Here is a 400909-nt window from a genome sequence, read left to right as displayed (position 1 = left end):
CCCCCCGATCCAGTTCACACTTCTTTTCCCGCACCTGTTTTGTCCATCTTCATGACGAATTACTCCGGTTCATCTCGCTGATTTGATGACGATACTTCCTGTTCACACTGGATGCGCAGGAGAAAACCATGAAAGGTGCAGCCCTCTCGTTTCGGGAAAAACTGGGATATGGCATGGGCGATGCCGGATGCAACATGATTGGCGGTGCTATCATGCTGTTCCTGAATTACTTCTATACCGATGTTTTCGGGCTGGCCCCGGCGCTGGTGGGGACCCTGTTGCTTTCGGTCCGGGTGCTGGATGCGGTCACCGATCCGATTATGGGTGCCATCGCCGATCGCACCCAGAGTCGCTGGGGCCGTTTTCGTCCCTGGCTGCTGTGGGTTTCCGTGCCCTATGTGCTGTTCAGCGTACTGATGTTCACCACGCCCGACTGGACTTACCACAACAAGGTCATCTGGGCGTTTATCACCTACTTCCTGATGTCGCTGACCTACACCGCGATTAACATTCCTTACTGTTCTCTGGGCGGCGTGATTACCAACGATCCCGGTGAGCGCGTCTCCTGCCAGTCATACCGCTTTGTCATGGTCGGCATCGCCACGCTGATCCTGTCGATGTCACTGCTGCCAATGGCGGAGTGGTTTGGTGGCGACGATAAAGCGCGCGGCTATCAGATGGCGATGGCGGTACTGGCCACCATTGGTCTGGCGATGTTTCTGTTCTGCTTTGCCACAGTGCGGGAACGCATCCGCCCTGCCGTGCCCAGCAACGATGACCTCAAAAAAGATCTGCGTGATGTCTGGAAGAATGACCAGTGGGTGCGCATTCTGCTGCTGACCTTCTGTAACGTCTGTCCCGGCTTTATCCGCATGGCGGCCACTATGTATTACGTCACCTGGGTCATGGGCCAGTCCACGCACTTTGCCACACTGTTTATCAGCCTGGGAGTGATTGGCATGATGGTCGGCAGTACGCTGGCAAAACTGCTCACCGATCGCTGGTGCAAACTCAAAGTTTTCTTCTGGACCAATATCGCACTGGCCCTTTTCTCCAGCGCTTTCTACTGGATCGACCCCCACGCCACTGTGATGGTCGTGGTCGCCTATTTTGTGCTGAATATCCTGCATCAGATCCCGTCTCCGCTGCACTGGTCGCTGATGGCCGATGTGGATGATTACGGCGAATGGAAAACGGGGAAACGCATTACCGGCATCAGCTTCTCCGGCAACCTGTTCTTCCTTAAGGTGGGCCTGGCAGTCGCCGGTGCGATGGTCGGTTTTCTGCTCTCGATCTATGGCTACCATGCAGGCGCTAAGGTGCAGTCACCTGAGGCAATCAACGGCATCATGCTGCTCTTTACGGTTATTCCGGGCGTCGGCTATCTGATTACCGCAGGTGTGGTAAGGCTGATGAAGGTCGACCGCAAAATGATGATCACCATTCAGCAGGATCTTGCCCTGCGTCGCGAAAACTTCCATGAGTTACACACTGTTCGCCTGCGCGACGGTGCTGCCACGCCAACAGGAGATGTAAAATGACCCCAGCATGGCCAAATCCTTTCATCGAGCAGCGTGCCGATCCCTTTATCCTGCGCCATGAACAGCACTACTATTTTGTCGCATCGGTGCCGGAGTATGACCGGCTGGAGATCCGCCGCGCCACCACGCTGGCTGGCCTGCGCAACGCCAGTCCGGTTGTGGTCTGGCGAAAGCCTGAGAGCGGCCCCTGCAGCGAGTTAATCTGGGCACCGGAGCTGCACTACATTGACGGTCAGTGGGTCATCTATTTTGCGGCAGCACCGACGCGAGAGATCAAGGAAGGGCTGTTTCAGCATCGGATGTATGCGCTGGTATGTGAAGCGGACGATCCACTGCAGGGTGAATGGCAGCCCTGCCGCCGGATCTACAGCCATCAGGACAGCTTCTCACTGGATGCCACTCATTTCGTCCATCAGGGCAAAAACTGGTATCTCTGGGCGCAGAAAGATCCCCTGATTCCCGGCAACTCGAATCTCTATCTGGCCGAGCTGCAGAATCCCTGGACGCTGAAAGGCACGCCGGTGATGCTGAGCCGGCCTGAATATGAGTGGGAGTGCGCAGGGTTCAGCGTTAATGAAGGACCGGCAGTTATCCGGCACGGCGATCGGCTGTTTGTCACCTACTCAGCCAGCGCCACCGATGAAAATTATTGTCTGGGGATACTGTCGATTGCCGCAGATGCCGATCCGCTGGATGTGTTGGCATGGCAGAAATCGGCACGGCCGGTGTTTGTTTCCAGCTGGGACAACCATCAGTACGGGCCGGGTCACAACAGTTTTACCGTGGATGAGGCAGGACGTGACGTGCTGGTTTACCACGCCCGTCACTACACTGAGATTGAGGGCGATCCGCTGTGGGATCCTAACCGCCATACGAGACTGAAACATTTCAGCTGGCGGGAAGATGGCACGCCCGATTTCGGCGTGCCACCGGCGGATTACACCAGCGTGCCGTAAATTGTCAGCAACGCGACGGCAACGACCAGCACCAGCGAAGTCCGTTTCGCTAACGCCACGGCAACCCGTGGCGTTTCAACTTTATCGGTGTGCGGATCGCGGGACAGTGAGAACTGCGCCAGCGTCGTCAGCACCTGATACTGAGAACGGTGACGATCGGTCAGCGAGGCAAACCAGGCGGGCAGCGCTTTTTCGCCGTGACCGAGCAGCGCGTAGGCGACACCCGCCAGCCGCACCGGAATCCAGTCGAGAAGATGCAGAATGGCATCCACGCCCGATTGCGCGCGTGCCATCGGTGTGCCGTTCTTTGCCAGCCAGCCTTGCCAGGCGCGCAGAAAAGCGTACCCCACCAGCAGCACCGGACCCCACGGCCCCCCTGCCACCAGCCAGAACATCGGGGCAAGATAGAAACGGAAGTTTATCCAGATCAGCGCATTCTGCAGCTCGCGCAGGAACTCGCGCTCGCTGCATTCCACCGGCACGCCATGGATCAGCGTCAGCTCAGCGGCCATCGCCTGATGCGCCGCGTCGTCATCATGACTGGCCGCTTTCAGGTAGCGATGATAGTGCTGCCGCACCGAACCGGCACCGATGCAGAGCAGTCCGGCAACGATCCAGAACAGCAACTGCAGCACCCCAAACAGCAGCCCTTTCAGACTCCAGACCACCAGCGCGGTCAGCGCCATCGCCACTACGGTCATCAGCAGAGTACGCATCATGGAGTAATGGCGGCGATGGCGAAAGATCGGCTCCAGCCGATGTTCGAGCTGCCAGTGCTCGCCCAGTTTAAACAGGCGCTCCCAGCCTAAAACCAACAACAAGGTAAACAACGTCATACTGACTCCGCAAAAATCAGGATTTTTGCTGCGTTAACAGCTGTTTGTAGTAGTCCCAGTCAAAAGCAGGTCCGGGATCGGTTTTGCGTACCGGCGCGATGTCACTGTGCCCCGTTATACGTGAAGGCGTTAACGGATAGTGTTGCAGCAGCAACTGAGTAACCTGCTGCAACGCCCGATATTGCGCCTCGCTATACGGCTCGCTGTCTGTCCCTTCCAGCTCGATACCTATCGAGAAATCATTGCAGTTTTCACGTCCTTCAAACTGCGAAATGCCTGCATGCCAGGCCCGTTTGTCAAAGGGGACGTACTGCACGATCTCTCCGTCACGACGAATCAGGCAGTGTGCCGCCACTTTCAGTGCAGCGATATCCGCAAAATAGGGATGGGCATCGGGTGGTAATGTGCCGGTAAACAGTTTGTCGATCCACGGCCCGCCAAATTCACCAGGTGGCAGGCTGATATTGTGGATCACCAGCAGTGAAGGCGCCTCATTATCAGGACGTTCATTACAATGCATTGACGGCACATGACGCACGCCGGTCAGCCAGCCCTGTTTGATTTTCATACCGCTTTTCCTTATTTCATCAGGCTGAGAATAGCATGAATAATAACGGATTCTTGCCTCTTAGTGTGTCGTCACGGCGACATCATAGCGGTCAGTGTTAAGGATACTAAACAAAATGCTATCCGTTGCTGGAACCTGATGCCGGTTCAGGCTATTGTGACCGCCTCTGTCATCCCTCTTTCTGGAGTTAGATACCTATGTCCTCCCGTGGTTATGATCCCGACAGCCGTCGTCAGGCACTGATTAAACGCATTGAAAGTGATATTCCGGATGCTGTTGCGCTGGCGTTAAAAGAGGATCTCGGTGGCGAAATCGACGCTGACCGGGATATTACCGCGCAGCTGTTACCCGCTGAAACGCAGGCCCATGCACAGGTGATCACCCGGGAAGCCGGTGTTTTCTGTGGTAAACGCTGGGTTGAAGAGGTGTTCATTCAGCTTGGCTCGCACGTGACCCTGACCTGGCATGTCGAAGATGGTGATCAGATCGAGGCGGATCAGTTGCTGTTTGAAATCGAGGGACCTGCCCGCCTGCTGCTGACCGCCGAGCGGACGGCGCTCAATTTTGTGCAGTCGCTCTCGGGTGTTGCTACCGAAGTCAGCCGCTATGTCGCGCTGCTGGCGGGAAGTCAGACGCAGCTGCTGGACACGCGGAAAACCCTGCCCGGACTGCGGACGGCGCTGAAATATGCCGTGTTGTGTGGCGGTGGCAGCAATCATCGTCTGGGCCTTTCTGATGCTTACCTGATCAAAGAGAACCATATTATTGCCAGCGGTTCGATTGCTCAGGCCGTGGAACGTGCGCAATGGCTGCAGCCCGATGTCCCGGTTGAAGTAGAGGTGGAATCGCTGGAGGAGTTACAGCAGGCGCTGGAAGCTGAAGCCGACATTGTGATGCTGGATAACTTCAGCCTGGAAGGGATGCGTGAAGCCGTTAAACTCAACCGGGGCCGGACGCTGCTGGAGGTTTCCGGCAACGTTACCGAAACCACGCTGCCGCAGATCGCCCTGACCGGCGTGGACTATGTCTCGGTTGGCGCGCTGACCAAACATGTGCGGGCGCTGGATCTCTCGATGCGTTTCAGACAAAAATAGCCTGAGCCGTCGCCCGACACGGCGTTTTTGTGACCCCGCTTCCGGCGCAGTTTCGACTGCGCTGCAATGCTGAAATCTGTTCACGTCACGCTTTCCAGTTTGCCCATCTCTGGCTGTCTTTCAGCGTTCCCGATTTTTACCCTGTCGCCTTCTTAACTCAGGAGACGATGTGATGAATTATCAACGTGGATTTACACTGGTTGAACTGATGATTGTGGTGGGTATCGTGGCGATCTTAAGTGCCATTGGCCTGCCCGCTTATCAAAATTATCTGCAGCGGGCAGCCCTCACCGACATGCTGCAAACGATGGTGCCCTACAAAACCGCAGTAGAACTTTGCGCCATGGAACGTGGCGGTCCGACGCAGTGTCACGCTGGAAAAGCCGGTATTCCGGCCGCCCGAGAGTCGCGCTATGTCTCGGCACTGAGCGTGACCAATGGGGTGATTACATTGACCGGCCAGGAGAGCCTGAATGGTCTGAGCGTTGAAATGCTGCCGATCTGGGACAGCACCGAGGGCGGCATCAGCTGGCAACGCAGCTGTACCAGCAGTAACACCAGCCTGCAGGACAATTGCCGGGAACAGTTCCGCTTTGCCGATAAAGGTGCCAGCAATGAACAAGCCTGATGAGACGATTGCGGCATTATGCCAGCGCTATCGTGCCCTGGTTTTACACCATGATGCCAGTCAGCTGCGCGTTGCCGTTGCGGAGAGCGTGCCGCCCGGACTGAGTGAAGCTCTTCATTTTGCCAGCCAGTGTCAGATTGAGATTGAATGCTGGCCACAGGCGCGGCTTGATCAGCTTCAGCACGCGGATAAGCCGCTGGTGGCCCGCGAAGAGACCCCCACTGAGTCGGCAATTGAAGCAACTCAGCTGATCCTGCGTCAGGCCCTGGAGCGTCGAGCCTCCGATGTACACATTGAACCCAGCCGGGAGGGTCTGCGGGTACGACTGCGCATTGATGGCGTACTGCATCCGCTTTCCTCACTGCCCGCCACTCAGCCTGCGGCGCTGCTGGCGCGACTGAAGATCCTCGGCGGGCTGGATATCGCCGAACGCCGGTTACCCCAGGATGGTCAGTTCAGCCTGGAGATTGCCGGTAAACCCGCCTCGTTTCGCCTGGCCACCTTACCCATCTACGGCGGTGAAAAAGCGGTGGTACGGCTGTTGCAGAGTGAAAGTGCGGCGCTGTCTCTGGATAAGCTCGGGTTGCCCGCAGCCCAGCTGCGTCTGTTCTGCGCTGCGCTGGCTCAGCCACAGGGACTGATTCTGGTGACCGGCCCCACCGGCAGCGGCAAGACGTTTACGCTCTATAGCGGACTCAGCGCCCTCAATAAGCCAGAGAAAAATCTGTGCAGCGTTGAAGATCCGATTGAGATCCCCCTGCCCGGCATTAACCAGACGCAGATCCATACCAAAAACGGCCTCGATTTTAACCGCGTGCTGCGGGCGCTGCTGAGACAGGATCCGGACGTAATCATGGTAGGGGAGATCCGCGATGCCGAAACGGCAGAGATTGCGGTGAAAGCGGCGCAGACAGGGCACCTGGTGCTGTCGACGCTGCACACCAACTCCACCGCAGAGACGCTGACCCGGCTGCGACAGATGGGAATTCCGGGTTACCTGCTGGGATCGGCGCTGAAACTGATCGTTGCGCAGCGCCTGGTTCGACGCCTCTGCCCCCATTGCCGTCAGCCCGCTCAGGCGGTGGCGCACTATCCACCGGAGCTCTGGCCCGGTACTCTGCAAACCTGGCGGGCACCCGGCTGTGACCACTGTTTTTCCGGCTATTATGGCCGGCTGGCCCTGTTTGAACTCCTGCCGATCAATGCCAGGCTGCAGAATGCAATTGCAGCCGACATGCCGCTGGAAAATCTTCTCACTCTGGCGAAGCAGCAGGGATTGCGCACCCTGCAGGTTGCCGGTCTGGAAGCGGTAAGCCGGGGCGATACGTCGCTGGAAGAGATGCAACGGGTGATTGGGCTGGACGATGGCTGATGCGTCGTTATTCAGGTGGCAGGCGGTCGACACTCAGGGGCATTTGCTCAGTGGCAAGCTGCTGGCAACTGACCCGGATAACCTGCTGCTGATGCTGTCGCAGCGCGACCTTCTGCCGGTGAGCTGGAAACGGGAAAAGACCTGGCGTCAGAGAGAGTGGAAGTGGCAGCACAAAACCGATCTGATTCGCCAGCTGGCGACCCTGCTTAAAGCTGGTCTGCCGCTGGCAGAAAGTCTCGCCTTGCTGGCTGAAGGTCATCCACACGCAGGCTGGCGGGCACTGATGCTTGCCCTGCATCATCGGGTGCTCAGCGGTGCCCCTTTTTCACAGGCTTTGCGGGAATGGCCGAAGATCTTTCCGCCGCTCTATCCGGCTCTGATGGAGGTGGGCGAACTGACCGGCCAGCTGGATGCCTGCTGCAGTGAGCTGGCTCAGCAGCAAATCCATCAGCAGCAGTTATGGCAACAGGTCGCAAAGGCGTTACGCTATCCGCTGTTCATTCTGCTGGTGGCGATAGCTGTGACCTGCGGCATGCTGCTGTTCGTTCTGCCAGAGTTTGTTGCCGTTTATGACTCCTTTGATGCGCCCCTGCCCGCTTTTACGGCAGCGGTAATGCAGTTATCTGCCGCGCTTCAGGCCTGGGGAGGTGTGCTCGCCTTCGGCTTTTCGCTGATACTGGTTCTCTGGCAGCAGCTGCGACGACGATCGGCAGGCTGGCAACGCCGTGAGCAGGCATTTTTTCTGCGTCTCCCGCTGCTTTCCGGGTTGTGGCGGGGCACGCAGCTGACGCAGATCTACACCATCCTTAATCTCACGCAGCGCGCCGGCTTAACCCTGCTACAGGGACTGGCCGCCGTTGAGGTAACGCTCTCCTCCTTACTCTGGCGGGAAGCGATAGCCGGGCTGCAGCAGCACATCGCTCAGGGGAATCCTCTGCACCAGGCGCTGATGCAGCATCCGCTGTTCACGCCATTATGTGGTCAGTTGATTCGGGTCGGTGAAGAGGCGGGTGCACTGGATTTGATGCTGGCACGACTGGCCGAGTGGCATGAGGCAGAAACGCGGGAACGGGCTGATACACTGGCGGCTTCGCTGGAACCGATGATGATGATAGTGATTGGCGGCATTGTCGGCACGCTGGTGATTGCGATGTATCTGCCGGTGTTCGGGCTGGGTGATGCGATGCATTAAGGGGCGCGAAGTGCGCCCCGCAATATTACCGATTGAAAACGCGATTTTCCTGCTCGTTAACCCGGATAAAGGCCGTGCGCTTGGTCAGCTCTTTCAGGCGCTCTGCCCCGACATAAGTACAGGCAGAACGCAGTCCACCCAGAATATCACGCGCAGTGTCAGCGACCGGACCGCGTAATGGCAGCTTCACGGTTTTACCTTCGGCGGCACGGTATTGCGCTACGCCACCGACGTGACGTTTCATCGCCGATTCGGAGCTCATGCCATAAAAGAGCATGAAGCTTTCGCCATTTTCTTCGACGACCTGCCCTTCACACTCATCATGCGCGGCCAGCATGCCGCCCAGCATGACGAAGTCAGCGCCGCCGCCAAAGGCTTTCGCAATATCACCCGGCACTGAACACCCGCCATCACTGACAATCTGTCCGCTTAAGCCATGCGCAGCATCGGCACACTCAATGACAGCAGAAAGTTGCGGATAGCCCACACCGGTTTTCACCCGCGTGGTGCAGACTGATCCCGGGCCAATGCCAACTTTGACGATATCCGCGCCGGAGAGGATCAGCTCTTCCACCATTTCGCCCGTTACCACGTTACCGGCACAGATCGTTTTAGCCGGGAACATTTCACGCGCACGCTGCAGGAAATCAACAAAATGTTGTGAGTAGCCGTTAGCCACGTCAATGCAGATAAACTGCAGATCGTCTGACAGCGCCATAATCGCGACCAGTTTATTGAGGTCAGCTTCTGACGTGCCGGTTGAAACCATCGTATATTTCAGGACTGTCGCGGGCACACGCTGAATAAATGTGCGCCACTCATCAACGCTGTAATGCTTATGAACGGCAGTGAGAATCGTGAAGCTGGCGAGCGCTTCAGCCATTAAAAATGTGCCGACGGTATCCATGTTAGCGGCAATAATCGGTACACCGCTCCAGTTGAGGCCTGAATGTCTGAAGGTAAAGCTGCGCGCCAGTTCAACCTGTGAGCGACTTTGCAGCGTCGAACGTTTGGGGCGGATTAAGACATCTTTAAAGCCCAGTTTCAGATCTTCTTCAATACGCATAAACAGTGTCCTGGTAAGTGGCAACGAATCGTAGTTCACGAAGTAAGCACAGCTCCAGTGACGTTATGATACGCGCCTCTCGCTGCGCGACAAGACTGCGAATTTCACTTTATTTACGCTACAATCCGTTAAATTTAGTTGTGCTTTATCGGTGTGATCTGACGCGCGTTTTTGCGTTTTTTAGCCAGATCATTACCCTGAACCTATGTCGGAATATGAAGTCAGGTGAATACATGCCCTATATCGTCGCGCTTACAGGGGGGATCGGCAGTGGAAAAAGTACGATTGCCCAGGCATTCGCCGCGTCTGGCGTGGAAATCATTGATGCTGACCTGATTGCACGTGAAGTTGTTGAACCTGGCACGCCCGCGTTGCAGGCCATTCAGGCACGCTATGGCGTCCGGATCGTGACAGATCAGGGGATGCTTGATCGTGCCCGGCTTCGCGACATTATATTTCAGCAACCGGAAGAGAAAAGCTGGTTAAACGCGCTGCTGCACCCGCTGATTAACGCCCGGACGCGAGAGCTGATTTCCCAGGCCGCCTCACCTTATGTGCTCTGGGTGGTGCCGTTACTGGTGGAAAATCAGTTACAGCACCAGGCTGATCGGGTACTGGTCGTGGATGTTGATGAGGCAACGCAGTTAGCACGCACTCAGCAGCGTGACCATCTTTCTGTCGGGCAGGCGAAACGTATTCTTGCCGCACAGGCCACGCGCCAGCAGCGCCTCGCCTGTGCCGATGACATTATTGATAACAGTGGCGAGCCCGACGCTGCCTTGCCACAGGTTGCCGAACTCCATCAGCGCTATCTCAGGCTGGCGGCAACGAAACAGGATTAATACCATGAGCACACCCGTTCTGTTTGAACACCCACTGAATGAAAAAATGCGGACCTGGCTGCGGGTTGAGTTTTTGATTAATCAGTTAGATGAAACCACCCCACTGGATAAAACCGTTAATGCGCTGACCTTTTTTCGCCTGACTGGCGAGTTGCTCGACATTTTCGAGCGGGGCGATATGCGGACAGAACTGCTGAAGGAGCTGGAGCGTCAGCAGCAAAAATTACGTGCATGGGCTGACGTGCCCGGTGTCGATATGACGCTGGTGGATGCCCTGCGCGAGAAACTTAAAATTCAGTCAACCCAGTTGATGAATGCACCGCGTATGGGACAGCAACTCCGCGAGGATCGTCTGATTGCTCTGGTGCGGCAGCGACTGAGCATCCCTGGCGGCTGTTGCAGCTTTGATTTGCCAGGCCTGCACATCTGGCTCCACCTGCCGCAGGAAACACGCGATGCGCAGGTCGAGGCCTGGATGCAGACGCTGGAGCCACTGCATCATGCGCTGGCGATGGTACTGGATCTGATCCGCCAGTCCGGTGCGTTCCATATGCAGACCAGCCTGAATGGTTTTTATCAGGATAATGCCGAGGGTGCCGATCTGCTGCGACTGCAGTTATCGCTGGACGATGCGCTCTATCCACAGGTGTCCGGACATAAAAGCCGCTACGCCATTCGTTTTATGCCGCTTGATAGTGAGCGCGGTGACGTTCCGGCCCGCCTTAATTTTCAACTGGCCTGTTGTTAGAGGTAAATATGCAGCAAGACGTTATGACCGTTTCCTGTCCCCAGTGCGGCAAAGATGTGATCTGGGATGAGCTCAGCCCGTGGCGGCCCTTTTGCAGCAAGCGCTGCCAGCTCATCGATTTAGGGGAGTGGGCCGCAGAAGAGAAACGCATTCCCAGCAGCAACGATATGAATGACAGTGACAACTGGAGCGAAGAAGATCGTTGATAAGATGGGGCGCGCTGCCCCATCCCGTCAGAGTTCGCCCGCAACCAGACGCGCAATCAGCTGATGATTCGCGGGCGGAAACTCATCTGCCACCAGCGCATGCTGATCAACCCAACGCTGCGGCTGACCCTCTTTGCCCCACGGCTCGCCTTTCCATCCTTCAACCAGAAAGAAATGCAGCGTCACGCGCAGATCGTCATAGCTGTGGTCTGCATGACCAATCGGGTGAGCCTCAGTGACGTCAATCCCGGTCTCTTCGTGTAGCTCTCTTATTAACCCCTGTTCGGCGCTTTCGCCCGCTTCTATCTTGCCACCGGGAAACTCCCACTTATTCGCCATGTACGAGCTCGCCGCGCGCTGGGCAAGGAAAATCTGTTTATTGGCATTGCGAATGATGCCAACTGCAACCTGCAGGTGCTTCATGGAAACTATCCGGTCGTCATAGGTGAATGAAGGCTGATTCTAGAGCATGCCAGAGCGGAAGTTAACCGCTTTAGCTCAGCGCTAACGCTATTCAGGACGGGTCAGGCTGCATAAAAAAAGGAGCCATCGGCTCCTTTTTTATCAGCATTCAGTCTCAGGCAATACGGCCATGACACTGTTTGTACTTTTTGCCGGAACCACACGGGCAGGGATCGTTGCGGCCGACTTTACGTTCGCCACCCTGCTCCGCCACGGGCTCGGCTGCCAGCAGATCTTCTTCTACATGGCTCAGCTGCTGTTGCTGTGCCAGACGTTCAGCTTCTTCGCGACGCTGTTGTTCCATCGCTTCAACTTCTTCTGGCATGCGCACCTGAACTTTGCTCAGCGTACTGATCACTTCATATTTCAGTGATTCAAGCATCGCGGCAAACATAGCGAAAGATTCGCGCTTGTACTCCTGCTTCGGATCTTTCTGCGCATAGCCGCGCAGATGGATACCCTGACGCAGATAGTCCATCGCAGCCAGATGCTCTTTCCACAGGGAGTCCAGCGTCTGCAGCATCACGCCTTTTTCGAAGTTGCGCATCATCTCTGCACCAACAATCTGTTCTTTCTCAGCGTAGCTTTCCGTTGCGTGGGTCATGATGCGCTCACGCAGCACTTCTTCGTGCAGGTCAGGCTCTTTATCCAGCCACTCAGCAATCGGCAGGTTCAGATCGAAGTCAGCACGCAGACGCTCTTCCAGACCCGGTACATCCCACATTTCCTCCAGCGACTGTGGCGGAATGTAAGTGTCAATGGTGGCTTTGTAGACATCGTGGCGAATACTGTTGATCGTTTCGCTGACGTCCGACACATCCAGCAGTTCATTACGCTGACTGTAGATTGCGCGGCGCTGGTCATTTGCCACATCGTCATATTCCAGCAGCTGCTTACGAATATCGAAGTTGCGGCTTTCAACTTTGCGCTGTGCATTGGCAATCGCTTTGGTAACCCACGGATGCTCAATGGCTTCGCCTGGCTTCATACCCAGCTTACGCATCATATTCGACACGCGGTCTGAGGCGAAAATACGCATCAGCGCATCTTCCATCGACAGGTAGAAGCGTGAAGAACCGGCATCACCCTGACGGCCGGCACGACCACGTAACTGGTTGTCGATACGACGCGATTCATGACGTTCAGTACCGACAATGTGCAAGCCACCTGACGCCAGAACCGCATCGTGACGAAGCTGCCATGCCGCTTTGATCTCTTCGATTTGCGCTTCGGTTGGCTCTTCCAGTTCGGCCACTTCAGCGTGCCAGCTACCGCCCAGCATAATGTCCGTACCACGGCCAGCCATGTTGGTGGCGATGGTGACCGCACCCGGCTGTCCGGCCTGCGCCACGATATCGGCTTCGCGGGCGTGGAACTTGGCGTTCAGCACGTTATGTTTGATACCGGCACGGGTCAGTTCGTTAGAGACCACTTCCGATTTCTCAATCGAGATGGTTCCCACCAGCACCGGCTGACCATTGGCAGTCCGCTCACGGATATCGTCGATAATGGCATCGATCTTCTCTTTCTCGGTCATGTAGACCAGGTCAGCCAGATCTTTACGCACCATTGGACGGTTGGTCGGCACGACGATGGTGTCGAGCTTATAAATGGAGCTGAATTCAAACGCTTCAGTATCGGCGGTACCGGTCATACCGGCCAGTTTCTCGTAAATACGGAAGTAGTTCTGGAAGGTGATAGAGGCCAGCGTCTGGTTTTCGTTCTGAATCTCAACGCCTTCTTTTGCTTCAATCGCCTGGTGCAGGCCATCAGACCAGCGACGACCCTGCATGGTACGGCCGGTATGCTCATCAACAATAACCACTTCGCCATCTTTCACGATGTAATCAACATCGCGGGTAAAGAGTGCGTGCGCACGCAGCGCGGCAGTCACGTGGTGCATCAGCATGATGTTGGTCGGTGAGTAAAGTGACTCGCCTGCTTCCATAATGCCCTGGCTGACGAGTAGCTCTTCCACTTTCACCAGACCACGCTCAGACATGTGAGCCTGACGCGCTTTCTCATCGACCCAGAAGTCGCCTTCACCCTGATGGGTCTCGGTATCTTCTTTATCCTGGCGAACCAGATGAGGGATGATCTTGTTCACTTTGGTGTAAAGCTCAGAACTGTCTTCTGCCGGACCGGAGATAATCAGCGGCGTACGCGCTTCATCGATCAGGATGGAGTCGACCTCATCCACCAGCGCATAGTGCAGTTTACGCTGTACGCGCTCTTCCGGGCTGAACGCCATGTTGTCGCGCAGGTAGTCAAAGCCATATTCGTTGTTGGTGCCGTAAGTAATATCTGCGGCGTAGGCTTCACGCTTCGCCACAGCCGGCAGACCCGACATATTAATACCGATGCTCAAACCCAGGAATTCAAACAGCGGACGGTTGTTTTCTGCATCACGCTGCGCCAGATAGTCATTGACGGTTACCACGTGAACGCCTTTGCCGGAGAGCGCATTCAGATAGGCTGGCAGCGTTGCGGTCAGGGTTTTACCTTCACCGGTACGCATCTCAGCGATGCAGCGATCGTTCAGCACCATCCCGCCGATCAGCTGCACATCGAAGTGACGCATGCCGAAGACACGTTTACTTGCTTCACGTACGGTCGCGAATGCTTCCGGGATCAGACTTTCCAGCGATTCGCCTTTTTTCAGACGGTCGCGGAACAGGTCGGTTTTCGCTTTCAGTTCATCGTCAGAGAGCTTCTCAAAATCGGGCTCCATCTTGTTGATGACGTCCACCACTTTGCGCATACGACGCAGCGTACGATCGTTACTGCTACCAAAAACCTTGGTCAATATTTTGCTTAACATAGTAAATATATTCTCAATTCAGCCGGAGCATTCCGGACTGCGAAATCTAAACAGAGTGAATAAAACCAAAAATATTAGCAGAACAATCGGGCGGGTCCGGCGCGAATGCCATGCACGCGGGCATGCCATTCTACCCATGAGCGGGTGCTGGCTGAGAAAAGAGGTGGCGCAGAGCGCTGCTGCGATGCAGTGTGCAGTGCAGAATGCGAGGTCAGTAAATTATGCAGCGAGTCGAGCAACGCCAGCTTTTGTGCCGCCAGCGGTAATTGCTGCTGCTCCGCCTGCACCTGAGGTGCCAGCGTGAATGAGAGGTGTCGGATAACGGTGCGAATGGCGTGCTGATGCCAGTAATCTACGCTGAAGCTCGGGCGTCGGGATGCTTCCTGAAGCCGGATTAAATGATCAAAGCGTGTGGCATTGCCAAGAAAGAGACTGCTGGCTGGCGATTCAGACGAGGCGCTGAGTTCCGGGCTTTGCGCACAGGCTGGCAGGCCAAAACTGGCCGCTACCATCCCTAACAGGAGATGGGGCCAGAAGTAGCGTCTACCTAATTGTCGCCAGCGCTGAAGAATCCCGATCACAACCTTTCCATCGCGCACGCTCTGTTGCGCTCTTGATTTCGTGTACCCGCCGCGAGCTGCAACGGATTTCGGCCTGTAAAAGCGCCACAGATAGTAACATTAATGTGGGGCATCCACACCTAGGATTAAAGAGGCGACGTGAGAAAACGCGTGTGATTGTTCAGCAATTCAGCAGAAGAGACAACGCTTTGCGAGCAGGGTCGCAGTCATGAGGTGTGGTGCGGAAAAGAATAAAAAAACGGCTGGTGCCGCTGACCGGAGAGGGTGTCAGCATAACCAGCCGCTTCACGTTCTGGGGTAATTAAGCCAGAACCAGATTCGGTGCTTTGAATGCCACTGGCAGTTCAGCTTCGTCTTCGAAGGTTGCCCATTCCCAGGCTTCCTGCTTAGCCAGAACCGCTTGCAACAGCTTGTTGTTCAGTGCGTGACCCGATTTGAACGCAGTAAATGCGCCAATGATGTTGTGACCACACATAAACAGGTCGCCAATCGCGTCCAGCATTTTGTGACGGACAAACTCGTCCTCAAAACGCAGGCCTTCTTCATTCAGTACGCGGAAATCATCCAGACCTATCGCACAATCTAAGCTACCGCCCAGGCACAGGCCTTTAGACTGCAGATATTCGATTTCACGCATAAAGCCAAATGTACGCGCCCGGCTGATTTGACGAACAAAGGCGTCAGCAGAGAAGTTCATCGCATAACGCTGTGAGCTGGAATCGATAGCCGGGTGTTTGAAGTCGATGGTGAAATCGAGCGAGAAACCGTTGTAAGGTTTGATCTCGGCCCACTTGTCACCCTCTTCCACACGCACGGTCTGCTTAACGCGCACAAATTTCTTTGCGCTGTTGAGCTGCTCAATTCCCGCATCCATCAGCAGATAGATAAATGGTGCTGCGCTGCCATCCATGATCGGGATTTCTGGCGCATCGACTTCAACAATAATGTTGTCGATACCCAGACCCGCCAGGGCGGCATTGAGGTGTTCAACCGTTGAAATACGCACGCCTTCATCATTCACCAGGCAGGTACTCAGCATGGTGTCGCGCACGTATTTTGCATCAGCCGGAAAATCTACCGGTGGATTCAAGTCGGTGCGACGATAGATGACCCCGGTATTAGCCGACGCAGGGCGTAATGTCAGTGTGACTTTTTTGCCGGTATGCAAACCGACACCTGTCGCCTGAACAATACGTTTTAATGTCCTTTGTTTGATCATCGCATTATCTCGCAGTATCACCTTTCCGACCGCCAGTATACTTTACCAGCGGACAGACACTTTAGCACAAAGAGCGGAGAATCCCAATTATAGGGTTAATCCTAGTCGGCCTGCTTACGTAAAAAGGCCGGAATATCAAGATAGTCTGGCTCTTTATTCGACTGCGCAGCCTGGTCGTTAACGACTTTGGCAGCTGGCTTCTGCTCCTGCGGCAGTGGTGACATACCGTGCTGCTGATAGCGATGATCCATCACTGGCTGACTGGCTGGCTTGTTCGTTACCAGCGTGATTTCCGGACGCTTGTCCATACCGATACCGGTTGCCACCACGGTGACGCGCAGTTCGTCATTCATTTCCGGATCAAGCGAGGTACCGATTACCACGGTCGCGTTGTCAGAAGCGAAGGCGCGGATAGTGTTACCCACGGTTTCGAACTCATCCAGACGCAGGTCGAAGCCCGCAGTGATGTTGACCAGCACGCCACGCGCACCTGACAGGTCGATATCTTCCAGCAGCGGGCTGGAGATCGCCATTTCAGCCGCTTCTTCCGCACGATCTTCACCGCACGCCACGCCTGAACCCATCATTGCGTAGCCCATTTCGGACATCACTGTACGCACGTCAGCAAAGTCGACGTTCATCAGGCCCGGACGGGTGATCAGTTCGGCAATACCCTGGACTGCGCCTTTCAGCACGTCGTTGGCTGCACCAAAGGCATCCAGCAGAGAGATACCACGACCCAGCACTTTCAGCAGCTTGTCGTTTGGAATGGTGATCAGTGAATCGACATGCTTGGAGAGTTCAGCGATACCCTGCTCGGCAAACGCCATGCGCTTTTTGCCTTCGAAGTTGAAAGGCTTGGTGACAACGGCCACCGTCAGGATACCCAGATCCTTAGCAACTTCAGCGACCACAGGTGCTGCACCGGTACCGGTACCGCCGCCCATGCCTGCTGCGATGAAGACCATGTCTGCCCCTTCCAGCGCAGAACGCAGTGCTTCGCGATCTTCCTCTGCAGAGTTACGGCCGACTTCCGGGTTCGCACCCGCACCCAGACCTTTGGTAATGTTATTACCGATCTGAATGGTCTGGCCGACAGCTGTTTTACGCAGCGCTTGCGCGTCGGTATTCACAGCAAAGAATTCCACACCTTCGATACGCTCGCGTACCATGTGCTCTACGGCGTTACCGCCGCCGCCACCGACGCCGATGACTTTAATCACCGCGTCGTTGGTTAATTCCATAGGTTCAAACATGATTTCTCTCCGTTATGTGCCTGTCGCCTGGAGATCACTAAAGAAAACAGCATGATCCCCTTTCACAAAAATTAAAACTCTTTTTTTAACCAACTGTTAATACGCTTGAACCAGTTACCTACTGAAACCCGTTTTTCGGTCTCTGCATCACCGTTCATGTGCGACTCTTTGCCGTAATGCAACAGTCCCACGGCGGTGGAGTAGTACGATTCCTGCGCATAGTCAGTCAGGCCGGTAATATTCAGCGGCTGTCCGATACGCACCTGCGTATGGAATACGCGTTGCGCACAGGCCGCCAGTCCTTCAATTTGCGCTGCACCGCCGGTCAGAACAATGCCTGCGGCTAAGTGGTGCTTGACGCCCTGCTGACGCAGTTGTTCCTGTAACTGCAGAATCTCGTCATTGACCAGATTCAAAAGTTCGGTATAACGCGGCTCAATCACTTCTGCCAGCGTCTGACGTTGCAGGCTGCGCGGTGGACGTCCGCCGACGCTCGGCACTTCAACGTTTTCATCTTTTCCGACAATCGAGCCCAGCGCGCAACCATGGCGCACTTTAATTGCCTCAGCATCCGTTGGCGGTGTGCCAAATGCATAGGCGATATCACTGGTGACAACGTTGCCTGCATACGGAATTACCTTAGTGTGCCGCAAAGCGCCGCCGGTATATACGGCGATATCCATTGTACCGCCACCAATATCGACAACACAGACGCCCAGCTCACGTTCGTCTTCAGTCAGAACCGCAAAACTGGAGGCGAGACCGGCAAAAATCAGCTGATCCACTTTCAGCCCACAACGCTCAACGGCTTTGACGATGTTCTTCGCCATGTCGTTGTGACAGGTGATCAGGTGCACTTTTGCCTGCATACGCACGCCGGACAGCCCGACCGGATTCTTAATGCCTTCCTGATAATCAATTGCGTATTCCTGAGGAATCACGTGCAGGATGCGGTGCTCGTCACGTACTCTCACCGATTTGGCGGTATGTACAACGTTCTCTACATCATCCTGAGTCACTTCCTCTTCGGAAATCGGAACCATCCCGATTTCGTTCTGGCAACTGATATGTTTGCCCGATAAAGCAAGGTAGACGGAGGAGATCTGGCAATCTGCCATCAGCTCAGCCTGATCGATGGCGCGCTGAACGCATTTCACCACCGACTCAAGGTCGTTTACGCCACCTTTATCCATACCGCGGGAAGGGCAACTGCCCACCCCAATAATATTGACCATACCATCGGGCAGAACTTCCCCAACCAGGGCGGCAACCTTTGCAGTGCCGATTTCGAGTCCAACTACCAGTTTTCTGTCCGTTGCCTTGATCATTGTTGTTTAGCCTGTGCCTGGTTCTGTTGCTGATTACTGTCCTGTGGCTCCATCACGACCGGTGTCCAGCCAACAGAAGCGCCAGAGTCGTATCGCAAATCCACGTAGCTGATACGTTTGCTCTCGTTCTGACCTTGCTGTTGCAGCACCGGGTAGAGCTCAATAAAGCGATTCAGTCGTTTCATGGTGTCGCTGCGTCCCAGCTCGATACGTACATCATCGCTGGTCACCAGCTGCCATGAACGCCGGGCCGTCATCGACGCCACCTTCAGAGTAAACTTCCGGGCCTTCAGCACATCATCCATGCTGTGGTAGCCCGCCAGGACCTCTTTCTCACTCCCTTCCGGCCCATACAGCATCGGCATTGTCTCTTTGCCGGCATGACTGGCAGGTACGCTGAAGGAGACACCTTCAGCATCCACCATATGCAAATCGTTCCAGCGCGCCACCGGCGTGTACTCAACCAGATGGATCTTCAGTTCGTCTGGCCACTGCTTACGCACACTGACCTGCTTAATCCACGGCAGCCGCTCAATCTGCTGCTGCAAAATGTCCACATCCTGAGACATAAACGTGCCAGGCGGACCCAGCGACAAAATTGCCTGACGGATATCGTCGTGGGTGGTGTAGTGCGTCTGCCCCGTCACCACCAGTTTTGACAAGGGCAGACGGGACGCATCGTTCATCCACTTCAGCACCACCAGTCCGCCAGCAACCATAATCCCGATGACGATCAGCAGAAAAACAATGCCGAACAGTCGGGCACCGTTACTGCGCCCGGTGCGAATACGCTCCTGCGGTTCACGGTTTCGAACTCTCATCGCCGCCTGTGACATATCAGTCGGCCTGCTCCAGAATATGAGCAACCAGCTGCGGGAAACTCATGCCCGCCTGTTTCGCTGCCATCGGCACCAGACTGTGGCTGGTCATGCCCGGTGAGGTATTGGCTTCCAGTAGCTGGAAATTCCCTGCCCCATCCGTCATCACATCAACCCGTCCCCAGCCGCGACAGCCCAGCGCACGCCAGGCCGCCAGCACCAGCTGCTGTAATTCAGCTTCACGTTCAGCGCTTAAAGCAGCCGGACAGACGTACTGAGTATCGTCAGAAATATATTTGGCTTCATAGTCATAGAACTCACTGGCGCTCTTTATTTCGATTGAGGGCAGAATACGATCGCCCACAATCGCGACGGTGTACTCCGCGCCACTGAGAAACGCCTCGACCAGTACGTCATTGTCGTGCTTAAACGCCATTTCCAGTGCGGCAGGCAGCGCGTTCAGATCGTTAACCCGGCTGATACCGACGCTGGAACCTTCACAGGCTGGCTTAACAAACAGTGGCAGACCCAGTGCTGCAATCGCCGCATTATTCTCTGCATCCAGTCCGGCATCGAACTGCTGACGCGTCAGCCACACAAATTTTCCTGACGGTAATCCGCGCCCCTGCCACAGCAGTTTGGTGCGCAGCTTATCCATGGTCACAGCCGATGCCATCACGCCGCTGCCGGTGTAAGGCAGCGTCAGAAACTCCAGCACCGCCTGCATCGTGCCGTCTTCTCCGCCCCGGCCATGCAACGCGATAAAGGCTTTGGTGAAGCCCTGCTCTTTCAGCGTCAGTACGGAAACGTCGCGGGTATCAATGCCATGCGCATCAATGCCCATTTCCCGCAGGCCAGCGACAACGGCCTGACCCGAGTTCAGTGAAACCTCACGCTCAGCTGAAGTCCCGCCCATTAAAACGGCTACTTTATCCGCCATGACGATCCTCCGCTTTGCGTTCCGGCTGAAGCCGGATGTCAGCCAGCTTGCGGGCGACCTTGCCGACGTTACCGGCACCCTGCACCAGAATCAGATCGTTGCCTGACAGCAGCGGTGCCAGCATCTCCGGCAGCGCGTCATGTTCCGGCACCAGAATCGGATCAACCTTGCCCCGATTGCGGATCGCACGGCACAGCGAACGGCTGTCGGCACCCGGAATCGCAGTCTCACCGGCGGAGTAGACATCCAGCATCAGCAAGACATCGACATGTGACAGCACGTTGGCGAAATCATCAAACAGATCGCGGGTGCGGCTGTAACGGTGCGGCTGAAACACCATCACCAGTTTTTTATCCGGCCAGCCTGCGCGAGCGGCTTTGATGGTCGCATCTACTTCGGTGGGGTGATGACCGTAATCATCCACCAGCATCGCGCTGCCCGGCTGTCCATTGACCGGCTCTGTCGGGAATTCACCCAGCAGATCAAAGCGACGGCCTGTCCCCTGGAAACTCTCCAGCGCCGCCAGAATGGCATTGTCTTCAATGCCCTCTTCACTGGCGACGGCGACGGCCGCTGCCGCATTCAGGGCGTTGTGACGACCCGGTGCGTTCAGCGTAATCTGCAGCGGTGCTTTGTCCTGACGGATCAGCGTAAAGTGCCCCTGCGCGCCACTCTGCTCGTAATTTTCGATGCGCAGATCAGCATCATCACTGAAACCGTAAGTGGTGATATGACGGCCCACGCGTGGGATCAGATCACGGATAACCGCATCATCCACACACATCACCGCACGGCCGTAAAACGGCAGATTGTGCAGGAAGTTAATAAACGTCTGCTTCAGGTTCTCAAAATCGCCCTGATAAGTGTCCATATGGTCAGCTTCGATGTTGGTCACAATCGCCACCATCGGCTGCAGATGCAGAAACGACGCATCGCTCTCGTCCGCTTCAGCAATCAGATACCGGCTGTTCCCCAGACGCGCATGGGTGCCTGCTGCTTTGACCAGCCCACCGTTCACGAAGGTCGGGTCAAGGCCCGCTTCCGCATAAATACTCGACACCATCGCCGTGGTGGTGGTTTTGCCATGGGTGCCCGCGACGGCGATGCCGTGACGGAAACGCATCAGTTCAGCCAGCATCTCCGCACGACGGATCACCGGGATACGCTGCTCACGCGCCGCCACCAGTTCAGGGTTGTCCTGCGCCACGGCGCTGGAAACCACCACGACGCTGGCATCGGTTACGTTTTCGGGGCGATGGTTAAAATAAATGGTGGCACCCAGCGCAATCAGGTTCTGTGTCACCGGGTTAGGGGCCAGATCTGAACCGCTGATATGGTAGCCTTCATTTGCTAACACTTCGGCAATACCGCCCATGCCAGCACCACCGATGCCGACAAAGTGGATGTGCCGGACGCGACGCATCTCGGGCACGATAGAACGCAGTTTTGCCAATTGTTGTGTATTCATCGCTCTCTGTTACCTGCTCTTTCAGTTTGTACCCGCTCCGGGTACAGGTCAGACACGCTGACCGGAATGATTACTTTGCGGCGCGAGCCACTTCCTGAGCGACCCGTTCAGTCGCATCGGGGATCGCCACCTGACGGGCCTGCTCAGCCATCGTCATCAGTGTTGCGCGATCCCAGTGGCGTAGCTGATCCGCTACAGCCTCCGCAGTAAATTGCGGCTGCTCAAAAATTCTGGCCGCGCCCGCTTTTTCCAGCGGCAGCGCATTCCAGTACTGCTGGCGATCTTTGTGCTGAAACGGCACGAAAATCGCCGGTAAACCGGCGGCAGCCACTTCGCTCACGGTTAACGCACCGGAGCGGCACACCACCACATCAGCCCAGGCGTAAGCAGCAGCCATATCATCAATAAACTCGGTCACCTTATGCTGCGTCTGACCGACCTGCTGATACGCTTTCTCTGTTTCCTGCAACGCGCCTTTACCGGTCTGATGCCACAGGGTGATCTCATCACCCACCAGCGCCGCTACCTGCGGCAGCGTCTGGTTCAGGATTCGCGCCCCCTGACTTCCGCCAATCACCAGCACCCGGATCGGGCCATGACGATCCATCAGACGTTGCGCGGGCAAAGGCAGCGCCAGCACGTCGGTGCGAACCGGGTTCCCCACCACGTCAGCGGCAGGAAATGCGCCCGGAAACGCCTGCAATACTTTTGTGGCGATTTTCGCCAGCCATTTGTTGGTCAGCCCGGCAATCCCGTTCTGCTCATGCAGCACCACCGGAATACCGCAGCTCCAGGCCGCTAAGCCGCCTGGCCCTGAAACGTAGCCGCCCATACCCAGCACGACATCCGGCTGCCAGGCTTTCATGATGCGGCGCGCCTGACGCCATGCAGTAAAGATACGCAGCGGTGCCAGCAGCAACGCTTTCATGCCTTTCCCCCGTAATCCGCTGATGCGGATGAAGTCGATGTCGATGCCATGCTTCGGCACCAGATCGGCTTCCATACGGTCGGCGGTGCCTAACCAGCGAACCTGCCAGCCCTGTTCCATCAGATGATGGGCGACAGCCAGACCGGGAAACACATGTCCGCCGGTTCCGCCTGCCATCACCATCAATCGCTTACCGCTCATCGACCACCTCGGGTAAACGCCTGCGCTTTCGCCAGGCGCGTTTCATAATCTATGCGTAACAAAAAGACGATGGCGGTCGACATAATGATCAGACTCGAACCACCGTAACTGATCAGCGGTAAGGTCAGGCCTTTGGTCGGTAACATACCGGCTGCCGCCCCGACGTTAACCAGCGCCTGGAAGCTGAACCAGACACCGATTGAACAGGCTAAAAAGCCGGAAAAACGCTGATCCAGTTCCAGAGCACGACGGCCAATCGACATCGCACGAAAAGCGACGAAGAATACCATTAAAAGTGCCAATACCACACCGACGTAGCCGAGTTCTTCCCCGATGATGGCGAAAATAAAGTCGGTATGCGCTTCCGGCAGATATTCCAGCTTTTGCACCGAGTTACCGAGCCCCTGCCCCCAGAATTCTCCGCGACCAAATGCCATCAGAGACTGCGTCAGCTGGTAGCCGCTACCAAACGGATCTTCCCACGGGTTCCAGAACGACGTCACACGGCGCATACGATAAGGTTCAGCAATGATCAGCAGAATCACCGCAAAAATGCCGGAGCCGATGATGGCCATGAACTGCCACAGCTTGGCACCCGCCAGGAACAGCATCGCCAGCGTGGTCACAAACAGCACGACCACCGTGCCGAGGTCCGGCTGAGCCAGCAGTAATACCGCCAGCACAACCATGACGCCCATTGGCTTACAGAAGCCCCAGAAGTTGTTGCGCACCTCTTCCACTTTGCGCACCAGGTAGCTGGCGAGATAGCAGAACAGGGAGAGCTTTGACAGCTCCGCAGGCTGGATACGCAGCGGTCCCAGCGCGATCCAGCGCGATGCACCGTTAACCGAGCTGCCGACCACCAGAACAATCAGCAGCATCGCAACCGTGACCATCAGCATCACGTTGCTGTAGCGCTGCCAGAAATCCATCGGCACCCGCAGCGTGACCAGTGCCATACCCAGCGCCAGCGCGATGTAGAAAGCGTCACGCTTGGCGAAATAAAAGAGGTCGTCATTCAGACGCTGCCCCACCGGCATAGACGCCGAGGTCACCATCACAAAACCAATCACCGCCAGGCCCAGCGTCAGCCATAACAGGGTGCGGTCATAGAGCACCAGCGAGGTGTCATCGCTTTCGCGTGCGCCCATGACCCAGTCTTTCAGGCGTCCTGAGAAATAACCCGCCAGTCCGGCGCCAGGAATACGCATCAGCTCAGCTCCTTCGCCAGTTGCGCAAACTGCTCGCCGCGCTGCTCAAAGTTACGGAACTGATCAAGGCTGGCACAGGCGGGCGACAGCAGAACCATATCGCCGGCTTTGACCTGCGGCGCGATCTGCTCCATCGCCTGTCGCAGGGTCTCCGTGCGCACAGCGATGTCAGGACGCAGCGCGGCCAGCGCATCGCCGTCACGGCCAAAGCAGTAAAGGCGCACATTGTCGCCCTGCAGCCGGGGGGTCAGCGGCGTAAAATCGGCTGACTTACCATCACCGCCCAGCAGCAGCCACAGCGTTCCGCTCACCTGCAGGCCATTCAGCGCCGCTTCGGTGCTGCCAACGTTGGTGGCTTTGGAGTCATTAATCCAGCGCACGCCCTGATGCTCATGCACCAGCTGGAAGCGATGCGCCAGGCCGGTAAAGTGCGTTAAGGCTGCCAGGCTGGAGGCGCGTGGCAGGCCCACCGCGTCGGCCAGCGCCAGCGCGGCGAGCGCGTTGGTGTAGTTATGCTGACCCACCATCTTCATTTCAGCGGTGTTCAGCACCTTCTCGCCTTTCACCCGCAGCCAGATACTGCCCTGCTGCTTGTTAAGGTGGTAGTCACCAAAATCGATACCAAAGCTGACACAGCGCTTATCTGCACCACGAACCGGCATCGTCAGCGCATCATCGGCGTTAACAATGCAGATCTGTGCATTCTCATAGACCCGCAGCTTGGCCGCACGATACTGCTGCATACCCAGCGGGTAGCGATCCATATGATCTTCGGTGACGTTAAGCACGGTTGCCGCCGCCGCTTTCAGGCTGTGCGTGGTCTCAAGCTGGAAGCTGGAAAGCTCCAGCACATAAAGTTGCGCCGGGGATTGCAGCAGACTCAGCGCGGGCAGACCAATATTGCCGCCGACGCCCACCTGCCAGCCTGCGGCTTTCGCCATTTCACCCACCAGCGTGGTCACGGTGCTTTTACCGTTGGAGCCGGTAATCGCTACGATGGGTGCCTGCGCCTCGCGGCAGAACAGCTCAATGTCACCGACGATTTCAATCCCGGCGTCTACCGCTTCGCTGAGAATCGGATGCGCCAGCGCGACGCCAGGGCTGGCGACAATCAGATCGGCCGCCAGTAACCAGTCGCCATTAATGCCGCCCAGATGGCGTTCAACCTGTCCGGGCAATTTATCCAGCCCCGGCGGCGAGACACGGGTGTCCATCACGCGAGGCGTCACGCCCTGCGCTAAAAAGAAATCAACACAGGAGAGCCCGGTCAGGCCCAGTCCGATGATGACAACTTTTCTACCCCGATAGTCAGCCATGATTAACGCACCTTCAGCGTGGCCAGGCCAATCAGCACCAGCATTAGCGAAATAATCCAGAAACGCACAATGACGCGCGGTTCCGGCCAGCCCTTGAGTTCATAGTGGTGATGGATCGGTGCCATGCGGAAAATACGCTGGCCGCGCAACTTGAACGATCCCACCTGCAGGATCACCGACAGCGTTTCAACCACAAACACGCCGCCCATGATCACCAGTAAAAATTCCTGACGCAGTAACACCGCGATGGTTCCCAGCGCGCCGCCTAAAGCCAGTGAGCCGACGTCGCCCATAAAGACCTGAGCCGGATAGGTGTTGAACCACAGGAAGCCCAGCCCTGCCCCGACGATGGCGGTACAGACAATCACCAGCTCACCGGCGTGACGCAGATAAGGGATATGAAGATATTCAGCAAACTTCACGTTCCCGGTTGCCCAGGCAACCAATGCAAAGCCTGCGGCGACAAAGACGGTTGGCATAATCGCCAGACCGTCCAGGCCATCGGTCAGATTGACCGCGTTACCTGTTCCGACAATCACAAAGTAGGCCAGCAGCACATAAAACAGGCCTAACTGCGGCATGATGTCTTTGAAGAACGGCACGACCAGTTGGGTTGCAGGGGTGTCTTTGCCCGCCGCATAAAGCCCGAACGCCACGCCCAGCGAAATCACCGACATCCAGAAATATTTCCAGCGGGCGATCAGGCCTTTGGTGTCTTTGCGCACCACTTTGCGGTAGTCATCGACAAAGCCGATGATGCCAAAGCCCACTAACACGAACAGCACGCACCAGACATACGGATTCGACGGATACGCCCACATCAGCACCGAAATGGTAATGGAGGTCAGAATCATGATGCCGCCCATGGTGGGCGTCCCGCGCTTACTGAAATGCGATTCCGGGCCGTCATTGCGGACGACCTGGCCAATCTGTAACTTCTGCAGCCACGCGATAAGGCGCGGCCCCATCCAGAGCGAGATAAATAATGCGGTCAGCAGGCTGACAATGGCGCGAAACGTCAGATAGGAAAAGACGTTAAAGCCCGAATAAAAAGCGACCAGATGTTCGGCCAGCCAAACTAACATGTTCCTTTCTCCTGTAAACTTTGTACTACCTGCTCCATGGCGGCACTACGTGAACCTTTAATCAGCACGGTAATTTCTGAGTGTTCGGACAACAGCTGGCGCAAACGTTCAGTCAGCGCCGTCTTATCGCTGAAATGTTCGCCAACTCCGCTACTTTCACTGATGAAATGGCTGAATTTCCCGCAGGTCAGTACACGGTCAATGCCTGCACCGCGTGCCGCCTCGCCAATTTCGCGGTGGCATTTTTCGGTCTCTTCGCCCAGCTCCGCCATATCACCCGCGACCAGCACCTGGTAACCTGGCATCTCTGACAGAACCTGAACGGCTGCGGTCATCGATCCGACATTAGCGTTGTAGCTGTCATCCAGCAGCAGTTGATGCGCAGAGAGGCGAACCGGGAACAGGCGACCAGGCACCGACTGCAGATTTTTCAGTCCCTGCTGAACGGCGCTCAGCGGCGCATCCACTGACAGAGCCAGTGCCGCCGCCGCCAGGGCGTTAGCGATGTTATGACGACCCGGCAACGGCAGTATTATCTCTGCTTCGCCACGCGGCGTTTGCATCACGAAATGGGTGCCGTCCTGAGCAATGCGGATATCACGGGCAGAGAAATCACACTCTGCCGCCTGCGGTGAGAAACGCCACACGGTTTTATCCTGCAACGCGGTCTGCCAGTTCGGCCAGTCATTGCTCTCCTCATTGAGAATCGCAATGCCGTCAGCCGGTAAGCCCTGGAAAATTTCGCCCTTGGCTTTGGCAACACCCGCCAGTGAGCCAAAGCCCTCCAGATGCGCTGCAGCCAGATTGTTTACCAGCGCACTTTCGGGTTTCACCAGGTCGGTGGTGTAGGCGATTTCGCCCTGATGATTAGCACCCAGCTCGATAACCGCATACTGATGTTCTGCGGTCAGGCGTACCAGCGTCATCGGCACGCCGTAATCGTTGTTAAGATTGCCTGCCGTGTAGAGGGTTTCGCCGCACTGACGCAGAATCGCTGCCGTCATCTCTTTAACCGAGGTTTTGCCAGAGGAGCCCGTCAGCGCCACTACGCGGGCTGTGGACTGCTGACGAACCCAGGCACCGAGTCGGCCAAAGGCAACACGGGTATCTTCCACCACCACCTGCGGCACATTAACAGGTAAATGCTTACTTACCAGCAATGCCTTTGCACCATTAGCGATGGCATCTCCGGCAAAGTCATGGGCATCAAAACGTTCACCTGCCAGCGCGACAAACAGGCTGCCCGCCGTCACTTTACGGGTATCGGTGGTCACCTCATTCAGGGTCAAATCGCTGCCGTGCAGCGTGCCGCCGGTGATTTTCGCCAGGGTTGTTAATGAAACCGGAATCATGCTGCGCCTCCCAGCAGTGCCGCAACCGTGGCACGATCGGAGTAGTCGAGACGACGGTTGCCGATGATCTGATAATCCTCATGGCCTTTGCCCGCCACCAGCACGATATCGTCAGGCTGCGCCTGCATAATGGCGTTGGTGACCGCTTGCGCCCGGCCGGACACGACGCGGGCGCGGCCCGGGTCCAGCAAACCGGTCAGAATATCCTGGACGATCGCCTGCGGATCTTCGCTGCGCGGATTGTCGTCTGTAATGACAACCACATCGGCAAACTGTTCAGCAATTGCCCCCATCAACGGGCGTTTGCCTTTATCACGGTCGCCACCGCAGCCAAACAGGCACCAGAGCTTGCCTTTGCAGTGCAGACGTGCCGCTTCCAGCGCTTTTTCCAGCGCATCCGGGGTATGGGCATAATCCACCACGACCGTCGGTTTTCCTGCGGCACTGAAGACTTCCATTCGCCCGTTAACCGGCTGCAAACGGGGTGCAACGCTTACCAGCGTCGCCAGCGGATAATCGAGTGACAGCAGGGTCGCCAGCGCCAGCAGCAGATTGCTGACGTTGAAGGCACCCATCAGCGGGCTGTCGATTTCACCGTTGCCCCAGCTGGAGCTGAAGCGAACATGTGCGCCGTTGTCGTGATACTCAACCGCATCGGCTTTGAGCCAGCGGCCGTGGCAGCCCGGCTGGAGGTTATCCTCCATGGTAACGGCAACCGCATCAGGTAAGCGCGCCAGCCAGCGGCGGCCCACTTCATCATCCGCGTTAAGAATGGCCTGCCCCACCTGATGCTCAGAAAACAGCAGCCATTTGGCTGACTCATAACCCGACATATCACCGTGGTAATCGAGGTGATCGCGACTGAGATTGGTGAAGACGGCCGCAGCAAACGGCAGAGCCGCGACGCGATGCTGCACCAGGCCGTGTGACGAGACTTCCATGGCGGTCAGGGTCGCCCCTTTTTCAGCGAGTTCGTGCAGCATATGCTGAACGTCGACCGCTGAACCGGTCGTATTCTCTGCAGCGGCTAAGTGCCCCACCAGCCCATTGCCGACGGTGCCCATGACCGCACTGGTCTCACCCAGCAGCGTCGCCCACTGCGCCAGCAACTGGGTGGTCGTGGTTTTACCGTTGGTGCCGGTAACGCCAATCAGCGTCTGCTTTTCGCCCGGTTGCTGATAAAAACGGCCCGCTAAAGCCGACAGCCGCTGAGGCAGCTGCGCCAGATAGATAACCGGTACGCCGTGCATTTCACGGATTTCGCCGTCGACCGCTTCACCTTCAGCTTCGGCCACGACCGCAGCGACGCCCTGCGCAATCGCCTGCGGAATGAAACGGCGGCCATCAACCTGGTGGCCTGCAACAGCGACAAACAGATCGCCAGACGCCGCAATGCGGCTATCCAGTGTCATGTCACGCAGTGGGCGCGCCGGCGCGCCTGGCACCCAGGGGCCGAGTAAGTCGCGCAGGTTACGATCTGTCACTTGATTCCTCACTTCTGTTAGTCACCAACTCATTCCTGTCATTGGTCGGCAACGCGTCCGGCTCGATGTTCATGGTGCGCAGTACGCCACCCATGATGGCACCAAACACCGGTGCAGAAACCGCACCACCGTAATACTTGCCAGCCTGGGGATCGTTGATCACCACCACCAGCGCGAATCGGGGATGACTGGCAGGCGCAACGCCTGCGGTATAAGCAATGTATTTATTGACGTAGCGTCCGTCCGGTCCGACCTTTTTCGCCGTACCGGTTTTTATCGCAATGCGATAGCCCTTGATGGCCGCTTTGACGCCCCCCCCACCAGGCAGCGCCACGCTCTCCATCATGTGCATCACGGTTTTCACCAGTGACGCATCGAAAACGCGCTGCCCCGCGACGGGCGGATCCACTTTGGTGATCGACAGCGGGCGATTAATGCCATAGCTGCCAATCGTTGCGTAGACTCGCGCTAACTGTAACGGCGTTACCATTAGCCCGTAGCCGAAAGAGAAGGTGGCCCTCTCTATGTCAGACCACCGTTGTTTTTTAGGGTATAAGCCACTGCTTTCCCCGACCAGCCCCAAATTGGTCGGTTTGCCCAGTCCAAAGCGCGCGTAAGTTTCTACCAGCGCTGAGGAAGGCATCGCTAACGCCAGACGTGAAACACCGACGTTACTCGACTTCTGTAAAACCCCTGTCAGGGTCAATTCGTTGTAGCGCGCCACGTCTTTGATCTCATGACCATTGACGCGGTACGGCACGGTGTTCAGGACGCTGTTTTCTCTGACCACGCCGCGCTGCAGCGCTGTCATCACCACCATCGGCTTCACGGTAGAACCCGGTTCGAAAATGTCGGTGATTGCGCGGTTACGCATCAGATCTTTTGGGGTGTTGGTGAGATTGTTCGGGTTGTAAGCCGGACTGTTGGCCATCGCCAGCACTTCACCGGTATTCACATCGACCAGCACCGCCGTGCCCGACTCCGCTTTGTTAAAGGCGACAGCGTTATTCAGCTCGCGGTAAACCAGCGCCTGCAACCGTTCATCAATACTCAGGGTCAGGTTATGGGCGGCCCGGCTGTCTACGGAAGAGATATCTTCAATCACGCGACCATAACGATCTTTGCGCACCGTCCGCTCGCCCGGCGCACCGGTCAGCCACTTATCAAAACTCTTCTCAATGCCTTCAATGCCCTGCCCGTCGATATTGGTAAAGCCAATCAGATGGGAGGTGACCTGCCCGGCAGGATAGTAACGGCGGGACTCTTCACGCAGATGAATACCGGGAAGTTTGAGTTTTTTGACATAGTCGCCGATGGCCGGATTGACCTGACGCGCCAGATAGACAAAGCGGCCTTTGGGGTTGGCATTCACGCGGGCAGCCAGTTGATCAAGCGGGATGGAAAGTGCATCGGACAACGCCTTCCAGCGGCTATCCAGCGTGACGCCGCCACCCGCATGCAGCTCTTTTGGATCAGCCCAGATAGCATTAACCGGTACACTGACTGCCAGCGGGCGTCCGGCGCGATCGCTGATCATGCCGCGTGAGGTCGGCACAGCCTGAACACGCAGCGATCGCAGATCGCCCTCTTTGACCAGCTTGCCGGGATTAATCACCTGCAGCCAGGCCACACGCGACAGCAAACCGCCCAGCGCCAGTAAAATACAGCCGCACAGCAACGCAAAACGCCAGCTTACAAAGCTGGCTTTATCTTCCGGTTTCTTCAACTTCAGCGTTCTGCCTGTGCCGCTCATTCGCTATCTGAAATCCTTATTTCTGCACCACGATATTTTCTTGTGAAGGATCAACGTGCTGCAATTGCAGCTTCTCGGTGGCGATCCGTTCAACCCGGCTGTGGTCGCCCAGCGCATTTTCTTCCAGAATCAGGTTACGCCACTCGATATCCAGCGCGTCACGCTCCAGCACCAGCTGTTCGCGCTGCGCGGTCAACAGTCGCGTTTTATGGGTAGTGGTCACCACCAGCACGGCAGACACCACCACAGCGATCAGCAACAGCACCGGAATCTTGCCCTTTCGCAGCAAATCCCCGCCGATGACGGCGGGCAGACTGTGGCGCTCGTTACCGATCATGCGTCGGTTTTCTCCGCGATGCGTAATACCGAACTGCGCGCACGTGGGTTCTCAGAAACTTCAGCGTCACCCGGCGACATTTTGCCGAGCAGCTTCAGTTCACGCCCGCCGAGAGCACGCAGCTGATGTTCAGTCATGGGTATCCCGGCAGGCACCTGCGGCCCGCGACTCTGATCGCGCATAAAGCGCTTCACCAGCCGATCCTCCAGTGAATGGAAGCTGATGACAGAGAGGCGACCCTGCGGTGCCAGCACCTCAACCGCCCCTTTCAGAGCAATATCGATCTCTTCCAGTTCGCTGTTAATCCAGATACGAATCGCCTGGAAGCTGCGTGTGGCCGGGTGCTTAAACTTATCTTTTACCGGCATGGCGACAGAGATCACCTCCGCCAGCTCCCGGGTGCGGGTCATCGGCTGCTCACGATTGCGCTCGACAATGGCACGGGCAATGCGTTTAGCGAATCGCTCTTCACCGAAGGTTTTCAGAACGAAAGCGATATCCGCTTCTTCCGCGTGCAGCAACCATTCCGCAGCGGAGTGACCGCGTGAAGGGTCCATTCGCATATCCAGTGGTCCGTCACGCATAAAAGAAAAGCCGCGTTCGGCGTCATCCAGTTGCGGTGATGAAACCCCCAGATCAAGCAAAATGCCGTCAATTTTTCCGACTAAATCCCGCTCAGCGACATACTCAGCCAGCGCGGAAAAAGGGCCATGAATAATTGAAAAACGCGGGTCGGTGATCTCAGCGGCAGCGGCGATAGCTTGCGGATCGCGATCGATGGCGATCAGCCTTCCCTTCTCTCCCAGTTGCGAAAGAATCAGGCGTGAATGGCCACCACGACCAAAAGTGCCGTCGATGTAAATACCGTCTTCCCTGATATTGAGGCCGTTAACCGCCTCATCCAACAGCACGGTGGTATGTTTGAAATTTTCCTGCATAGCTATAGCGACAAGTCCTGCAACCGCTCAGATAAAGGCTCCTGAGCCGACTGTTCTGCGTCAATATCGTCCCTGACTTGTTGATACCAGGTCTGTTCATCCCACAGCTCAAACTTGTTGAACTGTCCAACCAGCATCACTTCTTTGGTTAATTTTGCGTGCTGCCGAAGCGTATTTGCCAGCAGCAGGCGGCCTGCATTGTCCATCTGACATTCACTGGCATGTCCCAGCAGCAGACGCTGCACGCGGCGCTCAAGTGGATTCATACTGGAAAGGCGTGCCAGCTTTTTTTCAATGATTTCCCATTCGGGCAGGGTATAAAGCAACAGGCATGGCTGGTGGAGGTCGATGGTACAGACCATCTGCCCCTGAGATTCCCCAATCAGCAAATCGCGATATCGCGTGGGTACGGCGAGCCGCCCTTTGCTGTCGAGATTGACTAACGTTGCTCCGCGGAACATGCCAGTCTCTCCTCCTGGTCACCCGTTTACGCCACTTTATCCCACTTTTTACCACGAAACGAGTTTAAGGATCCCATGAAATCCTTGTCAAGCCGGAGCGGTAGCTGAATATCACTCTTTACAGAGCGAAAAATTAATCTCAGGTGGCGACGTAAACCAATAAAAAGGAAAATTAAAAAATTAAGCCAATGAATACCTGAATAAAAAAAGTATCGCGGAAAAAAACGACTAAAAATGAAACACTATGACGTGCTGAATATTTATCGTAGTTTCTGAGACAGCGGCGGCATTTTAGGGGATTTCCGAAAGGAAGCACAGCGGCTTAAGGCCGGACGGGGCAGGAAGTTTGTTGAAGTTGTAAGCAGATAATAAAAATAAGCCTTTCGACATTGTTAGATTTGATGAGCAGAATTTACGCTTTTTTACGTCGACCTGTTTATTTAATCAGTAATTCACGTAATTAAAATGGGCGGGCAGCGTAATACTGCCCCGTTACTCATTTAACCTTTCTGCTTAATTGTCCGCGACGGTATAAATTACGACGAATGCGGGTTAAACCCGGTTTTGGTTTTCTGGGTTCATCCAGCGAGGCTAAAACTAATTCCAGCACGCGTTCTGCCACGTCACGGTGACGCTGACCCACGGCCAGTACCGGACACTCAAGAAAGTCCAGTAATTCGTGGTCGCCAAAGGTGGCAATCGCCAGTTCAGTCGGCAGCCGCCCGTCACGTTTCAGCGTGACATCCATTACGCCCTGCAGCAGACCAAATGAGGTGGTAAAAAGCGCCTCCGGCATCGGGTGATCTTCAAGGTATTTTTCAAACAGTGCTGCTGCGGCTGTGCGTTCGAAGCTGTTGCAGTAGATGTAGTCGATCGGGCGCGGATCGTCTTTCCAGGCTTCGCGGAAGCCCATCTCACGCAGGAAGCTCACTGACAGTTCAGGTAACGCGCCGAGGAACAGCACATTTTTGACCTCTAGCTGACGCAGTTCAGCTGCCAGTGTCTGCGCATCGTCCTGATCGGCACCCACGACGCTGGTGAAATGCTCACGATCCAGCGCACGGTCTAACGCAATAATCGGCAGGGGGTCGTTAATCCAGCGCTGATAAAAAGGATGCTCTGGCGGGAGTGAGGTAGAGACGATAATCGCATCCACCTGGCGCTGTAACAGATGTTCAATGCAGCGCATCTCGTTATCGGGCTGATCTTCAGAACAGGCGATAAGCAGTTGATAGCCCCGCTGACGCGCCTGTCGCTCCAGATAGTTCGCAATACGGGTATAGCTGGTATTTTCCAGATCGGGAATGACCAACCCAATAGAGCGCGTTCGCCCGGCGCGCAGCCCGGCAGCCACTGCATTAGGGTGATAATTATGCTCACGTACCACCGCCATGACTTTCTCAACGGTTTTGTCGCTGACACGATACTGCCGCGCTTTGCCATTGATGACATAACTGGCCGTGGTGCGCGACACGCCTGCCAAACGCGCAATTTCATCCAGTTTCACGATAACCCCACCATCAAATCCGCTTTAACGGCAAAAATAGCCGCAGTTAAGCTATGGATAACTTATAACTCTCATCTAACAGCAGAAAAGTGCGCGGAGCAACCGCTTTTCTGAATGTAACTCGCCTTGCGCATAAAAAATAAAAAAACCCGGCATTTCGCCGGGTTAGGTGAGGATTAATGATGACGGAGCGTGATTAACGCATGATGCGATCGCCGCGTGAAACGCCCACGATACCGGAGCGCGCCACTTCAACAATTTCGGCGACATCGCGAACGGTATTCAGGAAGGCGTCCAGTTTGTCACTGGTGCCCGCCAGCTGAACCGTGTACAGCGTCGGCGTCACGTCGATGATCTGACCGCGGAAGATCTCGGCGTTGCGCTTCACCTCTTCACGGCCATACCCGCTGGCCTGAATCTTCACCAGCATAATTTCCCGTTCAACATAGGCACCCTGCCCCAGCTCGGTGACGCGCAGTACATCCACCAGCTTGTGCAGCTGTTTTTCGATCTGCTCCAGCACCTTCTGATCGCCCACCGTCTGAATGGTCATCCGCGACAAGGTCGGATCGTCAGTCGGTGCCACGGTCAGGCTTTCAATGTTATAGCCGCGCTGTGAGAACAGGCCGACGACACGGGATAATGCGCCGGATTCGTTCTCCAGCAGAACTGATAAAATGCGACGCATAATTATGTCCTCTCCGTTTTACTTAACCACATCTCATCCATGCTGCCACCGCGAATCTGCATCGGGTAAACATGCTCGCTACCGTCAACGGTGACATCCACAAACACCAGACGCCCCTTCGCCAGGGTGTCCAGCGCCAGCGTCAGTTTCTCTTCCAGCTCAGCCGGATGCTCTATCGCAATGCCAACATGACCGTAGGCTTCCGCCAGGCGCACGAAATCAGGCAGCGACTCCATATAAGACTGGGAGTGACGACCAGAGTAGATCATGTCCTGCCATTGTTTCACCATGCCCAGCACCCGGTTATTCAGGTTCAGCACCAGCACTGGCAGATCGTACTGCAGCGCGGTGGAAAGCTCCTGAATGTTCATCTGGATACTGCCATCGCCCGTTACACAGATGACGGTCTCTTCCGGCAGCGCCATTTTCACGCCCAGCGCCGCAGGCAGGCCAAAGCCCATGGTGCCCAGACCGCCGGAGTTGATCCAGCGGCGCGGTTTATCGAAGGGATAATAAAGCGCCGCAAACATCTGGTGCTGGCCAACATCCGAGGTGACATACGCATCGCCTTTGGTCAGACGGCTGATGGTTTCAATCACGGCCTGCGGCTTGATTTTGTCGCTGGTGCGATCAAATTCCAGGCAGTGACGACTGCGCCAGCCTTCGATCGCCTGCCACCACTCGTGCAGGCTCTCAGCACGCGATGGCGTGTCGCTTTGCGCCAGCAACTCCAGCATCTGCTGCAACACCTGTTTTGCATCGCCCACAATCGGGATATCCGCCGCGACCGTTTTAGAAATAGAGGTAGGGTCGATGTCGATGTGCATTACCGTGGCGTTGGGACAATATTTCGCCAGATTGTTGGTTGTGCGGTCATCGAAACGAACACCGATGCCAAAAATAAGGTCGGTATTGTGCATCGTCATGTTGGCTTCATACGTACCGTGCATACCGAGCATGCCCACGCACTGACGATGCGTACCCGGGAACGCGCCCAGGCCCATCAGCGAGGTCGTCACCGGAATATTCAGGCTTTCTGCCAGCTGTAACAGTTCCGCTTCGCAGCCTGCGGTAATGGCACCGCCACCGGCATAGATGACCGGCTTCTTCGCGGCCAGCAACGTCGTCAGCGCACGCTTAATCTGCCCTTTATGGCCCTGAATGGTCGGGTTGTAAGAGCGCATGCTCACTGACTCCGGCCAGTGATAAGGCAGCTTGTTGGCTGGATTCAGAATATCTTTTGGCAGGTCGATCACCACCGGTCCGGGACGTCCGCTGGAAGCCAGCCAGAACGCTTTTTTCAGTACGGTTGGGATCTCTTCAGTGCTTTTCACCAGGAAGCTGTGCTTCACCACCGGACGAGAGATGCCGACCATGTCGCACTCCTGAAAGGCGTCATAGCCAATCAGCGACGAGGGAACCTGACCCGACAGGATCACCAGCGGAATCGAGTCCATATAGGCGGTGGCGATACCGGTAATCGCATTGGTCGCACCGGGTCCGGAAGTGACCAGTACCACACCCACTTCGCCCGTGGCGCGTGCCAGGCCGTCAGCCATATGCACTGCGCCCTGCTCATGGCGCACCAGAATGTGATCGATACCCCCGACGGTTTGCAGCGCATCATAGATATCTAAAACTGCGCCACCCGGATAACCGAATACCTGCTTAACGCCCTGATCGATTAACGAACGGACGACCATTTCGGCTCCTGACAACATCTCCATCTTCTGCCTCCAGGCTTCAGGACCCGGCTCGGTTACAACGCCTTTACAGGCGTACCACGTTGCCCTGGTACCTGCTTTGCCAATCAAAATCTTGTGTTTATGCACGACAGCGAAAACCTGCGTCGCTGTCCTGTGACAGAAATATCTGTCGGGTTCATTGTTCTGAGAGTAGGTCAATTACCATAACCGCAGTTAACCGGGCAGGCAAACCGCAAACCCGCGTAAATTAAAAGGCCGGGGCGTAAAGGCTCTGCCCGATAAGAATTGGCTGCGCGGATTAAACTAATTACGTTGCAGAACCGCAGACGAAAATGCTGGGTAAGAAATTATTTTCAGCGTGATATAAGAAATAACGAAAACTTATTACCGGCTGCAATAGCCCACAATCCCCTGACACTTTTCTTTTCTGGCGTAATTAACCAGGAAATTACTCAGGTACACGTGATTATGCTAGCCAGAAGGTGATAAATCCTGTCACCCCGCAGAAAGGCAGCCAAATAAATACATTTAATTTCAATAAATTAAATTCAAACCCGTGCCATAAAAGCACGCATTGCGGTGCTGATGGCCTCCGCAGCCACTGAAGCGCTGTTCATTACGCTGCCTGACCGGTAAATAACAGAATATCTTTCTCTGCCGCCTCAGAAAATACCCCTGCACTGAAGGTTGACATCACGGAATGATTCCAGTACCAATATGTACAGCACAACATTTTATAAGGTTTGAATCCATGTTTCGTTCTGTTCGCCTTCTCGGTCTACTACTAAACGCACTCAGCTTGCGCGGTAGACTTGTGGGCGGAATCAAACACTGATTCAAACCTGCTGAAAGTTAAAAACCCGCGCCTGTCGCGGGTTTTTTTATGCTCGTTGCCAGGCCCGAAAAAGCATAAGGATGAATACGATGAGCCAGCAAGTCATTATTTTCGATACCACTCTGCGCGACGGTGAGCAGGCATTACAGGCCAGCCTGAGTGTGAAAGAAAAATTGCAGATTGCCTTAGCGCTGGAGCGTATGGGCGTGGATGTGATGGAAGTTGGCTTCCCGGTCTCTTCACCGGGCGACTTTGAGTCAGTACAGACCATTGCCCGCACCATTAAAAACAGCCGGGTCTGCGGACTGGCGCGCTGTGTGGAAAAAGATATTGATGCCGCGTACGAATCTCTGCGCGTTGCCGAAGCCTTCCGTATCCATACCTTTATCGCGACGTCTCCGATGCACATCGCCACCAAATTGCGCAGTACACTGCCAGAAGTCATTGAGCGTGCGGTGCATATGGTGAAACGTGCGCGTAACTACACCAGTGACGTTGAGTTCTCCTGTGAAGATGGCGGCCGCACGCCAATTGATGATCTGTGCCGGATGGTGGAAGCCACGATCAACGCCGGTGCAACCACCATCAACATCCCGGATACCGTTGGCTACACCCTGCCAGGCGAATATGCCCACATCATCAGTGAGCTGATGAACCGCGTTCCCAATATCGATAAAGCGATTATCTCTGTTCATACCCACGATGACCTGGGGATGGCAACCGGTAACGCCCTGGCTGCCGTTCAGGCAGGCGCACGTCAGGTTGAAGGGACAATGAATGGCCTGGGTGAACGTGCCGGTAACTGTGCGCTGGAAGAGGTGATCATGGCGATTAAAACCCGTCAGCAGATTATGAATGTGCACACCCAAATCAATCATCAGGAAATCTACCGTACCAGCCAGATGGTCAGCCAGATCTGCAATATGCCGATCCCGGCTAACAAGGCCGTCGTCGGCTCCAACGCTTTTGCCCACTCATCCGGTATTCATCAGGATGGCGTGCTGAAGAACCGCGAGAACTATGAAATCCTGACGCCGGAGTCGATCGGCTTACACAAAATCCAGCTGAACCTGACCTCGCGTTCTGGTCGTGCGGCGGTTAAACATCGCATGGAAGAGATGGGCTATGCCGAGCAGGATTACAATCTGGATACGCTGTATGACGCCTTCCTGAAGCTGGCCGATAAAAAAGGTCAGGTCTTCGATTACGACCTGGAAGCGCTGGCCTTCATCAATAAGCAGAATGAAGAGCCGGAGCATTTCCAGCTGCACGAATTTAACGTCCAGACCGGTTCCGGCATCACCGCCACCGCCTCTGTTAATCTGGGCTGCGGCGATGTCGCTAAGTCGGATGCCGCCACCGGTAACGGTCCGGTTGACGCGGTCTATCAGGCCATTAACCGCATTACCCAGTTCGATGCTGAACTGGTGAACTACAAACTGACGGCTAAAGGCCACGGCGAGAATGCGCTGGGTCAGGTCGATATCGTCGTGAGCTACAACGGCCGCAAGTTCCACGGCATTGGTCTGGCGACCGATATCGTCGAGTCCTCCGCTAAAGCGATGGTCAACGCCCTGAACAATATCTGGCGTGCCCGTCAGGTTGAACAAGAATTGCAGCGCAAATTTAAAGATCAGAAGGAAACCGTATAACCATGTCCACCTCATCTCATATCGCAGTTTTACCCGGTGACGGTATCGGCCCGGAAGTGATGGCGCAGGCTATGAAAGTGCTGGATGCCATTCGTCAGCGCTTTGATATGCAGATTACGACCCAGGAATATGCGGTCGGCGGCATTGCTATCGATCAGCACGGCGAACCGCTGCCGCCCGCAACCGTTGCAGGCTGCGAGCAGGCCGACGCCATCCTGTTTGGTTCCGTTGGCGGTCCGAAGTGGGAACATTTACCGCCCGCCTCACAGCCGGAACGCGGTGCGCTGCTGCCGCTGCGCAAACATTTTAAGCTGTTCAGTAACCTGCGTCCGGCTGCACTCTACAGCGGACTGGAAGCTTTCTGCCCGCTGCGCAGCGACATCGCCGCGAAGGGCTTCGACATTCTGTGCGTGCGTGAACTGACCGGCGGCATCTATTTTGGTCAGCCGAAAGGCCGTGAAGGCAGCGGCCCGGAAGAGCGTGCTTTCGATACCGAGGTCTATCACCGTTTCGAAATTGAGCGCATCGCCCGTATCGCATTTGAATCGGCGCGCAAACGTCGCAACAAAGTCACCTCGGTTGATAAAGCCAACGTGCTGCAGACCTCGGTAATGTGGCGTGAAATCGTTAATGAAGTGGCTAAAGATTACCCGGACGTGCAGCTGAGCCACATCTACATCGATAACGCCACTATGCAGCTGATCAAAGACCCGTCGCAGTTTGACGTGCTGCTCTGCTCCAACCTGTTTGGCGATATCCTTTCTGATGAGTGCGCCATGATTACCGGCTCGATGGGGATGCTGCCCTCCGCCAGCCTGAACGAAGCGGGCTTTGGCCTGTTCGAACCGGCGGGGGGTTCAGCGCCGGATATCGCCGGTCAGAATATCGCTAACCCGGTCGCCCAGATTCTGTCGCTGTCGCTGCTGCTGCGCTACAGCCTGAATGCCGATGCGGCTGCCGACAGTATCGAACGCGCCATCAGCCACGCGCTGGAACAGGGCTACCGTACCAAAGATTTAGCCGGTGATGGCCCAGCGGTCAGCACAGATGAGATGGGCAGCATCATTGCCCGCTTTATCGCCGAGGAAAAATAAAAAAATGAAAACCTTATACCAGAAGTTATTTGATGCACATGTCGTCCACGAAGCGCCCAATGAAACGCCGTTACTCTACATCGATCGTCACCTGATCCATGAAGTGACCTCGCCACAGGCGTTTGATGGTCTGCGTGCGCACGGCCGTAAAGTCCGTCAGCCGGGCAAAACCTTTGCCACCATGGATCACAACGTTTCTACCCAGACCAAAGATATCAATGCGTCGGGCGAGATGGCGCGTATCCAGATGCAGGAGCTGATGAAGAACTGCGCCGAGTTTGGCGTACAGCTGTATGACCTGAATCACCCGTTCCAGGGCATCGTACACGTTATAGGTCCTGAGCAGGGTATGACGCTGCCGGGCATGACCATTGTGTGCGGCGACTCGCACACCGCGACGCACGGCGCATTTGGCTCGCTGGCCTTTGGTATCGGCACCTCTGAAGTTGAACATGTGTTTGCTACCCAGACCCTGAAACAGGGTCGGGCGAAAACCATGAAGATTGAAGTGCTGGGTCAGGCGTCTGCCGGCATTACCGCCAAAGATATCGTGCTGGCCATCATCGGCAAAACCGGCAGCGCAGGCGGCACCGGCTATGTGGTCGAATTCTGCGGCCCGGCAATTCAGGCGCTGAGCATGGAAGGTCGTATGACCCTGTGCAACATGGCGATTGAGATGGGGGCGAAAGCGGGCCTGGTGGCACCGGATGAGACCACCTTTAACTACCTGAAAGGCCGTCAGTTCTCTCCGCAGGGTGAGAAGTGGGAGCAGGCCGTGGATTACTGGCGCACGCTGAAATCCGATGAAGGCGCGACGTATGATGCGGTAGTGACATTGCATGCCGAAGAGATTGCCCCGCAGGTTACCTGGGGCACCAATCCGGGCCAGGTTATTGCCGTTGATCAGGCAATCCCGAATCCGGCCTCATTCGCCGATCCGGTTGAACGCGCCTCAGCGGAAAAAGCGCTGGCCTACATGAACCTGCAGCCGGGCATTAAACTGACCGATGTCGCGATTGATAAGGTGTTTATCGGCTCCTGCACCAACTCACGTATCGAAGATTTGCGTGCCGCGGCCGCCATCGCTAAAGGTCGCAAAGTTGCGCCGGGTGTCGTGGCGATGGTGGTGCCCGGTTCCGGCCCGGTAAAAGCGCAGGCTGAAGCGGAAGGTCTGGATAAAATCTTCCTGGACGCGGGCTTTGAATGGCGTCTGCCTGGCTGCTCAATGTGCCTGGCGATGAACAACGATCGTCTGAATCCGGGCGAGCGTTGCGCCTCAACCAGCAACCGTAACTTTGAAGGCCGCCAGGGCCGTGGTGGACGTACCCACCTGGTCAGCCCGGCGATGGCCGCGGCGGCTGCCGTGACCGGCCACTTTGCCGACATCCGTGAACTGACGACAGGAGCTTAAGTCATGGCGAATAAATTTACTCAGCACACCGGCATTATTGCGCCGCTGGATGCCGCGAACGTCGACACGGACGCCATCATTCCTAAGCAGTTTTTGCAGAAGGTGACCCGCACCGGTTTCGGCCAGCACCTGTTCCACGACTGGCGCTTTGAAGATGACGCTGGCACGGTGCCAACGCCCGGCTTTGTCCTGAACAAGCCTGAGTTCAAAGGCACCAGCATCCTGCTGGCACGCGAGAACTTTGGCTGTGGTTCTTCCCGTGAGCATGCGCCCTGGGCGCTGACCGATTTTGGTTTTCACGTGGTTATTGCGCCGAGCTTCGCGGATATCTTTTACGGCAACAGCTTTAACAACCAGCTGCTGCCGGTAAAATTAAGCGAAGAGGAAGTAGATGAGCTGTTCAGACTGGTTGCGGCCCAGCCTGGCATCAGCTTTACGGTCGATCTGGAAGCGCAGACGGTCACCGCAGGCGATAAAGTCTATCCGTTTGAACTCGACAGCTTCCGCCGCCACTGCATGATTAACGGCCTCGACAGCATTGGCCTGACGCTGCAGCACGAAGCGTCGATTTCGCAGTATGAGCAGAATCAGCCCACTTTCCTGCGCTGATTGAGTTAAAGCAGGGCGACCATCCGGTCGCCCTTCTCTTTTATACGTCGCGCACCCGCGCTGACATCACCAGCGCCACAATCGCCAGCCCGAATGCCAGCCAGTAAACCGCCTCATGCCCCAGCCGCTCACTCAGCGTGCCCTGAATCACCCCCGCCAGAATCATGCCGGTCGAGATGGAATTCGTGAACAGGGTGGTTGCCGCGCCGGGCCGGCCCGGCATAAGATCCTGAAACCACAACATTCCGATACCCGCAATAATCCCGACAAACACCGCGTTAAAGAGCTGTAATACCATCAGCGAGGTGCGGGAGTTGAATAGCACCAGCCCCAGATAAAACAGAACGCCCGCCGCAACCGCTACCAGCATTAACCGGCGCTTACCGATGCGACGGGCGTAATGACCGGCCAGCAGCATCACCGGGATCTCCAGCCCGGCGGCGGTCCCCATCAGCAGACCGGCCAGCTTCTCGGGCAGCCCCAGCGTGGTGCTGATATAAAGCGGCATATCAATGATATACATGGTGTTGCAGGTCCACATCACGACCGACGCGATGAACAGCAATCGCACATCCCGATCGCGCCAGCCACTGATCGGCAGCCCGCCGCTTTGCACCAGCGGCTGCGTACGCGGCACCGATGGCAGGGTGAACCAGACCAGCAGAATGCAGATCAGAAACAGCGCGGCAGCCACCATGAACAGCGTGACAAAGCCGTAGTTCAGCGCCAGCGCAAAAGAGAGCGGCGGCCCGATCACCCACGCCAGCGAAAGCTGCGCACGCATCACCGAACTGAACATGACCGCTTCACGCGCCGACTGATCGGCATATTCCCGCGCCAGTGCAAAAAGTTGAGGCATTGAGACGCTGGCCAGCGCCGACAGCAGCACACCCAGTGTGAGTAGCGTCAGGTAGTGACGGGTAAAGGCAAATAACAGCGCATTGATCAGCGCCATCAGGCAGCATAAGAGGATGATATGCCGACGGTCACCAACGCTGTCTGAGCGCTTTGCCACCAGCATACTCACCACGATACCGGCCACGGCATTGATGGTGAAAAACAGCCCCACCCAGAAGGGCCGTGCCTGCACCTCACGCGTCAGAAACAGGCTGAGTGTGGGTGCCTGCAGTGCGCCCGCGATGCCCAGCATGAACGAGGCGACCATAAAAGCGAGGTAAACCGGATTGATGCGGCGCTGCCGCGTTAACAGCGATTTCATACCGAAATCCCTTACAGAACAAACAGAGGGGAAAAAGAAGGGTAGACGATAACGCGCAACATGAAAAAAGCCAGCAGAGATCCTCTGCTGGCGGTGTAAATGCACCCTACTCAGAAAAACACTCTGCTGAACAGCACAGTGAGGGTCGAACGCCATTCACTGCTGAATGCCTCCCGCTCTTCCCATAGCGCAAAGTTTGCTCTTAAAATGGGGCAGAAAAAACAGAGCGCTTTTCACAGGGAGTTCCTCTTTTATGTCCTCATCACGTCTGAAGCAGCAGTTCATCCGGCTGTGGCAGAGCTGTCAGGGCCAGACGCAGGAGATTACGCTCAGCGAACTGGCCGATCTGCTGCACTGCTCGCGCCGCCATATGCGCAATCTGCTTAACCGGATGCAGGCCGCAGGCTGGCTGGTCTGGCAGGCTGAAGCGGGACGCAGCAAGCGTTCGCAACTCACCTTCTGCTACACCGGCCTGGCCTTGCAGCAGCAGCGTGCCGAGGATTTGCTGGCGCAGGATCGCATCGATCAACTGGTGCAGCTGGTGGGGGATAAAAATCAGGTGCGGCAGATGATTGGAGCGCACCTGGGGCGCAGTTTCCGGCAGGGCAAGCATATCCTGCGGGTGCTCTACTATCGTCCGCTGCTCAACCTGCTGCCCGGTTCGCCGCTGCGGCGTTCTGAAACCCATATTGCCCGCCAGATCTTTAATGGCCTGACGCGAATAAATGAGGAAAACGGGGAAATCGAGCCCGATATTGCCCACCACTGGCAGCGGACCTCCCCGTTTCACTGGCGCTTCTTTCTGCGTCCGGCGATTCGCTTCCATCACGGCAGAGAACTGGAGATGGAAGATGTGCTCGCCACGCTGGAGCGTCAGCGTTCCCATGCGCTCTTTTCCCATATTGCGCAAATCGACTCGCCCGCACCCTGGACGCTGGATATCCACTTAAGCCAGCCTGACGAAGGCTTGCCCTGGCTGCTGGGCAGCGTCAGTGCGATGATCCTGCCGCGTGAATGGCCGACGCTGCGCGACTTCGCCCGCCAGCCGGTCGGCACCGGTCCTTATCGGGTGATCCGCAATGAGCAGAGCCAGCTCAAAATCGAAGCGTTTGATGACTACTTCGGGTTTCGCGCCCTGATTGATGATGTCTCTATCTGGGTCCTGCCCGACATCAGCGATGAGCTGGTCTATGCCGGTGTCCGTCTGCAGGGCGACGGTGCCGATGAAGTTAAGGAGGAGAGCCGCCTTGAAGAGGGCTGCTACTACCTGCTGTTCGACCAGCGCTCAGAGCAGGGGCGCAACGAGGCGGTTCGGCGCTGGGTCAGCTATCTGTTTAACCCCATCGCCCTGCTCAATCACGCCGGTGTCGGCTATCAGCGCTACTGGTTCCCGGCTTACGGTCTGCTGCCGCGCTGGCATCACCGCCGGGACCTGACGCCAGTAGAAAAACCGCCCGGCTTAACTCATCTGACGCTGACCTGGTACAGTCAGCACGTTGAGCATGAGGGCATCGCCAATGCGCTGCGTCCGCTGCTGGCACAGCATGGCGTCACGCTGGAGACGCGCGAGATCAGCTACGAAAGCTGGTATCAGGGCGAGGCGGAGAGTGATATCTGGCTCGGCAGCGTGAACTTTACCCTGCCGCTGAATTATTCGCTGTTCGCGCAGCTTTACGAGATCCCGCTGCTGCATCACTGTCTGCCGATAGACTGGCACGGCGATGCTGCCCGCTGGCGTGAGAAAACGCTGCCGCTGGCCGAATGGAGCAAACAACTGGTCGACGAGGCGGGTCTGCATCCGCTGTTTCACCACTGGCTGCTGCTTGAAGGACAGCGCAGCATGCGCGGCGTTCGGATGAATACGCTGGGCTGGTTTGATTTTAAATCCGCCTGGTTTGCACCACCGGCGCTGTGACGCTTTCGCCCCGGCGATGAAATGACTAGAATGTGACGTTCTCAACGGGGTGCGGCCTGCCAACAGCAAGCCGCTGAGAGAGACCCGTCGAACCTGATTCGGTTAATACCGACGTAGGGATTTGAGAGGCCTCTGTGCTCAGATCCTTTGCGACTCATCCCCTATTCTCCTGAAGGAGCGCAAAGTGTTAAACAAAGTTCTGCCGGTGCTGCTGTTACTCTCCGCCCCCGTTCTGGCGGCCAGACCGGTTCTCACGGTCTACACCTACGACTCCTTCTCCGCTGACTGGGGCCCTGGTCCGGCGGTTAAAAAAGCCTTTGAAGCACAGTGCAACTGCGAGCTGAAATTTGTCACGCTGGAAGATGGCGTGTCGCTGCTGAACCGCGTCCGCATGGAAGGTAAAAACAGCAAAGCCGACCTGGTGCTGGGGCTGGATAATAATCTGGTGCAGGCGGCGCAGAAAACCGGCCTGTTTGCCAAAAGTCAGGTTGATACCTCAAAACTCACCGTGCCCGGCGGCTGGCAAAATACCGCCTTCGTGCCCTTTGATTATGGCTACTTCGCCTTTGTCTATGACAAAACCCGACTGAAAAATCCGCCAAAAAGCCTGAAGGAGCTGATAGACAGCCCGGAGAAGTGGCGGGTGATCTACGAAGATCCCCGCACCAGCACACCTGGCTTAGGTCTGCTGCTGTGGATGCAGAAAGTCTATGGCGATCAGGCACCGCAGACGTGGCAGAAGCTGGCGCAGAAAACCGTGACGGTGACCAAAGGCTGGAGTGAAGCTTATGGTCTGTTCCTCAAGGGTGAAGGCGATCTGGTGCTGAGCTACACCACGTCACCGGCTTACCACATCATCGAAGAGAAAAAAGAGAACTACGCCGCCGCGCCATTTGCCGAAGGACACTATCTGCAGGTTGAAGTTGCCGCGCAGCTCGCCAGCAGCAAACAACCCGCGCTGGCACAGCAGTTCATGCAGTTTATGGTTTCGCCCGACTTCCAGCGCACGATCCCGACCGGTAACTGGATGTACCCGGTGATTGACACGCCGCTGCCAGCTGGCTTCGGTACGCTGAACGTGCCCGCTACCGCCCTGCAATTTTCGCCGGAAGAAGTTGCCAGCCAGCGTTCAGGCTGGATTAGCCAATGGCAACGCGCCGTCAGCCGCTGATGCCGCGCTGGCTCATCCCCGGTTCGCTCGCCACGGTGTTGTTGACCAGCGTGGCGTTTCTGGCCTTCGGCGCGCTCTGGAGCGCCGCGCCGGACAGTGACGTACACGGCGTGCTGCAGGATGACTACCTGCACCATGTGATCGCGTTCTCTTTCGGTCAGGCGCTGCTCTCTGCCCTGCTGTCGCTGTTGCCCGCAGTTCCGCTGGCACGGGCGCTCTATCGACGCCGTTTCCCCGGCCGCCTGCTGCTGCTGCGCCTGTGCGCCATGACGCTGGTGCTGCCGGTGCTGGTCGCGGTGTTTGGTCTGCTGACCGTCTATGGGCGCGTCGGCTGGCTGGCGCAGCTGTGTCAGCTGGCAGGGATCGGTTATCACTTCTCCCCCTATGGTCTGTCAGGCATTCTGCTGGCGCACGTCTTCTTTAACCTGCCGCTGGCTACCCGCCTGATGCTGCAGGCGCTGGAAAGCATTCCGGCTGAGCAGCGTCAGCTGGCCGCACAGCTCGATCTGCGCGGCTGGCATCATTTTCGCCTGCTGGAGTGGCCGTGGCTGCGGCGTCAGCTGCTGCCGACCGGTGCATTGATCTTTATGCTCTGTTTCGCCAGCTTTGCTACCGTGCTGTCACTGGGCGGCGGTCCGCAGGCCACCACCATTGAGCTGGCGATATTTCAGGCGCTGAGTTACGACTACGATCCCGGACGGGCGGCGCTGCTGGCGCTCATCCAGCTTGGCTGCTGCCTGACGCTGGTGCTGCTCAGCCAGCGCTTCAGCAAGGCGATTCCCGCCGGACACAGCCAGCTGAACGGCTGGCGCGATCCGCAGGATTCCCGGACAGCACAGCTGATGGATGCGCTGCTGATCGGGCTGGCGCTGCTCCTGTTGCTGCCTCCGCTGGCGGCAGTGATCGTCGAGGGTCTGCACGGCGGATTGCGCGGTGCGCTGACGCAGCCTGCACTCTGGCAGGCCACCCTGACCTCACTGCGCATCGCCACCGGTGCCGGTCTGCTCTGCGTAGTGCTGACCATGATGCTGCTGTGGAGCAGTCGCGAGCTGCGTCTGCGTCAGCGTCCCGCAGCAGCGCAGTTAATCGACACCAGCGGGATGCTGATTCTGGCGATGCCGGGCATTGTGCTGGCCACCGGCTTTTTCCTGCTGTTCAACGCCACCATCGGCCTGCCCGAGTCGGCTGAGGGGCTGGTGATCTTTACCAATGCGCTGATCGCCATTCCCTATGCGCTGAAGGTGCTGGAAAACCCGATGCGGGATGTTGCGGCGCGTTACGGCAGACTCTGCGATTCACTGGGTATCCACGGCTGGAACCGGCTGCGGCTGATCGAACTGCGGGCGCTGAAACGTCCGCTCTCCCAGGCACTGGCGTTTGCCTGCGTGCTGTCGATTGGCGATTTCGGCGTGGTGGCGCTGTTTGGCAGTGCCGACTTCCGCACGCTGCCGTTCTACCTCTATCAGCAGATTGGGGCCTATCGCGGCGCAGATGGCGCGGTCACGGCCCTGCTGCTGCTGCTGCTCTGCTTACTGCTGTTCACGCTAATGGAAAAATTACCGGGCCGCCATGCTGACACTTGATAACCTCACTTACCTTTATCAGCATCTGCCGATGCGCTTCAGCCTCAATGCCGCACGCGGCGAGCGCATCGCGATTCTCGGCCCCAGCGGGGCCGGTAAAAGCACTCTGCTCAGCCTGATCGCGGGCTTCCTGCCGGTGAATCATGGCAGCCTGATGATTGATGGTCAGGATCACACCCACAGCGTGCCAGCCAGACGCCCGGTTTCCATGCTGTTTCAGGAGAACAACCTGTTTCCACACCTCAGTGTGCAGCAGAACATGGCGCTGGGGCTGCATCCGGGATTAAAACTCAGCGCCTCACAGCGTCAGCAGCTGGCTGAACTGGCCGGACAGGTGGGATTAGGCGAGCTGCTTACCCGTCTGCCGGGCGAGCTGTCGGGCGGACAGCGACAGCGCGTGGCGCTGGCACGCTGCCTGTTACGTGACCGTCCGGTGCTGCTGCTGGATGAGCCTTTTTCTGCGCTGGATCCCGCGCTGCGTGGTGAAATGCTGCAACTGGTGCGTTCGGTGTGTGAAGCGCGCAGCATCACGCTGCTGATGGTGTCGCACAGTCTGGAAGATGCCCGGCAGATTGCGCCGCGCAGCGTGGTGATTGTGGAGGGTCGGGTTTACTGGGACGGTGAGACCCGACAACTGCTGTCGGGCGACACGCGGGAGGCCGACGTGCTCGGCATCCCGCGTCGTTAAGCGGTTCAGGCGAAGAAAACCTGCCACAGCAGATGACGGAAAACCGGCATCATCGGATGGAACTGAATAGCAGTAAAGGCTGCGACGGCAATCACCAGCCCCAGCGGCCCTGCCCAGCGTAAACGCTCAGGTGGCAGCCAGGCGCTAGCCCAGTCGCGGCTCTTGCCGCGACGCCACCAGCGCCAGCATAACCAGCCCCCCAGCCAGATCAGCAGGGCTGCGCCGAGTAACAGCCATTTAAAGCTGCCGCCCTGCGCGGCTTTGGGTACATCGATCGCCACACCCGCCAGAATACCAGGCAGCAGATAAAGCGGTGGCCAGAGAAGGCAGCCAATAATGTTCGGCGGCAGGAATTTACGCACCGGCAGCTCCAGCATACCGGCCGCCAGCGGGATCAGCGGACGCGTGGGGCCAACAAAGCGCCCGACCAGAATCGTAAACATGCTGTGCTGATGCAGGGCGTGCTCGGTTTTATCCAGCAGGCCTTTGTACTTTTGCAGATACTTCCAGCGATGCAGCGGCCCCTGGAATTTCCAGCCGATGCCATAGGAGACCCAGTCACCAATCAGGCAGCCCGCAAAGCCCGCCGCCCAGGCAGGGTAAAGGCCAAGCTCGCCACTGCCGACCAGCGCGCCCAGACTGGCCATCATTACCGTACCTGGCAGCAACAGCCCGACCAGCGCCAGCGACTCCAGAAACGTCACCAGCGCAACGGCAAACAGCGCCCATTCCAGGGACTGCGTAATCAGTTGTTGAATCCAGGCTTCCATAGTCGTCCTTAGTAAAAGCAGAAGGCTGGATTGTCCAGAGCCAGCCACACAGCGTCAAGGCAAGAATTGTAGGACAATGTTGACAAAACTCAGCGGCGGGAACTGTATAAATATCCATGATATACTTAAGCCGTTTTATCACCCCTGAAATGCTGAGTCCGGAGAACATCTGAATATGCCCCGCGCAGGTTTTCTGCTCACCCGCCACTGGCGCGACAGCCCACAAGGCACCGAAATTATCCTCTGGCTTGCGACGGACGCCGGTGCGCAGCGCGTGGTGCTGCCGGTGCAGGAGTCCGTTGCGTTTATTCCCGAGGAATTTCAGGCGCAGGTCCGCGATTTGCTCAAAGATGAGCGCCAGTTTCGGATTCAGTCGCTGGCGCTGAAAGATTTCCGCCGCCGCCCGGTTTTTGGCCTCTACTGCCCGCAGAACCGTCAGCTGCAGCGCATCGAAAAGCGGCTGCGCGAACAGGGTATTCCGGTCTATGAGGCGGATATTCGCCCGCCGGAACGCTACCTGATGGAGCGGTTTATTACTGCGCCGGTCTGGTTTGATGGCGAGCAGCGCGGCGACAGCGTGGTGAATGCGCGGCTCAAGCCCCATCCTGACTATCGCCCGCCGCTGAAATGGGTCTCGCTCGACATTGAGACCACACAGCATGGCGAGCTTTACTGCATCGGGCTGGAGGGGTGCGGTCAGCGTCAGGTCTTCATGCTCGGCCCGCCCAACGGCGATGCCAGCACGCTGGATTTTGAGCTGATCTATTTCGACAGCCGCCCGCAGCTGCTTGAGGCGCTGAACCAGTGGTTTGCAGCGCATGACCCGGACGTATTGATTGGCTGGAACGTGGTGCAGTTTGACCTGCGGGTATTGCAGAAACATGCCGATCGCTACGGGATTCCGCTTCGCCTTGGCCGTCAGCAGACCGCGCTTGAGTGGCGTGAACATGGCTTCAAACCCGGCGTGTTCTTCGCGCAGGCCAGCGGCCGGTTAATCATTGATGGCATTGATGCACTGAAATCGGCGTTCTGGGATTTTCCGTCGTTCAGCCTGGAGTCGGTGTCACAGCAGCTGCTGGGTGAAGGGAAAGCGATCGATAATCCCTGGCAGCGCATGGAGGAGATCAACTGGCGCTTCGCCAACGATAAACCGGCGCTGGCCCGCTACAACCTCAAAGACTGCGAGCTCGTGACGCGCATTTTTCATAAGACAGCGATTATGCCGTTTCTGCTGGAACGTGCGGCGGTGAATGGCCTGGCCGTCGATCGCCACGGCGGTTCGGTAGCGGCCTTTGGTCACCTCTATATTCCGCGGATGCATCGCGCTGGCTTTGTCGCCCCGAACATGGGCGATGTGGCCCCGGAAGCGAGTCCGGGCGGGTACGTGATGGATTCGCGCCCCGGTCTCTATGACTCGGTGCTGGTACTGGATTACAAAAGCCTCTACCCGTCTATCATCCGCACCTTTCTGATTGACCCGGTGGGTCTGGTTGAAGGGCTGGCCCATCCTGATGATGCCGATTCGGTCGAAGGTTTCCGTGAAGCGCGCTTCTCGCGGCATACCCATTGTCTGCCTGCAATTGTTGAGCAGATCTGGCTGGGGCGTGAAGCGGCGAAAAGGCAGAACAATCAGCCGCTGTCACAGGCGCTGAAGATCATCATGAACGCCTTTTACGGCGTGCTGGGCACCAGCGCCTGCCGCTTCTTTGATCCACGGCTTGCCTCCTCGATTACCCTGCGCGGTCACGCCATCATGCAGCAGACCCGTGCGCTGATTGAGGCGGAAGGCTATGACGTCATCTATGGCGACACCGACTCCACCTTTGTCTGGCTAAAGTCCGCCCACAGTGAAGATCAGGCCGCTGCAATTGGCGGTCAGCTGGCGCAGAAAGTGAATGCCTGGTGGCGTGACCACCTGCAGCAGACGCAGGGGCTGACCAGCGCACTGGAACTGGAGTATGAAAGCCACTTTTGCCGCTTCCTGATGCCGACCATTCGCGGCGCGGAACAGGGCAGCAAAAAACGTTATGCCGGTCTGATTCGTGACGCAGAGGGTGAGCGTATGGTCTTTAAGGGGCTTGAGTCGGTGCGAACCGACTGGACGCCGCTGGCCAAAGAGTTTCAGCAGCAGCTCTACCACCGAATTTTTCACCGTGAGCCCTGGCAGGATTACATTCGTACGACCGTCGCGCAGCTGCTGGCGGGAGAGCTCGACGATCAGCTGGTCTACAAAAAGCGTCTGCGGCGGCCGCTGATAGAATATGAACGCAACGTGCCCCCGCACGTACGTGCCGCCAGGCTGGCCGATGAGCAGAATCGTAAATTAAACCGGCCATTGCAGTACCAGAAAGGTGGCCGTATTCGTTACGTTATGGCCACGGCAGGCCCGGAGCCACTGGAGGCGCGCAGCACGCCGCTGGACTATGACCACTACGTGACGAAGCAACTTCAGCCGGTCGCTGAGGGCATTTTGCCCTTTGTGGATGGGGATTTTGCTACACTGATTACCGGGCAACTGGGGCTTTTTTGACAGGTGACGAACGCCCTGCCATCCAGTACCATAGCGCCCTTCCTGAAACTCACCGCTCTTAAGTAAGCTCCAGACCTTGTTGTCTGGCGGTAACGCTATTGCCTGAGCTTTGGGAACACCTCTAAAAACGTTAAAATTCGAGCAAAAAATATATGGTTTTTACATTAGGTCAGCGCTGGATTAGTGATACGGAAAGTGAACTGGGACTGGGCACCGTGGTGGCGATCGATACCCGCATGATCACCCTGCTGTTTCCGGCTACAGGGGAAAACCGCCTCTACGCCCGCAACGATTCGCCAGTTACCCGCGTCATCTTTAATCCGGGTGATACCATCACCAGCCACGAAGGCTGGCAGATGCGCGTCGATGAAGTACGCAACGAAAATGACCTGATGACCTATATCGGTACCCGACTGGATACCGAAGAAAGCAATGTGATGCTGCGCGAAGTGATGCTCGACAGCAAGCTGGTATTCAGTAAGCCGCAGGATCGCCTGTTTGCCGGCCAGCTCGACCGGATGGATCGTTTCGCCCTGCGCTTCCGCGCCCGTAAATACCAGAGCGAGCAATACCGCCTGCCCATCAGCGGCTTACGCGGTATGCGCACCAACCTGATCCCTCACCAGCTGCATATCGCCCACGACGTGGGCCGTCGCCATGCGCCGCGTGTGCTGCTGGCCGATGAAGTGGGCCTGGGTAAAACCATTGAAGCCGGGATGATCATTCAGCAGCAGCTGCTGGCGGGCCGTGCTGAGCGGGTGCTGATCGTGGTGCCTGAAACCTTGCAGCATCAGTGGCTGGTCGAGATGCTGCGCCGCTTCAACCTGCGCTTTGCGCTGTTTGATGATGACCGCTACACCGAAGCACAGCACGACAGCGACAACCCGTTTGAAACCGAGCAGCTGATTATCTGCTCGCTGGACTTTGTGCGCCGTAACAAGCAGCGCCTGGAGATGCTGGCCGATGCCGAATGGGATCTGCTGGTGGTGGATGAAGCGCACCATCTGGCGTGGTCAGAAGGTGAGCCAAGCCGCGAATATCAGGTCATCGAAAAGCTGGCAGAGAAAACCGCCGGGGTTCTGCTGCTGACCGCAACACCGGAACAGCTGGGCATGGAGAGCCACTTCGCCCGTCTTCGCCTGCTCGATCCGGACCGTTTCCATGATTTTGCCGCCTTTGTTGAAGAGCAGCAGCATTTCCGCCCGATTGCCGATGCCGTTACCGCGCTACTGGCAGATAAAGCGATCTCCCGTGAAGAGATGAACCGGATCAACGATCTGGTGGGCGAGCAGGACATTGAGCCGCTGCTGCAGGTCGCCAACAGCGACCGTGATGGCAAGCTGGAGGCGCGTCAGGAGCTGATCGCCATGCTGATGGATCGTCACGGCACCAGCCGCGTACTGTTCCGTAACACCCGTAACGGCGTTAAAGGCTTCCCGAAACGCGAGCTGCACCAGATCCGTCTGCCGCTGCCTGCGCAGTATCAGACGGCAATCAAAGTCTCCGGCATCATGGGTGCGCGCAAAAGCGCCGAGGATCGGGCGCGTGACCTGCTCTACCCGGAGCAGATTTATCAGGAATTTGAAGGCGACAGCGGCACCTGGTGGAACTTCGACCCGCGTGTGGAATGGCTGATGGGCTATCTCACCAGCAACCGTAAAGAGAAAGTGCTGGTGATCTGCGCCAAAGCCGCCACGGCGCTGCAGCTGGAGCAGGTCCTGCGCGAGCGTGAAGGCATTCGTGCGGCGGTGTTCCACGAAGGTCTGTCGATCATTGAACGTGACCGTGCAGCCGCCTGGTTCGCCTCAGAAGAGAATGGCGCGCAGGTGCTGCTGTGCTCCGAGATTGGCTCTGAAGGCCGTAACTTCCAGTTTGCCAGCCGTCTGGTGATGTTCGACCTGCCGTTTAACCCGGATCTGCTGGAGCAGCGTATCGGTCGTCTGGATCGTATCGGCCAGGCGCACGACATTCAGATTCTGGTGCCGTGGCTGGAGCAGACCGCACAGGCGGTGCTGCTGCGCTGGTATCACGAAGGGCTGGACGCGTTTGAACACACCTGCCCGACCGGCCGGACCCTCTATGACAGCGTGCATCCGCAGCTGATTAACTATCTGGCCGCGCCGGAAAACAATGAAGGCTTCGATGCGTTTATCGCTGACTGCCGCAAACAGCACGACGCGCTGAAATCGCAGCTGGAACAGGGGCGCGATCGCCTGCTGGAGCTGAACTCTAACGGCGGTGAGTCGGCTCAGCTGCTGGCCAATGCTATCAGCGAGCAGGACAACGACACCGGCCTGGTGAACTTCGCACTCAACCTGTTTGATATTGTCGGTATCAATCAGGAAGATCGCAGCGATAACCTGATTGTGCTGACCCCTTCCGACCACATGCTGGTGCCCGATTTCCCTGGCCTGCCGGAAGATGGCTGCACCATTACCTTTAACCGCGATCAGGCCCTGTCACGTGAGGATACCCAGTTCATTACCTGGGAACATCCGCTGATCCGTAACGGCCTGGATCTGATCCTGTCAGGCGATACCGGCAGCAGCGCACTGTCACTGCTGAAGAACAAGGCGCTGCCGGTCGGGACGCTGCTGGTCGAGCTGATCTATGTCGTTGAAGCGCAGGCACCGAAGCATCTGCAACTGACCCGCTTCCTGCCGCCTACGCCAATCCGTCTGCTGATGGACACCAAAGGCACTAACCTGGCGGGCAAAGTGGAGTTCGAAAGTTTTAACCGTCAGCTGAATGCAGTTAACCGTCATACCGCCAGTAAACTGGTGAATGCGGTGCAGCAGGATGTGCATGCGATTCTGACTCAGGCCGAAGAGAGTGTTGTCAGCGAAGCGCGAGCCGTTATTGATGCGGCACGTGCAGACGCGAATGAGAAGCTGGGCGCTGAGCTCTCGCGTCTCAACGCGCTGAAAGCCGTCAACCCGAACATCCGCGACGATGAAGTTGAAGCGCTGGAAAGCAACCGTGAACAGGTGCTGGAAAGTCTCGACCAGGCCAACTGGCGTCTCGACGCGCTGCGCCTGATTGTGGTGACACACCAGTAAGCTCAGGGGCCGCATGGCCCCTTATTTTTGGAAAGCCTCATGGAACCTTACAATCCACCGCATGAACCCTGGCTGCACATCCTTTATCAGGATGCGCATATCATGGTGGTGAACAAACCCAGCGGTCTGCTCTCGGTACCCGGTCGTCTGGAGGAGCACAAAGATAGCGTGATGACGCGGATTCAGCGCGATTTCCCGCAGGCGGAATCTGTCCACCGGCTGGATATGGCGACCAGCGGCGTGATGGTGGTGGCATTGACCAAGGCGGCTGAGCGCGAGCTGAAACGACAATTTCGTGAACGGGAACCGTCCAAGACCTACGTGGCCTGCATCTGGGGTCACCCGGAGAAGGAAGCGGGACTGGTTGATCTGCCGCTGATCTGCGACTGGCCAAATCGTCCAAAGCAGATGGTCTGCTTTGAGACCGGTAAAGCCGCGCAGACGGAGTATCAGGTGCTGGAATATCGTGCGGATAACAGTGCGCGTGTTTCCCTGAAGCCGATTACCGGCCGCTCACATCAGCTGCGGGTGCATATGCTGGCGCTGGGCCATCCGATTCTGGGGGATAACTTCTATGCGCATCCGGAAGCCAAAGCGATGGCCTCCCGTTTGCTGCTGCATGCGGAGTCGCTGACCATTACCCATCCGGCATTTGGTAATGCCATGACGTTTCGTCAGCCCGCCGATTTTTGACCAGTCCGGCCTGACACCGTGGCCTCCTCTGTTGCAGAAGAGGCCACCGGACTGCGTGATTATTTAAAGCCTTTCTCTTTACGAATCAGATCGTACGCCGCCTGAATTTCCTGCGCTTTCTGTTTCGCCATTTCCATCATCTCAGGCGGTAGCCCTTTCGCCACCAGCTTGTCGGGATGATGCTCGCTCATCAGTTTGCGGTAAGCGCGTTTGATGGTGGTGGCGTCATCACTGCTTTTCACGCCCAGCACGCTGCAGGCATCTTCCAGTGTCGGGCCGCGCTGCGCCTGCTGGAAACCACCAGCACTGCGCTGACCCCCTCCAAACTGCTGGCCACCTTCCATCATGCGCAGGAACTGATCGAACTGGACGCGTGAAATACCCAGCTCTTCAGCAATCACATAGAGCACCTGACGCTCATTGGGATGCAGTGAGCCGTCGGCAAAAGCGGCCTGAATCTGGATCTCCAGGAACATCCGAATCAGATCGAACCGGCCAAAGCAGGCGCTGCGCAGTTCACGCAATTTGCTGCGCAGCGGGTAATCCGCCTGCTTGCCTTCGCGGAATGCGCGCTGGGCCGCAGTGCGGGAGTCACCGTGCAGCTGCATCCGCTCCATTAACAGTGAAGCAATCTGAATATCCGCTTCCGTGACGCGCCCTTTTGACTTGGTCAGATGGCCCATCACCTGAAAAGTGGTGCTGAAAAACAGCGTCTGTCGTGTCTGATTATTTGAGAAGTAGGCCTTGCCTTGCGCGCCGCGTACTTTGTCAATCATATGGCCAATGATCAAACCGATCACGATACCCCAAAAGCCTGCGCCGGAAAGTAATCCCACCGCCAGACCCACAACTTTTCCCCAGTAGCGCATAAACTCCTCAATTCGCCATGCTTGCGGCTGAAAATTGCATTATCATACCTGTCATTTATCTCAGCGCCTAACGGCAACGCTGACAGACCAGGATTAACACTGGCGCAACGCCGGGCAGTAAGTTAGTCTCTGACCCGATTGTCGGCATGATGCCAGTTTTCATGGAATTCTCGATACCGCGTATGAAAAAACATATACCTACCCTGCTGGCCACACTGATCGGCGCAGCCATTAGCCAGCAAGCCTTTGCCGACGATTTGATGTCGCAGTGTATGTTAGGCGTGCCGAGTTACAACCGCCCGCTGGTGAACGGTAATACGAACCAGTTGCCTGTTACCATTCACTCCGATGCCGCGAAAGGGAACTATCCCGATGATGCGGTCTTCACCGGCAATGTAAACATTGAGCAGGGCAACAGCCGTATGCAGGCGGATGAAGTTCAGCTTCATCAGCGTCAGCAGGAAGGTCAGACTGCGCCAGTGCGCACCGTCGATGCCCTGGGTAATGTGCACTACGATGACAATCAGGTCATCCTGAAAGGTCCGAAAGCCTGGTCAAACCTCAACAGCAAAGATACCAACGTCTGGAATGGTCAGTACCAGATGGTGGATCGCCAGGGGCGCGGTACTGCCGACCAGATGAAACTGCGCGGCGATAACCGCTACACCATTCTGGAAAACGGCTCCTTTACCTCCTGTCTGCCAGGCTCTAACAGCTGGAGCGTAGTGGGTTCTGAAGTGATCCAGGATCGCGAAGAGGAAGTGGCAGAGATCTGGAACGCCCGCTTCAAGCTCGGTTCAGTTCCGGTGTTCTACAGCCCCTATCTGCAGTTACCGATTGGCGATCGTCGTCGATCCGGTTTCCTGATCCCGAACGCAAAATATGGCAGCAACAACGGCTTCGAGTTCATTCTGCCCTATTACTGGAACATCGCGCCGCAGGCCGATGCGACCATCACGCCGCATTACATCAGTAAGCGCGGCATGAAGTTTGAAAATGAATTCCGTTATCTGACCACGCTGGGTGCCGGTCTGATGGAATTCGACTACCTCGGCTCCGATAAACAGTACGATAACGACAAAGCACTGCGCCGCATCGCTGAAAATGACAGTTCCGATCGCTGGCTGTTCTACTGGCGTCATGCGGGTGTTTATGACCAGCACTGGCGTTTCAACGCGGACTACACCAAGGTCAGCGACAAGTACTATTTCAACGATCTCGACTCGAAGTACTACAGCTCGACCGACAACTACGCCACGCAGAAATTCAGCATTGGCTATGCCGACACCAACTGGGACGCTACGCTCTCCACCAAAGATTTCCAGGTGTTCGGCAATAACAGTAGCAATAACGTCTACCGCGCCATGCCGCAGCTGGACGTTAATCTTTATCAGAATGATATCGGCCCGTTTGATGGCAGGGTCTATGCTCAGGCGGTGAAGTTTACCAACGTCAGCGATCGCTACCCTGAAGCGACCCGTTTGCACATTGAGCCGACGCTGAACCTGCCGCTGTCCAACGGCTGGGCCAGCCTGGATACCGAAGCGAAGTTTCTGGCAACCCACTATCAGCAGACTGACGTTGATTTCTACAACAACGCGGCTAACGGTATCAGGGGTGACAAAAGCGGCGAACTGGATGAGTCGGTCAACCGTACCCTGCCACAGTTTAAAGTGGACGGCCGGATGGTGTTTGACCGCGACATGAACTCGGCTGTGGGCTACACCCAGACGCTGGAACCGCGCGTGCAGTACCTTTATATCCCGTATCGCGATCAGAGCAACATCTATCCTTACGACTCAACATTGCTGCAAACCGACTACACCGGTCTGTTCCGCGATCGTACTTATAGCGGTCTGGATCGCATTGCGTCGGCCAATGAAGTGGCTACCGGCGTCACCTCACGCATTTATGATACCGATCTGGTTGAACGTTTTAACGTTTCTGTAGGTCAAATCTACTCGTTTACCCCTTCTCGTACTGGTGTGAATCAAACCAGTAAAGAAGATGATACCGGCAGCCTGGTCTGGGCTGGTGATACATACTGGAAAATCAGCGATCGCTGGGGCGTCAGAGGTGGGCTGCAATATGACACCAAACTCGACAACGTCTCCCAGGGTAATACCGTACTGGAATACCGTCGTGATGCCGACCGCATGGTTCAGCTGAGTTACCGTTACAGCAGCCCGGAATATGTGGCTACTGCGCTGAACGATAACAAGCTGGTGACAGATCCTGTCTATAAAAACGGGATTTCACAGGTAGGTACTACGGCCAGCTGGCCGATTGCGGATGCATGGTCTGTGGTAGGCGCTTACTACTACGATACCCGCAACACGCGTCCGGCATCACAGCTGGTGGGCCTGCAATACAGCTCATGCTGTTATGCAATCCGGGTCGGTTACGAACGCAAAATTAACGGTTGGGAAAACAACGACAGTAAGTATGACAACCAAATCTCATTCAACATTGAGCTGCGTGGTCTGAGTCCTAACTATGGCTTAGGCACTAACGATATGCTGCGTCAGGGCATTATCCCTTACCAGCCCGCTTTCTGATGTTGTGATGTTTGACAGGCAATCCCGCAGTGCGGAACCAACAATGGATAAAGTATGAAGAACTGGAGAATGCTGATTCTTGGTGTGGCAATCAGTGCCAACACCGCGTTCGCAGCACCACAAGTCGTTGATAAAGTTGCAGCCGTGGTCAATAACGGCGTGGTTCTTGAGAGTGACGTGGACGGTATGATGGGCACGGTTAAATCTCAGGCCCAGCAGGCAGGTCAGCAATTGCCGGATGATAAAACGCTGCGCCACCAGATTCTGGAACGTCAGATCATGGATAACATCATCCTGCAGATGGGTGAAAAAGCAGGGATCCAGATCAGCGACGAGCAGCTGGACCAGGCTATTCAGAACATCGCTGCGCAGAACCGCATGAGCCTTGATCAGCTGCGCAGCCGTCTGGCTTATGACGGTATGAACTACAGCGTTTATCGTTCTCAGATCCGCAAAGAGATGACCATTGCTGAAGTGCGCAACAACGAAGTGCGTCGTCGCGTCACTATTCTGCCGCAGGAAGTGGATACGCTTGCAAACCAGATTGGTTCCCAGAACAGTCAGGGGACGGAACTGAACGTCAGTCATATTCTGCTGCCGCTGCCAGAAAACCCGACACAGCAGCAGGTTGACGAGCAGGAGACGCTGGCGAAACAGCTGGTCGGCGAACTGAAAAATGGCGCTGACTTCGGCAAGATGGCGGTGACCTACTCTGCCGACTCCCAGGCGCTGAAAGGCGGCAACATGGGCTGGGGTAAAATCGAAGAGTTACCGACCCTGTTTGCTCAGGCGCTGGCGACCGCTAAAAAAGGCGATATCGTCGGACCGGTACGCTCTGGTGTGGGCTTCCACATCCTGAAAGTAAACGACCTGCGCGGCGAGAGCAAAAATGTCTCCGTCACCGAAGTCCATTCACGTCACATTCTGCTGAAGCCATCGCCTATTCTTACTGATGAACAGGCGCGCGCTCAGCTGGAACAGATCGCTGCCGATATCCGCAGTGGCAAAACCACGTTTGCTGCGGCGGCCAAACAGTATTCTGACGATCCGGGTTCGGCGAATCAGGGTGGCGATCTTGGCTGGACCTCTCCTGAAGTGTTTGATCCTGCATTCCGTGACGCGCTGCTGCGTCTGCAGAAAGGTCAGGTCAGCCAGCCGGTTCACTCCTCTTTCGGCTGGCATCTGATTCAGTTGCTGGACAGCCGTCAGGTGGACAAAACGGATGCCGCCCAGAAAGAGCGTGCTTACCGTATGCTGTTTAACCGTAAATTTGCGGAAGAAGCGCAGACCTGGATGCAGGAACAACGCGCCAGCGCCTACGTGAAGATTCTGGATGGCAATGCACAATAATCTCCGTGTAGTGATCACGCCCGGCGAACCCGCCGGGATTGGTCCCGATCTTACCGTTCAGCTGGCCCAGCAGTCGTGGCCCGTTGAACTGGTGGTTTGCGCCTCGCCTGCCCTGTTGCAGCAGCGGGCAGCGCAACTCGGTCTGCCGTTAACGCTGCGGACCTACCAGCCTGGCGTCGCCGCTGAACCACAGCAGGCGGGTACGCTGACTGTACTGCCCGTTGAAACGGCAGAGACGGTCACGCCCGGCGAGCTTTGCGTCGCGAATAGCGAGTATGTTCTGAACACGCTGGCACGCGCCTGTGACGGTTGTCTCAGCGGTGAATTCGCGGCGCTAATCACCGGCCCGGTGCACAAAGGCGTCATTAACGATGCCGGCATCGCGTTTACCGGCCATACCGAATTCTTCGCCGATCGCGCAGGCGGCCATCGTGTCGTCATGATGCTGGCGACAGAAGAGCTGCGTGTCGCACTGGCTACCACGCATCTGCCGCTGAAAGATGTCCCCGCTGCGGTGACCCGTGACTGTCTGCATGAAGTGATCACGATTCTGCATCGCGATCTGCAGCAGAAGTTCGCGATTGCCGAGCCGCATATTTACGTCTGTGGTCTCAATCCTCATGCGGGCGAAAGCGGCCACATGGGACGGGAAGAGATCGACACCATCACGCCAGCACTCAATGAACTGCGTCAGCAGGGCATTAAACTGACTGGCCCGCTGCCTGCGGATACCCTTTTCCAGCCTAAATATCTGCAATTTGCCGATGCGGTGCTGGCGATGTATCACGACCAGGGCCTGCCGGTACTCAAATTTCAGGGGTTTGGCCGGGCGGTCAATATCACTCTGGGCCTGCCTTTTATCCGGACATCTGTTGACCACGGCACCGCGCTTGAACTCGCCGGTCTGGGTCAGGCTGAACCGGGCAGCTTCATCACGGCGCTTAACCTCGCCATCACTATGATCAAGAGCAGTAATGAATAATCGCGTCCATCAGGGGCACTACGCCCGTAAACGTTTCGGGCAGAACTTCCTGAACGATCAGTACATTATCGACAGCATTGTCTCCGCCATCCATCCTCAGCGCGACGAAGCGCTGGTCGAGATCGGCCCAGGCCTGGGTGCCTTAACCGAGCCGGTGGGTGAACGCCTCGATAGCTTAACGGTGGTAGAGCTGGACCGCGATCTGGCTGCGCGTCTGCAAACCCATCCGTTCCTTGGCCCGAAGCTGACCATCTTCCAGCAGGATGCCATGACCTTCGACTTCGCCGCGCTGGCGCAGGAGAGAGGCCAGCCGCTGCGGGTATTTGGTAACTTGCCTTACAATATTTCGACCCCGCTGATGTTCCACCTTTTCAGCTATACTGGTTCGATCAAAGATATGCACTTCATGCTGCAGAAAGAAGTGGTTAACCGTCTGGTTGCCGGTCCGGGCAGTAAAGCCTATGGCCGTCTGACCGTGATGGCGCAATATTACTGTCAGGTGATTCCGGTGCTGGAAGTGCCGCCACACGCCTTTACGCCGCCTCCGAAAGTGGACTCGGCCGTAGTGCGTCTGGTGCCCTTTGCCGAGCCGCCGCATCCGGTCAGTGACGTGCGTATCCTGAGCCGTATCACCACGGAAGCATTCGGCCAGCGCCGCAAAACGCTGCGTAATAGCCTGAGCCACATGGTCGCTGCAGGTGCACTGGAAGAGTTATCCATAGATCCAACCCTGCGTGCCGAGAACGTCTCCGTCGCGCAATATTGTCAGCTGGCAAACTGGCTGGCGAATCATCAGGGAAAATCGCAGGAGTAAGTCATGAGTGAAACGGCCCGCGTCTCCGTCCATGTGCAAAGCCAGTACGTTGCCTCACAATCCTCACCGGATGAGGATCGCTACGTCTTCGCCTATACCATTACGATACGCAATCTGGGCCGTTCCTCCGTGCAACTGCTGGGACGCTACTGGCTGATTACCAACGGTAACGGCCGCGAGACAGAAGTTCAGGGTGAAGGCGTGGTCGGTGAACAGCCGCACATTGCGCCTGGCAATGAATTTCAGTACACCAGCGGTGCCGTGATCGAAACGCCGATGGGCACCATGCAGGGACATTACGTGATGGTCGACGAACAGGGTGACACCTTCCACGTCGAAATCCCGGTGTTCCGCCTCGCCATTCAGACCCACATTCACTGATTTACACGCTTTTTTGCCCGTTAACTCGGGCACGCCTGATGGATAAAACCTTATGAGCACATACCTGATTGGCGACGTTCACGGTTGCTACGATGAATTACGTGCCTTGCTGCAGCAGGTCAGTTTCGATCCTGAGCAGGATACGCTGTGGCTGACCGGCGACCTGGTCGCGCGCGGTCCAGGCTCACTTGACGTCCTGCGCTACGTGAAATCGCTGGGCGACGCAGTGCGTCTGGTGCTGGGTAATCACGATTTACATCTGCTGGCGGTCTACGCTGGCATCAGCCGTAATAAGCCCAAAGATCGCCTGACACCGTTGCTTGAGGCGGACGATGCGGATGAGCTGATCAACTGGCTACGTCGTCAGCCGCTGCTCCAGGTTGATGAAGAGAAAAAGCTGGTGATGGGACACGCCGGTATCACGCCACAGTGGGATATCGGGACCGCGAAAAAGTGCGCCCGTGAAGTCGAAGCGGTGCTTGCCAGCGACAGTTATCCGCTGTTTCTTGATGCCATGTATGGCGACATGCCAAACAACTGGAGTGAAGATCTGAGCGGTCTGGCGCGTCTGCGCTTCACAACCAATGCCCTTACCCGCATGCGTTACTGCTTCCCCAATGGGCAGCTGGACATGATCTGCAAAGATGCGCCTGAATCCGCGCTTCCGCCGCTGAAGCCCTGGTTTAACATCGAAGGGCCGGTCGCACGTGACTACACCATCGTATTTGGTCACTGGGCCTCGCTGGAGGGCAAAGGAACGCCAGAAGGCATTATCGGTCTGGACACCGGCTGCTGCTGGGGTGGAACGCTGACCCTGCTGCACTGGGAGTCACAGCGTTATGTGGTTCAGCCCTCCAACCGCGAAAAAGCGCTGGCCGCCAGCGACAGTCTGGCACCGCCTGCGCTGTAACAACAATGCTGGCCGGTAAGGCCAGCATCCTGCTTTATGCGCCGATAATGCCCCCATCTTCACGGGTGATCATGATCACCGACGAGCGCGGACGCGGACTGTTGTCGGGAAAATGCGAGTCCCCCTCTTCACCGGGATGCTGCACATTTACAAACAGCGTTTTGTAATCGGGCGTGAAAGTAATGCCGGTCAGTTCACACGATTTCGGTCCGACCATAAACCGGCGGATCTCTCCGCTGTCAGGATCGCCCACCAGCATCTGATTGTTGCCCTGTCCCTGATAATCCTCTTTGTTACTGTACTTACCGTCGGTCAGGATCCATAAGCGCCCCTGCGCATCAAAGCCGAGGCCATCCGGGCTGTTAAAGGTGTTCTCCGCCGTGATGTTGGGTGTGCCGCGATAGATTCCCTCGGGATGCGCTATCGGGTTGCCGCACAACGCATAGATATCCCATGCAAAGGTGTGTGCGGTGGCATCGCCCTTCTCATCCCAGCGGATGATCTGGCCATAGATATTTTTAGGGCGCGGATTCGCCGCATTGACCGGCATGCCTTCATTACCGCGCTTGTTGTTATTGGTCAGCGTGCAGTAGGCGCGGCCATCATGGGGGTTAACGGCGATCCATTCCGGCCGGTCCATTCGCGTTGCGTTAACCACATCCGCCGCAGCGCGCGCATTGATCAGGACATCGGCCTGACTATTGAACCCCTTTTCCGCGGTGAGGCCGTTTTCGCCCCACTTCAGCGCCAGCCAGCGCCCGGTCCCTTTCAGCGGCGTGCCCTGCTCATCGCCATTGAACTGCGCCACATAGAGCGTGCCCTTATCAAGCAGGCCGTGATTCGATTTGGCCTCATCCGGGATGACTTTGTCGTCGGAGACATATTTATAGATATACTCGCCGCGCTCATCGTCGCCCATATAAACCACCAGCTGGCCGGTTTTAGCGACCGTGACGGCGGCATTTTCATGCTTGAAGCGGCCCAGCGCGGTGCGTTTTACCGGCACCGACTGGGGATCAAAGGGATCGATCTCGACAATCCAGCCGTGACGGTTAAATTCGTTGGGATTCTTCGCGACATTGAAGCGGGGATCAAAGTCAGACCAGTTACGCTCCGGATCGGCAGCATTCAGGGTATAGCGCTTCTGCTTTGCCGTCGGCGTAAAACCGGCCTGATGGGTGCCAAAGTAGGTGTCGTAATTTTCTTCACAGGTGAGATAGGTGCCCCACGGCGTTTTACCGTTGGCGCAGTTACCAAAGGTGCCAAGGACATGCATGCCCTGCGGATCGGCAGCGGTCTGCAGCGCTTTATCACCTGCGGCCGGACCGGAAAAACGCATGGGCGTATTGGCGGTAATGCGGCGGTTATAGTCAGAAGGTCGAACGACCTGCCAGCGGTTGTCCTCACCCCGTTTCACTTCAACCACAGAGACACCGTGTGCCGCCTGTGACTTCTTCACATCTTCCAGGCTGGTCGCTTTGCTGCCGCCGTGGGCAAACAGCGTCGGCTCATTCACGTATTCATTGTTAATCGCCATCACGCCACGGTCTGCATCAATGGCGAAGAAGCTCATTCCATCGTTGTTGTCACCGAACTGCTTTTCCTGATCTTCTGCGCTGTTATTGCCCTGCGGATCAAACGCGGCCGCACCATTCACCAGCGGATCACCCCATGAGATCAACACCTCGGCGCGATAACCGGGTGCCACCACAACCTCATCAGCCGTGGACGCGGCAATCGCCTGAAAACCCAGCAGCGGGCTGCCAGCAGGCTTCGCCTGCGCCAGGGTCGGAGATGAGAGCGTCAGGCCGCCGCTGAGAAAGCCGGTCAGCCCTATTGCGCCGGAACCGGCAAGGAATTGACGACGGCGCGGATCACGAAGGCGATCCGTACTTAATGCGAAGAGTTCAGTTTTCATTATTGATTGCTTCCTTTATGACGATCCCAGAAAAGAAGCAATGCTAATGAACAGAGATGACAGCCAGGTTACAGCCGGGCTGGAGGAGGATTAACGGCGACGGTCCAGGATCTCAAAGCAGTAGCTGTGGGAGTTCTGAGCGTCAGCGTCGTGGAATTCGCTGAAAGTGGACTGCCACTCATCCGGCTCGTAATCCGGGAACTGCGTATCACCTTCAACTTCCGCATCAATGTGCGTCAGATAGAGACGATCGGCACGCTTCAGCATCTGCTCGTAGACGCGTCCGCCGCCAATCACCATGATCTCTTCTGCATCGCCAGCGGCCTGTAACGCCTCATCCAGCGACGTAACCCAGGTGACGCCTTCCGTTGTGCCCGGCTGGCTGCTGACCACGATATTCAGCCGGCCAGGTAACGGACGCCCAATGGATTCAAAGGTCAGTCGACCCATAATGACCGGTTTCTTCAGCGTATTGCGCTTGAACCACGCCAGATCTGCAGGCAGGTCCCACGGCATGGCGTTCTCCATTCCAATAATGCGATCTGCTGCTAATGCCGCGATAAGACTAATCATGTTAACCACTCACTGAAAAAAATTGGCGTCATGATACGTAAAGGTGAAACTTTCGTCGATAGGGGGAAAGGTCTAATTGCGTAAACCTTTTCAGGACGCCGTTTTTCACGGCCTGTGCAGCGTTTTTAACCGCGTAATCGCGTCAGTTTACCGCAGCGCGCCAGCGAACGGCGTCCGGCTGGCACAAAAATGGTGCGTAAAAGAAAACGGCTCCCGAAGGAGCCATCAGAGGGCCGATAAATGCAAATCAGAATGAACCTGACCGCAGCAAACCCATTCAATGCAAAGGAAGACGGCCAGGCATTGCACAAGCGCCTTGCCTGTCTGACCGTGTTGCCTGTGCAGGCACCCGCTCCCCGCCTGTTCCGCCAGACTTATCAGAAGTCGTAGCGCAGACGTACCAGGTTCATGTCACCCAGGTTATCGGTGCTGGAGGTGAAGACATGTTCGTAATCAACACGGAAACCGTAGTCGAGGAACAGCGTCACACCCAGACCGTTGTCGATGCGCTGGTAATCACGGCCTGTCGCATACTCGATGCGATCGCCCATGACATACGGCTGGACGGCTTTCAGACCGTACTGCGCCACCGGAATCTTGTAACCGGCGAAATATTCAATGCCCCACGCGTCGCCTGCAAAGTAGTCATGAACGTCTTTGCGTTTGGTGGTCATGAAGTTCTGATACCAGCCACCGCCCGCTGACAGCGTCCAGTTGCCGGGTGTCCAGCTCAGCGCAGTGCCGTAGATGTTCTGATCGTAATCGCGGCTGTCGCCGTTGTTCGGGTTACGCATCGCTGCACGGGTGTAGTTCCACGCCGTGCCCCAGCTCAGATCCTCAGTGATGTGGTAATCCACGCCCAGCGAGCCGCCGCCTTTGCGCTTATAGCGCAGACCGTTGCCTGGCAGGTATTCGTTATCGTCGAACAGATAAGAGGCGTAGATGTCCGCATCGCCAACGCTGGTTTTATACTTCAGCTGCTTACGTGAACGGTAAGATCCGTCGTAGTCGCCGTTGATACCGTTGCCCGGTGCCTGGCCGACCATGTCGTAATCCCAGATATCGGTCTTGGCTCCCACGGTGTCGTAGTAAACGCTGTTCTGCTGACCAAAGGTAAGCTGGCCCCAGGTTTTGCTTTTCAGACCGGTGTAGAGCTGGCGACGCGTGGTGTTATGAGCACCATCGGCATAATGACGGTCCCAGCTGAATACCGCCGGGATGTTAACGCCCAGCTCGTAGTAGCTGATCCAGCTAACGTCATCAAACAGGTAGTAATCAGCGCCGAAACGGAAACGGGTGCCGCCATCGAAACCGTCACGCTTGTAGGATTTGTCATCCACGCCGGTCTGATGATTGACCTGAGCACGGATACTGCCGCCAACATTCAGGGTAAGACGGCTAAGCGGATCGCCTGCCTGCGGATCCTGCTTCAGCAGGGTAATTTCCGCCTGGCTGGCGAAAGGAAGAACAGCCATCAGTGCAGCCACTGCACTCAGAGAAAAAGTACGCATTTTCATTTTTTATTTATGTCCTGATACGCTCCAGTGATGAGCGGCAGGCATAGTACTGGCGAAAAATCCGCGCAGGAAGTGTTTATCTTATAAATTTGTGCGAACCGGCATCATTCGCATCTAAAGCTAAAAAACTAAGTCAAATCAGTGACTTTAACGCAAATACTTTGCTTTCCCCGGACCTGACTTTCGGATTATCGCCAGTGATAGGGCAAAAAAAACGGCTCCCGCAGGAGCCGTTTTTCACATTACATCGCCTTTATCTGGGCATGCATCTCCTGAACGGAGATAACCTGCTCCGTCGGATCTGCATTCAGCGCCATCGCGGTGGCAAAGCCGCCGTTCAGCGTCGTATCGTAATGCACTTTATATTGCAGTGCGCTGCGGCGAATCAGCTTCGAATCTTCAATCGCCTGACGACCCGCCGTGGTGTTGACGATATAGCTATACTCGCCATTCTTCAGACGGTCCTGAATGTGCGGACGCCCTTCGTGCACCTTGTTGACCAGGCGCGGGTTGATGCCCGCTTCGCCCAGCACAACCGCTGTGCCGTGGGTCGCATCCAGTTCAAAACCGAACTTCTGCAGCTTAGCGGCCAGGTCGACAATACGTTTCTTGTCACCTTCACGCACGGACAGCAGCGCACGGCCCGACTTCTTCATGTTGCTCTGCGCACCCAGCATCGCTTTGGAGAAAGCCTCAGCGAACGTGCGGCCCACGCCCATGACTTCACCGGTAGAGCGCATTTCCGGCCCCAGAATCGGGTCGACGCCCTGGAACTTGTTGAACGGCAGGACCACTTCTTTCACAGAGTAGTACGGCGGAATCACCTCTTCCGTCACGCCCTGCTCTGCCAGCGTTTTACCTGCCATCACACGTGCAGCCACTTTTGCCAGCGGCACACCGGTCGCTTTAGAGACGAACGGAACGGTTCGCGCTGCACGCGGGTTAACTTCGATCAGGTAGACTTCATTGTCTTTCACCGCGAACTGGACGTTCATCAGGCCGCGAACGTTCAGCTCAAACGCCAGCTTCTCAACCTGCTGGCGCATCACGTTCTGAATCTCCTGATTCAGCGTGTAGGCGGGCAGTGAACAGGCGGAGTCACCGGAGTGAACGCCAGCCTGCTCGATGTGTTCCATGATGCCACCAATCAGCACCCGCTCACCGTCGCAGATTGCATCCACATCCACTTCGACCGCATCATCCAGGAAGCGATCCAGCAGTACCGGCGCATCGTTGGAAACCGACACTGCCGTCTGGAAGTAGCGTCTCAGGTCGATTTCGTCGTAGACGATTTCCATGGCACGGCCGCCCAGCACATAAGAAGGACGCACCACCAGCGGATAACCCAGTCCGGCAGCTTTCTCCACTGCCTGCTCCAGCGTAGCCACCGTGGCGTTAGCCGGTTGCTTCAGTTTCAGGCGATCAACCGCCTGCTGGAAACGTTCACGGTCTTCAGCACGGTCAATGGAGTCCGGGCTGGTGCCGATAACCGGCACGCCTGCGGCTTCCAGTGCCCGCGCTAGTTTCAGCGGAGTCTGACCGCCATACTGCACGATGACACCTTTTGGCTGCTCGATGCGCACAATCTCCAGCACATCTTCCAGTGTTACCGGCTCAAAGTAGAGGCGGTCGGAGGTGTCGTAATCGGTCGAGACCGTTTCCGGGTTACAGTTGACCATAATGGTCTGGTAACCATCTTCACGCAGCGCCAGCGCGGCGTGAACGCAGCAGTAGTCGAATTCGATACCCTGACCGATACGGTTAGGTCCACCGCCCAGAATCATGATTTTTTCACGATCCGGACTCGGGTTGGCTTCGCACTCCTCCTCATAGGTGGAGTACATGTAAGCAGTATTCGTCGCGAACTCTGCGGCACAGGTATCCACGCGCTTATAAACCGGGTGCAGGTTAAACTGCTGACGCAGCTTGCGGATTTCGCTCTCAGCCACACCGGCCAGCGTTGCCAGCCGTGCATCGGCAAAGCCCTTACGCTTCAGGGTGCGCAGGAACATCTCATCAAGGCTGTTCACCCCTTCGCGTGACACCTTATCTTCCAGCCGCACCAGCTCTTCAATCTGTACCAGGAACCAGCGGTCAATGTTGGTCAGGTTGAACACGCCATCAACCGACATCCCGGCGCGGAACGCGTCAGCGATGTACCAGATGCGATCTGAACCGGCATCTTTCAGCTCGCGGCGAATGCGGGTTAACGCTTCCGGGTCGTCAGGGTGTACTTTCGGGTCGAAGCCGTTAGCACCGACTTCCAGGCCGCGCAGCGCTTTCTGCATCGACTCCTGGAAAGTACGGCCAATCGCCATCACTTCACCGACCGACTTCATCTGCGTGGTCAGGCGATCGTTGGCGCCGGCAAATTTTTCGAAGTTGAAACGTGGGATCTTGGTAACAACGTAGTCGATTGAAGGCTCGAACGAGGCCGGGGTTAACCCGCCGGTAATATCATTCATCAGCTCGTCAAGGGTGTAACCCACCGCCAGTTTGGCCGCCACTTTAGCAATCGGGAAGCCGGTTGCCTTAGAGGCCAGCGCCGAGGAGCGCGACACGCGGGGGTTCATCTCGATGACAATCAGGCGGCCATCTTTCGGGTTAACCGAGAACTGGACGTTGGAGCCGCCGGTTTCAACACCGATTTCACGCAGTACCGCCAGCGAGGCGTTACGCATGATCTGATACTCTTTGTCGGTCAGCGTCTGGGCAGGCGCAACCGTGATGGAGTCACCGGTGTGGATCCCCATCGCGTCGAAGTTTTCAATGGAGCAGACGATAATGCAGTTATCGTTCTTATCGCGCACCACTTCCATCTCATACTCTTTCCAGCCAATCAGCGACTCATCAATCAGCAGCTCATTCGTTGGCGAGAGGTCGAGACCGCGTTCGCAAATCTCTTCAAACTCTTCGCGGTTATAGGCGATACCGCCACCGGTGCCGCCCATGGTGAAGGAGGGACGGATAATGCAGGGGAAGCCCACATCTTCTGCCACAGCCAGCGCTTCTTCCATAGTGTGCGCAATGCCGGAGCGGGCGGTATCCAGACCGATGCTTTTCATTGCCACGTCGAAACGACGACGATCTTCTGCTTTGTCGATGGCATCTGCGGTTGCGCCAATCATGGTGACGCCAAACTCTTCCAGTACGCCGTGACGTTCCAGCTCCAGCGCACAGTTCAGCGCCGTCTGACCGCCCATGGTTGGCAGAACCGCATCCGGGCGCTCTTTTTCGATGATTTTGCGCACCACTTCCCAGTGAATAGGCTCAATGTAGGTTGCATCGGCCATTTCCGGGTCGGTCATAATCGTCGCCGGGTTGGAGTTCACCAGAATGACGCGGTAACCCTCTTCACGCAGCGCTTTACACGCCTGCGCACCGGAATAGTCAAATTCGCAGGCCTGGCCGATCACAATCGGACCGGCACCAAGAATCAGGATGGATTTTAGGTCTGTACGTTTTGGCATGAATTAGCTCCTGATTACTTCGCTTGCAGACGGAATGCGTCAATCAATTCAATAAAGTGGTCAAACAGCGGCGCGGCATCACCCGGTCCCGGGCTGGCTTCCGGGTGCCCCTGGAAGCTGAATGCTGGCTTGTCAGTGCGGTGAATGCCCTGCACCGTTTTATCGAATAACGAAATGTGGGTCACGCGCAGATTCGCGGGCAGATCGTGCTCATCGACCGCAAAACCATGGTTCTGAGCCGTGATCATGACGCGATTGTTTTCGAGATCTTTCACCGGATGGTTGCCGCCGTGGTGGCCGAGCTTCATCTTCACGGTCTTAGCCCCGCTGGCCAGCGCCAGCAGCTGATGACCCAGACAGATACCGAATACCGGGATGTCTGTTTTCAGGAAGGCCTGAATAGCGCTGATGGCGTAATCGCACGGCTCCGGGTCACCGGGACCGTTAGAGAGGAAAATGCCATCCGGGTTCAGTTTCAGAACGTCTTCAGCAGGCGTCTGTGCCGGAACCACGGTCAGGCGACAGCCGCGATCGACCAGCATGCGCAGAATGTTGCGCTTGGCACCGTAATCGTACGCCACCACATGGTAAGGCAGTGAGTCAGCCGCGGCCTGCTCAGGCAGTCCCGCGTTCAGCGTCCAACTGCCCTGCTGCCAGCTGTAGGTCTCCGTTGTACAGACCTCTTTCGCCAGATCCATCCCTTTCAGTCCGGGGAACGCCTGGGCTTTTTGCAGCGCCAGCGCGGCGTCCGGATTGTCGCCCGCGATAATGCAACCGTTCTGTGCCCCTTTCTCACGCAGCAGGCGCGTCAGCTTGCGGGTATCAATATCGGCAATCGCCACGATGTTGTTGCGCTGCAGCCAGGCAGATAAGCCCTCTTCGCTACGGAAGTTGCTGGCAATCAGCGGCAGGTCACGAATGACCAGGCCCTGCGCGTGAATCTGGCTGGACTCATCGTCTGCGGCATTAACACCGACATTACCGATATGGGGATAAGTGAGAGTAACGATTTGGCGGGAATAGGAAGGATCAGTGAGGATTTCTTGATAACCGGTCATTGAGGTATTGAAAACGACTTCCCCCACTGCCGACCCTGTTGCCCCGATGGCCCGACCGTGGAATTGGGTTCCGTCTTCCAGAACCAGGATTGCTGACTTAATCAAAACATCCTCCAGGGAATAAACAGTCAATATATCTGCATATTAATTCAAAATAGGTGCCTGAATCAATGCAAAAACCGCCTGAATTGTCGATTTTTGGCAAATTGCGCGCATTCTAATGATCGCCCTGGTCATTGTCTACCCTGCGACGGGATTTTTTCATTATTATCTGCCTTATGAAGAAAAAAACGGGCATAAGCGGCAAAAAGAGGATAAAACCCGGCGGAATAATCGTTTGCCAGGTCACTAAAAAACAAAACCAGCGTTATCCGGCCATTATTTTTGACCAAATGGTCAAAAATAGCTTCTGGCGGGATAGATAAACGAAGATAAGTGAGAAAAAAACGAATCAGAGAAGGAATGTAGTTCAGAAAGGCAATTTTCAGGCAAAATTAAGGGCAATGAAAACATTGCCCCTTTTCAATCAACTGGTTAATGATTGAAATAACCACATCACGATGGCTCACAACACTTACAACATCGACAAATCCAGCACATCACGCATATCAAAAAGACCTGATTTCTTATCTTTCAGCCATAAAGCCGACTTAACGGCACCCTTAGCAAAGGTCATGCGGCTTGAAGCCTTGTGCGTAATCTCTACTCGCTCACCGGTATCTGCAAACATCGCTGTATGCTCACCGACGATGTCTCCGGCGCGTATCGTCGCAAAACCGATGGTCTGCGGCTGACGTTCGCCGGTGTGGCCCTCACGGGTATAGACTGCATGCTCATCCAGTTTCCACTGCATCGCGTCGGCTATCGCCTCACCCATTGCCAGCGCAGTGCCAGACGGCGCATCCACTTTATGACGGTGATGTGCTTCCACGATCTCAATATCCGCGTACTCTCCCATCACTTTGGCAGCCTTTTCCAGCAGCTTCAGCACCAGGTTGACCCCCACGCTGAAGTTCGCGGCGAACACGATGGCGATCTCGTCCGACGCTGCGCGAATGGCCGCTTTTCCGGCTTCATCAAAGCCGGTAGTGCCAATCACCATCGCTTTACCCTGCTCACGGCAGATCGCCATATATTCCAGCGTTCCTTCCGGGCGGGTGAAATCGACCAGCACATCAAAGTCATCTATCACCGCGCGTAAATCGTCAGTGATGAGGATGCCGTTCTTGCCGATGCCCGCTACTTCACCGGCGTCACTGCCGATCAGCGATGAGCCCGGGCGTGCCAGTGCTGCACCCAGTTCTGCGCCCTCTGCCTGCTGCGTCGCCTGAATCAGATTACGGCCCATACGGCCCGGCGCGCCCACAATAGCAATGCGGATAGTGTTCATATTTATTCATTCCTAAAACAAAACTATGCATCCAAAGCGTCATCAGGTTAACGACGAGTTAACAGTCACGCCACTATTAATCAGTGATAATAAGAATTTTATGCCAGCCGCCTGGGATTATCAGTAAAAGCAATCACGGCGGCAAACAACGGCTTTTTCTGTCTGGCCCGGAAAACAAAAAAGGCCGAACAGAGTCGGCCTTTTTATCAGTTTAATCATAGCGCTACTGCACGTTGCGCACTTCGACGCGCAGCTCTTTTGGCACTTCAAAGACGATGTTCTCTTCACGGCCAATCAGCTCAATCGCCGCTTCGCCGCCCAGCTCGCGCAGCCGCTGAATTACCTGCTGCACCAGAATATCGGGGGCTGACGCGCCTGCGGTGACGCCGATACAGTCAACGCCTTTTACCCACTCTTCCTGAATATCGTCCGCCGAGTCGATAAGCTTCGCCAGTTTCCCGGCACGCTGTGCCAGCTCAGCCAGACGGTTAGAGTTGGATGAGTTCTTAGACCCCACCACCAGCACCACGTCCGCATCTTTCGCCAGGGTGCGAACAGCCTCCTGACGGTTAGTGGTGGCGTAGCAGATATCATCTTTACGCGGCCCGATAATCGCCGGGAAACGCTGACGCAGGGCGTCAATGATGTCAGAGGTGTCGTCCACGGAAAGCGTGGTCTGGGTCATGAAGCTCAGATTGTTTTCGTCTTTGACGGTCAGCCTGAAGACATCTTCCGGGGACTCCACCAGATACATGCCCCCATTGGGGTTATTGTACTGCCCCATAGTGCCTTCAACTTCCGGGTGACCCGCATGACCAATCAGTATCGCTTCCACACCTTTACGGCTGGCACGCGCCACTTCCATATGAACCTTGGTCACCAGCGGACAGGTGGCGTCAAACAGCATGGTCAGATTGCGCGCTTTGGCTTCGGCACGCACCGCCTGCGAAACACCGTGCGCGGAGAAGATCAGGATCGCGTTATCAGGCACTTCACTGATCTCTTCAATGAAGATGGCACCGCGTTCGCGCAGGCTGTTCACCACGTAACGGTTATGCACCACTTCGTGACGGACGTAAATCGGCGCGCCATACATTTCCAGCGCACGCTCAACAATACTGATGGCGCGATCAACGCCAGCGCAGAAACCGCGCGGATTAGCTAACAGGATTTGCATCGTTCGCCTCCAGCACTGGATCGATTTCCAGCACCTCTACATCAAACTGAATACGATGACCTGCCAGCGGATGGTTGAAGTCCACGGTGATAGAGTCACCGGAGACTTCACGGATCACGCCTGGCATCTCACTGCCGCCCATGCCGCTGAACAGCATGATGGCACCCACTTCCGGTTCACCTGCGTCGATAAAGTCACGGCGCGAGAAATACTGGATCAGGTCAGGACTGACGCCACCAAATGCCTCTTCCGGTGCCAGGGTGAACTGTTTCGTTTCACCCGCTTTCAGCCCCAGCAGTGCCTGCTCCAGTGCCGCAGAGAGGCTGCCATCACCAAGACGGAACAGCGCGGGTTTGCCGTTTGCACGGGTCGATTCCGCCGTCGAGCCATCTTCCAGCTTCAGCGTAAAATGCACCAACACCGCGCTGTCGCGCTGTACGGACTCAGTCATCACTTACCCTTTCTGTTTAGCCTGTTTGCCGTTCGGGCTGAAAAAGCCCTCCAGCACCACCAGTGCCGCACCAATACAGATGCCGCAGTCAGCGATATTAAATGTAGCGAAGTGCCAGTTACCGACGTAGAAATCGATAAAATCGACCACAAAGCCATGATAGGAACGATCAAACAGATTGCCTACCGCACCGCCGATGATCAGGGCATACGCGATATTGGCTATCTTCTGACTGGCCTGATTGCGATACATCATCACCATCAGTGAGACCACAATAGCCAGCGCGATTCCGGCAAAGAACCAGCGCTGCCAGCCGCCTTTGTCTGCCAGGAAACTGAACGCCGCACCGTAGTTGTGCGCGTAGAACAGGTTCAGGTAGGGCATCAGCGGCTGTGTTTCATGCAGCATCATGTTGTTCATCACCCACTGCTTACTGGCGAAGTCCACAACAATCACCACCAGCACCAGCCACAGCCAGCGCAATCCGGTTGATAAAATAGGTTTACGCATCAGGCAAATTCACGCTGTTCGCCGTCACCGGCTACGTTAGTGTAACAACGACCACAGACCTCAGCATGCTCAGGATTCTGTCCGACATCGGTAGTGTAATGCCAGCAGCGCTGACATTTCTCACCTTCCGCCTTGTGCAGCGCGATTTTCAGACCTTTCAGCAGTTCACTCTGCTGCGCTTCGTCGTTCGCCAGCGCGTAATCCGCCACCCGTGCGCCAGAAGTCAGCAGCACAAAGCGCAGCTCATTGCCCAGCGCCTGCAGTTTAGCGGCGAGTTCCGGATCGGCATAGAGCGTGACCGTCGCTTCCAGTGCGCCACCGATACGTTTATCCGCACGCGCCTGCTCGATCACCTTGTTCACTTCGCCACGCACTTTCAGCAGCTCAGCCCAGTAAGCATCATTCAGCGCTTCATCTTCTGCCAGGCCAAACAGCCCCTGATACCACTCTTCGGTGAAGACATACTGCGCACGTTCGCCAGGCAGATAGCCCCAGATCTCATCGGCCGTAAAGGACATGATCGGTGCCATCCAGCGCACCAGCGCTTCAACGATATGCCACAGCGCGGTCTGGCAGCTGCGACGCGCCAGACTGTCGCCTTTCGCCGTGTACTGACGATCTTTGATGATGTCGAGATAGAAACTGCCCATCTCAATCGAGCAGAACTGCATCAGACGCTGGATCACTTCATGGAAATCGTAGTTCTCATAGGAGGCGACGATATCGGCCTGCGCAGCCTGTGCGCGACCCACTGCCCAGCGATCCACCACCACCATCTCTTCCGGTTTCACCAGATCGGTGGCCGGATTAAAGCCGCTGAGGTTAGCCAGCAGGAAACGCGCAGTGTTACGAATACGACGATAGGCATCGGCAGAACGCTTGAGGATCTCATCGGAGACCGCCATTTCGCCCGAATAGTCGGTTGATGCCACCCACAGACGCAGAATATCGGCACCCAGTTTGTTCATCACATCCTGCGGCGCAACGGTGTTGCCGATCGATTTCGACATCTTGCGGCCCTGACCATCCACGGTGAAACCGTGCGTCAGTACCTGACGATAAGGCGCTTTGCCTTTCATCGCCGTGGAGATCATCAGCGAGGACATGAACCAGCCGCGATGCTGATCGGAACCTTCCAGATAGAGGTCTGGTGCATGTCCGCCAAACTCCGGACGCGCATCGACAACTGAAGAGCTGGTTGAACCGGAGTCAAACCAGACATCCAGCGTATCCGGCACTTTAACGTAATGATCGGCATCGTCGCCCATCAGTTCACGCGGGTCGAGATCCCACCATGCCTGAATGCCTTCCTGCTCAACGCGCTGCGCCACTTTTTCCATCAGCGCCAGCGTGTCCGGGTGCAGCGTTTCGCTCTCTTTGTGGACGAACAGCGCCATTGGCACGCCCCATGTACGCTGACGGGAGATACACCAGTCAGGACGGTTCGCCACCATCGACTCGATACGCGCCTGGCCCCAGTCCGGGATCCACTGCACGCCTTTGATCTCTTTCAGCGACTGCGCACGCAATCCTTTTTGATCCATGCTGATGAACCACTGCGGTGTAGCGCGGAAGATGATCGGCGTTTTATGACGCCAGCAGTGCGGGTAGCTGTGCAGCAGTTTTTCAACGTGCAGCAGCGCGCCCTTCTCTTTCAGCAGCTCAACGATCATGTCGTTGGCTTTAAAGACGTTAACCCCATCCAGCGTCGGGTACGTGCCTGGCAGATAGCTGCCATCCGGTCCGACCGGGTTCGCGGTTTCGATGCCATATTTCTGACCGATGACATAGTCATCCGGGCCGTGACCCGGTGCCGTGTGTACGGCACCCGTACCGGCTTCCAGGGTGACGTGCTCACCCAGCACGACCAGCGATTCCAGTGCCAGGAACGGATGCTGGAATTTCTGCAGCTCCAGCGCAGCGCCTTTGCATTCGCCCAGTACCTGCCATTCGCTGACACCGGCACGCTTCATGACGCTCCCGACCAGCTCTTTCGCCAGGATCAGGGCACGTCCCTCGATCTGGATCAGCTGATACTCAAATTCAGGATGCAGAGAGATGGCGCGGTTAGCCGGTAATGTCCACGGTGTGGTTGTCCAGATCACCAGTGAAATCGGGCCCGTAACCTGTGCCACGCCAAACGCCTGACGCACCGCGTCGGCATCAATGGCATTGAACATCACATCAATTGACGGTGACGTTTTGTCGTAATACTCGACTTCCGCTTCTGCTAAAGCCGAACGGCAATCCAGGCACCAGTGCACCGGCTTCGCGCCTTTGTGCAGGTGGCCGTTGCCGATGATTTTACCCAGCGCACGAATGATGTTGGCTTCGGTGCCGAAATCCATAGTCAGGTAAGGACGATCCCAGTCACCCAGCACGCCCAGACGGATAAAGTCCGCTTTCTGGCCTTCAACCTGTTCAGCAGCGTACTTGCGGCACGCTGCACGGAATTCAGCGGCGGTGACTTTCTCACCTGGCTTGCCAATCATCTGCTCAACTTTGTGTTCAATTGGCAGACCGTGACAGTCCCAGCCCGGCACGTACGGCGAGTCATAACCCGCCATGCCTTTCGACTTAACGATAATGTCTTTCAGAATCTTGTTTACAGAGTGACCAATATGAATGCTGCCGTTCGCATACGGAGGGCCATCATGCAGGATAAAGGTTTTTTTCCCTTTTTTGGCTTCGCGGATAATGCCGTACAGGTTGTCGGCATACCAGCGTTGCAACATTCCCGGTTCGCGTTTGGCCAGATCGCCACGCATCGGGAATCCCGTTTCCGGCAAATTCAGGGTAGATTTATAGTCACTCATCAGATTCTCGATTCCGTTTTTCGCTCAGGTTAAAGCAGCCCAAAGAACTGCCGGGCCGTTACCACATCGTTCGCAATTTGTTCTTTCAACGCCTCCAGTGAGGCAAAGCGCTGCTCGTTTCGTATTTTCTGTTTCAGCACCACATCAATGTGACGACCATAGAGATCCATATTGATGTCGAGCAGGTGAACTTCAAGCTGCTGGCGTAAACCTTTTACGGTCGGACGGGTGCCGATATTGGCAACACCCGGCAGCGGCTCAGGCGTCAGACCCTGCACCTCCACCGCATACACCCCTTTCACCGGCGAGACGCTGCGGCGTAAAGGCAGGTTCGCCGTGGGGAACCCCAGCGTGCGTCCCAGTGCATCACCGTGCACGACGCGGCCGGAAATAGTGAAGGGATGACCCAGCAGCGACTGTGCCAGCGCTAAATCATCCGCGGCCAGCGCCTGACGAACGGCGGTGCTGCTGATTCGCTTACCGCCGTCACAGAAGGTTTCGGTGCTGACAACCTCAAAACTATACTCCGCACCGGCTTTCTGTAATAACAGGAAATCCCCCTGTCGACCAGCGCCGAAGCGGAAATCATCGCCTACGGCGAGATACTTTACGTCCAGCCTGTCGACTAACAGGTCACTGATAAAACGCTGGGCGGACAAGGCCGCAAAGCGGCGGTCGAACCGCACGCACAACACTTTATCGACGCCAGCCTCCGCCATGTATCGCAGTTTTTCACGCAGGCGTGTCAGACGCGCCGGGGCTTTGTCACCGGCAAACAGCTCCAGCGGCTGTGGCTCAAAAACCATGACCACGACCGGCAGATTGCGCTTACGCCCCTCTTCACACAGCCGGGACATCAGCGCCTGATGTCCGCGGTGTACGCCATCGAAATTACCAATGGTCAGAACGCAGCCGCGATGCTGCTCGTTAAGATTATGAATACCGCGGATAAACTTCATGGCTGGCCCAAACCGGTGGAAATCGGCGGATTATACCCTTGAAAGCGACTCAGGTTAACCCGTCAGCACGCCTTTCATGCTTCAGGCGCTGCATTTCCTGTTACAGATGCGTACGTTAAGAATTTTGTCGCGAAATACTGTATTCAGTGAGGGGAAGCTGGTAGAATCTTGCGCCATCAAATACGTAACCGAGTGCTGCTCATAGAGCGACGCTTATTTGCACAAATCCATTGACAAAATCAGGTTAGAAGGGCATAGTCCTCGGCCTTTGATTTGTCTCTATAGAACACATTTGGGAGTTGGACCTTGGCTAATATCAAATCAGCTAAGAAACGCGCCGTAACATCTGAGAAACGCCGCAAGCATAACGCTAGCCGCCGCTCAATGATGCGTACCTTCGTTAAGAAAGTATACGCGGCGATCGCTTCAGGCGACAAAGCTGCTGCGCAGAACGCATTCAATGAAATGCAACCACTCGTGGATCGTCAGGCCGCTAAAGGTCTGATCCACAAAAACAAAGCTGCACGTTATAAATCAAACCTGACTGCACAGATCAACAAACTGGCTTAATCGCCCGTTGTTCATCGCTTTGTTGAAAAAGCCGGCGCTTACGCCGGTTTTTTTTCGTCTGTACTCTGGTAAGGAAAGAGTGCGCTGAAGTCAGCCTGACAGAGACGCTGCACCGCCGGATGCTGAATCATCCGCTCGGCGAAGAGGATGTGATACTCCTCTGAAACGGCATCAAGCCGGCCGACTTCATACATCCCCTCCTGCTGACAACCGTCCAGCGACGGCGCAACAAAAATCGCCTTCTGACGCGCACCAAATGCGTTCATCAGCGCCGCATCATCAAACTCACCCAGAATCTCCACCTGCAGCCCCTGGGTCGTGATCCAGTTAAGGATTTTACGCCCCAGCATTGAGCGGCGACCCGGAATCAGCAGAGGACGCGTTTCCAGGCAACCCGGAAAAGAGCAGTCAGCGATCGGCTGAGCAGACCAGAAGCTAATCGGGCACTCCCCCAGCTTTACCGAAAACAGCCCTTCCTGCTGGGTGGGATCGATGGAGCAGTCAGAAATAATCATATCCAGCTTATGCTGACTGAGCTGCTCCAGCAGCATCTCGTGGGTCGATTCAAAACAGCGCAGATGGATTTTCTCTTCTGCCACCACCGCCGTCTCCAGCACCTTGCTGACCCGTTGCTTTGAGAGGGCATCTGCCACACCAACATCCAGCAGCAGATGAGACTCTTTGCGGTAGTTAACAATATCCAGCATCTCCTGACCCAGCATAAACATGCGGTCAGCGTAGCGGAACACCAGCTGCCCCAGTTCAGTCGGCACGAGCCCCCTTCCCTGACGCCGGAACAGCTTACCCTGCAGGCGATCTTCCAGCGTCTTAATCTGCCCGGTAATGGTCTGGGGCGTCAGTGAGAGCGCCTCGGCTGCACCCGCTATCGACCCGGCACGGCAGGCGTGCCAGAAGTAGTAGAGATGATTGTAGTTAATATGATTCATTAAAAAGAAGGAGGCTTTCGCCTCCTCTCCATTAACGCAGCTTGATCCGCAACAGGGTGTACCCAATCACGGCGGACAGCAGAGAACCGGTCAGAATGCCCAGTTTAGAGAACGTCACCAGCTGCTCATGGGCTGAATCAAAGGCCAGTGAACTGATAAATATCGACATCGTGAAGCCGATACCGCACAGCACGCCGATTGCCATGATATCGCGGATAGTGGTGCCGCCAGGTAATACCGCCAGCCGGAGCTTTACTGCCAGCCAGCAGAACAGGGTAATGCCTAATGGTTTACCCAGTAACAGGCCCAGGATGATGCCTGTTGGTTCAGGCGAAAGGATATCGCCCAGCGTAATACCCGCAAGCGAAATACCGGCATTCGCAAAGGCAAACAGTGGCAGGATTAGCCAGTTCACCCACGGCATCAGGCCGTGTGCCAGATGCTCCGCCGGTGAATGTCCCTCTTTCTTTTCCAGCGGCACAAAGAAGCCTACGATAACGCCTGCCAGCGTTGCGTGGACGCCCGACTTAAGCACGGCGGTCCAGAGCACAATGCCAACCAGAATATAGATCGAGATTTTACGGACATTGAAGTAATTCAGCAGAGCCAGCACGACAATAGCCGCCGCCGCCACGCCCAGAGAAAGAACAGACAGACCGCTGGTATAGAACAGGGCGATAATCACAATCGCCCCCAGGTCATCGATGATCGCCAGGGCCATCAGAAAAACTTTCAGCGCAGCAGGAACACGGCTGCCGAGCAGGGCCAGCACTCCCAGCGCAAAAGCGATATCCGTTGCCGTGGGAATAGCCCAGCCGTTGCGGGCAATCTCATCACCGTGGTTGAAAGCAAGGAAGATTAAGGCAGGCAGCGCCATGCCGCCCAATGCTGCGATGACAGGAAAGATCGCCTTTTCGCGGCTTGCCAGTTCGCCGACCATCAGCTCACGTTTCACTTCCAGGCCAATCAGCAGGAAAAACAGCGCCATCAGCGCATCGTTTATCCACAACAGCAGATTTTTGCTGATATCCAGCGCACCAAAGCGGATCTGGACAGGTTCATTGAGCAACGCCTGATAGCTGTCAGCGGTCGCGGCCGTATTAGCAAGAATCATGGCTGCGACTGCCGCCAGAATTAATATCATGCCGTTGCTGGCGTCACTTTCAATGAAGCTTTTAAGAAGGTTTCTGAGTTTACGAGGCTTATTCAACGTTTATCTTCCTGATCGGCGATAGAAAGTTAATAAGTGTAACCACTCATATAGCTCGTTAAAAGCAGCTTATACCAGGCTTATAGCTCGCTTTAACCGAGTAATCTGACGAAACCGGAACGCCCGTCACATGGCTGAAAAGTCCGCAGGCAGAATCGCTTATAAACGGCAAAAAAAACGGAGCCTCAGGCTCCGTTTTATCCCTCACACTTTATCGGGTCAGGTCATCAAAGAACTTTTTCACACCGTCGAAAAAGCTCTTGGAGCGCGGGCTGTTATGCTCACCGCTTGGGCCGCCAAAACTCTCTTCCAGTTCACGCAACAGCGTTTTCTGTTTCTCATTCAGGCTGACCGGTGTTTCCACCACGACACGACAGAGCAGGTCACCGACCGCACCGCCACGAACAGATTTAACGCCACGTCCGCGCATACGGAACAGCTTGCCGGTCTGGGTTTCTGACGGCACTTTCAGCTTCACGCGACCATCCAGTGTCGGCACTTCAATCTCACCGCCCAGCGCCGCCATCGCGAAGTTGATCGGAACTTCGCAGTAAAGGTTGTTCTCTTCACGCTCGAAGATCGGGTGTTTCTTCACCGATACCTGAACGTAGAGATCGCCCGCTGGTGCGCCCTGCTCGCCTGCTTCGCCTTCACCACTCAGACGAATACGGTCGCCGGTGTCGACCCCGGCCGGGATTTTCACTGACAGCGTTTTCGACTTCTCAACGCGGCCATGACCATGACAGGCGTTGCACGGATCTTTAATCACCGAGCCGCGACCATGACAGGTCGGACAGGCCTGCTGGACGGTGAAGAAGCCCTGGCGCATCTGCACCTGACCTGCACCGTGACAGGTTGAACAGGTTTGTGGCTGCGTACCCGCTTTCGCGCCGCTGCCGTGGCAGACATCACACTCTTCCAGGGTTGGAATGCGGATCTCTTTGGTCACGCCGCGTACCGCTTCTTCCAGCGACAGCTCCATGTTGTAGCGTAAATCGGCGCCACGGGCGGCGCGCTGACGGCGTCCACCACCAAAGATGTCACCGAATACGTCGCCAAAGATATCGCTGAAGTCTGCACCGCCGCCGCCAAAGCCACCGCCGCCGAATCCGCCGCCACCCATGCCGCCCTGTTCGAAGGCTGCATGACCATACTGATCGTAGGCCGCACGTTTCTGCGCATCGGTCAGGATTTCGTACGCTTCCTTGACCTCTTTAAATTTCGCTTCGGCTTCTTTGTCACCGGGATTACGGTCCGGGTGAAACTTCATTGCCAGGCGTTTGTAAGCCTTTTTGATTTCACGCTCGTCCGCGGATTTGGCGACGCCTAAAATCTCGTAGTAATCACTCTTCGCCATGTTTTTTTAGCCCTTAACATGATCGCACGGGCGTGGAGAGATCTCCTACGCCCGTGCTGGTTTCAACGGCTGTCAGGCCAACCGTCGCGCCCGGTCAGGGGCAATTATTTCTTGTTGTCTTTCACTTCTTCGAATTCAGCATCAACAACGTCGTCATCTTTCTTCGCTGACGCGTCACCGGCATCCGCTGCACCCGCCTGAGACTGCTGTGCTGCTTCCATCAGTTTGCCGGACACTTCCATCAGTGCCTGCATTTTGGCATCGATTTCCGCTTTGTCTTCGCCTTTCAGCGCAGTTTCCAGCGCGGCCAGTGCGGCTTCGATTGGCGCTTTGTCATCAGCTGACAGTTTGTCGCCCGCCTCGTCCAGCTGCTTACGCGTGCTGTGGGCAATCTGATCGCCCTGGTTACGCGTCTGTACCAGCTCTTCGAACTTACGGTCAGATTCGGCGTTCGCTTCAGCATCACGCACCATTTTTTCGATCTCTTCATCGTTCAGACCTGAAGAGGCTTTGATGGTGATCTTCTGCTCTTTACCGCTGTTCTTGTCTTTTGCCGACACGTGCAGAATACCATCCGCATCAATGTCAAAGGTGACTTCGATCTGCGGCATACCGCGTGGCGCGTTCTGGATACCGTCGAGGTTGAACTGGCCCAGTGACTTGTTGTCATTGGCGCGCTTACGCTCACCCTGCAGCACGTGAATGGTCACGGCTGACTGGTTATCTTCAGCCGTCGAGAAGACCTGGCTGTGCTTGGTTGGGATGGTGGTGTTCTTGCTGATCAGCGAGGTCATCACGCCACCCATGGTTTCGATACCCAGTGACAGCGGGGTAACGTCCAGCAGCAGCACGTCTTTCACGTCGCCACCCAGTACACCACCCTGAACCGCAGCACCAACGGCAACGGCTTCGTCCGGGTTCACGTCTTTACGTGGCTCTTTACCGAAGAACTCGGTCACTTTCGCCTGAACCAGTGGCATACGGGTCTGACCACCCACCAGGATAACGTCGTTGATGTCTGATACAGACAGTCCCGCATCCTGCAGCGCAACTTTCAGTGGCGCGATTGAGCGTGCAACCAGATCTTCAACCAGTGACTCCAGTTTAGAACGGGTGACTTTGATGTTCAGGTGCTTAGGACCGGTCGCATCTGCCGTGATGTAAGGCAGGTTAACGTCGGTCTGCTGTGCAGAAGAGAGCTCGATTTTCGCTTTCTCTGCCGCTTCTTTCAGACGCTGCATCGCCAGCGGATCGTTGTGCAGATCGATACCCTGGTCTTTCTTGAATTCAGCAACCAGATAGTTAATCAGGCGGCTATCGAAGTCTTCACCACCCAGGTGGGTGTCACCGTTGGTTGCCAGAACTTCAAAGGTTTTTTCGCCGTCAACTTCGTCGATCTCGATGATTGAGATATCGAAGGTACCGCCACCCAGGTCATATACCGCGATGGTGCGGTTGCCCTGGCCTTTGTCCAGACCGTATGCCAGTGCAGCAGCAGTTGGTTCGTTAATGATACGTTTGACTTCCAGACCCGCGATGCGGCCTGCGTCTTTGGTCGCCTGACGCTGCGCATCGTTGAAGTAAGCCGGTACGGTGATAACGGCTTCGGTCACTGGCTCACCGAGGTAATCTTCGGCGGTCTTTTTCATTTTCTTCAGCACTTCAGCAGAGATCTGCGGGGGTGCCATTTTCTGACCTTTTACTTCCAACCATGCGTCGCCGTTGTCGGCGCTGGCGATTTTGTACGGCATGATTTTAATATCACGCTGTACTTCTTCGTCCTGGAAGCGACGACCAATCAGACGCTTGATTGCAAACAGGGTATTCTGCGGGTTGGTCACTGCCTGACGTTTAGCCGGTTGACCGACCAGAATTTCGCCATCCTGTGTGTAAGCAATAATTGAAGGCGTGGTGCGATCGCCCTCGGCATTTTCCAGCACGCGTGCTTTGGTGCCATCCATGATCGCAACACAAGAGTTGGTTGTACCCAGGTCAATACCAATAATCTTACCCATCTAAACATCTCCCACTTAAATTCGTTGCCAATTTGGGTTGTGAACCTTTTATGTGGGCGGGTTGTTTGCATTCAACCTGCCAGCACATGCTTTTTTTCCAACGTTCACAACGCTCGATGACAAGTAAATGGGGCCGCTTCGATGCGCATCAAGGGCTAAACCAAAAAAAATTTTCTGCCTTTGGCCCTGCCGGGATCAAAGAACAGGGTTATCCCGCTGAATATGATGCGTCGCCCTGTTCCTTTCGGGGAGCAGGACAGAGTCCTTTTCTTTCATTAACGATCATCTTACTGCCGAGGAACTATGGCACATTCAACGCTGGCTAATCCTGCCCCGCTGGGCTTAATGGGATTTGGCATGACAACTATTTTGCTGAACCTGCACAACACGGGCCTGTTTGACATGGACGTGGCGATTTTAGCGATGGGGATTTTTTATGGCGGGATCGCCCAGGTGCTGGCCGGTCTGCTGGAGTTTAAAAAGAACAACACCTTTGGGCTGACCGCCTTTACCTCTTACGGCATGTTCTGGTTAAGCTTTGTGGCGATTCTGCTGTTACCGAAAACAGGGCTGACAAACGCGGCTGACGAACGCTTTCTGGGTGCCTGGCTGGCACTCTGGGGCATTTTCACGCTGTTTATGTTTACAGGCACGCTGAAAGGTGCGCGGATGCTGCAGTTTGTATTCGGCTCGCTCACAATACTGTTTCTGCTGCTGGCTGTGGCTCACCTCATGCACCTGCCCGCCGTGGTGGTGTTTGCAGGCTGGGTTGGCATTCTCTGTGGTGCCAGCGCCTGCTATCTGGCGATGGGTGAAGTGCTCAATGAAACCTTTGGCCGCACCATTCTGCCCATTGGCGCGAAATCACTGCAAGCCTGATAAAACGCGGAGCCTGGCTCCGCGTTCTCCTGTTACAGCGTCTTAATCCCCTGTTGCAGACCCGGCTCGTGGCTGACGTCACGCCGCAGCCAGATCCCGGTCAGCAATCCCACCAGCGCCAGCGCCATCACGTACCAGCACGGTGCCATCACTGAAACATTCATCAGCAGCGATACAAAGATCGGTGTCAGCCCGCCAAAAATGGCATAAGAAAGGTTGTAGGAAAAAGAGAGCCCGGTAAAACGCACTTCTGCCGGAAAGGCGCGCACCATCACAAAGGGCACGACGCCAACGATGCCGACACTCAGGCCCGCCACGCCATAGAGCAGAAAGAGTTGCTGCGGATAGAGGGCAGCCAGGTGATAAAACTGCCAGCTACAAATCGCCAGCAGCAGGCTGCCGACACACAACGTCCGACTGGCACCAAAACGATCGACCGCGAGCCCGGCAATAATGCAGCCGATGCAGAGCATCACGGTGGCGATGCTGTTGGCCTGCAGGGTCAGCGCGGGCGCAATACCCAGCTGTTTCTGCAGCCAGACCGGCGACATGAGGATCACGACCACAATGCAGGCAGAAAGCAGCCAGGTCAGCAGCATGGAGATGACAACCGACTTTTTATGCTCCGCCAGCACGGTCTTCAGCGGCAGGGTGTCAGTCAGCGCTTTACGCTGCTGCATCTCAACAAAGACCGGCGTCTCATGCAGCCAGCGGCGGAGGTACATTGCCATCAGACCAAACACGCCACCGAGGAAGAACGGGATACGCCAGCCGCCGTCATGAATCGCCTGCTGCGACATTGAGGTATTAATCAGCGTCGCGACCAGCGATCCCAGCAGAATGCCGATGGTCAGCCCGGCCGTCAGCGTCCCACAGGCAATACCGATACGTTTGTAAGGCACATGCTCCGCGACAAACACCCAGGCACCCGGCACTTCACCGCCAATGGCCGCCCCCTGCAACATGCGCATCAGCAGCATCAGCAGCGGCGCAGCGATGCCAATCGTCTGCCAGGTGGGTAAAGCCCCCATCATCAGGGTCGGCAGCGCCATCAACAAAATGCTCAGGCTGAACATCTTTTTGCGCCCGAGTTTGTCGCCAAAATGCGCCATCACGATACCGCCCAGCGGACGTGCCAGATAACCTGCGGCAAAAATGGCAAAGGTCTGCAGCTGACGCAGCCATTCCGGGATATCGGCGGGAAAGAAGAGTTCGCCAATCACGGTGGCGAAGAAGACAAAGATGATGAAGTCGTAAAATTCCAGCGCGCCGCCCAGTGCGGCCAGCGCCAGCGTTTTGTAATCCTTACCGGTCAGACGCTGTGTGTGAATCTGATTCATAATAGTCCAGAGGCAAAAGAGACAAAGTTGTAAAGATACCCTTACTATACCGTCAATCTTTTGCCACACCAGCAAGGCTATAGCTTATGCCTGAAACAGGGAATATTTAGTTATTTATCTCACGTATCGCGCTTTTAGGCCGAAATGCTGCTACCACGTCGGGATGCGTCTCAACGTAAGGCCCGTCCAGAAGCTGTAAACAATAAGGTACAGATGCAAAGATACCCTGAACGCTTACCTTCCCCTGCGCATCTTTCAGCCCTTCCAGCGTCTCTTTGATCGATTTCGGCTGACCCGGCAGATTAAGGATCAGTGACTGTTTACGGATCACCCCCACCTGCCGTGACAGAATCGCGGTCGGCACAAACTGCAGGCTAATCTGGCGCATCTGCTCACCAAAACCGGGCATTTCACGATCGGCAACTGCTAAAGTGGCATCGGGCGTGACATCGCGTCGGGCCGGACCGGTGCCGCCAGTGGTTAACACCAGATGGCAAAAACGTTCGTCAACCAGTTCGCAAATCGCGTGCTCGATCATCAGCTGCTCGTCCGGCACCAGCCGGGACTCAATCTCAAACGGGCTGCTGATTGCGCTGCCAAGCCAGCTCTCCAGCGCGGGAATCCCCTGATCCTGATAGATGCCGTTCGCGGCGCGATCGGAGACCGAAATCAGGCCAATGCGTAATGTATTCATGATGAGCTTCGCTGTGATTTACCGCGGTGCGGTGGAGTAAAAGGGGAATAGCAGAGAGGATAATATAAAGTGAAAGGGTCGGAAAAGGGAAAACCGTGGCAGCCTGCGCCGCCACGGTCAGCAGATTACAGCAGTTCTGCCAGCATCTTCTCAAGTTTGCCCTGGTCAACGGCAAAGTTGCGAATGCCTTCTGCCAGCTTGGCCACCGCCATTGGGTCCTGGTTGTGCTGCCACAGGAACTCAGACTCGGTCATGCGGGCCGGACGCGCTTTCACTTCGCCGCTGTAGCTCAGTTTACGCTCCAGAGTGCCTTCGCTTTCTGCCAGCTCTTTCAGCAGCGCAGGAGAAATAGTCAGGCGGTCACAGCCAGCCAGCTCGATGATTTCGCCCGTGTTACGGAAGCTCGCACCCATCACGACGGTTTCATAGCCGTGCTGCTTGTAGTAGTTGTAGATTTCAGAAACGGACACCACGCCTGGATCTTCGTGCGCGGCATACTCTTTCTTGTCGGTGTTGGCTTTGTACCAGTCAAGGATACGGCCAACAAACGGAGAGATCAGGAACACACCCGCTTCGGCACAGGCACGCGCCTGAGCAAAGGAGAACAGCAGCGTCAGGTTACAGTTGATGCCCTCTTTTTCCAGCTGCTCTGCCGCACGGATGCCCTGCCAGGTTGACGCCAGTTTGATCAGGATGCGGTCATTGCTGATACCGGCATCATTGTAGAGTTTGATCAGGCTGCGCGCTTTAGCGATGCTGCCTTCCGTGTCGTAAGAGAGACGCGCATCGACTTCAGTCGAGATGCGGCCCGGGATCAGTTTCAGAATTTCCAGACCAATGTTCACGGCCAGCTTGTCAGAAACCAGCTGCAGCTGCTCTTCTTTGTTGCTGCTCTGCTCACGCGCCCAGCCGATCGCTTCATCGATCAGTTTACGGTATTCAGGGATTTGTGCGGCGTTGAGAATCAGAGAAGGGTTGGTGGTCGCATCCTGCGGCTGATACAGCTTCATGGCTGCGATATCACCGGTGTCAGCGACGACGGTGGTGAGCTGACGCAGGGAGGTAAGTTTGTCCGTCATGTTCTTTTCTCTTAGTTAACTGTCAGTGTGAAAAAAGGCTGTTGGGATAATATCACGCGGCAACGGTGGCGCAAGGTCAGGGAATGCCGTTTACGATAGCGCGAACAAATAGGTGTGATTCGTCATTCTTTGCGGCTTTTTTGGTACACTGCACAGCCTGATAAGCCGCCAATACCCTGTTAAAGCAGGCATTAACCGAGGAAGCAACTATGTTGATGGTGATCTCTCCCGCCAAGACGCTGGATTATGAAAGCCCGCTGGCGACAACGCGGTTCACCCAGCCTGCGCTGTTAGAAAAGTCACAACAGCTGATTGAGACTGCGCGCACGCTGTCGCCCGCCAGCATCGCCTCGTTAATGGGTATCAGCGACAAACTGGCGCACCTCAATGCCGAACGGTTTAACAGCTGGCAGCCCGATTTTACCCCTCAGAATGCCCGTCAGGCGATTCTGGCGTTCAAAGGTGATGTTTACACCGGTCTGCAGGCTGAAACGTTCAGCGATCAGGATTTCGATTTTGCGCAGCAGCACCTGCGCATGTTGTCCGGGCTGTACGGCGTACTGCGTCCGCTCGATTTAATGCAGCCTTACCGGCTGGAGATGGGCATTCGCCTTGCGAATCCGGCGGGCAAAGATCTCTACACCTTCTGGGGCGATCTCATCACTGAAACGCTGAATGCTGCGCTGGCGGAACAGGGTGATGATGTGCTGATTAACCTCGCCTCTGACGAATATTTCAGGGCGGTTAAGCCGAAGAAACTGCAGGCACAGATGATTAAGCCCGTGTTCCTCGACGAGAAGAATGGCCGCTACAAAGTGATTAGCTTCTATGCCAAAAAGGCGCGTGGATTGATGAGTCGCTATGTGATTCAGCAGCGCCTGACAAAGCCGGAACAGCTTAAGGCGTTTGATCTGGATGGCTATCGGTTTGATGCGGCCAGCAGCAGTGAGAGCGAACTGGTCTTTAAGCGCGCGGAGCAGTAACACCCCGCACGCACGGTGCTTTCCACAGATCTGCTTCCCGCAACCGGGAAGCATCTCACAGGATTACTTCAGCAGGAACGCCCGCAGCGGCGCGAATTCCGCCTTCATCTGGTGCGACAGCAGCGGCAGTTCGGCGCGCTCCGCTAACGCTGCTGGCAGCGTCAGGGTCTGCTCAAGGATCGCTTCCACACTTTCGCGGAATTTAGCCGGATGGGCGGTCCCAAGGAACACACCATACTCCCCTTCCTGCAGCTGATCGCGCAGCAGACGCCAGGCGATGGCAGCATGAGGCTCGGAAACGTAGCCAATCTCAGCCAGTTCACGCATTGCAGCGCGCGTGGTTTCATCTGAGACCGCACCACAGGCGAGATCGGTTAAGCGCCAGGTTTTGCGGCGGAACAGCTCTTCCACACGCGGCCAGTTGTTTGGCTGGCTGACATCCATCGCATTCGACAGCGTAGACACCGTCTGGTTTGGCTGCCACTCGCCGTTGCCGAGGAAACGCGGCACCGTATCGTTGGCGTTGGTCGCGGCGATAAAGCGTTTGATCGGCAGACCCAGCGACTTCGCCAGCAGACCGGCAGTCAAATCACCAAAGTTGCCGCTTGGCACTGACACCACCAGCTGATTACGTTTTTCCTGTGGCAGCTGTGCAACCGCTTCAAAGTAGTAGCAGATCTGCGCCAGCAGGCGGCTGATATTGATGGAGTTCGCCGAGTTCAGACCAATCGCCTTTTTCAGCTCTTCATCATCAAACGCCTGTTTCACCAGCGACTGACAGGCATCAAAATCGCCGTCGATAGCGATGGTTTCGATGTTGCCGCCCAGGGTACAGAAAAGTTTCTCCTGCAGCGGACTGATTTTGCCCTGTGGATAGAGGATCACCACACGCACGTTCTTCATGCCGTAAAAAGCGTGTGCCACAGCCGCGCCGGTGTCACCGGAGGTCGCGGTCAGAATGGTGATTTGCTCATCTGAACCCGAGACATACGCCAGCATCTGCGCCATAAAACGGCCGCCGAAATCTTTAAACGCCAGCGTCGGGCCGTGGAACAGCTCCAGACAGGCGATATCTTCGCTGACCTGTTTTACCGGGGCCGGAAAGGCAAAAGCGGCGTTAACACGCTCATGCAGTTGCTGGGCCGGAATCTCGTCACCAATGAAAGCCGAGAGAATTTTGCTGCTGCGGCTGACAAAATCCATCTCCAGCATCGCATCGATGTCGGTCAGTTCAAACTCTGGCAGCTCCAGCGGAAAGAACAGACCCTGCTGCGACCCCAGACCCTGTTTCACCGCCTGGGCGAAGCTGACCTGCTCGTTGTGATCCTTAAGATTGTAGAGTTTCATGCGTTATCCCAATTGTCGTGCGCCAGCCGTGTCGAGACGGCAGATATGGACGAAGCCTTCATCATTCTGCAGATAGTGCTGGCTCAGCCAGTCAGCCATCCGCTGTGCCGTTTCCATCTGATTGCAAACGGCGAAAAGTGTCGGACCAGAGCCGGAAATACCGCACGCCAGTGCGCCGGTATCTTTTGCGGCCTGCCGCGCCTCGGCGAAACCTGGCAGCAGCCGGGTCCGGTAGGGTTCGGCAATCACATCCTGCATAAGTTTAGCTGCCAGCTGCGGCTGACGCGTATGGCAGGCGTGAATGAAGCCAGCCAGCAGGCGGCCATGCTTAATACAGTCCTCTTTGCGGTACTGCGCCGGTAAAATGGCGCGCGCTTCAGCAGTTGACACTTTAATGCCCGGATAGGCCATGACCCACAGCCAGTCGTCAAAGCCTGGCACCGCCTGGCTGATAATGTCATTTTCCTGCAGCATCAGCTGAATGCCGCCGAGGAAGCAGGGAGCGACATTATCATAATGCACGCTGCCGGAGATCCGCCCTTCCAGCTCACCCATCAGCGTCAGTAACGTACTGTCGCTGAGGGGCTTACCGCAGAACGTGTTCATCGCCGTTAAACCGGCCACGACCGAGCAGGCACTTGAACCCAGCCCGGAGCCGATGGGCATATTCTTCTCCAGGGTCATCGCCACCGGGATCTCTTTGCCAATCGCCTCGCAGAAACGCTGCCAGCACTGATAAACGATATTCTCTTTCGGATCGGCGGGCAGCTTACTGACAAAACGTCCGGCGTTGGTCAGTGAAAACTGCGTTGCTGCTTCAACGGAGACGCAGTCGCCCAGCAGGGAGCCATCGACCGGCGAAACCGCTGCGCCCAGCACATCGAAGCCGACGCTGACGTTACCAATCGAGGCCGGTGCGTAAATTTTTACCATTATTAAACTCCCAACTTCCATGACAGCGTGCGCAGCAGGTCGGCAAACACACCGGCCGCTGTGACATCATTTCCTGCACCGTATCCGCGCAGCACCAGCGGAATCGGCTGATAGTAGCGGCTGTAAAACGCCAGTGCGTTTTCGCCGTTTTTGACTTTGTAGAGTGGATCGTTGCTGTCAACGGCGTCGATCTTCACCTTACAGATGCCGCCCTCTTCAATCACACCCACGTAGCGCAGCACTTTACCTGCCTCCTGCGCCTGTGCAACCCGGGCGGCAAAAGCGTCATCCAGCTCTGGCAGACGCTGCATAAACAGCTCAACGTCCTGGATCCCGGTCAGGCTGGCGGGCAGCAGCGGCTCAATTTCAATGTCACTCAGCTCCAGCTGATGGTCTGCTTCACGCGCCAGGATCAGCAGCTTACGTGCCACATCGGTGCCCGCGAGATCGTCACGCGGATCGGGCTCGGTAAAGCCCATTTCACGCGCCATGTTTGTCGCCTGCGACAGCGAAACCCCTTCATCCAGCTTGCCGAAGATAAATGACAGCGAGCCGGAGAGGATACCGGAGAAGCGCAGCAGCTCATCACCGGCGTTCATCAGGTTTTGCAGGTTTTCGATGACCGGCAGTCCGGCACCGACATTGGTATCATAAAGGAATTTGCGTCGTGATTTGGCGGCAGCGGCCCGCATCTGCTGATAGTAATTCCAGGAGGAGGTGTTAGCCTTTTTGTTCGGCGTCACGACGTGGAAGCCTTCGCTGAGGAAATCCGCATACTGATCGGCGACCGCCTGGCTGGAAGTACAATCTACAATGACCGGGTTAAGCAGATGATACTCTTTCACCAGACGGGTCAGACGACCGAGATTAAACGGCTCTTTCGCTTCGGCTAAGGCCTCCTGCCAGTTATTTAAATCAATGCCGTGGACGTGGGTTAACAGTGCATGCGAGTTCGCGATACCGCACACGCGCAGGTCGATATGTTTTTTCTTCAGCCACGCCTGCTGGCGATGCAGCTGATCCAGCAGCGCACCGCCGACGCCGCCGACGCCAACCACAAACACTTCGATCACCTGATCGGTGGCAAACAGCATCTGATGCACCACGCGTACCCCGGTGATCACGTCGTCATTGTTCACCACCACCGAGATAGAGCGCTCTGAGGAGCCCTGAGCAATCGCCACGATATTGATATTGGCGCGTGCCAGCGCCGAGAAGAACCTGGCAGAGATGCCGCGCAGGGTACGCATACCATCGCCCACTACTGAAATTACCGCCAGGTTTTCAATGATACCCAGCGGATCCAGCAGGCCATCTTTCAGCTCCAGGTAAAACTCATCTTCCAGCACATGACGCGCCCGCGCCAGCTCACTCTGCGGCACGCAGAAACTGATGCTGTACTCGGACGAGGACTGGGTGATCAGCACCACGGAGATGCCGGTTCGCGACATCGCCGCAAAGACTCTGGCCGCCATTCCGACCATCCCTTTCATGCCGGGACCGGAGACGTTAACCATCGCCATGTTATTCAGGTTGGTGATGCCTTTTACCGGATTCTCATCCTGTTCGCCTTCGGCACCGATCAGGGTGCCGGGCGCCTGCGGATTGGCGGTGTTTTTGATCAGGCACGGAATCTGGAACTGGGCAATTGGCGCGATGGTGCGGGGATGCAGCACTTTGGCCCCGAAATAGGAGAGTTCCATCGCCTCCTGGTAGGACATTGACTTCAGCAGGCGCGCATCCGGCACCTGGCGAGGATCGCAGGTATAGACGCCATCCACATCCGTCCAGATTTCACAGCAGTCGGCGCGCAGACAGGCGGCCAGCACAGCCGCTGAATAGTCAGAGCCATTACGGCCCAGCACCACCAGCTCGCCGCGTTCATTACCGGCTGTAAAGCCCGCCATCAGGATCATGTTCTGCGGCGGAATCTGACTCGCTTCAATGCGACGGGTCGATTCAGGGATGTCGACCGTGGATTCGAGGTAGTGGCCGACTGCCAGCAATTTCTCCACCGGATCAATCACACTGACCTCATGACCCCGCGCCTGCAGCAGCGCTTCCATGATCGCAATCGAGAGTTTTTCACCGCGACAGATAATGGCCGCGTTGACGCTGTCCGGACACTGACCCAGCAGGCTGATGCCGTGCAGAACCTGTTTCAGTTGCGCAAACTCCAGATCAACGCGGGTTTTGAGCCGATCAAGCTCAAAGCCCGGCTGCGCGTCAGCCAATCCCTGTAGCAGCTCGCTGAAGATGCGTTCGGCGTCGCTGATATTCGGCAAAGCATCCTGACCACTGATGGTTTTTTCAATCATTGCCACCAGGTGGTTAGTGATCTTTGCTGGCGCAGAGAGCACGGTTGCAACCTGTCCTTGTTGCGCATTACTTTCCAGAATGTCAGCGACGCGAAGAAAACGCTCCGCATTCGCTACCGAGGTCCCGCCGAATTTCAGCACTCGCATAATATAAACTCTCCTGAATTTAAGCCCAAAAAAAAGCCCGCACTGGTTAGGTGCGGGCTTTTTTTCTGTTTTTCCTGTATGCGTCAGCCCGCACCGTTACCTGGGGTAATGGTGGTGGTAATAATTGTGGTGTTCAGGCTGATTTTACGCATGTAGATTTATTTTCTGTCTGTTTTTGTCTGTCCGTCTTGCCTCCAGAAGTAAAGCAAAGCGCACATTAAGTCAACCCGATTTGTCGGACGGACAGTTTTCCACCACTGCGCACAGCCACCGGTGAAACCGTAAAACACTGTTTGATCGTTTGTGATGCAGAAATTCTCTGCGATCTGTTGCTATAAAATCAGCTTTTTGCCGAGGATTTATCTGTAAGTTTTTTTTCAATATCGTGCAGCAGACGATGCAGCATTGCACTGTCGCGCTGTTCCAGCAGACCCACCCGCTGATCGATCCAGTCTGACAGCTTCTCATCATCACTGACGTCCAGTTGCACCAGCAGCTGATGGAAACGCTGACGCAGCGCCTGCAACTGCTGCCCGTCGGCGGCAGACGCCACGGGTGCCTCAACCTGATTCAGCGCCGACAGCTGATAGCAGTAAACCATGACGGCCTGACCGAGATTCAGTGAAGGATAGTCATTCGCCATCGGGATGCCGGTCAGCAGGTCAACCTGCTCCAGCTCTTCGTTCGTCAGCCCGCTATCTTCACGGCCAAACACCAGTGCCATGCTGTTTACCCACTGACGCTTTTCCAGCAGTTGCGTTTCCACCTGCTCCGGTGTGGCGTAGTAGCGGAACTTTGCCCGGCTGCGCGCCGTCGTCGCCACCGAAAAATCGATGTCGGCTAATGCCTCGGCCAGCGTGGCGAAGGTCTGAACATTGTCGAGGATCTCACCAGCACCATGGGCTACCCGGCGTGCAGCGGGATCCTGCCAGGCGTCGCTGTCAACGATGCGCAGCTGGCTGAACCCCATGGTTTTCATGGCACGCGCCGCAGCGCCGATATTTTCTGGCCGCGCGGGCGAGACGAGAATCAGGGGAAAAAGCATATTTATTCCATTGGTCCATTTACATAACGCCATATTAACATGGCTGTTAATGATTCACTGGTCATAAGGTAATAAGAAAATCCGGTGTTAACACGTTTAAACTCATTAAAAAAGATGTCCTGAACCGTTTTATCGCCGAAACCAGCCTTATTAAAGAAACCCTGATTAATCTGTTCAACTTCAACCGGATAGAATGTGGTTACCCACTGGTTTCATTTTGGAGTGCAAGCGTAATAAATGTAACCGAAATGATGCTTTTTGTGAGCTAAACAGGCAATCTGCGAGAAGTTTTTCACGAAAGTGTTAACGTGCTACAATTGCATTTGATATAAGTCAACGAAGCGTTGTTTTTATGCTTATCGGTTGTAGTTGGTGCTGTTAGGTTGCTGTTAATACAGTTAGGATATGCGCCATTATTATTAACGCCCGGGGCATGCAATTTTCATCCTGACTGGCTGAGCTAAACCTGTTGTTGACGTTGATAGATGGCTTATCAAAATATGATTTCGTACAACGGTTCAGCGCGACCCGCCGCTCTTGATGATGGATAACGCCATACCGCTGTACGCCCTGTTTTCAATTTGTTGGCAAATTTTAGGTAGCTAAACATGCAGACCCCGCACATTCTTATCGTTGAAGACGAACTGGTCACGCGTAATACCCTCAAGAGCATTTTTGAGGCGGAAGGTTATGTGGTGTATGAGGCGACGGATGGTGCTGAAATGCATCAGGTGCTGACCGACAATGACGTTAACCTGGTCATTATGGACATCAACCTGCCAGGTAAAAACGGCCTGCTGCTGGCCCGTGAACTGCGTGAGCAGGCCAATGTCGCCCTGATGTTCCTGACCGGCCGTGACAACGAAGTCGATAAAATTCTTGGTCTGGAAATTGGCGCTGACGACTACATCACCAAACCGTTTAATCCGCGTGAGCTGACTATTCGTGCCCGCAACCTGCTGTCGCGCACCATGAATCTGGCCATGCCAGGCGAAGAGCGCCGCCAGGTAGAAAGTTATAAATTTAACGGCTGGGAGCTGGATATTAACAGCCGCTCGCTGATCAACCCGAACGGCGAGCACTACAAATTGCCACGCAGTGAGTTCCGCGCCATGCTGCACTTCTGTGAAAACCCAGGCAAAATTCAGACCCGTGCCGATCTGCTGAAAAAAATGACCGGTCGCGACCTTAAGCCACACGATCGCACCGTTGATGTCACCATCCGCCGTATCCGCAAGCATTTCGAATCCACGCCGGACACGCCTGAGATCATCGCCACCATTCATGGTGAAGGTTATCGCTTCTGTGGCGATCTGCAGGATTGATCAGCTGTCAGATGCGATAAACAAAAAACGCCCCTTCGGGCGTTTTTTTTGGGCGCAATACAGCCGTTTAATCAGTGCCACGGCATAATCGGCACGGCACTGAGCGCATTTTTCGGTGAGCCATCGACCACTTTATCGGAGTAGGTCAGATAGACCAGAGCATTGCGCTTTTTGTCGAAGAAGCGTACAACCTGCAGCTTCTTGAAGATTAAAGAGGTGCGCTGGCGAAAGACCACGTCACCCTGCGCTTTCCCCTGCGCGATTTTTTCGCTCAGCTCGACCGGACCAATCTGCTGACAGGAGATCGCGGCATCCGAGGTATCTTCAGCCAGACCCAGTCCACCTTTGATACCCCCGGTTTTTGCCCGGCTGATATAACAGGTTACATTTTTAACATCCGGGTCATCGAAAGCTTCAACAACAATTTTGTGGTCAGGCCCGAAGATCTTGAATACCGTATCGACCGAGCCGATCTGTTCGGCAAACAGCGGGCTGGAAAAGGTCAGCGTGGTCAGTACAGCGATCATAAGACGAGATATTGTCATGGCGTTACCGTTGCAAATGGAATAGATGAGAATGTAATGTACTGGCAATCGAATCAATGACCAAACCAAAACGGGTTTAAGCCCGTACTGATTTAGCACAACCTTCCCCGGAAAACGGCCCACGTCTTTTGAGCAATGAGTGCTAATATTCTTCGAATGCATTTAGCTGCACCACCAGAGTATGAGGATGTTTTATGGACCAAGCCGGTATCATTCGCGATTTGCTTGTCTGGCTGGAGAGCCATCTGGATCAGCCCCTTTCACTGGATAACGTTGCCCAGAAAGCCGGTTACTCTAAATGGCATTTACAAAGGATGTTCAAGGACGTGACCGGTCACGCCATTGGTGCCTACATCCGTGCGCGTCGTCTGTCTAAAGCCGCTGTCGCGCTGCGTCTGACCAGCCGCCCGATTCTGGACATCGCCCTGCAGTATCGGTTTGATTCACAGCAGACTTTTACTCGCGCATTCAAAAAGCAGTTTGCTCAGACTCCGGCCTGGTATCGCCGCTCTTCCGACTGGAACTCATTCGGAATTCGTCCGCCGATTCGCCTGGACGATGAAACGCAGCCGGAACCGACGTTTGTTACCCTGCCGGAAACCGTGCTGGTGGGACAGACCCAGAACTACACCTGTATTCTGGAGCAGATTTCCAGCTACCGCGACGAGATGCGTATGCACTTCTGGAAGCAGTTCCTGCTGGAAACGGACACGGTGCCGCCTGTGCTGTATGGCCTGCATCAGGTGCGTGCCAGCCAGGACAAAGATGATGAGCAGGAGATTCTTTACACCACGGCGGTGCCTGCTGACAGCGCGGTCAATCTGCATTCCGGTCAGCGTGTTATTCTGGAAGCGGGCGATTACGTGCAGTTCAGCTACAGCGGCCCGCGCGTCAACCTGCAGGAATTTATCCTGCTGCTTTACGGCACCTGCATGCCAACGCTGGGGCTGACCCGTCGTCAGGGACAGGACATCGAACGCTTTTATACCGATGGCGGTAAAAAGCGCGCTGAACCACCAACCGAAATCCGGTGCGAATATCTGATTCCGATTCGCCGCCAGGCCGTGGCCAGCTAAGATCAGGGCTGCCGTTATCGCAACGGCAGCCCTTATGCACTCAGCGTTGCAGCTCGTCGAGCGCAGGCGCATCCAGATGGGAAATGTCTCCCGCTGTCTCCACAATCCAGCCCTCTGCCAGCCAGGCGCTCTGCTGATAATCAACGCGTGAAAGAGAGCAGTTACGCAGGCGCAGACGACGTTCAGCATAAGCGGGCAGACCGAGAATCGTGCTGACCAGCGATCCCAGCGCCATACCGTGACTGACAAGCAGCGGACGGCTTCCGGCAGGAAGATCGAGACAGGCATTCAGCGCGGCGTGCATACGCGTTGCCATCTCCGTCATCGACTCCCCTTCAGGAATACGACCGCCTTCGGTGCCGTTGACCAGCGTGGCACGCCACTGCTCTTCTTCTGCCGTTAAACCATCCAGCGGACGTTTTTCCAGCACGCCCATATTCAGCTCACGCAGGCGCGGATCCAGCGTCACTGCGCAACCACAGGCATCCGCAATAATCTCTGCGGTGCGGCGCGTACGCCCCAGATCGCTGGCAATCACGTGCGTAATACCCAGATGCTTCACGCGCTCACCCACCTGATAAGCCTGTTGCTCACCTTTTTCCGTCAGCGGACTGTCGGACTGCCCCTGAATGCGGCGTTCCGCATTCCATACCGTTTCACCGTGACGAACAAGATAGACCTGTAGCATGTTAGTTTCCGTTATACTGCGACAAAAATTGTCTCAGAGCCTGTCCCATCAGGCACCATTGTTGCGGGGAGTCTGGACACGGAGCGTGCGGAATGACCCGGCGTACACGGCGTACGTGAGGATCGTGGCACGGCTCAGGTTCAGACCCGCCCGTAAACTTGCCTGATGGGCCAGGCTCTTAATCACCTGAGGGTTCAATCAATTATGTACCATGTTGTCGCAGCCACAACCAACCCAGCGAAGATTCACGCGATTGCTCAGGCTTTCAGCGACGTTTTCGGCGAGGGATCCTGCCATATTGAAGGGGTCGGGGTCGATAGCGGCGTAGCAGCACAACCGTTAACCAATCTTGAAACGCGAACGGGCGCACGTCAGCGCGTGATGAATGCCCGCCAGGTCCGGCCTGAAGCCGCGTTCTGGGTTGCCATTGAGGCGGGTATTGAAGATGACACCGCGTTTGCCTGGATGGTGGTGGAGAACCAGAAGCAGCGTGGCGAGTCACGCTCGGCCAGTTTCACCCTGCCACCGGTGGTGCTGGCGGGTCTGCGCGAAGGCCGTGAACTGGGCGAAGAGATGGCGCGGTTAACCGGCATCGAAAACATTAAACACCAGGGAGGGGCTATCGGGGCGTTCACGAACGGCCTGCTCAGCCGCTCCAGCGTCTATCATCAGGCACTGATTCTGGCGCTCTGCCCGTTCGTCCATTCGCTCTATCAGCAGTAATCAGGCGCGTCCCAGACGCGCTTCCAGCCAGCGTTTCAGCTCCGGCGGTGCCTCTTTCAGGCTGTTCGAGCCGCGGGTAATGGTCGCAATGCCGACGCCAAGCTCATTTTTCAGCTCGCGCTGGCTCATTTCACCGTTCATCAGCTCTTCGATAATCCGCAGCCGGGTGCCGAATGCTTCCCGCTCATCAGGCGTCATCATCAGTTGCATCAGTGGCAATGCATGACCATCAGCAAAGGCCTGCTGCATCAGCACCACAAAGCGTTGCCAGCTGTCTTCTGGCGGATGCGCATCGGTAGAGGGGGAATCATACTGGGTCATGAAGAGGCTTCCGTACTCGCTAAAGAGTACGGAAGCTTAGCACAGCTAGTAACGGCGATTCCACTCAGCATCTGACAGGATGCTGTCAGGCTTGCCCATGAAGTGACGATAGTAGGCGTCATACGCCAGCACATTCTTCACGTAGCCACGCGTTTCCGAGAACGGAATGGTCTCAATGAACGCGACGGCATCGAGATTGCCCGCACTGGTTTTCTGCCAGCTTCGCACCCGGCCCGGCCCGGCGTTATAGGCCGCAGAGGCGAATATCCGGTTCTGGTTGAACTGCTGATAAACGTATTCCAGATACTGGGTACCAATCTGGATATTGGTTTCCGGATCGAGCAGCTGACTGGTGTTGCTGTAGCCAGGAATGTCATACATCTTCACGGTATGCGCTGCGGTGGCGGGCATAATCTGCATCAGACCACTGGCCCCGACCGGCGAACGCGCTTTCGGGTTCCAGGCACTTTCCTGACGCGAAATCGCCATCGCATAGCTCGGCGGGATCTGTTTGACCTCGGTGTTACGCTCATAAACGCTCTGCCAGGCCAGCGGGAAGCGCTCTTTCAGGCTGTCCCACATTTTTGCGGTAATGGTCGCCTGCACGCTGAGATCCCACCAGTCCTGCTCATTGGCGTAGCGCGCCAGCATCTGCTGCTGCGTGTGGGTGCGGCTGGCAATCAGATTGCTCCACTCGCTGCGTGCCAGATTATCCAGCCCCCAGTACATCAGCTCACGTACACGGGCCAGCTCCGGCCCCTGCACCGTGGCACTGTCAGGCTTCGGCGCTTCATCTACCTGTAACGGGTAGTCAACGCCCAGCCGCTGGGCGGCCACCATCGGATAGAAGCCACGCGCCTGCATCAGCTTGCGCAGGATCTCTTCCGCTTCCTCTTTGCGATCTTTCTCAAACAGCAGGTCAGCCTGCCAGTACTGCCACTCATCTTTCTCTTTGGCTTCCAGCGGCAGGCGGGCGATCCAGGTGTTCAGGCCGCGTCGATCATGCTGCGAGAGCGCCAGTCGTACCCGGCGTTCCACCAGCGCGGTAGACTCACTGTTCATCACCACCGCATCACGCCAGCGCGCCTGCTCAGAGGTGAGATCGCTGCCCATCATGCGCCAGACCACAATCTCTTTCAGCGCCTGCTCATCTTCCGGCCCCATCTTCTGCGCCCGGACCAGAATCGGAATCAGGCTGCGGGCATTTTCCATGTCCTGGCGTGCCACGCGCGTAAAGGCGTAAATCGTTGCCTGGCGGGTGAAGTCGGTTGGCCCGACGGCGCTGGCAAAGGTGCTGACCGTTAACGGGTCCTGCTGCAGCGACTGAATCGCGTCAGACATGGTCTGATAATCGGCAGGTAACGTTTTTGCCAGATAACTGACCAGGCTGTCGTTGCCCGCTTTCATCGCCAGCCGGATACGTTCCAGAATGGTAATGGGTGAAACCTGACCGGAAGCCTGCCAGACCGAGAAGAGCTTGTCGCAGTCTGCGGGCAGCGCCGTGCCGCGCAGCCAGATCTGCTTCGCGCCATCAAACGCAGCCTGCTGCTGACCGGTGGCCCATTTCGCGTAATACCAGTTACAGCGCGCCTGCACCGGCTTAGGTTCGGTCGGGCTGAAGTTCAGCACGCCCTGCCAGTCCTGACGCCAGGCCAGCACATTGATAAAGCGGATGCTGAGCGATCGCGCGGGCGGCAACGTCGGGTATTGACGAATAAAGTTCTGCACGGCCAGAGGGGTCTCCTGATCGAGATCCTGTGCCAGCAGGCGATATTGCAAATAAGGATAGAGCGGATAATCCTGGAGCGTCGGCAGCAACTGATCCACGGTCGCCATCTGATTGCTGTCCCAGGCCTGTTTAATTTGTTGATAACGTTGCCGTTGTTGATCAAGCGAATCGGCCCATGCGCTGCTGGCCGTACCGACCAGGCAGATCCCTATCATCCAGTTACGCCACTTCACCACGTAAATCTCCTCTGTTGCTGGGCGCCGGCGGGTTGCCAGACAGTCTTTCATGCTAACCGGGCCACCGGACTCTTGCCATGTTCTTCACAAAATTTACGCACAGAGAGAGTAAACGCACCGTCATCGCACAGCGTGCGCGCCGTGATTGTGCAGATTATCATCAGAAAATCTTATCGCTGAACGCATTAAACTGTTGAATCATCGCGTTAAAAAAATGGCACAGCCTTTGCTCTGTTGAATTCCATCTTGTATACCAGCTGGAATTCTTTCTATGACTTCTACCTTCGGCCTGACCCTTCCCGACTGGCAGCAACGCTATCAGCAGGCTCCGCAACAGATCACCTCACTGCTGAGCGCCCATCTTGCAGCGCTTAACACCGACGATAATGCCTGGATCTATCTGGCGACACCGGCGCAGTTAGCGGCACAGATTGCGCCGTTGCTGGCGGCCTATCAGCGCGATCCCGGCTCGTTGCCGCTTTTTGGTGTGCCGTTCGCGGTCAAAGACAACATTGATGTGGCAGGCTGGCCCACCAGCGCCGCCTGCCCCGCCTTTACCTATACCGCCAGCGAAGACGCGGTTGCCGTCGCCAGGCTGAAAGCCGCTGGCGCAGTCGTCATCGGCAAAACCAACCTCGATCAGTTCGCCACCGGTCTGGTGGGTACCCGCTCGCCTTTTGGTGCGGTCAGTAACACCTTTGATGCCGATTATGTCAGTGGCGGCTCCAGTTCCGGCTCTGCGTCGGTACTGGCACGGGGTCTGGTCGCCTTTTCACTGGGCACCGATACCGCCGGATCGGGCCGTGTTCCGGCAGGCTTTAACAATATTGTCGGGCTGAAGCCGACAAAAGGCTGGTTCTCAGCGCGCGGCGTCGTGCCCGCCTGCCGCCTCAACGACACCCTTTCGGTGTTTGCGCTGACGGCAGAAGATGCGTTTAACGTCGCCAGCATCATGGGAGGCTATGATGCCGGTGACGCTTACTCGCGCATCAATCCGCGCACCGCACCGGCCAGCCTGCCCGCGCATCCCCATTTTGCTATTCCGGTGAACCCGGAATTTTTTGATGACGCCGCAGCCGAAGCGGCCTGGGATCAGGCACTGGAGGCCTTGCAGGCGGGCGGCGCGACGCTGCACCCCATCGACTTCACACCGTTCCGCAGGCTGGCTGAGCAGCTCTATTACGGCGCCTGGGTCGCCGAACGCACCGCAGCCGTGGGCGGGATGCTTGACCAGCCTGCGGAGATGGACCCGGTGGTACACGAGATCATCGCCAGCGGCCTGAAATACAGCGCGGTTGATGCTTATCAGGCAGAGTATCTGCGGGCCGACCTGACGCGCCAGATTCAGCAAACGCTGGCGCAGTTCGACGCGCTGGTGGTGCCGACCTCGCCCACCATCCATACCCTGGAGGAGATGAAGCAGGAGCCGATTCTCTACAACTCGCACTTCGGCATCTACACCAACTTCACCAATCTTGCCGACCTCTCTGCGCTGGCGCTGCCGGGGCCGTTCCGCAACGACGATCTCCCGGCGGGCATCACGCTGATTGCACCGGCCTGGCACGATCGGGCGCTGGCTGAATTTGGTCTTCGCTGGCAGCAGCAGCTCGCCCTGCCGCTGGGCGCGACCGGTCAGCCCTGCCCCGCCCGGCGCACCCGCCTGCCCGCCTCGCCCGACCATGTCCGGCTGGCGGTAGTGGGCGCACATCTCACCGGCATGCCGCTGAATTTCCAGCTCACCGAACGCAATGCCGTCCGGGTCGAAGAGACGCAGACCGCGCCACACTATCGCCTGTTCGCCCTGCTGGAAGGGGCGATCAAAAAGCCTGGCCTGATGCGGGACGAACAGGGGGCGGCCATCACCGTAGAACTATGGGATATCCCGGTCGCACGTTTTGGCGAGTTTGTGGCAGAGATCCCCGCCCCGCTGGGTATCGGCAGCCTGACGCTGGCTGATGGCCGGGTGGTGAAAGGTTTTATCTGCGAAGGTGCGGCGCTGAAAAACGCGCTGGAAATTACTGAAACGGGCGGCTGGCGCAACTGGCTGGCATCACAGGGGAGTCACTGATCATGTTCACCACCGTACTGATTGCCAACCGCGGCGAAATTGCCTGCCGCGCCATTCGGACCCTGAAGCGCCTCGGCGTGAAAAGCGTCGCGGTCTACTCTGATGCTGACCGCAACGCGCAGCACGTTAAACAGGCAGATGTCGCTATCGCGCTGGGCGGCGACAAAGCCAGCGACAGCTATCTGCGTATCGACAGGATTCTGGCGGCGGCTCAGCAGAGCGGCGCACAGGCGATCTGGCCGGGCTACGGTTTTCTGTCGGAAAGCCAGGCCTTTGCCGAGGCCTGTGACGCGGCGGGTATCGTGTTTGTCGGCCCGACCGCGCAGCAGATTGGTGAATTCGGCCTGAAGCACCGCGCCCGTGAGCTGGCAGCCAGTGCAGGTGTCCCGATGACGCCAGGCACACCGCTGCTTGCCTCACTGGAGGAGGCGTTGCAGGCTGCCGATGAAATTGGCTATCCGGTGATGCTGAAAAGCACCGCAGGAGGGGGCGGCATTGGCCTGACGCGCTGCGCCGACGCCGGGGCGCTCGCCAGCGCCTGGGAGAGCGTGCGCCGTCTGGGTGAACAGTTCTTCAGTGATGCGGGCGTGTTTCTGGAGCGCTGTATCGATCGCGCCCGCCACGTTGAAGTGCAGATTTTTGGTGACGGTAACGGCACCGTGGTGGCGCTGGGCGAACGCGACTGCTCCCTGCAGCGCCGCAATCAGAAAGTCGTGGAAGAGACGCCTGCACCCGGTCTGTCGCAGGCAACCCGCGACGCCCTGCTCGCCTCGGCGGTGCGGCTCGGCGAGCGGGTGAACTACCGCAGCGCAGGCACCGTGGAGTACATCTACGACGTCAGCCAGCAGGCCTTTTATTTCCTGGAAGTGAACACCCGCCTGCAGGTGGAGCATCCGGTTACCGAATGCGTCACCGGACTCGATCTGGTGGAGTGCATGTTGCAGGTAGCGGCGGGCGATGCGGTGGACTGGTCGCGTCTGCAGCAGGCTCCACAGGGCGCGGCCATCGAAGTCCGGCTTTACGCAGAAGATCCGCTGAAAAACTTTCAGCCCAGCCCCGGCCTGCTCACCGGCGTCTCCTTCCCTGATGGCGTGCGGATCGACAGCGGGATCGAAACCGGCAGCGAGGTCTCCAGCTTCTACGACCCGATGATCGCCAAGCTGATTGTGCAGGCCGACACCCGCGAGGCGGCGCTGGAAAAACTGCATCAGGCGCTGGATGCCACGCAGTTGCATGGCATTGCTACCAACCTCGACTACCTGCGCCAGATCACCCGCAGCGACGCGTTTCACAGTGGCAACGTCTGGACGCGCTACCTCGACAGCGTGGTGCCCGCCGCCGCCGTGGTGGAAGTGCTGCAACCCGGCACCTTCAGTTCGGTTCAGGACTATCCTGGCCGCCTCGGCTACTGGGATATCGGTGTGCCGCCTTCCGGCCCGATGGATGACTTCGCATTCCGGCTGGCGAACCGCATCGTCGGTAACCATGACACAGCAGCGGGCCTGGAGTTTACCCTGCAGGGGCCGACGCTGCGTTTCCACTGTGATGCCATTCTGGCGCTGACCGGCGCGGACTGCGACGCCACGCTTGATGGTGAACCGGTCAGCTACTGGCAGCCGCTGGCGGTCAAGGCGGGGCAGACCCTGACGCTGGGACGTGCCCGGCAGGGCTGCCGCAGCTATCTGGCCGTGCGCAACGGCTTCGACGTGCCGGAATATCTGGGCAGCCGCAGCACCTTCTCGCTGGGCCAGTTCGGCGGTCACGCCGGGCGTACCCTGCGGGTGGCCGATATGCTACCGATTTCACAGCCTGAACGGGCTGCCTGCACCACGCCAGCACCGGTCAGCGACCCGCAGCCGCTGGATGCGGCGCTGATTCCGCACTACGGCAGCGAATGGCGCATCGGCGTACTCTACGGCCCGCACGGCGCACCGGACTTCTTCACCCAGGCCGCCATCGACGCGTTCTTTGCCAGTGACTGGCAGGTTCACTACAACTCCAACCGCCTTGGCGTGCGGCTGGTGGGTCCGAAACCAACCTGGACCCGCGCCAACGGCGGCGAAGCGGGCCTGCATCCCTCCAACGTTCACGACTGTGAATATGCCATCGGTGCAGTCAATTTTACCGGCGACTTCCCGGTGATCCTGACGCACGATGGCCCCAGCCTCGGCGGCTTTGTCTGTCCTGTGACCATCGCCAAAGCCGAGCTGTGGAAAGTGGGCCAGGTCAAACCTGGCGACACTATCCGCTTCCACCCGATTACCGCAGACGATGCGCTGGCGCGGGAAAAAGCGCAGATGCATCTGATTGAGACCCTGCGGCCGGAGCATCCGCCGACGTTTGCCGTGCCGTCTCTGGCCGAAACCGCCCACGGCTCCGCCACGATTCTGGCCGCCATTGAGGCTACCGACAGCACGCCAAAAGTGGTCTATCGCCAGGCTGGCGACAAATATGTGCTGATTGAGTATGGCGACAACGTGCTGGATCTGGCACTGCGTCTGCGCGTACACCTGCTGATGAATGCGCTGACGGTGCAGGCGGAGCCCGGCGTTGAGGAGCTGTCGCCGGGTGTGCGCTCACTGCAGGTGCGCTACGACAGCCGCATCATTAATCAGTCTGCCCTGATGTCGCTGTTACTGGCGCTGGAGGCAACGCTGGGCGACGTCAGCACGCTGAAAGTGCCCTCCCGCGTTGTGTGGATGCCGATGGCGTTTGAAGACAGCGCCACGCTGGGGGCGGTCAGCCGCTATCAGGAAACGGTACGTGCCAGCGCGCCGTGGCTGCCGAACAACGTGGACTTTATCCAGCGCATTAATGGCCTGAGCAGCCGCGAGCAGGTGCGCGACACCCTGTTCAGCGCCAGCTATCTGGTGCTGGGTCTGGGCGATGTTTACCTCGGCGCACCCTGCGCGGTGCCGATCGATCCGCGCCATCGCCTGCTGAGTTCCAAATACAGTCCGGCACGCACCTTCACCGCCGAAGGCACGGTCGGCATCGGTGGCATGTACATGTGCATCTACGGTATGGATTCCCCCGGCGGCTATCAGCTGGTGGGCCGTACGCTGCCTATCTGGAACACCTTCCTGAAAAATCCGCAGTTCGCGGCCGATGCGCCGTGGCTGCTGCGCTTCTTCGATCAGGTGCGCTTCTATCCGGTGAGCGAAACCGAACTGAACCAGCTGCGTGAAGATTTCCGTGAAGGCCGCGCCAGCCTGCGCATTGAAGAGACCCTGTTTGATTTTGCCGCCCACCAGCAGTTCCTTACCGAACATGCCGCTGAGATCGCGGAGTTCCGCCAGCGTCAGGCGACCGCCTTTGAACAGGAGGTGCAGCTATGGGCACAGGAGGAACAGAACGCGCCGCAGGCTGATGACGCATCCGTCAGCGTCAGCGACGAGCAGGAAAACGGGCTGGCGGTGCAGGCTGACCTCAATGGCAACATCTGGAAAGTGCTGGTGCAGCCGGGCGATGCGGTCAGCGCCGGACAGACGCTGATCATCGTCGAGGCGATGAAGATGGAGCTGGCAATTGTCGCGCCGCAGGCCGGTCGGGTGACGCGGATTGCCTGCCAGGCAGGACGGCCGGTCAGTCCTGGCGATAACCTGCTGTGGCTGGAATAAGGAGCAGCAATGACAACGCAACCTCACTCCCCTAAAGCGCGCCCGGAAGCCCTGGCTGAACGGGTCTATCAGGCGCTGAAGGCCGATATTTTCGCCTTTCGCCTGATGCCGGGCGATCGCTTCAGCGAAAGCGAAATCGCCGGACGGATGGCGGTCAGCCGCACCCCGGTGCGTCAGGCGCTGTTCCGGCTGGAGCGCGAAGGCTTTGTTGAAGTCTGGTTCCGCAGCGGCTGGCAGATCAAAAACTTCGATTTCGCCTGGTTCGAATCGCTGTATGACCTGCGCACTGTGCTGGAGTGCGAAGCGGTTAAACGCCTCTGCGCCCTGCCAGCTGAGCAGTGTGCCGCCCTGCTCAGCGAACTGAATCAGTTCTGGTGTGAGGCCGGGGCGCTCACCGAAGGGCTGGTGGTATCACAGCATGACGAGGCGTTTCACATGACGCTGGTGGCGGCGGCGGGCAACCCGGAGATGGCGCGCATTCACGCCGAGCTCACGGAGAAGATACGCATTATCCGTCGGCTCGACTTCACCCGTGATGACCGCGTCTGTGCCACCTATCAGGAACATGCACAGATTTTACAGGCCATTTTTCAGCAGCAGACCGGCGAGGCGCAACGCATGCTGACCGATCACATCGCCGTCAGTAAGGCGGAGGTCAGAAAGATCACCCTGCACCGCCTCCAGCAGGCCCGGCTCCAGCTCACCGAATAACATAACAACCACTCAGGGGTTTAAATGATGAAAAGACGTTCGTTGATCAAGGCTTTCGCGCTCTCCGCTACCGTTGTCAGTATGGGTTTCGCCTGGAGTGCGCAGGCGGCTGACACCATCAAAGTGGGGATCATGCATTCGCTCTCCGGCACGATGGCGATTTCTGAAACGCCGCTGAAAGATGTGGCGCTGATGACCATTGATGAGATCAACGCCAAAGGAGGCGTGCTGGGGAAAAAACTGGAGCCGGTGGTGGTCGATCCCGCCTCTAACTGGCCGCTGTTTGCCGAGAAAGCGCGGCAACTGCTGACCCAGGACAAAGCGGCAGTGGTGTTTGGCTGCTGGACCTCGGTGTCACGCAAATCGGTGCTGCCGGTGTTTGAAGAGCTGAACGGCCTGCTGTTCTATCCGGTGCAGTATGAGGGGGAAGAGATGTCGCCTAACGTCTTTTACACCGGCGCGGCACCTAACCAGCAGGCGATTCCGGCGGTGGAATATCTGATGAGCGAAGATGGCGGCAGCGCGAAACGCTTCTTCCTGCTGGGCACCGACTACGTCTACCCGCGCACCACCAATAAGATCCTGCGCGCCTTCCTGCACAGCAAAGGCGTGGCGGACAAAGATATCGAAGAGGTTTACACGCCGTTTGGTTACAGCGACTACCAGACCATCGTGTCGAACATCAAGAAATTTGCGGCTGGCGGCAAAACGGCGGTGGTCTCGACCATCAACGGCGACTCTAACGTGCCGTTCTACAAAGAGCTGGCGAACCAGGGCATCAAAGCCACCGACATTCCGGTGGTCGCCTTCTCGGTGGGTGAAGAGGAGCTACGCGGCATTGATACCAAACCGCTGGTCGGTCAGTTAGCCGCCTGGAACTATTTCGAGTCGATCGATAACCCGACCAACGCGAAATTCGTAGCTGACTACCGCGCTTACGCCAAAGCACACAACCTGCCGAACGCCGCTACCGTCGTCACCAACGATCCGATGGAAGCGACCTGGGTCGGCATCCATATGTGGGCGCAGGCGGTAGAAAAAGCGGGCACGACAGACGTGGACAAAGTGCGGGCCGCGATGGCCGGTCAAACCTTCAACGCGCCGGACGGCTTTACCCTCACCATGGACAAAACCAATCACCATCTGCATAAGCCCGTGATGATTGGCGAAGTGGAAGAGAACGGCCAGTTCAGCGTGGTGTGGCAGACCGACAAGCCGGTGCGTGCGCAGCCGTGGAGCCCGTACATTGCCGGTAACGACAAAAAGCCCGATCACCCGGTAAAAACCGCGCAGTAAGCGTGTGTTGCTGATCGATACGCAGCGTCATCCGCTGTGAAGCGGCAGCACGGCAGCCGTTATCGGGCTGCCGTGCTGACCTCCCCAAACGAGGCTCTCTTAATGAATCTATGTCGCTGTTTTTTCAGCCTGCTCCTGCTGATGCCGCTGCTGGCCAGCGCCGGACCGGCGGCTGACTTTGCGGCCGCCAGCCGCAGCCAGCAGGCTACGCTGCTGCAACAGTGGGCCGCCGCGCCGGACAGTCATCGCCTGCCGCTGCTGGAAGCGCTGAAGGCCGAAACCGTGGTCATCGACCAGAACAAACAGCCGTTCAGCCAGCAGGGTACGACGCTGCAGCCGCTGGACGCCGTGTCGCAGCCCACGGGAAACCTGAAAAAGCTGTTTATGAACAATCGTCTGCGCGTGCTGATTAACAACGCGCTGGCCGCCCACCAGCTGGTTAGCAGCAATGCGGCCCTGCGTCTGCGTGCGGCGCAGCAGCTGCAAAATGAGGGCGTCGCCGACCAGCTGCCGCTGCTGGAGCAGCGTCTGGCCGCCGAGCAGGATAGCGGGGTGCATGCCGCCTTAGCGCTGGCGCTGGCGAACCTGCAACTGGCGGATGGCGAGCCGATGGTGCGCCTGCGGGCGGTGAAACTGCTGGGTGAGTCCAGCGATCCCAATACTCAGGCCAGCCTGCAACGCCTGACCCAGACGGCGAACGAGCCGGACGCCACGGTGCGGGCAGCAGCGGCGGACAGCCTGCAACAGATTCAGAAGCGGCTGATGTGGGGTGATCTGCTGGGCCAGGCCTTCAGCGGCCTGTCGCTGGGCTCAATTCTGCTGCTGGCCGCGCTGGGCCTGGCGATCACCTATGGCCTGCTCGGCGTCATCAACATGGCGCACGGCGAAATGCTGATGCTCGGCGCATACGCGACCTGGTGGGTTCAGAGCCTGTTTCAGCAGTTTGCACCGGACTCTTTAGCCTGGTATCCGCTGCTGGCGCTGCCGGTCGCTTTTCTGGTCACCGCCGCCATCGGCATGGCGCTGGAGCGCACGGTGATCCGCCATCTGTATGGCCGTCCACTGGAGACGCTGCTCGCCACCTGGGGGATCAGCCTGATGCTGATCCAGCTGGTGCGGGTGCTGTTCGGGGCGCAAAACCTGGAGGTGGCAAACCCGTCGTGGCTCTCCGGGGGCTTACAACTGCTGCCCAATCTGGTGCTGCCGTGGAACCGCATCGCGGTGATCCTGTTTGTGGTGTTTGTGCTGGCGCTCACCTGGCTGCTGCTGAACCGCACCCGTCTGGGCATGAACGTGCGCGCCGTTACCCAGAACCGCGCGATGGCGGAGTGCTGCGGCGTGCCGACCGGCCGCGTCGATATGCTGGCGTTTGGCCTCGGCTCCGGCATCGCCGGGCTGGGCGGCGTGGCGCTGTCGCAGCTGGGTAACGTCGGACCGGAGCTGGGTCAGGGCTACATCATCGACTCGTTCCTGGTGGTGGTTCTGGGCGGCGTCGGTCAGCTGGCAGGCACCGTGGTTGCCGCATTCAGCCTGGGGATTCTGAACAAAGTGCTGGAGCCGCAGATAGGTGCCGTGCTGGGTAAGATCCTGATTCTGGTCATTATCGTGCTGTTTATTCAGAAACGTCCGCAGGGACTGTTTGCGGTAAAAGGAAGGGTGACTGACTGATGACGCAACCCATCACGCTTCGCGTGGCGCGCACCGCGCCACGCCTGACAATCAGCGTCGGCCTGGCGATCACCCTGGCGTTACTGGTGATGCCGTTTCTGGCGCTGCTGCCCGCCACACACCCGCTGGCGATCTCCACTTACACTCTGACGCTGGTCGGCAAAATTCTCTGCTACGCGGTGGTCGCGGTGGCGCTGGATCTGGTGTGGGGCTACGCCGGACTGCTGTCGCTGGGTCACGGCCTGTTTTTTGCCCTGGGCGGTTATGCCATGGGCATGTACCTGATGCGCCAGGCCGCAGGCGAAGGTTTACCCGCATTTATGTCCTTTCTCTCCTGGCGTGAGCTGCCCTGGTTCTGGACCGGCACCGACTCTTTCGCCTGGGCGCTCTGTCTGAGTATGCTGGTGCCAGGCCTGCTGGCGCTGCTGTTTGGCTTCTTCGCCTTTCGCTCGAAGATTAAAGGCGTTTACTTCTCCATCATGACCCAGGCGCTGACCTACGCCGGGATGCTGCTGTTCTTCCGTAACGAAACCGGTTTTGGCGGCAACAACGGCTTCACCGGCTTTACTACCCTGCTCGGCTTTTCGGTGACGGCGACCGGTACCCGCATCGGGCTGTTTATCGCGACGGTGCTGTTGCTGCTGCTGAGCCTGGTCATCGGCTTCGCCCTGGCGCGCAGTAAATTTGGCCGCGTGCTGACCGCAGTGCGGGACGCCGAAAACCGCCTGACGTTCTGCGGTTACGACCCCCGCGGCTTCAAGCTGTTTGTCTGGACGCTCTCCGCCGTGCTGTGTGGCCTGGCCGGGGCGCTCTATGTGCCGCAGGTCGGCATTATCAATCCGGGGGAGATGTCACCCGCCAACTCGATTGAAGCGGCGATCTGGGTCGCGCTGGGGGGACGCGGCACGCTGATTGGCCCGCTGTTGGGTGCGGCAATTGTTAACGGTGCGCGCAGCTTTTTCACCGTCGCCTTCCCGGAATACTGGCTCTTCTTCCTGGGCCTGATGTTCATCCTGGTGACGCTATTTCTGCCGCATGGCGTGATTGGCCTGCTGCGCCGGAGGAAAAAATGAGTGATGCCCTGTTTACCCAACCCCAGTTGGCGGATCGTCATCGGGCGCAGCGCGATCCGGTGCTGCAACTGGAGAAGATCAGCGTCTCCTTTGAGGGCTTCCGGGCGCTGACCGATCTTTCACTGCAGATCGGCGTCGGCGAACTGCGCTGCGTGATCGGCCCCAACGGCGCGGGTAAAACCACGCTGATGGATGTGATCACCGGCAAAACCCGGCCTGACTCTGGCCGGGTGATCTACGACCAGGACAGCGATCTGACCCGCCTTTCACCGGTGGAGATCGCCCGCGCCGGGATAGGCCGCAAGTTCCAGAAGCCCACGGTGTTTGAGGCGTTAACCGTGTTTGAGAATCTGGAGATCGCGCTCAAAGCCGATAAATCAGTCTGGGCCAGCCTGCGCGCCCGCCTCAGCAGCGAACAGCGCGATCGGATCGATGAGGTGCTGAAACTGCTGCGGCTGGGTGGCGAGCGCCAGCGCCGTGCGGGCCTGCTGTCGCACGGCCAGAAGCAGTTTCTGGAAATTGGCATGCTGCTGGTGCAGGAGCCGCATCTGCTGCTGCTGGATGAACCCGCTGCGGGCATGACCGACGCGGAAACGGACTACACCGCCGAGCTGTTTCGCAGCCTGGCGGGTAAACATTCCCTGATGGTGGTGGAGCATGACATGGGCTTTGTTGAAACCATCGCCGACCATGTCACGGTGCTGCATCAGGGACAGGTGCTGGCCGAGGGTTCACTGCGCGACGTGCAGGCTAATGAGCAGGTTATCGACGTTTATCTGGGGCGCTAAAATGTTACAGGTCACTGAACTGAATCAATATTATGGCGGCAGTCACATTCTGCGCGGCCTGTCGTTTGAGGTAAAAATTGGCGAAATCACCTGTCTGCTGGGGCGCAATGGCGTGGGAAAAACCACGCTGCTGAAGTGCCTGATGGGGCTGATCCCGGCGAAGTCAGGTGAGATTCACTGGCAGCAGCAACGAATGAATGGCCGCAAGCCGCACCAGCGGGTACAGGCTGGCATCGCCTATGTGCCGCAGGGGCGGGAAATCTTTCCGCGTCTGACGGTGGAAGAGAACCTGCTGATGGGTCTGTCGCGCTTTCCGGCAGCTGCGGCGCGTAACGTGCCGGAGGAGATCTATCAGCTTTTTCCCGTGCTGCTGGCGATGAAGTCACGCCGGGGCGGCGATCTCTCTGGCGGTCAGCAGCAGCAGCTGGCGATCGGTCGGGCGCTGGCCTGCCGGCCACAGCTGTTGATTCTTGATGAGCCAACCGAAGGGATCCAGCCCTCGGTGATCAAAGAGATCGGCGCGGTGATCCGCCAGCTGGCGCAGCGCGGCGATATGGCGATTCTGCTGGTGGAGCAGTTTTATGATTTCGCCGCCGAACTGGCGGACAGCTATCTGGTGATGTCACGTGGGGAAATCGTGCAGCGTGGCCGCGGCGACACCATGGAAGCAGAGGGTGTGCGCGGCCTTGTGGCCATTTAACCCCACTCAGAGCAGGCCGGTCTCCACGGAAAAGTGGCGCTTTTCACCGCGATCCAGGGTGATCAGCGTGCCAGCCTGCTGTGCGGCAAGAAAACCCTCTGGCCGGCAGGTGGCGGGCAGAATGTAGGCCGCGACCTGCTGATCGTGGTTGTGCAGCAGCCAGCGGGTAGCGTGCGGGAACTGCGCGGTCGAAAAGCGCGTCATCAGCGCAAAGCCCTGCGGCGAATGCAGCTCAAACTGCACGTCATCGCCATACTGCGGCAGATCGTCCGCGAAGAAGACGATCTCCGGATCGCAGAGCTGCGGCTGATCCAGCTGCTGAAGCGCCTGCGGATCCTGCGATAAGTGATCCGTGTAGTCGCGCCAGGCAGGCGTGGGCTTCAGGTGTGCGGGGATCGAGCGACGCAGCTGAAATGCGCCGTCGGGGATCGACTGACTGAAACGTCCGTGGTCGATCCACGCGCTGTTGAGGTGACACATGTACTGCAGCGGCATCGGTGCGCCCGCCAGATTGGTCACCGTCATCTCAATCGTCAGCCGGGGCTGACGGGCCTGAATGCGGACGGCGGGTGCGGCAAGGTAGTGATGCCCGAAGCCTTTGATATATTCACACTCCCCTTCCAGCGACAGCGTCTCATCGTCCAGCACCAGCCAGGCGCTGTCCATGCGGGCGCAGGCCATCTCACCGTGCAGCGCATGGTCATCTTCTGGCGCGGGACAGCCGTTAGCCAGCAGCCCCGAATGAAACGCAAAACAGCCATAGGTGTCGATGATTGAACTGGCGGGCAGCGGCTGTTTAAACCGGTGGCCCATAGTCAGGTTATGATCGTCAAACTGCACGTCCCAGATCATCTGCCCGAGAAACGGCAGCACGGTCACGCTGCCGCGCCGGTTATGCATGCGCACCGCTTCAATGCCTGCCGGGTAGCGAAACAGCTCCACCCGGAAGTCCTCGCTCTCCAGCAGCACCCAGGGCGTGGTGTGAAACTGTTCACGCGCCAGCGGTAAACGGGTTTTCATGGTAACTCCTCCACCAGACGACCGGCGGCAACCGGCGGTTTTTTATGGCGCAGTTCGCCATAGAAGTAGACGCCGACCCAGGCGAAACAGAGCAGCGAGACACCAAATGCCAGCTGCATCGACCCCAGAATGTCCGACATCAGCCCCTGCAGCGCCGGGACAAAAGCCGCACCGACAATCGCCATCACGATAAACGCGCCTGCCACTTCGGTGTATTTATTATCGACCGTCGCCAGCGTACCGGCGTAGATCGTTGCCCAGCAGGGACCAAACAGCACGCTGACAAAGACGGCGGCGTAGACGGCGGTAAAGTTCGGCACCAGCATCACATAAGCCAGCGTCAGCACGCCCAGCACGGCATAGGCGATCAGCACCTTTTCAGTACGGAAGCGGGTCATCAGGACGTTCGCCACGAACTTGCCGATAAAGAAGCAGATGAAGCTGTAGATCATAAAGTCAGAGGCGTGACGTTCATTGGCCGCCCCCAGCGTCAGCGCCAGGCGAATGGTAAATGACCAGACCGCGACCTGCATGCCGACATAGAGAAACTGGGTCACAATGCCGCGTTTAAAGTGACGATTGGCGGCCAGATAACGGAAGGTTTCGCCCAGCGACGGGCGGGATTTTCCGCTATCTGGTTTGCAGTGCGGATAGCGGGTGAACATGAAGAGCAGCATCACGACCACCAGCACCATGACCAGATATTTGTAAGGCTCCAGCGTGTGTTCCAGCATCGTCAGGCGGAAGGCATGCACCTGCTCTGCCGTCATGGTCGCCATCTGACTTTCCAGGCTGTCGCCCTCCTGAAACACCAGATATTTACCCAGCACAATCCCCATCAGCGCACCGATCGGGTAGAAGGTCTGGCTGACGTTGAGGCGCAGCGTGGCATGGTCACGATGGCCAATCATCGAGCTGTAGGTATTGGCCGCCGTTTCCAGGAAGCTCAGGCCGATGGCGATGGCAAATATCGCCGCCAGAAACATGGTGTAGGTTGCCATGTGCGAGGCCGGATAAAAGGCAATACAGCCAGCAATGTAGAGCGCCAGACCGATCATGATCGCCATCTTATAGCTGGTTTTGCGGATCACCAGCGACGCGGGGATCGCAATCAGAAAATAGCCGCCATAAAAGGCACTCTGCACCAGCGCACTGGCGAAGTCGCTCAGGGCAAAGACGCTTTTAAACTGCGTGATCAGGATATCGTTGAGACTCGCCGCGCAGCCCCAGAGCGGAAAGAGGCACGACAGCAGAATAAACTGGAACAGCGGCGTTTTATTGAGATAACCATCAGATTGCTGAACAATTTTCTGTTGCATAGCAGAACCTCATTTACGGTTGAGAAAACGCTGGAAACACTCGGCGGTGGGATAGGCGCACTGCGTGCCGCGCCCGGTGACGCTGCAGGCAGCATAAGCAGATGCCTGCGTCATGGCGGCAGCCACATCACCGGTTTTCACCAGCAGATACGCAAAACAGCCGATAAAGGCATCGCCTGCGCCGCTGGTGTCAACAGCCTGAACCGGCGTGGCGGCCACGCGATGGATCTCGTCGCCGTGCATCCAGACCGATCCCCGACTGCCCAGGGTGATGATCAGATTTTTAAGGCCGCGCTTCAGCAGCGACTGCCCGGCCAGGATCACCGCGTCATCGGTGTTCACCGGCAGGCCGGTGAGGATCTCCAGTTCGGTTTCGTTCGGCATAAAGAAGTCGCATTTGCAGGCGTAGTCAATATCAAGCGTGGCGACAGCCGGTGCCGGATTGAGGATCACTTTTATCTGATGCTGGCGGGCAAAATCGATGGCGTAATAGACCGTCTCCAGCGGGATCTCCAGTTGCAGGATGATCAGCTCACAGGCTTTCAGTGCCTCTGCCGCCGCGTCGATATCCGCAGGCTTCAGATGCTGATTGGCCCCTTTGATAATCAGAATGCGGTTCTGGGACTGGTCATCGACAAAAATCGGGGCCACGCCGCTGGAGGTGCCCGCTGCTGTGGTAACAAAGCGGGTATCCACGCCCTGCTGTTGCAGATTAGCCACGGTGTTTGGGGCAAAGAGGTCGTCGCCGACCTTGCTGACCATCATCACATTGCCACCCATTTTTGCCGCCGCCACCGCCTGGTTCGCCCCTTTGCCGCCGCAGCCAATGGCAAAGTCGGGCGCTTCCAGCGTTTCGCCCGCTTTCGGCAGGCTGTTGGTGTAGGTAATCAGATCGACCATGTTTGAGCCGATGACCGCAATTGTCATGACAAATCTCCTGGGTGTTTTTAAACTTTAAAATGTTAATAAAGTAACAATAACCTTTCTTAAAGGTTAAATATGTGACAAAAACCACATCCCGGCGCGGCAGTAATGAGCAGGAAACGGCCCTCAAGGCGATGCTAAGTGTTACGATTATCACAAGGTAACATCATGAAGGGCTGTAGCTTAAAGCGGTGACCGCCTGCGGTAACGGGCTGGTATCCCCGCACGGCGGAGGTTTGCGGCCCTTACAGATTGCGGGTAAGATTGACTGCCAGCCTGGCGGATGAGACGCAACTCATTCAAATCTGTGAGGTTTGCAGCGTATCGACGTCGATCACGGCGTTCTTGCTCCGCACTGCAGGATAGGTAACAGAGAGATGACCATGGAAACCCGGCGCGACGAACGCATTCACAAGCTGACGCAGGCGCTTAAACGCACCGATAAACTGCACCTCAAAGATGCGGCCCAGCTGCTGGGCGTTTCAGAGATGACGGTTCGCCGCGATTTAACCGAACCGGGCTCCAGCGTGGTGCTGCTGGGCGGCTACATCGTCAGCGACCCGAAAAGTCATGCCAGCCACTATTTTGTCAGCGATCAGCATGGGCAGAATGCGGCCAGAAAGCAGCGGCTGGCCCAGGCGGCTGCCAGCCTGATCGGCGAGAACGATACGGTCTTTTTTGACTGCGGCACTACCCTGCCCTATATCGTTGATGCCATTCCCGATACCCTGTCGTTTACCGCCATCTGCTGCGCGATGAACACCTTTCTGACGCTGAAAGAGAAACCGGCCTGTAATGTGATTCTCAGCGGCGGTGAATTTCATGCCGACAACGCGCTGTTTACGCCCATTGGCGTCCACACCATCCTGGACGATCTCTGTCCGACGCTGGCCTTTATCTCTGCGGCAGGCATCGACAAAGATCAGGGAGCGACCTGCTACAACACCAATGAGCTGATGATGAAACATCACGCCATGCTCCGCGCCCGCAAGTCGGTGCTGGTGGCTGACAGCAGTAAATATGGCAAGGTGCTGCCTGCCCGCATTGCTGAGCTGCAGCGTTTTGATTTGCTGGTGAGCGACAGCGCGCCCGATCAGGCGTTGCAGAACTGGCTGGCTCAGCAGGCGATACCGCTGCGCCTGCCCTGATCGCTGTCACGGCCTTTCCAGACTGGCCCTTTTCAGCGACGTTGTGTGATGTTGCCTGGAAATCAGTCAGTTATCCCACACGTCGTCCGGCATGCCTTCTGCCCCGCGAATATTCGCCGTCCCCCGGCTGGGATTAAACGGTGAAAAAGGCTAAACTTCGACATCATTCCAACGACCAACAGACCCAGAGGCTCAATCCAACGTGGCTCAATTCGTCTATAGCATGCATCGCGTCGGCAAAGTGGTTCCGCCGAAGCGTCATATCCTGAAAAACATCTCGCTCAGCTTCTTCCCTGGCGCAAAAATTGGCGTACTCGGCCTGAACGGTGCGGGTAAATCGACCCTGCTGCGCATCATGGCCGGCATCGATAAAGATATCGAAGGGGAAGCGCGTCCGCAGCCAGGCATCAAGATTGGCTACCTGCCGCAGGAGCCGCAGCTTAACCTTGAACACACCGTGCGTGAGTCGGTTGAAGAAGCGCTGTCAGAAGTGGTGGGTGCCCTGAAACGCCTCGACGAAGTCTATGCGCTCTATGCCGAAGAGGGTGCAGATTTCGACAAGCTGGCCGCTGAGCAGGGCCGTCTGGAAGAGATCATCCAGGCACACGATGGTCACAACCTGAATACCCAGCTGGAGCGTGCTGCCGATGCGCTGCGCCTGCCGGACTGGGACGCGAAAATCACGAATCTCTCCGGTGGTGAACGCCGCCGCGTCGCCCTCTGCCGCCTGCTGCTGGAAAAACCAGACATGCTGCTGCTGGACGAACCAACGAACCACCTGGACGCCGAATCTGTCGCCTGGCTGGAGCGCTTCCTGCACGACTTCGAAGGCACCGTTGTGGCCATTACGCACGACCGTTACTTCCTGGATAACGTGGCAGGCTGGATTCTGGAACTTGACCGCGGTGAAGGTATTCCGTGGGAAGGCAACTACTCCTCCTGGCTGGAGCAGAAAGATGCACGTCTGGCACAGGAAGCCTCTTCAGAAGCCGCTCGTCGTAAGTCGATTGAGAAAGAGCTGGAGTGGGTTCGTCAGGGTGCGAAAGGCCGTCAGTCTAAGGGCAAAGCCCGTCTGGCTCGCTTTGAAGAGCTGAACAACACGGACTACCAGAAGCGTAACGAAACCAACGAACTGTTCATTCCGCCGGGTGCCCGTCTGGGTGACAAAGTGCTGGAAGTCAGCAATCTGCGTAAGTCCTACGGCGACCGTGTGCTGATTGACGATCTCTCGTTCTCTGTGCCAAAAGGCGCGATTGTCGGAATTATCGGCCCGAACGGTGCGGGTAAATCGACGCTGTTCCGCATGATGTCCGGCCAGGAACAGCCTGATTCCGGCAGCATCGTGCTGGGCGAGACCGTTAAGCTGGCCTCAGTCGATCAGTTCCGTGACAGCATGGATAATGCTAAAACCGTGTGGGAAGAGGTTTCCGGCGGTCAGGACATCATGCGTATCGGTAACACCGAGATGCCAAGCCGCGCCTATGTCGGCCGCTTTAACTTTAAAGGCGTCGATCAGGGCAAACGCGTGGGTGAACTCTCGGGCGGTGAGCGCGGTCGTCTGCACCTCGCGAAGCTGCTGCAGGTTGGCGGCAACATGCTGCTGCTCGATGAACCGACCAACGACCTGGACATCGAAACCCTGCGCGCACTGGAAAACGCCCTGCTGGAGTTCCCGGGCTGTGCCATGGTGATCTCGCATGACCGCTGGTTCCTGGACCGTATCGCAACGCACATTCTGGATTACCAGGATGAGGGCAACATCGAATTCTTCGAAGGTAACTTTACCGAATACGAAGAGTACAAGAAGCGTACCCTCGGCGCTGACGCGCTGGAGCCAAAGCGCATCAAGTACAAGCGTATGACGAAGTAATTGCAGTCTGATTAATACTAAAAAGGGAAGCAGATGCTTCCCTTTTTTATTTTTTAAAGCGGCGTCCATTCTTCAATATGCCCTTGATGTTCATCATCGTGTGTTTTAAATAAAATGCAGGTTAATTTACTTTTTTTATCAAAACCAATGACGATATTGTCACCAGGCACTGCGCACTCCATTACCGGATTGCCTTCGTAATAAAGCCGAAATTCAGACCGGCTTTCATGTGACTTTCTGGCATCATACCAGGTCAGTGATGCACTACAGCTGACATCACTGCCCCTGAGCACAAACTCTGCTTGAATGTCTTTATTTTCGTTACCTAAAATATTTTTAAGGGCGGTAACACCATTAAACTCTCTTTGATCATAAATTTCACTTTTTGATAAAGTTTTGATACATGCAGTTTTTAAATTTTGAGCTTTCATAACATTTCTCTTCCTTTGAGAATAAGATGAAATGCCATCATAATTAATACAATGTAATTTTCTGCTACAGGCGTCAAAGTTAGAGATTAAGGTTATAAATTTCATTTTAAGTTCAGCGATAAAATTCCCTGAACACCGGGGACTGCAGTGCGAACTCAATAAAACGTGCCAGCGCTGGTGAATGCAGTTTGCGCCCCGGATAGACCAGCCAGAGTTCATTCCCTTCGATCTCCCATTCCGGCAGCACCGGCACCAGCCGCGGATCTGCCATCGCCCCATCCGTCAGAAAGTGCGGCAACAACGTGATACCGGCATCGCCCAGCGCGCATTCCCGGGCATAAAGCAAATTGTCAGTGAGATGGCCTGGCGGCAGCAGCCAGCGATAGAACGCGTCATCGCGCTGCAATACCCATTCATTCCAGGCGCGATGCGCAATACAGCGGTGTGCCGACAGCTGCTGGGGATGAAGCAGCGGCGGATGCTGATCAAGATAGTGCTGAGACGCGACCAGCAGTCGCGGGCAGTTACCGATCCGTCGGCCAATGAGTGAAGACTCCTGCGGCTGACCGGTGCGCAGCGCCACATCAAAGCCCTCCTGCACCAAATCGCGCATTTCATCAGAGATGGACACATCCAGCGTCACATCCGGATAGAGCCGTAAAAACCCGGCATTACAGCGCGCCAGCAGCGTGGCACCAATCCCCGCCGGACTGGTGATGCGCAAGCGCCCGCTGGGGTTTTCACGCAGGCTGGCGATCGCCTGATCGGCGCGTTCACTGGCCTGCATCATCTCCTGACAGTGCAGCAGATAACGCTCACCGGCAAAGGTCAGATTGAGCTGGCGGGTGGTGCGGTTCAGTAGCCGGATTCCCAGCCGCTGCTCCAGCTGGCTGATGCGCTGACTGACGCTTGATTTGGGCAGACCTGCACGTTCAGCCGCCCCGGTAAAGCTGCCACACTCCGCCACCAGCGCAAACAGCGCCATATCCTGCCACTGACGAAACGCCATTGTTCACCCCAGACGAACACTCTATGAAAGATTGTCCATCTTATCACCGCTAAAATCAGGTTCTACACTTATAGCCTGTTCCGAATCATTACAGCAGTCTGCCACGGACAGCGTGGCATCCCCCTGCGGCGTATAAGCACGCTTCAGGGCCAGAATAGCAACCACACACCAGGCTCCTGGCCTGACTCAACAGGAAAACGTTATGTCTATTCGCGCTATCGCCATTAACCCGGAAAGTCCTGAAAACTTCACTGAAATTTTCCCTGAAACCCCAGTGCCAGGGGAGTATGACCTGCGGGTGGGCGTTAAAGCCGCCTCGGTCAACCCGGTCGATACTAAGGTGCATAAAGGGGCAAGGAAAAACGGATTGCAGCAGCCCCGCATTCTCGGCTGGGATGCCAGCGGCGTCGTGCTGGAAGTGGGCAGCAAAGTCAGCAATTTTAAGCCTGGCGATGAAGTCTTTTATGCAGGCGACCTGACCCGTCCCGGCAGCAACAGCACCGAGCAGCTGGTTGACTCACGCATCACCGGTCACAAGCCAGAGAGCCTGGACTGGGCACAGTCGGCGGCGATCCCGCTGACGGCCCTGACCGCCTGGGAAGGCCTGTTTGAGCGTCTTAACCTGGAGACGGCCACCGACGATCAGACGCTGCTGATCGTCGGCGGCGCGGGTGGTGTCGGATCGCTGGCGATCCCGCTGGCAAAACTGCGCAGCAACGTTAAGATCATCGCTACCGCCTCCCGTGAAGATTCCGCACAGTGGTGCCGCGATCGCGGTGCCGACCTGGTGATCAACTATAAAGATATGATCGGTGAGCTGGAGAAACAGGGCATTAAGCAGGTTGATTATATCTTCTGCCTGAATGACACCGACGGTCACTGGGAAACCATGGCTAAGCTGATCGCACCGCAGGGCCATATCTGCACCATCGTGGAAAACGAACATCCGCTGTCGATGGACCAGCTGAAGCTGAAGAGTGCGGCACTGCACTTTGAGCTGATGTATACCCGCAGCATGTTCAACACGCCAGATATGGCGCGTCAGGGCGAGATTCTGGATGCGGTATCGGCGTTGCTGGATGAGGGTAAACTGCAAACCACGCTGAGCGAAACGCTGCACGGCTTAAGCGTTGAGACCTTAACCGCCGCCCATCAGCGGGTGCTGGAAGGCCACATGCGCGGCAAAGTGGTGATGGTGTATTAAGGCACTGACCCGGCTGCCGTGCGGCAGACCGGGTTACTGCAGCCATTATTGCTGGGCGTTTTTCTCGCCCAGCATCGCTTTTACCAGCTCAATGCAGCGCAGGAAACGGGTGTCATAATCATCTTCCTGCACGTGGAGGAAGTCGATGTTGTTTTCCCGCAGCATCGTCACCAGCATCGACTGAAACTCCCGCCGATCCACTGAACTGCCCAGGCTGCGCAATCCGTCAGCGACCCAGGGCACGTTGTTCTCCAGCAGGATCACCAGATCAAAGCGATATTCATCGATCAGGGCCTGCACAAACGGATGCTCCCGCCCTTCATACTTCAGACAAAACGCCTGCGTCGTCACGAAGTCAGTGTCGATAAACGCCACTTTGTTGGCATATTTAACCGCGAAGTCGATGTACTGCGCCTGGCCCAGCGCGATCTTGTCGTAATCGGAGTATTGCAGCGCCATTTCGTCACCGCCCAGGTGGGAAAAGACATAGTCGCGGCCATATTCCCAGGCACTGGTGGTGTTAAAGATGTTGGCAAGCTTATTCACCAGCGTCGATTTTCCGCTCGACTCCCCGCCGAGGATCGCCACGGTACGCACAAAGAACGGTTTTACTTCAGTGGGAATGTAATCCCAGAAGCGGAATGGGTCCTGACGGATCTGCGCCCCGCTGATGCTCATAAAAGATCGGCTGGGATCGACCAGTACGGTCTGAATGCCCAGGTGCTGCTGATACATCTCTGCGTCGGGCGCTTCGCTGGTGTAGATGCAGTCCGGCGCAATGCCGTGTTCGCTAAGAAACGCGCTGACGCCTTTACTCCAGACATCCCAGCCGTGCGGATAGGGTTCAATCCCCTCTTCATCAAAGGCGTGAATGCGGATATTTTTCTGGTACTTAAAGGTTTGCAGCAGCCAGCGCAGACGATCGCTGACCGTGGGCTGCTGTGACATCGCGCTGTTCTCAAACAGTTCGCGGTCACGCGGCTCGTCATAACCCATGATGATATGCAGCTCATCCACCTGGCTGCAGGCGCGCTGAATCAGATAGATATGACCGGTGTGCAGCGGATAGAACTTACCAAACACCACGCCCACCGTTTTGTCGCGGCGTGGAAACTCCAGCCCCAGAAAGCGGTGGAGTGCCTCCAGCTTTTGCGCGCTGGGACTTTTGATTTTGGCATTGAGCAACTGACTCAGATAGCCTTTGGTCATGCCGCTGGCATCAGCGACCTGTTGCAGCGTATGACCCTGCTGGCGAATGGCCGTTTTCAGATAATCAAACGACGACATGTCGTGCCTCCTGCATCAATGCGGTTAAGGTGGGAGCGGCCTGCCCGCCACTCAGGCTGGCAGGCCGCAGGCGCATCAGAGATCGTCCAGAATCGCCAGCGCATCGGCCAGCTTCTTCGCGCTGAAAACCTGCATCCCGGCAATCGGTTTTTTTGGGGCATTCCCCGCGGGTACAATGGCGCGTTTGAAGCCATGCTTCGCCGCTTCAGAGATGCGCTCCTGCCCGCTGGGCACCGGACGGATCTCACCGGCCAGTCCCACTTCGCCGAAGATCACCAGATCCTGTGGCAGCGGACGATCGCGCAGGCTTGATACCATCGACAGCATCAGCGCCAGGTCCGCACTGGTTTCGGTGACTTTAACGCCGCCAACGACGTTAACGAACACATCCTGGTCCGCCATCTGCAATCCGCCGTGACGGTGCAGCACCGCCAGCAGAATCGCCAGGCGGTTTTGCTCCAGGCCGACCGCGACGCGGCGAGGGTTGCCCATCATCGAGTGATCGACCAGCGCCTGAATCTCCACCAGCAGCGGACGCGTTCCCTCCCACAGCACCATGACCGAACTGCCCGACGTGATCTCTTCACCACGCGACAGGAAGATCGCAGACGGGTTGCTGACTTCACGCATGCCCTGCTCAGTCATGGCAAACACACCCAGTTCGTTCACCGCACCGAAGCGGTTTTTATGGCTGCGCAGGGTGCGGAAGCGGGAGTCGGCATCGCCATCCAGCAGGACTGAACAGTCGATACAGTGTTCCAGCACTTTCGGCCCGGCCAGTGAGCCATCTTTGGTGACGTGGCCCACCATGATGATTGCGACACCGCGCGTTTTGGCGAAGCGCGTCAGATAAGCGGCGGTTTCCCGCACCTGGGCGACGCTGCCAGGCGATGACTGGATCTCCGCCATGTGCATCACCTGGATCGAGTCGATCACCATCAGTTGCGGCTGCTCCTGCTCGGCGATCAGGCAGATCTGCTCAATGCTGGTTTCCGACAGCATATTCACATTTTCGGTGGGTAATCCCAGACGATGGGCGCGCATTGCGACCTGTTGCAGCGACTCTTCACCGGTGACATAAAGGGTTTTCATCCCTTCTGACAACCGGCACATGACCTGCAGCAGCAGCGTGGATTTGCCCGCGCCGGGACTGCCGCCAATCAGAATAGCGCTGCCCGGCACAACCCCGCCGCCCAGTACCCGATCAAACTCTTTGAAACTGGTGGAGAAGCGCGGTAACGCCTCCAGGCTGATTTCAGAGAGCTTCTGCACCCGGCTGGTGCCAGCGCTGCCGGCATAGCCACTCAGGCGCTCGTTACGCGCAGCGGCGGGCGAGGCAGCAATGCGTACCTCGGTGATGGTGTTCCAGGCATGACAGGCGCTGCATTGCCCCTGCCAGCGTGGGTAATCTGCGCCACATTCATTACAGACAAATGCGCGTTTTGCCGCTTTGGCCAAATCAATACCTCTGTTAACGCTCTTCGTGGATCAGGCTGCCGGTCAGGATGCAGAACACCCCCATTAAATCGGCATGGCGAATGGTGACCGCAGTCTGCTCATTCACCTTAGGTTTAGCATGGAACGCAATGCCCAGCGCTGAGGCTTTGATCATCAGCAGGTCATTGGCCCCATCGCCGATCGCTACCGTCTGTTCCGGCGCGATGTCAAAACGCTGCGCCAGCTTCTTCAGGGTATCGGCTTTGTATTGTGCATCGACAATCGGACCCAGCACGTTGCCGGTCAGCTTGCCGTCGCGTATTTCGAGTTCATTGGCCGCCACCGCAGACAGATGCAGTTTGTCGCGCAGGTATTCGGCGTAGTAGGTGAAGCCGCCAGACGCGATGGCAACCTGCCAGCCCAGCGCCTGCAGCTTCTGCGTCAGGGTGGTTAAGCCTGGCATCAGCGGCAGCGCATCGCGCACCTGTTTCAGGATATTGGCGTCCGCACCCTGCAGCGTGGCCACGCGCTGACGCAGGCTGGCGGTGAAGTCGAGTTCGCCGCGCATCGCACGTTCCGTTACTTCTGCCACCAGCTCGCCGCAGCCCGCCAGTCTGGCGATCTCGTCGATGCATTCAATCTGAATTGCGGTGGAGTCCATGTCCATCACCAGCAGACCCGGCGTTTTGAGATGCGGGATTTTGCCCAGCGGCGCAACGTCCAGCCCGGCGTCGTGCGCCAGCTTGCTGGCAAACGGCGTCAGCGATCCCGCCAGGCGAATCACCTGATACTCATCAACGTTCCAGGCGCTGACGATTACCATCGCGGCACCCAGCTGGTGCTGGTAGTCGGTCAGCCGCTGCTTATCCAGCCCGCGGCCATACAGCAGCCAGCCTGTGCGGCCAGCGCGATAATCCAGCGGCATCACTTCATCACCGCTAAGAGAAAGGGGCAAACCCGGCCAGAGGGAGACATCGGCGGGAAGATCGCACCAGGTTAAACGATTTGGCATCAGAGCTCCTGTAGGGACAACAAAACCACGCAAGAGGCTACCTTGTCTGCGCCGCTTCTGGCAACATAATCTCCAGGCTTTCTGTTGTGATATGACCCGGATGATTAATGGCTAAAACCGCACTGAAATTTCGCTTACATCGTACCGTAATCGTTCTTATCTCGATGGCGCTGCTGGTTGTGCTGATGCAGGGCGCATCCTGGTTCAGTCTGGGTCATCAGACGGCGCGCTCTGAACAGGTCGAAGAGCTGGCACATACGCTGACCAGCCAGGTGGCGTTCAGCCTTAAGCCGTTGATGGACAACAGTGAAAACAACCGTAATCAGATAGAAGCCATTCTTAATCAGATGACGGCTAACAGCCGTATTCTGGATGCGTCGGTATACGACGGCGACGGCAGCCTGGTGGCGCACAGCGGGGAAAACATCAATGTCCGCGACCGGCTGGCGCTCGACGGTAAGCGTGCGGGCAGCTATTTCAACCACCAGATTGTGCAGCCGCTGGCCGGAAACGACGGCCCGCTGGGCTTTTTGCGCGTGACGCTGGATACCCATGTGCTGGTTACCGATTCACATCAGGTTGATAACACCACCAATATTCTGCGTCTGATGATGCTGCTGGCGCTGGCGATCGGCATTATTCTCTCCCGTACCCTCCTGCGCCACCGCCGCACCCGCTGGCAGCAGTCGCCGTTTCTGCTTACCGCCAGCACCCCGGTGAAAGAGGACCGGGATGAGGATGATGAGAAGAAAGCGTAGCGCGTCTGCGCGGCTGAAAGGATAAAACGAGAAAGACCCGCTGTGCGGGCCTTTTTTATACCGGGACAAACTCAGTTCAGGCATGCGGTGAGACCGAGCCTGCGAAGGGAACACGGTCAGATCGGAAAGTCGCTTAAACCGTCCCTGGCCGCTCGTCCCGCGCGATTACGCACCTCATCCATGAGGTGCGCCCGTTGCCGGGCCAACGCTTCGCGTTGTTCAAAAACGCTCCCGACGTTTTTGTCCCTGGCGCGGGACGCTTTCCTGCTCTGCCCGTGTTCCCTGCGCGTTACGTTTATTTATTGCTGTCAGATTTATTCGGATTTGGGTTTGTCAGCCGATCAGCAGCGCTTCCAGCTCACCCAGCGATTTGACCTGCCAGGTTGGTTTGATATGTTCCGGCAGTGGGCGGGTGCCATGATCGAGCCAGCAGGTTTTTACGCCAGCATTCATGCCGCCCAGAATGTCAGATTCTGGCGTATCACCCACCATCAGCACCCGCTGACGATCCGGGTTACCCATCTGTTCCAGCGCGTAATCAAAGATCTCTGCTGCCGGTTTTGGCACGCCGACCTGCTCAGAGATCACCAGCGCCGAGAAGTAATCCCGGAAACCGGTGCGCTCCAGACGCGTCTGCTGCAGCGCGGTGAAGCCGTTGGTGATGATGCCCATTTTTACCCGGCCATGCAGCTGGTTCATCAGGCTGACCGCACCCGGCAGCGGCGTGCAGATCTCTCCCATTGCGCTGAGAAAGCCGCTGTTGAGGATCTCTGGCGCAACGCTGAGCTTTTCGCTCCAGTGGTTAAAACGCTGCGTCTGCAGCTGTAAAGCTGAGATGGTGCCGTTCTGATAATCGACCCACAGCGGTTTGTTGATCGCCTGATAATCGCTGTAATCCTGGTCAGTAAACTGCACGTCATAACCGGCGAACAGCCGCTGTAATCCGGCATAGGCGTCGAAATGAAAAAGGGTATCGTCCGCATCAAACAGGATGCAATCCCAGTTATCTGACATTAAAACTCCTTTACACCGCTACGGCGTCAGCGCCATGAGAAGGGCATCTTCGCGGCCGCTGGCGGTGGGATAATAGTTGGGGCGACGACTGACCTGATTGAATCCAAGCTGCTCATAGAGCGCGATGGCGGGCAGATTCGACGCCCGCACTTCCAGCCACAGCGTCAGCACATCGCGTTTGATCAGCGCGTCAATCAGATGCTGCAATAGCTGACGGCCAAATCCCCGGCGCTGAAAGGCGGGATCGACCGCGATATTGAACAGCGAGGCTTCGTCCAGCACCACCTGGGTAATGGCAAAAGCCGCCATTTTGCCGTCGACATCAAGACGTAAATTGATAAAACGCTCACCCTGATTGCTGGCAAACGTCTGTTCACTCCAGGGAAACGCGTGGCTGCGACACTCAATGGCATAGGCCTGCGCCAGATCGTCAGGGGTGAGAAAAGAGATGGCTGTCATGGTTACACATCTGTTGCCAGAGCGCGCGTCTGGCGACGCCGCTGCTGATCAGTTCATTGAAAGAGGCGCTGGTTAATGCCACGCCATTAAAAGTCTGTTCGCTCTCGACCCCGAGCAGCCAGCCAGCGCAGTCCAGCGTTTCCGGCAGCATTTGCAGCTGATCCGGCGTCACGGTCATCACCTGAGTGGGTTGCAGATTGAGAGCATGCAGCACGTCGCGCATCAGCGGTTCATGCAAACCCGGTGGCGCGTCAGCAACAATAATTAACTGCGTGTCCGGGGCCAGCGTGACGGCAATTTCGCCCTGAAGCACGCGCGGGCGGCGCAGTTGGTACTGCGTAATTCCCATTTGCTGTAAAAGCCAGTCGCGCCTGGACGTCATGGTGTTACCTGTTCTGCTGCCTGAATGCGACGCTATGCTAGCAAACCCATCGAACATGCGCCAACAAACCACTATAATCCCCGCTCAGATCTTACAGGAGCCCTACATGTCTGCTTTAACCCCGGCCAGCGAAGTCATTCTGCGCCACAGTGATGAATTTACCGCCCGCCATGTTTTATTTGCTGGCGATCTGCAGGATGACCTGCCCGCTCAGCTGGAAACCGCCTCGTCGCGTGTTCACACCCAGCAATATCATCACTGGCAAAACCTGAGCCGCCGTATGGGCGAGCAGGCGCGTTACGGCATGGTTGCGCAGGCAGAAGATGTGCAGGGCTGCGATACGCTGATCTACTTCTGGACCAAAAATAAGCCGGAAGTGCAGTTCCAGTTGCAAAACCTCCTCTCACTGCTGCCGGTGGGTTGCGACGTATTCGTTGTCGGTGAAAATCGCAGCGGCGTCCGCAGTGCCGAAGGCATGGTGGAGTCGTGGGTGACGCTGGAGAAGATTGACAGTGCGCGTCGCTGTGGTCTTTACCACGGTCGCCTGGATAAACAGCCTGCGTTTGATGCCAGCACCTTTGGTCAGCAGTATGAGCTGGATGGTCTGACAATTCACACCCTGCCGGGCGTCTTCAGCCGTGACGGCCTGGATAGCGGCAGTGCCCTGCTGCTTTCGACCTTTACCCCGCACACCAAAGGTAAAGTGCTGGATATGGGCTGTGGCGCGGGCGTGATCGCCGCCTCGCTGCCTGCCCGTTCGCCTAAAGTGCGTCTGTGGCTGTGCGACGTCCATGCGGCCGCCATTGAAGCGAGTAAAGCGACGCTGGCTGCTAACGGCATTGAGGGCGAAGTCTTTGCCAGCAACGTCTTCTCTGACGTGACCGGCCGTTTCGATATGATTATCTCAAACCCGCCATTCCATGAAGGCACCCAGACCAGCCTCGACGCTGCCCAGGCGCTGATCCGGGGTGCGGTGAAGCATCTGAACACCGGGGGCGAGTTGCGTATTGTGGCCAATACTTTCCTGCCCTACCCCCAGGTGCTGGATGAAGCCTTCGGCAGCCACGAAGTTATCGCGCAAACCGGCCGTTTTAAAGTTTATCGTGCCGTCTACGGTCGCGGAGCCAAAACCCGCTAAGCGCTTTTCCCGCCGTCAACCGCGTTGCCGGGCTGAAAACGTTGCTTTTTACAGCGATCGTTTCAGCCCGACGAAATAGTTGTTGACGCAAAGAGTAAAATCTCTAGAATGCGCCTCCGTGGTTGTAACATTCTCAGGGTGTTACGGGTATGCGAAGGTGGCGGAATTGGTAGACGCGCTAGCTTCAGGTGTTAGTGTCCTAACGGACGTGAGGGTTCAAGTCCCTCTCTTCGCACCAAAATCACATGTTTCATATCGCGAGCACTGCGCGAAGGTGGCGGAATTGGTAGACGCGCTAGCTTCAGGTGTTAGTGTCTTAACGGACGTGAGGGTTCAAGTCCCTCTCTTCGCACCATTGCGGTGATATGAACAGACAACTCGATGCGAAGGTGGCGGAATTGGTAGACGCGCTAGCTTCAGGTGTTAGTGTCTTAACGGACGTGAGGGTTCAAGTCCCTCTCTTCGCACCAACGTTGTCATCCTCAGCTTTTTCCGCAAGTCCCCTTCGGTTCTCAATGCACTGTTCCTTTATCCCCTGCGCACTTTACTTTTTCAGCTCGCTTTAGCTCATCCAGTCGCTTCATCTGTACGCCGGTTTCAGCCTTTGTTAATACAGATGGAAATTCACAGAGATAGCCGCCAGCCCCCCCGCTAAAGCCAGACAGGATGGCAGCAGCAGATAGTGACGCAGACGCGGGTTAAACAACATCACCACCGTCAGCAGCAGCGTAACCGTCATCACCATCCGCCACTGACTGAAGCTCGGTTCCCACAAGGCGAAAAGCGGCAACGCGATGCAGGGCAGCAACACCCCCCACGCACTATCCAGTCTTTTACCCATTGCCCAGCTGACACCCCACAGGCCGCAGGCCGCGATAATCGCTATCCCCATGACGCAAACCTCAAATGATAAGCATTCCCATTATCATATGTCAGTTTTGCCCCGCGTGCAGCCTGTTTTTGTCACGCCCGGCAACGAAGATGACAGACCAGTTGGAAAATGCTAGATTGCGGCCGATAACACTTTTAATAACAGCAACAGCAATAATTTGCTCACTCTCTGGCAAAGTCTTTTTTTGCCGGCTTGCGCTTTGGTATTTCAGGGCCGTCACGAGTATTTATAATGAAATTACAATCATATGAAGAACTGAAGCAGAGTAAATATCGGCTTTCAGTGATGCTTTTTCTCTTTTTAAATATCGCCGTTTCACTCTTTTACCTGCTGCCAATAATGAGCAGTGAGATAAACGAGACTACCCTGCCGGTAATTTGTGTTGCGGCCTTTAGCGGCATCATGTTAATTACCCATTTAATATGGCCTAAACTGAAACTTCCCCTGTTAAATCCTGTGGCCCTGCTGCTGGGTATACTCTGGGCGTGGCATATTAATTATCGCTTTCATCAGGTCTTCTATTTTGATGGCGGCTTTCTTATTATCAGTTTGATCAGTGTGTTATTTATCAGTGCCATCGCTCTGAGCGATTATCTGGGTGCTTTTTGTCTGCACGTCGCGCCGCCGGTACTCACCGTCTTGCTACTCGACAATGGCCAGCATCTGCCGCTGATCCTGCTGACCATTACCCTGCCGCTGATCGGTTTCTCTCTGCAGCATCTGATGCGCCGCCGTGCCGACAACTTTACCCTGCGCCTGATGCATCAGCTCTATGAAGAGAAAGAGACATTCAGCGATCTCAGCATGCTTGACCCGCTGACCGGGCTCTATAACCGTCGCGGCCTGAAGAACCGGCTCGACAATATTCTGGAAAACCACGCGGGCAGTCACTATGTGCTGCTGCTGGATATCGATCACTTCAAGGCCTACAACGACAATTATGGGCATGCGATGGGCGATCAGGCGCTGGCAAGGGTATCTGTAGCGATTCGTGATGCGGTGCGTTCGCGCGATGTTGTCACCCGCTACGGCGGCGAAGAATTTCTGGTGCTGATGACCAATGTGAACAGCTCCATCGCCATGAAGCTGGCAGAGCGCATCCGCCAGTATGTGCTGGACTTAGAAATTCCCCATCTGTTCAATGAAACAGTTTCAACCCACGTCACCATCAGCGCTGGCATCGCGCCTATTTACGATAATGAGTTCGATCTTGCGGTAGCCAATGCGGACAGTGCCTTATACGTGGCTAAAAATCAGGGCCGGAACACGATTCTCGCCTGGGAAGATTTGCCCCGACAGCAGTCGCACGCCGCCAGCGAACATGCCTGATTAAGCATAACGCAGTCGCGGTTAACCAATACGGTAGCACCAGGCACCGCGCTGTCCGGCCTGGTGACCGCTCTTCACCCCGCCCTTTCGCTGCCAGCCGCGACGGTTTTTTACACGACTTGTAGAGTTAATCAATAACGATTATCATTTGCTTTCTTATCTACACTTTTCGCGAGTCGTTATGGCCACCGTTTCAGCTCAGGAACAGCGTTTTAACGCTCAGTCGATGATCTTTCGTCAGAATGATCGTCCGCTGGCGGAAAGTCTTCATGAGCAACTACAACAACAGCGCAGCTATCTGCTTGAATCGACGAAGTTCAGCCAGTCGGCTCCGCACAACACCCTGACCCTTGCTGCCTGGTCGCAATCAGAGGCCTTTGCCTCGCTGACCCAGCGCTACAGCGATTATCTCTATCGCGATCATCCTGACGCGGTTCGTGAAGCGAAACCGGTGCTTTCACTCTGGGCGCAATGGTATTTTGGCCTGCTGCTGCCACCGCTCATCATGGCGTTGTTGCAGGAATCCCGTGCACTGGACTGCTCGCCTGAGCATATTCGTGTCGGGTTTCATGAGAATGGCCATCCCTCCACGTTCTGGATCGATGTGCAGGAAGATGAAGAAGCGCGTTATCTTAATTCCCTGCAGCGCATTGATCGGCTGATTCAGCAGCATCTGATCCCGGTGGTCAATGGGATTACGCAGCATGGTGATATTAACGCCCGGCTGATCTGGAATAACATGGGCTACTCGTTCCAGTGGTTCCTGGGTGAGCTGAAAAACCAGATCGATGAGACGCTGGTGCTGCAACTTGAGCAGGCGCTGTTCTTCAGCCAGCGACTGCTGGATGGCAGCGAAAACCCACTCTACCGCACAATGATCCCGCGTAACGGCGAACTGGTCCGCCGCAGCTGTTGCCAGCGTTATCGCATCCCGGATGTCGAACAATGCGGCAACTGCACCCTGAGCGGCAGCTAAACTGACTTAATTACAGCGAATTCTCCGTTTATCTCGTTTACAGGCACTGAGGCTTGTGGCAGTTTTTACGCCTTCGATCAGCCTGGAGAGAAAGATGAGCCTGGAGTCCGTGCGCCAGTTCTTTGCCGAACACGCCCCTGAAATTGAAATTATTGAACTGGCAGAAAGCACTGCAACGGTCGGGATGGCTGCCCGCGCCCACGGCGTGACGCCAGGCGAGATTGCCAAAACCCTGTCACTGAAAGTGAAAAACGACGTGGTGCTGATTGTGACACGGGGCGATGCCCGGCTGGATAATCGCAAGCTGAAAGCGGCACTGGGCGCGAAAGCGCGAATGCTGAGCGTTGACGAGGTAATCAGCTGGACCGGCCACCCGGTTGGCGGCGTCTGTCCGTTCGGTCTGGAGAATCCACTGACCGTCTACTGTGATGTCTCACTGCGCAGTTTTGAAGAAGTCCTGCCCGCCGCAGGCGCTACCTACAGCGCCGTCCGCATCACGCCTCAACTGATGGCTGAACTGACCAACGCTCGCTGGATCGACGTGTGCGAAACGATTTAATGCTGTGCATCTGCTCAGACCGGCCCTGTCCCTTCTGCCCGCGCCCTGATGCTGCTAACCAAGGCTGATCGCTTAAATTGTTGAAAGCTCTCATCGCATCGTGAAGCCGGTAAGGCGTAGTCCGTAAGCGGGCAACTCCATCGTGCAGGCCTTCAGGCTGTCAGGCGTCTGAATGCCTGTTCGATGATCGACAACAGCAGCGTGTTATCGACACGGCATAGCACATGCACCGATGCGCCGCAGTGCTCAGGCACACCAACAGTGAGCCGAAGCGGCTGACGGTAACGCCAGCTTTTTCCACGCGTCGCACCGGGGCGCAGTTCGATATCGACCCGGTAATCAACGCCCGACGCGACCCGCTGATTCAGCAACCAGGCGACCACCAGCGCATCGTGGATCCAGCATCCCGCCAGCTGACGGGTTTCCATCGAATAGTCGATCCACGGACGCAGCGTATCGCGCACAAAATCGGTCAGCGGATGATCGACGGCGGTAAGGCGGGTCAGATCCTGATGGGTCAACAGCGTCTGCGTGGTGACATCCATTGGCACCAGTGTCACTGCAGCACCGCTGTGCAACACCTGATGCGCCGCCTCAGGATCCAGACCAAAATTGGTGTCTTTGATATAGTCGTCCAGCGTAAAGACGCCACCCATGATCACAATTTCCGCCACCGATTCTGCCAGGGCGGGATAGCGCTGCATCGCCAGCGCCACATTCGTCAGCGGGCCAATCGCGACCAGCGTGATCTCGCCCGGATTGTCGCAAATCAGTTTGCCGATAGCGTCCGCCGCATCAAGCGCATCCGCCGCGACATCGGCTGGCTGGCGTACATCCTGCCATAGCTCACCCAGTGCGAGCTGATTAACCCGGTCATCCAGTGTCTCGCGCCAGGGCGCAGGATCTTCCTGTAGCGCCTGTGCCGCGCCCTGTACCACCGGGACAGAGAGTCCAAGCCGGACGATCAGATCTTTGGCCACGCGTGCGCCCACGTCACATGGCGTATTACCCGCCACGGTAGTGATCAATTCCAGCGACAGAGCCGGTGAAGCTAAGGCCAGCGCAATCGCCAGCCCATCATCGGTGTTGGCACCCGCAATACCGTTGCCGGGATCGCAGTCAATAATGATTCTTTTCATATTCTTATAGTTTAACTCTGACGTTGCGGCTGACAGCCGCAGGATTCACCAATTTCAAGATAGTGTGGAAACTCCTTTAATTGCGCTTCGCTCTGACCCTCTTTCAGCATCTGAATGGCAGAGCGGGCCATTTCACGCAGGGGCTGCCGCACGGTCGTTAATGTCGGCACATGAAACGACGAGTGATTGGTCCCGTTAAAGCAGACCAGTGCCACATCCTGCGGCACGCGAATCTGATGTTCGGAAAAGGCCCGAAGTGCGCCAATTGCCTGACCTTCGTTGCTGGTAAACAGCGCACGAGGCACACACCCCCGGGCGATCATGGTTTGTGCTGCGGCATACCCGCCCTGTGGGGTGTAGCTGGCAGGAAACATCAGCGACTCATCAATCACCAGGCCACGCTCCTGCATGGCATCACGCCAGCCCTGAATACGATCCTGCGCGTTGAGCATATCGACCGGGCCGCTGATGATCCCCACCTGCTGATAACCATGACTCAGAAGATGCGCGGTTACCTGCCAGGCGGCCTGACGCTCATTGACCCGCAGCATGTTCACGCCCGGCTGAGGCTCAACCCGCTCCAGCATCACCAGGGGTGTGCCGCTGGCTTTAATCAGATCGATATAAGGATGGCGATCGACGCTGTTGTAAAACAGTCCATCAACCTGCCGGTTAAGCAGCCCCTGAATTAACTCCAGTTCGCGCTTACGATCATCACCTGCATCACCCAGCAGCATGACATGACCGTGGTTCATCGACTCCTGCAGCAATACGTGCGCCATTGAGGCCACGAAGGGGTTGCCGATGTTGGGCACCACCAGTCCAAACGTTTTGGTGTTACCGGACGCCAGGGCGCGTGCTGCCGCATTTGGCCGGTAACCGGTGGCTTTAATCGCCTCCAGTACCCGCTGACGGGTCGCCTCGGCGACCGGACGAGGCCCGTTGTTAATGACATAGCTGACGACTGCCACTGAGGTGCCTGCTGCTTTCGCAACTTCACTGCGGGTCACTTTTGTCGTTAACGACTTAGGCACATCACATTCCTCCATAAAAAAAACAGGCCGCTTTGCACGGCCTGCTGTCTCTCGCGCTCTCCTGGCAGGCAGCATCCTCAGGTAAATCTAGATGGCATCTTCCGGCAGGTTGAGATTCCGCCCTCGCGTTTCAGGCGCGACAAAGGTTGTCAGGAATCCTGTTGCGGCCATCGCCGAGAAGTAGACCGCAATCGGCCACCAGTGGCCGGTATAAGAGAGCATAGCAGCGGCAATAAGCGGTGCTGTGCCGCCGGATAAAATCGAGCCCAGCTCTTTCGCTACCGCCATTTTGGTGTAGCGATGATGAACGCCGAACATCTCCACGCCCCATGCAGCCTGCACACCAAAGATACCCAGTGACGCCAGCGCCATGCCGACCACGATAACCGGGATAACCAGCATCGGTTCACGGGTGTCCAGCAGCGTAAAGGCGGGCCAGGCGTAGACCATCAGTAACAGACAGAACACGCGATAAACCACCCGGCGACCAAATCGGTCAGAGAGCCAGCCCGCAAAAGGAATAATCAGGAAACCCAGCAGTGAGGCAAGAAACACGGCAGTGGTGGGTACGGACTTATCCACCATCAGCACCTTCGCGACGTAGCCGACGATAAAACCCTGCGCCAGATAGGACGGGCCATTTTCCCCGATACGCAGGCCCACCATGGTCCAGAAGGCACGTGTACGCTGGAAGAAAGGTCGCTGATCTGCCCCCTGCGCCGCCAGCACCCCTGCACGTTCTGCTTCGATCTCCGCTTTCCTGCGCTCAAACACCGGCGTTTCACGCAGATGACGTCGGATCCACAGCGCAACCAGTGCAATCAGTGAACTGCTGAGGAAGGGAATACGCCAGCCCCATGCCAGCAGGCTCTGCTGATCCATCTGCACCACCAGCAGCCAGACCAGTGAGGCCAGTAGCGTGCCGCTGTTGGAGCCCAGTGCGATCACGGAAGAGACCAGTCCGCGACGCGCTGTCGGGGCATATTCACCCAGCATCACCGTGCCACCGGATAACTCTGCCCCCGCGCCGAAACCCTGCGTAAACCGCAGCAGCACCAGACAGACCGGAGCCCAGACGCCAATCGCGGCATAGCCCGGTATCAGGCCGATAAACGTGGTGGAAGCCCCCATCAGAATGATGGTGGAGATCATGACGACCTTGCGGCCTTTGCGGTCGCCGAGCCAGCCGAAAAACAGTGCGCCGATAGGCCGGGCAATAAAGCCGACTGACCAGGTGGCAAAGCTGGAGAGCAGAGCCATCGCCGGGGTCGATTCCGGGAAGAACACGTCGCCAAAGATGATCCCGGCGGCCAGACCATAGAGCGCGAAATCCGCGTACTCCATTGCCGTGCCGAGCCAGCATGAGAAAGTGGCGCGCCAGAAATCTTTGCGCCCTGAAGAGGTGTTAAACCGCTCATCGGCGGCCGAAGTGGATGACAGTGATGCCTGCTGCTTAACGGAATTGTGTGCCGTCATAACCCTATCCCTGAATGCGTATGCAGAATGATAAACGCCCGTCCATGGGTCGATTCCCTGATGAAAGCAGAATCCCCCCGGTGGCGACGTTCAGTTGACTAACCATGATGAAAGGTTAAAGGATTCCCTGGTGTTGGAATCGTATTCATCGCCCCGTTTCGCCGCTGTATTTTTCACCGGTCGCTTAAACTGAGCGAATGTAACTTATCAATCAATGGAGCCGACTGTGCATCGTGCACCGTGAGCAATCACTGGGGAGCTAGTGTATCTACGCGCGTAGATAAATCAAGAGATCCCGACGCAAATTGTTAGAAAAACTTCACTATCACAGCGCGTCATCACGCATTTTTAGCGCAAATTCAGCCAGTTAACGCCATCGCATCGCACAATAAAAAATCACCCTGTGCGGTGAGTTAGCATTTTCTCTAATCATTAAGCGTGATAAGCGGGGCGACGATCCTTTCATCGGGTTCTGTTGTCGCACAGGTTGGTTACCCGCAGATGACAGGTTATCTTTATTCTGAAAAATCGCGGCAAATGCCGACACTGCGTTACCCTGAAATAAAGCCTGACGGAGGTACGATGACCATTATTCTGATGCGACACGGTAAACCCGACCACCAGGCGGCGGGTCGCCAGAGCGTGCAGGCCCTGGCAGACTGGTGCGAAGCGTACGATCAGTCCGGAGTCAGTGACGGGCCGCCACCGCGCAGTATTGAGATTGCTCGTCAGGCCGCAGTTATTGTCTGCAGTCCGCTGCCCCGTGCGCAATCCTCTCTGAGCCAGCTTGGCCTGCAGCCCCATGAAGTTAACGCGCTGTATAGTGAAGTTGCCGTGCCGCTGCTGCGAGCGGGCGCGATTCAGCTGCCGACGCTTTACTGGCTGGCCTTACTGCGGCTGTTGTGGTTCTGCGGTTATGCGGGTGACGCGGAGTCGCTGCAACATGCGCGCAGCCGCGCCTCGGCGGCGGCAGAGAAACTGATCGATCACTCCCGGCGTGGCACAGTGCTGCTGTTGGGCCACGGCCTTATGAACAAGATGATTGCGCGCGAATTACGTAAACGCGGCTGGCAGGCGGAAAAGCACGCCAGCAGCCGCCACTGGAGCTCCGCAATCTATCATCGTCCGTTTATCTGACTGACAGGAAAATAACCCAGTACCTCACAGCCAGTCCCGACACGCGGCGTGGCAATCACTTTACGCTGTGCCAGATCGATTACGCTTAGCGTGCCATCATCCTGATTGGCTATCAGCAGTTGTTGCCTGTCAGGGGTAAAGCAGCCATCCATCGGCTTGTTGCCCACGCTGATATCGCCCAGCGGATTCAGCAGGTCGTCAAACAGCGTCACCCGGGGTTCCTGATTCCCTATCGCCACCAGCTGTTCGCCATCGGCGCTGAAGCGAACCACCTGGCAGGGCTGCTGATGACCCGGCAGCGTGATGCGCTGGCGGATGCGGTGGCTCTGCCGATCAATCACATAAAGCAATGGCGCATCGGCAGCGCTGGCGACCAGATAAGGGTGTTTCGGCGATGCGGCAATACCCGCAATCTGACCGGGCAGCAGAATCGTATCAATTACCCGTCCCTCTGCTTCACAGAGATCCACGACGGTAATAGTCGCATCCTCCTCATTATCGGTGAACAGCTTGCGGCCGCTGGGTGACAGCGTCAGGCGATGCGCATTATGAGAAGGAATCGGGATGATCTTTTCCACGTTGTCAGTCTGCGGATCGATCACGGCTACGGCGGCGCTCTGCTCACAGCAGAGATAGACTTTGCCATCGCGCCCCAGCTGTCCGCTGTGCGGCGACCGCAGCGGCGACAGATCGATAAAGCCGCTGATCTCCCGACGCGATAAATCAATGATCGCCACTTTGTGACCCGGATGCGGATTATTACCATGAACGCCATCGCCATAGATGGGCACATAAGCTTTACCCCAGGGGGCCAGCATCAGGAGTTCATGCGGCCGCGGTGGAAAAGCGTTCAGCTCACGCTCAACCGCAAAGGTTTCCGGATTAAGAAACAGGACACGATTGCCCTGCTTATCAACGGCCAGTAAACCATAGGATTCACTCTGCATGCGTGCTCCTTTCTCAGTAAGTTCTTCTTAAGCGTAGACAATCCTCTTCAGGCTGTCTGATTCCGCGCATTGTTGAGCCAGGCTTATGTCACACGTTAAGCGCAATAGTGACCGAACCTGACCTCCGGGCCTTAAAAGATCCCTAAAGCGCAGCATAATATTCAGATATTCCTTAATCAAAGAGTCCGGCCACATTTAAATAAATAATTAACCGTGTCGATATTATTATTTGCATAACGTGACCGGATTATTTCCGTATTATCCTAAAGTCGAAAAAAGACATAGCTAATGTGTAAATAATGTTTTATTAAAAAGGTGCAGTGCAATTAAAAAGCCGTGAGGAAACTATCGCGCGCTCCCACACTGCGTCGCCACCAGGGAAAACTATTCATTCATTCCCGCACGCATCGGGATTGCAGCCAGTGTGCAATCCCACCTGCTCCCGCATCAGGCGCAACGGGCAGAGTCTGCATTATGACGGGAAAATAAAAATAACAGGTGAACCATGACTTCACATCACCCACGTCCAGCGCATAAAATCTGGCGTAACTGGAAAAGAATATCCTTCAGTAGCCAGATGTTATGGAATAAGAAACAGCAAAGTCTCTGTCAGGCACCGGAATATGATCCGGATCAGGAAGATAATGTCGTCTTAATGACACAGCAGAAAGATCTGCCAGAGATTCCAAAAATTGTCTGGATGGTCTGGCATAACGATCAACTGCCGACGTCGATGGCGCTGAATATCCGTAAAATCCGGCGGGACAACCCCGACCATCAGGTTTATCTGGTGACGCAGCGCACCCTGTCGCAGTGGCTGCCCGACCTGCGGTTTATCTCAGCCGATCTCACGCTGGCACATAAAAGTGAAATCATCCGGCTTGAGCTGATTCACCGTTATGGCGGCATCGGCATCGACTGCAGTACCCTGCTGTTTGAGAATCTCGCCTGGGTGCATCGCGTTCACGAGGCGCGCCCCATGGATCTTATCGGGTACTACCGCGAGCAATCCACGCTGAACCTGCTTGCGCCGGTCACCGAGAGCTGGTTTATGGCCGCACCGCCTCAGAACGCCTTTATTCGCGAATGGCTTAAACAGCTGGCACCGGTTAAAAACGTCGGAATCCGTAACTATTTCCATGAGCTGAAGAAGCGGGATGATTTTCCGCTGATTGTGCAGAATATGGATAATCCGTCGCGTCAGTTCCTGTCGCTGGCTCAGCAGGTCGCCATGCGTGAATACCGGCGGGCCAATCTTTATCTGCGTAAAGGCGAAGCCAGCGCCTGGTACTATCAGCGCCTTCATGCCGACAGCAGCAGCGCCTTTGCCCAGTCCGTAATGTTCCAGCAGCGGCCAGAGACGCCGCCCCCGATTATCAAATTAACCGGCAATGAGCGGCTGCATCTCGACTTCAATCTGCGGCTGGGTTTGTATAACCGCAGCAGCCTGATTGGCGAGATGATGCACACCACGCCCCCTGCGCTGGCCTTGCCGTCACCGGTCAAAGCGCGCGCGTAACCAGTGCGTAAAGGTGGTGACGGCACGTGGCACCTGCGCCGCCCAGGGCCGCACGATCCAGAGGCGGGCAGCAAAGGCCTCAACCGGCTGCCAGTCAGGCAGCACCTGCTGCAATGCCCCCGCTGCCAGCGCCTCACAGGCGCTGAAATCGGGCAGCATTGCGATGCCCAGTCCCTGCAGGGCAGCATCGCGTATCGACTCACTGTTGTTAGTGGCGAAGCTGCCCTGAATCTGCACCTGTACCCGTTCGCCATCCGCTGTGGTGACAAACTGCCAGCGCGGTGATTCAACGCCACGCGGATAGTAAAGGCAGTTATGCTGCACCAGATCCTGCGGCGACTGCGGCCTGCCCTGCACGTTAAGATAGGCGGGTGATGCGACCAGCACGGTCTGCGTATCACACAGCGGCAGCGCCACGTGCGTGTCCGGCAGCGTGTCACTGTGTCGGATTGCCAGATCAAACCCCTCACTGCTCAGGGACACAATGCGGTCCGTCACATCCAGCTGCAGGCGCACCTGCGGATAGTCCCGCAGAAATTCACCGATAATCGGCACCAGCTGCTGCCGGGCAAACGCCACCGGCGCGGTTATACGCACCAGGCCACGCACCGGCCCGGCCGTATCGCGCACGCTGAAAAAACTCTGTTCGATGCGGGCAAAAGGCTCACGTAGCTCTGCCACCAGCTTCTCCCCTGCCGAGGTCAGCCGCACGCTGCGCGTAGTGCGCTGTACCAGCAGCACACCGGCTAGCTGCTCCAGCTCTTTGATTTTCTGGCTCATCGCAGCCTTGCTGACCTCCAGCCGCTCTGCCGCACGGGTAAAACTGCCCTGCTCCGCCAGTACCGTCAGCCAGTGAAGATGATCCCATAGCGCATCCGTTTTCATCTCTTTCATGTCAATTGTTCACTGTGGTGAATAATCATTTCAGGCTACGCGCTTTTTCCCGCCGGATAAAGGGGCCACCATAGACTGATTAATCACGATGAGGAATTCGCTATGCCACTGCTGCAATTTGATGTTATTCAGGGTCGTTCAGAATCAGAGCTGCGTACACTGCTGGATGCAGCACACCGTGCCGTTCTCACGGCCTTCAACGTGCCTGAACGCGATCGTTACCAGATTGTTCAGGAAAACAAGCGCTATCAGATGGTGTTTCAGGATACCGGTCTGGGATTCAGCCGCAGCGATAATCTGGTGATGGTGCGGGTCTATACCAGCCCGCGCAGCCGTGAACAGAAGCAGCATTTTATGGCGGAACTGGCCCGTGAGCTGTGTGAGCACTGCGGCGTGCAGGGTAACGATTTAATGATCAGCTTTATCACCAATGACAAAGGTGACTGGAGTTTTGCCGACGGCGAAGCACAATACCTCACCGGCAAACTCTGAAAAACGGTCTGACTTCTGCTCTGCTGACGGTGCGCGCCAGCCACCGTCACGCCTGATATCCTCACTTCTGCGCCAATCTGCTCTCCACTGCACAAATCGGGCCGGATATGTTGCAGCCGGATGACAGCCAATATAGATTGTCGAAAAACCATCCCCCGAAGGTGGCCGGTTGCGTGAAGCCTCGTGCAACCCTGTCCTGTAGAGAGAGGATTTGCCGTTGTCCGAATTGGTCTCCGTCGCGCTGTTTCTGGCCGCTATTGCAATCTATTCCTGTAAAGCCGGGCGTAACAAATTCTGGTTTATTCTTGTTCTTGTCCTGCTGGTGCTGTTCGTTGTGCTGAACGCCACCCTTTTTGCCAGCAACTATTTCACCGGTGACGGCATCAACGATGCGGTGCTCTATACCCTGACGAATAGCCTGACCGGCGCGGGTGTCAGTAAGTATGTGGTGCCAGCGATTGGGCTGATTATCGTGCTGTTTCTGCTGTTCTGCCTGCTGTCGTGGATTCTGCGCCGGCGTAAGCGTCCCCATCACATGGGCTGGTCGCTGCTGGCGGTCGCCTGCGCGCTCGGCTCGGTGCAGACCACGCCAGCCTTTCGCCAGGTCGCGACGCTGATTGTGTCGCATACCCAGATGGCAGATTCTGACTTCGACAACTTCTATAAAGTGCCGCGTAATCACATTGAACAGCCGCGCCTCAACGTGGTTTACATCTACGGTGAAAGCTTAGAGCGCACCTATTTCAATCCCATCGCCTTTCCTGGCCTGGCACCGGAGCTGAGCCGACAGAAAGAGCAGAGCATAGACTTCAGCGAAACCGAACAGCTGCCAGGCACCGATTACACGATTGCGGGCATGGTCGCCTCGCAGTGCGGCATCCCGCTTTTTGCCCCGTTTGACGGCAATGCGTCGGCGTCGCTCTCCAGCTTCTATCCGCAAAACGTCTGTCTGGGCGACATCCTGAAAAACTCCGGCTACGAGAACTGGTTTATTCAGGGGGCCGACCTGCGCTTCGCGGGTAAAGATATCTTCCTGAAGTCACACGGTTTTAACCCTGAAAACCTGTATGGTTCGCAGGAGCTGAAAAGCCGCGTTGCCGATCCCACTTACCGCAATAACTGGGGATATTACGACGATACGGTGCTGGATGAAGTCTTTGAGAAATATCAGGCGCTCTCTCAGGCCGGTAAACCGTTTGCGCTGTTTACGCTGACCGTTGATACCCACCATCCCGACGGTTTTATCTCGCGCAGCTGCGATCGCAAAAGCTACAGCATTGAGGGCAAACCGAATCAGTCCTTCAGTGCGGTCGCCTGCTCGCAGGAACACGTGGCGCGCCTGATTACGCGCATCAAAGCGTCGCCGTGGTTTAAGAATACCGTGATTGTGGTGAGCTCCGATCATCTGGCGATGAACAACACGGCGCATCCGTGGCTGATCAAACAACCGCGTCGCAATCTGTTCATGGTGATCCGGGGTGACAAACCGCAGGCAGAACTGATGGAGGCGAAGCGCAGCACGCTGGATAACGGCGCAACGCTGCTGGATATTCTCGGCGGCGATAACGCGATTGGCCTCGGCCGCAGCAGCCTTTCTTCTCTTTCACTCTCCACCCAGTTCGATGATATGAAGAGTAAGGTTGCCAGCTGGAAACCCGATATTATTCAGCTCTGGAACTTCCCGAAGAAAATAGACAACTTCACGGTCGATCAGGCGAAGAATTCGTTCAGCTTTTCCGGCACCACCTTTAAATTGCCGATTCTGTTCCGCATCAGCGATAAGCACGTTGAGCCGATGCCGGAAGGGGAATATTCGGCACCGCTGCGCTATCAGCTGGCAGATTTTGCCGCTGTCGATAAATTCCTCTGGGTCGATCGCTGCTTTAAAATGGCGCGACTCTGGCAGCCTTCGCTGGCCCTTTCCGGCGATCTCTGTGTAGCGATGGGTCAGCTCGGCGGCACGCCGTCAGTGACGCATGTCGATAAACCGCTATGGAAAGGCAAAGTACAGTTCCCGGACAGCGCAGTCAGCGATGCGCGCTACCAGCAGAATCTGGCGCAAATCCGCATTGAAGACAACAACATCCGCTATAGCGCCGACAGCTTCCGGCTCGACGTCCCAGGCGCGCCGGAGAATGTGAAAAGCTTCAGCGGCATTTCACGGCCAGAAAACTGGGGACGCTGGTCAAACGCCAATCTCGCGCCTGAGGTGCATATCGACTATGTTGATGCGCTGCCAGCGAAGTTTGATCTCGTCATCACCGCACGTGCCTACGGCGCGAACGTACACCGTGCCATTCCGGTTCGGGTTGGTGAGCAGCAGCAACTGCTGTCGCTGGATGAAGAGATATCGACGCACACCCTGCATTTCGACAATCCGGGAGCCAGCCATCGTCTGGTGATTGCGCCACCGGAGCCGCAGCTGAGTAACACCGGTAATATTACCGGTCAGGATCCGCGTAAACTCGGCATTGGTATGGTTGAAATCAAAATCGTGCCACAGCCGTAGCTTCCGCTTTCTCTTCCCGCCTCTGCGGACGTCCGCAGAGGCACCTCATTGTGCCTTCACCTGGCTGGTGTGAGGCATCTCAGTCCCGTCACGTCTATCTCTGGCCAGCGTCCGGGCCGCAGACAGGGCATTGCGTCGTTAAAACCCTGATGCCAGGGTAATCACGGCTCTCCGACCGGTTGTCCGTACTGATTCATGTGCGGTGACCTGTCGCCGCCCGGCGGCAGATGCTGTCACCGGCTTGTCACTCACAGGAAGGAAATGTCGCGCTGACGTGACTGGCCGGAGCAGCAATGGACTGACGAATCATCAGGCGGGCATCAAAGCGCGGCATTGGCCCGGTTGCGTCGCCGCGAATCCCGGCAATCAGGCGTCGTGCGGCTTCACGGCCCATCTCATACACCGGTTGCGCCACCACCGTCAGCGGCGGCGTGACAATTTCACTCCACGGAAAATTGTCATACATCACAAAGGAGAGATCGGCAGGGATACGCAGTCCGCGCTGCGTCACTTCGCGCAGCAGCCACATGGCGACCACGCTGTCAGACGCCACCAGCGCCGTGGGCGGCTGCGGGCGCTGCCACAACTCAGCCACGATTCGGGCAATCGCCGCTTCGTCCAGTGCATTAACTTTTACCAGCGTCGGGTCAAATTCCACGCCAGCGGCGGCAAAGGCCTGCATCATGCCGCCAACGCGCTGGGCAACCGGCGTCAGGCCAAAATCATCTGGCGTGCTGTAGGGGTTTGCCAGTGCCATGCTGGTGACATAGGCAATATGGCGGTGACCCGCCTCCAGTAACCGGGCGGTCGCCTCTTTAGCAACATCGGTGAATTCGCAGCAGATTGCTTCGACATCAAGGTCAGTCACTGCACGATCGAATAATTTCAGCGCCCGCCCCTCTTCCAGCACCTGCGTCAGATGGCTGTTGTGCTGATACTCTGAACAGCATGGCGCGACGATAATGCCGTCGACCCGCTTTTCCAGCATTACCCGCACCGCATCCTGCTCAGCCTGCAGCTTCTCATCGCTGTTACTGAGCAGCAGATGATAACCGGCAGTGCGTGCCACATCGGCCATGCCGCGCAGCGCAAGGCCAAAGTGGGGATTTTCAATATCGCCGACAATCACCCCAATGGTATTGGAGCGTCCGGTGTTCATGCTGCGGGCCAGAGCATTCAGACGGTAGCCCAGCGCAGCGGCCGCGCTGTTGACCCGCTCCTGCACTTCATCGCTGACCGCCCCATAGCCGCCCAGCGCCCGTGCGGCCTGGGCTTTGGAGACGTTTGCTGCGCGCGCCACATCCGCTACGGTAGGCGCTTTCGATTGTCGTTTCAGGCTCGTCATAATTATTTTGAATCACAGGTTGATGACAGGAATATTGACGCCGAAAAAAGGCTGTGCTTAAACTCATTGTAACCCCTTGAGACCGGTCTCACAATGCCCACGTCTTAAGGTGCCACCTGTGTTGAGACCGGTCTCAATTATAATTGCTGGCTCAACAGTCTCTGATGTTTAAACCTGCAAAAACGGATGAGCTATGAAATCGCAAACCACTCTGGGCAAACTGCTCGGCACCACGCTCGCACTCTGTTCACTTTCGTTCTGTACGCTGGCTGCCAGCGATAACAATCCTTATGGGCTGATCGAACCGGGTCAGCTACGCATCGCCAGCGTCGGCGACTCAAAGCCTTACACCTTCACCGATGCCAGCGGTCAGTTCACCGGCTTCGACGTCGAATTTTTTAAAAATGTTGCCCACCGCATGGGCATCGATAAGGTCGCGTTTATTGGTCAGGACTTCTCGGCCATCATGCCTGCGGTTGCTAACGGTCAGTATGACGCGGCGGTAGCGGCTATCGGCATCACGCCTGCACGTGAAAAGACCGTGGATTTTTCAACCGGTTATCTGGCGGGATTTCTCACCGTTCTCACCCGCTCTGACAGTGGCGTGAAGGATGTTGCCAGCCTGGCAAAACGCCGGCTTGGTGTGGTTCAGGGCACGCTGCAGGAGAGCTATGCCGTCGAACACTTTCCCCAGACGGATCTTGTGCGCTTCCCGGATAACAACAGCGCCGTTTCTGCGCTCAACAACGGCACGCTCGACGCCATCTTCCTGGACTACGAGGCGGCAAAAAGCTACGCCGAACGCTTTAAGCTGGTCTCTGCCGCCGACATCCCCTCATTTGATGCACCCGCTGGCATTGCCATTGCCAAAGGCAAACCCGCCTTTAAGGCTGCGCTGGACACCGCCATCAAAGCCGCGATGCAGGATGGCACCTGGCAACGGCTTTATGAGAAGTGGTTCCCCGGATCGCCGATGCCAAAACAGTATCTGCCTGGCGGCCAGTAAAGAGGCGGACGCTCGCGTCCTGAGTTAACCGGGGTAACCCCCGCCCTGCATGGAGACGGCGATGGACCTGTTCACGATTCTTTCCCGCACCTTCTTTGATTTTCCATCCATGATGGAAGTACTGCCGCAGATGCTGACCACCGGGCTGGTCAACACGGTGATTATCTCGCTGGCGGCCACGCTGCTCGGCACGCTGTTCGGGCTGCTGCTGGCGCTGATGGGCATTTCACCTTCACGCTGGCTGCGCCTGCCAGCCCGGATTTATACCGATCTGTTTCGCGGTCTGCCTTCCATTCTGACCATTCTGCTGATTGGTCAGGGCCTGGCGCGTTTCAGCTACCAGCTGTTCGGTCCGACACCCTACCCGCTGGGGATCTTCGCCCTTAGCCTGATCGCCAGCGCCTACATGGGTGAGATCTTTCGCGCCGGGATTCAGAGTGTGGAACGCGGCCAGATGGAGGCCTGCCGGGCGCTGGGGATGAGCTATGGCCGGGCGATGCGGCTGGTGGTGATCCCGCAGGGGATCCGCCGCGTGCTGCCCGCCATCGTTAACCAGTTCATCGCCATCATCAAAGATTCATCACTGGTCTATCTCCTGGGCCTGATGACCCAGCAGCGGGAGCTGTTTCGCGTGGGCCAGGATGCAGCGGTGCTCACCGGCAACCTCTCGCCCCTGATGCTGGCCGGGCTGTTCTATCTGATCATCACGGTGCCGCTGACGCACATGGTCAACTGTGTCGATGTGCGTTACCGCACCGGTCGTCGTCGCCTGACTGCCCCGCAAAGCGGCTTAAAAGAGGTGGATGAAGTCAGAGCGCCCGCCGTTTCTCTGGTCACGCACCCCCGCATTGGAGGAACACATGAATAACCTGAACGCCGCGAGCTGGCACGGTGCCAGCCTGGAATTACGCGATCTGACGCTGGCCTATGGCCCGATTGAGGTGCTGCGTAACGTTTCGCTGCGGGTCGCGCCCGGCACCACCACCTGCATTATCGGGCCATCCGGATCGGGTAAATCGACGCTGCTGCGCGGCATCAACCGTCTGCATGAACCGCAGTCGGGGGATGTCCTGCTGGCTGACCGATCGGTGCTGCACGACAAGCCCGATGCGCTGCGGCTGCGGATTGGCATGGTGTTTCAGCATTTCAATCTCTTCCCCGATCACAGCGCGCTGGAGAACGTGGCGCTGGCACCGTGGCGGGTCAAAGGCCTGCCTAAAGCACAGGCGATGGCGATTGCGCGTCAGCGGCTGGAAGAGGTAGGCCTGGGTCAGCGCGCCGATCATCGGCCACGCGACCTCTCTGGCGGCCAGCAGCAGCGCGTCGCGATTGCCCGTGCGCTGGCGATGGATCCTGAGGTGATGCTGTTTGACGAGGCGACCTCCGCCCTCGATCCCGAACTGGTGAAAGGTGTTCTGACGCTGATGGCGGATCTCTGCCGTCGCGGCATGACGATGGTGGTGGTGACACATGAAATGGGCTTTGCGCGCAAAGTGGCGGATCAGGTGGTGTTTATGGACGAAGGCGAGATTGTTGAAGCCGGGCCGCCGGGTGCCATTTTTGATGCGCCGCAGTCACCGCGACTGCAACGTTTTCTCTCTGAAGTGCTGTAACTGAGCAAGGAACCTGATAATGGCGGTAAAAACTGAAATGAAAGTGGTGGTACTGGGCGGTGGCGTCATTGGTGTCTCGACGGCGCTGGCGCTGACAAAACGCGGTGCGGCGGTCACGCTGGTAACCGAAGGCGCACTCTGTTCCGGCGCATCGGGACGTTCACTCTCGTGGCTCAACTCGGCAGGTGAACGCTCCCGGCCCTATCACGCACTGCGTATGGCGGGCATCGATCGCTATCGCACGCTGTTTGCTCAACATCCCGACCTTGACTGGCTGCGTTTTGATGGCGGAGTCTGCTGGTTCAGCGACGATGATGCCGGGACTCAGGCGCGGCATGCTTATGAGAAAGCACACGGCTACGACTCACAACTCATAACCGCAGATAACGTGGCGCAGGCCGATGCGTCCATCGATCCCGACGCGCTGCCGTCACAGGCGATATTTAATCCCGGTGAAGGCTGGGTCAGCCTGCCGCACCTGACAGATTATCTGGTGAATCAGTTCCGGGGGCTCGGGGGTGAGGTGATAGAACACGCCGGTAAAGCCAGCGTCATCACCGATCAGGGCCGGGCCTGTGGCATCCGCTACGAACAAAGTGAACTGCGGGCAGATGCGGTGGTGGTCGCCTGCGGGCCCTGGACACCGGAGGTGGTTGCGCCACTGGGCGTGACAATCCCCAACGGATCGCCGGTCTCCATGCTGGTCATCACAGAACCGGGCAGCCATGCGTTGAAAGCGGTGCTGAATACGCCCCGCGCCGCCATCCGGCCCAATCCCGGCAACCGTTACGCGCTGGATCATGACTGGTATGAAGCCGATATCCAGCCACTGCCCGGCGGTGATTATCATATTGATGAGCAGGTCGTGGCAACGCTGGCAGAAGAAGCGAGCAGGCTGTTACGGGGTGACGAGCCACTCCGCGTTCAGAGCTGGAAGATTGGCCTGAAGCCGATTCCGGGCGATGGCGATCCGGTACTGGGCCAGCTGCAGAAGGTGCCGGGCTGCTATGTGGCGTTTACGCATTCCGGTGCCACGCTGGCGCTGATTGTCGGCGAACTGCTGGCGGAGGAGATTGTTACCGGTGAGAAGCACCCGATGCTGGCAAGCTTTGGTGCGGAGCGCTTCAGCTAAAAAAAAAGCCGGTCATCGCGACCGGCTGATTTCATTTAGCCATGGCATTAGCCACGGAAGAATATATCACCCGATTTACCCATGACGATTTTGCCGGTGTCATTGGTAATAAGAATGTAGTTGGCGTTGATATACGCCCAGTGGGTATTTTCCTGCGGTGCAGGCAGATTACGCTTTTGCCATTCAGTGATGGTGTACGTTTTGGCGGTGTACTTCTCTGGCACGATGTCACCGATTTTGTATTCTTTATAGTCGATGATGATAGTGCTGAGTTCGTAATTAGGGCGCGCGCCGTTGGCCGTTGACGGCGTGGTTGGCGTGGTCGGCGTAATACCATCATTAGACTGTGAGCTGGCGGGTGCCTGGCTTTGCACGGCACCGGCACCCGGCTGGGCGCTTCCGGTATCTGGCGTAGCGGGCTGAGCATCAGGGTTAGCCGGCTGAATTTGCGGCGGTGGCGGAACGGAATCCGTTGCTTCGCCAGCAGCCTGTACAGCGGGGATCAGGCTCAGCGAGCCAACCAGTAATCCCATTGATAAAAGTACACGTTGAGTCCTGCGCATAATGATTTCCACGTTGAATTTGACAGTCAGGCTAAATTTATCGCACTTCAGTTCCGGTACGCTGACGCTGTGTGCAGGGAAAACAGCGCTGTTCGCTTTGCTGCACACAGGCCAGGTGACGGATCACTGTGCGACCACTTTATCCTGAGTTGCCAGATCGACCAACAACGCAATGCCTAAATAGTTGCTCCAGTTAAAGCTGTTCTGCAGCACGACAATCGCATTGCCGTTGCGTTTATCGTAGCCGATAAAACTGGCGTAGCCGCCGATATAGCCCACCTGCCAGGTGATCTGCTGCCCTTCGATGGTGTCGGTCACCCAGGCGATATTCTGCGCCTGCGTCCCCTGCTGATACCATGCCCGGTTCACTGCGGCAAACGCCCGACCGCGTGGCGTGTCACCCGTGGCATCAAGGTGTGCCCGCAGATAGGCACTCAGATCGCGGGCATTACTGTAGAGGCTCGCCGCAGCCACCATATTGCCGTGGAAATGCCAGTCGGGCGTCAGCGTGCCGCGACGGATAAATTTCGGCTGATCGCCAGCATGACCCAACGCACGCAGCGGATAACCCGCCAGCGTTTCGGGAACAAAGCTGCTCTGGTTCATCTTTAAGGGGGTAAAGATCAGCTGTGACGCCAGCGTCTGAATGTCCTGATGAAAACGGGTGCGCACGATAAAACCGAGCAGTGCATAGCCGAGGTTCGAGTAGTGTGGCCTGCGTACCGCCGGTGCTGAGAAGTCCGCCAGATAACCCAGCAGCCTGTCGCTGTCGAGATTGTCATAGAAGTTTTCGCCCGTGCCCAGGTAACGAACGAACCGCTGCAGCATCGGCAGATCCATATCCTGACGCGGCAGGCCGGAGGTGTGTGTCACCAGCTGCAGCAGCGTGATGCGGCGTGCGTCAGCACTGAGGGGAACGCCTTGCGGCAGCAGGTCAGCCAGGGTATCGCGCCAGCGCAGCTTACCCTGATCCACCAGCTGGATAATCACTTCTGCCGTCACGCCTTTACTCAGCGATCCCAGCGCAAACAGGGTATCGGGCGTAATGGGATAGCGATGCACCCGATCGGTAACGCCAAACGGGTAGTAGCGGGTCGGCCCGCCGTGATGAATGACCGCAATGCTGATGCCGGGAACCTGATTCTGCTGCATGTAATGCTGCACGATGTCATCGACATTCTCGTGAAAAGTGGCGTGCGTCAGATAAACGCGATCGCCTACCGGCGCGGACGTTTGCGACAAGGTTCCGCAGCCCGCCAGCAGGAAGATCAGGGCGGGTATGCATCGCGTTGTTAATCTGCTCATCCACTGGCTGGCAGATCCCATCCGTGTGAGGTATGCGGCCACATCCCGGCTGCAGTAAAATCCATTTTTCATCTATTAATCATCAGGTTAAATTTATTTAATACGCAGCAGGCTGTCTGTAGCGCAAAAATGTACCATAAAGTGCGATGGGCTATCGCCTGCACAACGGGGTGAAAAGCGGGGTAAACGCGGTTTAGCCGCCAGGGAATGCCCGAACAGGGTTAGCTGTGTTACAGCGCACAAGGGTGTACACTGCTGCGGTTTTAAGGCTTAACGCCGCGCTGAAATTTTGATATGCCCGGGAGGCAACCGCATGAAAGAAGGCCCACTGTCCGAAAAAGAGCTGCAATGGCTGGAAGATATGCTGGAAAAATATGGCAGCGAAGCGTCAATTCTTGATGTTTCCGAGCTGGATGGTCTGCTGACTGCCGTTCTCTCCGGCCCCGTGACCGTTGAACCCAGCCAGTGGCTTGTCGCACTGTGGGGTGGCGAGAAGCAGATTCCAAAATGGAGCAACGAGCGTGAAATGACGCGCTTTATGTCGCTGTGCTTCCAGCATATGAATGATGTGGCTGACCGCTTATCCGAATTCCCGGAGCAGTTCGAACCGCTGTTTGGCATCCGCGAGATGGAAGGTCTGGAGTTTACCGTGGTGGAGGAGTGGTGCTTCGGCTACATGCGCGGTGTCGCGCTGACCGACTGGTCTGCCCTGCCTGCGGAACTGCAGCCTGCACTGGACGCTATTGCCCTGCACGGCGTGGAAGAGAACCTCGACAAAATCGACGCCATGTCGCCGGAGGAGATGGAAGCCAGCATTGAGGCGATCCGCCCTGCCGCGCTGGCGCTGCACGACCACTGGATTTCTCAGCCGGAAGCGATTCCCGTGCCACAGAAACCTGTCTCAGCAGAGAAACTGCCTGGCCGTAACGATCCCTGCCCGTGCGGCAGCGGCAAAAAGTATAAGCAGTGCTGTCTGCATTGATTGATGGCGCTGCGTTGTGAGCTGTCGGGCGGGGTTCTGCCCGGCAGGTTTGAAGTGACCTGTGTTTTTGCTGTGGCTGATTAACTGGTAAAAAATTAGCGCGAATGCATGTTTTAAGATTTTACATCGTATTAAGTTGAAAGGTTGACCTGCTCCCCGTTGATTACTGCACCGCGATGTCAGGAATGTTTTCATTAGCCACATCAGTATCTCCACAGCGATAGGCGTAAAGAACTCTTCCATCTGTAGCAGTTAGCATACATTTTTTAGAAAGGCTTAAGCCTTAGCAGAAGTGGGTTAGCTGAGGTGTTAACAAGTATCCTGTTGTCCACAACCCACATTTCCATAGATTACTGCCATCAATTGAAAGCTGAATGAGTAGCCACCAACAATAATGATTGGTATCATTTCCTCCAAAAGTTTTTGCTACACTGCTGACATAATTCAGGTTTTGTCGAAGCATTTCGACTTCCCTTTTGCCATTGTGTTCGACGTTTAGCTTAAAACCTCAATTCTGTAACGCAGGGACAACAATGTTAGCGCAGCTTTTTGAACATTTTTTTTATTCCATTAACTCTACCCTCATTACCAACATATTTATTTGGGCCGTCATTGCTGTTTTCATAAGTGCATGGTGGTGTGACTACAAAAATGTCCATAGCAAGTTCAGAGAATACGCGCCAACATTGATGGGTGCACTAGGTATTTTAGGTACCTTTGTAGGAATAATAATTGGCTTATTGAATTTTAATACTGAGAGCATAGATACCAGCATTCCAGTGTTGCTTGGAGGGCTAAAAACAGCATTTATTACCAGTATTGTCGGGATGTTTTTTGCAATTGTATTTAACGCCCTCGATGCTTTTTTCTTCGCTAACAAAAGAAATAAATTAGCAGTCAATGAGCCTGAACTTATCACTCCAGACCATATTCACTATCAACTACAAGAACAGAACAAATTTCTGGAGAAATTAGTATCAGGAATGAGTGGCAGCGAAGAGGGATCGTTAGTTGCGCAGATGAAACTATTACGCAGTGAAATTAATGATGCATCTCGCTCCCAAATCTCTCATCACAACGAATTTAGCAATAAGCTATGGGCACAACTTCAACAGTTTGCAGATTTAATGGCCAGGGGCGCAACGGAACAAATAATTGATGCTCTTAAACAAGTCATTATTGATTTTAATAATAATTTAACAGAGCAATTCGGTGAGAACTTTAAAGCGCTTGATGCTTCGGTGAAAAAACTTGTCGACTGGCAAGAGAATTATAAAAATCAAGTCGACCAAATGGGCGCGCAGTACCAACAAAGTGTCGAATCACTAGTTGAAACTCGTGGTGCAGTTGCTGGTATCTGGGAGGAGTGCAAAGAGATCCCACTTGCAATGGCTGAATTACGTGATGTTTTACATGTTAACCAACATCAGATAAGCGAGTTATCACGGCACCTTGATGCTTTTGTTTTGTTACGCGACAAAGCAGTCGATGCAGTTCCAGTGATCCATGAAAAACTTGATGAAGTAGGTGAACTGCTTAAAGCGGGTGCATTGAGTGTCAGCTCTTCCCTGGGGCAAACAGGAACCGAACTACTTATCAATGCGAATGCGATGCGAATAGCACTGGATGAAGGAACAGAAGGATTCAGACAGTTTGTTGCTCAGACGCAGCAAGCATTTGCCTCAATGGCACATGATGTAAGCAACTCTTCAGAAACCTTAACAACAACACTGGGCGACACTATTACTGAAATGAAACAAAGTGGTGATGAGATTCTGAAGTCTCTGGAATCACACTCTAAAGAACTTCACCGTAATATGGAGCACAACACAACCAGTGTGATTGATCTCTTCAGTAAAACTGGCGATAAATTTAATCAGCAGTTAGCCAACAATGCAGAAAGTATGTTTGGAACTATGCAGTCAGCCTTTGATAAAGCGAGTTCGGGCTTAAATTCTCAGGTCAAAGAATCAGTAGAGCGCTTTGGTAGTTCAATCAATGAACAGTTGCACGCTTTTGAACAAGCTACTGAGCGCGAAATGAACAGAGAAATGCAATCTCTGGGCAATGCATTACTGGCAATTAGCCAGGGATTTGTCAAAAATTATGACCAACTGATAAAAGAATATCAAAGCGTTCTTGGTCAGCTGCAGCCATTAATCAGCGCCAGACAAAATCGTGGATAATCGCTAATGGATAAAATTATTGGCAGGCAAATCTCAAAAAAACCTCAAGATAATGAACACTGGGTTTCTATGTCAGACCTGATGGCCGGTCTGATGATGGTATTTATGTTTATTTCTATTGCTTATATGCATTATGTTCGTATTGAAAAAGAAAAGATAAAAGAAGTTGCTGTTGCCTATGAGCAGGCACAGCAGCAGATTTATAAAGCTTTGGAGATTGAATTTTCAAAAGATCTGACATCCTGGGATGCTGAAATCGATAAACAAACCCTTGAGGTAAGATTTAAATCTCCTGATGTTCTTTTTGGATTAGGAAGCTCAGAGTTAAAGCCAAAATTCAAAGTAATTCTTAACAATTTTTTTCCTCGCTATTTGAAAGTATTAGATGAGTATAAGCAACATATCACTGAGGTCCGAATAGAAGGACATACAAGTACTGATTGGACGGGTGCTGCTAACCAAGATATTGCATATTTTAATAACATGGAATTATCTCAAGGAAGAACTCGCGCAGTCTTACAATACGTATACAGTTTAAAAGAATCAGAAGCACATCAAAAATGGGTAAAAAATAAATTTTCTGCGGTAGGATATTCATCTTCACATCCTATTCTAACTCCAGCGGGAAAAGAAGACCCCAACCGTTCACGACGCGTTACATTTAAAGTGATTACAAATGCAGAATTGCAGATTCGTCGCATTATTCAGGAATAATCAGGATGAAGTTAACTGTTGATTTTTCTGAGCTGATTGCGCTGGGGAAAAAAATGCTTCCTTCAGGTGCTAACTTTTCTCTTGCTGAAGCCACTGTCGTTTTCGATCCAATTGATATTGAATTATCTGCAGGAAAGGAAGTCAGCATTGCCGATCTGGATCCTGGCAGTGGTTTAATTTCCTATCAGGGTCGTCAGGTTCTTTTATACATCCGTGATCATACTGGGTGCTATGATGCGGCATTAGAGGATGGCGAGAAAGGGAAGCGTTTTCATATTGCCTGGTGTCGCACACTTGACGACATGCGACAGAAAAATCGTTTTGAGCGCTACCATGCAACAAACCGTGTTGATGGTTTATTTGAAATTGATGACGGTTTGGGCCGAAGCCAAAATGCTGACCTAAGAGTTTGCATGAATTGTCTTGAACGCCTTAATTACAAAGGCAGTATTGATAAAATACAGAAAAAATTGGTATTCAAATCGTTTTCGTTGAATAATTTTTTCTCTGATTACAGTACTTGCTTCCGCTATATGCCTAAAGGTATTCATGATAAAGCAAACAGTGGTTATGTGGACAACTGGAAAGATATTTCTCGCTCTGTTCGCGAGCAGGCAGGTTATAAATGCAATGATTGTGGAGTCAATTTAAGCTCATCACGCCAACTCTGCGATGTTCATCATAAAAACGGTGTTAAATATGATAACTCAATGGAAAATCTATATGTTCTTTGCAAAGATTGTCATCGCAAGCAACCTTTGCACGAAGGAATATTTGTTACTCAGGCTCAAATGGAAATTATTCAACGCTTGCGCCTGGAACAAGGGTTAATAAAAGCTGACTCCTGGAGGGATATTTATGAACTGACTGATCCATCTGTTCACGGTGACATCAATATTATGCAGCAAAAAGGATATCAACCTCCGGTACCAGGGTTAAACTTGCGGAACTCTGCAAATGAGGTAATTGCAACTGTAGAAGCAGCATGGCCCACCTTAAAAATTGCAGTAAACTTAATTAAAATAAAATCAGACGGCTGGGAAATATTCACAGTTGGCGAACTTATAAAAAAGATACAATCTGGGGTCAAATTTTAATTCGGCAGACATTCAAAATGCCTGAAATATTATCAGGCCTCTTTAGTTTTTCTTTTATGCAACGTAAGTTGCATACTAGTATAATCAAAATGCAATTCCATCAATTTTAGTTCCAGTTAATTCTGGAGGGCTTAAGGTTTCAGCGAGTCGCAGGTACTCTTCCGCTGTCAGATTATTAAGGGATTCATGAGGCCGTTCGCTATTATGTTCATTTATCCAGTGCGTTGTGATTTCCCGCTCTTCATTCGGGGTTGTGAAGACATTTCCGCAAACTTCGGTCTTCGTTTCATACCCTCTTGCTCACAGAGTATTATTAACCGTGTATTCACTCATGAGTTTTTTAGGATCGTGATCGTCAACGAAGATAAACTCTTCCATCCCGATCATACTTTTGATCTTTTCCAAACCGCTAAGGCCTGACGTGATAAGGGAGCAAAATGTAGAGTTCGCATCTTTGAACTACGCTGATGATATTTAACACCTTCTGGCGTTTCACGCTCACCAGGAAGCGTCCACATGGCCGTTTCAAAATCCACTTCTGGCCAGCGGGCAAAACGCAGTTCACTTGAACGAATGAACGCCAATGAGGAGATCTCTACAACTAACCTGATTTTAGCTAACAACTTACGGGCCTGATCCCGACAAGCCCTGGCATCCGCCAGCGACACTTCGGCGTATTTCCCCCAGCGCCAGCATTTTCTATTAGCCGCCAAAGCGATAACGCAGCCGCCAGTATTTGGAGTCGTTAGAGTGAACCAGCAAAACCATGACTTCGCCATCAGCCAGCTTATAGGCTTTTGCTTCAGGCTTAGCCGAACGAACCTTCACATCACTCAGAGCCATGATGAGTATCCTTTCAAGGGTTCCGTGTAGGTTTAAACATTATCGAACCGGGATGTACCCGCAGTTATACCCGCATCAGTAAGTTGATGCAGATTGAATCAGGTTGACTTAGGTTGGGTGAAAAAACGAGGAAAGCCTTACGGATACTGGATTTCAGACACAAAAAAAGCCGCCCTTGAGCGACTTAATTCGTATACCTGGTGCGAAGGCCGGACTCGAACATCGCAACTATCCTTATGATCATAAGAGATTAAAAATTTTCATATTGGACATGATACCAACATTGATACCATCAGTCCCTATTGGTGATAATCGAACAATCAATGTAGAAACATTAGACCAGTATTCATAGCTTCACATCTATTGAGAAATTATAAATGACAATCAAAAATGTACAATAACCAATTGACGACCAATTACCTTGAAAACAACTATGATGAATAATTTTTTCTGCCAACATAATAGTTTTATTAAGAATAGCCACAAAAACGCCACATAAAAATATATGTTAACTATTAGCCAATACATTCCCTATATTAAGAAGATAATTCCAAATCTATAAGATTTATGATATAATGGAATTAGGTAATATATACACTTGGAACTAAAATGCAAAAGAAACTTCCAGAAGAATCACTACTTGAGAAACTAACAAAAGAAGAACTTCTTAAGCTGGTTAAAGAGATGCATGAAGATAAAAAAATGCATGCTATTTTCTCTACGGACGCAGATTTGTATGCTAATGATGCAACTCTAATGTGGCAGGGTCGGAACAGATTCTTAGCTGAAACAGTAACACCAGTCACGATAAAGAGCGATGCGAAAAAGAGCTATCCTGAAAAAATCGGTGGAAATCATCGAATCATTGATGGTGATAATTTAGCTGTGATGCGCTCATAAATTAATGAATTCCGTGGCGGACCGAACACTGGATTCGATGTGGTATATATGGACCCGCCATATAACACAGGAAGTGATGCATTTATTTATAATGACAATTATAGATTTTCAAAGGCTGAAGTAGATAAATTAAAAGATGCTATTGGAAGAGTTGAAAAGGGTGTTTCACTTGATGACCCATCCCGACATACTAAGTGGATAAATCATATTGCTCCTCGCCTTTGGGCAGCAAGAAAACTACTAAAGCATACTGGTGTACTCATAATATCTATCGATGAACATGAATTACCAAGACTGTGGATGCTTCTAGAAGAAATGTATGGTGAAAAAAACCGTATTGCCACACTTATTTGGGAAAGGTCAAGGAAAAATGATGCAAATTATATTTCTGAAGGCCATGAGTATCTATTAGTTTGGGCCCGCGACAAATCTGCTCTCGATTCAAAAATGAAAGAACTTGCTAAAAACAAGAAATGGGAGAGATACAAAGGAAAATGGAGAAAGCCCAAAGAAGGTGCAGAAGATATACTGACAGCATACTCTGATGCTAAAAAAATATTTTTGGATGATATTCCTAAAATCCAAAAATATATGAATGATTTTTTCAAAAATCTGCCAGAAGATCATCCTGCAAAGAAAATTCGTTATCGCAAAGTAGACAAAAATGGCGTCTATAATGACGACGGTAATCTAAACTGGCCAGGCGGTGGTGGCCCTCGATACGATGTAGTACACCCAATTACACATAAACCATGTAAAGTCCCAGCATCTGGCTGGAGGATTGCTAATCCTGAGGTAATGCAAGCTTTAATTGATGCCGATAAGATTGCTTTCAAAAGCGATCACAATGGTATTCCGAGAATGAAAACCTATTTACATGAAATGGAATCAGAAGTCGCAACTTCAGTGATTAGAAGAATGGGTCAAAGAGCGGTAGAAACCGTAACAAATATTCTTGGAAAAAATTCATTCGATAATCCCAAAGATCATGAAATGCTGGCAGAACTCTTCAACCTTGTTACTTGGAGAGATCCCAATGCAATTATTTTCGATCCTTATGCAGGAAGTGGAACTACTGGTCATGCTGTTTTGACTATGAACTCTGAGGATAATGGTCAGAGAAAATTTATTTTAGTAGAAAATGGTGATCCTTCAAATAAAAAAATCAACCGCGATCACTATGTGAATAATATAACGGCTGAACGAATTAGAAGAGTCCTTTCCGGTAATTGGGCTGACAAATCTCAGCATCCCAAAATCAATGAAGGATTCAATTTTTATGAAGCTAAAAAGACTGTCAGCAAAACAGTCATCATGGAATCTAATAGAGAAAATTTAGCTGATATTATTTTACAGGTTGTTGAAGATGATTCTAACCGTTTAGATTGTCGCATGGATGGCTATAAATATCTAATTGGAAAGACAAAACTTGGCTTTGGAATTGCATTGGTGTGGGAAGCAGGCAAAGCCAATGGACATCAGCCCTTAACAAGAGAAATCCGTTCAGTAATTATGGATGAGGCTAAGAAAGCGAATGTGAACAGACCTGTTTATATTTATGCTGTAGCTAATGTATCTCCGTTGAATGATCAGCTTTACCGCTTCCAGCAGATTCCTGATTCAATTCTGGCGAGATTAAATTTACTGGAAGAAGAGTAATCATTTTGAAACTAACAATAGACACACTCAAACCATTTCAAATTAAAGCAGCAAGTGAAATTGCTGAGATGATTGCAACTTACCCTAACCCTCCTTACAAAAGGAGGTTTGATCCCGAAACCGGTATGTCGCTTCCCTTCCTTTGCAGGCTAAAAGCTATTACGGGGAGTGGTAAAACGCCGATACTTTCACTCGCATGTAACAAAATCGGTGATGGTATTATCCTTTGGACTACTAACAGAGGAGCAGTAATCTCACAAACAAAAAATAATCTTAGTGTTGGAGGAAAATACTCTAATTTACTTCCTGACGATGTAAATATCCTGAATTTAAATGAGATTACGGAAACTGATTGGGTCGATATTTGTCGTGCCAAAAAAGGCTTAACAATTATCCTTGCTACTGTTGCTTTATTTAATAGGGATGGAGATGCTTTAAATGTTCATAAAGACAGAGATGGCATTAGTCATTGGGATGTTCTTTCAGGAAAGGGGCCGGAAGGTAGAAATCGCCAACTTTATGTAGTCTACGATGAAGCTCATGGTGGTACAAAAGCTCAGTTCTCAAGATTGAAAGAACTCAATCCTCGTGCATTTATTTTAGCATCTTCCTCCGAAATGTCGGGCGATCTCATTGATCTTTTGCCTGGGAACAATGTGGATGAAAAATCTTTATCTTTAAAAAATCAAACAGTAGTAGTTTCGACACCATTAGTTGTTAAAGAAGGGCTATTAAAGACCCGTCTTTATCTTGTCGATTGTAACACTTCTCGATTAGATGCATTAACCGAAGCTAATACTAAATGGCAAGAACTTAGCACTAAACTAAGTAGCTTTAATACTTGGCCTGTAATTTGTTGCATCGTAAATTCAACATTAGCAGGCTTAGAAGTTTGGGAATCGTTGGTCAGTCAGTTAAAAGTTGATCCAAAAAGAATTGCCGTTCATTTAGCAAATGTAAATTCCAACTTAGCTAATGTTAATCCTAATGCACCATGGAGCTTATTAGTCGATACTCATAAAGCGAAGAAAAGCCCTGAAGATTTACATGATGAAGGTTATTCACATATCATCTGGAATTTATCATTAAGAGAAGGTTGGGATGAACCATGGGCTTATGTAGCTTATCTTGATGGGTTAGGTAAATCTACTACTGATATCTCACAAAAAATTGGTCGTTTTTTGAGACAACCTAATGCTACTCCTTTTGATGATGGAGACTTAAATTCAGCATACTTTTATTTTAATGTTCCAGATAAAGATTTTTTCATAACTTGTTAAAACTACACAAAATGACCTAAGTGATTCAGGTTATGAAATAGTCTCAATCGAAAGTAACAGTCCGAGACCACAAATTTCGAGAGAAGTGCCTGTTAAAAAGGAAGTGTTTGTTTCTAAAGTCGCAGAAACTTTCGGTGAAGACCTTGAAATATTAGACCAAATACTACTTTCAAATGTGCCTCTTTTTTCTGATGAAAGCCTTCGTTCAAAAGGAAAAATGCATACACGAGTTTTAGATTTAGTTAACAGTTGTGAAGATTTGGATCTTAATAAAGAAGAAACTAAGGATGACAATGCTGATATTTCTGTATGGGAATATTTAGTCTCAAGATTAGGAACTTATGATAACCGTATAGCCCGGAAATCAGGGACATGTTTTACTCCTTTTGTAAAAAATGATCCTAAGATGAAGCAGCGGATGCAATTTGGCTCAGATGCAATGTTGCAAATCAATAATAATCTATCAAATATTACTCGTCTGCTTAATAATGAGTTCCATCTCGAATATGAATACGATGACATATATGCGGTAAAGTCATTTAATTTAGTTTCACCAGACTATCAATATGAAGACTTAAATAAAAGAAACAGATACAAAGTTAATGCCTTTAAAAATGCCTTGCATTCTGAATATAATGGCCTAAATAAATTTGAGTTAGAAATTGCAGAATCAATTGATTCATTAGGAGTTGATTGGTGCAGAAATCCATCAAAAACAGGTTATAACATTCCTATCCCTGAAATTGGTCAAGGGACTTCTAATTTCTTTCCTGATTTTTTATTATGGACTAAAAATCAAGTGTGGGCTTTAGATCCAAAAGGTTCACATTTAATTAATGATGCGATTTTTCTAAAGCTCATGGCTGTATCAGATATAAATGATAAAAGATTGAGATTAAAGGTCGGATTTGTATTAGAAGGCGAATATATACTTGGTATCAATAATCGTCCCCAACTACAGAGTAAGAATGGTTGTACTTTAATTTATAAAAAGAACTCATCGATCAGAGCTAAATCATACCCGACGTCAAAAGAACTGGCTAAAGATTTGCTTGTTTTATAATGAAATTAAATGTGTGTTAGATGACAAATTTAGGTGGCTCATCTAACACTTATTTTTCAAAAATCTAAAGTTTTGTTATGCAGTGCATTTAAAATCATGAACACATAGCTTTATCATTTTTTTAATAATTATGCTGAGGAAAAAAATGGAATATACATTCAACATTTTTGAAGAAACAGATGAAAAAAATCATAACCATTATTTAGTTTTTGATTCATTTAATACTTGCCTTGGTTATTTCAATAATATCGATTTAGCATATGGTTTGATAAATATCTATTTAAGGTATTTAGAAGAAATCTATGAAGATAGCTCACATTTTAAACTTAAAAGACAGATAGCACAAGTTTCAGATGAAATTAAAAAGCAAAATAATAAAAAACTTGACGAAACAATATATATTGATGGATTAATCACCTCACTGCACTACATAGAAATAAATAAGGAAAAAGAATTCCTATTTACTGAAAAACATAAATTATTCTCTACCATACCTACTTTACTAAATGAAAAAAATTTTAAACTGGTCTTCAGTAGTGAAGATATCAATACCTTGCACAAGCGATTTCTTTCCACATTGATTGAAGAAAAATATACAAATGGTAGTATGGTTGAGACTTTGAAAAATGCACTTTCTGATAAATTTGAAGAAAATGACCTTGCTAATTACTTCCCATTTTTATTTCAAAAAAATGAAATAGATAATGAATTAATCGAGTCGATAAAACCACCAAAATTAGGTTCATGATTTTTATTTATAATTACTATTGACTTCTCCTTTTTTTATTTTATTAATTTATAAAAAAGGAGATTTCAATAGTGGCCGAACATTACGATTCAATACAATCCGTTTTCTCAGAGTTGATTAGACAATATAGCAACCCAAGTAATAAAAATGAAAAAGGACAAAATCTTATTTTTAAAGATTACACTTGGAATATGAATGATTTAGAATCATTAACAAAAAACGGATTCAATATCAATAGCATTGATAACTTTGGTAAAACTCCTATTTTCTATTGCAAGAATAAAATTCAATTTAGATTGCTTTTACTTTTTGGGGCTAATATTAATCATGTGGATAACGAGGGGAAAAACCTTTTGTTTTATGTTAATGAGCCTGAAAATGTTGAGTTGATGTTGAAGTTCGATATAAATAAAAATTTAACTGATATCAAAAATCATTGTTTTTTATCTCATGAGTTGTTTCACACGATACCAGATATATTTTCGCCACACCTAATACCCACCAACAAAAAAAATATAGAAATTTTCCAAGTGTTCAAAAACACACATGAATGCTTAAGACTACTTAATGAAAAAGAAATTAAGTTTTTTCTTTCAAAAAAAGCTCATATCAATTTTGATCCTCTTTCAAATCCAGTGCCATTTAAAAAAACTCTTGATTTATTGAAAAAAACAGAAGCCTCACCAGATACAAAGTTTACATTCTACTCTGATGAAAATAAGATATGTAATTTATACACACTTCATCAATTAGAGAAAGAGATAAGCAAGGGCTAACTCATCGAAGCGCTACGCTGCTTCTTCGAGTTTCCCTTGTTTTTTCGCCCTTCGGTTGAAAAAAATTAAACGCAAAATCAACACACTGCATTGACATTATTCGCCTCTATTATATAAATAAATTAAGCATAAGGAATATGCTTTTATTTAATTATATGAAAAGGAGTTCATATGGTCGAAAATAATACTTTTAATAAGATCGTTGTAAGTAAGCATTCCCGTAATAAAAGCGTTAACGAAGCGAAGCTCTCACAAAGCCAGCTTCGTTCTCATTGCGTCAGTGTCAGATTAAATGATGCAAAGCTAAAGCTTCTCAATGAGAAACGTGGCCGTCATCGTAAAGGTGAATGGGTTCGTTTAGCCCTCATTGAAAAGCTTCCAGTAACTGTCCCTCCTATCAACTTAGAAGCATGGAAATCTCTGAGCGAAATATCACAGAAGCTGAACAAGCTTGTCGCTCATCTGGATAACAAAAGCCAGGGAAGCTCTCTGACGCAAACAGAACTATTCGCAGTGAAGCGCCAGATATCTGAGCTTCGCATGAAGCTGATTACTGCTGACTTATGGAAATAAATCAATGAAGGGGATGCAGAAGATAAAGCGAGGTAAGAACTTCGCTGGCGTAGTGTTTTATGCATTGAGACCAGCTTCTCATCACAAAGTTGATCCAGTTGTCGTAGGTGGCAATATGATGGGGAGCCTCGCTAAAGAGCTAATAGCTGAGTTTGGTGCTACAAAAACACTTCGCCCTGATGTGGCTAAACCCGTTTGGCACAACTCGCTTCGCTTACCTAAAGGTGAATCACTAACGCCTGTGCAGTGGTCCTACATCGCAGATGACTACATGGCAAGAATGGGGTTTTCTGAAACGCATCTCAGATGCTACGTCCTACATGACGACGAAGATGGCCAGCACATCCATATCATCGCCAGCAGAGCGTCTCTTGATGCCGGAAAGCTCTACCTTGGGAAGAATGAGAATCTTATCAGCACACGTATCATCCAGGAACTTGAAAAAGACTATCAGTTAACCAGAACCAAAGGACCGAAAGCATCTCCGGCAGCGCCCTCACCTAAACCGAAGCTCAAAAAATCCCGTAATGAGATGATGATAGAAAAGAGAACTGGTGAGCTATGCCCAAAAGGAATCATCCAAAACGCCCTTAACGAACTGCTTGATACCAGGCAATCGATTACCGACTTCGTGCAACAGCTTGTGGCACAAAATATCAGGCCAATCCCTAACATTGCCTCTACTGGACGCATGAACGGCTTCTCATTCGAATACAACGGGATTGCTTTCAAAGCATCTCAATTGGGAAAAGGGTATTCCTGGTATGCTTTGCAAAGCAGAATCGACTACCAACCGGAACGTGATAATGCTTTCCTGTTTGAACTGAAAGCATCTGTCAGTGAAGCGCCTTGTACGTTCATGACTACAGATGCTCCTGAAATCACAACAAGAGAGGTTCACAGCCCCATAGAAGCGCTTATCCATGATAACCGTGCTGGGCAGGACGAATACACTAACGCTTCTGTAAAGCAGTTTCACTTAGAAGCTGGTGCTAAAGAATCGTTAAAAGAAGCCCCCGACCGAAGCTATGCAGTTTCAGCATTCAGGTGGTTGGAGTACATCCCCTACCTCGATTTAATTTATCGTATGTTGAAAAACCTCAAAATACCAACCCTTAAACGCCCTCGAAAACACAAAACCATCACTGGCGTGAGAGTGGTAGAGATTATGCCTATCCCCAAAAAAAATCTCATCGAATCAGCACCTCAATCCAGAAGAACATCGCTTTCGATGTAAGGCTGGCAAACCTTTTTTGATAAATATAGCCCAATATATTGATCGTTTATACCGATCGATAATCTAGTGTTGATAGGCTATATCTATCATTAATTCATAATCGATCGGTACAAGTGATTTGCGTTTCTTACGAACTAAGTCAAAATGTCAATTTACATGCAATCATCTAACGATATGATTTAACTAGTCTATTTACTTATTCATTAGCTCAAACGCAGGGTTTGAAATGGCAACTACCATCTCAACTGTAAGCCTGGACGGTTTCATACATCACCGAATATGACTTCATTTTGAACACTAAGGAACTTGTATGAGCATCTCCGCTACGAAAAGCAGGAAGAAAGAAGCTGAAGCTGGTCTTTCTGATGATCCTCGGCAAACGGAAATCACGACACCCAATTTTGTGCTGTTTGACGAAACTTTCACATTTATTGAGACTTTCTCTGCCACTGTCATCAACTCCGATCCAGGCAATGGTCATATCTGGGTAAAAACCAACACAGGGGATGAGAAGCAGATTTCTGACTATGGTATCCCTTTCAGAAGTTCACACACTATCCATAAATACGAACTTCGCCAATACAGTGAGGATGGTTCGTATGATGCATATAAAGATGCGCTTATCGTTAATAAGAAAACGGGTGAACACGAGGTAAACTTAAAAAGAAAAACCATTATTATCCCCGCTTTTCTGACAATGCTATTTCATACTGCCTCCACAGCATCGTATTACAGAGCAATGCCTGTTCCAAAGTTTCTCACCGTTATTTTCATTTTACTTTGTGCTGCTGCACTTATTTCATTTCTCACACTACCCTGGGGATTTAAAGACGGCTACATGTGGAGCGACCACAAATACATGTGGTTTACATATCTTTTCTCAAGAGTTGGAAGTTTTATTTGTATCAATTTGATGAAAAGACGAAGCCAGAAATTTGAAAAAGAACTTAGAAATCTTATTGAGTCAGTAAAGCGCTAAAATTTAAAAATAAAAAAGGAAAGTGTGGTATGAAAAAAATCATAATCGTAGGATTCGTTTTTCTGACCTTGGCAGGTTGTTCTTCAGTAGGCAACCAGTCATTGAAAAATGAGACGCAGGAAAGTGTGAAAACTAAAATTGTTAAAGGCAAAACTACAAAACAGGACGTGTTAGCATCGTTCGGTGAACCTGACAGCCGTTCTTTGATCGATGGTGAAGAGCAATGGTCATACACTATGTATAACAGCCAGTCCAAAGCAACCTCTTTCATCCCCGTTGTGGGACTGCTTGCAGGTGGAGCAGACTCACAAACTAAATCTCTGACAGTTTCTTTCAAAGGCGAAAAAGTCAGCACATACATCTTTAATGCTGGAACAAGCAACGTGAAGACTGGCATTTTTTAGATAAAAGACAAAACCAGCATCAAGGGAAAATTTAGCCCGCAGTTGAAACCTACGGGCTTTTTTACAGAAAACATAAATCACTTTTTAAAGAAAGTGATTATCTTTTTCAGCCTCCCCCAAACTTTACTCTTCATTTCTACAGTCTCAGTATTTTCCTTTAAAGAGGATTTTATTGGCTCTGGCCCTGGCTCTGGCTCTGGCTCTGGCTCTGGCTCTGGCTCTGGCTCTGGCTCTGGCTCTGGCTCTGGCAAAGGAGAACTAAAATCTAATGAAGTTTCAATATTATATTCATGATTTTTATGGTCTATATCAGATACTGAAATGGGTTGTTCATTCAATGATGATACAGACAGATCATTTTCAATGTAATAATTACTATCATTATATGAGCTTTCAAATTTACCCAAGAAAGCCACATATACTAATTTAAAGTGGTTTGTCTTAAATAGAAACTTATCATTTTCATCCGGCATCCCAAAAAAGAAAACCGTCAGGTATTTTTTAGCATTCCTTTTATCTTTAAGTCCCTTATAATACCTATCAGCGTCCTTCCTTTGCTTTTCATATTCTTTCCAAAACACATCCTTCTGACTTTTATTCCAGTCAGAAACATCAATTTCAAGCGTAAATGGTTTTTGGGTCTTCTTATCCCTTGCGAGGAAAGTAATACAATGTTTATCTGAATCTTCATGCAGACGAATATTAGACTGGACTACACCATAATAAATTGCAGGTTTGTAATAACGTATGTTGTTTTTGTAAAAAATAAGTTGAAACGTATCTTTATAAGATCGCGTGCCATATGGAGGGATTGATAGCTGTTCATTATGATTGCTATTATTTATGTAATAGTCAACGACTGGCTTAATACTTGATGAAGATACAGGATGTTCATTAGCTTTTTTTTCATCCTTGTGATTTTCATTTTTACTACTTCTGGCATTTTTAACACCACCTCTTGGCTTCACATCAATTTTTAAAAGTGATATAACTGGAGCAGGTGGCGAATTATGTTTTCTTTCGTCATTTGAAGTATGATTGTTTTTATATCTTGGGTCATGAATACCACATCCATCCTTATGTTTATCACCATATCTAAAATATGATTGATTAACATGTTTCATAGTAAAACTACAAGGTGTGGCTTTAATTTTACAAGGCTCGTATGGGCATTCAAAACTCGTTGTCTTAATGTAAAAATCATCCATTCCACGGAGATCATTTCCATGAATGATTTCATCAGTCGAACTATCCTTCGCAATCGTCATATCTTAACCCTATGAAAATCTATGTCCTTCTAAGGATTCTAGCTTTTTCTTATTGACGATCCAATCAAAAAATTGTATTCCAACTTACCAAAATACACTATCAAGCAGAAGTTATTAACTTAAGTGGTATAATTAGTATTTTTCAAAGAAATTAAATGTTCGACAGAACGAGGTAACAGTAAAAGCATCTTAGAGGATGCTTTTAAGCATTAATTAGATTCATGGATTTATAGATTTACGAATCTAATATTAAAATTTAGACTATAGATTAAGTAAGTTCAATGAAAATCATACAAACACTACAACCCATATCTTTTCCTTTTATCCTTTTTCGATAATTCTCTTTTTAGAGTTGAAGCCTCATATTTTCTTTTCTCATTAGCATAGACTTTCTCTGTTCGGCTACCATTACTGACTATAAAGTTAATCAATGAAGAACATATACTTTTCATACGCTCTTTGTTGATTAAATCATCATCCAGTTTATTTATATGACTATAATATGAAAGTAGCAGAAAGGTTAAAACAACCTCCCTATTGGAGAAGGTCATTTTTTCGATACCACTTTGGTATTTAATATAAAACCCTGCACAAAAAAGATATGATTGTTCGACAATTCGTTGCTCTGAGAAACCAGATTCAGCGAGTTTATCAACGAATCGATCAAGCAGTAGTAGATACCTTTCCATTAAGTTAATATTTGTTTTATCCATAATATGCATCCTTGCAATAGTGAAATTTTGTCGTCCTGACAAGAAAATAAATAACATAATATTTTATCATGTCAATAGCTAAAACCTTTCAATTCTATTAAAGGTATTTTGCAGGTAACGGATTATTAAGTTCTTCAATCGTTATTTGTTTAAGGTGAGCATTATAAAGCCATACTTTGAACTGCTCTAAATAGCGTTCATTTAATGCCTTCAAAGCTTCATTTTCTGCTTCAAGTCTTCTAATTCGTTGAGAAGCCACTTTTAAATTAGCAGGTTTTACAGTGTGTATTGCACCGGATTTGATAGTGGCTTTTTTCACACTGAAGCTTTCTGCAATCCTTACATGACTACTTAAGGATTGTCTTGATGGTCTTTTCCCAATAACCCTGACTAACCTATCGCACAAAGCATCCCAGGTTAGTTTTTCATCTATAGACCATGTATTAATAACATCTACAATCTTCTTCTCATAAAAACCATTTATATGCTTAGCCATTTATTCTCCTTTTTTTATTCTTTTATGGAATTCATACCATCTATCAGCATTTATGTTTCCATCATTTTTATCATACAGTGTTCGTTTTAAAATTTTATCGTGAATGTTTGAAATCGTTTCGTTATCTAAACCAGAGTTATCAATTGGATAATGATCACACGGCTTAAACGCATATGAATGCTTGCAGTAGCCATGCTTGGATACAAGTATTGCACCACTACTAAGTGAATCAAACTCATCAAGTTCAACCACTGGAATATCCTTTATTCTGTGCTCATTAACACTTACTGATAACTTTTTTTCTCTTATTGCTTTAGACATTTGAAGATGCGATCTGTGGTCATAAGAAACATTTTGATAAATAAGCTTACGTCCAGACCAGCGAGCAATACTAAACTCATCCATACCATTTATTTGAGCAAATGTGTTGAGAAGATGCCTCAATTGATGTGTTCTTAGCAAATATGGGCTACCATCTTCATTTATATAACCATGTCTTTTAAAGACATTAAAATATCCTTTTATATAATCAGAATCAACGATATCAGTTTTAAAAAAATTCGTTGTAGGTCTGAATAACTTATCTAACATTTCTTTTTTATTTTGATTTAACTGTCCTTCAGTTAACAAGCAAAGCGCATTAGAATATTTAATTTTCTTCTCTCTATCATACCAAGGGAAATCTGGAGGTATATTTTCTTTAAGGGTTTCCATCGTTGAATTAGAGTAATCCTTTTTAATTCCAGCAGCTAATAACCTCGCTTGACTTGATAATTCTTTTAATCTGCTAATAGCCTTTTTAGCTACAGGTATCATTAAAGTTGGAATCCATTTTATATTACCTTCATACCCTTTTGCTGAAAAAAATCTCAAACCGTATCTTTGAATGCCCTTTCCATCACATTCTGTAATTTCACAATCCGCTGGCAAAGCTAAAATTTCTGATATCCTACTCGGTGCGCACATAAGTAAAGCAAGCACAGATGTAGTAAGTATATCTCTTGAAGATAATGTTTCATCCCGCTTTGAAAATATCTCAGCAATAGCAATAACTGATTTGATATCAGGCAATCTAGAATGGCCTTCCAGTGAAGAATCATAACCAGTCCAAGACTGAGTAATTCTATATCTAATTGGATTTACCCAAAATAAATAAGATGAGTTAGTCATCCTATTATCATTTAAAAATGAACTCAATTTCTCAAGTTCTTTCCCAATAGCAAATGCATGTGCTTTAGAATACTTTTCGGAGGCTATCCTTATGCATTCATCAAAAATTGAATTGTTGCAATAGTTTACATTAGCTTCCATATTGATTTTAAGTAAAACGAATTCTACAATCTTCAACATTGATAATGTTGAGTATTTCGTCTTAGATTTATTAAATGAATGCACATGCAACATATATGCTTTAGCAAAATTAATAAAAGTATCATCTAAGCGTTCCTTGCTGTTTAGATTGTTTTTTAAGTTAAACTTAGTAAATCTATATAAGCCTTTCCATTTATTACTTTCCCAGGAAGTTGTTAAATTATTATTAGAAATGGTATTCTTACAAGACTCGATGAAGTTAATAACATTATCGTGAGGGCTGTTTTTATTACTTAGTTCAAAATTAAATATATTATTCATCATGCTCTCCAGGGGTTAAAATTTTTACAAGATAAACATTTAAGTTCCTCTCTAATATCTTCTAATAATAAAAATGAATCTAAAACATACTTGATAAAAAAGTTCTTGTTTTCTTCAATCTCTACGCCCATAAGTATATTAGATAAGGGGTTAAAAAACGCACTTAGTTTCTTATCGATATCATAAACATTGTCAGGATTATTTTTTATATATATCATAGAAGAGCTTGCTGATTTATGATCTAACGCTTTAGCTATCACATCAATTGAGGCTCCTTCATTAGCCAGTCGACTTCCCAATGTATATCTGAATCTTCTGGCATTGAGTTCTATATAACTGTTAGTCCTTTCTGATCTAACATCGAATTTTGAAGGAAAGCGTTTTAATAGCTTTGACATGACTGAATATTTCATATGGAAAAAATCTGTTTTTAAATCAGATAAAAAACCCTCAATCCTTTTTATTTCCTTAATCTTGTCTAAATCCATGAAGATTGGTAATTCGCCTCTATAGTTATTAATACCAACACTGAATTTATCTTCTACAAACACCTGATTCTCATTAATTAGCATTGATAAGCCGTCATATAAGAACTTTTCTATCATTACCATGTTAAATTCATTTCTGAATGATTTCCTTTGTTTTACTTTTGGTACATTTAAAAAGTACCCTTTCTCATTTTTAATGAGATCCTTAGCTTTTAGAGAGATTAATTGTAATGGCCTTCTTCCTGTTATTGCCAACAGTAGAATGTAACAATATAAGAAGCGTTGAATTTTTTTCTCAAGATAAAATTTGCTAACGGCGTTAAGGATGTTATTGAGTTCCGTTTCAGTTAAAGGTCCTTTATTTGGATCTCGTCTTTTAACTGCCTCTCCTGTTTGGTTTGGAATGATTTTTATTTTCTCCAACATCCTAAGGGCCGTCGCTTCTACCCCAGGGTAATTGAGTTTTTTCCATTTAGTGATGAAAGCCTTAATTATGTTTAGTTTGTAGTTTCTCGCTGAACCTAAATGAACATTCAATTGATATATTGCTTTGTCATCAATAGTATCGATAGTCATTGCACCAAACCACTTATAGAATAGATTGTTAATGCTTTTAATATAAAAAGAACTATATTCAGACGCATAGAAAGCTAACATTTTTAAGTAGCTAAGTTTCATTTTTGTAGGCATTCTATCTACAACTTTATAAGGATATACACAGTTTTCTTTATCCAGTTGCCATTTCTTATCTGCCAATTTGAAACTATACCTATTTATCTTAGCAAAAAATATTTGCTCATTTTCAATACATTTTATTTCCACACTAAACCCCACTAATTATTTTACTTACTGATTTATAGACCTTTAGGACGACATCTTTTTCTTGTTGGGATATATATTTAAAATTGTATCTATCACACATGATTGACTCTTTTGACCAACCCATGAGATAATTCCTTAAATCTTTCCTTCTACTATATTCTAATTCAGCACCTTCTATTCCTTTAGAGTACATATAATTCCAGGAGTGCCTTAGCCTATGACCTGAAAGATTATATAGCTCTGGACTTGCTCGTTTCAGTGTTGATATCACCTTCTCATAAGCTGAAATGCTTAAGGGTTCCCCTGCGTTTTTTCCGGTGCAATGAGCCACCAATAAGAAATTATGCTTTTTCCTTTTTGTCATTTTTTCTCTGCTATTACTTATGTAATCAAAAATTTCACAGGCTAATTCATCAGATAACGGAATAACCCTTTCTCCAGTCTTTACTAATGGTTGATAAGATCTTCCATCTTCTTTTGAATCATGTCTTCTGACTACACTTAAAGTGTTGTCTCTGAGATCAAAATCATCTATTTTAAGATTGAGCAACTCTCCAGCCCTTAAACCTAAATTTAAGAGCAAGGTAAATATTAGTCTGTTCCTGACCTGTACTTCCTTATGGAAAGGGTTTTCAATCCCGCCAATTTCTAATAGACGGAAAAGCACTTTGATCTCTTCTTCATTTAACGATTTTTCAGACATTTCATTCATATTCAATGAACTGTTTCTTGGAATATGTGCTCTGATACTTTCAATAAATACGTCTACTTCATACTTTGCATGAATCCCCTTTGACGAATGAACTAATCCACATAACCACTTAAGGTAGCGTGAAAAAACATGTATTCTATAACTAAAGGTTCTCTTCGCAATAAACCTATTACTTGCTGATTTTATATTTATAATTTTTTGTCTATCGAATCTTTGTTTCGCATATCTTACCAGATCATCTATTTCTGCAACGCTGAGATACTTTTTAAGCTCAATTCTCTCAACTATATTAATTTTCCTACTATCTAAAAAATTACTAAAAATTAGTAAGTTAGTTGCAACTATTTCCATAGTTGAGGCGGTTGCGCCTCTATTTCTTATGTCTGTAGTAAGAAATAGATTTTGATAGTAAGCTGGTAGACTACTATTTTTATCAAGGATCAGGCATCCTCGCTCCCCATTACTCATGATGAATTTCTTTACTTTATATCCCATTTTGACCTCATTCTTTACAAATTAATATCACTCTCACTTATTAAATATATTCCAATTCAAAATAATTCAAATTTTTTACAATGACTTTAGTTTATTTGGTATATATATTAATGGCTTGAAAAAATTTATTTGACGTCAAATAAACAGGTACGGCTAGTAATTAGTATCCATACCCGATATTAAGAAAACCATCTCTAAGTCTTATAGCAAAAGCTCTGCCAGAAAAAAGGTAAAGAATTACGTCAAATATATTCTTTTTTTCAAATGCAAACTTTACAAAGCCTCGTTGTTTCAAACCCACTACGTAAACTCACAAAATCTGTAAATTTCTTTTTCTTAATACATTATCAAAAGTTAAAAATCGATGAAGCAGCATTTTTGTTAAGCGACATGCTTTCTTGAATTTTCGATAATTAATTGAATCCATTCATCGATTTCACTTTCGACAAAAGCGGTAGCACGAACACCGATCTTTACTGGCTGTGGAAACCTATTTTGGCTGATAAGACGATAGATCCACGCTTTACCAAATCCAGTTTTCTTCATGACTTCTGGTAAACGGATGAGACGAGCTTGATTTTCCATATGTATGTCCTCTGTTGTTTCTACAGGGATACAGTACAAATGAATTTCGAATGGATGAAGCGAGATTACGAACACCAGAGCCATCCCTGGTTCGAAACTATGAGTCTCTGGAGATTCATATCACTCAGAATCTGAGAGTTTCATAACATCCGAAACCCTCACATCAATAGGCTACAGGTAGAAAACAGTTCTTTCATTCACCTAAATTTTCACAAGATCGAAAGCCTTTACTCACTAGATTTGAGCTTAGAGAAGATAACCATCTGTTCAATTGCGTATTAAGGTAGCCTCTAATTATGTATTTTTCTTCAATAAGCCGTTGGATTGAAAAATATATTTTTATAATAAAAACCTTCTAAATTCTATTGCATAATAGTTTTGACATGTTATTTTATTATAACAATAGTTATTAAGGACCCAAAAATGATTGATATAAAAGGGAACATAGATCACATCAGAGTGTATTATTATAGCAATGAGCATCTTTTCAGAAGTGAATTAATCAAACTTGGTAGTTATGAATTCTATGATAAATACCTATGTAATCTAACACCAAGAGAATATCTTGATTTCTTACAACTTCTAATTGATGATATAATTGAACGAACAACGATAATACCAGATGAAATAACCTCTTTAATTAGTTATATGCTCGGCAAAGAAATATTAACAAAACAGGAAGATAATTCATTTGCTATATCTGAAAATATATTCACAGAGAACTATCAAGATCTGACAAAAAAATCTATTACATTAAATAACATACACACTGCTAAAAGAGAAAAAAATATAATCGAATCCAAAATTCATAACAAAAAATCTCTAAACAAAACTAAAAAGAGGCTATAGAATAGCCTCTTTACTGTCAGATTTTTCCTGATATTACATCAATTATGTGCTGTATGTGGTGTCTAATCTGATATTCTTTATTTTTCCCCAAACCGGGAAACGTTCTGCTTTTATAATGCTCGTTATATTTTTCTAATGCTTTATTAGAGCCGTACTCTGTGGCCCTTGTTCTAACTTCCTTTTCAATTTTATCTGTCATTTGTAAGAATTTTGACGCTACGTCGCCAATGTCTCTATCAGTATCATTCGAAACAAAATGTTCTATCCATATATCACCGCTTGCAGGATGTTTATAAATTAAATGAGATGCAACGGCACCAGCCTTGCCACCACCAATCTCAAGTTTTTTCCCGACTATAGTGAAATCACCGATACCTAATACTGTTTTACCAATTTTTTTATGTTTATCCGTGAAAACTTCTTGGCCAGAGTAATCTGCATTCTTATCTAATTTGACGAAGTTATCTTTCACTTCAATAAGTTTATTTTTAGGGATTTCATTAAATTGAAAATCGGTAACATTACCATCAATAGTGATATGAAATTCAATAACTTTTAATTTTGTTAACTTGGAAAATTCCACATCGCTAATACTTGGCTTGTTGTATATTAAAGCAACATTTGAACCTTCAAATGCTTTTAAGAAACCATTAAGGGTTTCAATTGCTACACTTGAGTCAACTATAAGGGTGGGGATAAGCGTTTTACATTTATCTAAATTATTTTTAATCGTTGCTACAAATTTTCTTCGAGCCTCTATATCTTTACTAAACTCATGTTGTTTTGGATTGATGACTAACATGACCCTCTTGTTTTTCTCTGAAAGTATCTCTAAACAACGTATAAGTTTATCGGTTTTGGTTAGCACAGGTTCAATTATCGGTATAAACAACTCAGCATTAGTACAACTTGTTGCCAATTCTCTTAGCGCTAACAGCTCAGAACCACGACCATATAGATATGGACTATACATATGACTCCCTCCAGAGAGAAAAATGATCACATAAAGTTAAGCATCTCTACACTATCCCCAAAACCGTGAGGATCTTTTTACGTTGAACACTTGATAAAGCAGATGACATTCCCAACACACGAAGGCAACTAGGAAGGCAATTAACAAAGCTTACAATATCATCACTTGTCGTTCTGCCTCTCATTGCATTAATGTAAATATTGTGAGCTATATCCTGAGGGATTTTTTTAAATATATCCTCGCAGAATGCATAAATAAGCCCGTTGGGTAAATTGATCTTCTCGCCAATGAATTTTTCTATTGCTGGAAGGTATTCACTTCTTTTCAGCATACGAAAAATATATAATATATCAACATTAGCTAAATTTGACTCAGCATTTTTCACTATTTTAAGGCTACCTCTATTATTTAATGCAATAACACCAACTTTATCTGGAACAATCTCAGCATATTTTTCAGATAAATTTGGATGAGTAACCACATAAATTTTATCGAATGCTTTTAAATAATCTGGGGTTTGGGTTTGCAATCTACGCGGGGTATCATATTCCGTTTTAATTTCATACGCTGTAGATGTTCCGTTAAAAATTGCAATATCAACAATAGACTTTCCGACATGAAGCTCACTTAATAAGGATGAGGTCCGGGGACTATGCCTCCCAAAAACTATTCGATTGGCTACTTCTGTTTTGTAAACATACTCATTTCTATAATTTCTGGATAACTCTTTATAACATTCACTAAAAAATGTATGTAATGGCTGCCCATCCTGCTTCATTTCATCAGAGAAAGACACAAAATCCAAGACATTAGACGGTTCTCTTCCCTTGGCTAAAGCCTCGAAAACTGGGCGGCTGAACACCCTTGAAAAAACTCTTATATTATCGATACTTAGCGCCATTGGGAAATCCATCATAATATTCACTGTTATATAATAGCACAATCATACCGTGAAAAAAATTGTCATATCTCGCATAATCGTTACTGCATTTCAAATCATTAAAATACTCTATTTCCAGTAAAATCTCTCTTAAAATATATTTATCAACCATTACAATATAATCAGTCAGCGTCTGTAATTTTCATTACATCATAAACGCTCATCTCTTTAATATGTCTGTTTTTATTTATAAAAAAGTAGAATTGGCGTAAAAAATCATTTTCTACTACTTTCATAGCTAAAGGTCGGTCTGCATCTCTAATATGATACCCTTGTCTAATTACCTTATCGTCATCTTCATCTCTATAAATCAATCGTGATATTCTATCATCTGACAGAAGCACTTTCTTTCTTTCTGACCAAGCAAGTAAATCAAGCATTGGTATTATTCTATAGCTCATTAACTTTTTTATTGTCCCATAACCAAATCTTACTGCATCAAGCGGTGCAGGTTTTACACCCTTAACTTTTCGCCATTGTGGTAATGATATTCGCAGTGCCTCTGCTATCTCATCATCACTTCCAGCCGCAAGATCGATTTCTAACATAATTGTAGTAGGAAACTGTTCAGGGATTTTTTCGGATATGTATTCGTTCTCAATAGTGGAATCAATCTTATATTGTTCTGAATTTGCTCTTATGAATAAAGCCTTTTTCATACAAGCAAAACTGATATTTGCTATTCGATCTACCGTGGTTATAAAAAAGTATGGCGGTTGATAAAGTTGATTTTCAGCATCCATATAATTCAAGTCTTTCTCTTTGATGAGAAAAGGATTACCTTCTAATATCTGCATATAATTTTTCAATACTGTTTTCTGCATTCCTTCTTCTATTACTGGTTTGAAGAAATATGTCCTCGCCCATATTTCATGGTAAAGCATATTAATTGAAATGTTTTCAAACTCTCGATATCTGTCCAAATCAAACCATGTTTTCACTGCTTTGGTGTCTTCTGATGTCCAACTATTCATTTTTACCCAAGATTTCATTAATGCCACTCCGTTGTAAAAAGTTTTACTTCGTAATAGCACATAAATCGCAAATAAAAAAATAGCGCCTCAATTTTTTATTGAGCACGCCATTTTATTAATTAAAATCAATTAGTTATCAAAATCAAAAGGTGCAATTCTTCTCTCAGTTGTTTCATCAAGATAATCAGCCCACCACTGCAACATCAACCTACGCTCGTCCAAATGCTCAGCTTTATGAATGTATGCGGCACGAACGGAGTTCCGCTCCTGATGGCTCATCTGCCTCTCAACAGCATCTCTCGACCACTTTCCTGACTCGATCAAAGCACTACAAGCCATCGCTCTAAAACCATGCCCACATACCTCAACAGTTGTGTCATAACCCATCGACCTTAGTGCCTTGTTGACTGTGTTTTCGCTCATAGGTTTTCTGAAATCATGATCGCCAATGAATACAAGGTCGCATTCTCCGCTGATTTCTCTGATGGCTTTTAGAAGTTCTAAAGCCTGACGACTTAACGGCACGAGGTGTGGGGTCTTCATTTTTGAACCTCGATGGGAATGTTTGACTCCTGGCAATGGCTCGCGTTCTCCAGGGATAGTCCACATCGCATTTTCAAAGTCGATCTCCGACCATCTTGCGAATCGGAGTTCACTGGAACGAATAAAAATGAGCAATGTCAGCTTTACGGCTAACTTCGTGAGTTTCCTACCTTTGAAGTTATCAATTCGTTCTAAGAGTTCTGAAAATCGTTCGAATGGCAAAGCAGGCCTGTGGATTCTTTTGGCTACAGCAATAGCTCCTGCCATCTCCTGAGCAGGGTTGTAATCTATCAGCCCGTTCTGGACAGCATATCGCATTACTGCCGTCGTCCTTTGCTGTAGTCGGGAAGCAACTTCCAGTCGCCCGGAAGCTTCAACAGCCTTGATAGGGGCAAGAAGATCTCTGGTATTAAGCTCGGATATTTTTCTTTTACCAATAGTAGTAAAGAGACCATCTTCCATGCTTTTTAGAACTCTCTCGCTGTGGGAATCAGACCATTTCCTTTTACAGGCAGTATGCCAGTCCCTTGCGACAGCCTCGAATGTCAGGGCTTCACTTTGCTCGATCTTGTCGGCTTTTTTCTTCTCAGAAGGATCAATACCAACAGATACCAACTTTTTGGCCTCATCTCGTTTCCTGCGAGCTTCACCAAGAGAGACCATTGGATAAACACCCAATGCTAAAACTTTCTGTTTGCCATCGAAACGGTATTGGAGTCGCCAGTATTTTGAACCATTGGGGTTGATCAGCAGGTGCATACCCTGCCCATCTGTGAGTTTGAAAGGTTTGTCGGAGGGCTTGGTAGTCCTAACTTTGATATCAGTGAGTGCCATCAGTTGATACCTCCGCTGTTGGTATCAAAATCAATCGAACCGAAGATACCACCAGTTATACCATCATTCGTTGGTATATGTGGATAGAAGTAAGTAGACGTGGGCAGACTAAGAAAAGCCAAAACCCTTCTTAACTTACTGTTTTTATGGACTAAAGTAGACGTTAGTAGACTTGAAAAAAGCTTTGTATGGTGCCGAAGGCCGGAATCGAACCGGCACGCCTCGCGGCGGTTGATTTTGAATCAACTGCGTCTACCGATTTCGCCACTTCGGCACTGAAGGGTATGCGGAAAACGTTGAGGATTATACCGTTACCCCCTGTTTCCGCAACCCTTATCAGCAGGCTAAGGTGCAAGTGCTGAAAAAAACGTCTTTTGGATTTTCAGGTTTACTGCACACATCCTTGTCAAAACTCCCTATTCCCCTCGCCCGCCGTAAAGCATTCACGTCAGCCATCAACTTTCACGGCCATTACAAAAGCGCTAACCCGAAACAGGCTTCACATCCGTGACCAGCACAGGAAGATCCCAGGTGCCGCCCGCATGGATATAACGGCACATACCGGTCCCGCCGTCATAGCTTTTGCGGAAGGCCTTGCCGTCCCATACCCAGCTTTCCTGGCTCATGCAGTCGCCGATGCCGCGGCCTTTCTGCACGCTGGTGATCTCGCCCTTGTCGTAATCCGAGCCGGAAATGGTTACCAGCTCAGGCTTACCTCTCAGCTGATTATCAATGACCCAGTAGCCATATCCTTCGTTATAAGCGGCTCGCCAGCAGAGTGCCGATAGCAAAGCGTGGCTCTCATCCAGTGGCGTAAGCGTGAGTCCGTCGGTTTCCGGGTCACTGTTTTCTGCCGGTGAATACAGGCTGTCGCACGTGTCATCGTCGTTATGATTAACCGTTGCCAGCAGTCGGGTTTTCAGCGCGTCGCTTTCCGCAGCGGAGAGTAAACGGGGGTCGCCATTGAGGGTTTTTGCCGCCTGAATAACCGACGCGGACACGGCCTTAGCCACGCTGCTTTCCGGCTTATTGCCCTTTTTGGTGAGCGCGCCTGGTGTGCCGATACGGCCCTGCACGTCGTCCGCTTTCAGCAGCACGGCATACGCGCCCTCGCCGGAAAGCAGGAAAGGCTTGGTGCCGCCTTTAAATTCGACTTTCCCGTTGCCTTTTACAGCGCTGATGACCGCAGCGGTCTGACTGGCCGACATTCGCCAGTTATCATCAGCCGCGACCAGATCGCCTGCTGATTTCCCGTTGATCCACAGCGTCAGCTTTTCTGCCGGTTCGCTGTCATCTTCGGTGTCGCCCAGCGTCACTTCGCCCACTGTCTCCGTTCCGGGTCCAGCCGCACGGGTGAGCAGGATGGAGCCGGAAGGGTCTTCTTCTTTGCCATAACCCGCCATGCGGCAGGTCAGGGTGTTATCACAGACCACTTCCCAGTCCTTGTGCTCAAGCGTTTTTGCGCTCTGCGCGGCCTGAGCCGACAGGGAGAGCGCCGCCAGCACGAAAAGCATCGGTTTACAGTTCACTTTAATCCCTCAGGTTTTATTTCTGATATCAGTGCTGATATCACTCTTACACCACGAGTGCGAGGAAACCAACAGCCATCGTTTATTGCCGCCAGGCTTTGAAGAGAGGATACGCCGCGTTCCTGGGCAATGCGGCTATAGGGCAACTCTCTCTTTTTTGTTACGTGCTTCTACCAGCACGCTGTGCAGCTGGCCGACAGAGAGATCGCGGATGACAGGCGCAGGAATGCCGCGTAGTCGTCTGCAAAGATAAACAATACCCAAAAAGTCGATACCTTCACTGTGGAAAAGATATTCGTTTTCTTGCAGGGAAAATGCCTTCCGGAAATCATCTTCTTCTGCAAAAAAGCTCACGCCGAAAACTTTTTCTGCTTCTTCCAGCAATTCAACACCATCATCGCCGGTAATATCCAAATCGTTTTCCAGGCAGGTATTTTCATCAATGTTTTCACGTCTGCATCCTGAAAACTCACGAACAAAAGCGATAACGTCAGCTAATGAAGGTTCCATATCCTTGCTCCTGCCAGAGCGCTCCGCGCCTTTCTGTCATTTTACACTCGCCACAGAGTCATTTTCTGTACCTCAGCCGCTGGATTTGCCTCTCTCACGGCGGCAAGAAAACCCGCAAAATCCCGATTAAAAAGGGTGTAGTTTTTCAGGACTCTGAACTCCCTTTCCGTGCGATAAGACCCGGTGACGTATCGCACCAGCCACACCCGGCGACTGCTGACTTCGGTTCCGGTGACTTTTATCCTGATAATATTTTCCAGCGGAACTTTGCAGAGTGTTTCGCCGTCACGCTGCTGATACAGGAAGTCGCTGTCATAGTAATAATCTTCCGTGTTCATGCCCAATTTTATTAATATCGGGGTGTTAGCCGATATTTTTTTCATCTCGCCTTTAGACGGAAAGAACGACTCTTTATTGAATAACGGCCAGAAGAAACACCTGATGATCCAAATGACAAAAACCAACGTTAATAGAGTGGACAGAATAGCGGAAATATCGTGCATTTAAATGACCCGGACTGCGCGGAGATTTGCTGATTATATCGAATGAGTTATGACGCCGTTATCCGTTTTTACCGCTCTGCCCGATCATCCTTCAGTGCAGTACGATCTGCGTGATGAGTGCCGGCTCCTGACACCGCTAAGCCACCTGCCTTACCTGAATAAAACCGGCAATGACCCAATGCTTTAGCCTGTGCATCCTCCCTCTACTTACCTCTCAAGCCTATTTTTTCTCCATCCACTTACAAGGCCTGTTCGCCTTTAGAAACGCCTAACCCCCTACCCACCTTCACGGTTTACATTTACCTGCATTTGTTATGTGATCCTGTTACGTGAATTCCTCGAGCCGTCTCGCAAAACAGGATCCTGCATGCGCTTTTACCAGGCCGATCCCCGCCTTGAAAACTACTGGCGCGGCGTTATTCTCTTTGGCAAAAACGTTGCGTCTTATAAATTTGCTCTGGCCCATGCGCTGTACGACCTGAAGCAGCCGGACAACGATTTGATTACGCTGGACGAGCTGGCCGTGCCTTTTGCGAGGCATTTATGCGCCCACCTGCGTCATGCGCCAAAGCAGATCACCAGTAAAAGCAGCGAGTTTCTGGAGGCCTGCAGACAATTCAATGCGGGCGAAATCAGCGAAGAACAGTTGATCGCTATTACCGTTAAGCGCGGTTTTGCTAACGTCATCGATGCTTTTCATAATGTGAATCACGCTGAGATCGACAAACGCTTTTTCCTGGATGAACGGCGAAGCCATAAAGGCATCCGGCTTACGGATAACTTTTATCAGCTGACGGAAACCGAACAGTTTGCCAGTCTGGAAGCGGAAACGGATGCCAGGTGGCGGCTGGTTGAAGAAGCCTGGGCGATGAACGTTTCACGCAGTCTGATTGCGGTTGATTATGACGATGATGACAAATTGCTCTTCAGCCGCCAGAGTGGTCGCCGCATCAACATTACCAGCTGTCGCAGCAGCCTGAACGGCTACCAGAAAGGCTTGTGCTTTTACTGCTTCCGCACCATTGGCGTGACGGGCGGCGAGGAGAATCTGGCTGATGTCGATCACTTCCTGCCGCTGATGCTCAGCGAGCAAATCGGTAACCTCAACGGTGTCTGGAATCTGGTGCTGGCCTGCCAGACCTGTAATCGCGGCGCTCAGGGTAAGTTTGCGCGTATCCCGTCGATAACGCTGCTGCAGCGACTGCATGATCGAAATGAGTACTTTATTAACAGCCATCTGCCATTGCGAGAGACGTTACTCCGCCAGACCGGCGCAACGCCGATGCTCCGACATAGCTTCCTGCAAAACAGCTGGGATACGGCAAAGTTTGCCCTGCTCCACGAATGGCAGCCAGCGGCACAGGGAGGCAGTCTGTTTTGAGTAACGAAGATTATTACCGGCAGAACGCTCAGCGGTTTTTTACCGATACGGCAAGCGTGGATATGTCTGCGCTTTACCCGTATTTCGTTGCCTGCCTGCCGCCGGGTGCACGCATTCTCGATGCGGGCTGTGGTTCAGGTCGTGATGTCAAAGCCTTTGGCGAAATGGGTTTTGACGTCGAGGCCTTTGATGCATCGGCGGAGCTGGTTGCACTGGCTTGCCAGTTATCCGGAAAGCCTGTAGTGCAGATGCGTTTTCAGGATGTTGATGCGGTTGAAAAATATGACGGTATCTGGTGCTGCGCATCACTGCTGCATGTTTCCGATGCTGAACTCCCTGAGGTCATGACAAAACTGGCCATAGCGCTAAAGCCCGGCGGCGTATGGTATCTCTCTTTTAAACATGGCCACGGCGAACGGGAAAAGGACGGGCGCAGATTCACGGATATGGATGCAGCTGGGTTACAGAAACAGGTCGAGGGGATTAACACTGTCGGCGGTGACATCCTGGCTAAAAATACCATGGGGATCAGAAAAGAGGCTGGCGTTGAGGACGTAACGGGAAACAGGTTCGCTCTTGAAACGGCTAAAATCTGGCAGACCGGTGATGTACGTGTTGGACGCAGCGATGAGGCCTGGCTGAATGCGATTATCAGGAAAAAGGTAATCTGATAGCTGGCCTGCATAAAGCGCGGGATCCCATCTTCTGAGCAGAAGCGCCAGCCTTAACAGCTCACCTTCCCCACAACGCAAAAGAGCCAACCTCGCGGCTGGCTCCTTTTTGCATCTTCAGCATCGGGCATCAACTCTGCCCATCAGCGCCTGTCGTTGTCAGGAAAAGCGCCTCAATGCGAATGGTCATGCAGCTTATGCTCCACCTTATCCTTCACTTCGCTGGCTTTATCCTTCGCCTTCTCCGTCAGGCTCTCTTTGTGGTCGCGGTTGTGCGCGCCGGGTGACTGCGTAGCGGCGGCAGGTTTCACCCCTGCAGCTGTACCCGGCAGTTCGCGCTCCAGACCACCTCGTGCATGGTCGATATCCACTTCCTGACGACGCACCGTGTCGTTGATGGTCTCGGTACGATCGCTGCCGTCAGTTCGCACCACCACTTCTTCTTTCACGTGGGTCGTTTTGTTAATCACCGGCTGCTCATGGGTCTCAGCGACCTCGACGGTTTTCTCAGACCAGTCAACTTCACCCGCCAGCGCCGGTTCATTCACCGCGCGGCGGAAAATGTCAGCGTGCTGCTCGTGCAGCGAGATATCTTCAGAGACGGTGTCGGTCACGGTATAGCGTCGTACGCGTGTCGAGCCTTCGCTGACCAGACGTTTACCCACTTCCACCTGCTCTTCGGCCAGACGCAGAATGTCAGCTTCGCTCTCATCACCGGTCAGTGAAGTGCGTCGTGGTTCCACCTGGCGGTCGTTAGTCTCACCGGCAAACTGCTTGCCTGCTGTCGGATTGATGCCCGGCGCGGGGGTGCCGTTCCCGACTGAGCTTTGCATACGTGACGGGACATCCACCGAGTCATGTGAATGGAGAATCGTCATGCCGCGGGCCAGCTTCTCCTCCTCAGTACGGATGGTCAGCACGACGCCACCTTTGTCCATCGCTCGGGTGTAGACATCCGCCTCATCTTTGTCGACGTCGTGCCCAAACAGACGCTGCCACAGGCTCGGATGGCGGATCGACTGCCCTTCCTGCTGCAAACGTTCTCCACTGATAAGACTGATGTCCCGATCAGAAAAGCCTGCTTTCACGAGATTTCTTTTCGCGGCCTCTGCCTGATTTGCAGAATCGAACAGTGTTACGATTTTTTCCTGTGCCATGATAGGTTCCTCTCTGTTAGCTAATTTGATCGTCATCTCTCTCAACGTTCACCTGCTGCTCACGTCGGGTCACCACTTCCTGAAAAGGAACATTCTCCTGCACTTTTCGGATGTGGATCTCCTCTTTAAGCACCAGCTTTTTGACGATTTGGATTTCTTCCTCAACTACCGGGACAATCAGTACACCGTTTTCTTCCCTGATTTCGGGCATCGTTTCAACGGGCTGCGCTTTCGCTACATGCTCAACCTCAACCCTCTCCCGGTTAAGCAGCGTACTGTTCACCTCGTCATGCTCGGTTGTGGAACGGGTAACGCGGACATGTCCATCCACAATCTTTTGCTTCGTCAGGGCTATCTGCTCTTCAGCGAGCTTTAGCGTAACGTCTGCATTATTATTGTGCTCTGGCTGTCCCGCCATAATAACTCCCCCGTTAAATTAACTGTCTGCCACAACTGCCTGACACAGTAATTAAGCATGAACACTCTCGCGTTTTTCGCAAGGCAGAATAATAAAAAACCCCACCATATAAATTTAATTTCCGTATCAAATCCCGCATCAGACAATCATCAGAAATCCTATTAATGCCGTTTCGATAAAAATAAAAAACCAACAAAATCAGAATATTAAATAAAAATAATTTCACAGGTAAATATTAACAAGCCAGACGAAAGACTCTGCAGAAGGGCTTTTAAGCAAAGCGGTATATTTAATTTAAACCAGGACAATTCCTGATAAATCAGACAGGGATATTAAATAATGTTTCAGCAGAGCCCGCTTATTAATCACCTTAAAAACTTACCTCGCGAAATAATAACTCCGGCACGCATCTGCATGTCTCGCCACCCCTATTACAGAAGATTCTCAAAGCGTTATTTAAGGCGCTATTTAGAAGAGAAATTCAGGAACTTTCTGCTCGTCAGCGTTTCTTAGGAAAACGAATACGTGCATACAGAGGTTAAGATGAAACAGGCACAACGCAGTGCGTGGATTTTGGGCATGGCGGCCCTTCTGGTGGCAGGCAATGCATCAGCGGCAAGCTGGCAGGATCAGCTGAGCAGTGCAGCGTCACAGCTCAGCCAGCAGAATAACGGTAATACCACCAGCACAACACAGCAGAATGGCGGCATGTCGCTTTCTTCTATTACCAGCATGCTGGGCGGCGGCGACAAAGCGGTCAGTGCCAACAGCATGACGAATGCGGCCGGTGTGATGCAGTACTGCGTCGAACACAACGTGGTGAAAAACAACGTGCAGTCGGTTAAAGATCAGGTGCTGAGCAAGCTCGGTCTGAACACCACCACCGCACAGGAACAGAAAACCGATTACACCCAGGGCGTGGCAGGCCTGCTGAACACCGGAAACGGCCAGCAGCTGAATCTGCAAAGCCTGAGCAACTCACCAATGGGCGAGAAGCTGAAAACCAAAGCCTGTGACGTGGTCCTGAAGCAGGGTAAAAACTTTATCTCCTGATCCCGCTCCCGCTTCACTCCCCTCGCCGCTCTGAGGGGAGTGTTAAACGCCTCTTTGCTGTGATGCCTGACATTCCCTTACCCTGGGGTGAGCGCTATAGTGTTGTTTTGGTTTCTACAGGACAGCACGCATGAAAGGCATCAACATCGCACTTTACTTCGACCCCGATCAGATTCAGGCCTGCGTTCACGAACAGGACGGCAGCTATCTCAGCAAAAAATTCGAGTATGACGATGGCGTGATTGAAGAGATCTACCAGTGGCTGGAGCAGTACGAACCTAAGCGCACCCACATCTGCCTGATTGAAAACGAAACCGCCGAGCTGCTGGCCGATGAACTGGTCGACAGCGGCTATCGCGTCCATCAGGTGACCATGCATCAGCTGCTGAGCTGGTTTGCCGCTGAACCACCTTCCACACCAGACGGCACGCCGATGCGCGCGATGCTGCGCTTCCTGGAAGACGAACATCCGCGTGAATATGAGTCGCGCACGCCGCAGACCGAAGCGCTGATGGAGATGTTCGACGAGCTGGATGCGCTGGAGATGGTCGATGACGCCGACGACGAAGACGCGCTGCCAGCCGATCTGCTGCGCGCCATGAAGAAGTATAAAATCACGGCCAGCGCTGCGGCACAGCATCTGCTGCCGGACGTCAACGAACGTATCCGCGAACATCTGATGCAGTACCCCGAACTGATGACGCCTGAAATCCTGCAGGACTTCTTCCCGGAGCTGCTTGAGGCGCTGGAGCGCCCGAAACACTAATCAGGGAGTTCGGACATGCTGGAACTGATTAAAGCGGTTAGCCTGGGGCTGGTCGTCATCCTCCCGCTCGCGAATCCGCTCACCACCGTGGCGCTGTTTCTGGGGCTGGCGGGTGACATGAACTTCCAGGAGCGCAACCGGCAGGCGCGACAGGCTTCCATTTACGTCTTTGCCATCATGGTGGTGGCGTGGTACGCGGGCAGCGCGGTGCTGAATACCTTCGGCATCTCCATACCCGGCCTGCGTATGGCGGGCGGCCTGATCGTCGCCTTTATTGGCTTTCGGATGCTGTTCCCGGCGAAGCCTGCGGGTCATTCCGTTGAGGCAAAACATAAACTGGATGAGCTGGATGGTGCCAAAGAGCCGGTAAATATCGCCTTTGTGCCGCTGGCGATGCCGAGTACGGCGGGACCGGGCACCATTGCGATGATCATCTCCTCTGCCTCGACGGTGAGAAGCGGCGTCGATTTTCCCGCATGGGTGATCAGTGTTGCGCCGGTGCTGACTTTCCTGCTGGTGAGCCTGATTCTGTGGATCTCGCTGCGGAGTTCGGGCGCAATTATGAAGCTGGTGGGCAAAAGCGGCATCGAGGCGATTTCACGCCTGATGGGATTTTTACTGGTCTGTATGGGCGTGCAGTTCATCATAAACGGCGTGCTGGAAGTGGTGCGCACCTTTCACTAATCCGGGATTTCCCCTCTCCGGACAGGCAGAGGGGAAGCTCCATTACTTCAGCGTTTTACGCACTTCAGCAACCTGATCGTTGCTCACCGCAGGCGCGGTGTTACTCCAGCCCTGACGAATAAAGGTCGCCAGCTGCGCGACGTCATCATCACTCAGCCGACGGGCAAAGCCCGGCATCGCCAGTTTAGACGGCGCTTTCGCGGTAGAAGGCTGCTGCGCGCCGGCCAGAATGGTGTGGATCAAGCCGGTTGGATCCTTCGCATTCACGATGGTTGCCCCATCCAGCTCGGGGAAGATCCCCGGCGCGCCTTTGCCGGTCACGAAGTGACAGGCACCGCAGTTATCCAGATAAAGACGCTCGCCTTCGCTGAGATGCTTCGCGGCGGTGAGTTTCGCTTTCGTTGCCTGCTGCGCCTGCACGTTAAACGCCTGCAATGGCGGATTGCCCCCCAGGAACTTCAGGTAGGCCGCGATGGCTTTAAGATCGGCGTCGGTCATGTGTGAGCTGCTGTGCTCCACCACTGAGGTCATCTCGCCACCGACTGCCGCTTTATCGTTACGGCCGGTCTGCAGGTAATCAATGACCTCCTGCTCGCTCCAGTGTGGCAGGCCACGCAGTGACGGCACATCCCAGTGGTTCAGGCTGCCGCCCGCCAGGAATTTATCGTCACCGCTATCCAGCGCTTTCTCATTCATGCCCAGGCCGCGCGGCGTGTGACAGCTGCCGCAGTGACCCAGACTTTCCACGATATAGGCACCGCGATTCACTTCGGCTGATGCGCCACCTATCGGCTGGAACGGCTTATCGGACGCAAACGCCCAGTTCCAGAACCGCATGCCCCAGCGCTGGCTGAACGGGAAGCTCAGATCGGTTTCCGGCGGCTGTACCGCGCTTGGCTGCACGCCTTTCATAAAGTAGACGTAGAGCGCGTGGATATCGGCATCGCTGATTTTGGCGTAGTCAGGGTACGGCATCGCCGGATAGAGGTGCGTTCCGTCCGGTAATACGCCCTTGCGCACCGCATCAGAGAACTGCTGCTCGCTGTAGTTGCCGATACCGTGCTGCTTGTCCGGCGTAATGTTGGTGGAGAAGATGGTGCCGAGGTTCGACTCAATCGCCAGTCCACCCGAGTAGGCTGGTTTGCCAGGCAGCGAGTGGCACGCCATACAGTCGCCCAGCCGCGAGAGATATTCGCCCTGCTTAATCAGTTGCGCGTCATCTTCGGCGTGAACCGGCAGCGCAAATCCGCTGGCCAGCAGCACCGCGTTAGCAACAATAAAAGACTTCAGTTTCAGCTTATTCATGCGCTTATGCCTGTACCAGTGGGCCGGGATTTTTCAGGTAGTGATCTTTGATCGCCTGTGCCGCCATCAGGGTAATCGCACCGATGGTATCGGTCGGGTTCGCCTGGAAGTTCTGCGGGAAGGCGTTGCCGCCCGGCACAAAGACGTTATGCACATCCCAGCTTTGCAGGTACTTATTGAGCGCTGAGGTTTTCGGGTTATCGCCCATCACCGCGCCGCCCACGTTGTGGGTTGAGACATATTTGGTGATATCGAAGTCCGCGCCCATCGGCAGGAAGCTCATGCTCATGCTGTCCGGGTTCAGCTCTTTGGCGATGTTGCCGACGATGCCTTTCAGATGCTGCTGCAGCTTCAGCTCGTTCTCTTTCCAGTTAAACGTCATGCGCAGCAGAGGAAGACCACGGTGATCGTTGTAGTTCGGATCGAGATCCAGATAGATGTCGCGGTATGACTGACAGGTGGTGGTGATGCTGATCTTCATCGAATGCCCGTACCACTCTTCCAGACCTTCCTTGTAGCCCATGCCCCAGGTCGGCGTGCCTTTTGGCAGTGCGGTGCTGATTGGCGTGCCGGTCGCCTGTGAACTGTGGATCTTCGCGCCGCCCAGGAAGCCGAGTGACGGGCCGTCAAAGTTGCCTGGCGAGATGTCGTTAAACATCTGACCGGTCGCGCCCGCAGTCGCATACGGATTGAAGTTTTTATCTTTGAAGAACAGCGTTGCGCCGCCGTTCGACAGGAACGCGTAGTTACGCCCTACCACGCCCTCTTCGGTCATCGGGTTGTAAGGCTTGCCAATGCCGGAAAGCAGCATCAGACGCACGTTGTAAAGCTGGAAGCTGCTCAGCACCACGATTTTCGCTGGCTGGAAGCATTCATTGCCCTGCGCATCAATGTAGATCACGCCTTTGGCGGTTTTCTTATCATCGTTCAGTACGACTTTGATCACTTCCGCATTCACTTCATAAGAGAAGTTCGGCATGCGCTTCAGCGCGTCCATTACTGCGGTCTGCGGTGACGCTTTGGAGTAGTTCAGGCAGGGATATTTGCTGCAGTAGCCACAGTAGTTGCACGGCGCGATCTGGTTGCCATACGGGTTTTTCCAGGCACGCGATACACAGGCTGACGGATTCGGGAACGGGTGATAACCGAGTCTGGTCGCCGCCTCTTTGAACATGACGTTGTTCAGCGTGTCATCCAGTGCGGGCAGTGGATAAGGTTCAGAACGTGGCCCTTCAAACGGATCACCGCCCGCCAGGATTTTGCCGCGCAGGTTGCCGGTGTTGCCCGACTGACCGCAGATCAGTTCGAACTTATAGTAATACGGCTCAATCTCTTCCCAGCTGAACGGGAAGTCCATCACCCGCATATCTTCCTGCAGAATGCCCGGCTTGTACGCCTCGTCGACATAGGTCTTGAGTTTGATATCGGTTGGCGTCGGACGGATCAGTACCGCCGTCCAGTGCATACCGGCACCCCCGACGCCGGTGCCCGGTGCAAACGCGCCCCATTTACGGGTCGGCAGTGCGGTCTGGCTGCTGTTATAGCGCACGGTGACCGCCACTTCGGCGGGTGTCGCAAACACTTTGTTGCGCACCGCATAGGCGTATTCATCCGCCGGTTTCGGATAGGCGAATTCGTCATAATCGCGATCGCCGCCGCGCTCCAGGGCGCGCACCTCCAGCCCTGCCAGCGCCAGCTCAATACTCATCAGTGAGCCTGCCCAGCCGAGGCCGCAGACCACGACGTCGACTTCTTTTTTAGTAACCTGTGCCATGATAATCCTGTTTACCTGATGTGGAAGCGCCTCAGGCGCGTTCACCTTTGATGCTGACCGGGCCGAGCGGATAAGGGACGTTGTGCTGTTTCACCCACTCGGTGAAGCTGGCTCGTGCGCCAGGGAAGCCGATGGCGATCCAGGCTTTCATCCCTTTATTACCGCCGTACATCGGGTCGGCCAGATAGCCATGTTTGGTATCGGAAAGCAGCTGGCTGAAGAAATGCGACGGTTTGAGATCGGCTTCGCCCAGCGCGGCAAAGTCGATTTCGTTTTTGTTGACCTGGGTCAGCACCGCATCTTTCTCTTCCAGCGTCAGCGCATGAAACGCTTTCTGATGCGTGTTCTGCGACCACTGATTGATCAGCCGGATACCGGTCTGATACATCTGCTGGGGACGGAACGGGATCTGATACCCCATCGTGGCGGGTGCCCTGGTGTTAAAGGGGCCCTGCATGTAGATCTCGCTGCCAAACGCTTCGCTGTGCAGCTGCTGATCGATAAAGATCGGCACGTTGGTTTCCAGCGCGCCCGGCGCTTTGCCTTTGCCGCCCGCCGGGATCAGACGGTCGGTGGCGGCCAGAATAAACTGCCACTCATCGGCACTAAAAAAGATCGGTTTGTAATCGGCTAATTCGGGTGCGGCCATCTCTGCAGCCTGTGCCGCAGTCATGCCTTTCAGGACCAGCTCACTTAATGGCAACGCCAGCAGTGAACCGAGCAAAAATTTACGCCTGGTGGTGGGTTTGTCTAACAGCATATCCGCACGACTCTCATCTGCTAAATACCCGTTTTATAGGTTATGACGCTGAAAGGCTGAGTGCAGGCAGACAACCCCCCGCAGAGATTAACGTACACAGCACAGACGACGGCAGAACAAATAAAGGCGGGTAGAATTAGGGTTCGGTGACTAACGAAACTTATCGGTTAATAGCCTGGCAATATTAGGGATATAGATATGTCTGAATGTAAAAATTGAATTTAAGATATTTCTAAATGAAAGTTTATCATGGTGTTACGCAATGGTTGCAGGCAGGTAAAAGATTTACAGCGAAGAAATTTCGGCTAAAACCGCATAAACATCGGGTATTTAGCTGTTTTAACGCAGGAGCCACGGATATTATTTTCGTCTGGTCATCATCACGCTGAATAACCGATAAAAAAATATCATTCTTCCATACAAGAGAAACATTCTTATCGTTAACCGTATAGCGATGTTGATGACCACACAATCAGACAGTGCGCAAATTGTGATCGCCTGAGTGAAACCGGCTTTATTCCGCCTGCGGTAAAACGACAATCAAATAATGACTGACTGACACGATCTTATTTTGTCTTTTTGCCTGAATAACTAAGCAAGTAATTGTGCAAAGCTCATAACAAACCGGCATTTTGAGATTATCCGACGCCCGATAGAGTAGAACGATCAACGACTCAGGATAATTTTCGATGCGCAAAACACTCTTATCGCTGTTTACTGCCCTGGCACTGGCTCATCCGGCACATGCCGCTACGCCTGCCGACACGCTGGTGGTTGCCGTCCCACTCGATGGCATTATCAGTTTCGATCCGGCGGAAAGCTTTGAAACGGTCAGCAACAGCAGCCTGCGCAATATTTACCAGACGCTGCTGGAGCCGGATCATCAGAACCCGCAGCAGCTTTCGCCGCTGGCTGTCACACGCTGGCAGGCCGGGAAAACGCCCCGCAGCCTGGTGTTTGACCTCAATCCGCAGGCCCGCTTCGCCAGCGGTAATCCCCTGACGGCCCAGGATGTGGTCTTCTCATTAAGCCGTGCGGTTAAACTCAACAAAGCGCCCTCTTTTATCCTGGGCGAGTTTGGCTGGACGCCGGAGAATATCGACCAGCAATTCACGGTAATTAACGACCATCAGCTTGCGCTGCGCTGGCCAGCAGAGATTGGCAGCGATCTGGCGCTGCGCCTGCTGACCGCGCCGGTCGCCTCCATCGTGGACAGCAAACTGGCACAGCAGCACACCAGCAACAATGATTACGGCAACGGCTGGCTGAAGACGCACTCCGCTGGCAGCGCGGCGTATGCCATCAGACAGTTTGTCCCGCTGCAGGCGCTGGTGCTGGAAGCTAACCCCTACAGCACGCAGAAACCGCATCTGAAGCGCGTGTTACTGAAAGGTGTGGCCGACCCCGGCAGCCGCCGCCTGCTGCTCCAGCAGGGTGATGTGGATGTCGCTTATCAGCTCGGGCCGGACCAGATTACCGCGCTGAAGGACGTGGCCGACGTGCGCGTCGACGCCTTCCCGTCCAGCCTGGTTTATTACATCGGCTTTAACACCCAAAGCCCGCAGCAACCGGCGCTGGGAAATCCGGCGCTGTGGCAGGCGGCACGCTGGCTGGTGGACTATGACAGTCTGGCGAACCAGCTGCTCAAAGGTCAGTACCGCATTCACCAGAGCTTCCTGCCGGACGGCTTTGATGGCGCACTGAATACCACGCCGTTCCACTACGATCTGAAAAAAGCGCAGGACATCCTGCAAAAAGGCGGCATTAAACCCGGCACCCATATCGCACTGACGGTGGTGAACCAGCCACCTTACATTGACGTGGCGCAGGCGCTGCAGGCGAGCTTTGCCAGAGCGGACGTGCAGCTCGATATCCAGCCGGTGGCAGAATCGGTGCTGTGGAGCAAAATGCGCAGCCGTGACTTCCAGGCAATATTCTCTTACTGGGGCGCGGACTACATCGATCCGAATACCAACGCCAGCACCTTTGCCTCTAACGTGCCGGGGGGCGGCAAAACCCTGGCATGGCGCGTCGGCTGGTCCATTCCCGAACTCAGTGCTCAAACCCGCGCTGCCGCCGGAGAGAGCGATGCGGTTAAACGCCGTAACCTCTATACCGGTCTGCAGACCCGCGTCCAGCAGGATTCACCATTTGTCCTGCTGCTGCAGGGTGCGACGCAGGTGGCGGTGCGCAGCAATCTCAGTCATCTGCAGCAGGGCATTGGGGTCAGCCTGCTCAATTTCGAAGAGGTGCAGAAGTCACCCCCCGCGCCAGCCGGTTGATCTGGCGGGTAACGGCGTCAGCCAGCTAAAAAGAAGCAGATATACACCCAGGCACGGGCCGTTGCTTTAAAAAGCAACGGCCTTTTTGGTGAATAGTTCTCCTCCTCTGCCGCTCCGGCTTGCTATTCTTCAGGCATAATCCTTTGACTGAGAGTGGAAAACCATGACCTCCCCGCTACTGATTGCCCGTACGCCAGACGTCGAACTTCATCTGCTGCCTCAAATGGCCAACCGCCACGGTCTCATCACCGGTGCGACCGGCACCGGAAAAACCGTGACGCTGCAGAAGCTGGCCGAATCGTTTTCCGCCAGCGGCGTGCCGGTCTTCATGGCTGACGTCAAAGGCGATTTAACCGGCGTGGCGATGGCGGGTCAGTCGGGCGAAAAGCTGCAGGCGAGACTGGCGAAAATCGGGGTCACCGACTGGCAGCCGCAGAGCAATCCGGTGGTGCTGTGGGACATTTTTGGCGAGAAAGGCCATCCGGTGCGCGCCACCGTCTCCGATCTCGGTCCGCTGCTGCTGGCGCGCCTGCTGAACCTGAATGACGTCCAGAGCGGCGTGCTGCAGATTATTTTCCGCATCGCCGATGACCAGGGGTTACTGCTGCTGGACTTTAACGATCTGCGCGCCATGACGCAGTACATCGGCGATAACGCCAAAAGCTTCCAGACCCACTATGGCAACATCAATAGCGCCTCCGTCGGTGCCATTCAGCGCGGATTACTGACGCTGGAGCAACAGGGCGCGGAACATTTCTTTGGTGAGCCGATGCTGGATATCGCCGACTGGATGCGGGTGGACAGCAACGGTAAAGGGGTCATCAACATTCTCTCCGCTGAGAAGCTCTATCAGATGCCAAAACTCTACGCCACCAGCCTGCTGTGGCTGCTGTCGGAGCTGTATGAACATCTGCCGGAAGCGGGTGACCTCGACCAGCCGAAGCTGGTGTTCTTCTTTGATGAAGCGCACCTGCTGTTTACCGACGCCCCAGCCGTGCTGCTTGAGAAAATCGAGCAGGTGATGCGACTGATCCGTTCCAAAGGCGTGGGTGTCTGGTTCGTCACCCAGAATCCGGCAGATATTCCCGACCGGGTGCTGGGACAGCTCGGCAACCGCGTCCAGCACGCCCTGCGCGCCTTCACGCCCAAAGATCAGAAAGCGGTGAAAACGGCCGCCGATACGCTGCGTGCCAACCCGGCGTTTGACAGCGCAGAGGCGATTCAGGCGCTGGGCACCGGCGAAGCGCTGATCTCCTTCCTGGATGCCAAAGGCAGCCCGTCGGTGGTGGAGCGCGCTATGGTGATTGCGCCTGGCTCGCGCATGGGGCCGGTCACAGGCGATGAGCGTAACGGCCTGATCAACCATTCGCCGCTGTACGGTAAATATGACACCGGCATCGATCGCGAATCGGCGTTTGAAAAGCTGCAGAAAGGTTTCCAGGCCGCCAGCGATGAGGCCAGTGCGCCACCGGCTAAAGGCGAAGCTGTCGCGGTAGACAATGGCATTCTCGGTGGTCTGAAAGAGATTCTGTTTGGTCACACCGGCCCGCGTGGCGGCAAACACGACGGCGTGGTGCAGACCATGGCGAAAAGCGCCACCCGCCAGATCACCAATCAGATCATCCGTGGGGTGCTCGGCAGTCTGCTGGGTGGCCGTCGCCGATGAATCAGGCTCTCTGCTAAGATCAGGTTATGGATAAACAACACGAACTGAAACGGACTAAACGTCTGGCGCTGCTGTTGCTGCTGCTCGCTGCCGCGACCTTTGTCGTCACCCTTTTCCTGCCGCCCGGCTTTTGGGTCAGCGGCGTCAAAGCGATTGCGGAGGCCGCGATGGTCGGGGCACTGGCGGACTGGTTTGCCGTGGTCGCACTCTTCCGTCGCGTGCCGGTGCCCTTTATCTCACGCCATACCGCCATTATTCCGCGTAACAAAGATCGTATCGGGGAAAACCTCGGCCGCTTTGTGCAGGAGAAGTTTCTTGATACCGACTCCCTGCTGAATCTGATCCGCCGTCACGATCCCTCTGCCCTGCTGGCGCAGTGGCTGAATGCGCCGGGCAATGCTGACCGGATTGGCCGTCATCTGCTGCAGGTAATGCGCGGCTTCCTGGATCTGACCGATGACACCCGCATTCAGGCCTTTATGCGCCGCGCCGTGCATCGCGCCATCGACAAGGTCGATCTCAGCCAGACCAGCGCCCTGGTGCTGGAGAGCCTGACCAAAAACAACCGTCATCAGGCGCTGCTGGATGCGGCCATCGCCCAGCAGCTGGTGCGCTGGCTCAGGCGCGAGCATCCTATCAAAGCCAAAATGTTGCCGACCGAGTGGCTGGGGGAACACAGCGCCGAGCTGGTGGCGAACGCGGTTGATTCACTGCTGGATGATGTGGCACTGGACCAGGGCCATGAGCTGCGCCTCGGCTTCAACCGGGCGGTAGACAAGCTGATCGTGAAACTGCAGAACGACCCGGAAATGGCTGAACGCGCCGAAGAGATTAAAGGCTGGCTGAAAGAGGATGCCTCATTCAATCGTTACATCGGCGAGCTGTGGAATGATATGCGCAACTGGATCAGGACCGATCTCAGCAGTGAGGATTCACGCGTCCAGGAGAAAGTGCGCGGCGCGGCCCTGTGGCTGGGCGAAACGCTGGCGGCCGACCCGGCGCTGCGTGACTCCATGAATCAGCATCTGGAACAGGCGGCGCGCAGCGTAGCCCCGGAGTTTGCCCATTTCCTGACGCGTCACATTAGCGATACCGTGAAGAGCTGGGATGCAAAGGACATGTCGCAGCAGATCGAACTGAATATCGGCAAAGACCTGCAGTTTATCCGTATCAACGGCACGCTGGTAGGCGGCACCATCGGACTGGTTCTCTATCTGCTGTCGCAACTGCCCGCAGCTCTGCCTGCGCTGTCAGGCTGGATAAGCCGCGTGGGGTAAAGCTGCCACTCCACGCGCCAGCCGCCTCTTCCGGACGACTCACCCCCGTCTGCTCCCTGAGCCAGCACGTTGAAAACAGGAAAGGCCGCTTTCGCGGCCTTTTCCTCACTTCGCTTGCTGCGCTTAGCGCCGCTTAATCAGCATAAACAGACTGATCGCGAAGAACGCAAAGCTTGGCAGAATCGCACCCAGAATCGGTGGCAGACCATAGACCAGACTCAGCGGACCGAAGATCTGGTCAAGCACGTAGAACAGGAAGCCAAAGCTGATCCCTGTCACCACACGCACGCCCATCGACACGCTACGCAGCGGACCGAAGATAAACGACAGCGCCATCAGCATCATCACCGCCACCGACAGCGGCTGGAAAATCTTGCTCCACATATTCAGCTGATAGCGTCCTGCTTCCTGCCCGCTCTGCTTCAGATATTTGCTGTAGCTGTGCAGACCGCGAATCGATAACGCGTCAGGGTCCAGCGCGACCACACCCAGCTTGTCTGGCGTCAGATTGGTTTTCCACTCGCCACTCAGGCTCTGTGAACCGGTAATCTGCTTTGGATCGGTCAGGTTTGATTCATCGACCTGTGACAGCATCCAGCGCTTTTTATCCGCATCCCAGGTCGCTGTCGCCGCGTAACGCACGCTCTGCAGACGACGCTGATCGTTAAAGCTGTAGATGCTCACACCATCAATTTCGTTGTCGCCTTTAATGCGCTCAATATAGATGAAGTTATTACCATCTTTTGCCCACAGGCCATTCTGCGTCGAAACCAGTGCGCCGCCATAAAGCTGCTGCGCCCGATAGTTACGCGCCATCTGCTCGCCCGACGGCGCAACAAACTCACCAATCGCCATCGTCAGCAGCACCAGCGGAATCGCGGTTTTCATCACCGACAGCGCAACCTGCATGCGGGTAAAGCCCGCCGCCTGCATCACCACCAGCTCACTGCGCTGCGCCAGCGCGCCCAGTCCCAGCAGCGCGCCCAGCAGGGCCGCCATCGGGAAGAAGATCTCAATATCTTTAGGCACGCTAAGCAGGGTGTAATAACCGGCACTCAGCGCGCTATAGCTGCCCTGGCCGGTTTTACGTAGCTGATCGACAAACTTGATGATGCCGGAAAGCGACACCAGCATGAACAGCGTCAGCATGATGGTATTAAAAATGGTTTTACCGATATAGCGGTCAAGTACGCGAAACATCAGACCGACCCTCCGCGGGTAAAGCGGGCGCGAATCCGACGCATCGGCACCGTATCCCACAGGTTAAGCAGCACCGCCAGCACCAGATAGCTGATATTCACGACCCACATCCAGAGTGCCGGATCGAGCCGCCCTTTCGCGCCGCTCGACTTCAGCGAGCTCTGCAACAGGAAGAAGATGAGATACAGCAGCATGGCGGGCAACATCGACAGCACGCGGCCCTGACGTGGGTTCACCACGCTGAGCGGCACCACCATCAGCGCCATCACCAGCACCGCGAACACCAGCGTCAGACGCCAGTGCAGCTCGGCCTGGAAATCAGGTGTCTTATTCGCGAACAGGTCCGTCAGACTCGCCTGCTCGGCATCGTTTGGATCGAGCGTTGCCGCTTTATACCCCACGATGGCCTGATAATTGGTGAAGTCGGTGATACGGAAATCACGCAGCAGTGCCGTACCCTCAAAGCGGGTGCCTTTATCCAGCGTCACCACCTGCGAGCCATCTTTATGCTGCTCCATGTGACCGCTGTCAGCCAGCACCACCGAGGGACGGGCGTTACCTTTTGGCCGTAACTGCGCCAGGAACACATTACCAAAATGGTTGCCCTTCACATTCTCGACAAACAGCACGGCGCTGCCGTCGCTGGAGGTCTGGAACTGTCCGGCAGCCATCGCCGCCGCACCCGGGTTCGCCTTGGCGTTCTGCGTCACCTCGTCCTGATAGCGGGATGACCACGGCCCCAGCCAGATGACGTTCACCGCGGCTACCACTGCGGTAAAGAACATCAGTACCATCGCTGCCTTAACCAGAACGGCCTTGCTCAGGCCGCAGGCGTGCATCACGGTAATTTCACTTTCCGTGTAGAGACGCCCCAGCGTCATCAGGATCGCCAGAAACAGACTTAAGGGCAGTATAAGTTGTGCCATTTGAGGCACGCCGAGTCCTAACAAGGTCAGAACGAGGTTTGTCGGCACTTCGCCATCCACCGCGGCTCCCAGGATCCTGACTAACTTCTGACAAAAGAAGATGAGTAGCAGGATAAACAGGATAGCCAGCTGGCTTTTGAGCGTTTCCCGAACCAGATATCTAATGATGATCACGCTTAGTACGCCTGTGAAAACTTGTCTTTTTGCAGGAAAATCGCTAGTTTCAACGCTTATCAGCCATTTTTCTTCATCAATGGCCGTCGCCGTAGCTAAATTTGTATGAAAAACGCGTCCGGGTGGTGAAAAAACAACATCTTGTCACCCTGATTCATTATGACCTCCAGCGGCAGAATGTCATGCTGCGACAATGAATAAATGGGTCATGAGCGCGCTACATTCTAGCGGCAGCAGCGGCCGTTGTCTTTAAGATTCAGGAGAGTGCATGGAGTTCAGTGTAAAAAGCGGAAGCCCGGAAAAACAGCGCAGTGCCTGCATTGTCGTTGGCGTTTTCGAACCGCGTCGTCTGTCACCGATTGCCGAGCAGCTGGATAAAATCAGCGACGGCTACATCAGCGCCCTGCTGCGCCGCGGCGAGCTGGAAGGAAAAGTGGGCCAGACACTGCTGCTGCATCATGTGCCAAATATCCTGTCCGAGCGTATTCTGCTGATTGGCTGTGGTAAAGAGCGTGAGCTGGATGAACGCCAGTACAAGCAGGTCATTCAGAAAACCATTAATACGCTGAACGACACCGGTTCTATGGAAGCGGTCTGCTTCCTGACCGAGCTGCACGTTAAAGGCCGCAATACTTACTGGAAAGTGCGTCAGGCGGTGGAGACCTCAAAAGAGGCGCTCTACAACTTTGACCAGCTCAAGAGCAACAAAGCGGAGCCACGTCGTCCGCTGCGCAAGCTGGTGTTTAACGTGCCGACCCGCCGTGAACTGACCAGCGGCGAACGCGCCATCCAGCATGGATTAGCGGTTGCTGCCGGTATGAAAGCAGCTAAAGATCTCGGCAACATGCCGCCCAATATCTGTAACGCTGCTTATCTGGCGTCACAGGCGCGCCAGCTGGCCGATGCCTTCAGCAAAAATGTCACGACCCGCGTGATCGGTGAACAGCAGATGAAAGAGCTGGGCATGAACGCCTATCTCGCCGTCGGTGCCGGTTCGCAAAATGAATCGCTGATGTCGGTGATTGAGTACAAAGGCAATCCTGACGCTGAAGCGCGGCCGATTGTGCTGGTGGGTAAAGGGCTGACCTTTGACTCCGGCGGCATCTCTATCAAGCCTGCCGACAGCATGGACGAAATGAAATATGACATGTGTGGCGCGGCCGCCGTTTATGGCGTGATGCGGATGGTGGCAGAGCTGAATCTGCCGCTGAACGTGGTTGGCGTGCTGGCGGGCTGTGAAAACATGCCGGATGGCCGCTCAATGCGTCCGGGTGACGTGCTGACCACCATGTCTGGCCAGACGGTTGAAGTGCTGAACACCGACGCCGAAGGCCGCCTGGTGCTGTGCGATGCGCTGACCTACGTGGAACGTTTCGATCCCGAAGTGGTTATTGACGTGGCAACGCTGACCGGTGCCTGCGTGATTGCGCTGGGCCATCACATCAGTGGCCTGCTGTCGAACCACAATCCGCTGGCGCATGAGCTGATCAGCGCTTCGGAGCAGTCGGGCGATCGCGCCTGGCGTCTGCCGATGGCGGATGAGTTCCAGGAGCAGCTGGAGTCCAACTTTGCGGATATGGGCAACATTGGTGGCCGTCCTGGCGGCGCGATTACCGCAGCCTGCTTCCTGGCTCGCTTTGCCCGCAAATATAACTGGGCGCACCTGGATATCGCCGGCACGGCCTGGCGTTCCGGCAAGGCCAAAGGTGCGACCGGACGTCCGGTGCCGATGCTGTCGCAGTTTCTGTTGAATCGGGCAGGATTGAACGGCGACGACTAAGCGCCCTCTTTTCTGACAGCAGGGGCGGATCGCATTCCGCCCCTGATCTTCTGATGAGCTAACCGATGAAAAACGCAACCTTCTACGTGCTGGAAACCGATGCCCCAGTCGACGGCCTGAGCGCCGTTGAAGCGCTGGTGTGCGATCTGGCGGAAACACGCTGGCGGGCCGGAAAGCGGGTATTGATCGCCTGCGAAGATGAACAGCAAGCCGTTCGTCTCGACGAAGCGCTGTGGCAACGACCGGCAAACGCCTTCGTGCCGCACAACCTGGCGGGTGAAGGCCCGCGCTACGGTGCGCCGGTTGAGCTGGCCTGGCCCCAGCGTCGCGGCAGTTCACCGCGCGACCTGCTGATTAGCCTGCTGCCCCACTTCGCAGATTTTGCTACTGCTTTCCATGAAGTGATAGACTTCGTTCCTTACGAGGACGCTCTCAAACAACTGGCGCGCGACCGCTATAAAGCGTATCGCAGCGTTGGATTCCAATTGAATACGGCAGCGCCACCACAGCCGCAAACGACATAGCAGAAATGGAAAAGACATATAACCCGCAAGATATCGAGCAGCCGCTTTACGAGCATTGGGAAAAGCAGGGCTACTTCAAACCGAATGGCGACACCAGCCAGGAAAGCTTTTGCATCATGATCCCGCCGCCGAACGTCACCGGTAGCTTGCACATGGGTCACGCCTTCCAGCAAACCATCATGGACACCATGATCCGTTACCAGCGCATGCAGGGGAAAAATACCCTGTGGCAGGCCGGTACCGACCACGCGGGCATCGCCACGCAGATGGTGGTTGAGCGCAAAATTGCGGCTGAAGAGGGCAAAACGCGCCAGGACTATGGCCGCGATGCGTTCATCGACAAAATCTGGCAATGGAAAGCTGAGTCCGGCGGCACCATTACCCGCCAGATGCGCCGTCTGGGCAACTCCGTCGACTGGGAGCGCGAGCGCTTCACGATGGACGAAGGCCTGTCCAACGCCGTTAAAGAAGTCTTTGTTCGCCTCTATAAAGAGAACCTGATCTACCGTGGCAAACGCCTGGTGAACTGGGACCCTAAGCTGCGCACGGCGATCTCCGATCTGGAAGTGGAAAACCGCGAGAGCAAAGGCTCTATGTGGCATATCCGCTATCCGCTGGCGGACGGCGCAAAAACGGCCGACGGTAAAGATTACCTGGTTGTTGCCACCACCCGCCCGGAAACCCTGCTGGGCGATACCGGCGTGGCGGTTAACCCGGACGATCCCCGCTACAAAGATCTGATCGGCAAATTTGTGATGCTGCCGCTGGTTGGCCGCCTGATTCCTGTCGTGGGCGACGAACACGCCGACATGGAAAAAGGCACCGGCTGCGTCAAGATCACCCCCGCTCATGACTTCAACGACTATGAAGTCGGTCGTCGTCACAAGCTGCCAATGATCAACATTCTGACCTTCGACGGTGACATCCGCGACCGCGCTCAGGTGTATGACACCAACGGCGAAGCCAGCGATGCCTGTTCGGATGAGATCCCGGCGGCTTTCCAGAACATGGAACGCTTCGCAGCGCGTAAAGCCATTGTCGCCGCTGTCGATGAGCTGGGCCTGCTTGAAGAGATCAAACCTCACGACCTGACCGTGCCTTACGGCGACCGTGGCGGTGTTGTTATCGAGCCGATGCTGACCGACCAGTGGTATGTGCGCACCGCCCCGCTGGCGAAAGTGGCGGTTGAAGCCGTTGAGAATGGTGACATCCAGTTCGTGCCGAAGCAGTACGAAAACATGTACTTCTCCTGGATGCGCGATATCCAGGACTGGTGTATTTCCCGTCAGCTCTGGTGGGGTCACCGCATCCCGGCGTGGTATGACAACAACGGTAACGTCTACGTTGGCCGCACCGAAGATGAAGTCCGCGCCGAGAACAACCTGGCCGCCGACGTGGCGCTTCGTCAGGATGATGACGTGCTGGACACCTGGTTCTCCTCAGGTCTGTGGACCTTCTCCACCCTGGGCTGGCCGGAAAACACCGAAGCGCTGCGCACTTTCCATCCGACCAGCGTGCTGGTCAGCGGCTTCGACATCATCTTCTTCTGGATTGCCCGCATGATCATGCTGACCATGCACTTCATCAAAGATGAAAACGGCAAACCGCAGGTGCCGTTTAAAACCGTCTACATGACCGGTCTGATCCGTGATGAAGAGGGTCAGAAGATGTCGAAATCCAAGGGCAACGTGATTGACCCGCTGGATATGGTCGACGGCATTTCGCTGGAAGCGCTGCTGGAAAAACGTACCGGCAACATGATGCAGCCACAGCTGGCAGAGAAAATCCGCAAACGTACCGAGAAGCAGTTCCCGGACGGCATCGAGCCATCGGGCACCGATGCGCTGCGTTTCACCCTGGCCGCACTGGCTTCAACCGGCCGCGACATCAACTGGGATATGAAGCGCCTGGAAGGGTATCGCAACTTCTGTAATAAGCTGTGGAACGCCAGCCGCTTCGTGCTGATGAACACCGAAGATCAGGATTGCGGACAGAATGGCGGCGAAATGACGCTGTCGCTGGCGGATCGCTGGATCCTGACCGAGTTCAATCACACGGTGAAAGCCTACCGTGAAGCGCTGGACAGCTATCGTTTCGATATCGCGGCGAACATTCTGTATGACTTCACCTGGAACCAGTTCTGCGACTGGTATCTGGAGCTGACCAAGCCGGTGATGAACAGCGGCAGTGAATCTGAACTGCGCGGTACCCGCCATACGCTGGTTCACGTGCTGGAAGCGCTGCTGCGTCTTGCACACCCCATCATTCCGTTTATCACTGAAACCATCTGGCAGCGCGTGAAAGGCCTGAAAAACATCAGCGATGACACCATCATGCTGCAGCCGTTCCCGCAGTTTGATGCTGCGAAAGAAGATGTCGCGGCGAAAGCGGACATCGAGTGGATGAAGCAGGCGATTGTTGCCGTTCGTAATATCCGTGCGGAAATGAACATTGCGCCGAGCAAGCCGCTGGATGTGCTGCTGCGTGACTGCTCACCGGCTGCCCAGCGCCGCGTTGAGGAGAACCGTAACTTCCTGTCGCGCCTGGCACGTCTGCAAAGCCTGACCATTCTGCCTGCGGGTGAGAAAGGCCCGGTTTCCGTGACCAAAATTGTGGAAGGCGCAGAGCTGCTGATCCCGATGGCGGATCTGGTCGACAAAACCGCTGAGCTGGAGCGTCTGGCGAAAGAGCTGGTTAAGCTGGATGTGGAAATCGAGAAGATCGAGACCAAGCTGGCGAACGAAGGCTTTGTTTCACGCGCCCCGGAAGCGGTCGTCGCGAAAGAGCGCGAACGCGTGGCAGAACTGCAACAATCAAAAGCAAAACTGATTGAACAGCAGGCGGTCATTGCGGCATTGTAAGCGTCTTAGCTGACAGCTTATTCATAAAGCCGGGCTTGCCCGGCTTTTTTATTGACCTCGTACAAATCCGGAAGAGATGATGACGACCCGTACCATCCCGCGTGTTGACCTCCAGGTGCGGCCGATTACTGCCGCCGATAATCCGCATATTGCCCAGGTGATCCGTGACGTTTCTGCGGAGTTTGGCCTGACGGCTGACAAGGGCTATACCGTCTCCGATCCCCAGCTCGACCAGCTGTTTGAACTTTACAGTGCCGAACAGAGTGCCTACTGGATCGTTGAGTATCAGGGCAGCGTCGTGGGCGGCGGCGGGGTTGCACCTCTGGCGTGCAGCGCACCCGATATCTGTGAACTGCAAAAGATGTACTTTCTGCCCACAGTGCGCGGTCTGGGTCTGGCGCGCGAACTGGCGCTGCGGGCGATGGAACATGCACGCAGCCACGGCTTCCGCCGCTGCTATCTGGAAACCACGGCCAGCCTGACGCGGGCCATCAGACTCTATGAGTCACTGGGCTTTGCGCATATCGACAGTGCGATGGGCTGTACCGGCCACGTAGATTGCGAAGTGCGGATGCTGAAACAGCTGTGAAAGACGGGGCTGAATCAGAATGCCGGCACGCCGCTGTGAAAGCGTAATTCGTTGTCGGGCTCACTGATTAACCGCCCTTCTGTGGCCCCAATCGCCTGCACCCGTGGTGCGATATCTTTACCGGCGATCTGCGCGGCCAGCGTCAGATAGTCCTGATAATGCCGCGCCTCGGAGCGCAGCAGCGAAAGGTAGAACTTCGCCAGCTCGTCGTCCAGCCAGGGGGCCAGACTGGCGAAGCGCTCACAGGATCGCGCCTCAATGTAAGCGCCACAAATCAGCTTATCGACCAGCGTTTCCGGCTCATGGGTGGTGACTTCACGCAGCAGGGATTTTGCATAGCGGCTGGAGGTGATCTTCTGATAGACCAGCCCGCGCGACTGCATAATTTCCCACACCTGATAGAAGTGATGCAGCTCCTCTTTAATCAACAGCACCATCTTCTCTACCAGCTCATCCGCCCACGGCAGCGCATTGCGCACAATGATGCGTTTCGTCAGATTCTTATGGGCGTTAATAAAGTCGCTGTCGCCATCTTCGCGGAAGATAAAATCTTCATAGGGTTTCAGCCACGCCAGAATGGCGTCGCCGCTGGGTTTGTCGGCAACATATTTGCGGATCAACCATACTGCGGTCTGTGCGGCTTTCAGCTCACACACCAGATGGTCGGTTAACAGCAGAGTCAGGTTTTCCGGCTTGCGCGCCTCATCAATCCAGGCCTGTGGCGTGCGGCAATGCAGAAACTGATAGATCGGTTCGAGTAACGATGCGTAATTCATGATGTCAGAACAGGTGTGGCAGAAGTGACAGGCGGAGAACTCTCCGCCCCGGCTAATTAGTGGCGAATACCATCATCATCTTCATCGTCGATGGCGTCGTCATCTTCGTCTTCATCTTCAGCATCGGGATCTTCAAAATAGGTGCCCCAGCCGTCGTAGTCGACGTTGTACTTACCAATCAGGTTCACCAGTTGCTCCACCTGCGCATCGATCAGTTCAGGCTTCAGCGCAGATTCGCTGATGATGTCGACACACATCACGGTGGTGCCATCTTCCAGTTCCAGCTCTTCCGGCTCGGTCACTTCATAACCCAGCTTGAACGCATCAACAGCGGCTTTTTCCAGTGAATCAAAATTATTGCATGAGAGATGATGCTCGATGGTATAGAGCGCATCAGGATCGCTGCCATCCTCCAGCAGCTCTTCAATAATCTGCCGTGTCTCTTCCTGCTGCTCTTCCAGTAATGCTTCATATGCCATGACAATGTCCTCTCTGAGTTCGGCAATAAGCAATTATTTTCCCACACTGCCTGTCGCGCCACTACACAAAACGAAAAGTTTATTAGCCTCACACTTGAAAATGCATATTCATACGGTTAGATTGAATTTTAATTCACTTTAATGATTACCGGAGTGTTGTATGAGTCAGCTGTATCAGCGCCATTTCCTCAGGCTTCTGGATTTTACCCCCGCCGAAATTGGGCACCTGCTCTCCCTTTCTGCTGAATTAAAAAAGGCGAAAAAGAGCGCCAGCGAAGTGCAGTATCTGAAGGGCAAAAACATCGCGCTCATCTTCGAAAAAGACTCGACCCGTACCCGATGCTCTTTCGAAGTTGCCGCTTACGATCAGGGTGCGAACGTCACCTATCTTGGCCCGAGTGGCAGTCAGATCGGCCATAAAGAGTCGATGCGCGACACCGCGCGGGTGCTGGGCCGGATGTACGATGGCATTCAGTATCGCGGTTACGGTCAGGCACTGGTGGACACGCTGGCGGAACATGCCGGTGTGCCGGTGTGGAATGGCCTGACCACCGAATTTCACCCAACCCAGCTGCTGGCCGATCTGCTGACCATGCAGGAGCATCTGCCGGGCAAAAAACTCAGTGAAATGACGCTGGTCTATGTGGGTGATGCGCGCAACAACATGGGTAACACCATGCTGGAAGCCGCCGCACAGGTCGGTCTGGATCTGCGTCTGGTCGCCCCGAAAAGCTGCTGGCCAGAGGACGAACTGGTGGCGCAGTGCCGCGCCGCTGCGCAGCAGACCGGCGGGAAAATTACCCTCACCGACAATATTGCTGATGGCGTGAAAGGCGCTGACTTTATCTACACCGACGTCTGGGTGTCGATGGGTGAAGCCAAAGAGGTCTGGGCTGAGCGTATCGCCCTGCTGCGTGACTATCAGGTTAACCGGTCCATGCTCGATCTGACCGGCAACCCGCAGGTTAAATTCCTGCACTGCCTGCCCGCCTTCCACGACGATCAGACCACGCTGGGCCAGCAGATGGCGGAGCAGTATGATTTGCCCAACGGCATGGAAGTGAGCAATGAGGTGTTTGAGTCGCCGCACAGCATCGTGTTCGATCAGGCTGAGAACCGGATGCACACCATTAAAGCGGTGATGGTCGCCACGCTCGGCCAGCGCTGACTGGTGGGTGTCAGGCGGGCTAAGGACGCTGAACAACGTCTGTCGACGCTGAGCAGCGCACCCGTCTGACCTCTTATGCGCCCCTGTCGGCCACAGAGCCGCAAACGTTTTCCTCTTGCTGACCCACCGCGAACGGGTATAATGCGGCCCAATTTGCCGGAGGAAATATGCGACAGCACAGCGGACAATTTGACGCTCAATCACGCCTGACCGCAGGCGGCGCTGCTGTTTCTTTCGGTCATCGACCCGATCATAAAAAAGCCCCTTAAGCAGGGGCTTTTTTTTGTCCGCAATCCGGCCGCGCAGAGGAGACAGCAATGCCTAACCCGCTATATCGCAAGCACATTATTTCAATCAACGACCTCAGTCGTGAAGAGCTGGAACTGGCGCTGCACACCGCTGCAAAGCTTAAAGCCAGCCCGCAGCCGGAACTGCTGAAGCACAAGGTCATCGCCAGCTGCTTCTTTGAGGCCTCGACCCGTACCCGCCTGTCGTTTGAAACCGCGATCCATCGTCTTGGCGCTTCAGCGGTGGGCTTTGCGGACGGCAGTAACACGTCGCTCGGTAAAAAAGGCGAAACCCTGGCCGACACCATTTCAGTGATCAGCACCTATGTCGATGCGATTGTGATGCGCCATCCGCAGGAAGGCGCAGCGCGCCTGGCGACGGAGTTCTCCGGCGGTATCCCGATTCTCAACGCCGGTGACGGGGCGAACCAGCATCCGACCCAGACGCTGCTCGATCTCTTCACCATTCAGGAGACGCAGAGCCGCCTTAATCAGCTGAATGTGGCGATGGTCGGCGACCTGAAGTACGGTCGCACCGTACACTCCCTGACGCAGGCGCTGGCGAAGTTTGATGGCAACCGATTCTTCTTTATCGCACCCGATGCGCTGGCGATGCCAGCCTATATCACCGACATGCTGGATGAGAAGAATATCGCCTGGTCACGTCACGACAGCTTTGAAGAGGTGATGCCGCAGCTCGACATCCTCTACATGACGCGGGTGCAGAAAGAGCGGCTCGATCCGTCAGAATATGCCAACGTCAAAGCACAGTTCATTCTGCGCGCTGCCGATCTCAATACGGCACGGGACAATATGAAAGTGCTGCACCCACTGCCGCGCATCGACGAGATCACGACCGATGTCGATAACACCCCTTACGCCTGGTATTTCCAGCAGGCGGGGAACGGCATCTATGCGCGCCAGGCTCTGCTGGCACTGGTGTTAAACAGCGAACTCGCCCTGTAAGGAGAATCCCCCATGACGCAGGACAATAAATTGCAGGTCGAAGCGATCAAACGCGGCACGGTCATCGACCACATTCCGGCGCAGATCGGCTTTAAACTGCTCTCCCTGTTCCGGCTGACCGAAACCGATCAGCGCATTACCATTGGTCTGAATCTGCCGTCGGGCGAGATGGGCCGCAAAGATTTGATCAAAATTGAGAACACCTTTCTCACCGACGATCAGGTGAATCAGCTGGCGGTCTATGCGCCCCACGCCACCGTTAACCGCATCGACGACTATGAAGTGGTGGCGAAGATCGCCCCGACGCTGCCGGATCATGTTGAACGGGTGCTGACCTGCCCCAACAGCAACTGCATCAGCCGCAGCGAGCCGGTCTTCTCCAGCTTTGCCGTGAAACAGCGTGCCGACGATGTGCATCTGAAGTGCAAATACTGCGAGAAAGAGTTCGCCCGCCATGTGGTACTGGGTCACTGGTAATCGCCCTGCCCGACCTTATAATGGGCAGCACCGGCGGCATCGCCGCCTGACGAATAATCAAAGGAGTCATGATGTCTCGTGAAATCAGTACTGAAAAAGCCCCTGCCGCTATCGGTCCCTATGTTCAGGGTGTCGATCTGGGCAACATGATCTTTACCTCGGGTCAGATCCCGGTGGATCCGGCGACCGGCCAGGTGGCGGATGACATTGCCGCACAGGCGCGTCAGTCGCTGGAAAATGTGAAGGCGATTGTTGAAGCGGCGGGTCTGAAGGTCGGCGACATCGTGAAGACCACGGTGTTCGTGAAGGACTTAAATGATTTTGCCACGGTCAACGCCACTTATGAGGCGTTTTTCACCGAGCATGAGGCGCACTTCCCGGCGCGTTCCTGTGTCGAAGTGGCGCGTCTGCCAAAAGATGTGAAAATCGAAATCGAAGCGATTGCCGTTCGTCGCTAAGACTCAGGCCGCCTCTCTCCGTGTCACCGGAAAGAGGCGGTGAATCCGTTAACGCTTAGCCGGTCGCCTCAGCCATAACAGCGCAATCGCCAGCGCAAACAGCACGCCAAAACCGACTCCCGTCGCTACCGCCGGTGCACCCGCCCGGATTGCCAGCGTGTAGAGCCCCAGCATGATCAGCATGGCACTGTTCTCACCCAGATTCTGCACCGCAATCGCGTTGCCTGACCCGACGCTCTCTTTGCCCCGCGCCTGCAACAGCGCATTCAGCGGCACCACAAAGAAACCGCCCAGCGCACCAATCAGCATCAGCACCAGATACGCATTCAGCAGAGAATGCTGCAGCGCGAAGACCACCACCATGACGCCAATCAGCACACCGGCTGGCATGCAGCGACGCACGGTCTCCAGCGTCACCAGCTTCGCCGCCGCCCCCGCGCCAATCACGATGCCAATAGCCACCATGGCATTCAGGGTGGTAGGCGTGGTGTTGTCATGGATACCCAGCGCCACCGGCACCCAGAGTACCAGCAGGAAACGCAGCGTGACGCCTGCCCCCCAGAACAGACTGGTGCCGATCAGTGAAAAGCGCGTCTCTGCGTCACGCCACAACAGCGTGGCGGCCTTGAAAAAGCGCCGCACCATCATGCCGACCTGCCAGCTCTGACCCGGACGAGCCGCCTGCAGTTTCGGGATAAACAGGTTCGCGACGACCGCGATGCCGTAGGTCAGTGCGCAGATCCCCAGCGCGGCAAGAATATGCCAGTCAGCCAGCATACCGCCCGCCACCGAGCCAAGCAGAATGGCAGCGATGGTGGAGGCCTCCATCAGCCCATTGGCTTTCACGAGCTTTTCGCCATGGGTGATCTCACCGAGGATGCCATATTTTGCCGGCGAGTAGGCCGCTGCGCCCGCCCCCACCAGGGTATAGCCGAGGAAGGGATTGAAGCCAAAGCAGATCACCAGCGCGCCCAGCAGCTTCAGACTGTTGGCAAGCATCATCACCCGCCCTTTTGCCATGCTGTCCGCCACCTGCCCCACAAACGGTGCCAGCAGAATGTAGGCGGCAACAAACAGCATCTGCAGCACCGGCTGGCTCCAGTCGGGGTAGAACTGACTTTTCAGCACGGCCAGCGTGGCAAACAGCAGCGCGTTATCGCCAAAAGCCGAAAAGAACTGGGCGATAATCACGGCGATCATGCCCCGTGACATGAGGGGCGCATTGCGATCAAGGCTCATGCCTGCTCCTCTTCCGCCATTTTTTTCAGCGTGACGTAATCCGGTTTCCCGCTGCCCAGCAACGGCAACTGTTTCATCACCCGGATGTCACGCGGCAGTGCCAGCTCTGGCGCACCCAGCTCACGGGCCGCTTTCTGCAGTCTGTCGCGCGTCAGCTCATCGTCGGTGGTAAACAGCACCAGTGCTTCACCGCGCTGCCCATCGGGACGCAGCGAGGCGGCATGTTGTTTATCTGGCGATGCCTTAAGGGCGATCTGCTCAACGATCTCCAGCGACACCATCTCACCGGCGATCTTCGCAAAGCGTTTGGCACGCCCCTGAATCTGGCAGAAACCGCCTTCATCGAAACTGACGATATCACCGGTGTCATACCAGCCTGCTTCCGCATTGCCTTCGCCATCGTCGGCGACCGGAACTTCCAGCACGCCAGGATTCCCGACCCGCAGATAGCCTTTCATCACGTTCGGCCCGCGCAGCTGCAGTCGTCCGCCCTGCTCAATGCCCGGCACCGACATCAGTCGTGAATCCATGCCCGGCAGAATGCGTCCTACCGTGTGTGCCTTCGCCGCCATCGGCACGTTGATTGCCACCACCGGCGCGCACTCGGTTACGCCATAGCCTTCAAGAATGCGAATGCCGTACTTCTCCATATAAACCTGACGGGTGTTCTCCTGCAGTTTCTCCGCACCTGCGACCACATAGCGCAGGCGGGCAAAATCATAGGGCGCGGCAAAGCGTGCGTAGTTGCCCAGGAACGTTGAGGTGCCAAACAGCACGGTGCAGTTACGGTCATAAACCAGCTCCGGCACGATGCGATAGTGCAGCGGGCTGGGATAGAGAAAGACCTGAGCACCGGTCATCAGCGGCGTAAACAGCCCGACGGTCAGGCCAAACGCATGGAACAGCGGCAGCGCCGACATAAAGCGGTCGCGTGGGGTGAAGTCCGCCACGGTGCGGATCTGTTCAACGTTCGCCAGCAGGCTTTTGTGTGAGTGCACGACCCCTTTGGGATTGCCTTCAGATCCGGAGGTGAACAGCACCATTGCGGCGTCTTCCGGCTGCTGGGGCAGCTGGGCGCGATGCGGCATCAGCAGGTGGGCGAGGATCCACAGCTTATCCTTGCCGGTGACGGTATCTTTGAGGTCTTCAAGATAAATCCACTGCACATCGCCCAGCCCCTGCGGCAGATGCCACAAATTGCCTTTGTCCAGGAACTGCCGCGACGTGAAAACGGTTTTGATCTGCGCGGCGGTCAGCGCCGCCTGCATGCCATTCACGCCTGCGGTGTAGTTGAGCATCGCGGGCACGCGGCCGCGCAAAGTGGCCCCGAAAATCGCTGCCGCCGTCACGGTGGTATTGGGCAGCAGCAGCCCCACCACTTCACGCGGCTGGCTGTAGCGCTCCAGAATGCGGCCCACGCCCAGTGACTTCTTCAGCAGTCCGTTATAGCTGTCGGGTTTGAAATTAACATCTTCGATGCAGCGCTTAAACGCGCCATAGCGTGTCCGTGCCGCCAGAAACGCCTCAAACAGGGTTTCACGCGGACGCACCGCCATGCGCGCTTCCATCATCACGTGATGCAGATGCTCACCGGCCAGCACGCGACGGTCACGCGCCCGTTTCGCCTCCGGCATTGGAATGCGGGTCGCGGGCAGAATAGTCAGGGTGATGCGCGGGAACAGGCGACGTTTAAACACGCCCGCCAGACGGCCGAACGGCGTGTACTCTGCGCCTTCGATGCGCATCGGCACCACGTTAGCGCCTGAACGTGCCGCGACAAAGCCCGCCCCGCTGTAGATTTTCATCAGCGAGCCGGTCACCGTAATCCGTCCTTCCGGGAAGATCACCACCGGACGGCCCGTGTCGATCAGCCGTACCAGCTGCTTCAGCGCCATAGGCCGGGTTGGATCCAGCGGCACGAAGTCGATAAAAGGTTTAACCAGACGCATAAACCAGCTTTCACTGATGGTCGAATAAATGGCAAATACCGGTTTAACGGGTAAAAACAACGCCAGCAATATGCCGTCGAGAAACGACATATGGTTCGGCGTGATCAATACCTTTTGCTTGTGCAGTTCGGCAACGTCACCCCGCAATTCGACCCGCCATAATAGTCGGAATATCAGACGTAAAAGTGTGTAAGCCATGCCAGCTCCTTAGCATCGTAAAAAATAGCCCTCACGATGCAGGATTTGACGCAGTTCGACAATAGAATTATCGCCATACAGACGCCGCATCAGGACGCCTGCCAGCCACCGCCGGCCGCGGCGATCCCGCCCTGCAACGTATTCAGCTCCCCCGTTCATCGTCTCCCTGCTGCAGCGCGGTCAGTACCGTCTGACGACAGAGGGTAACGCTGATTTACACCGCGAACGCCAGGCTGCGACGCACAGGCAAAAAAAAACCCACGCATCTGCGTGGGTCGGTGTAATAACAGGGTTCTCACTGCCGAAGCGGTGTTGTTTTCACACCCATCAATACCTCTGGGACAGCTATCCTCGCACTGATTGACCGCACGGAGACAGCAGGAAAACGCAACCGAATTCGGGGAAGTGCAACGAGGTGTGAATATCCTTCACGCCTCGCTTACACACTGATTTAATTAAGATTTATCCGAAGCATTGGCCGCAGGTCTGGTATAGATAGCATCCGGCGCAACGTTCATGTGCTTCAGTACCGGCCCCATGATATTGCCGAACACCGGTGCAGCGACCGAGCCACCAAAGTGATCCCCCGCCGTCGGATGGTTAATCATCACCACCAGCGCCACTTCAGGATGGCTGGCGGGTGCAATACCGGCGGTGTAGTTGACGTAGCCGCCATCATACTTACCGCTGGTGCCCATCTTTTCCGCCGTACCGGTTTTGGTTGCCAGACGGTAGCCCGGCACCGCGGCTTTCAGCCCGGTTCCGCCCGGCAGCACATCGCTCTCCAGCATATGCACCACCTCTCTCACCGTTTCCGGGTTAGCGACCTGCCGTCCCATGACCGGTGGCGTGACGCGGGTGATCGACAGCGGACGGTAGACGCCATAAGCGCCGAGCGTGGCGTATTCGCGGGCAATCTGCAGCGGCGTCACGCGCAGGCCATAGCCAAAGGAGAAGGTCGCCCGCTCAATATCAGCCCAGCGGGCGCGGTGCAGCGGGAAGTAGCCGACGCTTTCGCCGGTCAGCCCTAATCCGGTCGGTTTGCCCAGCCCAAACGCATGATAGGTATTCACCAGCGCTTCGGCGGGCATCGCCAGCGCGAGATGCGAGACCCCGATGTCGCTCGATTTTTGCAGAATGCCGGTCATGGTGAGACGCGGCCAGTGGCCGACGTCGCGGATCAGATGGCCGTTAACGCTGTAAGGCGTGGTGTCGATCACCGAGTCCGCACGCACCAGATGGCGTTCCAGCGCTTCCATCACCACCAGCGGCTTGACGGTCGATCCTGGTTCGTAGCTGTCATTGATGGCCGAGTTACGCATCTGCGCCGGGGTAGCCCCTTCATAGTTGTTGGGGTTGAATGAGGGATAGGAGGCCATCGCCAGAATCTCGCCGGTGTCGATTTTCACCAGCACGGCCGCTCCCGAATCCGCCTTGTTGATCAGCACGCCGTCGCGCAGTTTGCTGTAAAGCGTGTACTGGTCATATTTGTCGATGCTGAGCTGAACGGTGGGTGGCTGCGTCGGCGGCTGGTAGTTGATCATCGCGATGATATTGCCCGCCGCATCCTGACGATAGACCTCTTTGCCCGGCTCGCCCTGCAACACCTTATCAAAACCTTTTTCCAGCCCGTTCAGGCCGACGTTATCCGCGCCAACGATGCCGATCAGCGGCGCTGAAGCTTCGCTCATCGGATAGAAACGGCTGTCGTCATACACTTCACTGATGCCTTTCAGCTTCAGCTCTTTAATGTCTTTGGCAATGCCCAGCTCCACTTTACGTCCCAGATAGAGAAAGCGACGTTTCGGATTGGCGGTGATCTGCGCCGCCAGCTCTTCGGGACGGGTGTTGAGCGCGGCAGCAAGATAGGCCCATTTCGCACTGGTAAAATCGGGGTTGCTCTCCAGCACGCGCTGCGGATCGGCAATGACGTCGCGCGACGGGACGCTGAGCGCCAGCGCTTCGCCGTTACGATCCAACAGGGTGCCACGGCTGGTGGGCAGCGTGACGGTTCGCAGCGATCGCTGATCCGCTTCGTGCTCCAGCATAGGCTGATTCAGGAACTGCAGGTCCGCTACACGCGCCAGCAGGACAACCAGACAGGTCATAACGCCCAGGCAGATTAGCCGAAAACGAAACGGGTTAAACGGCGCTTTTATCTGGTCTTTTCCCAGTAGTTTTTTAATCCGGGGCATGGCATTCCGCTGCGCAAAATAAAGAGAAAGGGGCTGGTGCCAGCAGTTATAAAGAAAGCGCTGGCGGTATAACAGGAAAACTGTGTATCAGATCGTTATCGGCAGCAGATTGCGGGCAAAAAAAACCTGCGCATCTGCGCAGGTTGGTGTAATCAAGAAAATCTATTGATGTTCACCCATCAATACCTCTGGGACCCTGAATGTAGCAAAGGGGATTGATCGGCTGCCATCACTCAAACGCAACAGTTACCGGCAAAATGTAACCAGCCATGAGATCCTTACGCTATTGTGCAATCCTGATGTTTTTTGATTTCCACCAGACAACTCATGGCGTTGGGCCCCTGCGTCAGCGACGAGGTGCCGATGTCGAGCGTCAGCACGTTCGGGTTCCCGGCGCGATCGTAAGGGTGCCACGCCTGGCCGAAGCCGGGGTCAAACCAGGCACCGGTGGCGATAATCACCACGCCCTGCGTCAGGCCCTCTGTGATCCGCACGCCCGCCAGCATCACACCACGTGCGTTGCTCACCTCAATCACATCGCCCGCCACCAGCCCGCGTGCTTCCGCATCCTGCGGATGCATGTAAAGCGTTTCGTGTCCGGCCGTTTTATTGCCCTGCACCGTGTCGGTGGCATCCAGCTGACTGTGTAACCGGTCGGACGGCTGAATCGAGATCATGTGTAACGGATAGTCGCCGCTGATCGGCGAACCAAGCCACTCCTGCGGTTCACGCCATTCCGGGTGACCGGCGAAATCGTCCAGTTGGTAGTCCGCAATGGTCTGGCTGAACAGCTCGATTTTGCCGCTGGCGGTTTTAATCGGATTCGCCTGCGGATCCGCACGGAAATCCTCCATAAACTGATAAGGCCTGCCGCCTTCCGGAATTTCCACAAAGCCGCGCTGCCAGAATTCATCAAATTCGGGGAAATCGATGCCTTTGCGCTGATGCGCGGTCGCACACTGCTGATAAAGATGGGCGATCCACTGCATCTCGTTGCGCCCTTCGGTGAACGTGTCGCGATAACCGAGGCGCTCTGCCAGGTCAGCAAAAATATCGAAGTCGTTGCGCGCCTGGTGCTGCGGCTTAATCGCCTGATGCATCGCCAGCACAAAGCGGTCACGTGAGGAGCCGCCGATGTCGTTGCGCTCCAGCGTGGTGGTCGCGGGCAGCACGATGTCCGCCATCTGCGCGGCGGGCGTCCAGACGATATCCTGTACCACCACCGTATCGGGCCGTTGCCAGCCTTCCACCAGCCGGTTCAGCTGCTGGTGATGGTGGAAAGGATTGCCACCCGCCCAGTGCACCATATGGATGTCGGGATAGTGCAGGGTTTCGCCCTGGAAGTGATAGGGCTGGCCGGGATTGAGCAGCATATCGCTGATGCGCGCCACCGGAATCGACAGCCCGCCGGGATTAGGCCCGGTGCTCATCATGGGTGCTGGCCCTTCCTGACGCGGGTTGCCCACGCTGTTCATCGACCCGTGGCCAAAGGAGAACCCCGCACCTGGCAGGCCGGGCTGGCCGAGCATTGAGGAGAGCGCAATCATCATCCAGTAAGGCTGTTCGCCGCGATGGGCGCGCTGCACGGAATAGGAGCAGGTAATAAAGCTGCGTTTGCCGGTCAGCTGCTGCGCCAGCTGCACAATTCGGTCTGCCGGAATGCCGGTGATACGGCTGGCCCAGCCAGCGGTTTTCGCTACGCCGTCGGTCTCGCCCAGCAGATAGGCGCGCAGCTGCGGCCAGCCCGTACAGTGGCTGGCGAGAAACGCTTCATCTGCCGCGCCGCGCCGGGTGATCTCATGACCCAGCGCCAGCATCAGCGCCACATCGGTATTGGGGCGAATCGGGATCCACTCGGCGTTCACAAAGTCCGGGCAGTCATCGCGCATCGGGCTGATGTTGATCACCGGCGTGCCTTTAGCCGCCAGCTGCATCAGCGCCGGTTTCAGGCTGTGCTGCCCTGCCCCCCCGGAAGCAACCTGGGCGTTTATCAGCGCCAGTCCGCCAAAGGCGACAAAAATTTCGGCATGTTCCACCACCTGCGGCCATTCGGTGACGCGCCCGGTCAGCGGCATATAGGTGCCAATCACATAAGGCAGGAAGAACTGCGCGGCACCCCAGCTGTAGTTACCCTGCTGATCGACGCCGCCCCCGCCCTGAAAGTAGAAGCGACGCACCAGCGTGCGGGCATGGTTGACGCGTCCGGCCGACGACCAGCCGTAGGAGCCGTTGAAAATGCCCGACGCACCGTAGCGCGCACGGACGCGGCGATTCTCTTCCGCCACCAGATCCAGCGCGGTTTCCCAGTCAACGGCGACAAAATCTTCCCGGCCACGCAGCGTGCGGTCGCTCTTTTCGCGTGACTTCAGCCACGAGCGGCGCACCATCGGCTGGCGAATGCGTTTGTCGGAGTAAACCAGTTCAGGGATGGTGTGGATCATCGGAGACGGATCGGCATCAGCGAAGAAAGGTTCGCAGCCAATCAGGCGATCGTTTTCAGTGACGGCGGTAAACGCGCCCCAGTGCGCCAGATGTGGCACTTTGGTTTTCATCGTTGTTTTTCACGGTAGCCAGGTGGGAGCCTGAGCATAACATGGTGCAACGGCTGAGCAGAAGATGTGCCGCATGGTCCGATTTTGCGACGACGCTGGCATTCTGTCGGGTTGATGTGTCCGCCCTTTTCCGTAACACTGATGCGATGTGTAAACGTTTTCCCCAAAGCAGGTCAACGCATGGCTACCATAAAGGATGTTGCGCGACTGGCTGGCGTTTCTGTCGCCACAGTCTCCCGTGTAATCAATAATTCTCCCAAAGCCAGCGACAGCTCCCGGCAGGCCGTAGGCCAGGCAATGGAGCAGCTTCAGTATCACCCGAATGCCAACGCACGTGCGCTGGCGCAGCAATCGACCGAAACGCTCGGCCTGATTGTCGGTGACGTCTCCGATCCCTTTTTTGGCGCAATGGTTAAAGCGGTTGATGAGGTCGCAGGCGACACCGGTAACTTTTTGCTGATTGGTAACGGTTACCATAATGAGCAAAAAGAGCGGCAGGCCATTGAACAACTGATGCGTCACCGCTGCGCGGCGCTGGTGGTTCACGCCAAAAAAATTCCCGATGCCGAACTGGAAGTGCTGATGAAGCAGGTGCCGGGTATGGTGGTGCTGAACCGCCTGATAAAAGGCTTTGAAAAGCGCTGTATTGCGCTCGACGATCGCTACGGCGCCTGGCTGGCAACGCGTCATCTGATCCAGCTCGGCCATCAGAATATTGCCTTTATCTGTTCGACCCACACCATTTCCGATGCCGAAGATCGCCTGCAGGGTTATTACGATGCGCTGAAAGAACACGGTCTGCCGTGCAGCGATCGGCTCGTGACCTGGGGTGAGCCGGACGAAGTGGGCGGCGAGCAGGCGATGACGGAACTGCTGGGGCGTGGCAGGAATTTCACCGCCGTCGCCTGCTACAACGACTCCATGGCGGCAGGCGCGCTGGCGGTGCTGAGCGATAACGGCGTCCGCGTACCGGAAGAGATGTCGCTGATCGGCTTCGATGATGTGCTGGTGTCGCGCTATGTGCGACCACGCCTCACCACCGTCCGCTATCCCATTGTCACCATGGCGCAGCAGGCGGCCCAGCTGGCACTGGCGCTGGCCAACGATCTGCCGCTGCCGGAAGTGACCCACATGTTCAGCCCGACGCTGGTGCGCCGCCATTCAGTCAGCGGCCCGGCCTGACGTCACGTCGGCGGGTTCAGCACGTCAGCGCTGCCCGCCGCTCCCCCGCACCAAACGGCAACCTGTCCCCCCATTTTTACACCAGCCAGCATGATCCACCATGTTGAGGCTTCTTTGTTTCAGGTCAAACCGGCGCGTATTAATTTCCGAAAATCACTACATGTAGGGATTAGAATCAACCCCGACCCCATATGTAGTTAACGGAGAGAGAAATGGCGAGGGTGGTAATCAAGCGTGATGGATGCCGGACTGGCTTTGATGCGCAGCGTATTGAGCAGGCCGTGGCGGCGGCGGCTAAGGCAGCAGACGTCGACGATGCGGCCTGGTGCGCGCAGGTCGCTGAGCGCGTTGCCCTGCGGCTGGCCGATCGTCCGGAAGTGGCTATCAGTGAGATTCAGTGTGCGGTAGAAGAGACGCTGATGGCGGGCCCTTACCCGCAACTGGCGCGCGCCTGGATTGAGTACCGTCACGATCGCGATGTCGCCCGCGATCGTCAGAGCCAGTTACATCACGCCATTCGCGGTCTGGTCGATCAGACTAACGCGGCGCTGCTGAACGAGAATGCCAATAAAGACAGCAAAGTGATCCCGACACAGCGCGATCTGCTGGCCGGGATCGTGGCGAAGCACTACGCACAGCAGCAGATCCTGCCGCGCGATATCGTCCTGGCGCATGAGCGCGGTGAGATCCACTATCACGATCTCGACTATTCGCCCTTCTTCCCGATGTTCAACTGCATGCTGATCGATCTTAAAGGCATGCTGACCAATGGTTTCAAAATGGGCAATGCTGAGATCGAGCCACCGAAGTCGATCGCCACCGCCACCGCCGTGACGGCGCAGATCATCGCGCAGGTTGCCAGCCACATTTACGGCGGCACCACCATTAACCGCATTGATGAAGTGCTGGCCCCGTTTGTTGAGCAGAGCTATGCCCGGCATCTGGCCATTGCTGAACAGTGGCAGATCCCGCAGTCAGAGCGTTATGCGCGCCAGCGGACGGAGAAGGAGTGCTACGACGCCTTTCAGTCACTGGAGTATGAGGTGAATACCCTGCACACCGCCAACGGCCAGACGCCGTTTGTCACTTTTGGTTTCGGTCTGGGGACTGACTGGGCGGCCCGGCTGATCCAGCAGTCGATTCTGCGTAACCGGCTGGCCGGACTGGGCAAAAATCGCAAAACGGCGGTGTTTCCTAAACTGGTGTTCAGCATTCGTGAAGGCGTTAACCGCCGGGCGGGCGACGTCAATTACGACATTAAGCAACTGGCGCTGGAATGCGCCAGCAAGCGGATGTATCCCGACATCCTCAATTACGATCAGGTGGTGAAAGTCACCGGCTCGTTCAAAACCCCGATGGGCTGCCGCAGCTTCCTGGGCGTTTATGAAGAGAATGGCGAGCAGATCCATGAAGGCCGCAACAACATTGGCGTGATCAGCCTGAACCTGCCGCGCATCGCGCTGGAAGCAGCGGGCGATGAAGCGCGTTTCTGGACGCTGCTCGATGCGCGCCTGCTGCTGGCTAAGCGGGCGCTGATGACGCGGGTGGCGCGCCTGGAGAAGACCAAAGCACGCGTCGCGCCCATCCTCTACATGGAAGGGGCCTGTGGCGTCCGGCTGAAGGCCGATGATGAGGTGGGGCCGATTTTCCGCAATGGGCGTGCGTCACTGTCGCTGGGCTACATCGGCCTGCACGAAACCCTGAATGCGCTCAGCGGCGGTCACCAGCACCCCTATGATGACGCGGCACTGCGCGCTAAAGGCGTGGAGATCATTGCGTATATGCGCGAGGCAACCGAGCGCTGGAAAGCAGAAACAGGCTACGGTTTCAGCCTTTACAGCACGCCGAGCGAGAATCTGTGCGACCGCTTCTGTCGTCTTGATGCAGCGCAGTTTGGTCTGGTGCCGGGTGTCACCGACAAGGGCTATTACACCAACAGCTTCCACCTCGACGTTGAGAAGAAAGTGAATCCCTATGACAAGATCGACTTTGAAGCACCCTATCCGCCGCTGGCGAATGGCGGATTCATCTGTTACGGCGAATACCCGAACGTGCAGCACAACCTCAAGGCGCTGGAGGATGTCTGGGATTACAGCTACGACCGCGTGCCCTATTACGGCACCAATACGCCGATTGATGAGTGCTATGAGTGCGGGTTCAATGGCGAGTTCACCTGTACCAGCCGTGGTTTCACCTGCCCGAATTGCGGCAACCATGACCCGGCGCGCGTCTCTGTGACACGGCGGGTCTGCGGCTATCTGGGCAGCCCGGATGCCCGGCCTTTTAACGCCGGTAAGCAGCAGGAAGTACAGCGTCGGGTGAAACATCTGGCAGAAGGACCGCTGGGATGATGCATATCCATCGCTACTACGATGTGGATATCGTTAATGGCCCCGGCACCCGCTGCACGCTGTTTGTTGCCGGTTGCGAACATCAGTGCCGTGGCTGCTACAACCAGAGCACCTGGCGTACTGATTCCGGCGAGCCCTTTACGCTGGCGATGGAGGAGCAACTGCTGGCGGATTTGCAGGACACACGCATTCCGCGCCAGGGATTGTCGCTGAGCGGCGGCGATCCGCTGCATCCGCACAACGTACCGCACATTCGTCGGCTGGTGAAACGGGTGCGGCAGACGTGCCCCGGTAAAGATATCTGGCTCTGGACCGGCTACCGGATGCAGGAGCTGAATGCGGCGCAGCGTGCCGTGCTGATCTATCTCGATGTGCTGATCGATGGCCGCTTTGTTGAAGAGGAGAAGGATGCCACGCTGCAATGGCGCGGCAGCCGCAATCAGATTATCTGGCAGTTACGCTGAATGACGCGGGATGTCGCCCGACTCAATGATGTTGACGCTCTCACCCCCCGGCGTGAACGCCTGCTCATGCAGACAGCGTGCCACGTCGCGTGCGTGGACCGCCCGCCAGTTGCCTGGCAAAAGCGAGAACAGCGGCCCCGCCAGGCTTTCACCCCGGCGTGTCTGCGCACGATCCCCCAGCAGCAGTGACGGCCGCACCAGCGTCAGACGCGGCCAGCCCTGATGACGCAGGGCATTTTCCATTTCGCCTTTGACGCGATTATACAAAAACGGCGAGTGACGGCTGGCACCGTGTGCGCTGACGACCAGCATCTGCTTCGCCCCCAGACGTAACCCGCTTAGTCCGCTGTCCACAACCAGGGTGTAATCGACGTGGATAAAGGCCTGTTTGCTGCCCGCCTGCCTGCGCGTAGTGCCCAGACAGCAGAATACCGTGTCCAGCGAGCTTTGCAGCGGCCCCAGCACATCCGTAAGATCGGCTTCAACCGGATTGACCACTTTGCGCATCGCGGGCAGTGGCCGACGGGTGGGCGCGATGATTTCATCAACGCGTGGATCCTCAATCAGTAAGCGCAGCAGATGCGACCCGACTAAGCCGGTGGCACCGGTCAGTAATACGCGATTCATCTCAGATTCGTCCTTATTTCACTGCTGACAGCTTAAAAGATAGCTGATCTTAACGGGCTGGCTTGCGTTCTCACGCTCAGCGACCAGGCTTACAGCGTTAACCTGAAAGCGCGCCTCGCGCTCCACATATTTAAGGAGGAAAAAAGATGAGCAAGAAAGTTGCGGTTTTGATTACCGATGAATTTGAAGACTCAGAATTTACCTCACCTGCGGAAGCCTACAAAGGCGCTGGTTTTGAGGTGGTGACCATTGAGAAACAGGCCGGTAATGTCATAAAGGGCAAGAAAGGCGAAGCGGAAGTGACCATCGATCGCAGCATTGATGACGTCAGCCCGGCAGAATTTGATGCCCTGCTGCTGCCAGGCGGCCATTCGCCAGACGCCCTGCGCGGTGACGATCGTTTCGTCGCCTTTACCAAAGAGTTTGTCGCCAGCGGCAAACCGATCTTTGCCATCTGCCACGGTCCACAGCTGCTGATTAGCGCGAATGGCGTGCGCGGTCGCAAGATGACCACCGTTAAAGCCGTTGCCATTGACCTGATCAATGCCGGTGCTGACTTCCATGACAAGGAAGTGGTGGTGGACGGCGATAAGCTGGTCACCAGCCGGACGCCGGACGATTTACCCGCCTTTAATCGTGAATCCCTGCGGATCCTCGAAGCGCTGTAAACCCGCTACGCTACGCCCTTTTCTGCTGAAAGGGGCGTGGTTATTTCTCCCGCTGCCAGGCAATTTTTTTGCCGAATCCCAGCGCATTATCCGTCATCTTTACCTCATCCAGCACAATCTCCCACAGCGGAGCCGACACCTTGCGTGAGATCGGAAAACGTTTTTGATAGGCGGCTCGGGCACGCTGCTCTGTTGCCTCCTCCAGCCGTTTAACCCGGCCACGATACTGCACCCCTTTAATCAGCAGCACGCTGCGGGGCTGGCCATTGATGGTGCCCGCAACCTGCGGATTCTGCGCCATCAGTTCACCGTGGCGGGTATCGGGTTCGGTCATGATCCAGAAGACCATCTGCGTTTCATCAAAGACGTAGTAGCAGTTAGCGCACCAGAGTTGATCGCCGGCGGTACAGCAGAGTGAAAGCACATGCTGCTTTCTGAGGTAGCGAACCAGATGGGCGTGATCGGACAAGATAAACTCCTGGCGGTGCACCGGAACGTGAAGCACGCTACACTGCACGGCACCTTTTTTTGGGAAATGATTGCGATGAAGCAGTGGCAACTCTACATCGTCCGGACGGCGAAAGGGAGCCTGTACACCGGTATTACCACGGATGTGTTGCGCCGGTTTGCTGAGCACCAGAGCGGACGCGGCGCCCGTGCGCTGCGCGGCAAAGGTCCGCTGGACCTGGTGTTTCACTGTGAGGCGGGCGATCGCGCCAGCGCCTCCAGACTGGAGTATCAGGTTAAACAACTGACCCGTCAGCAGAAGTTACTGCTGGTGGCGGGTCAACCGCTCAGTCTGGAGAGCTGGCTGGGTATTACGGCTGCCGATTAAAGGGTTCGGCGTAGTCGATCTGCCCTTCCGCGCCGTCACAGGCATTGTCCGCCAGACGATAGACCTGGAACGTTGCCTCTGTTCCCGGCCAGCGACTGCGCAGGCCGTGGCGTGCCGCCGGTTCAAAACCAAACCGGTTGAACAGCGCCGGATCGCCCAGCACCACAACCGCGCTGTAGCCAAATTCATTGAGCGTATCCAGCCCCTCATAAATCAGCTTGCTGGCAATGCCCTGACCGCGCAGCGTCTCATCAACAGCCAGCGGTGCCAGGGCAACCCAGCCGCGATCGTCTCCCTGGACGCTGACCGGACTGAAGGCGGCATAACCCAGCACCTGTCCCTCGTCATCCGTGGCGACCACGCCTAAGGTCAGCAGGCCATCTTCACGCAGTGCCTGAGTCAGTTCCGCCTCGGCTGGACGGCTGAAGCAGCGTCTGAGCAGCGCGTCGATGCCTGCAGCATCAACACCAATTTCGCTACGGATCAACATGCGGCACCCGCGCGCGCCTGTGCGGCCTTCGCGTCCTGTTTCATGCCAGCGTCGACAAATGCCGCCATCTGCTCAATAGCCGTGCGTAACGCGGTGGGCATAGCCTCGGGTTCAATAGCATCCATTACGTTCTTCACCTCAAGTCCCAGTTCTGTGTCACCTTCAATCACCAGACGGCGTTGAAAGAACAGCATGTCGGGATCTGCTTTACGTGCTGCCACCAGCAACAGATCATTGGCATTGCCCCGAAACCAGACATCCGCTTCGGACTGTTGCAATACCGCCAGTCGGCCATCCTGCAGCGTGGTTATCCATTGCAGATTGAGATCGGCAATCCCGATACCCAGCAGGCGACCGTTCAGAAAGTCTAACTCACCTTCAGCCAAAGCATGGCGAAATTGCCAGTTTAAGAGTTGTTGCAAAAGCAACTTTTTGACCGGGAATGGGGTAAGCGCTGCGGGTAACCCTAAGATTTTAGGACCGTTTTTCACACAATGGGCATGTATCCGCTTTAACACTTTCTTCCCTCCCTTCAGAAAATTTTACGTATATTGCCATATCCTTTTCGGCGCGCCTCCTCTGAGATCAATAAAAACCGCCGCGATGAAGGAAAAAAAGCGCCGCCAGGGCGGATGAACTGGAATTTCACTGCCCCAAATCAACACGCTCACCGGACCAGATGCCTAGACTCGACGCCCATCGCATGTTGAGAGGAACACCTATGGAACTGCTCTGCCCGGCTGGAAACTTACCCGCAGTGCGCACCGCCACAGAGAATGGCGCGGATGCGGTCTATGTGGGACTGAAGGATGACACCAACGCCCGTCATTTTGCAGGCCTGAACTTCACCGATAAAAAGCTGGCTGAAGCGGCGCGCTATCTGCATCAGCATCGCCGCAAACTGCATGTGGCGATCAATACCTTTGCCCACCCGGATGGCATGGGACGCTGGCAGCGGGCGATTGATGTCGCGGCGCAAAACGGGGCCGACGCACTGATTCTGGCCGATATTGCCACGCTGGAGTATGCCGCGAAGAACTATCCCGCGGTTGAACGTCATCTTTCTGTGCAGGCTTCGGCGACCAATCTGGAGGCGATTCGTTTTTATCATCGCCACTTCAGTCTGCAGCGGGTCGTGCTGCCACGCGTGCTGTCGATTCATCAGGTTAAGCAGCTGGCACGCGGCACGCCGGTACCGCTGGAGGTGTTCGCCTTTGGCAGCCTGTGCATTATGGCGGAAGGCCGCTGCTACCTCTCTTCCTGGCTGACCGGCGAGTCGCCCAACAGCGCAGGTGCCTGCTCCCCGGCAAAATTTGTACGCTGGCAGCAGACGCCGCAGGGCATGGAGTCACGTCTTAATGAAGTGCTGATTGATCGCTACGCCGCTGATGAAAGCGCGGGTTATCCGACGCTCTGCAAAGGCCGGTATGAGGTCAACCATCAGCGTTATCACGTACTGGAAGAACCCACCAGCCTCAACACCCTGGCACTGCTGCCGGAGCTGCTGCGGGCAGGCATCGCCTCGGTGAAAATCGAAGGCCGGCAGCGCAGCCCCGCCTACGTTGCTGATGTGGCACGCGTCTGGCGTCAGGCAATCGATCGCTGCAAGGCGCAGCCGGACCGGTTTGACGTCGAACCACAGTGGATGAAGACGCTGGGCGATCTCTCTGAAGGCACGCAAACCACGCTGGGTGCTTATCACCGTGAATGGCAATAAGGAGTCATGATGCAATATGCCCTTGGGCCGGTACTCTGGTACTGGCCGAACGATACGCTGGAAGATTTTTATCAGCAGGCTGCCCGCAGTAGCGCGGATATTATCTACCTCGGCGAAGCGGTGTGCAGTAAACGCCGCGCCACACCCTATGCCCGCTGGATGGCGCTGGCGCGTGACGTGGCAGCCAGCGGCAAGCAGGTGGTACTCAGCACGCTGGCGCTGCTGCAATCCCCTTCTGAACTGAAAGAGCTGCAGCGCTACGTAGAGAACGGCGAGTTCCTGATTGAAGCCAATGACATCGGCACGGTCAATATGGCCGCAGAGCGCCATCTGCCCTTTGTCGCGGGCCCGACGCTGAATGTCTATAACGCGGACACGCTGCAGCTGCTGGTCAAAGAAGGCATGACGCGCTGGTGTATGCCGGTAGAGATGTCGCGTGACTGGCTGCTTCAGCTGCTGGCGCAGTGTGAAACCCGGGGTATCCGTCAGCAGTTTGAGGTGGAAGTGCTGGGCTACGGTCATCTGCCGCTGGCGCTCTCCGCACGCTGTTTCACTGCCCGCTCGGAAAACCGTGCGAAAGATGACTGCGAAACCTGCTGCATTCACTATCCGACAGGCCGCCGCGTCAACTCTCAGGAGGGGCAGCAGGTGTTCGTCCTCAATGGCATTCAGACCATGAGCGGCTACTGCTACAACCTGGGTAACGATCTGGCAGGGATGCATGGCAACGTCGACTGTGTCCGGCTCTCACCACAGGACAGCGCGACGCTGGCGGAAATCGACCGTTTCCGTGCGAATGAAAACGGTCAGGCGCCGTTAATGGTCGCGAAAGGCAGCGATTGTAACGGTTACTGGCGTAAACTGGCGGGCATGACGCTGGCATCCTGAATAAAAGCACATACCGGCTATATTCCTGCTGAGGTTAGCAGTTTTAATATAAGGAATGATGCGTAATACTAAATGGTGCAGGTTTTACGCCTGCGCCATACAACGGGAGTAGTCATGTCTGATAAAAAACCTCTTCGCCTGTCCGTGCTGGATCTTGCGCCGATTCCACAGGGCGCGACCGCACGGGATGCGTTCCACAATTCACTGGCGCTGGCGCGTCAGGCTGAAAAACTGGGCTTTGAACGCTACTGGCTGGCTGAACATCACAACATGACAGGGATTGCCAGTGCTGCGACGTCGGTGCTGATCGGCTATCTGGCGGCGAACACAGAGACCCTGAAGCTGGGCTCCGGCGGCATTATGCTGCCGAACCATGCGCCGCTGGTGATCGCTGAGCAGTTTGGCACCCTGGCCTCTCTCTATCCTGGTCGTATCGATCTCGGTTTAGGTCGCGCGCCGGGTTCTGACCAGCGCACGATGATGGCGCTGCGCCGTCATCAGGCCAGCATGCACGCCGACACCTTCCCCGAAGATGTGGCTGAACTGATTAACTGGTTTGATGCTGATGCAGATACGCAGCTGCCGGTTCAGCCGGTGCCGGGTCTGGGCCTGAAGATCCCGGTCTGGCTGCTTGGCTCCAGCCTCTACAGCGCGCAGCTGTCCGCAAAAATGGGCCTGCCGTTCGCCTTTGCCTCCCATTTCGCGCCTGACCAGCTGTTCCAGGCGCTGCACGTCTACCGTGAGAATTTCCAGCCCTCGGCGCGTCTCGATAAGCCGTATGCCACGGTCTGCATTAACGTGGTTGCCGCTGACAATGAGCGTGATGCGCGCTTCCTGTTTACCTCGCAACAGCAGCAGTTCATTAACCTGCGCCGCGGCAAGCCTGGCCCGTTACCGGCACCGGTTGAGAACATGGATAATCTCTGGTCGCCGTCAGAGCAGTATGGCGTACAGCAGGCACTCAGCATGTCGCTGGTCGGCGATACCGATAAGGTGCGTCATGGCCTGGCCTCGCTGATGCGTGAAACGCAGGCGGATGAAATCATGGTTAACGGCCAGATTTTTGACTGCGAAGCGCGTCTGCGCTCCTTCGCCATCGCGATGGACGCAGCAAACAGCCTCTAATCAGTTTTGCGGTGGGCGGATGATCTCCGTGCTCACCGCCAGCTGACGATTATCTCTGGCCGGAGATTGCCCGTACAGGCGGCGATACTCCCGGCTGAACTGTGAGGCGCTCTGATACCCTACCCGATAGCCTGCCGTTCCGGCATCCAGCTTTTCCACCATCATCAGACGTCGCGCCTCATTCAATCGCAGTTGTTTCTGGTATTGCATCGGCGTCATGGCCGTAACGGCTTTGAAGTGATGATGCAGCGAAGAGATGCTCATGCCGACACTGCTGGCGAGCTGGTCGATCTTCAATGGCTGATGAAAATTTTCCCGCAGCCAGCGAGCAGCCTGCGCGACCCGGTTGCCCGGACGCTCAGCCAGCGCCATATTAAGTATGCGTGAGCCTTCCGGCCCGGTCAGCAGTCGGTAGAAAATCTCCTGCTCAATCAGCGGAGCCAGCGCCTCAATATCTTCCGGGTGGTCAAGCAGGCGCACCAGTCGGATCACCGCGTCCACCAGCAGCGGTGAGACCTTATGCACTGCGACGCCGCGTTCATTGCCTGCTGTCGCCAGCGGCAGCGTCGGAGGAAACTGTTCAAGGTAGCGCATGAGCCGGGATTCATTGATGGCGATACCTATCCCAAGGTTAGGCTTGTCCGGCGTGGCGACGGTGACGCACGCCCGCACCGGCATATCCAGCGTCACCAGCAGCAGATCGCCCGGTCCATAGTGCAGGACCTCATCCCCCATATGCAGCGCTTTACTGCCCTGGGCTACCAGCGCAAAACTGGCCCATTGAGCAAAGTGCATCGGCTCAGTGGGGGCTGAAACCCGGCCAAAAAACAGGCAATCAATGGCACTTGAATGCCGGCCATCCTCGGGTGCATGACGGGCAATTAACTGTGCCAGCGCCTGCCACTTGTCACTCTCTGTCATTACATTCTCCCCTTCCGCTCGCTGTGCCGATATTACCTGACGCCAGACGAAATGCCTGTCCTGTTGCAGCACTTTTGCAGGATCGTGCAAAAAGCTTGCAGGATTGCGCTACCCGCTTTTCGTCACCTGCGCGCATAGTCTTTCGACGCAATCATTACGGCGGAGAATGACATAATGAAAGCACTGCAGAACAAAATCGCCCTGGTGACAGGGGCCTCAAAAGGGATTGGTGCGGCGATTGCCATCGCGTTTGCCGCAGCGGGCGCACGGGTCGTGGTTAATTACCACCAGGATGAGGTGGGAGCGGCTGACGTGGTCAGTGATATCGCCACCCTGGGCAGTGAAGCCGTGGCGGTACAGGCAGACATCTCTCTTCTGCGGGATGTGGAGCGGCTGTTCACAACCACTGTGGACTGTTTCGGTGCTCCCGACATTGTGGTGAATAATGCGGGCAGCTTTCATCACGGCGAGTTTGCGGCGCTCACGCTGGAGGAGATGCAGCAGCAGATTAACGTTAACCTGCTCGGCACGCTGCTGGTCTGTCAGCAGGCCATTCGTCACTTCCCCGCGCACGGCGGCAGTATCATCAACCTCAGCGCCCTGAACAGCAAAAACAGCACGCCGGGTTCCGTCCTCTGGGCAGCAACGAAAGGCGCGGTGGATACGCTGACTCAGGGACTGGCACGCGAACTGGGCCCAATAAATATCCGGGTTAATGCCCTGGCTCCCGGCATGATCCTGACCGAGGGATTACTGGCTGCGAAGAGGATGAGTCCGCAGCTCAAGGCGCAACTGCTGGCTGCCACACCGCTGGGGCGTTTTGGTCTTCCGGAGGATGTGGCGCAGGTTGCGCTGTTTCTGGCATCGGAGGAGTCCGCTTACGTCAGCGGGGAGCGCGTCATGATCAGTGGCGGTGCCTGACGGCCATAAAAAAAGGGAAGCCAGTGGCTTCCCTTTTCGTTACGACGCGAAGTCGTTATGCATCACGACGACGTGGAGCGGCAGCGCCCTCTTCACGACGTGGACCACGACCGCCTTCACGGTTGAAGCTGCGACCGCCTTCACGACCACCTTCACGGCGCTCTGAAGAGAAGCGACGACCACCTTCACGGTTGCCAGCGCCTGGACCATTGCGACGATCACCACCGGCCGGACGACGGTCACCACGACCTTCGTTTGGCTGTGCATCACCCAGCAGCTGCATATTCATAGGTTTGTTCAGAATACGCGTACGGGTGAAGTGCTGCAGCACATCGCCTGGCATGCCTTTCGGCAGCTCGATAGTCGAGTGGTTACCGAACAGCTTGATGTTACCGATGTAACGGCTGCTGATGTCGCCTTCGTTAGCGATAGCGCCAACGATGTGACGAACTTCAACACCATCATCACGGCCAACTTCAATGCGGTACAGCTGCATTTCGCCAACGTCACGACGTTCACGACGTGGACGATCGCCATCACGGCTTTCACGTTGACCACGAGAGTCACCACGCGCTTCACGGCTGTCACGACGGCCATCACGGTCATCACGATCGCGGTATTCGCGACGTGCCGGACGCGGCGCTTCTGGTGGCAGAATCAGAGGACGTTCGCCCTGTGCCATCTTCAGCAGTGCGGCTGCCAGCGTTTCCAGATCCAGCTCATCTTCAGGCTGCATTTTCGTCAGCAGAGCGCGGTACTGATCCAGATCGCTGCTTTCCAGCTGCTGCTGAACTTTCGCGGCAAACTTGGCCAGACGACGCTCACCCAGCAGTTCTGCGTTAGGCAGTTCGACTTCAGGGATGGTCAGCTTCATTGTACGTTCGATATTGCGCAGCAGACGACGCTCGCGGTTCTCAACGAACAGCAGCGCACGGCCAGCACGACCTGCACGACCGGTACGGCCGATACGGTGAACGTAAGATTCTGCATCCATCGGGATGTCGTAGTTTACAACCAGGCTGATACGCTCAACGTCCAGACCACGGGCCGCAACGTCGGTTGCAATCAGGATGTCCAGACGACCATCTTTCAGGCGCTCCAGCGTCTGCTCACGCAGTGCCTGGTTCATATCACCGTTCAGTGCAGCGCTGTTGTAGCCACTGCGCTCCAGCGCTTCTGCCACTTCCAGCGTTGCGTTTTTAGTACGCACGAAGATGATGGCAGCATCAAAGTCTTCTGCTTCCAGGAAGCGAACCAGTGCGTCTGTTTTACGACCGTAAGCGGTCCAGTAGCTCTGGCTGATGTCAGGGCGCGTCGTCATGCTTGACTGAATACGCACTTCCTGTGGATCTTTCATGAAGCGTTTAGTAATACGACGAATCGCTTCCGGCATGGTGGCAGAGAACAGCGCCGTCTGATGACCGGCTGGAATCTGCGCCATGATGGTTTCAACATCTTCGATGAAGCCCATACGCAGCATTTCGTCGGCTTCGTCCAGCACCAGGCCGCGCAGGTTAGAAAGGTCTAACGTGCCGCGTTTCAGATGGTCAAGCAGACGACCAGGGGTACCCACAACAACCTGTGGTCCCTGACGCAGTGCACGCAGCTGCACGTCATAGCGCTGGCCGCCGTACAGGGCAACCACGTTCAGGCCGCGCATGTGTTTAGAGAATTCAGTTACTGCTTCAGCAACCTGTACCGCCAGTTCGCGGGTAGGTGCCAGCACCAGAATCTGTGGTGCTTTAACAGTCGGGTCAATGTTGTTTAACAGCGGCAGAGAGAATGCCGCAGTTTTACCACTCCCGGTCTGCGCCATACCTAATACGTCACGGCCCGCCAGCAGGTGAGGAATACACTCAGCCTGGATTGGGGATGGCTTTACGTAGCCCATGCCATTCAGTGATTCAAGGATGTCGGCGTTCAGGCCAAGGTCAGCAAAAGTGGTTTGAATATCAGTCATGTAGTACACGTGCCTCTTAGATTTCGGCGGCCAGTCTACATAACTCGTCGTGAAAACTTTCAGTCATTTTCATCAAAAAGTGTGAACCGGCTCAAATTAGAAGTTTTGACGAACAGAAAAGCCCTCATCCCTTAAGATGATGACTTAACAGGTTTTACAGGCAAAATAAGTTCGTCAGCTATTGCTGGTCAGATTCTGATAAATCGTCTTGTGCCTGGCCGAGTTGCGCCAGTTCCAACAATGCGTATCGGTGTTCAACAAAGTTGTTGACGTTGTTGGCCACCGCCAGTTTGAACAACGCTTTCGCGTCGTCCTTCTCCCCCAGACTTAGGTAGTACTTACCTAAATAGAAGTTGGTTTCACTGAGATGTTCAGCGAGCGAGGTGTTATCCGTTGCGTCCGCCTTGAGACTTTCCATCAACGTTTTCTCGTTGATATCTCCAAGGTAGAACTCGACAATATTCCATCCCCATTGGTCTCTGACCGCTTTGTCGTGGCGCTGTTGAAGCGCAACTTTTGCCTTGTCGACGTCCATCTCACGTTCAACGAGATAGAGCCACAGGCTGCGGAAAGGATCGTTAGGATCGTCTTGATAAAACGCCAGCAGATCATCTTGCGCTAACTTGTATCGACCGCCGTAATAGAGGGCGATACCACGGTTTAAATGCGCATAGTTGTAAGTTGGATCAAGCTCAAGTACAGAATCAAACGCTTCATAGGCGGCATCAAAGTTGCCCGCCTGCGTTAAATATATGCCTAAGTAGTTAAACACCTCGGGCATATCTGGTCTTATAGACAGCGCTTGCGAAAAATCGTTCCGCGCTAATGCCCGCAGACCTAAACTATCATACAACACTCCGCGCTCATATAACAGCTGTGCGCGTTCATCATCGGTGAGAGCGCGACTGGCAAGAATTTGTTCCATGCGCGCCAGTATCACTTCCTGCTGCAGTGTGGGCTGTAAAGGCACTGCAAGAACTTCGTTCTTACGCCAATTGGAGTTGCTGCATCCTGCCAGCGTCAAAGCTGTCGCAACAAAACACCAGCGCAGAAAAGGCTTCATTTCCCACTCCCGAATACAAACATTGGGATAACCATCCTGTCATCCGCCTGCTGTGCACAAGGATTCCCGCCCTCGCGATGATACAAACGCCCCTCTCTGCCAGGCAAAGAGGGGCAAATCAGCAACGACTTATTCAGCGTCAGGCGTGCTCACCGCTGCAGCTTCTTCAGTCTGCGGCTTAGATTCTGTCGCTTCTTTGATGCTCAGACGTACGCGGCCCTGGCGATCAACTTCCATCACCTTAACCGGTACTTCCTGACCCATCTGCAGGTAGTCAGTCACTTTCTCAACGCGCTTATCAGCGATTTGTGAAATGTGAACCAGACCTTCTTTACCGCCGCCGATGGCAACGAAGGCACCGAAGTCAACGATGCGGGTCACTTTACCACTGTAAATGCGGCCCACTTCGATCTCTGCCGTGATCTCTTCGATACGACGAATCGCTTCTTTCGCTTTCAGACCATCGGTCGCAGCGATTTTCACGGTGCCGTCATCTTCGATTTCGATGGTTGTGCCCGTCTCTTCGGTCAGCGCACGAATCACTGAGCCGCCTTTACCGATCACATCTTTGATCTTGTCAGAGCTGATCTTGATGGTGTAAATACGTGGTGCAAATTCAGAAATCTCGGTACGCGGAGTGCTGATAGCCTGTTCCATCACGCCCAGAATGTGCAGACGCGCACCCTTGGCCTGGTTCAGCGCTTCCTGCATGATTTCACGCGTGATGCCTTCGATTTTGATGTCCATCTGCAGCGCGGTGATACCTTCACGGCTACCGGCTACTTTGAAGTCCATGTCGCCCAGGTGATCTTCATCGCCCAGGATGTCAGACAGAACCACAAACTTCTCATCTTCTTTCACCAGACCCATTGCGATACCCGCAACGGCGGCTTTGATTGGCACACCAGCATCCATCAGCGCCAGTGAGGCACCGCAGACAGAGGCCATTGAAGAAGAGCCGTTAGATTCGGTGATTTCAGACACCACGCGAACGGTGTAAGGGAAATCTTCCGCTTTAGGCATTACCGCTAACACGCCGCGCTTCGCCAGACGACCGTGACCGATCTCACGACGCTTCGGCGAACCAACCATGCCGGTTTCGCCGACAGAGTAGGGAGGGAAGTTGTAATGGAACAGGAAGCTGTCGGTACGTTCGCCCATCAGCTCATCCAGGTTCTGCGCATCGCGGGTGGTACCCAGCGTTGCCGTTACCAGTGCCTGCGTCTCACCACGGGTGAACAGTGATGAACCGTGCGTACGTGGCAGCACGCCAGTACGAACGTCCAGACCGCGGATCATATCTTTTTCACGACCATCGATGCGTGGCTCGCCATTCAGGATGCGGGTACGAACGACGTTCTTCTCAAGGCTGTGAACGATATCGCCAATTTCAGCGCTGTCCAGGGTTTCATCTTCAGCCAGCAGTGCAGCAATGGTTTCGTCTTTGATGACGCCAACCTGCGTGTAACGCTCCTGCTTGTCAGTGATGCGGTAAGCATCGCTGATGCGCGATTCTGCCAGGGCAGCAACGCGGGAAATCAGCGGGGTGTTAGCCGCTTCTGGCTGCCAGTCCCAGCGTGGTTTGCCGGCTTCAGCAACCAGCGCATTGATGTTTTCGATAACGATCTGCTGCTGGTCGTGACCAAAGACCACCGCACCCAACATCTGCTCTTCTGACAGGATCTCAGCTTCAGATTCAACCATCAGCACGGCATTCTGCGTACCGGCAACCACCAGATCCAGACGAGACTGTTTCAGCTCATCTGCGGTTGGGTTCAGGACATATTGATCGTTGATGTAGCCAACGCGTGCAGAACCAATTGGGCCATTGAAAGGCAGACCTGAAAGAGACAGTGCCGCAGAGGCACCGATCATCGCAACGATGTCCGGGTGAACCTGTGGGTTAACAGAAACCACGGTTGCAATAACCTGAACTTCGTTAACAAAACCTTCCGGGAACAGCGGACGAATCGGGCGGTCAATCAGACGCGCAATCAGCGTTTCGCCTTCGCTTGGACGGCCTTCACGACGGAAGAAGCTGCCTGGGATACGACCAGCAGCGTAGGTACGCTCCTGATAGTTTACGGTCAGCGGGAAGAAGTCCTGACCAGGTTTAGATTTTTTCTGACCTACGACAGTGACGAACACTGCGGTATCGTCCATGCTCACCATGACAGCGGCTGTCGCCTGGCGAGCCATCATGCCGGTTTCCAGCGTGACGGTATGTTGACCATATTGGAATTTGCGTACGATCGGATTCAGCAAAATCAAAGTCCTTAACTTCGGGGCAGGGCTATCTGTAGCCCGCCATTGATTACCAACCTTCAGTTGCATCCTCGCGACTAATGACAACCCTCGACCGCCCCTGCGGTAAAGCCTCTCATTAGCCGCGCGAAATTCTGCAAACTAAAGATCACACTAAGCAACAATACATCAGTTTGGCCCGGATTGCTGCCGATTGCTCGAAAAAAGGGGCCATAAAGGCCCCCTCTTCACGAAACTCGCACAAATCTGATCGTTAGCTGCACACAGTGCAAATGCCCGCATAATGCCCCGACGATCAGATTCTTCAGACTTAGCGACGCAGACCGAGACTTTCGATCAGGCTGCTGTAGCGTGCAACGTCTTTACGCTTCAGGTAGTCCAGCAGCTTACGACGCTGAGATACCATGCGCAGCAGACCGCGGCGGCTGTGGTGGTCTTTTTTGTGCTCAGAGAAGTGACCCTGCAGATGGGTAATCTGCGCGGTCAGCAGGGCAACCTGAACTTCAGTTGAACCGCTGTCGTTTGCACCACGACCATATTTAGCAACGATCTCTGCTTTAGCTTCTACGCTTAGAGACATAATAAACTCCAGTAATAAATGAATGTATGGGTGCCGATCTCTAATTCAGCATCCCGCTTTAAAGCCGCGCTATTCTACTCTGCGCCCGATAGCAACGCAAATGCCCCATCAGCGAAAAGTGAACGCCCGGCTCAATCCTGATACTCGACCACTAAACGCCGTGGCGCAAGGCGGCCATCATCGGCGATTTCTGCCATACCGATAAATTTACGCGCGTCACCTTCCGATACTCTGACCAGTCCCTGCGCAGGTGCGTTACTGGCCTGCACCGGCTGTCCCAGGCGGAAGAAATTAGCTACCGCAGGCGGGATATTCACTTCAGGGAAGTCAGAGGCGGGACTGTCCATCGGCAACAACAGCGGATCGAGCTGCGTTTCCAGTGGGATACCCGCTTCAGTGGCTTCCGTCAGCAGGCTATTGAGCTGTTCCAGCGTCACCATCCGCTCATACGGATAACGGGCAACCTGCACACGACGCAGCATGGTTACATGCGCACCGCATCCCAGCTTTTCGCCCAGGTCATCGATGATGGTACGGATATAGGTGCCCTTGGAGCAGTGGATTTCCAGCTCCAGCTCATTATCCTGCCAGCGAATAAACTGCAGTTCATAGACCGTAATCGGGCGGGGTTCACGCTCAATCACAATGCCCTGACGCGCATATTCATACAGCGGACGCCCCTGATGCTTCAGCGCCGAAAACATGGAGGGCACCTGCAGCGTGTCGCCACGGAAACTCTCCAGGGCGTTATCCAGATCGGCCTGACTGAAGCTGACCGGACGCGTCTGCACGATGTTGCCATCGGCGTCTGACGTGTCAGTGCGCTCGCCCAGTCGGGCAATCACACGGTAGCGCTTGTCGGAATCGAGCAGATACTGCGAAAACTTGGTTGCTTCACCCAGGCAGATCGGCAACATGCCGGTGGCCAGTGGATCAAGCGCGCCGGTATGTCCTGCGCGATTAGCGTTGAAGATACGCTTCACTTTCTGCAGAACATCATTCGACGAGACGCCTTGTGGCTTATCCAGCAACAACACGCCATGGACGTCGCGACCGCGACGACGCGGACGACTCATTACGCCTCCTCGTCATCGCCAGTGGTCTCCGGACCACGGCGCTCAGCATCATTTTTCACAACGCTGGTGACGAGATTGGACATGCGCATCCCTTCCACTAACGAGTTGTCGTAGAAGAACGTCAGCTCAGGCACGATACGCAGACGCATCGCTTTACCGAGCAGAATGCGGATGTAACCTGAGGCTTCTTTCAGCGCTTTCAGGCCGTTCTTAATCGCATCTTCATCTTTGTCGTTGAGGAACGTCACGAACACTTTTGCGTAAGCGAGATCGCGTGACACTTCAACACCCGATACGGTGACCATCATGCCAAGACGGGGATCTTTGATCTCACGCTGCAGGATCATCGCTATCTCTTTTTGCAGCTCTTGTGACACGCGCTGCGGGCGACCAAATTCTTTCGCCATCATTATTTCTCCCAAATAATTCGGGAGGCCAGAGGCCTCCCAAATTGCAACACATCAGCAGTCTATTACTCGATGGTGCGTTTAATTTCGATGATTTCAAACACTTCGATCATATCGCCAACGCGAACGTCGTTGTAGTTCTTCACGCCGATACCACACTCCATGCCGTTACGCACTTCGTTGACGTCATCTTTGAAGCGACGCAGAGATTCCAGCTCGCCTTCATAAATCACCACGTTGTCACGCAGGACGCGGATTGGATTGTGACGTTTGATGTTACCTTCGGTCACCATACAACCGGCAATGGCGCCAAACTTCGGTGATTTGAACACGTCGCGGACCGCAGCCAGACCAATGATCTGCTGTTTGTACTCTGGTGCCAGCATACCGCTCATCGCGGCTTTCACTTCGTCAATCAGGTTATAGATGACGGAGTAGTAGCGCAGATCCAGGCTTTCTGAGTCAATGACGCGACGCGCAGAGGCATCGGCACGAACGTTGAAGCCAAGGAGGATAGCGTTAGAGGCCGCAGCCAGGGTCGCATCGGTTTCGGTAATCCCGCCCACGCCTGAACCGACAATCTTCACCTTCACTTCGTCGGTGGAGAGTTTCTGCAGGGAATCAGAGATTGCTTCCACAGAACCCTGAACGTCAGCTTTCAGAACGATGTTCAGTTCAGAAACTTCGCCTTCGGTCATGTTAGCAAACATGTTCTCAAGCTTAGATTTCTGCTGGCGAGCCAGTTTAACTTCGCGGAATTTGCCCTGACGATAGAGCGCAACTTCACGTGCTTTCTTCTCGTCACGGACCACAGTCGCTTCATCACCCGCAGCAGGGACACCGGACAGACCCAGGATCTCAACCGGGATAGAAGGACCCGCTTCCAGGACTTCGCGACCCAGTTCGTCACGCATTGCACGAACACGGCCATATTCGAAACCACAAAGGACGATATCGCCTTTGTTCAGCGTACCTTCACGTACCAGCACGGTCGCAACCGGACCACGACCTTTGTCCAGGAAGGATTCGATGACCACGCCGCTCGCCATACCTTCACGGATAGCGGTCAGTTCCAGAACTTCCGCTTGCAGCAGGATTGCATTCAACAGGTCATCAATGCCGGTACCCGCTTTCGCAGAGACATTCACGAACATGTTTTCGCCGCCCCACTCTTCCGGAATGATACCGTACTGAGTCAGTTCGTTTTTAACACGATCCGGATCCGCTTCTGGCTTATCGCACTTGTTCACTGCAACCACAACCGGCACTTTCGCGGCTTTGGCGTGCTGAATAGCTTCGATAGTCTGCGGCATCACGCCATCGTCTGCTGCCACGACCAGGATAACGATATCGGTCGCCTGCGCACCACGAGCACGCATCGCGGTAAACGCGGCGTGGCCCGGGGTATCCAGGAAGGTCACCATACCGTTGTCGGTTTCAACGTGGTAAGCACCGATGTGCTGTGTAATCCCGCCCGCTTCGCCAGAGGCGATTTTAGTGGAACGGATATAGTCCAGCAGAGACGTTTTACCGTGGTCGACGTGACCCATGATGGTGACAACCGGCGCACGAGACTCCTGTGCCGCATCGGTATCACGATCGTCCATTACCGCTTCTTCCAGCTCGTTCTCACGACGCAGGGTCACTTTGTGGCCCATCTCTTCGGCAACGAGTTGTGCAGTTTCCTGATCGATGACCTGGTTGATAGTCGCCATTGCGCCCATCTTCATCATCGCTTTAATGACCAGAGAACCTTTCACCGCCATTTTGTTCGCCAGTTCGGCTACGGTGATGGTTTCGCCAATCACAACATCGCGGTTAACGGCCTGCGCTGGCTTGTTGAAGCCCTGCTGCAGTGCGCTAGGTTTGCGATGCTTACCGCCTTTACCGCCACGAACCTGCGCACGCGCTTCTTCACGGTCAGTTTTGGCTTCAGAATGTTTATTGCCTTTTTTCGCCGGACGCGCAGCTTTAGCCGTCGTACGCGCACGCGCACGGCCTGCTTCAACCTGACGGTCGTTTTCGTCTTCTGCCTGACGGGCATGGGTCGAAGTGGTGACGTGATAGTCGCCTTTATCCTCTTCTTCCGGTTTTTCCCACTCAGCTGATTTCTCTTCAGCCAGACGGCGGGCTTCTTCGGCTACGAGGCGGGCAGCCTCTTCCAGCTTACGGCGGGCTTCTTCTTCAGCTTTACGCTTCAGTTCGGCAGCTTCAGCTTCGCGACGGGCTTTGTCTGATTGCGCAGCCCTGGTCACTTCGTCGGTAGGTTGATTTGTCACTTTGTCATTTTCCGCTGCTGCACGCTTGGCCTTATCAGCGGCTTCGCGCCTGGCTTTATCTTCGGCTTCACGTTGCGCTTTCTGTTCAGCTTCGCGACGGGCTTTTTCTTCAGCCTCGCGTTGCGCCTGCTCTTCCGCTTCACGCTGCGCCTCGGCTTCAGCTTCTGCCTGAGCTTGCTCAGCCTCTGCATCACCCTTCACATAGGTACGCTTTTTGCGGACTTCAATTTGCACCGACTTACTTTTACCCCCGGTGCCTGGAATATTCAAGGTGCTGCGCGTTTTACGCTGCAGCGTCAGCTTAGCTGAACCGACCTGACCGTGTTCGCGGTTCAGATGAGATAGTAAGGTTTCTTTCTCTTGCTGGGTTACCGCGTCGTTTTCAGACTTAGGGATCCCCGCATCAGCAAATTGCTGTACCAGGCGATCGACCGGAGTCTGAATTTCTGCGGCCAGCGATTTTACGGTTACATCTGTCATGCTGTTCCTTCCTGTTATTACGCGTCATCGCCGAACCAGCAGATATTACGTGCGGCCATAATCAGCGCGCCGGCTTGTTCATCAGACAGGCCTTCAATATCCGTCAGATCGTCAACACCTTGCTCAGCGAGATCTTCCAGCGTGCAAACGCCTTTCGACGCCAGGCGGAACGCCAGCGCACGATCGAGGCCTTCAAGATTCAGAAGATCCTGAGCGGGCTCCTGATTTCCAAGACTCTCTTCTTTCGCCAGTGCCAGGGTGGTTAACGCATTTTTTGCTCGTTCACGCAGGGCTTCAATGGTCTCTTCGTCGAGGCCGTCGACTTCCAGCAACTCGTTGATTGGCACGTATGCCAGCTCTTCCAGCGAAGAGAAGCCCTCTTCCACCAGTACGGTGGCGAACTCTTCGTCGATGTCGAGATGTTTAGTGAACATATCGATCGCTGCATGTGCTTCAGCCTGATGCTTGGCCTGCAGATCATCGACGGTCATCACGTTCAGCTCCCAGCCACTCAGCTGTGAAGCGAGACGCACGTTTTGGCCGTTACGGCCGATCGCCTGAGCCAGGTTGCCAGCTTCTACGGCGATATCCATGGTGTGATTATCTTCATCAACCACGATTGACGCCACATCGGCCGGGGCCATGGCGTTGATAACAAACTGCGCCGGATTATCGTCCCACAGCACGATATCGATACGCTCGCCGCCCAGTTCACTGGAAACGGCCTGAACACGCGCGCCGCGCATGCCCACACAGGCACCCACCGGATCAATACGTTTGTCGTTGGTTTTGACTGCAATTTTAGCGCGTGAACCCGGATCGCGGGCTGCGGCTTTAATTTCAATCAGTTCTTCGCCAATTTCTGGCACCTCAATGCGGAACAGTTCAATCAGCATTTCGGGTTTAGAACGCGTCACAAACAGCTGTGCACCACGCGCTTCCGGGCGAACAGAGTAAAGTACGCCACGAATACGGTCGCCTGGACGGAAGTTTTCACGCGGCAGCATATCTTCGCGCAGAATGACCGCTTCGGCATTGCTGCCTAAGTCGAGGGAAATGTTGTCGCGGTTAACTTTCTTCACCACGCCCGTGATAATTTCGCCTTCCTGTTCACGGAACTGGTCAACCACCATTGCGCGCTCAGCTTCGCGCACTTTTTGCACGATAACCTGCTTAGCGGTCTGGGTGGTGATACGGTCAAAGGTGACCGATTCAATCTGATCTTCGACATAATCGCCCAGATTGAATGCTTCATCTTCGAAGCGGGCCGCATCCAGCGTGATCTCGCGCGTCGGCTGTGTCACCTCTTCTACGATTTCCCAGCGGCGGAAAGTATCGAAATCACCACTGCGGCGATCAATGCTGACGCGTACTTCAATTTCCTGCTCGTACTTTTTCTTGGTCGCAGTCGCCAGCGCGCTCTCCAGCGCTTCGAAGATTTTCTCACGCGGCAGGGCTTTTTCGTTAGAAACGGCTTCTACAACAGCTAAGATCTCTTTGTTCATCCTGGTTAGCCTCAATCCGGACTTTTAAAAGTGGGGGACCAGGTTCGCTTTCTGAATATTACTCAGCGCGAACACTTCATCGCTACCCTCAACGTGCACCGTGATCATCTCGCCATCAACTGACTTGATGGTTCCCTGCCATTTACGGCGGTTCTGAACGGCCATACGCAACACCAGACTCACTTCTTCACCCATAAAACGGGTGTAGTGTTCGGCGGTGAACAGAGGACGATCGAGTCCCGGTGAAGAGACTTCAAGGTTGTAAGGTACCGTAATGGGATCTTCAACATCCATTACCGCACTTACCTGGTGGCTGACATCGGCGCAATCATCGACATTGATGCCATCTTCACTATCAATATAGATGCGCAGGATAGATGTGCGACTACGAACGAATTCGATACCAACCAGTTCGTAACCCAGCGCTTCTACGGGAGCCGATACCAACTCTGTCAATTTTTGCTCTAATGTGGACAAGCCCACCCCCAAGACATAAAAAAAGGGCCTATAGCCCAGTATTACGATTCGCTAATAACAAAAAACCCCGAATATTCGGGGCTTTTAATCACTGGACCCTGTAAACCGCATTGCGGTCCGGACTCCATCCAAAGAATTTTCTTTCAAAAAATAGCCGTGAATGCGTCCGTCGATGCATACAGTATATTTGAAAAAGAACTCAAAGGGAAAGTGGTTGCGGGGGCCGGATTTGAACCGACGACCTTCGGGTTATGAGCCCGACGAGCTACCAGGCTGCTCCACCCCGCGTCCGAAAACGTGGCGAATAATACGCCAGACCTGCATAAAATGCAAGTGATACTACGATTTGGTACCGAGGACGGGACTTGAACCCGTAAGCCCAATCGGGCACTACCACCTCAAGGTAGCGTGTCTACCAATTCCACCACCACGGCACTACACTGACCACAACGATTCGTTGTGCTGACGACCTTACTTAGGAATATCGCTGCCCGGCGTGACCGGTTGAGCTGGCTTTTCAGTCTGTTGAGAAGACTGCGCCGGCGCAGAAAGATTTTCCCACTCGCTTCCTTTCGAGGCTTTATTACTGTTCAGATTACCCAGAACCAGGCTGATGATGAAGAACAGTGCCGCTAAGATGCCAGTAGTACGGGTCATGAAATTACCTGAACCCGAAGAACCAAACACCGTACCGGATGCGCCTGCACCGAATGAGGCTCCCATATCAGCGCCTTTGCCTTGCTGCAGCATAATCATACCCACGAGGGCGATAGCCACAATAAGGAAAACAACTAAAAGAGCTTCGTACATATTCAACCTGTTCCTTGCACGATAATCGTACAGTTAAAGCTTCAACCAGTATTGATGGGGAGTCTCGTCATCACCCATCAGAAGCGGGTGTGAATACTAACCAAAGGCGCATATCTCTGCAAGTGCAATTTCTCTTATGCAAACTGATTGCAGAAAAAAGCGCCATCCCGGTGATTTTACAGGCAGTTCTCAGAATAGTGAACCGCCTGTCAGGGGTTTAAACTGCCTTGACCTGATCGGCGATGCGATTAGCCAGTTCAGTGACCTGCGCTTCGTTTTCACCTTCAACCATGACGCGAATCAACGGCTCAGTCCCGGATTTGCGCAACAGGACACGCCCGCGACCCGCCAGCGCTTTTTCAACATCGGCGGTCACCGTTTTCACGGCATCGCTTTGCAGCGGATCATGTTCGCCTGCAAAGCGTACGTTGACCAGAACCTGTGGCAGCATCTTCATGCCACTGCAGAGATCGTGCAGGCTCATGTGATTGCGCACCATTGCAGTGAGTACTTGCAAACTTGCAACAATACCGTCGCCGGTGGTGGTTTTATCCAGAAGGATCACATGCCCGGAGTTCTCTGCGCCGAGACGCCAGCCCTTCTCCTGCATCTTCTCCAGCACATAGCGGTCACCTACTTTGGCACGGGTAAACGGAATGCCCAGTTGTTTCAGAGCCAGCTCCAGCCCCATGTTACTCATCAGCGTACCCACGACACCGCCGCGTAACTGCCCCTGACGCAGGGCTTCACGCGCAATGATGTAGAGGATCTGGTCACCATCAACTTTTTCGCCAAGGTGGTCAATCATCATGATGCGGTCGCCGTCGCCGTCGTAGGCCAGGCCGATATCGGCTTTCTCTGCCAGCACGCGCTGCTGCAGCAGTTTAAGATCGGTGGCACCGCACTCTTTGTTGATGTTCATCCCGTCGGGCTGCACACCGATAGCGATCGCGGTCGCCCCCAGTTCACGCAGGACATTCGGCGCAATGTGGTAAGTTGCACCATTGGCGCAGTCGACCACAATTTTCAGGCCATTCAGACTGAGTTCGCTGGGGAAGGTGCCCTTACAAAACTCAATGTAACGTCCTGCGGCGTCGACGATGCGGCTGGCGCGGCCTAACTGTGCTGATTCTACGCAGGTAATCGGCTTTTCCATCTCCAGCTCAATCGCTTCTTCAACGTCATCAGGCAGTTTGGTGCCTTCAGACGAGAAAAATTTAATGCCGTTGTCGTCAAACGGATTGTGCGACGCTGAAATGACGATGCCTGCCTCTGCGCGGAAGGTGCGGGTCAGATAGGCAATGGCGGGTGTCGGCATCGGACCGGTAAAGGCGGCCGTCAGACCTGCGGCAGCCAGACCCGCTTCCAGTGCAGACTCCAGCATATAGCCAGAGATACGGGTATCTTTGCCGATGATGATTTTTTTCGAACCGTGGCGCGCCAGCACTTTACCCGCAGCCCAGCCCAGCTTCAGGACAAAATCAGGCGTGATAGGTGTTTCACCGACTTTGCCGCGAATGCCGTCTGTACCGAAATATTTACGATTACTCATGATTATCCTTTTGCTCTTCGGGTCGCTTCGACCACGCGCATCGCTTCGGCCGTCTCTTTTACGTCATGCGCGCGAATAATCTGCGCACCCTGCATGGCAGCAATCACCGCACAGCTCAGGCTGCCGGTTAAACGCTGTGACGGGCCGACATTTAACAGCTGGCCAATCATCGATTTACGCGACATTCCCACCAACAGCGGCAGGCCAAAGTGGTGAAAATCGCTGAGATGAGCCAGCAGTTCATAGTTGTGGCTGAGATTTTTACCGAAACCGAAGCCCGGGTCGAGTATCAGCTGCTCTTTTTTAATTCCTGCCGCTTCGCAGCGTGCAATCTGCTGAACGAAGTAAGTGTCCACTTCGGATAAGACGTTTTCATACACCGGTGCCTGCTGCATGGTGCGCGGTTCACCCTGCATATGCATCAGACAGACAGGAAGTCCGGTAGCCGCTGCAGCTTCCAGCGCACCCGGTTCGGAGAGGGAACGTATGTCGTTAATGATGTGAGCACCCACTCGCGCAGCTTCCCGGATGACTTCCGCTTTCGAGGTGTCCACTGAGATCCAGACTTCAAAACGCTGGGCAATGGCATCGATCACCGGAATCACCCGTTCCAGCTCCTCCTCCACGCTCACCTCATCCGCACCGGGACGGGTAGATTCACCGCCTACATCAATGATGGTTGCGCCTGCATTAACCATCTCATTGGTATGCGTCAGCGCATCAACCAGCGCATTATGTTTGCCACCATCTGAAAAGGAGTCCGGCGTGACATTCAGAATGCCCATCACATGAGGAAAAGATAAATCGAGATGGGAATCACGGGCAAACAACTTCATGGTGAAAACTCCTTGCTGATCAATATCTGGATGTAAAAAACCCCGGACCAGCCGGGGTTTTGTCTGACGATGTTGCGTCTTATTTGTTGTACTGCTCTGACATGGTATTGCCTGGGTTCGGCGTACGCGGTTCATCAACCGGACGTGGCGCTTTTGGCGTACCGTTGCTGTCTGAGTTGCTGCCTGGATCTTCCCAGCCCGCTGGCGGACGCACTTCACGGCGCGCCATCAGGTCATCGATCTGCGGTGCATCAATGGTTTCATACTTCATCAGCGCATCTTTCATCGCGTGAAGGATGTCCATGTTCTCACCCAGAATGCGGCGGGCGCGCTGGTAGTTGCTGTCGATCAGGTGTTTAACTTCCTGGTCGATGATACGCGCCGTTTCATCAGACATGTGCTTCGCTTTCGCAACAGAACGGCCAAGGAACACTTCGCCCTCTTCTTCTGCATAGAGCAGCGGACCCAGTTTGTCCGAGAAGCCCCACTGCGTCACCATGTTGCGTGCCAGGTTCGTCGCGACTTTAATGTCGTTCGACGCGCCGGTAGAAACATGTTCTGCACCGTAGATGATCTCTTCCGCCAGACGACCGCCGTACAGGGTCGAGATCTGGCTTTCCAGTTTCTGACGGCTGGCGCTAATCGCGTCGCCTTCAGGCAGGAAGAAGGTCACACCCAGCGCACGGCCACGCGGGATAATCGTGACTTTATGCACAGGGTCATGCTCTGGCACCAGGCGACCAATAATGGCATGGCCCGCTTCGTGGTAGGCAGTTGACTCTTTCTGCGATTCCGTCATCACCATGGAGCGACGTTCCGCACCCATCATGATTTTGTCTTTCGCTTTCTCGAACTCGACCATCGACACGACGCGCTTGTTTGAACGTGCGGCGAACAGCGCTGCTTCGTTCACAAGGTTAGCCAGATCGGCACCCGAGAAGCCAGGCGTACCACGTGCAATGATTGCTGCATCAATATCTGTGGCCAGTGGCACACGACGCATATGCACTTTCAGAATCTGCTCACGACCGCGAACATCTGGCAGGCCAACCACAACCTGACGGTCAAAGCGGCCTGGACGCAGCAGTGCAGGGTCCAGTACGTCCGGACGGTTCGTTGCGGCAATAACGATAATACCTTCGTTGCCTTCGAAACCATCCATCTCAACCAGCATCTGGTTCAGCGTCTGCTCACGTTCATCATGACCACCGCCTAAACCGGCACCACGCTGACGACCTACGGCATCGATCTCATCAATGAAGATGATGCACGGTGCAGCTTTCTTAGCCTGTTCGAACATGTCGCGCACACGGGATGCACCGACACCGACAAACATTTCCACAAAGTCAGAACCGGAGATGGTGAAGAAAGGCACCTTCGCTTCACCGGCAATGGCTTTTGCCAGCAAGGTTTTACCGGTACCCGGCGGCCCCACCATCAGAACGCCTTTTGGAATTTTACCGCCCAGCTTCTGGAAACGGCTCGGCTCACGCAGATATTCCACCAGCTCAGCCACTTCATCTTTCGCTTCGTCACAACCGGCTACGTCGGCGAAAGTGGTTTTAATCTGGTCTTCCGTCAACATGCGGGCTTTGCTTTTGCCGAAGGACATCGCGCCCTTACCGCCGCCGCCCTGCATCTGACGCATAAAGAAGATCCACACACCGATCAGCAGCAGCATCGGGAACCACGAAATGAAGATAGAAGCCAGCAGGCTTGGCTCTTCTGGCGGTTCGCCAACCACTTTGACGTTTTTGGTCAAGAGGTTATCGAGCAACTTGGGATCGTTGACAGGAATGTAGGTCGTGTATTTATTGCTGTCTTTTTTAATGACGTTAATTTCACGCCCGTTAATACGTGCCTCGCGGACCTGATCCTGGTTCACTTCCGACAGGAAGGTTGAATAATCAACCCGACGGCCATTTGACTCGCTGGGCCCAAAGCTCTGGAATACTGACATCAGCACGACCGCGATGACTAACCAGAGAATCAGGTTTTTCGCCATGTCACTCAAGGGATTAACCTCATATTACAACGGTGTTAACAGATAGCGTAGGGTACTATAGATCCTGCATACATGGAATCGCAGCAAAGCTGCGGACTTCTCCAGCAATTTGGTTATAGTTTGCGCCCAGTCGCCACAATGTACACTTCACGTGAACGTGAACGTGAAGCGTCCGGCTTACGAATTTTTACTTTCGTAAACAGGGAGCGAATTTCCCGCAGGTATTCATCGAAGCCATCTCCCTGAAACACTTTCACTACAAAACTGCCGCCGGGTGCCAGGATATCCCGACACATCTCCAGCGCCAGTTCCACTAAATACATCGACCGGGGAATATCTACGGCAGGTGTACCACTCATATTCGGTGCCATATCAGACATGACAACCTGAACTTTCTGATCGCCAACACGCTCAAGCAGCGCATTGATCACCGATTCTTCACGAAAATCGCCCTGAAGGAAATCGACACCGACTATCGGATCCATGGGCAGGATATCACAGGCAATGACTCGCCCTTTATTCCCGATTTGCTGAACCACATACTGCGACCAGCCACCAGGTGCAGCACCCAGATCTACCACGGTCATGCCGGGTTTGAAAAGCTTGTCACCCTGTTGTATTTCATCAAGTTTAAACCAGGCGCGCGAACGCAACCCTTTTTTCTGCGCCTGAAGCACATATTTATCGCTAAAGTGTTCCTGTAGCCAGCGGCTGGAGCTGGCCGAACGCTTTTTACCCGTCATAATAATTCCAGTTAAATCGTCATCGTAGCGATAAACCTGCACGCAAGGGGTTGCGTCGATTTGGTGATATACCCGAGATGGCGGTAGAATGAACCGTTTTCAATCCCTGAGTAAGTAAAATACTACGATGAATCTAAGTACCAAACAAAAACAGCACCTCAAGGGCCTCGCCCATCCGCTCAAGCCAGTGGTTATGCTGGGTGGCAATGGCCTGACTGAAGGCGTGCTGGCCGAAATCGAGCAGGCTCTGTCGCATCACGAACTGATCAAGGTAAAAATCGCCTCTGAAGATCGTGAAACGAAACAGCTCATCGTTGAGGCTATCGTGCGTGAGACCGGTGCCAGCAACGTACAGGTGATCGGCAAAACGCTGGTGCTGTATCGCCCTTCTAAAGAGAGCAAAATTTCTCTGCCACGCTAAGTGGGCAAAGAAAGTGACATGCTCTTACCTCAGATAAAAGGCCGCAATGCGGCCTTTTTCCTTTCTTTACATTGTGCTTAAACGCTTTTCAAAGCGTAGCAACATCTTAAAGGTATTCCACCTTCAGGATCTCATACTCAACGTCGCCGCCCGGGGTTTTAACGATCGCCACATCATCGGCCTCTTTACCCACCAGGCCACGCGCCATTGGCGAATTGACCGAAATCAGATTTTGCTTAAAGTCCGCTTCGTCATCGCCCACGATGCGATAGGTGGCTTCTTCGTCGGTCTCGACGTTCAGCACGGTCACCGTTGCGCCGAAAATGACGCGGCCGGTTTTAGGCATCTGCGTAACGTCGATAACCTGTGCATTGGAGAGCTTGGCTTCGATCTCCTGAATACGACCTTCGCAAAAGCCCTGCTCTTCACGCGCTGCGTGATATTCCGCGTTCTCTTTTAAATCGCCGTGTTCGCGTGCATCAGCGATAGAGGCGATAATGCGCGGGCGCTTCACGGTTTTCAGCTCGTTCAGCTCTTCGCGCAATCTTTCAGCGCCTCTTAACGTCATCGGAATCTGATTCATTTAAGCTCCTCGCCCTCTTTCCTGTTTAACGATGTCATCCTGACTGGTGACCGCAGAAAAAAGCGCTCTGCGGCGCATTAGCCCGTTTTTGCAAATAAAAGAATCCTGACCCGGAAATGCTTCCAGGCCAGAAAAGAGTTTTGCAATTTGATACGTATTTTACCCCAGAGTTCCCTGCGGGTCATCGTTTACTTTGCACCGCCCAGCGACGTAGTATTGACGCCCTCACCTGCCAGTTACCGCGAGATTATGCGATTTTCACGACTTGTTACCGGATTAAGCTGCGCATTTATGCTGCAGGCACACGCAGCGCCAGTTGATGAATACATGCAGTACCTGCCTGATGGTGCCAATCTGGCGCTGATGGTGCAAAAAGTGGGTGCATCAACACCGATCATTGATTACCACGGAAAACAGATGGCCCTGCCCGCCAGTACCATGAAAGTGGTGACGGCGCTGGCGGCCTTGCTGGAACTGGGTGGCGACTACCGTTTTCAGACCACCTTTGAGACCCGTGGTGCCATTATAGATGGCACCCTGAACGGCGATTTAGTCGCACGTTTCGCCGGTGATCCTACCTTAAGCCGTCAGGATCTGCGCAATATGGTGGCGGCATTAAAGAAGCAGGGCATTAACCATATTAAAGGTAATCTGGTTATCGACACCTCGGTTTTTGCCAGCCACGACATGGCACCGGGCTGGCCGTGGAACGACATGACCCAGTGCTTCAGCGCCCCGCCGGGTGCGGCGATTGTGGATAAAAACTGCTTCTCTGTGTCGCTCTACAGTGCCAGTACGCCAGGTGAGAATGCTTTTGTGCGCATCGCGTCCTATTATCCGGCGCATATGTACAGCCAGGTCCGCACCATCGGCCGCAACAGTGGCGAAGGCCAATATTGCGAGCTGGATGTCGTGCCGGGTGAGCTGAACCGCTACACCCTGACAGGCTGTATGCGCCAGCGCGCCGAACCCCTGCCGCTGGCCTTTGCAGTGCAGGATGGGGCCGCCTGGGCAGGCGAGATCCTTAAGGCGGAACTTCGTTCGTCAGAGATTGACTACAGCGGCCATCTGGTGCGCCAGACGCAGGTCACTGAGCCAGGCACCGTGCTGGCTTCAACCCAGTCTGCCCCGCTGCATACGCTGCTGCATACCATGCTGAAGAAGTCAGACAATATGATAGCCGACACGGTGTTCCGCACCATTGGTCATCACTACTTCAACGTACCCGGCACATTCCGCGCCGGACAGGACGCTGTTCGCCGCATCCTGAAAGCCAAAGCTGATATCGATATGGGCAACAGCATTCAGGTCGATGGTTCCGGTCTGTCGCGACACGATCTGATCTCGCCGCAAACCATGATGCAGGTGTTGCAGTTCATTGCGAAGAATGACAACACGCTGGACTACATCTCCATGCTGCCGCTGGCGGGTTATGACGGTACGCTGCAGTATCGCGGCGGACTGCATGAGGCGGGACTGGATGGCAAGGTCTCAGCGAAAACCGGTTCACTGCAGGGCGTTTATAATCTGGCGGGCTTTATTACCACCTCCAGTGGCGCACGGGTGGCGTTTGTTCAGTTCCTTTCCGGTTATGCGGTGCCGCCGGAAGATCAACGTACCCGGCGTATTCCGCTGGTGCGTTTTGAGAGCCGACTCTACCGCGATATTAACCAGAACAACTGATTAAGCAGAAAAAAACGCAGCGGGCGATGAACCTGCTGCGTTTTTTTAGAGCGGAGCCGATCAGAAGCGGGTGTTGACGCTCATATAATAGGTACGCCCCGACTCGTTAAACGTGTTGGCACCCGCGCCGTAGAGATAAGCGCCGGTAGTGGCATTGCCGGTGGTCTGCGCGTTGCCCTGACGGAAATGACGCTTGTCGAACAGGTTGTCGATACCTACCGTAACGCTGGCATACTTATTAACGTCATAGGTGCCGCTCATCCCCACCACTGAATAGGGGCTGACCTGATCGGTGGCGCTGCCGGTGACGGCGTTACCCTTATAGTCGTACTTCTTCGGCATCTGTTTGCCGTACCAGGTCAGGGTTGTCTGCAGCGAAAGATCCTGCATTGCCTGCCAGCTCAGCGTTGAATTGAGCGTATATTCCGGAATAATCGACAGGCGATCGCCGGTCTCTTTATTCTTACTCTGCAGCATATAAGTGAAGTTGTTATTCCACGTTACGCTGTCGGAGAACGGGACGTTAACCGTACCCTCCAGCCCCTCAACCACCGCTTTTGGCACATTCTCCCATTTGTAGATGTCGGTTTTACCGTTAGACGCGGTGCCGGTGGGTGCCGTACCGGCCTCAATCTTGTTGCGGTAATCGTTGCGGAACCAGGTCAGACCCGCCTGATAATTCTCGCGCTTCCACTCCAGCCCAATCTCTTTGTTAATACTGTTTTCCGCTTTCAGGTCATCATTACCCATCAGATAACAGGCACCGGTACTGGCAGCACAGCCCTGACCATTGCTGTAAAGCAGATAATTCGGGTTAGTCTGGTAGAGGCTCGGCGCTTTATAAGCGCGTGCAATGCCCATTTTCAGGGTGAACTCATCCCCCAATCCCTGTGACAGGTTGAGCGACGGGCTCCAGTTATCGCCGACTATCGAATGGTGATCGAAGCGCAGACCCGGCGTCAGCATAGTGCTGTCAGTCAGCTCAATATTGTCTTCGGCAAACAGCGAGAAGATCTCCGCCTGCGAATAAGGCGAGCGGCCGGTCGTCGCAATGCCCGGAATCGAACCGTAGCTGGCAGCCTGGGTCGTCGAGGACGGATCCTTCATCCGCTGCTGATTCCACTCCGTGCCAAAGGTTGCAGTCTGATTCACCAGCCACTCAAACGGCACGCTGATCTCACTGTGCAGCAACACATCATCCAGCTGGATGGTATTGAAGTTGCTGTTGGAAAATATGCCTTCAGTGCCGCCCGCCAGCCCTTCGTTCAGACGCGAGTTGCGGGTGTTTTCATACTGCGCATAGGTATTGGTGCTGATGCCATTATCCCAGGCCCCGGTCCACTTAACCGAAAAGTTCTGGCGATAGAGCCGGTTGGTTTCGTCACCATATTTGCTTTTTACAAGCGCGTTGGTATTAGTGTTCTGGGTGTCGCCCGCATAAAGGTTACCCTGACGGCTGTAACCGGCCCCCACTTCCAGCGCCTGCATCGGTGCAAACGCCCAGCGCAGCAGGCCATGAATGTCTTTATTGACCGATCCTTCCCGGCCCGCCGGGTAGGACCCCGCGTAGCTGCCGGTGCGGTCTGCGGCGTGCCCTTCATTGATGTCGTAAGCATCGGCCTGCGTTTTTGCCAGCCCCCCATAGAGCCGGAAACTGACATCATCGCCCAGCGGTCCTTCAAGGCTGAAGTTGGTGCGCCGCGTCGCGCCCTCCTCCTTGTGTTCCGGCACGTTGTAATAGGCGCTCCACGAGCCGTGCCACTGATTATCCATCGCTTTTTTGGTGATGATATTTACCACCCCACCTGCCGCGCCATTGCCGTAGCGGGCCGCTGCCGGACCGCGAATCACTTCTATACGGTCAATGATCTCTGGCGGAACCCAGTTAGTGTCGCCGCGTGTGTCGCGCTCGCCACGCCAGCCAAGCCGAACTGCGTTACGGCTGGTCACCGGCAGGCCATCGATCAGAATAAGGGTATTTTCCGGTCCCATACCGCGGATATCGATCTGACGGTTGTTACCACGCTGGCCGCTGGTGGAGTTCCCCGTCAGGTTGACACCCGGCATGGTGCGGATGATTTCGGCGACGTCGCGTGCAGGCGGATGTTTTTTGATTTCGTCAGCGGTAATCGTCGACACGCCAGGTGCCTGCAGCGTCTGTTCAGCGGCAGTGACCGTCATGGTGCCGTCGTGGAGCGTGTCTGAGGTGCTGTTGATCGCCGGGTCGCTGTTGGCTTCAGCAGCCATTGCGCCAGCAGAAATGAGAGAGGCGGTGAAACCCAGTTCAATCATAATGGCTAACGAAAGCCGGGATAACTTTTTCATTTTTCTGTTCCTGGAGTGCCAGCGAGCATGCCACTGCCGGCGTACCGGTAAAAAGGTCATAACCTTGCCTGTCACGCATTAGCCTCTCGCCACACCGGCTTCCGGACTCCGTTGCACCCGTCTGAAACCCGATGCGGCAGAGAGCATGCGCACGCTCCCTGTCGAGCGGAAACACCCTATTGCAAATGCAAATAATTATCAATACTATTATCCATAACATGCATGACCCGAAGTAAGTGTGATCGAATAATGGCGCGTATGACGTGGTTGAACGAAGAGACCGGCAGCGAACGCTGGTGGCAACAGCAGCAGCAACAGGGCATTCCCCTGATTGAACCCGACGAAAAAGGCACCTGTCAGGTCACCTTCTTCTGGCGTGATCCGCAGGGTGATCCGCAGCATTCAGAGACCCGGCGCGTCTGGATCAACATTACCGGTGTAACCGATCATCATCACTCATTCACCCCTTCCTCCTTAACACCCGTTCCTCATACTGATGTCTGGTGGTGGCAAACCACCCTGCCCGCTGACTGGCGCGGCAGCTACTGCCTGATCCCAGACAACCAGACAGAGACGTTTACCGGGCAGGCTGATATGCAGGCGCTGCGTCAGTGGTGGGGGCAGAAATTCCAGCAGGCGCAAAGCGACCCGCTGAATCCTCTGCGGAGCTGGGCAGGCGGTCGTGGCATGACCGTTTCACCATTACATCTGCCGCTCGCACCCGATCAGCAGGTATGGCGTGCCGTTGATGAAGGCCGCGCCGCTACTCTTCCGCTGCAACAGCATCTGTGGCACAGCGAAAGGCTGGGCAATAAGCGTCAGGTCTGGATGTATGTCACCGGTGAGGCAGATGCAGGCGATCGTCCGCTGGCACTGCTGCTGGATGGTCAGTTCTGGGCGCACAGCATGCCGGTTGCCAATCCGCTTCAGCAGCTCACTGAGGCAGGCGAACTGCCTCCTGCGGTCTATGTGATGATCGACATCATCGACCGCGAACACCGCACGCGTGAACTGACCTGTAACCCTGATTTCTGGCTGGCGATTCAGCACGAGCTGTTACCCCAGGTTCAGCAGTGGGCACCGTTTCGGACCGACAGCACGCTGGTGGCCGGACAGAGTTTTGGCGGCCTTGCTGCCGCTTACGCCACCCTGAACTGGCCGGAAACCTTTGCAGGTGCCGTCAGTCTTTCCGGTTCGTTCTGGTGGCCCGCACGCGGCGATCCGAATGGCTGGCTGCCACAGCAGTTACAGCAGGGTGTGCTGCAGGCTCCTTCCCGCCGCTTTTATCTGGAGGCAGGACGGCGCGAACGACTGATTCTGGCGGCAAACCAGCAGTTTCAGCGCGATCTGATCGAGGCAGGACATCAGGTCAGCTATCACCCGGTTGAAGGTGGTCACGATGCGCTGTGCTGGCGCGGCGGACTGCTGGCAGGCCTGAAAGCTTTGTGGCAATTGTCATAAACCGCTGATACCCCGCCGGCTGCGCGCGGCTATGCAGGAGAGCGGCGTTCACGCGCCCGGCAATCGCGGACAGGAGACCAACATGCAACAACTCAATCATTTCGACGATCCTCAGCAGGATTGTCAGGTGCTGAAAAACGATCAGCAGCAATACAGCTTATGGCCCGCCTTTTGTGCCGTTCCGCCAGGATGGCAGCCTGTGTTTGGCCCCGAACCGCAGGCCCGTTGCCTGCGCTGGCTGAATGAAAACTGGCACGATATCCGTCCGGTTATGACGCAGGACAGTGGGAGCCACAATGTCTGAGACCACTCTGCACCCGCTGACACAGCAAAAAACATGGCCGCTGGTGGCCGCTCAGCCAGGCATCTGGATCGCCGATCAGTTATCCCCCTATTCCAATGCCTACGCTGTGGCGCATTTCGTTGAACTGCGAGGTGCGCTGAACAGCGTGCTGCTTTCCCGCGCCATCGTTGCTGGCATGCAGGAGGCGGACACGCTGAATATGGCTTTTGGCGAGCATGAGGGTGAACCGCTGCAGTGGTCTTCACCCCAGCGTTTCCGCGAGCCTGACCTGATCGATCTGCGCGACGCCGCCGATCCGGAGGCCGCCGCACGTGCGCTGATGCAGCAGGATATGTCCGGCGATCTGCGGGTGCTGAGCGGAGGGCCGCTCTATCATCACAGCCTGATTCGGCTGGGCGAGGAGCACTGGTACTGGTATCAGCGCTACCATCATCTGGTGGTTGACGGTTTCAGCTTCACCGCCCTGACCCGCCGTATCGCCCATCTCTACAGCGCCTGGCAGCTCGGCGACACGCCGGAGCCGAGCCCGTTTGTGCCCTTCAGCGAGGTGGTCGACGAGTATCAGCGCTACCAGCACTCGTCGGGCTGGCAGCGCGATCGCCAGTTCTGGCGGGAGAAAGGTGCGCAGTTGCCTGCGCCCGCCTCGTTGTCCGCGCTGCCGCTGGCGGGTCAGAGCGCCAGCACCAGCCTGCTGCGGCACACGTTTGCTGTGGATCGACACACTTTTCAGGCGTTGCTGGCGCATACCCGGCAGCAAAACCTCAGTGCGGCAGATACCGCCTTTGCGCTGGTGGCATTGTGGCTGGCACGTCTCACCGGTCAAAACGACTTTGCCGCCGGTTTCATCTTTATGCGCCGCATCGGCTCAGCCGCACTCTGTGCCACCGGCCCGGTGATCAACGTATTGCCCATGGCGGTCCATTACGATCCGGCACAGCCGCTGACGGCACTGGCCGCCCAGCTGGCGGGTGAAGTCAAAAAAATGCGTCGTCACCAGCGTTATGACGCAGAGCAGGTGCAGCGCGATCTGAAGCGATCCGGCGACGGCGATCCGCTCTATGGACCGGTGATCAACCTGAAAATGTTCGACTACCAGCTGGATTTCGCGGGCATTGAAGGTGTGACCCACCAGCTGGCGTCAGGTCCGGTTCGCGATCTGGAAATTGCTATCTACCTCAGCGAACAGGGCGACCTGACGCTGGAATTGCTCGCCAATGCAGAGCGCTACAGCAAAGACGCGCTGAAACAGCATGCCAGACGCTTTGGCCTGCTGCTTCAGCAGCTTGCCGTCCGGCCGACGTGCGCCTGTGGCGAGCTGGATATGCTGATGCCAGAGGAACATGCGCAGCTGGCGGCGATCAATCAGACCGCCGTGATGCTGCCCGCAGAGACGCTCAGCAGCCTGCTGCGGCAACAGGCACAGCGTACGCCGCAGGCCCCGGCGCTGGCGGATACCGTGCATCAGCTCACCTATCAGCAGATGCAGCAGCAGGTCGCCGCGCTGGGACAACAGCTGATTGCGCAGGGTGTAACGCGGGGTGACATCGTCGCCGTGGCGCTGCCGCGCTCGGTCTTTTTATCGCTGGCGCTGCAGGCGATTGTCAGCGTGGGCGCAACCTGGCTGCCGCTCGATACCGGCTATCCGGACGATCGGCTGCAGATGATGCTGGAAGATGCCGCGCCGAAAACGCTGATCACCTGCCGCGAACTGGCGGACAGGCTGGCGGCGCTCTCACCGGTCGCGCCACTGTTTTATGACACACTGTTAACACCGGTCGATCGTTTGCTGCCACAGGGCCCACGCCCTCATGATGCCGCTTACATCATCTACACCTCCGGCTCCACTGGCCGCCCAAAAGGCGTGCTGGTCAGTCACGAGGCCATCGTCAACCGGCTGCTGTGGATGCAGGATCGCTATCCGCTCGGCAGTGAGGATGTGGTGTTGCAGAAAACCCCGAGCAGCTTTGATGTCTCGGTGTGGGAGTTCTTCTGGCCAGTGATCGTCGGCGCACAGCTGGTGATGGCCCCGCCTGATGCCCACCGCGATCCGGAAGCGCTGCAGCAGCTGTTTTCCCGCTACCGCGTAACCACGACCCATTTTGTTCCGTCGATGCTGGCAGCTTTTGTCGGCTCGCTACAGGATGACGACGCGGTAGCCAGGTGTACCACCCTGCGTCAGGTGTTCTGTAGCGGTGAAGCGCTGCCCGCTGCACTGTCGCGCCAGTGGCAGGCGCTGACGCAGGTGCCATTGCATAACCTGTATGGCCCGACCGAAGCGGCGGTTGATGTCAGCTATTACCCGGCATCTGGCCCGGAGCTGGCCGCCGTCGAAGGTGCCAGCGTGCCCATTGGTTTCCCGGTCTGGAACACCGGCTTACGGATTCTGGATGCGCGTCTGCAGCCGGTACCGCCGGGCGTAGCAGGCGATCTCTGGCTGACCGGCGTGCAGCTTGCGCATGGCTATCTTGATCGTCCCGACCTCACGGCCAGCCGGTTTGTGGCCGATCCGTGGGGGCACGGCTCCCGCATGTACCGCACCGGCGATGTGGCACGCTGGCTGCCAGATGGCGCGGTTGAGTATCTGGGCCGCAGCGACGATCAGCTTAAAATTCGCGGACAGCGCATTGAGCTGAATGAAATCGATCATGCCCTGGCTGCGCTGCCCGGCATTGAGCAGGCCGTGACGCACGCGGTGGTGCTGGGCAACAACAGCGATCTGCAGGGCGATGCCCGCCAGCTGGTCGGCTATGTGGTGACGAATGGCCCGGTCGATACCGAAGTCATGCGTCAGACCCTGGCAACACAGTTACCCGCGCATATGGTGCCGGTAGCGATTATTCCGCTGACGGCGTTACCGCTCAGCAGCAACGGCAAACTGGATCGCAAAGCGCTGCCGCTGCCGCAAACCCGGACAGCAGTCGATGGTCGTGCGCCACACCCGGGCCTGGAAACCCTGCTGGCGCAGGCGTTTGCCACGCTGCTGGAATGTGAATCCGTCAGCGCACAGGATGATTTTTTTGCACTGGGGGGTCATTCGCTGCTGGCGATGCGGCTGGCGGCGCAGCTGCGCCGGATGCTGAATCAGCCGGTGTCGGTTGGCCAGATTATGGTGGCCGCTACGGTGGAGAAGCTGGCGGCCCTGCTGAGCGTCGACGCCCCGGAGAGAGCCCGCGCCGGATTTGAAGCGGTATTACCGCTGCGGCGCAGCACGGGCCCGACGCTGTTCTGCTTCCATCCCGCCTCGGGGTTTGCCTGGCAGTTCAGCGTGTTACAGCGCTATCTGGATGCACGCTGGTCGCTGCTGGGGATTCAGTCACCCGACATTTCCAGTCCGCTTAACCAGGCACAGCACCTTGATGCCGTGTGTGACGCGCATCTGGCGACGGTGCGCCAGGAGCAGCCACAGGGGCCCTACTATTTTCTGGGCTATTCGCTGGGCGGCACGCTGGCACAGGGCATCGCCGCACGGCTGGAGGCCGAAGGTGAAACGGTCGCCTTCCTTGGGCTGCTGGATACCTGGCCGCCAGAAACGCAGAACTGGGATGAACGGCGCGGCGAAAACGTGCTGGATCCGGCGGTGCTGGCAGAGGTTGCGCGTGAGCGAGAGCAGTTTATCGCAGCGCAGCGGCAGCAGGCGGGGGAAGGCATGGAGGCGCTGTTTACCACCATTGAAGCCAACTACGCCAGTTCAGTGCGCCTGCTGGCCACGGCGCGCAGTGTCCGCTTTAACGGACACGCCACGCTGTTCCTGGCGGAACAGACGCAGCAGCCTGGTCAGGATGCACGCCGCGCCTGGGCGCCCTGGGTTGGGGAGCTAACCGTCTGGCCGCTGGACTGTGCGCACATCGAGATCATCTCACCGCGCATGTTCACGCAGATTGGCCCACGACTGCAGCAGTGTCTGGCAGCGCTGAATCCGTAAACGTCCCGCGCCTTCTCTTTCCGGAGAAGGCGCAGGTCAGCCTCTTCCCAGCGGCACAATCATCGGCGTACCGGCTACCGGATCGTTGATGATGATGCAGCGCAGGCCATAGATCGCCGCGATCAGTTCCGGCGTCACAATCTCCGCCGGTTTCCCTTCGGCAACGATTTTTCCATCGCGCATTGCGATCAGGTGGCTGGCGTAGCGGCACGCCTGGTTAAGATCGTGCAGCACGACCACCAGCGTTCGGCCATGCTGCTGATTGAGATCCTGCATTAATTCCAGCAGCTCAATTTGATGGGCGATATCCAGCCAGGTGGTCGGTTCATCCAGCAGCAGGAGTGGCGTCTGCTGAGCCAGCACCATCGCAATCCATACCCGCTGCCGCTGACCGCCAGAGAGCGTATCAACCTGCTGCTGCGCTAAATCGGCCACGCCAGTGGCCTGCATCGCCTGCTGAACCGCCGCCTCATCTTCCTGTCGCCAGCGCCCAAACAACGACTGGTGCGGATAACGTCCGCGCGCCACCAGTTCACTGACGCTGATACCCGCTGGCGCGTTCGAGCTTTGCGGCAGCAGCCCCAGTCGCCGTGCCACTTCTTTGGTGGCGTAATGAGCAATCGTATTGCCATCCAGCAGCACCTCGCCCTGCAGCGGCGAGACCAGACGGCTTAAGGTACGCAGAAGCGTTGATTTTCCGCAGGCGTTGGGGCCAATGATCACGGTCAGTTCACCGTCGGGGATCGTCACAGAGAGGTTCTCCGCCACGATTTTTTTGTCATAACCCAGCGTCAGCGCGTCGCCCTGCAAACGTGTTTTCACTTTCATTGGCGTCGTGCCTCCCGCACCAGTAGCGCAATCAGATAGAGTCCGCCCAGGCTGACCGTAATCACGCCAACCGGCAGCCGATAAGGCAGGAAAACGTGCTGTGCCGCGTAATCTGCGGCGGTTAACAGCACCGCACCGCATAAGGCAGCCAGCGGCAGTGCACCTTTGATGCCACCACTGAGCCGCCGGGCAATCTGGGGTGCCAGCAACGCAATAAAGGAGATGGGGCCGACCAGCGCCGTAGAGGCGGCGGTGAGGATAACGCCCGTCAGCATCAGCATGACGCGGCTGCGCTCAACCGGGACGCCCAGCGCGCAGGCCGTGTCGTCACCCATCTCCAGCAGTCGCATGCGGCGGGCCAGCATACCTGTTGCCAGCAGCGCCAGCAGCAGCACGGTTATCACCGGCGTGGTTTTTGCCCAGGTAATGCCGTTCAGTGAACCGGCGCTCCAGAGCCCGGCGCTCAGAGCCGCCTCCAGTGAAGCACTGATAATCAGCCAGCTGTTCAGCGCCATCAGCAGTGCCCGTACGCTGATGCCCACAATAATCAGTCGGAAAGTCTCCACGCCGTTGCGCCAGCTGAACAGCCAGACCACACCCGCCGTGAGTAACCCGCCAAGCAGCGCCGCCAGCGTCATCCCTTCCATGTTTTGCTGGAAGATGACCAGCGCCACCAGTACACCGCTGTAAGCGCCGGTGTTGAAACCCAGAATATCGGGACTGCCCAGCGGATTGCGCAGCAGCGACTGAAAAATCGCCCCGCTGACGCCCAGTGCGGCACCAATCAGCAGCGCCATCATGACGCGCGGCAGACGCCACTCCAGCACAATCAGCTGAACATTGCGCGCCGCCTCGCCGTTGAAAAGTGCCCATAACTGGCTGGCAGAGATCGGTAAAGTGCCGCGCGTGATGCCCAGGAAAGCCAGCCCCCCGCAGGCCATCAGCAGCAGCAGCGTATTGATCATCACCCGGTTCATATCTGCCCTCTTCCCAGCTTACGGCGCACCAGCACAATCAGCATCGGTGCGCCGAGAATGGCCGTGACAATAGACACGCGCAGTTCACCCGGCACCAGCAGCCGGCCCAGAATATCGGCGGCCAGCAGCAGACAGGGAGTGATCAGGAGGGTTCCCGGCAGCATCCAGCGATGGTCGTTTCCCAGCAGCCAGCGGGCCAGGTGCGGCGTCATTAAACCGACAAAGGCTATGGGGCCGACAGCGGCCGTCGCCGCGCCGCTCAGCAGCGCAATCGCCAGCAATCCCACCAGTTGAGTTCGCCTTACCCGCGTGCCCAGCGCGGTCGCCATCTCCCCGCCCATGCTCAGGCTGTTGAGCGAACGTGCCAGTAGCAGCGCCAGCAGGCTGCCCGCCACGACCGCCGGAAAGACGGTGCGCAGAATGGCAAAATTGCGGATATCCAGCGAGCCGCTGTGCCAGAAACGCAGATGATCGTAAATGTCAGGATTAAGCAGCGACAGGCCGGACGTTAAACCTTCCAGCACCGCCCCCAGCGCCACGCCAGCCAGAGTCAGACGCACCGGATTCACGCGACCGCCGCCGATCGCGCCAGTCAGCGCCACCAGCAGCGACGCCAGCAGTGCGCCTGTAAAAGCAAAACCCAGCCATTCCGCAGGGGAATCTGCGCCCGAAAGGGCAATGCCAGTCACCACGGCAAACCCCGCCCCGGCATTCACGCCGAGAATGCCAGGATCGGCCAGAGGATTGCGCGTCAGGCTCTGCATCAGCGCGCCCGCCAGGCCTAAACTGATCCCGGCCAGCAGTCCCGCCAGGGTTCGCGGCAGCCGGGCATCGCGCACGATCACGCAATCGACGCGGCTGCAGTCAGAGAGTAAGGCATGAGTGACATCATGAAAGGGGACAGGTCTGGCACCCAGCATCAGGCTGAGCGCGATAAGCAACAATAGCAGCATCCCTGAACCGGCTATTGCACGGAGTTGACGCATAACGTTTAAACCTTCACGAATTCAATGTAACCCGCAATTGCGAGTGTGTATGATAATGATACTTGTTATCGTTATTAACGCTGTTTTGTATGTTACCATGACTCTCAGAGTCAATGATGAGGAAAATGGGTACAAAGAGCCGACGTTATGAACAACCCCTCTCGCTTTATCGATCTCAGTCTGCTGAAAACCCACCCCGCCTTTCGCGCCATATTTATCGCCCGCTTTATATCGATTGTTGCACTCGGCATGCTGGCGGTGGCGGTACCGGTTCAGATTCAGCAGCTGACGCAATCACCGCTGCTGGTGGGACTGGCGGTAACCCTGGCCGGTGCCGGGATGTTTACTGGCCTGCTGACCGGCGGCGTGCTGGCCGATCGCTATGAGCGCCGTCGCCTGATTCTGTTTGCCCGATCCACCTGTGGTCTGGGCTTTGTTGCGTTGTGCATCAACGCCCTGCTCCCTTCACCGTCAGTCACTGCCGTCTTTGTACTGGGACTCTGGGATGGCTTTTTCGGTGCGATAGGCGTCACGGCGCTGCTGGCTGCCACCCCGGCGCTGGTCGGGCGTGAAAATCTGATGAAGGCGGGTGCAATTACCATGCTGACGGTGCGCTTTGGCGCGATTCTTTCACCCGCCATTGCGGGGGTGGTGATTGCACAGGGCGGTGTGGCATGGAACTACGGGCTGGCCGCGTTCGGCACGCTGCTGACGGTGTTAACCCTGCTGCGGTTGCCCCTGCTTGCGCCACCGCCGCAACCGCGTGAACATCCACTGAAGGCGCTAAGCAGCGGCATCCGCTTTCTGTTTGATACCCCGATTGTCGGCATGGCGGCAGTGGTCGGCGCGCTGGTGACGTTAGCCAGCGCGGTGCGCGTGCTCTATCCGGCGCTGGCACCGCACTGGCAGGTCGGACTTACAGAGCTGGGGCTGATGTATGCCGCCGTGCCGCTGGGTGCGGCGACGGGCGCGCTGACCAGCGGACGGCTGGCTCAGTCGCCGCAGCCGGGTCGCCTGATACTGGTCAGTGCCATCGCCGCATTCGTTGCACTGGCGCTGTTCAGCCTGATGCCGTGGTTCAGCCTGAGTCTGGTCTGTCTGGCAGCCTTTGGTTATTTCAGTGCCATCAGCAGTCTGGTGCAATACGCGATGATCCAGACGCTGACGCCTGATGCGCTGCTTGGCAGGATCAACAGTCTCTGGACAGCGCAGAATGTCACCGGTGATGCGATAGGTGCAGCGATGATTGGCGCGATGGGTTCACTGCTGTTACCGCAGCAGGCGGCCGCCCTCTCTGGTCTGGCAGCCACCGTGCTGGGTCTTATCATGTGGCTGCTGATGGCACGTCTGCGACGCTATCAACCGCCTGCCCCCGCCGAAGCCGCATCATGATTTAACGAAAAGCGTCTCCAGCCGCGTCAGCACATTACTGGCGCTGTAATAATCGAGACGGAAGCTATCGGCCCCCAGCGCATAGACCGCTTTAGCACGCACCGCCGGCGTTTGCGCCAGGAAAGGATTGCGCATCACCTGCGCAGCGGTGTTATCTTCGGCGGCAAACAGCAGATAAGTCTGACCATTCAGGCCCGTCACCAGATTTTCGCCTGACAGCTGAAGAATATCCTTACGCTGTCCCATGCTGTGACCGGCCTGAAGCGTAGCCGGTGGCGTTGCCAGCGTGAAGCCCAGCTGCTGCAGCAATTTCCCCTGCGCTGACGCATCTGTCCAGAGATTCACAGCCCGGCCATCCCCGTTCCACACCATCGCGGAAACCGGCTGCGGAGGCAGGGTCATCTTTGCCCTGAGCGCTTTTTCGCGCACGTCGAACTCGCTTATCCGGGCAGCGGCGTCGGCTTCATGCCCGGTCGCCTCGCCCAGCAGCGTCACCAGCTGCTGCCAGCTTTTGTCGTCGTAGTTGACCACCAGCACCGGCGCAATCGCCGAAAGCTGGTCGGCCAGTTTGATCGCCGAATCATTCCCGGTGGCGCTGACCACAATCAGATCTGGCGCTTCCGCAGCAATCGCCTCTGCATTGGGTTCACCAATATAGAGCCGCTTTACGCCGCGTTGTTTCGCCACATCCCCCCACTGCCGGAAGAATCCCTGCTCATCAGCCAGACGGCTGCCAGGTGCGGTTGCGCCGCTGGCGACGACCGGCGCATTAATGGCCAGCAGCGATCCGGTCAGTGTGACACTGGTCGAAACGATGCGCATCGGTGCCTGGGTCAGCGTGACATGCCCCGTTGTCCCGGTGACGGTTCGCGGCCAGCCGGTCTGTGCAACAGCGGTCACGCTGAACAGGGTGATACTCAGTAAGAACAGCGCTAACGCCGACGTTACGCCATGTTTATTCATACATTTTCATCCACTTTGTCGCCGCTAATGTTAGCGGCTATTTGTGCTGATTTAACCCACAAAGGCAGCCGAATCACCGCGTATTTATTGACACGTCTGGCTAATCAACGTAGGTTACTGCAACATAATACAAATGATAATCATTATTAGTTATCTTATCATTTATAGGTGAAATTATGGTGGAATCGCTGGCATTTGAACATCCCCTGCTGCAGGATTTTCCGGCACTCTGCCGTGGCTTCCTGTTTACCTCTCCCTGGCGAAGCCTGACGACTCAGGGCTGTTTCACAACCCTCACGACCCCGGTAAACCAGGGTGAGCAGCTGACCGGAGCGTTTCAGCAAGACCTGCAGCACCATTTTGCCTCGGCCAGAAAGCAGGGCATCGCCCATCCTGTTCTGGTGGGCGCGATCCCGTTCGATGTGGATCAGCCCGCAGCGCTGTTCATCCCTGAGTCGTATCAGACCTTTAACCGTGACGACCTGAAAGCCCGCGCCTCATCGGCTGAAGCCGATCTGCCAAAGGTTCGTCGCCGCACGGCGTTGCCGGATCATGACACTTTCACTGACATGGTTGCGCAGGCCGTAGCGGCCACGCAGCGCGGCAATCCGGATAAAGTGGTGCTGTCGCGGCTGATGGAGATCGTGGCGGAACAGCCCGTCGATACCGCCCCCCTGATGCAGCGCATCGTGGCGCAAAACCCTGACAGCTATCACTTTCATCTGCCGCTGCCCGATGGCGGTGCGCTGGTGGGGGCCAGCCCTGAACTGATGATCCGTAAGCAGGGCGGCCAGTTCAGCTCCTGCCCGCTGGCCGGTTCAGCGCCGCGCAACAGCGATCCGCTGCGAGACAGGGCCGCAGGCGACAGCCTGATGCAGTCGGCCAAAGATCGTTATGAACATAAGCTGGTGACGGATGCAATGCGCATGACACTCCAGCCACGCAGTCGGCTGCTGTCCGTCCCCGAAACCCCTTCCCTGCTGACCACCGCAACGCTGTGGCACCTCGCCACGCAAATTCGGGGCGAGGTGCTGGACGACCGCGAAAATGCGCTGTCACTGGCCTGCCTGCTGCATCCGACACCGGCGCTCAGCGGCTTTCCGCATTCGCGCGCCCGGGCGCTGATTCAGCAACTTGAGCCCTTTGATCGTCAGCTGTTTGGCGGCATCGTCGGCTGGTGTGACGATCAGGGCAACGGCGAGTGGGTCGTCACCATTCGCTGCGGCACGGTGAATGGCCCGCGGGTGCGGCTGTTTGCGGGTGCGGGCATCGTGGCGGACTCACAACCTGAATCAGAATGGCGCGAAACCGGCGTCAAACTCGACACCATGCTTCGCGCTTTTGGATTGCAATAAAGGAACCTGTATGACAATTTCCTACAGCCGCTGGCCGGACGATCTGGCTGCGCGTTACCGTGAAAAAGGGTACTGGCTCGATCTGCCGATGACCGACATCCTGGAACGTCACCGCGACAGCGAGTGCGTGGCAGTAATTGATGGCGACCGGCAATTTTCCTATCGCCAGCTGGCCTCACTGAGTGACAATCTGGCCGCAGCATTGCAGCGTCGTGGCCTGAAGCCTGGCGATACCGCACTGGTACAGCTTGGCAACGTGGCGGAATTTTACCTGACGCTGTTTGCTCTGTTCAAAATCGGCGTTGCCCCGGTCAATGCCCTGTTCAGCCATCAGCGCACCGAGCTGGCCGCCTATGCCAGCCAGATCGCGCCGCGCCTGTTAATTGCCGATCGCAGCCACCCTCTGTTTGCCGATGACGCCTTTATTACGCAGCTTTGCCACGATCAACATTCACTCCAGCAGGTCATCCTGCGGAATGACGCACACGCGGAAAACGGTCTCGACGCCCTGCTGGCTGAACCCGCCGGTGACTTCATCGCAACCCCGACCGCAGGCGATGAAGTCGCCTTTTTCCAGCTGTCGGGCGGCAGCACCGGTACCCCGAAACTGATTCCGCGTACCCACAATGATTACTACTACAGCATCCGGGAAAGTGACGTGATCTGCAGTATTACCGCAGACACCCGTTACCTCATTGCCCTGCCCGCTGCGCATAACTTCCCGATGAGTTCGCCGGGGGCGCTGGGCGTTTTTTACGCGGGCGGACAGGTGATTTTAGCCGCCGATCCCAGCGCAACCCTCTGTTTCCCGCTGATTGAAAAACATCAGGTGACTGATACCGGACTGGTTCCGCCCGCCGTCAGTCTCTGGCTGCAGGCGATGCAGGAATGGGGCAGCAATACCGCACTGGCCTCACTGCAACGTATTCAGGTCGGCGGCGCAAAGCTGGGCGAAACGCTGGCTGCGCGCATCCAGAACGAGATCGGCTGTACCCTGCAGCAGGTGTTTGGTATGGCGGAAGGTCTGGTGAACTACACCCGACTGGATGACGATGAACAGACCATTCTCACCACGCAGGGACGCCCTGTCTCCCCGGATGACGAGGTCTGGGTCGCCGACGAGCAGGGAAATCCGCTGCCGGTCGGTGCCGTTGGTCGCCTGATGACACGCGGCCCTTATACGTTCCGTGGCTACTACAACAGCCCGGAACATAACGCCGCCAGCTTTGATGACCAGGGCTTTTACTGCTCTGGCGATCTGGTTGAGATCACCCCCGCTGGCAATATCATTGTGCAGGGCCGGGAGAAAGATCAGATCAACCGGGGCGGTGAAAAGATCGCAGCTGAAGAGATCGAAAACCTGCTGCAGCGCCATGCGGATGTGATTCACGCGGCGCTGGTCTCCATGCACGACGAGCTGATGGGTGAAAAGAGCTGTGCTTTTATTGTCACCCGGCAGCCGGTGAAACCGGTGGCGCTGCGTCGTCACCTGCGTGAACTGGGCGTTGCCGAGTTTAAGCTGCCCGACCGTATTACCTGCGTAGAGGCTCTGCCGCTGACTGCGGTCGGCAAGGTGGACAAAAAACGTCTGCGCCAACAACTTGCCGATCAACGCACTCAAGCCTGATCTGTCCGGAGATTTTTTAATGGCTATTCCACAACTGACCGCTTACCCGCTTCCTGACGCCTCCGAGCTGCCGAACAACAAGGTGAAATGGACGCTGGAGCCGGGCCGTGCTGCCCTGCTGATCCACGATATGCAGCGCTATTTTCTTAACTTCTGGGGCGATAACAGCCCGCTGGTTGAGCAGGTCGTCGATAACATTGTCCGCCTGCGTCACTACTGCAAAGCGAAGGGCATTCCGGTGTTTTACACCGCTCAGCCGAATGCACAGAGCGACGAAGACCGTGCGTTACTTAACGATATGTGGGGGCCGGGTCTGAATAAACACCCCGATCAGCAGAAGATCGTGGAGGCACTGGCACCGGATGAGCACGATCAGGTGCTGACCAAGTGGCGCTACAGTGCGTTTCACCGATCGCCGCTGGAGGCGATCCTTCAGGAGATGGGCCGCGATCAGCTGATCATCACCGGCGTCTATGCCCACATCGGCTGCCTGACCACCGCCACCGACGCGTTTATGCGTAATATCCAGCCGTTTATGGTGGCCGATGCGCTGGCTGACTTTAGCCGTGAAGAACATATGATGGCGCTGGCCTACACGGCGGGTCGCAGCGGAAAAGTGGTGATGACCGCCGATCTGATGCCTGTCCCCCTCAGTAAAGACGAATTGCGTGCGCTGATCCTGCCGCTGCTGGAAGATGATGAGGTACCGGAAGATGACGAAAATCTGATCGACTACGGTCTGGATTCGGTACGTGTGATGGCGCTGGCGGCACGCTGGCGTCAGGTCCATCGTGACATCGATTTTGTCAGTCTGGCAAAAAACCCGAGCATCGATGGCTGGTGGGCGCTGCTGTCGCGGGAGCCTGCGCAATGAGCCACGTATCCGACTTCAGCGGTAAAATCGTCTGGGTGACCGGTGCCGGTCAGGGCATTGGCTACCATACGGCACTGGCGTTTCACCAGGCTGGCGCGCAGGTCGAGGCCTTTGATCAGCGGTTTCAGGGTCATGACTATCCGTTTCCCTGTCACACCATGGATGTTGCCGATCCGGCGCAGGTAAAAACGATTTGTCAGCGGGTGCTCGCCGCCCAGCCGCGCATTGATGTGCTGGTCAACGCCGCCGGTATTCTGCGTATTGGTGCCACCGATGAGCTGTCGTTTGCTGACTGGCAGGCCTGCCTTAACGTTAATGCGGGCGGCGCGTTTAATCTGTTCCAGCAGACGCTGCCCCGCTTTCGCGAACAGCGCGCCGGTTCCATCGTCACCGTCGCGTCGAATTCGGCGCACGCCCCGCGTATCGGCATGTCCGCGTATGGGGCGTCAAAAGCGGCGCTGCGCAGCCTCTGTCTGACCGTGGGTCTGGAAATGGCACCTTACGGCGTGCGCTGTAATATTGTTTCGCCCGGCTCTACTGACACGGCGATGCAGCGCAGCCTGTGGCACACACCGACCGGCGAGCAGGAGATGATTGCGGGCTTCCCGGATCAGTTCAAGCTGGGTATTCCGCTGGGCAAAATCGCGCAGCCGCAGGAAATTGCGGCCACCGTCCTGTTTCTCGCATCCGATCTTGCCAGCCATGTGACGCTACAGGATATTGTGGTTGATGGTGGCGCAACGCTGGGAGCCTGATGATGACCGCGATCTGGAAACGATCCATTGATCTTCCCGCCCTGAACGCGCTGGGTGAGAACTCACTGGTCGCACATCTGGGGATCGTATTTACCCTTATCGGCGATGATTATCTGGAAGCGACGATGCCGGTCGATGCCCGTACGCAGCAGCCATTCGGGTTGCTGCATGGCGGCGCGTCCGTGGTGCTGGCAGAGTCGATGGGCTCAATTGCCGGCTACCTGGCCGTGGAAGAAGGCTGCAGTGTGGTCGGCGTCGACGTTAATGCCAGCCATCATCGTGCGGTATCGGCAGGTCTGGTGCGGGGAACGTGCCGTCCGCTGCATCTGGGTAAGCGCAGTCAGAGCTGGCATATAGAGATTCGCAACAGTCGGGATCAGCTGTGTTGCAGTGCGCGGCTGAGCGTAGCGGTGATGTGCTAACGGCAGAAAGAACGATGCCCCCTTTCAGGCCTGAAAGGGGGCATCACATATCACGCTGTAGCAGGCGCTTTGTTAACGCTGATAGATGATTTCAACGCCTTCGTCGTCTTCATCATCCCAGTCGTCGTCCCACTCTTCATCTTCTACTTCGACCGTGTTTTCAATGGTTTCTTTGTGGTAATCATCCCACATGAACTCCACTTTCTCCGGCTGCTTCTCTTCAAGCTCCGCTTCTTTCGGGTTGGCGTTGATGAAGCTCATCACGTCCCAGCAGAGTTCGTTGACGCCGGTACGGCTTGCGGCAGAAATCAGGTAATACTTATCTTCCCAGCCCAGCGCTTCAGCAACAGCTTTAGCCCGTGACTGTGCCTCTTCCTCACTGATCAGGTCGATCTTGTTGAAGACCAGCCAGCGTGGCTTGCTGAACAGCTTCTCGCTGTACTTTTCCAGCTCGCCGAGAATGATGCGGGCATTTTCAACCGGATCGCTCTCATCAATTGGGTCGATGTCGATCAGGTGCAGTAACACGCGGCAGCGCTCAAGGTGCTTCAGGAAGCGAATGCCGAGGCCTGCGCCCTCTGCTGCGCCTTCAATCAGGCCAGGGATATCGGCCACCACGAAGCTCTGCTCGCTGTCCATACGCACCACGCCCAGGCTTGGTACCAGGGTGGTAAACGGATAGTCTGCCACTTTAGGCTTGGCTGCCGATACGGCACGGATAAAGGTCGATTTACCGGCATTCGGTAAGCCCAGCATCCCGACATCTGCCAGCAGCATCAGCTCCAGCTGCAGGTCGCGCTTTTCACCCGGCGTACCCATGGTTTTCTGGCGCGGACTGCGGTTCACTGACGATTTGAAACGGGTGTTGCCCAGGCCATGCCAGCCGCCTTTGCCGACCATCAGTTTCTGGCCGTGGCGCGTCATATCGCCGAGTGTCTCACCGGTACCCTGATCGATAACCCGGGTGCCGACCGGCACTTTAACTTCGATATCTTTACCACGTTTACCGGTACAGTCGCGGCTCTGGCCGTTCTGCCCACGCTCAGCGCGGAAAGATTTTTCGAAGCGATAATCGATAAGGGTATTGAGGTTTTCATCAGCGATCAGATAAACGTCACCGCCGTCACCGCCATCACCCCCGTCAGGGCCGCCTCTCGGGATATATTTTTCGCGGCGGAAGCTGACGCAACCATTACCGCCATCACCGGCGACGACCAGAATTGTCGCTTCATCAACAAACTTCATTTTCAATCTCCGTCACACAATCGCCTGCAGCACTCTGCAGACGGGTCCGCCAGGGTCTTCTGCGCTGACCAGCGGCGGATAAATCAGGATTGGCTTTCGCCAGTGCGTACATAAAGTGTACAGCAAACTTTTGTGATGCGTCGCTTTTACCGCGACAGACCGCAGAATGTAAAAAGCCCCGCAGGAGCTGCGGGGCCTTCAATTCGTGCGTTCAGACGTTAAACGTCTGCGTCACGACAACCTTACTCAGCAACGATGCTGATGTATTTACGGTTGTTCGGACCTTTAACTTCGAACTGTACTTTACCGTCTGCGGTAGCAAACAGGGTGTGGTCACGACCACAACCTACATTGGTACCGGCGTGGAATTTGGTGCCACGCTGACGAACGATGATGCTACCTGCCAGAACAGATTCGCCACCGAAACGTTTTACACCCAGACGTTTTGCATTGGAGTCACGACCATTTCGAGTCGAACCACCAGCCTTTTTATGTGCCATTTGTCAGATCTCCTCTTACGCCGTGATACCAGTGATTTTCACATCAGTGAACCACTGGCGATGGCCTGCTTGCTTACGGTAGTGCTTACGACGACGAAACTTAACAATCTTAATTTTTTCGCCACGACCGTGAGCAACAACTTCTGCCTTGATCATTCCGCCTGAAACCAGTGGCGCGCCGATTTTCACGTCTTCGCCATTAGCAATCATCAGAACCTGGTCAAACTCAATCGTTTCACCGGTTGCGATGTCCAGCTTTTCCAGGCGAACGGTCTGACCTTCGCTTACTCGGTGTTGTTTACCACCACTTTGGAAAACCGCGTACATATAAAACTCCGCTTCTGCGCTTGCCTTTTAGTTCATCAGGCGGCGCGCTAAATATTCACAATAGGGCGCGAATTCTACGCAAAACTCCAGAAGAAGACAAGAGCACTTTGCACACTCTTGCAGAAAAAAAACACAGGCTGAATGCAACCGTTTCTCAGGCACAAAATTCAAGTACAATCAGTAACAGATTACCTGAACGCTGGCTGGGTAAACCACTTACCATGGCAGAGATAACGAGTCATAGCTGAAAAGACGAATGAACTTAGAACAGATTAATGAATTAACCGCACAGGATATGGCTGCCGTTAACCAGACCATCCTCGACCAGCTGAATTCAGATGTCTCGCTCATCAACCAGTTGGGCTACTACATCATCAGTGGTGGGGGCAAGCGTATCCGTCCCATGATTGCCGTGCTATCTGCACGTGCCATGGGCTACAAGGGCGACCTGCACGTGACCAATGCGGCGCTGATCGAATTTATCCACACCGCCACGCTGCTGCATGACGATGTCGTGGATGAATCCGATATGCGTCGTGGCAAAGCGACCGCAAACGCGGCGTTTGGCAATGCGGCAAGCGTGCTGGTCGGTGACTTTATTTACACCCGCGCCTTCCAGATGATGACCAGCATGGGGTCGCTGCGTATCCTGGCGCTGATGTCAGAGGCGGTAAACGTTATTGCTGAGGGCGAAGTGCTGCAGCTGATGAACGTTAACGATCCCGACATCACCGAAGAGAGCTACATGCGCGTGATTTACAGCAAGACCGCGCGCCTGTTTGAAGCGGCCTCGCAGGCCTCTGCAATACTGGCTGAAGCCACACCCGAAGAGGAAAAAGCGCTGCAGGATTATGGGCGTTATCTGGGTACTGCTTTCCAGTTAATTGACGATTTACTGGATTACAGCGCTGACGGTGAGACGCTGGGCAAAAATACCGGCGATGACCTGAGTGAAGGCAAGCCGACGCTGCCGCTGCTGCATGCCATGCAGCATGGCTCGCCTGAACAGGCGAAGATGATACGTGAAGCCATTGAGCAGGGAAATGGCCGTCATCTGCTGGAGCCAGTGCTGGAAGCGATGAATCAGTGTGGTTCACTGGAATGGACCCGCAGCCGCGCCGAACAGGAAGCGGATAAAGCGATTGAAGCCTTGCGGATTCTGCCCGAATCGCCCTGGCGCAGCGCGCTGGAGTCGCTTGCGCATATGTCAGTTCAGCGCGACTTCTGATCCCTCACGGAGCCTTTCTGGCTCCGTTTTTATCGCCCTGCTCTCATTTCTTCCTGTTCCTTCTTCGCTGTTGCACTCCTGTTGCGTGCTGTCACACAGACCAGACGCTGGATCCAAATATTACTGGAAAATAACAGGAAACATTTGCTATAAAATACCCGCTCTTTCCAGATAACCGTAAAAGGAGGGCCAGCGTCTCGCTGAACGATGCAATGACAAGGAAAAGGAGAACAGGTTATGCAAAAAAGAAAGGAAGACTGGCACCCGGCTGACATTATCGCGGCGCTGCATAAGCGTGGTATGACACTGGCGGCGCTGTCACGCGCAGCTGGTCTGAGTTCATCCACGCTGGCTAATGCGCTGACGCGTCCATGGCCCAAAGGTGAATGGCTGATCGCCGACGCGATCACCGTTCATCCCAGCGAAATCTGGCCCAGCCGCTATTACGATCCGATTACCCACTGTCTGCTGGATCGCCGAAAGCGCATCCGTACGCCTGCCGAACAGACGGATAACGCCTGAGATCGCAGGTAAGCCTCAGGCAAAAAAAAACCAGCCCCCAGGAGGGCTGGCTATTTTAGCGCACCTGCAGCATTACTCTTCGCTGACGCGCTCGATGTTCGCGCCCATCGCTTTCAGCTTATCTTCGATGTGCTCATAGCCACGATCGATATGATAAATGCGATCAACGAACGTCGTTCCTTCTGCGATACAGCCAGCCAGAACCAGACTGGCAGACGCACGCAGATCGGTCGCCATCACCTGCGCACCTGACAGGGTTTCAACCCCGTGACAGATCGCTGTGTTGCTTTCAATCTCAGCATGTCCGCCCATACGGATCAGTTCCGGGATATGCATGAAACGGTTTTCGAAGATGGTTTCGGTAATCACACCGGTGCCTTCCGCAACCATGTTTAACAGGGTGAACTGCGCCTGCATATCGGTCGGGAACCCCGGATGCGGTGCGGTGCGAACATTGACCGCTTTTGGTCGCTTGCCGTGCATATCCAGACTGATCCAGTCTTCACCGGTTTCGATATCGGCACCCGCATCACGCAGCTTCGCCAGTACCGCATCCAGCGTATCGGGCTGGGTTTTGTGGCACATCACTTTGCCGCCCGAAATGGCGGCAGCCACCAGGAAAGTACCGGTTTCGATACGATCCGGCAGGACGGTGTAGACACCGCCACCCAGACGCTCTACACCTTCGATGGTGATTTTGTCGCTGCCTGCACCAGTAATTTTAGCGCCCAGGGTGTTAAGGAAGTTGGCAGTATCGACAATTTCCGGCTCACGCGCCGCATTCTCAATCACGGTAGTACCGGTCGCCAGCGTCGCAGCACTCATGATGGTCACGGTCGCGCCGACGCTGATTTTGTCCATGACAATCAGCGCACCCTTCAGGCGGCCATTGACTGACGCTTTAACGTAGCCCTCTTCCAGCTTGATCTCGGCACCCAGCTGTTCCAGACCGGTGATGTGCAGGTCAACCGGACGCGCGCCAATCGCGCAGCCTCCCGGCAGCGAAACCTGACCCTGACCAAAACGTGCCACTAGCGGGCCCAGCGCCCAGATTGAGGCACGCATGGTTTTGACCAGATCGTAAGGCGCACAAAATACATCTACCGCGCTGGCATCGACATGCACAGAACCGTTGCGCTCCACCTTCGCACCCAGCTGGCTCAGCAGCTTCATGGTGGTATCAATGTCGCGCAGCTTTGGCACATTCTGGATCTCTACCGGCTCTTCAGCCAGCAGGGCAGCAAACAGAATAGGAAGCGCGGCGTTCTTCGCCCCGGAAATGGTTACTTCACCACTTAAGCGGGTGGGGCCTTGCACACGAAATTTGTCCATTAACACGGCTCTCAATTAACTAGCTAAAGATGGGACTCGCCCACGGCGAGTTCACCACGCTGCGGGATCAGAAACCGTTGAGTTTACGGTCACGCGCCCATTCAGCGGGAGTATAGGTTTTGATGGAGACAGCATGCATGCGGTTATCCGCGATGAATTCCATCAGCGGCGCGTAAACAGCCTGCTGCTTTTTGACGCGGCTCAGTTCGCCAAACAGTTCGCCTACGGCGATCACCTGAAAATGGCTGCCATCGTTGCTCATCACATGCACTTCGTCTAAAGGCAATGCGGCCATCAGCACGGCCTGAATTTCACTGTTTTCCATTGGGCTTAACTTCACTTAATAATAATAAGGCTGACATAGTAGAGGAAAGCGACTGACTCTTAAATACGCAAAAGCCCCTGTTGAAAACAGGGGCTTAGCATAACAACCGGAAATCAGGCGCTTTTATCCGCAGAAACAATAATCTGTTGCAGATTGTAAAGCGTAATCAGCGACTGCAGTTTGTCGCTGATACCCGTAAAGCGTGGCGTAATGCCCTGTGCCCGGGCGATTTCCCGCAGGTGCACCAGCAGGGCGAGACCGGAAGAGTCAACACGCTCCAGCCCTGCGACGTCGATCGTATCCACATCGTTAATCAGCGTGTCACGTTGCTGCCACAGGCTCATTAACGTGTCGCGATCCAGTTCGCCTTTCAGTAATAGCGTGCTGGCTTCCCGCTCCCAGCGTAACGATTCGTGCATTATTTTTGTTTATCCAGCGTGATGGGCTGTGCCGCAGAGGATTTCAGTTGCGCCGTCAGACCATCAATCCCTTTAGTACGTAACAGATCGCTCCACTCATTCTGTTTAGTGGTGATCATGCTGACGCCTTCGGCGATCATGTCATAAGCCTGCCAGTTACCGCTCTGGCTGTTTTTACGCCACTGGAAGTCGAGGCGAACCGGTGGGCGACCATTGGGATCGATAATTGAGACCCGAATAGCGACAATGTTAGCATCGCCCAGCGGCTGCTCAGGCTGAATCTGGTAGCTCTGACCGTTATAAAGTGCCAGTGCCTGACCATAAGCCTGCGCCAGGTAGTCACCAAAGGCGCTGAAATAGGCTTCACGCTGCGCCGGGGTCGAATCACGATAGTAGCGACCCAGTACTAACGCGCCCGCATATTTGATCTGCACATAGGGCAGCAGTTCCTGACGCACAATCTGACGCAGGTAGTTGGGATTCTGCTTGATTTTCGGCTGCTCATTTTTCAGACGGGAGAACGTCTTTTCCGCCGCTTCGTTCATCAGCTTGTAGGGATTGCTTTGATCGGCTGCAGTCGCTGTCAGCGGTACGGCAACCACCAGCATCGCAATCATCAGTAAACGTTTAAACATGGTATACCCTCTTCTTTAAGGTTGAGCCGGTGCCGCAGGCGCAGCACTGCCGCCTTCCTGCGCATCCTTGTTGTCACTGTTTTGTTTGTTATCGCCGCTCTTATACAGGAACTGACCGATCAGGTCTTCGAGCACCATGGCTGACTTGGTATCACGCAGCGTATCGCCATCTTTCAGCATCGCCGAACCCAGTTCCGGATCGTCAAAGCCTAAATTCAGCGCCAGGAATTGCTCACCCAGCAGTCCCTGCGTGCGAATCGCCAGCGAGCTGGTATCAGAGATTTTATTCGCATACTGATCGCTGATCTCCATCGTGACACGCGGCAGCAGCGTTTTCGGTTCAAGCGCAATGTCCGTCACCCGGCCAATCACCACACCGCCGATTTTCACCGGCGAACTGGCTTTCAGGCCGCCAATATTGTCAAACGTGGCGTAGAGCTTCCACGTTGGCTCTGTGCCCATCGACTTCAAATCGGCGACGCGCAGGCAGAGAAACAATGCGGCGATTAACGCCATAATCATAAAAATGCCAACCCAGATTTCGCTTTTTTTGCTTTGCATTGCATCAATTCCCAAACATCAGTGCTGTCAGCACAAAATCCAACCCGAGCACTGCCAGTGAAGCATGTACTACGGTACGCGTTGTCGCGCGACTGATCCCTTCAGAAGTGGGAATCGCGTCATAGCCATTAAAAAGGGCAATCCAGGTAACCGTCACGGCAAATACGGCGCTTTTGATGATGCAGTTAACGACATCGGTGCGGAAGTCGACCGCATTCTGCATCGCTGACCAGAAGAAGCCGGGATCGATTCCCTTCCAGCTCACCCCCACCAGCGCACCGCCAGCGATGCCAACAGCGGTAAAAATCAGGGCGAGCAGCGGCATACTGATAAACCCTGCCCAGAAGCGCGGCGACACGACGCGGCGCAACGGGTCCACCGCCATCATCTCCATACTGGAGAGCTGTTCAGTGGCTTTCATCAGGCCAATTTCAGCAGTCAGTGCTGAACCTGCCCGTCCGGCAAACAGCAGTGCGGTCACGACCGGCCCCAGCTCTCGCAGCAACGACAGCGCCACCAGCATACCCAGGCTGGTTTCGGCACCGTAAGTGGTCAGTACCAGATAGCCCTGCAGTCCGAGTACCATGCCGATAAACAGGCCCGAAACCACAATAATCAGTAACGACAACACGCCAACACTATAGAGCTGTTTGATCAGTAGCGGCGAGTGCCTGCGGAACGCGGGTTTTCCTACCAGCGCGTGAAACAGCATTAATCCTGCGCGTCCAAAACTGGCGCACGTTTCAATTCCCTGACGACCGAATGACGCCAGCGCCTTCAAGACCATCTGTTTAGTTACTCCCTGAGCCGGTTAAATCAGCGAGATAGTCGCCGGCAGGAAAACGGAAGGGAACCGGACCATCCGCATCGCCATCAATAAACTGGCGGACGCGCGGGTCATTGTTCTCTCGCAGTTCCGGCGTGGTGCCGTGTGCGATAATTTTTTGTCCGGCCACGATATAGGCATAGTCCGCAATACTCAGTACTTCCGGTACGTCGTGCGAGACCACAATACAGGTCAGGCCCAGAGCATGATTCAGTTCATCAATGAGTTTGACCAGCACGCCCATGGTGATGGGATCCTGACCGACAAAAGGCTCATCGAACATGATCAGTTCCGGCTCAAGCGCAATCGCGCGCGCCAGTGCCACACGACGCGCCATGCCGCCCGACAGCTCAGCCGGTTTCAGCTGGGCTGCGCCACGCAGCCCTACCGCTTCCAGCTTCATTAATACCGTGCTGTGCAGAATGGGGGCGGGAAGACGGGTATGTTCACGCAGCGGCCAGGCGACATTTTCATAGACCGTTAAGTCAGTAAACAAGGCGCCGGACTGGAACAGCATGCTCATCTTCTTACGCGCTTCGTATAATTTAGCGCGCGACAATGACGGAATGTTTTCGCCCCGGAAAAAGATGTCACCGCGGGTCGGCTGAAGTTGCCCCCCAATCAAGCGTAGCAGAGTGGTTTTCCCTATCCCCGACGGTCCCATTATCGCCGTTACTTTGCCTTTCGGCACGGTCAGCGAAATGTCGTCGAAGATGGTGCGATCTCCGCGCGAAAAACTCACGCCACGAACCTCAACCAGATTCGTTTGCTGCTGGGTCATTATTACCTCTTGTAAGGATCGGGCGTAAACATGGGGTACGATGGTAGCCTGTTCGGTCCTGATTCACGATAGCTTTACAGAAACTTACCGCTAAGATTTGGCGAAAATGGTCATAAAATTTACTTTTGCCGTTCAGGCGGTCAAAATCAGCGCCTGTCTCGCCAAACAGAACCTTTAACCGGTCGGGAAAGGCATTGCCGGCCTGGGTTTTTATGCAAGGATTTTTCATGTTCGTAGCTTCTGCACTGCTGATTATCGGTTTGCTTTTACTGGCATATGGTGCCGATCGTCTGGTGTTTAGCGCCTCTATATTGTGTCGATCATTTGGCATCCCGCCTTTGATCATTGGCATGACCGTTGTCAGCATCGGCACCTCACTGCCCGAGATGATTCTCTCCTTTTCTGCGGCGCAGCATGGCCAGATGGATTTGGCTGTTGGCACCGCGCTCGGCTCGAATATTACCAATATTTTACTGATTCTGGGTGCCGCTGCGCTAATGCATCCACTTAGCGTCCATTCTAATCTGATACGCCGTGAGCTGCCGTTGATGTTGCTGGTCACCCTGCTCAGCGGATTCATGCTGTTTGACAATCAGCTTAGTCGACTGGATGGAATTGGCCTTATCGCCATTGCCGCTATTTATCTGATGGTGGTGATTCGGATTGCGCGGAAAGCCGAACGGGACAACAACGACACCCTGACCCGCGAACAGCTGGCCGAGCTGCCTCGCGAAGAGAGCGGAAACACGGTGGCCTTTCTCTGGCTGGCCGTCGCCCTGATTATTCTGCCAATGTCGACCCGGATGGTGATCGATAATGCCACGGCCTTTGCCGACTACTTTGGCGTCAGTGAACTGGTGATGGGCCTGACGCTCATCGCCGTGGGCACCAGCCTGCCCGAGCTGGCGACGGTGATCGCTGGCGCACTGAAAGGCGAAGATGATATCGCGATCGGCAACCTTATCGGTGCCAACATTTATAATATTGCCATTGTGCTGGGCCTGCCGGCGCTGATTCATCCCGGCAGTATCGACTATCACGCCTTTGCCCGTGATTACTGGGTGATGCTGGGCGTCAGCGTGCTGTTTGCCCTGCTCTGCCTGCTGCGTCGCCGGCGCGTTGGCCGCATCAATGGCCTGATTTTACTCTGTGGTTTCTTCGTCTGGGTGACGCTGCTGTGGATGCAGCCGGCATTCATGGACGGCTAACAAGGACAGACTCACTATGTCATATCAGCAACCAACAGCATTTGATTTCCAGCAGGCGGGAAAAACCGTCCTGCGCATTGAGCGTGAAGGACTGGAACAGCTCGATCAATATATTAATGACGATTTCGCCCGCGCCTGCGCCCTGATCTACGCCTGTCAGGGAAAAGTGGTGGTAATGGGCATGGGTAAATCTGGCCATATCGGAAAAAAAATGGCCGCAACCTTTGCCAGTACCGGTACGCCTGCCTTTTTTGTCCACCCGGCCGAGGCCAGCCATGGCGACCTGGGCATGGTCAGCAAAAATGATGTGGTGATCGCCATCTCCAACAGCGGTGAGTCGAACGAAATCCTCGCGCTGATTCCGGTGTTAAAACGTCAGCATATTGCGCTGATTTGCATCACCGGACGCCCTGACAGCGCGATGGGCCGGGTTGCCGATGTGCATCTGTGTGTCCATGTTCCGCAGGAAGCCTGTCCGTTAGGTCTTGCTCCCACCACCAGCACTACAGCCACGCTGGTAATGGGCGACGCGCTGGCGGTTTCGTTACTTGAGGCACGCGGCTTTACAGCGGAAGACTTTGCTCTCTCCCACCCCGGCGGTGCGCTGGGCCGCAAACTGCTGCTGCATGTAGACGATATCATGCACAGTGGCGATGAGCTGCCGCACGTCACCCGTGACGCTTCACTGCGTGATGCGCTACTGGAGATTACCCGCAAAAATCTGGGACTGACGGTGATTGTCGACAGCCTGATGAAAATTGAAGGTATTTTTACCGATGGTGACCTGCGCCGCATCTTTGACATGGGCATCGATTTTCAGCGCGCCACCATCGGCGAAGTGATGACGCCAGGTGGCATTCGCGTCCGGCCGAATATGCTGGCGGTTGAAGCCCTGAACCTGATGCAGACCAAAAACATTACGTCGATTCTGGTGGCCGATGACGACCATCTGCTCGGTGTGGTACATATGCATGACATGCTGCGCGCTGGCGTAGTCTGAACAGGAAGAGAAAATGCAACAGGCAACTCCCCCGATTGACACCTGCTATGGCCCGGTCAGTGCTGAGGTCATGGCGCGCGCCAGCCGCATTCGTCTGCTGATCTGCGACGTGGATGGCGTGATGTCCGACGGGGTGATCTACATGGGAAATAACGGCGAAGAGCTGAAAGCCTTTAACGTGCGGGATGGTTACGGTATACGCTGTTTGCTGACCTCCGATGTGGAAGTGGCTATTATTACCGGCCGCAATGCCCGTCTGATGGAAGATCGCTGCAAAACGCTCGGCATCCGTCATCTTTATCAGGGACAATCGGATAAGCTTTTGGCCTATCGCGAACTTCTGGATAAACTGTCTCTCTCTGACGAGCAGGTCGCCTACATTGGTGACGATCTGATCGACTGGCCGGTTATGGCAAAAGTGGGATTAAGCGTGGCGGTGGCGGATGCACATCCAATCCTGTTGCCGCGAGCGCAGTATGTCACGCGAATTGCGGGTGGACGCGGCGCGGTTCGCGAAGTATGTGACCTGATCTTAATGGCGCAGAACAAATTTGAGGATGCCAAAGGGCAATCAGTATGAGTAAAAGCAGGCGTTGGATAACGCTGATTCTGACCTTGATTGCACTGGTTTTGATCGGCTGGAATCTTACTAACCAGGATGGCGATGGCACGCCAGTCGGGACAAACAGCCAGGCACCGACCTATACCAGTGATGATTCTCACACTGTGGTGTATAACCCGCAGGGCGGGCTCTCATATAAACTGGTCTCTGACAAAGTGACCTATTTCTCGGATGACGAGCTGAGCTGGTTCGACAAGCCGGTGATGACCACCTTTGATGAGAACAAAGTTCCCACCTGGACGTTACGCGCAGATAAAGCAAAGCTCACCAAAGATCGTATGCTTTATCTGTATGGACATGTTGAGCTGAATACGCTGACGCAGGATTCGCAGCTTGAGCGGATCAAAACTGATAACGCCCGGATTAACCTTGTCACTCAGGACGTTACCTCTGATGACCAGGTGACATTGTATGGCCGCAGCTTTAACTCCACCGGCATGAAAATGCGCGGCAATTTACGGACAAAAAACGCCGAGTTAATCGAGAAGGTCAAAACCTCTTATGAAATTCAAAATGAACAAAAATAGCCTGAAGATTCTGCTGGCCAGCATGTTACTGGCAACCACCGTTCCGGCGCTGGCCCTGACCGGTGACTCGGACAAGCCCGTCAATATTGACTCGCAGAATCAGGCGCTGGATTTGCAAGGCAACGTCGCGACCTTTACCGGCAATGTTATCGTGACGCAGGGCACGATCAAAATCACGGCGGATAAAGTCGTGGTGACGCGTCCGGGCGGCGACAGCAAGAAAACCATCGTTGACGCCTACGGTAATCCTGCCACTTTCTATCAGATGCAGGACAGCGGCAAGCCCGTGCAGGGTCATGCCGCTAAGCTGCACTACGAACTGGCCAACGATTTCGTTGAACTGACCGGCAATGCATTCATTGAGCAGCAGGACAGTAACATCAAAGGCGATCGCATCACCTACCTGGTGAAAGAGCAGAAAATGCAGGCTTACAGTCAGGGCCAGAACAAGCGCGTCACGACCGTCCTGGTGCCGTCGCAACTTCAGGATAAAGGTTCGTCCAACAGCGGAAAGAAGAGTAACTGATAGCTATGGCCACATTAATCGCAGAAAACCTGGCGAAGGCATATAAAGGCCGTCGCGTGGTAGAAGATGTCAGCCTGCAGGTAAAATCCGGCGAGATTGTCGGCCTGCTTGGCCCGAACGGGGCCGGTAAAACCACCACCTTTTACATGGTCGTGGGGATTGTGCCGCGTGACGCTGGCCGCATTGTTATCGATGATGAAGATATCAGCATCCTGCCGCTGCATGCGCGTGCGCGTCGCGGCATTGGCTATCTGCCGCAGGAGGCCTCTATTTTCCGTCGCCTTAGCGTTTACGATAATCTGATGGCGGTACTGCAGATTCGTGATGACCTGACCGAAGAGCAACGCCAGGATCGCGCCCGTGAGCTGATGGAGGAGTTTCACATCGAGCACCTGCGCGACAGCATGGGTCAGGCGCTTTCGGGTGGTGAACGACGTCGTGTTGAGATTGCCCGCGCGCTGGCTGCCAATCCTAAGTTTATTCTGCTGGATGAACCCTTTGCCGGTGTTGACCCTATCTCCGTTATCGACATCAAGAAGATCATTGAGCATCTGCGCGACAGCGGCCTCGGCGTATTGATTACCGACCACAACGTGCGCGAAACGCTCGCGGTCTGTGAGCGGGCCTATATCGTCAGCCAGGGCCACCTTATTGCGCATGGTACACCCAATGAAATTCTTGCGGATGAGCAGGTTAAGCGGGTTTATTTGGGTGAAGAGTTCAGACTCTGATAATGTGTCGTTAATACCGATGTTTACCTGGGAACTACCATCCTGTCTATGAAGCAAGGTTTACAACTCAGGTTCAGCCAACAGCTGGCAATGACTCCACAACTGCAGCAGGCGATTCGTCTGCTGCAACTCTCTACGCTTGAACTCCAGCAGGAGTTACAGCTTGCACTGGAAAGTAATCCATTGCTTGAGCAGACCGATCTGCATGATGAGATTGACGCCCGGGAATCGTCGGAAGCCGAAGCGCTGGATACACGTGAAGCGCTAGAGCAGAAAGAGATGCCTGATGAGCTGCCGCTGGATGCCACCTGGGATGAGATCTACACTGCGGGCACCCCTTCCGGCACCGGCACCGATTATCAGGATGATGAGTTACCGGTTTACCAGGGCGAAACCACGCAGTCGCTGCAGGACTATCTGATGTGGCAGGTCGAACTGACGCCTTTCAGCGATACCGACCGTGCGATTGCAACGTCTATCGTCGATGCTATCGATGACACCGGGTATCTCACCGTCTCGCTTGAGGAAATCCTCGACAGCATCGGCAACGATGAGCTTGAAGCGGATGAAGTTGAGGCGGTGCTGAAGCGTATCCAGCGTTTTGACCCGATTGGTGTTGGCGCACGTGATTTACGTGACTGTCTGCTGGTTCAGCTTTCACAATATGCGCCCGACACACCGATGCTGACCGAGGCGCGCCTGATCGTCAGCGACCATCTCGATCTGCTGGCCAATCACGATTTTCGCAGCCTGATGCGCGTGACGCGCCTCAAAGAAGAGGTGCTGAAAGAGGCGATGCTGCTGATTCAGTCGCTGGACCCGCGTCCGGGCCAGTCGATCAACACCGGCGAGCCGGAATATGTCATCCCCGACGTGCTGGTGCGTAAGGTTGGCAGTCGCTGGACGGTTGAACTTAATGCCGATAGCGTGCCACGTCTGAAGATCAACCAGCACTACGCGGCAATGGGCGGCGCAACGCGGAATGACAGCGACAGCCAGTTCATTCGCAGCAATCTGCAGGAAGCCCGCTGGCTGATCAAGAGCCTGGAAAGCCGTAATGATACGCTGCTGAAAGTAACGCGCTGTATCGTTGAGCAGCAGCAGGCGTTTTTCGAGCAGGGTGAAGAATTTATGCGTCCGATGGTGCTGGCAGATATCGCCCAGGCGGTTGAGATGCACGAATCGACTATTTCCCGTGTTACCACGCAGAAGTATCTGCACAGCCCGCGTGGCATTTTTGAACTGAAGTACTTTTTCTCCAGTCACGTGAATACGGAAGGAGGTGGTGAAGCCTCTTCTACCGCGATCCGCGCTCTGGTGAAAAAATTAATTTCGGCGGAAAATCCAGCCAAACCCTTGAGCGACAGTAAACTGACCTCCATGTTATCCGATCAGGGGATCATGGTGGCACGGCGTACCGTCGCCAAATATCGTGAGTCTTTATCCATCCCGCCATCGAATCAGCGTAAGCAGCTGATTTGAAAGAAATGAGAAGGAAGACCTATGCAGCTGAACCTGACCGGGCAACATGTTGAAATCACGCCACCTTTACGTGAATTCGTCAGCGGTAAATTTGCCAAACTGGAACACTATTTTGAACATATCAATCAGGTCTATATTGTCCTGAAGGTTGAGAAAGTCACGCAGGTGGCTGACGCAACCCTCCACGTGAACGGTGGCGAGCTGCACGCCACATCGGAAGCGGAAGATATGTATGCGGCAATTGATGGGCTGATTGATAAACTCGCCCGTCAGCTGACCAAACACAAAGATAAACTGAAAAAACACTAACCTTCACGCTAGCTACGCGCGCCTGCCGCGCAGAGCCGACAGGATGGGGCGGATAATCCGCCCCGTTTTGTCATCTAAGCAAGCGCCGTTTGTCACACACGTCAGGGCGCGCTGGCGGTGAATGGCCTGGTGAACACGCAAGTGAAACGACAATGAACAACGATCTTACACTGGAATTGAGCACAGTGCTTTCGCCAGACTGCACCCGCAGCGGCGTACACTGCCAGAGCAAAAAACGTGCGCTGGAAATCATCAGCGAACTGGCCGCTAAGCAGCTCAACCTGCCGCACCAGACGCTTTTCGAAGCGATTCTGACCCGCGAACGTATGGGCAGTACCGGTATAGGTAACGGGATAGCCATTCCTCACGGCAAGCTGGAAGAGGACACGCTGCGTGCAGTAGGGGTGTTTATCAGCCTCGAACAGCCGATTGCATTTGATGCCGTCGATAACCAGCCGGTCGATCTGCTGTTTGCGTTACTGGTTCCGGCTGACCAGTGCAAAACGCACCTGCACACCCTGTCACTGGTGGCAAAACGTCTGGCAGATAAAACGGTTTGCCGTCGTCTGCGTGCTGCGCAGAGTGATGAAGAGCTTTATGCCATTATTACGGAAGTCCAGACAGAGCAGTAACGCGTCTTTACCGGCGAGATGCCGGTTTTAAAACGGGAGAGAAGGTCATGGTGCTGATGATCGTTAGCGGTCGTTCAGGCTCGGGGAAGTCAGTGGCGCTCCGTGCGCTGGAAGATATGGGGTTCTACTGCGTCGATAACCTGCCGGTCGTGCTGCTGCCTGAGTTAGCCAACTCGCTGGCGGAACGCAATATTTCGGCGGCGGTCAGCATCGACGTTCGTAATATGCCTGAATCCCCTGAAATTTTTGAAACCGCGCTGAATAATCTGCCTGACACATTTTCACCTCAGCTGCTGTTTCTCGACGCCGATCGCAATACCCTGATTCGTCGTTACAGCGATACGCGCCGTCTGCATCCCCTTTCCAGCAAAAATCTGTCACTGGAGAGTGCCATCGATGAAGAGAGCGATCTGCTGGAGCCGCTGCGTTCACGCGCCGATTTGATCATCGACACCTCAGAGATGTCAGTACATGAACTGGCAGAGATGCTGCGTACCCGCCTGCTGGGCAAGCGTGAACGTGAACTGACCATGGTGTTTGAATCTTTCGGTTTCAAACACGGCATTCCTATCGACGCTGATTATGTCTTTGACGTGCGCTTTCTGCCCAACCCCCACTGGGATCCGAAGCTGCGCCCGATGACCGGCCTCGATCGCCCGGTCGCGGCATTCCTTGATCGTCACACTGAAGTGCATAACTTTATCTACCAGACACGCAGCTATCTTGAACTCTGGCTGCCGATGCTGGAGACCAATAACCGTAGCTATCTTACCGTGGCGATTGGCTGTACTGGTGGCAAACACCGCTCAGTTTATATCGCAGAACAGCTGGCGGATTACTTCCGTTCACGCGGTAAGAATGTACAGTCACGCCATCGCACGCTGGAAAAGCGCAAATCATGACCGTCAGACAAACTGTAGAAATCAAAAATAAGCTGGGCATGCACGCCCGTCCGGCGATGAAGCTGTTCGAGCTGGTGCAGAGCTTCGATGCCGAAGTATTGCTGCGCAACGAAGCGGGCACGGAAGCCGAGGCCAGCAGCGTAATTGCGCTGCTGATGCTCGACTCTGCAAAAGGCGGACACATTGAGATTGAAGCCAGCGGCCCGGAGGAGATTCCGGCGCTGGCAGCGGTCATTGAGCTATTTGAAGCGGGCTTCGATGAAGAGTAAGACCTAGTCGAGCTTATTACGCTGTAAAAAGCCTTCCCCACCCAGCTGGCGCATCTGGCGCATAATCCACTGCTGCCGCTCTCTGACGTAGCCTGAAGGTGCAGCAGCACGGTAACGGATTGGATTAGGCAGAACGGCCGCCAGAAGAGCAGCATCGGCGGCGGTCAGCCGGCTGGCAGGCTTATGGAAGTAGCGCTGTGACGCGGCTTCAACACCAAAGATGCCGGGCCCGAACTCCGCGATGTTGAGGTAGACGGTCAGAATACGTCGCTTCGTCCAGACTGTCTCAATACCCACCGTCAGCCCCGCTTCCAGACCTTTACGGACCCAGTTGCGGCCATCCCACAGAAACAGATTCTTCGCGGTCTGCTGTGACAGCGTCGATGCCCCGCGCATCCGGCTATCGCTCTTATCCAGCACAGATTCAATCGCCGCGACATCAAAACCCCAGTGGTCCGGAAACTTTTGATCTTCTGAGGCGATAACGGCCAGCCCCATCCAGGGCGAAATCTCATCATGTCCGACCCAGTCAGAGTGAGCGACATAGCTAAAGTCACCGCGTAGCCAGGCCCCAATCTGTCGTTCAGCCATGACCGCTGAGAACGGGACCGGCAAGAATGAAAAGAGTAAGATCCCCGCCAGCCATATCCCCAGCCACACCAGCACGATACGGCCAATAATACGTCTGATACGCTGTCCGACGCTTCCTTTATGCTTGTTCATGCAATCTTCCCATACTTGTTTCAGACGTTAATCAATCACTCATGTAATCACTGCCACAAAAACGGCCTTTTTACGATTATCGCTGAAAACCGGTCAGCGGCTTCCAGACTTTATTCAATCATTTTGCATCAAAATGCTGGAACAGTTCGAAATAGTTCAAGCACTTCCGAAAAAAAGGAATCGGTTCCATTCATGACCCCTGCTTAGCATCTTTCCAGATAAACACTTAATATTGGATAATAAGCGCCGGTTAGAATCATTCAATCTGCTTAACTGTTATTTTTTTATGACTTATGAGCCGCCCAAAGCTTAATCAGAATCACGGTTATAACGTATAAATAAACAGCGCTTAACGGCATCACTCCTGGCTGAAATGGCACTCTTCGCTCGCTTCAGGTGCGCGGATGTCAGCGCCATGAAAGGGCAAAGTTTCAGATTCATTTTTATCATTCCAAAACGTTTTGGATAATTCGTATCGTTTCAGGCCGGTCACTTGCAATATCAGCGCGTTAGCCGCACTGAACAGGCGGATGTGAATGCCAGCTCACTTTATTGCTGCTCAGCCTTTGCTTTGCAGCAGGGCAGCGTTAAAACTACACTAAAAAGGCCAGATTTGATTAAAATATCAGCAATTCAGCAGAGAAAATGATTCCTTGCTTGACTGTGTTGCCAAATTAATGTTTTCTGTATTTAAACGCTGCTCAATATCACAATTTTTAATGAATCTTGTCACATGAGAAGATGAATTTGCTAAGGTGATGACAGTGTTAACCAATACCGTGCGGCTGCATTAATTATTCAAATCATAGCGGTCGCAATATTTTCCCTGGTGTTGGCGCAGTATTCGCGCACCCCGGCCTCGGCTGGGGTCATTTTTTTCCGGGGTATCACTTATCCTGCTCTGCCACCCAGTCGCGCAATACCTGCACATCGTGTCGCCATTCGTGCTTCAGCTCGTCAATCCATTCAACAACGTTGTCCCACCACGCCGGTAATTCAGGACTCTGGATCTGTTTCGCCAGCATCTGCAAACGCTGCAGCCCGACCGACCCCGCCGCCCCTTTTATCTTGTGTCCCTCTTCCGCAATGCCTTTCTGATCGCGTGCCATCAGATTCGATTCCAGCACCGCAAGATAGTCTGGCATCATCTTTTCAAACATCGTCAGGCTTTGAGTAATCAGACCAGGCCCCACCAGCTCGATATACTGTTCCAGCATCGCCACATCCAGCAGCATCCGGGTTTTGTCATCGCTGGCATCCGCGGTTTCCTCTTCCGGCTCTGCCTGATAATCCCAGTACTTTTTGATCATGGCGGTCAGTGCTGGTACCGCCAGAGGCTTGCTCAGAACGTCGTCCATCCCTGCATCGAAGTACTCTTTCTTATCTTTGAGGACGTTGGCGGTCAGCGCAACCAGCGGCGGCAGATGCGTTCCCTGATACTGCTGACGGATGGCACGTGAGACATCCAGCCCGGTCATATCGGGCAGCTGAATATCCAGCAGCACCAGATCAAACTCCAGCGGATCGAACAGCGCCAGCGCCTCGCTGCCGGTCATGGCCACCTCCACGCTGCAACCCAGCTTCTCCAGCACCGAGCGCGCCACGATCACATTAAGCTCAATATCTTCAACCAGCAGGACGTGCAGCGCCGGGAGCGGCAGGCTGTCATCCAGGCCTTCATCTTCCACCTCTTCAGCAATGCGCGGCGCGTTGATCTCAACGGTGAAGCATGAACCCTGTCCGGGTGCGCTGTGGACGCGGATATCACCGCCCATCGCCTGCGCCAGACGGCGTGAAACCGCCAGTCCGATGCCGGTACCGGTTGCCGGTTTGCCGCCATGCTGATCTTTGACCTGATAGTACATCGCAAAGATTTTATCCTGCTCCTCCTGACGAATACCCATGCCGGAGTCCTGCACCTCAAAGCGCAGCGTTTCGTCCTGCTCATAGGTTACCCGCACCACGATTTCGCCCTGCTGGGTGAACTTCACGGCGTTACCAATCAGGTTCCACAGAATCTGGCGCAGACGCGTTCCGTCTGTTGAAATCATGTGCGGCAGTGGCAGTTGCGGCGCGAGCACAAACTTCAGTCCTTTTGGCTGTGCCAGCAGACCGGAGAGATTTTCTAAATCGGCAAGGAAGCCGGTGAAGTCGAGCGGCTGATTATCAAGCTGCACTTTACGGCGCTCGATTTTGTCCACTTCAATCACATCATTGAAGATGTTGCCCAGCGTGATGGCAGAGACGTGGATGGTTTTGAGATATTTCAGCTGTTCCTGATTGAGGTCGGTATCCAGCAGAATGCGGCTCAGGCCAACAATGCCGTTAAGCGGCGTACGAAGCTCGTGGCTGATCGTAGAGATAAAGGTGGTCTTTTCCCGGCTGGCGTTCTCTAACGCGTCCTGATAGCGCTTACGCTCGGTTATATCGCGGCCAAAGCCCATCAGCCCGCTGCGCTTACCCACGCGGTCGTAATAGGGCACTTTACGGATCTCAAAACAGGCTTTGCGCCCGTCGGGATATTGCAGCCACTGCTCATAGGTCAGCGAGACGTTATGACGGAACACCTTTTCGTCCGTTTCCAGCACCTTCGTTGCCGCTTCATCATCATAGATATCGCGCGGCGTCAGGCCAATCAGCTGTTTTTCGCTTTTGCCGGTCAGCAGCTCCATCGCACGGTTACAGCCGGAGAACTGTTTGTCGATGTTGCGATAGAACACCAGATCGGGCGAGGCATCCAGGAATGAGCGCAGAAAGGAGGATTGCTGCTCCAGTTCAATCTGTGCCTGCTCGCGACGCGTCACCTCTTCACGCAGCTTATCCATGACCTGCTCGCGTGCCAGCTCCGCCTTTTTACGATCGCTAATCTCCTGATTCAGCTGCGTGATGGTCTCTTTCATCTGCTGATTGAGTTCAAGGTCGCGGGTGCGCATCTCTTCCAGCTTATCCACCAGCCTTGCCAGCCGCTGCCGCGACTCTTCCAGCTGGTCGACCACCACCGACAGAAAATAGACTGCCCAGGGCGTAATCAGCAGCCCGAAGAAGACCGAACGCACCACGTCAATGCTCTCGACATGGCCCCGCAGTACCATCGTAACCGCCATCTGGACAATCATCGCCAGCACCACCAGCGCAGACGCCAGCAGCAGCGAGAACCTCACCAGCCCAAGCTTGACCATTAAATCAACGTAGTACTGCGCCAACAGCCGAATTTGTTTCATAACAACTCCCTGGAAGAGAAACAGCCTCATAATAGCGCAGTTAGCCCGCTGACGTCCCGGCACGTCGCGTGGAGATACGGGAACAAATGCGCTTTTATGGTGCATTCGCGTAGCCGATCGGCGACGTTAAGGACAAAGCGGTTAAAACCCTTGACTGTTTGTGCCAAATGAATAATCTGTAATGCCGCCAGCGAATCACCGATTTCTCTGTACGGCCTTTTATCACCCTCCTGGCAACGTCCTGTTGCGCAGGCTTACCTTTTTATATGCATACCCATTCATCTTAAGTGATGTTTTAAGCACGCCTGTGCTGATTAATTTTTCTTATAACCAACCGCGGTTTCATTCAAATAGGCGGACATAAGAAAAACAGATACATGCTATGCATCAACGGTTCTGAACAGCATTTAATGCTGTTTAATACCCTGTCACCAGCATGGTGCAGAGATCTGATGCCTGCACTACAGTGAGTCAGTTCACATTTATGGGCCGATCGCCAGGCACCAGAGTGATACATTTTAAACCTTAAAAACCAGTTAATTCATAAGCTTAATCATATAAAACCGCTGTTAACCCCGTCTGACCGCCCTATTTGACCTGATTACGCTTTCCCGATAAGTTGGAAATCCGCTGAAAGCTTTCCAGACGGGCTATTGTCTCGGCATATCTATGCAACAAGAAGACTCCCGCGCGGTTTAAGTCATCTCCTTTAAGAGACCGGAAATCAGAGAGCAGCTCAATTAAGGACGTTTTACCGATGTCTGGAGAGAAATGCTCAGGGCTATGACGCGCGCTCGACAGAGCATGGCGATGAAAATGATGTTGCGCCCCGGTGCGCTCAGACCCTGAAACAGTGCAGGTAATGTCACAGCAGTAAGTTAAGGAGACCCTCAATGTCCACTCAAAAACCTCAATCCTATGGCTTGTATGATCCGACAGCAGGCAGTGACAGCTGTGGTGTAGGTTTCATTACGCGCAAGGACGGCGAGCAGACCCACGAAATTCTGAAGATGGCGCACAGCGCCCTGTGTACGGTGCCTCACCGCGGCGGTATGTCAGCGGAAGGCGTCGGTGATGGCGCGGGGGTCAACGTTGACCTTTCGCTGCATTTCTTCCGCAAGATTACCGGCCAGCCGCTGGAAGCAGGCCGCTTCGGCGTCGGCAACTTCTTTGTGCCAAAAGATGCAGCGCTGCGCGCGAATGCCGAACGTCTGGTCGATGAGACACTCAGCAGCTTTGGTCTGCCGGTGATCATGAAGCGTGACATGCCGCTCGACAGCAGCGTGACGCGTCCGGCTGCCGTGCAATTTCAGTTACCGATTCTGCAGTGGATTTTCACTGCGCCACAGGACGTGGTCGACCAGAACGACTTCGAACAACGCATCTACCGCGCCCTGTTAACGATTGAAGCCCGTGCCTTTACCGAAAGCGAATTTGGCGGTCTCTATCCGCTGTCGCTGTCGTCGCGCACCCAGGTGTTTAAAGCCCGCCTGAACTCCAATGAAGTCATCCCCTACTTCAAAGATCTGACCGATCCCGATCATCAGGTGCGCGGGCTGTTTTTCCATACCCGTTTCTCGACCAATACCGATCCGCATACCACGATGGCGCAGCCTTTCCGCCTGATGGCGCACAACGGTGAGCTGAACACGGACCGTAAAAACCGCATCGCGGAGTCCGCGCTGGCGCTGGCCCGTGGCAAGAAAATCGTGCGGCCGAAAGGCCAGTCCGACAGCTCGCGTCTGGATCAGAGTATCCACAGCCGTCTGATGGAAGATGACCTCGATCTGATCACCGCCGTCGTCTCGATGATGCCGCCCGCCTGGGAAAACGACAGTTCGCTGTCACCAGACGTGCGCGACATGCTGGAGTACTTCTCACTGTATGAAGAGAAGAACGACGGCCCTGCAGCATTAATCTTTGGCAATGGCGAAGTGATTGGCGCTCGTCTTGACCGTCTTGGCCTGCGTCCACTGCGCTCCGTTGAAACCGCTGAATATATCGGTGCGATGTCAGAAGCGGGCCAGATTGCTTTTCCACCTGAAAGCGTGTTGCGTCGTGGCCGTATCGAAGCGGGCGGCATGCTCTATTTCGATCATCGTGAGAAACGCAGCTACACCACGCTGCAGGCGCTGGAAAAACTGGCTGCAGAGAAAGATTATTCGGCGCTGCTGCGTGAAGCACGCGTCGGTCTTGACGATCTGCCCGAGATCCCGGCAGAGCAACAGGGTTCACCGCTGCGTTATCGCGGCGATCTGAAAACCTATCAGCGCTTTGTGGCTTACTACTACAATCAGGAAAGCTTCAAGTTCATGATGGACCCGATGCTAAACACGGGCGCAGAGAAAATTTCTGCGATGGGTTACGGCAACGCCATCAACGGCTTATCCGATCATGAAGGCGGCATGGCGCACTACTTCTCTCAGCGCTTTGCTCAGGTTACCAACCCGCCGCTGGACTCAATCCGCGAAGTGGATGGTATGACGCTGCGTGTCGCGCTGGGTGCCAAACCGCATCTGGGCCGCAGCAAAGGTCGCCAGATTGTGGTGCCGACACCGATCCTCAGCCACCTTGATATGCTGCGTCTGCGCGAGCAGACCATCGCACCTTATGCCCGCTTTGAGATGCTCTATGAGCCGGTAATCGGCAAAGATTTGCTGAGCACCACTGCGAACGCGAATGCGCTGGAAAAAGCGATTGATGACCTGGCACAGCAAGTTGTGGATTTTGCCCGTTCCCAGGGTGGCATCGCCGTGCTTACCGATCGCCACATTTCGTCAACGCACGCCGCGATCCCGATGCTGCTGGTGGTTTCGGCCATCAACCAGCGTCTGGTGCAGGAAGGCCTGCGTCTGGATGTTTCCCTGGTCGTGGAAAGCGGCCAGAGCATCTCCTCGCACCACATTGCTGCCACCCTTGGCTTCGGGGCTTCCGCTATCTATCCACTGGGCGTACAGATGCGTGCAGAGGAGAAATTTGGTGAAGGTGAAGAAGGCAACAAAGCCTTTAAACGCTATGCCAAAGCGGCTGAAAAAGCGCTGATGAAAACCATGGGTAAAGTGGGTCTCTGTACCGTTGAGAGCTACAGCAGCGGCGAATTCTTCGAGCCTAACTTCCTTAACACCGACGATCCGGTGCTGAAAAAGTATTTCCCGAATATCAGAACGCCGGTAGGTGGCGCAGGTTTCGCGGCTATCGCGCAGATGGCCGTTGACTGGCACCAGAGCGCACTGAAAATTCAGGGCGAAGCTGAAGTGCCTTTGCTGGGCCTGTTCAAAGAGCGTGCTGAAGGTGCTGGCCACTCTTACGGCACCATTGCCGTGCGGACCTTCATCGACATGACTGAAGAGCCGATTCGCTTTGCCGACAAAGCGCGCGAAGAGGACAACTTCATCCGCCTGATGACGCTGGCAAAACTGGATAACGCGTTTGGCATCAAGCCAGAAACCTTTAAAGACAGCAGCTTCGAGCGCATCCCGGATGAGGTGATCAACAATTTTGCGATTACCGCCGATTACCGTCAGTTCTCAAGCCTGATGTATGAAGAGCGTAAGCGTCGCCCGGCGGCGCTGCGCGATATCCTGACTTTCCCGGCTGATCTGACGCACATCGACAGCGAAGCGGAGTTCCGCCGCAAGCTGGGGCGCTACTCGCTGACCAACAACGGCTTTGCCATTCGCGGCATGGAGTGTGAAGCGGTGGATGGCAGCCTGAATCACTTTATGCTGCGTCTGACCAATGCTATCGAGGGCCTGAAACCTGAGAGCGAACGCCTGCAGAACCTGTCCCGTGCTCTGAAGTCCCGCTTCGGCGACGAGATCGAAAGCAGCGATGTGGTCACCGGCGGCCTGAAAGTGACTGCGTACGGCAAAGCGGCAGATTATCTGTCACGCATCTTCACGACGCTGCCCTCACTGCCGCTGAGCGAAGTACAGCCAGCCTGTGAAATTACCCGCACCTTTGCATCCGGGGCAATGAGCCACGGCGCACTGGTCGCCCCTGCTCATGAAGCGGTCGCACACGGTACGAATATGGTCGGCGGCATGAGTAACTGCGGTGAAGGCGGTGAGCATTACTCCCGTCACGGCACCATCCGTGCCTCGCGTATCAAACAGCTGGCTTCGGGTCGTTTCGGCGTCTGGGCTGCCTATCTGGCGGACCCGATGCTGGAAGAGCTGGAGATTAAAATTGGTCAGGGTGCGAAGCCTGGCGAAGGTGGTCAGTTACCGGCGGCCAAAGTGACCGTTGAGATTGCGGCGGCCCGTGGCGGTACACCTGGCGTTGAGCTGGTCTCGCCACCGCCGCATCACGACACCTATTCTATCGAAGATCTGGCGCAGCTGATCCACGACTGTAAAGCGGCACGCGTACGCGTGATCGTCAAACTGGTGTCGTCCGAAGGGATCGGCACCATCGCGGTGGGCGTGGCAAAAGCGGGTGCCGACGTGATCAACGTCGCGGGTAACACCGGCGGCACAGGCGCTGCATCGGTGACCAGCCTGAAATATACCGGACGTGTGGCTGAAATTGGCATCGCTGAAGTACACCAGGCACTGTGCGCCAACGGCCTGCGCGAGAAAGTGCTGCTGCGCTGCTCCGGCGCACAGCAGACCGGCAGCGACGTAGTGAAATCTGCTCTGCTGGGCGGTGATAGCTTTGAGTTCGGTACAACGGCGCTGATGATGCTCAAATGCGTGATGGCGAAAAACTGTAACGTTAAGTGCCCGGCTGGCTTAACCACCAACGCCGAAGCCTTTGATGGCGATCCGCGTCAGCTGGCGCAGTACTTCCTCAACGTGGCACATGAAGTGCGTGAGATCCTGGCGCGCATGGGCCTGCGATCCCTGCGTGAGGCACGCGGTCGCGCTGATCTGCTGCACCTGATGGATCACCCGCTGGAAGTGGGCAAACTCGATTTACGTGCCATGCTCACCGTGGTGCCTGAGCTGAAAATCGACAAGCCGGTTTATCTGGAAAAAGATTTTGAGCTGGATGATGGCTGGATTGAACAACTGAAGCTGTCTCTGGCAGAGCAGAAAAATCCTGACGTCTCACTGGGCAACAGCATCGTGCTGAATAACCGTAACAAAAGCGTTGGCGGCCAGCTGGCAATCGACATTGAGCGCATGCTGAACCATGAGCTCAGCCCTGAGCAGTTAAAGGCAATGCCTGCGGTGCTGAGCGACGATCGCGGTCGCCACTATCTGGCCCCTGAGAGCGTAAAAATTTCCACCACCGGTTCTGCCGGTCAGTCATTTGGCGCATTCTGCAACGATGGCATGCAGCTGACCCATTACGGCACCTGTAACGATGGTGTTGGCAAAGGACAGTGTGGCGGCGAACTGATTGTGATGTCGCCTGGCGGCGGCGCGCAGGATGGCGATGGCAACGTGCTGATCGGTAACTTTGCGCTGTTTGGCGCGACCGGCGGACGTCTTTTCGTGCAGGGCCAGGCGGGTGACCGCTTCGCGGTGCGTAACTCAGGCGCCACGGCTGTGGTTGAAGGCGTTGGTGACTTCTGCTGCGAATATATGACCAACGGCGCCATCCTTAACCTGGGCACCTTTGGTAAAGGATTTGGCAACGGTATGAGCGGCGGCTTTGCTTACCAGTACGACCCGTATGGATCGCTGGCCAGCCACGCGGCGGGTGATTCAGTGCGGTTCGGATCGATTGCCGATCAGGATGAGATGGCGCAGGTGCACAAGCAGGCGGTACTGACCATGCTGAACTGGCATCTTGAAGCGACCCAATCGCCACGTGCCGCCTGGCTGCTGGAGAACTGGGAAACAGAGTGCCACCACTTTGTCTATGTGATGCCGCGCTCGCTGCTGCTTTATCAGGATGGCGGCGAGATCCTGAAAGCCAGGAGCCGCAAAGAGCTGCTCGAAGAGCTGTCTACGGCGCTGGCAGGCCATCAGGTAGCGAAATTTAAAGCGGCGTGGCGTCAGGGCAAAATCATCGCCAACGGTGCCGTACCGGCCTATGGTGCAACCGATACGCAGGAGATGTTTGTCCTGCTGAACAACTACACCGTGCTGAGCTTCGCCCAGCAGCTGGCTCTGGCGAAGTTGCCGAAAGGCACACCGGTTGAAGATCCGGCGGTAGAAAAAGCGGTCCGTAATCTGCTGATGACGGAAGACTTTTCGCTGATCAGCAAGCTTCAGCGTCATGCCCGTTCCGCCATCGAAAGTTACAGCGATGATGAACTGGCCAGTCTGATTGGCACCAAACGCATGTCAGATTACAAAGCGGCGCTGACGCAACGTAACATCCGTTCTATGGACAGTCTGGCAACCTACGGCTGGATCATGTATCAGGATGCCTGTAACCGGGAAGTGCTGGGCCACCTGCCAGACTTTGAAGAGCTGTTTGCACGTGCGGCATTGCCTGAAATTGCCGCTGCGGTGGGTAAACTCTCCTGACAGTGATACTGATCAGGCTGAACTGAATATTATTAATTGATCATTGCCCGGATTAATCGTTGTCCCGGACAGATGCAGAACCGCTCTCCCCTGCTGCACACGCTGCGGCGCGGGAAAGCGGAACCGCTTTCAGACCGGATAACGCGACAGATGACGGGCGAGAACGGGATTGAGTAAAAGTACCCATGAAAATTCCTTATATTCCAGAAGATGCACCTTTTAATGGCGACCAGAAGTACTGGCTGGCTGGCTTTCTCGCAGGTCTTCACTCCCGTTTGCTGGTATTAGAAGACAAGCAGCAACCCGCCGCGGGTTCTGCTGCAGCCGCGACCACGCAACTGCACATTCTGTACGGCTCACAGACCGGCAATGCCGAAGCGCTGGCGCAGACTGCGGCGAAATCTGCCCGTGCAAAAGGACTGGTGCCCGTGGTTCAGGCGCTGGGGGATGTCGATCTCGACGTGTTTGCCACCATGCGCCATGTCCTGATCGTGACCTCAACGTATGGCGAAGGTGAAATGCCGGACAACGCGCAGCTGTTCTGGGATGCCATCTCAGCCAGTACCGCGCCGCGCCTGGAGCAGATGCACTTCGCCGTTCTGGCGATTGGCGATACCGGCTACGATGGGTTCTGTCAGGCGGGCAAGTTCATTGATATGCGCCTTGAGCAGCTGGGTGCGAAACGCGTGGTCGATCGTATCGACTGTGATATTGATTTTGAGGAGCCGTCCAGCGAGTGGCTGAACAGCTCGATGCCACAGTTCGCCGCCAGCGCCGGTAGCAGCGGCACCGTACTGGAAAGCGCACCTGAAGCGCCAGTTATTCCAGGCAGCAACAAATCGAATCCATATGCCGCCGCGCTAATCACCAACAAGCGCCTGTCTGGCGAGCAGTCAGCCAAAGATATTCGTCATTTCGAATTCGACCTGTCTGACAGCGGCCTGAAGTATGAAGCGGGCGATGCACTGGGCGTAATTCCGGTCAACGAGCCGTCACTGGTCAGCCTGCTGCTGACCCAGCTTAATGCGGATTACCAGACGCCAGTCCCTGGCTTTGATCGCAGCCTCGGCGACCTGCTGACCTATCAGTTTGAAATCTCCGAGCCGTCACGCAAGTTAATCGAATGGGTCGGGCAGAACACCACCAACCAGGAACTGCGTCATGTTTTACAGCATGATGATAAAGATGCGCTGGGCGTCTGGCTGTGGGGCAAAGATACCCTCGATCTGCTGCAGCTGGAGCTGACACGCACGCTGGCGGTGCCTGAGTTTGTTGCTCTGCTGCGTCCGCTGCAGCATCGCGCTTACTCCATCTCATCAAGTTCTAAAGCCCATCCGAATCAGGTGCACCTGACCGTTGCTTCGGTGCGTTACCACAGTGGTGGCCGTAATCGTGGTGGCGTCTGTTCAACCTATCTGGCCGAACGCGTGCGTCGCGGTGAGAAGCCCGCCATCTTTATTTCACCGAATAAAGCGTTCCGCGTGCCTGCTAACAACAGCGCACCGCTGATCATGGTGGGTCCGGGCACCGGTATTGCCCCCTTCCGCGCCTTCCTGCAGGAGCGCCAGGCCACCGGTGCGCAGGGTAAAAACTGGCTGTTCTTCGGCGATCAGCATCAGGAGCATGACTTCATCTATCAGGATGAACTGCTTGCCTGGCAGGATAACGGCTTGCTGACCCGTCTGGATCTGGCCTTCTCACGCGATCAGGAGAAGAAGATCTACGTGCAGAGCCGGATGCTTGAACAGGGCGCAGAGCTCTATGCCTGGCTGCAGGAAGGGGCTTACTTCTACGTCTGTGGCGACGCCTCGCGTATGGCGAAGGATGTGGATAACGCGCTGTATGAAGTGGTTCGTCAGTTTGGTGGTCTTTCTACCGAGCGTGCTGCGGACTATGTCGATCAGCTGAAGAAAGAGAAACGCTACCTGCGCGACGTTTATTGATCGTGAAGGTCTGCTGAAAAAATCCGGCTTGCGCAGGCAGCCGGATTTTTTTATGGCTGACCGGCAAAAAAATACCCGTCGCATGGACGGGTATTCACGATGATGTCACGGCTATTTCACGACGCGCAGTGAAGGCCGTCCGCCACGTGGCGGAGGATCATCATCAGGCGGTGTCTCGTCGTCGCTGGCATCGTCAGGACGATCGCCATCAATCACGGACATCATCGTCTCTTCCTGACCCTCTGACGCCTCCTGCATGCCCAGCTCGTAAGCCGGTTCCGGTTCAAACATCGTTCCGGCACCGTTTTCACGTGCATAGATCGCCAGAATTGCCGCCATCGGCACGTTAACCTGGCGAGGAACGCCACCAAAGCGGGCGTTGAACGACACCTGATCATTTGCCAGATCGAGGTTACCGACAGCGCGTGGCGCAATGTTCAGGACAATCTGACCATCACGCGCATACTCCAGCGGCACCTGCACACCCGGCAGATTAATGTCGACCACCAGATGCGGCGTCAGCTGGTTGTCGAGCAACCAGTCATAGAAGGCGCGCAGCAGATAGGGACGACGTGCAGTAAGTTGCGACATTTCCATACGTTAAGCCCGGGCTTGCAGGCGCATTTCACGTTCAGCTTCAGTTAATGAAGCAAGGAAAGAGTCACGCTCAAATACGCGGTTCATGTAACCTTTCAGCTCTTTTGAACCCGAGCCGATCAAATCGATGCCCATAGAAGGCAGACGCCATAACAGCGGTGCCAGGTAGCAATCGACCAGACTGAACTCTTCGCTCATGAAGTAAGGCGTACGGCCAAACAGTGGCGCGATGGCCAGCAGCTCTTCACGCAGTTGCTTACGTGCAGCTTCGGCTTCCTGACCCGTGCTGTTCTCAACTTTCCGCATCAGGCTGTACCAGTCCTGCTCGATGCGATGCATCATCAGGCGGCTATCACCACGGGCAACCGGATAAACCGGCATCAGTGGCGGATGCGGGAAGCGCTCATCTAAATATTCCATGATGATGCGCGATTCATACAGCGTCAGCTCACGATCTACCAGCGTCGGTACCGTGCGATACGGATTGAGGTCAATCAGATCCTGCGGCAGGTTATCCATTTCGACCTGCTCGATCTCTACGCTGACACCCTTCTCCGCCAGGACGATACGAACCTGATGGCTGAAAATGTCAGTAGGACCAGAAAACAGCGTCATTACCGAACGTTTGTTGGCAGCGACAGCCATGAAAACCTCCAAGTTTGTTCACAAAAAGATACTGCGAATAGCCAACCACACGGCGATTCACCAGCTTATCGAACTCGCACGCAACCTGGTTAGCCGCGTCACAGATACTGACGCCCCGAGAATGGGAAGGCGCATAATGCACCGGCCTGCGGGCGCAAAGTGACACAGAGTTTACCAGATTTTAGGCTGCTTGTGGGCGTGGAATGAATCTTTGCAGGTAAATTGAGCGCGACATTACGGTTTTCGCGGGGGGCCGAAGGGAAGGCAGAAAATAAAAAACCCGCCGAAGCGGGTTTTTTGAGCCAATTGCTGCAGCCGGAGCTGCAAACAATTAACGCTTGGAGAACTGAGGACGACGACGTGCTTTACGCAGGCCGACTTTCTTACGTTCAACCTGACGCGCATCACGCGTTACGAAGCCAGCTTTACGCAGCTCGCCACGCAGTGATTCGTCGTATTCCATCAGAGCGCGGGTGATACCGTGACGGATCGCACCAGCCTGACCAGAAATACCGCCACCTTTAACAGTGACATAGAGATCGAATTTACCAACCAGGTCCAGCAGCTCAAGCGGCTGACGAACTACCATGCGGGCAGTTTCGCGACCGAAGTACTGTTCCAGAGAACGTTGGTTAATAACGATGTTACCGCTACCCGGCTTAATGAATACGCGAGCGGTAGAGCTTTTGCGGCGACCAGTGCCGTAGTTTTGAGTTTCAGCCATTGCCTTTAATCCCGATTAAATGTCAAGAACTTGCGGTTGCTGTGCCGCATGGGTGTGCTCGTTGCCTGCGTAAACTTTCAGTTTACGGTACATAGCACGACCCAGCGGGCCCTTCGGCAGCATGCCTTTAACCGCGATCTCAATCACACGCTCAGGACGGCGAGCAATCATCTCTTCAAAGGTCGCCTGTTTGATACCACCGATGTGGCCAGTGTGGTGATAGTAGATCTTGTCAGTACGCTTGTTGCCGGTTACAGCAACTTTTTCTGCGTTCAGAACGATGATGTAATCACCCGTATCAACGTGCGGAGTGTATTCCGCTTTATGCTTACCACGCAGACGGCGCGCCAGTTCAGTCGCCAGGCGACCCAAAGTTTTGCCCGTTGCGTCAACTACAAACCAGTCACGTTGGACGGTTTCTGGTTTAGCTGTAAAAGTTTTCATCGAAAAGCTTACCCAAATTAAGTTACACGTTGGTGAAATCCCAAACGCTTAAGTAAACGAATGAGGCTCACACGACCATTTTGACCAGCAAGCCACCCCTTCGGATAGAGTTACTGGAACACAGAGGATTTGGGAAAAAAATCCTTTGCTGTAACGTGGGGTCGCAAGATTATAGAGAAGTCGATTACAAAAATCGAACCCTATTTCGGTATTTATCCTGTTTATTCTCACGGCAGGTGCGGTAAACGCAGATACTCTTCGCTCTGCATCTCCTGAAGCCGTGATAAACAGCGCTGATATTCAAACTTCAGCCGCGTGCCCTGATAAATCTCTGTGAGGGACGTTTCTGCCGCGACCACCAGCTTCACATGACGCTCATAAAACTCATCGACCAGGGCCAGGAAACGGCGCGCCTGATCTTCGGTTTTATAGATCATCACCGGCACGTCATAGAGCAGCACGCTGTGAAAACGGCGCGACAGGGCAATATAGTCATGCTGGCTGCGCCCTTCACCGCACAGGGTCGTAAAATTAATCGCCAGTACGCCTTCGCTCACGCCCAGCGTCGGCATCTGACGGTGATTAATTTCCAGCACCGGTGCCGCGTCAGGCTGGCTGCCCGACAGCGCTTTAAACATGCGTGTCATTTCAGCGTGCGTTTCGTGGTTCAGCGGATAGTTCCACAGATGGGCAGAGGTCAGCGTGCGCAACCGGTAGTCGATACCGGCATCCACATTCATCACATCACAGTGCCGTTTTATCTGCTCGATGGCGGGCAGGAAACGCGCGCGCTGCAGACCATTGCGATAGAGGTCGTCCGGTGGAATGTTCGACGTTGCCACCAGCGCAATGCCGCGTTCAAACAGCGCCTCCATCAGCGTACCCAGCAGCATTGCATCCGTGATATCGGAGACAAAAAACTCATCAAAACAGAGGATGTCGGTTTCCGCTTTGAATTTGTCCGCAATAATCAGTAATGGATCGCTCTGTCCCTGAAGCTGCGTGAGTTCTTCGTGTACCCGCAGCATAAAGCGGTGGAAATGCAGACGCAGTTTGCGATCGCCAGGAATAGACTGAAAAAAGAGATCCATGACCCAGGTCTTACCGCGACCCACCCCGCCCCACATATAGAGACCGCGCACCGGTTGTGGCGTCTCATTTTTCTCTTTACCCATCAATTTTGACAGGCGACCCAGCAGGCCGGATGTGGCGGGCGCGGCGGACTGTTGCCGGGCAACCAGCGCCTGCTGCAGCGCATCTAAACGGGTAATCGCTTCACGTTGTACGTCATCGGGCCTGAATTCGCCCTGCGACAGCGCCTGCTCATAGCGTGCAAGCGGAGTTGAAGTTTGCATTGTTGTTTCAAAGTCCCTGAATGGTGTCTGATTGATACCACGGTTGCTGAAAAAAAGGCCGTTCTACACTAAGCCATGCTGCTCCGGAGTTCCACATCCATAAGATTAACGGGTATAGTGACTATTATTGAAATGGTGCAACGCCCTACGGAACAATGGAAATAACACGGGAGTCATTATGACCTGGGAATACGGGCTAATTGGTTTAGTGGTAGGTATTATTGTCGGCGCAGTCGCCATGCGTTTTGGCAACAGAAAGCTGCGTGAGCAGCGCAGCATGCAGTACGAGCTGGAAAAATCGAAAGCGGAGCTGGCTGATTATCGCGAAGAGCTGACCAACCACTTCGCGCAAAGTGCGGAGCTGCTGGACAACATGGCGCGTGATTATCGTCAGCTTTATCAGCATATGGCAAAAGGCTCCAATGACCTGCTGCCGAATCTGCCTGGTCAGAAAAACCCGTTTGCTTATCAGCTGACCGAAGCCGAAGCGGACAACGATCAGGTGCCTGTGCAGATGCCACGCGACTACTCTGAAGGCGCATCGGGTTTACTGCGTGGCGAGCGCCCTGCCCGCGACTAATCTTTTTGGGGCGCGGCTTGTCTGCGCCCACCTTATTTTGCGAACCCTGACCGCAAACGACTGTCACACTCATTAATTCCTGCCACCTTTTGCAGCGAGAGCGTTGTAACAATGAAAAAACAAGCACGCCTGTTTAGCGCATTAGCCCTGAGTATCGGGATGAGTCTTGCCGCCGCACCAGACGCGATGGCAACGCTGCCAGCACAAATTGCGGGCCAGCCGCTGCCGAGTCTGGCACCGATGCTGGAGAAAGTGTTACCTGCTGTGGTCAGTGTTCACGTGGAAGGCACCGATTCAGGTGCGCAGGCTCAGGATATTCCTGAACCGCTGAAGCGCTTTTTCGGCCAGATGCCTGGCGGAAACAGCCAGCCACAGCCGTTTGAAGGTTTAGGTTCGGGCGTCATCATTGATGCCGCTAAAGGCTACGTGTTGACCAACAATCACGTGGTCAACGGTGCGGATAAGATCAACGTACAGCTTGGCGACGGCAGCGAATATGAGGCCAAACTGATCGGCCACGATGAGCAGACTGATATCGCACTGATTCAGATTCAGGGCGCTAAAAACCTCACGCAGGTGAAAGTCGCGGACTCTGATCAGCTGAAAGTGGGTGATTTCGCGGTAGCAATCGGTAACCCGTTTGGTCTTGGACAAACCGCCACCTCCGGGATTATCTCTGCGCTGGGCCGCAGTGGCCTGAATCTGGAAGGGCTGGAAAACTTTATTCAGACCGATGCCGCCATAAACCGGGGTAACTCAGGCGGTGCGCTGGTCAATCTTAACGGTGAGCTGATCGGTATCAATACCGCGATTCTGGCCTCAAGCGGCGGTAACATCGGCATCGGCTTTGCTATTCCGAGCGATATGGCGATGAACCTTGCGCAGCAGCTGATCAAATTTGGTGAAGTGAAGCGCGGTCAGCTCGGCATCAAAGGCACTGAAATGACGGCCGATATGGCTAAAGCGTTCAATGTGGACGCACAGCGCGGTGCCTTTGTCTCGGAAGTCTTACCGCAGTCTGCCGCGCAGAAAGCGGGCGTGAAGTCAGGCGATATCATTACGTCGATCAACGACAAGCCCATTACCAGCTTCGCAGAGTTGCGCGTCAAAGTGGGCACCACGCCGCCTGGCGAGCAGGTTAAGCTTGGCCTGCTGCGCGAAGGTAAACCGTTAACGGTGACCGTCACGCTGGAGCAGAGCGCTCAGACCACTGCCAGCGCACAGCTGATGTCACCCGCGCTTCAAGGTGCAACCCTGAGTGATGGACAGACCAAAACCGGTGATAAAGGTGTGAAGGTCGATACCATCGAAAAAGGCACACCGGCTGAACAGGTTGGTCTGCAGAAAGATGATGTGATTATCGGCGTTAACCGCAACCGGGTTCAGACCCTTGCGGAAATGCGTAAAATTCTGGAAGGAAAACCGCCTGTGCTGGCACTGAATGTCGTGCGCGGCGATGAAAGTATCTATCTGTTGTTGAGATAAACCTCGCATTACGGCGGACACAAGCACGTGTGTGTCCGCCGCTCTCATGCTATTCTCCCCTGCGATCTCCCCTGGCGTGATTTAACACCATGTTTCTTAAACTTTTGCGTGCCGTGGTGCTGGGCCTGATTGTCGCGGGTATTTTGCTCGCAGCACTGCCTGCACTGCGTATGGGCAGCGACGCCCTTTATAACCACGAAAATATTACCGACGAAACGCCCTTTAGCTTCAATCAGGGGGTGCGCCGTGCCGTGCCTGCCGTCGTGAATGTTTACAATCGTAGCGCTCACGGCAACAACAATCGTGGCATCACTACCCTGGGATCAGGGGTGATCATGAATACAAAAGGCTACATCCTTACCAACAAGCATGTGATCAACAATGCCGACCAGATTATCGTGGCGCTGCAGGATGGCCGTTTCTTTGAAGCGACGCTGGTGGGTTCCGATGGCATGACCGATCTTGCCGTGCTGAAGATTACGGCCTCTGGCCTGCCCGTTATCCCGATTAATCCCAACCGGCAGCCGCATATCGGTGATGTGGTGATGGCGATCGGCAACCCCTATAACCTCGGTCAGACGGTGACGCAGGGCATTATCAGCGCCACAGGACGCGTAGGCCTGAGTTCGTCAGGCCGCCAGAACTTCCTGCAGACCGATGCCTCAATCAACCAGGGTAACTCTGGCGGGGCACTGATTAATTCGCTTGGCGAGCTGATGGGCATTAACACCCTGACGTTTGATAAGAGCAATGATGGCGAAACCCCGGAAGGCATTGGTTTTGCCATTCCGACCGTCTTAGCCTCAAAAATCATGGATAAGCTGATCCGTGATGGCCGGGTGATCCGCGGCTATATCGGTATTACCGGGCGTGAGTTGCCGCCGCTGCATGGACAGGGCAGCAGTCTGGATCGGGTTCAGGGCATTATTGTCAGCGTGGTTACGCCTGACGGACCGGCTGATAAAGCCGGGATTCAGGCCAACGATGTGCTGCTCAGCGTAAACGGCAAGCCTGCGATTTCCGCACAGGAGACGATGGATCAGGTGGCCGAAATTCGTCCGGGTTCAGTAATTGATGTGCAGGTGCTGCGCAACGACCAGAAGCTGACGCTACCGGTGACGATTCAGGAGTTTCCGGATAGCAGCAGCTGATTGCCGGAGCCTGAATCTCACAGCCATGACTTAGCCTGACGGGCAGGGGTGGCCCATCTGAAGAGCAAAGCGTCCGAGCCAGGATGGCGAGGCAGACCTGCAGGGATGCAGGGTTCCTTTGCGATCAGATGGGCCATCCCTGCCCTTTTCATCCGGACTTCTAGCAACGATCCACCGGAAACGCGATCACCTCGCTCAATGAGTCCGCTTTCAATGCCAGCATAATCAGGCGATCAATACCCAGCGCGACCCCGGAACAGGCGGGCATGCCATGCGCCAGCGCATCCAGCAGATAGGTATCAATCGGATGTACAGGCAGGCCACGCGCCGCACGGCGACGGTTATCCTGCTCAAAGCGCTGACGCTGCTCACGGCTGTCGGTGAGTTCACGGAAACCGTTCGCCAGCTCAATGCCTTTGTAATAGACCTCGAAGCGTTCAGCCACACGGTGATCTTCGGTACTGATCTCCGCCAGTGCAGCCTGGCTGGCCGGGAAGTGATAAACGAAGCAGGGTTTATCCTGACCAATCTTCGGTTCCACACCCAGCATAAACAGCAGCATCAGTAAGGTATCGCGATCCTCTTCTGCACGCGCCAGCTCGCCTTCTCCCAGCTTCTCGGCCGCTTCACGCAACTGCGCTTTATCCGCTGACAGCGGATCCAGCTCCAGATGGCGGATAAACGCCTGCTGATAGGAGAGCGACTCAGCGCTGTCACACTCCAGCACCTGCTGCATCAGATCGTCGACTTCGTTCATCAGACGGTACATGTCGTAATGCGGACGATACCACTCCAGCATGGTGAATTCCGGGTTGTGGTGACGTCCCGCCTCTTCATTGCGGAAGCTGCGCGCCATCTGGTAGATCGGGCCGCTGCCCGCCGCCAGCAGGCGTTTCATATGATATTCCGGGCTGGTCATCAGCCAGAGATCGCGCCCCTGCGCCGCACCAGGCCCGACAAAACGGGTCTGGAATGGCACCAGATGGATATCGGTAATCGTTGCCTGGCTCATCGCCGGGGTATCGACTTCCAGCACGCCGCGATCGGCAAAGAAACGACGCACTTCGGCTAAAATAGCGGCGCGTTTTAACAAATTGGCGATGGATGCGCTAGGTTGCCAGCTTGCCGTTTCGCTCATGGTGATGACTCCTGATACAAATTAGGAGGGGAAGTCTACCTGCAATGCCTGCAGCAAACAATCTCGTGCCCATGCTGCCAAAAACAGCGTTTCGGCTTCTATACTTAAGCGGTTAAATCACAAAGGAATCCCACTATGTCTCCATGGAAAACAGTTGTTGCCAGCCTGAGTGCCTTTCTCTCTGTGGCCTGCAGCACCACGCCGCCCAAGAACGTCACGGTCATCGATAACTTTGACAGCCAGCGCTACCTTGGTCAGTGGTATGAAATTGCCCGCCTTAACCACCCTTTTGAACGTGGCCTTGAACAGGTGACGGCAAACTACAGCCCGCGAGAAGATGGCGGTCTGAAAGTTATCAATCGTGGCTATAACGTTAAAAAGCAGCGCTGGCAGGAGAGTGTCGGTAAAGCCTATTTCACTGGCGAACCCCAGCGTGCTTCCCTGAAAGTCTCTTTCTTTGGTCCCTTCTACGGCGGCTATAACGTTATCGCACTGGATCCCGATTATCGCTATGCACTGGTGTGTGGCCCGAATCGCCACTATCTCTGGATACTGTCACGGACACCCCAACTGGAGCCGGGCGTAAAAGAGAAGCTGGTTGAGCAGGCGCGTCGGGATGGTTTCCCGGTTGAGGAGTTAATCTGGGTAAAACAGAAATAGTGCGCAATCTGACAAGCCGGTACGAAAGCCTTTCGTACCGGCTGGAATAACAGGTTACTTCGTGCTGTTCTGAATCGCCTGGCCACCCGCTTCGACATCTTCACCGACGCCACGCGTTGTATTACACGCCGTCAGCAGAGAAGAGAGCACCAGTACAGAGAAGATTGCGGCAATACTTTTCTTTAACATAACAATGTCCTTTTTGATGGATGTAAAGTACAGCGTTTTAAGCATAGCCGGATTTCAGGCGGTTGCTGCAGACGGGACTTTAAAAAGGACAATCAGTTAAGGTCATTTTGCCGCACGCGAAATGGCACCGCCTAAGTGGGAGACATCTTCGCCAAAACCGTGGAATGTGTTGCAGGCGCTAAGCGCAGAAGAGACCAGCAACGCGAACGCGATTAATTTTGCCAGCTTGATCATTTTTTCTCTCAGACAAGAAAAAGGCGCACCAGAAGATGCGCCTGCGAATCTTATTTCACGCGTGACACGTATTCGCCAGAGCGGGTGTCAACTTTCACCACTTCGCCCTCTTGCACGAACAATGGCACTTTCACTACCGCGCCGGTAGAGAGCTTGGCTGGCTTACCGCCGGTACCTGCGGTGTCACCTTTCAGGCCTGGATCGGTTTCCACGATTTCAGCTTCGATAAAGTTCGGCGGCTGAACGGCGATTGGACGACCGTTCCACAGCGTAACGATACATTCAGCGTTGTCCTGCAGCCATTTTGCTGCATCGCCAACAGTCTTCTCTTCAACCGGGAACTGCTCAAAGCTTTCCTGGTGCATGAAGTGGTAGAACTCACCGTCGTTGTACAGGTAGCTCAGGTTGGTATCCATTACGTCTGCGCCTTCAGCGGAGTCGGTGGATTTGAACGTTTTTTCAACGCGAGAACCCGTCAGCAGGCGACGCATTTTAACGCGTGCGAATGCCTGACCTTTACCCGGTTTAACGAACTCACTGGATTCGATGGCATAAGGTTCGCCTTCGAACATGATTTTAAGACCGGGACGGAAATCGTTGCTAGAATAAGTCGCCATGAAGGCCCTCTACGAAAATTGATACTGGTACTAAGCCAAAAAAATGGCACACATTGTAACCCTAAAAATACCTTCCAGAGAAGATTGGTTGCAGCAACTTGCGGATGTTGTCACTGAACCTGATGAATTACTGCGGATTTTAGCCCTGGATCAGCACACTGAGCTGGCTGCAGGCGCAGATGCGCGGCGTCTTTTCGCCCTGCGTGTGCCGCATGCGTTCATCCGCCGGATGAAAAAAGGCGATGCGCACGACCCGCTGCTGCTTCAGGTTCTGACTCAGCGTCAGGAATTCATCGATACGCCAGGTTATAGCACCGATCCGCTCGATGAACAAAGCAACGCGGTGCCCGGACTGCTGCACAAATACCGAAACCGGGCGTTATTGCTGGTCAAAGGCGGCTGTGCGGTCAACTGCCGCTACTGCTTTCGCCGTCACTTCCCCTATCAGGACAATCCCGGAAATAAGCGGAGCTGGCAGGCGGCGCTGGACTATATCGCCGATCACCCCGAGCTTGATGAGATCATTTTTTCCGGCGGCGATCCTCTGATGGCAAAAGATCATGAACTGGCCTGGCTGATCGCGGCGCTGGAACAGATCCCACACCTGAAGCGTCTGCGTATTCACAGCCGTTTACCGGTGGTGATACCGGCGCGCATCACCGATCAACTCTGCCAGACGCTCAGCGAAACCCGTCTACAGGTTCTGATGGTGACACACATCAATCATGCGCAGGAGATTGATGATGCGCTGCGTGAAGCGATGATCCGTCTGAAACGTGCGGGCGTCACCCTGCTGAATCAGAGCGTTTTACTGCGTGGCATCAACGATAATGCGCAGACGCTGGCGACCCTGAGCAACGCGCTGTTTGACGCCGGTATTCTGCCCTACTATCTGCACGTGCTGGACAAAGTGCAGGGCGCAGCGCATTTCTTTGTGTCAGATGATGAAGCCCGCCAGCTGGTTCGATCCCTGCTGTCACAGGTCTCAGGCTATCTGGTGCCGAAGCTGGCGCGTGAAATTGGCGGAGAACCGAGTAAAACACCGTTAGATTTGCAGTTACGTCAGGAATAAAAACGGCCAGCAAAAGGCTGGCCGCTTGAACAGAGTAAGATGCCCGATTCACATTATGGGCACTTATAAACCTGACCGGTCATTTTGCTGTCGAGTGGCGCGAACGCGGATAACAGATTCTGCGTCGGACTGGTTGCCCCGTAAATCACGTTGCCGCCCATCTCCGCTGCGCGATTGCGCAGGTCATTGGCTGCACCGCGCAGAGCACTGGTTTCGCCGCCTGCACCGCTGAGCCAGTTGCTCTGTGAGCCGGTGATGTTGCCCAGAAGCTGGCAGTTATTGCCAGGCTGCTGATCGGTAAACGTCACGCGCTGTCCTGCTGAAGAGAGTTGCGTAGAGCTGCTGCAGCCCGCCAGCAATAACGCGCCAGCCGTCAGTCCGAGCAAGAGGTTAATCCGCATTGTAATCCCCATTTATTATCATCAGAGTCGGGTGGCAGCGTAGCAGAAAAAGATCTGTTTTTTCTGAACATTCATTGCCTTAATCCCGTTATATCACCTCAATATTTCATACTGTGTTCAGGCTGACAGACTGGCGCATCCCGATGGACTTACGGCAGTAAATCCATCCGGTGAGGCGGCAACACTCAGCGTGCAGACAGCAGGAGATATCAAGAGAAAAAACGAACGAGTGCGCCACTACTTATACTATTTTCCTGCCCAAAAGAAAAACCCCCGACCGTTTCCGATCGGGGGCTCTCTGATGACTTAAGCAGTCAACGGCAATTACATCATGCCGCCCATACCGCCCATGCCACCCATACCGCCAGCGCCTGCGCCTAAATCAGGTGCGTCGCCTTTTGGCAGGTCAGTAACCATGCACTCGGTAGTGATCATCAGACCCGCAACAGAGGCCGCATACTGCAGCGCAGAACGGGTCACTTTGGTTGGGTCCAAGATACCGAAGTCGATCATGTTGCCGTACTCTTCGGTCTGCGCGTTGTAACCGTAGTTACCGTCGCCCGCTTTCACGTTGTTAGCAACAACGGATGGCTCTTCACCGGCGTTAGAAACGATCTGACGCAGTGGAGATTCCATTGCGCGCAGCGCAACTTTGATACCCACGTTCTGGTCTTCGTTCTGACCACGCAGATCAGCCAGCTGTGCGGCAACGCGAACCAGCGCCACACCACCACCTGCAACCACGCCTTCTTCGACAGCAGCACGGGTTGCGTGCAGCGCATCTTCAACGCGGGCTTTCTTCTCTTTCATTTCAACTTCAGTTGCTGCACCCACTTTCAGAACGGCCACGCCGCCTGCCAGTTTCGCTACGCGCTCCTGCAGTTTTTCTTTGTCGTAGTCAGAGGTTGCTTCTTCGATCTGCTGACGAATCTGGGTTACGCGGCCCTGGATTGTCGCCTCTTCACCCACACCGTCGATGATGGTGGTGGTGTCTTTGTTGATCACAACGCGTTTAGCCTGGCCCAGATCTTCCAGCGCAGCTTTTTCCAGTTCCATACCGATCTCTTCAGAGATGACGGTACCACCGGTCAGGATAGCGATATCCTGCAGCATGGCTTTACGACGGTCACCAAAGCCTGGCGCTTTAACCGCAGCCACTTTCACGATGCCGCGCATGGTGTTAACCACCAGTGTTGCCAGCGCTTCGCCTTCAACATCTTCCGCGATGATCAGCAGTGGTTTGCCTGCTTTAGCAACGGCTTCCAGCACTGGCAGCATTTCACGGATGTTAGAAATTTTCTTGTCAGCCAGCAGGATGAACGGAGATTCCAGTTCAACCGCACCGGTTTCTGGCTTGTTGATGAAGTAAGGAGACAGGTAGCCACGATCGAATTGCATACCTTCAACCACATCCAGCTCGTCCTGCAGACCGGTGCCTTCTTCAACGGTGATCACGCCTTCTTTACCGACTTTTTCCATCGCCTGAGCAATCAGCTGGCCTACGGTTTCATCGGAGTTAGCAGAGATAGTACCAACCTGTGCAATCGCTTTAGAGTCTGAGCAAGGCACAGACAGCGCCTTCAGTTTCTCAACGGCAGAGACAACAGCCTGGTCGATACCGCGCTTCAGATCCATCGGGTTCATACCCGCTGCGACCGCTTTCAGGCCTTCGGTGATGATAGACTGTGCCAGTACGGTTGCCGTGGTGGTGCCGTCGCCCGCAGCGTCGTTCGCTTTAGAGGCAACTTCTTTCACCATCTGCGCGCCCATGTTCTCGAACTTGTCTTCCAGCTCGATTTCACGTGCCACAGAAACACCATCTTTAGTGATGGTCGGTGCACCAAAAGATTTATCCAGAACCACATTACGGCCTTTCGGACCCAGGGTAACTTTTACTGCATCTGCCAGTACGTTTACGCCACGCAGCATTTTTACGCGAGCGTCATTACCGAATTTTACGTCTTTAGCTGCCATTTCAATTGTCCCTTAAATTCGTTTCGTTCAGTGAGTTACGCGAAAAAATTACGCTTCAACAATCGCCAGAATGTCGCTTTCAGAGATGATCAGCACTTCTTCGTTGTCGATCTTTTCGGTTTTAGCACCGTAACCTTCATTGAAGATCACGACGTCACCAACCTTCACGTCCAGCGGCTTAACGTCGCCACTCTCAAGGATGCGGCCATTGCCGACAGCCAGGACTTCACCACGGGTGGATTTACCGGCTGCAGAACCGGTCAGCACGATGCCGCCAGCTGATTTAGCTTCAACTTCTTTACGCTTGACGATAACGCGATCGTGCAATGGACGAATTTTCATTTGATAGCTCTCCTTTGAGAAGTCCAATCATTCAGTTTTGGGGTTGAACACCGGGCTGCATGGCTTCCGGCCTCGTGACCAGTGAGATAGGGCCGCACCCACGTGCTTTCAAGGGGGCAGCCAACAAATTTTTTACCCGAACGTGATAACTGATGACTTTTTAAACAGATGGCATGGCAAATAAAAAACGCAGCCCGGAGGCTGCGCTTTCAGAGGTGACCGCTGTGATTAACGATCCTTGTGATCGTCATGGTGCTCAAGGCGATCGCTGTTTTTACGCTCGAACTCACCATCCATGGTGTAGCCGCTATCCGGTCCGGCACCCGGTCCGCGCCAGACGCGCAGATGGGGCATCAGCTTCAGCGTCAGATGCTTCTGAACCGGGGGCAGCAGCAGCAGCAGGCCCAGCAGGTCGGTAAAGAACCCCGGCAACAGCAGCAGGAAACCGGCGATGATCAGCGACACGCTTTTGATCATCTCACCGGCAGGACTTTCGTTGCGTGCCAGCTTCTCCTGCATCAGCATGAAATTCTTCATGCCCTGATTTTTGACCAGCGAAACCCCGATGCATGAGGTAAAGACCACCAGCAGCATGGTCAGCAGCACGCCCATGACGTGTGCAACCTGAATGAAGAGTGAAATCTCAATCCAGGCCAGAACAAAAAAGACTAATAACGGTATCCAGCGCACCGTACTCTCCTGTAAGTAGAGGCTGAACGGCAGCGTGCCGGTCAGCAGAAAGCGTTCATCCTGAGGATGATAAGAAAAGAGATGGGCACCCGCGCCGCCATTTTCAACCGATCCTGTCAAATTTATCCTGCGGGGTTAATTTTGTAACCGACTTCACATATCGTTAACCAGACGGCAGCATTAGGTGATCTGCATGCGTGCTTTTCGTATGCATCAGAATATGATCGCACTTGCCACTGTGAAGACGGATAATATGTCGGCACGGGCACACCACAACAAAATAAACACATCCTTTGTGATGGTTAGCGGCAACAACAAGAAGGTTATCATGGCGAACAACATTCGTATCGAAGAAGACCTGTTAGGTATGCGCGAAGTTCCGGCGGATGCCTATTATGGCGTTCATACTCTGCGTGCGATTGAAAATTTTTATATCAGCAACAGTAAAATCAGCGACATACCTGAATTTGTCCGCGGTATGGTCATGGTTAAAAAAGCGGCGGCGATGGCCAACAAAGAGCTGCAGACCATTCCGCGCAACATTGCCGATACCATCATTAAGGCCTGCGACGAGGTGCTGAACAACGGCCGCTGCATGGACCAGTTCCCTGTGGATGTTTATCAGGGCGGTGCCGGAACCTCGGTCAACATGAACACCAATGAGGTGCTGGCAAACATTGGCCTGGAGCTGATGGGCCATCAGAAAGGGGAATATCAGTATCTCAACCCCAACGATCATGTGAACAAATGCCAGTCCACCAACGATGCCTACCCGACCGGTTTCCGCATCGCCGTCTACAGCTCACTGCTCAAACTGCTGGATGGCATCAGTCAGCTGGCCGACGGCTTCCAGCATAAAGCCGATGAATTCCAGACCATCCTGAAAATGGGCCGCACCCAGCTGCAGGATGCAGTACCCATGACGCTCGGCCAGGAGTTCCACGCCTTCAGCGTGCTGCTGAACGAAGAGACCCGAAGCATTCTGCGCACTGCTGAACTGCTGCTGGAAGTAAACCTGGGCGCAACCGCCATCGGCACCCGCCTCAATACGCCGGAAGGCTATCAGCACCTGGCCGTTCAGCGTCTGGCGGAAGTCAGCAACCTGCCGGTGGTACCTGCGGAAGATCTGATTGAAGCAACCTCTGACTGCGGTGCCTATGTGATGGTGCATTCATCGCTGAAACGTCTGGCGGTGAAGCTCTCTAAAATCTGTAACGACCTGCGCCTGCTCTCCTCCGGTCCGCGTGCTGGTCTGAATGAAATCAACCTGCCGGAACTGCAGGCGGGCTCCTCTATCATGCCGGCTAAAGTGAATCCGGTCGTGCCAGAGGTCGTTAACCAGGTCTGCTTTAAAGTCATTGGCAACGACATTACCGTCACGATGGCTTCTGAAGCCGGACAGCTGCAGCTTAACGTCATGGAACCGGTGATTGGCCAGGCGCTGTTTGAGTCAATCAGCATCCTGACGAATGCCTGCTACAACCTGCTGGAGAAGTGCGTCAACGGCATCACCGCCAATCGCGCGGTGTGCGAAGCCTACGTCTTCAACTCGATTGGTATCGTGACTTACCTTAACCCTTACATCGGCCACCACAACGGCGACATCGTCGGCAAAATCTGTGCGGAAACCGGTAAAAGCGTGCGGGAAGTCGTTCTGGAGCGCGGCCTGCTGACGGAAAGTGAGCTGGACGATATCTTCTCGGTACAGAACCTGATGTACCCGGTTTATAAAGCTAAACGTTACACTGATGAAAACGAACAGTAAGGCTTAACCGACGCTGGTTAACCAAAGGCATACCGCGATCAACACGGTGTGCCTTTTTTTTTGTTACACAGCACACCCAGGTTTACCGGTTTACTTTTCAGGAGTGATTCATGTTTGTGGTTGAGCTGCTTATCGTCTTAATGGCGATCTGGTTGGGCGCACGTCTTGGCGGCATTGGTATCGGGTTCGCAGGTGGCATGGGCGTGCTGGTCCTGACGCTGGGATTTGGCATGGCACCCGGTGCAATCCCGTTCGATGTGATTGAAATCATCATGGCGGTGATCGCCGCAATAGCCGCCATGCAGGTGGCGGGCGGAATGGACTATCTGGTGAGTCTGGCGGAACGCCTGCTGCGCCGTCATCCGCGCCATGTCACGCTGCTGGCCCCGCTGGTAACGTACCTGATGACGCTGCTGGCAGGAACCGGACACACCGCCTTCTCAACGCTGCCGGTGATTGCAGAAGTGGCGAAAGAGCAAGGAGTCCGCCCTTCCCGTCCGCTGTCGATTGCGGTAGTGGCTTCACAGATCGCGATTACCGCGTCGCCGATTTCCGCCGCAGTGGTCTTCTTCGCCACCCTGCTTGAACCGCGCGGCATCAGCTATATTACGCTGCTGGCAATCGCGATCCCCTCAACCATGGTTGGCCTGTTTCTGGCGGCGCTGGTGACTAACTTCCTTGGCAAAGAGTTAAAGGATGATGAGGTGTATCAGGCTCGTCTTGCGAAAGGCGAAGTCACGCTGCGCGGAGCCAGCGTCTATCAGGCAAATCCGGGGGCGAAAAAGTCGGTGCTGCTGTTTCTGACAGGTATTGTCGCCGTGGTGCTCTATGCCACCGCAACCAGCGCCAGCGTTGGGCTGATCGTCAATCCGCCGCTGCCGCGCAATGAAGCGATTGTGGTGTTTATGCTGACCATCGCTACGCTCATCAGCCTGACCTGCAAAATCGACACCAGTGACATCCTCAGCGCCAGCACCTTTAAATCCGGCATGAGTGCCTGTGTCTGCGTCATGGGCGTCGCCTGGCTGGGCGACACCTTTGTGAAAGCACATCTGGCAGACATTCAGATGCTGGCAGGCGACACGCTGCAAACTTATCCGTGGATGCTGGCCCTGGTGCTGTTCTTCGCCTCAATGCTGCTCTATTCACAGGCCGCCACCACCAAAGCACTGATGCCCGCCGCGTTGCTGCTGGGCGTAACGCCGCTGACGGCCATCGCCTCTTTCGCAGCGGTTTCGGCGCTGTTTGTGCTGCCCACCTACCCGACGCTTCTGGCTGCCGTTGAGATGGATGACACCGGCTCAACCCGGATTGGCAAGTTTGTCTTTAACCATGCCTTTATTATTCCCGGGGTGATCGCCATTGCGCTGTCGGTGCTCTCCGGCTTCGTGTTTGGCGGCTTGCTGTTATAGCGCCCGCATCGTGTTACGGATGGAGCGTGCTATCATCGGCGCTCTTTTCTACAGGAGCCACCGGATGAACGCTGTTGTTATCCTCTGCACTGCGCCCGATCAGACCACGGCGGAAAAACTTGCTGCCCTGGCGCTGGAAGCCAGACTGGCGGCCTGTGTGACAATGCTGCCAGGCGCGACCTCCTGGTATCTCTGGCAGGGAAAAATGGAGCAGAGCAGCGAAATCCAGATGCTGCTGAAGTGCGACAGCGATCATCAGCAGGCGCTGTGTGAGTTGCTCAAACAGGCGCACCCTTACGACGTACCCGAACTGCTGGCGCTGCCGGTTCAACATGGAGACAGTGAATACTTGTCATGGCTGCACGCATCTCTCGCTTAATTACGCTTCTGCTGACGCTGTTTATCTGCCTGCAGGCGCATGCATCACTCTTTTCTAATCCGGCAACCAGCCGCTTTGTGCCGGTCGATCAGGCATTTACGTTTGACTTTGACCAGCAGGGTGCGCAGCTCAATCTGCACTGGAAAGTGAAATCGGGTTATTACCTTTATCGCCAGCAGTTCCACATCACGCCGCAAAACGCGACCCTCGCGCCACTGACGTTGCCCGCAGGTCAGCCGCATGAAGATGAATTCTTCGGCAAAAGTGAAATCTATCCCCAGGATCTGACGCTGCCGGTGACGCTGCAACAGGCAGGCCCTGATGCCATGCTCAGCGTCACGTATCAGGGCTGTGCCGCCGCCGGATTCTGTTATCCGCCGGAGACGCGCACCGTGCCGGTGAGTGCGGTAACAGCAGGCAGCGCGCCAGCCCCGGTCGCTCAGCCCGCGCCCGCCAGCCCGCTGCCTTTTTCTCCGCTCTGGGCATTGCTGATCGGCATTGGCGTGGCCTTTACCCCCTGCGTACTGCCGATGTATCCGCTGATCTCCGGCATAATCCTTGGGGGACAGCGCCACTATTCGCTGGGCCGGCTGTTTGCGCTGGCGATGGTCTATGTCCAGGGGATGGCGCTGACCTACACGCTGCTGGGAGTGGTGGTTGCGGCTGCGGGTCTGCGCTTCCAGGCGGCGCTGCAGCATCCTTATGTGCTTTTCACGCTCTCGCTGCTGTTTATCGCGCTGGCCCTGTCGATGTTCGGGCTGTTTACGCTGCAACTGCCTGCCAGTCTGCAAACCCGGCTGACTCTGTGGAGCAATCGTCAGCAGGGGGGATCGCTGCCCGGCGTCTTCCTGATGGGGGCGCTGGCGGGTTTGATCTGTTCGCCCTGCACCACAGCCCCGCTCAGCGCCATCCTGCTTTACATCGCGCAGAGCGGCAATCTGTGGGCCGGAGCCGGGACGCTGTGGCTCTATGCGGTGGGCATGGGATTGCCGCTGATCACCGTTACGCTGTTTGGTAACCGGCTGCTGCCGAAAAGCGGCCCGTGGATGCAGACGGTTAAAGAAGGTTTTGGTTTTGTCATCCTGGCGCTGCCGGTGTTCCTGCTGGAGCGGGTGCTGGGTGATGCGTGGGGAGTGCGGCTCTGGAGCCTGCTGGGTGTGGCGTTCTTTGGCTGGGCGTTCAGCATCAGCCTGCGTGCCAGTGGCGGTAAGTGGCGCGTCGTGCAGATTATCATGCTGGCCGCTGCGCTGATCAGCGCGCGTCCGTTGCAGGACTGGGCCTTTGGCAGTCCGGCCGCGCAGCATGCGGTGACGCCGCTGCCGTTCCAGACCCTGGAGACACCACAGCAGCTCGACAGCGCACTTCAGAATGCCCGGGGCCGCATCACCATGGTCGATCTTTACGCTGACTGGTGTGTCGCCTGCAAAGAGTTTGAAAAATATACCTTTAGCGATAGCGCCGTGCGCGATAGCCTGAGTCAGGTGCAGTTACTTCAGGCCAACGTTACGGCAAACAGCGCCAGCGACAACGCGCTGTTGCAGCATCTTCAGGTGCTGGGCTTACCAACGATTGTGTTCTTTAATGCGCAGGGCCGTGAGATTCCCGACTCGCGCATCACCGGCTTTCTCAATGCTGCCGACTTTCGGGCGCATTTGCAGAAACTTACCCCGTAAACAACACTGGAGTCAGATCATTGCCCGGTGATATGGCCGGGCCTGCATACCAGAGGAGAGTCACTTGCAGCGTGAACAGATACTCGAGCATGCATTGAATGTGCTTGAACAGAACGGCCTCGCCGCCACCCTCTCATTGGAAACCCTGGCGGGACAGACTGAATTAACCCTTGAGCAGCTTCAGCTGTTCTGGCCCGATCGTGACGCCCTGCTCTACGACGCGCTGCGCTATCACGGCCAGCAGATTGACACCTGGCGACGCCAGATCCTGCTGGATGATTCACTGTCACCGGATCAGAAGCTGATGGCACGCTATGACGTCCTGAGTGAGCAGGTCAGTAAAGGACGTTTTCCGGGCTGCCTGTTTATCGCCGCCTGCAGTTTCTACCCGCAGCCCGATCAGCCCATTCATCAGCTGGCCGAGCAGCAGAAACGCGGCTCCTGGCATTTCACTCATGAGATTCTGGCAGAGCAGGGGCTGGATAACCCCAGCATGGTGGCCGATCAGATGGAGCTGATTCTCGAAGGCTGCCTGAGCAAGCTACTGGTGAAGCGCAATGTGCAGGATGTCGCCACCGCCCAGCGACTGGCGGAAGATGTTTACAGCATCGCGCTGTGCCGCAAAAATGGCGCGCTGGCCTGAGGTTTTACCCGCTTTGACTGAAAATCAGGCAATCAGTCACGTTTTCAGGGGTTTTTTAGTGAAAGCCGTTGACGACCCGCGGCCTTTACGGTTTAATGCGCCCCGTTGCCCGAATAGCTCAGTCGGTAGAGCAGGGGATTGAAAATCCCCGTGTCCCTGGTTCGATTCCGGGTTCGGGCACCAAAATTTAAAAAACCCGCCTCTGGCGGGTTTTTGCTTTTAAAGATGTCACATCACCCCTCGACCCACACCGCTCCGGCATCCGCTGATTTCACGCACTGCGCCACCCAGCGCACGCCCATTAATCCGGCATGCACGTCGGGATACCAGAAGTCTTCCAGGAATGCGGTGTCGCGGCGATCGGTGGCATCCATCGCCAGCGCGAAGCGGCGATAAAGATTCGACCAGGCTTCAAATAACCCTTCAGTATGGCCTCCGCCGATACGATCTTCTTCCAGCGCACGCGGGCTGAGATAGCCCATGCCGCGCTCCAGAATGCGCACCGGTTCACCCTGCACTTCGTAACGCAGCTGGTTCGGCTGCTCATCCCACCACTCCAGGCTGGCTTTCGAACCGACCACCCGAATTTTCTGCCCATGCATCGATCCGGCATTGACCGCTGACGCCCAGAGCGTGCCCACCGCACCGTTGTCATATTCCATCATCACAAAAGCGTTATCTTCCAGCGGCGCACGCGAGGCGACAAAACTCTGGCGCGAACAGAGCAGACGCGTCACCTTCAGCTTCGGCATCATCGTTTCGGCGATGAACAGCGGATGCGTTGCCAGATCGCCTAACACGTAACTCGGCCCGACAAAACGCGGATCGACCCGCCAGCGGGTGCTTTCACTTTGTAGTTCCACTGCCTCATTGTGAAAGCCGTGAGCAAACTGCATGTTCACAATGCGGATCTCACCCAGTACCCCTTCGGCAATCATCTCTCTGGCCTGCTGGATCAGCTGATGCCCGGCGTAACCGTAAGTGACGCCGACGATCTTCTGCTTCTCCCGGCTCAGTTGCTCCAGCTCATCGGCCTCTTCAACCGTGAAACAGAGTGGCTTTTCGCACACCACATGCAGCCCGGCATTGAGCGCCGCACGGCAAATGGCAAAATGGGTATTGTTAGGTGTGGCGATCGATACCGCTTCAATGCCATCTTCGCGCCCGGCTTCCCCGGCGAACAGGCTGGCGTAATCGGGATAGCAGCGTTCCGGTGCCACACCCAGCGACTGACCAAACTCGCGCCCGCGCGCGGCATCGATATCAAACGCCCCCGCCAGCAGTGCAAAATTGCCGTCACGCTGCGCCGCCGAGCGATGGATATACCCAATCTGGCTGGTTCCGCCGCCGCCGATCATGCCCCAGCGCAGCGAGCGGTTAACTGCTTTTTTACCGTTAATCATAGTGTTGTCCTCAGAACCCTGTTGATCGGAGATAGTCCAGGCTGGCTTTAACATCCCGCAGACTGGTGTCGGCATGGCGCGGATCACGCTCCTGTTCGATGGTGATCCAGCCCTGATAGTCACGCTCAGTCAGCAGCCTGCGCACTGCCGGATAGTCAATTGCGCCCTGCCCCAGCGGACACATCACCCCCTGTGCACAGGCAGTGAAAAAGTCGAGTTCCTGAGAGAGGGCATCACGCCAGATCGGCTGGTTAACGTCTTTAAAATGGAGGTAATCGATGCGCGACCAGTACTGCTCCAGCGAGGTAACCGGGTCCATTCCGGCGTAATAGAGGTGACCAGTGTCCAGGCATAAACCGGCGACCTGATGGGGAATATCACTGACCAGCTGTGCCAGCTCATCGGCAAATTCAATGCAGCCACCCGCGTGCGGATGAATCACTGGCCGCACGCCATACTCCTGCCAGGCAATCTCACTCAGCAGGGTGATGTGCTGCATCATGCGCTGCCAGTCATCAGCCGGAAGCCGTGGCGCTTTTTCAGACTGACCGGCATATTTCGCCCGCTCCGGATTGCCGAAATCGATAATCACCAGATAAGGCGCGCTGGCTCCCGGTGTTCGGGTGGCGACAGGCACGCTGGCCAGCGTCCGGCACAGGTTGTGAGTCAGCGCCACCAGCGACGGAAAATGCGCCTCGCTCACCAGATCGTCAAAAATCGTGCCTGCCACCAGCGAAAGCTGGTGTGCATTAAGCTGCCGGGTCAGTTCGGTGGAATCCGTTGGCAGATAGCCCCAGGGGCCGAGTTCAATGCTGGGGTAGCCAGCCTGTGCGGCTTCGGTCAGGACTTTCTGCCACGGCGGCAGAAAGGGATTAGCGGGATCATCCACGCCCCAGCTACAGGGCGCATTCGCAATATGAAAGGTCATGATATCTGCCTGTGCAATGAAATCTGCTGGCAGTATCAAATGAAAATTTCATCTCACACAACAATGAAAGTTTCATTTTTTGATAGAGATCGCGTTTAGAAATTCCGATAAATGATAGGTTTTTATCAAATATCAGTTAACCTGTTCTTCTTACAGGTTTTCACGCGTGACGATCTCAAACGGCACGGTCACCTGTGAAAAATGGTCTGGCTGGTCCATCCGGCTGTTGAGACAGGCCGCTATTACCGCCTCTGCCATCGCATCAATACGGTGGCGCAGCATGAGCGTAATGGTGCCGTCAATCAGCGCCAGCTCATCGCCGGGCAGCGGACCGTGGCACAGCAGATCAATCTGCGTGCGTCCGCTATCACGCAGCGCCTGCACCACGCCCTCAATGCCACCGCAGGGCGCATAAATCATGACCAGATCATCATGGGCTTCCAGCAGCTGACGGGTCGCCTGATAGCCCCCGTCGCCCGACTCATGCGTTTTCAGCGGTTCCAGCACCCGCTGGCTGATGCCCGACTCGCGCAGGTAGGAGCGAAAACTGATTTCACTGCTCTCCTGACAGGTAAAGCGGTGATCGCCCAGCAGCACGCCCACGCATCCCGGCTCACGCAGCAGATGCTGTGCCATCCAGGCCGCCGTGCGCCCGGCTTTCTGATTATCAATGCCGATAAATCCGGCATGTTCACAGGGCGAGAAATCTGAGAACAGCGCGTAAACCCGCACGCCCAGCCGTGACACATCCTGGATTGCGTGGCGAATCAGCGGATGGTCCAGCGCCACCAGGGCAATCACGTCGCTGCGCTGTGCCAGCTGACGCAGGGAATGCGCGACCCTTTCCACCTCGTGAATGTCATGCCAGCAGAATTCAGGTTCGCTGCCCTGTGGCTGCTGTGCCTTAAGCTGCTGTTTCAGCGCCTCGCCCAGCTGCTGATAAAACGAATAACGTGCAGGCAGCAGGATAAAGCTCACGCGGAGTGTGGCTTCCGCCAGGATGGCGGGTGTCTGGCTGTGTGCCTGCGTCAGGCGATAGCCCAGCTCGCGGGCCGCCGCCAGAACCTTCTGCTCGGTCACACTGCGCACCGGCGCACGGCGGTTCAGCACCCGATCCACCGTCGCCACACCCACGCCCGCCGCCTGCGCAATGGCAGTCATCGTCACTTTTGACATCACCCTTCTCCCTGCCTCTTCCGGTTGCGTTAGCTGACGGCTACGCTTTTATGTGAATGGAGAATGTACTAAATTTTTTTAAACTTTAAGTGCCGACAATAATCGCCAGGCACGACTGCTGCCATCAATGCCTGTGAAAAAATGGGGTCACTATGAAGTCATAAGTTTTATGTCAAAAACCTTAGGAAGCGGGGGCGTTGACCACACTAAGCAATGATGAAAAAAACCGCCTGACGGCGGCTGGATCATCTCATAGTAAGATGGATAACTATGCTGATTTAACAATCGCTAAGACGAAACCATCCCATCCCTTTTCACCTACAGTCTGCACTGCAGTAGCTTCAAGCCGCTCATCCTCTGAAATCATCCGGACAAACTCTCTAAGTCCTTTGACACTTGGATCCTCACTATCTGAATCTATCACACTTCCGCCGCGTACCGAATTATCTCCCACAATTACAGTACCTTGCTTAGATAGCTTCAAAGCCCATTCCAGATAACGAGGGTTATTCACCTTATCGGCATCGATAAAGATAAGGTCAAAAGGTGCTTTTAGAGTGGGCAGGACATCAAGGGCAGCACCAGTATGAAGCTCAACACGATCAGTCATGCCTGCGTGTATTATATTCTGACGCGCAACTTCCGCATGATGTTCATTAAATTCAATGGACGTTACGCTTCCATGTTGGGGTAATGCTTTGGCCATCCAGATGGTGCTATAACCCCCAAGAGTTCCTATCTCAAGAATACGGACAGCACTGGTCATTTTAATGAATATGGCCAGCATTTTTCCCTGTAAAGCAGAGACATCGTGTGTTGGTAGCCCTTGTTCTTTGTTATTGGCAAGTGCGTTTTTTAACTCAACGCCTTCAGGGGCAAACTTTTCAGCAAACCAGGCATCCACATGTGCCCATTTATCAGAATCACGGGAAGGATAATCAGGCGTTCTCATACGGCATTTCCTTTCTTTGAATGATATTTATGAAGTATATGAGCTATTTGTTACCGTTACTGTTACCTCATTGGCACCCTAATATCGAAACTATAAGACCGGTATACTCCATTATGCATAGGGTATTCAAAATCATCCTTCAGGTGTTGTAGCAAATTTTGTAAGAGTCCTTTCTACCTTCTCTGCATCCTGTTCCAGTATGGCTTTCTCATCGGGTATGAACGGAACCTCTTCGCGGTAACGTCGAATTGATGCCCTGCTTTCAGGGATCAGCCCTCGCGCGGCTTCCGTCAGGGCATTTAAACCGCAGCTGGCATGCACACTCATTGAGGTCGACGATCCTCCGTGACCATCCCGTGATGAAGAATACGATGCTCCGACTGAGCAACTGCCAATTGAAAAACCACCCGCAACAGCATTCATTTCATGTGCTGATAACTCACGCATTGTCTTCACTCCTGTTTACAGTAACTGGCAAATATAACGTGCTTATTTCTCATTGAACTAACCCAATGAGAGGCTGAAATGGAATATGAGATGTTCTCAATTCCAAATTTTTCTAAATCTTCTGGCGTGTAGGAAAACCACTTTTCCGGAAAATTAATCAGATAGTCGTCCTGAAGCTGCGGGCAGAATGGCAGCCTGGGATTGATGTTTAGTTTTTGATAAAAATCCTTTTCCCTTTTTTTTATTCTTACGAATGCTGGAAGCCTGATAAAATCGTTCCGGGATATCTCTTTATCATCAGACGTTATCAGCAACTGCCCGGCGGGGCTGTTAGCGCTGCCATGCCACAGCAGATAAGAGTTTTCACCTAGCAGTTTTTTATGGCCTGCCGGGAAAATATAATTAGCACATGCTGAAGCACACACCGTACGTACGATAATATTTATTTTTCTTTCGTAGATGATTTTTGCGATATCAATAGCGGAATCAACATCACCCCCCATGCTGTTAACTGAAAAGTTTTTAATGTCAGCATGGCGCAGTAATCCGACCAGTTTTTTCTCAGATTGCCGGGTGATAAGGCCGTCAAATAAAAGGGTATCTCCTTTTATTAGGATAGTGGCATCGTTTCCGAAGGGCTTTGCATCAGGAATATCTATCCCGGCCCGGACATCACAGGAAAAGGATGTCAGGGATATAAAAAAAACGATGCCGATGAAATGAATTCTGAACATTTAAATTCCATTTAACTGTCACGTTAAAGAAGGTCAGAGAAGGATAATCTCAGCCGGGTTTAACTCCTGCTCTATGTAAACCTACCCCCTTGAGAAGGTCATTTTAAGTAAATAGATGTTGCAGGATGTTTCTCTTGAATTAAGTCTTTCAGTCTGGCTGATGAAAAAATGTTTTAAGCCACGTTTTCTGATAGACGAAGAGTTTTAGAACACGTGATGCCAGCCTGATTGATTAGTCATTATTCAGGAAATATGAACGACAAAAGACGGCCATACGTGAACATAATGGTTGTTTTTTAATTTCCGGGCGGGCGTGGTTGAGGATCTTAGATTCGGACTGACCTGCCCCTCCCACCATGACAAAGCGGTGAAACGGCGGCGTGAAAGAGAAAAGACTGCCACTGCGCATCGTCAGGAATACGCAGCGGCTTCACGACACGGGGAACCACTCCCCGGCCTGAACGCGGCAAAGGGTTCAGGCAAATTACGTCCATATAAATCAGGTAATCAAACCACAGGCGTAGCTGAAGCGTTGAACTTGCCGCAGGATGCTGCATTCCGGGTAATTAAAGGCAGATGTATGCTGCGATATCTCTGAACGTCGCCTTTTCAGTTGCTAACTGATGCTGGCTGCAGTAGGGGGTGTAGTAAATAAGCGCAGCGCGGTAAGCATTGCTCGTTGCCGGTGCTCTGCCAGGGTCTGACGGTAATTTAGGTCATCGCTCAGAAAACGAAATGACGGTTGGCACAGTAGCGTGGTGATCATTGCTTTCACCTTTGAAGTCAGAATTACCGTTCAAAGCTTACTCAGCCAATGTTGCCTTCCACGTAACTTATTTCATGTTCTGCTGTTTAAAACCGCACTACTTTATCGCGCCACAGCCTTTTCCTCTCATTTTTTTGATAGAAAACCACCGCTAATTTTGATCTTCCTCTCAAAATGAAACATTCATTTCCTCCTGCATTCTCATTAAAACGTTCATTTGCTAAAACGGATAAAAATCCCGCGCCGATCCGGTTGATGGAATCACCTCATCAAAAGGTTAGAGCGGCGACGGCGGGCTTTCTATAGTGGAGTCCTGACCCCTCCAGCCTGCTCGTAAAAAGGAAAAATTATGTTCCCATCAACGCTTCCGGCTCCACGCATAACCGATGCCCGCCAGGTTCCGCGACTGCGCTGGGGCATTATCGGGCCAGGCTGGATCGCCGACCATTTTGCGCATGCGCTGCGCCAGCACACCCAGCAGCAGATCACGGCGGTAGCTGCGCGTGACCCGGCAAAAGCGCAGGCCTTTGCCGACAAATGGTCAATCGGCCATGCCACAGGCAGCCTCGATGCGCTGCTGGCGCGGGAAGATGTGGATGCGGTCTACATCGCCACACCCCATAACCACCATTTTCCCGATGGCCTGCGTGCGATTGCCGCCGGAAAGCATCTGCTGGTAGAAAAACCGCTGGCGCTGAATGCGCAGCAGGCCACTCAGCTTAAACAGGCCGCCGCTGCCGCCAGCCTGCTCTGTATGGAAGCAATGTGGTGCAACTTCGCGCCGAAGTATGACGTCATCCGTCAATTACTGGAGGATGGCGCGCTCGGTGATATTCACACCCTGATTGCCGATCATGGGGAGTTTTTCACCCCGGATCACCGTATTTTCAATGCCGCTCTGGCGGGCGGTCCGATGCTCGATCTCGGCAGTTATCTGGTGGCGCTCAGTGTGTTTGTGAGCGGCGGTGCGCCTGAGTCGATTATCGCCCGTGGTCAGCCCGTCCCGGATGGCGGCGTCAACGGTCAGACGTCAATGCTGTTTACGCATCAGCACGGCATGCAGTCGGTGCTGAACACCACTCTGTTCAGCAACACGCCTGGCAGCGCGGTAATTGCCGGTCGCGATGCCACGCTGGAGCTGGCGGGCCAGTTCTATGCACCCGGTCACTTCACGCTCACGTCCAGCGATCGGCGTCACCGCCTGCAGTGGCAGGAGCCTGCCAGCCGCTATGAGCAGCTCTGTCATGAAATTAACCACTTTGCCTGGTGCGTCGGCCAGAACCTGATCGATTCGCCTGTCCATTCGCTTGATCAGGCGATTATCACCCTGGCCGTCATGGACAATGTCAGGCAGCAGATCGGCGTGACCTTTAACGAAGAACAGCAACCTTAATGTGCCCGGAGCAGAAAGATGAAAATCGCTTTTGATGTGGATGTGATCAAAGACTTAGGCATCACCCGTATGGTTCATCAGGTGGCCGACTGGGGCTACAAATATATCGAACAGTCGCCGCATCCGCAGATCAACCCGTTTTATAAACATCCCAAAGCCAGCCGTGAAATCATCACCGAGTATAAAAATGCGCTGAGCGCCACCGGGCTGGAGATCTCTTCGTTTATCGTGGTGTATCGCTGGTCCGGCCCGGATGAATTACGCCGTCAGGCGGCAGTGAAGAACTGGAAGCGAATGATTGAGATTGCCGTCGAAATGGGTGTGCAGGTGATTAACACCGAGCTCTCCGGCACGCCTAACGAACCGGAAATCTGTGAAGAGATGTTTTATCGTTCGATGGAAGAGTTGCTGCCCATTATCGAACGCGAAGGCATCCGCGTCGAAATCCAGGCCCATCCGTGGGATTTCTGCGAAGAGAACAACGAAACCGTGGATATCGTGAAATCGTTCCGCAGCGATAACGTGAAGTATATCTACAGCGCACCGCACACCTTCTTCTATGACAAAGGCAAAGGTGATGTGAAGCCGATGCTGGAGTACGCCGGTGATGATCTGTCGCACATGCTGATCGCCGATACCATGAACCACACTAAACACTGCCGCTACATCGTTAACCCGCCAGGCGTAGATGCCACCATTCACCAGCACGTCGGCGTGGGTGAAGGCGAAGTCGACTTCGACACGCTTTTCAAAACGTTGCGCGACACTGGCTTTGCCACCCGCACCCATAAAGTGGGCGGAGAACCGATTATTGCGGCGTCACTGTTTGGCTACCCGGAAAAGATGAAGGTGCAGGCGATTGAAACCCGCGAACTGATCGAGCGCGAACTGCTGTAAATCTGCCTGCCGTGCAGTCGCGGTGACTGCACGGTCAGGTCCGTTCAGGCCAAAAAACGCCCCGTCTGACACACTTTTATTCACTTTTCTCCTGTGCCGCTGCCCGCCTGGCATCAGCCCCCTGCAGCCCCCCTCTCGCAGCCAGCAGAGTTAAACCGCCTTTGCAGCACCTGCTACACTCCAGACCAATACCACACCATAAGGCGAACTTTCATTATGTCGGAAAATGCATATCAGCCCGCAAACGTCTGGACCTGGGACCCTGAAGCCAAAGGTAACGGCGCTAAAACTAATCGTCCGTTCGCTGGTCCCACCCATGAAAAAGCGTTGCCGGTCGGCAAACACCCGCTGCAGCTCTATTCGCTCGGCACGCCTAACGGCCAGAAAGTCACCATCCTGCTGGAAGAGCTGCTGGCGCTTAACGTCAACGATGCTGAATATGACGCCTGGCTGATCCGTATCGGCGACGGCGATCAGTTCTCCAGCGGTTTTGTCGACGTGAACCCCAACTCAAAAATTCCGGCACTGAGCGACCACTCGGCAACGCCGCCGGTTCGCGTATTTGAATCAGGTAACATCCTGCTCTATCTGGCGGAAAAATATGGCTATTTCCTGCCGAAGGATATTGCAGGCCGCACCGAGACGCTGAACTGGCTCTTCTGGCTGCAGGGTTCTGCGCCTTACCTCGGTGGCGGTTTCGGCCATTTCTATCATTACGCGCCCGAAAAAATCGAGTACGCCATCAACCGCTTCACCCTGGAAGCGAAACGTCAGCTCGACGTGCTGGATCGTCAGCTGGCCGAACACCGCTATCTGGCTGGTGATGACTACACCATCGCTGACATCGCCACCTGGCCGTGGTACGGCAACATGGTGCTGAACGATCAGTATGGCGCTGCCGAATTCCTGGATGTGCAGTCCTATAAAAATGTCGTGCGCTGGGCGAAAGAGATCGCACAGCGCCCTGCCGTCATTCGTGGCCGCAAGGTCAACCGCGTCATGGGCGACCCGGCCGATCAGCTGCATGAGCGTCATGATGCCGCTGACTTTGATACCCAAACCCAGGATAAAAAAGCTTAAGGAGAGAACTGTGAGTGCATACGTTGTATTTATTCGTGATAACACCCTGAACCAGGACGAAATGGCCATCTACGCTGAGAAAGCGGGTCAGGCACGCGGCGATCATCAGATCACCCCGCTCGCCTTTTATGGCGAACTGGAAACGCTGGAAGGACAGGAAGCGGAAGGCGTGGTGATTCTGGAATTCGCGACCCGCGAAGCCGCACACGCCTGGTATGACAGCCCGGAATATCAGGCTGCCAAAGCCCACCGCCTGAAAGGCGCGAACTACCGCGTGGTGCTGGTACAGGGTGTTGATAAGTAACTGAAGAGGCGGCAGCGATGCCGCCTTTTTTTATTGCAGGGTAATACGCGCTACGCCATCCAGCCCCTGACTGCTGTTATCGTCATTGAAGCCCTGCTTCAGTGTCACAAACAGTGTCTGCCCGTCTGGTGAAACCAGCAGGCTGTTGGGATGACTGTCAAACGACCAGCTGTTTTTCACTTCATAGGTCGCACCATCCAGCTGCAGCACCTTCTTCGACTCACGCTGGCTGATGTAAATCTCGTTGCGCTTGCCGTTAAACTTAATCCCCATTGAATCGCCCGTATCCAGACGCTTAATGACCTTGCCGCTGCGCTCATCAAACACCAGGGTATTTTTCGCTTTAGAATCATCCGTAACAAAAAGGCGTCCGGTTGCCGGATCTTCAGCCATGTTCAGGAACAGATAATCCTGCCCGTCACCTGCCGTCAGGCGCTGCTCGATCCTGTGATTCCGGGGATTGATCACCAGGATTTCACCGCTGCCGTTCGCCGCGTAAATCCGGTCGCTGACCGGCGAGAAGATAATGCCTGTGACCCACTTCCCGGCATTTTTAATCCGGGTTTTTAGCGTCAGGGTTTTGGCATCGACCACCCAGATCACACCCGGGTCGCCCGTGCCGCCAACATAAAGCAGTCCGTCATGCAGAAAGATTTCACGCGTGCCAACCGGCAATCCCTTCTCGTTTTTATCGTCAAACATCAGGCGCTTCAGCACCTTACCGTTTTCCGGATCGATCTTAGAGATACCGCCATCCAGGGAGTTGGTAGCGTAGAGCGCGCTGCCGTCCGGCTCGCTGATCAGCCCAAAGTTTTTCAGATCGAAGTGGCCTGCGCCGGTGCTCTGCAGCGTAGTGGCATCCAGACGATAGATCATCCCGCCGCTGACATCTTTGAAGCCCTGGGCGCTGGCAACATATAGCGCATTTTTCGCGGGCAGATAGGCCATCTCATACAGCCCTTCGCCCAGCTCGCGCTCGATCAGATTATCGGGGCTGGAGGGCTGCATCACGACGGAGCCGCCGCTATCCGCTTTTTTCACCGTGGTCTGGCACGCGGTCAGGCCGAAGGTGGTGACGACCGCCAGTGCGAGTGCCGCGTTACGCGGGCTGAACAACGCTTTCATGCTTAACTCCTTCTGCGACCTGCTACTCCCGGCTGGCCGCAGCGCGGCGGCTTGCCCGAAATAAAAAAGAATGAGAATCATACGCATCAGCAAAAACGCTGTAAACGCCGCTGCGCCCTGAACTGATCGAATCAGTTTAATCCTGCAGGCTGGCTATCCGCAGGCTCGCCTGCTTCCAGCCTCATCACGACATTCAATTAATCAGCCGACTGAAGCGAATTCTGTAAAAACGCCACAAACGCGGTGATGCGCGCGGGCAGCTGGCGCTGCGCCTGCCAGACCGCAAAAATATCGCCATCGGGTGCCTGCCAGTCGGGCAATACCGCCAGCAGCTCGCCTGTTGCCAGGCTGTGCTGTGCGTCCCACCAGGAACGCAGCAGAATGCCATGCCCATCCATCGCCAGCCGCATCGCCACTTCGCCATCATTGGTGATCAGGCTGCCACGCACTTTCTGGCTGATGCTCTGTTCGCCGCTGGTCAGCCGCCACAGGGTAAAATCACTGTCGTGCTGGCGCAGCAGAATACAGTTGTGCTGCGCCAGATCGCGCACCGTAGCGGGCAGACCGTGCCGGGCAGCATAGGCAGGTGAGCAGCAGAGGATGCGCGGATTGGTGCGCAGTTTGCGTGCCACCAGCCGCGAGTCCGGCGGTTCGCCGACGCGGATATCAATGTCCATGTGCGCATCCAGAAAATTAAGCGGCTGGCTGCTGAGGGACAGGGACAGTGAGAGCTGCGGATGCAGTGCGGCAAAGGCCGAAACGCAGGGCGCAATATGCCGACGACCAAAACCAAATGAAGCGTTGATGTTCAGTGTGCCGCGCAGCTGGGCGGTTTCACCGCTGACCGCCTCTTCCAGTGCCGCCAGCTGATCCAGCAACGGACGTGCGCCAGCCAGATAACGGCGGCCTTCGGGCGTCAGCTCCAGCCGTCGCGTGGTGCGGCGCAGCAGCTGCACGCCAAGGCGTTGCTCCAGCTGACTCAGACGCTTGCTGACCGCCGCCAGTGACAGTCCCAGTTCGCGCGCCGCCGCAGTCAGACTCTCCAGCGCGGCCAGACGGACAAAAAAGGCTAAGTCATCGGTGGAGGTGCGGGATTCTCTACTTTGATTCAACAATGGATTGCCTTTCAGGCTCATTATTTCCCCGGAATCGACAGTTATACTGCGTACACAATTCGAACATCAACCGGAAAGGTACCCTGTGACTGACAAAATTCACCGTATTGCCGTCATCCCTGGCGACGGCATTGGCAAAGAAGTCATGCCGGAAGGCGTCCGCGTAATGAATGCGGCCGCAGAGAAATTCAACATTCCGCTGCGCTGGGAGTGGTTCGATTACGCCAGTGCCGACTACTGGCAGCAGCATGGCAAAATGCTGCCTGACGACTGGTTCCCGCAGCTGAAAGCCTTTGATGCGATTTACTTTGGTGCGGTGGGCTGGCCTGACGTGGTGCCCGACCACGTTTCACTCTGGGGCTCGCTGCTGCAGTTCCGCCGGGAGTTCGATCAATACGTCAATCTGCGTCCGGTGCGACTGATGCCCGGCGTCAAAGCACCGCTGGCAAATCGTCAGCCCGGCGATATCGACTTTTATGTGGTGCGCGAAAACACCGAAGGCGAATATTCCAGCGTGGGGGGGACGATGTTCCCCGGCACCGATCGTGAAGTGGTGATTCAGGAAACGGTGATGACGCGCACCGGCGTCGATCGCATCCTGAAGTTTGCTTATCAGCTGGCGCAGAGCCGGCCAAAGAAGCACCTGACCTCCGCCACCAAATCTAACGGCATCGCCATCACCATGCCTTACTGGGACAGCCGCGTCGAAGCCATGTCCGGTCAGTTCCCCGAGGTTCGCGTCGATAAATATCACATCGATATTCTCACCGCTAACTTCGTGCTGCACCCGGACTGGTTTGATGTGGTGGTCGCCAGCAACCTGTTTGGCGATATCCTCTCCGACCTGGGTCCGGCCTGTACCGGCACCATCGGCATTGCGCCCTCGGCTAACATCAACCCGGAAGGCCTGTTCCCCAGCCTGTTTGAGCCGGTTCACGGCTCTGCACCAGATATCGCTGGCAAAGGCGTCGCCAATCCCATCGGGCAGATCTGGTGCGGAGCGATGATGCTGGAGCACCTTGGCTACAAAGCGGCGGGTGATGCCGTGTTAGAGGCGATTGAACGCACGCTGGCGGCGGGCCAGCATCTGACGCGCGATCTCGGCGGCAGCGCCAGCACCGAACAGCTCGGTGCAGCCATCGCCGCCGCGCTGTAAATCACGCTGGCAACTGCACCACGCACTCAGGGTGCCAGCCTGGCGGCAACGGCGCCGGACGTGATATCACCAGGCTGTGCAGTTGCAGATTCTCTACCCCGGATGCGAACAGGCCCGGCAGTCCGCCGGGATAACGCTCTACCCCAAAGGCTTCACCGGTTTTCGGGTCAAGCCGGTAGGCGTTATCCAGCCCCATGCCGGTCGGCGAGTCCGGATTACAGGGCGGTCGCACGTCGTAATGCCCCTGTGCAACCTGCGCCACGGTCTGCCGCATCTGCAACTGGCTGATCACCACATCGCGTATCCAGCCTGGCTCTGCCGCATGCAGGTTAATCGCCCCTTCCGCCACACCCGTCATGTTACTGAACTGCACCTGCTCCACCCTGCCGGGCGTGATCGCGGGATCGCGGCGGCGCACCGAAATATGCAGCGGATCGGCTTTGCCCCAGTGACAGGGTGGCGCGTGGTGGCAGGCAAAGGTCAGATTACTGAACAGCAGACGACGCATCGCGCCGCCGTCCCGTGACAGAATGCCAATGCCGTGGTTCGAATCAAAAATAGTGCAGCCGGTTACCGTGACATCTTCCACATCATCCCAGGTTTCGGTGCCGATTTTAAAGGCGCAGCTGTAGCTGCGCAGCAGGCAGTTGGTGATCATAATCTGCCGTGCCGGACGCCGCAGCGCGGCCGGTTTGTGGGTGGTTTTGATGCAGATGGCATCATCGGCGGCGCTGAGGTAGCTGTTGCTGACAAACACCGCTTCGCAGCTGTCGATGTCGAGGGCATCGGTATTCGGCATGGTCATGGCGTTGTCGATGGTGAGGTGGTCGATGTGAACATGGCGGCAACTCACCAGATGCACTGTCCACATCGGTGCCTGCACGATGGTAAAGGCGGTCAGCGTCACCTGCTCGCAATCTTCAAACACAATGATGCGCGGCCGGTCGGCACGCGGCAGGCGATAGCCCTGCTCATCACGTTCAGCAGCAAACCAGGCGTCCCCCTCGCCATCAATACACCCGGTGCCGCTGATGGTGATATTGCGCTGGCCCAGCGCATAAAGCAGCACGTTGTGGGACTTCTCAGCACAGCTCAGCGCCTGCACGGCCTGGTAGTCGGCCAGCCGATGACTGGCGATCAGTACCGCACCCGCTTCAAGGTGCAGCTCAACATCAGAGGGCAGATTCAGGCAGCCGCTGCGATAACGCCCGGCTGGCAAGGTCAGACGACCACCGCCCGCCGCCGCAATCTGGTCCAGGGCGCGTTGCAGCACGGCGGTGTCCAGGGTTTCGCCATCGGCGACAGGGTGAAAATCAGCAAGGGAAAGGTGCATCATGCGTCTCCCGCAGGATTGAGGAAGAGGAATTTCAGCACGCGGCGGCTTGGCAAACCTTCGTCTGATCGCCAGTGCGCCGTTTCGTGCGGAACGTCACACATTACTTCACAGCGCCTTCGGTAACGCCGCTGATAAACTTGCGCTGGAAAATCAGGAACACCACGATAAGCGGCATAATCACAATCATCGCGCCCGCCATCAGCACCGGAATGTCGATGGTGTTTTTGTTCTGGAAAAACATCATGCCAATGGGCAGCGTGCGCAGCTCATCCTTGTTGACCAGAATCAGGGGGATCAGGAACTCATTCCAGGTCCAGATAAACAGCAGCAGCCCCAGCGTCGACAGGGTCGGCCAGATGGCGGGCACCAGAATGCCCCACAGAATTTTGACCCGCGACGCCCCATCCATTACCGCCGCCTCCACCAGCTCTTTCGGCACCTGCTGAAAAGCACTGGCGATCATCAGCGTGGTAAAGGGCAGCGACAGGGCGATTTGCGGCAGGATCAGCGCCAGATAGGTGTTGGTCAGCCCCATCCAGCGCAGCTCGTGATAGAGCGGAATGATAAAGGCTTCACTCGGCAGCACCATGCCCAGTGCCAGCATCGCCCCAATCACTTTTTTGCCGGGGATCTTCAGCCCGGCGAACCCGAATCCGGCCAGAATGCCGAGCAGCACGCTGAACAGCACCACCGGGATCACCACCAGCACCGAGTTAAGGAAGTAGACGTTGAAGTGTCCCTGCTGCCAGGCGGTCAGGTAGTTTTTGAAATTCAGCGAAGCGGGCAGCGTGAAAACCCCCTGAAACAGCTCCATCTGGGTTTTAAACGATGTCATCAGCGCCATCAGAAACGGCAGAATCGTCATCAGCGCCACGATCCAGATCAGCGCGCGTGAAATTACCGGCGTGCTTCGCATCAGTAACGCTCCTTTAAGGCCAGATGGATCAGATAGTTAATGCCTAAAACGATGATCATGCTGAACACCGCCACCGACGAAGCGTAGCCAAAGTAGTGCAGGTCAAAGCCCTGCTTATACATGAAGATGTTGGTGACCATGGTGGAGGTGCCCGGCCCGCCCTGCGTCATCACATAGACCAGATCAAAGGCTTTCAGGCTGGCGATCACCGTCAGCAGCAGCGCAATCCGCAGCTCGGGCCGCAGGCCAGGCAGTGTAATGCGCATAAACTTCTGGCGACGTGACGAGCCATCCAGATCCGCCGCTTCCAGCAGAGAGGGATCCATGCGCTGCAGACCCGCCATAAAGAGCACCAGGCAGAAACCGAAGAAGTACCAGGTAGCGACCAGCCCGACAGCAGGCAGCGCCCAGGTAAAATCACCCAGCCAGGAGAGCGCCAGCTGTGGCAGGCCAATCGCACGTAAGATCTGGTCGATCGGCCCAAACGCCGGGTTGTAGAGCCAGCGCCACACCACGCCCAGCACCGCCATCGGCATGATGTAGGGCAGGAAAAAGAGAATGCGCAGCACGCTGCGTTCGCTGTTGTTGCGCGTGTCATACAGAAAACTACAGAGCAGCAGGCCGACGCCGATCGGTAGCAGGGTATAGAACAGCATCAGGATGGCGTTATTGCCCAGCGCAATCCAGAATACCGGATCGCTGAACATTCGCAGGTAGTTGCTGACGCCACTGAATACCGGCAGCGAAGTCCCGTCCCACTCGGTAAAACTGATGCCCAGCGAGGCCAGCAGCGGGAATAGCAGAAACACCGCATAGACCAGCACCGCAGGCAGCACATAGAGAAAATTACGCCAGCCGCTTAAATTCAACATAGCCCTACTCGTGGTTCATAACGATGCTCAGGCCCGGCTGTTCGCCGGGCCTCCGGCTTAATGCTTCAGTGTTTTGAGGTAACGCTGATAGTTGTTATCAAAATTTACCACCATCTGATCGGCGGTCTGACGACCCGCCAGCAGTAGCTGGACGTTCTGGTTCAGCTCGGCATTCATCGTCGGTGTCGCCCAGTCCACATAGTGACCCAGACCATCGTAATCATTGAGCGTCAGCCAGACCTGATACGCCTCTGCCAGCAGCGGATTATCCGCTGGCATTTTGGCCGCTTTGTTGGTGCTGGCGGGCAGGAAGCCCACCTTCAGCCAGCGGTCCGCCATGGCATCAGAGACCATATAGTTGATGAACTTCGCCGCAGCATCCTGCTGCTCTTTGCCTTTGGCGGTGCTGGTGACAGAGAACGCCAGATCGGTGCCGCCCACCATCAGCGGCTGCTTCACACCGTCACCGGCAGGCATCGCAGCGAAGTGAATATCTTTGTTGTCTTTAAACTGGCCGAGATACCAGGTGCCGCTCACGAGGAAGGCGGCCTGGCCGTTCTGGAACAGTGTCGCGGCATCGTCGTGACCAATGCCCTGGAAGCCGGGGAAGAAGTACCCTTTGTCGGTCCAGCTCTTCATCATGGTGGCGGCATTGACCAGCTTGCTGTCTTTGAAAGTGCCGCCCACATCGTAAATCAGATTATCCAGCGTCTTGCGGTCGTGGCTCTCAATCTGCGCCTGCCACAGGGTGCTGAGCAGCTGCTGGCCCATGTTGCCATCCAGCAGGCCGAGCATCATCGGCGCGGTGCCCTGCTGTTTCAGCTTCGCCATGGCGCTTTCCAGCTCAGCCAGCGTTTTCGGCACCGCAATACCGGCTTTATCCAGCAGCGCTTTGTTGTAATAGAGCCCCACCATCTCGCCCAGGCTGGCGATGCCATACAGCTTGCCGCTGCCAAACTCGCCGCTGTCTGACCAGCGGTTACGTTTCAGAATCGAGTCCGGGAAGCGGGTGGTCCAGCCATTGCTGGCGGCATAGCTGTCGAGCGGCAGCAGCAGCTTATCTTTAACCAGCGAGCCCATATCACCGCCCCCCTGGTTGACCTGCGCGATCTGCGGGCCATCTCCTGCGGTCAGCGCCAGCTTCAGCGGAATACGGGTATCTTCAAAGGAGTGAACAGAGCGGTTAATCACGATGCCGGGATTCTGCTGTGAAAACGCTTTAATTCCTTCATCCACCGCAGCAGTCTGCTCCGGGTAGTTGTAGATATCCCACTCATTCAGAGTGACAGCGGCGTGGACGGCATGAGAGAGACTGCCCGCCAGCAGGCCTGCTGCCAGCAGCCGACCCACATTGCGAATTCGGAACGAACGAACGGAGGAAACAGACATTATGCTCACCTTCTTCAGACCAGGATCGGCATCCTTTCATCTCACCGCCTGACATCCTTCAGGCTGCAGCCGCACACAAACGCACTCACTCATACTTACTTTAATAAAAAAATAAAGTCAAACAGCCTGCAGGCGGAATTGCAATGCTGTGAGCACGCGCAAATAAACAGCAATATGACGCGAACGGCAGCACAGCCCGCTGGCTTTTATGCCAATACCTGTCACGGCACGTCGCCCATAGCTTTTTCGGTAGCAGGAGATGCCAGCGCGATCATCGCAGAATAACGTCCTGATAAAGCATACGAAAATCCTATCACGCTCACACTTTTCTCTTTTCACTGGCCGTGGATCCGCCTCCGGCCGCCGCCCTGCGGGCGTGCTGGCGATCACAGTTGTGCATCCCGATGCCGGTAAACGTTGCCGAACCGCCTGCGTTAGTGCGATAAGGTAATTATTCTATCTTGAAAACTAAGTCCACTTTCATTAACGTAACTTTCACCTGCGGATCTGTTCAATCCCTGACCGGTTCACTCACTCACGAGAATTCACCATGGCGAATCAAGGTGTCATTCGTCCGGCCACGCTGGCGGACTTTCCGGCGCTCTACCGCATCTGCCTGGAAACAGCCGATGCGGGCGGCGATGCCCGCACGCTCTACTCCGATCCTGACTATCCCGGCCAGCGTTTTGCCGTGCCCTATGCACGCTTCGCGCCTGACTTCGCCTTTGTGCTGGAGCGGGACGGGGAGGTCCAGGGTTATGTGGTCGCTGCACCCGATACCCGTGCGTTTGAAGCACAGCTCCAGGCCGAATGGTGGCCGTTGTTGCAGGAGAAATACCGCGATCGCCCCGCCAGCGCCCCGCTCGACAGCAAAGTGCTCGACGCAATACGCCATCCGGACCAGGCCGCTGAGAACCTGGTGACGCAGTGGCCCGCGCACCTGCATATCAATCTGCTGCCCGCAGCGCAGAAAGGCGGCTGGGGCCGACGGATGATTGAGCATGAGCTGGCGGCGCTGCGGGCGGCGGGCGTCAGCGGTGTCCATCTCGGCGTCAGCCTGCAGAACGAGCAGGTCTGTGCCTTCTATGCGCGCATGGGGTTTACCCCGATCCTGCGCAGCAACGCCATCTACATGGGCCAGTTACTCTGAGTGAGGTAGCCGATGACCAGCCTGCGTTTGCAGAATGTGAAGAAGTCATATGAACACGTGAATGTCATTCATGGCATCGATCTGACGATTAACAGCGGTGAATTTGTGGTGTTTGTCGGGCCATCCGGCTGCGGTAAATCGACGCTGCTGCGGATGATCGCCGGACTGGAGGAGATCAGCAGCGGGCAGTTGCTGATTGAAGAGCAGGACATGACCCGGCAGCCTGCCACCGAGCGCGGCATCGCCATGGTGTTTCAGTCTTATGCGCTCTACCCCAACATGACGGTGCGCGGTAACCTGGCCTATCCGCTGGAAGTGATGAAAAAGCCCAAAGCGGAAATCAACGAGGCGATTGCCCGGACGGCCGACCGTCTGCATCTCACCGAACTGCTCGATCGCCTGCCACGCGCACTCTCAGGCGGGCAGCGGCAGCGCGTGGCAATTGGGCGGGCAATTATCCGTCATCCGCGTATTTTCCTGTTCGATGAACCCCTCTCTAACCTGGATGCCGAGCTGCGCCTGCAGATGCGGATTGAGATTGCCCGGCTGCACGCCTCGCTCGGCAACACCATGATTTACGTTACCCACGATCAGCTGGAGGCGATGACGCTGGCTGACCGCATTGTGGTGCTGCGTCAGGGCCGCATTGAGCAGGTTGGCGCACCGCTGACGCTCTATCACGACCCGGATAACCTGTTTGTGGCCGGTTTTATCGGTTCGCCAAAAATGAACTTCCTGCGGGCGGAAATCAGCGCGACGGGCGAGGGGGAAGTGCAGTTGCGGGTGCCGGAACTGAAGATTGAGGGGCTGGTACTGAAAATCGCCGCCGATTGCCGCGAGGGGCAAACCGTGACGCTGGGCATCCGTCCTGAACATTTCCAGCCAGCCGCGCAGACGCCGGACGCTTTACGCTTTCACGGCGAGCTGGCCTACGGCGAGATGCTTGGGCACACCAATTACCTCTACCTGGATATCGGGCGTGAGCAGATGCTGGTGGTGGAAGAGCGCGAGGCGACCACGCGCGATCTGGGTACGCAGGTTGAACTGGGCTTTTCTGCCGCGCACTGCCTGCTGTTTGATGAGCAGGGACTGCGCCTGCGCTAAGGGAAGCGCGGGGAAACAAAAACGGGCGCTGCGGCGCCCGTTTTTTATTCTGGAGGTGATTCAGGTCACCGGCTCTTCGTCGGCCTGCGCCGCCAGCAGATCGAGCAGCCGGTTAACGGCAAAACCCGCCGCGCCCAGCGCCCACATGCGGTTCGATTCCGTCAGGAACTGCAGCGGCGTCATATGTGGCGTCAGTTTAAGCCGGTAAGCCTGGAAGCTCTGGGTGATGTGGTCGAGCAGAATGCGTGACGCCATGTGCGGCTCCATCGCCAGATAAACCACATCCGGATCGTAGGCCACAGACAGGTTCGCCAGTGAAATGCCCAGCTCGCGTCCCGCCTCTTCCAGCACCGCCAGCACCTCGGGGGCAGGCCGCTGATCCAGCGCCTGCAACGTGAGGCCGTCCACCGGTTCCTGTTCAGCCAGCTTTTCAAGAATGGCGCGTGATGAGGCGACATCCTCCAGCAGACGCAGCGAGCCGTCGCCCACCCGCCCGTTGCCAATCTCCCCCGCTTTGCCGTGACGACCGCGGTAGAGCTGACGATTCAGGATGATGCCCGCCCCGATCCCTTTGCCGTAGGTAGCGATCACGGCTGACTGGGCGTTGCCAAGCTGACCAAACACCAGCGCCGCCATCGCCATCGCGTTGGCGTCGTTTTCAATAAAAACCGGCAGCGAAAAGCGCTCTTCGAGCAGTCGCGCAATCGGGACGTTGTCCCAGTCGAGCACTTTGGAGCGGATGCAGTAGCCGTTTTCGGCATCGACCAGACCCGACAGCGCCAGGCCAATCGCCCCGACCCGTTTCTCCTCAACGCCGCGCAGGAACTTCGCCAGCGCATCGCCAAGCTGGCGTGGCGTCAGAGTCCCTTTCGGCATCTGCTGTTCGCCCAGCAGATTACCGCTGAGATCGGTCATGACGATCAGGTTGCGTTCCGCATTGAGCTGGATGCCAATCACGCTGGCGCGATCGGGATTGAGTCCCAGCAGGGTTTTTGGCCGCCCCATCGACACACGACGCAGCCCCAGCTCCTGCACAATCTCCTGTGCCAGCAGGCGATTGGTCGCCTGTGAGACGGTCGACATGCTCAGTCCGCTGCGAACTTTCAGGTCTGACTGACTGATGGGTGCATTTTCAACAATCAACCGCAGAATGCGTGCGGTTACGTTGGGAGCGGTCATAGATTCCTCGGGTTATCTGGCTGAGGCAGCTCAGCCAGCTTGAAATCGGTAATCGGCAGGCATCAGCTGCTGCGCCAGTGTCAGCGCCCCGCTCAGGGCATCGCCCTGCGGCACCACCAGCCTGGCCTGAATATCGTCGTCCAGCCAGCGCTGAATCGGCGTGGCCAGGCCCCCCATCAGCGCGACAGGTCCGCTGCTTAGCGCAATCAGACGGCGCACCATCAGGCCGATATCGGCTGCGGTCTGCTGCAGCAAATCCTGTGCGTGACCGTCGCCTGCGTCAGCGGCCGCAAAAATCTGTGGTACCACGCGCGCCCAGTCGGCAGGTGCCGCGCTACGGGTCCAGAGCAGCATGGTTTCAGGGCTGTCGCTGAACTGCGCCATCAGCTGCCGGGTCAGAGTACCCGGCGTCAGGATTGACTCATGGGCCAGCAGCGCCAGACGCAGCGCACGACGACCCAGCTCCGCGCCTGATCCCTGATCTGACAGGGCAAAGCCCCAGCCGCCCAGCAGCGTAAAGCGCTCGCCATCCCAGGCGGCTCCCTGACTGCCGGTGCCGATGATAAAAACAGCGCCTGGTGCGCCGCTGTGCGCACCCGCACAGGCAATCTCCACATCGCTGACCACCTGGAATGCCGCGCAGGCAGGCTGCCAGCTGGCAAGCCGCGCCTGCACTGAGGCGACATTGGCACCCGCTAATCCGGCAACCAGCGCCGTCTGCGCCAGAGCCTCAGGGGCCAGTCCCGCCTGTAACAATACCCGATCAATCAGCTGCCCGACGCAGATCAGCGCCGCGTCATAATCGGACCAGACGTTGGCTGGCCCGCCTGTGGCTTCCGCCAGAACGTGACCCTGCAGGTCGGTTAGCCGCGCGCGACACTGTGTACCGCCGCCATCAATGCCAAGGAGATAGTGTGGTTGCACGCGCATCCTTCCCGATTTTGGGTTATAGCCATAATGAGCGAACGATAGGATAAAAAAACTTAAATCGCAATAACAAATAAATATGGCAAAAACATATTTAAGATTTTTATTTAATTTACATAAGGATAACAAAAACGCACCCGCAAAACGCATAGCGCCTTATTGACATTAGTTTTTCTGTCGTAATAAGTTGGTGGTCAGATTATCAACAGCCGCGCCCGATCACAGGCAGGCTATGCATTGTCCGATTTCAGGAGCAGGGGTTTAACATGAAAGTAGGCATTATCGGTCTCGGCTTTCGTCTGTCCCACGTGATCAAAGAGTTCAGCAACGCCGACGACACCTTCTCAGTGGTGGGCTATTACGATCCGGCCCCCGCCGGACTGCCTAATCTGCACAGCTTTGGTATCGCACCCGGCCAGGCCTTTGCCTCCATTGACGCGCTGCTGGAGCATGGCGGAATGGATGTGGTGCTGGTTGGCTCACCCAACTTTTTGCATCTGGAGCATGTGGGTCAGGCGCTGGCGGCGGGTTACACCGTGTTTACCGAAAAACCGGTGGTGATTAATGAAGAGCAGACCATGGAGATGGCGAAGCTGGTGCGACAGTATGGCGAGGCGCGCATTCTGGTCGGTCTGGTGCTGCGCTATTCCCCGCTCTATCACGATCTGCTGGCGGCGCGTGATGCCGGTCAGCTGGGTGAGATCACCTCAATTGAGGCGACAGAACACATCAAGCCTTACCACGGCGCATTCTTCCAGCGTGACTGGCGACGTCTGGAAAAATATGCCGGCCCCTACATTCTGGAGAAGTGCTGTCACGACATCGATCTCTATCAGGGTCTGTTGCAGCAGCGCCCGATCCGCGTTGCCAGCTTTGGTGGCCGAAAATCCTTTACCCCCGCGCATGCGCCACAGGGGGCTATCACCGCAGAGTCAGAGCTCTATCATGTGAAGCCAAGCGGCTGGTCGGGTACCGATGCGGTGTTCGACAGCGACGCTGATATCGTCGACTACCAGACAGCCCTGATTGAGTACGAAGGCGGCGCAACCCTCGCTTTCCATGCCAACCTGAACGTACCGGATGAGTTCCGCCGTTTCTGTGTAATGGGCACCGACGGCATGGCGGAAGGCGACTTCGTGCGTAACTACTTCCGCGTTCATAACGCACGTAGCGGCGAGAAAGAGGTCGATACCGCCTACGGCGGCAATGCTTATGACGGCCATTACGGCGCAGATGCACTGATGGCAGAAGAGATCGTAAAACATATTAAACAGGGAACACCGCTGAAAGTTTCTGTCGTGGACGCGCTGGAAGCGGGCCTCACCGCCATAAAAATCGATGAGGCGCGCAAAACCCGCAGCGTAGTGGATATGCGTGAAAGCTGGCTAACATTTGACGCCAACCTGGGAAAATCCGGGGCCTGATGGTTCCCGCCTGCGGGTCGGCCCCCCTCTGACCCCAGGATCGAAATGGCAGTATGACTGGTAGCTTCCTTGTACTGGCCTTCGGGCCAGTTACAACGCCGGTTCTGAGCTGGCTGATACACCCTGCGCCAGCGCCCCCACTTACCGCACAACTTTCTGCTGGCAAACCCAACGCCAGTGCTAAACCGGATCCCCTTCATTCTCCAGCTTCTGACGCCGCCGCAGATGCGGAAACAACTTCATCCATAACGCCACCACAATCAGCGTACCGATGCCGCCAATCGCTGCTGCGGGTGCCGCCCCCATCCAGGCCGCCAGCAATCCCGACTCAAACTCACCCAGCTGATTGGAGGTGTTAATAAATATCGCGTTAACCGCATTCACCCGCCCGCGCATGGTATCCGGTGTATCCAGCTGCACCAGCGCCCCCCGGATCACCATACTCACCATATCAAAACCGCCCAGCGCACAGAGCGCAACCAGCGACAGCCACAGCTGTGTGGACAGTGCGAATACCAGCGTCGCAACGCCAAAGCCCGCTACCGACCCAAACATAATCATCCCGACATGCCTGTCCAGCTTGTGACGGCTCAGCCAGATGCCCACCAGCAACGCCCCCACTGACGGCGCACCGCGCAGCATCCCCAATCCCCACGGCCCGGTGTGCAGAATATCTTTGGCGAAAATCGGCAGCAGCGCCGTCGCGCCACCCAGCAACACCGCAAACAGATCGAGCGAAATCACCCCAAGCACATCTTTGCGCTCACGGATAAAGTGAATGCCGGCAAACAGATTCTTCATGTTCATCGGCAAGCGGGTCTGCACCGGATGCGCATAACGCAGCAGACTCACCAGCGTCAGTGAAATCAGATAAAACAGTCCGGACACGCCATACACGACATGCGGCCCGGCCACATAAAGCAGCCCGCCAATCGTCGGCCCGACGATGACCGCTGCCTGCCCTCCTACCGAGTTCATCGCCATTGCGCGCGCCAGAATTGAGGGCGGCACCAGCGACGGCAACATTGAGGACATCGCAGGCCACTCCAGCGCCTTCGCCACCGCAATCATGAATACCAGGCCCCACAACGCGGTCTTATCAGCGTTATGGAATAAGGTAAGCACCACTAATGCCACCAGTGCAGCAAATTCCACCAGCTGACCCAACAGCACAATGCGCCGCCGGTCATACTGATCCGCAAGATGACCCGCCGGTAGCGCCAGCAACACTGATGGCAGAAACTGCATCAGGCCAATCATCCCTAACGCCATTGCACTGTTGGTCAGCGCATAGATCTGCCAGCTGATCGCCACTGAGAACATCTGAAATCCAAATGATGAACAGGTGCGCGCCAGCCAGAAAGCGACAAACGTCCGATGCCGCCACAGCGACTCTTCCGCTGCCGATGCCATAAATCCCATGTCTTATCCCAAATCAGGTGAGGAAACCCGCATCGTTGCGCGGTGTTATTGGTGTGGTAATTGACGAGGTTAAATTAACAGACCGGATGAGTCCTGAATGACTGCGGCACCCGCCCCGGCTCCCTGCACAACCCGACGTGACCTGTCCGGCACTGGCGCGTCCGACCACTCCTGACTATTACCAGCCTATTGGTCCCGACTATTGAATATATTCCAGCACATCATCAGACGCCAAAGGAATTATGATCTCTTTGCTAATGGGTTTATTTACTTTATCTTGCAACAAAAGGATGATTTGCATTAAGGAGATGATCTATATTTATTCACGCGTTTAAAAAAGCGCGACTTTTTATATGATGAATTATCAACAAATTCTTTTTTATTGCATTTCATAGAGATAATGAAAAACAGTTTATATAACCCCTATGTTACTGAACCTATCCATCACGTTAAGCATAATGTCTCTGGCATTTGCTATAGCGTGCCTTATCTTCAGCAAAATCAGGAAAGCAGCAATACACTTAATACAAACAACATTATTTCATTACACAATCAAATCGCTACTGAAGCAGCATTAATGATTATTCCAGTCGATGACAGACGATTACAGGGAATGATTGCGGTACCCGACGCTTATTCGCATTTACAGAATGCGCGAATCCGGATTGGGATTAATTATTCCAGTCTGGCTTCACATCGCGCGTCACTGCTTGAATTAACAAAGAAATTTGATTTCTGGCTTTATGATTTTGCGCCGCCGGGTGCAGACTGGCGACTGCTGGAATCCTTTCCTTTTTCGGGGATTGTTTTAAACGAAGCGTTCTTTAATGACAATTATGCAAAATTTACCTTTCCCTTTTTTATGGCGACATTTCGTGAAAAAGGGGCAGAGGTCATCGTGCGAAGTCATACGCCGCTTTTAACCGCTGAGCAGTTTACTGAGATAAATATCAGCGGCTGGCAACAGCAACGCTCGGAGGGCGAACTTATTAGCTGCTGATTCACAAATCCTGCCTTCCGGCGTTAAGGGCACACGGCGGTGCGCTTAACGTCCTTTAATCCCTCATAAAATGTCGTATTACTGCATTTGTTAAGCGCTTTGAGCTAAAAAAATCAAACCTTGATCTAATTTTGCTATAACATTTAACACAAAGGGATCGTCTGTCTTAGCGGAAGAGATACTCAAGAACACCCTTAATCATTTGTACTTGATAACTGGAAGCAGCCTATCTGGTTGTTTTCGTGTGTTTTATGGTAACGAAACGAGGTCGATATTATGGGGAAAAACTCCTCATCTTTTGGCGTAATTCGTTTCCTGACGGTACTGTTCGCAGTGCTGACGGGCGCGTTTATGCTGATTGGCGGTGGCTGGTTAGCCGCCATTGGTGGTTCCTGGTATTACGTTGTTGGTGGTGTGGTGATGCTTATCACCGCTTACCTGCTTTACCGTCGTAAAAGCACCGCGCTGGTTCTCTATGCGCTTCTGCTGATCGGCACCCTCATCTGGGGTGTATGGGAAGTGGGTACTGACTTCTGGGCACTGGCACCGCGCACCGATGTGCTGGTGATCTTCGGTGTCTGGCTGATCCTGCCATTTGTTTATCGCAGTGTCAGCGTGGGCAGTAAAGCTGCGCTGGGTTCGATGGCGGTGGCGCTGGTTGCCAGTGCTATCGTGCTGGCCTATGCGGTGTTCAACGACCCGCAGGTGATAAACGGTTCAGTGCCAGAAGCCGCTGACAACGCCCCTAAGGCTGCGCCGCTGAGCAACATTCCGGATGCTGACTGGCCCGCTTATGCGCGCGATCAGCAGGGAACCCGTTTCTCGCCGCTGAAGCAGATTAATCACCAGAACGTGAAAGAGTTGCAGGTTGCCTGGCAGTTCCAGACTGGCGACATGAAAGGGCCTAACGATCCGGGTGAAATCACTGACGAAGTCACGCCGATTAAAATCCGCGACACGCTTTACCTCTGTTCGCCACACCAGATTCTGTTTGCACTGGATGCGGCCACCGGTAAGCAGAAGTGGAAGTTTGATCCGGGCATGAAGGTCAACCCGACCTTCCAGCACGTAACCTGTCGCGGTGTTTCTTATCATGAAGTACCGGCAGCAGCCGATGCAGCGAATACTCAGCCTGCTCTCTGTTCACGTCGTATCTATCTGCCTGTTAACGATGGTCGTCTGTTTGCGCTGGACGCAGAGACCGGCGAGCGCTGCCCGTCATTTGGCGTTAACGGCGAACTGGATCTGCAACACAAACAGCCTGTCACCACTGCGGGTATGTATGAGCCGACGTCTCCGCCGGTCATTACTAACACCACCATTGTGATGGCGGGTGCAGTAACCGATAACTTCTCTACCCGCGAGCCGTCAGGCGTAATTCGTGGTTTTGATGTGAATACCGGTAAACTGCTGTGGGTATTTGATCCAGGCGCGAAAGATCCGAATGCCATTCCGGCTGATGAACACACCTTCACCATGAACTCTCCGAACTCATGGGCACCGGCCGTTTACGATCCGAAGCTGGATACCGTTTACCTGCCAATGGGCGTGACCACACCGGATATCTGGGGCGGTAACCGCACACCAGAGCAGGAGCGTTATGCGAGCAGCGTGCTGGCTCTGAATGCCACCACCGGTAAGCTGGTCTGGTCTTATCAGACTGTGCATCACGACCTGTGGGATATGGATCTGCCGTCTCAGCCAACGCTGGCTGACATCACCGACAAAGATGGCAACACCGTACCGGTGGTTTACGCACCCGCGAAAACCGGCAATATCTTTGTCCTGGATCGCCGCACCGGCAAGCCAGTGGTGCCTGCGCCAGAAACGCCAGTGCCACAGGGTGCTGCCAAAGGCGATCACGTTGCCGCCACTCAGCCCTACTCTGAGCTGACCTTCCGTCCGAAGCAGAACCTGACGGACAAGGATATGTGGGGCGCAACGATGTTTGACCAGCTGGTGTGCCGCGTGATCTTCAAACGCCTGCGCTATGAAGGTCCGTTCACCCCGCCATCTGAGCAGGGTACGCTGGTGTTCCCGGGTAACCTTGGCATGTTCGAATGGGGCGGCATCGCAGTCGATCCACATCGTCAGATCGCCATCGCTAACCCAATGGCGCTGCCGTTTGTCTCGAAGCTGGTTCCACGTGGCCCGGGCAACCCGATTGAGCCGCCGAAAGGCGCTGAAGGGGGTTCAGGCACCGAAACCGGTATTCAGCCACAGTATGGCGTGCCGTATGGCGTCGAGCTGAATCCGTTCCTGTCACCGTTTGGTCTGCCATGTAAACAGCCTGCCTGGGGTTACATCTCTGCGGTGGATCTGAAGACCAACGACGTGGTGTGGAAACAGCGTATTGGTACCGTTCGCGATAGCGCACCGGTTCCGCTGCCGTTCAAAATGGGTATGCCGATGCTGGGTGGTCCTATCACCACCGCAGGTAAGGTGTTCTTCATTGGTGCAACCGCAGATAACTACCTGCGTGCGTTCAGCACCGACACCGGCGAGCTGTTATGGCAGGCACGTCTGCCAGCTGGCGGCCAGGCGACCCCGATGACGTATGAAGTGAATGGCAAGCAGTATGTTGTCATTGCGGCAGGCGGTCACGGCTCGTTTGGGACTAAGCTGGGCGATTATGTGATTGCTTACGCCCTGCCAGACCAGAAGTAATTCACGTATCTGTGAATAGCCTGAGGCGGACTCCGGTCCGCCTTTTTTTATGCTATTTTTTCATCACGCGCCCGTTGAGCCACGCACAAAACAGCATCACCCCGCAGGTGACCAGAAACACTGGCCGCATTCCGAATGCGCCGCCCACCAGCCCGCCGAATAACGGGCCGCTGACCTGGCCGATATACTGCGCCGACGTTGAGTACCCCAGCATCCGCCCGACCTGTGACCCCGGCACGTTATGACGGATTATCGCCGTGATGCAGGGCATCAATCCGCCCAGCGCTATCCCCATCAGAAAACGCAGCAGCACCAGTTGCCAGGCCGCCGTAATAAACGCCTGCGGAATCAGCAGCAGCCCGCTGACCAGCAATCCACCGGTCAGCACCCGTCCGTGCCCCACCCGATCGGCCAGACGGCCCAGCCGGGGTGCCGCCAGGACAGTGCCGAGCGCCGCTGCGGACATGACCAGTCCGGCCATCAGGATGATCTGATGGTCCCCCTTCACAAACTCACCCACGTAAAGCGTGATAATCGGCTCGATCGACATGCTGGCGAAGATCAGCAACATGCTGGAGAGCCACATCAGCCGCACCAGACTGTGATTGACCGGCGGGTCGTCAGTCAGGTGTTGCTGGCTGGCACGCGACATCACGGCCGCACGCGGCTGTTCTTTGAGTAAAAAGGTGGTTGCGAGGAAGGCGAGGAAAATCACTGCGCCGGTCAGCCAGAAAGTCTGACGAATCCCGATGAGCGGAGGTAACACGCCGCCCAGCAGTGGCCCCACCACGTTGCCTGCCATAATGCCGGAGGACAATACGCCCAGCGCCCAGCCGGTCTGTGCTTTTGGCGTTTGCGCCGCCACCAGAATGGTCGATCCCGATGCGTAGCCGCCCAGTAATCCCGCCAGCAGCCGCAGCGCCACCAGCTGCCACGGCGCGGTCGCCATGCCAATCAGCGACATCGCAACCGCCATCCCAAGACTGGCACGTATCAGCATCAGTTTACGGCCATAACGATCAGCCAGCCTGCCCCACAGGGGTGCCGTCAGCGCAGCGCTGAAGAAGGTCGCGCCATAGGCCAGGCCAGACCAGCGGGCGATGGCGGCAGGCTGCTCAACACCCAGCTGCTGGACATAGAGCGGCAGAAACGGCAGCAGCAGCGTCATGGCTACAATAGTGGTAAAAGAGCCCGCGACGCAGACCGCTAAGTTACGTCTCCAGTGCGGAAACGCTGTCGGTTCGGGTGACTGTTGCATGGTGATATCCGTTGAATGATCAGGGATACAGGCTAACCGGCGTAGCAGATTAACAACAGTCATCGCAGAATAGTTACTCTGTGGCGCTGATTGTTGTCAGAAGGCAACAATCAGTCTGGATTCAGCGCCGCAACCAGGGCATCGCACAGTAGCGTCACGGGCGATGCCGGTTCAGGGGTCTCGTGCAGCAGCAGATAGCTTTGCAGGCGATCCATCTGCCACTCCGGCAGCAACTGCTGGATATCGCCACGCGCCACCGCCTCCTGCGCCATGTAGGAGGGCAGATAGGCAATGCCGCTGCCCGCCAGTGCGGCATTGAGCAGCGCCATGCTGTTGTTGGCGCGAAAGCGACTGCGCACGTCCAGTGCCAGCCGCTGCTTATCACGGCGGAAAGGCAGTGCGGCGGTGTGCGCCGGGCCATGAAACAGCAGCAGGTCGTGGCGCGGCAGCATCTCAGGATGCGTGATGGCGGGTCGCTGCGCCAGGTAAGCGGATGCGGCATAGAGTCCCCACGTGATATCGCTCAGGACCCGGAAATTGCCCTGCTGCGGCGATCGGGATCGGATCACAATCGCCAGATCAACCTGATCGTACAGCCGATCGTGATTGCGATCGGTCAGATCAAGATCGACGTTGATATGCAGATGACGGCGCAGAAAACGATTGAGAACGGGCACCACGCACTGGCAGCCGAAGGTGACGGGGGCCTGCAGCCTGACATGGCCAGCGGGCTGCTGATTCACTTGCTGCACAAACGCCTCGGCGCGCTGCACTTCAGCCAGCATTCGCACACAGAAGGGGTAGTAAGCCTGACCCAGCTCGGTCAGTGCCAGTCGCCGGGTGGTGCGCTGCAGCAGCCGGATACCGAGCCGCAGTTCCAGACGGGCAATTTCCCGGCTGACATGAGATTTGGACAAGCCAAGTGCGCGTGCTGCTTCACTGAAACTCTGTAACTCAACCACCCGTGCAAATATCAGCATGGCGGTTAAGTTCGCGCCGTTTTCCATGTTTCCCGACTCCAGCAGTAAAGGGATGCAGGCAACAAACTAACACGTTCGGGCGGGGTCACTGTGGCTGACGGGCAAAAAAAGCGAGGCGACGTACGGCGTAAAGCATGGGCCGACCTTCCCGTCTGTGTGCTGTGACGGGAGGGTCTGATCAGGCATCAGCTCGCCATCGCCAGCGGGAACAGCAGCCGATCCGGCTCAACGCGACGCTGACGGCGCAACTGGCCTGGCGTCATCATAAAATAGTTTTTAAAGGTGCGGGTGTAGGCTTGCTGGGTATCGAAGCCGTAGTTCATCGCCACCTGCAGTATCGCTTCGTTGCCGCTCAGCAGACTGAGGGCAGACTCGGTTAAGCGACGCTGACGGATATATTCTGCCAGTGAAAAGCCGGTGTGCTGGCGGAACAGGCGTTGCAGGTGCCAGCGCGAATAGCCCGAGCGGCGTGCCACCTCATCCAGATGCAGATCGTGTCCTAAGTTATTCTCAATCCAGTCCAGCAAACTCCGAATAAACTCGCGCTGATTCATGGTTCCTCCTGTTGATGCTGATGTGCAGTGGAGCCACTCTACCCGCTAAAATTTATCCCTTAATTAGCAGAAAATTAGCGCAGAATTAGCAAGAGCTGAAACGGCAGCGTACTGACTGATGTCAGTGACCGGGGTGGGCAAAGGCAGCCCCCCGCTTTAGTACGAAGTATGACGGCGGATAATTCTGGCCTAACAATTGATAAGTAAACTCCCCCCATCTTTGCAGAGGAGATCAGCCATGCGGGTGTTACTGGTTGAAGATGATGAAATGATCGGCGCGAACCTGCAGCAGGCACTGGAGGGTGCGGGCTGGTCGGTGGATTGGGTGCGCGATGGCGTCTATGCCCAGAACGCCTGGAGCGAAGGCGGCTACAGCTGCGTGCTGCTCGACCTTGGCTTACCCCGCGATGATGGTTTGCAGGTACTGCGACGGGCGCGCGGGCGCGGTGACGCCACGCCGGTGCTGATTCTTACCGCGCGCGATACGGTGGCGCAGCGGATTCAGGGGCTCGACAGCGGTGCGGACGACTACCTGCTTAAACCGTTCGATCTCCAGGAAGTGATGGCCCGGATGCGCGCCATTACCCGACGCAGCCACGGCGCGGCAGACTCCGTGCTGGGCAGCGGCGATGTCCAGCTGGATATGATGACCCGCGAAGTGCTCTACAAAGGCCAGCGCGAGCAGCTGACGGCGCGCGAGTATGCCCTGCTCTACGCCCTGCTGGAGCGCCCGGGCGCGATTCTGTCGCGTGAACAGCTGGAAAACCGTATCTACGGCTGGGGCGATGAAGTCAGCAGCAACGCGGTGGATGTCCTGATCCACGGCATGCGTCGCAAGCTCGATAACGACGTCATCCGCAACGTGCGGGGTCTGGGCTGGCGGGTTCCGGCAATATGAGACCTTTCCGCTTTATGCGCTCACTGCGCAATAAATTACTCTCTACACTGCTGATTATTCACCTGCTGATGATCGGCGGTGTCACCTGGTATTTCTTCAGCTGCTACGGCGATATGGTCGGCACCATGAAGGACGATCAGCTGGCAAAAATCGCTGATGCCTGGTCCACCAATAAGCAGATGCCAGCCCTGATGCCGATGCTTATCGCGCCTGACAAAGCGAAAAGCGCGTTTGTGGTTCAGCTCTGGGACGATCACGGCCAGCTGCGGGCCAGTTCATGGCCGGAGTTGCAGGCCCCACTGCAAAACCAGCGCGGTTATCATGATGTGCATGTGGGTCAGTGTGAGGACTGTGAATGGCGTATTTTTACCCGGCCCGGCATGCCCGGCAGCGAGATCAAAACCATTCAGGTGATGCACAACCTCAGCTACATGAAGGCCTCGATGGTCAAACGGGCGCTGGCGGCGATCATTCCGATGATCCTGATGATGCCGCTGTCGCTGCTGGTGATCTGGCTGGTGGTACGAAAGATCACCCGGGATCTGCAGGTCGCTTCCCGTCAGATTGCCGCGCAGGAGACGCACCATCCGCACAACGTCTCACCAGAAGGTTTGCCGGATGAGATCCTGCCACTGGTGGCTGCCTATAACTCGCTACTGAGTAAGCTGCGAGAAGCCTGGTCGTCACAGCGTCAGTTTCTGGAAGATGCCGCGCATGAACTGCGCACACCGGTGACGGCGGTAACGTTACAGCTGGAAAACCTGCGTCAGCATATCCAGCCGGGTGAAGCGACCCGGCAGTTCAGCCAGCTGGAGGCGGGCGTCACACGTACCCGTCACCTGGTCACGCAGCTGCTGAACGTGTCACGCCAGGATGACCAGAGCGTGGTCTCCAGCACAGAGCATATTGAACTCGAAGATCTGCTGAAAGAGAGCATTGAGCAGTTAATGGTGGTGGCGGATAAACGCGGTATTGATATCGGCTTTAACGGCTCCACGCAGTACCGTCTGCAGGCCAGCCGTTCCGAGTTACGCAGTCTGTTCGACAACCTGATTGGTAATGCGATGTTGCACACGCCGGAAGGCAGCCTTGTCGATGTGCTGCTGCATCGGGTCGCGGGAAAAACGGTGGTCGATATTGTCGATAACGGGCCGGGCATGCCGGAATCCTTTATCGAACGCGCGTTCGATCGTTTTACCCGTTCGCCTGACGTGAAAGCTCAGGGCAGCGGGCTGGGGTTATCGATTGTGCGCAACGTCGCGCAGAAACACCAGATTCATGTCGCCCTTTCCAACTGCCTGACGCCGCAGGGCGCAATTTGTGGTTTACAGGTTCGCGTCACCCTTCCCTGATCCCGCCCGTTTGATCACGAACCAGACAACGTAAACGGTTGCCTGGTTCCGTTCGGTCCACGCCGTTATTGTGAAGTGCATCACATTTTAGCTGAATTGTAATGCAACACTTTTTGACAAACGTGAGCAAAATCTATTTTCTATCGATCTGTTACAGGCACGCTACGCGGGCTGAAGAACTGGTTGTTTTTTGCTGAATACCTCACTCCCCTCCAGGGACCGACTTCTCTCTGACTGCGTCTGCTGTGCGGCGGTCAAAAGCATGTGGCTGATGATAATGAAATTTAAAACGTTGATAGCAGGTGCCGTGCTGGCATGTTCATTGAATGGTGCTGCCCAGGCCGCTGAAAGCGATCCGCAGTATGTCTCAGACTGGTGGCATCAGAGTGTTAACGTGGTAGGCAGCTACCACACGCGTTTCGGACCGCAGTTTAACAACGACGTTTATCTGGAATATGAAGCGTTTGCGAAAAAAGAGTGGTTCGATTTCTACGGCTATCTGGACGTGCCTAACTTCTTCGGCGTCGGTAACAGCAATGCCAACGGCGTGTTCGACCACGGTTCACCGATGTTTATGGAAATTGAACCGCGCTTCTCTATCGATAAACTGACCGGCACCAGCCTGGCCTTTGGACCGTTCAAAGAGTGGTATTTCGCCAACAACTACATCTACGACATGGGCCGCAACAGCGATAACCGCCAGAACACATGGTATATGGGTCTGGGCACGGATATCGATACGCACAGCGATGTCGGCCTGTCGCTGAACGTTTACGCCAAATATCAGTGGGAAAACTACGGTGCGGCGAACGAAAACAGCTGGGATGGCTATCGCTTCAAGGTGAAATACTTCGTGCCTATCACCACACTGTGGGGAGGTAATCTGGGCTATGTGGGCTTCACCAACTTCGACTGGGGTTCCGATCTCAACGAAAAAGGCGGCGCATCCCGCACCAGCAATTCCATCGCCTCCAGCCACATTCTGTCACTGGGCTACGATCACTGGCACATCTCTGCGGTGGCGCGTTACTTCCACAACGGCGGACAGTGGGCAGATGGTCAGGAGCTGAACTTCGGCAACGGTCCGTTTGAAGTGAAATCGACCGGCTGGGGTTACTACCTGGTGGCGGGTTACAACTTCTGATAATGATAACGGGCGGCTCGAAAACCGCCCGTTTCGCAGCAGCGCTGGCACCGGGCTTAGCGCCTTCAGCGCCCGTTTTTTCGGATGCAGGCTAATCGAATTAGCACTGCATCTCTCCTGCGGTTACGCCTGTGGTTTCTCAACATTGATGCGCCACGGAATACCGAACTTATCAATAAACATCGCGAATCCGTTCGACCAGAACGTCTCCTGCCACGGTGTCGTCACCTTACCGCCTGCCGACAGTTTCTCAAACCAGGCTTTACCCTTATCGACGTCGGTAGTTGAAAGGCTGACCGCGTAACCGGCGTGTTCAGACGCTGGCGGCTGATCGGTGTTTCCGTCACTCAGCATCAGTTCACCCTCACCGATACGCAGTTGAGCGTGCATGATCTTCTCTGGCGGCAACGGCGGCGCAGACTTATCGCCAACCTGTTCACCCTGATCCGGCATGTCACCGAATTTCATTTTAGAGAGCAACTCTCCCCCGGTCGCCTGCAGGTAAAAGTCGATAGCCTCTTCGCAACGGCCATAGAGAAACAGATAAGGACTGACTTGCATCTTCACCTCTATTTGTCGTTTGTATTAATGACGGTTCTCTAAAAGCGTAGACCATGAAGATTTAACGCGTTGAGGGACTGCGGATAAAAAAGTCCCCTGGCAGTATGCAACGGACAGGGTTAGCAATGATTCCGGACTGAATGTTCCCGGACAGAACATCCAAAAAAAGGGGGCAAATTCACATCCGGCAATCTTATTCATTTAGTCAGAATGGTGTTGGGCCAGTGAATCATTATTCAGTGACTTGTCAGCCAGCCAGTTCATTAATATTGACGCGTTGTACATGATGCTTACATTGCTGACATAGCCGTCAAAGCGATTATTAATGGCCGATATCTGGTTGTTGAAGTGGTCCGTTTCTGCGGTCAGCACATCCAGCAGAGTTCGCGTTCCCAGGTGATACCACTGATCGTAAAACATGCGGCGTACCTTATCGCTTTCAGCACTCAGTCGATCGTAATCTTCTGCGCGCTGCAATGATGAGGTGCGCGTTTCAATCATATTTCTCACCTGATATTCCAGCTCAAGTTTTGTCGTATGCTCTCTTTCGCGCAGAGATCGCGCCTGTGCCAGTGCTGCCTGATGTGCCGCACGTTCTGAACCGCCGCTAAACAGACTCCACTCGACGTTAAGGCCGGTGTACCAGGCTTCCTGTTCACCGATTGCGTTTTTCGCCGTGCTTTTGGAAACGACCCAGTCGATCTGCGGCATGCCCGCTGCTTTTATTGATTCAGCTCTGGCATCGGCTGCCCGGGCCTGCGCTTCACCGCGCAAAAGCGTTGGATGATTATTTAATGCCTCTAACGCAACCGGAGCGGGAATCAGACCATCGTTCCAGCGCAGACCCGGCGGTATCACCGGCTCAACGCCTAACAGGCGCACCAGTTTGATCTTCGTCGCATCATACTGATGACGGAGTTGCTCTTTGCTCGCTTCGGCAGAATAGAGACGCGCACGCGCCTGCGTGAGTTCGCTGGCTCTGCCCCGATCCGCCTTTGCGATCTGAGACAGCATTTTTACCAGTTCCTGCATACGTGCCGCATATTGCGAGGCAATCGCCAGACTGGCCTGATAACGGCTGAGGTTGAGTAATTCGGTTGCCGTGCCTGACGCAATCTGCTCATGTTCTTCTTTGATTGCCAGCTCGGAAGCACTGATATTTTCCCGGGCGCTGTGCAGGTCTGCGCTGATTTTTCCCCAGTCAAATAACGTCGTTGAGACTGACACGGTTGCGCTGGTGTCTCCCGGTGAAGAGTTATTGGTGGAGTTGCCCTCGCCAAATGATCGGAAAGGCGTGTTCATGCCGACTTTTAACTGTGGATAGCGCTGGCCTTTAACCTCTTCGGCACTCCAGGTGGACTGCTCAAGATTAGCAATTGCGCCCCGAACTTCCGGACTGTGATTAAGCGCGATGAGCACCATGTCACGGAAATAGGCACGCGTTGTGCCGCCAGCAGCCACGACGGCATGCCGATCGCCCGGTCGCTGGAGAGTGCGAGCCGATCCCACGGCCTCCCGCAACGGAGGTTCTGGCCTGTCTGGCTTATAGGCAAACTGATCCATCAGGGTCTTAAGCTCGGGCTTATCTGACGGCTGAGTTTGAGGCTGTGGTGCATGAGCCGGTAACGGCGCTTCGGGTGGCTTCGGCGCAGGTGCCGTTATTTTCGCGGGCGGCGCCTGAGGCGGCTCTGTGACAGAGGTGGACGGGGTGCTGACTGAGTGCGACTCCGGTTCCGGTTTCTGTTCAGCAGACGCGGCCTGAGGTTGCGGTATCTCCGCGTCTGCAGGCGATCGGGGGGTGTCCGGCAAAGCGTCAGGGGCCGCGGCCTGATGGGTCACCGGAGCAGGCGTGTCTGATGCAGACGATAACGACTCCAGTACCAGCAGTTCATCCTCCTCCTGCCCCCAGGCAGCTGAAACTCCTGTCATGGCCGCGAGTGCAATATGCAACAGAATAGCCAGGCGATTTTTCTTCATCACGATTAGCGCTCCCTAAAAGCTTCACGAGCTTTTAAAACAGGTTTAAGCAAATAGGAGAGAATCGATTTTTCGCCGGTCCGTATTTCAGTCGTCGCCACCATGCCAGGAATAATCGGGAAGGTTTTATTTCCCACGCGAAGTTCCGCCTCGTCAGTGCGTATGTAAACCCGGTAAAAGTAGGGATCACCACGTCCGGAACGTGCTCTCTCTTCATCGAAAATGGTGTCGGGACTGATGTGCTCAACCTGGCCATGCAGGCCGCCGTAAATGGCATAGTCGTAAGCGGTGATTTTTACTGTCGCAGGCTGACCCGGATGTAAAAAGGCGACGTCAGACGGTTTAATTTTTGCCTCAACCAGCAGGCGATCTTCCAGCGGGATAAGGGTCATAATTTCTGCCCCTTGCTGTATAACGCCACCTTGCGTCGTCACTTTGATGTTGTTTACCGTTCCCCGGACGGGCGCGACAATCGTGGTGCGCGCCATGACATCCTGACGTCCTGCAAGTATCTGCTCTGCCTGCGCCAGCTCGCTTTCCATTTTGGTCAGCTCGTTGTTAGCATCGGCACGGAACCGGTTCGTGCGTTCAACAATTTGCATATTGAACTCATTGGCCTGACGACGCAGCCGCAGAATTTCTACATCAGAAACCAGCCCTTTACGCGCCAGTGGCTCCGATAAACTCACCTCGCGTTGCGCCAGGTTCAGGCTGTGCTGAAGCGATGCGACCGTTTCATCAAGCGAGGTTTTGCGCGAATGGTATGCCTGCGTTTCATCACGCACGATGCTTTCTTCAATATCGTTGGGGAAAATCAAGGGCGTGTCATAAGCTTCAGCACGAAGACGTGCAATTGTCCCTTTCAGACCTTGCACTTTTGAGAGCGCTTCACGATAACTGGCAGCCGAACGCGTAGGGTCAATTTTCAGCAGCGGCTGCCCCTTCTCTACCACCTCTCCCTCACGCACATCCAGCTCATCGAGAATACCGCCTTCCAGGCTCTGTATAATCTGCTCACGACTCGCCGGGATCACTTTTCCTTCGCCCATGGTGATCTCTTCCACGATGGCGAAATGCGCCCAGGTTACGGCTACGATAATCACTGCAGCAATCAACCCCAAAATGAGGGTGCTGAGCGGGTTCTTCTGGATTAACAGCGCACCATGAAGGTCGCGCATGAACATCTCATCACCCGCTTTAACCGGCCCTTTTGCCTGAATCTCAGCAGGCTTTGCCATCACATCCGCAGTAGCCTGCGGCGTGCTGGTTGTTGATTTGTTAAACATTCCTTACTCTCCCGCCGGATGTTGCGCAGCACTCAACTTAGCGATGATGGCTTCTTTGTCGCCGTCATGGGTAACTCTGCCGTCTTCCATAACCAGAAGCCGATCGACCATGCTGAGCAATGAGAGCCGATGGGTGACAATAATCAGCGTCTGAGTTGTTACCGCACTACTGAGCTGCTGAATAAACCGGGCTTCCGTCAGGGCATCCATTGAGCTGGTGGGTTCATCCATTAACAGGATTTTTGGCTCAAGCAGCAGACAGCGTGCCAGCGCAACCAGCTGCCGCTGACCACCGGAGAGCAATTGCCCCATTTCTCCCACTGGCATGTCGAAGCCCATTGGGTGACGAGCCGCAATCTGATCCAGACCGGTCATTTTCGCGACATGTAAAAAGTGAAGGGTGCTGGCTGAGGGGTCACCGATCATCACGTTTTCGCGCAGTGATCCGTGGAAAAGACGGCACTCCTGTCCGACATAGCCAACCGTCGTGTGCCAGTCAGCGGGATCGATCTGACCCGCGTCGACACCATCGATTGAGAGTTGTCCGCTTTTCGGCCAGTAGAGTCGGGCAAGGAGCTTAAGCAGTGTTGACTTCCCGCTCCCGATATTGCCGATAATCGCCACCCGACTGCCGGGTTTTACGTCAAACGACACACGATTGATGGCATTCAGCGACTTATCCGTTCCCGGGATCGGATAGTCAAAAATTATATCCCTGAGATGAAGGTTGCCCTGAAATTGGGGCGCTGGCAGATAATTGTTGTTACTGTCCCGGTCAACCGGCAGGCGAACCAGATTGTTCAGCGATGTTAAGGCCGTTTTTGCCTGCTGATAGCGAAGCGCGAGTCCAACCATAGCACTGAGCGGTGACAGCATCCGGCCTGAGAGGATAACCACACCAATCATCGCGCCCATGCTCAACTCACCGCTGTGGATCATGTAAACACCACAGACAACGGTAATAACCGTCGTAAGCTGCTGTATCGCTGTCGTGAAGTTCAGCGTCATACTGGACAAATAACGCGTTTTCATCGAAGTATGGGCCGATAACGCGCTGTATTCTTCCCAGCGCTTTTGCATTGCGCCTTCACCATGCGCTGCTTTCAGTGCTTCAATGCCTGAAATGGTCTCAACCAACATGCCATGCTTCAGGGATGACTCACGCATGTTTTCCTGCATACAGCGCCGCAACGGCAGCTGAATGATCAGACTGATAATTAAAATGACTGGTACCGCCATCAGTGGAACCCAGGCAAGAGCTCCCCCAATCATCCAGATGATGACCAGAAACAGCAGGCAAAATGGCAAATCTGACAGGGTCGCAAGGGTAGCTGATGTCATGAAATCACGGATTGATTCAAACTCACGCATCTGGTTAGCAAAAGAGCCTGCCGAAGCAGGTTTATGTTCCAGTCGTACCGACATCATCTGACGAAACAGCTTTGTACCAATAATCAGATCGGCTTTTTTTCCCGCCACATCAATTAACCAGGCGCGCAGCTGCCGTGAAACGAATTCAAATATAATGGCAATAGTCACGCCAATCGCCATCGACCAAAGCGTTACGTAGGCCTGGTTTGGTACGACCCGATCATAGACATTCATAACAAAAAAGGTTGAGGCCAGTGTCAGGACGTTAGCCAGCAGTGCGGCTAATGCCGCGCTGTAAAAATAGTGGCGATAGCGCCATAACGTACTGAACAGCCAGTGCCCGCCACTGTTTACCTGAGGCAGAATATCGTTTTCACCCTGGGTGTTAAGCGCGGGTCGTTTGCTGGCCAGCAACGCATAGCCGTTATAAGCGTTTTTAAGCGATTCAGCGCTTACCTGATGTGTCAGGCCGGTTTCGGGAATGACCACATCATATTCCACTTTTCCTTTGCTACGCCTGCAACCTGTAATAACGACAACGTCCCCCTCTTTCTGTGCAGCGATCAGAGGGAATAAATAGTCGTTTATTGTATTAAGATCGCGCTTAACCCATCCGGCATTAATGCCTGTCTGATCCAGCATCTTTACCGCAAGCTCTGCTGTCAGCATTTTTCCACGCGGTAAGCCTGAAAAAAGAACTGCTGTACTGGCCGCTTTGCCATAATATTTCGACAGCCATTTCACTGCACATAATAGCGTATCTTTTTCTTCACTTTCGTAATAGTGATTGTCATTTGACACCGCAGTAACGGCCGAAAGGTTATTATCTTTCATTGCATTCTCATTAAGAACAACGAAGCCTTATCAGGCTATCCCTGACACATAGATAAAAATAAACAGTCAGCATGCCAACCATTTAAAATACACCAGTAGTTAATTAATTGTGAAACCCGACACTCAGGCAGGAAGCTATATTAATCGAAACAGCGCCATGAACAAAAGACATATGGCCGCACGCGAATGAAAAGTAATTCATTATTATGGGCCATGTCATTAAAATATGACTAAGATCAACCTCTATGCCCGTCAGGCATAGAGGTTTAGTCTTATTTGATAATACTTTTACTGACCATCAATCATAATTTCTGCACGGCGGCTCACCTTATTACACCCATCGGACTGATGACTGGCTTTAGCAGTACAGCCATTTGCTGAGTGCGCTACGCCTCCGCCCTCAGCGATGATCAGATGGCTGCCAATGCCAGCGCGAACTAACACCTGACGCACTGTATCTGCGCGAGCCTGTGAAAGGCGCATATTTTTATCGATGTCACCAATGCCGTCCGTGAACCCTGTAATTTTTACTGCATTGATATCATCAGGGTTTTTTATCGTTTTCAGAATCCTGCTAAGGCGATTGCGCGATTCTGGCAACAGATCATGATAGTCACTGCCACCAAAATTAAATAGCAGTGAATCCTGAACCAGCATCGTATTCACTGTTGACCCACCAATATACTGGCACGCCTTAACAGCGGAAGCACGATTGATTAATTTGACCTGACGCTGCAGTGAAGCCAAATCACGCTCGGCGTCCTGCCGCGTTACGGCAATGTTTGTTACAGTGCTGCTGGCTGAATTCATTTTAACAAAATACGTCAATCCGCCTTTAAACTTAGCGTTAAAAAAAGAATGCAGTTTATTCTTGTAGTCAGGTTCATCCGTTATCGCGGTAGAAAAAGCATGCTCACCTGTAGCAACACACATCACTGTAAACTGGCCTGGCAATAAGGCTGTGTGAAACTGTTTATCGACATACACATACAGCGGACCTGCGTTTATCTCTTTTGGGTAGTAATAAACCATCTGGGCCTGTTCAGGGATCACCTGCGGCAAAGAGTGATACTGAACATTTACTTTCTGACGTTTAGTCTCTGAATTTACCGTGGTACTTTCCGCTTGCGCCTGAAGACCCGATGCCATCAGTGAAAACAATGCCAGGGTAACAACCCGCAAAGCACACGAGAAATTTAATTTTTTCACTTTCATTTATGAACTCCGCTCCCTCTGGATATTTAAACAGAGGGATCTGAAAACAATATGGAAAATTGCAATAAACAGGAATGATGTGAAATTAGCTCGCCGTCCAGGACGGCGAGCTAATTAATCCTTACACCATTATCTGATTGTTCTGCAATAAAGTTACAAGGTCGGTCTGGGTATCAGCCAATGTAATAATATTGGTGAATCCATACGCACCACCGGTACCGTCACGGTCAATACTGATGACTGTATTATGGCCTGAGGTTTCCACCTTCAGATAGTTCAGGATATCCCTGGAACTATTATCCAGCTGCAGCACGCCATTATCCCTGAAGAACGAGATACTGCCGGTGTAATCCAGAAGATCGCTCAGGTCGATAAGGTCCGCATTGCTATCGGTAGCCAGATTGCCAACATGGAAATCATGTACGGTATCGTGACCATTACCTCCCGTGCCATCGGACTTATAACCGGTCAGGACTTTATACATCAGCACGTCATTGCCGCCGTTAGTCAGCCAGAAGACATCATTACCACCACGCCCTTCAAACTGGTTGTTTGCAGCGTTGTCAGTAAAGGTGTCACCCTCGCTGGTACCAATCAGCCCTTCGATACTCACCAGCGTATCGAAGCCATGTCCTACTGCTACGCCTGTCTTCAGGTTGGCAGTAATCGCACCAGGAGCATGACTGTAGTCCACAATATCCAGACCCGCAGTTTCACTCCAGACCTGAGTACCTGTGACAGTAAGGTTCCAGCCACCACCACCCGTGTAGGTATCGTTACCCGCTGTACTGAAGAAGGTATCGTTATAACCCGTACCAATAATACCGTTGCCGGTAGTGCTGTTTACGTCGCTGATTTTCTCTGCCGTCAGTACATAAGCATCATGCGATTTACCCGTTGTCAGATTGCCCCAGTTCTCGTTCACCGTACCGTTGATGTAGCCGCCAATGCTGGCAGTTGCCCCAACGTGGTTGGCTGCGCCGTTTGTTACCCGAAGCAGCTGAACGGAGTATGTTTCATTGACATCCAGTCCAAAGAAACTCACCAGTCCCATGCTGTTACTTGAACCAGACGCCTGCGGGTTAATCAGCTGCGTGGCAACCAGCTCACCTGCGGAGTTATAGAGCTTCACCGTGTTGCTGTAGAAGGTATTGATACCTTCACCATCAACGATACGAATCTTCAGGCTGGTACCATCTGCCGCCACGTTGGTATTTTTCACCAGCAGTGTCGGAGCGGAATTGTCTGAAGATACCACCGCAGCATCAGCCCCTGAACGGTAAACTACCAGGTCCATCGAACCGTCCCAGTCGTAGTCCAGCGCCACGGCACCCGTCAGGTTTGAGTAGTCACTATCCGTTAACGTAATACCCGCTGTACGCCAGTTGTTGGTCCCCGTATTCAGGTAAAGCGTTGGTGATCCGGATGTACCCGAACGTGGAATCTCGATGATGTCCATCTTACCATCGTGGTTCCAGTCAACTGCCAGCGATGTTCCCCCCAGTAATGAGTCACCAAACCACAATGCATTTGCATCGCTTGCCAGCAGGTTTCCTTTACCGTCGTTCAGATAAATACGGTTCTCATTGCTGTTCACTCCGGCTTTGGAACCACCGCTCAGGAACAGATCCAGCCAGCCGTCGCCGTTGAAGTCCGCATAGGTCATCGACATGGAATAGTTACCATAGTCGTTTGCACCATCATTGCGGAATACGTTGGCGTAATAACCGACTGAGCTAAAGCTGGTCGTGCCGTTACCGTTGGCGGTGTTGTACAGAATACCCAGACCACGTGAGGCGTTACCGACATAGCTTGATGCGCCGTTGTAGTCGATGTGCGCGGTGATATCGACAGTACCGTTGTTGTCGATATCGACTGCGCCCACTTCATGCAGAATGCTCAGAGCTGATGGTATAGCGCCGCCCGGATGACCATTTGAAAAGCCCTTATTGGACTCATAAGTGAGCGAGCCATTTACGTTTTTAATAAACGAAATGGAATCTGACTCGGAGTCTGCCAGGACGAAGTCAAGATAGCCATCACCTTCACGGTCATACGCAATGACCCCACCTAAGTGGTTCAGCGATCCCTGGTTCAGGGCATGCGCCTGATAAGTACCATCCGCATTTTGCATCCAGTAAGCCGTGTGGTTGGCGTTACCGTAAGAACTCACCTGCGACATGATGTCGGTGTAACCGTCACGGTTAATATCGGCAAAGGTCATTGAGTTAATGTAGCGGCTATAGCTCGTGTCATTAACGTTGTACTCTGCGCCATTAGCCTTTGACGGCTGATCAAGATATGTCGAGGTGTAATCCTGCTGATTCACTTCGTTATAGACGCGCAGGGCATTTGCCGTTGTCGTGCCAGTTGTACCGCGTACGCTTTGAGCAAATGACCAGCCACCATACTGGTTGATGGTCACTGCCGCTGCATTCAGGCCGCGATTGTCTGCATCGGTCGTTCCGCCCCAGTTTTGCTCAATCACCGTCACACCCGAACCATCGGTAACACCAGTACTGGTACTGACGCTCATTGCAGAACGGTTGCCGGCCAAATCCCAGACTACAAAGGCCAGGTTATGTGCACCCGTAGGCAATGACACTGACATTGACCAGGTACCATCACTGTTAGCGGTTGCGAACCCTAAGACCTTATCAAGGCCTTCCTGATAAGTACCATTCTGATTCACATCGCTCACCAGTGAAACGATAGCGCCAGCTTCAACCCTGCCATAGGTCGTACTGCTAAATAGCAAGACATCGTTGCTGCTAATCGCTGCATCTACTTTAGGCGCTCTCGTAAGAGCATCTGGTGAATCAAGGTCGATAACCACCTGGTATTTATCTTTGAAAGCAGTATCAGCAGCAATCACACCAACAGAGTTAATCACCCGCAGATGATAATCATAGGTAGTACTTGCCGTGGCTGCAGCCAGGGTATAGTTCCAGTCTGTGCCGCTGTCAGAGAGCAGTGATGCCCACGTCTTACCATTATCAAAGGTAATCTGCAGAATTTCCGTGCTCTTCAGTGCCTGGCTCAATTTACCGCTAATGGTGACTGTAGAGTCACGCGTGATCATGTCACTGTTAGTCGCATCAGTACTGTGGCTGAACAGGTCACCCACTACCAGCCCACTCGAGGTGTCTGTAGAGATAGCGGCTGTCGTCGTCATTCCTGTCACATTCGGACCCGAGGTATCCAGTGTCATATCGAACGCTGTACTCTGCTTACTGTGCTGCCCCACGCTGTTAACCGCATCAACGGTAAACGCATGAGCACCATCAGGCAGTGCAGGCGATACGGTATACGTCCAGGTACCCTGAGCGCTGGCAGTAACACTCGCGATTAACGTGCCATTGTCATACAGACGCACAGTACTGTTGGCCGTAGCTGTACCCGCAAGTGTTGGCGTCGTGTCATCGGTAGTTGCACCCGTTGTCAACGCGCCCACATAGACACCGGCATCGTCCATCACGGTATCAATGGTTGGCGTCGGTAACGTTGCAGACACGACCGTGACCGTGTAGGCCGGGGTCGGGCTGGTGCTGTTGCCCGCCGGATCGCTCTCCACCGCCGTGAGGCCGTGGGTGCCCAATGCCAGGGCGTTCGCATCGTCCACCGCCAGGCGCCAGGTGCCGTCCGCGCCCACCGTGGCGCTGCCCAGCACGGTCTGCGTGCCGTTCAGCGTGTCGTACACGGTGATCGTGTTGCCCGCCGTGCCGGTGCCGCTGATGACCGGCGTGGTGTCGTCGCTGCTACTGCCGCTTACCACGTTGCCGGTGACCTCGCCCGCATCATCCTCATAGCCGGTGATCGCCAGGTTTGCGGCGTCCGGCGGGGTGAAGTCCAGCGTCAGCTCAAAGCCCGCCGAGGCCGGGCCGGTGTTGCCCGCCGCGTCCGTGGCCGTGGCCGTGAAGCTGTGCGCCCCTTCCCCCAGGGTCGAGGTCGGCGTGAAGCTCCAGGCACCGTCCGCGCCCGCCGTCACGCTGCCCAGCACCGTGCCGCCGTCATAGATCGTCACCGTGCTGCCCGCCTCCGCCGTGCCCGTGAGCGTCGGCGTCGGATCGTCGCTCACCGCCCCGTTCGCCAGCGCCCCCTGCACGCTGCCCACGTCGTCCGTGGCCCCGCCGATCACCGGCCGCGCCGGCGCCGTCAGGTCGACGGTGAAGCTGAACGTCACCGCGTCGCTCACCACGCCCGCCGCGTCCGTCGACACCGCGCGCAGCGTGTGCGGCCCCTCCGCCAGCGCCGCGCCCGGCGCCAGGCTCCAGATCCCGTTGCCCCGCACCGTGGCCGTGCCCACCAGGACGTCCCCGTCGTACAGGCTCACCACGCTGCCCGCCTTGCCCGTGCCGTTCACCACCGGCGCCGCGTCGTCCGTCACCCCGCCCGCCGCGATGTTGCCGGTCACGCTGCCCGCGCTGTCCGTCACGCTGGTGATCTGGATCAGGTTGCCGCTGGTGTCCACCGTCACCGTCAGGCCCGGCGTCGCCGCCCCGGTGTTGCCCGCCGCGTCGGTCACGCTCACCGCCAGCGTGTGGTCGCCGTCCGCCAGCGCCGCCGCCGGGGTCCAGCTCCACGCACCGTCCTTACCGGCCGTGACCGAGCCGATCACCTGGCCGTTGTCGATGATGTTCACCGTGCCGCCCGCCTCCGCGGTGCCGCTCAGGGTCGGGGTGCTGTCGTCGGTGGTGTCACCGTCCGCCAGCGCCCCGGTCAGGGCCCCCGCGTCGTCGGTCACCACCAGGTCGCTCACCGCCGCCGGGGCCGCGGTGTCCACCGTCAGCGCCCACTCGCCGCTCTGCGGGCTGACCTGGCCCACGCCGTTCACCACGTCCGCCGTGAACGCGTGGCTGCCGTCCGCCACGCCCCGCGACGGCGTGAAGCTCCAGGTGCCGTCCGCGCCCGACGTGGTGCTGCCGATCAGCGTGCCGTTGTCGTAGATGCGCACCGTCACGCTGTTGCCCGCCGTGCCGTTCAGGGTCGGCGTGCTGTCGTTGGTCACCGCGCCCTTCTGCAGGGGCTCGGTCACCCCCACGTCGTCGATCACCGTGTTGATGCTCGGCGCCGCCGGCGCGCCGGTGACCACCGTCACCGTGTAGGCCGGGGTCGGGCTGGTGCTGTTGCCCGCCGGATCGCTCTCCACCGCCGTAAGGCCGTGGGTGCCCGCCGCCAGGGCGTGCGCGCCGTCCACCGCCAGCTGCCAGGTGCCGTCCGCGCCCACCGTGGCGCTGCCCAGCACGATCTGCGTGCCGTTCAGCGTGTCGTACACGGTGATCGTGTCGCCCGCCGTGCCGGTGCCGCTGATGACCGGCGTGGTGTCGTCGCTGCTGCCGCCGCTTATCACGTTGCCGGTCACCTCACCGACGTCGTCCGCGTAGCCGGTAATGGCCAGCTTCGTCACGTCAGGCGGGGTGGTATCGGTGGTGAAACCAAGGGTGTCTGAAGGAACACTGGTGTTCCCGGCTTTATCCGTTTCGGTGGTATGGATGCTGTGATTACCCTCTGCCATTGGGGTGGCTGGTTTCCAGCTCCAGTTGCCGTCTGCATCTATAGTGGCAGAACCGATGGCCTGATCGTTGTCGTAGATGACAACAGTGTTACCTGCTTCGCCCTTGCCGGAGAAACCCGGCTGACCATCATCCGTCAGACCACCATTCAGGATTGGCCCCGTCACGTCGCCCACATTGTCAGTGGCAACAGGTGCAGCGGCTTTTTCGGGTGCAACCGTATCGATGGTGATGACTTCAGCCGTAGTCGGGGCGCTGGTGTTACCCGCAGCATCGGTTTCAGTGGTATTGATGCTGTGCGAACCGTCCGCCATTGGCACATCCGGCGTGTAGCTCCAGCTGCCGTCTGCGTCCACAACAACAGAGCCAATTGGCTTATCATTGTCGTAAATCACCACGGTGTTGCCCGCTTCGCCCGTACCGGAAATTTCCGGCTGAGCGTCCCTGGTTGTATCACCGCTGTTAACAACGTTTCCTGCATCGTCTTTGATAGTCGGCACCACCGCATTCGGCTCCACGGTATCGACCGTAATGACTTCGGCCGGGCTCGGTGCGCTACTGTTACCCGCAGCATCGGTTTCAACGGTGTTGATGCTGTGTGAACCATCCGCCATCGGCGCATCCGGCGTATAGCTCCAGCTGCCGTCTGCGTCCACAACAACCGAGCCGATCGGCTTGTCATTGTCGTAGATCACTACGGTGTTGCCCGCTTCACCTTTACCGGAAATTTCCGGCTGTGCGTCGTTAGTTGCCCCACCGTTGTCGATGACATTGCCTGCATCGTCTTTAATGGTCGGCGTACCACCCTGGTCAGGTGCAGTGGTATCCACCGTGATCGTGACCGCATCAGTCGGGGCACTGGTATTGCCCGCCACGTCGGTTTCAGTGGTGTGAATACTGTGCTCACCCTCGGCCAGCGGCGCGTCCGGTGTCCAGCTCCAGCTACCGTCTGCATCTACAACGACGGAGCCAATTGGCTGGTCGTTGTCGTAGATAATCACGGTGCTGCCCGCTTCACCTTTACCGGAAAGCTCCGGCTGGGCATCATCGGTTGAATCACCGCTGTTAAGCGGGCCCGTGATGTCGCCGACGTTATCGGTGATGGTCGGCGTAGCCGCTTTTTCAGGTGCAACGGTGTCAATGGTGATGTCATTGGCCTCCGTCGGTGCGCTGCTGTTACCTGCCGGATCGGTCTCAATGGTATTAATGCTGTGCGAGCCCTCTTCCATCGGTTCGTCTGGCGTGAAGCTCCAGCTGCCGTCCGGACTCACAACAACAGAGCCGATCGGCTGGTCATTGTCATAGATAACAACGGTGTTACCCGCTTCACCCTTGCCGGAAATATTCGGCTGCACTTCGTTGGTCGCCCCGCCATTAACGATGACGTTGCCCGCACTGTCCGTGATGGTCGGAACCGTCGACTGATCGGGTGGCACGGTATCAACGATAATGGTAATCGCGTCTGAGGCATCGCTGACATTACCCGCAGGATCTGTTTCTGTGGTGTGCAGTGCATGGGAACCATCGGCCATCGGCGCGGCTGGCGTCCAGCTCCATTTGCCGTCTGCATCAATGGTTGCAGAGCCAATGGCAGTGCCATTGTCGTAAAGGGTGACAATATTGCCTGCTGTTCCCTGACCTGAAATCTGAGGCATAGATTCATCTGTAATCGCGCCGTCTGTCAGCGCACCTCTGACGGGCCCGGTGTTATCGGTAATCTGTCCGATACCCTGGCTATGCGGCGGCGTCACCGCTGGAGAGGAGGAGTCATCGTCTTTATTGTTATGATGTATTATCGCTGCGCCTGTACCAATAGCGCCGGCTCCTGCCAGTAAACCGAATAGAGGATATAATGTGTTGCTGTCTTCCTGTGCCGCCACATAAGGTGCCCCTGGGCCGTAGGTATCGCCACCCAGTGCAACAGGGGACAACTGTCCGTCTGCCATCAGATAACCCGTCTCATAGCCTTCGCCTGAGACAGGAATGTAGGGATAAAGCATGCCATCTTCAGCCATTCCCAATAAAAGGGGTGGATGACCATCATTGGCATAGTAATCTTCGAGTATGATAACAGGCTCAGACTCGCCTTCCTGAATAACGAATAAATCATCTCCCACGCGTTTAAGTATTACGTTTTCAGGGGCGAAATCATTTGTTTCATTCTTGAGAAGATACTGACTTCCTGGTTTAACAACCACTTTCGCCGGATGAGAACCCTTTGCGGTGACGTTCTGGTTTTTCCCATCAGCATGATGCGTTATGAGAACGATGCTTTTCTCACTCATAAAAACTTATTCCTTATTAATCGAGAATTCTTATCAATATTCCAATTATTTCGTTACCCGGGAGCAGTTCATTCTGTTGCAGAGTGGTTGTTTCATTAACTTGCCTGAACAAAGATTCAGAACAAAAAGGCACGGTAACCGGCCTGAAAAAAATCAATAAAAAATTTCTACCTGATAAAGCAGGTACTGTCCTGCCCTGTCAAAACATCACTTCACTGAGCCCGACAGAAAACTATTTTCTTTTATCCGGGTCCAGAAAAAGTGGTATCTTTTGAGAAGGCATTAATTATAAGAGCTAATAAATTTTAACATTATGGCAATGACTGTTAACCTCCATCGGAACAGACGCTACCGTTATAAGGCAACGCTTTTAGCTGCCAGCCTTTTATGCCGAGTTTTCGCAGGATATTAGACTTATGCGCACTGATTGTCTTTTCACTGCGTGAGAGTTTTAATGATATTGCTTTGTTGCTTTCGCCTGACTGATACAGCTTTAATATTTCACGTTCGCGCCGCGTTAACCCCGCTTTTTCATACATCTCTTCATAGACTTCTTTATCAGACTCAAAGACGTCCCAGGAAGAGCAATAGCCGCCATCAGCAACAATTGTTATTGCTGAGACAAAGAAATCCACGTTGCTGACCTGATTGATCATGCCGCGAAAACCGGGTAACTCGATACGCAGACGATTGAATAGTGCGTTGTTAGCAGATAATCCCAGGATCGGCGTATCGACCTCTGAAAGCGGACGCAGGGATTCGGACAAGGCAAGATGTTGTTCAATGCTTTCACAATCAATCAGGATGATGTCATAACACTTTTTGAGTAATGCCTGCCGGACTTCATTCATTGGAAAAAGCAAAACCTCATCATCAGGAAACCGAATATTTAAAACGTGAAAAACACCCTGACACTTAATGCTTTCGTTAGCTAAATACAATATATTCATGAGTGATCCGATAATTCATAACAAACCAACCATCAGCATTCCCAGATGACAACGACAGGTTAGTATTATCCTTTGATTACTTTACCAGTCAGGAGCATTCTCATTAACTCAGTGTTTCATTAACTAGCGGTGACATACCCCGACCCCGATGTAAAAATGATTAAAACGACCCATCTCTGAATGCTGCCTCAGCAGTGATTACAGTGATTCAAAGCCCATCAATAAGCGGGCAAGATTCACTACTGTTTTTATATGGATATTTTCAGGCTAAGAAGACCATTTTCACGATAAATTGTCAACATAGTGAAAAATTACAAATATGCAAAGGACATCCCAAAAAAAGAATTAATAGCCTCACCATAAGCGTTTAGTTATTAACAGCATTAATCCTGATATATTTATTTTAAAAATTAAGCAAACCTCTAAATAAAGCAATTAACATCGTTTTGAATTCACATGTTTTATTATTGTTAATCCTCTGAGGCGTGTTGACCCCCTACCTGCCACGGCTTTCTCCCTGCCCGTCAGCGTTTAATGTTTCGGACGAGGGTTTTATGGCGTTTGATGTGAAATTATCGCAGCGTTATCCCCTTTTACTTTCAGCAATACTGCCACACACCATTATTCAATGTTGAAGGTAGTTGCGGGAGAAATGGTTCAGCAGAATTTATTTTTAGTGGCAGGCAGCAGCAAAGAGGGAGATGTTAATTTTGACAAAAAAGGGCTAAAAGCAGAGCGGCTTCACATTCTCAGCTCAACGGACAGTGAGTCGTTTTTATCAGACAGAAACTTACAGAGTGATTATTTTTGCCGGAGCAGATGACTATAATGAGCCGGGTCTGCATAAGACGACCATGTCCCCGGCCAGAATCGCCTGAGCCGTAACACCATTACCGTCTGCATGCATTTATCCTGTCAAAAATCGTCCCGTTTTTCATGGTGTGTTCAGCATATGAATGCGTCTGCATAGCTCACCACTGCTTAAATCTGTCTGATTATTACTTATATTCGCCCGAAGAGACGATGGATACCCTCTGTCCTGATAAACGACGGGGGTGACATTAACTGACGCAGTCGGTGCTTTTGATGGTCTGCGGCTTACCGATAGCCGGGTCAGAGGTCTGGCCGATGTCCAGTTTTCATGCCTGCCAGACCGTACACTTCTCAGCCCCCTGACAAAGAAAAGGCCGTCATCCTGATGATGACGGCCACCTGTACTCAGGGGTTATTTGCCTTCCAGTACCCGAATATCTGCACTGCCCAGCCGATCTTTTTCATCTTTACGCAGCGCAGCGACCTGTTTCGCGCTGACTGGCTCCGACGCTTTGTTGCCCCAGCTGTTACGCACGAAGTTCACTACGTCTGCCACCTGCTGATCGTTGAGACGCCAGCCAAATGCCGGCATGGTAATGGTCGACGGCGCGCCATTGACGCCTGGCAACTGTCCGCCCACCAGCACGATATGGATCAGCGAGGTCGGGTCGTCTGCCATAACAACCGGATTACCGCGCAGCGCCGGGTAGAAACGTTTATAGCCGCTGCCATCGGTTTTATGGCACGCCGCACAGCTATCAACATAGGCCGCCGCACCGGTCTGGCTGTCATCACCACGCCACAGCGCTTTTGCGGTAGCATCATCCACGCTGAACGCCGCCTGATGAGGATCTTTCGCGCCCAGCGACTTCAGATAGCGCGCAATGGCGGTGATATCGGATTCGCTCAGGTGCTGCAGACTATGTTCCACCACGTCGGTCATGCCACCGAACGCGGCCGTCTGATCGTTACGACCATAGCGCAGGAACTGACGCAGATCCTCTTCGCTCCAGCGGCCTAAACCATCACGGTTATCGCCGCGAAGGTTACTGGCGGTCCAGCCATCAATCGGTGCGCTGCTGCCCGCCAGATAGTCACTGCCCTCTTCGTTGGTCAGCGCCTTCTCCTGCATGGTGATGCTGCGTGGCGTGTGACAGGCTCCGCAGTGGCCCAGTCCTTCAACCAGATAGCGACCACGCGCCAGCACCGGATCTTCCTGAGCAGCAGGCTGGAACGCTTTCACGTCGGGCGCAAAAATTCCGCGCCAGATCGCCAGCGGCCAGCGCATCGACAGTGGCCAGGGAATGTCACTTTCCCGGTTTGGCTGCTTAACCGGCGCAACGCCATGCATGAAGTAAGCGTAGAGCGCCTTCATGTCCTCATCACTGACGACCGCGTAGGAGGGAAATGGCATCGCCGGATAGAGCGTATCGCCATTTTTCGCCACGCCGTGACGCACCGCTTTCTGGAAGTCGTCGTAGCTGTATTCGCCAATACCGGTAGCGGGATCGGGCGTGATGTTGGTGGAATAGATGGTGCCAATCGGTGTCGCCATCGGCAGACCACCGGCGAATGCTGCGCCGCCTTTGCTGGTGTGGCAGGCCACGCAGTCACCGGCGCGCGCCAGATATTCACCCCGTTTAACCAGATCGTCCTGGCTGCTGTCCGCCAGTGCGGCGAACGTCAGGGAGCCAAGAATCAGAGCCAGAATGCCATTTTTCATCGCCATATCCTTATGCCTGCACCAGTGGGCCGGGGTTTTTCAGGTAGTGTTCGCGAATCGCTTTGGCTGACCAGTAGGTCAGCGCCGCCACCATGCCGGTCGGGTTGTAGCCCAGTCCCTGCGGGAAGGCGGATGCGCCCGGAACGAACACATTCGGCACATCCCAGCTTTGCAGATAACGGTTAACCGCGCTGGTTTTAGGATCGTCGCCCATGATCGCCCCGCCACTGATGTGGGTGGTCTGATAAACCGTAGAGTCGAAATGGGTGCCCGGCTTTTTCGCGCCGCCGATGATCATTTTGGGATTCATCGCTTCAGCGATATTGCGCATCTTACCGACCATAAATTGCGCCATTTTGATGTCGTTTTCCTGCCAGTCAAAGGTCATGCGCAGCAGCGGCTGTCCATAGGCATCTTTGTAGTTAGGATCGAGATCAAGGTAGTTGGCACGGTAAGACTGGTGTGCGCCGTGCGCATCCATCGACAGGTGATGGGTGTAAGTATCCGCCACCGCCGCTTTCCACTTGCTGCCCCAGTTAGGTGTGCCCGCGGGTACCGGCAGACCAGAGATCGGCTTGGTGCCTGCCTGGTTGACCCAGAAGGGCGAACCGCCGACAAAGCCCAGCGGCCCGTGGTCGAAGTTATCTGCGTTGAAATCATCAACCGCTACGCCCGCTCCACCCGCGCCGATAAACGGGTTAGTGGTGGTGTTTTTATCAAACAGCGCCTTAAGCGTTGAGAGGTTCTGATAGGCGAAGTTGCGGCCTACGGTGCCTTCATTGGTGATGGGGCTGTAGGGTTTACCGATACCCGACAGCAGCATCAGATGAACATTGTGGAACTGGAAGGCAGAAAGGATCACCAGGTCAGCAGGCTGCACCTGCTCGCGTCCCTGCCCGTCCACGTAGGTCACACCGGTCGCACGCGTTTTGTCATCGCTGAGGTTGACCCGCAGCACATATGAGTTGTTGCGCAGCTCAAACTTCGGCTCCTGGCGCAGTGCGGGGAGGATGTTAACGTTAGGCGACGCTTTGGAATACATGTAGCAGGCATAGCCGCTGCAGTAACCGCAGAAGTTGCACGGTCCCATCTGTGCGCCGTAGGTGTTGGTGTAAGGCCCCGAGGTATTGGCAGACGGCAGATCGTAGGGATGATAACCCACTGATTCGGCGGCCTGCGCAAACAGCTGTGCCGAGTAAGTGCGCTTCTGCGCGGGCAGCGGGAAGTTATCTGAGCGATCGGGCGCAAACGGGTTACCGCCTTTATCTTTGCCGACGACTTTGCCCCGGATGCTCCAGGCGCTGCCTGAGGTGCCAAAAACTTTTTCTGCTTTGTCGAAGAACGGCTCCAGCTCATCGTAGCTGACGCCGAAATCCTGAATCGTCATGCCTTCCGGGATGAAGTTTTTGCCGTAACGCTCTTCGTAATGGCTGCGCATCCGCAGTTCAACTGGATCGACCCGGAAATGGACGCCGGACCAGTGCAGACCCGCGCCGCCCGTACCCGTGCCAGGCAGAAACGCCGCCAGCTGGCGATAGGGAACGGCCGTCTGCGAGGCATCATGACGAATCGTTACGGTGCTTTTAGAGAGATCCTGGAACAGCTTTTTGCGGACGTTATAGGTCAGCTCATCAATGGACTGCGGATAGGAACCATCTGGATAGGTATCGCGATGCGGTCCGCGCTCCAGCGCCAGCACGTTCAGGCCCGCTTCGGTCAGCTCTTTCGCCATGATAGCGCCTGCCCAGCCGAAGCCGACAATCACCGCATCCACTTTTTTCATTTCGTTTGCCATGCTTAGCTTCTCTCCCCGCGAATCGACACTGACGGGAACGGATACCGTTCGCCGCGCTCTACCCAGTCCATAAAGTCGGCGCGTGCGCCAGGGAAGTTGATCAGCTTCCAGCCGACCATACCCTGATTTCCGCCGTGGATAGGATCGCTGAAGAAGCCTTCACGGGTGTTCTGAAGCAGGAAGCTGAAGAACACTTTTGCTGGCAGCTGGCTGAATTCAGCGCTGCCACTTTCCATCGCCTGCAATAAGGCATCCTGCTGCTCGCCGCTGAGCTGTGCAAACACCCTGCCGTGCTGCTGTTTGCTGTAGTGGTCGGCATCGGCCAGACCGAGACGGTAGATCTGCTGGGGTACCAGCGGCAGTTGATAGCCCAGCTCTTTCGGCAGATCGGGATTAAACGGCCCCTGCATATACCAGTTCGAGCCTGTGGCATATGGCGTGTTCATCTGGCGATCGATAAACTCCGGCACGCCTGCTTCAAGCGCGCCCGGCCCGCGTTCATCACTCGGGATCAGGCGTGCTACGGCGGCAGTGATAAAGGCAAACTCCTCGGCGGTAAACCAGGCTGGCTGATAGTCACGCGCCTGCTGTGGGCCAGCCGGGGTTTCCGCTGCCTGCGCAGCGAGCGGCAGGGAGAGCGCGCCCATGGCTGTGGAACCTACCGCCATTGCAGGCGCCAGGGTAATAGTCTTCAGCAGAAAATCCCTGCGTGAATGACCCTTTTTTTGTTCTGACATGACATTGCCTCATTCCCGCTATGGTGCACGGTATGAAAAAGTAGAGGGTTGCGTTGTAATGGTTTTTATAAGCAAATTCTGGGCGACAGAGTATTGTTACCGGTAACAAACCACCATATTGTAACACTGCCATTCACAAAGATTTAGTTCCAGGAAACAAAATCGCACAATTTCATTAACATCTATCCACCGCCTGTCATTAGCAGAAACAACAGACTACAGACAGCGACCCGTCAAAAACGTTATAACAGGCAACACACAACAGTGGAGTGCCTATGTTTAAGTCTTTTTTTCCGCGGCCAGCGCTGTTTTTCAGCTCTGCGGCTGTCTGGAGCCTGTTCGCGATTTTTGCCTGGTTCGGCTTTGCCGCGCATCTGCCCGGTATCTGGCCGACGTTTGAAGCAGCAATGAAACAACCGTTACCGACGACGGCGGCGCGTTTTATCGCCGCGAGTCAGATCTGGTTTTATCTCTATTACTGGATTATGGTCGCCATTTTTGCCCTTGCCTGGCGGGTGATTGATGCCCATCCGTGGCAACGCTGGTCAGTGTGGGGGTCCGCGCTGATCATCTTTGTCACCTGGTTTGGCGTGCAGGTCGGTGTCGCCATCAACGCCTGGTATGGCCCGTTTTACGATCTGATCCAGAAAGCGCTGACAAAAGCGGGATCGGTGCAGATTGCAGAGTTTTACCATCAGGTAATCTCGTTTCTCGGCATCGCCTTAATTGCCGTCGTGATTGGCGTGCTCAACTCCTTTTTTATCAGCCACTGGGTTTTCCGCTGGCGTACCGCCATGAACAACTACTACATGCACAACTGGCAGCGTCTGCGTCATGTGGAAGGTGCCGCACAGCGTGTGCAGGAAGACACCATGCGGTTTGCGACAACCCTGGAAAACTGGGGCGTCAGTTTTATTCAGGCAATTATGACGCTGGTGGCGTTTTTGCCGGTGCTGGTCGCGCTCTCCCATCACGTAAAAGATATCCCGTTCCTTGGTAATATCCCCTATGCACTGGTGATTGCGGCGGTGCTCTGGTCGGTGTTTGGTACCGGATTACTGGCGCTGGTCGGGATTAAGCTGCCGGGGCTGGAGTTCCGCAACCAGCGGGTTGAAGCCGCTTACCGTAAAGAACTGGTCTACGGCGAAGACAATGCCGATCGTGCGCAGCCGCAGACCGTGCAGGAATTGTTCAGTCGGGTACGGGTTAACTACTTCCGTCTCTACTTCCATTATCTTTACTTCAACATCACCCGCATTCTCTATCTGCAGGTCGATAATGTGTTTGGTCTGTTCCTGCTGTTCCCGTCAATTGTGGCAGGCACTATCACGCTGGGCTTACTCAACCAGATCACCAACGTATTTGATCAGGTACGCGGCTCGTTCCAGTATCTGATCGCCTCCTGGTCAACGCTGATTGAACTGATGTCCATCTACAAGCGTCTGCGCAGCTTTGAGCAGATTCTGGATGATGTGCCGCATGATGAGATGATGCGCGAAGCGTCAGAGGATGTGTAGCAGTACGGCAATGGTGTGTAAAACCGTCGCCCGCGTTCCTGCCCGGTAAAGCCCCGGAGAGTCTTCGGACCTGACCGGCTCCGCAGGAACGCACTGATATTCTGGCCCGCGAAAGCGGGCTTTTTACGACAAAAAAGCCACTCGTCAGAGTGGCTTTTCCGGTGACAACGCGTGGCGCTAAAACAGCGCCCCCGTTTTTCAGTGCAGACCGCCTCCCTTACAGCGCAATACGCATCACGCTGTCAGGATTTTTTGGTGGCTCCTTACGTGAGCCGGGCTGTTTCACGCTGACATACAGCACGTTTCCATCAGCTGAAAGCGCCAGGCTATTAGGCAATGCCGGGGTTTTCACCGTGCGCTTCACCTTGTAGCTGCTGGCGTCAATGATGCTGACTTCACCGGCTTTGCGATGGGTAACATACAGCTCATCACGCTCCGCGTTGAACAGCACCGCCAGCGATTCAGGCACAGCAATCCGCTGAATCACCTGCTGATTACGCAGATCAACCACCAGCATCTGCGCCTGCTTTGAATCTGTCAGGAAGGCGCGCTGACCATGCGTATCCAGCGCAATGTTCAGGAAGAAGTGCGCTTTATCGCCGTCAATCTTCTGCTTCTTCTCAATCGCATTGGTTCGGGCATTAATTGTCACCAGCTCGCCATCTGCATTCGTGACGTAAACCTTCTGCGCGTCTGCATCCACAGCCAGACCGGTGGCCATTTTGCCGGTATTCGGGATGGTGCTGACAAGCTTCATCGTGCTGCCATCCACCACCCAGACCACGCTCTGCGGTCCCAGCCCGGTGATATAAACCCGGTTAGTTTTCACATCAACCGCCACCTGGCGCGGCTGCAATGGACGCACGGTCTCACTGCGCTGACGGCTATCCAGCACCAGCGTATTCAGTACCTTCCCACTGCTGGCGTCAATGGCGGTGACAGAACCGTTCACGGTGTTACCGATATAAAGCACATTGGTTTGCGGATTGATCGCCGCACCAAACGATTTCAGCTCAGTGTTGATCGACTGCTGCACCGACAGCGTAGCCGGGTCGAGACGAAAAACGGTGCCGCCTTCTCCGCTGCTGTTTTGCGCTGTCGCCACGAACAGGGCGTTGTCTTTCGGGCTGACCGCCAGCTCATAGACACCTTTCCCCACTGCCTGATTGAGATCCTCCGCCTGCACTGCCAGCCATCCTGAGGCAGAAAACAGGGCCGTAGCCAGTAACAGCGGACGCAGGGTCCGGCACGTATTGGTAATCGCTTTCATAACTTCTCCAGAGTTAATCCACTGCAGACGCAGTGATAAGAAAGCCCGACATTGCAACCAGAAAGGCCTGACGCGCAGGCTGAAGTACGATTTTTTTTGAGAATGATAATTATTTACGAGGGAAAGGGACAGGATTATTCGCAGAGAAACGCCGCCAGGACGCCCGGAGGCGTCCTGTCAGCACAAGAGGGTAAAACGATTTATTTCAGCAGTTCAGCGGTCATGTGAACGCCGTTGTTAGTGTAGGCTTCAGTGATTTTATATGAAGCACCAGCTTCCTGCGCCTGTGCAGCAATTTTCGCTTCTGCACCATCCAGCGTAGAGTCGATGGCGGTCACAGATTGTGCAAAGCTGGTCAGTGGCAGAACAGAGAGGGCGATAACAGCTGCAAAAGTTTTGATAGATTTCATGGTCAATTCCTCGATTAATTTTCATCAGGTAAGGCGTGCTGCCTTGTTGATAGATATATTAGTCCGGAAACCGAACAGTAAAAAGCGGAGGGTTTTGCTTAACTCATTCAGTTAAATTGAACATAAAAAGCACGTATCGCACAGTTATCGCTCAAAAGGTTAATAACCCACCGCTATAAATAAAGGCAGCATAATGCGCTGCCTTGAGAAGATTAACCGTGGTGCCGCACCCGGCTGAAGATGGTTAGTGCGGCCAGCAGCATCAGTACCCCGCTGGCAACAAACACACCGCCTGCGCCACGCAGGTCAAACATCCAGCCGCCTGCTGCTGCGCCAACGGTAATCGCCAGCTGGATGGTGGCGACCAGTAAACCGCCGCCCGATTCCGCATCATCCGGCACCGCCCGCGAAATCCAGGTTGACCAGCCGGTTGGCATTGAACCAAATGCCATTCCCCAGATCGCCACGCCCGCGCCCACCATCCAGCTGACATCGCCAAAACTCACCAGCATCATCGCAGTCGCGCTCATTAACAGCGCCATACCGCTTAGCGTCAGCGATACGCTGCGGGTGACCAGAAAACCGGCCAGCGAGGTCCCAAAGAAGTTCGCTACGCCAAAGGCGAGCAGCACCAGCGACAGCTGATTAAGGTTGAGCCGGGCAACACCTTCCAGGAACGGGCGCAGATAGGTGAAGAAAGCGAAGTGACCGGTAAACATCATGATCACCGCCAGCATTCCCCAGCGCATCACGCCGATACGCAGCAGGGCCAGGACGCCACCGTTGCGGGCTTTGTGCTCTGCTGGCATGGCGGGCAGGGTGAAGAACTGCCACAGCAGCGCCACCGCACCCAGTCCGGCGGTCAGCATAAAGATGTTGCGCCAGCCCACCAGTCCGCCGAGATAGCTGCCGAGCGGCGTGGCGATAATGGTCGCCAGCGAGATACCGCTGAAGACAATAGAGAGCGCACGCGGCACCTGATCGGTGGGCACCAGACGCATGGTAATGGCGGTTGAAAGTGTCCAGAAACCGCCAATTGCCATGCCCAGCAGCACCCGCGCCAGCAGGATCACCGTCAGATCAGCGGCAAACGCCACCATCAGTGCCGAGGCGATCAGCAGCAGCGAAAACACCAGCATCACGACGCGGCGATCGATGCGCCGCGTGACGCTGCCGGTCACCAGGCTGGTAAACAGCGCCACCAGCGCGGTAATGGTGACGGTCTGTCCCGCCTGCCCCTCTGACACGCCCAGGCTGTGGGCCATTGGCGTCAGCAGACTCACGGGTAAAAATTCGGCGGTAATCAGGCTGAACACCCCAAACGCCATAGCAAATACCGCGCCCCATGCGGGACGGGTTGGCGAGGAAACCTCATCAGCCACTTCGGTTGTCAGACTCATGCTGCTTCTCCGGAAGATAAAAAAGTGAGTGAGAGCATAGAGTGTCGCGTCAGGACGATCTATGATACTTACACCTTCATTTTTGATAATTCGTCTGGAATCACATGAGTCACTATGGCGATCTGACCAGTGAGCTGCTGATGGGGATGCGGCTGTATGGCGTGAACTATCAGCGTATCGCGGTAAGCGCACCGTTCGGGCTGCATTATGAGCACGCACCGGGCCGGGCGCAGTTCCACTTTGTCGGGCGCGGCTCCCTGATGGTGCGCAGCGCCTCCGGCGAATTGTTTCAGCTCAACAGCGGCGATGCGCTGCTGGTGCCGCACGGTAAACCGCACAGCCTGATCTCCAGTGAAGAGGCAGACTGCCAGTGCATTAAAAACATGGCGAGCAAGCCGCTCTGCGACAGCGTCTGCGACATCGCCGCCCCGGAAGATGCCTGCGATGACGAGCACAGCGTGCTGCTGTTCAGCGCCTGCATGGCGTTTGAGCTTGGCGGTATGCAGCCGCTGATCACCACTATGCCGGATGTGATGCTGGTGAGTACCCTGCTGTCGCAATACCCGGAGATTCAGCCGATTCTGGCGGCGATGGAGCGGGAGTCACGCACCAGACAGGCGGGATTTGCTGGCATTCTGTCGCGTCTGGCGGATGTGGTTGCCGCGCTGATTGTGCGCGGCTGGGTCGAGAACGGCTGCGGCGATCGCAGTGGACTGGTGCAGGCGATGCGCGATCCGCGTCTGAGTCAGGCGATTGCCGCAATGCACCGTGAGCCGGGCGAAAACTGGACGGTGGCGCGGCTCGCCAGCGTGGCAGGCTGTTCGCGGTCGGTGTTTGCCGGACGTTTTCTCAATGCCACCGGTATGACGCCGCTGCGATATCTGACCGAGTTACGGATGCGGCTGGCGGTACAGCGGATTGTGAACAATGGCGAAGCGGTGGAAGCCGTGGCGTATCATCTCGGCTACGGCTCGATTGCGGCGTTCAGCCGCGCCTTTAAGCGGATTGTCGGGCAGTCGCCAGGGGCGCTGCGTGCCGGACGCGAAGGCACGCAGGCGCTGGCCTCATAATCGGGCCATTTCCTCTTTTCTCTTAACGGAACACGCTGATCGCTTCCACCAGACGGTTCGCCTGGTGGGTCATGCGGCCTGACGCCTCGGCGCTTTCTGTCACGCGTGCTGCGTTCTGGTGAGTGATGTCATCAAGATCTTCCACCGCTGAACTGACTTCACTGAGCGCCGTTGCCTGTTCGGCCGTGGCGGCGCTGATCTGCGCAATCAGGGCGGTGACGTTCTGCACCTGCGACACGATATCCTGCATTGTCCGGCCTGCCGCGCTGGCGTGCTCATTGCCCGACTGAACCCGGCTGGCGCTGGTTTCGACCAGCATTTTGATTTCGCTGGCGGCTTTAGCGCTGCGCTGCGCCAGGCTGCGGACTTCACCCGCCACCACGGCAAAGCCTTTGCCCTGCTCACCGGCCCGTGCTGCTTCCACGGCGGCGTTGAGCGCCAGAATATTGGTCTGGAAGGCAATGCCATCGATAACGCTGGTAATATTGGCGATGCGCTTCGAACTGTCAGCGATTTCGCCCATCATGCCCATCATCTCGGTCATCACCTCACCGCCTTTACGGGCAGCGTGGCTGGTGTCGGCTGACAGGGTATTCACCTCGTTCGCCGTTTCAGTATTGCTCTTCACCGTGGCGGTCATTTCGTTCATGGTGGCCGCGGTCTGCTGCACGTTAGCAGCCGCCTGCTCGGTACGGCGACTCAGTTCGTTATTGCTGCGGGCGATGGCGTCGCTGGCGCTCAGCACATTGATCGCCTGACCGCTGACATCATCCACCAGCCAGCGGAACATCAATCCGAGCTGGCCGATAGCGCGCAGCGTGAAGCCGACCTCATCAACGCGATCCATCTGGTCAACTTTGTGGCTCGCCCCGGTCGCCACGCTCAGTGCCTGCCTGCACATCCGCTCAATAGGACGTGAGATCTGCTGCTCCAGCCACAGGCTGCAGAGCAGCAGAAGCGCAGCCATCCCTGCGGCAAAGCCTGCCAGTGCTGCGGGCGTCATGCCCAGTGCCCAGGCACCCGCCACCGTGAGCGGCAGTAATGTCAGCAGCGTGCTGCGGATCCGCCAGCGAAGGGGCAGCGTTTTCAGCAGGGAGGCGGGACGCCGCCAGCCGCTGCGAACCAGCAGGCCTTTGTGAAAACGTCGCCCTCTGGCACGGCCTTCACGAAAATCCTGATAGAGCGCGTCGGTCTGTCGCACTTCCTCTGCCGTGGGTTTGGTGCGCACCGACATATAACCCTGCACTTTACCGTCGCGCACGACCGGAATGGCGTTAGCCCGCACCCAGTAGTGATCGCCATTTTTCCGGCGGTTCTTGACCAGCGCGGTCCAGGGTTCACCCTGTTTCAGCGTCGCCCACATGTCAGCAAACGCTTCTGGTGGCATATCGGGGTGACGCACCATGTTATGCGGCTGGCCGTTGATCTCGTCGGCAGTGAATCCGCTCGCTTCTATAAACGCGTCGTTGGCGTATGTGATGTGGCTGTTGAGGTCGGTGGTCGACATCAGTGTCGCATTATCGTCGAACTGATATTCACGCTGAGAGACAGGCTGGTTGTTACGCATCAAAAGTCCTTGAGAACCCGACGTCCTGCACGCGGCAGTCTGCGTGCCAGCGTGAAAACAGTGGGCTGAGAAATAACGATTACCTTTTTTTATGTTTTCGGCATGCGTCCGTACTCTCTTTAACGTTTCAGTTAAATTTCTGCCGCGAAAAAAGCCGCTTTGCGGCGGCTTTCACATTTTCGGGTCATTATTCATCCGTTAGCCGGATTTGAGGATTCCGGCAGCCAGTCAGCTGAGGTCGACGTTTCGGGTGCCGAACCACCAGGTCAGCAGGAATCCACCGGTCCAGGCGACCATCAGCCCGGCCAGGTAAACCGCCATACCGGCGAAGATCCCCTGACTGGAGGTCATCAGCGGCAGCGTCACAAGACCGGAAGGTCCGAATACCGTGTTCATCCCGACCGGCAGCCCCAGCCACGCCACCAGCCCGATAAAGAAACCGCCCAGCGCCCCACCACCGCAGGCGGTGATAAAGGGTTTGAGGCGCGGCAGCGTAACGCCGTAGATTAACGGTTCTCCGACGCCAAGCAGGCCAGGCACAATGGCCCCTTTGATCTGCGCCCGCAACAGCGCGCCTTTTTCTGCTTTGCACCACAGCGCCAGTGATGCGCCGACCTGACCGGCGCCCGCCATTGCCAGAATCGGAAACAGCGAGTTAAACCCCTGCGTTTCCATCAGCGCAAAGTAGACCGGAATAAAGCCCTGATGGATGCCGAACATCACGGCGATCAGGAACAGCCCGGCCAGCAGCGCACAGCCAAAGGGATTGTTATTGAGATGGATAAACAGCCATGACATGCCCTTAAACAGTTCGCCGCCCAGCGGCATGATGAGCAGGTAGGTGACCGCGCCGGTGATGACCAGTGTAAACAGCGACGTGAGGATCATATCGAGGTTATCGGGAATGATTTTGCGCAGCTGTTTCTCAATCCACGCGCCGATGATCGCCGCCATCAGCACGCCAATAATGTTGCCTCGCGGATCGATGGTCAGGCCGAAAAAGCTCTCCATGCCGCTGTAGTAGCCGGTGGTAGCCGTGGGCACATAGCCGAGCACAAACAGTGAGGCGATGATAGCGCCGTTGACGCCGCTGCCGCCAAAGGCTTTCTGCGCGTTGTAACCTATCAGGATGCTGAGAAAGGTGAACAGCCCCTTGCCGAAGACCTTCATGTACGCCACGGTGTGCAGCAGCCAGGGCGCATGGTCACCGGGTACATTGAGGTGGAGGCTCTGTTCGATCAGCGTGGCAAATCCCAGCAGCAGTCCTGCGCCGATAAAGCCCGGAATCAGCGGGGTGAAGATGGTGGCGAAGCGCGTCAGAAACCGATGCACGCCATGGGTCTGTCTGGCCTTTAACTGCTGTTTTTGCTGCGCCGCAAGCTGGCTGAGTTCCGCGGTTTCGCCCTGAGGTGCCAGCCCGGTTTCCCCCTGCGCCAGCAGGCGCTGCATCCCCCCGGCGGCGGTTTGTGCTTTGCCAGGCCCCAGAACAATCTGTAACTGCGCGTCGCTGTTAATCATGCCCAGCACGCCCGGCAGGCTTTTTAACCGGGCCAGATCGGCCTGCTCCGGCTGGTTCAGCGTCAGGCGAAGACGCGTCATGCAGTGGCCGCAGGCCGCGATATTTTGCGCGCCACCGACTGCCTGCAGGATGTCGCGCAACAGTGCCTCGGTGATGTTTGCCATTAGCGTGCTCCTGCGGCCTTCAGGGCCTGACGGATAAAGCCCTGATGCTGACTGAGCAAGGCTTTCGCCTCATCCGCGCCCAGATCAGCCAGCACCATCAGGATGGCGGTTTTACAGTGTCCCCCACAGGCGGTGAGCGCGGTGCTGGCGGTGGCGTCATCACAGTCAGTCGCCTGCATGACGATGTTGATCTGGCGCTGCACCAGTTTCTGATTGGTGGCTTCCACATCGACCATCAGGTTGCCGTACACTTTTCCGCTGCGGATCATCGCGCCGGTGGTGAGCATGTTGAGCACCAGTTTTTGTGCCGTGCCCGCTTTCATGCGTGAGGAGCCGGTGACCACTTCCGGGCCGACCACCGGCGTGAGCGCGATGGCGGCAACCTGCGACATGGCGCTGCCCGGATTACAGGTGAGCGACACGGTGGTTGCGCCAAGCTCGTTAGCGTAAGCCAGCGCGCCCAGGACGTAAGGTGTGCGACCGCTGGCGGCGATGCCCACCAGCACATCGTGGCGGCTGAAGTGAATGTCTTTCAGATCCTGTGCGCCCTGCTCCCGGTTGTCTTCGGCGTTTTCTACTGCCTGTAAAATAGCGGTATGGCCACCGGCAATCAGGCCGATGACCTGCTCGCGGGGTGTGCCAAAGGTGGGTGGGCATTCGCTGGCATCCAGGATGCCCAGCCGCCCGGAGGTGCCTGCGCCGCAATAAATCAGTCGTCCCCCCGCCTGGAAGGCGGCGCAGATGGCGTCAACGGCGGCGGCGATTTGCGGCACGATGGCCTCAACCGCCAGTGCCACCTTTTTATCTTCATCATTAATGACCCGCAGCATCGCGTCGGTGGAGAGTTCATCAATGTTCTGGCTGGCCGGGTTGCGGCCTTCGGTGATCATCTGGCTGAGGTCGAGTTTCATGACGGGCTCCGGTAAGGAATAAATTATTCAAATTACAAACTATCATAACGAATGATTAATTCATGGGGTGAGATCTTTTTTTAATGGATGTGGGGTAAATCATGTTACGGGGGAGTGGGCTGAATAAGTGACAGGTAGCATTTGGCGCTTGATGGCTTTGTCATCGGGGCCAGTCAGAAAAGGTTCACCTGATCGTAAAGACGCATTCGTCATCCGTGACGCTCGGCCCACGCCGTCCCTGGCGTGGGACGCTTTACTCTTCAGGTGAATATTTTCTTCTCTCCGGCTGTATGACTGCTGTTTGAAAAGAAGTTTTAGCCGGACATAAATGTTAAAAAAAGCCTGCTGAAGTAAGATGCCCTTTCCTGCTTTTTGTTCTTCTTACAGTCTGCACTCAACGTGGTTGTGATGGCAGATACCCGCAGTAGCGGAGTAAAGCGTCCGCCGCACAAACAAAAAGGGCCCAACTGTCGTTGAGCCCTTTTTACGTTAGCGCCTTTCTCAGCTTGCCGTCTGCGTCCGCAGCTGCAGCTCATAGGCTTTCGCCTGTTCAGCGTCGAACTGGTTTTCCCAGCGGGCAATAACCAGCACCGCCAGCGCGTTACCCACCACGTTCAGCGCGGTACGCGCCATATCCATGATGCGGTCAACACCGGCGATAAACGCCAGCCCTTCCAGCGGGATGCCGACGCTGCCCAGTGTTGCCAGCAGCACCACGAAGGAGACGCCAGGCACGCCAGCAATACCTTTTGAGGTCACCATCAGCGTCAGTACCAGCACAATCTCGTCGGTCAGCGACAGGTCAATACCATACAGCTGTGCAATAAAGATCGCCGCGATACTCTGATACAGCGTGGAGCCATCCAGATTAAATGAATAACCGGTCGGCACCACGAAGCTGGTGATCGCTTTTGGCGCACCGTAGGCTTCCATCTTCTCCATGATGCGCGGTAACACGGTTTCCGAGCTGGACGTGGAGTAAGAGAGAATCAGCTCATCTTTCAGGATACGCATCAGCGTGGTGATCCGCAGCTTACAGAAGCGCGCTACCCCGCCCAGCACCACAAAGGCGAAGAACAGGATGGCGACGTACACCAGCAGGACCAGCTTAGCCAGCGGCCACAGCGAAGCAAAACCGAAGTTAGCAATCGTCACCGCAATCAGCGCAAACACACCCACCGGCGCATAGCGCATGATCATGTGCGTGACTTTGAACATCGCTTCAGAAATGCCACGGAACAGGTTCACCAGCGGATCGCGCTGTTGCGACGGCAGTGACGACAGGCCTAAGCCAAACAGCACCGAGAAAAAGATAATCGGCAGCATGTCGCCTTTCACCATAGAGGCGAAAATATTCTGCGGGATCAGCGACAGAATAGTGGTCACCAGGCTGTGCGGACCGCCCTGAACCTCTGCCGTTGTCGCTTCATATTTAGAGATGTCCACCGTTGCCAGCGTTGACATATCGATGCCGGTGCCGGGTTGAAATACGTTGGCCAGCGTAATACCGACCACAATGGCAATGGTGGTGATCACTTCAAAGTAGAGAATCGTTTTGACGCCGATGCGTCCCAGCTTCTTTGCATCACCCACGCCAGCGATGCCGACAATCAGGGATGAAATCACAATCGGTACCACAATCATCTTGATAAGATGAATAAAGATATCGCCTGCCGGGCTGAGAATGTTGGTGACTAACCATTCACGATTGTCTGGCTGATTATGCAACACAGCACCCACGACGATGCCAAGCACCAGGGCTGTCAGAATCTGCCAGGCCAGGCTGATTTTAAAACCTTTCATAACGCGTAATTTCCTCAGTCAAAACCCGTTTCTCTCTACTGCGAAGGTGCAGAAGACAATACACACAGGGAGTGAGCAAAAAGCCCGGTAAATTAGAGGGTGTTTAGAAACAGCGCCTCGTATGAAAATCTGATGATTCCCATACCCATTTTCAGACGCGGTCTGAGTTGATACCTGCAGAACAGGGGCGAGATAAGTACCATTTTCACTGTGGTAAATGCAACCCCTGGCGGATCCGATTAAAATTTAGCCATCTAAGTAGCATAAAGTGCTGCCAGCGTTAAAAATCCCTAACCTGCTGTTATGAAAAGTAATACTTAGATGAATTTCCGAATAGCTATGCAGCACTGGTTAAAAACGCGGCCGACGCGTTTGCTTGCTTTTTATCCAGCTCGCCCCCGAATCACACCCCTGCTTACTGCCTTATCAACGCCCGTGAGTGAACCGGAAATATCAGAACCGCTTTACGCTTATCCCGAAGATGGCTATCCCGTGATCTGTGGCGCAAAAAAGAAACAAAGCGCTGACGCAGGCTTTAATTAACCATTGATTGACATATCATTAACATCTTCAAGGAGATCCGCCATGAGCCAAATACACAAACATCCCGTTCCTGAGAATATTGCAGCAAACACCCTGATCACTGCTGAACAGTATCAGGCGATGTATCAGCAATCTGTCGACGATCCAGACAGTTTCTGGGGCGAACAGGGCAAAATCCTTGACTGGATTAAGCCTTATAGCAAGGTGAAAAATTGCTCGTTTGCGCCAGGCAACATTAACATTCGCTGGTACGAAGATGGCACGCTCAATCTGGCGGCAAACTGCCTTGACCGTCACTTAGCCACGCGCGGCGATCACCCGGCAATTATCTGGGAAGGCGACGACGCCAGCGAAAGTAAAACCCTGACCTTCCGCCAGTTGCATGCTGAAGTCTGTCGCTTCGCCAACGTGCTTGAGCTGCTTGAGGTGAAGAAAGGCGACGTGGTGGCAATCTATATGCCGATGGTGCCGGAAGCGGCCGTGGCGATGCTGGCCTGTGCGCGAATCGGTGCCGTCCACTCCGTGATTTTTGGCGGCTTCTCACCCGAAGCGGTCGCGGGCCGCATCGTCGATTCCAGCGCGTCGCTGGTGATCACCGCCGACGAGGGGATCCGTGCCGGTCGCAGCATTCCGCTGAAGAAAAATGTCGATGACGCGTTAAAAAATCCAAATGTCACCAGCGTGAAAAATGTGGTGGTGTTCCGGCGCACCGGTAAAGATGTGGGCTGGGTTGAAGGCCGCGATCGCTGGTGGCATGACCTGATGCTGAATGCGAGCACCAACCACTCAGCAGCAGAGGTTGGCGCGGAAGACCCGCTGTTTATCCTTTATACCTCCGGCTCCACCGGCAAACCCAAAGGCGTGCTGCACACCACCGGCGGTTACCTGGTTTATGCCGCTACCACCTTTAAGTTCGTCTTTGATTACCATCAGGATGATATCTACTGGTGCACCGCCGATGTTGGCTGGGTAACAGGCCACAGCTATCTGGTTTATGGCCCGCTGGCCTGTGGTGCCACTACGCTGATGTTTGAAGGGGTGCCAAACTGGCCAACGCCAGGCCGCATGGGAGAGGTGGTTGATAAACATAAAGTGACGCTGCTTTATACCGCACCCACCGCGATCCGTGCGCTGATGGCAGAAGGTGATAAGGCGATTGAAAGCAGCGATCGCAGCAGCCTGCGCATTATGGGATCGGTCGGTGAGCCGATAAACCCGGAAGCCTGGGAGTGGTACTACAAAAAAATCGGTAACAGCCGCTGCCCGATAGTGGATACCTGGTGGCAGACCGAAACGGGCGGTTTCATGATCACGCCGTTGCCAGGTGCGACCGAGCTGAAAGCCGGTTCCGCCACACGACCGTTCTTTGGCGTGCAACCGGCGCTGGTGGATAACGAAGGGCAGCCGCAGGAAGGTGCCTGTGAAGGTAATCTGGTGATCACCGAGTCGTGGCCCGGACAGGCGCGCACCCTCTATGGCGATCATGACCGGTTCGAGCAGACCTACTTCTCCACCTTTAAAAATGCCTACTTCAGTGGTGACGGTGCCCGTCGCGATGAGGATGGCTACTACTGGATCACCGGCCGCGTCGATGACGTGCTTAACGTCTCCGGTCACCGGCTTGGCACCGCCGAAATTGAGTCGGCACTGGTGTCGCACCCGAAAATTGCCGAAGCCGCGGTGGTGGGCATTCCGCACAGCATTAAAGGCCAGGCGATTTATGCCTATATCACGCTGAATCATGGTGAAGAGCCGTCACCGGAGCTCTACGCCGAAGTGCGTCAGTGGGTGCGCAAAGAGATCGGCCCAATCGCCACGCCTGACGTGCTGCACTGGACGGACTCACTGCCAAAAACCCGCTCCGGCAAAATCATGCGGCGTATTCTGCGCAAAATTGCCACCGGCGACACCAGCAATCTGGGTGATACCTCCACGCTCGCCGATCCTGGCGTCGTCGAAAAACTCCTTGAGGAGAAACAGTCGATCAAAATGCCTTAAACGCACGCTGTCCGGCGGGAAGATCGCTTCCCGCCACCCCCGCCCTACGCAGTCTGTTTCGGTAGTCACAACTATTATAACCAGCTGAATCCGCGCCCTGTCGTGAGGTTCTCGCCTGCAAGCCCTCTGGAGAAAATGTGATGAATGACACCCTTTCGAATCAGGATGCAATCAATCAACAGATTGAACGTAATCCCCGTTTTCATGAGTTAGTCCGTAAACGCCAGACGTTCGCGACGCTGCTGTCGCTGATCATGCTGGTGCTCTATGTCGGCTTTATCCTGCTGATTGCGTTTGCACCTGGCTGGCTCGGCGCGCCGCTGCATGCCGGTACCAACGTCACCCGCGGTATCCCGATTGGTGTCGGGCTGATTGTGATGTCCTTTGTGCTGACCGGCGTCTATGTCTGGCGCGCCAACGGTGAGTTTGACCGTTTAACGAAAGCGATCCTCAGCGAGGTGAAATCATGACCCGTCTCACCTTATGGCTGCTGGCCCTGATGTTGCCATTTTCAGCGCTGGCCGCCGATGCGATTACCGGTGCGGTGCAGCGCCAGGCAACGAACTATCAGGCGATCATCATGTTTACGATTTTCGTCGGTGCCACGCTGGGAATTACCTGGTGGGCGTCAAAGCGCACCCGTTCGCGTAGCGACTACTACACCGCAGGCGGCAATATCACCGGCTTCCAGAATGGCCTGGCGATGGCGGGTGACTTTATGTCAGCCGCTTCGTTCCTGGGCATTTCGGCACTGGTTTACACGTCCGGTTATGACGGACTGATCTACTCACTCGGCTTTCTGGTCGGCTGGCCGATGATCCTGTTTTTGATTGCCGAGCGGCTGCGTAACCTGGGCCGTTACACCTTTGCCGATGTCGCCTCCTATCGTCTGAAACAGATGCCGATCCGCACGCTGTCAGCCTGCGGTTCGCTGGTGGTGGTGGCGCTCTACCTGATCGCGCAGATGGTCGGTGCCGGTAAACTCATCCAGCTGCTGTTCGGCCTGAACTACCATGTCGCGGTCATTCTGGTCGGCATCCTGATGGTGATGTATGTGCTGTTTGGCGGCATGCTGGCGACCACCTGGGTACAGATCATCAAAGCGGTGCTGCTGCTGTTTGGTGCCTCATTTATGGCGGTGATGGTCATGAAAGCGGCCAACTTCAGCTTTAACACGCTGTTCACCGAGGCGATGGCGGTCCATCCAAAAGGCATCGCGATTATGCAGCCCGGCGGGCTGGTTAAAGACCCGATTTCGGCCCTGTCGCTGGGGCTGGGACTGATGTTTGGTACAGCCGGATTACCGCATATTCTGATGCGTTTCTTCACCGTCGCGGATGCCAAAGAGGCGCGTAAAAGCGTCTTCTGGGCCACCGGCTTTATGGGTTATTTCTACTTCCTGACCTTTATTATCGGTTTCGGTGCCATCCTGCTGGTGGGCGCTAACCCGGCCTTTAAAGATGCCAGCGGCGCGCTGATTGGCGGCACGAATATGGCGGCGGTGCATCTGGCTAATGCGGTCGGCGGCAGCACCTTCCTGGGCTTTATCTCTGCGGTTGCCTTTGCCACGATTCTGGCGGTCGTCGCGGGCTTAACGCTGGCGGGCGCGTCGGCGGTATCTCATGACCTCTATGCCAGCGTGTACCGTAAAGGCCAGGCGAGCGAAAAAGATGAGCTGCGTGTCTCTAAAATCACCGTGCTGGCGCTGGGCGTGGTGGCGATTGCGCTGGGTATTCTGTTTGAGAAGCAGAACATCGCCTTTATGGTCGGACTGGCTTTCTCGATTGCGGCCAGCTGTAACTTCCCGATCATCCTGCTGTCGATGTACTGGTCAAAACTCACCACGCGTGGCGCGATGGTGGGCGGCTGGCTGGGTCTGCTGACCGCGGTCATCCTGATGATCCTCGGCCCGACCGTGTGGGTACAGGTGCTGGGCAACGCCACGCCGATTTTCCCGTATGAATATCCGGCGCTGTTCTCAATGGTGGTGGCCTTTGTAGGCATCTGGCTCTTCTCTATTACCGACCATTCACCGCAGGGAGCAGAGGAGCGTTCCCGTTTCCGTGCGCAGTTTATTCGCTCGCAGACCGGCACCGGTATTGAACAGGGTAAAGCACACTGATCGCCGTTTAACATTCAAACCGGGCAGATAAAAAAAGGGCGACTACCCCGGTAGTCGCCCTTTTCTTTCGCGCAAACGAATCAGAAGCGCAGCGATGCACCCACGTACGGGCCATCAACCAGCACGTTATCTTTGCGTCCATCTTTGTTGTTCAGCTCGATGTACTGATAACCCACACGCAGGTTAAGCAGTGAAACCGGAGTGAAGCTCAGGCCGCCAGCGGCTTCCTGATAGCTGTCCAGCTGATCGGTGAAGGACTCTGGCGCATAATAATATTCACCATAGAGGCCCCACATGCTGTTCAGGCTGTAGTGTGCTGCACCACCCAGCGCCACCGCAAATCCATCTTTTCCATCTTCAGGATGGGTGAAGATCGCTTTTGCGGTCGGCGCCAGACGCAGCGGCCCGAAGTCAACGTTGTAGCCCAGACCGGCACCGTAGGTGCTGCCGTCGTGGTCGCTACGCAGCCAGTTACCTTTCAGAAACAGACCGGGTGAGGTGGTACCCAGACCCAGATTCAGGTTGGTGTTGTGTTCGCCGACATCAACACTGCCTTCAATTGCCTGAGCGGCACCGCTCAGTAAAACCAGCCCGAGGGCGCTCCCGGTAACGAGTTGCTTAAACATGATTCCACTCCATGAAAGGACAATTAATTCGGCCGCAAGGTTAACAGCCTGAAACGGAGAGACAACAAAATCCGGGAAACTTTACGTAAAAATACGTGTCGCGTTCAGGATGCCGCTGTCGCCTGCGCAACGCAGTGTAGACTATATTGTCCACATCAGATGTCCAATCAGCGGGGCCAGCACGACCGTTACCACGCCCGAGAGCATCATCACGAGGCTGGCAACGACCCCCTCCTGCTGCCCAAGCTGATAAGCGCGAGCCGTTCCGGCACCGTGTGACGCGGCACCCAATCCGGCCCCTTTCGCCACCCCCTGCTTAATGGCGATACGCAGAAACAGGACGTCACCCACCGCCATGCCAAACACGCCGGTGATGACCACAAACAGCGCCACCAGATCGGGCTGACCGCCAATCGGCCCGGCAGCGGCCAGCGCAAACGGTGTGGTAATGGAGCGCACGGCCAGGCTGCGCTGGATCGACTCCGGCAGGGTTAACAGCCGCGCCAGCCAGACGGAACTGCAGACGGCGACCAGCGTGGCGGTCAGGACGCCCGCGCTCAGGGACAGCCAGTGGCGCCTGATGATCGCCACGTTCTCATAGACCGGTACCGCAAACGCCAGCGTTGCCGGTCCCAGCAGCCAGAGCAGCCAGTGGTTTTCTGCGATGTAATCCTGCCAGCTGATATGCGTCAGCAGCAGCAGCGCCACCAGCACCAGCGGCGTCATCACCAGCGGCATCAGCAGCAGCGTCCGCCAGCGACGGTAAAGCCGTTTATTCAGCGCATAAACGAGCAGCGTCACCGCCACACACAGCAGGCTGAGCAGAAAATCACGCATGGGGGTTCTGCTTACGCGCCGCACGCGCGACTTCATACTGATAAAGCCGATCCACCACCCAGGCAGTAGAGGCCAGTACCAGCAGCGTACTGACGCCAATCACCACACAGATGCGCCAGCCATCAACCCGCAGCAGATCGCCATAATTCACCACCGCCACCACCGCCGGAATAAAGAACAGCAGCATTTCGGCCAGCAGCCAGCGTGACCCGGCTTTTACCCAGTTCAGCGGCACAATCCGCGTCACGATTAACGCCAGCAACAGCAGCATGCCGACAATGTTGGCGGGCAGCGGCAGGTGCAGCCAGCTCACCAGCCGGTCGCAGGCGACAAACAGACCGATGTATAACCCCAGCTGTAACGGCAGGCTGAGCCACTGCACTGCGCGGCTGGTACGTAACGTGAGCGCAAGCGCCATCACCTTGTCTCCCCGATAAAATGAATGTCATCAGTATAAATCGCCAGCATAAGGTGAAAAAAATGAATTAAAATTATCGCAATCATGCCTTAAAGGAATAGTTATGGATGTCCGCGCCCTGCGTTACTTTACTGAAGTGGTTCGCCAGCAGAGCTTTACCCGTGCGGCGCAAAAGCTGTTCGTGACGCAGCCGACCATCAGCAAAATGCTGCGTCAGCTGGAAGAGGAGCTGGGCTGTACGCTGATCCTGCGTGATGGCCGTCGTCTGCACCTCACCGACAGCGGCCAGGCGGTTTATCAGCGCGGCCTGGCAATCCTGCAGGAGTTTCATCAGCTGGAGGCAGAGATTGGTGACATCAACCAGCTTAAAACCGGCGAGCTGCGGCTTGGCATCCCGCCGATGGTCGGTATGCAGATAGCGGGATCGATTTCCGCGTTTCGCCGTCGCTATCCCGGCGTGAAGCTGAAAATCTCAGAGTTTGGCGGTCTTACCGTACAGCAGGCGGTGCTGGCGGGGAGTCTGGATATCGCCCTGACCGCGCTGCCGGTCGACGCCGAACTGCCGCTGAACACCCTGCCCCTGATGCATCATCCGCTCTGCGTCCTGCTGCCGCGTCGGGCGGAATGGCTCAGCCGCCAGCAGATTGGGCTGGCCGAACTGGCAGAGCATCCGCTGCTGATTTTTAATGAGGAATTTTCGCTGAACCGTCAGCTGATGCAGGCGTTTGGGCGCCTCAACCTGACGCCAGCGGTGGCGGTGCGTAGCGGTCAGTGGGATTTCCTGGCGGCGATGGTACAGGCGGAAATGGGGCTGGCGATTCTGCCGGAGCCGATCTGTCAGCGGCTGGATAAGCAGTCACTGCTATGGCTGCCGCTGGAGTCGGAGCTGAAATGGAGCCTGGGATTGATCTGGCGGGAAGGGAGTTATCTGTCGCGCAGTGCGCAGGCGTGGATAGCCTGTTGTCGCGAGCACTGGCCGGATGAACCACCGCGCCTGTCGGTGTGAAAAGCTGGCACCCCTGCATAAACGCACAGGCGTGCCAGTTTCAGGCTTACTCTTCTTTTTCGATCAGCAGCGCTTCCAGCAGATCCAGGTCGTGCAGTAACTTCTGCATCGTCTCATTGGAAATCTGCTGGGTCGCGCGCAGATGATACACCTCCGCACGCTCGGCACGCAGTCCGGTCAGGCGGAAGCGACGCTCAAGGTTCTCAGCAAACAACGCATGTTCAAGGTCATTCTTACCTTCGGCGCGGCGACGCAGGTTGCCAATCACCCGCAGACTGACCTCTTTGAGCAGTTCCGGGTCGATGTTCTCTTCCGACTCATTCTCCAGCCGCTCTTCCATCTTGTGCAGGCTGTCAATCGCTGCACCGGCCATGACCGCACGGGCATTCTGCAGCTCACGGCGGTGTGCGCCTTTGTCGATGCTATCAATCCCGCGCAGCAGAATTGGCAGGATGATGACCCCGACCAGCAGCGAGAACAGAATCACCCCTGTGGCGATAAACACCAGCTCATAACGCGCCGGGAAAGGCTCGCCGTTGGTCAGAAACAGCGGAATAGAGAGCACACCGGCCAGAGTAATCGCGCCGCGTACACCGGCAAAGGAGGCGATCAGCAGCTCACGCAGTGAGTAATTTGAGAACTCCAGCGGCTTCTTCTTCAGCAGGCGTTTGCTGAAACGCTGCATAACCCACAGCCAGCCAAAACGCACGATCATCAGCGCGGCATAGACCAGCCCGATATCAGCAAACAGCATCCAGAGTTCCACGTTAGGATCGGCCTGTGCCTGGTCGATAGAGGTCTGCAGAATGTCCGGCAACTGCAGGCCCAGCATCAGGAAAACCATGCCATTGAACACGAACTCCAGCATCTGCCAGACGCTGTTTGCACGCAGGCGCATCGCCAGCGGTGCCTGACGAATAATGCCGGAACGGGTGATGGTCATCCCGGCCGCAACAGCCGCCAGGATGCCTGAGACACCCAGATGTTCAGCAATCAGGTAAGAGGCGAATGGCAGCAGCAGCAGCAGCACGGTCTGGGTCGCCGGATCGTCACCGCTCCAGCGGCTGAGCAGACGCAGGGATTTACCGTAAAGCCAGCAGATCGCCACACCGGCAATCAGGCCGCCAATCGCAACCTTCAGGAATTCAACGCTGGCACCGCCCCAGGTAAACACCATAGTGCCCATGGCGACAGCGACGGCAAACTTCAGCGATACCAGGCCCGATGCATCATTCATCAGGGCTTCACCCTGCACGATCGACATAATCTTCTTGGGAATGCGGCCTTCCCCGACAATGCCGGAGAGCGCCACGGCATCGGTAGGCGACAGCACCGCCGCCAGCGCAAAGGCGGGGATCAGCGGAATACCCGGCACCAGCCAGTAGATCAGATAACCGATGCCGATCACGGTAATCAGCACCAGGGCCAGCGCTAAGCCAATGATCTCACGACCATGATGCAGGAACTCACTGATTGGCGTTTTCCAGCCATCTGCGAACAGCAGTGGCGGAATGAACAGCACCAGAAACAGCTCCGGATCAAAGTCGACATGCAGACCAAATGTTGGCCAGGCCAGCATCGCACCTACGGCGATCTGAACCAGCGGCAACGGGATCTGAAAAGGGAGAATGCGGGCCGCGACGCCAGAGAGCGACACGACCAGCGTCATGATGAGAATAGTAAAAAAGATTTCCATGTTTTCCTTAGGCGTCCTTTCTTTCAAACATTGGTGAAGCGCTAAAGTGTAAAACAAACTGCGGTGAAGATTGTCAGCTACGCGTGCGCCGGGCGGGAAAAAAGTCAAAAATTCCGGACGCGCAGTCGCACGCCCGGATGAACAGTCAGATCGCCCAGCCTCCGGCGTAAAATGCCACCAGCGCAATCGCAATAATCACCGTGCCGGGATTAAGCTTACGCCATTCACCCGCGAAGAGACGCCCCACCACCAGGCTGGCGAAACCGATCATGATGCCGGTCACGATGTTACAGGTGAGCACGATAATCACTGCCGTTAGCAGGCCAGACATCGCATCGACGAAATCATTAAAGTCCACTTTCGCCACGTTACTGAGCATCAGCAGGCCGACATACATCAGTGCAGGCGCAGTCGCGTAAGCCGGAACCAGATAGGCCAGCGGTGACATAAACAGGATGGCAAGGAACAGCAGGCCAACCACAATCGCGGTAAGCCCGGTTTTCCCCCCCGCCGCCGTACCTGCCGCCGATTCGATATAGACCGCCGCCGGTGACGCGCCCACCAGACCCGCAAACAGGCTGCTGACGGAGTCGCTGGTCAGCGCACGACCACCATTGATGATCTGGCCCTGTTTATCCAGCAGACTGGCCTGACCCGCCACGGCGCGGATGGTGCCGGTGGCGTCAAAAACCGCCGTCATCACCAGCGCCAGTACGCTTGGCAGCACCACCGGCTGCATCGCGCCCACAATGTCGAGACTTAACAGCAGCGACTCACCGCTGGCGTCACGCAGGCTTGGCAGCGCAAACAGTCCCTGATAGCTCACCGCCGGGTCAAAGATCAGGCCCAGCAGCGAAATGGCGATAATCGTCAGCAGGATGCCGCCTGGCACCCGACGTTTCTCCAGTCCGATAATCGCGGCCAGCCCCAGCAGCGTCATCATCACCGGAAAAGTGGTGAAGTGACCCAGCGCCACCGGCAGGCCCGGGGCCGGGTTTTTAACGACCAGGCCCACGCCATCAGCGGCTATCAGCAGGAGAAACAGGCCAATCCCGACGCCGGTGCCGTGCGCCACGCCCATCGGCAGATTACGCAGGATCCAGGCACGAATACCGGTCACTGAGATCAGGGTAAACAGCAGGCCCATCAGGAACACCGCGCCCAGCGCTACCGGCACGCTGATATGCTGACCCAGCACCAGACTGAAAGCGGTAAAGGCAGTTAAGGAGATTGCGCAGCCAATCGCCATCGGCAGGTTAGCCCACAGCCCCATAAGGATGGAACCAAAGCTGGCGACCAGACAGGTGGCGACAAACACGGCGGAAGGAGAGAAACCGGCTTTGCCCAGCATCCCCGGGACGACGATAACGGAGTAGACCATCGCCAGGAAGGTAGTGAGTCCGGCCAGAATTTCCTGACGCACGCTGCTGCCGCGCGCCGAGATCGAGAACCAGGCGTCCAGTTTTCCACTGGCCGGGCGTGATTCAGTTGACATAGTTGAGCCTCAAGAATTTTTGTTGTGTGGATCGCACGGCGACCCTCGCTGTCCCTGGAAAAAGCGGCTAAACGGCAACGCTGTCGGGATGAAACCGCCAGGCAAACGTTTACCTTGCCGCAGAGAGTAAGCCGTCAAAAGCGGCCCGATAAAAAGGCATGCGATTATCCGGCCTTTAGCGGCACGTTTTCAACTGTAAGAGGGAGATTCTTCCGCATAAAGATCAGGCGCAAAGCGCCAGCCGACGTCAGTCTGAATGCTGACGCCATGACGTAAAGGCGATTTTCCGTGAGATGCACCGGCGCAGCCGCACTGTGATTCGACGCGCCGATGGAGAGCAGGCGATCAGCCAGGCAGCGAAAGCTCACCGCCCTGCGCGATTGCGCGTTGCCAGGCAGCACGCTGCTGCACCGTCTGCAGCCATTTTTGGGTGGCGGGCATCTGATCGACCCCGGCCCGTTGCGCCAGCGCCAGTAACGGAAAGCTCATCTGAACATCCGCTATCGTGAAACGCTCACCGGCAAACCAGGCGTGAGTCGCCAGATGCTGTTCAATCATCTGACTATGCGGCCTGAGCTGTTTATCCAGGAAAGCCTTCTGCACCCCTTTGCCGAATGCCGCGCCGACCGGACGCAGCAGCCACGGCACCGGCGCTTTTCCCATCTGACCAAAGATTAGCTTCATCACCAGCAGCGGCATCAGTGAACCTTCGGCATAGTGCAGCCAGTAGCGACACTGCAGCCGTGACGCTTCATCACTGACTTTCAGCCGGAACTCATGATCATATTTCTCTTCAAGGTATTCGAGAATGGCACCCGATTCTGCCACCACCCGGTTCCCGTCAGTAATGACCGGCGATTTGCCCAGTGGATGCACTTTTTTCAGCGCCTCCGGGGCCAGCATGGTCGGTTCGCGTTGATAGCGTTTAATCTGGTAAGGCACTTCCAGCTCTTCCAGCAGCCACAGCACCCGATGTGAGCGCGATTTCTCAAGATGGTGAACGGTGATCATCATGATTCCCTGTGTTTTAACCTTTCCCTAGTATAGACGTCACTCCACAGCCGGATGTTTATCGTCCTGTTCCGGGTCAAGCAGTACCGCACCCGAGCCCTGCTGACCCAGCCGGTCGCCGGGATTGCGCAGCGGACAGTCGCGCATCGACAGGCAGCCGCAGCCGATACAGCCATCCAGGTCATTACGCAGGCGGGTCAGGGTTTCAATGCGCTTATCCAGCTCTTCGCGCCAGTGCTGTGTCAGCGCATCCCATTCCGTCGCCGACATGCGCTTGTTGGCCGGAATATGATCGAGACTGTCGCTGACCGTCGCCAGCGGGATGCCGATGCGCTGCGCAATCTTAATAATCGCGACGCGTCGCAGCACATCACGGCTGTATCGCCGCTGATTACCGCTGTTACGGGTGCTGAAGATGAGTCCTTTGGTTTCATAAAAGTGCAATGCCGAGACCGCCACACCGCTGCGGCGCGCCACTTCACCGGGGGTTAAGACCGGTTTTGGATAGTTGCGTTCTTTTTTCATCAGACCCTTTACCTCAAGTTAACTTGAGGAATTATACTCCTTCTCCATCAAAACCCCTAAACTCCCATTACCGCTTATTAAGCACCAGAAGGATGAGGCCATGATGCAAGAAGAGATCATTCATTCCCTGACGGACTGGATTGACCAGAACCTCGATAAGAGCCTGTCGATTGATGAGGTTGCGGCAAAATCGGGCTATTCGAAATGGCACCTGCAGCGTATGTTCCGTTCTGTAACGAAACAGACGCTGGGTGGCTATATTCGTGAGCGCCGTCTGACACTGGCAGCGGAAGCGCTATCGCAGACCCAGCGTCCGGTGTTTGATATTGCGATGCAATATGGCTATGACTCACAGCAGACCTTCTCACGGGTGTTTCGTCGTCAGTTTTCACAGACGCCTACCGCTTACCGCCACACCATGCGCCGCCAGGCGATTCAGCGCCCTCGCCTGCTGAGTTTTGGCTGTAACGATCCGATGAATAGCTTTACCCAGCGCACCACCGGCGAGTGCTGCCCGGTCCGTTAATTCTCCGCTGCGCCCGCACCG

At 55.0% G+C, this 400909-nt stretch carries 347 protein-coding genes, 7 tRNA genes, 2 pseudogenes, 1 riboswitch and 1 other annotated feature; of the genes and pseudogenes, 156 read left to right on the top strand and 200 right to left on the bottom strand.

The window, feature by feature from the left end; translation table 11 throughout:
• Nucleotides 1-128: 128 nt before the first annotated feature.
• Both N5J69_RS12455 and N5J69_RS12450 read left to right on the top strand, forming a co-directional pair.
• A complete protein-coding gene (locus tag N5J69_RS12455; RefSeq protein WP_279770652.1) occupies nucleotides 129-1541 on the top strand; it encodes an MFS transporter in 1413 nt (470 codons plus the stop codon).
• Nucleotides 1538-2497, top strand: coding sequence for a family 43 glycosylhydrolase (locus tag N5J69_RS12450; RefSeq protein ID WP_279770651.1), 960 nt, complete (start codon nucleotides 1538-1540; stop codon nucleotides 2495-2497). The genes N5J69_RS12455 and N5J69_RS12450 overlap by 4 nt, the downstream gene beginning before the upstream one ends.
• On the opposite strand, the gene ampE is transcribed toward N5J69_RS12450, so the two are convergent.
• Nucleotides 2479-3333 carry a beta-lactamase regulator AmpE gene (gene ampE / locus N5J69_RS12445; RefSeq protein ID WP_279770649.1) on the bottom strand — a complete coding sequence of 285 codons (855 nt, stop codon included), beginning with the start codon at nucleotides 3331-3333 and terminating at the stop codon, nucleotides 2479-2481. The two genes, N5J69_RS12450 and ampE, sit on opposite strands and share 19 nt — an antisense overlap.
• 16 nt (nucleotides 3334-3349) lie before the next feature.
• The gene (gene ampD / locus N5J69_RS12440) at nucleotides 3350-3901 is read right to left on the bottom strand and encodes a 1,6-anhydro-N-acetylmuramyl-L-alanine amidase AmpD (RefSeq protein ID WP_279770647.1); all 552 of its coding nucleotides are present in this window, start codon (nucleotides 3899-3901) and stop codon (nucleotides 3350-3352) included.
• Nucleotides 3902-4098: 197 nt separating this feature from the next.
• Here ampD and nadC point away from each other — a divergent pair, with 197 nt between their 5' ends.
• The 4 genes from nadC (at nucleotide 4099) to hofC (ending at nucleotide 8187) form a co-directional block, all read left to right on the top strand.
• Complete coding sequence (gene nadC, locus N5J69_RS12435; protein ID WP_279770646.1) at nucleotides 4099-4995, top strand: carboxylating nicotinate-nucleotide diphosphorylase; 897 nt, start codon at nucleotides 4099-4101, stop codon at nucleotides 4993-4995.
• 172 nt (nucleotides 4996-5167) lie between these two features.
• Nucleotides 5168-5623 (top strand): prepilin peptidase-dependent pilin, encoded by a 456-nt coding sequence (gene ppdD, locus N5J69_RS12430; protein WP_279770645.1) that lies wholly within the window; start codon nucleotides 5168-5170, stop codon nucleotides 5621-5623.
• Complete coding sequence (gspE, locus tag N5J69_RS12425) at nucleotides 5610-6995, top strand: type II secretion system protein GspE (RefSeq protein ID WP_279770643.1); 1386 nt, start codon at nucleotides 5610-5612, stop codon at nucleotides 6993-6995. The genes ppdD and gspE overlap by 14 nt, the downstream gene beginning before the upstream one ends.
• Entirely contained in the window at nucleotides 6988-8187 is a 1200-nt protein-coding gene (hofC, locus tag N5J69_RS12420; protein ID WP_279770642.1) for a protein transport protein HofC, read from the top strand. The genes gspE and hofC overlap by 8 nt, the downstream gene beginning before the upstream one ends.
• A 25-nt stretch (nucleotides 8188-8212) precedes the next feature.
• Here hofC and N5J69_RS12415 read toward each other — a convergent pair whose 3' ends face one another.
• A complete protein-coding gene (locus tag N5J69_RS12415) occupies nucleotides 8213-9253 on the bottom strand; it encodes a GMP reductase (protein WP_279770640.1) in 1041 nt (346 codons plus the stop codon).
• A 233-nt stretch (nucleotides 9254-9486) separates the two neighbouring features.
• On the opposite strand from N5J69_RS12415, the gene coaE reads away from it, so the two are divergent.
• From coaE to yacG, 3 genes are read left to right on the top strand one after another with little or no spacing between them, the layout of a single operon-like run.
• Nucleotides 9487-10095, top strand: a complete 609-nt coding sequence (gene coaE / locus N5J69_RS12410; RefSeq protein ID WP_279770639.1) for a dephospho-CoA kinase — start codon at nucleotides 9487-9489, stop codon at nucleotides 10093-10095.
• A 4-nt stretch (nucleotides 10096-10099) separates the two neighbouring features.
• A complete protein-coding gene (gene zapD, locus N5J69_RS12405) occupies nucleotides 10100-10843 on the top strand; it encodes a cell division protein ZapD (protein WP_279770637.1) in 744 nt (247 codons plus the stop codon).
• Between the two features lie 8 nt (nucleotides 10844-10851).
• On the top strand, nucleotides 10852-11049 hold the full coding sequence (yacG, locus tag N5J69_RS12400; protein WP_279770636.1) for a DNA gyrase inhibitor YacG: 198 nt from the start codon (nucleotides 10852-10854) through the stop codon (nucleotides 11047-11049).
• Nucleotides 11050-11076: 27 nt separating this feature from the next.
• On the opposite strand, the gene mutT is transcribed toward yacG, so the two are convergent.
• The 22 genes from mutT to ilvI form a co-directional block, all read right to left on the bottom strand.
• The gene (gene mutT / locus N5J69_RS12395) at nucleotides 11077-11472 is read right to left on the bottom strand and encodes an 8-oxo-dGTP diphosphatase MutT (protein WP_279770635.1); all 396 of its coding nucleotides are present in this window, start codon (nucleotides 11470-11472) and stop codon (nucleotides 11077-11079) included.
• Between the two features lie 154 nt (nucleotides 11473-11626).
• Complete coding sequence (gene secA, locus N5J69_RS12390) at nucleotides 11627-14332, bottom strand: preprotein translocase subunit SecA (protein ID WP_279770634.1); 2706 nt, start codon at nucleotides 14330-14332, stop codon at nucleotides 11627-11629.
• Between the two features lie 74 nt (nucleotides 14333-14406).
• Nucleotides 14407-14913 (bottom strand): secA translation cis-regulator SecM, encoded by a 507-nt coding sequence (gene secM / locus N5J69_RS12385; protein WP_279770633.1) that lies wholly within the window; start codon nucleotides 14911-14913, stop codon nucleotides 14407-14409.
• Between the two features lie 301 nt (nucleotides 14914-15214).
• The gene (gene lpxC, locus N5J69_RS12380; protein WP_013356769.1) at nucleotides 15215-16132 is read right to left on the bottom strand and encodes a UDP-3-O-acyl-N-acetylglucosamine deacetylase; all 918 of its coding nucleotides are present in this window, start codon (nucleotides 16130-16132) and stop codon (nucleotides 15215-15217) included.
• 101 nt (nucleotides 16133-16233) lie between these two features.
• On the bottom strand, nucleotides 16234-17388 hold the full coding sequence (ftsZ, locus tag N5J69_RS12375; protein WP_009092127.1) for a cell division protein FtsZ: 1155 nt from the start codon (nucleotides 17386-17388) through the stop codon (nucleotides 16234-16236).
• 71 nt (nucleotides 17389-17459) lie between these two features.
• The gene (ftsA, locus tag N5J69_RS12370) at nucleotides 17460-18716 is read right to left on the bottom strand and encodes a cell division protein FtsA (protein WP_010253890.1); all 1257 of its coding nucleotides are present in this window, start codon (nucleotides 18714-18716) and stop codon (nucleotides 17460-17462) included.
• A complete protein-coding gene (gene ftsQ / locus N5J69_RS12365) occupies nucleotides 18713-19552 on the bottom strand; it encodes a cell division protein FtsQ (protein WP_161731618.1) in 840 nt (279 codons plus the stop codon). Before ftsQ ends, ftsA begins: the two co-directional genes overlap by 4 nt.
• Before the next feature lies 1 nt (nucleotide 19553).
• On the bottom strand, nucleotides 19554-20474 hold the full coding sequence (locus tag N5J69_RS12360; protein WP_279770629.1) for a D-alanine--D-alanine ligase: 921 nt from the start codon (nucleotides 20472-20474) through the stop codon (nucleotides 19554-19556).
• Entirely contained in the window at nucleotides 20464-21942 is a 1479-nt protein-coding gene (gene murC / locus N5J69_RS12355) for a UDP-N-acetylmuramate--L-alanine ligase (protein ID WP_279770627.1), read from the bottom strand. Before murC ends, N5J69_RS12360 begins: the two co-directional genes overlap by 11 nt.
• A gap of 70 nt (nucleotides 21943-22012) precedes the next feature.
• Entirely contained in the window at nucleotides 22013-23071 is a 1059-nt protein-coding gene (murG, locus tag N5J69_RS12350; RefSeq protein WP_279770625.1) for an undecaprenyldiphospho-muramoylpentapeptide beta-N-acetylglucosaminyltransferase, read from the bottom strand.
• Nucleotides 23068-24282 carry a cell division protein FtsW gene (gene ftsW, locus N5J69_RS12345; RefSeq protein WP_279770623.1) on the bottom strand — a complete coding sequence of 405 codons (1215 nt, stop codon included), beginning with the start codon at nucleotides 24280-24282 and terminating at the stop codon, nucleotides 23068-23070. Before ftsW ends, murG begins: the two co-directional genes overlap by 4 nt.
• Nucleotides 24282-25598 carry a UDP-N-acetylmuramoyl-L-alanine--D-glutamate ligase gene (murD, locus tag N5J69_RS12340; RefSeq protein ID WP_279770621.1) on the bottom strand — a complete coding sequence of 439 codons (1317 nt, stop codon included), beginning with the start codon at nucleotides 25596-25598 and terminating at the stop codon, nucleotides 24282-24284. Before murD ends, ftsW begins: the two co-directional genes overlap by 1 nt.
• A 2-nt stretch (nucleotides 25599-25600) precedes the next feature.
• On the bottom strand, nucleotides 25601-26683 hold the full coding sequence (gene mraY / locus N5J69_RS12335) for a phospho-N-acetylmuramoyl-pentapeptide-transferase (protein WP_013356763.1): 1083 nt from the start codon (nucleotides 26681-26683) through the stop codon (nucleotides 25601-25603).
• Entirely contained in the window at nucleotides 26677-28035 is a 1359-nt protein-coding gene (murF, locus tag N5J69_RS12330; RefSeq protein ID WP_279770618.1) for a UDP-N-acetylmuramoyl-tripeptide--D-alanyl-D-alanine ligase, read from the bottom strand. Before murF ends, mraY begins: the two co-directional genes overlap by 7 nt.
• Entirely contained in the window at nucleotides 28032-29519 is a 1488-nt protein-coding gene (gene murE, locus N5J69_RS12325) for a UDP-N-acetylmuramoyl-L-alanyl-D-glutamate--2,6-diaminopimelate ligase (RefSeq protein WP_279770616.1), read from the bottom strand. The genes murF and murE overlap by 4 nt, the downstream gene beginning before the upstream one ends.
• On the bottom strand, nucleotides 29506-31272 hold the full coding sequence (locus tag N5J69_RS12320; RefSeq protein WP_279770615.1) for a peptidoglycan glycosyltransferase FtsI: 1767 nt from the start codon (nucleotides 31270-31272) through the stop codon (nucleotides 29506-29508). Before N5J69_RS12320 ends, murE begins: the two co-directional genes overlap by 14 nt.
• Nucleotides 31273-31288: 16 nt before the next feature.
• Nucleotides 31289-31609 carry a cell division protein FtsL gene (ftsL, locus tag N5J69_RS12315; protein ID WP_003854764.1) on the bottom strand — a complete coding sequence of 107 codons (321 nt, stop codon included), beginning with the start codon at nucleotides 31607-31609 and terminating at the stop codon, nucleotides 31289-31291.
• Nucleotides 31606-32547, bottom strand: a complete 942-nt coding sequence (gene rsmH, locus N5J69_RS12310; RefSeq protein ID WP_279770614.1) for a 16S rRNA (cytosine(1402)-N(4))-methyltransferase RsmH — start codon at nucleotides 32545-32547, stop codon at nucleotides 31606-31608. Before rsmH ends, ftsL begins: the two co-directional genes overlap by 4 nt.
• Before the next feature lie 2 nt (nucleotides 32548-32549).
• Entirely contained in the window at nucleotides 32550-33008 is a 459-nt protein-coding gene (gene mraZ, locus N5J69_RS12305) for a division/cell wall cluster transcriptional repressor MraZ (RefSeq protein WP_009092149.1), read from the bottom strand.
• Between the two features lie 496 nt (nucleotides 33009-33504).
• Nucleotides 33505-34515 carry a catabolite repressor/activator gene (gene cra / locus N5J69_RS12300; RefSeq protein WP_279770612.1) on the bottom strand — a complete coding sequence of 337 codons (1011 nt, stop codon included), beginning with the start codon at nucleotides 34513-34515 and terminating at the stop codon, nucleotides 33505-33507.
• Between the two features lie 196 nt (nucleotides 34516-34711).
• Nucleotides 34712-35203: an acetolactate synthase small subunit gene (gene ilvN / locus N5J69_RS12295; protein WP_010253849.1), complete on the bottom strand. Its 492-nt coding sequence runs from the start codon at nucleotides 35201-35203 to the stop codon at nucleotides 34712-34714.
• A gap of 2 nt (nucleotides 35204-35205) precedes the next feature.
• On the bottom strand, nucleotides 35206-36930 hold the full coding sequence (gene ilvI / locus N5J69_RS12290; RefSeq protein ID WP_279770611.1) for an acetolactate synthase 3 large subunit: 1725 nt from the start codon (nucleotides 36928-36930) through the stop codon (nucleotides 35206-35208).
• A 903-nt stretch (nucleotides 36931-37833) separates the two neighbouring features.
• Between ilvI and leuA the strand changes: the two genes are divergently transcribed.
• From leuA to leuD, 4 genes are read left to right on the top strand one after another with little or no spacing between them, the layout of a single operon-like run.
• Nucleotides 37834-39396 carry a 2-isopropylmalate synthase gene (gene leuA / locus N5J69_RS12285; RefSeq protein ID WP_279770609.1) on the top strand — a complete coding sequence of 521 codons (1563 nt, stop codon included), beginning with the start codon at nucleotides 37834-37836 and terminating at the stop codon, nucleotides 39394-39396.
• Nucleotides 39397-39398: 2 nt separating this feature from the next.
• Complete coding sequence (leuB, locus tag N5J69_RS12280; protein WP_279770607.1) at nucleotides 39399-40490, top strand: 3-isopropylmalate dehydrogenase; 1092 nt, start codon at nucleotides 39399-39401, stop codon at nucleotides 40488-40490.
• Nucleotides 40491-40494: 4 nt separating this feature from the next.
• The gene (leuC, locus tag N5J69_RS12275; protein ID WP_279770605.1) at nucleotides 40495-41901 is read left to right on the top strand and encodes a 3-isopropylmalate dehydratase large subunit; all 1407 of its coding nucleotides are present in this window, start codon (nucleotides 40495-40497) and stop codon (nucleotides 41899-41901) included.
• 3 nt (nucleotides 41902-41904) lie between these two features.
• Nucleotides 41905-42510: a 3-isopropylmalate dehydratase small subunit gene (leuD, locus tag N5J69_RS12270; protein ID WP_279770604.1), complete on the top strand. Its 606-nt coding sequence runs from the start codon at nucleotides 41905-41907 to the stop codon at nucleotides 42508-42510.
• Between the two features lie 40 nt (nucleotides 42511-42550).
• Here leuD and N5J69_RS12265 read toward each other — a convergent pair whose 3' ends face one another.
• Nucleotides 42551-43729, bottom strand: a complete 1179-nt coding sequence (locus N5J69_RS12265) for an MFS transporter (RefSeq protein WP_279770603.1) — start codon at nucleotides 43727-43729, stop codon at nucleotides 42551-42553.
• A 253-nt stretch (nucleotides 43730-43982) separates the two neighbouring features.
• On the opposite strand from N5J69_RS12265, the gene sgrR reads away from it, so the two are divergent.
• From sgrR to thiQ, 4 genes are all read left to right on the top strand, one after another.
• Entirely contained in the window at nucleotides 43983-45644 is a 1662-nt protein-coding gene (gene sgrR, locus N5J69_RS12260) for an HTH-type transcriptional regulator SgrR (RefSeq protein ID WP_279770602.1), read from the top strand.
• 35 nt (nucleotides 45645-45679) lie between these two features.
• Nucleotides 45680-45782, top strand: a riboswitch (TPP riboswitch).
• Nucleotides 45783-45828: 46 nt separating this feature from the next.
• Nucleotides 45829-46815, top strand: coding sequence for a thiamine ABC transporter substrate binding subunit (gene thiB / locus N5J69_RS12255; RefSeq protein ID WP_279770600.1), 987 nt, complete (start codon nucleotides 45829-45831; stop codon nucleotides 46813-46815).
• Complete coding sequence (gene thiP, locus N5J69_RS12250) at nucleotides 46791-48398, top strand: thiamine/thiamine pyrophosphate ABC transporter permease ThiP (RefSeq protein WP_279770598.1); 1608 nt, start codon at nucleotides 46791-46793, stop codon at nucleotides 48396-48398. The genes thiB and thiP overlap by 25 nt, the downstream gene beginning before the upstream one ends.
• Nucleotides 48385-49086, top strand: coding sequence for a thiamine ABC transporter ATP-binding protein ThiQ (gene thiQ, locus N5J69_RS12245; RefSeq protein ID WP_279770596.1), 702 nt, complete (start codon nucleotides 48385-48387; stop codon nucleotides 49084-49086). Before thiP ends, thiQ begins: the two co-directional genes overlap by 14 nt.
• Before the next feature lie 5 nt (nucleotides 49087-49091).
• Here the strand turns inward: thiQ and N5J69_RS12240 are convergent, their stop codons facing one another.
• Nucleotides 49092-49856 (bottom strand): DedA family protein, encoded by a 765-nt coding sequence (locus N5J69_RS12240; RefSeq protein WP_279770595.1) that lies wholly within the window; start codon nucleotides 49854-49856, stop codon nucleotides 49092-49094.
• A 169-nt stretch (nucleotides 49857-50025) separates the two neighbouring features.
• Between N5J69_RS12240 and polB the strand changes: the two genes are divergently transcribed.
• From polB to rluA, 3 genes are all read left to right on the top strand, one after another.
• Entirely contained in the window at nucleotides 50026-52386 is a 2361-nt protein-coding gene (polB, locus tag N5J69_RS12235; RefSeq protein ID WP_279770672.1) for a DNA polymerase II, read from the top strand.
• A 152-nt stretch (nucleotides 52387-52538) separates the two neighbouring features.
• Nucleotides 52539-55445, top strand: coding sequence for an RNA polymerase-associated protein RapA (rapA, locus tag N5J69_RS12230; protein ID WP_279770593.1), 2907 nt, complete (start codon nucleotides 52539-52541; stop codon nucleotides 55443-55445).
• A 39-nt stretch (nucleotides 55446-55484) separates the two neighbouring features.
• Nucleotides 55485-56138: a bifunctional tRNA pseudouridine(32) synthase/23S rRNA pseudouridine(746) synthase RluA gene (gene rluA / locus N5J69_RS12225; RefSeq protein WP_279770592.1), complete on the top strand. Its 654-nt coding sequence runs from the start codon at nucleotides 55485-55487 to the stop codon at nucleotides 56136-56138.
• Between the two features lie 59 nt (nucleotides 56139-56197).
• Here the strand turns inward: rluA and djlA are convergent, their stop codons facing one another.
• On the bottom strand, nucleotides 56198-57007 hold the full coding sequence (gene djlA, locus N5J69_RS12220) for a co-chaperone DjlA (protein WP_279770590.1): 810 nt from the start codon (nucleotides 57005-57007) through the stop codon (nucleotides 56198-56200).
• A 182-nt stretch (nucleotides 57008-57189) separates the two neighbouring features.
• Between djlA and lptD the strand changes: the two genes are divergently transcribed.
• From lptD to apaH, 6 genes are read left to right on the top strand one after another with little or no spacing between them, the layout of a single operon-like run.
• Nucleotides 57190-59565: an LPS assembly protein LptD gene (gene lptD, locus N5J69_RS12215; RefSeq protein WP_279770588.1), complete on the top strand. Its 2376-nt coding sequence runs from the start codon at nucleotides 57190-57192 to the stop codon at nucleotides 59563-59565.
• A 54-nt stretch (nucleotides 59566-59619) separates the two neighbouring features.
• Nucleotides 59620-60915 (top strand): peptidylprolyl isomerase SurA, encoded by a 1296-nt coding sequence (gene surA, locus N5J69_RS12210; RefSeq protein WP_279770587.1) that lies wholly within the window; start codon nucleotides 59620-59622, stop codon nucleotides 60913-60915.
• Nucleotides 60905-61897 (top strand): 4-hydroxythreonine-4-phosphate dehydrogenase PdxA, encoded by a 993-nt coding sequence (gene pdxA / locus N5J69_RS12205; protein WP_279770585.1) that lies wholly within the window; start codon nucleotides 60905-60907, stop codon nucleotides 61895-61897. Before surA ends, pdxA begins: the two co-directional genes overlap by 11 nt.
• On the top strand, nucleotides 61890-62711 hold the full coding sequence (gene rsmA / locus N5J69_RS12200; RefSeq protein WP_150010869.1) for a 16S rRNA (adenine(1518)-N(6)/adenine(1519)-N(6))-dimethyltransferase RsmA: 822 nt from the start codon (nucleotides 61890-61892) through the stop codon (nucleotides 62709-62711). The genes pdxA and rsmA overlap by 8 nt, the downstream gene beginning before the upstream one ends.
• Before the next feature lie 3 nt (nucleotides 62712-62714).
• Nucleotides 62715-63092 (top strand): Co2+/Mg2+ efflux protein ApaG, encoded by a 378-nt coding sequence (apaG, locus tag N5J69_RS12195; RefSeq protein ID WP_279770583.1) that lies wholly within the window; start codon nucleotides 62715-62717, stop codon nucleotides 63090-63092.
• A gap of 52 nt (nucleotides 63093-63144) precedes the next feature.
• Nucleotides 63145-64002: a bis(5'-nucleosyl)-tetraphosphatase (symmetrical) ApaH gene (apaH, locus tag N5J69_RS12190; protein ID WP_279770581.1), complete on the top strand. Its 858-nt coding sequence runs from the start codon at nucleotides 63145-63147 to the stop codon at nucleotides 64000-64002.
• Between the two features lie 34 nt (nucleotides 64003-64036).
• Here apaH and N5J69_RS12185 read toward each other — a convergent pair whose 3' ends face one another.
• The 11 genes from N5J69_RS12185 to ribF all read right to left on the bottom strand — a co-directional run bounded on the left by N5J69_RS12185 (nucleotide 64037) and on the right by ribF (nucleotide 79841).
• On the bottom strand, nucleotides 64037-65920 hold the full coding sequence (locus N5J69_RS12185; RefSeq protein ID WP_279770579.1) for a PhoX family phosphatase: 1884 nt from the start codon (nucleotides 65918-65920) through the stop codon (nucleotides 64037-64039).
• Nucleotides 65921-66010: 90 nt separating this feature from the next.
• Nucleotides 66011-66493, bottom strand: coding sequence for a type 3 dihydrofolate reductase (folA, locus tag N5J69_RS12180; protein WP_279770577.1), 483 nt, complete (start codon nucleotides 66491-66493; stop codon nucleotides 66011-66013).
• Nucleotides 66494-66870: 377 nt separating this feature from the next.
• The gene (locus tag N5J69_RS12175) at nucleotides 66871-68010 is read right to left on the bottom strand and encodes a porin (protein ID WP_279770575.1); all 1140 of its coding nucleotides are present in this window, start codon (nucleotides 68008-68010) and stop codon (nucleotides 66871-66873) included.
• A 242-nt stretch (nucleotides 68011-68252) separates the two neighbouring features.
• Nucleotides 68253-71480 (bottom strand): carbamoyl-phosphate synthase large subunit, encoded by a 3228-nt coding sequence (carB, locus tag N5J69_RS12170; protein WP_279770573.1) that lies wholly within the window; start codon nucleotides 71478-71480, stop codon nucleotides 68253-68255.
• 14 nt (nucleotides 71481-71494) lie between these two features.
• Nucleotides 71495-72643 (bottom strand): glutamine-hydrolyzing carbamoyl-phosphate synthase small subunit, encoded by a 1149-nt coding sequence (gene carA / locus N5J69_RS12165; protein WP_279770572.1) that lies wholly within the window; start codon nucleotides 72641-72643, stop codon nucleotides 71495-71497.
• Between the two features lie 469 nt (nucleotides 72644-73112).
• Nucleotides 73113-73928, bottom strand: coding sequence for a 4-hydroxy-tetrahydrodipicolinate reductase (gene dapB, locus N5J69_RS12160; RefSeq protein WP_279770571.1), 816 nt, complete (start codon nucleotides 73926-73928; stop codon nucleotides 73113-73115).
• A gap of 223 nt (nucleotides 73929-74151) precedes the next feature.
• Entirely contained in the window at nucleotides 74152-75105 is a 954-nt protein-coding gene (gene ispH, locus N5J69_RS12155) for a 4-hydroxy-3-methylbut-2-enyl diphosphate reductase (protein WP_279770570.1), read from the bottom strand.
• The gene (gene fkpB / locus N5J69_RS12150; protein ID WP_279770569.1) at nucleotides 75086-75556 is read right to left on the bottom strand and encodes an FKBP-type peptidyl-prolyl cis-trans isomerase; all 471 of its coding nucleotides are present in this window, start codon (nucleotides 75554-75556) and stop codon (nucleotides 75086-75088) included. The genes ispH and fkpB overlap by 20 nt, the downstream gene beginning before the upstream one ends.
• A 3-nt stretch (nucleotides 75557-75559) precedes the next feature.
• Nucleotides 75560-76066: a signal peptidase II gene (gene lspA, locus N5J69_RS12145; RefSeq protein WP_279770567.1), complete on the bottom strand. Its 507-nt coding sequence runs from the start codon at nucleotides 76064-76066 to the stop codon at nucleotides 75560-75562.
• Nucleotides 76066-78882 carry an isoleucine--tRNA ligase gene (ileS, locus tag N5J69_RS12140; protein WP_279770566.1) on the bottom strand — a complete coding sequence of 939 codons (2817 nt, stop codon included), beginning with the start codon at nucleotides 78880-78882 and terminating at the stop codon, nucleotides 76066-76068. Before ileS ends, lspA begins: the two co-directional genes overlap by 1 nt.
• Nucleotides 78883-78911: 29 nt before the next feature.
• Nucleotides 78912-79841 (bottom strand): bifunctional riboflavin kinase/FAD synthetase, encoded by a 930-nt coding sequence (ribF, locus tag N5J69_RS12135; protein WP_279770565.1) that lies wholly within the window; start codon nucleotides 79839-79841, stop codon nucleotides 78912-78914.
• Between the two features lie 306 nt (nucleotides 79842-80147).
• Here ribF and rpsT point away from each other — a divergent pair, with 306 nt between their 5' ends.
• Nucleotides 80148-80411: a 30S ribosomal protein S20 gene (gene rpsT / locus N5J69_RS12130; protein ID WP_008925553.1), complete on the top strand. Its 264-nt coding sequence runs from the start codon at nucleotides 80148-80150 to the stop codon at nucleotides 80409-80411.
• Between the two features lie 38 nt (nucleotides 80412-80449).
• On the opposite strand, the gene nhaR is transcribed toward rpsT, so the two are convergent.
• The 4 genes from nhaR to dnaK all read right to left on the bottom strand — a co-directional run bounded on the left by nhaR (nucleotide 80450) and on the right by dnaK (nucleotide 85940).
• Nucleotides 80450-81358: a transcriptional activator NhaR gene (nhaR, locus tag N5J69_RS12125; RefSeq protein ID WP_279770563.1), complete on the bottom strand. Its 909-nt coding sequence runs from the start codon at nucleotides 81356-81358 to the stop codon at nucleotides 80450-80452.
• 31 nt (nucleotides 81359-81389) lie between these two features.
• Complete coding sequence (gene nhaA / locus N5J69_RS12120; protein ID WP_279770561.1) at nucleotides 81390-82568, bottom strand: Na+/H+ antiporter NhaA; 1179 nt, start codon at nucleotides 82566-82568, stop codon at nucleotides 81390-81392.
• Nucleotides 82569-82779: 211 nt separating this feature from the next.
• Entirely contained in the window at nucleotides 82780-83925 is a 1146-nt protein-coding gene (gene dnaJ, locus N5J69_RS12115) for a molecular chaperone DnaJ (RefSeq protein ID WP_098051536.1), read from the bottom strand.
• A gap of 104 nt (nucleotides 83926-84029) precedes the next feature.
• Nucleotides 84030-85940: a molecular chaperone DnaK gene (gene dnaK, locus N5J69_RS12110; RefSeq protein ID WP_279770559.1), complete on the bottom strand. Its 1911-nt coding sequence runs from the start codon at nucleotides 85938-85940 to the stop codon at nucleotides 84030-84032.
• 303 nt (nucleotides 85941-86243) lie between these two features.
• Between dnaK and satP the strand changes: the two genes are divergently transcribed.
• Entirely contained in the window at nucleotides 86244-86819 is a 576-nt protein-coding gene (gene satP / locus N5J69_RS12105; protein ID WP_279770557.1) for an acetate uptake transporter, read from the top strand.
• A gap of 32 nt (nucleotides 86820-86851) precedes the next feature.
• On the opposite strand, the gene N5J69_RS12100 is transcribed toward satP, so the two are convergent.
• From N5J69_RS12100 to tal, 3 genes are all read right to left on the bottom strand, one after another.
• The gene (locus N5J69_RS12100; protein WP_279770554.1) at nucleotides 86852-88159 is read right to left on the bottom strand and encodes an MFS transporter; all 1308 of its coding nucleotides are present in this window, start codon (nucleotides 88157-88159) and stop codon (nucleotides 86852-86854) included.
• A gap of 106 nt (nucleotides 88160-88265) precedes the next feature.
• Complete coding sequence (mog, locus tag N5J69_RS12095) at nucleotides 88266-88853, bottom strand: molybdopterin adenylyltransferase (RefSeq protein ID WP_279770553.1); 588 nt, start codon at nucleotides 88851-88853, stop codon at nucleotides 88266-88268.
• A gap of 125 nt (nucleotides 88854-88978) precedes the next feature.
• Nucleotides 88979-89932 (bottom strand): transaldolase, encoded by a 954-nt coding sequence (tal, locus tag N5J69_RS12090; RefSeq protein ID WP_279770552.1) that lies wholly within the window; start codon nucleotides 89930-89932, stop codon nucleotides 88979-88981.
• A 209-nt stretch (nucleotides 89933-90141) separates the two neighbouring features.
• On the opposite strand from tal, the gene yaaA reads away from it, so the two are divergent.
• A complete protein-coding gene (yaaA, locus tag N5J69_RS12085) occupies nucleotides 90142-90915 on the top strand; it encodes a peroxide stress protein YaaA (RefSeq protein ID WP_279770550.1) in 774 nt (257 codons plus the stop codon).
• Between the two features lie 63 nt (nucleotides 90916-90978).
• Here the strand turns inward: yaaA and thrC are convergent, their stop codons facing one another.
• The 5 genes from thrC to N5J69_RS12060 all read right to left on the bottom strand — a co-directional run bounded on the left by thrC (nucleotide 90979) and on the right by N5J69_RS12060 (nucleotide 96705).
• Nucleotides 90979-92262: a threonine synthase gene (gene thrC / locus N5J69_RS12080; protein ID WP_279770548.1), complete on the bottom strand. Its 1284-nt coding sequence runs from the start codon at nucleotides 92260-92262 to the stop codon at nucleotides 90979-90981.
• Between the two features lie 3 nt (nucleotides 92263-92265).
• Nucleotides 92266-93195 carry a homoserine kinase gene (gene thrB / locus N5J69_RS12075; protein WP_279770546.1) on the bottom strand — a complete coding sequence of 310 codons (930 nt, stop codon included), beginning with the start codon at nucleotides 93193-93195 and terminating at the stop codon, nucleotides 92266-92268.
• A gap of 2 nt (nucleotides 93196-93197) precedes the next feature.
• Nucleotides 93198-95660: a bifunctional aspartate kinase/homoserine dehydrogenase I gene (thrA, locus tag N5J69_RS12070; protein WP_279770544.1), complete on the bottom strand. Its 2463-nt coding sequence runs from the start codon at nucleotides 95658-95660 to the stop codon at nucleotides 93198-93200.
• Between the two features lie 26 nt (nucleotides 95661-95686).
• Nucleotides 95687-95805 (bottom strand) — a sequence feature (Thr leader region).
• Entirely contained in the window at nucleotides 95744-95812 is a 69-nt protein-coding gene (thrL, locus tag N5J69_RS12065) for a thr operon leader peptide (RefSeq protein ID WP_090964490.1), read from the bottom strand. It overlaps the preceding feature by 62 nt.
• A 188-nt stretch (nucleotides 95813-96000) precedes the next feature.
• On the bottom strand, nucleotides 96001-96705 hold the full coding sequence (locus N5J69_RS12060; protein WP_279770542.1) for a tRNA/rRNA methyltransferase: 705 nt from the start codon (nucleotides 96703-96705) through the stop codon (nucleotides 96001-96003).
• Nucleotides 96706-97313: 608 nt separating this feature from the next.
• Here N5J69_RS12060 and arcA point away from each other — a divergent pair.
• Nucleotides 97314-98030, top strand: coding sequence for a two-component system response regulator ArcA (arcA, locus tag N5J69_RS12055; protein WP_010253677.1), 717 nt, complete (start codon nucleotides 97314-97316; stop codon nucleotides 98028-98030).
• Between the two features lie 71 nt (nucleotides 98031-98101).
• On the opposite strand, the gene creA is transcribed toward arcA, so the two are convergent.
• Nucleotides 98102-98575, bottom strand: a complete 474-nt coding sequence (gene creA / locus N5J69_RS12050) for a protein CreA (protein WP_279770539.1) — start codon at nucleotides 98573-98575, stop codon at nucleotides 98102-98104.
• Nucleotides 98576-98769: 194 nt separating this feature from the next.
• Here creA and robA point away from each other — a divergent pair, with 194 nt between their 5' ends.
• The gene (gene robA / locus N5J69_RS12045) at nucleotides 98770-99651 is read left to right on the top strand and encodes an MDR efflux pump AcrAB transcriptional activator RobA (RefSeq protein WP_279770537.1); all 882 of its coding nucleotides are present in this window, start codon (nucleotides 98770-98772) and stop codon (nucleotides 99649-99651) included.
• 40 nt (nucleotides 99652-99691) lie between these two features.
• On the opposite strand, the gene gpmB is transcribed toward robA, so the two are convergent.
• A complete protein-coding gene (gpmB, locus tag N5J69_RS12040; protein ID WP_279770535.1) occupies nucleotides 99692-100339 on the bottom strand; it encodes a 2,3-diphosphoglycerate-dependent phosphoglycerate mutase GpmB in 648 nt (215 codons plus the stop codon).
• A 204-nt stretch (nucleotides 100340-100543) separates the two neighbouring features.
• Here gpmB and yjjX point away from each other — a divergent pair, with 204 nt between their 5' ends.
• Nucleotides 100544-101062 (top strand): inosine/xanthosine triphosphatase, encoded by a 519-nt coding sequence (gene yjjX, locus N5J69_RS12035; RefSeq protein ID WP_279770533.1) that lies wholly within the window; start codon nucleotides 100544-100546, stop codon nucleotides 101060-101062.
• Here the strand turns inward: yjjX and trpR are convergent, their stop codons facing one another.
• Complete coding sequence (trpR, locus tag N5J69_RS12030) at nucleotides 101063-101383, bottom strand: trp operon repressor (protein ID WP_279770531.1); 321 nt, start codon at nucleotides 101381-101383, stop codon at nucleotides 101063-101065.
• Nucleotides 101384-101428: 45 nt separating this feature from the next.
• The gene (sltY, locus tag N5J69_RS12025) at nucleotides 101429-103348 is read right to left on the bottom strand and encodes a murein transglycosylase (RefSeq protein WP_279770530.1); all 1920 of its coding nucleotides are present in this window, start codon (nucleotides 103346-103348) and stop codon (nucleotides 101429-101431) included.
• 271 nt (nucleotides 103349-103619) lie between these two features.
• Here sltY and atzF point away from each other — a divergent pair, with 271 nt between their 5' ends.
• From atzF to urtE, 8 genes are all read left to right on the top strand, one after another.
• Nucleotides 103620-105416: an allophanate hydrolase gene (gene atzF, locus N5J69_RS12020; RefSeq protein WP_279770529.1), complete on the top strand. Its 1797-nt coding sequence runs from the start codon at nucleotides 103620-103622 to the stop codon at nucleotides 105414-105416.
• A gap of 2 nt (nucleotides 105417-105418) precedes the next feature.
• Complete coding sequence (gene uca, locus N5J69_RS12015; RefSeq protein WP_279770527.1) at nucleotides 105419-109036, top strand: urea carboxylase; 3618 nt, start codon at nucleotides 105419-105421, stop codon at nucleotides 109034-109036.
• Nucleotides 109037-109045: 9 nt separating this feature from the next.
• Complete coding sequence (locus tag N5J69_RS12010; RefSeq protein ID WP_279770526.1) at nucleotides 109046-109747, top strand: GntR family transcriptional regulator; 702 nt, start codon at nucleotides 109046-109048, stop codon at nucleotides 109745-109747.
• Nucleotides 109748-109774: 27 nt separating this feature from the next.
• Complete coding sequence (gene urtA / locus N5J69_RS12005; RefSeq protein ID WP_279770667.1) at nucleotides 109775-111043, top strand: urea ABC transporter substrate-binding protein; 1269 nt, start codon at nucleotides 109775-109777, stop codon at nucleotides 111041-111043.
• Between the two features lie 102 nt (nucleotides 111044-111145).
• Nucleotides 111146-112711 (top strand): urea ABC transporter permease subunit UrtB, encoded by a 1566-nt coding sequence (gene urtB / locus N5J69_RS12000; protein WP_279770525.1) that lies wholly within the window; start codon nucleotides 111146-111148, stop codon nucleotides 112709-112711.
• Nucleotides 112711-113784 (top strand): urea ABC transporter permease subunit UrtC, encoded by a 1074-nt coding sequence (gene urtC / locus N5J69_RS11995; RefSeq protein WP_279770524.1) that lies wholly within the window; start codon nucleotides 112711-112713, stop codon nucleotides 113782-113784. Before urtB ends, urtC begins: the two co-directional genes overlap by 1 nt.
• Nucleotides 113781-114572, top strand: coding sequence for an urea ABC transporter ATP-binding protein UrtD (gene urtD, locus N5J69_RS11990; protein WP_279770523.1), 792 nt, complete (start codon nucleotides 113781-113783; stop codon nucleotides 114570-114572). Before urtC ends, urtD begins: the two co-directional genes overlap by 4 nt.
• A 1-nt stretch (nucleotide 114573) precedes the next feature.
• Nucleotides 114574-115272 carry an urea ABC transporter ATP-binding subunit UrtE gene (gene urtE, locus N5J69_RS11985; RefSeq protein WP_279770522.1) on the top strand — a complete coding sequence of 233 codons (699 nt, stop codon included), beginning with the start codon at nucleotides 114574-114576 and terminating at the stop codon, nucleotides 115270-115272.
• A 6-nt stretch (nucleotides 115273-115278) separates the two neighbouring features.
• On the opposite strand, the gene N5J69_RS11980 is transcribed toward urtE, so the two are convergent.
• Genes N5J69_RS11980 through rbsK form a run of 3 tightly spaced genes read right to left on the bottom strand, consistent with a single transcriptional unit; the run spans nucleotide 115279 to nucleotide 118538 of the window.
• Nucleotides 115279-116292, bottom strand: a complete 1014-nt coding sequence (locus N5J69_RS11980; RefSeq protein ID WP_279770521.1) for an aldose 1-epimerase family protein — start codon at nucleotides 116290-116292, stop codon at nucleotides 115279-115281.
• Nucleotides 116289-117611 carry an L-fucose:H+ symporter permease gene (gene fucP, locus N5J69_RS11975; protein ID WP_279770520.1) on the bottom strand — a complete coding sequence of 441 codons (1323 nt, stop codon included), beginning with the start codon at nucleotides 117609-117611 and terminating at the stop codon, nucleotides 116289-116291. Before fucP ends, N5J69_RS11980 begins: the two co-directional genes overlap by 4 nt.
• 9 nt (nucleotides 117612-117620) lie before the next feature.
• Nucleotides 117621-118538 carry a ribokinase gene (gene rbsK, locus N5J69_RS11970; protein ID WP_279770519.1) on the bottom strand — a complete coding sequence of 306 codons (918 nt, stop codon included), beginning with the start codon at nucleotides 118536-118538 and terminating at the stop codon, nucleotides 117621-117623.
• A gap of 380 nt (nucleotides 118539-118918) precedes the next feature.
• Between rbsK and deoR the strand changes: the two genes are divergently transcribed.
• A complete protein-coding gene (gene deoR / locus N5J69_RS11965; RefSeq protein WP_279770666.1) occupies nucleotides 118919-119683 on the top strand; it encodes a DNA-binding transcriptional repressor DeoR in 765 nt (254 codons plus the stop codon).
• Nucleotides 119684-119885: 202 nt separating this feature from the next.
• Nucleotides 119886-121553 carry an energy-dependent translational throttle protein EttA gene (gene ettA / locus N5J69_RS11960; RefSeq protein WP_279770518.1) on the top strand — a complete coding sequence of 556 codons (1668 nt, stop codon included), beginning with the start codon at nucleotides 119886-119888 and terminating at the stop codon, nucleotides 121551-121553.
• 53 nt (nucleotides 121554-121606) lie between these two features.
• Here ettA and N5J69_RS11955 read toward each other — a convergent pair whose 3' ends face one another.
• Both N5J69_RS11955 and N5J69_RS11950 read right to left on the bottom strand, forming a co-directional pair.
• Entirely contained in the window at nucleotides 121607-121984 is a 378-nt protein-coding gene (locus N5J69_RS11955; protein ID WP_279770517.1) for a type II restriction endonuclease, read from the bottom strand.
• A 112-nt stretch (nucleotides 121985-122096) separates the two neighbouring features.
• On the bottom strand, nucleotides 122097-122993 hold the full coding sequence (locus tag N5J69_RS11950) for a LysR family transcriptional regulator (RefSeq protein ID WP_279770516.1): 897 nt from the start codon (nucleotides 122991-122993) through the stop codon (nucleotides 122097-122099).
• Nucleotides 122994-123195: 202 nt separating this feature from the next.
• On the opposite strand from N5J69_RS11950, the gene N5J69_RS11945 reads away from it, so the two are divergent.
• Complete coding sequence (locus tag N5J69_RS11945) at nucleotides 123196-124197, top strand: zinc-binding alcohol dehydrogenase family protein (protein ID WP_279770515.1); 1002 nt, start codon at nucleotides 123196-123198, stop codon at nucleotides 124195-124197.
• Between the two features lie 45 nt (nucleotides 124198-124242).
• Here N5J69_RS11945 and nadR read toward each other — a convergent pair whose 3' ends face one another.
• The 3 genes from nadR to serB form a co-directional block, all read right to left on the bottom strand.
• Nucleotides 124243-125484 carry a multifunctional transcriptional regulator/nicotinamide-nucleotide adenylyltransferase/ribosylnicotinamide kinase NadR gene (nadR, locus tag N5J69_RS11940; protein ID WP_279770514.1) on the bottom strand — a complete coding sequence of 414 codons (1242 nt, stop codon included), beginning with the start codon at nucleotides 125482-125484 and terminating at the stop codon, nucleotides 124243-124245.
• 75 nt (nucleotides 125485-125559) lie between these two features.
• Entirely contained in the window at nucleotides 125560-126942 is a 1383-nt protein-coding gene (gene radA, locus N5J69_RS11935) for a DNA repair protein RadA (protein ID WP_098051563.1), read from the bottom strand.
• A 13-nt stretch (nucleotides 126943-126955) separates the two neighbouring features.
• Nucleotides 126956-127933 (bottom strand): phosphoserine phosphatase, encoded by a 978-nt coding sequence (serB, locus tag N5J69_RS11930; protein WP_279770513.1) that lies wholly within the window; start codon nucleotides 127931-127933, stop codon nucleotides 126956-126958.
• Nucleotides 127934-128040: 107 nt separating this feature from the next.
• Here serB and N5J69_RS11925 point away from each other — a divergent pair, with 107 nt between their 5' ends.
• Nucleotides 128041-128691, top strand: coding sequence for a YtjB family periplasmic protein (locus N5J69_RS11925; protein WP_061061544.1), 651 nt, complete (start codon nucleotides 128041-128043; stop codon nucleotides 128689-128691).
• A gap of 333 nt (nucleotides 128692-129024) precedes the next feature.
• On the opposite strand, the gene yjjG is transcribed toward N5J69_RS11925, so the two are convergent.
• The 3 genes from yjjG to N5J69_RS11910 are packed head-to-tail and all read right to left on the bottom strand — an operon-like array spanning nucleotide 129025 to nucleotide 130546.
• Nucleotides 129025-129705: a pyrimidine 5'-nucleotidase gene (gene yjjG, locus N5J69_RS11920; protein ID WP_279770512.1), complete on the bottom strand. Its 681-nt coding sequence runs from the start codon at nucleotides 129703-129705 to the stop codon at nucleotides 129025-129027.
• 18 nt (nucleotides 129706-129723) lie between these two features.
• Nucleotides 129724-130164, bottom strand: coding sequence for a ribosomal protein S18-alanine N-acetyltransferase (rimI, locus tag N5J69_RS11915; RefSeq protein WP_279770511.1), 441 nt, complete (start codon nucleotides 130162-130164; stop codon nucleotides 129724-129726).
• The gene (locus N5J69_RS11910) at nucleotides 130136-130546 is read right to left on the bottom strand and encodes a DNA polymerase III subunit psi (RefSeq protein ID WP_279770510.1); all 411 of its coding nucleotides are present in this window, start codon (nucleotides 130544-130546) and stop codon (nucleotides 130136-130138) included. Before N5J69_RS11910 ends, rimI begins: the two co-directional genes overlap by 29 nt.
• A 106-nt stretch (nucleotides 130547-130652) precedes the next feature.
• Between N5J69_RS11910 and rsmC the strand changes: the two genes are divergently transcribed.
• From rsmC to N5J69_RS11890, 4 genes are all read left to right on the top strand, one after another.
• Entirely contained in the window at nucleotides 130653-131684 is a 1032-nt protein-coding gene (gene rsmC, locus N5J69_RS11905; RefSeq protein WP_279770509.1) for a 16S rRNA (guanine(1207)-N(2))-methyltransferase RsmC, read from the top strand.
• A gap of 151 nt (nucleotides 131685-131835) precedes the next feature.
• A tRNA-Leu gene (locus tag N5J69_RS11900) sits at nucleotides 131836-131922 on the top strand.
• A gap of 30 nt (nucleotides 131923-131952) precedes the next feature.
• Nucleotides 131953-132039 (top strand) — tRNA-Leu (locus tag N5J69_RS11895).
• 28 nt (nucleotides 132040-132067) lie between these two features.
• A tRNA-Leu gene (locus N5J69_RS11890) sits at nucleotides 132068-132154 on the top strand.
• 137 nt (nucleotides 132155-132291) lie between these two features.
• On the opposite strand, the gene N5J69_RS11885 is transcribed toward N5J69_RS11890, so the two are convergent.
• Nucleotides 132292-132576, bottom strand: coding sequence for a DUF1435 domain-containing protein (locus tag N5J69_RS11885; protein WP_279770508.1), 285 nt, complete (start codon nucleotides 132574-132576; stop codon nucleotides 132292-132294).
• A gap of 231 nt (nucleotides 132577-132807) precedes the next feature.
• Here N5J69_RS11885 and N5J69_RS11880 point away from each other — a divergent pair, with 231 nt between their 5' ends.
• From N5J69_RS11880 to N5J69_RS11870, 3 genes are all read left to right on the top strand, one after another.
• Nucleotides 132808-133905 carry a diguanylate cyclase gene (locus N5J69_RS11880; protein ID WP_279770507.1) on the top strand — a complete coding sequence of 366 codons (1098 nt, stop codon included), beginning with the start codon at nucleotides 132808-132810 and terminating at the stop codon, nucleotides 133903-133905.
• 181 nt (nucleotides 133906-134086) lie between these two features.
• Nucleotides 134087-134881: a siderophore-iron reductase FhuF gene (gene fhuF, locus N5J69_RS11875; RefSeq protein WP_279770506.1), complete on the top strand. Its 795-nt coding sequence runs from the start codon at nucleotides 134087-134089 to the stop codon at nucleotides 134879-134881.
• A gap of 94 nt (nucleotides 134882-134975) precedes the next feature.
• Nucleotides 134976-135440, top strand: a complete 465-nt coding sequence (locus N5J69_RS11870; protein WP_279770505.1) for a YbaK/EbsC family protein — start codon at nucleotides 134976-134978, stop codon at nucleotides 135438-135440.
• Nucleotides 135441-135592: 152 nt separating this feature from the next.
• Here the strand turns inward: N5J69_RS11870 and N5J69_RS11865 are convergent, their stop codons facing one another.
• The 3 genes from N5J69_RS11865 to N5J69_RS11855 all read right to left on the bottom strand — a co-directional run bounded on the left by N5J69_RS11865 (nucleotide 135593) and on the right by N5J69_RS11855 (nucleotide 139089).
• On the bottom strand, nucleotides 135593-136579 hold the full coding sequence (locus tag N5J69_RS11865) for a nucleoside hydrolase (protein ID WP_279770504.1): 987 nt from the start codon (nucleotides 136577-136579) through the stop codon (nucleotides 135593-135595).
• 11 nt (nucleotides 136580-136590) lie between these two features.
• On the bottom strand, nucleotides 136591-137613 hold the full coding sequence (locus tag N5J69_RS11860) for a LacI family DNA-binding transcriptional regulator (protein ID WP_279770503.1): 1023 nt from the start codon (nucleotides 137611-137613) through the stop codon (nucleotides 136591-136593).
• Nucleotides 137614-137700: 87 nt separating this feature from the next.
• Nucleotides 137701-139089 (bottom strand): MFS transporter, encoded by a 1389-nt coding sequence (locus N5J69_RS11855; protein WP_279770502.1) that lies wholly within the window; start codon nucleotides 139087-139089, stop codon nucleotides 137701-137703.
• 582 nt (nucleotides 139090-139671) lie between these two features.
• Here N5J69_RS11855 and N5J69_RS11850 point away from each other — a divergent pair.
• Nucleotides 139672-140226: a histidine phosphatase family protein gene (locus tag N5J69_RS11850; protein WP_279770500.1), complete on the top strand. Its 555-nt coding sequence runs from the start codon at nucleotides 139672-139674 to the stop codon at nucleotides 140224-140226.
• Here N5J69_RS11850 and N5J69_RS11845 read toward each other — a convergent pair.
• Nucleotides 140208-141173 carry a WD40 repeat domain-containing protein gene (locus N5J69_RS11845; protein ID WP_279770498.1) on the bottom strand — a complete coding sequence of 322 codons (966 nt, stop codon included), beginning with the start codon at nucleotides 141171-141173 and terminating at the stop codon, nucleotides 140208-140210. The two genes, N5J69_RS11850 and N5J69_RS11845, sit on opposite strands and share 19 nt — an antisense overlap.
• 505 nt (nucleotides 141174-141678) lie before the next feature.
• Here N5J69_RS11845 and N5J69_RS11840 point away from each other — a divergent pair.
• A complete protein-coding gene (locus N5J69_RS11840) occupies nucleotides 141679-142692 on the top strand; it encodes a capsular polysaccharide synthesis protein (protein ID WP_347882077.1) in 1014 nt (337 codons plus the stop codon).
• Here N5J69_RS11840 and N5J69_RS11835 read toward each other — a convergent pair.
• Nucleotides 142669-143586, bottom strand: coding sequence for a LysR family transcriptional regulator (locus N5J69_RS11835; RefSeq protein ID WP_279770496.1), 918 nt, complete (start codon nucleotides 143584-143586; stop codon nucleotides 142669-142671). The two genes, N5J69_RS11840 and N5J69_RS11835, sit on opposite strands and share 24 nt — an antisense overlap.
• A 102-nt stretch (nucleotides 143587-143688) precedes the next feature.
• On the opposite strand from N5J69_RS11835, the gene N5J69_RS11830 reads away from it, so the two are divergent.
• Together N5J69_RS11830 and opgB are read left to right on the top strand one after the other, a co-directional pair.
• Nucleotides 143689-144078 carry a tautomerase family protein gene (locus N5J69_RS11830; RefSeq protein ID WP_279770494.1) on the top strand — a complete coding sequence of 130 codons (390 nt, stop codon included), beginning with the start codon at nucleotides 143689-143691 and terminating at the stop codon, nucleotides 144076-144078.
• A 217-nt stretch (nucleotides 144079-144295) separates the two neighbouring features.
• Complete coding sequence (gene opgB / locus N5J69_RS11825; RefSeq protein ID WP_279770492.1) at nucleotides 144296-146587, top strand: phosphatidylglycerol--membrane-oligosaccharide glycerophosphotransferase; 2292 nt, start codon at nucleotides 144296-144298, stop codon at nucleotides 146585-146587.
• A gap of 244 nt (nucleotides 146588-146831) precedes the next feature.
• On the opposite strand, the gene N5J69_RS11820 is transcribed toward opgB, so the two are convergent.
• On the bottom strand, nucleotides 146832-147932 hold the full coding sequence (locus N5J69_RS11820; RefSeq protein ID WP_279770490.1) for a LacI family DNA-binding transcriptional regulator: 1101 nt from the start codon (nucleotides 147930-147932) through the stop codon (nucleotides 146832-146834).
• A 193-nt stretch (nucleotides 147933-148125) separates the two neighbouring features.
• Between N5J69_RS11820 and N5J69_RS11815 the strand changes: the two genes are divergently transcribed.
• From N5J69_RS11815 to N5J69_RS11800, 4 genes are all read left to right on the top strand, one after another.
• The gene (locus N5J69_RS11815) at nucleotides 148126-148938 is read left to right on the top strand and encodes an ABC transporter substrate-binding protein (protein WP_279770488.1); all 813 of its coding nucleotides are present in this window, start codon (nucleotides 148126-148128) and stop codon (nucleotides 148936-148938) included.
• 61 nt (nucleotides 148939-148999) lie between these two features.
• The gene (locus N5J69_RS11810) at nucleotides 149000-149806 is read left to right on the top strand and encodes an amino acid ABC transporter permease (RefSeq protein ID WP_279770485.1); all 807 of its coding nucleotides are present in this window, start codon (nucleotides 149000-149002) and stop codon (nucleotides 149804-149806) included.
• Nucleotides 149799-150551: an amino acid ABC transporter ATP-binding protein gene (locus N5J69_RS11805; RefSeq protein WP_279770483.1), complete on the top strand. Its 753-nt coding sequence runs from the start codon at nucleotides 149799-149801 to the stop codon at nucleotides 150549-150551. The genes N5J69_RS11810 and N5J69_RS11805 overlap by 8 nt, the downstream gene beginning before the upstream one ends.
• A 19-nt stretch (nucleotides 150552-150570) precedes the next feature.
• Complete coding sequence (locus tag N5J69_RS11800; RefSeq protein ID WP_279770481.1) at nucleotides 150571-151683, top strand: FAD-binding oxidoreductase; 1113 nt, start codon at nucleotides 150571-150573, stop codon at nucleotides 151681-151683.
• Between the two features lie 47 nt (nucleotides 151684-151730).
• Here the strand turns inward: N5J69_RS11800 and N5J69_RS11795 are convergent, their stop codons facing one another.
• Nucleotides 151731-152246 carry an RcnB family protein gene (locus N5J69_RS11795; protein WP_279770479.1) on the bottom strand — a complete coding sequence of 172 codons (516 nt, stop codon included), beginning with the start codon at nucleotides 152244-152246 and terminating at the stop codon, nucleotides 151731-151733.
• Between the two features lie 123 nt (nucleotides 152247-152369).
• Nucleotides 152370-153623 carry a serine hydrolase domain-containing protein gene (locus tag N5J69_RS11790; protein WP_279770476.1) on the bottom strand — a complete coding sequence of 418 codons (1254 nt, stop codon included), beginning with the start codon at nucleotides 153621-153623 and terminating at the stop codon, nucleotides 152370-152372.
• Between the two features lie 241 nt (nucleotides 153624-153864).
• On the opposite strand from N5J69_RS11790, the gene N5J69_RS11785 reads away from it, so the two are divergent.
• From N5J69_RS11785 to zorE, 4 genes are all read left to right on the top strand, one after another.
• Complete coding sequence (locus N5J69_RS11785; RefSeq protein ID WP_279770474.1) at nucleotides 153865-154533, top strand: YecA family protein; 669 nt, start codon at nucleotides 153865-153867, stop codon at nucleotides 154531-154533.
• 533 nt (nucleotides 154534-155066) lie between these two features.
• Nucleotides 155067-156719 (top strand): type II Zorya anti-phage system protein ZorA2, encoded by a 1653-nt coding sequence (zorA2, locus tag N5J69_RS11780; RefSeq protein ID WP_279770472.1) that lies wholly within the window; start codon nucleotides 155067-155069, stop codon nucleotides 156717-156719.
• 6 nt (nucleotides 156720-156725) lie between these two features.
• Nucleotides 156726-157433, top strand: a complete 708-nt coding sequence (zorB2, locus tag N5J69_RS11775) for a type II Zorya anti-phage system protein ZorB2 (protein WP_279770470.1) — start codon at nucleotides 156726-156728, stop codon at nucleotides 157431-157433.
• 5 nt (nucleotides 157434-157438) lie between these two features.
• Nucleotides 157439-158530, top strand: coding sequence for a type II Zorya anti-phage system protein ZorE (zorE, locus tag N5J69_RS11770; RefSeq protein ID WP_279770468.1), 1092 nt, complete (start codon nucleotides 157439-157441; stop codon nucleotides 158528-158530).
• Between the two features lie 84 nt (nucleotides 158531-158614).
• Here the strand turns inward: zorE and N5J69_RS11765 are convergent.
• Together N5J69_RS11765 and N5J69_RS11760 are read right to left on the bottom strand one after the other, a co-directional pair.
• Nucleotides 158615-158815: pseudogene (locus N5J69_RS11765) on the bottom strand (integrase core domain-containing protein); the annotation flags it as partial.
• A gap of 18 nt (nucleotides 158816-158833) precedes the next feature.
• Nucleotides 158834-159373: pseudogene (locus N5J69_RS11760) on the bottom strand (integrase family protein); the annotation flags it as partial.
• Between the two features lie 609 nt (nucleotides 159374-159982).
• Here N5J69_RS11760 and N5J69_RS11755 point away from each other — a divergent pair.
• From N5J69_RS11755 to bamE, 10 genes are all read left to right on the top strand, one after another.
• Entirely contained in the window at nucleotides 159983-160273 is a 291-nt protein-coding gene (locus N5J69_RS11755) for a hypothetical protein (RefSeq protein WP_279770466.1), read from the top strand.
• A gap of 48 nt (nucleotides 160274-160321) precedes the next feature.
• Nucleotides 160322-161932: a DNA methyltransferase gene (locus N5J69_RS11750; protein ID WP_279770464.1), complete on the top strand. Its 1611-nt coding sequence runs from the start codon at nucleotides 160322-160324 to the stop codon at nucleotides 161930-161932.
• A gap of 5 nt (nucleotides 161933-161937) precedes the next feature.
• A complete protein-coding gene (locus N5J69_RS11745; RefSeq protein WP_279770463.1) occupies nucleotides 161938-163212 on the top strand; it encodes a DEAD/DEAH box helicase family protein in 1275 nt (424 codons plus the stop codon).
• 85 nt (nucleotides 163213-163297) lie between these two features.
• Nucleotides 163298-164275 (top strand): hypothetical protein, encoded by a 978-nt coding sequence (locus N5J69_RS11740; protein WP_279770462.1) that lies wholly within the window; start codon nucleotides 163298-163300, stop codon nucleotides 164273-164275.
• Between the two features lie 145 nt (nucleotides 164276-164420).
• On the top strand, nucleotides 164421-165023 hold the full coding sequence (locus tag N5J69_RS11735; RefSeq protein ID WP_032625301.1) for a hypothetical protein: 603 nt from the start codon (nucleotides 164421-164423) through the stop codon (nucleotides 165021-165023).
• A 71-nt stretch (nucleotides 165024-165094) separates the two neighbouring features.
• Complete coding sequence (locus N5J69_RS11730) at nucleotides 165095-165799, top strand: hypothetical protein (RefSeq protein ID WP_279770461.1); 705 nt, start codon at nucleotides 165095-165097, stop codon at nucleotides 165797-165799.
• A 171-nt stretch (nucleotides 165800-165970) separates the two neighbouring features.
• Nucleotides 165971-166372 (top strand): hypothetical protein, encoded by a 402-nt coding sequence (locus tag N5J69_RS11725; RefSeq protein WP_279770460.1) that lies wholly within the window; start codon nucleotides 165971-165973, stop codon nucleotides 166370-166372.
• 4 nt (nucleotides 166373-166376) lie between these two features.
• Nucleotides 166377-167609, top strand: a complete 1233-nt coding sequence (locus N5J69_RS11720) for a relaxase/mobilization nuclease domain-containing protein (RefSeq protein ID WP_032625297.1) — start codon at nucleotides 166377-166379, stop codon at nucleotides 167607-167609.
• Between the two features lie 310 nt (nucleotides 167610-167919).
• A complete protein-coding gene (locus tag N5J69_RS11715) occupies nucleotides 167920-168588 on the top strand; it encodes a hypothetical protein (RefSeq protein WP_279770458.1) in 669 nt (222 codons plus the stop codon).
• Nucleotides 168589-168689: 101 nt separating this feature from the next.
• Nucleotides 168690-168992: an outer membrane protein assembly factor BamE gene (gene bamE / locus N5J69_RS11710; RefSeq protein ID WP_001417601.1), complete on the top strand. Its 303-nt coding sequence runs from the start codon at nucleotides 168690-168692 to the stop codon at nucleotides 168990-168992.
• 77 nt (nucleotides 168993-169069) lie between these two features.
• On the opposite strand, the gene N5J69_RS11705 is transcribed toward bamE, so the two are convergent.
• From N5J69_RS11705 to N5J69_RS11675, 7 genes are all read right to left on the bottom strand, one after another.
• On the bottom strand, nucleotides 169070-170260 hold the full coding sequence (locus N5J69_RS11705) for a hypothetical protein (protein WP_279770457.1): 1191 nt from the start codon (nucleotides 170258-170260) through the stop codon (nucleotides 169070-169072).
• A gap of 299 nt (nucleotides 170261-170559) precedes the next feature.
• Nucleotides 170560-170973: a hypothetical protein gene (locus tag N5J69_RS11700; RefSeq protein ID WP_279770456.1), complete on the bottom strand. Its 414-nt coding sequence runs from the start codon at nucleotides 170971-170973 to the stop codon at nucleotides 170560-170562.
• A 97-nt stretch (nucleotides 170974-171070) separates the two neighbouring features.
• Nucleotides 171071-171469 (bottom strand): hypothetical protein, encoded by a 399-nt coding sequence (locus tag N5J69_RS11695; protein WP_279770455.1) that lies wholly within the window; start codon nucleotides 171467-171469, stop codon nucleotides 171071-171073.
• The gene (locus tag N5J69_RS11690; RefSeq protein ID WP_279770453.1) at nucleotides 171470-173101 is read right to left on the bottom strand and encodes a DNA-binding protein; all 1632 of its coding nucleotides are present in this window, start codon (nucleotides 173099-173101) and stop codon (nucleotides 171470-171472) included. It lies immediately after the preceding gene.
• Nucleotides 173101-174411 (bottom strand): tyrosine-type recombinase/integrase, encoded by a 1311-nt coding sequence (locus N5J69_RS11685; protein ID WP_279770451.1) that lies wholly within the window; start codon nucleotides 174409-174411, stop codon nucleotides 173101-173103. The genes N5J69_RS11690 and N5J69_RS11685 overlap by 1 nt, the downstream gene beginning before the upstream one ends.
• A 1-nt stretch (nucleotide 174412) precedes the next feature.
• Nucleotides 174413-175618, bottom strand: coding sequence for a site-specific integrase (locus N5J69_RS11680; RefSeq protein WP_032625293.1), 1206 nt, complete (start codon nucleotides 175616-175618; stop codon nucleotides 174413-174415).
• 381 nt (nucleotides 175619-175999) lie between these two features.
• Nucleotides 176000-176203 carry an AlpA family transcriptional regulator gene (locus N5J69_RS11675; RefSeq protein WP_016190490.1) on the bottom strand — a complete coding sequence of 68 codons (204 nt, stop codon included), beginning with the start codon at nucleotides 176201-176203 and terminating at the stop codon, nucleotides 176000-176002.
• 423 nt (nucleotides 176204-176626) lie between these two features.
• On the opposite strand from N5J69_RS11675, the gene N5J69_RS11670 reads away from it, so the two are divergent.
• Nucleotides 176627-177052: a hypothetical protein gene (locus N5J69_RS11670; RefSeq protein ID WP_032625288.1), complete on the top strand. Its 426-nt coding sequence runs from the start codon at nucleotides 176627-176629 to the stop codon at nucleotides 177050-177052.
• 16 nt (nucleotides 177053-177068) lie between these two features.
• On the opposite strand, the gene N5J69_RS11665 is transcribed toward N5J69_RS11670, so the two are convergent.
• The 8 genes from N5J69_RS11665 to N5J69_RS11630 all read right to left on the bottom strand — a co-directional run bounded on the left by N5J69_RS11665 (nucleotide 177069) and on the right by N5J69_RS11630 (nucleotide 183858).
• Nucleotides 177069-178025 carry a sce7725 family protein gene (locus tag N5J69_RS11665; protein ID WP_032625286.1) on the bottom strand — a complete coding sequence of 319 codons (957 nt, stop codon included), beginning with the start codon at nucleotides 178023-178025 and terminating at the stop codon, nucleotides 177069-177071.
• A gap of 46 nt (nucleotides 178026-178071) precedes the next feature.
• Nucleotides 178072-178926 (bottom strand): sce7726 family protein, encoded by an 855-nt coding sequence (locus N5J69_RS11660; RefSeq protein WP_032625284.1) that lies wholly within the window; start codon nucleotides 178924-178926, stop codon nucleotides 178072-178074.
• A gap of 161 nt (nucleotides 178927-179087) precedes the next feature.
• On the bottom strand, nucleotides 179088-179957 hold the full coding sequence (locus tag N5J69_RS11655) for a DUF6387 family protein (RefSeq protein WP_032625281.1): 870 nt from the start codon (nucleotides 179955-179957) through the stop codon (nucleotides 179088-179090).
• Nucleotides 179958-180068: 111 nt separating this feature from the next.
• Nucleotides 180069-181316: an integrase arm-type DNA-binding domain-containing protein gene (locus tag N5J69_RS11650; protein ID WP_001218959.1), complete on the bottom strand. Its 1248-nt coding sequence runs from the start codon at nucleotides 181314-181316 to the stop codon at nucleotides 180069-180071.
• A 189-nt stretch (nucleotides 181317-181505) separates the two neighbouring features.
• Nucleotides 181506-181590, bottom strand: a tRNA-Leu gene (locus N5J69_RS11645).
• 208 nt (nucleotides 181591-181798) lie between these two features.
• A complete protein-coding gene (locus N5J69_RS11640) occupies nucleotides 181799-182830 on the bottom strand; it encodes a DUF1176 domain-containing protein (protein WP_279770664.1) in 1032 nt (343 codons plus the stop codon).
• A gap of 150 nt (nucleotides 182831-182980) precedes the next feature.
• A complete protein-coding gene (locus tag N5J69_RS11635) occupies nucleotides 182981-183355 on the bottom strand; it encodes a hypothetical protein (protein WP_279770446.1) in 375 nt (124 codons plus the stop codon).
• 41 nt (nucleotides 183356-183396) lie between these two features.
• On the bottom strand, nucleotides 183397-183858 hold the full coding sequence (locus N5J69_RS11630; protein WP_279770444.1) for a hypothetical protein: 462 nt from the start codon (nucleotides 183856-183858) through the stop codon (nucleotides 183397-183399).
• Between the two features lie 367 nt (nucleotides 183859-184225).
• On the opposite strand from N5J69_RS11630, the gene N5J69_RS11625 reads away from it, so the two are divergent.
• On the top strand, nucleotides 184226-185239 hold the full coding sequence (locus N5J69_RS11625) for an HNH endonuclease domain-containing protein (protein ID WP_279770442.1): 1014 nt from the start codon (nucleotides 184226-184228) through the stop codon (nucleotides 185237-185239).
• A complete protein-coding gene (locus N5J69_RS11620) occupies nucleotides 185203-185910 on the top strand; it encodes a class I SAM-dependent methyltransferase (RefSeq protein WP_279770440.1) in 708 nt (235 codons plus the stop codon). The genes N5J69_RS11625 and N5J69_RS11620 overlap by 37 nt, the downstream gene beginning before the upstream one ends.
• Nucleotides 185911-186083: 173 nt before the next feature.
• On the opposite strand, the gene N5J69_RS11615 is transcribed toward N5J69_RS11620, so the two are convergent.
• Nucleotides 186084-187067 carry a YsnF/AvaK domain-containing protein gene (locus tag N5J69_RS11615; RefSeq protein ID WP_279770438.1) on the bottom strand — a complete coding sequence of 328 codons (984 nt, stop codon included), beginning with the start codon at nucleotides 187065-187067 and terminating at the stop codon, nucleotides 186084-186086.
• Nucleotides 187068-187083: 16 nt separating this feature from the next.
• Nucleotides 187084-187485, bottom strand: a complete 402-nt coding sequence (locus tag N5J69_RS11610) for a DUF2382 domain-containing protein (protein WP_279770436.1) — start codon at nucleotides 187483-187485, stop codon at nucleotides 187084-187086.
• Nucleotides 187486-188028: 543 nt separating this feature from the next.
• Between N5J69_RS11610 and N5J69_RS11605 the strand changes: the two genes are divergently transcribed.
• The 3 genes from N5J69_RS11605 to N5J69_RS11595 all read left to right on the top strand — a co-directional run bounded on the left by N5J69_RS11605 (nucleotide 188029) and on the right by N5J69_RS11595 (nucleotide 189988).
• Entirely contained in the window at nucleotides 188029-188538 is a 510-nt protein-coding gene (locus tag N5J69_RS11605) for a DUF2501 domain-containing protein (protein ID WP_279770434.1), read from the top strand.
• Between the two features lie 130 nt (nucleotides 188539-188668).
• A complete protein-coding gene (locus tag N5J69_RS11600; RefSeq protein ID WP_279770432.1) occupies nucleotides 188669-189304 on the top strand; it encodes a hypothetical protein in 636 nt (211 codons plus the stop codon).
• Nucleotides 189305-189319: 15 nt separating this feature from the next.
• On the top strand, nucleotides 189320-189988 hold the full coding sequence (locus tag N5J69_RS11595) for a MarC family NAAT transporter (RefSeq protein WP_279770430.1): 669 nt from the start codon (nucleotides 189320-189322) through the stop codon (nucleotides 189986-189988).
• 42 nt (nucleotides 189989-190030) lie between these two features.
• On the opposite strand, the gene N5J69_RS11590 is transcribed toward N5J69_RS11595, so the two are convergent.
• Genes N5J69_RS11590 through N5J69_RS11580 form a run of 3 tightly spaced genes read right to left on the bottom strand, consistent with a single transcriptional unit; the run spans nucleotide 190031 to nucleotide 193827 of the window.
• The gene (locus N5J69_RS11590) at nucleotides 190031-191293 is read right to left on the bottom strand and encodes a cytochrome c (RefSeq protein WP_279770428.1); all 1263 of its coding nucleotides are present in this window, start codon (nucleotides 191291-191293) and stop codon (nucleotides 190031-190033) included.
• 4 nt (nucleotides 191294-191297) lie between these two features.
• Entirely contained in the window at nucleotides 191298-193067 is a 1770-nt protein-coding gene (locus tag N5J69_RS11585; RefSeq protein WP_279770427.1) for a GMC family oxidoreductase, read from the bottom strand.
• 31 nt (nucleotides 193068-193098) lie between these two features.
• The gene (locus tag N5J69_RS11580; protein WP_279770426.1) at nucleotides 193099-193827 is read right to left on the bottom strand and encodes a gluconate 2-dehydrogenase subunit 3 family protein; all 729 of its coding nucleotides are present in this window, start codon (nucleotides 193825-193827) and stop codon (nucleotides 193099-193101) included.
• 689 nt (nucleotides 193828-194516) lie between these two features.
• Here N5J69_RS11580 and N5J69_RS11575 point away from each other — a divergent pair.
• From N5J69_RS11575 to N5J69_RS11565, 3 genes are all read left to right on the top strand, one after another.
• Nucleotides 194517-196109: an ABC transporter substrate-binding protein gene (locus tag N5J69_RS11575; RefSeq protein ID WP_279770425.1), complete on the top strand. Its 1593-nt coding sequence runs from the start codon at nucleotides 194517-194519 to the stop codon at nucleotides 196107-196109.
• Nucleotides 196110-196272: 163 nt separating this feature from the next.
• Complete coding sequence (locus N5J69_RS11570; RefSeq protein WP_279770424.1) at nucleotides 196273-197775, top strand: helicase HerA-like C-terminal domain-containing protein; 1503 nt, start codon at nucleotides 196273-196275, stop codon at nucleotides 197773-197775.
• Between the two features lie 26 nt (nucleotides 197776-197801).
• The gene (locus N5J69_RS11565; RefSeq protein WP_279770423.1) at nucleotides 197802-199052 is read left to right on the top strand and encodes a DUF445 domain-containing protein; all 1251 of its coding nucleotides are present in this window, start codon (nucleotides 197802-197804) and stop codon (nucleotides 199050-199052) included.
• A 123-nt stretch (nucleotides 199053-199175) separates the two neighbouring features.
• On the opposite strand, the gene lptG is transcribed toward N5J69_RS11565, so the two are convergent.
• Together lptG and lptF are read right to left on the bottom strand one after the other, a co-directional pair.
• Complete coding sequence (lptG, locus tag N5J69_RS11560) at nucleotides 199176-200252, bottom strand: LPS export ABC transporter permease LptG (protein WP_279770421.1); 1077 nt, start codon at nucleotides 200250-200252, stop codon at nucleotides 199176-199178.
• Nucleotides 200252-201352 (bottom strand): LPS export ABC transporter permease LptF, encoded by a 1101-nt coding sequence (gene lptF / locus N5J69_RS11555; protein ID WP_279770420.1) that lies wholly within the window; start codon nucleotides 201350-201352, stop codon nucleotides 200252-200254. The genes lptG and lptF overlap by 1 nt, the downstream gene beginning before the upstream one ends.
• Nucleotides 201353-201620: 268 nt before the next feature.
• Between lptF and pepA the strand changes: the two genes are divergently transcribed.
• The 4 genes from pepA (at nucleotide 201621) to N5J69_RS11535 (ending at nucleotide 207106) form a co-directional block, all read left to right on the top strand.
• Nucleotides 201621-203132, top strand: a complete 1512-nt coding sequence (gene pepA, locus N5J69_RS11550; RefSeq protein ID WP_009092357.1) for a leucyl aminopeptidase — start codon at nucleotides 201621-201623, stop codon at nucleotides 203130-203132.
• Between the two features lie 65 nt (nucleotides 203133-203197).
• Nucleotides 203198-203656, top strand: coding sequence for a DNA polymerase III subunit chi (locus tag N5J69_RS11545; protein WP_279770417.1), 459 nt, complete (start codon nucleotides 203198-203200; stop codon nucleotides 203654-203656).
• Nucleotides 203657-203661: 5 nt separating this feature from the next.
• Complete coding sequence (locus N5J69_RS11540; protein ID WP_279770415.1) at nucleotides 203662-206517, top strand: valine--tRNA ligase; 2856 nt, start codon at nucleotides 203662-203664, stop codon at nucleotides 206515-206517.
• 76 nt (nucleotides 206518-206593) lie between these two features.
• Nucleotides 206594-207106 carry a GNAT family N-acetyltransferase gene (locus tag N5J69_RS11535; RefSeq protein ID WP_279770413.1) on the top strand — a complete coding sequence of 171 codons (513 nt, stop codon included), beginning with the start codon at nucleotides 206594-206596 and terminating at the stop codon, nucleotides 207104-207106.
• Nucleotides 207107-207120: 14 nt separating this feature from the next.
• Here the strand turns inward: N5J69_RS11535 and miaE are convergent, their stop codons facing one another.
• Nucleotides 207121-207882: a tRNA isopentenyl-2-thiomethyl-A-37 hydroxylase MiaE gene (gene miaE / locus N5J69_RS11530; RefSeq protein ID WP_279770411.1), complete on the bottom strand. Its 762-nt coding sequence runs from the start codon at nucleotides 207880-207882 to the stop codon at nucleotides 207121-207123.
• A gap of 56 nt (nucleotides 207883-207938) precedes the next feature.
• The gene (gene rraB / locus N5J69_RS11525; RefSeq protein WP_279770409.1) at nucleotides 207939-208361 is read right to left on the bottom strand and encodes a ribonuclease E inhibitor RraB; all 423 of its coding nucleotides are present in this window, start codon (nucleotides 208359-208361) and stop codon (nucleotides 207939-207941) included.
• Between the two features lie 160 nt (nucleotides 208362-208521).
• Here rraB and argF point away from each other — a divergent pair, with 160 nt between their 5' ends.
• From argF to ridA, 4 genes are all read left to right on the top strand, one after another.
• Nucleotides 208522-209529 carry an ornithine carbamoyltransferase gene (gene argF / locus N5J69_RS11520; protein WP_279770407.1) on the top strand — a complete coding sequence of 336 codons (1008 nt, stop codon included), beginning with the start codon at nucleotides 208522-208524 and terminating at the stop codon, nucleotides 209527-209529.
• 317 nt (nucleotides 209530-209846) lie between these two features.
• Nucleotides 209847-210782 (top strand): aspartate carbamoyltransferase, encoded by a 936-nt coding sequence (pyrB, locus tag N5J69_RS11515; protein ID WP_279770405.1) that lies wholly within the window; start codon nucleotides 209847-209849, stop codon nucleotides 210780-210782.
• A gap of 12 nt (nucleotides 210783-210794) precedes the next feature.
• Nucleotides 210795-211259, top strand: a complete 465-nt coding sequence (gene pyrI / locus N5J69_RS11510) for an aspartate carbamoyltransferase regulatory subunit (RefSeq protein ID WP_010251684.1) — start codon at nucleotides 210795-210797, stop codon at nucleotides 211257-211259.
• A gap of 71 nt (nucleotides 211260-211330) precedes the next feature.
• On the top strand, nucleotides 211331-211717 hold the full coding sequence (gene ridA / locus N5J69_RS11505) for a 2-iminobutanoate/2-iminopropanoate deaminase (RefSeq protein WP_279770403.1): 387 nt from the start codon (nucleotides 211331-211333) through the stop codon (nucleotides 211715-211717).
• A 48-nt stretch (nucleotides 211718-211765) separates the two neighbouring features.
• Here the strand turns inward: ridA and lplT are convergent, their stop codons facing one another.
• The 4 genes from lplT to N5J69_RS11485 all read right to left on the bottom strand — a co-directional run bounded on the left by lplT (nucleotide 211766) and on the right by N5J69_RS11485 (nucleotide 219850).
• Nucleotides 211766-212956 (bottom strand): lysophospholipid transporter LplT, encoded by a 1191-nt coding sequence (lplT, locus tag N5J69_RS11500; protein WP_279770401.1) that lies wholly within the window; start codon nucleotides 212954-212956, stop codon nucleotides 211766-211768.
• Nucleotides 212953-215103, bottom strand: coding sequence for a bifunctional acyl-ACP--phospholipid O-acyltransferase/long-chain-fatty-acid--ACP ligase (aas, locus tag N5J69_RS11495; RefSeq protein ID WP_279770399.1), 2151 nt, complete (start codon nucleotides 215101-215103; stop codon nucleotides 212953-212955). Before aas ends, lplT begins: the two co-directional genes overlap by 4 nt.
• 455 nt (nucleotides 215104-215558) lie before the next feature.
• The gene (locus tag N5J69_RS11490) at nucleotides 215559-217298 is read right to left on the bottom strand and encodes a penicillin-binding transpeptidase domain-containing protein (protein WP_279770397.1); all 1740 of its coding nucleotides are present in this window, start codon (nucleotides 217296-217298) and stop codon (nucleotides 215559-215561) included.
• Between the two features lie 278 nt (nucleotides 217299-217576).
• Nucleotides 217577-219850, bottom strand: coding sequence for a molybdopterin guanine dinucleotide-containing S/N-oxide reductase (locus tag N5J69_RS11485; RefSeq protein ID WP_279770396.1), 2274 nt, complete (start codon nucleotides 219848-219850; stop codon nucleotides 217577-217579).
• 180 nt (nucleotides 219851-220030) lie between these two features.
• Between N5J69_RS11485 and galR the strand changes: the two genes are divergently transcribed.
• The 3 genes from galR (at nucleotide 220031) to nrdG (ending at nucleotide 223847) form a co-directional block, all read left to right on the top strand.
• Complete coding sequence (gene galR / locus N5J69_RS11480) at nucleotides 220031-221032, top strand: HTH-type transcriptional regulator GalR (protein WP_279770394.1); 1002 nt, start codon at nucleotides 220031-220033, stop codon at nucleotides 221030-221032.
• 212 nt (nucleotides 221033-221244) lie between these two features.
• On the top strand, nucleotides 221245-223383 hold the full coding sequence (gene nrdD, locus N5J69_RS11475) for an anaerobic ribonucleoside-triphosphate reductase (protein ID WP_279770392.1): 2139 nt from the start codon (nucleotides 221245-221247) through the stop codon (nucleotides 223381-223383).
• Nucleotides 223380-223847 (top strand): anaerobic ribonucleoside-triphosphate reductase-activating protein, encoded by a 468-nt coding sequence (nrdG, locus tag N5J69_RS11470; RefSeq protein ID WP_279770390.1) that lies wholly within the window; start codon nucleotides 223380-223382, stop codon nucleotides 223845-223847. The genes nrdD and nrdG overlap by 4 nt, the downstream gene beginning before the upstream one ends.
• Here the strand turns inward: nrdG and N5J69_RS11465 are convergent.
• Nucleotides 223839-224474: an NAD-dependent epimerase/dehydratase family protein gene (locus N5J69_RS11465; RefSeq protein ID WP_279770388.1), complete on the bottom strand. Its 636-nt coding sequence runs from the start codon at nucleotides 224472-224474 to the stop codon at nucleotides 223839-223841. The two genes, nrdG and N5J69_RS11465, sit on opposite strands and share 9 nt — an antisense overlap.
• Before the next feature lie 146 nt (nucleotides 224475-224620).
• Between N5J69_RS11465 and N5J69_RS11460 the strand changes: the two genes are divergently transcribed.
• Complete coding sequence (locus N5J69_RS11460) at nucleotides 224621-225142, top strand: type 1 glutamine amidotransferase domain-containing protein (protein ID WP_279770386.1); 522 nt, start codon at nucleotides 224621-224623, stop codon at nucleotides 225140-225142.
• A 40-nt stretch (nucleotides 225143-225182) separates the two neighbouring features.
• Here N5J69_RS11460 and N5J69_RS11455 read toward each other — a convergent pair whose 3' ends face one another.
• Nucleotides 225183-225611 (bottom strand): YhbP family protein, encoded by a 429-nt coding sequence (locus N5J69_RS11455; protein WP_279770384.1) that lies wholly within the window; start codon nucleotides 225609-225611, stop codon nucleotides 225183-225185.
• A gap of 75 nt (nucleotides 225612-225686) precedes the next feature.
• Between N5J69_RS11455 and N5J69_RS11450 the strand changes: the two genes are divergently transcribed.
• The gene (locus tag N5J69_RS11450; protein WP_279770663.1) at nucleotides 225687-225977 is read left to right on the top strand and encodes a GIY-YIG nuclease family protein; all 291 of its coding nucleotides are present in this window, start codon (nucleotides 225687-225689) and stop codon (nucleotides 225975-225977) included.
• Here the strand turns inward: N5J69_RS11450 and N5J69_RS11445 are convergent.
• Together N5J69_RS11445 and N5J69_RS11440 are read right to left on the bottom strand one after the other, a co-directional pair.
• On the bottom strand, nucleotides 225961-226467 hold the full coding sequence (locus N5J69_RS11445; RefSeq protein ID WP_279770383.1) for an N-acetyltransferase: 507 nt from the start codon (nucleotides 226465-226467) through the stop codon (nucleotides 225961-225963). The genes N5J69_RS11450 and N5J69_RS11445 overlap by 17 nt on opposite strands.
• The gene (locus N5J69_RS11440) at nucleotides 226461-226985 is read right to left on the bottom strand and encodes an SCP2 sterol-binding domain-containing protein (RefSeq protein ID WP_279770382.1); all 525 of its coding nucleotides are present in this window, start codon (nucleotides 226983-226985) and stop codon (nucleotides 226461-226463) included. Before N5J69_RS11440 ends, N5J69_RS11445 begins: the two co-directional genes overlap by 7 nt.
• Nucleotides 226986-227188: 203 nt before the next feature.
• Between N5J69_RS11440 and N5J69_RS11435 the strand changes: the two genes are divergently transcribed.
• From N5J69_RS11435 to N5J69_RS11425, 3 genes are all read left to right on the top strand, one after another.
• Complete coding sequence (locus N5J69_RS11435) at nucleotides 227189-228184, top strand: peptidase U32 family protein (RefSeq protein ID WP_279770381.1); 996 nt, start codon at nucleotides 227189-227191, stop codon at nucleotides 228182-228184.
• 9 nt (nucleotides 228185-228193) lie between these two features.
• Nucleotides 228194-229072 carry a U32 family peptidase gene (locus N5J69_RS11430; RefSeq protein ID WP_279770379.1) on the top strand — a complete coding sequence of 293 codons (879 nt, stop codon included), beginning with the start codon at nucleotides 228194-228196 and terminating at the stop codon, nucleotides 229070-229072.
• Between the two features lie 114 nt (nucleotides 229073-229186).
• The gene (locus N5J69_RS11425; RefSeq protein WP_279770377.1) at nucleotides 229187-230197 is read left to right on the top strand and encodes a luciferase-like monooxygenase; all 1011 of its coding nucleotides are present in this window, start codon (nucleotides 229187-229189) and stop codon (nucleotides 230195-230197) included.
• Here N5J69_RS11425 and N5J69_RS11420 read toward each other — a convergent pair whose 3' ends face one another.
• A complete protein-coding gene (locus N5J69_RS11420) occupies nucleotides 230198-231118 on the bottom strand; it encodes an AraC family transcriptional regulator (protein WP_279770375.1) in 921 nt (306 codons plus the stop codon).
• A gap of 174 nt (nucleotides 231119-231292) precedes the next feature.
• Between N5J69_RS11420 and N5J69_RS11415 the strand changes: the two genes are divergently transcribed.
• A complete protein-coding gene (locus tag N5J69_RS11415) occupies nucleotides 231293-232039 on the top strand; it encodes a glucose 1-dehydrogenase (RefSeq protein ID WP_279770373.1) in 747 nt (248 codons plus the stop codon).
• 55 nt (nucleotides 232040-232094) lie between these two features.
• Here the strand turns inward: N5J69_RS11415 and N5J69_RS11410 are convergent, their stop codons facing one another.
• The 16 genes from N5J69_RS11410 to rlmE form a co-directional block, all read right to left on the bottom strand.
• Entirely contained in the window at nucleotides 232095-233999 is a 1905-nt protein-coding gene (locus tag N5J69_RS11410) for a DEAD/DEAH family ATP-dependent RNA helicase (protein ID WP_279770370.1), read from the bottom strand.
• Between the two features lie 178 nt (nucleotides 234000-234177).
• On the bottom strand, nucleotides 234178-235062 hold the full coding sequence (nlpI, locus tag N5J69_RS11405) for a lipoprotein NlpI (RefSeq protein WP_010251765.1): 885 nt from the start codon (nucleotides 235060-235062) through the stop codon (nucleotides 234178-234180).
• 129 nt (nucleotides 235063-235191) lie between these two features.
• Entirely contained in the window at nucleotides 235192-237327 is a 2136-nt protein-coding gene (gene pnp, locus N5J69_RS11400) for a polyribonucleotide nucleotidyltransferase (protein ID WP_279770369.1), read from the bottom strand.
• A 310-nt stretch (nucleotides 237328-237637) separates the two neighbouring features.
• Nucleotides 237638-237907, bottom strand: coding sequence for a 30S ribosomal protein S15 (rpsO, locus tag N5J69_RS11395; protein ID WP_003851063.1), 270 nt, complete (start codon nucleotides 237905-237907; stop codon nucleotides 237638-237640).
• Nucleotides 237908-238038: 131 nt separating this feature from the next.
• Entirely contained in the window at nucleotides 238039-238983 is a 945-nt protein-coding gene (gene truB / locus N5J69_RS11390; protein ID WP_279770368.1) for a tRNA pseudouridine(55) synthase TruB, read from the bottom strand.
• Nucleotides 238983-239390 (bottom strand): 30S ribosome-binding factor RbfA, encoded by a 408-nt coding sequence (gene rbfA, locus N5J69_RS11385; protein ID WP_279770662.1) that lies wholly within the window; start codon nucleotides 239388-239390, stop codon nucleotides 238983-238985. Before rbfA ends, truB begins: the two co-directional genes overlap by 1 nt.
• A 65-nt stretch (nucleotides 239391-239455) precedes the next feature.
• Entirely contained in the window at nucleotides 239456-242149 is a 2694-nt protein-coding gene (infB, locus tag N5J69_RS11380) for a translation initiation factor IF-2 (RefSeq protein WP_279770367.1), read from the bottom strand.
• A gap of 17 nt (nucleotides 242150-242166) precedes the next feature.
• Nucleotides 242167-243654 (bottom strand): transcription termination factor NusA, encoded by a 1488-nt coding sequence (gene nusA, locus N5J69_RS11375; protein ID WP_279770365.1) that lies wholly within the window; start codon nucleotides 243652-243654, stop codon nucleotides 242167-242169.
• Nucleotides 243655-243678: 24 nt separating this feature from the next.
• Nucleotides 243679-244131 (bottom strand): ribosome maturation factor RimP, encoded by a 453-nt coding sequence (rimP, locus tag N5J69_RS11370; protein ID WP_010251795.1) that lies wholly within the window; start codon nucleotides 244129-244131, stop codon nucleotides 243679-243681.
• A 211-nt stretch (nucleotides 244132-244342) separates the two neighbouring features.
• A tRNA-Met gene (locus N5J69_RS11365) sits at nucleotides 244343-244419 on the bottom strand.
• Between the two features lie 59 nt (nucleotides 244420-244478).
• Nucleotides 244479-244565: transfer RNA gene (locus N5J69_RS11360), tRNA-Leu, on the bottom strand.
• A 37-nt stretch (nucleotides 244566-244602) separates the two neighbouring features.
• Nucleotides 244603-244941 carry a preprotein translocase subunit SecG gene (gene secG, locus N5J69_RS11355; RefSeq protein WP_003851074.1) on the bottom strand — a complete coding sequence of 113 codons (339 nt, stop codon included), beginning with the start codon at nucleotides 244939-244941 and terminating at the stop codon, nucleotides 244603-244605.
• 217 nt (nucleotides 244942-245158) lie between these two features.
• A complete protein-coding gene (gene glmM / locus N5J69_RS11350) occupies nucleotides 245159-246493 on the bottom strand; it encodes a phosphoglucosamine mutase (RefSeq protein WP_279770363.1) in 1335 nt (444 codons plus the stop codon).
• A gap of 2 nt (nucleotides 246494-246495) precedes the next feature.
• Nucleotides 246496-247329: a dihydropteroate synthase gene (gene folP, locus N5J69_RS11345; RefSeq protein WP_279770362.1), complete on the bottom strand. Its 834-nt coding sequence runs from the start codon at nucleotides 247327-247329 to the stop codon at nucleotides 246496-246498.
• A 79-nt stretch (nucleotides 247330-247408) separates the two neighbouring features.
• Nucleotides 247409-249334: an ATP-dependent zinc metalloprotease FtsH gene (ftsH, locus tag N5J69_RS11340; RefSeq protein ID WP_279770361.1), complete on the bottom strand. Its 1926-nt coding sequence runs from the start codon at nucleotides 249332-249334 to the stop codon at nucleotides 247409-247411.
• Nucleotides 249335-249447: 113 nt separating this feature from the next.
• On the bottom strand, nucleotides 249448-250077 hold the full coding sequence (rlmE, locus tag N5J69_RS11335) for a 23S rRNA (uridine(2552)-2'-O)-methyltransferase RlmE (RefSeq protein WP_031375418.1): 630 nt from the start codon (nucleotides 250075-250077) through the stop codon (nucleotides 249448-249450).
• Between the two features lie 127 nt (nucleotides 250078-250204).
• Between rlmE and yhbY the strand changes: the two genes are divergently transcribed.
• A complete protein-coding gene (yhbY, locus tag N5J69_RS11330; RefSeq protein WP_010251809.1) occupies nucleotides 250205-250498 on the top strand; it encodes a ribosome assembly RNA-binding protein YhbY in 294 nt (97 codons plus the stop codon).
• Nucleotides 250499-250604: 106 nt separating this feature from the next.
• On the opposite strand, the gene greA is transcribed toward yhbY, so the two are convergent.
• Nucleotides 250605-251081 carry a transcription elongation factor GreA gene (gene greA / locus N5J69_RS11325; protein WP_010251811.1) on the bottom strand — a complete coding sequence of 159 codons (477 nt, stop codon included), beginning with the start codon at nucleotides 251079-251081 and terminating at the stop codon, nucleotides 250605-250607.
• Between the two features lie 249 nt (nucleotides 251082-251330).
• Between greA and dacB the strand changes: the two genes are divergently transcribed.
• Nucleotides 251331-252764, top strand: a complete 1434-nt coding sequence (gene dacB, locus N5J69_RS11320; RefSeq protein ID WP_279770359.1) for a serine-type D-Ala-D-Ala carboxypeptidase — start codon at nucleotides 251331-251333, stop codon at nucleotides 252762-252764.
• Between the two features lie 60 nt (nucleotides 252765-252824).
• Here dacB and N5J69_RS11315 read toward each other — a convergent pair whose 3' ends face one another.
• Nucleotides 252825-255089 (bottom strand): TonB-dependent siderophore receptor, encoded by a 2265-nt coding sequence (locus N5J69_RS11315; RefSeq protein WP_279770358.1) that lies wholly within the window; start codon nucleotides 255087-255089, stop codon nucleotides 252825-252827.
• Between the two features lie 249 nt (nucleotides 255090-255338).
• Here N5J69_RS11315 and fes point away from each other — a divergent pair, with 249 nt between their 5' ends.
• The 3 genes from fes (at nucleotide 255339) to N5J69_RS11300 (ending at nucleotide 260776) form a co-directional block, all read left to right on the top strand.
• Entirely contained in the window at nucleotides 255339-256550 is a 1212-nt protein-coding gene (fes, locus tag N5J69_RS11310; protein ID WP_279770356.1) for an enterochelin esterase, read from the top strand.
• An 82-nt stretch (nucleotides 256551-256632) separates the two neighbouring features.
• Nucleotides 256633-256854, top strand: coding sequence for an MbtH family protein (locus tag N5J69_RS11305; protein WP_279770354.1), 222 nt, complete (start codon nucleotides 256633-256635; stop codon nucleotides 256852-256854).
• Complete coding sequence (locus tag N5J69_RS11300) at nucleotides 256847-260776, top strand: enterobactin synthase subunit F (RefSeq protein ID WP_279770352.1); 3930 nt, start codon at nucleotides 256847-256849, stop codon at nucleotides 260774-260776. The genes N5J69_RS11305 and N5J69_RS11300 overlap by 8 nt, the downstream gene beginning before the upstream one ends.
• 36 nt (nucleotides 260777-260812) lie before the next feature.
• Here N5J69_RS11300 and N5J69_RS11295 read toward each other — a convergent pair whose 3' ends face one another.
• The 3 genes from N5J69_RS11295 to fepD are packed head-to-tail and all read right to left on the bottom strand — an operon-like array spanning nucleotide 260813 to nucleotide 263567.
• Nucleotides 260813-261604, bottom strand: coding sequence for an ATP-binding cassette domain-containing protein (locus tag N5J69_RS11295; protein ID WP_279770351.1), 792 nt, complete (start codon nucleotides 261602-261604; stop codon nucleotides 260813-260815).
• On the bottom strand, nucleotides 261601-262581 hold the full coding sequence (gene fepG, locus N5J69_RS11290; protein WP_279770349.1) for an iron-enterobactin ABC transporter permease: 981 nt from the start codon (nucleotides 262579-262581) through the stop codon (nucleotides 261601-261603). The genes N5J69_RS11295 and fepG overlap by 4 nt, the downstream gene beginning before the upstream one ends.
• On the bottom strand, nucleotides 262578-263567 hold the full coding sequence (gene fepD / locus N5J69_RS11285; RefSeq protein WP_279770348.1) for a Fe(3+)-siderophore ABC transporter permease: 990 nt from the start codon (nucleotides 263565-263567) through the stop codon (nucleotides 262578-262580). Before fepD ends, fepG begins: the two co-directional genes overlap by 4 nt.
• A gap of 147 nt (nucleotides 263568-263714) precedes the next feature.
• On the opposite strand from fepD, the gene entS reads away from it, so the two are divergent.
• A complete protein-coding gene (gene entS, locus N5J69_RS11280) occupies nucleotides 263715-264959 on the top strand; it encodes an enterobactin transporter EntS (protein WP_279770346.1) in 1245 nt (414 codons plus the stop codon).
• Here entS and fepB read toward each other — a convergent pair.
• The gene (gene fepB / locus N5J69_RS11275; RefSeq protein ID WP_279770344.1) at nucleotides 264954-265922 is read right to left on the bottom strand and encodes a Fe2+-enterobactin ABC transporter substrate-binding protein; all 969 of its coding nucleotides are present in this window, start codon (nucleotides 265920-265922) and stop codon (nucleotides 264954-264956) included. The two genes, entS and fepB, sit on opposite strands and share 6 nt — an antisense overlap.
• 176 nt (nucleotides 265923-266098) lie before the next feature.
• Between fepB and N5J69_RS11270 the strand changes: the two genes are divergently transcribed.
• From N5J69_RS11270 to N5J69_RS11250, 5 genes are read left to right on the top strand one after another with little or no spacing between them, the layout of a single operon-like run.
• Entirely contained in the window at nucleotides 266099-267277 is a 1179-nt protein-coding gene (locus N5J69_RS11270) for an isochorismate synthase (protein ID WP_279770343.1), read from the top strand.
• A gap of 10 nt (nucleotides 267278-267287) precedes the next feature.
• Entirely contained in the window at nucleotides 267288-268904 is a 1617-nt protein-coding gene (locus N5J69_RS11265) for a (2,3-dihydroxybenzoyl)adenylate synthase (RefSeq protein WP_279770340.1), read from the top strand.
• Between the two features lie 19 nt (nucleotides 268905-268923).
• Nucleotides 268924-269778 carry an isochorismatase family protein gene (locus N5J69_RS11260; protein WP_279770338.1) on the top strand — a complete coding sequence of 285 codons (855 nt, stop codon included), beginning with the start codon at nucleotides 268924-268926 and terminating at the stop codon, nucleotides 269776-269778.
• Nucleotides 269775-270533 carry a 2,3-dihydro-2,3-dihydroxybenzoate dehydrogenase gene (dhbA, locus tag N5J69_RS11255; RefSeq protein WP_279770336.1) on the top strand — a complete coding sequence of 253 codons (759 nt, stop codon included), beginning with the start codon at nucleotides 269775-269777 and terminating at the stop codon, nucleotides 270531-270533. The genes N5J69_RS11260 and dhbA overlap by 4 nt, the downstream gene beginning before the upstream one ends.
• Nucleotides 270534-270535: 2 nt before the next feature.
• The gene (locus N5J69_RS11250) at nucleotides 270536-270955 is read left to right on the top strand and encodes a hotdog fold thioesterase (protein ID WP_279770661.1); all 420 of its coding nucleotides are present in this window, start codon (nucleotides 270536-270538) and stop codon (nucleotides 270953-270955) included.
• 72 nt (nucleotides 270956-271027) lie between these two features.
• Here N5J69_RS11250 and cgtA read toward each other — a convergent pair whose 3' ends face one another.
• The 3 genes from cgtA to rplU form a co-directional block, all read right to left on the bottom strand.
• Nucleotides 271028-272200, bottom strand: a complete 1173-nt coding sequence (cgtA, locus tag N5J69_RS11245) for an Obg family GTPase CgtA (protein WP_279770334.1) — start codon at nucleotides 272198-272200, stop codon at nucleotides 271028-271030.
• Between the two features lie 242 nt (nucleotides 272201-272442).
• Nucleotides 272443-272700 carry a 50S ribosomal protein L27 gene (gene rpmA / locus N5J69_RS11240; RefSeq protein ID WP_003851093.1) on the bottom strand — a complete coding sequence of 86 codons (258 nt, stop codon included), beginning with the start codon at nucleotides 272698-272700 and terminating at the stop codon, nucleotides 272443-272445.
• A gap of 15 nt (nucleotides 272701-272715) precedes the next feature.
• Nucleotides 272716-273027, bottom strand: coding sequence for a 50S ribosomal protein L21 (gene rplU / locus N5J69_RS11235; RefSeq protein ID WP_008925416.1), 312 nt, complete (start codon nucleotides 273025-273027; stop codon nucleotides 272716-272718).
• Between the two features lie 256 nt (nucleotides 273028-273283).
• Here rplU and ispB point away from each other — a divergent pair, with 256 nt between their 5' ends.
• Nucleotides 273284-274255 (top strand): octaprenyl diphosphate synthase, encoded by a 972-nt coding sequence (gene ispB, locus N5J69_RS11230; RefSeq protein WP_008925415.1) that lies wholly within the window; start codon nucleotides 273284-273286, stop codon nucleotides 274253-274255.
• A gap of 237 nt (nucleotides 274256-274492) precedes the next feature.
• The gene (locus tag N5J69_RS11225) at nucleotides 274493-274777 is read left to right on the top strand and encodes a helix-turn-helix transcriptional regulator (RefSeq protein ID WP_279770331.1); all 285 of its coding nucleotides are present in this window, start codon (nucleotides 274493-274495) and stop codon (nucleotides 274775-274777) included.
• 72 nt (nucleotides 274778-274849) lie between these two features.
• Here N5J69_RS11225 and murA read toward each other — a convergent pair whose 3' ends face one another.
• The 8 genes from murA to N5J69_RS11185 form a co-directional block, all read right to left on the bottom strand.
• Nucleotides 274850-276109: a UDP-N-acetylglucosamine 1-carboxyvinyltransferase gene (gene murA / locus N5J69_RS11220; RefSeq protein ID WP_279770329.1), complete on the bottom strand. Its 1260-nt coding sequence runs from the start codon at nucleotides 276107-276109 to the stop codon at nucleotides 274850-274852.
• A 67-nt stretch (nucleotides 276110-276176) separates the two neighbouring features.
• Entirely contained in the window at nucleotides 276177-276434 is a 258-nt protein-coding gene (gene ibaG / locus N5J69_RS11215; RefSeq protein ID WP_003851098.1) for a BolA family iron metabolism protein IbaG, read from the bottom strand.
• 113 nt (nucleotides 276435-276547) lie between these two features.
• A complete protein-coding gene (gene mlaB / locus N5J69_RS11210) occupies nucleotides 276548-276853 on the bottom strand; it encodes a lipid asymmetry maintenance protein MlaB (RefSeq protein ID WP_279770327.1) in 306 nt (101 codons plus the stop codon).
• The gene (gene mlaC, locus N5J69_RS11205; protein WP_279770325.1) at nucleotides 276853-277488 is read right to left on the bottom strand and encodes a phospholipid-binding protein MlaC; all 636 of its coding nucleotides are present in this window, start codon (nucleotides 277486-277488) and stop codon (nucleotides 276853-276855) included. Before mlaC ends, mlaB begins: the two co-directional genes overlap by 1 nt.
• A gap of 15 nt (nucleotides 277489-277503) precedes the next feature.
• Entirely contained in the window at nucleotides 277504-278049 is a 546-nt protein-coding gene (gene mlaD, locus N5J69_RS11200; RefSeq protein ID WP_279770323.1) for an outer membrane lipid asymmetry maintenance protein MlaD, read from the bottom strand.
• Nucleotides 278050-278053: 4 nt separating this feature from the next.
• Nucleotides 278054-278836: a lipid asymmetry maintenance ABC transporter permease subunit MlaE gene (gene mlaE, locus N5J69_RS11195; RefSeq protein ID WP_033731283.1), complete on the bottom strand. Its 783-nt coding sequence runs from the start codon at nucleotides 278834-278836 to the stop codon at nucleotides 278054-278056.
• A gap of 4 nt (nucleotides 278837-278840) precedes the next feature.
• A complete protein-coding gene (mlaF, locus tag N5J69_RS11190) occupies nucleotides 278841-279656 on the bottom strand; it encodes a phospholipid ABC transporter ATP-binding protein MlaF (RefSeq protein WP_279770322.1) in 816 nt (271 codons plus the stop codon).
• On the bottom strand, nucleotides 279628-279885 hold the full coding sequence (locus N5J69_RS11185) for a hypothetical protein (protein ID WP_279770321.1): 258 nt from the start codon (nucleotides 279883-279885) through the stop codon (nucleotides 279628-279630). Before N5J69_RS11185 ends, mlaF begins: the two co-directional genes overlap by 29 nt.
• On the opposite strand from N5J69_RS11185, the gene N5J69_RS11180 reads away from it, so the two are divergent.
• The 11 genes from N5J69_RS11180 to npr all read left to right on the top strand — a co-directional run bounded on the left by N5J69_RS11180 (nucleotide 279884) and on the right by npr (nucleotide 287864).
• Nucleotides 279884-280864, top strand: a complete 981-nt coding sequence (locus N5J69_RS11180) for a calcium/sodium antiporter (RefSeq protein WP_098051693.1) — start codon at nucleotides 279884-279886, stop codon at nucleotides 280862-280864. The two genes, N5J69_RS11185 and N5J69_RS11180, sit on opposite strands and share 2 nt — an antisense overlap.
• Nucleotides 280865-280880: 16 nt before the next feature.
• Nucleotides 280881-281864, top strand: coding sequence for an arabinose-5-phosphate isomerase KdsD (gene kdsD, locus N5J69_RS11175; RefSeq protein ID WP_279770318.1), 984 nt, complete (start codon nucleotides 280881-280883; stop codon nucleotides 281862-281864).
• A 13-nt stretch (nucleotides 281865-281877) separates the two neighbouring features.
• Nucleotides 281878-282444, top strand: a complete 567-nt coding sequence (gene kdsC / locus N5J69_RS11170; RefSeq protein WP_279770316.1) for a 3-deoxy-manno-octulosonate-8-phosphatase KdsC — start codon at nucleotides 281878-281880, stop codon at nucleotides 282442-282444.
• Nucleotides 282441-283013 (top strand): LPS export ABC transporter periplasmic protein LptC, encoded by a 573-nt coding sequence (gene lptC, locus N5J69_RS11165; protein WP_279770314.1) that lies wholly within the window; start codon nucleotides 282441-282443, stop codon nucleotides 283011-283013. Before kdsC ends, lptC begins: the two co-directional genes overlap by 4 nt.
• The gene (gene lptA, locus N5J69_RS11160; protein WP_279770313.1) at nucleotides 282988-283539 is read left to right on the top strand and encodes a lipopolysaccharide ABC transporter substrate-binding protein LptA; all 552 of its coding nucleotides are present in this window, start codon (nucleotides 282988-282990) and stop codon (nucleotides 283537-283539) included. The genes lptC and lptA overlap by 26 nt, the downstream gene beginning before the upstream one ends.
• Before the next feature lie 5 nt (nucleotides 283540-283544).
• Nucleotides 283545-284270, top strand: coding sequence for an LPS export ABC transporter ATP-binding protein (lptB, locus tag N5J69_RS11155; RefSeq protein WP_009092467.1), 726 nt, complete (start codon nucleotides 283545-283547; stop codon nucleotides 284268-284270).
• A 48-nt stretch (nucleotides 284271-284318) separates the two neighbouring features.
• On the top strand, nucleotides 284319-285752 hold the full coding sequence (gene rpoN, locus N5J69_RS11150; protein ID WP_279770312.1) for an RNA polymerase factor sigma-54: 1434 nt from the start codon (nucleotides 284319-284321) through the stop codon (nucleotides 285750-285752).
• Nucleotides 285753-285773: 21 nt separating this feature from the next.
• Nucleotides 285774-286061, top strand: coding sequence for a ribosome hibernation promoting factor (gene hpf, locus N5J69_RS11145; RefSeq protein ID WP_013359877.1), 288 nt, complete (start codon nucleotides 285774-285776; stop codon nucleotides 286059-286061).
• A gap of 152 nt (nucleotides 286062-286213) precedes the next feature.
• Nucleotides 286214-286693: a PTS IIA-like nitrogen regulatory protein PtsN gene (gene ptsN, locus N5J69_RS11140; protein WP_013359876.1), complete on the top strand. Its 480-nt coding sequence runs from the start codon at nucleotides 286214-286216 to the stop codon at nucleotides 286691-286693.
• 47 nt (nucleotides 286694-286740) lie between these two features.
• The gene (gene rapZ / locus N5J69_RS11135; RefSeq protein WP_010251920.1) at nucleotides 286741-287595 is read left to right on the top strand and encodes an RNase adapter RapZ; all 855 of its coding nucleotides are present in this window, start codon (nucleotides 286741-286743) and stop codon (nucleotides 287593-287595) included.
• Nucleotides 287592-287864: a PTS phosphocarrier protein NPr gene (gene npr, locus N5J69_RS11130; RefSeq protein WP_033731263.1), complete on the top strand. Its 273-nt coding sequence runs from the start codon at nucleotides 287592-287594 to the stop codon at nucleotides 287862-287864. The genes rapZ and npr overlap by 4 nt, the downstream gene beginning before the upstream one ends.
• A gap of 3 nt (nucleotides 287865-287867) precedes the next feature.
• On the opposite strand, the gene mtgA is transcribed toward npr, so the two are convergent.
• Together mtgA and arcB are read right to left on the bottom strand one after the other, a co-directional pair.
• Nucleotides 287868-288587, bottom strand: a complete 720-nt coding sequence (gene mtgA, locus N5J69_RS11125) for a monofunctional biosynthetic peptidoglycan transglycosylase (RefSeq protein ID WP_279770310.1) — start codon at nucleotides 288585-288587, stop codon at nucleotides 287868-287870.
• A gap of 887 nt (nucleotides 288588-289474) precedes the next feature.
• The gene (arcB, locus tag N5J69_RS11120; protein ID WP_279770309.1) at nucleotides 289475-291808 is read right to left on the bottom strand and encodes an aerobic respiration two-component sensor histidine kinase ArcB; all 2334 of its coding nucleotides are present in this window, start codon (nucleotides 291806-291808) and stop codon (nucleotides 289475-289477) included.
• An 893-nt stretch (nucleotides 291809-292701) separates the two neighbouring features.
• Here arcB and N5J69_RS11115 point away from each other — a divergent pair.
• Nucleotides 292702-298233, top strand: a complete 5532-nt coding sequence (locus N5J69_RS11115) for a glutamate synthase-related protein (protein WP_279770308.1) — start codon at nucleotides 292702-292704, stop codon at nucleotides 298231-298233.
• A 185-nt stretch (nucleotides 298234-298418) separates the two neighbouring features.
• Nucleotides 298419-300176 (top strand): sulfite reductase subunit alpha, encoded by a 1758-nt coding sequence (locus N5J69_RS11110; RefSeq protein WP_279770307.1) that lies wholly within the window; start codon nucleotides 298419-298421, stop codon nucleotides 300174-300176.
• A gap of 111 nt (nucleotides 300177-300287) precedes the next feature.
• Here the strand turns inward: N5J69_RS11110 and sspB are convergent, their stop codons facing one another.
• The 5 genes from sspB to zapE all read right to left on the bottom strand — a co-directional run bounded on the left by sspB (nucleotide 300288) and on the right by zapE (nucleotide 303941).
• Nucleotides 300288-300773, bottom strand: coding sequence for a ClpXP protease specificity-enhancing factor (gene sspB / locus N5J69_RS11105; protein ID WP_013359871.1), 486 nt, complete (start codon nucleotides 300771-300773; stop codon nucleotides 300288-300290).
• 3 nt (nucleotides 300774-300776) lie between these two features.
• Nucleotides 300777-301418: a stringent starvation protein SspA gene (gene sspA, locus N5J69_RS11100; protein WP_003851135.1), complete on the bottom strand. Its 642-nt coding sequence runs from the start codon at nucleotides 301416-301418 to the stop codon at nucleotides 300777-300779.
• A 331-nt stretch (nucleotides 301419-301749) separates the two neighbouring features.
• On the bottom strand, nucleotides 301750-302142 hold the full coding sequence (gene rpsI / locus N5J69_RS11095; RefSeq protein ID WP_008925401.1) for a 30S ribosomal protein S9: 393 nt from the start codon (nucleotides 302140-302142) through the stop codon (nucleotides 301750-301752).
• Between the two features lie 15 nt (nucleotides 302143-302157).
• Nucleotides 302158-302586: a 50S ribosomal protein L13 gene (rplM, locus tag N5J69_RS11090; RefSeq protein WP_008925400.1), complete on the bottom strand. Its 429-nt coding sequence runs from the start codon at nucleotides 302584-302586 to the stop codon at nucleotides 302158-302160.
• Between the two features lie 227 nt (nucleotides 302587-302813).
• Nucleotides 302814-303941 (bottom strand): cell division protein ZapE, encoded by a 1128-nt coding sequence (gene zapE / locus N5J69_RS11085; RefSeq protein ID WP_279770306.1) that lies wholly within the window; start codon nucleotides 303939-303941, stop codon nucleotides 302814-302816.
• A gap of 178 nt (nucleotides 303942-304119) precedes the next feature.
• Here zapE and zapG point away from each other — a divergent pair, with 178 nt between their 5' ends.
• From zapG to degS, 3 genes are all read left to right on the top strand, one after another.
• Nucleotides 304120-304521 carry a Z-ring associated protein ZapG gene (gene zapG / locus N5J69_RS11080; RefSeq protein ID WP_279770305.1) on the top strand — a complete coding sequence of 134 codons (402 nt, stop codon included), beginning with the start codon at nucleotides 304120-304122 and terminating at the stop codon, nucleotides 304519-304521.
• Between the two features lie 111 nt (nucleotides 304522-304632).
• Nucleotides 304633-306006, top strand: a complete 1374-nt coding sequence (gene degQ / locus N5J69_RS11075; RefSeq protein WP_279770304.1) for a serine endoprotease DegQ — start codon at nucleotides 304633-304635, stop codon at nucleotides 306004-306006.
• A gap of 89 nt (nucleotides 306007-306095) precedes the next feature.
• Complete coding sequence (gene degS / locus N5J69_RS11070) at nucleotides 306096-307157, top strand: outer membrane-stress sensor serine endopeptidase DegS (protein ID WP_033731249.1); 1062 nt, start codon at nucleotides 306096-306098, stop codon at nucleotides 307155-307157.
• A gap of 160 nt (nucleotides 307158-307317) precedes the next feature.
• Here the strand turns inward: degS and epmA are convergent, their stop codons facing one another.
• Nucleotides 307318-308295, bottom strand: coding sequence for an elongation factor P--(R)-beta-lysine ligase (epmA, locus tag N5J69_RS11065; RefSeq protein ID WP_279770303.1), 978 nt, complete (start codon nucleotides 308293-308295; stop codon nucleotides 307318-307320).
• Between the two features lie 135 nt (nucleotides 308296-308430).
• Between epmA and N5J69_RS11060 the strand changes: the two genes are divergently transcribed.
• Entirely contained in the window at nucleotides 308431-308955 is a 525-nt protein-coding gene (locus tag N5J69_RS11060) for a lipocalin family protein (RefSeq protein WP_033781615.1), read from the top strand.
• A gap of 54 nt (nucleotides 308956-309009) precedes the next feature.
• On the opposite strand, the gene N5J69_RS11055 is transcribed toward N5J69_RS11060, so the two are convergent.
• The 3 genes from N5J69_RS11055 to efp form a co-directional block, all read right to left on the bottom strand.
• Nucleotides 309010-309144 carry an entericidin A/B family lipoprotein gene (locus tag N5J69_RS11055; protein ID WP_003848302.1) on the bottom strand — a complete coding sequence of 45 codons (135 nt, stop codon included), beginning with the start codon at nucleotides 309142-309144 and terminating at the stop codon, nucleotides 309010-309012.
• A 102-nt stretch (nucleotides 309145-309246) separates the two neighbouring features.
• Nucleotides 309247-309378: an entericidin A/B family lipoprotein gene (locus N5J69_RS11050; protein ID WP_003848306.1), complete on the bottom strand. Its 132-nt coding sequence runs from the start codon at nucleotides 309376-309378 to the stop codon at nucleotides 309247-309249.
• 50 nt (nucleotides 309379-309428) lie between these two features.
• Nucleotides 309429-309995, bottom strand: a complete 567-nt coding sequence (gene efp / locus N5J69_RS11045; protein ID WP_279770302.1) for an elongation factor P — start codon at nucleotides 309993-309995, stop codon at nucleotides 309429-309431.
• A 43-nt stretch (nucleotides 309996-310038) separates the two neighbouring features.
• Between efp and epmB the strand changes: the two genes are divergently transcribed.
• The gene (gene epmB, locus N5J69_RS11040) at nucleotides 310039-311067 is read left to right on the top strand and encodes an EF-P beta-lysylation protein EpmB (RefSeq protein ID WP_279770300.1); all 1029 of its coding nucleotides are present in this window, start codon (nucleotides 310039-310041) and stop codon (nucleotides 311065-311067) included.
• Between the two features lie 53 nt (nucleotides 311068-311120).
• On the opposite strand, the gene N5J69_RS11035 is transcribed toward epmB, so the two are convergent.
• The 4 genes from N5J69_RS11035 to N5J69_RS11020 form a co-directional block, all read right to left on the bottom strand.
• Nucleotides 311121-311468 carry a DUF4156 domain-containing protein gene (locus tag N5J69_RS11035; RefSeq protein WP_008925394.1) on the bottom strand — a complete coding sequence of 116 codons (348 nt, stop codon included), beginning with the start codon at nucleotides 311466-311468 and terminating at the stop codon, nucleotides 311121-311123.
• A 324-nt stretch (nucleotides 311469-311792) separates the two neighbouring features.
• Nucleotides 311793-313442 (bottom strand): chaperonin GroEL, encoded by a 1650-nt coding sequence (gene groL, locus N5J69_RS11030; RefSeq protein ID WP_279770297.1) that lies wholly within the window; start codon nucleotides 313440-313442, stop codon nucleotides 311793-311795.
• Between the two features lie 48 nt (nucleotides 313443-313490).
• Nucleotides 313491-313784: a co-chaperone GroES gene (locus N5J69_RS11025; RefSeq protein ID WP_009092502.1), complete on the bottom strand. Its 294-nt coding sequence runs from the start codon at nucleotides 313782-313784 to the stop codon at nucleotides 313491-313493.
• A gap of 228 nt (nucleotides 313785-314012) precedes the next feature.
• Complete coding sequence (locus N5J69_RS11020; RefSeq protein WP_279770660.1) at nucleotides 314013-314474, bottom strand: FxsA family protein; 462 nt, start codon at nucleotides 314472-314474, stop codon at nucleotides 314013-314015.
• A gap of 328 nt (nucleotides 314475-314802) precedes the next feature.
• Here N5J69_RS11020 and aspA point away from each other — a divergent pair, with 328 nt between their 5' ends.
• The 6 genes from aspA to N5J69_RS10990 all read left to right on the top strand — a co-directional run bounded on the left by aspA (nucleotide 314803) and on the right by N5J69_RS10990 (nucleotide 320529).
• Nucleotides 314803-316239 (top strand): aspartate ammonia-lyase, encoded by a 1437-nt coding sequence (gene aspA, locus N5J69_RS11015; protein ID WP_279770296.1) that lies wholly within the window; start codon nucleotides 314803-314805, stop codon nucleotides 316237-316239.
• Nucleotides 316240-316349: 110 nt separating this feature from the next.
• On the top strand, nucleotides 316350-317651 hold the full coding sequence (locus N5J69_RS11010) for an anaerobic C4-dicarboxylate transporter (protein WP_279770295.1): 1302 nt from the start codon (nucleotides 316350-316352) through the stop codon (nucleotides 317649-317651).
• Between the two features lie 64 nt (nucleotides 317652-317715).
• Nucleotides 317716-318030, top strand: coding sequence for a divalent cation tolerance protein CutA (gene cutA / locus N5J69_RS11005; RefSeq protein ID WP_279770294.1), 315 nt, complete (start codon nucleotides 317716-317718; stop codon nucleotides 318028-318030).
• Nucleotides 318006-319703, top strand: coding sequence for a protein-disulfide reductase DsbD (locus N5J69_RS11000; RefSeq protein WP_279770293.1), 1698 nt, complete (start codon nucleotides 318006-318008; stop codon nucleotides 319701-319703). Before cutA ends, N5J69_RS11000 begins: the two co-directional genes overlap by 25 nt.
• Nucleotides 319704-319767: 64 nt before the next feature.
• Nucleotides 319768-320346, top strand: a complete 579-nt coding sequence (locus tag N5J69_RS10995) for a transcriptional regulator (RefSeq protein WP_279770292.1) — start codon at nucleotides 319768-319770, stop codon at nucleotides 320344-320346.
• 107 nt (nucleotides 320347-320453) lie between these two features.
• Nucleotides 320454-320529 (top strand) — tRNA-Phe (locus N5J69_RS10990).
• Nucleotides 320530-320579: 50 nt separating this feature from the next.
• On the opposite strand, the gene N5J69_RS10985 is transcribed toward N5J69_RS10990, so the two are convergent.
• From N5J69_RS10985 to N5J69_RS10960, 6 genes are all read right to left on the bottom strand, one after another.
• Nucleotides 320580-321749: a Gfo/Idh/MocA family oxidoreductase gene (locus tag N5J69_RS10985; RefSeq protein ID WP_279770291.1), complete on the bottom strand. Its 1170-nt coding sequence runs from the start codon at nucleotides 321747-321749 to the stop codon at nucleotides 320580-320582.
• A 10-nt stretch (nucleotides 321750-321759) separates the two neighbouring features.
• Nucleotides 321760-322677 (bottom strand): TIM barrel protein, encoded by a 918-nt coding sequence (locus tag N5J69_RS10980; RefSeq protein ID WP_279770289.1) that lies wholly within the window; start codon nucleotides 322675-322677, stop codon nucleotides 321760-321762.
• Between the two features lie 150 nt (nucleotides 322678-322827).
• A complete protein-coding gene (locus tag N5J69_RS10975; protein WP_279770287.1) occupies nucleotides 322828-323853 on the bottom strand; it encodes a LacI family DNA-binding transcriptional regulator in 1026 nt (341 codons plus the stop codon).
• A 268-nt stretch (nucleotides 323854-324121) separates the two neighbouring features.
• Nucleotides 324122-324805 carry an O-methyltransferase gene (locus N5J69_RS10970; RefSeq protein ID WP_279770285.1) on the bottom strand — a complete coding sequence of 228 codons (684 nt, stop codon included), beginning with the start codon at nucleotides 324803-324805 and terminating at the stop codon, nucleotides 324122-324124.
• A gap of 132 nt (nucleotides 324806-324937) precedes the next feature.
• Nucleotides 324938-325252, bottom strand: coding sequence for a hypothetical protein (locus N5J69_RS10965; RefSeq protein WP_279770284.1), 315 nt, complete (start codon nucleotides 325250-325252; stop codon nucleotides 324938-324940).
• Nucleotides 325253-325257: 5 nt separating this feature from the next.
• Entirely contained in the window at nucleotides 325258-325986 is a 729-nt protein-coding gene (locus tag N5J69_RS10960) for a hypothetical protein (RefSeq protein ID WP_279770283.1), read from the bottom strand.
• A 1115-nt stretch (nucleotides 325987-327101) separates the two neighbouring features.
• Here N5J69_RS10960 and N5J69_RS10955 point away from each other — a divergent pair.
• The 4 genes from N5J69_RS10955 (at nucleotide 327102) to N5J69_RS10940 (ending at nucleotide 330426) form a co-directional block, all read left to right on the top strand.
• Nucleotides 327102-328145 carry a Gfo/Idh/MocA family oxidoreductase gene (locus N5J69_RS10955; protein ID WP_279770281.1) on the top strand — a complete coding sequence of 348 codons (1044 nt, stop codon included), beginning with the start codon at nucleotides 327102-327104 and terminating at the stop codon, nucleotides 328143-328145.
• Between the two features lie 18 nt (nucleotides 328146-328163).
• Nucleotides 328164-329042 carry a sugar phosphate isomerase/epimerase gene (locus tag N5J69_RS10950; RefSeq protein WP_003855643.1) on the top strand — a complete coding sequence of 293 codons (879 nt, stop codon included), beginning with the start codon at nucleotides 328164-328166 and terminating at the stop codon, nucleotides 329040-329042.
• Nucleotides 329043-329258: 216 nt separating this feature from the next.
• The gene (gene yghU, locus N5J69_RS10945) at nucleotides 329259-330122 is read left to right on the top strand and encodes a glutathione-dependent disulfide-bond oxidoreductase (RefSeq protein ID WP_279770280.1); all 864 of its coding nucleotides are present in this window, start codon (nucleotides 329259-329261) and stop codon (nucleotides 330120-330122) included.
• Nucleotides 330123-330132: 10 nt separating this feature from the next.
• Entirely contained in the window at nucleotides 330133-330426 is a 294-nt protein-coding gene (locus tag N5J69_RS10940) for a DUF1330 domain-containing protein (protein WP_279770279.1), read from the top strand.
• 30 nt (nucleotides 330427-330456) lie between these two features.
• On the opposite strand, the gene N5J69_RS10935 is transcribed toward N5J69_RS10940, so the two are convergent.
• Both N5J69_RS10935 and N5J69_RS10930 read right to left on the bottom strand, forming a co-directional pair.
• The gene (locus N5J69_RS10935; protein ID WP_279770278.1) at nucleotides 330457-331551 is read right to left on the bottom strand and encodes a YncE family protein; all 1095 of its coding nucleotides are present in this window, start codon (nucleotides 331549-331551) and stop codon (nucleotides 330457-330459) included.
• 197 nt (nucleotides 331552-331748) lie between these two features.
• A complete protein-coding gene (locus N5J69_RS10930; RefSeq protein WP_279770277.1) occupies nucleotides 331749-332687 on the bottom strand; it encodes a LysR family transcriptional regulator in 939 nt (312 codons plus the stop codon).
• A gap of 64 nt (nucleotides 332688-332751) precedes the next feature.
• On the opposite strand from N5J69_RS10930, the gene N5J69_RS10925 reads away from it, so the two are divergent.
• Nucleotides 332752-333822: a tartrate dehydrogenase gene (locus N5J69_RS10925; RefSeq protein ID WP_279770276.1), complete on the top strand. Its 1071-nt coding sequence runs from the start codon at nucleotides 332752-332754 to the stop codon at nucleotides 333820-333822.
• A gap of 1 nt (nucleotide 333823) precedes the next feature.
• Here the strand turns inward: N5J69_RS10925 and N5J69_RS10920 are convergent, their stop codons facing one another.
• The 4 genes from N5J69_RS10920 to N5J69_RS10905 form a co-directional block, all read right to left on the bottom strand.
• The gene (locus tag N5J69_RS10920) at nucleotides 333824-335155 is read right to left on the bottom strand and encodes a glycoside hydrolase family 28 protein (RefSeq protein WP_279770659.1); all 1332 of its coding nucleotides are present in this window, start codon (nucleotides 335153-335155) and stop codon (nucleotides 333824-333826) included.
• A 103-nt stretch (nucleotides 335156-335258) separates the two neighbouring features.
• On the bottom strand, nucleotides 335259-336074 hold the full coding sequence (locus N5J69_RS10915) for a carbohydrate ABC transporter permease (protein WP_279770274.1): 816 nt from the start codon (nucleotides 336072-336074) through the stop codon (nucleotides 335259-335261).
• Nucleotides 336074-336946, bottom strand: a complete 873-nt coding sequence (locus N5J69_RS10910) for a sugar ABC transporter permease (protein WP_279770273.1) — start codon at nucleotides 336944-336946, stop codon at nucleotides 336074-336076. The genes N5J69_RS10915 and N5J69_RS10910 overlap by 1 nt, the downstream gene beginning before the upstream one ends.
• 57 nt (nucleotides 336947-337003) lie before the next feature.
• Entirely contained in the window at nucleotides 337004-338335 is a 1332-nt protein-coding gene (locus N5J69_RS10905; protein WP_279770272.1) for an extracellular solute-binding protein, read from the bottom strand.
• Nucleotides 338336-338885: 550 nt separating this feature from the next.
• Between N5J69_RS10905 and N5J69_RS10900 the strand changes: the two genes are divergently transcribed.
• Nucleotides 338886-339485 carry a GNAT family N-acetyltransferase gene (locus N5J69_RS10900; RefSeq protein WP_279770271.1) on the top strand — a complete coding sequence of 200 codons (600 nt, stop codon included), beginning with the start codon at nucleotides 338886-338888 and terminating at the stop codon, nucleotides 339483-339485.
• A gap of 12 nt (nucleotides 339486-339497) precedes the next feature.
• A complete protein-coding gene (locus N5J69_RS10895) occupies nucleotides 339498-340589 on the top strand; it encodes an ABC transporter ATP-binding protein (RefSeq protein ID WP_279770269.1) in 1092 nt (363 codons plus the stop codon).
• A gap of 60 nt (nucleotides 340590-340649) precedes the next feature.
• On the opposite strand, the gene N5J69_RS10890 is transcribed toward N5J69_RS10895, so the two are convergent.
• Together N5J69_RS10890 and N5J69_RS10885 are read right to left on the bottom strand one after the other, a co-directional pair.
• Entirely contained in the window at nucleotides 340650-341768 is a 1119-nt protein-coding gene (locus N5J69_RS10890; protein WP_279770268.1) for an ROK family transcriptional regulator, read from the bottom strand.
• A gap of 30 nt (nucleotides 341769-341798) precedes the next feature.
• The gene (locus N5J69_RS10885) at nucleotides 341799-342692 is read right to left on the bottom strand and encodes a BadF/BadG/BcrA/BcrD ATPase family protein (protein WP_279770266.1); all 894 of its coding nucleotides are present in this window, start codon (nucleotides 342690-342692) and stop codon (nucleotides 341799-341801) included.
• A 269-nt stretch (nucleotides 342693-342961) separates the two neighbouring features.
• On the opposite strand from N5J69_RS10885, the gene N5J69_RS10880 reads away from it, so the two are divergent.
• Complete coding sequence (locus N5J69_RS10880) at nucleotides 342962-344119, top strand: Gfo/Idh/MocA family oxidoreductase (protein WP_279770264.1); 1158 nt, start codon at nucleotides 342962-342964, stop codon at nucleotides 344117-344119.
• 180 nt (nucleotides 344120-344299) lie between these two features.
• On the opposite strand, the gene N5J69_RS10875 is transcribed toward N5J69_RS10880, so the two are convergent.
• Nucleotides 344300-345541, bottom strand: a complete 1242-nt coding sequence (locus N5J69_RS10875; protein WP_279770262.1) for an MFS transporter — start codon at nucleotides 345539-345541, stop codon at nucleotides 344300-344302.
• A gap of 400 nt (nucleotides 345542-345941) precedes the next feature.
• On the opposite strand from N5J69_RS10875, the gene N5J69_RS10870 reads away from it, so the two are divergent.
• Together N5J69_RS10870 and N5J69_RS10865 are read left to right on the top strand one after the other, a co-directional pair.
• On the top strand, nucleotides 345942-346541 hold the full coding sequence (locus N5J69_RS10870) for a hypothetical protein (RefSeq protein ID WP_279770260.1): 600 nt from the start codon (nucleotides 345942-345944) through the stop codon (nucleotides 346539-346541).
• A 276-nt stretch (nucleotides 346542-346817) separates the two neighbouring features.
• The gene (locus tag N5J69_RS10865; protein ID WP_279770259.1) at nucleotides 346818-349208 is read left to right on the top strand and encodes a glucose/quinate/shikimate family membrane-bound PQQ-dependent dehydrogenase; all 2391 of its coding nucleotides are present in this window, start codon (nucleotides 346818-346820) and stop codon (nucleotides 349206-349208) included.
• A gap of 52 nt (nucleotides 349209-349260) precedes the next feature.
• On the opposite strand, the gene N5J69_RS10860 is transcribed toward N5J69_RS10865, so the two are convergent.
• The 3 genes from N5J69_RS10860 to N5J69_RS10850 all read right to left on the bottom strand — a co-directional run bounded on the left by N5J69_RS10860 (nucleotide 349261) and on the right by N5J69_RS10850 (nucleotide 352000).
• Nucleotides 349261-350466, bottom strand: coding sequence for an MFS transporter (locus tag N5J69_RS10860; protein ID WP_279770258.1), 1206 nt, complete (start codon nucleotides 350464-350466; stop codon nucleotides 349261-349263).
• A gap of 110 nt (nucleotides 350467-350576) precedes the next feature.
• A complete protein-coding gene (locus N5J69_RS10855) occupies nucleotides 350577-351473 on the bottom strand; it encodes a LysR family transcriptional regulator (protein WP_279770255.1) in 897 nt (298 codons plus the stop codon).
• 158 nt (nucleotides 351474-351631) lie between these two features.
• Nucleotides 351632-352000, bottom strand: coding sequence for a helix-turn-helix domain-containing protein (locus N5J69_RS10850; protein WP_279770254.1), 369 nt, complete (start codon nucleotides 351998-352000; stop codon nucleotides 351632-351634).
• 238 nt (nucleotides 352001-352238) lie between these two features.
• Here N5J69_RS10850 and N5J69_RS10845 point away from each other — a divergent pair, with 238 nt between their 5' ends.
• The 3 genes from N5J69_RS10845 to N5J69_RS10835 all read left to right on the top strand — a co-directional run bounded on the left by N5J69_RS10845 (nucleotide 352239) and on the right by N5J69_RS10835 (nucleotide 355394).
• On the top strand, nucleotides 352239-352898 hold the full coding sequence (locus N5J69_RS10845; protein ID WP_111141873.1) for a response regulator: 660 nt from the start codon (nucleotides 352239-352241) through the stop codon (nucleotides 352896-352898).
• Entirely contained in the window at nucleotides 352895-354250 is a 1356-nt protein-coding gene (locus tag N5J69_RS10840; RefSeq protein ID WP_279770249.1) for an ATP-binding protein, read from the top strand. The genes N5J69_RS10845 and N5J69_RS10840 overlap by 4 nt, the downstream gene beginning before the upstream one ends.
• A 277-nt stretch (nucleotides 354251-354527) precedes the next feature.
• Nucleotides 354528-355394, top strand: coding sequence for a nucleoside-specific channel-forming protein Tsx (locus N5J69_RS10835; RefSeq protein ID WP_279770248.1), 867 nt, complete (start codon nucleotides 354528-354530; stop codon nucleotides 355392-355394).
• A gap of 123 nt (nucleotides 355395-355517) precedes the next feature.
• Here the strand turns inward: N5J69_RS10835 and yjdN are convergent, their stop codons facing one another.
• The 10 genes from yjdN to N5J69_RS10785 form a co-directional block, all read right to left on the bottom strand.
• Nucleotides 355518-355955, bottom strand: a complete 438-nt coding sequence (gene yjdN, locus N5J69_RS10830; protein WP_279770246.1) for a VOC family metalloprotein YjdN — start codon at nucleotides 355953-355955, stop codon at nucleotides 355518-355520.
• Nucleotides 355956-356156: 201 nt separating this feature from the next.
• The gene (locus tag N5J69_RS10825; RefSeq protein ID WP_279770244.1) at nucleotides 356157-357932 is read right to left on the bottom strand and encodes a TolC family protein; all 1776 of its coding nucleotides are present in this window, start codon (nucleotides 357930-357932) and stop codon (nucleotides 356157-356159) included.
• Nucleotides 357933-357937: 5 nt separating this feature from the next.
• Entirely contained in the window at nucleotides 357938-359170 is a 1233-nt protein-coding gene (locus N5J69_RS10820) for an HlyD family type I secretion periplasmic adaptor subunit (protein WP_279770658.1), read from the bottom strand.
• A 51-nt stretch (nucleotides 359171-359221) separates the two neighbouring features.
• Entirely contained in the window at nucleotides 359222-361423 is a 2202-nt protein-coding gene (locus tag N5J69_RS10815) for a type I secretion system permease/ATPase (RefSeq protein WP_279770242.1), read from the bottom strand.
• Between the two features lie 288 nt (nucleotides 361424-361711).
• Nucleotides 361712-362638 carry an OmpA family protein gene (locus N5J69_RS10810; protein ID WP_279770240.1) on the bottom strand — a complete coding sequence of 309 codons (927 nt, stop codon included), beginning with the start codon at nucleotides 362636-362638 and terminating at the stop codon, nucleotides 361712-361714.
• A gap of 121 nt (nucleotides 362639-362759) precedes the next feature.
• Nucleotides 362760-370436, bottom strand: a complete 7677-nt coding sequence (locus tag N5J69_RS10805) for an Ig-like domain-containing protein (RefSeq protein ID WP_279770238.1) — start codon at nucleotides 370434-370436, stop codon at nucleotides 362760-362762.
• A gap of 326 nt (nucleotides 370437-370762) precedes the next feature.
• On the bottom strand, nucleotides 370763-371386 hold the full coding sequence (locus tag N5J69_RS10800) for a response regulator transcription factor (protein WP_279770236.1): 624 nt from the start codon (nucleotides 371384-371386) through the stop codon (nucleotides 370763-370765).
• A 1225-nt stretch (nucleotides 371387-372611) separates the two neighbouring features.
• On the bottom strand, nucleotides 372612-373922 hold the full coding sequence (locus N5J69_RS10795) for a cytochrome c (RefSeq protein WP_279770234.1): 1311 nt from the start codon (nucleotides 373920-373922) through the stop codon (nucleotides 372612-372614).
• 10 nt (nucleotides 373923-373932) lie between these two features.
• On the bottom strand, nucleotides 373933-375717 hold the full coding sequence (locus N5J69_RS10790) for a GMC family oxidoreductase (protein WP_279770231.1): 1785 nt from the start codon (nucleotides 375715-375717) through the stop codon (nucleotides 373933-373935).
• A 2-nt stretch (nucleotides 375718-375719) separates the two neighbouring features.
• On the bottom strand, nucleotides 375720-376454 hold the full coding sequence (locus tag N5J69_RS10785; RefSeq protein WP_279770229.1) for a gluconate 2-dehydrogenase subunit 3 family protein: 735 nt from the start codon (nucleotides 376452-376454) through the stop codon (nucleotides 375720-375722).
• Nucleotides 376455-376729: 275 nt separating this feature from the next.
• On the opposite strand from N5J69_RS10785, the gene sbmA reads away from it, so the two are divergent.
• The gene (gene sbmA / locus N5J69_RS10780) at nucleotides 376730-377971 is read left to right on the top strand and encodes a peptide antibiotic transporter SbmA (RefSeq protein ID WP_279770228.1); all 1242 of its coding nucleotides are present in this window, start codon (nucleotides 376730-376732) and stop codon (nucleotides 377969-377971) included.
• Between the two features lie 217 nt (nucleotides 377972-378188).
• Here sbmA and N5J69_RS10775 read toward each other — a convergent pair whose 3' ends face one another.
• From N5J69_RS10775 to N5J69_RS10765, 3 genes are all read right to left on the bottom strand, one after another.
• Nucleotides 378189-379241 (bottom strand): YncE family protein, encoded by a 1053-nt coding sequence (locus N5J69_RS10775; protein WP_279770227.1) that lies wholly within the window; start codon nucleotides 379239-379241, stop codon nucleotides 378189-378191.
• 200 nt (nucleotides 379242-379441) lie between these two features.
• Complete coding sequence (locus N5J69_RS10770; protein WP_279770226.1) at nucleotides 379442-379651, bottom strand: DUF1471 domain-containing protein; 210 nt, start codon at nucleotides 379649-379651, stop codon at nucleotides 379442-379444.
• Nucleotides 379652-379863: 212 nt separating this feature from the next.
• Nucleotides 379864-381051: an MFS transporter gene (locus N5J69_RS10765; protein ID WP_279770224.1), complete on the bottom strand. Its 1188-nt coding sequence runs from the start codon at nucleotides 381049-381051 to the stop codon at nucleotides 379864-379866.
• Between the two features lie 104 nt (nucleotides 381052-381155).
• Between N5J69_RS10765 and N5J69_RS10760 the strand changes: the two genes are divergently transcribed.
• Nucleotides 381156-382121, top strand: coding sequence for an AraC family transcriptional regulator (locus N5J69_RS10760; protein ID WP_279770222.1), 966 nt, complete (start codon nucleotides 381156-381158; stop codon nucleotides 382119-382121).
• A gap of 22 nt (nucleotides 382122-382143) precedes the next feature.
• Here N5J69_RS10760 and N5J69_RS10755 read toward each other — a convergent pair whose 3' ends face one another.
• The 4 genes from N5J69_RS10755 to gltP all read right to left on the bottom strand — a co-directional run bounded on the left by N5J69_RS10755 (nucleotide 382144) and on the right by gltP (nucleotide 388085).
• Entirely contained in the window at nucleotides 382144-383688 is a 1545-nt protein-coding gene (locus N5J69_RS10755; protein ID WP_279770221.1) for a PAS domain-containing methyl-accepting chemotaxis protein, read from the bottom strand.
• A gap of 228 nt (nucleotides 383689-383916) precedes the next feature.
• Nucleotides 383917-385371, bottom strand: a complete 1455-nt coding sequence (murP, locus tag N5J69_RS10750; RefSeq protein ID WP_279770219.1) for a PTS N-acetylmuramic acid transporter subunit IIBC — start codon at nucleotides 385369-385371, stop codon at nucleotides 383917-383919.
• Nucleotides 385371-386282, bottom strand: coding sequence for an N-acetylmuramic acid 6-phosphate etherase (gene murQ / locus N5J69_RS10745; RefSeq protein ID WP_279770217.1), 912 nt, complete (start codon nucleotides 386280-386282; stop codon nucleotides 385371-385373). The genes murP and murQ overlap by 1 nt, the downstream gene beginning before the upstream one ends.
• A gap of 501 nt (nucleotides 386283-386783) precedes the next feature.
• Entirely contained in the window at nucleotides 386784-388085 is a 1302-nt protein-coding gene (gltP, locus tag N5J69_RS10740) for a glutamate/aspartate:proton symporter GltP (RefSeq protein WP_279770215.1), read from the bottom strand.
• Between the two features lie 585 nt (nucleotides 388086-388670).
• Here gltP and acs point away from each other — a divergent pair.
• The 3 genes from acs to N5J69_RS10725 all read left to right on the top strand — a co-directional run bounded on the left by acs (nucleotide 388671) and on the right by N5J69_RS10725 (nucleotide 392748).
• A complete protein-coding gene (acs, locus tag N5J69_RS10735; protein ID WP_279770213.1) occupies nucleotides 388671-390626 on the top strand; it encodes an acetate--CoA ligase in 1956 nt (651 codons plus the stop codon).
• A 140-nt stretch (nucleotides 390627-390766) separates the two neighbouring features.
• Entirely contained in the window at nucleotides 390767-391096 is a 330-nt protein-coding gene (locus N5J69_RS10730; protein WP_279770212.1) for a DUF485 domain-containing protein, read from the top strand.
• A complete protein-coding gene (locus tag N5J69_RS10725) occupies nucleotides 391093-392748 on the top strand; it encodes a cation acetate symporter (protein ID WP_279770211.1) in 1656 nt (551 codons plus the stop codon). The genes N5J69_RS10730 and N5J69_RS10725 overlap by 4 nt, the downstream gene beginning before the upstream one ends.
• Before the next feature lie 80 nt (nucleotides 392749-392828).
• Here N5J69_RS10725 and N5J69_RS10720 read toward each other — a convergent pair whose 3' ends face one another.
• From N5J69_RS10720 to N5J69_RS10710, 3 genes are all read right to left on the bottom strand, one after another.
• Entirely contained in the window at nucleotides 392829-393374 is a 546-nt protein-coding gene (locus N5J69_RS10720) for a YfaZ family outer membrane protein (RefSeq protein ID WP_279770210.1), read from the bottom strand.
• 141 nt (nucleotides 393375-393515) lie between these two features.
• On the bottom strand, nucleotides 393516-394211 hold the full coding sequence (locus tag N5J69_RS10715) for an LrgB family protein (RefSeq protein WP_279770208.1): 696 nt from the start codon (nucleotides 394209-394211) through the stop codon (nucleotides 393516-393518).
• A complete protein-coding gene (locus N5J69_RS10710) occupies nucleotides 394204-394629 on the bottom strand; it encodes a CidA/LrgA family protein (RefSeq protein WP_279770207.1) in 426 nt (141 codons plus the stop codon). Before N5J69_RS10710 ends, N5J69_RS10715 begins: the two co-directional genes overlap by 8 nt.
• 103 nt (nucleotides 394630-394732) lie before the next feature.
• Here N5J69_RS10710 and N5J69_RS10705 point away from each other — a divergent pair, with 103 nt between their 5' ends.
• A complete protein-coding gene (locus N5J69_RS10705) occupies nucleotides 394733-395635 on the top strand; it encodes a LysR family transcriptional regulator (protein WP_279770205.1) in 903 nt (300 codons plus the stop codon).
• Nucleotides 395636-395681: 46 nt separating this feature from the next.
• Here N5J69_RS10705 and N5J69_RS10700 read toward each other — a convergent pair whose 3' ends face one another.
• From N5J69_RS10700 to soxR, 4 genes are all read right to left on the bottom strand, one after another.
• Nucleotides 395682-397331: a Na+/H+ antiporter gene (locus tag N5J69_RS10700; RefSeq protein ID WP_279770204.1), complete on the bottom strand. Its 1650-nt coding sequence runs from the start codon at nucleotides 397329-397331 to the stop codon at nucleotides 395682-395684.
• A gap of 145 nt (nucleotides 397332-397476) precedes the next feature.
• Nucleotides 397477-398826 (bottom strand): NCS2 family permease, encoded by a 1350-nt coding sequence (locus N5J69_RS10695; protein ID WP_279770203.1) that lies wholly within the window; start codon nucleotides 398824-398826, stop codon nucleotides 397477-397479.
• A 345-nt stretch (nucleotides 398827-399171) separates the two neighbouring features.
• The gene (locus N5J69_RS10690; protein WP_279770657.1) at nucleotides 399172-399837 is read right to left on the bottom strand and encodes a glutathione S-transferase; all 666 of its coding nucleotides are present in this window, start codon (nucleotides 399835-399837) and stop codon (nucleotides 399172-399174) included.
• Between the two features lie 39 nt (nucleotides 399838-399876).
• Nucleotides 399877-400362, bottom strand: a complete 486-nt coding sequence (gene soxR, locus N5J69_RS10685; RefSeq protein ID WP_279770202.1) for a redox-sensitive transcriptional activator SoxR — start codon at nucleotides 400360-400362, stop codon at nucleotides 399877-399879.
• Nucleotides 400363-400462: 100 nt separating this feature from the next.
• Between soxR and soxS the strand changes: the two genes are divergently transcribed.
• Nucleotides 400463-400888, top strand: a complete 426-nt coding sequence (soxS, locus tag N5J69_RS10680; RefSeq protein WP_279770201.1) for a superoxide response transcriptional regulator SoxS — start codon at nucleotides 400463-400465, stop codon at nucleotides 400886-400888.
• Nucleotides 400889-400909: the final 21 nt, after the last annotated feature.

The sequence above is a fragment of the Pantoea sp. GD03673 genome, from assembly GCF_029844725.1.
In the GTDB taxonomy this organism is placed as follows: Bacteria; Pseudomonadota; Gammaproteobacteria; order Enterobacterales; family Enterobacteriaceae; genus Pantoea.
Note: the sequence above shows the minus strand (reverse complement) of the source record. Positions and strands in the feature narration are given on the sequence as shown.

Coding starts and splice junctions, on each gene's coding strand:
- acs (WP_279770213.1), top strand. CDS start 388,671: ATGAGCCAAATACACAAACATCCCGTTCCTGAGAATATTGCAGCAAAC.
- fhuF (WP_279770506.1), top strand. CDS start 134,087: ATGGCCACCGTTTCAGCTCAGGAACAGCGTTTTAACGCTCAGTCGATG.
- yjjG (WP_279770512.1), bottom strand. CDS start 129,705: ATGTCAGATAACTGGGATTGCATCCTGTTTGATGCGGACGATACCCTT.
- rplU (WP_008925416.1), bottom strand. CDS start 273,027: ATGTACGCGGTTTTCCAAAGTGGTGGTAAACAACACCGAGTAAGCGAA.
- N5J69_RS11790 (WP_279770476.1), bottom strand. CDS start 153,623: ATGAAAAATGGATTTTACTGCAGCCGGGATGTGGCCGCATACCTCACA.
- rpsI (WP_008925401.1), bottom strand. CDS start 302,142: ATGGCTGAAACTCAAAACTACGGCACTGGTCGCCGCAAAAGCTCTACC.
- hpf (WP_013359877.1), top strand. CDS start 285,774: ATGCAGCTGAACCTGACCGGGCAACATGTTGAAATCACGCCACCTTTA.
- rplM (WP_008925400.1), bottom strand. CDS start 302,586: ATGAAAACTTTTACAGCTAAACCAGAAACCGTCCAACGTGACTGGTTT.
- N5J69_RS11750 (WP_279770464.1), top strand. CDS start 160,322: ATGGACCCGCCATATAACACAGGAAGTGATGCATTTATTTATAATGAC.
- N5J69_RS10705 (WP_279770205.1), top strand. CDS start 394,733: ATGGATGTCCGCGCCCTGCGTTACTTTACTGAAGTGGTTCGCCAGCAG.
- N5J69_RS11450 (WP_279770663.1), top strand. CDS start 225,687: ATGAAGCAGTGGCAACTCTACATCGTCCGGACGGCGAAAGGGAGCCTG.
- N5J69_RS11800 (WP_279770481.1), top strand. CDS start 150,571: ATGGCGGTAAAAACTGAAATGAAAGTGGTGGTACTGGGCGGTGGCGTC.
- zapD (WP_279770637.1), top strand. CDS start 10,100: ATGAGCACACCCGTTCTGTTTGAACACCCACTGAATGAAAAAATGCGG.
- N5J69_RS11590 (WP_279770428.1), bottom strand. CDS start 191,293: ATGAATAAGCTGAAACTGAAGTCTTTTATTGTTGCTAACGCGGTGCTG.
- yjdN (WP_279770246.1), bottom strand. CDS start 355,955: ATGCAAGTCAGTCCTTATCTGTTTCTCTATGGCCGTTGCGAAGAGGCT.
- N5J69_RS11315 (WP_279770358.1), bottom strand. CDS start 255,089: ATGAAAAAGTTATCCCGGCTTTCGTTAGCCATTATGATTGAACTGGGT.
- rlmE (WP_031375418.1), bottom strand. CDS start 250,077: ATGACGGGTAAAAAGCGTTCGGCCAGCTCCAGCCGCTGGCTACAGGAA.
- urtC (WP_279770524.1), top strand. CDS start 112,711: ATGACGCAACCCATCACGCTTCGCGTGGCGCGCACCGCGCCACGCCTG.
- N5J69_RS11630 (WP_279770444.1), bottom strand. CDS start 183,858: ATGCACGATATTTCCGCTATTCTGTCCACTCTATTAACGTTGGTTTTT.
- N5J69_RS12240 (WP_279770595.1), bottom strand. CDS start 49,856: ATGGAAGCCTGGATTCAACAACTGATTACGCAGTCCCTGGAATGGGCG.
- N5J69_RS10805 (WP_279770238.1), bottom strand. CDS start 370,436: ATGAGTGAGAAAAGCATCGTTCTCATAACGCATCATGCTGATGGGAAA.
- rraB (WP_279770409.1), bottom strand. CDS start 208,361: ATGGCATATGAAGCATTACTGGAAGAGCAGCAGGAAGAGACACGGCAG.
- degS (WP_033731249.1), top strand. CDS start 306,096: ATGTTTCTTAAACTTTTGCGTGCCGTGGTGCTGGGCCTGATTGTCGCG.
- ileS (WP_279770566.1), bottom strand. CDS start 78,882: ATGAGTGACTATAAATCTACCCTGAATTTGCCGGAAACGGGATTCCCG.
- leuC (WP_279770605.1), top strand. CDS start 40,495: ATGAAAACCTTATACCAGAAGTTATTTGATGCACATGTCGTCCACGAA.
- N5J69_RS11735 (WP_032625301.1), top strand. CDS start 164,421: ATGGAATATACATTCAACATTTTTGAAGAAACAGATGAAAAAAATCAT.
- N5J69_RS11945 (WP_279770515.1), top strand. CDS start 123,196: ATGTCTATTCGCGCTATCGCCATTAACCCGGAAAGTCCTGAAAACTTC.
- rsmC (WP_279770509.1), top strand. CDS start 130,653: ATGTCTGCTTTAACCCCGGCCAGCGAAGTCATTCTGCGCCACAGTGAT.
- epmA (WP_279770303.1), bottom strand. CDS start 308,295: ATGAGCGAAACGGCAAGCTGGCAACCTAGCGCATCCATCGCCAATTTG.
- lspA (WP_279770567.1), bottom strand. CDS start 76,066: ATGCGTAAACCTATTTTATCAACCGGATTGCGCTGGCTGTGGCTGGTG.
- N5J69_RS11850 (WP_279770500.1), top strand. CDS start 139,672: ATGACCATTATTCTGATGCGACACGGTAAACCCGACCACCAGGCGGCG.
- N5J69_RS12360 (WP_279770629.1), bottom strand. CDS start 20,474: ATGGCGGATAAAGTAGCCGTTTTAATGGGCGGGACTTCAGCTGAGCGT.
- N5J69_RS11840 (WP_347882077.1), top strand. CDS start 141,679: ATGACTTCACATCACCCACGTCCAGCGCATAAAATCTGGCGTAACTGG.
- N5J69_RS12185 (WP_279770579.1), bottom strand. CDS start 65,920: ATGAAAACTGAACTCTTCGCATTAAGTACGGATCGCCTTCGTGATCCG.
- secA (WP_279770634.1), bottom strand. CDS start 14,332: ATGTTAAGCAAAATATTGACCAAGGTTTTTGGTAGCAGTAACGATCGT.
- mlaC (WP_279770325.1), bottom strand. CDS start 277,488: ATGTTTAAACGTTTACTGATGATTGCGATGCTGGTGGTTGCCGTACCG.
- hofC (WP_279770642.1), top strand. CDS start 6,988: ATGGCTGATGCGTCGTTATTCAGGTGGCAGGCGGTCGACACTCAGGGG.
- urtA (WP_279770667.1), top strand. CDS start 109,775: ATGAAAAGACGTTCGTTGATCAAGGCTTTCGCGCTCTCCGCTACCGTT.
- fepG (WP_279770349.1), bottom strand. CDS start 262,581: ATGAACCGGGTGATGATCAATACGCTGCTGCTGCTGATGGCCTGCGGG.
- N5J69_RS10850 (WP_279770254.1), bottom strand. CDS start 352,000: ATGAATCAGCGCGAGTTTATTCGGAGTTTGCTGGACTGGATTGAGAAT.
- rapZ (WP_010251920.1), top strand. CDS start 286,741: ATGGTGCTGATGATCGTTAGCGGTCGTTCAGGCTCGGGGAAGTCAGTG.
- robA (WP_279770537.1), top strand. CDS start 98,770: ATGGACCAAGCCGGTATCATTCGCGATTTGCTTGTCTGGCTGGAGAGC.
- N5J69_RS11955 (WP_279770517.1), bottom strand. CDS start 121,984: ATGAAAGCTCAAAATTTAAAAACTGCATGTATCAAAACTTTATCAAAA.
- N5J69_RS12320 (WP_279770615.1), bottom strand. CDS start 31,272: ATGAGCGGCACAGGCAGAACGCTGAAGTTGAAGAAACCGGAAGATAAA.
- N5J69_RS10725 (WP_279770211.1), top strand. CDS start 391,093: ATGACCCGTCTCACCTTATGGCTGCTGGCCCTGATGTTGCCATTTTCA.
- N5J69_RS11910 (WP_279770510.1), bottom strand. CDS start 130,546: ATGACGTCCAGGCGCGACTGGCTTTTACAGCAAATGGGAATTACGCAG.
- yjjX (WP_279770533.1), top strand. CDS start 100,544: ATGTACCATGTTGTCGCAGCCACAACCAACCCAGCGAAGATTCACGCG.
- N5J69_RS12100 (WP_279770554.1), bottom strand. CDS start 88,159: ATGAATCAGATTCACACACAGCGTCTGACCGGTAAGGATTACAAAACG.
- thiP (WP_279770598.1), top strand. CDS start 46,791: ATGGCAACGCGCCGTCAGCCGCTGATGCCGCGCTGGCTCATCCCCGGT.
- leuA (WP_279770609.1), top strand. CDS start 37,834: ATGAGCCAGCAAGTCATTATTTTCGATACCACTCTGCGCGACGGTGAG.
- ftsL (WP_003854764.1), bottom strand. CDS start 31,609: ATGATCGGTAACGAGCGCCACAGTCTGCCCGCCGTCATCGGCGGGGAT.
- N5J69_RS10950 (WP_003855643.1), top strand. CDS start 328,164: ATGAAAATCGCTTTTGATGTGGATGTGATCAAAGACTTAGGCATCACC.
- N5J69_RS11420 (WP_279770375.1), bottom strand. CDS start 231,118: ATGACAGAGAGTGACAAGTGGCAGGCGCTGGCACAGTTAATTGCCCGT.
- dacB (WP_279770359.1), top strand. CDS start 251,331: ATGCGATTTTCACGACTTGTTACCGGATTAAGCTGCGCATTTATGCTG.
- murF (WP_279770618.1), bottom strand. CDS start 28,035: ATGATTCCGGTTTCATTAACAACCCTGGCGAAAATCACCGGCGGCACG.
- ispH (WP_279770570.1), bottom strand. CDS start 75,105: ATGCAAATCCTGTTAGCTAATCCGCGCGGTTTCTGCGCTGGCGTTGAT.
- aas (WP_279770399.1), bottom strand. CDS start 215,103: ATGGCTTACACACTTTTACGTCTGATATTCCGACTATTATGGCGGGTC.
- N5J69_RS10985 (WP_279770291.1), bottom strand. CDS start 321,749: ATGATTAACGGTAAAAAAGCAGTTAACCGCTCGCTGCGCTGGGGCATG.
- zorA2 (WP_279770472.1), top strand. CDS start 155,067: ATGTTAGCGCAGCTTTTTGAACATTTTTTTTATTCCATTAACTCTACC.
- N5J69_RS11010 (WP_279770295.1), top strand. CDS start 316,350: ATGTTTGTGGTTGAGCTGCTTATCGTCTTAATGGCGATCTGGTTGGGC.
- N5J69_RS10870 (WP_279770260.1), top strand. CDS start 345,942: ATGAAAAACAGTTTATATAACCCCTATGTTACTGAACCTATCCATCAC.
- mlaF (WP_279770322.1), bottom strand. CDS start 279,656: ATGACCCAGCAGCAAACGAATCTGGTTGAGGTTCGTGGCGTGAGTTTT.
- tal (WP_279770552.1), bottom strand. CDS start 89,932: ATGACGGACAAACTTACCTCCCTGCGTCAGCTCACCACCGTCGTCGCT.
- N5J69_RS11000 (WP_279770293.1), top strand. CDS start 318,006: ATGGCTGCACGCATCTCTCGCTTAATTACGCTTCTGCTGACGCTGTTT.
- nusA (WP_279770365.1), bottom strand. CDS start 243,654: ATGAACAAAGAGATCTTAGCTGTTGTAGAAGCCGTTTCTAACGAAAAA.
- N5J69_RS10980 (WP_279770289.1), bottom strand. CDS start 322,677: ATGACCTTTCATATTGCGAATGCGCCCTGTAGCTGGGGCGTGGATGAT.
- surA (WP_279770587.1), top strand. CDS start 59,620: ATGAAGAACTGGAGAATGCTGATTCTTGGTGTGGCAATCAGTGCCAAC.
- N5J69_RS11815 (WP_279770488.1), top strand. CDS start 148,126: ATGAAATCGCAAACCACTCTGGGCAAACTGCTCGGCACCACGCTCGCA.
- nrdD (WP_279770392.1), top strand. CDS start 221,245: ATGGCGAGGGTGGTAATCAAGCGTGATGGATGCCGGACTGGCTTTGAT.
- N5J69_RS12060 (WP_279770542.1), bottom strand. CDS start 96,705: ATGCTTTTTCCCCTGATTCTCGTCTCGCCCGCGCGGCCAGAAAATATC.
- N5J69_RS11690 (WP_279770453.1), bottom strand. CDS start 173,101: ATGAATAATATATTTAATTTTGAACTAAGTAATAAAAACAGCCCTCAC.
- dnaK (WP_279770559.1), bottom strand. CDS start 85,940: ATGGGTAAGATTATTGGTATTGACCTGGGTACAACCAACTCTTGTGTT.
- N5J69_RS11810 (WP_279770485.1), top strand. CDS start 149,000: ATGGACCTGTTCACGATTCTTTCCCGCACCTTCTTTGATTTTCCATCC.
- N5J69_RS11865 (WP_279770504.1), bottom strand. CDS start 136,579: ATGAAAAGAATCATTATTGACTGCGATCCCGGCAACGGTATTGCGGGT.
- mlaE (WP_033731283.1), bottom strand. CDS start 278,836: ATGGTCTTGAAGGCGCTGGCGTCATTCGGTCGTCAGGGAATTGAAACG.
- N5J69_RS11980 (WP_279770521.1), bottom strand. CDS start 116,292: ATGAAAACCCGTTTACCGCTGGCGCGTGAACAGTTTCACACCACGCCC.
- N5J69_RS11670 (WP_032625288.1), top strand. CDS start 176,627: ATGATTGATATAAAAGGGAACATAGATCACATCAGAGTGTATTATTAT.
- murP (WP_279770219.1), bottom strand. CDS start 385,371: ATGGCAAACATCACCGAGGCACTGTTGCGCGACATCCTGCAGGCAGTC.
- lptG (WP_279770421.1), bottom strand. CDS start 200,252: ATGTTTCGCGTACTTGACCGCTATATCGGTAAAACCATTTTTAATACC.
- N5J69_RS11585 (WP_279770427.1), bottom strand. CDS start 193,067: ATGGCACAGGTTACTAAAAAAGAAGTCGACGTCGTGGTCTGCGGCCTC.
- mraZ (WP_009092149.1), bottom strand. CDS start 33,008: ATGTTCCGCGGAGCAACGTTAGTCAATCTCGACAGCAAAGGGCGGCTC.
- ftsA (WP_010253890.1), bottom strand. CDS start 18,716: ATGATCAAGGCAACGGACAGAAAACTGGTAGTTGGACTCGAAATCGGC.
- N5J69_RS11050 (WP_003848306.1), bottom strand. CDS start 309,378: ATGATCAAGCTGGCAAAATTAATCGCGTTCGCGTTGCTGGTCTCTTCT.
- N5J69_RS11615 (WP_279770438.1), bottom strand. CDS start 187,067: ATGGCACAGGAAAAAATCGTAACACTGTTCGATTCTGCAAATCAGGCA.
- N5J69_RS11185 (WP_279770321.1), bottom strand. CDS start 279,885: ATGAAAAATCCTTGCATAAAAACCCAGGCCGGCAATGCCTTTCCCGAC.
- gpmB (WP_279770535.1), bottom strand. CDS start 100,339: ATGCTACAGGTCTATCTTGTTCGTCACGGTGAAACGGTATGGAATGCG.
- N5J69_RS11695 (WP_279770455.1), bottom strand. CDS start 171,469: ATGGCTAAGCATATAAATGGTTTTTATGAGAAGAAGATTGTAGATGTT.
- N5J69_RS11665 (WP_032625286.1), bottom strand. CDS start 178,025: ATGTATAGTCCATATCTATATGGTCGTGGTTCTGAGCTGTTAGCGCTA.
- N5J69_RS10765 (WP_279770224.1), bottom strand. CDS start 381,051: ATGAGTCTGACAACCGAAGTGGCTGATGAGGTTTCCTCGCCAACCCGT.
- N5J69_RS10720 (WP_279770210.1), bottom strand. CDS start 393,374: ATGTTTAAGCAACTCGTTACCGGGAGCGCCCTCGGGCTGGTTTTACTG.
- soxS (WP_279770201.1), top strand. CDS start 400,463: ATGATGCAAGAAGAGATCATTCATTCCCTGACGGACTGGATTGACCAG.
- zapG (WP_279770305.1), top strand. CDS start 304,120: ATGACCTGGGAATACGGGCTAATTGGTTTAGTGGTAGGTATTATTGTC.
- nhaR (WP_279770563.1), bottom strand. CDS start 81,358: ATGAATCATATTAACTACAATCATCTCTACTACTTCTGGCACGCCTGC.
- N5J69_RS11110 (WP_279770307.1), top strand. CDS start 298,419: ATGAAAATTCCTTATATTCCAGAAGATGCACCTTTTAATGGCGACCAG.
- aspA (WP_279770296.1), top strand. CDS start 314,803: ATGGCGAACAACATTCGTATCGAAGAAGACCTGTTAGGTATGCGCGAA.
- N5J69_RS11295 (WP_279770351.1), bottom strand. CDS start 261,604: ATGAAAGTGAAAACACGTTTGCAGGGCGACGCGCTGACGCTGGGTTAT.
- N5J69_RS10790 (WP_279770231.1), bottom strand. CDS start 375,717: ATGGCAAACGAAATGAAAAAAGTGGATGCGGTGATTGTCGGCTTCGGC.
- N5J69_RS11855 (WP_279770502.1), bottom strand. CDS start 139,089: ATGACGGCACACAATTCCGTTAAGCAGCAGGCATCACTGTCATCCACT.
- miaE (WP_279770411.1), bottom strand. CDS start 207,882: ATGAATTACGCATCGTTACTCGAACCGATCTATCAGTTTCTGCATTGC.
- N5J69_RS11610 (WP_279770436.1), bottom strand. CDS start 187,485: ATGGCGGGACAGCCAGAGCACAATAATAATGCAGACGTTACGCTAAAG.
- dapB (WP_279770571.1), bottom strand. CDS start 73,928: ATGAACACTATCCGCATTGCTATTGTGGGCGCGCCGGGCCGTATGGGC.
- N5J69_RS10815 (WP_279770242.1), bottom strand. CDS start 361,423: ATGAAAGATAATAACCTTTCGGCCGTTACTGCGGTGTCAAATGACAAT.
- N5J69_RS11490 (WP_279770397.1), bottom strand. CDS start 217,298: ATGCCCCGGATTAAAAAACTACTGGGAAAAGACCAGATAAAAGCGCCG.
- urtE (WP_279770522.1), top strand. CDS start 114,574: ATGTTACAGGTCACTGAACTGAATCAATATTATGGCGGCAGTCACATT.
- urtD (WP_279770523.1), top strand. CDS start 113,781: ATGAGTGATGCCCTGTTTACCCAACCCCAGTTGGCGGATCGTCATCGG.
- murC (WP_279770627.1), bottom strand. CDS start 21,942: ATGAATACACAACAATTGGCAAAACTGCGTTCTATCGTGCCCGAGATG.
- N5J69_RS11635 (WP_279770446.1), bottom strand. CDS start 183,355: ATGGAACCTTCATTAGCTGACGTTATCGCTTTTGTTCGTGAGTTTTCA.
- N5J69_RS10775 (WP_279770227.1), bottom strand. CDS start 379,241: ATGAAAGCGATTACCAATACGTGCCGGACCCTGCGTCCGCTGTTACTG.
- N5J69_RS11545 (WP_279770417.1), top strand. CDS start 203,198: ATGAAAAACGCAACCTTCTACGTGCTGGAAACCGATGCCCCAGTCGAC.
- N5J69_RS11430 (WP_279770379.1), top strand. CDS start 228,194: ATGCAATATGCCCTTGGGCCGGTACTCTGGTACTGGCCGAACGATACG.
- ftsZ (WP_009092127.1), bottom strand. CDS start 17,388: ATGTTTGAACCTATGGAATTAACCAACGACGCGGTGATTAAAGTCATC.
- ilvI (WP_279770611.1), bottom strand. CDS start 36,930: ATGGAGATGTTGTCAGGAGCCGAAATGGTCGTCCGTTCGTTAATCGAT.
- cgtA (WP_279770334.1), bottom strand. CDS start 272,200: ATGAAGTTTGTTGATGAAGCGACAATTCTGGTCGTCGCCGGTGATGGC.
- N5J69_RS11715 (WP_279770458.1), top strand. CDS start 167,920: ATGAGCATCTCCGCTACGAAAAGCAGGAAGAAAGAAGCTGAAGCTGGT.
- coaE (WP_279770639.1), top strand. CDS start 9,487: ATGCCCTATATCGTCGCGCTTACAGGGGGGATCGGCAGTGGAAAAAGT.
- N5J69_RS10770 (WP_279770226.1), bottom strand. CDS start 379,651: ATGAAATCTATCAAAACTTTTGCAGCTGTTATCGCCCTCTCTGTTCTG.
- gspE (WP_279770643.1), top strand. CDS start 5,610: ATGAACAAGCCTGATGAGACGATTGCGGCATTATGCCAGCGCTATCGT.
- deoR (WP_279770666.1), top strand. CDS start 118,919: ATGGAAACCCGGCGCGACGAACGCATTCACAAGCTGACGCAGGCGCTT.
- N5J69_RS12415 (WP_279770640.1), bottom strand. CDS start 9,253: ATGCGTATTGAAGAAGATCTGAAACTGGGCTTTAAAGATGTCTTAATC.
- cutA (WP_279770294.1), top strand. CDS start 317,716: ATGAACGCTGTTGTTATCCTCTGCACTGCGCCCGATCAGACCACGGCG.
- carB (WP_279770573.1), bottom strand. CDS start 71,480: ATGCCAAAACGTACAGACCTAAAATCCATCCTGATTCTTGGTGCCGGT.
- arcA (WP_010253677.1), top strand. CDS start 97,314: ATGCAGACCCCGCACATTCTTATCGTTGAAGACGAACTGGTCACGCGT.
- N5J69_RS11055 (WP_003848302.1), bottom strand. CDS start 309,144: ATGTTAAAGAAAAGTATTGCCGCAATCTTCTCTGTACTGGTGCTCTCT.
- N5J69_RS10760 (WP_279770222.1), top strand. CDS start 381,156: ATGAGTCACTATGGCGATCTGACCAGTGAGCTGCTGATGGGGATGCGG.
- rsmA (WP_150010869.1), top strand. CDS start 61,890: ATGAATAATCGCGTCCATCAGGGGCACTACGCCCGTAAACGTTTCGGG.
- rpoN (WP_279770312.1), top strand. CDS start 284,319: ATGAAGCAAGGTTTACAACTCAGGTTCAGCCAACAGCTGGCAATGACT.
- murA (WP_279770329.1), bottom strand. CDS start 276,109: ATGGACAAATTTCGTGTGCAAGGCCCCACCCGCTTAAGTGGTGAAGTA.
- epmB (WP_279770300.1), top strand. CDS start 310,039: ATGGCACACATTGTAACCCTAAAAATACCTTCCAGAGAAGATTGGTTG.
- N5J69_RS10695 (WP_279770203.1), bottom strand. CDS start 398,826: ATGTCAACTGAATCACGCCCGGCCAGTGGAAAACTGGACGCCTGGTTC.
- N5J69_RS11180 (WP_098051693.1), top strand. CDS start 279,884: ATGTTCGTAGCTTCTGCACTGCTGATTATCGGTTTGCTTTTACTGGCA.
- N5J69_RS11250 (WP_279770661.1), top strand. CDS start 270,536: ATGACCGCGATCTGGAAACGATCCATTGATCTTCCCGCCCTGAACGCG.
- N5J69_RS11835 (WP_279770496.1), bottom strand. CDS start 143,586: ATGAAAGAGATGAAAACGGATGCGCTATGGGATCATCTTCACTGGCTG.
- zapE (WP_279770306.1), bottom strand. CDS start 303,941: ATGCAAACTTCAACTCCGCTTGCACGCTATGAGCAGGCGCTGTCGCAG.
- pyrI (WP_010251684.1), top strand. CDS start 210,795: ATGACGCAGGACAATAAATTGCAGGTCGAAGCGATCAAACGCGGCACG.
- N5J69_RS10930 (WP_279770277.1), bottom strand. CDS start 332,687: ATGAGCCTGAAAGGCAATCCATTGTTGAATCAAAGTAGAGAATCCCGC.
- N5J69_RS11535 (WP_279770413.1), top strand. CDS start 206,594: ATGATGACGACCCGTACCATCCCGCGTGTTGACCTCCAGGTGCGGCCG.
- nadR (WP_279770514.1), bottom strand. CDS start 125,484: ATGTCGTCGTTTGATTATCTGAAAACGGCCATTCGCCAGCAGGGTCAT.
- N5J69_RS10895 (WP_279770269.1), top strand. CDS start 339,498: ATGACCAGCCTGCGTTTGCAGAATGTGAAGAAGTCATATGAACACGTG.
- N5J69_RS10910 (WP_279770273.1), bottom strand. CDS start 336,946: ATGTTGAATTTAAGCGGCTGGCGTAATTTTCTCTATGTGCTGCCTGCG.
- arcB (WP_279770309.1), bottom strand. CDS start 291,808: ATGAAACAAATTCGGCTGTTGGCGCAGTACTACGTTGATTTAATGGTC.
- N5J69_RS11305 (WP_279770354.1), top strand. CDS start 256,633: ATGCAACAACTCAATCATTTCGACGATCCTCAGCAGGATTGTCAGGTG.
- murD (WP_279770621.1), bottom strand. CDS start 25,598: ATGGCTGACTATCGGGGTAGAAAAGTTGTCATCATCGGACTGGGCCTG.
- pyrB (WP_279770405.1), top strand. CDS start 209,847: ATGCCTAACCCGCTATATCGCAAGCACATTATTTCAATCAACGACCTC.
- ftsW (WP_279770623.1), bottom strand. CDS start 24,282: ATGCGTATTCCTGGCGCCGGACTGGCGGGTTATTTCTCAGGACGCCTG.
- N5J69_RS11435 (WP_279770381.1), top strand. CDS start 227,189: ATGGAACTGCTCTGCCCGGCTGGAAACTTACCCGCAGTGCGCACCGCC.
- thiQ (WP_279770596.1), top strand. CDS start 48,385: ATGCTGACACTTGATAACCTCACTTACCTTTATCAGCATCTGCCGATG.
- N5J69_RS11410 (WP_279770370.1), bottom strand. CDS start 233,999: ATGACTGATATTCAAACCACTTTTGCTGACCTTGGCCTGAACGCCGAC.
- pepA (WP_009092357.1), top strand. CDS start 201,621: ATGGAGTTCAGTGTAAAAAGCGGAAGCCCGGAAAAACAGCGCAGTGCC.
- N5J69_RS11540 (WP_279770415.1), top strand. CDS start 203,662: ATGGAAAAGACATATAACCCGCAAGATATCGAGCAGCCGCTTTACGAG.
- N5J69_RS10820 (WP_279770658.1), bottom strand. CDS start 359,170: ATGGCAAAGCCTGCTGAGATTCAGGCAAAAGGGCCGGTTAAAGCGGGT.
- ppdD (WP_279770645.1), top strand. CDS start 5,168: ATGAATTATCAACGTGGATTTACACTGGTTGAACTGATGATTGTGGTG.
- N5J69_RS11655 (WP_032625281.1), bottom strand. CDS start 179,957: ATGAAATCTTGGGTAAAAATGAATAGTTGGACATCAGAAGACACCAAA.
- ptsN (WP_013359876.1), top strand. CDS start 286,214: ATGAACAACGATCTTACACTGGAATTGAGCACAGTGCTTTCGCCAGAC.
- N5J69_RS12450 (WP_279770651.1), top strand. CDS start 1,538: ATGACCCCAGCATGGCCAAATCCTTTCATCGAGCAGCGTGCCGATCCC.
- N5J69_RS11925 (WP_061061544.1), top strand. CDS start 128,041: ATGGCTAAAACCGCACTGAAATTTCGCTTACATCGTACCGTAATCGTT.
- lptA (WP_279770313.1), top strand. CDS start 282,988: ATGAAATTCAAAATGAACAAAAATAGCCTGAAGATTCTGCTGGCCAGC.
- N5J69_RS10835 (WP_279770248.1), top strand. CDS start 354,528: ATGAAATTTAAAACGTTGATAGCAGGTGCCGTGCTGGCATGTTCATTG.
- N5J69_RS11880 (WP_279770507.1), top strand. CDS start 132,808: ATGAAATTACAATCATATGAAGAACTGAAGCAGAGTAAATATCGGCTT.
- N5J69_RS11260 (WP_279770338.1), top strand. CDS start 268,924: ATGGCTATTCCACAACTGACCGCTTACCCGCTTCCTGACGCCTCCGAG.
- mraY (WP_013356763.1), bottom strand. CDS start 26,683: ATGTTAGTTTGGCTGGCCGAACATCTGGTCGCTTTTTATTCGGGCTTT.
- lptB (WP_009092467.1), top strand. CDS start 283,545: ATGGCCACATTAATCGCAGAAAACCTGGCGAAGGCATATAAAGGCCGT.
- ampD (WP_279770647.1), bottom strand. CDS start 3,901: ATGAAAATCAAACAGGGCTGGCTGACCGGCGTGCGTCATGTGCCGTCA.
- secG (WP_003851074.1), bottom strand. CDS start 244,941: ATGTACGAAGCTCTTTTAGTTGTTTTCCTTATTGTGGCTATCGCCCTC.
- degQ (WP_279770304.1), top strand. CDS start 304,633: ATGAAAAAACAAGCACGCCTGTTTAGCGCATTAGCCCTGAGTATCGGG.
- N5J69_RS10960 (WP_279770283.1), bottom strand. CDS start 325,986: ATGTTCAGAATTCATTTCATCGGCATCGTTTTTTTTATATCCCTGACA.
- rpmA (WP_003851093.1), bottom strand. CDS start 272,700: ATGGCACATAAAAAGGCTGGTGGTTCGACTCGAAATGGTCGTGACTCC.
- satP (WP_279770557.1), top strand. CDS start 86,244: ATGGCACATTCAACGCTGGCTAATCCTGCCCCGCTGGGCTTAATGGGA.
- infB (WP_279770367.1), bottom strand. CDS start 242,149: ATGACAGATGTAACCGTAAAATCGCTGGCCGCAGAAATTCAGACTCCG.
- trpR (WP_279770531.1), bottom strand. CDS start 101,383: ATGACCCAGTATGATTCCCCCTCTACCGATGCGCATCCGCCAGAAGAC.
- efp (WP_279770302.1), bottom strand. CDS start 309,995: ATGGCGACTTATTCTAGCAACGATTTCCGTCCCGGTCTTAAAATCATG.
- N5J69_RS11660 (WP_032625284.1), bottom strand. CDS start 178,926: ATGGCGCTAAGTATCGATAATATAAGAGTTTTTTCAAGGGTGTTCAGC.
- uca (WP_279770527.1), top strand. CDS start 105,419: ATGTTCACCACCGTACTGATTGCCAACCGCGGCGAAATTGCCTGCCGC.
- N5J69_RS11795 (WP_279770479.1), bottom strand. CDS start 152,246: ATGCGCAGGACTCAACGTGTACTTTTATCAATGGGATTACTGGTTGGC.
- N5J69_RS11425 (WP_279770377.1), top strand. CDS start 229,187: ATGTCTGATAAAAAACCTCTTCGCCTGTCCGTGCTGGATCTTGCGCCG.
- dnaJ (WP_098051536.1), bottom strand. CDS start 83,925: ATGGCGAAGAGTGATTACTACGAGATTTTAGGCGTCGCCAAATCCGCG.
- N5J69_RS10965 (WP_279770284.1), bottom strand. CDS start 325,252: ATGCGTGAGTTATCAGCACATGAAATGAATGCTGTTGCGGGTGGTTTT.
- N5J69_RS10840 (WP_279770249.1), top strand. CDS start 352,895: ATGAGACCTTTCCGCTTTATGCGCTCACTGCGCAATAAATTACTCTCT.
- sgrR (WP_279770602.1), top strand. CDS start 43,983: ATGTCCTCATCACGTCTGAAGCAGCAGTTCATCCGGCTGTGGCAGAGC.
- N5J69_RS11570 (WP_279770424.1), top strand. CDS start 196,273: ATGACCTCCCCGCTACTGATTGCCCGTACGCCAGACGTCGAACTTCAT.
- thrB (WP_279770546.1), bottom strand. CDS start 93,195: ATGGTAAAAATTTACGCACCGGCCTCGATTGGTAACGTCAGCGTCGGC.
- N5J69_RS11025 (WP_009092502.1), bottom strand. CDS start 313,784: ATGAAAATTCGTCCATTGCACGATCGCGTTATCGTCAAGCGTAAAGAA.
- N5J69_RS10865 (WP_279770259.1), top strand. CDS start 346,818: ATGGGGAAAAACTCCTCATCTTTTGGCGTAATTCGTTTCCTGACGGTA.
- N5J69_RS12010 (WP_279770526.1), top strand. CDS start 109,046: ATGACAACGCAACCTCACTCCCCTAAAGCGCGCCCGGAAGCCCTGGCT.
- rbsK (WP_279770519.1), bottom strand. CDS start 118,538: ATGACAATTGCGGTCATCGGCTCAAACATGGTCGATCTGATTACCTAC.
- N5J69_RS10860 (WP_279770258.1), bottom strand. CDS start 350,466: ATGCAACAGTCACCCGAACCGACAGCGTTTCCGCACTGGAGACGTAAC.
- N5J69_RS11805 (WP_279770483.1), top strand. CDS start 149,799: ATGAATAACCTGAACGCCGCGAGCTGGCACGGTGCCAGCCTGGAATTA.
- fes (WP_279770356.1), top strand. CDS start 255,339: ATGGCGCGTATGACGTGGTTGAACGAAGAGACCGGCAGCGAACGCTGG.
- folP (WP_279770362.1), bottom strand. CDS start 247,329: ATGAAGTTGTTTGCCCGTGATTCCCATCTCGATTTATCTTTTCCTCAT.
- N5J69_RS12265 (WP_279770603.1), bottom strand. CDS start 43,729: ATGAAATCGCTGTTAACGCGGCAGCGCCGCATCAATCCGGTTTACCTC.
- mutT (WP_279770635.1), bottom strand. CDS start 11,472: ATGAAGCACCTGCAGGTTGCAGTTGGCATCATTCGCAATGCCAATAAA.
- greA (WP_010251811.1), bottom strand. CDS start 251,081: ATGAATCAGATTCCGATGACGTTAAGAGGCGCTGAAAGATTGCGCGAA.
- fucP (WP_279770520.1), bottom strand. CDS start 117,611: ATGCAACAGAAAATTGTTCAGCAATCTGATGGTTATCTCAATAAAACG.
- glmM (WP_279770363.1), bottom strand. CDS start 246,493: ATGAGTAATCGTAAATATTTCGGTACAGACGGCATTCGCGGCAAAGTC.
- N5J69_RS11785 (WP_279770474.1), top strand. CDS start 153,865: ATGAAAGAAGGCCCACTGTCCGAAAAAGAGCTGCAATGGCTGGAAGAT.
- nrdG (WP_279770390.1), top strand. CDS start 223,380: ATGATGCATATCCATCGCTACTACGATGTGGATATCGTTAATGGCCCC.
- N5J69_RS11115 (WP_279770308.1), top strand. CDS start 292,702: ATGTCCACTCAAAAACCTCAATCCTATGGCTTGTATGATCCGACAGCA.
- argF (WP_279770407.1), top strand. CDS start 208,522: ATGAGTCAGCTGTATCAGCGCCATTTCCTCAGGCTTCTGGATTTTACC.
- ampE (WP_279770649.1), bottom strand. CDS start 3,333: ATGACGTTGTTTACCTTGTTGTTGGTTTTAGGCTGGGAGCGCCTGTTT.
- mlaB (WP_279770327.1), bottom strand. CDS start 276,853: ATGCACGAATCGTTACGCTGGGAGCGGGAAGCCAGCACGCTATTACTG.
- N5J69_RS10715 (WP_279770208.1), bottom strand. CDS start 394,211: ATGCGTGATTTTCTGCTCAGCCTGCTGTGTGTGGCGGTGACGCTGCTC.
- N5J69_RS11870 (WP_279770505.1), top strand. CDS start 134,976: ATGAGCCTGGAGTCCGTGCGCCAGTTCTTTGCCGAACACGCCCCTGAA.
- N5J69_RS10810 (WP_279770240.1), bottom strand. CDS start 362,638: ATGAAAGTGAAAAAATTAAATTTCTCGTGTGCTTTGCGGGTTGTTACC.
- N5J69_RS11950 (WP_279770516.1), bottom strand. CDS start 122,993: ATGGCGTTTCGTCAGTGGCAGGATATGGCGCTGTTTGCGCTGGTGGCG.
- ridA (WP_279770403.1), top strand. CDS start 211,331: ATGTCTCGTGAAATCAGTACTGAAAAAGCCCCTGCCGCTATCGGTCCC.
- rpsO (WP_003851063.1), bottom strand. CDS start 237,907: ATGTCTCTAAGCGTAGAAGCTAAAGCAGAGATCGTTGCTAAATATGGT.
- rapA (WP_279770593.1), top strand. CDS start 52,539: ATGGTTTTTACATTAGGTCAGCGCTGGATTAGTGATACGGAAAGTGAA.
- N5J69_RS11820 (WP_279770490.1), bottom strand. CDS start 147,932: ATGACGAGCCTGAAACGACAATCGAAAGCGCCTACCGTAGCGGATGTG.
- serB (WP_279770513.1), bottom strand. CDS start 127,933: ATGCCAAATCGTTTAACCTGGTGCGATCTTCCCGCCGATGTCTCCCTC.
- N5J69_RS10855 (WP_279770255.1), bottom strand. CDS start 351,473: ATGGAAAACGGCGCGAACTTAACCGCCATGCTGATATTTGCACGGGTG.
- gltP (WP_279770215.1), bottom strand. CDS start 388,085: ATGAAAGGTTTTAAAATCAGCCTGGCCTGGCAGATTCTGACAGCCCTG.
- thrA (WP_279770544.1), bottom strand. CDS start 95,660: ATGCGAGTGCTGAAATTCGGCGGGACCTCGGTAGCGAATGCGGAGCGT.
- yhbY (WP_010251809.1), top strand. CDS start 250,205: ATGAATCTAAGTACCAAACAAAAACAGCACCTCAAGGGCCTCGCCCAT.
- truB (WP_279770368.1), bottom strand. CDS start 238,983: ATGAGTCGTCCGCGTCGTCGCGGTCGCGACGTCCATGGCGTGTTGTTG.
- N5J69_RS11705 (WP_279770457.1), bottom strand. CDS start 170,260: ATGACGATTGCGAAGGATAGTTCGACTGATGAAATCATTCATGGAAAT.
- kdsD (WP_279770318.1), top strand. CDS start 280,881: ATGTCATATCAGCAACCAACAGCATTTGATTTCCAGCAGGCGGGAAAA.
- N5J69_RS10920 (WP_279770659.1), bottom strand. CDS start 335,155: ATGCACCTTTCCCTTGCTGATTTTCACCCTGTCGCCGATGGCGAAACC.
- creA (WP_279770539.1), bottom strand. CDS start 98,575: ATGACAATATCTCGTCTTATGATCGCTGTACTGACCACGCTGACCTTT.
- lplT (WP_279770401.1), bottom strand. CDS start 212,956: ATGAGCCTTGATCGCAATGCGCCCCTCATGTCACGGGGCATGATCGCC.
- N5J69_RS10730 (WP_279770212.1), top strand. CDS start 390,767: ATGAATGACACCCTTTCGAATCAGGATGCAATCAATCAACAGATTGAA.
- N5J69_RS10700 (WP_279770204.1), bottom strand. CDS start 397,331: ATGGAAATCTTTTTTACTATTCTCATCATGACGCTGGTCGTGTCGCTC.
- lptD (WP_279770588.1), top strand. CDS start 57,190: ATGAAAAAACATATACCTACCCTGCTGGCCACACTGATCGGCGCAGCC.
- N5J69_RS11460 (WP_279770386.1), top strand. CDS start 224,621: ATGAGCAAGAAAGTTGCGGTTTTGATTACCGATGAATTTGAAGACTCA.
- N5J69_RS11485 (WP_279770396.1), bottom strand. CDS start 219,850: ATGAAAACCAAAGTGCCACATCTGGCGCACTGGGGCGCGTTTACCGCC.
- sspA (WP_003851135.1), bottom strand. CDS start 301,418: ATGGCTGTCGCTGCCAACAAACGTTCGGTAATGACGCTGTTTTCTGGT.
- N5J69_RS11270 (WP_279770343.1), top strand. CDS start 266,099: ATGGTGGAATCGCTGGCATTTGAACATCCCCTGCTGCAGGATTTTCCG.
- dhbA (WP_279770336.1), top strand. CDS start 269,775: ATGAGCCACGTATCCGACTTCAGCGGTAAAATCGTCTGGGTGACCGGT.
- N5J69_RS11755 (WP_279770466.1), top strand. CDS start 159,983: ATGCAAAAGAAACTTCCAGAAGAATCACTACTTGAGAAACTAACAAAA.
- N5J69_RS11580 (WP_279770426.1), bottom strand. CDS start 193,827: ATGCTGTTAGACAAACCCACCACCAGGCGTAAATTTTTGCTCGGTTCA.
- entS (WP_279770346.1), top strand. CDS start 263,715: ATGAACAACCCCTCTCGCTTTATCGATCTCAGTCTGCTGAAAACCCAC.
- rluA (WP_279770592.1), top strand. CDS start 55,485: ATGGAACCTTACAATCCACCGCATGAACCCTGGCTGCACATCCTTTAT.
- npr (WP_033731263.1), top strand. CDS start 287,592: ATGACCGTCAGACAAACTGTAGAAATCAAAAATAAGCTGGGCATGCAC.
- thrC (WP_279770548.1), bottom strand. CDS start 92,262: ATGAAACTCTACAATCTTAAGGATCACAACGAGCAGGTCAGCTTCGCC.
- N5J69_RS10710 (WP_279770207.1), bottom strand. CDS start 394,629: ATGGCGCTTGCGCTCACGTTACGTACCAGCCGCGCAGTGCAGTGGCTC.
- ftsQ (WP_161731618.1), bottom strand. CDS start 19,552: ATGTCACAGGCGGCGATGAGAGTTCGAAACCGTGAACCGCAGGAGCGT.
- ribF (WP_279770565.1), bottom strand. CDS start 79,841: ATGAAGTTTATCCGCGGTATTCATAATCTTAACGAGCAGCATCGCGGC.
- N5J69_RS10970 (WP_279770285.1), bottom strand. CDS start 324,805: ATGAGAACGCCTGATTATCCTTCCCGTGATTCTGATAAATGGGCACAT.
- N5J69_RS11600 (WP_279770432.1), top strand. CDS start 188,669: ATGAAAGGCATCAACATCGCACTTTACTTCGACCCCGATCAGATTCAG.
- N5J69_RS11620 (WP_279770440.1), top strand. CDS start 185,203: ATGGCAGCCAGCGGCACAGGGAGGCAGTCTGTTTTGAGTAACGAAGAT.
- galR (WP_279770394.1), top strand. CDS start 220,031: ATGGCTACCATAAAGGATGTTGCGCGACTGGCTGGCGTTTCTGTCGCC.
- N5J69_RS11700 (WP_279770456.1), bottom strand. CDS start 170,973: ATGGATAAAACAAATATTAACTTAATGGAAAGGTATCTACTACTGCTT.
- lptC (WP_279770314.1), top strand. CDS start 282,441: ATGAGTAAAAGCAGGCGTTGGATAACGCTGATTCTGACCTTGATTGCA.
- ibaG (WP_003851098.1), bottom strand. CDS start 276,434: ATGGAAAACAGTGAAATTCAGGCCGTGCTGATGGCCGCATTGCCTTTA.
- N5J69_RS10955 (WP_279770281.1), top strand. CDS start 327,102: ATGTTCCCATCAACGCTTCCGGCTCCACGCATAACCGATGCCCGCCAG.
- ispB (WP_008925415.1), top strand. CDS start 273,284: ATGAACTTAGAACAGATTAATGAATTAACCGCACAGGATATGGCTGCC.
- leuD (WP_279770604.1), top strand. CDS start 41,905: ATGGCGAATAAATTTACTCAGCACACCGGCATTATTGCGCCGCTGGAT.
- N5J69_RS10935 (WP_279770278.1), bottom strand. CDS start 331,551: ATGAAAGCGTTGTTCAGCCCGCGTAACGCGGCACTCGCACTGGCGGTC.
- N5J69_RS10880 (WP_279770264.1), top strand. CDS start 342,962: ATGAAAGTAGGCATTATCGGTCTCGGCTTTCGTCTGTCCCACGTGATC.
- N5J69_RS10795 (WP_279770234.1), bottom strand. CDS start 373,922: ATGAAAAATGGCATTCTGGCTCTGATTCTTGGCTCCCTGACGTTCGCC.
- rimI (WP_279770511.1), bottom strand. CDS start 130,164: ATGACAGCCATCTCTTTTCTCACCCCTGACGATCTGGCGCAGGCCTAT.
- N5J69_RS10785 (WP_279770229.1), bottom strand. CDS start 376,454: ATGTCAGAACAAAAAAAGGGTCATTCACGCAGGGATTTTCTGCTGAAG.
- fepD (WP_279770348.1), bottom strand. CDS start 263,567: ATGCGTCAACTCCGTGCAATAGCCGGTTCAGGGATGCTGCTATTGTTG.
- N5J69_RS12455 (WP_279770652.1), top strand. CDS start 129: ATGAAAGGTGCAGCCCTCTCGTTTCGGGAAAAACTGGGATATGGCATG.
- nadC (WP_279770646.1), top strand. CDS start 4,099: ATGTCCTCCCGTGGTTATGATCCCGACAGCCGTCGTCAGGCACTGATT.
- N5J69_RS11650 (WP_001218959.1), bottom strand. CDS start 181,316: ATGGCACTCACTGATATCAAAGTTAGGACTACCAAGCCCTCCGACAAA.
- N5J69_RS11035 (WP_008925394.1), bottom strand. CDS start 311,468: ATGCGGATTAACCTCTTGCTCGGACTGACGGCTGGCGCGTTATTGCTG.
- zorB2 (WP_279770470.1), top strand. CDS start 156,726: ATGGATAAAATTATTGGCAGGCAAATCTCAAAAAAACCTCAAGATAAT.
- yghU (WP_279770280.1), top strand. CDS start 329,259: ATGTCGGAAAATGCATATCAGCCCGCAAACGTCTGGACCTGGGACCCT.
- N5J69_RS11300 (WP_279770352.1), top strand. CDS start 256,847: ATGTCTGAGACCACTCTGCACCCGCTGACACAGCAAAAAACATGGCCG.
- yaaA (WP_279770550.1), top strand. CDS start 90,142: ATGTTGATGGTGATCTCTCCCGCCAAGACGCTGGATTATGAAAGCCCG.
- N5J69_RS10845 (WP_111141873.1), top strand. CDS start 352,239: ATGCGGGTGTTACTGGTTGAAGATGATGAAATGATCGGCGCGAACCTG.
- N5J69_RS10900 (WP_279770271.1), top strand. CDS start 338,886: ATGGCGAATCAAGGTGTCATTCGTCCGGCCACGCTGGCGGACTTTCCG.
- N5J69_RS11640 (WP_279770664.1), bottom strand. CDS start 182,830: ATGCTTTTCGTGCTGGCGGCGCTCTCCCTGTCGGCTCAGGCCGCGCAG.
- folA (WP_279770577.1), bottom strand. CDS start 66,493: ATGATTAGTCTTATCGCGGCATTAGCAGCAGATCGCATTATTGGAATG.
- sbmA (WP_279770228.1), top strand. CDS start 376,730: ATGTTTAAGTCTTTTTTTCCGCGGCCAGCGCTGTTTTTCAGCTCTGCG.
- N5J69_RS11680 (WP_032625293.1), bottom strand. CDS start 175,618: ATGGGATATAAAGTAAAGAAATTCATCATGAGTAATGGGGAGCGAGGA.
- N5J69_RS11595 (WP_279770430.1), top strand. CDS start 189,320: ATGCTGGAACTGATTAAAGCGGTTAGCCTGGGGCTGGTCGTCATCCTC.
- apaG (WP_279770583.1), top strand. CDS start 62,715: ATGAGTGAAACGGCCCGCGTCTCCGTCCATGTGCAAAGCCAGTACGTT.
- mlaD (WP_279770323.1), bottom strand. CDS start 278,049: ATGCAAAGCAAAAAAAGCGAAATCTGGGTTGGCATTTTTATGATTATG.
- N5J69_RS11885 (WP_279770508.1), bottom strand. CDS start 132,576: ATGGGGATAGCGATTATCGCGGCCTGCGGCCTGTGGGGTGTCAGCTGG.
- N5J69_RS11225 (WP_279770331.1), top strand. CDS start 274,493: ATGCAAAAAAGAAAGGAAGACTGGCACCCGGCTGACATTATCGCGGCG.
- N5J69_RS11415 (WP_279770373.1), top strand. CDS start 231,293: ATGAAAGCACTGCAGAACAAAATCGCCCTGGTGACAGGGGCCTCAAAA.
- urtB (WP_279770525.1), top strand. CDS start 111,146: ATGAATCTATGTCGCTGTTTTTTCAGCCTGCTCCTGCTGATGCCGCTG.
- N5J69_RS11725 (WP_279770460.1), top strand. CDS start 165,971: ATGGTCGAAAATAATACTTTTAATAAGATCGTTGTAAGTAAGCATTCC.
- N5J69_RS11830 (WP_279770494.1), top strand. CDS start 143,689: ATGCCACTGCTGCAATTTGATGTTATTCAGGGTCGTTCAGAATCAGAG.
- N5J69_RS10800 (WP_279770236.1), bottom strand. CDS start 371,386: ATGAATATATTGTATTTAGCTAACGAAAGCATTAAGTGTCAGGGTGTT.
- N5J69_RS11845 (WP_279770498.1), bottom strand. CDS start 141,173: ATGCAGAGTGAATCCTATGGTTTACTGGCCGTTGATAAGCAGGGCAAT.
- rbfA (WP_279770662.1), bottom strand. CDS start 239,390: ATGGCGAAAGAATTTGGTCGCCCGCAGCGCGTGTCACAAGAGCTGCAA.
- N5J69_RS11675 (WP_016190490.1), bottom strand. CDS start 176,203: ATGGAAAATCAAGCTCGTCTCATCCGTTTACCAGAAGTCATGAAGAAA.
- ftsH (WP_279770361.1), bottom strand. CDS start 249,334: ATGGCGAAAAACCTGATTCTCTGGTTAGTCATCGCGGTCGTGCTGATG.
- N5J69_RS11605 (WP_279770434.1), top strand. CDS start 188,029: ATGAAACAGGCACAACGCAGTGCGTGGATTTTGGGCATGGCGGCCCTT.
- N5J69_RS11720 (WP_032625297.1), top strand. CDS start 166,377: ATGAAGGGGATGCAGAAGATAAAGCGAGGTAAGAACTTCGCTGGCGTA.
- fepB (WP_279770344.1), bottom strand. CDS start 265,922: ATGAATAAACATGGCGTAACGTCGGCGTTAGCGCTGTTCTTACTGAGT.
- N5J69_RS10825 (WP_279770244.1), bottom strand. CDS start 357,932: ATGAAGAAAAATCGCCTGGCTATTCTGTTGCATATTGCACTCGCGGCC.
- murQ (WP_279770217.1), bottom strand. CDS start 386,282: ATGAAACTCGACCTCAGCCAGATGATCACCGAAGGCCGCAACCCGGCC.
- pdxA (WP_279770585.1), top strand. CDS start 60,905: ATGCACAATAATCTCCGTGTAGTGATCACGCCCGGCGAACCCGCCGGG.
- djlA (WP_279770590.1), bottom strand. CDS start 57,007: ATGCGCTACTGGGGAAAAGTTGTGGGTCTGGCGGTGGGATTACTTTCC.
- N5J69_RS10890 (WP_279770268.1), bottom strand. CDS start 341,768: ATGACCGCTCCCAACGTAACCGCACGCATTCTGCGGTTGATTGTTGAA.
- N5J69_RS11575 (WP_279770425.1), top strand. CDS start 194,517: ATGCGCAAAACACTCTTATCGCTGTTTACTGCCCTGGCACTGGCTCAT.
- rsmH (WP_279770614.1), bottom strand. CDS start 32,547: ATGCAGGAAAATTTCAAACATACCACCGTGCTGTTGGATGAGGCGGTT.
- N5J69_RS10690 (WP_279770657.1), bottom strand. CDS start 399,837: ATGATCACCGTTCACCATCTTGAGAAATCGCGCTCACATCGGGTGCTG.
- atzF (WP_279770529.1), top strand. CDS start 103,620: ATGACTTCTACCTTCGGCCTGACCCTTCCCGACTGGCAGCAACGCTAT.
- N5J69_RS11465 (WP_279770388.1), bottom strand. CDS start 224,474: ATGAATCGCGTATTACTGACCGGTGCCACCGGCTTAGTCGGGTCGCAT.
- N5J69_RS11265 (WP_279770340.1), top strand. CDS start 267,288: ATGACAATTTCCTACAGCCGCTGGCCGGACGATCTGGCTGCGCGTTAC.
- groL (WP_279770297.1), bottom strand. CDS start 313,442: ATGGCAGCTAAAGACGTAAAATTCGGTAATGACGCTCGCGTAAAAATG.
- N5J69_RS10915 (WP_279770274.1), bottom strand. CDS start 336,074: ATGCGAAGCACGCCGGTAATTTCACGCGCGCTGATCTGGATCGTGGCG.
- kdsC (WP_279770316.1), top strand. CDS start 281,878: ATGCAACAGGCAACTCCCCCGATTGACACCTGCTATGGCCCGGTCAGT.
- lpxC (WP_013356769.1), bottom strand. CDS start 16,132: ATGATCAAACAAAGGACATTAAAACGTATTGTTCAGGCGACAGGTGTC.
- leuB (WP_279770607.1), top strand. CDS start 39,399: ATGTCCACCTCATCTCATATCGCAGTTTTACCCGGTGACGGTATCGGC.
- sspB (WP_013359871.1), bottom strand. CDS start 300,773: ATGGAAATGTCGCAACTTACTGCACGTCGTCCCTATCTGCTGCGCGCC.
- N5J69_RS10975 (WP_279770287.1), bottom strand. CDS start 323,853: ATGTCAAAAGTGACGATGACTGCCATTGCGCAGGCGGCGGGCGTGGGT.
- mtgA (WP_279770310.1), bottom strand. CDS start 288,587: ATGAACAAGCATAAAGGAAGCGTCGGACAGCGTATCAGACGTATTATT.
- nlpI (WP_010251765.1), bottom strand. CDS start 235,062: ATGAAGCCTTTTCTGCGCTGGTGTTTTGTTGCGACAGCTTTGACGCTG.
- N5J69_RS11565 (WP_279770423.1), top strand. CDS start 197,802: ATGGATAAACAACACGAACTGAAACGGACTAAACGTCTGGCGCTGCTG.
- N5J69_RS10755 (WP_279770221.1), bottom strand. CDS start 383,688: ATGCGTAACAACCAGCCTGTCTCTCAGCGTGAATATCAGTTCGACGAT.
- N5J69_RS11060 (WP_033781615.1), top strand. CDS start 308,431: ATGTCTCCATGGAAAACAGTTGTTGCCAGCCTGAGTGCCTTTCTCTCT.
- fkpB (WP_279770569.1), bottom strand. CDS start 75,556: ATGACTGAGTCCGTACAGCGCGACAGCGCGGTGTTGGTGCATTTTACG.
- soxR (WP_279770202.1), bottom strand. CDS start 400,362: ATGAAAAAAGAACGCAACTATCCAAAACCGGTCTTAACCCCCGGTGAA.
- N5J69_RS10905 (WP_279770272.1), bottom strand. CDS start 338,335: ATGTCTGTTTCCTCCGTTCGTTCGTTCCGAATTCGCAATGTGGGTCGG.
- N5J69_RS11445 (WP_279770383.1), bottom strand. CDS start 226,467: ATGTTGATCCGTAGCGAAATTGGTGTTGATGCTGCAGGCATCGACGCG.
- yacG (WP_279770636.1), top strand. CDS start 10,852: ATGCAGCAAGACGTTATGACCGTTTCCTGTCCCCAGTGCGGCAAAGAT.
- murG (WP_279770625.1), bottom strand. CDS start 23,071: ATGAGCGGTAAGCGATTGATGGTGATGGCAGGCGGAACCGGCGGACAT.
- N5J69_RS11625 (WP_279770442.1), top strand. CDS start 184,226: ATGCGCTTTTACCAGGCCGATCCCCGCCTTGAAAACTACTGGCGCGGC.
- apaH (WP_279770581.1), top strand. CDS start 63,145: ATGAGCACATACCTGATTGGCGACGTTCACGGTTGCTACGATGAATTA.
- N5J69_RS10875 (WP_279770262.1), bottom strand. CDS start 345,541: ATGGGATTTATGGCATCGGCAGCGGAAGAGTCGCTGTGGCGGCATCGG.
- zorE (WP_279770468.1), top strand. CDS start 157,439: ATGAAGTTAACTGTTGATTTTTCTGAGCTGATTGCGCTGGGGAAAAAA.
- N5J69_RS12175 (WP_279770575.1), bottom strand. CDS start 68,010: ATGAAAATGCGTACTTTTTCTCTGAGTGCAGTGGCTGCACTGATGGCT.
- ilvN (WP_010253849.1), bottom strand. CDS start 35,203: ATGCGTCGCATTTTATCAGTTCTGCTGGAGAACGAATCCGGCGCATTA.
- mog (WP_279770553.1), bottom strand. CDS start 88,853: ATGAATACATTACGCATTGGCCTGATTTCGGTCTCCGATCGCGCCGCG.